This is a genomic window from Kosakonia cowanii JCM 10956 = DSM 18146, from assembly GCF_001975225.1.
GTDB classification, from domain to species: Bacteria; Pseudomonadota; Gammaproteobacteria; order Enterobacterales; family Enterobacteriaceae; genus Kosakonia; species Kosakonia cowanii.
The window spans coordinates 2,994,604-3,450,968 of record NZ_CP019445.1 but is presented as its reverse complement, the minus strand read 5'-3'; the positions used below and the strand labels follow the sequence as shown (position 1 = coordinate 3,450,968).

Annotated in this window: 431 protein-coding genes, 2 tRNA genes, 1 other RNA gene, 11 pseudogenes and 1 other annotated feature (1 of these 446 running past the window's edge); of the genes and pseudogenes, 211 read left to right on the top strand and 234 right to left on the bottom strand. The window is 56.2% G+C overall.

Annotated elements, in window-relative coordinates:
* Positions 1-93: 93 nt before the first annotated feature.
* Both BWI95_RS16260 and BWI95_RS16255 read right to left on the bottom strand, forming a co-directional pair.
* On the bottom strand, positions 94-1,128 hold the full coding sequence (locus BWI95_RS16260) for a hypothetical protein (protein WP_076769838.1): 1,035 nt from the start codon (positions 1,126-1,128) through the stop codon (positions 94-96).
* A gap of 372 nt (positions 1,129-1,500) precedes the next feature.
* Positions 1,501-3,411: a sigma-54-dependent Fis family transcriptional regulator gene (locus tag BWI95_RS16255; RefSeq protein WP_076769837.1), complete on the bottom strand. Its 1,911-nt coding sequence runs from the start codon at positions 3,409-3,411 to the stop codon at positions 1,501-1,503.
* A 234-nt stretch (positions 3,412-3,645) separates the two neighbouring features.
* On the opposite strand from BWI95_RS16255, the gene BWI95_RS16250 reads away from it, so the two are divergent.
* The 3 genes from BWI95_RS16250 to BWI95_RS23895 are packed head-to-tail and all read left to right on the top strand — an operon-like array spanning position 3,646 to position 7,126.
* Complete coding sequence (locus tag BWI95_RS16250; protein WP_156884917.1) at positions 3,646-4,851, top strand: CaiB/BaiF CoA transferase family protein; 1,206 nt, start codon at positions 3,646-3,648, stop codon at positions 4,849-4,851.
* Between the two features lie 2 nt (positions 4,852-4,853).
* The gene (locus tag BWI95_RS23770) at positions 4,854-6,290 is read left to right on the top strand and encodes a hydroxymethylglutaryl-CoA lyase (protein WP_269749901.1); all 1,437 of its coding nucleotides are present in this window, start codon (positions 4,854-4,856) and stop codon (positions 6,288-6,290) included.
* Complete coding sequence (locus tag BWI95_RS23895; RefSeq protein WP_269749900.1) at positions 6,287-7,126, top strand: MFS transporter; 840 nt, start codon at positions 6,287-6,289, stop codon at positions 7,124-7,126. Before BWI95_RS23770 ends, BWI95_RS23895 begins: the two co-directional genes overlap by 4 nt.
* A 36-nt stretch (positions 7,127-7,162) precedes the next feature.
* Here the strand turns inward: BWI95_RS23895 and BWI95_RS16235 are convergent, their stop codons facing one another.
* On the bottom strand, positions 7,163-7,654 hold the full coding sequence (locus tag BWI95_RS16235) for a GNAT family N-acetyltransferase (protein ID WP_054804148.1): 492 nt from the start codon (positions 7,652-7,654) through the stop codon (positions 7,163-7,165).
* Between the two features lie 168 nt (positions 7,655-7,822).
* On the opposite strand from BWI95_RS16235, the gene BWI95_RS16230 reads away from it, so the two are divergent.
* On the top strand, positions 7,823-8,644 hold the full coding sequence (locus BWI95_RS16230; RefSeq protein WP_076769836.1) for an alpha/beta fold hydrolase: 822 nt from the start codon (positions 7,823-7,825) through the stop codon (positions 8,642-8,644).
* 319 nt (positions 8,645-8,963) lie between these two features.
* Here BWI95_RS16230 and BWI95_RS16225 read toward each other — a convergent pair whose 3' ends face one another.
* From BWI95_RS16225 to BWI95_RS16215, 3 genes are all read right to left on the bottom strand, one after another.
* Positions 8,964-10,742, bottom strand: a complete 1,779-nt coding sequence (locus tag BWI95_RS16225; RefSeq protein ID WP_076769835.1) for a thiamine pyrophosphate-requiring protein — start codon at positions 10,740-10,742, stop codon at positions 8,964-8,966.
* 197 nt (positions 10,743-10,939) lie between these two features.
* Positions 10,940-12,490, bottom strand: a complete 1,551-nt coding sequence (locus BWI95_RS16220; protein ID WP_076769834.1) for a sensor domain-containing diguanylate cyclase — start codon at positions 12,488-12,490, stop codon at positions 10,940-10,942.
* An 88-nt stretch (positions 12,491-12,578) separates the two neighbouring features.
* Complete coding sequence (locus BWI95_RS16215) at positions 12,579-13,808, bottom strand: diguanylate phosphodiesterase (RefSeq protein ID WP_076769833.1); 1,230 nt, start codon at positions 13,806-13,808, stop codon at positions 12,579-12,581.
* A 478-nt stretch (positions 13,809-14,286) separates the two neighbouring features.
* Between BWI95_RS16215 and BWI95_RS16210 the strand changes: the two genes are divergently transcribed.
* From BWI95_RS16210 to BWI95_RS16155, 13 genes and pseudogenes are all read left to right on the top strand, one after another.
* Entirely contained in the window at positions 14,287-15,825 is a 1,539-nt protein-coding gene (locus BWI95_RS16210) for a methyl-accepting chemotaxis protein (protein WP_076770323.1), read from the top strand.
* Positions 15,826-15,879: 54 nt separating this feature from the next.
* Positions 15,880-16,956 carry a mannuronate-specific alginate lyase gene (locus BWI95_RS16205; protein WP_076769832.1) on the top strand — a complete coding sequence of 359 codons (1,077 nt, stop codon included), beginning with the start codon at positions 15,880-15,882 and terminating at the stop codon, positions 16,954-16,956.
* Positions 16,957-17,135: 179 nt separating this feature from the next.
* Positions 17,136-17,273 carry a stationary-phase-induced ribosome-associated protein gene (gene sra / locus BWI95_RS16200; protein WP_023478646.1) on the top strand — a complete coding sequence of 46 codons (138 nt, stop codon included), beginning with the start codon at positions 17,136-17,138 and terminating at the stop codon, positions 17,271-17,273.
* A 258-nt stretch (positions 17,274-17,531) separates the two neighbouring features.
* Positions 17,532-19,235: an NAD-dependent malic enzyme gene (locus tag BWI95_RS16195; RefSeq protein ID WP_054803968.1), complete on the top strand. Its 1,704-nt coding sequence runs from the start codon at positions 17,532-17,534 to the stop codon at positions 19,233-19,235.
* Between the two features lie 306 nt (positions 19,236-19,541).
* The gene (locus BWI95_RS16190; RefSeq protein ID WP_054803969.1) at positions 19,542-21,251 is read left to right on the top strand and encodes an ABC-F family ATP-binding cassette domain-containing protein; all 1,710 of its coding nucleotides are present in this window, start codon (positions 19,542-19,544) and stop codon (positions 21,249-21,251) included.
* Between the two features lie 267 nt (positions 21,252-21,518).
* The gene (adhP, locus tag BWI95_RS16185; RefSeq protein ID WP_042713088.1) at positions 21,519-22,529 is read left to right on the top strand and encodes an alcohol dehydrogenase AdhP; all 1,011 of its coding nucleotides are present in this window, start codon (positions 21,519-21,521) and stop codon (positions 22,527-22,529) included.
* 165 nt (positions 22,530-22,694) lie between these two features.
* Complete coding sequence (locus BWI95_RS16180; RefSeq protein WP_054803970.1) at positions 22,695-24,317, top strand: TIGR04028 family ABC transporter substrate-binding protein; 1,623 nt, start codon at positions 22,695-22,697, stop codon at positions 24,315-24,317.
* Between the two features lie 10 nt (positions 24,318-24,327).
* Positions 24,328-25,272, top strand: coding sequence for an ABC transporter permease (locus tag BWI95_RS16175; RefSeq protein WP_076769831.1), 945 nt, complete (start codon positions 24,328-24,330; stop codon positions 25,270-25,272).
* Positions 25,269-26,118: pseudogene (locus BWI95_RS16170) on the top strand (ABC transporter permease). The gene BWI95_RS16175 and the pseudogene BWI95_RS16170 overlap by 4 nt, the downstream one beginning before the upstream one ends.
* On the top strand, positions 26,115-27,014 hold the full coding sequence (locus tag BWI95_RS24055) for an ABC transporter ATP-binding protein (protein ID WP_415859148.1): 900 nt from the start codon (positions 26,115-26,117) through the stop codon (positions 27,012-27,014). The pseudogene BWI95_RS16170 and the gene BWI95_RS24055 overlap by 4 nt, the downstream one beginning before the upstream one ends.
* Positions 27,015-27,049: 35 nt before the next feature.
* Positions 27,050-27,720: pseudogene (locus BWI95_RS24050) on the top strand (ABC transporter ATP-binding protein).
* Positions 27,717-28,706 carry a putative FMN-dependent luciferase-like monooxygenase gene (locus BWI95_RS16160; protein ID WP_076769830.1) on the top strand — a complete coding sequence of 330 codons (990 nt, stop codon included), beginning with the start codon at positions 27,717-27,719 and terminating at the stop codon, positions 28,704-28,706. Before BWI95_RS24050 ends, BWI95_RS16160 begins: the two are co-directional and overlap by 4 nt.
* 9 nt (positions 28,707-28,715) lie before the next feature.
* Complete coding sequence (locus tag BWI95_RS16155) at positions 28,716-29,807, top strand: alkylhydroperoxidase domain protein (RefSeq protein ID WP_076769829.1); 1,092 nt, start codon at positions 28,716-28,718, stop codon at positions 29,805-29,807.
* Positions 29,808-30,256: 449 nt separating this feature from the next.
* Here the strand turns inward: BWI95_RS16155 and araJ are convergent, their stop codons facing one another.
* Both araJ and BWI95_RS16145 read right to left on the bottom strand, forming a co-directional pair.
* On the bottom strand, positions 30,257-31,426 hold the full coding sequence (gene araJ / locus BWI95_RS16150; protein ID WP_076769828.1) for an MFS transporter AraJ: 1,170 nt from the start codon (positions 31,424-31,426) through the stop codon (positions 30,257-30,259).
* Positions 31,427-31,544: 118 nt separating this feature from the next.
* Positions 31,545-32,456, bottom strand: a complete 912-nt coding sequence (locus BWI95_RS16145) for a LysR family transcriptional regulator (RefSeq protein WP_054803990.1) — start codon at positions 32,454-32,456, stop codon at positions 31,545-31,547.
* Between the two features lie 108 nt (positions 32,457-32,564).
* Between BWI95_RS16145 and BWI95_RS16140 the strand changes: the two genes are divergently transcribed.
* Entirely contained in the window at positions 32,565-33,749 is a 1,185-nt protein-coding gene (locus tag BWI95_RS16140) for an MFS transporter (RefSeq protein WP_076769827.1), read from the top strand.
* 365 nt (positions 33,750-34,114) lie between these two features.
* On the opposite strand, the gene fdnI is transcribed toward BWI95_RS16140, so the two are convergent.
* From fdnI to BWI95_RS16115, 4 genes are all read right to left on the bottom strand, one after another.
* On the bottom strand, positions 34,115-34,771 hold the full coding sequence (gene fdnI / locus BWI95_RS16135) for a formate dehydrogenase-N subunit gamma (RefSeq protein ID WP_076769826.1): 657 nt from the start codon (positions 34,769-34,771) through the stop codon (positions 34,115-34,117).
* Positions 34,764-35,648 (bottom strand): formate dehydrogenase subunit beta, encoded by an 885-nt coding sequence (fdxH, locus tag BWI95_RS16130; protein ID WP_076769825.1) that lies wholly within the window; start codon positions 35,646-35,648, stop codon positions 34,764-34,766. Before fdxH ends, fdnI begins: the two co-directional genes overlap by 8 nt.
* 12 nt (positions 35,649-35,660) lie before the next feature.
* Positions 35,661-38,708: a formate dehydrogenase-N subunit alpha gene (gene fdnG, locus BWI95_RS16125; protein ID WP_156884916.1), complete on the bottom strand. Its 3,048-nt coding sequence runs from the start codon at positions 38,706-38,708 to the stop codon at positions 35,661-35,663.
* A 331-nt stretch (positions 38,709-39,039) separates the two neighbouring features.
* Entirely contained in the window at positions 39,040-40,527 is a 1,488-nt protein-coding gene (locus BWI95_RS16115; protein ID WP_054803975.1) for a SmvA family efflux MFS transporter, read from the bottom strand.
* A gap of 119 nt (positions 40,528-40,646) precedes the next feature.
* Here BWI95_RS16115 and BWI95_RS16110 point away from each other — a divergent pair, with 119 nt between their 5' ends.
* Positions 40,647-41,222, top strand: a complete 576-nt coding sequence (locus BWI95_RS16110; RefSeq protein ID WP_054803976.1) for a TetR family transcriptional regulator — start codon at positions 40,647-40,649, stop codon at positions 41,220-41,222.
* On the opposite strand, the gene BWI95_RS16105 is transcribed toward BWI95_RS16110, so the two are convergent.
* From BWI95_RS16105 to BWI95_RS16090, 4 genes are all read right to left on the bottom strand, one after another.
* Positions 41,219-42,061, bottom strand: coding sequence for an arylamine N-acetyltransferase (locus BWI95_RS16105; protein ID WP_054803977.1), 843 nt, complete (start codon positions 42,059-42,061; stop codon positions 41,219-41,221). The genes BWI95_RS16110 and BWI95_RS16105 overlap by 4 nt on opposite strands.
* A 75-nt stretch (positions 42,062-42,136) precedes the next feature.
* Positions 42,137-43,792, bottom strand: a complete 1,656-nt coding sequence (locus BWI95_RS16100; RefSeq protein WP_076769823.1) for an ABC transporter permease — start codon at positions 43,790-43,792, stop codon at positions 42,137-42,139.
* Between the two features lie 41 nt (positions 43,793-43,833).
* Positions 43,834-44,802, bottom strand: a complete 969-nt coding sequence (locus BWI95_RS16095) for an ABC transporter substrate-binding protein (RefSeq protein WP_054803978.1) — start codon at positions 44,800-44,802, stop codon at positions 43,834-43,836.
* Positions 44,799-45,500, bottom strand: coding sequence for an ABC transporter ATP-binding protein (locus tag BWI95_RS16090; RefSeq protein WP_054803979.1), 702 nt, complete (start codon positions 45,498-45,500; stop codon positions 44,799-44,801). The genes BWI95_RS16095 and BWI95_RS16090 overlap by 4 nt, the downstream gene beginning before the upstream one ends.
* Before the next feature lie 231 nt (positions 45,501-45,731).
* Here BWI95_RS16090 and BWI95_RS16085 point away from each other — a divergent pair, with 231 nt between their 5' ends.
* Complete coding sequence (locus tag BWI95_RS16085) at positions 45,732-47,510, top strand: diguanylate cyclase (RefSeq protein WP_076769822.1); 1,779 nt, start codon at positions 45,732-45,734, stop codon at positions 47,508-47,510.
* Positions 47,511-47,538: 28 nt separating this feature from the next.
* Entirely contained in the window at positions 47,539-48,111 is a 573-nt protein-coding gene (locus tag BWI95_RS16080; protein ID WP_054803991.1) for a flavin reductase family protein, read from the top strand.
* A gap of 18 nt (positions 48,112-48,129) precedes the next feature.
* On the opposite strand, the gene pptA is transcribed toward BWI95_RS16080, so the two are convergent.
* The 11 genes and pseudogenes from pptA to BWI95_RS16020 form a co-directional block, all read right to left on the bottom strand.
* Positions 48,130-48,360 carry a tautomerase PptA gene (gene pptA / locus BWI95_RS16075; RefSeq protein ID WP_023478779.1) on the bottom strand — a complete coding sequence of 77 codons (231 nt, stop codon included), beginning with the start codon at positions 48,358-48,360 and terminating at the stop codon, positions 48,130-48,132.
* Between the two features lie 53 nt (positions 48,361-48,413).
* Positions 48,414-49,034: a glutathione S-transferase family protein gene (locus tag BWI95_RS16070; RefSeq protein ID WP_054803980.1), complete on the bottom strand. Its 621-nt coding sequence runs from the start codon at positions 49,032-49,034 to the stop codon at positions 48,414-48,416.
* A gap of 33 nt (positions 49,035-49,067) precedes the next feature.
* Positions 49,068-49,595 carry a shikimate kinase gene (locus BWI95_RS16065; RefSeq protein WP_054803981.1) on the bottom strand — a complete coding sequence of 176 codons (528 nt, stop codon included), beginning with the start codon at positions 49,593-49,595 and terminating at the stop codon, positions 49,068-49,070.
* A gap of 4 nt (positions 49,596-49,599) precedes the next feature.
* Positions 49,600-50,613: a LacI family DNA-binding transcriptional regulator gene (locus BWI95_RS16060; protein ID WP_076769821.1), complete on the bottom strand. Its 1,014-nt coding sequence runs from the start codon at positions 50,611-50,613 to the stop codon at positions 49,600-49,602.
* Positions 50,614-50,898: 285 nt separating this feature from the next.
* Positions 50,899-51,792: a transporter substrate-binding domain-containing protein gene (locus BWI95_RS16055; RefSeq protein WP_076769820.1), complete on the bottom strand. Its 894-nt coding sequence runs from the start codon at positions 51,790-51,792 to the stop codon at positions 50,899-50,901.
* Positions 51,793-51,801: 9 nt separating this feature from the next.
* Positions 51,802-52,575: an amino acid ABC transporter ATP-binding protein gene (locus BWI95_RS16050; protein ID WP_023478647.1), complete on the bottom strand. Its 774-nt coding sequence runs from the start codon at positions 52,573-52,575 to the stop codon at positions 51,802-51,804.
* On the bottom strand, positions 52,559-53,482 hold the full coding sequence (locus tag BWI95_RS16045) for an amino acid ABC transporter permease (protein ID WP_054803982.1): 924 nt from the start codon (positions 53,480-53,482) through the stop codon (positions 52,559-52,561). Before BWI95_RS16045 ends, BWI95_RS16050 begins: the two co-directional genes overlap by 17 nt.
* A 9-nt stretch (positions 53,483-53,491) precedes the next feature.
* Positions 53,492-54,001 (bottom strand): GNAT family N-acetyltransferase, encoded by a 510-nt coding sequence (locus BWI95_RS16040; RefSeq protein WP_054803983.1) that lies wholly within the window; start codon positions 53,999-54,001, stop codon positions 53,492-53,494.
* Between the two features lie 10 nt (positions 54,002-54,011).
* Positions 54,012-56,275: pseudogene (locus tag BWI95_RS23755) on the bottom strand (NtaA/DmoA family FMN-dependent monooxygenase).
* Between the two features lie 64 nt (positions 56,276-56,339).
* The gene (locus tag BWI95_RS16025) at positions 56,340-57,461 is read right to left on the bottom strand and encodes a M20 peptidase aminoacylase family protein (RefSeq protein WP_076769818.1); all 1,122 of its coding nucleotides are present in this window, start codon (positions 57,459-57,461) and stop codon (positions 56,340-56,342) included.
* The gene (locus BWI95_RS16020) at positions 57,458-58,474 is read right to left on the bottom strand and encodes an MsnO8 family LLM class oxidoreductase (protein WP_054803985.1); all 1,017 of its coding nucleotides are present in this window, start codon (positions 58,472-58,474) and stop codon (positions 57,458-57,460) included. Before BWI95_RS16020 ends, BWI95_RS16025 begins: the two co-directional genes overlap by 4 nt.
* A gap of 461 nt (positions 58,475-58,935) precedes the next feature.
* Between BWI95_RS16020 and ansP the strand changes: the two genes are divergently transcribed.
* The 3 genes from ansP to BWI95_RS16005 all read left to right on the top strand — a co-directional run bounded on the left by ansP (position 58,936) and on the right by BWI95_RS16005 (position 63,765).
* The gene (gene ansP / locus BWI95_RS16015; RefSeq protein ID WP_076769817.1) at positions 58,936-60,399 is read left to right on the top strand and encodes an L-asparagine permease; all 1,464 of its coding nucleotides are present in this window, start codon (positions 58,936-58,938) and stop codon (positions 60,397-60,399) included.
* A 314-nt stretch (positions 60,400-60,713) separates the two neighbouring features.
* On the top strand, positions 60,714-61,952 hold the full coding sequence (locus BWI95_RS16010) for an EAL and HDOD domain-containing protein (protein ID WP_023478645.1): 1,239 nt from the start codon (positions 60,714-60,716) through the stop codon (positions 61,950-61,952).
* Between the two features lie 247 nt (positions 61,953-62,199).
* A complete protein-coding gene (locus tag BWI95_RS16005) occupies positions 62,200-63,765 on the top strand; it encodes a methyl-accepting chemotaxis protein (protein ID WP_076769816.1) in 1,566 nt (521 codons plus the stop codon).
* 172 nt (positions 63,766-63,937) lie between these two features.
* On the opposite strand, the gene BWI95_RS16000 is transcribed toward BWI95_RS16005, so the two are convergent.
* Positions 63,938-64,417: a carboxymuconolactone decarboxylase family protein gene (locus BWI95_RS16000; RefSeq protein WP_076769815.1), complete on the bottom strand. Its 480-nt coding sequence runs from the start codon at positions 64,415-64,417 to the stop codon at positions 63,938-63,940.
* 91 nt (positions 64,418-64,508) lie between these two features.
* Here BWI95_RS16000 and pdxR (BWI95_RS15995) point away from each other — a divergent pair, with 91 nt between their 5' ends.
* Positions 64,509-65,930, top strand: coding sequence for a MocR-like pyridoxine biosynthesis transcription factor PdxR (pdxR, locus tag BWI95_RS15995; RefSeq protein WP_076769814.1), 1,422 nt, complete (start codon positions 64,509-64,511; stop codon positions 65,928-65,930).
* Between the two features lie 151 nt (positions 65,931-66,081).
* Here the strand turns inward: pdxR (BWI95_RS15995) and BWI95_RS15990 are convergent, their stop codons facing one another.
* The 9 genes from BWI95_RS15990 to sad all read right to left on the bottom strand — a co-directional run bounded on the left by BWI95_RS15990 (position 66,082) and on the right by sad (position 76,619).
* Entirely contained in the window at positions 66,082-66,996 is a 915-nt protein-coding gene (locus BWI95_RS15990) for a bestrophin family protein (protein WP_076769813.1), read from the bottom strand.
* A 301-nt stretch (positions 66,997-67,297) separates the two neighbouring features.
* The gene (locus BWI95_RS15985) at positions 67,298-68,749 is read right to left on the bottom strand and encodes a tagaturonate reductase (protein ID WP_076769812.1); all 1,452 of its coding nucleotides are present in this window, start codon (positions 68,747-68,749) and stop codon (positions 67,298-67,300) included.
* A gap of 117 nt (positions 68,750-68,866) precedes the next feature.
* Complete coding sequence (locus BWI95_RS15980; protein ID WP_076769811.1) at positions 68,867-69,391, bottom strand: GNAT family N-acetyltransferase; 525 nt, start codon at positions 69,389-69,391, stop codon at positions 68,867-68,869.
* 80 nt (positions 69,392-69,471) lie between these two features.
* The gene (locus BWI95_RS15975; RefSeq protein WP_054803987.1) at positions 69,472-70,446 is read right to left on the bottom strand and encodes a GGDEF domain-containing protein; all 975 of its coding nucleotides are present in this window, start codon (positions 70,444-70,446) and stop codon (positions 69,472-69,474) included.
* 212 nt (positions 70,447-70,658) lie between these two features.
* Complete coding sequence (locus BWI95_RS15970) at positions 70,659-72,095, bottom strand: GGDEF domain-containing protein (RefSeq protein ID WP_076769810.1); 1,437 nt, start codon at positions 72,093-72,095, stop codon at positions 70,659-70,661.
* Positions 72,096-72,203: 108 nt separating this feature from the next.
* Positions 72,204-72,566 carry a DUF4186 domain-containing protein gene (locus BWI95_RS15965; RefSeq protein WP_054803988.1) on the bottom strand — a complete coding sequence of 121 codons (363 nt, stop codon included), beginning with the start codon at positions 72,564-72,566 and terminating at the stop codon, positions 72,204-72,206.
* Positions 72,566-73,492, bottom strand: a complete 927-nt coding sequence (gene glsB / locus BWI95_RS15960) for a glutaminase B (protein ID WP_076769809.1) — start codon at positions 73,490-73,492, stop codon at positions 72,566-72,568. Before glsB ends, BWI95_RS15965 begins: the two co-directional genes overlap by 1 nt.
* A gap of 60 nt (positions 73,493-73,552) precedes the next feature.
* Positions 73,553-75,130: a methyl-accepting chemotaxis protein gene (locus BWI95_RS15955; RefSeq protein ID WP_076769808.1), complete on the bottom strand. Its 1,578-nt coding sequence runs from the start codon at positions 75,128-75,130 to the stop codon at positions 73,553-73,555.
* A 100-nt stretch (positions 75,131-75,230) separates the two neighbouring features.
* The gene (gene sad / locus BWI95_RS15950) at positions 75,231-76,619 is read right to left on the bottom strand and encodes a succinate-semialdehyde dehydrogenase (RefSeq protein WP_054803989.1); all 1,389 of its coding nucleotides are present in this window, start codon (positions 76,617-76,619) and stop codon (positions 75,231-75,233) included.
* A gap of 104 nt (positions 76,620-76,723) precedes the next feature.
* On the opposite strand from sad, the gene ptrR reads away from it, so the two are divergent.
* Positions 76,724-77,575 (top strand): putrescine utilization regulator PtrR, encoded by an 852-nt coding sequence (ptrR, locus tag BWI95_RS15945; protein WP_076769807.1) that lies wholly within the window; start codon positions 76,724-76,726, stop codon positions 77,573-77,575.
* A 709-nt stretch (positions 77,576-78,284) separates the two neighbouring features.
* On the opposite strand, the gene BWI95_RS15940 is transcribed toward ptrR, so the two are convergent.
* Positions 78,285-78,752: a GNAT family N-acetyltransferase gene (locus BWI95_RS15940; RefSeq protein ID WP_054804679.1), complete on the bottom strand. Its 468-nt coding sequence runs from the start codon at positions 78,750-78,752 to the stop codon at positions 78,285-78,287.
* A gap of 149 nt (positions 78,753-78,901) precedes the next feature.
* Here BWI95_RS15940 and BWI95_RS15935 point away from each other — a divergent pair, with 149 nt between their 5' ends.
* Positions 78,902-79,846, top strand: coding sequence for an L-lactate dehydrogenase (locus tag BWI95_RS15935; RefSeq protein ID WP_054804678.1), 945 nt, complete (start codon positions 78,902-78,904; stop codon positions 79,844-79,846).
* Between the two features lie 40 nt (positions 79,847-79,886).
* Here the strand turns inward: BWI95_RS15935 and BWI95_RS15930 are convergent, their stop codons facing one another.
* Positions 79,887-80,678 carry a PhzF family phenazine biosynthesis protein gene (locus BWI95_RS15930; protein ID WP_076769806.1) on the bottom strand — a complete coding sequence of 264 codons (792 nt, stop codon included), beginning with the start codon at positions 80,676-80,678 and terminating at the stop codon, positions 79,887-79,889.
* A gap of 170 nt (positions 80,679-80,848) precedes the next feature.
* Here BWI95_RS15930 and BWI95_RS15925 point away from each other — a divergent pair, with 170 nt between their 5' ends.
* On the top strand, positions 80,849-82,045 hold the full coding sequence (locus BWI95_RS15925) for a sugar transporter (RefSeq protein ID WP_054804677.1): 1,197 nt from the start codon (positions 80,849-80,851) through the stop codon (positions 82,043-82,045).
* A gap of 595 nt (positions 82,046-82,640) precedes the next feature.
* Here the strand turns inward: BWI95_RS15925 and BWI95_RS15920 are convergent.
* Together BWI95_RS15920 and BWI95_RS15915 are read right to left on the bottom strand one after the other, a co-directional pair.
* Entirely contained in the window at positions 82,641-83,795 is a 1,155-nt protein-coding gene (locus BWI95_RS15920) for an alpha/beta hydrolase (protein WP_076769805.1), read from the bottom strand.
* Positions 83,795-84,469 carry a MarC family NAAT transporter gene (locus tag BWI95_RS15915; protein ID WP_054804658.1) on the bottom strand — a complete coding sequence of 225 codons (675 nt, stop codon included), beginning with the start codon at positions 84,467-84,469 and terminating at the stop codon, positions 83,795-83,797. Before BWI95_RS15915 ends, BWI95_RS15920 begins: the two co-directional genes overlap by 1 nt.
* Positions 84,470-84,711: 242 nt before the next feature.
* Between BWI95_RS15915 and marR the strand changes: the two genes are divergently transcribed.
* Genes marR through marB form a run of 3 tightly spaced genes read left to right on the top strand, consistent with a single transcriptional unit; the run spans position 84,712 to position 85,797 of the window.
* Complete coding sequence (gene marR, locus BWI95_RS15910) at positions 84,712-85,146, top strand: multiple antibiotic resistance transcriptional regulator MarR (RefSeq protein WP_023478578.1); 435 nt, start codon at positions 84,712-84,714, stop codon at positions 85,144-85,146.
* A gap of 18 nt (positions 85,147-85,164) precedes the next feature.
* Entirely contained in the window at positions 85,165-85,545 is a 381-nt protein-coding gene (gene marA, locus BWI95_RS15905) for an MDR efflux pump AcrAB transcriptional activator MarA (protein ID WP_023478575.1), read from the top strand.
* Positions 85,546-85,581: 36 nt separating this feature from the next.
* A complete protein-coding gene (gene marB / locus BWI95_RS15900) occupies positions 85,582-85,797 on the top strand; it encodes a multiple antibiotic resistance protein MarB (protein WP_023478576.1) in 216 nt (71 codons plus the stop codon).
* Positions 85,798-85,835: 38 nt separating this feature from the next.
* On the opposite strand, the gene eamA is transcribed toward marB, so the two are convergent.
* Entirely contained in the window at positions 85,836-86,732 is an 897-nt protein-coding gene (gene eamA, locus BWI95_RS15895) for an O-acetylserine/cysteine exporter (RefSeq protein WP_076769804.1), read from the bottom strand.
* A gap of 189 nt (positions 86,733-86,921) precedes the next feature.
* Between eamA and ydeE the strand changes: the two are divergent.
* A pseudogene (gene ydeE, locus BWI95_RS15890) lies at positions 86,922-88,108 on the top strand (efflux MFS transporter YdeE).
* Positions 88,109-88,752: 644 nt separating this feature from the next.
* Here ydeE and BWI95_RS15885 read toward each other — a convergent pair.
* Together BWI95_RS15885 and BWI95_RS15880 are read right to left on the bottom strand one after the other, a co-directional pair.
* A complete protein-coding gene (locus tag BWI95_RS15885) occupies positions 88,753-89,856 on the bottom strand; it encodes a cobalamin-independent methionine synthase II family protein (protein WP_076769803.1) in 1,104 nt (367 codons plus the stop codon).
* A 189-nt stretch (positions 89,857-90,045) separates the two neighbouring features.
* Entirely contained in the window at positions 90,046-90,456 is a 411-nt protein-coding gene (locus BWI95_RS15880; protein ID WP_054803891.1) for a rhodanese-like domain-containing protein, read from the bottom strand.
* 67 nt (positions 90,457-90,523) lie between these two features.
* Here BWI95_RS15880 and ftrA point away from each other — a divergent pair, with 67 nt between their 5' ends.
* Positions 90,524-91,528, top strand: coding sequence for a transcriptional regulator FtrA (gene ftrA / locus BWI95_RS15875; RefSeq protein ID WP_054803893.1), 1,005 nt, complete (start codon positions 90,524-90,526; stop codon positions 91,526-91,528).
* 107 nt (positions 91,529-91,635) lie between these two features.
* Complete coding sequence (mgtS, locus tag BWI95_RS23350; RefSeq protein ID WP_094419811.1) at positions 91,636-91,728, top strand: protein MgtS; 93 nt, start codon at positions 91,636-91,638, stop codon at positions 91,726-91,728.
* Positions 91,729-92,299: 571 nt separating this feature from the next.
* Here mgtS and BWI95_RS15870 read toward each other — a convergent pair.
* Entirely contained in the window at positions 92,300-92,722 is a 423-nt protein-coding gene (locus BWI95_RS15870; protein ID WP_076769802.1) for a hypothetical protein, read from the bottom strand.
* Positions 92,723-92,771: 49 nt separating this feature from the next.
* Positions 92,772-92,990 carry a hypothetical protein gene (locus BWI95_RS15865; RefSeq protein ID WP_042715639.1) on the bottom strand — a complete coding sequence of 73 codons (219 nt, stop codon included), beginning with the start codon at positions 92,988-92,990 and terminating at the stop codon, positions 92,772-92,774.
* Positions 92,991-93,734: 744 nt separating this feature from the next.
* On the opposite strand from BWI95_RS15865, the gene BWI95_RS15860 reads away from it, so the two are divergent.
* Positions 93,735-93,968 carry a hypothetical protein gene (locus tag BWI95_RS15860; protein ID WP_232374373.1) on the top strand — a complete coding sequence of 78 codons (234 nt, stop codon included), beginning with the start codon at positions 93,735-93,737 and terminating at the stop codon, positions 93,966-93,968.
* Positions 93,969-94,114: 146 nt separating this feature from the next.
* Here BWI95_RS15860 and dcp read toward each other — a convergent pair whose 3' ends face one another.
* Positions 94,115-96,160 carry a peptidyl-dipeptidase Dcp gene (dcp, locus tag BWI95_RS15855; RefSeq protein WP_076769801.1) on the bottom strand — a complete coding sequence of 682 codons (2,046 nt, stop codon included), beginning with the start codon at positions 96,158-96,160 and terminating at the stop codon, positions 94,115-94,117.
* Positions 96,161-96,345: 185 nt separating this feature from the next.
* On the opposite strand from dcp, the gene ydfG reads away from it, so the two are divergent.
* The 3 genes from ydfG to ydfZ all read left to right on the top strand — a co-directional run bounded on the left by ydfG (position 96,346) and on the right by ydfZ (position 98,239).
* Complete coding sequence (gene ydfG, locus BWI95_RS15850; protein ID WP_023481428.1) at positions 96,346-97,095, top strand: bifunctional NADP-dependent 3-hydroxy acid dehydrogenase/3-hydroxypropionate dehydrogenase YdfG; 750 nt, start codon at positions 96,346-96,348, stop codon at positions 97,093-97,095.
* Positions 97,096-97,185: 90 nt separating this feature from the next.
* Positions 97,186-97,872, top strand: a complete 687-nt coding sequence (locus BWI95_RS15845) for a GntR family transcriptional regulator (RefSeq protein WP_054803888.1) — start codon at positions 97,186-97,188, stop codon at positions 97,870-97,872.
* A 163-nt stretch (positions 97,873-98,035) separates the two neighbouring features.
* On the top strand, positions 98,036-98,239 hold the full coding sequence (ydfZ, locus tag BWI95_RS15840; RefSeq protein WP_023481798.1) for a putative selenium delivery protein YdfZ: 204 nt from the start codon (positions 98,036-98,038) through the stop codon (positions 98,237-98,239).
* A 52-nt stretch (positions 98,240-98,291) separates the two neighbouring features.
* On the opposite strand, the gene BWI95_RS15835 is transcribed toward ydfZ, so the two are convergent.
* Complete coding sequence (locus tag BWI95_RS15835; RefSeq protein ID WP_054803887.1) at positions 98,292-99,755, bottom strand: mannitol dehydrogenase family protein; 1,464 nt, start codon at positions 99,753-99,755, stop codon at positions 98,292-98,294.
* A gap of 225 nt (positions 99,756-99,980) precedes the next feature.
* On the bottom strand, positions 99,981-100,307 hold the full coding sequence (locus BWI95_RS15830; protein WP_042715656.1) for a YnfA family protein: 327 nt from the start codon (positions 100,305-100,307) through the stop codon (positions 99,981-99,983).
* Positions 100,308-100,441: 134 nt separating this feature from the next.
* Here BWI95_RS15830 and BWI95_RS15825 point away from each other — a divergent pair, with 134 nt between their 5' ends.
* Together BWI95_RS15825 and speG are read left to right on the top strand one after the other, a co-directional pair.
* Positions 100,442-100,780, top strand: coding sequence for a DUF1283 family protein (locus BWI95_RS15825; RefSeq protein ID WP_054803885.1), 339 nt, complete (start codon positions 100,442-100,444; stop codon positions 100,778-100,780).
* A gap of 50 nt (positions 100,781-100,830) precedes the next feature.
* A complete protein-coding gene (gene speG / locus BWI95_RS15820) occupies positions 100,831-101,391 on the top strand; it encodes a spermidine N1-acetyltransferase (RefSeq protein ID WP_023481559.1) in 561 nt (186 codons plus the stop codon).
* A 19-nt stretch (positions 101,392-101,410) separates the two neighbouring features.
* Here speG and BWI95_RS15815 read toward each other — a convergent pair whose 3' ends face one another.
* Positions 101,411-102,121: a YnfC family lipoprotein gene (locus tag BWI95_RS15815; protein WP_180344368.1), complete on the bottom strand. Its 711-nt coding sequence runs from the start codon at positions 102,119-102,121 to the stop codon at positions 101,411-101,413.
* A gap of 191 nt (positions 102,122-102,312) precedes the next feature.
* On the opposite strand from BWI95_RS15815, the gene BWI95_RS15810 reads away from it, so the two are divergent.
* The 5 genes from BWI95_RS15810 to dmsD all read left to right on the top strand — a co-directional run bounded on the left by BWI95_RS15810 (position 102,313) and on the right by dmsD (position 107,347).
* A complete protein-coding gene (locus BWI95_RS15810; RefSeq protein WP_023481755.1) occupies positions 102,313-102,594 on the top strand; it encodes a DUF1161 domain-containing protein in 282 nt (93 codons plus the stop codon).
* A 151-nt stretch (positions 102,595-102,745) separates the two neighbouring features.
* Positions 102,746-105,184: a selenate/tellurate reductase subunit YnfE gene (gene ynfE / locus BWI95_RS15805; RefSeq protein WP_076769799.1), complete on the top strand. Its 2,439-nt coding sequence runs from the start codon at positions 102,746-102,748 to the stop codon at positions 105,182-105,184.
* A 10-nt stretch (positions 105,185-105,194) separates the two neighbouring features.
* Positions 105,195-105,812, top strand: a complete 618-nt coding sequence (locus BWI95_RS15800) for a DMSO/selenate family reductase complex B subunit (RefSeq protein WP_023481292.1) — start codon at positions 105,195-105,197, stop codon at positions 105,810-105,812.
* 1 nt (position 105,813) lies between these two features.
* Positions 105,814-106,671 carry a DmsC/YnfH family molybdoenzyme membrane anchor subunit gene (locus BWI95_RS15795; protein ID WP_076769798.1) on the top strand — a complete coding sequence of 286 codons (858 nt, stop codon included), beginning with the start codon at positions 105,814-105,816 and terminating at the stop codon, positions 106,669-106,671.
* A 64-nt stretch (positions 106,672-106,735) separates the two neighbouring features.
* Complete coding sequence (gene dmsD, locus BWI95_RS15790; RefSeq protein WP_054803892.1) at positions 106,736-107,347, top strand: Tat proofreading chaperone DmsD; 612 nt, start codon at positions 106,736-106,738, stop codon at positions 107,345-107,347.
* Between the two features lie 51 nt (positions 107,348-107,398).
* Here dmsD and BWI95_RS15785 read toward each other — a convergent pair whose 3' ends face one another.
* Positions 107,399-108,418: an ADP-ribosyltransferase gene (locus tag BWI95_RS15785; RefSeq protein ID WP_076769797.1), complete on the bottom strand. Its 1,020-nt coding sequence runs from the start codon at positions 108,416-108,418 to the stop codon at positions 107,399-107,401.
* A gap of 425 nt (positions 108,419-108,843) precedes the next feature.
* Here BWI95_RS15785 and osmY point away from each other — a divergent pair, with 425 nt between their 5' ends.
* Genes osmY through osmV form a run of 4 tightly spaced genes read left to right on the top strand, consistent with a single transcriptional unit; the run spans position 108,844 to position 112,282 of the window.
* The gene (osmY, locus tag BWI95_RS15780; protein ID WP_076769796.1) at positions 108,844-109,554 is read left to right on the top strand and encodes an osmoprotectant ABC transporter permease OsmY; all 711 of its coding nucleotides are present in this window, start codon (positions 108,844-108,846) and stop codon (positions 109,552-109,554) included.
* 20 nt (positions 109,555-109,574) lie between these two features.
* Positions 109,575-110,477 carry an osmoprotectant ABC transporter substrate-binding protein OsmX gene (gene osmX, locus BWI95_RS15775; protein ID WP_076769795.1) on the top strand — a complete coding sequence of 301 codons (903 nt, stop codon included), beginning with the start codon at positions 109,575-109,577 and terminating at the stop codon, positions 110,475-110,477.
* A gap of 9 nt (positions 110,478-110,486) precedes the next feature.
* The gene (osmW, locus tag BWI95_RS15770; protein WP_054803883.1) at positions 110,487-111,134 is read left to right on the top strand and encodes an osmoprotectant ABC transporter permease OsmW; all 648 of its coding nucleotides are present in this window, start codon (positions 110,487-110,489) and stop codon (positions 111,132-111,134) included.
* The gene (osmV, locus tag BWI95_RS15765; protein WP_076769794.1) at positions 111,134-112,282 is read left to right on the top strand and encodes an osmoprotectant ABC transporter ATP-binding protein OsmV; all 1,149 of its coding nucleotides are present in this window, start codon (positions 111,134-111,136) and stop codon (positions 112,280-112,282) included. The genes osmW and osmV overlap by 1 nt, the downstream gene beginning before the upstream one ends.
* Positions 112,283-112,522: 240 nt before the next feature.
* Here osmV and BWI95_RS15760 read toward each other — a convergent pair whose 3' ends face one another.
* The 4 genes from BWI95_RS15760 to BWI95_RS15745 form a co-directional block, all read right to left on the bottom strand.
* Positions 112,523-113,434 carry a hypothetical protein gene (locus BWI95_RS15760; protein ID WP_076769793.1) on the bottom strand — a complete coding sequence of 304 codons (912 nt, stop codon included), beginning with the start codon at positions 113,432-113,434 and terminating at the stop codon, positions 112,523-112,525.
* 140 nt (positions 113,435-113,574) lie between these two features.
* Entirely contained in the window at positions 113,575-114,264 is a 690-nt protein-coding gene (gene bioD, locus BWI95_RS15755) for a dethiobiotin synthase (protein WP_076769792.1), read from the bottom strand.
* A gap of 125 nt (positions 114,265-114,389) precedes the next feature.
* Positions 114,390-115,610 (bottom strand): sugar metabolism global transcriptional regulator Mlc, encoded by a 1,221-nt coding sequence (mlc, locus tag BWI95_RS15750; protein WP_054803880.1) that lies wholly within the window; start codon positions 115,608-115,610, stop codon positions 114,390-114,392.
* Between the two features lie 128 nt (positions 115,611-115,738).
* On the bottom strand, positions 115,739-116,635 hold the full coding sequence (locus tag BWI95_RS15745; RefSeq protein WP_054803879.1) for a LysR family transcriptional regulator: 897 nt from the start codon (positions 116,633-116,635) through the stop codon (positions 115,739-115,741).
* Between the two features lie 118 nt (positions 116,636-116,753).
* Here BWI95_RS15745 and BWI95_RS15740 point away from each other — a divergent pair, with 118 nt between their 5' ends.
* The gene (locus BWI95_RS15740) at positions 116,754-118,004 is read left to right on the top strand and encodes an MFS transporter (RefSeq protein ID WP_054803878.1); all 1,251 of its coding nucleotides are present in this window, start codon (positions 116,754-116,756) and stop codon (positions 118,002-118,004) included.
* A 66-nt stretch (positions 118,005-118,070) separates the two neighbouring features.
* On the opposite strand, the gene BWI95_RS24045 is transcribed toward BWI95_RS15740, so the two are convergent.
* On the bottom strand, positions 118,071-118,130 hold the full coding sequence (locus BWI95_RS24045; protein WP_415859162.1) for a KPN_01571 family protein: 60 nt from the start codon (positions 118,128-118,130) through the stop codon (positions 118,071-118,073).
* Positions 118,131-118,297: 167 nt separating this feature from the next.
* Here BWI95_RS24045 and BWI95_RS15735 point away from each other — a divergent pair, with 167 nt between their 5' ends.
* The 4 genes from BWI95_RS15735 to BWI95_RS15725 all read left to right on the top strand — a co-directional run bounded on the left by BWI95_RS15735 (position 118,298) and on the right by BWI95_RS15725 (position 121,452).
* Entirely contained in the window at positions 118,298-119,782 is a 1,485-nt protein-coding gene (locus tag BWI95_RS15735; RefSeq protein WP_076769791.1) for a carboxypeptidase M32, read from the top strand.
* Positions 119,783-119,944: 162 nt separating this feature from the next.
* Positions 119,945-120,340 (top strand): acid resistance repetitive basic protein Asr, encoded by a 396-nt coding sequence (gene asr / locus BWI95_RS15730; RefSeq protein ID WP_034814024.1) that lies wholly within the window; start codon positions 119,945-119,947, stop codon positions 120,338-120,340.
* 97 nt (positions 120,341-120,437) lie between these two features.
* Positions 120,438-120,521, top strand: a complete 84-nt coding sequence (gene ydgU, locus BWI95_RS24125) for a small membrane protein YdgU (RefSeq protein ID WP_094193176.1) — start codon at positions 120,438-120,440, stop codon at positions 120,519-120,521.
* A 100-nt stretch (positions 120,522-120,621) separates the two neighbouring features.
* Positions 120,622-121,452 carry a trypsin-like serine peptidase gene (locus BWI95_RS15725; RefSeq protein WP_076769790.1) on the top strand — a complete coding sequence of 277 codons (831 nt, stop codon included), beginning with the start codon at positions 120,622-120,624 and terminating at the stop codon, positions 121,450-121,452.
* 1 nt (position 121,453) lies between these two features.
* Here the strand turns inward: BWI95_RS15725 and BWI95_RS15720 are convergent, their stop codons facing one another.
* The 4 genes from BWI95_RS15720 to BWI95_RS15705 form a co-directional block, all read right to left on the bottom strand.
* Positions 121,454-123,616, bottom strand: a complete 2,163-nt coding sequence (locus tag BWI95_RS15720; RefSeq protein ID WP_076769789.1) for a putative bifunctional diguanylate cyclase/phosphodiesterase — start codon at positions 123,614-123,616, stop codon at positions 121,454-121,456.
* Positions 123,617-123,713: 97 nt separating this feature from the next.
* A complete protein-coding gene (gene mdtI / locus BWI95_RS15715; RefSeq protein WP_054803877.1) occupies positions 123,714-124,043 on the bottom strand; it encodes a multidrug/spermidine efflux SMR transporter subunit MdtI in 330 nt (109 codons plus the stop codon).
* Positions 124,030-124,386, bottom strand: a complete 357-nt coding sequence (gene mdtJ / locus BWI95_RS15710; protein ID WP_054803876.1) for a multidrug/spermidine efflux SMR transporter subunit MdtJ — start codon at positions 124,384-124,386, stop codon at positions 124,030-124,032. The genes mdtI and mdtJ overlap by 14 nt, the downstream gene beginning before the upstream one ends.
* Before the next feature lie 398 nt (positions 124,387-124,784).
* The gene (locus BWI95_RS15705) at positions 124,785-125,855 is read right to left on the bottom strand and encodes an AI-2E family transporter (protein WP_076769788.1); all 1,071 of its coding nucleotides are present in this window, start codon (positions 125,853-125,855) and stop codon (positions 124,785-124,787) included.
* Positions 125,856-126,087: 232 nt separating this feature from the next.
* Here BWI95_RS15705 and umuD point away from each other — a divergent pair, with 232 nt between their 5' ends.
* Together umuD and umuC are read left to right on the top strand one after the other, a co-directional pair.
* Entirely contained in the window at positions 126,088-126,468 is a 381-nt protein-coding gene (gene umuD / locus BWI95_RS15700) for a translesion error-prone DNA polymerase V autoproteolytic subunit (protein ID WP_054803874.1), read from the top strand.
* The gene (umuC, locus tag BWI95_RS15695) at positions 126,452-127,705 is read left to right on the top strand and encodes a translesion error-prone DNA polymerase V subunit UmuC (RefSeq protein WP_076769787.1); all 1,254 of its coding nucleotides are present in this window, start codon (positions 126,452-126,454) and stop codon (positions 127,703-127,705) included. The genes umuD and umuC overlap by 17 nt, the downstream gene beginning before the upstream one ends.
* On the opposite strand, the gene smrA is transcribed toward umuC, so the two are convergent.
* A complete protein-coding gene (gene smrA, locus BWI95_RS15690; RefSeq protein ID WP_076769786.1) occupies positions 127,702-128,265 on the bottom strand; it encodes a DNA endonuclease SmrA in 564 nt (187 codons plus the stop codon). The genes umuC and smrA overlap by 4 nt on opposite strands.
* A 457-nt stretch (positions 128,266-128,722) precedes the next feature.
* Here smrA and ogt point away from each other — a divergent pair, with 457 nt between their 5' ends.
* The 3 genes from ogt to uspE all read left to right on the top strand — a co-directional run bounded on the left by ogt (position 128,723) and on the right by uspE (position 131,298).
* Positions 128,723-129,238 carry a methylated-DNA--[protein]-cysteine S-methyltransferase gene (ogt, locus tag BWI95_RS15685; RefSeq protein ID WP_076769785.1) on the top strand — a complete coding sequence of 172 codons (516 nt, stop codon included), beginning with the start codon at positions 128,723-128,725 and terminating at the stop codon, positions 129,236-129,238.
* A 209-nt stretch (positions 129,239-129,447) separates the two neighbouring features.
* The gene (fnr, locus tag BWI95_RS15680) at positions 129,448-130,200 is read left to right on the top strand and encodes a fumarate/nitrate reduction transcriptional regulator Fnr (protein ID WP_023481718.1); all 753 of its coding nucleotides are present in this window, start codon (positions 129,448-129,450) and stop codon (positions 130,198-130,200) included.
* Between the two features lie 147 nt (positions 130,201-130,347).
* On the top strand, positions 130,348-131,298 hold the full coding sequence (uspE, locus tag BWI95_RS15675; protein WP_076769784.1) for a universal stress protein UspE: 951 nt from the start codon (positions 130,348-130,350) through the stop codon (positions 131,296-131,298).
* A 58-nt stretch (positions 131,299-131,356) separates the two neighbouring features.
* Here the strand turns inward: uspE and BWI95_RS15670 are convergent, their stop codons facing one another.
* The 3 genes from BWI95_RS15670 to pntA all read right to left on the bottom strand — a co-directional run bounded on the left by BWI95_RS15670 (position 131,357) and on the right by pntA (position 135,479).
* Entirely contained in the window at positions 131,357-132,439 is a 1,083-nt protein-coding gene (locus BWI95_RS15670) for a mechanosensitive ion channel family protein (RefSeq protein ID WP_076769783.1), read from the bottom strand.
* A gap of 108 nt (positions 132,440-132,547) precedes the next feature.
* Entirely contained in the window at positions 132,548-133,936 is a 1,389-nt protein-coding gene (gene pntB / locus BWI95_RS15665) for a Re/Si-specific NAD(P)(+) transhydrogenase subunit beta (RefSeq protein WP_054803873.1), read from the bottom strand.
* 10 nt (positions 133,937-133,946) lie between these two features.
* Entirely contained in the window at positions 133,947-135,479 is a 1,533-nt protein-coding gene (gene pntA / locus BWI95_RS15660; protein ID WP_054803872.1) for a Re/Si-specific NAD(P)(+) transhydrogenase subunit alpha, read from the bottom strand.
* Positions 135,480-135,971: 492 nt separating this feature from the next.
* Between pntA and ydgH the strand changes: the two genes are divergently transcribed.
* The gene (gene ydgH, locus BWI95_RS15655) at positions 135,972-136,916 is read left to right on the top strand and encodes a DUF1471 family protein YdgH (RefSeq protein ID WP_076769782.1); all 945 of its coding nucleotides are present in this window, start codon (positions 135,972-135,974) and stop codon (positions 136,914-136,916) included.
* 197 nt (positions 136,917-137,113) lie between these two features.
* Positions 137,114-138,496, top strand: coding sequence for an amino acid permease (locus BWI95_RS15650; RefSeq protein WP_054803871.1), 1,383 nt, complete (start codon positions 137,114-137,116; stop codon positions 138,494-138,496).
* A gap of 2 nt (positions 138,497-138,498) precedes the next feature.
* Here BWI95_RS15650 and BWI95_RS15645 read toward each other — a convergent pair whose 3' ends face one another.
* Complete coding sequence (locus BWI95_RS15645) at positions 138,499-138,834, bottom strand: GlpM family protein (protein WP_023481682.1); 336 nt, start codon at positions 138,832-138,834, stop codon at positions 138,499-138,501.
* 128 nt (positions 138,835-138,962) lie between these two features.
* Here BWI95_RS15645 and rstA point away from each other — a divergent pair, with 128 nt between their 5' ends.
* The 3 genes from rstA (at position 138,963) to tus (ending at position 142,002) form a co-directional block, all read left to right on the top strand.
* Positions 138,963-139,679 (top strand): two-component system response regulator RstA, encoded by a 717-nt coding sequence (gene rstA, locus BWI95_RS15640; protein WP_054803870.1) that lies wholly within the window; start codon positions 138,963-138,965, stop codon positions 139,677-139,679.
* Between the two features lie 21 nt (positions 139,680-139,700).
* A complete protein-coding gene (gene rstB, locus BWI95_RS15635; RefSeq protein WP_076769781.1) occupies positions 139,701-140,996 on the top strand; it encodes a two-component system sensor histidine kinase RstB in 1,296 nt (431 codons plus the stop codon).
* A 76-nt stretch (positions 140,997-141,072) separates the two neighbouring features.
* Complete coding sequence (gene tus / locus BWI95_RS15630; RefSeq protein WP_054803869.1) at positions 141,073-142,002, top strand: DNA replication terminus site-binding protein; 930 nt, start codon at positions 141,073-141,075, stop codon at positions 142,000-142,002.
* On the opposite strand, the gene fumC is transcribed toward tus, so the two are convergent.
* Both fumC and fumA read right to left on the bottom strand, forming a co-directional pair.
* Complete coding sequence (gene fumC, locus BWI95_RS15625; RefSeq protein ID WP_076769780.1) at positions 141,999-143,399, bottom strand: class II fumarate hydratase; 1,401 nt, start codon at positions 143,397-143,399, stop codon at positions 141,999-142,001. The two genes, tus and fumC, sit on opposite strands and share 4 nt — an antisense overlap.
* 150 nt (positions 143,400-143,549) lie before the next feature.
* Positions 143,550-145,196 carry a class I fumarate hydratase FumA gene (fumA, locus tag BWI95_RS15620; protein ID WP_023481500.1) on the bottom strand — a complete coding sequence of 549 codons (1,647 nt, stop codon included), beginning with the start codon at positions 145,194-145,196 and terminating at the stop codon, positions 143,550-143,552.
* A 199-nt stretch (positions 145,197-145,395) separates the two neighbouring features.
* Here fumA and manA point away from each other — a divergent pair, with 199 nt between their 5' ends.
* The 5 genes from manA to BWI95_RS15595 all read left to right on the top strand — a co-directional run bounded on the left by manA (position 145,396) and on the right by BWI95_RS15595 (position 149,443).
* Positions 145,396-146,574: a mannose-6-phosphate isomerase gene (gene manA, locus BWI95_RS15615; protein ID WP_054803868.1), complete on the top strand. Its 1,179-nt coding sequence runs from the start codon at positions 145,396-145,398 to the stop codon at positions 146,572-146,574.
* A gap of 99 nt (positions 146,575-146,673) precedes the next feature.
* On the top strand, positions 146,674-148,206 hold the full coding sequence (locus BWI95_RS15610) for a YdgA family protein (protein WP_042715267.1): 1,533 nt from the start codon (positions 146,674-146,676) through the stop codon (positions 148,204-148,206).
* Between the two features lie 218 nt (positions 148,207-148,424).
* Positions 148,425-148,676: a hypothetical protein gene (locus BWI95_RS15605; RefSeq protein ID WP_054803867.1), complete on the top strand. Its 252-nt coding sequence runs from the start codon at positions 148,425-148,427 to the stop codon at positions 148,674-148,676.
* 91 nt (positions 148,677-148,767) lie between these two features.
* The gene (locus BWI95_RS15600; RefSeq protein WP_023481550.1) at positions 148,768-149,067 is read left to right on the top strand and encodes a hypothetical protein; all 300 of its coding nucleotides are present in this window, start codon (positions 148,768-148,770) and stop codon (positions 149,065-149,067) included.
* A 175-nt stretch (positions 149,068-149,242) separates the two neighbouring features.
* Positions 149,243-149,443 (top strand): hypothetical protein, encoded by a 201-nt coding sequence (locus BWI95_RS15595; protein WP_128483046.1) that lies wholly within the window; start codon positions 149,243-149,245, stop codon positions 149,441-149,443.
* A 60-nt stretch (positions 149,444-149,503) separates the two neighbouring features.
* Here BWI95_RS15595 and BWI95_RS15590 read toward each other — a convergent pair whose 3' ends face one another.
* On the bottom strand, positions 149,504-149,752 hold the full coding sequence (locus BWI95_RS15590) for a biofilm development regulator YmgB/AriR family protein (protein WP_076769779.1): 249 nt from the start codon (positions 149,750-149,752) through the stop codon (positions 149,504-149,506).
* A 288-nt stretch (positions 149,753-150,040) separates the two neighbouring features.
* On the opposite strand from BWI95_RS15590, the gene malX reads away from it, so the two are divergent.
* From malX to add, 4 genes are all read left to right on the top strand, one after another.
* Entirely contained in the window at positions 150,041-151,657 is a 1,617-nt protein-coding gene (gene malX, locus BWI95_RS15585; protein WP_076769778.1) for a maltose/glucose-specific PTS transporter subunit IIBC, read from the top strand.
* Positions 151,654-152,838: a MalY/PatB family protein gene (locus tag BWI95_RS15580; protein WP_076769777.1), complete on the top strand. Its 1,185-nt coding sequence runs from the start codon at positions 151,654-151,656 to the stop codon at positions 152,836-152,838. Before malX ends, BWI95_RS15580 begins: the two co-directional genes overlap by 4 nt.
* A 28-nt stretch (positions 152,839-152,866) precedes the next feature.
* Entirely contained in the window at positions 152,867-153,148 is a 282-nt protein-coding gene (locus BWI95_RS15575; RefSeq protein WP_232374371.1) for a hypothetical protein, read from the top strand.
* A gap of 167 nt (positions 153,149-153,315) precedes the next feature.
* On the top strand, positions 153,316-154,317 hold the full coding sequence (gene add / locus BWI95_RS15570; protein WP_054803864.1) for an adenosine deaminase: 1,002 nt from the start codon (positions 153,316-153,318) through the stop codon (positions 154,315-154,317).
* A gap of 35 nt (positions 154,318-154,352) precedes the next feature.
* Here add and BWI95_RS15565 read toward each other — a convergent pair whose 3' ends face one another.
* Positions 154,353-155,393: an oxidoreductase gene (locus BWI95_RS15565; RefSeq protein WP_076769775.1), complete on the bottom strand. Its 1,041-nt coding sequence runs from the start codon at positions 155,391-155,393 to the stop codon at positions 154,353-154,355.
* A 197-nt stretch (positions 155,394-155,590) separates the two neighbouring features.
* Between BWI95_RS15565 and blr the strand changes: the two genes are divergently transcribed.
* The 10 genes and pseudogenes from blr (at position 155,591) to nth (ending at position 163,366) form a co-directional block, all read left to right on the top strand.
* Positions 155,591-155,728 carry a division septum protein Blr gene (blr, locus tag BWI95_RS15560; RefSeq protein WP_023481427.1) on the top strand — a complete coding sequence of 46 codons (138 nt, stop codon included), beginning with the start codon at positions 155,591-155,593 and terminating at the stop codon, positions 155,726-155,728.
* Positions 155,729-155,966: 238 nt separating this feature from the next.
* The gene (ydgT, locus tag BWI95_RS15555; RefSeq protein ID WP_023481783.1) at positions 155,967-156,182 is read left to right on the top strand and encodes a transcription modulator YdgT; all 216 of its coding nucleotides are present in this window, start codon (positions 155,967-155,969) and stop codon (positions 156,180-156,182) included.
* A gap of 85 nt (positions 156,183-156,267) precedes the next feature.
* Positions 156,268-156,708: a DUF2569 domain-containing protein gene (locus tag BWI95_RS15550; protein WP_054803863.1), complete on the top strand. Its 441-nt coding sequence runs from the start codon at positions 156,268-156,270 to the stop codon at positions 156,706-156,708.
* Positions 156,709-156,786: 78 nt separating this feature from the next.
* The gene (gene rsxA / locus BWI95_RS15545) at positions 156,787-157,368 is read left to right on the top strand and encodes an electron transport complex subunit RsxA (protein ID WP_023481348.1); all 582 of its coding nucleotides are present in this window, start codon (positions 156,787-156,789) and stop codon (positions 157,366-157,368) included.
* Positions 157,368-157,946 carry an electron transport complex subunit RsxB gene (gene rsxB / locus BWI95_RS15540; RefSeq protein ID WP_023481647.1) on the top strand — a complete coding sequence of 193 codons (579 nt, stop codon included), beginning with the start codon at positions 157,368-157,370 and terminating at the stop codon, positions 157,944-157,946. The genes rsxA and rsxB overlap by 1 nt, the downstream gene beginning before the upstream one ends.
* A complete protein-coding gene (gene rsxC / locus BWI95_RS15535; protein ID WP_076769774.1) occupies positions 157,939-160,347 on the top strand; it encodes an electron transport complex subunit RsxC in 2,409 nt (802 codons plus the stop codon). Before rsxB ends, rsxC begins: the two co-directional genes overlap by 8 nt.
* Complete coding sequence (gene rsxD, locus BWI95_RS15530; RefSeq protein ID WP_023481509.1) at positions 160,348-161,400, top strand: electron transport complex subunit RsxD; 1,053 nt, start codon at positions 160,348-160,350, stop codon at positions 161,398-161,400.
* 9 nt (positions 161,401-161,409) lie between these two features.
* A pseudogene (gene rsxG, locus BWI95_RS15525) lies at positions 161,410-162,029 on the top strand (electron transport complex subunit RsxG).
* Positions 162,030-162,032: 3 nt separating this feature from the next.
* The gene (locus BWI95_RS15520) at positions 162,033-162,734 is read left to right on the top strand and encodes an electron transport complex subunit E (protein WP_076769773.1); all 702 of its coding nucleotides are present in this window, start codon (positions 162,033-162,035) and stop codon (positions 162,732-162,734) included.
* Positions 162,734-163,366, top strand: a complete 633-nt coding sequence (gene nth, locus BWI95_RS15515) for an endonuclease III (protein ID WP_054802842.1) — start codon at positions 162,734-162,736, stop codon at positions 163,364-163,366. Before BWI95_RS15520 ends, nth begins: the two co-directional genes overlap by 1 nt.
* 4 nt (positions 163,367-163,370) lie before the next feature.
* On the opposite strand, the gene BWI95_RS15510 is transcribed toward nth, so the two are convergent.
* Positions 163,371-163,796, bottom strand: a complete 426-nt coding sequence (locus BWI95_RS15510; RefSeq protein WP_054802843.1) for a CopD family protein — start codon at positions 163,794-163,796, stop codon at positions 163,371-163,373.
* Between the two features lie 742 nt (positions 163,797-164,538).
* Between BWI95_RS15510 and dtpA the strand changes: the two genes are divergently transcribed.
* Positions 164,539-166,041: a dipeptide/tripeptide permease DtpA gene (dtpA, locus tag BWI95_RS15505; protein ID WP_054802844.1), complete on the top strand. Its 1,503-nt coding sequence runs from the start codon at positions 164,539-164,541 to the stop codon at positions 166,039-166,041.
* 105 nt (positions 166,042-166,146) lie between these two features.
* Entirely contained in the window at positions 166,147-166,752 is a 606-nt protein-coding gene (gene gstA / locus BWI95_RS15500) for a glutathione transferase GstA (RefSeq protein ID WP_054802845.1), read from the top strand.
* An 81-nt stretch (positions 166,753-166,833) separates the two neighbouring features.
* Here gstA and tyrS read toward each other — a convergent pair whose 3' ends face one another.
* The 4 genes from tyrS to anmK all read right to left on the bottom strand — a co-directional run bounded on the left by tyrS (position 166,834) and on the right by anmK (position 170,499).
* Entirely contained in the window at positions 166,834-168,108 is a 1,275-nt protein-coding gene (tyrS, locus tag BWI95_RS15495; protein ID WP_054802846.1) for a tyrosine--tRNA ligase, read from the bottom strand.
* A gap of 141 nt (positions 168,109-168,249) precedes the next feature.
* Positions 168,250-168,906 carry a pyridoxamine 5'-phosphate oxidase gene (pdxH, locus tag BWI95_RS15490; protein ID WP_076769772.1) on the bottom strand — a complete coding sequence of 219 codons (657 nt, stop codon included), beginning with the start codon at positions 168,904-168,906 and terminating at the stop codon, positions 168,250-168,252.
* 56 nt (positions 168,907-168,962) lie between these two features.
* A complete protein-coding gene (gene mliC, locus BWI95_RS15485) occupies positions 168,963-169,283 on the bottom strand; it encodes a C-type lysozyme inhibitor (protein ID WP_076769771.1) in 321 nt (106 codons plus the stop codon).
* Positions 169,284-169,374: 91 nt separating this feature from the next.
* Entirely contained in the window at positions 169,375-170,499 is a 1,125-nt protein-coding gene (anmK, locus tag BWI95_RS15480) for an anhydro-N-acetylmuramic acid kinase (protein WP_054802848.1), read from the bottom strand.
* A 282-nt stretch (positions 170,500-170,781) separates the two neighbouring features.
* On the opposite strand from anmK, the gene slyB reads away from it, so the two are divergent.
* Positions 170,782-171,249 (top strand): outer membrane lipoprotein SlyB, encoded by a 468-nt coding sequence (gene slyB / locus BWI95_RS15475; protein WP_054802849.1) that lies wholly within the window; start codon positions 170,782-170,784, stop codon positions 171,247-171,249.
* An 89-nt stretch (positions 171,250-171,338) separates the two neighbouring features.
* Here the strand turns inward: slyB and slyA are convergent, their stop codons facing one another.
* Positions 171,339-171,779, bottom strand: a complete 441-nt coding sequence (gene slyA, locus BWI95_RS15470; RefSeq protein ID WP_054802850.1) for a transcriptional regulator SlyA — start codon at positions 171,777-171,779, stop codon at positions 171,339-171,341.
* Between the two features lie 154 nt (positions 171,780-171,933).
* Here slyA and BWI95_RS15465 point away from each other — a divergent pair, with 154 nt between their 5' ends.
* The 3 genes from BWI95_RS15465 to BWI95_RS15455 are packed head-to-tail and all read left to right on the top strand — an operon-like array spanning position 171,934 to position 175,057.
* Positions 171,934-172,170, top strand: a complete 237-nt coding sequence (locus tag BWI95_RS15465; protein WP_054802851.1) for a DUF1656 domain-containing protein — start codon at positions 171,934-171,936, stop codon at positions 172,168-172,170.
* 2 nt (positions 172,171-172,172) lie between these two features.
* Positions 172,173-173,036 carry an efflux RND transporter periplasmic adaptor subunit gene (locus BWI95_RS15460; RefSeq protein WP_054802852.1) on the top strand — a complete coding sequence of 288 codons (864 nt, stop codon included), beginning with the start codon at positions 172,173-172,175 and terminating at the stop codon, positions 173,034-173,036.
* Positions 173,033-175,057, top strand: coding sequence for an FUSC family protein (locus BWI95_RS15455; protein WP_054802853.1), 2,025 nt, complete (start codon positions 173,033-173,035; stop codon positions 175,055-175,057). The genes BWI95_RS15460 and BWI95_RS15455 overlap by 4 nt, the downstream gene beginning before the upstream one ends.
* Here the strand turns inward: BWI95_RS15455 and sodC are convergent.
* From sodC to BWI95_RS15440, 3 genes are all read right to left on the bottom strand, one after another.
* Positions 175,050-175,571 (bottom strand): superoxide dismutase [Cu-Zn] SodC, encoded by a 522-nt coding sequence (sodC, locus tag BWI95_RS15450; protein ID WP_054802854.1) that lies wholly within the window; start codon positions 175,569-175,571, stop codon positions 175,050-175,052. The genes BWI95_RS15455 and sodC overlap by 8 nt on opposite strands.
* A gap of 78 nt (positions 175,572-175,649) precedes the next feature.
* The gene (locus BWI95_RS15445) at positions 175,650-176,546 is read right to left on the bottom strand and encodes an aldo/keto reductase (RefSeq protein WP_076769770.1); all 897 of its coding nucleotides are present in this window, start codon (positions 176,544-176,546) and stop codon (positions 175,650-175,652) included.
* Positions 176,547-176,594: 48 nt separating this feature from the next.
* Positions 176,595-176,846 carry a DUF1289 domain-containing protein gene (locus BWI95_RS15440; protein ID WP_164896944.1) on the bottom strand — a complete coding sequence of 84 codons (252 nt, stop codon included), beginning with the start codon at positions 176,844-176,846 and terminating at the stop codon, positions 176,595-176,597.
* Between the two features lie 108 nt (positions 176,847-176,954).
* Here BWI95_RS15440 and BWI95_RS15435 point away from each other — a divergent pair, with 108 nt between their 5' ends.
* From BWI95_RS15435 to rnt, 4 genes are all read left to right on the top strand, one after another.
* Positions 176,955-177,551: a TetR/AcrR family transcriptional regulator gene (locus BWI95_RS15435; RefSeq protein WP_054802856.1), complete on the top strand. Its 597-nt coding sequence runs from the start codon at positions 176,955-176,957 to the stop codon at positions 177,549-177,551.
* A 56-nt stretch (positions 177,552-177,607) separates the two neighbouring features.
* Positions 177,608-178,702, top strand: coding sequence for an alkene reductase (gene nemA, locus BWI95_RS15430; protein ID WP_023481761.1), 1,095 nt, complete (start codon positions 177,608-177,610; stop codon positions 178,700-178,702).
* Positions 178,703-178,797: 95 nt separating this feature from the next.
* Complete coding sequence (gene gloA, locus BWI95_RS15425; RefSeq protein ID WP_023481879.1) at positions 178,798-179,205, top strand: lactoylglutathione lyase; 408 nt, start codon at positions 178,798-178,800, stop codon at positions 179,203-179,205.
* Positions 179,206-179,296: 91 nt separating this feature from the next.
* Complete coding sequence (gene rnt / locus BWI95_RS15420) at positions 179,297-179,953, top strand: ribonuclease T (RefSeq protein ID WP_054802857.1); 657 nt, start codon at positions 179,297-179,299, stop codon at positions 179,951-179,953.
* A gap of 29 nt (positions 179,954-179,982) precedes the next feature.
* Here rnt and BWI95_RS15415 read toward each other — a convergent pair whose 3' ends face one another.
* Together BWI95_RS15415 and BWI95_RS15410 are read right to left on the bottom strand one after the other, a co-directional pair.
* The gene (locus BWI95_RS15415) at positions 179,983-180,918 is read right to left on the bottom strand and encodes an omptin family outer membrane protease (RefSeq protein WP_083699400.1); all 936 of its coding nucleotides are present in this window, start codon (positions 180,916-180,918) and stop codon (positions 179,983-179,985) included.
* Between the two features lie 228 nt (positions 180,919-181,146).
* Positions 181,147-181,491: a Grx4 family monothiol glutaredoxin gene (locus BWI95_RS15410; protein WP_023481856.1), complete on the bottom strand. Its 345-nt coding sequence runs from the start codon at positions 181,489-181,491 to the stop codon at positions 181,147-181,149.
* Positions 181,492-181,825: 334 nt separating this feature from the next.
* On the opposite strand from BWI95_RS15410, the gene BWI95_RS15405 reads away from it, so the two are divergent.
* On the top strand, positions 181,826-182,671 hold the full coding sequence (locus BWI95_RS15405; protein ID WP_076769768.1) for a C40 family peptidase: 846 nt from the start codon (positions 181,826-181,828) through the stop codon (positions 182,669-182,671).
* Between the two features lie 44 nt (positions 182,672-182,715).
* Here BWI95_RS15405 and BWI95_RS15400 read toward each other — a convergent pair whose 3' ends face one another.
* Entirely contained in the window at positions 182,716-183,885 is a 1,170-nt protein-coding gene (locus BWI95_RS15400) for an MFS transporter (RefSeq protein WP_054802859.1), read from the bottom strand.
* A 166-nt stretch (positions 183,886-184,051) separates the two neighbouring features.
* Complete coding sequence (gene cydH, locus BWI95_RS23345; RefSeq protein ID WP_094192965.1) at positions 184,052-184,141, bottom strand: cytochrome bd-I oxidase subunit CydH; 90 nt, start codon at positions 184,139-184,141, stop codon at positions 184,052-184,054.
* A 297-nt stretch (positions 184,142-184,438) separates the two neighbouring features.
* Here cydH and purR point away from each other — a divergent pair, with 297 nt between their 5' ends.
* A complete protein-coding gene (purR, locus tag BWI95_RS15390) occupies positions 184,439-185,464 on the top strand; it encodes an HTH-type transcriptional repressor PurR (RefSeq protein WP_023481848.1) in 1,026 nt (341 codons plus the stop codon).
* On the opposite strand, the pseudogene punR reads toward purR, so the two are convergent.
* A pseudogene (punR, locus tag BWI95_RS15385) lies at positions 185,461-186,394 on the bottom strand (DNA-binding transcriptional activator PunR). The gene purR and the pseudogene punR sit on opposite strands and share 4 nt — an antisense overlap.
* A gap of 112 nt (positions 186,395-186,506) precedes the next feature.
* On the opposite strand from punR, the gene punC reads away from it, so the two are divergent.
* Both punC and cfa read left to right on the top strand, forming a co-directional pair.
* Positions 186,507-187,703: a purine nucleoside transporter PunC gene (gene punC, locus BWI95_RS15380; RefSeq protein WP_076769766.1), complete on the top strand. Its 1,197-nt coding sequence runs from the start codon at positions 186,507-186,509 to the stop codon at positions 187,701-187,703.
* Between the two features lie 297 nt (positions 187,704-188,000).
* Complete coding sequence (cfa, locus tag BWI95_RS15375) at positions 188,001-189,149, top strand: cyclopropane fatty acyl phospholipid synthase (protein ID WP_076769765.1); 1,149 nt, start codon at positions 188,001-188,003, stop codon at positions 189,147-189,149.
* 71 nt (positions 189,150-189,220) lie between these two features.
* Here the strand turns inward: cfa and BWI95_RS15370 are convergent, their stop codons facing one another.
* The gene (locus tag BWI95_RS15370) at positions 189,221-189,859 is read right to left on the bottom strand and encodes a riboflavin synthase (protein WP_023481404.1); all 639 of its coding nucleotides are present in this window, start codon (positions 189,857-189,859) and stop codon (positions 189,221-189,223) included.
* Between the two features lie 268 nt (positions 189,860-190,127).
* Between BWI95_RS15370 and mdtK the strand changes: the two genes are divergently transcribed.
* From mdtK to BWI95_RS15355, 3 genes are all read left to right on the top strand, one after another.
* Entirely contained in the window at positions 190,128-191,501 is a 1,374-nt protein-coding gene (gene mdtK, locus BWI95_RS15365) for an MdtK family multidrug efflux MATE transporter (RefSeq protein ID WP_023481339.1), read from the top strand.
* 150 nt (positions 191,502-191,651) lie between these two features.
* Positions 191,652-191,728 (top strand) — tRNA-Val (locus BWI95_RS15360).
* A gap of 12 nt (positions 191,729-191,740) precedes the next feature.
* Positions 191,741-191,817 (top strand) — tRNA-Val (locus BWI95_RS15355).
* Positions 191,818-191,980: 163 nt separating this feature from the next.
* Here the strand turns inward: BWI95_RS15355 and BWI95_RS15350 are convergent.
* Together BWI95_RS15350 and BWI95_RS15345 are read right to left on the bottom strand one after the other, a co-directional pair.
* Positions 191,981-198,511 carry an AIDA repeat-containing protein gene (locus BWI95_RS15350; RefSeq protein ID WP_054802860.1) on the bottom strand — a complete coding sequence of 2,177 codons (6,531 nt, stop codon included), beginning with the start codon at positions 198,509-198,511 and terminating at the stop codon, positions 191,981-191,983.
* Between the two features lie 31 nt (positions 198,512-198,542).
* Entirely contained in the window at positions 198,543-199,799 is a 1,257-nt protein-coding gene (locus BWI95_RS15345; RefSeq protein ID WP_076769764.1) for an autotransporter strand-loop-strand O-heptosyltransferase, read from the bottom strand.
* 801 nt (positions 199,800-200,600) lie between these two features.
* Here BWI95_RS15345 and ynhH point away from each other — a divergent pair.
* From ynhH to BWI95_RS15335, 3 genes are all read left to right on the top strand, one after another.
* Positions 200,601-200,795: a protein YnhH gene (gene ynhH / locus BWI95_RS24120; RefSeq protein WP_419979104.1), complete on the top strand. Its 195-nt coding sequence runs from the start codon at positions 200,601-200,603 to the stop codon at positions 200,793-200,795.
* Positions 200,796-200,810: 15 nt separating this feature from the next.
* A complete protein-coding gene (gene pykF / locus BWI95_RS15340; RefSeq protein WP_054802861.1) occupies positions 200,811-202,223 on the top strand; it encodes a pyruvate kinase PykF in 1,413 nt (470 codons plus the stop codon).
* Positions 202,224-202,535: 312 nt separating this feature from the next.
* Complete coding sequence (locus tag BWI95_RS15335; RefSeq protein ID WP_006118977.1) at positions 202,536-202,772, top strand: major outer membrane lipoprotein; 237 nt, start codon at positions 202,536-202,538, stop codon at positions 202,770-202,772.
* 67 nt (positions 202,773-202,839) lie between these two features.
* Here the strand turns inward: BWI95_RS15335 and ldtE are convergent, their stop codons facing one another.
* The 7 genes from ldtE to sufA all read right to left on the bottom strand — a co-directional run bounded on the left by ldtE (position 202,840) and on the right by sufA (position 209,457).
* Entirely contained in the window at positions 202,840-203,850 is a 1,011-nt protein-coding gene (ldtE, locus tag BWI95_RS15330; protein WP_054802862.1) for a L,D-transpeptidase LdtE, read from the bottom strand.
* Positions 203,851-203,950: 100 nt separating this feature from the next.
* Positions 203,951-204,367: a cysteine desulfuration protein SufE gene (gene sufE / locus BWI95_RS15325; protein WP_076769763.1), complete on the bottom strand. Its 417-nt coding sequence runs from the start codon at positions 204,365-204,367 to the stop codon at positions 203,951-203,953.
* 13 nt (positions 204,368-204,380) lie between these two features.
* A complete protein-coding gene (sufS, locus tag BWI95_RS15320) occupies positions 204,381-205,601 on the bottom strand; it encodes a cysteine desulfurase SufS (protein ID WP_054802863.1) in 1,221 nt (406 codons plus the stop codon).
* Positions 205,598-206,869, bottom strand: coding sequence for a Fe-S cluster assembly protein SufD (sufD, locus tag BWI95_RS15315; protein WP_054802864.1), 1,272 nt, complete (start codon positions 206,867-206,869; stop codon positions 205,598-205,600). The genes sufS and sufD overlap by 4 nt, the downstream gene beginning before the upstream one ends.
* Positions 206,844-207,590, bottom strand: a complete 747-nt coding sequence (gene sufC, locus BWI95_RS15310) for a Fe-S cluster assembly ATPase SufC (protein WP_054802865.1) — start codon at positions 207,588-207,590, stop codon at positions 206,844-206,846. Before sufC ends, sufD begins: the two co-directional genes overlap by 26 nt.
* 17 nt (positions 207,591-207,607) lie before the next feature.
* The gene (gene sufB / locus BWI95_RS15305; RefSeq protein WP_076769762.1) at positions 207,608-209,092 is read right to left on the bottom strand and encodes a Fe-S cluster assembly protein SufB; all 1,485 of its coding nucleotides are present in this window, start codon (positions 209,090-209,092) and stop codon (positions 207,608-207,610) included.
* Between the two features lie 8 nt (positions 209,093-209,100).
* Entirely contained in the window at positions 209,101-209,457 is a 357-nt protein-coding gene (gene sufA / locus BWI95_RS15300) for a Fe-S cluster assembly scaffold SufA (protein WP_054802867.1), read from the bottom strand.
* 390 nt (positions 209,458-209,847) lie between these two features.
* Between sufA and BWI95_RS15295 the strand changes: the two genes are divergently transcribed.
* Together BWI95_RS15295 and BWI95_RS15290 are read left to right on the top strand one after the other, a co-directional pair.
* On the top strand, positions 209,848-210,639 hold the full coding sequence (locus tag BWI95_RS15295) for an alpha/beta fold hydrolase (RefSeq protein ID WP_054802868.1): 792 nt from the start codon (positions 209,848-209,850) through the stop codon (positions 210,637-210,639).
* Positions 210,640-211,108: 469 nt separating this feature from the next.
* Positions 211,109-211,681: an EAL domain-containing protein gene (locus BWI95_RS15290; protein ID WP_076769761.1), complete on the top strand. Its 573-nt coding sequence runs from the start codon at positions 211,109-211,111 to the stop codon at positions 211,679-211,681.
* A 16-nt stretch (positions 211,682-211,697) separates the two neighbouring features.
* On the opposite strand, the gene BWI95_RS15285 is transcribed toward BWI95_RS15290, so the two are convergent.
* The 4 genes from BWI95_RS15285 to ydiJ form a co-directional block, all read right to left on the bottom strand.
* A complete protein-coding gene (locus BWI95_RS15285) occupies positions 211,698-212,054 on the bottom strand; it encodes a hypothetical protein (RefSeq protein ID WP_225975728.1) in 357 nt (118 codons plus the stop codon).
* A gap of 56 nt (positions 212,055-212,110) precedes the next feature.
* Positions 212,111-213,025 carry a kdo(2)-lipid IV(A) palmitoleoyltransferase gene (gene lpxP / locus BWI95_RS15280; protein WP_076769760.1) on the bottom strand — a complete coding sequence of 305 codons (915 nt, stop codon included), beginning with the start codon at positions 213,023-213,025 and terminating at the stop codon, positions 212,111-212,113.
* A gap of 207 nt (positions 213,026-213,232) precedes the next feature.
* A complete protein-coding gene (gene menI / locus BWI95_RS15275; protein ID WP_023481652.1) occupies positions 213,233-213,643 on the bottom strand; it encodes a 1,4-dihydroxy-2-naphthoyl-CoA hydrolase in 411 nt (136 codons plus the stop codon).
* Positions 213,643-216,696 (bottom strand): D-2-hydroxyglutarate dehydrogenase YdiJ, encoded by a 3,054-nt coding sequence (gene ydiJ, locus BWI95_RS15270; RefSeq protein ID WP_076769759.1) that lies wholly within the window; start codon positions 216,694-216,696, stop codon positions 213,643-213,645. Before ydiJ ends, menI begins: the two co-directional genes overlap by 1 nt.
* A 200-nt stretch (positions 216,697-216,896) precedes the next feature.
* On the opposite strand from ydiJ, the gene ydiK reads away from it, so the two are divergent.
* Complete coding sequence (ydiK, locus tag BWI95_RS15265; RefSeq protein WP_042718165.1) at positions 216,897-218,012, top strand: AI-2E family transporter YdiK; 1,116 nt, start codon at positions 216,897-216,899, stop codon at positions 218,010-218,012.
* A 188-nt stretch (positions 218,013-218,200) separates the two neighbouring features.
* Positions 218,201-218,308: antisense sRNA RprA (rprA, locus tag BWI95_RS15260), an RNA gene on the top strand.
* 64 nt (positions 218,309-218,372) lie between these two features.
* Here the strand turns inward: rprA and BWI95_RS15255 are convergent.
* The 3 genes from BWI95_RS15255 to ppsA form a co-directional block, all read right to left on the bottom strand.
* Positions 218,373-220,745: a glycoside hydrolase family 3 N-terminal domain-containing protein gene (locus BWI95_RS15255; protein ID WP_054802871.1), complete on the bottom strand. Its 2,373-nt coding sequence runs from the start codon at positions 220,743-220,745 to the stop codon at positions 218,373-218,375.
* Positions 220,742-222,151, bottom strand: coding sequence for an MFS transporter (locus BWI95_RS15250; protein WP_076769758.1), 1,410 nt, complete (start codon positions 222,149-222,151; stop codon positions 220,742-220,744). The genes BWI95_RS15255 and BWI95_RS15250 overlap by 4 nt, the downstream gene beginning before the upstream one ends.
* Positions 222,152-222,367: 216 nt before the next feature.
* A complete protein-coding gene (ppsA, locus tag BWI95_RS15245) occupies positions 222,368-224,746 on the bottom strand; it encodes a phosphoenolpyruvate synthase (RefSeq protein ID WP_076769757.1) in 2,379 nt (792 codons plus the stop codon).
* 331 nt (positions 224,747-225,077) lie between these two features.
* On the opposite strand from ppsA, the gene ppsR reads away from it, so the two are divergent.
* The 3 genes from ppsR (at position 225,078) to hemP (ending at position 227,431) form a co-directional block, all read left to right on the top strand.
* A complete protein-coding gene (gene ppsR / locus BWI95_RS15240) occupies positions 225,078-225,911 on the top strand; it encodes a posphoenolpyruvate synthetase regulatory kinase/phosphorylase PpsR (protein WP_042718155.1) in 834 nt (277 codons plus the stop codon).
* 151 nt (positions 225,912-226,062) lie between these two features.
* Positions 226,063-227,109 carry a 3-deoxy-7-phosphoheptulonate synthase AroH gene (gene aroH / locus BWI95_RS15235; RefSeq protein ID WP_076769756.1) on the top strand — a complete coding sequence of 349 codons (1,047 nt, stop codon included), beginning with the start codon at positions 226,063-226,065 and terminating at the stop codon, positions 227,107-227,109.
* Positions 227,110-227,209: 100 nt separating this feature from the next.
* Complete coding sequence (gene hemP / locus BWI95_RS15230; protein WP_054802874.1) at positions 227,210-227,431, top strand: hemin uptake protein HemP; 222 nt, start codon at positions 227,210-227,212, stop codon at positions 227,429-227,431.
* A 1-nt stretch (position 227,432) separates the two neighbouring features.
* Here the strand turns inward: hemP and selO are convergent, their stop codons facing one another.
* The 16 genes from selO to fumD form a co-directional block, all read right to left on the bottom strand.
* Positions 227,433-228,875, bottom strand: a complete 1,443-nt coding sequence (gene selO / locus BWI95_RS15225) for a protein adenylyltransferase SelO (protein ID WP_076769755.1) — start codon at positions 228,873-228,875, stop codon at positions 227,433-227,435.
* Between the two features lie 62 nt (positions 228,876-228,937).
* The gene (locus tag BWI95_RS15220) at positions 228,938-229,651 is read right to left on the bottom strand and encodes an EAL domain-containing protein (RefSeq protein WP_054802875.1); all 714 of its coding nucleotides are present in this window, start codon (positions 229,649-229,651) and stop codon (positions 228,938-228,940) included.
* Positions 229,652-229,666: 15 nt separating this feature from the next.
* Complete coding sequence (locus BWI95_RS23885) at positions 229,667-229,801, bottom strand: hypothetical protein (protein WP_258185104.1); 135 nt, start codon at positions 229,799-229,801, stop codon at positions 229,667-229,669.
* A gap of 165 nt (positions 229,802-229,966) precedes the next feature.
* Positions 229,967-230,431, bottom strand: coding sequence for a C40 family peptidase (locus BWI95_RS15215; protein WP_042715841.1), 465 nt, complete (start codon positions 230,429-230,431; stop codon positions 229,967-229,969).
* Between the two features lie 78 nt (positions 230,432-230,509).
* The gene (gene btuD, locus BWI95_RS15210) at positions 230,510-231,259 is read right to left on the bottom strand and encodes a vitamin B12 ABC transporter ATP-binding protein BtuD (RefSeq protein ID WP_076769754.1); all 750 of its coding nucleotides are present in this window, start codon (positions 231,257-231,259) and stop codon (positions 230,510-230,512) included.
* Entirely contained in the window at positions 231,259-231,810 is a 552-nt protein-coding gene (locus BWI95_RS15205; RefSeq protein WP_054802877.1) for a glutathione peroxidase, read from the bottom strand. Before BWI95_RS15205 ends, btuD begins: the two co-directional genes overlap by 1 nt.
* Before the next feature lie 34 nt (positions 231,811-231,844).
* Entirely contained in the window at positions 231,845-232,825 is a 981-nt protein-coding gene (btuC, locus tag BWI95_RS15200) for a vitamin B12 ABC transporter permease BtuC (protein WP_076770322.1), read from the bottom strand.
* Between the two features lie 101 nt (positions 232,826-232,926).
* Positions 232,927-233,226, bottom strand: coding sequence for an integration host factor subunit alpha (ihfA, locus tag BWI95_RS15195; protein ID WP_006820203.1), 300 nt, complete (start codon positions 233,224-233,226; stop codon positions 232,927-232,929).
* Between the two features lie 4 nt (positions 233,227-233,230).
* Complete coding sequence (gene pheT, locus BWI95_RS15190; protein WP_076769753.1) at positions 233,231-235,618, bottom strand: phenylalanine--tRNA ligase subunit beta; 2,388 nt, start codon at positions 235,616-235,618, stop codon at positions 233,231-233,233.
* 14 nt (positions 235,619-235,632) lie between these two features.
* Positions 235,633-236,616 (bottom strand): phenylalanine--tRNA ligase subunit alpha, encoded by a 984-nt coding sequence (gene pheS / locus BWI95_RS15185; protein ID WP_023481633.1) that lies wholly within the window; start codon positions 236,614-236,616, stop codon positions 235,633-235,635.
* A 40-nt stretch (positions 236,617-236,656) separates the two neighbouring features.
* Positions 236,657-236,781 (bottom strand) — a sequence feature (Phe leader region).
* Positions 236,732-236,776 carry a pheST operon leader peptide PheM gene (gene pheM / locus BWI95_RS23340; protein ID WP_001386830.1) on the bottom strand — a complete coding sequence of 15 codons (45 nt, stop codon included), beginning with the start codon at positions 236,774-236,776 and terminating at the stop codon, positions 236,732-236,734. It overlaps the preceding feature by 45 nt.
* Positions 236,782-236,900: 119 nt before the next feature.
* Entirely contained in the window at positions 236,901-237,257 is a 357-nt protein-coding gene (rplT, locus tag BWI95_RS15175; RefSeq protein WP_007374646.1) for a 50S ribosomal protein L20, read from the bottom strand.
* A 45-nt stretch (positions 237,258-237,302) separates the two neighbouring features.
* Positions 237,303-237,500 carry a 50S ribosomal protein L35 gene (gene rpmI, locus BWI95_RS15170; protein WP_001124225.1) on the bottom strand — a complete coding sequence of 66 codons (198 nt, stop codon included), beginning with the start codon at positions 237,498-237,500 and terminating at the stop codon, positions 237,303-237,305.
* A gap of 92 nt (positions 237,501-237,592) precedes the next feature.
* Complete coding sequence (gene infC, locus BWI95_RS15165) at positions 237,593-238,135, bottom strand: translation initiation factor IF-3 (protein WP_071789579.1); 543 nt, start codon at positions 238,133-238,135, stop codon at positions 237,593-237,595.
* A gap of 3 nt (positions 238,136-238,138) precedes the next feature.
* Positions 238,139-240,067 carry a threonine--tRNA ligase gene (gene thrS, locus BWI95_RS15160; RefSeq protein ID WP_076769752.1) on the bottom strand — a complete coding sequence of 643 codons (1,929 nt, stop codon included), beginning with the start codon at positions 240,065-240,067 and terminating at the stop codon, positions 238,139-238,141.
* A gap of 551 nt (positions 240,068-240,618) precedes the next feature.
* Positions 240,619-240,831 carry a fumarate hydratase FumD gene (fumD, locus tag BWI95_RS15155; protein WP_042715883.1) on the bottom strand — a complete coding sequence of 71 codons (213 nt, stop codon included), beginning with the start codon at positions 240,829-240,831 and terminating at the stop codon, positions 240,619-240,621.
* A 227-nt stretch (positions 240,832-241,058) separates the two neighbouring features.
* Between fumD and BWI95_RS15150 the strand changes: the two genes are divergently transcribed.
* A complete protein-coding gene (locus tag BWI95_RS15150; RefSeq protein WP_054802878.1) occupies positions 241,059-242,504 on the top strand; it encodes a flagellin N-terminal helical domain-containing protein in 1,446 nt (481 codons plus the stop codon).
* Positions 242,505-242,667: 163 nt separating this feature from the next.
* On the opposite strand, the gene BWI95_RS15145 is transcribed toward BWI95_RS15150, so the two are convergent.
* A complete protein-coding gene (locus tag BWI95_RS15145) occupies positions 242,668-242,871 on the bottom strand; it encodes a hypothetical protein (RefSeq protein WP_054802949.1) in 204 nt (67 codons plus the stop codon).
* 245 nt (positions 242,872-243,116) lie between these two features.
* Positions 243,117-243,872: a DUF481 domain-containing protein gene (locus BWI95_RS15140; protein ID WP_076769751.1), complete on the bottom strand. Its 756-nt coding sequence runs from the start codon at positions 243,870-243,872 to the stop codon at positions 243,117-243,119.
* A 286-nt stretch (positions 243,873-244,158) separates the two neighbouring features.
* Between BWI95_RS15140 and pfkB the strand changes: the two genes are divergently transcribed.
* From pfkB to BWI95_RS15125, 3 genes are all read left to right on the top strand, one after another.
* Entirely contained in the window at positions 244,159-245,091 is a 933-nt protein-coding gene (pfkB, locus tag BWI95_RS15135) for a 6-phosphofructokinase II (protein ID WP_054802879.1), read from the top strand.
* Positions 245,092-245,183: 92 nt separating this feature from the next.
* Complete coding sequence (gene ghoS / locus BWI95_RS15130; protein WP_054802880.1) at positions 245,184-245,474, top strand: type V toxin-antitoxin system endoribonuclease antitoxin GhoS; 291 nt, start codon at positions 245,184-245,186, stop codon at positions 245,472-245,474.
* Between the two features lie 105 nt (positions 245,475-245,579).
* The gene (locus tag BWI95_RS15125) at positions 245,580-246,440 is read left to right on the top strand and encodes a fructosamine kinase family protein (RefSeq protein WP_076769750.1); all 861 of its coding nucleotides are present in this window, start codon (positions 245,580-245,582) and stop codon (positions 246,438-246,440) included.
* Between the two features lie 50 nt (positions 246,441-246,490).
* Here BWI95_RS15125 and BWI95_RS15120 read toward each other — a convergent pair whose 3' ends face one another.
* Positions 246,491-247,027 (bottom strand): YniB family protein, encoded by a 537-nt coding sequence (locus BWI95_RS15120; protein ID WP_076769749.1) that lies wholly within the window; start codon positions 247,025-247,027, stop codon positions 246,491-246,493.
* A gap of 146 nt (positions 247,028-247,173) precedes the next feature.
* On the opposite strand from BWI95_RS15120, the gene hxpB reads away from it, so the two are divergent.
* From hxpB to BWI95_RS15100, 4 genes are all read left to right on the top strand, one after another.
* Complete coding sequence (gene hxpB, locus BWI95_RS15115; RefSeq protein ID WP_054802881.1) at positions 247,174-247,842, top strand: hexitol phosphatase HxpB; 669 nt, start codon at positions 247,174-247,176, stop codon at positions 247,840-247,842.
* Positions 247,843-247,988: 146 nt separating this feature from the next.
* Positions 247,989-248,750 (top strand): 2-dehydro-3-deoxy-D-gluconate 5-dehydrogenase KduD, encoded by a 762-nt coding sequence (gene kduD, locus BWI95_RS15110; RefSeq protein ID WP_054802882.1) that lies wholly within the window; start codon positions 247,989-247,991, stop codon positions 248,748-248,750.
* A 97-nt stretch (positions 248,751-248,847) separates the two neighbouring features.
* Complete coding sequence (locus BWI95_RS15105; protein ID WP_054802883.1) at positions 248,848-249,438, top strand: metal-dependent hydrolase; 591 nt, start codon at positions 248,848-248,850, stop codon at positions 249,436-249,438.
* Positions 249,439-249,566: 128 nt separating this feature from the next.
* Positions 249,567-250,958, top strand: coding sequence for an L-cystine transporter (locus tag BWI95_RS15100; protein WP_076769748.1), 1,392 nt, complete (start codon positions 249,567-249,569; stop codon positions 250,956-250,958).
* A 46-nt stretch (positions 250,959-251,004) separates the two neighbouring features.
* Here the strand turns inward: BWI95_RS15100 and cedA are convergent, their stop codons facing one another.
* Positions 251,005-251,244 (bottom strand): cell division activator CedA, encoded by a 240-nt coding sequence (gene cedA / locus BWI95_RS15095; protein ID WP_076769747.1) that lies wholly within the window; start codon positions 251,242-251,244, stop codon positions 251,005-251,007.
* 211 nt (positions 251,245-251,455) lie between these two features.
* Between cedA and katE the strand changes: the two genes are divergently transcribed.
* Positions 251,456-253,714, top strand: coding sequence for a catalase HPII (gene katE / locus BWI95_RS15090; RefSeq protein ID WP_076769746.1), 2,259 nt, complete (start codon positions 251,456-251,458; stop codon positions 253,712-253,714).
* 58 nt (positions 253,715-253,772) lie between these two features.
* On the opposite strand, the gene osmE is transcribed toward katE, so the two are convergent.
* Positions 253,773-254,141, bottom strand: a complete 369-nt coding sequence (gene osmE, locus BWI95_RS15085) for an osmotically-inducible lipoprotein OsmE (RefSeq protein WP_023481703.1) — start codon at positions 254,139-254,141, stop codon at positions 253,773-253,775.
* Between the two features lie 252 nt (positions 254,142-254,393).
* Here osmE and nadE point away from each other — a divergent pair, with 252 nt between their 5' ends.
* Together nadE and cho are read left to right on the top strand one after the other, a co-directional pair.
* The gene (nadE, locus tag BWI95_RS15080; protein WP_023481665.1) at positions 254,394-255,224 is read left to right on the top strand and encodes an ammonia-dependent NAD(+) synthetase; all 831 of its coding nucleotides are present in this window, start codon (positions 254,394-254,396) and stop codon (positions 255,222-255,224) included.
* Positions 255,225-255,386: 162 nt separating this feature from the next.
* On the top strand, positions 255,387-256,250 hold the full coding sequence (cho, locus tag BWI95_RS15075) for an excinuclease Cho (protein ID WP_076769745.1): 864 nt from the start codon (positions 255,387-255,389) through the stop codon (positions 256,248-256,250).
* On the opposite strand, the gene ves is transcribed toward cho, so the two are convergent.
* From ves to astC, 7 genes are all read right to left on the bottom strand, one after another.
* Positions 256,247-256,801 carry an environmental stress-induced protein Ves gene (gene ves / locus BWI95_RS15070; RefSeq protein WP_076769744.1) on the bottom strand — a complete coding sequence of 185 codons (555 nt, stop codon included), beginning with the start codon at positions 256,799-256,801 and terminating at the stop codon, positions 256,247-256,249. The genes cho and ves overlap by 4 nt on opposite strands.
* Before the next feature lie 308 nt (positions 256,802-257,109).
* On the bottom strand, positions 257,110-257,592 hold the full coding sequence (spy, locus tag BWI95_RS15065; RefSeq protein ID WP_076769743.1) for an ATP-independent periplasmic protein-refolding chaperone Spy: 483 nt from the start codon (positions 257,590-257,592) through the stop codon (positions 257,110-257,112).
* Positions 257,593-257,903: 311 nt separating this feature from the next.
* Complete coding sequence (gene astE, locus BWI95_RS15060) at positions 257,904-258,869, bottom strand: succinylglutamate desuccinylase (protein ID WP_076769742.1); 966 nt, start codon at positions 258,867-258,869, stop codon at positions 257,904-257,906.
* Positions 258,870-258,880: 11 nt separating this feature from the next.
* Positions 258,881-260,206 carry an N-succinylarginine dihydrolase gene (gene astB, locus BWI95_RS15055; RefSeq protein WP_076769741.1) on the bottom strand — a complete coding sequence of 442 codons (1,326 nt, stop codon included), beginning with the start codon at positions 260,204-260,206 and terminating at the stop codon, positions 258,881-258,883.
* Positions 260,203-261,681, bottom strand: coding sequence for a succinylglutamate-semialdehyde dehydrogenase (gene astD, locus BWI95_RS15050; protein ID WP_076769740.1), 1,479 nt, complete (start codon positions 261,679-261,681; stop codon positions 260,203-260,205). The genes astB and astD overlap by 4 nt, the downstream gene beginning before the upstream one ends.
* Positions 261,678-262,727 (bottom strand): arginine N-succinyltransferase, encoded by a 1,050-nt coding sequence (gene astA / locus BWI95_RS15045; RefSeq protein ID WP_076769739.1) that lies wholly within the window; start codon positions 262,725-262,727, stop codon positions 261,678-261,680. Before astA ends, astD begins: the two co-directional genes overlap by 4 nt.
* Positions 262,724-263,944: a succinylornithine/acetylornithine transaminase gene (astC, locus tag BWI95_RS15040; protein WP_054802889.1), complete on the bottom strand. Its 1,221-nt coding sequence runs from the start codon at positions 263,942-263,944 to the stop codon at positions 262,724-262,726. Before astC ends, astA begins: the two co-directional genes overlap by 4 nt.
* Before the next feature lie 433 nt (positions 263,945-264,377).
* On the opposite strand from astC, the gene xthA reads away from it, so the two are divergent.
* Positions 264,378-265,184 carry an exodeoxyribonuclease III gene (gene xthA / locus BWI95_RS15035; protein ID WP_076769738.1) on the top strand — a complete coding sequence of 269 codons (807 nt, stop codon included), beginning with the start codon at positions 264,378-264,380 and terminating at the stop codon, positions 265,182-265,184.
* Positions 265,184-265,603 carry a pyrimidine (deoxy)nucleoside triphosphate diphosphatase gene (locus tag BWI95_RS15030; protein WP_054802890.1) on the top strand — a complete coding sequence of 140 codons (420 nt, stop codon included), beginning with the start codon at positions 265,184-265,186 and terminating at the stop codon, positions 265,601-265,603. The genes xthA and BWI95_RS15030 overlap by 1 nt, the downstream gene beginning before the upstream one ends.
* Here BWI95_RS15030 and BWI95_RS15025 read toward each other — a convergent pair.
* Positions 265,569-265,856 carry a DUF1496 domain-containing protein gene (locus tag BWI95_RS15025; protein WP_042713116.1) on the bottom strand — a complete coding sequence of 96 codons (288 nt, stop codon included), beginning with the start codon at positions 265,854-265,856 and terminating at the stop codon, positions 265,569-265,571. The two genes, BWI95_RS15030 and BWI95_RS15025, sit on opposite strands and share 35 nt — an antisense overlap.
* Before the next feature lie 236 nt (positions 265,857-266,092).
* Here BWI95_RS15025 and gdhA point away from each other — a divergent pair, with 236 nt between their 5' ends.
* A complete protein-coding gene (gdhA, locus tag BWI95_RS15020) occupies positions 266,093-267,436 on the top strand; it encodes an NADP-specific glutamate dehydrogenase (protein WP_054802891.1) in 1,344 nt (447 codons plus the stop codon).
* Between the two features lie 452 nt (positions 267,437-267,888).
* Here gdhA and BWI95_RS15015 read toward each other — a convergent pair whose 3' ends face one another.
* Positions 267,889-269,826: a DNA topoisomerase III gene (locus BWI95_RS15015; RefSeq protein WP_076769737.1), complete on the bottom strand. Its 1,938-nt coding sequence runs from the start codon at positions 269,824-269,826 to the stop codon at positions 267,889-267,891.
* A gap of 4 nt (positions 269,827-269,830) precedes the next feature.
* Positions 269,831-270,874, bottom strand: coding sequence for a selenide, water dikinase SelD (gene selD / locus BWI95_RS15010; protein WP_076769736.1), 1,044 nt, complete (start codon positions 270,872-270,874; stop codon positions 269,831-269,833).
* Between the two features lie 263 nt (positions 270,875-271,137).
* On the opposite strand from selD, the gene phoC reads away from it, so the two are divergent.
* The gene (gene phoC / locus BWI95_RS15005) at positions 271,138-271,884 is read left to right on the top strand and encodes an acid phosphatase PhoC (protein WP_076769735.1); all 747 of its coding nucleotides are present in this window, start codon (positions 271,138-271,140) and stop codon (positions 271,882-271,884) included.
* 98 nt (positions 271,885-271,982) lie between these two features.
* Here the strand turns inward: phoC and BWI95_RS15000 are convergent, their stop codons facing one another.
* Positions 271,983-272,534 (bottom strand): NAD(P)H nitroreductase, encoded by a 552-nt coding sequence (locus tag BWI95_RS15000; RefSeq protein WP_054802893.1) that lies wholly within the window; start codon positions 272,532-272,534, stop codon positions 271,983-271,985.
* Positions 272,535-272,696: 162 nt separating this feature from the next.
* Between BWI95_RS15000 and sppA the strand changes: the two genes are divergently transcribed.
* The 3 genes from sppA to pncA all read left to right on the top strand — a co-directional run bounded on the left by sppA (position 272,697) and on the right by pncA (position 276,281).
* Positions 272,697-274,550, top strand: a complete 1,854-nt coding sequence (gene sppA, locus BWI95_RS14995; protein ID WP_076769734.1) for a signal peptide peptidase SppA — start codon at positions 272,697-272,699, stop codon at positions 274,548-274,550.
* Between the two features lie 62 nt (positions 274,551-274,612).
* A complete protein-coding gene (ansA, locus tag BWI95_RS14990) occupies positions 274,613-275,629 on the top strand; it encodes an asparaginase (RefSeq protein ID WP_023481446.1) in 1,017 nt (338 codons plus the stop codon).
* Between the two features lie 10 nt (positions 275,630-275,639).
* Entirely contained in the window at positions 275,640-276,281 is a 642-nt protein-coding gene (gene pncA / locus BWI95_RS14985; RefSeq protein WP_054802894.1) for a bifunctional nicotinamidase/pyrazinamidase, read from the top strand.
* Positions 276,282-276,812: 531 nt separating this feature from the next.
* Here pncA and BWI95_RS14980 read toward each other — a convergent pair.
* Both BWI95_RS14980 and msrB read right to left on the bottom strand, forming a co-directional pair.
* Positions 276,813-277,088, bottom strand: coding sequence for a YeaC family protein (locus BWI95_RS14980; protein ID WP_023481791.1), 276 nt, complete (start codon positions 277,086-277,088; stop codon positions 276,813-276,815).
* Between the two features lie 38 nt (positions 277,089-277,126).
* Positions 277,127-277,540 (bottom strand): peptide-methionine (R)-S-oxide reductase MsrB, encoded by a 414-nt coding sequence (msrB, locus tag BWI95_RS14975; RefSeq protein ID WP_054802950.1) that lies wholly within the window; start codon positions 277,538-277,540, stop codon positions 277,127-277,129.
* Between the two features lie 342 nt (positions 277,541-277,882).
* Here msrB and gapA point away from each other — a divergent pair, with 342 nt between their 5' ends.
* Together gapA and BWI95_RS14965 are read left to right on the top strand one after the other, a co-directional pair.
* A complete protein-coding gene (gapA, locus tag BWI95_RS14970; RefSeq protein WP_023481291.1) occupies positions 277,883-278,878 on the top strand; it encodes a glyceraldehyde-3-phosphate dehydrogenase in 996 nt (331 codons plus the stop codon).
* Positions 278,879-278,952: 74 nt separating this feature from the next.
* Positions 278,953-279,837, top strand: a complete 885-nt coding sequence (locus tag BWI95_RS14965; RefSeq protein WP_054802895.1) for a D-hexose-6-phosphate mutarotase — start codon at positions 278,953-278,955, stop codon at positions 279,835-279,837.
* 44 nt (positions 279,838-279,881) lie between these two features.
* Here the strand turns inward: BWI95_RS14965 and BWI95_RS14960 are convergent, their stop codons facing one another.
* Both BWI95_RS14960 and BWI95_RS14955 read right to left on the bottom strand, forming a co-directional pair.
* Positions 279,882-280,736 (bottom strand): aldo/keto reductase, encoded by an 855-nt coding sequence (locus tag BWI95_RS14960; protein WP_076769733.1) that lies wholly within the window; start codon positions 280,734-280,736, stop codon positions 279,882-279,884.
* Positions 280,737-280,827: 91 nt separating this feature from the next.
* The gene (locus BWI95_RS14955; protein WP_023481831.1) at positions 280,828-281,574 is read right to left on the bottom strand and encodes a MipA/OmpV family protein; all 747 of its coding nucleotides are present in this window, start codon (positions 281,572-281,574) and stop codon (positions 280,828-280,830) included.
* Between the two features lie 434 nt (positions 281,575-282,008).
* Here BWI95_RS14955 and yeaG point away from each other — a divergent pair, with 434 nt between their 5' ends.
* From yeaG to BWI95_RS14925, 5 genes are all read left to right on the top strand, one after another.
* Positions 282,009-283,943: a protein kinase YeaG gene (yeaG, locus tag BWI95_RS14950; RefSeq protein WP_042714617.1), complete on the top strand. Its 1,935-nt coding sequence runs from the start codon at positions 282,009-282,011 to the stop codon at positions 283,941-283,943.
* A 68-nt stretch (positions 283,944-284,011) separates the two neighbouring features.
* Positions 284,012-285,289, top strand: a complete 1,278-nt coding sequence (locus tag BWI95_RS14945) for a YeaH/YhbH family protein (protein ID WP_023481649.1) — start codon at positions 284,012-284,014, stop codon at positions 285,287-285,289.
* Positions 285,290-285,499: 210 nt separating this feature from the next.
* On the top strand, positions 285,500-287,044 hold the full coding sequence (locus BWI95_RS14940) for a methyl-accepting chemotaxis protein (protein ID WP_076769732.1): 1,545 nt from the start codon (positions 285,500-285,502) through the stop codon (positions 287,042-287,044).
* 246 nt (positions 287,045-287,290) lie between these two features.
* Entirely contained in the window at positions 287,291-287,785 is a 495-nt protein-coding gene (locus BWI95_RS14935; protein WP_054802896.1) for a MarR family winged helix-turn-helix transcriptional regulator, read from the top strand.
* A gap of 340 nt (positions 287,786-288,125) precedes the next feature.
* A complete protein-coding gene (locus tag BWI95_RS14925) occupies positions 288,126-288,863 on the top strand; it encodes an ankyrin repeat domain-containing protein (RefSeq protein WP_076769731.1) in 738 nt (245 codons plus the stop codon).
* A 53-nt stretch (positions 288,864-288,916) separates the two neighbouring features.
* On the opposite strand, the gene BWI95_RS14920 is transcribed toward BWI95_RS14925, so the two are convergent.
* Positions 288,917-289,243 (bottom strand): four-helix bundle copper-binding protein, encoded by a 327-nt coding sequence (locus tag BWI95_RS14920; RefSeq protein WP_054802898.1) that lies wholly within the window; start codon positions 289,241-289,243, stop codon positions 288,917-288,919.
* Between the two features lie 227 nt (positions 289,244-289,470).
* Between BWI95_RS14920 and BWI95_RS14915 the strand changes: the two genes are divergently transcribed.
* The 3 genes from BWI95_RS14915 to BWI95_RS14905 all read left to right on the top strand — a co-directional run bounded on the left by BWI95_RS14915 (position 289,471) and on the right by BWI95_RS14905 (position 291,234).
* Complete coding sequence (locus BWI95_RS14915) at positions 289,471-290,145, top strand: class I SAM-dependent methyltransferase (protein WP_054802899.1); 675 nt, start codon at positions 289,471-289,473, stop codon at positions 290,143-290,145.
* Between the two features lie 124 nt (positions 290,146-290,269).
* Positions 290,270-290,776 (top strand): YbaK/prolyl-tRNA synthetase associated domain-containing protein, encoded by a 507-nt coding sequence (locus BWI95_RS14910; RefSeq protein WP_054802900.1) that lies wholly within the window; start codon positions 290,270-290,272, stop codon positions 290,774-290,776.
* A gap of 11 nt (positions 290,777-290,787) precedes the next feature.
* On the top strand, positions 290,788-291,234 hold the full coding sequence (locus BWI95_RS14905) for a DUF441 domain-containing protein (RefSeq protein ID WP_054802901.1): 447 nt from the start codon (positions 290,788-290,790) through the stop codon (positions 291,232-291,234).
* Here the strand turns inward: BWI95_RS14905 and BWI95_RS14900 are convergent.
* The 5 genes from BWI95_RS14900 to BWI95_RS14880 form a co-directional block, all read right to left on the bottom strand.
* The gene (locus BWI95_RS14900) at positions 291,217-291,909 is read right to left on the bottom strand and encodes an amino acid ABC transporter permease (RefSeq protein WP_054802902.1); all 693 of its coding nucleotides are present in this window, start codon (positions 291,907-291,909) and stop codon (positions 291,217-291,219) included. The two genes, BWI95_RS14905 and BWI95_RS14900, sit on opposite strands and share 18 nt — an antisense overlap.
* On the bottom strand, positions 291,899-292,639 hold the full coding sequence (locus tag BWI95_RS14895; RefSeq protein WP_076769730.1) for an amino acid ABC transporter permease: 741 nt from the start codon (positions 292,637-292,639) through the stop codon (positions 291,899-291,901). The genes BWI95_RS14900 and BWI95_RS14895 overlap by 11 nt, the downstream gene beginning before the upstream one ends.
* A complete protein-coding gene (locus BWI95_RS14890; protein ID WP_054802903.1) occupies positions 292,639-293,460 on the bottom strand; it encodes an amino acid ABC transporter ATP-binding protein in 822 nt (273 codons plus the stop codon). Before BWI95_RS14890 ends, BWI95_RS14895 begins: the two co-directional genes overlap by 1 nt.
* Before the next feature lie 2 nt (positions 293,461-293,462).
* Entirely contained in the window at positions 293,463-294,287 is an 825-nt protein-coding gene (locus BWI95_RS14885) for an ABC transporter substrate-binding protein (RefSeq protein ID WP_076769729.1), read from the bottom strand.
* Positions 294,288-294,490: 203 nt separating this feature from the next.
* A complete protein-coding gene (locus BWI95_RS14880; protein ID WP_054802905.1) occupies positions 294,491-295,276 on the bottom strand; it encodes an AraC family transcriptional regulator in 786 nt (261 codons plus the stop codon).
* Positions 295,277-295,375: 99 nt separating this feature from the next.
* Here BWI95_RS14880 and BWI95_RS14875 point away from each other — a divergent pair, with 99 nt between their 5' ends.
* Entirely contained in the window at positions 295,376-296,560 is a 1,185-nt protein-coding gene (locus tag BWI95_RS14875) for a CynX/NimT family MFS transporter (protein ID WP_054802906.1), read from the top strand.
* Between the two features lie 186 nt (positions 296,561-296,746).
* Here the strand turns inward: BWI95_RS14875 and BWI95_RS14870 are convergent, their stop codons facing one another.
* Positions 296,747-297,454 (bottom strand): CTP synthase C-terminal region-related (seleno)protein, encoded by a 708-nt coding sequence (locus tag BWI95_RS14870; protein WP_054802907.1) that lies wholly within the window; start codon positions 297,452-297,454, stop codon positions 296,747-296,749.
* 120 nt (positions 297,455-297,574) lie between these two features.
* Here BWI95_RS14870 and BWI95_RS14865 point away from each other — a divergent pair, with 120 nt between their 5' ends.
* The gene (locus tag BWI95_RS14865; RefSeq protein ID WP_054802908.1) at positions 297,575-297,922 is read left to right on the top strand and encodes a DUF488 domain-containing protein; all 348 of its coding nucleotides are present in this window, start codon (positions 297,575-297,577) and stop codon (positions 297,920-297,922) included.
* Here the strand turns inward: BWI95_RS14865 and BWI95_RS14860 are convergent.
* Together BWI95_RS14860 and BWI95_RS14855 are read right to left on the bottom strand one after the other, a co-directional pair.
* A complete protein-coding gene (locus BWI95_RS14860) occupies positions 297,919-298,224 on the bottom strand; it encodes a hypothetical protein (RefSeq protein ID WP_054802909.1) in 306 nt (101 codons plus the stop codon). The genes BWI95_RS14865 and BWI95_RS14860 overlap by 4 nt on opposite strands.
* A gap of 78 nt (positions 298,225-298,302) precedes the next feature.
* A complete protein-coding gene (locus BWI95_RS14855) occupies positions 298,303-298,548 on the bottom strand; it encodes a putative hemolysin (protein WP_054802910.1) in 246 nt (81 codons plus the stop codon).
* 302 nt (positions 298,549-298,850) lie between these two features.
* Between BWI95_RS14855 and BWI95_RS14850 the strand changes: the two genes are divergently transcribed.
* The 7 genes from BWI95_RS14850 (at position 298,851) to BWI95_RS14820 (ending at position 305,889) form a co-directional block, all read left to right on the top strand.
* Positions 298,851-299,879, top strand: a complete 1,029-nt coding sequence (locus tag BWI95_RS14850) for a sensor domain-containing diguanylate cyclase (protein ID WP_076769728.1) — start codon at positions 298,851-298,853, stop codon at positions 299,877-299,879.
* Between the two features lie 99 nt (positions 299,880-299,978).
* Entirely contained in the window at positions 299,979-300,056 is a 78-nt protein-coding gene (gene yoaJ, locus BWI95_RS24040) for a protein YoaJ (RefSeq protein WP_071789586.1), read from the top strand.
* A gap of 96 nt (positions 300,057-300,152) precedes the next feature.
* Complete coding sequence (locus BWI95_RS14840; protein WP_076769727.1) at positions 300,153-301,976, top strand: bifunctional diguanylate cyclase/phosphodiesterase; 1,824 nt, start codon at positions 300,153-300,155, stop codon at positions 301,974-301,976.
* Between the two features lie 199 nt (positions 301,977-302,175).
* On the top strand, positions 302,176-303,759 hold the full coding sequence (locus BWI95_RS14835; RefSeq protein WP_054802911.1) for a methyl-accepting chemotaxis protein: 1,584 nt from the start codon (positions 302,176-302,178) through the stop codon (positions 303,757-303,759).
* Between the two features lie 358 nt (positions 303,760-304,117).
* Positions 304,118-304,357: a DinI family protein gene (locus BWI95_RS14830; RefSeq protein ID WP_023481865.1), complete on the top strand. Its 240-nt coding sequence runs from the start codon at positions 304,118-304,120 to the stop codon at positions 304,355-304,357.
* 182 nt (positions 304,358-304,539) lie between these two features.
* Positions 304,540-305,115 carry a YrbL family protein gene (locus tag BWI95_RS14825; RefSeq protein WP_023481439.1) on the top strand — a complete coding sequence of 192 codons (576 nt, stop codon included), beginning with the start codon at positions 304,540-304,542 and terminating at the stop codon, positions 305,113-305,115.
* Between the two features lie 129 nt (positions 305,116-305,244).
* Entirely contained in the window at positions 305,245-305,889 is a 645-nt protein-coding gene (locus BWI95_RS14820) for a hypothetical protein (protein WP_076769726.1), read from the top strand.
* On the opposite strand, the gene BWI95_RS14815 is transcribed toward BWI95_RS14820, so the two are convergent.
* A complete protein-coding gene (locus tag BWI95_RS14815; protein ID WP_076769725.1) occupies positions 305,866-307,074 on the bottom strand; it encodes an MFS transporter in 1,209 nt (402 codons plus the stop codon). The genes BWI95_RS14820 and BWI95_RS14815 overlap by 24 nt on opposite strands.
* Before the next feature lie 115 nt (positions 307,075-307,189).
* Positions 307,190-307,723: a hypothetical protein gene (locus BWI95_RS14810; RefSeq protein WP_054802914.1), complete on the bottom strand. Its 534-nt coding sequence runs from the start codon at positions 307,721-307,723 to the stop codon at positions 307,190-307,192.
* Positions 307,724-308,047: 324 nt separating this feature from the next.
* Between BWI95_RS14810 and yjbE the strand changes: the two genes are divergently transcribed.
* Complete coding sequence (gene yjbE, locus BWI95_RS14800; protein WP_054802916.1) at positions 308,048-308,299, top strand: exopolysaccharide production protein YjbE; 252 nt, start codon at positions 308,048-308,050, stop codon at positions 308,297-308,299.
* 128 nt (positions 308,300-308,427) lie between these two features.
* Here the strand turns inward: yjbE and BWI95_RS14795 are convergent, their stop codons facing one another.
* Together BWI95_RS14795 and BWI95_RS14790 are read right to left on the bottom strand one after the other, a co-directional pair.
* On the bottom strand, positions 308,428-308,850 hold the full coding sequence (locus BWI95_RS14795) for a hypothetical protein (RefSeq protein ID WP_054802917.1): 423 nt from the start codon (positions 308,848-308,850) through the stop codon (positions 308,428-308,430).
* Between the two features lie 289 nt (positions 308,851-309,139).
* On the bottom strand, positions 309,140-309,595 hold the full coding sequence (locus BWI95_RS14790; protein WP_054802918.1) for a GNAT family N-acetyltransferase: 456 nt from the start codon (positions 309,593-309,595) through the stop codon (positions 309,140-309,142).
* A 254-nt stretch (positions 309,596-309,849) separates the two neighbouring features.
* On the opposite strand from BWI95_RS14790, the gene pdxR (BWI95_RS14785) reads away from it, so the two are divergent.
* Positions 309,850-311,331 carry a MocR-like pyridoxine biosynthesis transcription factor PdxR gene (gene pdxR, locus BWI95_RS14785; protein ID WP_054802919.1) on the top strand — a complete coding sequence of 494 codons (1,482 nt, stop codon included), beginning with the start codon at positions 309,850-309,852 and terminating at the stop codon, positions 311,329-311,331.
* 10 nt (positions 311,332-311,341) lie between these two features.
* Here the strand turns inward: pdxR (BWI95_RS14785) and BWI95_RS14780 are convergent, their stop codons facing one another.
* The gene (locus BWI95_RS14780; protein WP_054802920.1) at positions 311,342-312,484 is read right to left on the bottom strand and encodes an MFS transporter; all 1,143 of its coding nucleotides are present in this window, start codon (positions 312,482-312,484) and stop codon (positions 311,342-311,344) included.
* A gap of 192 nt (positions 312,485-312,676) precedes the next feature.
* On the opposite strand from BWI95_RS14780, the gene BWI95_RS14775 reads away from it, so the two are divergent.
* Entirely contained in the window at positions 312,677-313,138 is a 462-nt protein-coding gene (locus BWI95_RS14775) for a winged helix-turn-helix transcriptional regulator (RefSeq protein WP_076769724.1), read from the top strand.
* 40 nt (positions 313,139-313,178) lie between these two features.
* Here BWI95_RS14775 and BWI95_RS14770 read toward each other — a convergent pair whose 3' ends face one another.
* Positions 313,179-314,420: an MFS transporter gene (locus BWI95_RS14770; protein ID WP_054802921.1), complete on the bottom strand. Its 1,242-nt coding sequence runs from the start codon at positions 314,418-314,420 to the stop codon at positions 313,179-313,181.
* Between the two features lie 61 nt (positions 314,421-314,481).
* Between BWI95_RS14770 and BWI95_RS14765 the strand changes: the two genes are divergently transcribed.
* Complete coding sequence (locus BWI95_RS14765) at positions 314,482-315,474, top strand: AraC family transcriptional regulator (protein WP_054802922.1); 993 nt, start codon at positions 314,482-314,484, stop codon at positions 315,472-315,474.
* A 48-nt stretch (positions 315,475-315,522) separates the two neighbouring features.
* On the opposite strand, the gene BWI95_RS14760 is transcribed toward BWI95_RS14765, so the two are convergent.
* The gene (locus BWI95_RS14760; protein ID WP_054802923.1) at positions 315,523-316,419 is read right to left on the bottom strand and encodes a LysR family transcriptional regulator; all 897 of its coding nucleotides are present in this window, start codon (positions 316,417-316,419) and stop codon (positions 315,523-315,525) included.
* Between the two features lie 100 nt (positions 316,420-316,519).
* Between BWI95_RS14760 and BWI95_RS14755 the strand changes: the two genes are divergently transcribed.
* Both BWI95_RS14755 and BWI95_RS14750 read left to right on the top strand, forming a co-directional pair.
* On the top strand, positions 316,520-317,350 hold the full coding sequence (locus tag BWI95_RS14755; RefSeq protein ID WP_083699397.1) for an SDR family oxidoreductase: 831 nt from the start codon (positions 316,520-316,522) through the stop codon (positions 317,348-317,350).
* An 89-nt stretch (positions 317,351-317,439) separates the two neighbouring features.
* Positions 317,440-317,925: a cupin domain-containing protein gene (locus BWI95_RS14750; protein ID WP_054802924.1), complete on the top strand. Its 486-nt coding sequence runs from the start codon at positions 317,440-317,442 to the stop codon at positions 317,923-317,925.
* Between the two features lie 183 nt (positions 317,926-318,108).
* On the opposite strand, the gene BWI95_RS14745 is transcribed toward BWI95_RS14750, so the two are convergent.
* On the bottom strand, positions 318,109-318,603 hold the full coding sequence (locus tag BWI95_RS14745) for a 2-thiouracil desulfurase family protein (protein WP_054802925.1): 495 nt from the start codon (positions 318,601-318,603) through the stop codon (positions 318,109-318,111).
* A gap of 245 nt (positions 318,604-318,848) precedes the next feature.
* On the opposite strand from BWI95_RS14745, the gene BWI95_RS14740 reads away from it, so the two are divergent.
* Complete coding sequence (locus tag BWI95_RS14740; protein WP_054802926.1) at positions 318,849-319,334, top strand: GNAT family N-acetyltransferase; 486 nt, start codon at positions 318,849-318,851, stop codon at positions 319,332-319,334.
* Between the two features lie 1,013 nt (positions 319,335-320,347).
* Here the strand turns inward: BWI95_RS14740 and BWI95_RS14735 are convergent.
* Complete coding sequence (locus BWI95_RS14735; protein ID WP_054802927.1) at positions 320,348-320,830, bottom strand: glutathione peroxidase; 483 nt, start codon at positions 320,828-320,830, stop codon at positions 320,348-320,350.
* 236 nt (positions 320,831-321,066) lie between these two features.
* Between BWI95_RS14735 and BWI95_RS14730 the strand changes: the two genes are divergently transcribed.
* From BWI95_RS14730 to BWI95_RS14715, 4 genes are read left to right on the top strand one after another with little or no spacing between them, the layout of a single operon-like run.
* Positions 321,067-321,645: a cytochrome b gene (locus BWI95_RS14730; protein ID WP_076769723.1), complete on the top strand. Its 579-nt coding sequence runs from the start codon at positions 321,067-321,069 to the stop codon at positions 321,643-321,645.
* A 13-nt stretch (positions 321,646-321,658) separates the two neighbouring features.
* Positions 321,659-322,192, top strand: coding sequence for a tetratricopeptide repeat protein (locus BWI95_RS14725; RefSeq protein WP_076769722.1), 534 nt, complete (start codon positions 321,659-321,661; stop codon positions 322,190-322,192).
* A gap of 22 nt (positions 322,193-322,214) precedes the next feature.
* Positions 322,215-322,730 (top strand): sigma-70 family RNA polymerase sigma factor, encoded by a 516-nt coding sequence (locus BWI95_RS14720; RefSeq protein WP_076769721.1) that lies wholly within the window; start codon positions 322,215-322,217, stop codon positions 322,728-322,730.
* Positions 322,727-323,524 (top strand): anti-sigma factor family protein, encoded by a 798-nt coding sequence (locus BWI95_RS14715; protein WP_076769720.1) that lies wholly within the window; start codon positions 322,727-322,729, stop codon positions 323,522-323,524. Before BWI95_RS14720 ends, BWI95_RS14715 begins: the two co-directional genes overlap by 4 nt.
* Positions 323,525-323,536: 12 nt before the next feature.
* Here BWI95_RS14715 and BWI95_RS14710 read toward each other — a convergent pair whose 3' ends face one another.
* Positions 323,537-324,106, bottom strand: a complete 570-nt coding sequence (locus BWI95_RS14710) for a YceI family protein (protein ID WP_054802928.1) — start codon at positions 324,104-324,106, stop codon at positions 323,537-323,539.
* Between the two features lie 74 nt (positions 324,107-324,180).
* Positions 324,181-324,918, bottom strand: a complete 738-nt coding sequence (locus BWI95_RS14705; RefSeq protein ID WP_076770320.1) for an SDR family oxidoreductase — start codon at positions 324,916-324,918, stop codon at positions 324,181-324,183.
* 363 nt (positions 324,919-325,281) lie between these two features.
* Here BWI95_RS14705 and BWI95_RS14700 point away from each other — a divergent pair, with 363 nt between their 5' ends.
* The gene (locus BWI95_RS14700) at positions 325,282-325,833 is read left to right on the top strand and encodes a cysteine hydrolase family protein (RefSeq protein ID WP_076769719.1); all 552 of its coding nucleotides are present in this window, start codon (positions 325,282-325,284) and stop codon (positions 325,831-325,833) included.
* Between the two features lie 32 nt (positions 325,834-325,865).
* On the opposite strand, the gene BWI95_RS14695 is transcribed toward BWI95_RS14700, so the two are convergent.
* Complete coding sequence (locus BWI95_RS14695; protein ID WP_076769718.1) at positions 325,866-327,044, bottom strand: MFS transporter; 1,179 nt, start codon at positions 327,042-327,044, stop codon at positions 325,866-325,868.
* Between the two features lie 278 nt (positions 327,045-327,322).
* Between BWI95_RS14695 and BWI95_RS14690 the strand changes: the two genes are divergently transcribed.
* Both BWI95_RS14690 and BWI95_RS14685 read left to right on the top strand, forming a co-directional pair.
* Positions 327,323-327,910, top strand: coding sequence for a TetR/AcrR family transcriptional regulator (locus BWI95_RS14690; RefSeq protein WP_023481418.1), 588 nt, complete (start codon positions 327,323-327,325; stop codon positions 327,908-327,910).
* Positions 327,911-328,095: 185 nt separating this feature from the next.
* The gene (locus BWI95_RS14685; protein ID WP_054802929.1) at positions 328,096-328,530 is read left to right on the top strand and encodes a GNAT family N-acetyltransferase; all 435 of its coding nucleotides are present in this window, start codon (positions 328,096-328,098) and stop codon (positions 328,528-328,530) included.
* Between the two features lie 111 nt (positions 328,531-328,641).
* On the opposite strand, the gene BWI95_RS14680 is transcribed toward BWI95_RS14685, so the two are convergent.
* Both BWI95_RS14680 and BWI95_RS14675 read right to left on the bottom strand, forming a co-directional pair.
* Positions 328,642-330,030 (bottom strand): sensor histidine kinase, encoded by a 1,389-nt coding sequence (locus BWI95_RS14680; RefSeq protein WP_076769717.1) that lies wholly within the window; start codon positions 330,028-330,030, stop codon positions 328,642-328,644.
* Positions 330,030-330,707, bottom strand: coding sequence for a response regulator (locus BWI95_RS14675; RefSeq protein WP_042712986.1), 678 nt, complete (start codon positions 330,705-330,707; stop codon positions 330,030-330,032). Before BWI95_RS14675 ends, BWI95_RS14680 begins: the two co-directional genes overlap by 1 nt.
* 183 nt (positions 330,708-330,890) lie before the next feature.
* Here BWI95_RS14675 and BWI95_RS14670 point away from each other — a divergent pair.
* Positions 330,891-331,726, top strand: a pseudogene (locus BWI95_RS14670) (MipA/OmpV family protein).
* Positions 331,727-331,812: 86 nt separating this feature from the next.
* Here BWI95_RS14670 and cynR read toward each other — a convergent pair.
* Positions 331,813-332,700, bottom strand: coding sequence for a transcriptional regulator CynR (gene cynR, locus BWI95_RS14665; protein ID WP_054802930.1), 888 nt, complete (start codon positions 332,698-332,700; stop codon positions 331,813-331,815).
* Between the two features lie 109 nt (positions 332,701-332,809).
* Between cynR and BWI95_RS14660 the strand changes: the two genes are divergently transcribed.
* Positions 332,810-333,463, top strand: a complete 654-nt coding sequence (locus BWI95_RS14660; protein WP_076769716.1) for a carbonic anhydrase — start codon at positions 332,810-332,812, stop codon at positions 333,461-333,463.
* A 27-nt stretch (positions 333,464-333,490) separates the two neighbouring features.
* Positions 333,491-333,961, top strand: a complete 471-nt coding sequence (cynS, locus tag BWI95_RS14655; protein ID WP_076769715.1) for a cyanase — start codon at positions 333,491-333,493, stop codon at positions 333,959-333,961.
* 66 nt (positions 333,962-334,027) lie between these two features.
* On the opposite strand, the gene BWI95_RS14650 is transcribed toward cynS, so the two are convergent.
* Positions 334,028-334,504 carry a nuclear transport factor 2 family protein gene (locus tag BWI95_RS14650; protein WP_054802932.1) on the bottom strand — a complete coding sequence of 159 codons (477 nt, stop codon included), beginning with the start codon at positions 334,502-334,504 and terminating at the stop codon, positions 334,028-334,030.
* A 60-nt stretch (positions 334,505-334,564) separates the two neighbouring features.
* Positions 334,565-335,131 (bottom strand): TetR/AcrR family transcriptional regulator, encoded by a 567-nt coding sequence (locus BWI95_RS14645; protein ID WP_054802951.1) that lies wholly within the window; start codon positions 335,129-335,131, stop codon positions 334,565-334,567.
* 406 nt (positions 335,132-335,537) lie between these two features.
* Between BWI95_RS14645 and avs5 the strand changes: the two genes are divergently transcribed.
* Positions 335,538-337,865, top strand: a complete 2,328-nt coding sequence (gene avs5, locus BWI95_RS14640) for an AVAST type 5 anti-phage protein Avs5 (protein WP_076769714.1) — start codon at positions 335,538-335,540, stop codon at positions 337,863-337,865.
* A gap of 335 nt (positions 337,866-338,200) precedes the next feature.
* Here the strand turns inward: avs5 and BWI95_RS14635 are convergent, their stop codons facing one another.
* The 3 genes from BWI95_RS14635 to BWI95_RS14625 all read right to left on the bottom strand — a co-directional run bounded on the left by BWI95_RS14635 (position 338,201) and on the right by BWI95_RS14625 (position 341,453).
* Positions 338,201-340,099: a methyl-accepting chemotaxis protein gene (locus tag BWI95_RS14635; RefSeq protein WP_076769713.1), complete on the bottom strand. Its 1,899-nt coding sequence runs from the start codon at positions 340,097-340,099 to the stop codon at positions 338,201-338,203.
* Between the two features lie 169 nt (positions 340,100-340,268).
* A complete protein-coding gene (locus BWI95_RS14630) occupies positions 340,269-340,790 on the bottom strand; it encodes a GNAT family N-acetyltransferase (RefSeq protein WP_054802935.1) in 522 nt (173 codons plus the stop codon).
* A gap of 114 nt (positions 340,791-340,904) precedes the next feature.
* Entirely contained in the window at positions 340,905-341,453 is a 549-nt protein-coding gene (locus tag BWI95_RS14625) for a GNAT family N-acetyltransferase (protein ID WP_076769712.1), read from the bottom strand.
* A 130-nt stretch (positions 341,454-341,583) separates the two neighbouring features.
* On the opposite strand from BWI95_RS14625, the gene BWI95_RS14620 reads away from it, so the two are divergent.
* Positions 341,584-342,465 carry a LysR family transcriptional regulator gene (locus BWI95_RS14620; protein ID WP_076769711.1) on the top strand — a complete coding sequence of 294 codons (882 nt, stop codon included), beginning with the start codon at positions 341,584-341,586 and terminating at the stop codon, positions 342,463-342,465.
* 53 nt (positions 342,466-342,518) lie between these two features.
* Here the strand turns inward: BWI95_RS14620 and BWI95_RS14615 are convergent, their stop codons facing one another.
* From BWI95_RS14615 to BWI95_RS14600, 4 genes are all read right to left on the bottom strand, one after another.
* Positions 342,519-342,941, bottom strand: a complete 423-nt coding sequence (locus BWI95_RS14615) for a TraB/GumN family protein (RefSeq protein ID WP_054802936.1) — start codon at positions 342,939-342,941, stop codon at positions 342,519-342,521.
* 79 nt (positions 342,942-343,020) lie between these two features.
* Positions 343,021-343,884 carry an efflux RND transporter periplasmic adaptor subunit gene (locus tag BWI95_RS14610; RefSeq protein WP_076769710.1) on the bottom strand — a complete coding sequence of 288 codons (864 nt, stop codon included), beginning with the start codon at positions 343,882-343,884 and terminating at the stop codon, positions 343,021-343,023.
* On the bottom strand, positions 343,881-344,096 hold the full coding sequence (locus BWI95_RS14605) for a DUF1656 domain-containing protein (protein ID WP_054802937.1): 216 nt from the start codon (positions 344,094-344,096) through the stop codon (positions 343,881-343,883). The genes BWI95_RS14610 and BWI95_RS14605 overlap by 4 nt, the downstream gene beginning before the upstream one ends.
* On the bottom strand, positions 344,089-346,026 hold the full coding sequence (locus BWI95_RS14600) for an FUSC family protein (protein WP_415859161.1): 1,938 nt from the start codon (positions 346,024-346,026) through the stop codon (positions 344,089-344,091). The genes BWI95_RS14605 and BWI95_RS14600 overlap by 8 nt, the downstream gene beginning before the upstream one ends.
* Before the next feature lie 176 nt (positions 346,027-346,202).
* Here BWI95_RS14600 and BWI95_RS14595 point away from each other — a divergent pair, with 176 nt between their 5' ends.
* The gene (locus tag BWI95_RS14595) at positions 346,203-347,003 is read left to right on the top strand and encodes an AraC family transcriptional regulator (protein ID WP_054802952.1); all 801 of its coding nucleotides are present in this window, start codon (positions 346,203-346,205) and stop codon (positions 347,001-347,003) included.
* A gap of 78 nt (positions 347,004-347,081) precedes the next feature.
* Here the strand turns inward: BWI95_RS14595 and BWI95_RS14590 are convergent, their stop codons facing one another.
* Positions 347,082-348,518 carry a DHA2 family efflux MFS transporter permease subunit gene (locus BWI95_RS14590; protein ID WP_076769709.1) on the bottom strand — a complete coding sequence of 479 codons (1,437 nt, stop codon included), beginning with the start codon at positions 348,516-348,518 and terminating at the stop codon, positions 347,082-347,084.
* 163 nt (positions 348,519-348,681) lie between these two features.
* Here BWI95_RS14590 and BWI95_RS14585 point away from each other — a divergent pair, with 163 nt between their 5' ends.
* From BWI95_RS14585 to BWI95_RS14575, 3 genes are all read left to right on the top strand, one after another.
* Complete coding sequence (locus BWI95_RS14585) at positions 348,682-349,284, top strand: TetR/AcrR family transcriptional regulator C-terminal domain-containing protein (protein ID WP_023481316.1); 603 nt, start codon at positions 348,682-348,684, stop codon at positions 349,282-349,284.
* Between the two features lie 64 nt (positions 349,285-349,348).
* Positions 349,349-349,678, top strand: a complete 330-nt coding sequence (locus tag BWI95_RS14580; protein WP_071789585.1) for a helix-turn-helix domain-containing protein — start codon at positions 349,349-349,351, stop codon at positions 349,676-349,678.
* A 367-nt stretch (positions 349,679-350,045) separates the two neighbouring features.
* Entirely contained in the window at positions 350,046-350,654 is a 609-nt protein-coding gene (locus tag BWI95_RS14575) for a BPL-N domain-containing protein (RefSeq protein ID WP_232374456.1), read from the top strand.
* A gap of 26 nt (positions 350,655-350,680) precedes the next feature.
* Here BWI95_RS14575 and BWI95_RS14570 read toward each other — a convergent pair whose 3' ends face one another.
* Positions 350,681-351,271, bottom strand: a complete 591-nt coding sequence (locus tag BWI95_RS14570) for a TetR/AcrR family transcriptional regulator (RefSeq protein ID WP_034813987.1) — start codon at positions 351,269-351,271, stop codon at positions 350,681-350,683.
* Positions 351,272-351,441: 170 nt separating this feature from the next.
* Positions 351,442-351,735, bottom strand: coding sequence for a DUF1330 domain-containing protein (locus BWI95_RS14565; protein ID WP_076769707.1), 294 nt, complete (start codon positions 351,733-351,735; stop codon positions 351,442-351,444).
* Positions 351,736-351,863: 128 nt separating this feature from the next.
* Here BWI95_RS14565 and BWI95_RS14560 point away from each other — a divergent pair, with 128 nt between their 5' ends.
* Positions 351,864-352,769, top strand: a complete 906-nt coding sequence (locus BWI95_RS14560; protein WP_054802939.1) for a LysR family transcriptional regulator — start codon at positions 351,864-351,866, stop codon at positions 352,767-352,769.
* 148 nt (positions 352,770-352,917) lie between these two features.
* Here the strand turns inward: BWI95_RS14560 and BWI95_RS14555 are convergent, their stop codons facing one another.
* Positions 352,918-353,868: a LysR family transcriptional regulator gene (locus BWI95_RS14555; protein WP_054802953.1), complete on the bottom strand. Its 951-nt coding sequence runs from the start codon at positions 353,866-353,868 to the stop codon at positions 352,918-352,920.
* Positions 353,869-353,938: 70 nt separating this feature from the next.
* Between BWI95_RS14555 and BWI95_RS14550 the strand changes: the two genes are divergently transcribed.
* The 4 genes from BWI95_RS14550 to BWI95_RS14540 all read left to right on the top strand — a co-directional run bounded on the left by BWI95_RS14550 (position 353,939) and on the right by BWI95_RS14540 (position 358,975).
* Positions 353,939-354,886, top strand: a complete 948-nt coding sequence (locus BWI95_RS14550; protein WP_076769706.1) for an alpha/beta hydrolase — start codon at positions 353,939-353,941, stop codon at positions 354,884-354,886.
* Positions 354,887-355,294: 408 nt separating this feature from the next.
* Positions 355,295-356,845, top strand: coding sequence for a methyl-accepting chemotaxis protein (locus tag BWI95_RS14545; RefSeq protein ID WP_076769705.1), 1,551 nt, complete (start codon positions 355,295-355,297; stop codon positions 356,843-356,845).
* A gap of 14 nt (positions 356,846-356,859) precedes the next feature.
* Positions 356,860-357,009, top strand: coding sequence for a hypothetical protein (locus BWI95_RS23330; protein WP_156884914.1), 150 nt, complete (start codon positions 356,860-356,862; stop codon positions 357,007-357,009).
* 307 nt (positions 357,010-357,316) lie between these two features.
* Positions 357,317-358,975, top strand: coding sequence for a methyl-accepting chemotaxis protein (locus BWI95_RS14540; protein WP_054802942.1), 1,659 nt, complete (start codon positions 357,317-357,319; stop codon positions 358,973-358,975).
* A gap of 323 nt (positions 358,976-359,298) precedes the next feature.
* Here the strand turns inward: BWI95_RS14540 and BWI95_RS23750 are convergent, their stop codons facing one another.
* Positions 359,299-359,640 carry a LysR family transcriptional regulator gene (locus BWI95_RS23750; protein WP_232374366.1) on the bottom strand — a complete coding sequence of 114 codons (342 nt, stop codon included), beginning with the start codon at positions 359,638-359,640 and terminating at the stop codon, positions 359,299-359,301.
* Positions 359,641-360,041: 401 nt separating this feature from the next.
* Between BWI95_RS23750 and BWI95_RS23325 the strand changes: the two genes are divergently transcribed.
* Complete coding sequence (locus BWI95_RS23325) at positions 360,042-360,392, top strand: hypothetical protein (protein WP_156884913.1); 351 nt, start codon at positions 360,042-360,044, stop codon at positions 360,390-360,392.
* A 233-nt stretch (positions 360,393-360,625) separates the two neighbouring features.
* Here the strand turns inward: BWI95_RS23325 and BWI95_RS14530 are convergent, their stop codons facing one another.
* The 3 genes from BWI95_RS14530 to icd form a co-directional block, all read right to left on the bottom strand.
* A complete protein-coding gene (locus tag BWI95_RS14530; RefSeq protein ID WP_076769704.1) occupies positions 360,626-361,636 on the bottom strand; it encodes a hypothetical protein in 1,011 nt (336 codons plus the stop codon).
* Entirely contained in the window at positions 361,633-362,133 is a 501-nt protein-coding gene (locus tag BWI95_RS14525; protein WP_232374365.1) for an XF1762 family protein, read from the bottom strand. Before BWI95_RS14525 ends, BWI95_RS14530 begins: the two co-directional genes overlap by 4 nt.
* 241 nt (positions 362,134-362,374) lie before the next feature.
* On the bottom strand, positions 362,375-363,625 hold the full coding sequence (icd, locus tag BWI95_RS14520) for an NADP-dependent isocitrate dehydrogenase (protein ID WP_023481567.1): 1,251 nt from the start codon (positions 363,623-363,625) through the stop codon (positions 362,375-362,377).
* 187 nt (positions 363,626-363,812) lie between these two features.
* Here icd and rluE point away from each other — a divergent pair, with 187 nt between their 5' ends.
* From rluE to BWI95_RS14475, 8 genes and pseudogenes are all read left to right on the top strand, one after another.
* Entirely contained in the window at positions 363,813-364,460 is a 648-nt protein-coding gene (gene rluE, locus BWI95_RS14510; RefSeq protein WP_076770319.1) for a 23S rRNA pseudouridine(2457) synthase RluE, read from the top strand.
* A 17-nt stretch (positions 364,461-364,477) separates the two neighbouring features.
* Positions 364,478-364,936 carry an NUDIX hydrolase gene (locus tag BWI95_RS14505; protein ID WP_054802945.1) on the top strand — a complete coding sequence of 153 codons (459 nt, stop codon included), beginning with the start codon at positions 364,478-364,480 and terminating at the stop codon, positions 364,934-364,936.
* 55 nt (positions 364,937-364,991) lie between these two features.
* On the top strand, positions 364,992-366,098 hold the full coding sequence (mnmA, locus tag BWI95_RS14500) for a tRNA 2-thiouridine(34) synthase MnmA (RefSeq protein ID WP_076769703.1): 1,107 nt from the start codon (positions 364,992-364,994) through the stop codon (positions 366,096-366,098).
* A 74-nt stretch (positions 366,099-366,172) separates the two neighbouring features.
* Positions 366,173-366,802, top strand: coding sequence for a high frequency lysogenization protein HflD (gene hflD, locus BWI95_RS14495; RefSeq protein ID WP_042717549.1), 630 nt, complete (start codon positions 366,173-366,175; stop codon positions 366,800-366,802).
* Between the two features lie 19 nt (positions 366,803-366,821).
* Positions 366,822-368,192 carry an adenylosuccinate lyase gene (gene purB / locus BWI95_RS14490; protein WP_054802946.1) on the top strand — a complete coding sequence of 457 codons (1,371 nt, stop codon included), beginning with the start codon at positions 366,822-366,824 and terminating at the stop codon, positions 368,190-368,192.
* Between the two features lie 135 nt (positions 368,193-368,327).
* Positions 368,328-369,002: a two-component system response regulator PhoP gene (gene phoP, locus BWI95_RS14485; protein ID WP_023481368.1), complete on the top strand. Its 675-nt coding sequence runs from the start codon at positions 368,328-368,330 to the stop codon at positions 369,000-369,002.
* Positions 368,999-370,459, top strand: coding sequence for a two-component system sensor histidine kinase PhoQ (gene phoQ, locus BWI95_RS14480; RefSeq protein WP_054802947.1), 1,461 nt, complete (start codon positions 368,999-369,001; stop codon positions 370,457-370,459). Before phoP ends, phoQ begins: the two co-directional genes overlap by 4 nt.
* 59 nt (positions 370,460-370,518) lie before the next feature.
* Positions 370,519-371,639: pseudogene (locus BWI95_RS14475) on the top strand (ribosomal protein uL16 3-hydroxylase).
* A 289-nt stretch (positions 371,640-371,928) separates the two neighbouring features.
* Here BWI95_RS14475 and BWI95_RS14470 read toward each other — a convergent pair.
* Together BWI95_RS14470 and pepT are read right to left on the bottom strand one after the other, a co-directional pair.
* Positions 371,929-372,420, bottom strand: a complete 492-nt coding sequence (locus BWI95_RS14470; RefSeq protein ID WP_054803894.1) for an REP-associated tyrosine transposase — start codon at positions 372,418-372,420, stop codon at positions 371,929-371,931.
* A gap of 317 nt (positions 372,421-372,737) precedes the next feature.
* Positions 372,738-373,976: a peptidase T gene (gene pepT / locus BWI95_RS14465; protein WP_076769702.1), complete on the bottom strand. Its 1,239-nt coding sequence runs from the start codon at positions 373,974-373,976 to the stop codon at positions 372,738-372,740.
* Positions 373,977-374,260: 284 nt separating this feature from the next.
* On the opposite strand from pepT, the pseudogene potA reads away from it, so the two are divergent.
* From potA to BWI95_RS14440, 5 genes and pseudogenes are all read left to right on the top strand, one after another.
* Positions 374,261-375,378 (top strand): annotated as a pseudogene (gene potA, locus BWI95_RS14460) (spermidine/putrescine ABC transporter ATP-binding protein PotA).
* Positions 375,362-376,218 (top strand): annotated as a pseudogene (gene potB / locus BWI95_RS14455) (spermidine/putrescine ABC transporter permease PotB). Before potA ends, potB begins: the two co-directional pseudogenes overlap by 17 nt.
* A complete protein-coding gene (gene potC, locus BWI95_RS14450; RefSeq protein ID WP_023481287.1) occupies positions 376,215-377,003 on the top strand; it encodes a spermidine/putrescine ABC transporter permease PotC in 789 nt (262 codons plus the stop codon). The pseudogene potB and the gene potC overlap by 4 nt, the downstream one beginning before the upstream one ends.
* Entirely contained in the window at positions 377,003-378,049 is a 1,047-nt protein-coding gene (gene potD, locus BWI95_RS14445; protein ID WP_076769701.1) for a spermidine/putrescine ABC transporter substrate-binding protein PotD, read from the top strand. The genes potC and potD overlap by 1 nt, the downstream gene beginning before the upstream one ends.
* A gap of 125 nt (positions 378,050-378,174) precedes the next feature.
* On the top strand, positions 378,175-378,726 hold the full coding sequence (locus BWI95_RS14440; protein WP_054803897.1) for a sterol desaturase family protein: 552 nt from the start codon (positions 378,175-378,177) through the stop codon (positions 378,724-378,726).
* On the opposite strand, the gene crtB is transcribed toward BWI95_RS14440, so the two are convergent.
* From crtB to lolC, 11 genes are all read right to left on the bottom strand, one after another.
* Positions 378,659-379,591 carry a 15-cis-phytoene synthase CrtB gene (gene crtB, locus BWI95_RS14435; RefSeq protein ID WP_076769700.1) on the bottom strand — a complete coding sequence of 311 codons (933 nt, stop codon included), beginning with the start codon at positions 379,589-379,591 and terminating at the stop codon, positions 378,659-378,661. The two genes, BWI95_RS14440 and crtB, sit on opposite strands and share 68 nt — an antisense overlap.
* On the bottom strand, positions 379,588-381,069 hold the full coding sequence (locus BWI95_RS14430) for a phytoene desaturase (RefSeq protein WP_076769699.1): 1,482 nt from the start codon (positions 381,067-381,069) through the stop codon (positions 379,588-379,590). Before BWI95_RS14430 ends, crtB begins: the two co-directional genes overlap by 4 nt.
* On the bottom strand, positions 381,062-382,237 hold the full coding sequence (gene crtY / locus BWI95_RS14425) for a lycopene beta-cyclase CrtY (protein ID WP_076769698.1): 1,176 nt from the start codon (positions 382,235-382,237) through the stop codon (positions 381,062-381,064). Before crtY ends, BWI95_RS14430 begins: the two co-directional genes overlap by 8 nt.
* Positions 382,234-383,499 carry a glycosyltransferase gene (locus BWI95_RS14420; protein WP_076769697.1) on the bottom strand — a complete coding sequence of 422 codons (1,266 nt, stop codon included), beginning with the start codon at positions 383,497-383,499 and terminating at the stop codon, positions 382,234-382,236. The genes crtY and BWI95_RS14420 overlap by 4 nt, the downstream gene beginning before the upstream one ends.
* Positions 383,496-384,524, bottom strand: a complete 1,029-nt coding sequence (fni, locus tag BWI95_RS14415; protein WP_054803898.1) for a type 2 isopentenyl-diphosphate Delta-isomerase — start codon at positions 384,522-384,524, stop codon at positions 383,496-383,498. The genes BWI95_RS14420 and fni overlap by 4 nt, the downstream gene beginning before the upstream one ends.
* Positions 384,525-384,527: 3 nt before the next feature.
* Complete coding sequence (locus BWI95_RS14410; protein WP_076769696.1) at positions 384,528-385,445, bottom strand: polyprenyl synthetase family protein; 918 nt, start codon at positions 385,443-385,445, stop codon at positions 384,528-384,530.
* A 253-nt stretch (positions 385,446-385,698) separates the two neighbouring features.
* The gene (cobB, locus tag BWI95_RS14405; protein ID WP_054803899.1) at positions 385,699-386,520 is read right to left on the bottom strand and encodes a Sir2 family NAD+-dependent deacetylase; all 822 of its coding nucleotides are present in this window, start codon (positions 386,518-386,520) and stop codon (positions 385,699-385,701) included.
* A 10-nt stretch (positions 386,521-386,530) separates the two neighbouring features.
* A complete protein-coding gene (gene nagK / locus BWI95_RS14400; RefSeq protein ID WP_076769695.1) occupies positions 386,531-387,448 on the bottom strand; it encodes an N-acetylglucosamine kinase in 918 nt (305 codons plus the stop codon).
* 36 nt (positions 387,449-387,484) lie between these two features.
* Positions 387,485-388,729 carry a lipoprotein-releasing ABC transporter permease subunit LolE gene (lolE, locus tag BWI95_RS14395; RefSeq protein ID WP_076769694.1) on the bottom strand — a complete coding sequence of 415 codons (1,245 nt, stop codon included), beginning with the start codon at positions 388,727-388,729 and terminating at the stop codon, positions 387,485-387,487.
* Positions 388,729-389,430 carry a lipoprotein-releasing ABC transporter ATP-binding protein LolD gene (gene lolD, locus BWI95_RS14390; protein WP_023481855.1) on the bottom strand — a complete coding sequence of 234 codons (702 nt, stop codon included), beginning with the start codon at positions 389,428-389,430 and terminating at the stop codon, positions 388,729-388,731. The genes lolE and lolD overlap by 1 nt, the downstream gene beginning before the upstream one ends.
* Positions 389,423-390,622, bottom strand: a complete 1,200-nt coding sequence (lolC, locus tag BWI95_RS14385; RefSeq protein ID WP_076769693.1) for a lipoprotein-releasing ABC transporter permease subunit LolC — start codon at positions 390,620-390,622, stop codon at positions 389,423-389,425. Before lolC ends, lolD begins: the two co-directional genes overlap by 8 nt.
* Before the next feature lie 289 nt (positions 390,623-390,911).
* On the opposite strand from lolC, the gene BWI95_RS14380 reads away from it, so the two are divergent.
* The 3 genes from BWI95_RS14380 to ldtC all read left to right on the top strand — a co-directional run bounded on the left by BWI95_RS14380 (position 390,912) and on the right by ldtC (position 397,231).
* The gene (locus BWI95_RS14380) at positions 390,912-391,985 is read left to right on the top strand and encodes an acyltransferase family protein (RefSeq protein ID WP_076769692.1); all 1,074 of its coding nucleotides are present in this window, start codon (positions 390,912-390,914) and stop codon (positions 391,983-391,985) included.
* Positions 391,986-392,095: 110 nt separating this feature from the next.
* On the top strand, positions 392,096-395,542 hold the full coding sequence (gene mfd, locus BWI95_RS14375) for a transcription-repair coupling factor (protein ID WP_076769691.1): 3,447 nt from the start codon (positions 392,096-392,098) through the stop codon (positions 395,540-395,542).
* Positions 395,543-396,271: 729 nt separating this feature from the next.
* Positions 396,272-397,231 (top strand): L,D-transpeptidase LdtC, encoded by a 960-nt coding sequence (ldtC, locus tag BWI95_RS14370; protein WP_076769690.1) that lies wholly within the window; start codon positions 396,272-396,274, stop codon positions 397,229-397,231.
* A gap of 80 nt (positions 397,232-397,311) precedes the next feature.
* Here ldtC and bhsA read toward each other — a convergent pair whose 3' ends face one another.
* Positions 397,312-397,569 (bottom strand): multiple stress resistance protein BhsA, encoded by a 258-nt coding sequence (bhsA, locus tag BWI95_RS14365; RefSeq protein ID WP_042715368.1) that lies wholly within the window; start codon positions 397,567-397,569, stop codon positions 397,312-397,314.
* A gap of 241 nt (positions 397,570-397,810) precedes the next feature.
* Here bhsA and BWI95_RS14360 point away from each other — a divergent pair, with 241 nt between their 5' ends.
* Positions 397,811-398,446: a TetR/AcrR family transcriptional regulator gene (locus BWI95_RS14360; protein WP_076769689.1), complete on the top strand. Its 636-nt coding sequence runs from the start codon at positions 397,811-397,813 to the stop codon at positions 398,444-398,446.
* A 516-nt stretch (positions 398,447-398,962) separates the two neighbouring features.
* Here BWI95_RS14360 and BWI95_RS14350 read toward each other — a convergent pair.
* From BWI95_RS14350 to hinT, 8 genes are all read right to left on the bottom strand, one after another.
* Positions 398,963-399,502 (bottom strand): glycine zipper 2TM domain-containing protein, encoded by a 540-nt coding sequence (locus BWI95_RS14350; protein WP_023481678.1) that lies wholly within the window; start codon positions 399,500-399,502, stop codon positions 398,963-398,965.
* 191 nt (positions 399,503-399,693) lie between these two features.
* A complete protein-coding gene (locus BWI95_RS14345; protein WP_076769688.1) occupies positions 399,694-400,998 on the bottom strand; it encodes an NAD(P)/FAD-dependent oxidoreductase in 1,305 nt (434 codons plus the stop codon).
* 259 nt (positions 400,999-401,257) lie between these two features.
* Positions 401,258-401,800, bottom strand: coding sequence for an alpha/beta hydrolase YcfP (gene ycfP / locus BWI95_RS14340; protein ID WP_054803905.1), 543 nt, complete (start codon positions 401,798-401,800; stop codon positions 401,258-401,260).
* A 35-nt stretch (positions 401,801-401,835) separates the two neighbouring features.
* Positions 401,836-402,861, bottom strand: coding sequence for a beta-N-acetylhexosaminidase (nagZ, locus tag BWI95_RS14335; RefSeq protein WP_054803906.1), 1,026 nt, complete (start codon positions 402,859-402,861; stop codon positions 401,836-401,838).
* 11 nt (positions 402,862-402,872) lie between these two features.
* Positions 402,873-403,688, bottom strand: coding sequence for a thiamine kinase (thiK, locus tag BWI95_RS14330; RefSeq protein ID WP_054803907.1), 816 nt, complete (start codon positions 403,686-403,688; stop codon positions 402,873-402,875).
* A complete protein-coding gene (gene lpoB, locus BWI95_RS14325; protein WP_054803908.1) occupies positions 403,669-404,322 on the bottom strand; it encodes a penicillin-binding protein activator LpoB in 654 nt (217 codons plus the stop codon). The genes thiK and lpoB overlap by 20 nt, the downstream gene beginning before the upstream one ends.
* Before the next feature lie 10 nt (positions 404,323-404,332).
* Complete coding sequence (locus tag BWI95_RS14320) at positions 404,333-404,707, bottom strand: YcfL family protein (RefSeq protein ID WP_054803909.1); 375 nt, start codon at positions 404,705-404,707, stop codon at positions 404,333-404,335.
* Position 404,708: 1 nt separating this feature from the next.
* Entirely contained in the window at positions 404,709-405,068 is a 360-nt protein-coding gene (gene hinT / locus BWI95_RS14315; protein ID WP_054803910.1) for a purine nucleoside phosphoramidase, read from the bottom strand.
* A 329-nt stretch (positions 405,069-405,397) separates the two neighbouring features.
* Between hinT and fhuE the strand changes: the two genes are divergently transcribed.
* Complete coding sequence (gene fhuE / locus BWI95_RS14310; RefSeq protein WP_054803911.1) at positions 405,398-407,584, top strand: ferric-rhodotorulic acid/ferric-coprogen receptor FhuE; 2,187 nt, start codon at positions 405,398-405,400, stop codon at positions 407,582-407,584.
* Positions 407,585-407,770: 186 nt separating this feature from the next.
* Here the strand turns inward: fhuE and ptsG are convergent, their stop codons facing one another.
* The 14 genes and pseudogenes from ptsG to yceD form a co-directional block, all read right to left on the bottom strand.
* Positions 407,771-409,204: a PTS glucose transporter subunit IIBC gene (gene ptsG, locus BWI95_RS14305; RefSeq protein ID WP_023481473.1), complete on the bottom strand. Its 1,434-nt coding sequence runs from the start codon at positions 409,202-409,204 to the stop codon at positions 407,771-407,773.
* Positions 409,205-409,502: 298 nt separating this feature from the next.
* Positions 409,503-410,297, bottom strand: a complete 795-nt coding sequence (locus BWI95_RS14300) for a metal-dependent hydrolase (protein WP_054803912.1) — start codon at positions 410,295-410,297, stop codon at positions 409,503-409,505.
* A 10-nt stretch (positions 410,298-410,307) separates the two neighbouring features.
* Entirely contained in the window at positions 410,308-411,312 is a 1,005-nt protein-coding gene (holB, locus tag BWI95_RS14295; RefSeq protein ID WP_054803913.1) for a DNA polymerase III subunit delta', read from the bottom strand.
* A complete protein-coding gene (gene tmk, locus BWI95_RS14290) occupies positions 411,309-411,950 on the bottom strand; it encodes a dTMP kinase (RefSeq protein ID WP_054803914.1) in 642 nt (213 codons plus the stop codon). Before tmk ends, holB begins: the two co-directional genes overlap by 4 nt.
* A complete protein-coding gene (gene yceG / locus BWI95_RS14285) occupies positions 411,940-412,962 on the bottom strand; it encodes a cell division protein YceG (RefSeq protein ID WP_042713171.1) in 1,023 nt (340 codons plus the stop codon). The genes tmk and yceG overlap by 11 nt, the downstream gene beginning before the upstream one ends.
* Positions 412,959-413,774, bottom strand: coding sequence for an aminodeoxychorismate lyase (pabC, locus tag BWI95_RS14280; protein ID WP_054803915.1), 816 nt, complete (start codon positions 413,772-413,774; stop codon positions 412,959-412,961). Before pabC ends, yceG begins: the two co-directional genes overlap by 4 nt.
* A 112-nt stretch (positions 413,775-413,886) precedes the next feature.
* Positions 413,887-415,128 carry a beta-ketoacyl-ACP synthase II gene (fabF, locus tag BWI95_RS14275; RefSeq protein WP_076769687.1) on the bottom strand — a complete coding sequence of 414 codons (1,242 nt, stop codon included), beginning with the start codon at positions 415,126-415,128 and terminating at the stop codon, positions 413,887-413,889.
* A gap of 90 nt (positions 415,129-415,218) precedes the next feature.
* On the bottom strand, positions 415,219-415,455 hold the full coding sequence (acpP, locus tag BWI95_RS14270; protein ID WP_000103754.1) for an acyl carrier protein: 237 nt from the start codon (positions 415,453-415,455) through the stop codon (positions 415,219-415,221).
* Between the two features lie 154 nt (positions 415,456-415,609).
* Positions 415,610-416,344 (bottom strand): 3-oxoacyl-ACP reductase FabG, encoded by a 735-nt coding sequence (gene fabG / locus BWI95_RS14265; RefSeq protein WP_054803917.1) that lies wholly within the window; start codon positions 416,342-416,344, stop codon positions 415,610-415,612.
* Positions 416,345-416,356: 12 nt separating this feature from the next.
* Positions 416,357-417,286 carry an ACP S-malonyltransferase gene (gene fabD, locus BWI95_RS14260; protein ID WP_054803918.1) on the bottom strand — a complete coding sequence of 310 codons (930 nt, stop codon included), beginning with the start codon at positions 417,284-417,286 and terminating at the stop codon, positions 416,357-416,359.
* A gap of 16 nt (positions 417,287-417,302) precedes the next feature.
* Positions 417,303-418,256 carry a beta-ketoacyl-ACP synthase III gene (locus BWI95_RS14255; RefSeq protein WP_076769686.1) on the bottom strand — a complete coding sequence of 318 codons (954 nt, stop codon included), beginning with the start codon at positions 418,254-418,256 and terminating at the stop codon, positions 417,303-417,305.
* Positions 418,257-418,298: 42 nt separating this feature from the next.
* Positions 418,299-419,352 (bottom strand): annotated as a pseudogene (plsX, locus tag BWI95_RS14250) (phosphate acyltransferase PlsX).
* A 79-nt stretch (positions 419,353-419,431) separates the two neighbouring features.
* Positions 419,432-419,605 (bottom strand): 50S ribosomal protein L32, encoded by a 174-nt coding sequence (gene rpmF, locus BWI95_RS14245; protein ID WP_006819481.1) that lies wholly within the window; start codon positions 419,603-419,605, stop codon positions 419,432-419,434.
* 16 nt (positions 419,606-419,621) lie between these two features.
* Positions 419,622-420,143: a 23S rRNA accumulation protein YceD gene (gene yceD / locus BWI95_RS14240; RefSeq protein WP_023481686.1), complete on the bottom strand. Its 522-nt coding sequence runs from the start codon at positions 420,141-420,143 to the stop codon at positions 419,622-419,624.
* Positions 420,144-420,284: 141 nt separating this feature from the next.
* Here yceD and BWI95_RS14235 point away from each other — a divergent pair, with 141 nt between their 5' ends.
* A complete protein-coding gene (locus BWI95_RS14235) occupies positions 420,285-420,869 on the top strand; it encodes a Maf family protein (RefSeq protein WP_054803919.1) in 585 nt (194 codons plus the stop codon).
* Between the two features lie 103 nt (positions 420,870-420,972).
* Positions 420,973-422,106, top strand: coding sequence for a dienelactone hydrolase family protein (locus BWI95_RS14230; RefSeq protein ID WP_232374455.1), 1,134 nt, complete (start codon positions 420,973-420,975; stop codon positions 422,104-422,106).
* Between the two features lie 31 nt (positions 422,107-422,137).
* Here the strand turns inward: BWI95_RS14230 and rluC are convergent, their stop codons facing one another.
* Positions 422,138-423,091, bottom strand: a complete 954-nt coding sequence (gene rluC, locus BWI95_RS14225) for a 23S rRNA pseudouridine(955/2504/2580) synthase RluC (protein ID WP_023481636.1) — start codon at positions 423,089-423,091, stop codon at positions 422,138-422,140.
* A 108-nt stretch (positions 423,092-423,199) separates the two neighbouring features.
* Positions 423,200-423,592: a hypothetical protein gene (locus BWI95_RS14220; RefSeq protein ID WP_139567097.1), complete on the bottom strand. Its 393-nt coding sequence runs from the start codon at positions 423,590-423,592 to the stop codon at positions 423,200-423,202.
* Between the two features lie 71 nt (positions 423,593-423,663).
* Between BWI95_RS14220 and rne the strand changes: the two genes are divergently transcribed.
* The gene (rne, locus tag BWI95_RS14215; protein ID WP_054803920.1) at positions 423,664-426,915 is read left to right on the top strand and encodes a ribonuclease E; all 3,252 of its coding nucleotides are present in this window, start codon (positions 423,664-423,666) and stop codon (positions 426,913-426,915) included.
* Positions 426,916-426,955: 40 nt separating this feature from the next.
* Here the strand turns inward: rne and BWI95_RS14210 are convergent, their stop codons facing one another.
* Positions 426,956-427,894, bottom strand: a complete 939-nt coding sequence (locus BWI95_RS14210; protein ID WP_054803921.1) for a LysR family transcriptional regulator — start codon at positions 427,892-427,894, stop codon at positions 426,956-426,958.
* Between the two features lie 137 nt (positions 427,895-428,031).
* On the opposite strand from BWI95_RS14210, the gene BWI95_RS14205 reads away from it, so the two are divergent.
* The gene (locus tag BWI95_RS14205) at positions 428,032-429,243 is read left to right on the top strand and encodes an MFS transporter (RefSeq protein WP_076769684.1); all 1,212 of its coding nucleotides are present in this window, start codon (positions 428,032-428,034) and stop codon (positions 429,241-429,243) included.
* A gap of 84 nt (positions 429,244-429,327) precedes the next feature.
* On the opposite strand, the gene flgL is transcribed toward BWI95_RS14205, so the two are convergent.
* The 11 genes from flgL to flgB all read right to left on the bottom strand — a co-directional run bounded on the left by flgL (position 429,328) and on the right by flgB (position 439,281).
* Positions 429,328-430,296: a flagellar hook-associated protein FlgL gene (flgL, locus tag BWI95_RS14200; RefSeq protein WP_054803923.1), complete on the bottom strand. Its 969-nt coding sequence runs from the start codon at positions 430,294-430,296 to the stop codon at positions 429,328-429,330.
* A gap of 14 nt (positions 430,297-430,310) precedes the next feature.
* Positions 430,311-431,960, bottom strand: a complete 1,650-nt coding sequence (gene flgK / locus BWI95_RS14195; protein WP_076769683.1) for a flagellar hook-associated protein FlgK — start codon at positions 431,958-431,960, stop codon at positions 430,311-430,313.
* 75 nt (positions 431,961-432,035) lie between these two features.
* Positions 432,036-433,013, bottom strand: a complete 978-nt coding sequence (gene flgJ / locus BWI95_RS14190) for a flagellar assembly peptidoglycan hydrolase FlgJ (RefSeq protein ID WP_023481489.1) — start codon at positions 433,011-433,013, stop codon at positions 432,036-432,038.
* A complete protein-coding gene (locus tag BWI95_RS14185) occupies positions 433,013-434,110 on the bottom strand; it encodes a flagellar basal body P-ring protein FlgI (RefSeq protein WP_023481768.1) in 1,098 nt (365 codons plus the stop codon). The genes flgJ and BWI95_RS14185 overlap by 1 nt, the downstream gene beginning before the upstream one ends.
* 12 nt (positions 434,111-434,122) lie before the next feature.
* Positions 434,123-434,821 carry a flagellar basal body L-ring protein FlgH gene (locus BWI95_RS14180; RefSeq protein WP_023481882.1) on the bottom strand — a complete coding sequence of 233 codons (699 nt, stop codon included), beginning with the start codon at positions 434,819-434,821 and terminating at the stop codon, positions 434,123-434,125.
* 57 nt (positions 434,822-434,878) lie between these two features.
* Positions 434,879-435,661 carry a flagellar basal-body rod protein FlgG gene (flgG, locus tag BWI95_RS14175; RefSeq protein ID WP_023481502.1) on the bottom strand — a complete coding sequence of 261 codons (783 nt, stop codon included), beginning with the start codon at positions 435,659-435,661 and terminating at the stop codon, positions 434,879-434,881.
* Positions 435,662-435,676: 15 nt separating this feature from the next.
* The gene (locus BWI95_RS14170; RefSeq protein WP_054803924.1) at positions 435,677-436,432 is read right to left on the bottom strand and encodes a flagellar basal body rod protein FlgF; all 756 of its coding nucleotides are present in this window, start codon (positions 436,430-436,432) and stop codon (positions 435,677-435,679) included.
* A 20-nt stretch (positions 436,433-436,452) separates the two neighbouring features.
* The gene (gene flgE / locus BWI95_RS14165; RefSeq protein WP_076769682.1) at positions 436,453-437,730 is read right to left on the bottom strand and encodes a flagellar hook protein FlgE; all 1,278 of its coding nucleotides are present in this window, start codon (positions 437,728-437,730) and stop codon (positions 436,453-436,455) included.
* A 27-nt stretch (positions 437,731-437,757) separates the two neighbouring features.
* Positions 437,758-438,444: a flagellar hook assembly protein FlgD gene (gene flgD / locus BWI95_RS14160; protein WP_076769681.1), complete on the bottom strand. Its 687-nt coding sequence runs from the start codon at positions 438,442-438,444 to the stop codon at positions 437,758-437,760.
* An 11-nt stretch (positions 438,445-438,455) separates the two neighbouring features.
* Positions 438,456-438,860 carry a flagellar basal body rod protein FlgC gene (gene flgC, locus BWI95_RS14155; protein WP_023481372.1) on the bottom strand — a complete coding sequence of 135 codons (405 nt, stop codon included), beginning with the start codon at positions 438,858-438,860 and terminating at the stop codon, positions 438,456-438,458.
* 4 nt (positions 438,861-438,864) lie between these two features.
* Positions 438,865-439,281, bottom strand: coding sequence for a flagellar basal body rod protein FlgB (gene flgB / locus BWI95_RS14150; protein WP_023481616.1), 417 nt, complete (start codon positions 439,279-439,281; stop codon positions 438,865-438,867).
* A gap of 157 nt (positions 439,282-439,438) precedes the next feature.
* On the opposite strand from flgB, the gene flgA reads away from it, so the two are divergent.
* The 3 genes from flgA (at position 439,439) to flgN (ending at position 440,910) form a co-directional block, all read left to right on the top strand.
* Positions 439,439-440,098: a flagellar basal body P-ring formation chaperone FlgA gene (gene flgA, locus BWI95_RS14145; protein ID WP_023481632.1), complete on the top strand. Its 660-nt coding sequence runs from the start codon at positions 439,439-439,441 to the stop codon at positions 440,096-440,098.
* Positions 440,099-440,189: 91 nt separating this feature from the next.
* The gene (flgM, locus tag BWI95_RS14140; protein ID WP_054803927.1) at positions 440,190-440,483 is read left to right on the top strand and encodes a flagellar biosynthesis anti-sigma factor FlgM; all 294 of its coding nucleotides are present in this window, start codon (positions 440,190-440,192) and stop codon (positions 440,481-440,483) included.
* Positions 440,484-440,487: 4 nt separating this feature from the next.
* Positions 440,488-440,910 carry a flagella biosynthesis chaperone FlgN gene (gene flgN, locus BWI95_RS14135; RefSeq protein WP_023481860.1) on the top strand — a complete coding sequence of 141 codons (423 nt, stop codon included), beginning with the start codon at positions 440,488-440,490 and terminating at the stop codon, positions 440,908-440,910.
* Between the two features lie 69 nt (positions 440,911-440,979).
* Here the strand turns inward: flgN and murJ are convergent, their stop codons facing one another.
* From murJ to rimJ, 4 genes are all read right to left on the bottom strand, one after another.
* On the bottom strand, positions 440,980-442,515 hold the full coding sequence (gene murJ / locus BWI95_RS14130) for a murein biosynthesis integral membrane protein MurJ (RefSeq protein ID WP_054803928.1): 1,536 nt from the start codon (positions 442,513-442,515) through the stop codon (positions 440,980-440,982).
* Between the two features lie 106 nt (positions 442,516-442,621).
* Positions 442,622-443,545: a Gfo/Idh/MocA family protein gene (locus BWI95_RS14125; protein WP_076769680.1), complete on the bottom strand. Its 924-nt coding sequence runs from the start codon at positions 443,543-443,545 to the stop codon at positions 442,622-442,624.
* Between the two features lie 2 nt (positions 443,546-443,547).
* Positions 443,548-444,195, bottom strand: coding sequence for a YceH family protein (locus BWI95_RS14120; protein WP_054803147.1), 648 nt, complete (start codon positions 444,193-444,195; stop codon positions 443,548-443,550).
* 9 nt (positions 444,196-444,204) lie between these two features.
* Complete coding sequence (gene rimJ, locus BWI95_RS14115; RefSeq protein WP_076769679.1) at positions 444,205-444,789, bottom strand: ribosomal protein S5-alanine N-acetyltransferase; 585 nt, start codon at positions 444,787-444,789, stop codon at positions 444,205-444,207.
* A gap of 235 nt (positions 444,790-445,024) precedes the next feature.
* Between rimJ and mdtH the strand changes: the two genes are divergently transcribed.
* From mdtH to BWI95_RS14070, 9 genes are all read left to right on the top strand, one after another.
* Entirely contained in the window at positions 445,025-446,233 is a 1,209-nt protein-coding gene (mdtH, locus tag BWI95_RS14110) for a multidrug efflux MFS transporter MdtH (protein WP_076769678.1), read from the top strand.
* A gap of 65 nt (positions 446,234-446,298) precedes the next feature.
* The gene (gene grxB / locus BWI95_RS14105; protein ID WP_023481875.1) at positions 446,299-446,946 is read left to right on the top strand and encodes a glutaredoxin 2; all 648 of its coding nucleotides are present in this window, start codon (positions 446,299-446,301) and stop codon (positions 446,944-446,946) included.
* 121 nt (positions 446,947-447,067) lie between these two features.
* A complete protein-coding gene (locus tag BWI95_RS14100; RefSeq protein ID WP_054803152.1) occupies positions 447,068-447,628 on the top strand; it encodes a lipoprotein in 561 nt (186 codons plus the stop codon).
* Positions 447,629-447,742: 114 nt separating this feature from the next.
* On the top strand, positions 447,743-448,786 hold the full coding sequence (gene pyrC / locus BWI95_RS14095; RefSeq protein WP_076769677.1) for a dihydroorotase: 1,044 nt from the start codon (positions 447,743-447,745) through the stop codon (positions 448,784-448,786).
* A 75-nt stretch (positions 448,787-448,861) separates the two neighbouring features.
* Positions 448,862-449,107: a DNA damage-inducible protein I gene (gene dinI / locus BWI95_RS14090; RefSeq protein ID WP_042714746.1), complete on the top strand. Its 246-nt coding sequence runs from the start codon at positions 448,862-448,864 to the stop codon at positions 449,105-449,107.
* Positions 449,108-449,385: 278 nt separating this feature from the next.
* Positions 449,386-449,640 carry a biofilm formation regulator BssS gene (gene bssS / locus BWI95_RS14085; RefSeq protein ID WP_023481711.1) on the top strand — a complete coding sequence of 85 codons (255 nt, stop codon included), beginning with the start codon at positions 449,386-449,388 and terminating at the stop codon, positions 449,638-449,640.
* Positions 449,641-449,756: 116 nt separating this feature from the next.
* On the top strand, positions 449,757-450,875 hold the full coding sequence (gene solA, locus BWI95_RS14080) for an N-methyl-L-tryptophan oxidase (RefSeq protein WP_054803146.1): 1,119 nt from the start codon (positions 449,757-449,759) through the stop codon (positions 450,873-450,875).
* A 398-nt stretch (positions 450,876-451,273) separates the two neighbouring features.
* Entirely contained in the window at positions 451,274-451,840 is a 567-nt protein-coding gene (locus BWI95_RS14075; protein WP_054803145.1) for a cytochrome b, read from the top strand.
* A gap of 2 nt (positions 451,841-451,842) precedes the next feature.
* Positions 451,843-452,418: a YceI family protein gene (locus BWI95_RS14070; RefSeq protein ID WP_023481320.1), complete on the top strand. Its 576-nt coding sequence runs from the start codon at positions 451,843-451,845 to the stop codon at positions 452,416-452,418.
* A 42-nt stretch (positions 452,419-452,460) separates the two neighbouring features.
* Here the strand turns inward: BWI95_RS14070 and trhO are convergent, their stop codons facing one another.
* Positions 452,461-453,510 (bottom strand): oxygen-dependent tRNA uridine(34) hydroxylase TrhO, encoded by a 1,050-nt coding sequence (trhO, locus tag BWI95_RS14065; RefSeq protein ID WP_042714757.1) that lies wholly within the window; start codon positions 453,508-453,510, stop codon positions 452,461-452,463.
* Positions 453,511-453,727: 217 nt separating this feature from the next.
* Between trhO and BWI95_RS14060 the strand changes: the two genes are divergently transcribed.
* Positions 453,728-454,648: a Kdo(2)-lipid IV(A) acyltransferase gene (locus BWI95_RS14060; protein WP_076769676.1), complete on the top strand. Its 921-nt coding sequence runs from the start codon at positions 453,728-453,730 to the stop codon at positions 454,646-454,648.
* A 42-nt stretch (positions 454,649-454,690) separates the two neighbouring features.
* Here the strand turns inward: BWI95_RS14060 and BWI95_RS14055 are convergent, their stop codons facing one another.
* Together BWI95_RS14055 and BWI95_RS14050 are read right to left on the bottom strand one after the other, a co-directional pair.
* Complete coding sequence (locus BWI95_RS14055) at positions 454,691-456,172, bottom strand: MdtP family multidrug efflux transporter outer membrane subunit (RefSeq protein WP_054803144.1); 1,482 nt, start codon at positions 456,170-456,172, stop codon at positions 454,691-454,693.
* 3 nt (positions 456,173-456,175) lie between these two features.
* Positions 456,176-456,365 carry the end of an FUSC family protein gene (locus BWI95_RS14050; protein ID WP_076769675.1) on the bottom strand. Its footprint extends 1,751 nt past the window's final position, so the window shows 190 of its 1,941 coding nt (coding positions 1,752-1,941); its start codon lies off the right edge, out of view; its stop codon occupies positions 456,176-456,178.

The following is a 456,365-nucleotide window of genomic DNA, read 5'->3' as shown; positions in this document are numbered from 1 at the left end:
AAACCAGTTATTAAATTCGTCACTGATTTCGCGAAGCTGAAAATCAGCAGTAACCAGGCCGCTGCGGGAGGCGATCCCGCAGCGCCTTTAGCCTTAGTGCGTGGTCTTATCGCCCTTCTCTTTGGCTTCTCCCAGCTCCTCGCGGCTTAAAACCCGATAACGGGTAAATTTATCGCCAGTGGTGCATCTCACCACCACGCCGTGTAAATCCCCGTCCTTCAGGAAAAAGCCACGGTACTGATTAATACCTACCGCTAAATAACGCGCTTTTTCGCCCAGTTCATCAATCGTCTGATAGCGATCGCCACAGCGAAATGTGCTGCGCGTATCGAATTGATAAAATGTATTCATCAGCGCACCGCCAAGAGTACGGACATTGGCCATCATTAATCCCGGCATGACGCAGGCAAACGCAACCACCAAAAATATCTGGCTGCTCATCGGCAGCGCGACGCGCTTTTTACGTCGCCGCACGCTGGTTTCCATCACCCCTGAAATCACCGTAATTAAAAAATAGGCAATATTGAAAGCGATAAAGGCCGCCATAAATAGCGTCAGGCACCAGGTGGTATAAGGCATTTGCGCGGCGGAAACATCCCAGGACTCAAGCAAAATAGCGCTGGCAGACATTTTGGCGAAAAAAAGTACCAACGCGAGCACCAATGGCCAGGTTTTACCAAGCAGCGAGGCGGCCTGCTTTGACAACACGGATATGCACAGCAAATAGAAACGCACCAGACAAGCAAAGCCCAGGGCGCAGCAAAGTGCGACCAGAAACCAGACAATAGTGGCGCTGGCATGGGCGATCGCCAGCAGAAAACATGCCGAGAGCAATAGCGTTGTTGCTCGCGCCATCGACACAAGCACTTTCACTTTGCTGTATTGCTGGCGCGGCAAAAAACGCTTCAGACGTTTGCTCTCCTGCGCATGAAACAGCGTGCTCCCTCTGTATTCGATAATATACGCACAGAGCCATAGCATATTGAACCAGACCACCACGCCGACAAGGGACGGATGATGGGTTTTATTGGCAATGGCGAGCAGAATGAGCGTAATGACCCAGTTAATGCACCAGAAAAGAATTAGCGCGGGTATCTGCCGCGACAGTTTATGCAATAAAACGAACATGACCTTCCCTTCTGTCAGAAAAAACTAACCTTAAAGCGGAATATTTCTGGTGGCAACCTGACCAGAGGGGTTTAATTACGCAGCGTCACTATCTGCAAAAAAAACATAATTGCGGATGCCCCCTAATTATAGGAGGCCAGGTATTATCTTAAGGCGTGACTGGCTATACTTCGTCGCTTAGCTGAAACAGGTGTTATAAAGAGATAAGAGGAAGAGATGCATACTTTAGGAATGATTTGCGGTGCCGCGTTGGTGGTGGTTATCGTTATGGCAATAAGCAAGCGTAAGCGTTAATCGCACACGCCAGCGCCGCCTCCATGCGGCGCTGGTGTATTATCGCGACATACCCACCACGCGCAACCATCCGCAAGATTAATGATTAATCCCCTTCAGCTTTCGCCATAAACTCATTTTGCTGATGCCAAGCGTAGCCGCGGCTTGCTCCTGGTTCTGCTGATACCGGTCAAGATAAAACCGTATCACCTGGCGCTCCACATCTTTGGTTATCTCTTTCAGTGAGCTTTTGGTCAGATCAACCTGCAGCGGCACGTTGGGTTGCGGCGCTGGCGCAGCGGAAAAAGCTGATCCGGTAAGCGACAGCATCTCCGGCAATGAGTAATGCGGAAACCCGACGGAGAGTAGCGCCAGCCGCTCAATGATAAACCGCATCTCGCGCACGTTACCCGGCCAGGCGTACGTCGCGAAAAAATCGACAAACTGACCGAGCAGATGTTCTGCCGCCGCGTCACACAAAAACTTACTCGCCAGGTAACGGAAATCACCTGCACGTTCGCGCAACGGCGGTACGGTCAAAGGCAAAACATTGAGCCGGTAAAAGAGATCGCGGCGAAAGCTTCCCTCCCCGGCCATGCTGGAGAGCGCGCGATTGGTCGCGCCAATAATTCTTACATCAACGGGAATAATATCTTTCCCGCCGATATGCATGATTTCATACTCCTGGAGAACGCGCAGCAGACGGCTTTGGATAGGCAGCGGCAGCTCGCCAATTTCGTCGAGAAAAAGCGTGCCCCGATGCGCCAGCTCAATCAGGCCCTCCTTCCCTTCCCGCTTTGCGCCGGTGAAGGATCCGCCTTCATAACCAAACAGTTCGCTCTCCAGTAAACTCTCCGGAATGGCGGCGCAGTTGATGGCCACAAACGGGCCGCTTTTGCGGTTACTGTGGTTATGAATACTTTGGGCAAACAACTCCTTACCGGTGCCGGACTCGCCATAGATCATCACCGGCGAATCGGTTCGCGCATAGACCTGCGCCAGTTTTTTCACCGCCTGCATTGCGCTGTCGGCGGTCAGGATATGATCGAAGGTATAGCGGGCATTAAAGCCCTTCTTCTGTAATTTGCCGCGAATAATGCGCTCAACTTTCTGGATCTGCGGCGTATCGGTAAATGAGCAGACCACGCCGATACAGTTTTTCCCCATAAACATCGGTACGCGGCTGGTAATGATTGAGGTGTTCTCCAGCTCCTGCAATTCGCGGATCTCCGGTGACTTCGATAGCAGTACCTGATTAATGCGCGTGTTTTTAATAATGGCATCAATCTGTTTTCCCAGAGCCTGTGGGGCACTTATCCCGATGATGCTTTCAGCCGCTTTATTGAAGAGCTGAATATCATTATTTTCATTGGTGACGATAATCCCCTCGGTGATGGAGGACAAAATGATCTCCAGCCGCGTCATATCCAGCATTTTGCGTCTGGTCGTCTCAACGATGACCAGCGCCTCTCGCAGCGCACTATTAACTGACTCCACCCCGTTTTCAATCAAAATCCCCTGCATTTGATAGTGCCGTGCCGTTTCGGTCACCGGGCATCCCCCCGCCACGATGGTGTAGTGCCTGGCATAACACTGCTCCAGTTGTGACGTCATATCCTCATGAGAAATAAAGACAAACTCATCAATAACGATATTCAGGGAGGATGCCAGCAGCACAACATCGGGTAAATAGCGCTGGTAATTGAAAAAAGCAATCGGACGCTGACAATCTTTGAGCGGAATTAATGCTTTCAGTAAATCAGAAACCGACATCTGAATAGTGACGACGGGAATATCCGTCGCGCGGGCAATATACTCTGCGGTTCCGCCCCGGCTAAGAATTACATCGTAATACTCTTTATCGAGCGTGCGCACAATGGTCGCTGCTTTTTCCAGGCTGCCATGATAGACATGACAATTGAATAGCCCGGCGCACTGTGCAATTACGACATCCGCTAAATAAGGATAAGGCGTAATTAACGCTAAATTTGGTAATGATTTATGTTTCATATTTTTAGTCTGGTTTGTTGTCATCTTATTAACTGAATAACACATTTGAAATTGCTAACACAATTGCTATGGACCCATTACGCCACTCAGATCATTAATACTCTTAAAAAGATAAAACTATCAATGAGTTAAAGAGAATATTAATGCACATCATTTCTGGCATACATCTTGATTACTCTTTGATGGGTGTAATAAACATCCACACATTCATTCTTAATGTTAAAGGAATCAATTATGAGTCATCAGGCAGGTGTATTGTCCGGCGTACGGGTTCTCGATTTGACACGCGTATTAGCAGGTCCCTATTGCGGAATGATGCTGGCGGATTTTGGTGCCGATGTGATTAAAGTTGAATTACCGGGCAGAGGCGATGATTCACGCGCTAATGCACCGCAAATAAATGGCGAAAGCGCCTACTTTATGAATTTAAATAGAAACAAGCGCGGCATCACACTTAATTTAAAATCAGAAGAAGGCCGTGCTATTTTTCTCGATATGGTGCGCAATAGCGATATTGTTCTTGAGAATTATCGCCCCGGCGTAATGGAAAAGCTCGGTCTCGGTTACGAAGATTTGCGCAAAGTTAACCCGGCGATTATTTATGGCGCCGTCTCTGGATTTGGCCATACCGGCCCCTACTCCAGGCGCGCAGGTTACGACATTATCGGCCAGGCGATGAGCGGGCTGATGAGCACCACTGGCTGGCAAGACACGCCGCCAACCCGTACCGGCACGGCGATTGCGGATGTCGTCGGCGGTATGAGCTGCGCCATCGGCGTGCTGGCGGCCTATGCGAACCGCCTGAAAACCGGCGTTGGCGACAAAGTCGATATTGCGCTGGTTGACTCGATGGTCTCTTCCCTTGAGATCATCAATATCATCTACCTGAATACGGGGCGTATTCCGACACGTATCGGCAACCGTTACGAAGCTATCTATCCCTACGACTCCTTCGAAGCGCAAGATGGCTACGTCATCATCGCCTGCGGCAACGACAAACTCTATGGCCTGCTAAAACAGACGCTCAATATTCCGGCGCTGGAAGAGGAACAATTCCGCACCAATATCGATCGCGTCACTCATCATGCAGAACTGAAACCTATCATTGAGACCTGGACGCGCACGCTGCCTATTGACAGCATCGTCGAGCGCCTGCTGGAAGCAGGTATTCCCGCCGCACCGATTAATACCATCGATCGCGTCACGCAAGATCCGCATATTGCCAAAGCACGCGAGATGTTCGTCGATATTGACCATCCGGTCGCCGGAAAAATCACCATGACCGGAAACCAGGTCAAATTCACTAATAAGAAAGCCTCGATTCGCTTCCCTGCCCCGACTCTCGGTCAGCACAACCACGAAGTATTAAAAGAGCTGCTGGGCTACTCCGATGAAAAAAATCGCAGAGCTTATTCAGACAGGCATTTTATAAGGAGATAACGATGCCAACAGCTATTCAGATTACAGAAGTAGGCCCGCGCGATGGCTTTCAAAATATTAAATCGTTTATCGACACGGATTTAAAAACGCTGATTATCGATAAACTCGTTGACGCAGGCTTAACCCAGATCGAAATAACCTCGCTGGTCAGCCCAAAAGCGATCCCGCAAATGGCCGACGCCGGTAGGGTTATTGAACACGTACTTGCTGAACATCCGCAGATAACACCTTGGGTATTAGTGCCTAACAGTAAAGGTGCGCAGTTAGCGCACCAGCACCAGATTAAACACATCAACTATGTGATATCGGTTAGCCCGGCGCATAACCGGGCCAATATCAATCGCAGCCATCAGGAGTCACTGGAGGATCTGCGTGCGATTCGCCACCGCTGGCCGGAATTAACGATCGTGCTGTCGCTGGCGACAGCATTCGGTTGCCCCTTTATTGGCGCAACGGATAGCAACACCCTGCTGGAGATCATCGACTCCGCCCATCAACTGGGCATTCGCCGCGTAACCCTGTGCGACACCATTGGCGTTGCCAATCCGCGCCAGACTGCGCGGGTGTTGCAAAGCGTACAGCTGCGCTTCCCGGACGTCGATTTCGCCCTGCATATGCACAACACCCACGGCATGGCGCTCGCCAATATGTTGGTCGGTTATCAGAACGGAATCAGGCGTTTCGAAACGGCGGTGGGTGGGCTGGGCGGTTGTCCTTTCGCTCCGGGTGCTGCGGGAAATTGCGCCACGGAAGACGCGGTAAATATGTTTAACCGCATGGGCGTCAACACCGGAATTTCTCTTGAAGCACTGTTAACCGTCGCCTCTGGTATACGGGAAACCATTGAGCCGCAGCTTTTAAGCGCCCTTTCACGTGCGCGTACTTACAGCGAGTTTGATTTTTGCGGCGATAAAAAAATAATAAACCCTACGGAATTACCTATTATGGATAACAAAACAGTCAGACCAAAAATGACGCACTACAGATGGTGGGTGATGAGCTTTATTTTTGTCATCTACACCGTCGCCAATGCGGATCGCGCCAATATTGGCTTCGCTATCCCTTTTATTCAGGAGGAGTTTAACCTCTCCAACACCATGGCAGGCGTGCTTATCAGCCTGTTCTTTGCCGGTTATGCCTTCTTTCAAATTCCCGCCGGCTATTTAATTAAACGCTATGGCATGCGCAATATTTTCGCCCTCGGCATGCTGCTTACCTCGATATTTACCGGCTTTATGGGCGTGGTAAATAGTGTCTGGTTGCTGAAGCTGCTGCGCTGCCTGGTAGGAATCAGCGAAGCGCCGGTGGTGATTGGCTCCACGGCCACCATCAATCAGTGGTTCCCGGCGAAAGAGAAAGGCACCGCAACCGGGTTGTTTCTCGCGGGATCCAAGTTTGGCCCACTGATTGTGCCCGCACTCTGCGCCTGGATATCATGACCTGGGGCTGGCGCTATATCTTTGTCTTCTTCGCCATTCCCGGCATCCTGCTCTCACTGTTCTGGTATCTCATGGTACGTAACAAACCAGAAGAGAGCCGTTTCGTGAATGCGCAGGAGGTGGCCTATATTCGCGAAGAGTCGACGGCGGTTACCCAGAGTGCGCAACAGGAGACGCTGAAATATGGCTGGCTGGATAAGCTGATCCGCACAAAGCAGGTGGAGGAACTCACCACCTCGAAACAGGTGTTTCGCTGCTGGGATATCTATGGCGTGGCGCTGGGCTACTTTTCGATGGTCGGCATCGTCAGCGTGCTGATGTCCTGGCTGCCCAAATATCTGATCACCGAACGTGGGTTTGATTTAACCAGCTCCGCCGTGCTGGCAGCGGCACCGTTCCTCGGCACGGTATTAGGCAATTTTCTCGGCGGCGTGCTGTCGGACCGGGTGTTAAATAAACGCCGCAAACCGCTGATGCTGCTAAGCGCCGGCGCCACTATCTTCACCATGTATTCGCTGGTCTATGCGCCAGAGAGCAAAATAGTCCTCTCGCTGATGCTCTTTATGCTGGGGTTAATGCTGTCGCTGGGCTACTCGGCCTACTCCGTTTACGCCATGGGCCGCGCCAGTAAAGAGATCTACCCGGTGGCCTACAGCGTTATCAACATGGGCGGGCAGCTCGGCGGGATGTGTATGCCGCTGCTGGTTGGCGTGATTCTCGACACCTGGAACTGGGACGCGGTGTTTATTGCAATGACCGGCTTCTGCGCGCTCTGCTTTATTATGGTCTCGACGGTAATTGAACCCCTGTCGAAGAGCATAAAAATCATCAGATAAGCACGATCAGGGGCGGCAACGCCCCTTTTCTCCCTCTTATGTTTTACACGAGGTTTCAGCCAAATCGCAGAGCATATCAATGCACTTCAGATCCGCACCCGCCAGCTTCGAGTGATACACACTCTCCCGCACCACCGCGAACCCGCGCTTTTGATAGAAGTTGCAGGCATTGGGCGTTGCCGCAAGCGTCAGACGGCTAAAGCCACGGCTGAGCGCCTCCTGTTTCAGGGCATCCATAATGCGCGTCGCCAGCCCATGGCCTTCCCACTCCGGCAGGGTAAAAATTGCTTCGATGCTGCCAGTGGCAATATCGAGAAAGCCGGTCGCTACCGGCTGCCCCTCTTCAGATAGCGCGATATAAAAAGGGTTCTCGTTAATCATCATTACCTGCCCCTGCGGCATCGTCTCCGGCGTCCAGGCGACAATAATCTCATCGCTATAGACCCCTTTGCAGCCGTGGCGGATCGCCGCATTGCGCACCCGCCAGATAGCCGGTGCCTCATCGGGTTGTGCCAGCCTGATCTTCATCCTTATCTCCTTACGTATTCTCCGATTCCCTCCGCATGCTCTGCACGCGCGCGATGGGCTGCTACAGTTTTACGGTAGTGATTCGAAACGCGAGACGAATCAGCCGCGATACGAACATAAATGAATAACCAGCAAGAATGTGTCACCACTCAACGATGAGGTAAGGCAATGAGTACTATCAAAACGCAAGATGGAACGCAGATCTACTACAAAGATTGGGGTTCAGGTAAACCGGTGCTGTTCAGCCACGGCTGGCCGCTGGATGGTGATATGTGGGACAGCCAGCTCAACTTCCTCGCCGAACGCGGTTACCGGGTTATCGCCTTTGACCGTCGCGGCTTTGGCCGTTCCGAGCAGCCGTGGAACGGCTATGACTACGATACCTTTGCCTCCGACATCAACGATCTGATCACCGCGCTGGATCTGCATGATGTCACGCTGGTCGGCTTCTCCATGGGCGGCGGCGACGTGGCGCGCTACATTGGCCGTTATGGCACCTCGCGCGTGGCTGGTCTGGCGCTGCTGGGCGCCGTTACGCCTATTTTTGGCAAAACGGACGACCATCCAGAAGGCGTTGATAAGAGCGTATTTGATGAGATCAAAGAGGGTCTGCGTAAAGATCGCGCGCAGTTTATTAGCGACTTTGCCACACCGTTTTATGGGCTTAACGCCGGGCAGAAAGTGTCTGACGGCGTACTGACGCAGACCTTGAATATCGCCCTGCTGGCGTCGCTGAAAGGGACGATTGATTGCGTCACCGCGTTTTCGGAAACCGACTTCCGCGAAGACATTAAAAAAGTGGATGTGCCGACGCTGGTGATTCATGGCAGCAATGACCAGGTGGTGCCGTTCGAAGCGACCGGTAAGCTCTCAGCCGAGATGATCCCCGGTGCCGAATTGAAGGTTTATGACAATGGTCCGCACGGCTTTGCCGTTACCCATCAGGATCAGCTTAACAACGATCTGCTGGCCTTTTTGCAGAAGATTTGAGTTACACACTCTCCAGGCCTGATAAGGCGAAGCCGCCATCAGGCATTGTTTGCCGGGTGGCGCTGCGCTTACCCGGCCTACAACTCACGTAGGCCTGATAAGGCGGAGCCGCCATCAGGCGCTGCTTGCCGGATAGCACTGCGCTTACCCGGCCTACAACACCGCGTGGGTCTGATAAGGCGAAGCCGCCATCAGGCGCTGCCTGCCGGATAGCACTGCGCTTACCCGGCCTACAACACCGCGTAGGCCTGATAAGGCGGAGCCGCCATCAGGCAGTCTGACAAAAGCCCGGTGAGATCATTCTCACCGGGCTTTTTCATCACTTCTTATGGAACAACTGGCTGGCGGTATCGCTAATCACCTGCACGGCACCACGATCTCCCTTCGCCATTGAGGCCATAAAGGCTTTCGCCTGCTTAAAGGTAATATGCGGCGGCAACGGTGCCACTTCCGGGTCCGTCTTCACCTCCAGCACCACCGGGCGGTCGGACTGCAACGCCTGCTGCCAGGCGGTTGAGAGCGCGTCCGGGTTATCAACAAAAATCCCGCCCAGCCCCAGCGATTGCGCAAACTCGGCATAACGCACATCCGGCAGCTGCTGGGTTGCTTCAAAGCGCGGATTGCCCTCCATTACCCGCTGCTCCCAGGTTACCTGGTTAAGATCCTGGTTATTGAAGACGCAAATCACCAGCCGCGGGTTCGCCCACTGCTGCCAGTACTTCTGAATGGTAATCAGCTCTGCCATATTGTTCATCTGCATTGCCCCATCACCCACCAGCGCGACAACCACCTTCTCCGGTGCGGCAAATTTCGCTGCAATCGCATATGGCACGGCAGCACCCATACAGGCAAGCCCGCCGGAGAGCGATGCGCGCTGCCCCTGCTTAACGCGGTAATCGCGGGCAAACCAGTTGGCGCACGAGCCGGAATCAGAAGTGACTATCGCGTCATCCGGCAGCAGCGGAGACATCTCCCACACCACGCGCTGCGGGTTAACCGGGTTCGCCGGCGCCATCGCGCGCTGCTCCATCAGCTCCCACCAACTCTGCACATTTTTAGCAATCGACTCCTGCCAGCTGCGATCGGTTTTCTGCTCCAGCAGCGGCAGCAAGGCGCGTAACGTCTCTGCTGAGTCGCCATGGAGATTGACTTCGCAGGGATAGCGCAGCCCCAGCATCGCCGGGTCGATATCAATCTGCACGGCGCGGGCGCTGCCCTCCGCGGGCAAAAATTCGGTCCACGGGAAACCGCTACCAATCATCAGCAGCGTGTCGCACTCCTGCATCAATTTCCACGAGGGTTCGGTGCCAAGCAGCCCAATCGAGCCGGTAACAAAAGGCGCATCATCAGGCAGGACATCTTTACCGAGCAGCGCTTTCGCCACGCCAGCACCCAGCACATTGGCCGCCTGCACCACTTCCACCGCCGCATTGCGTGCGCCAGCACCAATCAGGATGGCCACTTTTTTACCGGCATTCAGCACATCCGCGGCGCGTTGCAGATCGACCTGATGAGGAATAACGCGCGGGCGCTGATAGCCCGAGCCGGAGTGGGTAAAACCGTGGGCGTGCTGCGGAGCCTGCCAGGGTTCGTCCTGCACATCTTTCGGGATAATGACCACCCCGACACCGTTCTGCGCCATCGCCACGCGCACACCGCGATCCACCAGATGGCGCACCTGCGCCGGGGTTGCGGCTTCCTGGACAAAGTTGGCGACGTCAGAGAAGACGCGATCGAGGTTCATCTCCTGCTGATAGCTCGCTCCGCGCGCGGTAGTCTCTGCCTGACCGGCAATCGCCAGCACCGGGGCGTGATCCATTTTGGCGTCGTAGAGGCCGGTCAGCATATGAGTCGCCCCCGGGCCGCCGGTCGAGAGACAGACGCCCAGTTCGCCGGTAAATTTGGCATGGCCAACCGCCATAAACGCCGCCATCTCTTCATGGCGAACCTGGATAAACTCAATGCCGTCGCCGGATTTATTCGCGCGCTGAATTGCCCCGAGCACGCCGTTGATGCCATCTCCGGGGTAACCATAAATACGTGTCACGCCCCACTCTTTCAGGCGCTGGACGAAGAAATCGCTGGTCTTCATGCTCATCGTGCTCTCTCCTTGCAGCTTCATTAGAAACATTAAGGGTAGTCTATGATGATGCAGGTATTGGATTTGGTCGTTGTAGGCCGGATAAGCGTAGCGCCATCCGGCAAAATGCCTGATGGCGACGTCGTCTTATCAGGCCTACGAGGATTTGCAGTCCCAGGCCGGGTAAGCGCAGCGCCACCCGGCCTGGGCGCATATCAGGAGGCGGACAGCGCCCGGTCGCGACCATCGATTTTCGCCTGATAGAGCGCCTTATCCGCCCCCTCTTTCAGGCGAATGGCATCATCATAATTTTGATCGGCAACCAGGCTATAACAGCCGGCGCTGATGGTCACAATGCTCTGCTGCGCGCTGGTCTTGACGTGCGGGATCTGCGCATTGCGCACCGCGGTCACCGCCTGACGGGCAACAAACAGCGCCGCTTCAGGCCCGGTATCCGGCAGAACAATCGCGAACTCCTCCCCGCCGTAGCGAGCAATCAAATCATTCGGTCTCAGTTTCAGCTTTTGCAGGATCTCGCCCACCATCCGCAGACAGTTATCCCCGGCAACATGGCCGTAAAAATCGTTATAGCGCTTGAAGTAGTCGATATCGATCATGATCAACGCCACCGGTTTTTGCGTCAGCGCTGAGGCCTTCAGGCTTTTATTTAAAAAGAGATCGAACTGGCGACGGTTCGCAAGCCCCGTCAGCCCATCCGCCAGCGCCATCAGTTGCAGCGTGTGGTTGATACTGGTCAGCTCATCACGCAGCACCGCAAGCTCGGTCTGATTACGTACATTAAGCCGCACCTGGCGAAAAATAATCGACCCCATCAACAGGGTGCCGAGCAGCAGCATGCCGTTAAGCACCAGATCCGGCAGGCTCTCCTGCAACCACCTGTTCCACAGCGCCGGTCTGTCATAACCGGCAGCGACCACCAGCGGATAGCGTTCAAGCCGGGCAAAGCCGTAGGTGCGTTCAACATGATCAAGGGCAGAGACCCAGGTACCGTTACCGCGATCTTTTCGCGCCAGCTCCCGGGTAAAGAGCGGGCTGGCAGAGAGATTGCGGTTAATGATCTCGTCACCATACGGGCGCACATAGAGCGCGGTGCCGTCAATATTCAGCAGCGCCAGCATGTCGCGGCTGCCGAGCTCAAAGTAGGCGTAAAAATGGCGGAAATAGTCTATCCGCACCGTCGCCAGCAGGATGCCTTCAAAGCCGCCCGCTTTGTCGCTGATGCGCAACGACACCGGGATCACTAAATCGCCGGTTGTGCGGCTACGGATCACATGACCAATGTGCACGCTACCGTGCCCATTACGGCGGTGATAGATAAAATATTCGCGGTCGCTGTTGTTCGACATCACCGGGATTTTGCCAAACGACGTCGATTTCATATTGCCCTGAGCGTCATAGACCATCAGACCATGCAGCTGCGGCAGGCGGGATTTCAGATCGGCGAGATAGATATCAAACTGTGGTGCATTGATCTGGTCAACGTTCTCGACCGGCAGATTACGGCGAATGTCGCGCAGCACCAGCTCCGCCTGAAGAAAGGTATCTTCCGCTTGCCGCGCCTGCGAGATCGACAGGTTAACCGCATCGCGCTCAATATCCTCGACCGCGCGCTCCCAGGAGCGGGTCAGCGTCCAGGTGGTGGTCGCCACCCCTGCCAGCAGCAATGTCACGATAAAAAAGGTGATACTGCGCCCAAGCGAAGATTCGAGTGCCAGTTTCCGTGCGAGCTGCTTTCTAAATTTCATCCACGCTCCTTTGTCACATCCACTGTCGATACGTTAAGCATAGAAGCACGATGATCTATAAGCCAAACCGGTTAAGCGTTTCGTACTGTCAGGCTCTTTTAGTAAGAGGAACGCGCTCAGGCCAGTTAATCGCCGGGACGCCATTCAACATCGGGCGGGCGAACAGGAAGCCCTGAAAACGCTCGACGCCGACGGCTTCAAGCCAGCACCACTCCTCTACCTTCTCCACCCCTTCCGCGACAACGCTGATTTGCAGCTCGGCGCAGCAGTCGAGAATAGCCTTAACAATCGCCTGTTTCGGGCCATGAAGATGAATATCGGTAACGATGGTGCGGTCGATTTTCAGCTTATCGGGCTGAAACTTCGCCAGCAGCGACAGCCCGGCAAACCCTGAACCAAAGTCATCAATCGCCAGGCCAATCCCCGCCGCGCGCAGCTGGCGAATCGCCCAGGTGAACTCGTCATAGCTGGAGATCACCTCATCTTCCGTCACTTCGACAATAATCTGCCCGGGGCTGAGTTTATTGCGCGCAACGTGCCCAAGGAGCATATCCACCGCGCCCGGGATCTTAACCAGCGACATCGGCAGCAGGTTAAGGGCAATTTTGTGATTGCCAATACCAATGCGTCGCGCCATCGCCAGCGCCCACGCTTTGGAGGCGAGATCCGCTTCGTGCAGTTTCTCCGGCGCAATGGTCGCAAAATAGTCCTGCGGGCTGCCGCCGTCTGGCCCGCGGATCAGCGCTTCCAGCGAGGAGATTTTGCCGCGCAGGGGTTCGATAATCGGCTGAAAGGCAAACTGACAGGGCTGCCCTTCAAGCACGGGCAGCGTCCCCTGGCTAAACGGCGACGCTTTGCGGGTAAAGCGCCACTCGTCAGGCGAGGTATTGCGCACGCCGCCGTTGTTGTTTGCCGAGGAGATAAAATTGCGGATAAATTTGTAGGCCCGATCGCTGCTCGCCTGGGTGTAGCGCACCATGCCAAAGCGCAATACCGCGCGTAACACCGTCGCAGGTTGCACCGTTCGCAGATCAAACAGCACCATGCCGCGATCGACAAAGCGGCGGCGCGGCGCAAAGTCACGCAGCAGTTCGACGATATTACCGTGGCGAATATCGCTGTTGATGCGCTCAAAAACGCTGTTAACCGACTCCAGCGGTCCTTCAAGAACCTGCAAAAAGTACTCGCCGTCGAACAATAAGATACCCGTCACCTGCAACGCTGCGTTGCTGTAGTTTGCTCGCTCGACAATAGCAGTCAGTTGAGAGGGAATTAATGCCCGATTCAGTCGGCTACGGTATATCAAAGTCGCTAACACGCGATGCTACCCTCAAAATGCCCACAAAGAACCCGAATGGATGGTGCCATCGCGGGAGTCTAGCAAGATCCTGCCCCTGCCGTTCGTTGAACAGAGGCCAATCTGTTAGCGTGATCGCAGATTAAAGTGACTTTATGGTACACATTCCTTCACGCACCCTTCGCAGCCCAATGTTAAAAGCTCTTTTTCCCCGCTGCGCTTTTTTGTCCCCTTTCCTCATCGCCCGCTATCAATTTGGCTTAAGGGTTTACTTAATGCTAGCTGATATTTCGCAGCGCATTTTTATTTTTCAGAATAATAACAATTATGCGCTTCACTCTTTAAGTGCCACTTAAAAAATAATTAACCCAACCGCTTTTCGTGTCGCCTAAGTTAATGGAAAATGCCCGGGCAATAACAATAACGACATTTCCTGAAGAAAATGACTATGCTCTTTGCGCCTGCGGCAATAGATGGCGCGATCCACCGTGGGGTTATTATGAAACGCAACACACCCGTTACACAAAACGAATATTTACTTAACGAAGACTCGACACTATTATCGACAACTGACACGCAAAGCCATATCACTTATGCCAACACAGCATTTATTGAGGCCAGCGATTTTACGGAAGAGCAGTTGAAAGGTCAGCCACACAATATTATTCGCCACCCGGATATGCCGCCCGCCGCCTTCGGCGATATGTGGTTTACCCTCCAGCAAGGCGACAGCTGGACCGGGATCGTCAAGAACCGCCGTCAAAATGGCGATCACTACTGGGTGCGCGCCAACGTCACGCCGGTCTACCAGCAAGGGAAATTAACCGGCTATATCTCAGTGCGTAATATTCCGGCACGCGAAGAGATTGACGCCAGCGCGGCGCTTTATCAGCGTGTTAATGAAAATAAAATTAAAGGTTATAAATTTTATAAAGGATTACTGGTTCGCCGCGGTTTACTTTCATTTTTATCTTTATTTCAACGTATCAGTGCGGCCGGACGCATTTATTTCGGCATTATCCCCTCTGCTGCTCTGTTAGTGGTATTGCAATTCATCTATTTTAATGCCGTAGAAAAATCCGCAGCGGTGTTAATTATTTTCGCCCTTCTTACGCTCTTTTTGCAGCAGCAATTTTCCCGACCGCTGAAAATTGTGCTCGCGCAAATGCAGCGCGTCGTTTCCGGGCGCAAAGCCGATTACCAGCACTTTAATCGCGTCGATGAGATTGGGCTTCTGATGCGCCTGGTCAATCAGTCCGGGCTCAACCTCAACTCGCTGGTCGGCGATGTCTCAGCGCAAATTGCCGGGATCCGCGGGGTAAGCGAGCAAATTGCCCGCGAAGGCGACGCGCTGCACAGCCGCACGGCAGAAACCTCAGCTGACCTGCACCAGACGGCGGTAGCGGTTGAGGAGATTGCCAGCGCGGTGAAACAGACGGCGGAAACGGCGGCAGAGGCCATGAGCCGGGCAGACGAAACCAGCGCCGGCGCCGTGAAGAGCGGTGAGGCGATGAAGCAGGCGATCGAAATGATGCAGGCGGTTTCGGCAGATAACAGCAAGATCGTCGACATTATCGGCGTGATTGACAGCATTGCCTTCCAGACTAATATTCTCGCCCTCAACGCGGCGGTGGAAGCCGCACGCGCCGGTGAGGCGGGCCGCGGGTTTGCCGTGGTGGCTGCCGAGGTGCGTAACCTGGCCCAGCACTCCGCCTCGGCGGCGCGACAGATCCAGACGCTGATTGAACTCAACGTGGCAAATGTGAAAAGCGGCGTCGATATGGTTGCCAGCACGGAGAGCCACCTGACGGCGATGATCGAGAATGTGGTCACCATGTCGACGATGATTAAAGAGATCGGCACCGCCACCCATGAACAGACGCAGGCGCTGGCGCTGATTAACGACTCGGTCTCCCGCGTGGGCAGCATGACGCAAAACAACAGCGGCATGGTTGACCATGTCACCCAGGCGGCGGAAAACCTCTCTGCGCGTGCCGCGCGCCTGCATCGTGCGGTGCACGTTTTTGGCGGCAGCTGAGAAGCAAACGACCATGCTATAGTCCCCCTTCCAGTAGCGGAAGGAGAACGTAGCATGGTGTTTCTGCGCGCAGGGCTGATCTTTATCCTCTTTACCACGGCAACACTCGCCGCCCCCCTTGTTCCCCCCGCAGGCTTTAGCCAGCCCCCGGCAACGCACACGCTGGCTAAAACCGTCTCCTGCCCCGACGCGCCACCGCCCTTTACCGGCGCACTCGATTTTCGCAGTAAATATGAAGGTTCAGACAGCGCCCGCGCCACGCTCAATCCGCAGGCGGAAGCGGCTTTCCACCAGCAAACTCGCGCCATCGCCGATATGGAGAAATTCGTCAGTGCGCAAATCACCGCCTGGCACCGCAGCAGCGATGCCCGCGATGTTACCTGTGTTGTCACCGCGCTCAATCGCTGGGCAACGGCCGGGGCGCTGCTCGGCGAGGCGCGCAACCACACCGGCAAATCGATGCGCAAATGGGCGCTGGCTACCTTCTCATCAGGCTGGCTTCAGCTGCAATTTTCAGCGAGCCATCCGCTGAACGCCTGGCCTGAGCAGACGCAAAACATCACCCGCTGGCTGGGCGAGATGGGGGATTTAACCGCCAGCGAATGGCGGGATTTACCGCAAAGCAAGGTCAATAATCACAGCTACTGGGCAGCCTGGGCGTTAATGGCAACATCAGTAGCAACCGGGCGGCAGGATCTCTTTGACCAGTCACTGGCGATCTACCGCACCGCTATGAACCAGATTGATGCCGACGGCTTTCTGCCTAATGAGCTGCGTCGTCGCCAGCGGGCGCTGGCTTATCACAATTACGCCCTGCAACCGCTGGTGATGATCGCCCTTTTCGCCCGTGCCAACGGCGTCGATATGCCTCAGGAGAATAGGGCTGCGTTACAGCGGCTTGCCACGCAGGTGATTGCCGGGCTGGATAATCCGCAGCCCTTCACCGACAGAAGCGGCGCTCAGCAGGATATGGCCTTTTTGCAGCAGCCGACAAATCTCGCCTGGCTTGAGGCCTGGTGCCAGCTCTCGACCTGCGATAACGATCTGCGCGCGCGGCTCGCCAGCCTGCGACCGCTGCAAAACAGGCGCCTCGGTGGGCCGCTGACGCTGCTAATCGGGCCAAAAGCGTGATGCGGCGCACAAGGCAGCGAGACTGTTCTTAAAAGTGCCCATCAGGGTTGAGATTTGCGCAGCGATAGCCGAGGATAATCTTTCGGTATGGAAACATACCTTGCAATGATGTGATTGTATTTCGCCCGGCCATTTACCGGGCTTGTCCTTGAAACACGCAACTGGATTAAGGAGTAAGCATGAAATCGAACCGTCAGGCACGTCATCTTATGGGACTGGATTACAAAGTGTCGAACACCCGTAAGGTTGTCACCAAAGACAACAACGAGGAGACCGTTGTCTCCCACCGCTCCGGCCGTCATCGCCGCGCGGGTTAAGACCCACTCCCACACCACCCTGCGGGGTGGTGTTTATTCCAGCTTTGCTTCGCGCTACTCCCTCTTCTCTTTTATACCGCCAGCATCACATTTCAGCTCCCCACATGCCGCTTACCAGGAAAGTTGATAAAAATTCAATCAACGAATAGGTCAATCGGGAAGTATTTGCTCATTCAATGCTTTATAATTGCGCCCGCCGCTGTACCCGCGTGCGACCTCACCCCCCGTGCGCGCGTTCGTTTCTCAAGGAGCTGTTAGATGAATGCCAAACATAATAAGAATCGGTCACTGTATATCCCCTACGCAGGACCCGTGTTGCTCGAGTTTCCCCTGCTGAACAAAGGTAGCGCCTTCAGCGTTGAAGAGCGCAGCAGTTTCAACCTGCTGGGCCTGCTGCCGGAAGTGGTGGAAACCATTGAAGAGCAAGCCGAGCGCGCCTGGTTGCAGTATCAGGGCTTCAAGACCGATATCGATAAACACATTTACCTGCGTAACATTCAGGACACCAACGAAACCCTCTTCTACCGTCTCGTCGAAAATCATCTTGAAGAGATGATGCCGGTGATCTACACCCCGACGGTCGGCTGGGCGTGCGAACGCTTCTCAGATATCTACCGCCGCGCGCGTGGTGTGTTCATCTCCTGGCAAAACCGCGGCAGCATGGATGACATCCTGCAAAACGTACCGAACCATAACATCAAAGTGATTGTGGTCACCGACGGCGAGCGCATCCTCGGTCTCGGCGACCAGGGCATTGGCGGGATGGGCATTCCTATCGGTAAGCTGTCGCTCTACACCTCCTGCGGCGGCATCAGCCCGGCTTACACCCTGCCGGTGGTGCTGGATGTCGGCACCAACAACCAGCAACTGCTCAACGATCCGCTCTATATGGGTTCCCGCCATCCGCGCATTACCGGCGATGAGTATTACGCCTTTGTGGATGAGTTCATCCAGGCGGTGAAACAGCGCTGGCCGGACGTGCTGTTGCAGTTTGAAGATTTTGCACAGAAGAACGCCATGCCGCTGCTTAACCGCTACCGGGATGAGATCTGCTCCTTTAACGATGACATTCAGGGCACGGCAGCCGTCACCGTCGGTACGCTGATTGCCGCCAGCCGCGCGGCGGGCAGCCAGCTCAGCGATCAGAAAATTGTCTTCCTCGGGGCCGGTTCCGCTGGCTGCGGTATCGCCGAGCAGATCATTGCCCAGACCCAGCGTGAAGGCCTTAGCGAAGAGGCCGCGCGCCAGAAAGTCTTTATGGTCGACCGTTTTGGTCTGCTGACCGACGGCATGCCGAACCTTCTGCCGTTCCAGACCGGATTAGTCCAGAAGCGCGAAAACCTGCAAAACTGGGATATCAACGTGCAGAACGAAGCGATCTCCCTGCTTGATGTGGTGCGCAACGTGAAGCCGGATATCCTGATCGGCGTCTCCGGCCAGACCGGGCTGTTCACGGAGGAGATCATCCGTGAGATGCACAAACACTGCCCGCGTCCAATCGTGATGCCGCTCTCTAACCCGACTTCGCGTGTGGAAGCAACGCCGCAGGACATCATCAGCTGGACCAATGGCATGGCACTGGTTGCCACCGGCAGCCCGTTTGCCCCGGTGCAGTGGCAGGATAAAGTCTTCCCGATTGCCCAGTGCAACAACGCCTATATCTTCCCGGGCATTGGCCTTGGTGTGATCTCCTCCGGCGCGTCGCGTATCACTGACGATATGCTGATGGCAGCGAGTGAAACGCTGGCTGAGTACTCGCCACTGCTGCTGAACGGCGAAGGGCTGGTACTGCCGGAACTGAAAGATATTCAGATAGTGTCGCGCGCGATCGCCTTTGCGGTTGGCAAAATGGCGCAGCAGCAAGGTGTGGCGGTGAAAACCTCCCCGGAAGCGCTGAAGCAGGCCATTGATGACAACTTCTGGGAGCCGCAGTACCGCAACTATCGCCGTACTTCGATTTAACTCGCCCCGCAACCCGGAGCACGCAGCTCCGGGTTTTTTGTTGCTGGTAAATCATTCACTTCCTCGCTAAAATCCTTTTCACCCATCAACTTACTGAATATAAAAAAGGAGGCTACCTATGCTGTATTGTGAATTGTTTGACTATTCACATGCATTTGGCGATCGCGCCAGCTCAAGCGTTACCGGTATCGTGCTGCGATAACCTCTGCTTGAGCGAAGCATAACTCTCCCTTCCCTCGGGCTTACCGGGTTATCGTCAGCGATGTTTGACGAGGCGTTTTCACGCCTGTAACTCTTGAGTAAGCAATGAGCACACTACTATCTGCACAATCAATCCGTATTGAGACCGCCTTCGGTCCGCTGTTTTCTGACCTCTCCTTTACCCTGAAAAAGGGCGATCGCCTCGGGCTTATTGGCGACAATGGCTGCGGCAAAAGTACCCTGCTGAAGGTGCTTGATGGCACGATCTCCCCGCTTTCCGGTAAGGTGACACAGGCACATCACTGCCTGCTGGCGCGCGTGGAGCAACACCTCCCCGATGAACTGCTGTCAATGACGCTGCTTGATGCGGTGCTGGCGCAACTCCCCTCTGCTGAACGGGAAACCCAGCGCTGGCGCGCAGAAACGCTGCTCGCCACGATGGGGCTGAACGAGCAGGAGATTGCTTTAACGGCGGCGACGCTGAGCGGCGGGCAACACACCCGCCTGCTGCTGGCGCGGGCGCTGATCCGCGAACCCGACCTGCTGTTACTGGATGAGCCAGGCAACCACCTCGATCTGCCCACTCTGCTGTGGCTGGAGCAGTTTCTGCAAGGCTGGTCCGGCAGTTTTGTGATGGTCTCCCACGACGCCGCGCTGCTGGATGCCGTCACCAACGGCACCTGGATCCTGCGCGACCACACGCTGCACGGTTTCGCCTTACCCTGCACCGCTGCGCGCAAAGCGCTTGAGGAGCGGGATGAGAGCGATGCCCTGCGCCATAAAGCGGAGCAGAAGGAGATTGACCGTGTGACCGCCAGCGCCAAACGGCTGGCGACCTGGGGTCGCGTCTACGACAACGAAGATCTGGCGCGTAAAGCAAAACAGATGGCACGCCAGGTGGATCGCCTGAAAGCGAGCCAGACGGAACTGACCGACGGCAGCCAGTGGCGCCTGGCGCTGCATGGTGAACCCTTAGCGGCTGACCGCTTGCTGGAGATGGAGAACCTGGCGGTCTCTCCCGCTCCAGGGTTGCCTGCGCTGTTCCGCATCCCGCTTGCCCGCCTGAAAAGCGGCGATCGGGTGGCGGTGCTCGGGCGTAACGGCTGCGGGAAATCCTCCCTGCTGAGGCTTATCTGGCAGGTTTACCACCAGCCGGAGCATGACGCTCTGCGCCTGCATCCGCGGCTGCACGCCGGGTATTACGATCAGAGCCTGCACCAGTTGCCTGACGAGTCGACCCTGTTCGACGCGCTGGAGCCTTTCGCCCCCGCACCAGGTGACAGGAAAATGGCCTTAATCAGCGCCGGTTTTGCCTTTCCTCGCCACGGCCAGCGCGTGGCAACACTCAGCGGCGGCGAGCGCTCGCGGCTGCTCTTTGTCGGGCTGTCGCTGGCGCGCTTTAACCTGCTGATGCTCGATGAGCCGACCAACCACCTTGATATGGCGGGCAAAGAGGCGCTGGCGCAGGCGTTAACGCAGTTCAGCGGCGGCGTGCTGCTGGTGAGCCACGACCGGCAGTTGATAAGCCAGAGCTGCAACCGTTTCTGGCTGGTGGAAGATGGCGAGCTAAGCGAGTGGCATGATGCCGACACGGTGTTTGCCCGTCTGCGCGAACGCGCTGGCTCGCCGGTTGCGGCGGTTAACACGCAATCCTGCGCCGCTGCGCCACCGGACGATGATGACGCTCTGCTTGAGCGGCTAATCGATCTGGAAACGCGGCTGGAGGAGGATCTGGCGCGCAAAGAGAAGCATCAAAAACCCCAGCTGCAGGCGCAGTGGCGCGATGAGATCGCCCGTCTTCGCTTGCTGTTGTAGCCGTTTTATCTCTCCTTCAAAGGCACCGCAAGGTGCCTTTTTTCATATTTCCCACATATCTATGACATCTGTGCAGCACGTTTTGTAACCACATTAACTGTTTGATTACTCGCCATTTACCCTACCTGATATAAGGGTAATGGCGGCAAAGTATGTCATTCTGTTGCCGGGCTATTGAATCCCTTTCCTAAACCATTAACTCTTAAGGGGTATTGAGGGATGAGGCGATAGCGCTTCACCGTTCTTTTGCCAGCAAGGAGATTAAAGATGAAAGCTGCCGTTGTTACTCAGGATCACCAGGTTGCTATTGCAGAGAAGACGCTGCGCCCGCTGAAACATGGCGAAGCGCTGCTGAAAATGGAGTGTTGCGGCGTATGCCACACCGATCTGCATGTTAAAAACGGTGATTTTGGCGACAAAACCGGGGTGATCCTCGGTCATGAAGGGATTGGCATCGTCACGGAGATCGCCGAAGGCGTCACCTCGCTGAAACCAGGCGATCGCGCCTCTGTTGCATGGTTCTTCCAGGGCTGCGGCCACTGTGAATATTGCAACAGCGGCAATGAAACCCTGTGCCGCGAAGTGGTCAACGCCGGTTACACCGCCGATGGCGGCATGGCGCAGGAGTGCATTGTTGTGGCGGATTACGCGGTAAAAGTGCCGGACGGCCTTGGTTCCGCGGAAGCCAGCAGCATCACCTGCGCGGGTGTCACCACCTATAAAGCGGTGAAAGTGTCGCAGATTAAGCCGGGCCAGTGGATCGCGATTTATGGTCTGGGCGGCCTCGGCAACCTGGCGTTGCAGTACGCGAAAAATGTCTTCAATGCCAAAGTGATCGCCATTGATGTGAATGACGAGCAGCTTAAGCTTGCCGCCAGCATGGGCGCCGATCTGACCATTAACTCGCGCAGCGAAGATGCGGCGAAAGTGGTGCAGGAAAAAACCGGCGGCGCGCATGCAGCCGTGGTGACCGCCGTGGCGAAAGCGGCCTTTAACTCGGCGGTCGACGCCGTGCGCGCCGGTGGACGCGTGGTCGCCGTTGGTCTGCCGCCGGAAGCGATGAGCCTCGATATTCCGCGCCTGGTGCTGGACGGCATCCAGGTGGTGGGGTCGCTGGTCGGTACCCGTCAGGATCTTACCGAAGCCTTCCAGTTTGCCGCCGAAGGGAAAGTGGTGCCGAAAGTGGCGCTGCGCCCGCTGGAAGATATCAACGCCATCTTTAAAGAGATGGAGCAGGGCCAGATCCGTGGCCGTATGGTGATCGATTTACGTCATTGATCGCGCACGGTGCAGGGTGTTCGCGCCCTGCACCGCTCTTGCGGCTTCATCCCCGCTGTTTTGCGCTTTCCTGAAAAGCTTATCTCATTTCCTTTGTTCCCTTGTTCTGACGCTCCCCGGATGATGAAGGCGACGTTAAAACAAGAGATAACAAAGGAATTCACCATGCGCTTCCCTTTTCGTATACCGCTGTTAGCGGCGTTGATCGCGGCTGCTCCGCTGCTGAGCCAGGCAGCACAAACGCCGGTTAAAGGCGGCACGCTGATCTATCTTGAGCAGCAGGCACACACCAACCTCTACCCCCCGGCAGGGGGTTTCTACCCGAATGGCGGCATCCTCAATCAAATTACCGACAAACTCACCTGGCAGAACCCCAAAACACTGGAGGTGGAGCCGTGGATCGCCGAAAGCTGGAGCAGCAACGCCGACAAAACGGAGTACACCTTCAAAATTCGCCCCGGCGTGACCTTCTCCGATGGCACGCCGCTGGATGCGGCAGCAGTGGCGAAAAACTTCGATACCTACGGGCTGGGGAATAAAGCGCAGCGCCTGCCGGTCTCAGAGGTGATCAACAACTACGACCACAGTGAAGTGATCGATGCGCACACCGTGAAGTTCTACTTTAAAAAGCCCTCGCCGGGGTTCCTGCAGGGAACGGCGACCATCGGCTCCGGCCTGGTCTCCCTTAGCACGCTGCAACGCAGCTTCGATTCGCTGGGCGATGCCCGGCATATTATTGGCTCCGGACCGTTTGTGGTCAGCGATGAGAAACTCGGCCGTGAAGTGACCCTCACGGCGCGTAAAGATTACCGCTGGGGGCCGAAAAATATCACTCAGCAAGGCCCGGCCAATCTCGACGGCATAAAAATCATTGTCACGCCGGAAGATAGCGTGCGCATTGGCGCGCTGCTGGCGGGCCAGGCCGGGTTTATCCGCCAGGTTCAGGCCTACGACGAGAAGCAGGCCACCGACCAGGGCTTTACCATCTATGCCGCGCCGACGCGCGGCGTTAATGACAGCCTCAGTTTCCGCCCGGATAACCCGCTGGTCGCCGACCTGCGCGTACGTCAGGCGCTGCTGCATGCCACCAATGCAAAGCAGGTGGTTGAAACCCTCTTCTCCCGCAACTATCCGCAGGCCACCTCGGTGATCGCGGCCTCCGCTGCCGGGTATGTCAATCTCAGCGACAAACTGGCGTTTGACCCGGCAAAGGCTAACCAGTTGCTTGATGAAGCAGGCTGGAAAACTGGCGCGGACGGCGTACGTGCAAAAGAGGGCCAGCGGCTGGCGCTGACGGTGTATGAGTCGCTGCCGCAACCGCAAAACAAAGAGGTGCTGCAACTGGTGGCGCAACAGTGGAAACAGGTCGGCGTGGCTCTGAGCGTAAAAGCAGGCGATGCTGGCAGCCGCACGCTGGATAACCTCGACCCGCTGAAAACGCCCTTAACCGTTTCTGAAGTAGGCCGTGCCGATCCGGACGTGGTGAAAAGTATGTTCTTCCCGGCAAACCGCGATGCGCTGCTGCAAAAAGGCGGCTCCAGCGACAAAGTGAAGAATTTCCGCGACGACCAGCTTAATGACAAGCTGACAGCGATTTCAGCCGAAGTTGACCCGCAAAAACGGCTGCAACTCACCGGCGATGCGCAGCGCTACCTGCTCGATAACGCTTATGTGATCCCTATCTTTGAAGAGCCGCAGGTGTTTGCCGGTGCGCCATCGGTGAAAGGCGTTGCCTTTGAAGCCGTCGGACGCCCCTCATTCTATGGCGCCTGGATCGAGAAAGAGTAAGGGGATCGTGATGAGCCACTATCTGCTGCGACGCGTCGGGCAAGGGCTGCTGGTGCTATGGGCCGCCTTTACCCTCTCATTTTTTCTGCTCCAGGTGCTGCCCGGTGATGCGGTACTGATTAAATTTCAGAACCCGGACCTGGGCCTTAGCCCGGCGCAAATCGAGGAGATGCGGGTTGCTTACGGCGCGGATAGCCCGCTGTGGCAGCAATATTTCCACACGCTGTTTGCCATGCTGCGCGGCGATGTTGGTTACTCCGTACAGGCCGGGGTGCCAGTGAGCGAGCTGATCGCCAGTAACCTGCCCGACACCCTGACACTGGCACTGCCCGCCTTCTTACTGGCGGCGGTGCTGGCCTTTACGCTGGCGGTCGCCTCGCGCTTACCGGCGCTGCGCTGGCTGAGCAACGTGTTCCAGTCCCTGCCGGTGCTCTTTATCTCGCTGCCGACCTTCTGGCTCGGCATCGCACTTATTCAGCTCTTCTCCTTCCAGCTGCGGCTGATTCCGGTGATTAACCCGTCGCCGTTGCAGGGGCTGATCCTGCCGATTATTACCGTGGCGATCCCGATCTCCGCGCCGCTGGCGCAGATCCTGATGCGCAGCATCGATCAGGTATCGGTTCAGCCCTTTGTCGGCGTGGCGCGGGCAAAAGGGATGAGCGAAACCGGCGTGTTGTGGCGGCATGTGCTGGGCAACGCCCTGCTGCCGGTGCTCAATATCGCCGGTTTGCTGCTCGGTGAACTGATTGCTGGCGCATTGATCACCGAAACCGTGTTTGGTCGTGCCGGGCTGGGCCAGCTTACGCAGCAGGCGGTCAATTACCAGGATATTGCGGTGCTTCAGGCGGTAGTGATGATCTCCGCACTCGGCTTTGTGCTGATCAATCTGTTGGTGGATTTACTGATGCCGTGGTTTGACCCGCGGTTGCAAACGGTCACCGGAGGCGCGTCATGAGTCTGGTTGATTATGCGGCGGCGGCCCAAAAACGCACACCGCTACGCAGCCCGTTGCGCTGGCAACCGGGCTTATGGCTCGCGTGGCTGGTTCTCATTGCGGCGCTGCTGGCCGCCTTTTTCCCGGCACTGTTCACCGGCTGGAACCCGGAAGAAGGCGTCGCCGGTGCGCAGCGGCTTGCGCCGCAGGCCGGACACTGGCTCGGCACCGACCAGTTGGGTCGCGATCTCTACGCCCGGATTGTTTACGGTGCCAGGCACTCGCTCTCCGCCGCGCTGGCCGCCGTCACCATGGGGCTGGTAGTGGGCACGCTGATCGGTGTGCTGGCCGGCGCGTTTGCCGGTCGGGTGGAGTCGATTCTGATGCGTCTGGTGGATGTGCTGCTCGCCATCCCGTCCCTGCTCTTATCCCTGACGGTGATTATTTTGCTGGGCTTCGGAACGGTGAATGCGGCCATCGCCGTCGGCGTCGCCTCTGTTGCCAGCTTCGCGCGGCTCGCCCGCGGCGAAGTGGTGCGCGTTCGCCACACCGATTATGTCGAAGCTGCCTGGGGCAGCGGCGGCACCTTCTGGACAGTGGTGTGGCGGCATATCTTGCCCAATTCGCTTACCGCCGTGGTGGCCTTTGCCACCCTGCAGTTTGGTCAGGCCATCCTGGCGCTCTCGACCTCAGCTTTCTGGGTTACGGTACCCGCCGCCGGTACCGGAGTGGGGATTGCTGATCGCCGAAGGGCGCAACTACTTATCTACCGCCTGGTGGCTGACGACCTTCCCGGGGCTGGTCGTGATCATGGTGGTGCTGGCCGTCAACCGCATCAGTCGTCAGCTCAGTGGAGGCCACGCATGACGCTTCTGTCCGTAGAAAATTTGACCCTCAGCTACCGCACCGGGCAGGCGTGGCGCGAAGTGGTACATAACGTCAGCTTCAGCCTCAAGCGCGGCGAGATGCTGGCGTTTGTCGGTGAATCCGGCTCGGGGAAAACCACCACCGCGCAGGCGATCATTGGCCTGTTGGCAGAGAATGCCCGCCGCGATCGGGGCGAGATCGTGCTCAATGGCGAAACCATCAGCCACTGGTCGGCGAAGCGTCTCGACAGCCTGCGCGGCGCGCGCATAAGCCTGGTGCCGCAGGATCCGGGTAACGCCCTTAATCCGGTAAAAACCATTGGCGAGCAGGTCGGCGAAGTGCTGCGCCTGCACCGCCAACTGAGCGCTGCCGAGCGCAACGCGCAGGTGCTCTCGCTGTTGCATAAAGTGGGGCTGAGTCACCCGGAGCAGCGCATGGCGCAATATCCTCATCAGCTCTCCGGCGGAATGAAGCAGCGCGTATTGATTGCCATCGCCATTGCGCTGCAACCGGAAGTGATTATTGCCGATGAGCCGACCAGCGCCCTTGACGTCACGGTACAAAAACGGATCCTCGATCTGCTGGACACGTTGCGGCGCGAATCGGGCACTGCGGTGCTGTTTGTCACCCATGATCTGGCGCTGGCCGCCGAGCGCGCCGACCGGCTGCTGGTGTTTCGGAATGGCGAGATCCAGGAGCACGGGGATACCAGTGCTATCCTTCGCGCACCGCGCCACCCCTATACGCGACAGTTGCTTAGCGATGTACGCGGCGAGGCTCTGACCATCGCCCCGGTGTCCGGCGATCCTCTCGCCCCCCGGCGATTCGCCTGCAGGGGATCGCAAAACAGTTTTCGCTGGGCAAAGGCCATACTTTGCAGGCGCTGGAGGCGGTAAGTTTTGAGGTACGCCGCGGCAGCACCCATGCGCTGGTGGGCGAGTCCGGCTCCGGTAAAACCACCCTGGCGCGTATTCTGCTTGGTTTCGAGCAGGCGGACAGCGGAACGGTGGTGATTAACGGCAGTGACGTGACGCACCTTAACCGCGAGGCGCGACGCCAGCTGCGACGCGAGATCCAGTTCGTTTATCAGAACCCCTTCGCCTCGCTCGATCCGCGCCAGACGCTGTTTGAAATCATCGAAGAGCCGCTGAAAATTTCGCGCCGGTGGATAAAGCGACGCGCAGAGCGCGGGTCGAGGCGGTCGCCGGTCGGGTTGCCTTACCCGTTGAACTTCTGAGCCGGCGCGCCCGTGAACTCTCTGGCGGGCAGCGCCAGCGTGTGGCGATTGCGCGAGCCTTGATTCTGGAGCCCTCCATTCTGGTGCTGGATGAAGCCACCTCCGCGCTGGATGTGACGGTGCAGGCGCAGATCCTCGCTCTGCTTCAGCAACTCCAGCAGCAACTGGGGCTGACCTATCTGTTTATCACCCATGACCTGGCGACGGTACGGCGTATCGGGCACAGCGTCACGGTACTGCGCAACGGTCGCGTGGTTGAGCACGGCAGCGTCGAGGCGCTGTTTGCCGCGCCGCAGGATGCTTATACCCGCGAGCTTATTGACGCCATTCCCCACTTTCAACCCGCTACGGAGGAGTTCGCATGACGCGAAAACGCCTGGGCTTTTTTACCCGTCTACTGGATAACGCCCCGCCCAAAGAGCGCTATCGCCTGGCGACAGAGCAGATCCGCCACGCTGAGCGTCACGGCTTTGACAGTGCGTGGATCGCCCAGCACCACTTTCATGAGCATGAGGGTGGATTACCCTCGCCGCTGCTTTTCCTCGCCCATGCTGCGGCGCATACCCAGACCATTCGCCTCGGCACGGCGATTATCACTCTGCCGCTGGAAAATCCGCTGCGCGTGGCGGAGGACGCGGCGGTGCTGGACTTGCTGGCGGACGGGCGACTGGAAATTGGTTTTGGTTCCGGCGGCACGCCGACATCGTTTCTGCCGTTCGGCCTGACGATTGATCAGCGCGCCGTGGTATTTGAGGAGTCACTGCATCTGATTCAGAGCGCCTGGCGCGGCGATTCGCTCGCCCATCCGGATAATCACCTTTACCCGCCGGCACCGCAGCTGACGGAGCGGGTCTGGATCGCGACCTTTTCTATTGAGGGCGCGGTTCGTGCCGCGCGGGCCGGACACGGTTTGATGCTCTCGCGTACACAGCCGCGCCCTGCTGATAAGCCCGGCTTAAGGCTGGATGAGATCCAGAATCCGATAATCGATGCCTATCTCGATGCCCTGCCAGCCGGCGTTGCGCCGCGCATTCTAGCCTCCCGTACCGCATTTGTTGCTGATACCACCGCGTATGCGCTTCAGGTCGCCACGCCGGGTTTGACCCGCCAGGCAGAGCAGCATCGCGCCGCAGGCCACGCACTTATCGGTGACAACGTCACGGATTATATCCAGCAGTTCGACGCGCATATTGGCGATCCGCAGACCGTTCTCGCCTCGCTCCGGCAGGATTCCGTGCTGCTTCGCGCCACGGATATCTCTTTCCAGGTGCATTCGGTGGAGCCTTCCCATCCGGACACGCTGCGTTCAATTGAACTGATTGCCGGGCATATTGCGCCGCATATTTTATAAGGAGTCACCATGAGCTTACGTCACGACATTCTCGCCGATCTCGCCGGGATCGCCCCGTCATCTGCTCTCGCCGCCGCTCGCCAGACCCGCGAGGCAGCAACGCGACATGCGCAAGGCAGTTACGACGCACTTTTTACCACCCATGATGAAACCTTCTCTGCCGAGGCGCGCTTTAGCGTGGCGGCCAAGGTGGCGAAATGGCACAACGCGGACGATCTTGCCGCACACTATGCGGGCCTGGGTCTGACAGATCCGACGTCAGCGCAACTGGCACCCGCGATTGAGTTTGCGCGCCTGCTCACCTTCTCGCCGGTTAAAGCGACGCCGGAAGCGCTAAACAGCCTGCAGGCCGCGGGCTGGAGTGCAGAAAATATCGTTACGCTGGCGCAACTGATCGCCTTTGTCAGTTTTCAGAGCCGCCTGCTTGCCGGGCTGCGTCTCCTGAATGGCAAGCCCGTATTGCATAACGACGCCCCTGTTGTCGCAGGCAGCTGGCACACAACCGCGCAAACGCGAAGCGGCAAAGCGGCGCCGGTGCGTTTCACGCAGCAGGAGTTGGGCTGGGAGCCGTGGATCGCCGCAAAACAGCTGGAAGAGTTCAGTGTGGATGAGCAAGCCGTTCTCGCCAGGTTTGGCCACAGCAATTCTGACTATTTTCGTCTGCTGGGACGCAACCTGCCGGTGCTGGAACAGCGCACGCTGACGGATAAAGGGATCTTTTATACGCCCGGTGGGCTGCCGCGTGCCGAGCGCGAACTGGCCGCGACGGTCGCAAGTAAGGTGAATGGCTGTATCTACTGCGCCTCGGTACACGCACGCAAAACCAGCCAGTTATCAAAGGCAGATAACGCCGTAGAGACGTTGCTGGCGGTGGCGCCAGGCGGCGCGTTGCATGAGGGGCAATCAGCTCGCTGGCAGGCGGAAATTGACGCCGCCGCCGCGCTCTCCGTGACCCCGCCAGCGCTGACCAGAGACCATATATCGCGCCTTGAAAGCGAGGGGCTGGATACGCTTGAGCAGTTGGACCTTATTCAGTCCGCTGCCTTTTTTGCCTGGGCCAATCGGTTGATGTTAACCCTGGGCGAACCGTTCCTGCCGTAGCCTCGTGTCGGATGGCGCTGCGCTTATCCGACCTACAAAACCCCGCAACCTTTTATCTTTCGTAGGCCGGATAAGGCGAAGCCGCCATCCGCCGTTTCATCACCGAGCCTCGCTCAGTCAAACCGGCACCCGTAGGCCGGATAAGGTGAAGCCGCCATCCGGCATTTCATCATCGCGCCTCACCCATTCAAACCGGCACCCGTAGGCCGGATAAGGCAAAGCCGCCATCCGGCGTGTCATCATCGAGCCTCACCCATTCAAACCGGCACCCGTAGGCCGGATAAGGCAAAGCCGCCATCCGGCATTTCATCATCGCGCCTCGCCCAGTCAAACCGGCACCCGTAGGCCGGATAAGGCAAAGCCGCCATCCGGCATTTCATCATCGCGCCTCACTCAGTCAAACCGGCACCCGTAGGCCGGATAAGACGAAGCCGCCATCCGGCGTTGCGTTACACTGTCACCACTTCTGTCTGGTGCCTGGTGATGCGACGGTTATAAATCAGCAGCGAGGTAAGCGCGGCAAAGGTCAGCACCGCCGCTGGCAGCGCCAGATAGTTATAGCTAAAGCCAAAAGCGATAATCAGCCCGCCAAACCATGCCCCCACCGCATTACCGAAATTAAACGCCATCTGCCCACCTGCGGCACCCAGCATTTCGCCGCCCTTCGCATTTTGCAGCAGCATGATTTGCAGCGGCGCCGAGAGCGCAAACAGCCCGGCACAGCAGATGAAGCCCAACGAGAGCGCGCCTGCTTTGCTGTCGCCAAGGAAAAATAGCGCCACCATCGCCAGCATGATCACCAGTTCGGTCGCTGCCGCAATGCGTATTGGGCTGAAGCGCGCCGACACTCTGCCGCTGAACATGTTGCCCAGCACCATTCCCAGCCCCATCAGCATCATAATCAGCGTCATGGCATTTTGCGAAAACCCGGAAACGCTCACCATAAAGGGCTTCACGTAGCTGAACCAGGCAAACACCCCGGCATTGCCGAACATGGTGGCGGCGAAGATCAGCCACGGCTCCGGTTTCTTCAGAAAGTGAAACTGCTCGCTCAGGCGGGTCGGCGCAGTGTCATACAGGCTCGGCACCCAGAAAATGACCGACACCATCACCAGTACAAAGAAGAGCGAGATCAGCACAAAGGTGTAGCGCCAGCTAAAGAGATGGCCGATCCACGTACCAAGAGGAATACCGATCAGGTTAGCGACGGTCATCCCGGCGATCATCCCGGCCACCGCCATCGTCACTTTGCCCGGCGGTGCGATTTTCGAGAGGATAATGGCGCCGACGCCAAAGATAGCGCCGTGTGGAAACCCTGAGATCAGCCGACCAATCACCAGCATCGGATATGCGCTGGAGAAGGTGAAAATCGTATTACCGACAAAGCAGAGCGCCACCAGAAAGAGCAGCACATTTTTCAGCGAGAAGCGGTTGGAGAACATCGCCATTATCGGCGCGCCAATAACCACACCCGCCGCATAGGCGGAGATCATATGCCCCGCAGACGGAATCGAGATCCCCACGTTATTCGCAAGCTCGGTCAACACGCCCATAATACCGAACTCAGCCATCCCAAGACCAAAGGTCGCAAGTGCCAACGAAAAAACCGTTTTTTTCATACCACTAACCACTTGTTAAAAGTTTGCGACGGGCATTATTGACCATTCGCGTAAGGCAGACCAGTTGAAACCTGCCCGCTGACGTTTTAATCCATGAATACAGTTTTTCTGCCCCTGCTTAATCTGCGGGGCTTTGCAGCCCCTGCTGCAGAAAATCAATCAACGCCCGCGTTTTGACCGGCAGATAGCGGCGGCTGGAGTAGATGGCAACCAGACGCAGCGGCGCTGCCGCCTGCGGGAAGACGATCTCTACCAGACGTCCCTCGTTAATCGGCTGCTGGCAGGCCTGTTTTGACAGGATGGCAAATCCCACTCCCGCCAGCGCAGCTTTGAAGGCCATCTCACCGCTGTTGACGCGGTAATGCCCTTTCACATTGACCACCTCATGCTTACCCGCGGCATCGACAAATTGCCAGGCCGCGCCGTTCAGCGCACTGACGGTGGTAATGCAGGGTAAGGTTTCAAACTGGCGGACGGAAACCGGCAGGCCGTAGCGTTCAATTAACGCAGGCGCAGCCACAATGGTGCAGGGAAACGTCGCCAGTGGCCGGGCAATGTAATCGCTGTCATCCAGATCTCCACGGGTAACGATAACGGCGACATCCACCTCTTCGCGCAGGGATTCGAAGCCGGAGAGATTGGTTATGCAGCTGATCTCCAGTTCCGGGTAACGGCAGGCGAAATCCGCCAGCAGATCGCCGAGCAGCGCCGGCCCCATCTCGCTCGGAATGCAAATGCGTAGCGGACCTTTGAGCTGCACCTGCCGCGACATCAACTCCGCCTCCGTCTGCTCCAGCGACTCAAGCAGCGGCTTTGAGCGCGTATAGAGAAGCTGCCCGGATGGCGTCAGCTTCCGGTGCCGGGTTGTGCGCTCAATAAGCTGCACGTTGAGCATCTCTTCAAGCCGGGCAACCGTCCGGCTGACGTTCGATGTCGGCATGGTCAGCGCCTTCGCCGCCGCCACAAAACTTCCTTTATCCACCACCGCACAGAAGATCTTCAACGCGGTAAAATCCAGCCCTGCCCGCATATTTATCCCATTTTTGATAACAATGACGGTCACTTTTACCGTCTTATTCTCAAAACTGCCAGGTATTAGAGTGCCTGCTCCTCTTTTTTACAGGTTTACTCGTTGCTTATGTCACAACAAAACGCCTCCCGGACGCTTACCAGCATGGCCATCGTTATCGCCTTTATCCAGTTCGCTAATGCGCTGGAATATATGGCCTTCAATCCAATATTCGCCTTTATGGCCCCGTCCTTTGCAGTGCCGCTCGCCTTCTCCGGCTATGTCTCTGCTGCCTACACCTTCGCCGCGATGTTCTCCGGAGTGATCGCGTTCTACTTTATCGGCGCAATCAATCAGCAGCGTTTTTTAATCGGCAATATGGCGCTGCTGTGCATATTGACTCTCATGACGACACTTACTACCCACTTTGGCGTGCTGCTGGCGCTGCGCTTTTTTGCCGGGCTGGTCGGCGGCACGACTATGGGGGTGGCAACCAGCCTGCTGATCAACGCCGCGCCAGCACAGCTACGCGGCAAGATGGTGTCGACGGTGATCGCCGCGTTTTCCATGATCAGCATTGTCGGTATGCCAGCGGTGCTGTTTATCTGCTCCCGCTGGGGATGGAAAACCTCACTGCTCTCAATCAGCGCCTGCTGCCTTGTGGCGCTGGTGCTGATTGTGTGCGTAATTCCCGCCCAGCAGGGCGGCTCAGGCTCACGGCAGAAGATCACCCTTGATGCGCAAACGCTGCTCTTCGCCGCCGGTAATGCGCTGGTGCAGTTCAGCCCAATGCTGCTCATTCCTGTACTGGTGCCGCTGATGCAGCTGCTTGGCGCAACGGTCACGGAGCTTGCCTGGCTCTTTTTTGCCGGTGGCATCGCCGGGTATCTCGCGACCCGGTTTACCGGTCTGCTGACGCAACGCTATACCGCCCAGGCGCTGGCGCTGACCTCCAGCGCCCTGTTCGTTGCCAGCCTGCTGATTCCCGCGCTGCACTGCTCTAATGCCTGGCTTTTTATGCTGCTGTTTCTCTCAGGGGCCTATAGCCGCCTGGTCTCCTCATCGGTGCTCACCCTGCAGTTCCCGGATAATGCGCAACGTGCAGGATTTGGCTCCTTGCAAACGGCGCTGATGCACCTCGCCACCACCGCCGCATTTTCACTCTCTTCGTGGCTGCTCTCTGCCAGGGCGCTAACCCTCGACGCCCTTAAACCATTACTGATAGTTTGCGCCCTCAGCGCCCTTCTCTTTCCTCTGCTGGTGCCGCTGTTGCAGAGGAGGCTGGCCTTGCGTAGCGCAGCGTCACACCCATAACAAAAAGCGCCCGGCACGCTCTTCGCCGGGCGCCATCATCGTCATAACGCCGCGCGCCGTCACCAGGAAAACCAAAGGGAATGCAGGATTCTGGAAGATGCCTCGCAAAGATTTTCACCGTTTGCATGGCGTTGCTTTATTCAGGAAGCGACCTCGCAATTTCTGCATAAGCCTGAAGAAAGGACGTTGTTTGCATGATGGCGGATTGCTAATTTTCGCTGCACAAAACCAGGGAGGAGATGATGGGAATGGATGAGGAAAAGCGAAGATTACGTTGCGTTGAGACACGTAGCAACGAAGGAATAGAGCGTAATCAGGTGCAGCTAAAAAACCGCTCCGGACGGGCTGCCGGAGCGGTTAGCGAATTACTTAATGCCTTCCGTACTCTCTTTTTTCGCTTCGAGACGTTCGACGTCGCGATACCAGCGCGGATGGTGCTTCATCGCCCAGCGGCGGCTCACTTTTCCCTCGATCATGCCTTTGATCGAGCCTTTGACCCAGAAAGCCATATACATATGGATCAGGATGGCGTGGATCAAAATAATCGCCGAGGTCGCGTGCAGCAGCAGGCTGTAACGAATGACCTGTATCGGAAAGCAGTGGGCAAAATAGGGTCGCCAGATCACCACACCGGTCACCAGCAGTACGGTCATCATGCTCATAATGGTCCAGAACATCATCTTCTGCCCGGCATTGTACTTGCCGACCTTCGCCACTTTGTGCTCGTTGCCCTTCAGTACCTCAACGATATTTTTCACCCACGGCCAGTCCTTCTTGTCCGGGATGTTGTGATGCACGAAGCGCACGAACATAAACATCAGCGCCAGGAAGATCACCACACCGAAGAAGGGATGCAGAATGCGCCCCATCTGCGGTGTGCCGAAGGTCTCCGTCAGCCACTGCAGCGTCGGAAAGAAGAAGGAGATGCCGGAGAGCGCCACCAGAAAGAAGCAGATCACCACCGTCCAGTGACAGGCGCGGTCGATAAATTTAGTCCGCACAATCATTTTCGACTTACTCATGATGATCGTCCTCTTCGTCATCCACCTCTTTATTGGGGCCGATGCCAATGTAGTGGTAAATCAGCCCGGTGAACGTGGCAAGGAAGCCCGCCGCCGACAGCGGTTTCAATACCCCTTTCCACAGCCCGACCGCCGTGTCGATATGCGGATCGTTGGGCAGCTCGTGATAGAGCGCTGGCTTATCGGCATGATGCAGCACATACATCACATGGGTGCCGCCCACGCCCTGCGGATTGTAGATACCCGCATTGCTGTAACCGCGCGCTTTCAGCTTCTCAACGCGCTGCTCGCCAAGCTCCAGCATCTCCCTTTTGGTGCCGAAATGAATAGCGCCAGTCGGGCAGGTCTTCACGCAGGCGGGCTCCTGGCCGACGCTGACGCGATCGACGCAGAGCGTACATTTATAGACCCGGTTATCCTCTTTACTGAGGCGCGGGACATTAAATGGACACCCGGCGATGCAGTAGCCGCAGCCGATGCAGTTCTCCTGCTGGAAGTCGACGATACCGTTCGCGTACTGAATGATTGCGCCGGCAGAGGGGCACGCCTTCAGGCAGCCCGGCTCCGCGCAGTGCATGCAGCCATCTTTGCGGATCAGCCACTCCAGCTTGCCGTTCTGCTCGGTTTCGCTAAAGCGCATCACCGTCCAGGATTTGGCACTGAGATCGGCAGGGTTGTCATAGACCCCGACGCAGTGCCCCACTTCGTCGCGGATATCATTCCACTCCGAGCAGGCCACCTGGCAGGCTTTGCAGCCCACACAGGTGGAGACATCGATAAGTTTGGCAACCTCCGCTTTATAGTCACGCGCCTTTGGCGGCGGCGTGACGGGGTTGGTCGCAGAGCGTTTAATAATGTCCTGAGTTTCCATAGCCATAATGTCGCGCCCTTACGCCTTCTCTATATTGACCAAAAACGCTTTATATTCCGGCGTTTGCGAGTTCGCATCGCCGACGTTAGGCGTCAGGGTGTTGGCGATATACCCCTTCTGCGCCACGCCTTCAAAGCCCCAGTGCAGTGGAATACCCACGGTCTCAACCTGCTGACCGTGCACCTGCAGGGTTTGCAGACGCCGCGTGACCACCGCCACCGCGCGAATGAAACCGCGCTGGCTGCTGACCTTAACGCGATCGCCATTGTGGATGCCTTTTGCTGCGGCCAGCGTTTCGCTGATTTCAACAAACTGCTCCGGCTGGGCAATGGCGTTAAGCCGCGCGTGCTTGGTCCAGGTGTGGAAGTGCTCCGTCAGACGATAGGTAGTGCCGACATAAGGGAAGTGCTCTTTTTTCCCCATACGCTTCACATCCTCTGCGTAAATACGCACCACCGGGCTGGAGATCACGTTCGGATGCAGCGGGTTGGTGCCGAGCGGCGTCTCCACCGGTTCGTAGTGCTCCGGGAACGGCCCTTCGGCAAGTTTATTGAGCGCAAACAGACGCCCCATCCCTTCCTGCTGCATGATAAACGGCCCGGTATTGCTTCCCGGCGGCGCGGTGTTGTAGTCCGGAATGTCATTCCCGACCCACTTTGCACCGTTCCACTGGATCAGCATCCGTTTCGCATCCCAGGGTTTACCCATGAAATCCGCCGACGCGCGGTTATAGAGCACCCGGCGGTTCATCGGCCACGCCCAGGCCCAGCCGAGCGTATTGCCCAGCCCCGACGGGTCGGCGTTATCACGGTTTGCCATCTGGTTGCCCTGCTCGGTCCAACTGCCCGCATAGATCCAGCACGACGAGGCGGTGGAGCCATCATCACGCAGCAGCGCAAAGCTATTCAGCAACTGGCCTCTCTTCGCCAGAAGTTGACCATTGGTGTCATAGAGATCTTCCAGCGCGTAGCCGTTGTTCTCTTTTGCGACCTCTTCGGAGTGCGGGTTATGCGGCTGGCTGTAGTGCCAGGACATATTAAGCAGCGGTTCTGCACCTTTGCCCCCTTCAGTGCGGTACATTTCGCGCATCCGGTGGTAAATACCCGCCAGGATCTCGCCGTCGTTAAGCGCTTCGCCCGGCGCATCCTGCCCTTTCCAGTGCCACTGCAGCCAGCGCCCGGAGTTGGCAATCGAACCATCCTCCTCGGCAAAACAGGTGGAGGGCAGACGGAACACTTCCGTCGCAATGGCCGACGGGTCAACGTCGTTCATCTCGCCGTGGTTCTGCCAGAAGCTGGAGGTCTCGGTGACCAGCGGATCGATCACCACCATGTACTTCAGCTTGCTCAGGGTGCTGACAACCGTGTTCTTATCCGGGAACGAGGCCACCGGGTTAAAGCCCTGGCAGATGTAGCCGGTCACTTCACCCTTCGCCATCATGTTGAAATATTTGATGACGTCGTAGGATTGATCCCACTTCGGCAGCCAGTCGAAGCCCCAGTCGTTCTCTTTTTGCGCCGCATCGCCATAGAACGATTTCATCAGGCTGACGAAGAACTTCGGATAGTTGCTCCAGTAGTTCACCTGATCGGGCAGCATCGCTTTCGGCGTGTTCGCCGCCAGGTACTGTTGCAGATCGGTCTGTTTTTCCGACGGCAGCGTCAGGTAACCCGGCAGGCTGGTCGAGAGCAGCCCCAGATCCGTCAGCCCCTGAATATTGGAGTGACCACGCAGGGCGTTAACCCCACCGCCGGCCATGCCCATATTGCCGAGCAGCAGCTGGATCATCGCCATGGTGCGGATGTTCTGCGCACCGACCGTATGCTGCGTCCAGCCCAACGCGTAGAGGAACGTCGTGGTTCTGTCTACGGCGCTGGTCGACGCGAGCACCTCGCACACCTTCAGGAAGTCCGCTTTTGGCGTACCGCAGATATTCTCCACCGTTTCCGGGGTGTAGCGATCGACATGCTGTTTGAGCAGGTTCCAGACACAGCGCGGATGGGTCAGCGTCTCATCACGTTTCGCATAGCCGTTGTCATCAAACTGGTAGTTCCACGTCGTTTTGTCGTACTGCCGTTTTTCAGCATCGTAGCCGCTGAACAAACCCTCTTCGAAGGCGAAGTCATCCCGCACCAGCAGGCTGGCGTTGGTGTAGTGCCTGACGTATTCCGCGTTGATCTTATTGTTTTCGATCAGATAGCGCAGCACGCCGGAGAGGAAGGTGATATCCGTCCCGGAGCGGATCGGCGCATAGATATCCGCCACCGACGCCGTACGCGTAAAGCGCGGGTCGACAACGATAAGCGTCGCGTCATTGTTGTTTTTGGCTTCCATTGCCCAGCGGAAACCGACCGGGTGGGCTTCAGCGGCGTTGCCGCCCATTACCATCACCACGTTGGCGTTTTTGATATCAACCCAGTGGTTGGTCATCGCACCGCGACCAAATGTTGGAGCAAGACTTGCTACCGTTGGTCCGTGTCAGACGCGCGCCTGGTTATCTACCGCCAGCATGCCGAGAGAGCGCACAAATTTTTGCGTCAGCATGCCCGTTTCATTGCTTGCCGCCGAGGCACACAGCATGCCGGTGGAGAGCCAGCGGTTAACCTTCACCCCGGCGTCGTTGGTTTCGACAAAGTGCGCATCGCGATCCGCTTTCATCAGGCGGGCGATACGGTTAAAGGCTTCATCCCAGCTGATGCGCTGCCATTTACTGGAGCCCGGCGCGCGGTATTCAGGGTAACGCAGGCGGTTTTCACTGTGGACATAATCGAGCAGCCCCGCCCCTTTCGGGCAGAGCGCGCCCCGGCTGACCGGATGATCCGGGTCCCCTTCGATATGATAAATCGCTTCTTTGGCGTTCTTTGCGCCATCGCCGAGGCTATACATTAATAGCCCGCAACCCACGGAACAGTACGTACAGGAGTTTCGAGTCTCTTTTGCGCGCAGTAATTTATAATTTCGCGTCTGAGCCAGCGCCATCTTCGGGGCGAACCCTAAAACAGCGGCTGTGGTTCCTGCCATCCCGCCCGCGCAGATACGGAAAAACTGTCTGCGGTTGACGTTCATTGCTTTCCTCAATAATCAATCTTCGCTTGCGGCGGGGAAACTAAACATTTCACGGGATGAATTAATTGCGGTAAATCAATAACGCCGGGTGCTTGACACCTAATAGTCGCTGCCGTTGCGTTTTAGTGCCTCCTAAGAGGTAGCGCAGATCCCGTCGTGCTGAGGAAAACGACGATTTCGCAGCCGTGTCAGGCGTCAGGCGTCAGGCGTCAGGCGTCAGGCGTCAGGCGTCAGGCGTCAGGCAAAGAAAGGTGAAACAATTTCGGGGAAAAAGGAGAATGGGCGCCCCGCGCTTTTACTGCTGGCAGAGCGCCCTGTTGCGATGATGGGATCAGCTTTTCTCAACGCGTGCGAGGCTAAACCACATCCCTATTGCCAGAACCACTAACAGCATGCTGGCGGTGCTGAGCGCGACGCTGTGCGAGTGGGTAAATGCCGTTTTCGCTGCGGCAATAATCCCCTCTGCCAGCGCCGGATCGGACTCACGCGCCAGCCGGAACGCTTCGCCGATGGACGATGAGGCCTGTGCCGCCGCCTCGGCGCTCAGCTGCTGTGGCAGGTGGATGGTTGCGGAGAATGTGCGGCTTAAAATCAGGCCGAAGACCGCAATTCCCAGACCCGCGCCCAGCTCATAGGACATGGTTTCAATCGCCCCTGCCGCCGCCGCTTTCTCCTTCGGCGCAGCAGCCATAATGGCCGCCGTCGAGGCCAGCAGCGCGCTGGCGGCGCTAAAGCCGAGCAGCGCCATCAGCACCGCCGCCTGCACCGGCTGGGTCGAGAAGTTGGTCAGCGACAGCCCAAAGAAGCTGATTGCACTGAGCGCCATCCCGCCTGCCGCCACGTAACGCAGCCCCAGTTTTGAGACCAGCACCCCGGCAATCGGGCCACTAAAGCCGCTGGCAATCATCACCGGCAGCATAAATACCCCGGCGGCAAAAGGCGTAAAGCCGTGCACAAATTGCAGCTCCTGCGCCATCAGCAGCTCGAAGCCCACCAGCGTCACCATGGCCATAATTGCCATCAGCGCGCCGCTGAGGATCACACGGTGCGTAAAGAGCCGCATGTCGATCATCGGCCGGCTCGCCGCCAACTGGATGCGCACAAAACCGGTCAGTAACAGGCCGCCAATCAGCAGCGTGCTGGCCACCAGCCACAGCGGCAGCGTCCCTTTCATGGCGGTTTTCGCACTCCACACCAGCAACAGGATGGCGGCAATCAGCGCCAGCGCCTGGTTAAGATGCAGCGGCTGATCGGCACGCCCCTGCTGGCGCGGGACATACCGGGCGGTAAGCGCCATCACCACCAGCACAATCGGCACGTTGATGAGAAATACCGAGCCCCAGTAAAAGTGCTCAAGCAACATACCGCCAATCAGCGGGCCAAATGCCGCACCGCCGGAGCCAATTGCCGCCCAGACGCCGAGCGCGGTGTTGCGATGGTGCGCCTGAGAAAAGGTGGTGCGGATCCCGGCAAGCGTCGCGGGCACAATCATCGCCGCGCCGACGGCGAGCAGCGCACGGGTGGCAATCAGCCAGCCTGCGGTGGGAGCAAATGCCGCCAGCAGCGACGCGCCGCCGAACAAACCGCTGCCAATCAGCAGCAGGCGCTTAAAGCCGATTTTGTCGCCCAGCGCGCCCATCGGCAGCACCATCCCTGCCATCACCAGCGAATAGATATCGATGATCCAGAGCAGCTCATTCCCGCTGGCATCCAGCGCGGTGCTGAGCGTCGGCGCGGCAACATGCAGCACCGTCGCATCAATCGCCACCGGAATATAAACCAGCACAATGATGACCAACGTTAACCACTGACGAAACATAACTTCTTCCTCTTTTATCCGTTCTGGACGCCTGTCCAGAAATGCGATCCTACGGATTGTTGAACACATGTCCAGCTTTTTGTTACACTCCGCGGCACGTTTTAAGGGGAAAATATTTCATGAGCTATTTAAATCGGGACGATCGCCGGGAAGTGATCCTGCAGGCCGCCATGCGTGTCGCGCTGGCGGAGGGCTTTTCCGCGATGACGGTTCGCCGCATCGCCAGTGAAGCCGGGGTGGCCACGGGCCAGGTGCACCACCATTTCATCTCGTCAAACGAACTCAAATCGCAGGCCTTTATTCGGCTGATCGATGAACTGCTGGAGGTTGAACTGGTGCCGGAAACCGCGCCGTGGCGCGAGCAGCTATTTGCCATGCTCGGCAGCGATGAAGGCGGGCTGGAGCCCTATATTCATCTGTGGCGCGAAGCGCTGCTGCTGGCGAGTAAAGATCCGGAAATCAAAGGCGCCTATCTGCTGACCATGGAGATGTGGCACGTCAAAGTCGTCAGGCTTATCGAACAGGGCGTGGCGGCAGGCGAATTTACCCTGCATGATCCGGCGGCGGATATCGCCTGGCGGCTGATTGCGATGGTCTGCGGCATGGACGGGATTTGCATCCTCGGCATGCCAGATGTCGATGAATCAGCCTTCAAACGCCATCTGGCACGGATGATTGAGAAAGAGCTCTGCTAGCGCTTGCCGCTTTGCAGATCAAAGCCGTCCATCACGGTTTGCAGCTGTTGCAGGGTAAAGCCCGACTGCGCATCGCTCACCCCCAGCCCGAAGCGCTGCTGTAGCGTCTCATACAGCGCGGCAACATCGGGCAGATGCGTCTCCTCCACCACTTTGCCCTGCTGCCAGTGGGTAAAGTGGAAGTTGGTGAGGGTCATTTTACCGCCGTCCGGCAGATGGCGGCACATCAACAGATGGTGACGAAAATGGGAAGTCGGCCAGTGTGCGGAGTGGAAGTTGCCCAGTACGTAATCCGCCTGGTACTGCTCCCCCATCTCAAACTGATACATCGTCTGCCAGTGCTCATGATGGCGGAACTGCAACTGCCAGTTTTCACCCGCGCGCAACAAGCGATATAGACCGTGCGGCGTCGCTTGCTCAATCTCCTCCTGCAGGCGGATTGGCGCCGTCAGGCTCTGACCACCGAAGCCGACATCGGCGATCCACGGCTCCCCGTTGAGCTGCACCAGCAGCAGGCGATGGGTGCGCGGCGGCATCTGCTCCGGGTTGGCGAGCAGTACGCGCGCCAGCAGGCTGCGCACCTCAAACCCCATCTCGCGCAGCGCGCGTTCAAAAAGGCCGTTCTGCTCAAAACAGTAGCCGCCGCGCCTGCCGACGACCAGCTTGGCGAAAATCGCCTCATCGCTGAGATCGATTTCACGCGGCAACACCACGTCGATGTTTTCGAACGGGATCGCGGCGTTATGGTGCAGATGCACGGCGCGTAAGGTTTCAAGGGTGGCATCCGGCGTGTGATGCCAGTCGATGCGATCCAGATAAGCGCTTAAAAACGGGGTCATACAGGCTCCTTGCGTGTGATGTCCTTTGGTTATAACCCATATTTTTTCCGCCACTGGCGTTTTCGTGCCCTCACTTTATCCCTTTGTGCTGCGCTGCATGATGGCCAGCGCCGTCAGCATCAAGCCCAGCCCGGTAATCAGCGTCAGGGTCGCCATCGCCATCCCCTGACCCACCGAACCCTGCTCAAACTGCCGCCAGATAAAGACCGCCACGGTTTGCGTGCCCGCAGGCGACAGCAGCAGCGAGGTGACCAGTTCGCGTGAGGCGATGGCGAAAACCATTAACATCGAGGCGAGCATCGCCGGGAAAATCAGCGGCAGCACAATAAAGCGCAGCGCCTGAAACGCGCTGGCACCATGCACCCGCGCAGCCGGTTCAAGGTTACCGCCCAGCTGGCGCATGGCGCTGCCGATGTAGCGCACCGGCCAGGGCAGTAACAAACAGCAGTAGGAGAGCAGCAAAATCGCCCACGTGTTATAGGGTGAAACCGGCCAGAACGCGCGGTTCCACAGCAGGATCAACCCGACCCCGACCACCACCCCCGGCAGCGCGGCGGGCATAAGCGACAGCGCATCGATAAGCGCGCGCCCTTTTATCCTCTGCATCACCACCAGCCACGCGGCGCATAACCCGAGCAGGCCGGTAATTAGCGCCGCCGCAAACGCGAGGGAAACGCTGGTGCCGAGCGCAGGCAGCGCATCACCGCGCTGGGCAAAGAGTGCCGCAAAGTGAGCGCCTGTGAGATTGTCCCACGCCAGCCCGCCAGAAAGTGTGGCGCTAAAACCGGTCACCGCCATCGACAGCCCCGGCAACACCACCGCGATAAAACCGATCATCGCCATCACCGCCACCACTGGTGCGGTAAACAGTCCCAGTTTCGCGCCAACGTGCGCGGCGGGTTTGCCGGAGACGCTGGTGACATCGGTGCCGCCGGTCAGTTTGCGTTGCAGCGCCCAGCCGCCGAGCGCAACCGCAATCAGCATCAGCGACAGCAGCGAAGCGCCGGGCAGATCGATCGGCCAGTCGGCGAGCTTTTCCTCGATGCCGACCGTCAGCATCACCACCCCGGAGCGGGTGCCCAGCGCCGCCGGCACGCCATACTCCTCAATCGCCAGCGTGAAGGCCAGCAGCATCCCCGCCGCCAATGCGGGTGACAGCAGCGGCAAAGTGATGTGGTAAAACGCCCGCCACGGTGTGGCGCCATGCACCCGCGCGACCAGCGCCAGCCGCTGACCGCTGGCAAGCAGGCTGCGCGAGACGGCGAAATAGATCACCGGGAAGATATTGAGCGTCATCACCAGCACAATGCCGCTTTTGCTGAACAGCAGATTATTGAGATCCAGCCCGGTGAGCTGCATCAGGTAGCCCTGGGTTTGCAGCACCAGCATCCACGACAGTGCGGCAATGTAGGGCGGCGTCAGAAACGGGATCAGAAACAGCAGATCCCACAGCTTCGGGCACGGCAGATCGAACAGCCCACGCGCGACGCCCAACGGCAGGCCAATCAAAGCGCTAAGCAGCGCCACACCAAAGGCGATTTGCAGCGTGCCGCTGAACATCGCCGGCAGCTGCGGCTCGGCGAGCAGGTGCGGGATCGCCGAAAAGGGGTCGCGCAGCGAGCCTGCGCTGAAGTGGGGAAAGAGTGCCTGTAACACAATAAAGAGTAACGGCAGCGCCACCAGTATCACCAGCAGCGCCGTGGTTATCCGGGCGATAACGGTCTGATTCACGGCAAGGGATCCTGAAAGCGGGGTTGCCCCCGCAGTGGGTTTTACTGGGCAAACAGCGTGTTGAAGCGCTTGAGGATCTCGCCGCGCTCACTGCCGGTGTCGCTCTGAGTCGGCAGCAGTTTCAGCTCGCTTAACAGCGGACGTTTAGCGGCAACATCGGTACGGGCAGGCATCAGCCAGGCGTCGGCGACCATTTTCTGCCCTTCCGGTGACAGCACATAGTCGATAAAGGCTTTCGCCTCCTGCTCATGCTGGGTAGATTTGAGGATCATCATCGGGCGCGGCGCAATCACCGTGCCGCTGGCCGGGAAAATGACCTTCAGCGATTCGCCCTGCGCGATATTGCCATAGGTGACGTAATCCACCGCGCCGAAGACTGCCGCTTTTGCCCCCTGCATCACCGGCGTCACCGCCTGCGCGTTCGGCCCGCTCACCACCATGCCGTTCTTTTTCAGAGCGTCAAAAAGCTGCCAGGCGTTATTGCCCATGCCATTTTGCAGCCCGATCAGCAGATCGAGCGATGCGCCGGAGAGCGCCGGGTCGGGCGTGGTGACTTTATCCTTGAACGCAGGCGCGGTGAGATCGCGCCACTCTTTCGGCTCCGGCGTGCCGCTTTTGCTGTTCCAGACAATGCCAAGCGCCGAAATGCCCTGCGCCACATAGTCCGCACTTTTCAGCGTCTCCGGCACTTTTTCGGCATTAGCGCTGGTAAACGGCAGCAGCCAGCCGCGCTTATGCAGATCCTCTGCCGTTTCCCACGAGGCGGAGATCAAAATATCCGCCTGCGGATTGGCCTGCTCCGCCTCCAGGCGCGCCATCACTTTGCCGGTGGTGGCCTGGAAGATATTCACTTTTACCCCGCTCTGCTGCTCGAAGCCGCTGGCGAGGTTTTTCGCCAGCGATCCCGGCCCGGCGGTGTAAACCGTCAGCGCATGCGCGCTGGAGATGATCATCGATGACAGCGCCATAGCGAGGGCGACTCCTTTTTTCACAGACAGTAAACCTTTCATGCAGATTCCCCTGAGGTTGACGTAACGGTGCGAACAGACTCCACCTCGCCAGAGGCGAGATGAACAATGCGGTCGGCGAGCAGCTCTGCTTCACGGCGATCGTGTGTGACATAGACGGCGGTGGTGCCAAGCTGGCGCAACAGGCGCGCCATCTCATGGCACAACGCTTCGCGCAGCGCGGTATCGAGATTGGAGAGCGGCTCATCAAACAGCAGCACGCCCGGCTCGGCGACAATGGCCCGCGCCAGCGCAACGCGCTGCTGCTGGCCGCCAGAGAGCCCGGCGGGTTTGCGCTCGGCGAAATCCGCCAGCCCGACGCGCGTCAGCGCCTGCATTACTCGTGCGTCACGCTCGCCGCGCGGCACAGCGCGCATCTTCAGCGGAAAGGCGACGTTTTGCGCCACGCTCATGTGCGGCCACAGCGCGTAATCCTGGAACACCATGCCGATGTCGCGCGCTTCGGGCGGCAACGACCAGCCCGCCTTCGCCACACAGCGATCGCCAAACCAGATGTCGCCACCGGCCGGTTGCGCCAACCCCGCCAGCAGGCGCAGCAGCGTACTTTTGCCGCAGCCGGAGGGGCCGAGCAGCGCGACGATGGTGCCCGCGGGGATGGCTAAGTCGATTCGATTGAGAACGGTGTGCGCGCCGAAAGCGTACGAAACGCCTTGCAGCCGGATGTCAGTGAATGCGCTCATCGACGCCCTCCTGTTTCAGGAAGCCGTGCGAAACCCGCGGTCTGCATCCGCAGGGCGCATCCACCTGAGCAGAAGTCAGGGGAGCAAACATCTTGTTATCCTCTTTGGGATTTGATTGCGGCTGACTATAGGCAGGGAGTGTGACGGTGAAATGACACTTATATGGCGCCTTGATTTTTAAGGAATGTCTACACTGAAAAGAACGCTGTTTTTAACCTAAAAGGGATGCCCGTGCGGATCGCCACGATAACCAATTTTGCCTATATCGCCACGGTGGTGTTAACGCTCAGCTCCGGCGTCGCGCTATTTCTGGCCTCCAGCGCGGAACACAATGAGCGCGAGGCGGTGACGCAAAGCCGCCTCTTCGACACCCTTACCGATGCGCTGGAAAAAGAGGCCTGGGCGTTAAGCGAGCTGGTGCGCGAAGCGGTGATCAAAAAACAGCCGGAAATCCTCCAGAGCTGGAAGACCCGCGCGGAACAGGATATTGATCTGGAGAATCATCTCGCCGCGCTGCGGGATAATGGTGCCTCCGATGAGGAGTTGCTTATTCTGCGCGACGGTCTCTCAACCCTCGATCAACTGGAAGATGAGCAGCGGATCGCCATCAGCGACGTTGAGGCGGGAAAGACCGATGAGGCGATGAACCTGCTCTTTAGCACCAGCTATGAAGAGCGCCTTTCAGAAACCGAATATCGCTTCGCGCACTTTCGCAGCCTGATCGATCAGCGCACGCAAAGCGCTATTGCGAACGCCACTGACCTCTCCCTGCGCCTGCGCACCCTCTCTGAGATCATGGTCGGCCTGACCGCCCTGCTGTTTCTGTTTGTGCTCGGTTTTATTATTAAACACCGCATCCTGCGCCCGGTGGTAACGCTGAGCGACGTGGTGAACCGGCTGGCGACGCAGGATTACAACGTCGAGGCGCCGGTGCTGGCGCAGGTCGATGAGATTGGCGATATGGCGCAGGCAATCCGCATTTTTCGTGAGAACGGGCTGGCCCGCCAGCGCCTCGAGCTGGAGCGCGATGCCGAATGGGCGACGCGCACCCTGCTGGCGCGCATGACCCAGCGCTTGCAGGGGTGCGACTCTTTGCAGGCGATTGTGCGGGTGGTGAGCCGTTTTGCGCCGCAAATCATTCCCGATATGGGCGCGCGGCTCTATCTGCTGGACAGCAACGCTAATCGCATGAAGTGTGTCGCCCGCTGGGCGCTGCCGCCCGGTGAAGATTCCCCTTTCGCGCCGGACAGCTGCTGGGCGCTGAAGCGCGGCCAGCTGCACAGCCCCGGTAACGGTGACGTTGATATGCCCTGCGATCACATCGTGCCCGAGATCGCCGCCCGGGCTATCTGCGTGCCGCTGAATGCCCAGAACAAAAGTATCGGCCTGCTGACCTTTGATAACTACACGCCGGGCAAAGAGCCGCCCTATATCTATCTTGAATTGCTGGCGGAAACCCTCGCGCTGGCGTTAGCCAACCAGATGCTGCGCGATACGCTCACCGAAAAAGCGACCTATGATTCCCTGACCGGCCTGCGTAACCGCCACAGCCTTGAAGAGACGCTGCGCAATATGATCGATCAGGCGATGGTCGACAATACGCTGCTGAGCTGCCTGATGCTGGATGTCGACTACTTCAAAAAACTCAACGACCTGCACGGACATGACGCAGGCGATAAAGTGCTGCGCGAGCTGTCGCGCATTATTACCGACACGCTCGGCGAGTGCGGCGTCGCCTTCCGCTACGGCGGCGAGGAGTTTTTGCTGATCCTGCCGGGGAAGAGCGAAACGGAAGCGAAAATGCTCGCCGAGCGGCTGCTAAATACCATACTTAAACACCCGATGCGTTACGAGTCGCAGGATATCGGCCCGGTGTCGGTCTCCATCGGTCTCGCCACCTGGCCGCGCCACGCCAGGGCTGATAACCTGGTGCGTGCCGCCGACCTCGCGCTCTATATGGCGAAGGAGCAAGGCCGCGGGCAGATTGTGGTTGCCCGCCACGCCGGGTAGTTGCGGAAATTTTGCTAAAGGAGAGGTTATGAGCCATTTTCGTCCGGTGGCGTTAGAGCACGCCAGCCGCCTGTTAAACCACGGCCCGACCGTGATGATCACCAGCCGCGATGAGCAGATCGACCGCCGCAATGTGATGAGCGCCGCCTGGTCGATGCCGGTCGAGTTTTCACCGCCGCGCATCGCCATCGTGGTCGATAAAAGCACCTGGTCGCGCGAGCTGATTGAGCGCAGCGGTATGTTCGGCATTGTCATTCCCGGCGTTGCCGCCGCCAACTGGACCTACGCCGTGGGCAGCATTACCGGGCGCGATGAGGATAAGTTCAACTGTTATGGCATTCCGGCGATTGCCGGGCCGGTGCTGGGCCTGCCGGTGGTGGAAGAGAAGTGTCTGGCGTGGATGGAGTGTCGCCTGCTGCAGCCGACCGCCGCGCAGGAGAAATATGACACGCTGTTTGGCGAAGTGGTCTCTGCCGCCGCCGATGAGCGCGCTTTTGTGCAGGGGCGCTGGCAGTTTGATGATGATCAGTTGAACACTATCCACCATCTCGGCGGCGGTACCTTTGTCGCCAGTGGCAAAAGGATGATTGCCGGGCAGTAAGGCCTGCCCGGCCAGCCGTTACATACTGTAGCCGGGCTTTTTAATCAGCTTTTCCATCTGCGGCGCAATCTCTTTATCCCAGGCGTTCACCTGCCACTCTTCCGGGGCGATCTCGGTGAGCGCCACGCTGATGGAACTCTCTTTGCTGTTGAGATGGCGAATAATCACCTCGGTGATATCCGCCGCCAGCGCACTCTTCTGCTCATCGTTCAGATCGCGGGGGAAACATTTGATATCGATATGCGGCATGGTCTGCTCCTTTTTTTAATAAAAAATGACGATAACACAGCGGGCAACGTGCGCTAGCCGATAATGTCGTTGCGCCGCAGCACCGCCTCTAGTTTTGGCAACGCGCAGACGGCATCGGCAATGGCATTCATCTTCGGCGTGTTGCTGGCAAACCACGCCTGCCGTGGCCCCCAGCTCCGCATTACGCAGAGATAGATGTCCAGCAGCGTAAGCAGTTCACCGAAGGCGTAAGGGGCGGCTTGCAGCTGGCTCTCCAGCCACAGATAGAGGGTTTTGCGATAAGCGATGCAGCTCTCTTTCAACTGCTCCGCCGCGTCCGGCGCCCAGCGCTCCGGGTAATCAGCATAGGTAAAGGTCGGGTAGACATTCGCCACCAGCCATATCAGCAGCCGCCAGAACTGCTGGCGCTCCGACGTCCCTTCTGGCGGAGCCAAATCAGGACGACTGTCGAGGATCATCAGCGCCACGGCAGCGGATTCGGTCATCACACTGCCATCTTCCAGTTGCAGCGTAGGCACCTGGCAGAGCGGGTTGAGCTTGCGCAGCATCTCCTGCTGCGGGCCGGGCTGGTCAAAGCCTTTAACATCGTGAAACTGATAAGGGATATCAGCCAGCGTAAGCATCGCTTCGCTGATGGCCGATCCAAAGCCGGGTACGCCATAAACGGTGATCATAGGGTTACCTCGCACGTCACAAGAGGCTTAAGCTTAGGTCAGAGTGGCGAGAAATTCGTCAGCCTGCGGTGGCGAGGTCAGGCGCACAAAGCGCAGGTGCTGATAGCGCGGATCGGCCATATCACGCGCGTAACGCTCGCGGTTGCTGCGCCAGGTCTTGATGGTCCAGAGAATGATCGACTCGCGGCTCAGGAAGGAGCGGCGAAAACTTTCGCAGTTGCCGGTGCCGGGCCACAGCTCCTGTTTGTGCGACGCGCGTTTTATCGCCCGCAATACCGCCTGGCGCAGGGTGCGCCAGAAGCCGTAATCGATCCAGATAATCAGATCGACGTTGCGCCATTTGATGTCGCGGCTACGGTTATAGTTGCCGTCCAGCACCCAGCCCGGCTGTTGCAGGAGCTGCTCGAGTTTCGCGTAGAGCTCTTCGTCCGGTGTCCCCTGCCAGTTGGGCCGCCAGTAGAGGGTGTCCATATCGATATAAGGGACGTCAAGCTGGCGCGCGAGACGCTTACCCAGCGTCGATTTGCCGCTGCCGCTGGTGCCAATAATGTTGATTCTCATCTTTTTACGCCGATTCCCGCTCAGTCAGGTGAAAGCCAATATCGATAATCTGCTCGCCGTCGCTACGTCCCTCGATGCGATTAGCCAGCAGTGTCGCCGCCCGCGCGCCGATAGCGTAACGATCAAGAGCAACCGTGGTGATGGCGGGCACATTTGCTGCGGCAAAATCGAGATCGCCAAAGCCCATTACCGCCACATCCTGCGGCACGCGCAGCCCGCGCGCCTGAAGCTCGCTAATCGCCCCCTGCGCAAGGATGTCGGAGCCGCAGATAATCACATCTAGTTCTGTTGTTTCCAGCAGCTGCGCTGCCCCCGCCCGACCATCAGCAAAGCGGGCAGGCAGTTGCGACTCAACATAAGGTGCGTCGGTAATGCCGTGTCGCGCCAGCCCTTCGTACAGCCCGTTTTTACGCTGCGCAGCCGTTCTCTCTGTCGTCCATAACAGCCCCGGCCGCCGGTATCCTTTGCCGAGCAGATACTCTGCCGTCGCCAGGCCCGCTTTCTCATGGGAGAAGCCGACCAGCATGTCGATGGGCGTTGGCGTGATATCCCACGTCTCCACCACCGGCACGCTGGCGTTGAAGATGATCTTTTTCAGGTCATTAGCGTGGTGGATGCCGGTGAGCATAATGCCGTCCGGGCGGCGCGACATCAGGGTCGATACCAGCTCGGTTTCCGTTTGCGGCGTGTAACCGGCGCTGCACAGCAGCATCTGATAACCGCGTTGCGAGAGCGTTTCACCCATTGCCTGAAGCGTATCGGCAAACAGCGGATCGTTGAGGTGGGGCACCAGCACGGCAATCAGTTTGCTGCGCCGTGAGGCCAGCCCACCGGCCAACGCGTTGGGAATGTAGCCCGTCGCTTTGACGGCGGCGAGCACCTTTTTCACGGTTTCCGACCGTACCTGGTCCGGTGTGTTAAGCGCCCGACTGACGGTCATGGAGGAGAGCCCGGCGGCGCGGGCGACGTCATCCAGCGTCGGCGCGCGGGAGATAACAGCACGAGAAGGTCTTGCCATCTTCACTCACAGAGCCCGCAGAGGCGTTAGCATTGGCTACGTTATATTTTGTAGTATAACTATAACTCCAATCAATACCTCTGTTCACTTTTAAATCAGTGCATTACCTCACCGTTTTGCTTAAAAAATGTTAGCGCTAACATTAAATAACACACCAGTTACCGCTTAGCTGATACCCTCCTGACAGACATTTTTGCAGCCGATCGCATTTTCACTTTTTGTACAAGTTTGGTGCACTAAACAAGCTGCAAAAGCCCACCATAATCATGTTAGCGCTATCATTTTTTACCAGTTCACCCCCGGCGGATTGACCTGCGAAGTGTCAACCCCTTCGCCCTGCTCACCCCAGCGCGCCAGCACCTGTTGATACTCGCCGCGCGCGATGGCGCCGTTGATCGCCGCCTGCAAAGCCAGCACCAGGCCGTTACCCTTTTTGCTGGTGGTCGCCACCCAGGTTTTCTTCGGCCCCAGCCCGACCACTTTTGTTGTGCCATTCAGCGCCGCTTTATATGCCGCGACCGACTGCGGGCCAAACACCACGTCCGCGCGCCCGGACTGAATATACAAATTGCCGGAGGCATCATCCGTCAGGTAGATCGGTTTTGCCGGCTCGCGCCCGGCAGCGCGGTTCTCCTCATTCCAGCGCAGCAAGATCCGCTCCTGGTTGGTGCCGGAGCCAACAATCACTCTGCGCCCGACCAGGTCGGCTGGGCCGCTAATCGCGTTTATCGGGCTGGTGGCTTTCACTGAAAAAGCGAGTGAGTCGGCGCGATAAGTGGCGAAGTCAAACTTCTGCTTACGCGCCTCGGTGACGGCAATATTGACCAGCGCCACATCGTAGCGCCCGGAGGTGATGCCGAGCGGCCAGTCCTCCCAGGCGGTCGGTACCAGTTTCAGTTTGAGACCAAGACTGCTCGCCAGCAGCCTGGCGATATCCGGATCGCTGCCAACACGCGTGCGGTTATCGCTCGCCAGTAAAGCCAGCGGCGGTGAGTTAAGCGCGGAGATGGCAACCGTCAGCGTGCCCGGCTCGACAAAACGGTAATTCGCCGGGATTTTAGCGATTGCCTCCTCATCCCGCGTCGCCACAATCGGCTGCTCGTTGGCACGCAGATCGATCTGCCCGGCCACAACCGGGCCTGCGCTGCACAATATCAGCGCCAGTAATGCCTTTTTCATACGCACTCCCTACAGCACTTTGGAGAGAAACTGGCGCGTGCGGGCGTGCTGCGGCTGATTCAGCACCGCCTCACTACTCCCCTGCTCCACAATTTTGCCATCGACCATAAACACCACCTGGTCGGCGACCTCGCGGGCAAAACCGATCTCATGGGTCACCACCACCAGCGTCGATCCGGCCCGCGCCAGCTTTTTGATCACATCCAGCACCTCACCCACCAGTTCCGGATCGAGCGCGGAGGTCGGCTCATCAAACAGCATCACGCGCGGGCGCAGCGAGAGCGCACGGGCGATGGCGATACGCTGCTGCTGGCCGCCGGAGAGATGACGCGACCAGGCATCGGCTTTGTTACGCAGCCCGACCACATCCAGCAGTTCAAAAGCCTGCTCGACCGCCGCTTTACGGCTCAGCTTTTTATGGGCAATCGGCGCTTCAATCAGATTCTCCAGCACCGTCAGGTGCGGAAAGAGATTGAAGTTCTGAAACACGTACCCGACGTTGACCCGCTGGCGCAGGATCTCCTTCTCTTTCAGCTCGTAGAGTTTGTCCCCCTGCTGGCGGTAGCCGATGTACTCGCCGTCGATACGGATAAAGCCCTCGTCGACGCGCTCAAGGTGATTAATGGTGCGCAGCAACGTCGACTTGCCGGAGCCGGAGGGGCCGAGGATCACCGTCACCGTGCCGGGCGGGATCTCCAGCGACACATTATCCAGCGCTTTATGGCGGCCAAAATATTTGCTGACGCCGCTAATCGAGATATGGCCTTCAGGAGAGATGGGCATGAGCAGGCTCCGTGGCGTGGGTGGTGTGCGTCGTCGCCGCTGCGCGGTAAACGGACGGATTGATAGCCGAGCGGCGTTCACTGCGCGCCAGCCAGCGTTCAACCAGATACTGGATCGCCGACAACACGCTGGTGATCACCAGATACCAGGCGGCGCCAACCATCAACAGCGGGATCACCTCCTGGGTGCGGTTGTAGATCATCTGGATGGTGTAAAAAAGCTCCGGCATCGCCAGCACGTAAACCATCGCCGTGCCTTTGGCGAGGCTGATAATTTCATTGAATCCCGAAGGCAAAATGGTGCGCAGCGCCTGCGGCAAAATAATGCGCACCGTGCGCCGCCAGGCGGGAAGCCCAAGCGCGGCAGCGGCTTCATACTGACCGTGATCGACGCCAAGAAAACCGCCGCGAATGATCTCTGCGGTATAGGCGCTCTGCACCAGCGTCAGCCCGACTACCGCCGTGGCGAACTGGCCGAGCACATTAATCGTCTCGTAGCGCGCCCACTCAATTCCGGTAAAGGGGATGCCGATGGCGAGCGAGTCATAGAGGTAGGAGAAGTTATACAAAATGATCAGCACCACAATCAGCGGCAGCGAGCGGAACAGCCAGATATAGCCCCAGGCGAGGCTGCTCAGCAGCCACGACGAGGAGAGCCTCGCCAGCGCCAGCAGCCCGCCGAGAAGGACGCTCAACACCGTGCCGACCAGCGTCAGCAGCAGCGTTTGCCCTAATCCTTCGAGGATCACCGGGTCGAAAAACCAGCGGGCAAAGACGCCCCACTCCCAGCGCGGATTGAAAGCCACGGACTGGATCACCGCCGCCAGCACAAACAGCGCGACGATGGCCCCCACGGTGCGCAGCGGGTAGCGGGCCGGCACCACTTTGATTGTTTCGGTACTTTTCATGGTCGCTCCTCAGGCGGTTTTGCTCAGACGGGCCGATGACAGCGCTTTGCTGAAGCGCAGCCGGCCATCAAACGGCGGCAGGCTGTACTCTTCCGTATCGCGCGTCAGGTCGAAGTGCGGCTGATAGCCCTGGCTCAGGTAGAGCCGTACCGCTTCTGGCTGGCGAAAGCCGGTAGTCAGGTAGATCTGGCTATAACCGGCAAGCTCGGCGCGGCGCTCCAGCTCCTGCACTACGCGCGCCGCCAGCCCCTGCTGGCGCAGCGAGGCGTCGGTCCAGATGCGTTTGATTTCGGCAGTGCGCTGATCAAAAGGTTTGTAAGCGCCGGTGGCGATGATCTTTCCGTCGCGCTCCAGCACGATAAACAGCCCCTGCGGCGGTAAATACCACTCGCTCAGCTCCACTTCGGCGTCGCGGGAGAAGTAGTCCCCGTAGCGGGCGGCATACTCGGCAAACAGCCCGGCGAGGATCGGTTGCAGCTCGTCGGTGTCGGGCGAGACATCGCGGAAACGTTCGTTCATCCTCTGCTCCTTAATCGCCAAGGCCTGGCGGGTTAATTTCTGATTGCGCGATACGCTCTACCCCTTCGCCCCAGCGGTTGAGCACCTTGTCGTAATCGCCCCTCGCCATCGCACCATTCAGCGCGCTCTGTACCGCCGGTGCCAGGCCGTTGCCTTTACGCAACGTCACGGCAATATGCGCCGCTTTTGGCCAGCCGCCGTCGACGCTACCCACCAGCCGGGTTTTGCCGGTCAGCGCCGCTTTCCAGGCACCAATCACATTGGGGCCAAAGAAGGCATCCGCGCGACCGGATTGCAGCGCCAGCGTCTGCGCAGCGTCATCTTTGGTGTAGACCGGCGTAAAGGGTTCAAGCCCCTTCTTCAGGTTTTCCGCGTTCCAGGCCAGCAGGATCGCCTCCTGATTGGTGCCGGAGCCAACAATGATGCGCAGCCCGGCGATATCCGCCGCCTGCTGAATCTGTTTGATGGGGCTTGCGGTTTTGACATAAAAACCGAGGGAGTCTTTGCGATAGGTAGCGAAATCAAACTTCGCTTTGCGCGCCTGGGTGACGGTGATATTGCTGATCGCGGCATCATATTTGCCGGAGGCCACGCCCAGCGGCCAGTCCTCCCAGGAGGTCGGCACCACATTCAGTTCAAGCCCGAGGCTGTCGGCCACCAGCCGGGCGATATCCACTTCGCTGCCGAGCAGGGTTTTGTTATCGGCGGCAAACACCGTCAGCGGCGGCGAGTTAAGCGCAGCAACCGCCACGGTGAATTTACCCGGCTGCACAAAGCGGTACCCTTGCGGCAGCTGGCTTACCGCCTGCGGGTTTTTCGCCGTATGGATCGGCGTGGAGTTGGCCTCAAGGCTAACGCCGGTGCCGTTGATGGTCACCTCGCTGGCCTGCGCCAGCGGCGTCAATGCAAGCGTTGCCGCCAGTAAAAGGGTGCGTCTCTGCATAGCGTTCTCTTCTTCTATTGTGTTGACCGGGGATGTGCGGGCAGCGCCAGGCCTAAACTTTCGCGCAGGGTTGTGCCGGGGTAGTCGGTGCGGAACAGACCGCGCGCTTGCAGGATCGGCACCACTTTTTCGACGAAGCGCGGGAAGGTATCCGGCGTGCCGCCCTGGATGATGAACCCGTCGGCGGCATGGCTCTCAAACCACGCCTGCAACCCGTCAGCCACCTGTTCAGCGGTACCGGAAAAACGCGGGCGCGGCGAGGCGCTCTCCAGTGCCACCTGGCGCAGCGTCAGCTGGCGTTCGCGGGCGTTGCGTTTGATCTCATCAGTGGTGCTGCGAAAGCTGTTCTGCCCTAAATCGCCAATCTCCGGGAAGGGTTCGTCGAGCGGGTACTGGCTAAAGTCGTGGTGCTCGAAGTAGCGCCCGAGGTAGTTGAGCGCATCATTAATGGAGACCAGCGCGGCGGTGGTTTGATACTGCTGCTCGGCATCCGCTTCGCTATCGCCGACAATCACGCTGACGCCCTGGAAAATGTGCAGCTCGTCATGACGCCGCCCGTGCTGTTCCAGCTGCTGCTTCACGTCGCGGTAGAAGGCCTGTGCCTCCGCTAACGTTTCATGGTGAGTAAAAATGGCATCGGCATGGCGTGCCGCCAGTTTTTTGCCATCCTCCGAGGCGCCCGCCTGGAAAATAATCGGCCTGCCCTGCGGCGTGCGGCCAATGTTCAGCGGGCCTGCAACCTGGAAAAAGTCGCCGTGGTGGTTGAGGGTGTGCAGTTTTGCCGGGTCGAAAAATTGCCCGCTGGCTTTATCACGAATAAAGGCGTCCTCCTCCCAGGAGTCCCACAACCCTTTCACCACATTGAGATACTCATCGGCAATGCGGTAACGCAAGGCGTGATCCGGGTGCTTTTCACGGGAGAAGTTTTTCGCCGATCCCTCCAGCGGTGAGGTGACGACGTTCCAGCCTGCCCGGCCATGGCTCAGGTGATCGAGGCTGGCGAACTGCCGTGCCACGGTAAAGGGTTCGCTATAGGAGGTTGAGAGCGTGCCCACCAGACCAAGGTGCCGGGTGACGCTTGCCAGCGCCGACAACACCGTCAACGGTTCAAAGCGATTTAAGAAGTGCGGGATCGATTTTTCATTGATATATAAGCCGTCAGCGACAAATAAGAAATCGAGTTTTCCCTGCTCAGCGATACGCGCCGTCTCCTGCACAAAGTCAAAATTAATACTGGCGTCGGCGACCGCCGCAGGATGTCGCCAGGCGGACATATTTCCCGATGCGCCATGCAAGATAGTGCCAAGCCGCAATTGTCGTGCTGTAGACATACTCCCTCCGGAATTCAGGCAACAGGTGGCCCGGAGCCACCGCCCCAGGTCATTTAAAGGTTTGTTAAGGGTGCTGTAAGGCTTTTTCTGCCAGGCGGGCAAAGTAGCGCGCCGCCTCATCAATCAGCTCTTCATCAGGATTAAACGCGGGATGATGCAGACCGTACGGGCTGTCGCTGCCGATACTGACAAACGCGCCGGGTATCTGCTGGAGATAGACGGCGAAATCCTCCCCGCCCATATGCAGATCCGCCTCTGCGGTACGGTATCCGTGTTCGTTGGCGACCTCGCGGGCGAAGTCTGCCCACTGCGGGTGATTGACCAGCGCATCCGGGCCGTCGAACCAGGTCACGGCGATAGCGGCATCGAAGGCCTGCGCCAGCCCGGCGGCGATCGCCTCAACGCGTTTTTTCACCTGCGCGCGAATAGCCGCATCGTGGGTGCGCAGGGTTCCCTCCAGCTCGACATGCTCTGGCAGCACGTTCCAGGTATTGCCGCCCTGAATACGCGTCACGCTTAGCACCACCGATTCGAGGGTGTTGACGTTGCGGCTGGCGATACTTTGCAGCGCCACAACCAGCTGGCTGGCGAGCAGAATGGCGTCGTTGCCCTCATGTGGCCGCGCCGCGTGCGCCCCTTTGCCGCTCACCTTCAGACTGAAGCGATCGACATTGGCGTAAAACGCGCCGCCGCGGGTGGCAAATGCGCCGACCGGCAGGCCCGGCTCGTTGTGCATGCCAAATATCGCGCTCACACTCTCGAGCGCACCGGCCTTAATCAGCCGTTTCGCGCCGCCAAAATTCTCTTCCGCTGGCTGAAACAGGATGCGCACCCTGCCCGGCAGGTGCTGCTCACGCTCCTTTAACAGCAAAGCCGCGCCGAGCATGACGCTGGTATGAATATCGTGCCCGCAGGCGTGCATCACACCGGGATTGCGCGAGGCAAACGGCGATTCAACCGCCTCCTCAATCGGTAACGCATCGATATCGGCGCGCAGCGCGATCACCTTCTCGCCGCTTCCGACCTCCGCGACCACTCCGGTCGGCAGATCGAGCGGCAACAGGCGCAGCCCGGCATGCTCCAGCCAGTGGCGAATGCGCCGCGTGGTTTCAAACTCCTGGAGCGAAAGCTCCGGGTACTGATGCAGCTCGCGCCGCCACGCAATTAACTGTTCGGTAAAGCTCATCCCGCCACCTCCTGTAGGGTTTGCGTCTGCGCGACCGCCTGCGCCAGCAGCAGGAGCGAGGTTAAGCGCGCGCGTCCTTCCGCCACCGGCGTGTCGATAATAAATTCGTCAATGCCAAACTGCTGATGCAGCCCATCCAACCCGGCGCGCACCTTTTCTGGCGTGCCGGCGATGATGGCGCTTTCGCGCCGTGCAATACGCACTGCCGGGCTGCCAGCCTGGCGGGCAAAGGCCTGCCCCTGCGCTTCACTCGCGACGCTCACTTTTTGCCCGTTCGCCAGCTCAACGCCCCACACTTCAACCTGCTGCGCCAGCGTGTCAGCCTGCGCCTGGGTTTCTGCCACAATCACCTGCACGGCAACCAGCGTGTCGCGGCGGCTTAGCTGCTGCCATCTCGTGACAACGTCACGCAAAAGGGTTTTGTCGCCGTTGAGATGCGCGGCGTAGACAAAGTGCCAGTCGAGGGATGCCGCAAGCGTTGCGCTCTCAAGGCTGGCACCGAGCAGGAAACGCTCCGCCTGCACTGGCGCAAGCGGCGTCGCCACTAAGGATTCATCCGCGCTTTCGTCCGGGGTCAGCGACAGCCAGTTATCCAGTTGCGCCAGCTGATCGGCAAAACGCCCCTTCTCTTCGGGATTCACCCCCTGCTGCAACGCGCGGGTGGAGAGCGGTAAACCGCCGGGGGCTTTGCCCACCCCCAGGTCGACACGCCCCGGAGCAAGGTTCGCCAGCAGGTTAAAATTCTCCGCCACTTTGTAGGGGCTGTAGTGTTGCAGCATCACGCCGCCGGAGCCGACGCGGATGCGCCGCGTCTGGCCGAGTATCCAGGCGATCAGCAGCTCTGGCGACGGGCTCGCCAGCTGTGAAGTGTTGTGGTGTTCAGCTATCCAGAAGCGGTGATAGCCCCAGTTTTCCGCCTGCTGCGCCAGTTGCAGCGTGCGCAGGAGCGCGTCCTGCGCGGTTTCATGCTCCGCGATGGGGCTTTTGTCCAGCAAACTCAGTCGGTAAGACATGGCACGCTCTCGTGTCAGAGAAGATGGACCAATACTGGAGCGCGCGGAATCTGCTGTGAAACAATTAATTTACATTTGGTAAGCAAAAAATTCGCAAAGTCAGCGTTGCCAGGCGCTAAAGCTATTTGTTCTGCAAATGAATGATGACAAATGCAGGTGCGGACTGGGTAAAACACCGTTCTATGGTTGTGGTTTTTTCTGTTGCATTTTTCACCATCCTGAATCATTTCCTCTGCTTGATGGAGTTGACTTCACAATTTCGACTAATAGTGTGCTGTTTACGGCTGGGTATGTTTTGCGTCAGTAAACGATTGCGGTTACGATGCTGCGCCATGTTTTCCCTTATCCATACACAGAAACAATGGAAAGAGAGAACGTGTAGCCGACGGTGCAAATCGTGTGGTTTTTGTGCTGCGGCTTGAGACATTCCGCAAGGTCAGACAGGTCAACAGGGTAATGCAATGAAAACAGAGAACAACAACACCACGGAGCATCACGCGGCGAAACGTCGCTGGCTGAACTCTCATGAAGAGGGCTACAGCCGGGCGATGGGTAACCGCCATGTACAAATGATCGCCATCGGCGGCGCAATCGGTACCGGTCTTTTCCTCGGTGCCGGCGCGCGACTGCAAATGGCCGGGCCATCACTGGCTATCGTCTATCTCGTTTGCGGTATCTTCTCGTTCTTTATTCTGCGTGCGCTGGGCGAACTGGTGTTACACCGCCCTTCCAGCGGCAGCTTCGTCTCTTACGCCCGTGAGTTCCTCGGTGAAAAAGCCGCCTATGTCGCCGGCTGGATGTACTTCATCAACTGGGCGATGACCGGCATTGTCGATATCACCGCCGTCGCGCTTTATATGCACTATTGGGGTGCTTTTGGCGACGTGCCGCAGTGGGTCTTCGCCCTCGGCGCGCTGGCGATTGTTGGCACCATGAACATGATCGGCGTGAAGTGGTTCGCCGAGATGGAGTTCTGGTTTGCGCTGCTGAAAGTGCTGGCGATTGTGCTGTTTCTGGTGGTGGGGACGGTTTTCCTCGGCACCGGCAAACCGCTTGATGGCAACAGCACCGGCTTCCATTTGATTACCGATAACGGCGGCTTCTTCCCCCACGGCATGATGGCCGCACTGGTGCTGGTGCAGGGCGTGGTATTCGCCTTCGCCTCTATTGAGCTGGTCGGTACCGCCGCAGGCGAATGTAAAGAGCCGAAGACCATGGTGCCGAAAGCGATCAACAGCGTGATCTGGCGTATCGGCCTGTTCTACGTTGGCTCGGTGGTGCTGCTGGTGTTGCTGCTGCCGTGGAACGCTTACCAGGCGGGACAAAGCCCGTTCGTCACCTTCTTCTCGAAGCTTGGCGTGCCATATATTGGCGACGTGATGAATATCGTGGTGTTGACCGCCGCGCTCTCCAGCCTCAACTCCGGCCTCTACAGCACCGGGCGTATTTTGCGCTCGATGTCGATGGGCGGTTCCGCACCGAAGTTTATGTCGAAGATGAGCCGCCAGCAGGTGCCGTATGCCGGTATTCTGGCGACAATCTGCGTCTACATTGTGGGTGTGTTCCTGAACTACCTGGTGCCGTCGCAGGTGTTTGAGATTGTGCTTAACGTCGCGTCGCTGGGCATTATCGCTTCGTGGGGCTTTATCGTGGTGTGCCAGATGCGCCTGCGCAAAGCGATCCGCGAAGGCAAAGCAGAAGATGTCAGCTTCAAGATGCCCGGTGCGCCGGTGACCTCCTGGCTGACGCTGCTGTTCCTGCTCAGCGTGCTGGTGCTGATGGCGTTCGACTATCCGAACGGTACCTTCACTATCGGCTCTATTCCGCTGATCGCCGTTCTGCTGATTGCTGGCTGGTTTGGCGTGCGTAAGCGCGTGAACGAAGTGCATGCCACCGCGCCGGCTGAACAGACGCCGCGTACTTAATTCCGCGCCTTTGGCGCTGCGCCATGCCGGACAGCGATTTTGACTGTCACGCAGGCGCAGCGCCTGTTTTATCCCCTGCCTCGCTTACGCTTTCCTGCATATTTGCCGTTTTTTACAGCGTGATGCTGCTACTTTGAGCGGTTACGCTTAAGAATATCCTCATTACCTGTACACTTACCGCTTTGCTGGCCTATATTTTTAGCGCTAAAGGTCACTTTTTTAGTATCAGGCGCACGCTTCAGCTATTCAGGGTGTGTTATAAGCTTATATATTTGTAATACTTATACAAAAGTACACGGTGTACGGGGTGGTGAATGTTTTCTTTTGTGGCCAGACAGGCGATCTTTGATAACCAACTGAACACCGTCGGTTACGAACTGCTGTTCCGCAATAGCATGGATAACCGTTTTCCGGAGATCTCTGCCGAGCAAGCCACGACCCAACTGATCGAAGAGCAGTTTCTCAGTGCGCCTGTCGGACGTAAGAACGATCTGACGACGGTATATGTCAATTTCCCCTACCAGTTACTGATTGACGGCCTTGCCGAAACGCTGCCGAAAAACCGCGTGGTGATCGAAGTCCTTGAAGATGCGCAGCCGGACAAGCAACTGCTGGAGACGGTAAAACGCCTGCAGAACCTCGGCTTTCGCGTCGCCCTTGACGATTTCGCACCCGGCAACCAATGGGACGCTTTCCTGCCCTATATCGATGTGATTAAGTTTGATATCAGACGAAGCTCACTGGAAGAGATTGACGCCTGGGTCAACGCCAACCGCGATGCGCTGCGCCACGCGGTGCTGCTGGCGGAGAAAGTGGAAACCTATGAGGAGTTCGAAGCCTATAAGAAACTGGGTTTTCGCCTCTTCCAGGGCTATTTCTTCAGCAAACCGGTGGTCTCTAAGCGCAACAAGCTGGTGCAGAACCGCGCCTTCGCACTGCGGTTGATGCAGGAAGTAAACGTCGAGTCGCCGAACTTAAACCGCATTGAAGAGCTGTTGAAACGCGATGTCTCCCTCTCGTTTAAGATCATGCGCTATGCGCAGAACATCTTATATAACACACGCGGGATCAGCGGTTTTCGTAACCAGTCCTTACGCGACATTGTGGTTTACCTCGGCATCAACGAGATGCGCCGTTTTGTACTGGTGGCCTGTCTTACGTCGTTTGAGCACGTGACCAATACCGAGATCTACTATCTGAGCCTGATCCGCGCCAAGTTTTGCGAACTGGTGGCGGCGCGCACTTCCAGCAATAATGTCGCCAATGACGCTTTCCTGGTGGGGCTCTTCTCCCTGCTGGATGTGATCCTCGGCCTGCCGCTTGAGGAGCTGATGGAGCAGATCTCCGTCTCGCCGGATGTGGCAACAGCGCTGGAAAAAGAGAGCGGAGAACTCTACCCCTATGTTCACCTCGCCCGCGTCTATGAACAGCGTTTATGGGATGAGACCAGCGCGATCGCAAACAAGATTGGCCTGCCTTACTCCGCAGTATCAGAATTAATGACGCAAGCCACCAAGTGGGCAGATGAGCTGCCGCTGAGTCTTAAAGGTTAATTATTCGCGCACGTCAGGCGTGCGCAAATAATATTTATCGCTTTAAGTGAAATATTATTTCAATTAATTAACACAGCTTCCCGATATTATTTAACACTCCCTCTCCCCTTAAATAAAACCAATGCCGCCTGTGAGATATTTGCCCAAATATCAGTGCGATATGTGATACAGATCGACTTTTAACCTCAATCTTTCTACGGTTTCTGCCGTTATTACTAGTACCACTCTTTTTTAAAACTTCAGGATCATGAAAAAAATTGCGCACGCGACGGTATTAACGAAACTGCTCGTTGGTTTCTCTATTCTTATTGTGATGATGTTAATTGTTGGCATCGTCTCTATTTATCAGCTTAACGGCAGCAAACAACAAATTGATAAATTCCGCCAGCAGCGTATGCCCGGCATTCGCTACACCCTTGAGATGCGCGGTGTGTTAGCGGAAATGCGCTTACAGCAGGTGCAGTACATCGCTTCGACAACCCCCGCTTCCCTCGATCAGCATCGTAATGAACTGCTGCAAAACCAGGAGACGTTCCTCAATGCCCAGCGGCAGTACGCAAAAATCTCTGCCGATGCAACGCCGGAGATGAACGCGCTGTTTGTTACGGTGGTTGATAACTTCAAAAACTTCATCGACGTCAACGCGAAAGTGATTGAGGCGATGAACCACGGCGACGCGGCAGAAGCGGCGAAGATCAGCGGCGTGGTGTCGGCGAAATACCGCACGCAGTTGATGAAAGACCTGGCGACGCTGGTCGATATGGAAGTGGCTATCGGCGATCGGATGGGCGAAACGACGCAGGATAATTACAACCACGCGCTCTATGTGCTGATCGGCTTACTGCTACTGGCGCTGATTACCACAGGCGTGAGCGCCCTCTTTATTTCGCGCAGCCTGGCACGGCAACTGGGCGGCGAGCCGGATTATGCGATGTCGATTATGCAGGCGGTGGCCGCTGGCAAGCTGGAGACGGCAGTCGATTTACGTGAAGGTGATAACAACAGTCTGCTGGCAACGATTAAATATATGAACAGCCAGCTGGCGGAGATTATTCGCGGCATTATTGATGGCAGCGAATCGATCTCCCATGCTGCCGGTGAGATCGCCGAGGGTAATAATGACTTGTCGCAGCGCACCGAGGAGCAGGCGGCTTCGCTGGTGCAGACGTCATCCAACATGCAGCAGATCACGGAAAACGTGAAGAGTAATGCGGAGAACGCCCGTAAAGCGAGCGAGCTGGCGCGCCAGACCTCTGCAACCGCGCTCAAAGGCGGCAAAGAGGTTAACGATATGCTGACGCGCATGCATGAGATCTCTGACAGTTCGCAGAAGATTGTCGACATTATTTCGGTAATTGAGGGGATCGCGTTTCAGACCAATATTCTGGCGCTCAACGCCGCTGTGGAAGCGGCGCGCGCCGGTGAACAGGGCAAAGGGTTTGCGGTGGTCGCTGGCGAAGTACGTAACCTGGCGCAGAAGAGCGCCGATGCGGCAAAAGAGATTAAGCAGTTGATTGAGGGGACGGTGGAAAAAATCACCGACGGTTCACGTTTTGCCGATACCGCCAGCCGTGCGATGGAGGAGATTGTCTCGTCGGTGAATAAGGTGACGGAAATTGTCGCCGATATTTCCGCCGCTTCAACCGAGCAGCACCAGGGGATTAAAGAGATCAGCGTCGCCATCGATCAAATGGACCAGGTGACCCAGCAGAACGCCACGCTGGTGGAACAGGCCGCGGTGGCCGCGCAGTCAATGACGGAGCAGAGCGAGGCGCTGCGCAACTCGGTGCGTTTCTTCCAGCTGGCGCATTAATGGTTTTTTGACGTCGGAAAGCGATGTCCCTGCCCGGTTCAGCCATGAGCCGGGCTATATTGCCGGATGGCGCTGCGCTTATCCGGCCTACGAAAGTGCACCGATTTTGCATTGGTATCGGATTGTGTTGCCGGATGGCGCTGGCGCTTATCCGGCCTACGAAACCGCACGACTATTCGAGATTCGCGCGATCGAGGCCGTAGGCTTTATCGAGCGCGCCCGGCGCAGTTTGCGAGACGATCATCAAACGGTTCCAGGTGTTGATAATCGAGATAGCAAACGCCAGCTCTGATAACGCCACTTCATCAAAATGTTCACGCGCCGCGTCATAAATAGCATCGCTTACCCCTTCAGCACCGGGCCGGGTCAGGGCTTCGGTCAACGCCAGCGCCGCCTTCTCTTTCGCGGTGAATAACGGCGATTCGCGCCAGATGGCGACATGATGCAACCGCAGCTCCCGCTCGCCCAGAATTCGTGCCTGTTTAATGTGCATATCCAGACAGAAGGCGCAGCCGTTTAGCTGCGAAGTACGAATATCCACCAGATTTTTTAACGTGCTATCCAGACCGCTGTGGTGCGAGGCCTGGCTGGCATCGGAAAGGGCTTTGATCAGGTCAGGAACGCGCTGGAAGAGATTGATGCGGGTGCTCATATTATTTGCCTCGTTTAATGTTTCAACGGGGGCTATATTACGCGTCAATGTCGCAGGAGAAAGATGCAAAAACGCGAAAAACAGGTAGGACATGAAGCCAGGATACAGAGCTATTTATTCGCAGTATCGAGAGAGCATCACGCAAGGTTTGCTTAAGCCGGGGGATAAAGTCCCCTCGGTACGCGTGCTGGCCAGCGAACTGGGCGTGGCGCGAAAAACGGTGGAAACCGCGTGGTCGATTCTGATCGGTGAAGGGTTTCTGGTCAGCGATGGCGCGCGCGGCACGCGCGTCAACCCCGAACTGGTGCTGTCGCCGGTCAAGCGTAAAGCTCGCGATAAGCCCCTTTCCAACCCAGCGTCAGCGTTTGGCGATGCCGAACGTAAACAGAGCGGTTTATTGCGCCTCGGCATTCCGGCACTTGATGCCTTCCCGAGCAAAAAATGGCTGCTGCTCAGCGCTAAAGCGGTGCGCGCGCTACATCCGGGCGAAATGCTTACGCCACCGTTAATGGGCTACGCTCCTCTGCGCGACGCTATTGCCCACTATCTGAATGTTTCGCGCGGGCTCGCCTGCAGCCCGGAACAGGTGGTGATCACCGGCGGGTATCAACATAACTTGCGGGTGATCCTTACCCTGTTTGCAGGCTCACATCATAAAGTGGTGTTTGAAGAGCCGGGTTATTTTTTAGGCCAGCGCATTCTGGAGCATACGTGCCAGCAACTGCATAGCGTGCCGGTCGATAACGACGGTCTGGATATGCAGTTTCTGTTGCGCCATCACCATGACGCCCGCCTGCTATTTGTGACACCGTCACACCAAAGCCCACTGGCGGTCACCCTCTCCCTGCCCCGCAGACAGCAGCTGCTGGCATGGGCAGCGCAGCACAATAGCTGGATTGTTGAGGATGATTACGACGGCGAGTTTCACTACACCCGCAAAGTGGTGCCTGCGCTGAAAAGCCTCGATAGTGATGACCGGGTTATCTATATGGGCACCTTCAGCAAAACCATGTTGCCCTCCTTACGCACCAGTTATCTGGTGCTGCCGCGTGCGCTGCTCGCGCAGTTCAGGCAAACAGCTGAACTCACCGAGAGCGGCCAGCCGCTGTTAACGCAAAAAATTCTCGCCGCCTTTCTCAGCGAAGGCCACTTTTATAAGCATCTGAAGAAGATGCGCAATCTTTACTCTGCCCGGCGCGGGTTCGTGCTGGCAGCTTTGGCGCAGATTTATCCGCAGATTTTTAATGTAGAGGTGCGCGACGGCGGCATGCATATCATCGCTTTTTTGCGTGATAGCACGCAGGATGTGGCGCTGGCGCAACTCTGGCAACAACATCAGTTGCAGGTCAGCCCGCTTTCAGAATGGTACAGGGGTGATTCGCCACGTTACGGTTTGATTATCGGTTACACCAATGTCACGTCAGCTGAAGAGGCGATTGCACTGTTGCAGCGCCCGGCGCAAGAGACGCAGGCGCTGCTGGCAGATGGCTCACGGCAGGCTACTGAAGAGTGAGATATCCCATGCCGTGGCGAGCAGTGACAGGCCAACGATAAACGTCAGCGCGAACGAGAAGGTTTTATCGGACTTTTCCATCGCATGTCCCTCTTTTAGATGACCTGAGCCAGGAGAGTGAAAAAATCTTACGGCTTACGCCCCTGTAAGTTTAGGTCAATTGGTAATTTTTGTCCGGTGTCAGTTTGACCGGCAGATCGTCGGCGTCTTCCATTTGCAGCAGATCGATTTCAATCGCATTGCAGTAGGCATCCAGCGGCAGATCGTTATCCTCTTCGCCAAACGGATCTTCCAGCTCTTCCGCCAGCGTATCGAGCGAGATAAACGTGTAAGAGATAAGCACCGAGATAAAGGGCGTCATAAAGTGCAGATCCACCACCAGCGCAAACGGCAGCATGATGCAGAAGAGATAGACCGTGCGGTGCAAAATCAGTGAATAGGCAAAAGGCAGCGGCGTATTAAAGATACGCTCGCAGCCGGCCTGCACCGCGGACATATCGTGTAAGCGCTGAGTAATGCTGTGGAACATAATATCCGACAGCGCCCCTTGCGCCCTGCGCTCGCCCAGCCACTGGCCCATCATCAGCAGAATACGGTTTGCTGGCGAATGGGCATTTAAGACCTGCCGTAACTCATCAGCCGAGAGATATTTTGACAGCACGTCGCCTTGAGGTTTGCGTCGCAGCGTCATGCGCAGCGCGTGGGCAAAGGCGAACTGTAGCTGCATAAAGTGGCGCACGTCACTCTCGTCTGGCAGCGTGGTTTTCACTTCCCGCAGCAGCGAGCGCGAGGCGATCATCAACTGCCCCCATAACAGACGCGCTTCCGAGTAGCGGGCGAAACAGGCGTTGTTGCGAAAACCGAGAAAGATAGCAATCGCCACACCGAGAATGCTGAACGGTGCGACCGTTAGCTTGATGCCCAGCGAGGTGTACCACGGTAGCATCCAGATGACGGTGACCGAGAGCAGGAAGTTCATGGTAAGACGTGAAGCGATTTTCGGCAGTACAGAGCCGTGCCAGACGAAGAGACGAGCAAGCCAGTGTTTTTCAGGACGGACAATCATAATTATTCAGGGGGAAAAGGAGCGCAGCGGCTATTAAACGTGATCAATGTCACAGTTGCAAGTTTGCTAACGGATTGTGACGCAATTTCGCCCTGCTCGACAAGGCATTGGCGCAGAGGTTGCTGGAACCTGTTATACAACTTAGTAATAGTATGTTGTAACTAGATGGGTGCTTTCAGCTATCGCTGTTTTGCCGGATGGCGGCTACGCCTTATCCGGCCTACGGGATCGAGTGGATTGTAGGAGTGGAAAATGTAGGCCGGATAAGCGCAAGCGCCATCCGGCATTTTACAGGCACCTATCAACAGAGCGGTTTTACCGCTTCGCGCATGCCGCGCAGCAGAATCGCATCCAGATCGCGCGTCACCTGCTCTACCAGACCTGGTACTTTGCTCAGATCCTGCTCCCAGTGATCGCTCACCGACAGCACCGCACTCACCAGCTCGCGGGTGCTGATTTGACGGTCACCATGCTGGCTCCACAGCTGCTGATAACGCTCAATCCAGTGCGCATCATCCTGCACCGGGTAACTTTTCCCGTCACGCTCACCGCGATAAAACGCAATCAGCGCCGCCAGTGCAAATGTGAGGCGCGCAGGTAATTCACCGCTGGCTTTCTGCCCTGCCAGCAGCTGAGGCAAAATGCGGGTGCGGTATTTGGTCATGCCGTTCAGGGCGATGGAGAGCAGTTGGTGTTTGATATAGGGGTTACGGAAACGCCCGGTCACCGCGCTGGCGAAAGACTCCAGTTCGTCGCGCGGCAGATCCAGCACGGGGATGATCTCTTCGTAAATCGCTTTCTCAACAAACGCACAGATCTCGGTATCGCTCATCGCTTCGCCAACCGTATCGATACCCGCCTGGAATGCGACTGGCACCAGTGCCGTATGTGCCCCGTTGAGGATCGCCACCTTACGCTCTTTGTATGGCTTGATGTCGTCCACAATCAGCACGTTCAGCGGGTATTTATCCAGACGCAGCTCAGCGGCCAGCGATTTAGGCCCCTGAATAACAAACAGATAGAAGTGCTCGGCGGTATCGAGGAAGGCATCCTGATAACCCAGCTCCGCTTCCAGTTTCGCCACTTCATCACGCGGATAACCAGTAACAATGCGGTCAACCAGCGTCGAGCAGAAGCTGTTCGCCGTCTCAAGCCACTGAATAAATTCCGCGCCCAGCGCCCACTCGTTGGCATAACGCAGTACCAGTTCGCGCAGCGCGTCGCCGTTATAATCGATTAATTCACAAGGGATAATGATCCAGCCTTTATCCTGCGCACCGGCAAAATGGCGGAAGCGTTCAAACAGCAGGCGGGTCAGTTTTGCCGGGTAGCTTACCGCCGGGTCATCATCGAATTTATCCCCGGCGTGGTAGCTGATACCCGCTTCAGTGGTATTGGAGAAAACGAAGCGGATATCCGCATTGTGGGCCAGCTTAAGAAACTCGTCATACTGCGTGTAAACACTGATTTCGCGGTTAACGGAGCGGATAAGACGCGCGTCGCTCACCGCTTCGCCCTGCTCGTTGAGGCCGCGAATAATGGTGGTGTAGAGACCATCCTGCGTGCTCAGAGAAGGCGGGAAATCACTCTCGATTGGGCGAACCACCACCACACCGGCGTTAAGGTCGGTGTGCTCATTCAACAGATCGATTTGCCAGTCGATAAAAGCGCGCAAAAAATTCCCTTCGCCAAACTGAATAATACGTTCTGGATAGTCAGCCCCGGGAAAATTGCGACGGTTTAATGTGTTCACAGTGGGTTCCTTTTTTAGATTAGTCATACAACCTTGGAATATTGGTGTAATAACTTATCAGACTTTACGACCATGAAACCCTGTTTTGATCAAACTGGCGCGGCTTATTGGCGTCAGTTATATGAACTTGTAAAAAAGTGTCGTCGCCGTCACATTTCCATCCGGCATCAGCGCGTAACGCGGGATCTCACCCACCCGCTGCCAGCCGCAGGCGGTGTAGAAGTTCTCCGCCCCGCTGCCGGTCGCTGTATCCAGCACCAGCACGTTTTTCCCGTGCGCCTGCGCCTCACGCTCAAGGGTTGTCATCAGGCGACGCGCCAGCCCCTGACGCCGCGCGCTATCATGCACCAGTAATTTCGAGACATCGGCGCGGTGCGGCTGGTTTTCCGGCTGATCGAGCACCACCTGAACGGTGCCTACAATCTCGCCCGCCTCATCCTGCGCGGCCAGCACAATGCGCTCACCGCGCGTTACGCTTGCGGCAACGCCGGACCAAAACTGATGTGATTTTTCCCGCGAAAGCGGATGCATAAAGCTGACGGAGGCACCGCCGGCGACGCAGTTTTCCAGCACGCCGCACAGGCTGTCGATATGGCAGAGGATCGCCTCACCAGAGAGGCTATTGATATGATAAGCGGTCATTTGTCTTCCTTGTAAAATGACCACTATTCAACGCGGAACGGGCTAACTCAAGCGCCGCATCCATACGATTTCGTTATGGATCAGCGCCCGCGATTGTTGCGGGATTTCATGGCATACATCTTCTCATCCGCCTCTTTCATCCAGCTGCGGAGATCGTCATTTCCATCGTGATTAAATTCGCTGATGCCCCAGGAGAAACCGAGCTTCCAGGGCTTGCCCGACTGCTGGTTCCAGGCCTCGACCTGTTCGACCAGATGCTGCATCGCAATCCATGCGCCCTCTTCATTAGTGTCAGAGAAGACAATCGCGAACTCGTCGCCGCCGTAGCGAACTCGCAGATCCGCTTCGCGCAGGCTGGCGGTCATCACCTCCGCCATCGCCTTCAGGGCTTCATCCCCTTCGCCGTGGCCGTAGGTGTCATTAATCTCTTTGAAGTTATCAAGGTCGATCCACGCGAGCGTCAATGGCTGCGCGCGGCGGCGTGCGCCAACAATCGCGAACTTCGCCAGGTTATCGAAGCCACGGCGGTTAAAGAGGCCGGTTAACTCATCGGTCGTCGCCGCGCTCATCACCGCGAACTCATCTTCGACAATCATGGCGAAATCTTTCAGGGTATCGACTTCCGCACCGGAAAAGCCGCGCGCCGCTTTATCAATCACGCACAGCGATCCCACCAGCGCACCGTCCGGCAGGCGCAGCGGGTAACCGGCATAGAAACGAATATGCGGTTCGCCGGTCACCAGCGGATTATCGGTAAATCGCTCATCAAGATGGGTATCTTCAATGATCATCGCCGTTTCAGACAAAATGACGTGGCCGCAAAAGGAGATGTTGCGCGGCAGAGTGGGATTGTCTGCCGGATAACCGCCGGTGGATTTGAAGTGCAATGTCTCTTCATCAACCAGCGTGATAAGCGCTGCCGGGACATTGAACATCCGTTGCGCCAGGCGCGTTAAGCGGTCTAAACGGGCGTTGACGCCACCCTCCAGCAGGCCGGAGTCATGCAATGACGCCAGGCGCTGTGCCTCATTTGCGGGAATCGCAGGTGTTTTCATAGAGTGCCGATCTCATCATTCTCAGTCTGGACCGCCGCGCTCGAGCAAACGGGCGAGTAGACAACGGTTTACAGCATTAAGCGTAGCCTATTCGGCACGTTTGTCAGGGTGTGCGAATCCGCTGCTTGCGACCGCGCGACGTTAATCATATGGATCTCAAAAATCAGCCGCAAGATATTTATAAGTTATTAATATTTATTGTGTTGCTTATTTCACGTGGCGGGCGAAACAGCCACTTCCTGCGCATCGCTTTGGCTATCGCTAGTGCAGTTTCTGCCATGTTTCTTCGAGCGGTAGAGATGCTCATCGGCCTCGGCCAGCAGATCATTGAACCCTTCTGTTAACTGGCGCGGGTCGGGCGTGCCGTGCCCGATGCCGACGCTCATCGTCAGATGCAACGTCTGCTGACGCCATTTAAAGTGATGGTTTTCCACAGCACGGCGCAGCGTCTCCGCCAGCGCTTTTCCTGCCGTCGCATCTTTCGTTACGGCGACCACCACAAACTCCTCGCCGCCCATGCGCGCCACCAGCCCGCGTGTACCAAGCTCTTGCTGCACTTTTTGCGCGAACGAAGTCAGCACTTTGTCGCCGCACTCGTGACCATAACTGTCATTGACGCTTTTGAAGTAGTCGATATCCATCAGCATCACCGAAAGATGTTTGCCGACAAAGCGCTTCTCCTCTTTGCGCAGGGCTTCATACAGGCCGGAGCGGGAGTAAACGCGGGTGAGGAAATCAAAATCGGCGCGCAGCGACACCTGGCGCATCAGGCGGTTGATAGCTTCAACGCTGACCGAGACGATCACCGGGCAGATGGCCATCGTTGCCACGCCAAGGCGCGCCGAGAGCATCTGCGGAATATCAAACGGCGAGTGGACGTGAATATCGATCTGCCCGCTGGAGACCAGCATAATCTCCAGCCCGCCGGTGATAAGCGTCACCAGGCAGGTTAACGGCAGTGAATAGCGCACCGCGCACCAGATCAGCGCCGGGAGCGGAAACGCCAGGCTTCCGGCACCGCCAATCACCACTGAGGCAGCGACCGACACTGCCAGCGCAAGGATCGGCATCACCTGCGGCAGTGAAAAACCCTTAAGCGCGCGCGGGCGGGTCATGGTCAGCAGGCACGGCAAAATCAGCACGCCCGTTGAGAACTGCTCGCCAAACCAGTCCGCCAGCAGCGGCCAGAAACCCTGATCGTCGATCCCGACCGAGCCCAGCGCGCCAAAGAAGGCGCAGAGCAGCGCGGCCACCAGACAGTAGCTAAAGAGTTTCAGGGCATTGATCGGCTGTGGCGTCTTCACCATCTGGCGGCGCTCACGACCAATAAGCTGCGCCATGGTGATGATAAACACCATATTAGAAAAGTTGATGATCAGCGACGCCGTGCCCCAACTGGTGGTGACGGCATCGTAAGCCAGCATCGCGACGTAGCTGATTAAGTAGTAGTGCCAGCGGTGCAAAAACGCGTAGCGGGCAAAAACACCGGCCATCACCGCGTTCAGTGGCCAGAAGAGCGACAGCTCTTCGACCAGGCGCATCATCGCGCCGATAAAATAGAACAGCGTGGTCAGCGCAAAAATCATCCCCGCATTGATCAGCGGGGTCTCTTCCCTGAACGGACGCCAGGATGACAACAAAGCTCGCATCAAATCTCAATTCCTGTCGCGGGCGGCAGGAGCTGCCCGAAGTAGCGTCGGAAATAGCCTAAAGCTTAGCATGCTTGTTTTCCGCTATAGGGTGTTGCGCAAACGCCATCAGCGCGGCGAATTCATCTGTATCACAAGCCAGTGATAAATCACATCAACAACATACTGCTGCTGCGCCGGCGACAGCGGCTGGCCCGCCGCAATGGCGTGCCACTTCGCCAGACAGCCGCGGCAACAGGTGGCGGTAGCATGCTGGGCGATAAATACCGGGTGGCCGCGCATCGGCGTCTGTTTGCCGTCATTATTAGGTAGCGCAGGCGCAAGGCGTTGAGCGACAAAATCGGCGGCGTGGGCAGCAATCACTTCTGCTCCCTTCTCTTCGCAGTAGTGCCGCTCCTTTGCGCCTAAGCGAAAACGGGAGCGAAAGGTTGAGCGCCCAAGGCGGGCAAACAGCGCGTCGAGATCCGCCATCAGTAGACCGATCTGCCAAGGCGCTGGCTGAGCGCTTCCAGCAGCGCGACGCCCGCCAGCGAGTTGCCCGCGTCATCCAGCTCCGGGCTCCACACCGCAATCGCCATCTCATGAGGCACAATCGCCACAATCCCGCCGCCAACGCCCGACTTCGCCGGCAGGCCGACGCGGAAGGCAAACTCCCCGGCGTTCTGGTACATGCCGCTGGTCGCCATCAGGGCGTTAATCTGCCGCGCCTGCCTTGGCGATACCACCGGCTGGCCGAGGTGCTCCGCCTGCCCGCTCTGCGCTAAAAAGAGAAAGGTGCGCGCCAGCTCAGCGCAGCTCATCTTCAGTGCGCAGTAGTGGAAGTAGTTTTGCAGAACGGTGGTGACATCATTGTGGAAGTTGCCGAAAGACTTCATCAGCCAGGCGATGGCGGTGTTGCGCGCGGCATTGTCGAACTCCGATCGCGCCACCGCCGTGTCGTAAACGATATCCTCGACGCCTGCGAGCTTGCGCACAATCTCCAGCATGCGCTGGCGCGGCGCGCTGAGGCGGCTTTGCAGCATATCGCACACCACCAGCGCCCCGGCGTTAATGAAAGGATTGCGCGGTTTGCCCTGCTCAATCTCAAGTTGCAGCAGCGAGTTGAAGGGCTGGCCAGAGGGATCTTTACCGACGCGCTGCCAGATCTCCTCCTCGCCGTAGTGGTTCATTGCCACCACCAGGCTAAGCACTTTTGAGATCGACTGAATGGAGAAGCGCTCATCGGCATCACCTGCCTGATAGTGCTCCCCATTGACGGTGCTGATCGCGATCCCCAGTTTATTGCCGCTGACTGCCGCCAGCGCCGGGATATAATCCGCGACCTTTCCGCGTCCCAGCAGCGGGCGTACCTGGTCGACTATCGCCCCCAGCACGCCATTATCCATCACCGATGCCACTTTCACTCCTCGCCCACAGGCCAAATCGGGCTGCGAGTATACCAGAGCTGTTTTGCCGCGTCAGGCGCTGAGACGAAAACGCGCAACCGCTTGCATCAATACCTGCGAATCGTGATAAAGCTGCTCGGAGGCCGCTGCTGCCGTGGTCACCAGCTCACCGGTGCGCCGCGCCACGCTGTTAAGGGAGTGAAGGCGTCGGGTCATCTTATGGATGCTCTCGCCCTGGCTCAGCGTGGCGGCAGAGATTTCACTCAACACCCCGCTTAGATGCCCGACAAGTCCGGTCACCTGTTGCAGGTTATCTTCGAGACGGCTCACCGCCTGGGTGCCATCATTGATTCCCTGCAACGAGTGGTTAATCAGCTGCTGAATGGTTTGCGTCGAGTGGCTGCTCTTACGCGCCAGCAGACCCACCTCTTTAGCTACCACCGCAAAGCCGCGCCCGTGGTTGCCCGCATGCGCCGCCTCAATGGCGGCATTCAGCGCCAGAATATTGGTCTGAAACGCCACGCCGTCGATCAGCGCCACGATATTGCGCATCTCGGCGGAGCGGTCGACAATCTCACGCATTGACTGCGTGACCGTCTCCATCATCCTGTCGCCGCCCGCCGCCACTTTACGTGCTTCATCCGCCTGTTGGCGCGCCTCTTCAGCAAAACCGGTATTCCCTTCGACATGGGACTCCAGCGTAGCGATATGCTCGGTAACATCGTTCAGCTCCTGCGCCTGCTTCGCCGACTGCTGATTAAGCGACTGGTTGCCTTCCGCCAGGCTGCCGATGGTGCCAATCATTGACGCGGTGGCGTCGCTCACCTGCATTACCAGTTGTTGCAGCCCCCGCTGCATGGTGCCGACACTATGGCTAAGCTGAGTGATTTCGCGGTTGAAGCGCTGCACCGGCGGCAACGGCGTGCCGAGATCGCCGGCGGCAAGAATATTGATATGGGCAATCAGTGTGCGCAGCGGCGTGATGACCCAACGCGACATGCCGAACCAGACCACAAGCGCAATAGCGACCAGCAGCGCCGGGATCAGCATAAAGACCTGCTGCAAACGGCTGAGGCTGGCAAGCAGCGACTGCCTTCCCTGTTCGGCGCGCTGCGCGCCCGCCTGCTGGAAACGGGCGTAGTTATCGTTGAAATCGGCCTGGAATGCCTGCGCCGGAACGGCAAAAAAGGCGTCGATCGACTGGGTTTTCACCAGCCCGTCAGCCTGCTCTTTCAGCGCGCCATAAAAGAGCTGGTAGCTGTTGACCAGCCCGTCATCTTTTGGCGGGTTGAGCGCCTGAAAGGCAAGCCAGGCTTTATTCGACGCGGCCAGCGCCTGCTGGGTTTCGTCCATCAGGCTGTGCCAGCTGCCGTCTGAACCGGTCGCTTTATCCTGCATAAAGTAGACCCCAGCACGGTTGAGCAGATCGCTTGCGCTGAGAAGCGCAATGCGCGCTTCGTCCGCCCGCACCTGTTGCAGATGCGCCTGTTGGTTCAGGCTCTCATCGTGCTGCGCGCTGCGAAGCGAGGCGGTAAGGAAAAAGGAGGAGGCGATTTGCAGGGCGGAAAAGAGTGCGATGATGCAAAAAATTCCGGCCAACAAACCAAACTGCTGCGGTGCAATACGCCGAAAAATTTGTGTTAAGTTCATGATATTCTTCTGTAACCACTAAGTTGCGGTGAGTCTACAAAAGGATCATGACACATCCATGACAGCCAGTGATGACGCGCCCCACAGGGGCGCGTTGCGCTTACAGACGATCTTTCCACACAGTTTGAACGTTGCAGAACTCATGCAAACCAAAGTGGGAGAGTTCGCGCCCGAAGCCGCTCTTCTTCACGCCGCCGAAAGCCACGCGCGGATCGCTGGCGCTGAAGCCATTGATAAACACGCCGCCGCACTCGAGATTATCGGCAAACCATTCGGCCTGTGCGCTGTCGGCAATGAATACCGTGGCCGAGAGGCCAAAGTCGCTGTCGTTGGCCAGCGCCAGCGCATGCTCTGCATCGCGGGCGGTGCTGATCGCCGCAACCGGGCCAAACAGCTCCTGGCGGAATGCTGTCATCTGCGGCGTAACGTTGGTCAGCACCGTCGCCGGGTAGTAGTTGCCGTTGCCCGGCGTCTTCTCGCCGCCGAGTCGCAGGGTAGCGCCCTCTTTGATGCTCGCGTCAACCTGGGCGTGCAGCTCGTCGCGCAGATCGAAGCGCGCCATCGGCCCGAGGTAGTTCTCCTCTTTTTCCGGCGCGCCCTGCTGTAATGCCGCCGCCGCAGCGACAAATTTCTCGGTGAACGCGTCGGCAATCCCCTCTTCAACAATGAAGCGTTTCGCCGCGGCGCACACCTGCCCAGTGTTCTGATAACGCCCGGCAACGGCGGCTTTCACCGCCAGATCGAGATCGGCATCGTTGAGCACGATAAAGGGATCGGAACCGCCCAGTTCGAGCACACACTTTTTCAGCGCCGCACCGGCCTGAGCACCGATTGCCGCCCCGGCACGCACGCTGCCGGTGACGGTCACGGCGGCAATGCGCGCATCGTTAATCGCCTGGCTAACGCCCTCATTTGTGGCGTTGACCCAGCCAAAGACGCCCGGCACAAACCCGGCTTCGCTGAAGAACTCACCGATCAGCGCCGCGGATCCGAGCACATTTGGCGCATGTTTTAACAGATAGCTGTTGCCTGCCAGCAAGATCGGCACCGCGCCGCGCAGCACCTGCCAGAGCGGGAAGTTCCACGGCATCACCGCCAGAATCGGCCCCAGCGGGCGATATTCGATGCGCGCACGCTGCGCTTCAACCTGGGTGGCTTCGCTGCCGAGCATCAGCGGGCCATGTTCGGCGTACCAGTCGCACAGCGCGGCGGATTTCGCCACTTCTGCCCGTGCCTGCAGGATCGGTTTGCCCATCTCTTCACTCATCATCTGCGCCATCTCTTCTGCGCGGTGACGCAGCACGACGGCCAGATCGCGCAGCTTCTGCGCGCGCTCGTTGACGCTGACGTTGCGCCACTGGCGGTAGCCACTATCGGCCAGCGCCAGCGCGCGATCAACCTCTTCGCGGCTGGCCCACGGTGTGGCGCGCAGGGTTTCGCCCGTCGCCGGATTGATGGAGAGTGCATGGGTGGTTGCGGTCGGAGACATTATTTTTTCCCTCAATGATTTCAGAACTTGCATTAGGGTGACGCAGTTTGCTATTTCTGAAAACTGAATAATATTAACTTCACCATTCACGTTATGAGAACAGCATGGATTTAACCCAGCTTGAGATGTTTAACGCCGTGGCGCAGACCGGCAGCATTACCCAGGCCGCGCAGAAGGTGCACCGGGTGCCGTCAAACCTGACGACGCGCATTCGCCAGTTGGAAGCGGATCTCGGCGTCGATCTCTTTATCCGCGAAAATCAGCGCCTGCGCCTGTCGCCTGCCGGACACAGCTTTTTGCGCTACAGCCAGCAGATCCTCGCGCTGGTTGATGAGGCGCGGATGGTGGTGGCGGGCGATGAGCCACAGGGGTTGTTCTCGCTGGGCGCGCTGGAGAGCACCGCCGCGGTGCGCATTCCGGCGACGCTCGCCGCCTATAACCAGCGCTACCCGCGCATCCAGTTCGATCTTTCAACCGGCCCTTCCGGCACGATGATTGATGGCGTGCTTGAGGGGACGCTGAGCGCGGCGTTTGTTGACGGGCCGATTATGCACCCGGGGCTGGAGGGCATTCCGGTCTATCGTGAAGAGATGATGATTGTCGCCACGGCGGGCCATGAGCCGATTACCCGCGCTTCGCAGGTAAACGGTGCCAGTATTTATGCCTTTCGCGCTAACTGCTCTTATCGCCGCCATTTTGAGAGCTGGTTTCAGGCCGACCGCGCCACGCCGGGGAAAATTCACGAGCTGGAGTCCTACCACGGCATGCTGGCCTGCGTGATTGCCGGTGCCGGGCTGGCGCTGATCCCACGCAGTATGCTGGAGAGCATGCCCGCCCATCAGCAGGTCAATGCCTGGCCGTTGGCAGAGGAGTGGCGCTGGCTCACCACCTGGCTGGTGTGGCGACGCGGCGCGAAAAGCCGACATCTTGAAGCATTTATTGCGCTGTTGCCGTAGCGTTTTAGCGGCGTGCGGTTTGTTATGCCGGATGGCGCGTTACACGCTTATCCGGCCTACACGAAACGTGCGGCTGAAACCGCGGCTGATTGCCGGATGGCGGCTACGCCTTATCCGGCCTACAGGAAAGGTGCGGCTGAAACCGCGTAGGCCTGATAAGCGTAGCGCCATCAGGCATTGTCTCCCCGGCACCCATTGCCGGATGGCGGCTGCGCCTTATCCGGCTTACCAAAACGAGCCTACAGCCACACCGATATTGCCTTTACCTGCGGTATCACAGCGGCTTTGTTGACCCCCGCTGAAATCGGCGAACCGAAGCGTGAATGACAAGGTCTGGACGCCATGGATGGCGGACAGAGGCGAACCGAGGCATGGAGCGAGTCCCGTAGGGGCGAGCAAGCCGAGTCGAGCCGGCCGCAGTCAGGCACGCGGGAGGTGAGCGCAGTGCGCAGCACCGATTTCCTCGCGGGGCCGCGGGGATTGACAAGGGGAGCGCGGCCGCTTCCCTTGTCCCGTTCACCGCACCGGTGATAAAAAAATCCCGCCGTATGTATGGTGAACGGAACCCTTCCACCAGTGCAACATGCAACTCCTGTTGCCGGATGGCGGCTATGCCTTATCCGGCCTACAGAACCCCACCGAGTTAACGTGCCGCGCCGATTGCCGGATGGCGCGTTACACGCTTATCCGGCCTACGCTCGCAGCGCCATCACGCAACTGCTTCGCGCAACGCCCTCTCCATAAACACACTTAACGGGTCGGGCTCATAGGGCGCAAACGCCTCGCAAATCTGGTATCCGCAGCGCTGATAAAGCTTCACCGCCGCGTGCTGCTCAATGCCCGTCTCCAGCCGCAGCGTGTGGCACCCCTTCTCGCTCGCCGCCTGCTCCAGCGCGGCAATCAGCTGCTCGCCCAGTTTCTGCCCGCGGTGCGTCGGATCGATAAATACCCGCTTCATCTCCGCGCTGCCATCCTCATTAAGCAACACCGCGCCGCAGCCAACGGCATCCTGCTGATGCACGATTTTACGCAGGATCAGCGTCTCTTCGGGAAAGGAAGCCAGATCAACCAGATGGTTGCTCTCTGCCGGGTAAAGCGCGGTCTGGTAGCGGTCGAGGGCGGCGATGAGGGCAATCACCTCCGGCTGCGTGGCGGTGGCATCAACAATACGGTACATAGCGGCTCCTTATAGTTATCACGTTGTTAAATTAGCGAAAATAGCGCCGCTTAACTCATATGAATAACCTATAGATCCGCGACAATATTGCACGCCAGCAATAACAGGCTGTACTTTACGCACAAGAATATTCTGACAAGGGAATCGCCATGAATACAAAAGCCCGCAAAGTGATGATTATCGGCACCGGTAATGTCGGTGCGTCTGCCGCTTACGCTCTTTTAAACCAGAACATTTGTGAAGAGTTGATCCTGGTGGATGTGAATGCCCAGCGCGTAGAGGGACACGCGCAGGATCTGGCGGATGCCGCCGCGTTTATGCCGGGGATGATGACCATCTCCACCCGTTCCATCGAGGCGTGCGCAGATGTCGATATCGCGGTGATCACCGTCTCCGGCGGCGCGCTAAAACCCGGCCAGACGCGGCTGGATGAGCTTGCCAACACCGCGCGCATCGTTAAAAACATTGTGCCCACCATGATGGCAAACGGCTTTAACGGCATTTTTCTGGTGGCGACCAATCCTTGCGACATCATTACCTGGCAGGTGTGGTCCCTCTCCGGCCTGCCGCGCAACCAGGTGATCGGCACCGGCGTCTGGCTCGACACCACCCGTCTTCGCCGCCTGCTGGCGCAGGCGCTGGATATCGGCGCGCAGAGCATTGATGCGTTTATTATGGGCGAACATGGCGATACGCAGTTTCCGGTGTGGTCGCACTCATCGATTTATGGTTCGCCCATCGCCGACGTCTATCAGCAAAAGACCGGCCAGCCGCTGGATGCGGATGCGCTGGCGGATCGCGTGCGCCGCCATGGCTTCGAGATCTTTGCTCGTAAAGGCTGCACCGAATATGGCATTGCCGGCACGATCGCCGAGATCTGCCGCAATATCTTTACCGGCAGCCACCGCGCGCTGGCGATCTCCTGCATTCTTGACGGGGAGTATGGCGCGCACGATGTGGCGATTGGCGTGCCTGCGGTGCTGACCCACAGCGGCGTGGAGCAGATTATCGAACTGCACTTAACCGAGGACGAAGTGGCGAAGTTCAACCACTCCGTTGAGGTGATCAAAGCCAACATTGCGCGCTTGCCGTAATAAGCGCGCTGCGGGGGCGCTAACGCCCCCGGTCATTATGCTAGCGCAGGTAGACTTTGCCGATTAAATAGAGCGTCGCCTGGCCGCCAATCAACACCCGATCGCCCCGCCACTCGCAGCGCAGATCGCCGCCGCGCGCGGAGACCTGGCGCGCCTGCATCACCGTTTTGCCGAGCTTCTCGCCCCAGTAGGGGATCAGCATGCTGTGCGACGAACCGGTAACCGGATCTTCGGCTACCGACTCGCCCGGGCAGAAGAAGCGGCTGACAAAGTCATACTCCTCTCCCGGTGCCGTAACGCAGACCATTTTTCCCAGCGGTTTCATGGCGGCGATATCGGGCTGCAAGGCTTCAACCTGCGCCTGGCTCTCCAGCACGACCATGTAATCGCGTCCTTCATACACCGCCTGTGCCTTCGCAATGCCCAGCGTTTCCAGCAGCAGTGGCGGCGGGTTCTCAACGGCCTGGGTTGCCCATGCCGGAAAATTGAGAGTGAGCCAGTCGCCGTTGCGCGCAACGGTTAACTCACCGACAAAACGGGTGCTGAAGCGGATCTCAGTCTCTGGATAATCGAGGTATTCGAAGATAACGTGAGCGGCGGCGAGCGTTGCGTGACCGCAGAGATTGATCTCATCCTGCGTCGTGAACCAGCGCAGCTCGAAGCCGCTGTCGTTGCGCACAAAAAAAGCGGTTTCCGACTGGTTATGCTGCTGCGCCATTTTCAGTAACAGCTCGTCCGGCAGCCACTCGGTAAGTGGACAGACCGCGGCGGCGTTACCGCCGAAGGTGTGGTCGCTGAAAGCGTCGACCAGATAGAAGTCAATTGTGTGCATTGTTTTTCCTCATCTTTTCTTTTGTTCTGACGGCAAACCTTCGGCGGCGCAACCGCTATTTTTTTGCCGAATGAAAAATGAGATCTACATCACAAAAAGTTTGTCTTTCAGCCGGCAAAAGCATTAAGATCTTCGCCTCTTCTTCTCTCCAACCAACCCAAAGCACTCTTATGATGACGAATACTGTTTCACGTAAAGTCGCGTGGCTACGGGTGGTTACGCTTGCCGTTGCCGCTTTTATTTTCAACACCACCGAATTTGTGCCGGTGGGGTTGCTCTCTGATATCGCCCAGAGCTTCGATATGGAGACCCCGCAGGTCGGGATCATGCTGACCATCTACGCGTGGGTGGTGGCGCTGATGTCGCTGCCCTTTATGCTGCTAACCAGCCATATTGAGCGGCGAAAATTGCTGATTGCGCTGTTTGTGCTGTTTATCGCCAGCCATGTTCTCTCCTTCCTTGCGTGGAATTTTGAGGTGCTGGTGATTAGCCGTATCGGCATTGCGTTTGCTCATGCCATCTTCTGGTCGATTACCGCCTCACTGGCGATCCGCCTTGCACCAGCAGGTAAACGCGCACAGGCATTAAGCCTGCTCGCCACCGGTACCGCACTGGCGATGGTGCTCGGCTTGCCGATTGGCCGCATCGTCGGGCAGTACTTTGGCTGGCGCACCACCTTCTTTGTGATTGGCATGGGCGCGCTGGTAACGCTTATTTGCCTGGTGAAGCTGCTGCCGACGCTCAACAGCGAGCACTCCGGCTCGCTGAAAAGCCTGCCGCTGCTGTTCCGTCGCCCGGCGCTGGTCAGCATCTATGTGCTGACGGCCGTGGTGGTGACCGCCCATTACACCGCGTACAGCTATATTGAGCCGTTTGTGCAAAATGTAGCGGGCTTTAGCGCCAATTTCGCGACTATCCTGCTGCTGTTGCTTGGCGGTGCGGGGATTATTGGCAGCGTACTGTTCGGTAAACTCGGCAACCGGCACGCCTCCGGGCTGGTGTGCAGTGCCATCGGACTGCTGGTGATTTCGCTGGTGATGCTGCTTCCTGCCGCCGGGAGCGAAAGCTATCTCGCCGTGCTAAGCCTGTTTTGGGGCGTGGCGATTATGATTATTGGCCTCGGCATGCAGGTGAAAGTGCTGGCGCTGGCACCGGATGCCACCGATGTGGCGATGGCGCTTTTTTCCGGGATTTTTAATATCGGTATTGGCGCAGGCGCGCTGGTGGGCAATCAGGTGAGCCTGCACTGGTCGATGAGCACCATCGGTTATGCCGGTGCCGTCCCGGCGATTGCCGCGCTGGTGTGGGCGGTGGTGATTTTCCGCCGCTGGCCGGTGCAGCTCGAGGAGCAGAGCGATCCGGTTTAATTGTTGCCGCTGTAACGGCGTAGGCCGGATAAGCGTCAGCGCCATCCGGCATTGTCTTCCCTCACCCATTGCCGGATGGCGGCTGCGCCTTATCCGGCCTACAAAACCGCGCCCACAGCGACACCTTCATTGCATTTACCTGCGGTCTCGCAGCGACGGTGTTGACCCCCGCTGAAATCGGCGAACCGAAGCGTGAATGACAAGGTCTGGACGCCATGGATGGCGGACAGAGGCGAACCGAGACAGGGAGCGAGTCCCGGAACGGGCGAGCAAGTCGAGTCGAGCCGGCCGCAGTCAGGCACGCGGGAGGTGAGCGCAGTGCGAAGCACCGATTTCCTCGCGGGGCCGCGGGGATTGACAAGGGGGGAGCGGTCCCCCCCTTGTCCCGTTCACCGCATAAAAGATTAATGAAACTCCCCAGCGCCTGGTGAACGGAACCGTTCCACAAAATGCCATATGCGAGACTCATTGCCGGATGGCGGCTTCGCCTTATCCGGCCTACGCTCGCTTCCACCGGGGCAACCTGCCGCGCCGATTGCCGGATGGCGCATACGCTTATCCGGCCTACTCGGTTTCAGCGGCTACTGTGAAGCCATCAGGGCGCTGCGCTAATAACATCGTCCATCACCGAATTCTGCCATTCAAACCACGGGTTCCACGTCAACCGGGCATGAATTTTTCCCGGCGTCACTAACCCCCAATCGGAATACCACACCTCTTCACCCTTCAGGCAACGCTCTGCCGCTGCTTCCGACTGCCCGTTACCGCAAAGCCTTACACTGCCCTGGCGACCATAGAGCGGATTATCCGGTGAAAAGAGCACCGACATATGGGAAAACTGGCTGATGCGATCCTGCGGCAACACATCGGTTTTCACGCGCAGGCGTGACATTGTCACTGATTCGGGCGGCGGCGTGCCGTACCAAATCGCACGGCTGGCGGGATGGGTAAAGGCGCGGTCGAACCGATCGAGGATCCAGCGCGTATCCAGCACCGAATCATGCTCCGTTAATACCACCAGTGTCGGCTTATTGAACGACTTCTGCGCCAGCAAACTCTGCGCGCTGGCGCTGGTTCGCCAGAACTGGGCAAAACCGTTAGTCGGCACGCGCAGATAGCGGGTGGCGATCTGCTGGGGGAAAAGCGCACCCGGCGGGCGCAACCAGTCGCGAAACAGCGCCAGCGTCGGTGCCAAAAAAGCGTAGCGGGTACTCGGCCTGAAGGCTGGCGAGAAGAGCAGCAGCCCCTGCACGTTGTCATGGGCCATGGCATATTCCAGCGCCAGGTTACCGCCGGTAGAGAAGCCGCCCAGCCAGAGTGAATCGACCTCTTTCGCCAGAATCGCTGCCTGCTCATTCACCACCTGCCGCCACTGGTCAACGCTGACGCCAATCAGGTCGGCGGGACGTGTGCCGTGCCCGTCCAGCAGCACGGTGCGCACCAGAAACCCTTCACGGGCAAGCTGCGGGCCGATATCGACAAACGATCCCGGCCCGTCGCCAAGACCGTGGATCAGCAAAATCCCCTTGCGCGCTTTCTGCGCCGGTCGCCACTCCTGCGGCGTATTGAGCCGTAATTCGGCGGGTTTATCCAGCGTCTGAAAGGCGCGGCGGGCGGCGACATAATCGCGCGTCTGCTGTTGATACTCGGCAAAACTGCTCTGCCCGAGCGGCGTGGAGACGCGCTTTTGCTGCTGGCAGCCGACGAGCAGCAGACAACAGCAGAGAATGAAGCAGGAGAGCTGGCGCATCAGGTGCCTGCCGGATAGGTCGAGATAATCTCCAGCACGCCATTAATGATGAACTGCACGCCCATGCAGACCAGCAGGAAGCCCATCAGCCGCGAGATGGCTTCAATGCCGCCCTTGCCCACCAGCCGCATAATCGCGCCGGAACTACGCAGGCTTACCCACAAAATCAGCGCCACGGCGGCAAAAACCAGCGGCGGCGCGACGGCGATCACCCAGGCGGGAAAATCAGCGCCGTGGCGAACGGTCGACGCCGAGCTGATAATCATCGCAATGGTGCCAGGCCCGGCAGTGCTCGGCATCGCCAGCGGTACAAAGGCAATATTGGTCTCCGGCTCATCCGCCAGCTCCGCCGTTTTGGCTTTTGTCTCCGGCGACTCATGACTTTTTGCTGGCGGAAAGAGCATACGAAAGCCGATAAATGCCACAATCAGCCCACCGGCAATGCGCAGGCCTGGAATCGAGATGCCAAAGGTGTTCATCACCACCTGGCCTGCGTACCAGGCGACCATCATGATGATAAAGACATAGAGCGAAGCCATGCGCGCCTGCTGGTTTCGCTGGACGCTGTTCATGTTGCCCGCCAGGCCTAAGAACAACGCGACGGTGGTCAGCGGATTAGCCAGCGGCAGCAACACTACCAGCCCGAGACCGATAACTTTGATCAATTCCATCATGGTACGTTTCACCTCTCCCCGGTTAACAACCCCGCCAGTATAGCCGCAACGCGGCGGCAAAAGCGCCTTCACTTATGCTGATAATGGGTAAAAGTCACCTAAATTCAATAAGATGAAATTAAAAACATTCTTAAGCATGAAAAGTTTTAGCAATTAGTGGCATCCGATACCCATTTGGTTGACTTATATTTGCCTGAGCAATAATATCTGCCGTGATTAAACTACTTGCCGGGGCAACCATTGTGAAAAGCACGAATGATCTATTCAACGACATCATTCCTTTAGGCCGCTTGATCCACATGGTTAACCAAAAAAAAGATCGTTTACTCAACGACTATCTTTCGCCGCTGGATATCACCGCAGCCCAGTTTAAGGTGCTCTGCTCTGTCCGCTGTGAAGGGTGTATTACCCCGGTTGAGTTGAAAAAAGTTCTCTCCGTCGACCTTGGCGCACTGACCCGCATGATGGACAGGCTGGTGTGCAAAGGGTGGATTGAACGCAGCCCGAATCCTAATGACAAGCGCGGCGTGCTGGTGCGATTAACACCTGAAGGCGCGACGCTCTGTGAGCAATGTCATCAATTAGTGGGTCAAGACCTGCATCAGGAATTAACAAAAAACTTAACCGCAGAAGAAGTGGCAACACTTGAGCATTTGCTTAAGAAAGTCTTGCCGTAAAAACAAAGAGGTATGACGATGTCCAGACGCAACACTGACGCTATTACCATTCATAGCATTTTGGACTGGATCGAGGATAACCTGGAGTCACCGCTCTCCCTGGAAAAGGTGTCAGAGCGTTCGGGTTACTCAAAGTGGCACCTGCAACGGATGTTTAAAAAAGAGACTGGTCATTCACTGGGTCAATACATTCGCAGCCGCAAGCTGACGGAAATTGCGCAGAAGCTCAAGGGAAGTAATGAGCCGATCCTGTATCTGGCGGAGCGTTACGGGTTTGAATCGCAACAGACCCTGACCCGCACGTTCAAAAACTATTTTGACGTGCCGCCGCATAAGTTCCGTGTCACGGATATGCCTGCGGAGTCCCGCTATCTCTATCCGTTAAATCACGCTTGTTAACTAATCGCCTGTAATTAAAGACGTATCGAGGAAAGTATGAAACGTATTACCTGTGCCGCAGCGGCATTTTTGGTGCTGCTGAGTGGCCAGAGTTATGCGGAGCAGTTTGATCACAGCACCGGGCAAAATGCCCGTGACGCAATGATCATACCCGCCGCCCAACAAACATCGCCGTATGACTTCAACCATATGGGGGCGGGAAGCGACAAATCTGACGAGTTAGGCGTAGCGTATTACCATCAACGCAGCTAACCGTTTTGCCCCGTACCGTGCGGGGCTTTTTTTTACCTTCAGTTTGCCTGTGCCGCCCGGCGCAGACGAAAACCAAACACATTGATATAGAGCCCGGCCATCACCAGCACCGCACCGGCCAGCTGCATCACGGATAATTTCTCATCCAGCAGCAGTGCAGCACTTGCCATGCCGACCACCGGCACCAGCAGGGATAACGGCGCAACACGCCAGGTTTCATACCGCCCCAGCAGCGTTCCCCAAATTCCGTAGCCGAGAATGGTGGCGATAAACGCCAGATAGACCAGCGACAGCAGCGTCGTGGTATCGATGGCCACCACGCTTTCCAGCATCAGCGCCGGGCCGTCGAAAATCAGCGAGCAGACCATAAACGGCACAATCGGGATCAGCGCGCTCCACACCACCAGCGACATCACCGCCGGGCGCGAGCTGTGCTGCATAATTTTTTTATTGAAGATATTGCCGCACGCCCAGCTAAAGGCCCCCGCCAGCGTGAGCATAAAGCCGAGCAGCGGAATATGTTGCCCCGTGAAGCTCGCCTGAATCAGCACCAGCACGCCCACGACCGCCAGCGCAATGCCGACCAGCTGTTTGACTTGCAACCGTTCGCCAAAGATCCCCGCCCCGAGAATGATGGTGAAGAAGGCCTGCGCTTGCAGAACCAGCGAGGCTAATCCTGCGGGCATACCGAACTTGATAGCGCAGAAGAGAAACGCGAATTGCCCGAAGCTGATGGTCAGGCCATACCCGAGCAGCAGGCGCATCGGCACTTTGGGTCGGGCGACAAACAGCAACGCCGGGAAAGCGACCAGCAGAAAGCGTAGCCCCGCGAGCATCAGCGGTGGCATGGCGTGCAGACCCACTTTGATCACCACAAAATTGAGGCCCCAGGCCACGACTACCAGCATTGCCAGCAGCACATCTTTACGCGCCATCTACGCCCCTTTTTGTTTACAAATTTGTAAAAAATTTACGTTAACTGAAAAAATAGTCCAGTAATAGATCATTAAATTCGGTAGGTCGTTTTTGGCACCTACAGACAAATTGGCGGTTGTGCGCCTCAGTTTCGGCGTGTTATTGCTGTTGGTATCACAAAAACGAAAATAATCATGCCGGGTAAGAAAATGACCTCGACACAAACGCGCTCCACCACCGCATTACTGATTTCATCACTATTGTTAACAATTGGCCGCGGCGCAACGCTGCCGTTTATGACCATCTACCTCAATCGCCAGTACGGCATGGCGGTCGATCAGGTTGGTTATGCGATGAGCATCGCCCTGACCGTAGGGGTGATCTTCAGCCTTGGCTTCGGCATGCTGGCGGATAAGTTCGACAAAAAACGCTATATGTTGCTGGCAATTGTCGCCTTTATCGGCGGATTTGCCGCCATTCCGCTGACCCATCACGCTGGGCTGGTGGTGCTCTTTTTCGCGCTGATCAACTGCGCCTATTCGGTCTTTTCAACGGTATTGAAAGCCTATTTTGCCGATACGCTGCTGCCAGCGGCAAAAGCGAAAATTTTCTCGCTCAACTACACCTTCCTCAACATCGGCTGGACGGTCGGGCCGCCGCTCGGCACCCTGCTGGTGATGCAGAGCATCAATCTGCCCTTCTGGCTGGCGGTGTTCTGCGCCGCCTTTCCGCTGGTGTTTATTCAGCTCTATGTGCAGCGCATCGCCGTCGGAGAGGGTCACGATCCTGCTGCGGCCTGGTCCCCGTCGGTGCTGTTGAGGGATAAAGCGCTGGGCTGGTTTACCCTCTCTAACTTTCTCGCCTCGTTCGTTGCCGGCTCTTTTGCGTCCTGCCTGTCGCAGTATGTGATGGTGGTGGCGAGCAGTGAGTTCGCCGAGCGCGTGGTGGCGGTGGTTTTGCCGGTCAACGCGGCGATAGTCGTCACCTTGCAGTATGCCGTTGGGCGAAAGCTCACCCCGGGCAACCTGCGGCCATTGATGGGGATTGGCACGCTCAGTTTTGTTATCGGTCTCGCGGGCTTTATGCTCTCTGGCGACAATTTATGGCTGTGGGGCCTCTCTGCCGCGGTGTTTACCCTCGGCGAGGTGATCTATGCGCCAGGGGAGTATCTGTTGATTGATAACATTGCGCCGCCGGGCATGAAAGCGACCTATTTCTCGGCGCAGGCGCTCGGCTGGCTGGGCGCGGCGATGAACCCATTGTTACCGGCGTGATCCTCACCACGCTGCCGCCCTGGTCGCTGTTTGTTATCCTGATGGTCACTATTGTGATCGCCTGGCTGATGATGCTCAAAGGGATGCGCGTCCGGCCATGGGGCGTGTTGCAGACGCAATAAGGGGATGCCCGTCATCCTAGATCGCAACTGCGCCTTATTCGGCTTACTGTAACGAAGCCCCTGAAACGGTTTAGGCCGGATAAGCGCCAGCGCCATCAGGCATTATCACCGCGGCACAATTGCCGGATGGCGGCTGCGCCTTATCCGGCCTACAAAATCGAGCCTACAGCGACACCGGTGCGGTTTTTATCTGCAATATGACAGCGAGGGGGTTGTGTCCCCGCTGAAATCGGCGAACCGGAGCGTGAATGACAAGGTCTGGACGCCATGGATGGCGGACAGAGGCGAACCGAGACAGGGAGCGAATCCCCGTAGGGGTGAGCAAGCCGAGTCGAGCCGGTCGCAGTCAGGCGCGCGGGAGGTGAGCGCAGTGCGCAGCACCGATTTCCTCGCGGGCCGCGGGGATTGACAAGGGGGGAGCGGTCCCCCCCTTGTCCCGTTCTCCGCATAAGAGATTAATGAAACTCCCGAACGGCTGGTGAACGGAACCATTCCACCAAAGTCACATGCCAACCCCATTGCCGGATGGCGCGTAACCGCTTATCCGGCCTACGCCGTTTCAGCAGCTCCATTCCCGTAGGCCGGATAAGGCGTAGCCGCCATCCGGCAATCGTGCAGCGGAGGCAAACCAAGGCTGGCGCCTGTTACCACACCTGCTCAGCGATACGGGTCACCAGGCGTACTTTCTCCCACTGCTGCTCTGGCGTCAGCGAATTGCCCTCTTCGGTTGAGGCAAAACCGCACTGCGGGCTGAGGCAAATCTGGCTGATATCAACATACTTCGCCGCTTCCTCAACACGCGCTTTAACCCCTTCCGGGTTCTCAAGTTCACCGTTTTTAGTGGTGATCAGGCCCAGCACCACTTGCTGTTTGCCAGGGCGCACAAAGCGCAGCGGCGCAAAGTCACCAGAGCGGTCATTGTCATACTCAAGGAAGAAGGCGTCGACATTCACGCCGCCGAACAGCACCTCTGCTACCGGCTCGTAACCCCCTTCGGAGATCCAGGTCGAGCGGAAGTTGCCGCGGCAGACATGCAATCCAATGGTCAAATCTTCCGGTTTCCCCTCCAGCGCCTTGTTCAGTACGCGGGCGTAAATGCGCGCCAGCTCTTCTGGATCGTCACCGCGTGCGACAATCTGTTTGCGCTGATCGTCAGAGCAGAGATAGGCCCAGACGGTATCGTCCAGCTGCAGATAGCGGCAGCCCGCGTCATAAAACGCGCGGATCGCATCGCGCCAGGTGGTGGCGAGATCGTCGAAATAGGCATCCAGCTCAGGGTATACCGTCGCGTCGATCACCTTACGGCCGCCGCGGAAGTGGAGCACGCTCGGGCTGGGAATGGTCATTTTCGGCTGCGCATCGCCGCTGATGCTCTTCAGATAGCGAAAATCTTCCAGCATCGGGTGGTCTTTGAAGCTCACTTTGCCCGTCACGCGTACGCCGTGTGCTTTAGTCTGCACACCATTGAACTGGATCCCCTGCTCGGCTTCGAAAAGCTCAACGCCCTCCAGCCCGGCAAAGAAATCAAAATGCCACCAGGCGCGGCGAAACTCGCCATCGGTCACCACGTGCAGACCGCAGGCACACTGCTGTTCCACCACATGACGAATCTCTTCGTTTTCAACATGACGCAGCTGATCGGCGCTGATTTCACCCTGCGCAAACTGCTGACGCGCCTGCTTGATGGCGTCGGGACGTAAAAAACTGCCGACTACGTCTGCGCGGAACGGGGCCTGATGTCGCTGCATAACTCTCTCCTTAATGCGCCGTGGCAGATGGTTGCCCGGCGTGATAATTCATTATTTGAATATTTAGACTTCTGGACGGCTAAATGTCCAAACAAAATGTCACACCGGGCGCACGGCGGCAAACGAGAAAATTTCACGTCCCATGAAAAATATTCATGTTCAGTGCAGAAAGATGAAATTAATCTCCGATCAGGCGGCGTGCTCTATCCCGCTGGCGAAGCTAAAACCCTCATCTTGCCAACCGGTAATACCGCCGATCATGATCTTTACCGCCAGCCCGAGGCGCGCCAGCTTCAGTGCTGCGAAATCAGCCCCATTGCAGTGCGGGCCTGCACAGTAAACTACAAACAGCGTATCAGCAGGCCATTCGGTTATCCGCTCCGGCGAGATGGTGTTGTGAGGCAGATGGATCGCGCCCGGCAGATGGCGACGCGCAAAGGCATCCGGGCTGCCGACTACGTGCAGTAAGACAAAATCTTTCTCGTTATGGGTCAGGGCGTGGTGCACGTCCGCGCAGTCCGTCTCAACGCTCAGGCGGTGCATAAAGTGGCTGGCAGCTTCTTCCGGGGAGGCGGCGGGAATATCGGTTACATAGCTCATCGTCTTTTCTCCGTGGTTGTGTTAACACTACTCTAACCAAAACAGCGCGCCCTGAATGCGCCCTTCTCTGCCAGATAACACCAGGATAATGACAACTTTACGACACCCTGCGGCCCGCCATCGCGTGGTCGCCCTCGCCTATGACGGGCTCTGTACCTTTGAATTTGGCGTCGCCGTGGAAGTGTTTGGCCTGCCGCGCCCGGAGATGGGCGATAAATGGTATGACTTTGCGGTTGCCGCCGTTGATGCGGGCGAACTGCGCGCTACCGGCGGCATTCGCATTATGGCGGAAGGCGGCCTTGAACTGCTTGCTGAGGCGAATACCGTGGTGATTCCTGGCTGGCGCGGCGCCGATCACCCGGTTCCGCCCGCCTTATGCCGTGCGTTACAGGAGGCCTGGCAGCGCGGCTGCCGGATTATCTCGATCTGTTCTGGGGTGTTTGTGCTGGCGGCAGCCGGGTTACTCAACGGGCGTAAAGCCACCACGCACTGGCGCTATACCGACCTGTTACGTGAGCACTATCCAGCCATCGTCGTGCTGGACGACGCTCTCTATTATGACGAGGGAAATGTGATGACCTCGGCGGGCAGCGCGGCGGGGATCGATCTCTGCCTGCACGTGGTGCGCGAGGATTTTGGCATTGAGGCAGCGAATAGCGTCGCCAGACGGCTGGTGGTGCAGCCTCACCGTGACGGCGCGCAAACCCAGCACCTGGCTCGCCCGGTGGCGCGAACACGTGAAAGCCGCCAGCTCGGCCTGCTGTTTGATTATCTGCACCAGCACCTGGCGGGCAACCATACGGTCGCCGCGCTGGCGCAGCGTACCGCCATGAGCGAGCGCACCTTTCTTCGCCGTTTTCAGGAAGCAACCGGCACCACGCCCGCACGCTGGATATTGCAGGAGCGGTTGCTGCGCGCGCAGTCGCTGCTGACGCAAACGCGGATGAGCATAGAGCTCATCGCCCGTCACAGCGGGTTCGCTAACGCCGCCTCGCTGCGCCACCATTTTCAACAGCAGCACGCCCTGTCGCCCGCGGCGTATCGGAAAAAATTTACCGAAGCGGTGAATTAATTCACATTATTAAGCGTTTGTTGATATTTAGCAGGCTATTATCTCTCCATTGCAGCGATAAAATTTTCAAGTGAGGCAAATCAGTGAAATAAATGGAGAGGTACAAAATGGGAAATATTCATGTATTTATGGCGGTTCTGGGCATTATTTTGTTTTCAGGTTTTTTAGCCGCTTATTTTAGCCATAAATGGGACGATTGATGAACGACGATAATCCCCCACCGCGACGGCTTCTTACATTATATGTAAGAAGCCGTTTTTGCTTTATCTGGCGCAAAAAAAAACCGCCGGTTATGGCGGTCAATGCTTGCATGGATAGATTTGTGCTTATTGTTACACGCTAACTCGTTTTTCAATGTTAACGGGCTGATGTCACTTTATCAGTAACAACCTCAACAGAACCTAAACGACGCCTGCCATTACCCCCTCATCAGGCGAAACCATCGAAACGATTGCCTGACATAAATTGACCTTTTACTTTGAAAACAAAGAGGATATATCCCTTTTGGTCTTATGGGCGTGTTAGGCTGGGTTTTCAATTTCACAGACCGGAGGGGTTATCCCCAATTTAAAATTTACGTGCCCGGTTTGCAGTAGCCATAAGTTTACCTTTACTACCTATTGTTCCGATAAACTTCCCTCGCACGGCGCAATTTGCTCAGTGTGTGGCGCGCGACTTACTGCGTTAACCTGTATTCCTGCACTCAGAAGACGGCGCTGGCCGAAACACGTTTTATAAAAATGGGGCCTTTTTTGTGGCCCCGTTTTTTGTTTACGCGTTTTTTGCTTTGCCTAATGAAAACCCGCTGACTTTCGCAATATGCACTCGTAATATTGTGCCCTTCACACTCGTCCAGCCGCCATTACCTGTCATCCATGAGGGATCTTTAATATGCAGGTAATTAAGTGGAATCTCATGCTCGTCGTCGACGCGGTAATCTTCTGCCAGCTGATCGAAAAAAGTAGCGATAGGATTTTTAATATCCTCATCGCCGGCAACAGAACGAATCGCCTGCGCCGTCGACAGCGCATACTCTTTACCTGATACCAGTTCACCTGCCACCACCTGTCCGCCAACCACCAGCGTGACTACCATGCTTGCGCCAAGGTTTGCGCAGGAGACCAGATGCGACAGCGCGCTGTCCTGCGTGCTGATAGTCGGCGTAGCGGCTGTTACTTCACGTTCTGTTTCCATCGATACCTCCACATACAGGCAAAAAAAACCGCCCGAAGGCGGTTAGGGTTTAATGAAACTGCCGAATAGCTTGCTCTGTCTCCTGCTGGGTGACCAGATCGGAGAAACGGGCGACGAAGTAGGTCTCGCCGTCGAGCTCCCACGGCTCGATCGGGATTTCCAGAAAAGCGCTTTGCTCATTTTTAAAGGTGACCGATTTGGCGTTATCTTCCACGGACACCTGCTCAACCTTACCACCGGCGCGAATTACCACTACATTTTTGGTCATGTCGGTTACCTCAGTTGCTTAAATTGCCTTCGACATTAACACAGCCATGCTCATCATGCCTGCGCCATGCCATAGATTGTTAAGCGCTAAAAATTAGGTCCTATAATTTGGCTTAATGAGAGGGATAACGCTACGGCGGGAAACGTGAGGTGGACCACACTTTCGCAATTGTGTGGGTATAAAAAGGCGGCAAAAAGCCAGAGACCGGCCAAATAACCCGTCTCTGGCTAAGGATATTTCGGTGATGCCGGGTGCCTCCCGGTGAGTGCGCGCCAGCCCGCACAACTCGCTTTCACCCCAAAAGATGTGGCTGGTAGCCCCTCCGCGTAGGGGGATTCATCACCACGCTTAACGTTATTAAGCGAAGGGAGATCGGTCAATGCTCATGCGGGTTATGTAAGTTTTTAAAGCATAAACCTTTATAGCAAGGCGGCCTCGCTCACTGCTCTTCATCGCGCAGCACGTAGAATCCTGCGATTTCAATTTTTGATAAAGAATAGAGGTCTTCTGGTCGATAACGGTTAACAGGAAACGTTCACGAATACTGACAGGATCAAACCGGACAGGTCAGTGTTCAGCGCCTTTTCACAAAACTGCTGTGGGCTGTACCGTTTAGCGTTAATCGTTTTCAGAGATGGCTTGTCCGTTTTAGACACGTCGCGTGGCGTTAACTTATTCAGGTAATCTCGGCATAACGTTTTTTAACCAATTGATATGATGTATCAAAGCATTTCTTAAGGAGAGATGATGAAGACAACCGAAGAAACGATTAGCGATCTGCAGTGTCGCGCTTTAGCCTATGAAGTCATTTTCCAGTCCATCTTCTCTGAGCTGCCGCACGTGTTCATTGAAAGAGCCGCTGAGAAGATTGAAGGTAACTTCAAAGCATTCGAAACCGGTACGCACTCTGACGCTGGTAAAGCCAAGCTTGATGCGGCAAAAGCCGTTGTTTCGCGGATTATGGGAACAAAGATTTAACTGCCCTGACATGTGGCTAATGAAGTCGTGCGGTTTGAAACAATGCTCTTAATTTACGGCTCTCTGTTGCATCTGCTATCGACGGGACCGCTTGAGCATAAAAAAACCGGGCATCTCGCCCGGCTCTTTTTCCGTCCCGCAAAGACTTATTCGCTCAGGCCCCGGTTTTTCAGCATCGGCTCGATCTGCGGATCGTGCCCGCGCCACTGGCGATAGAGTTCAGCTAAATCCGTGCTGTTGCCGCGCGACAGAATGGCGTCACGGAATTTTTGCCCATTTTCACGGCTTAACCCACCCTGCTCAACGAACCACTGATAGCCGTCATCGGCGAGCATTTGCGTCCATAAATAGGCGTAATAACCTGCGGCATAACCGCCGCCGAAGATATGGGAAAAATAGCTGCTGCGATAGCGCGGCGGTACGGCAGCAAGGTCGAGCTTCTCTTTGGCAATGGCCTGCGCTTCGAAGCTTGCCACATCGTTGACGTCCGCATTCGCCGCCAGCCCATGCCAGTTCATATCCAGCAACGCTGCGCTCAGCAGTTCAGTCATGTCATAGCCTTTATTAAACTGCGTGGCGCGCAGCATCTTGTCGCGCAGGGCATCCGGCATCGGCTCGCCGCTTTGGTAGTGGCGGGCGTAATGGGCAAACACCTGCGGCTGGCTGGCCCAGTGCTCGTTAATCTGCGACGGGAACTCAACAAAATCGCGCGGCGTGTTGGTGCCGGAAAGGCTGGCGTAGCGCTGGCTGGCAAACAGCCCGTGCAGCGTATGGCCAAACTCGTGGAAAGTCGTAATCACCTCATCCCAGGAGAGCAGCGCAGGCTGGCCATTGGCCGGTTTCTGGTAGTTGCAGACGTTGTAGATAACCGGCTGCGTGCCGTTAAGCGTCGACTGCTCGATAAAGTTACCCATCCAGGCGCCGCCGCTTTTCGAGTCGCGGGCAAAGAAGTCGCCATAAAAGAGCGCCAGCCCGCGATCGTCGGCGTCAAAAATCTCCCATACACGCACGTCCGGATGATAGACGGGGATATCAAACCGCTCCTGAAAACGGATGCCGAACAGCTGGCTTGCAGCCCAGAATACCCCCTCCGTTAATACCGTGTTCAACGCGAAGTAGGGTTTTATCTGCGTCTCGTCGAGATCGTATTTCGCCATACGAACCTGCTCGGCATAGAAGGCCCAGTCCCAGGCCTGAGCGGTGAACCCGCCCTGCTGGTTATCGATAACCTGCTGAATATCTGCCAGCTCGCGTTCAGCGCGCGCACGGGCAGCCGGTGCGATATTGCGCATAAATTCCAGCGCCGCCTGCGGCGTACCCGCCATCTGATCGGCGATCTTCCAGCTGGCGAAATCATCAAAGCCGAGCAGATGTGCCTGCTCGGCACGCAGGCTGGCCAGGCGCAGCACCAGTGCACGCGTGTCGTTAGCATCGTTGCGCTCGGTACGCAGCCAGCTGGCTTTAAACAGATTCTCTCGTGTTTGACGATCGCGCAGTACGGCCAGCGCCGGTTGCTGAGTAGTGTTAAGCAGTGTTAACAGCCAGCGGTTCTCCAGCCCTTTCGCCCTCGCCGCTTCGGCGGCATGCTCAATCTCTTCAGCACTCATGCCGTCGAGCTGGCGCACATCATCCACCACCAGGCCGCCCGCTTTATCTGCGGCCAGCAGGCGCTGGTTAAACTGGCTTATCAAGGATGCAGCTTCGGTATTGAGCGCTTTCAGCGTCGCTTTATCCTGCTCATCCAGCATCGCGCCCGCCAGCACAAAACGCTGATAGGTCACTTCAACCAGACGCGCCGATTCAGCATCGAGGTTAGCGGTATCAAGGCTTTTCCATACCGCTTCAACGCGGTCAAAAAGCTGCTCATCAAGATAGATGTCGTTCGCCAGTTCCGCTAACTCCGTCGAGAAGGCTTCATCCAGTTGCTGGAGGAAATCATTGGTATCCGCCGAGGTCATGGCAAAAAAGACGCTGGTCACGTAAGTGAGCAAGGCACCTCTCTGCTCCAGCGCCAGGATGGTGTTGTCGAAGTCTGCAGGCGCGCTGTTTTGCGCGATTGCCGCGATTTCGTCGCGTTTTTGCCTCACCCCTTCATCAAAGGCCGGGCGATAGTGCTCCTGTTCAATAAGATCGAAGGGTGGCGCCTGATATGGCAGCGGGCTGGCAGTAAAAAAGGGATTGGTGACCGACATAGTTTGCTCCTGAATGCGGTAAGTCTCATCAGAGTAGGCATCCACCGCGCGCGGCGCAATCCTTTCTCGCCCCTGCGCAAGCCACCATTTTTTGCCACACTCTTTAACAGTCAAAACTTGTATTGCCGCCTCTGTGCGGTGCATGCTATGTGACGTCATCACAAAAATCGTTGAGGAACAATGACATGATTATTCTTGTTACCGGGGCAACCGCAGGGTTCGGCGAGAGCATTACCCGCCGTTTTATTCAAAATGGTCACCACGTGATCGCCACCGGCCGCCGCCAGGAGCGTTTGCAGGAGCTGAAAGAGGAGCTGGGCGAGAATCTCTACACCGCGCAGCTGGATGTGCGTAACCGTGCGGCGATCGACGAGTTTATCGCCGCCCTGCCCGCGCAGTGGCGCGAGATTGATGTGCTGGTCAATAACGCCGGGCTGGCGCTGGGTATGGAGCCCGCGCACAAAGCCAATGTGGATGACTGGGAAACGATGATCGACACCAACAATAAAGGGCTGGTCTATATGACCCGCGCCGTGCTGCCGGGAATGGTTGAGCGCAATCGCGGTCATATCATCAACCTTGGCTCAACGGCCGGTAGCTGGCCTTACGCGGGCGGCAACGTGTATGGCGCGAGCAAAGCCTTTGTGCGCCAGTTCAGCCTCAACCTGCGCACCGATCTGAGCGGTACCGCGGTGCGTGTCACCAATATCGAGCCGGGTCTGGTTGGCGGCACCGAGTTCTCCAACGTGCGCTTTAAAGGCGATGACGATAAAGCGACGAAAACCTACGAAAACACCACCGCACTGAGCGCGGAAGATGTGACCGAAGCGGTATGGTGGGTGGCGACACTGCCGAAGCATGTCAATATCAACACACTTGAGATGATGCCGGTCAGCCAGAGTTATGCCGGTCTGAGCGTGCACCGCCAGAGCTGATGCTTCCCGCCCGGCCTACGGGCCGGGTATGGGATGTGCGCAGAAACAATGGTATGGTAGCCGGGTTAACCCTTTAAAAAGTAAGAGCGAATGGCCGCCGAAACGCAACTCAACCCTACGCAACCCGTTAATCAACAGATCTATACCATCCTGCGACGGGATATTGTCCACTGCCTGATCCCACCGGGCACGCCGCTCTCTGAAAAAGAGGTGTCGGTGCGTTTTGACGTCTCGCGCCAGCCGGTGCGTGAAGCCTTTATCAAGCTCGCGGAAAACGGGTTGATTCAGATCCGCCCCCAGCGCGGAAGCTACGTTAACAAAATCTCCCTCACCCACGTGCGCAACGGTTGTTTTGTCCGCCAGGCGATAGAGTGCGCCGTGGCCCGCCGCGCCGCGCAGATGATTGATGACAGCGCCTGTTATCAGCTTGAGCAGAATCTCCACCAGCAGCGGATCGCCATTGAGCGTAAGCAGCTGAATGATTTCTTTGAACTGGATGATGATTTTCACCACAAGCTGGCGCTGATCGCAGACTGCCAGCTGGCGTGGGATACGATTGAAAACATTAAGGCGACTATTGACCGTGTGCGCTATATGAGCCTCGATCACGTTTCGCCGCCGGAGATGCTGCTGCGCCAGCACCAGGCCATTTTCGAGGCGCTGGAAAAACGCGACGCCGATGCGGTTGAAAATGCGATGACGTTGCATCTGCAGGAGATCAGCGAGTCGGTTAAAACCATTCGCCAGGAGAATCGCGACTGGTTCAGTGAAGAGTAATCCCCCTCTTTTTCCCTTATCAGGTCACCTTTTTGCCAGAAAAAAGTGTGACCTTGATCAAAAGCAAAAACTCATCATCTCAGTGGCGTATTTATAGGGCGTCCGTTTTGGGGCCATCTTCTGCCCCGGTTCGCTTTATGGATATTATCAAGGAGAAACCATCATGATGACTTATGACCGCAACCGTAACCCTATCACCACCGGCTCACGCGTGATGATTAATGGCACTGGCCGCACTGGCAAAATTGTCGCTATTCACGCCGAGGGCTTAAGTGCTGAAAAAGTGCGCCGTAACAAAACGGTGGAAGTGGAAGGGTGTGAAGGCAAATTCGAGCCGGTAGAGCTGATCCGCCTCGGCCTGCACTGATTGGCAAAACATGATGAAGATGAGTGCTGCCGCAGCGGCACTCACTGTTTAGTTACAGCCCCGCCGCGAAGTGTGCAACGGTCGCTTTAGCACCTTTCGCCAGCAGCATCTGATACGCCTTTTGTACCTGCGCCACAAACGCGCGCGCTTTCGGCAATTCACGGCCAAAGATCGCCTCAATGCCCAGCAACGCCTCTACGCGCGCTTCGCCTTCAGCGCTGCTGCTCACCGCTTTCTGAATAACCGCAAGCAGCGGATCGCATACCTCAATCGCTTGCCCCTGCTCGTCAACGCCACCAACGTAGCGCATCCAGCCCGCGACGCCTAACGCCAGCAGTGAGAAATCGCTGCCCTGCGCCAGATGCCAGCGCACAGAATCGAGCATGCGCTGCGGCAGCTTCTGACTGCCGTCCATGGCGATCTGCCAGGTGCGGTGACGCAGCGCGGTGTTGCTGTAACGCGCGATCAGCAGATCGGCGTAGTGCGCCAGATCGACGCCTTCGACTTTCAGCGTCGGCGCCTGTTCGCGCAGCATCAGCGCGTGTGCCGCGCGGCGGTAGTATTCATCTTCCATGCACTCATTGATGTGCTGATAGCCCGCCAGATAGCCAAGGTAGGCGAGGAAGGAGTGGCTACCGTTCAGCATACGCAGCTTCATCTCTTCAAAGGGCACCACATCGCTCACCAGCTCCGCGCCCGCTTCCTCCCACGCCGGGCGGCCTGCGACAAAATTATCTTCAATCACCCACTGGCGGAACGGTTCACAGGCGACGCCCGCCGGATCGCGCACACCGGTAAGCTGTTCGATCTTCTCAAGGGTTTCAGCCGTAACGGCCGGAACAATACGATCGACCATCGTGGAGGGGAAAGTGACGTTCTCTTCAATCCAGCGCGCCAGCGCAGCGTCCACCGTGCGGGCATAGGCGCAGACAACGTTGCGCGTAACGTGGCCATTTTCCGGCATGTTGTCGCAGGACATTACGCTGAACGGCGGTAAACCTGCGGCTTTACGACGGGAGAGCGCTTCGACAATCACCCCGGCGGCGGATTGTGGCTGATGCGGGTTTTGCAGATCGGCTACGATCAACGGGTGATCGAGCATTAGCTCCCCGGTCGCCGGTGAGTGGCAGTAGCCTTTCTCGGTGATGGTCAGCGAAACAATGGCGACTTGCGGCTCACACATGGCATCCAGCACCGTTTCAAGCCCGTCGACTTGTGCGTGCAGCGCACGTTTCGCCACGCCAACCACGCGCGCGGTCCACGCGTCGGCGGACATCTCCGCCACGGTGTAGAGATTATCCTGCTGTTTCAGATCGGCAATCTGCTGCTCGCCGCCGATAAGATTAACTTCGCAGTAACCCCAGTCGCTGCCGTGCTCTGCGGCGAGGATATCGGTGTAGACCGACTGATGCGCGCGATGGAATGCGCCAAAACCAAGATGCACAATGCGCGCAACCAGCTTGCTGCGATCGTACTGAGGTAGAGTGGCTTTCGCCGTTAACAGCCTGTTTTCCATGGTGAGACTCGTCTTATTAAATGAAACAGTGGTTCACTAGATTAAGGCGTCGTTAAAACCCGACTATGATTTGCGACAGGATTTGCTGACTACACCAACTAGAATGGTAACCAAATGTGTCATAGATCTGCTCATCATCATGAGAAGAAAGAAGAGGTTGTGCAGAAAGATAAGAGACCCCACTCCCCAGCCAGGTCAACGGGGAGGGAAATCACCGCGTGGTTGTTAACTTCGCGACCATCCTGCGACGATGATCAACATGCCGCACAGCGCAACCCCTGCGCCCAGCCAGTCATAAACGGTTAGCTTTACCCCTTCGACAACCCGCAGCCAGAGAAGCGCGGTGCAGACATAAACCCCGCCGTAAGCGGCATAGACGCGCCCGCTGGCAACCGGATGCAGTGTTAACAGCCAGACAAAAAGCGCCAGTACGATCGCGGCAGGAATCAGCAGCAGTGGTGAGCCGTCGCGTTTTAGCCACAGCCAGGGCAAGAAACAGCCTACAATTTCACACAGAGCGGTGACAAAAAAGAGCAGCGTAATTTTCAGCATAGTCAGGTCGTTTATTGAAAATAGGTTGAACCATCTTACCTGATAATGCTCTTACAGTCGGTTTCGCCCCGGTATGCTGGCAGGCGGAGATCGCTTAGAATAGAGACGTTTTTCCTCACTTAAGGACCATTGCCATGACTTCTACACTTAGCAAACGCCTGTGCCTGACCGCAATGCTGACGCTGGGTGCCATTGTGTACACCACTTCCGCACTGGCTGAAACCAACCGTCTGGTGATCGAATCGGGCGACAATGCACAGTCCCGTCAATCCGCCGCGATGGAAAAAGAGCAGTGGAACGATACCCGCAGCCTGCGTCATAAAGTTAACAAACGCGTCGAGAAAGAGTGGGACAAAGATGATGTCGCCTTCGATGCGCGCGACAACTGCCAGAAAAGCAGCAACCTGAATGCGTACTGGGAACCCAATACCCTGCGCTGCCTGGATCGCCGCACCGGGCGTGAAGTTCAGTAATCTCGTCGGGCGCGTGCTGCGCCCGCCTTCATCTCAGAGAAAGGATTTTTATGAGTGACGACTATCCTGTCCGGCTTCGCCCGCTTGAGCGCGAAGACCTTCGTTTTGTCCACCAGCTCGACAACAACGCCAGCGTAATGCGCTACTGGTTCGAAGAGCCTTATGAAGCTTTTGTTGAACTCTCCGATCTTTACGATAAGCACATCCACGATCAGAGCGAGCGCCGTTTCGTCGTCGAGTGTAATGGCACCAACGCCGGTCTGGTAGAACTGGTTGAAATTAACCATGTGCACCGCCGCGCGGAGTTTCAAATCATTATCTCGCCGGAATTCCAGGGCAAAGGGCTGGCGTCAAAAGCCGCTAAGCTGGCGATGGATTATGGTTTTACGGTATTAAACCTCTATAAGCTCTATCTCATCGTTGATAAAGAGAATGAGAAAGCGATTCACATCTACCGCAAGCTGGGTTTTCAGGTGGAGGGGGAATTAATTCATGAGTTCTTTATTAATGGCGAATACCGCAACACCATCCGCATGTGTATTTTTCAGCAGCACTATCTGCAGGAACATAAAACCAGCGGCAGTACGCTGTTAAAACCCACCGCGCAATAAGCGCGGTGAGCGGACAGCATCAATAATACTCGATGGTGTTTTTGATGCTGTATTTATGCGTCACCTGCGGCGTTACGCTCTCATCAACAATCTCCAGGCTACAACTCAGCGGATTATCATGTTTGTCGTAGTCGCAGGTCTGCTGCACTTTACTCAGCGGCTTATCATTGAGCGTACTTACCGCGGCATAATCGAGCTTCTTGCGCTTATCTTTCGCCGGCGTGGAGGCGACATCGAGATGCACATCTTTTGAAGTGGTTGATTTGCCCAGCGGGTAGCCTTCGTCATCATAGCGATACTTCACTTCCATATCTTTGCCTGATGCGCGCACCACAAAGCCGTTATCGTCGGTGTCCCAGGTGACGCCCGCCGACGGGAACTCTGCCAGCTGGCATTTCCCCTGCAGCCGCAGACGCTTCTCCTGCGTTTCGGCTTCGATATAGTAGTTGGCATCCAGTACCAGCGATACGCCGCTATTGTTCTCCAGGTCGTGAAGTTCGAGCGTATCGAAACAGCCCTCTTTCGACAGCGTACCGCTGACGCGCTTTGTCACTTCACCCTTCTCGTTAAGCAGGGTCTGACTAAAGTTTTTTACCGCACCGCGCAGAGGATCAAAATCGAATTCATTCGAAAAACTTGCCATCTCCGGCGTGAATGCCACCGGGCCTTTTTCCTCATCACATCCGACCAAAACCAGGGCCAGAGAGATAAGTAATAACTGTTTTTTCAAAGGTTCCACCACAGTTTTCTTTAGAATGGCGCTTATATTAGCAAAACATTTACCCGATAGCGTAATGAGTTAGCGACTTCCTTATCGGGTATCTGCGGAATTTCACATACAGCTAAGATGATTCAGAGATTTACCTTTTGTCGAAAAGAGAAGTGCTAAGCTTAAAGCGCACAATAAATAAGGAGACAAGCATGCACTATTCACGTTGGCTGTGCGCAGCACTGCTGGTAGGTTCTGTTCCTGCTTTCGCCGCGCCGGATTCATGCGAACGCGTTAAAACGGATATCCAGCAAAAAATTATTAACAATGGCGTCCCGGAGTCCGGGTTCGAATTGACCGTGGTACCAAACGATCAAGCCGAACAGGCGGGTGGACAGGTGGTTGGTCACTGTGCCAATGACACTTACAAAATTATCTACGCCCGTAATGGCGGCGCATCATCTCAGAACGAAAACAGTAACAGCAATCAGTAAAATCTAATCCCCCTGATTTCCAGGGGGATCCCCCTCTATTTGATCGTGCATAACATTCCCCTACTCCTTAATGATTACCATAGCTCCATCATTAGCCTGCTTTTAATTTGCGCGGGTAAGTTTTTATTTAAAAATAATAATGGAGTGAGTCATGTCGAAGACGGAATATGCCGGGGGTATTAGCCGACGAACGCTGGTAAAGTCGACCGCCCTCGGATCGTTAGCGCTGGCAGCAAGCAGTTTTTCTCTCCCGTTTGGTATGCGCTCCGCCGCTGCCGCGGTGCAGCAGGCGATGCAACCCGCGCCGGATAAAGTGGTCTGGGGAGCCTGCTCGGTCAACTGCGGCAGCCGCTGCGCCCTGCGTCTGCATGTGCGCGATGAGGAGGTCTACTGGGTCGAAACCGATAACACCGGCGAAGATCAGTATGGCAACCATCAGGTACGCGCCTGCCTGCGCGGTCGCTCTATCCGGCGGCGTATCAATCACCCGGATCGCCTCAACTATCCGATGAAACGCGTCGGCAAACGCGGCGAAGGCAAATTTCAGCGCATCAGTTGGGATGAAGCCCTCGATACCATCGCCGCCCGCCTGAAAGGGGTGGTGGACAAATATGGCAACGAAGCGGTCTATATCAACTACTCCTCCGGCATCGTCGGCGGCAACATTACCCGCTCATCCCCTTCCGCCTCGCTCGTCGCCCGCCTGATGGCGATGTACGGCGGCTTTCTCAATCAATATGGCACCTACAGCACGGCGCAAATCGCCTGCGCGATGCCCTACACCTACGGCTCCAACGAAGGGAACAGCACCTCCGATATTGAAAACAGCAAGCTGGTGGTGATGTTCGGCAACAACCCAGCGGAGACCCGCATGAGCGGCGGCGGCATTACCTACTTTCTCGAGCAGGCGCGCGAACGCTCCAATGCGCGGATGGTGGTGATTGATCCGCGCTATACCGACACCGCCGCCGGGCGTGAAGATGAGTGGGTGCCGATCCGTCCCGGCACCGACGCCGCGCTGGTCGCCGGTATGGCCTGGGTGCTAATCAGCGAAAACCTGGTCGATCAAACCTTCCTCGATAACTACTGCGTTGGCTACGACGAGAAAACCCTACCCGCCGGTGCACCAGCAAACGGCCACTACAAAGCCTATATTCTCGGCCAGGGCGATGACGGCGTGGCGAAAACGCCGCAGTGGGCATCGCGCATTACCGGCATTCCGGCAGACAAAATCATCAAGCTCGCCAGAGAGATTGGCAGCACCAAACCGGCCTATATCTGCCAGGGCTGGGGCCCGCAACGCCAGGCCAACGGCGAGCTGACCGCCCGTGCGATCGCCATGCTGCCGATCCTCACCGGCAATGTCGGCATTAACGGCGGCAACAGCGGCGCGCGTGAGTCAACTTATACCATCACCATTGAGCGGATGCCGATGCCGGAGAACCCGGTAAAAACCGCCATCTCCTGCTTTAGCTGGACCGATGCCATCGCCCGCGGGCCAGAGATGACGGCGACGCGCGACGGCGTGCGCGGCAAAGAGAAGCTCGATGTGCCGATCAAGTTCATCTGGAACTATGCCGGTAATACCCTCGTCAACCAGCACGGCGATATCAACCACACTCACGATGTGCTGCAGGATGAGAGCAAGTGCGAGACGATCGTGGTGATTGAGAACTTTATGACCTCGTCGGCGATGTATGCCGATATCCTGCTGCCGGATCTGATGACCGTTGAGCAGGAGGATATTATCCCCAACGACTACGCCGGCAACATGGGCTACCTCATCTTCCTGCAACCAGTCACCGCGCCGAAGTTCGAGCGCAAAGGCATCTACTGGATCACCAGCGAGATCGCCCGCCGCCTTGGGCCGGATATCCACCAGCGCTTCACCGAAGGGCGCACGCAGGAGGAGTGGCTGAAATACCTCTACGCCAGAATGGTAGAGAAAGATCCCGCGCTGCCCTCCTACGAGGCGTTGAAAGCGATGGGTATCTACAAACGCAAAGATCCGAACGGCCACTTCGTGGCCTATAAAAAATTCCGCGACGATCCGCAGGCCAACCCGCTGAAAACGCCGTCGGGCAAAATTGAGATCTACTCCAGCAAGCTGGCGGAGATCGCAAGCCATTGGGAACTGCAAAAGGATGAGGTGATAAGCCCACTGCCGATCTATGCCTCCACCTTTGAAGGCTGGGACGATCCGGCGCGTGCCACCTTCCCGCTGCAACTTTTCGGTTTTCACTACAAAGCACGCACCCACTCCAGCTACGGCAATATTGATGTGCTGAAAGAGGCCTGCCGCCAGGAGGTGTGGATCAACCCGCTTGATGCCGAACGGCGCGGGATTAAGAACGGCGATCTGGTACGCGTGTTTAACGACCGTGGCGAAGTGCGGATTGCGGCGAAAGTGACGCCGCGCATTATGCCGGGCGTCAGCGCCATGGGTCAGGGTGCGTGGCACCAGGCGGATATGGCGGGCGATCGCGTCGATCACGGCGGCTGCGTCAATACGCTGACCACGCACCGCCCTTCGCCGCTGGCGAAAGGTAACCCGCAGCACACCAATCTGGTCGACATTCAAAAGGTTTGAGGAGTAGCCGATGAGCACCCAGTATGGATTTTTTATTGATTCCGCCCGCTGCACCGGTTGTAAAACCTGCGAACTGGCCTGTAAAGATTACAAAGATTTAACCCCGGACGTCAGTTTCCGCCGCGTCTACGAGTACGCGGGCGGCAACTGGCAGGAGGATAACGGCGTCTGGCAGCAAAACGTCTTTGCCTACTATCTCTCACTCTCCTGTAACCACTGTGAGGATCCGGCCTGCACCAAAGTCTGCCCGAGCGGCGCGATGCATAAACGTGAAGATGGCTTTGTGGTGGTCGACGAAGAGGTCTGTATCGGCTGCCGCTACTGCCATATGGCCTGCCCGTACGGCGCGCCGCAATACAATGCGGCGAAAGGCCATATGACGAAATGCGACGGCTGCCACGAGCGTGTGGCCGAGGGCAAAAAGCCTGTCTGCGTCGAGTCCTGCCCGCTGCGCGCTCTCGATTTTGGCCCGATTGAGACGCTGCGTAAAAAGCATGGCACGCTGGCGGCGGTCGCGCCCATTCCGGCGGCGCACTTTACCCGGCCAAATATTGTCATCAAACCCAACGCCAACAGCCGCCCGACCGGGGACACAAGCGGCTATCTGGCTAATCCACAGGAGGTATGAAATGGGAAACGGATGGCATGAATGGCCGCTGGTGCTCTTTACGGTGCTCGGTCAGTGCGTGGCGGGCGGTGTGATTGGCACCGGCCTGGTATGGATGACCAATGAGGGCGATCGCCGTGGTCAGCTGCATATCGTTCGCAGCCAGTTTTTTCTCTGGCTGCTGATGGGCGTCGGCTTTGTCGCTTCGATGATGCACCTCGGCTCGCCGCTGCGCGCCTTTAACTCCCTTAACCGCATTGGCGCTTCTGCGTTGAGTAATGAGATTGCCGCCGGCTCGCTCTTTTTTGCCATCGGCGGCATCTGGTGGCTGCTGAGCTGGCTGGGCAAAATGCCTTCAGGTCTCGGGCGTATCTGGCTGCTGATCAGTATGGTCTCTGGCGTGCTGTTTGTCTGGGCGATGACGCGGGTCTATCAGATTGAGACCGTGCCGACGTGGCATAACGGCTACACCACCGCCAGCTTTTTCCTCACCATGCTGATTGGCGGCCCGCTGCTCGCAGCACTGTTACTGCGCCTTGTCGGCATGCGCTTTCCGGCATCCCGTTTTGCAGCGATAAGCGCGATCGCGCTGCTGGCAAGCGCAGCGGTGGTGATGATGCAGAGCATGCAGCTTGGCGAAACCCACTCGTCCGTGCAGCAGGCTACAGCGCTGATCCCGGATTACGGCTTACTCCAGGCGCTGCGACTGCTGCTTTTAGCGCTGGGGCTGGGCTGCTGGTACTGCCCGCTGGTGCTGCGCAGACAGCCGCGCGTCAGTAGCCTGCTGGTTGGGTTTGTGCTGGTGGTTGCCGGGGAGCTGATTGGCCGTGGCCTCTTTTATGGGCTGCACATGACCGTTGGCGTCGCCGTTGCCGGGTGATCGATTGCGGGGCCGGATAGCGGTGAACGCTTATCCGGCCTTCGGCACTTTTTCGGGAAATACCATGACAGTTGAAAACCGTGAATCGTTTATTTTCACCGCCCGCGTGCTCGGCGCCCTCTTTTACTACCCGCCGGAGAGCGAACCTGCTGCGCCGCTGGTCAGCGCCTTTACGCATAATGCGTGGATGGCGTCATGGCCGCTGGCGCAAAGCCTGCTGCTCCCGCTGGCTGAACAATTTTCAGCGGATAGCGAAGAGCCGTTAACCGATGCCTGGCAACGGCTGTTTATCGGCCCGTGGGCGCTGCCTGCGCCGCCGTGGGGCTCGGTATGGCTGGATAAAGAGTGCGTGCTGTTTGGCGACTCAACGCTGGCCCTGCGCCAGTGGCTACGCGACAACAATATTGCTTTCGAGACGCAGCAAAACGAGCCAGAAGATCATATCGGCACCCTGCTGCTGCTCGCGGCCTGGCTGACGGAGCAGGGAAAGACGCAGGCCTGCGATGAGCTTCTGGCATGGCATCTGCTGCCGTGGTCGGGCCGCTTTCTTACCGTGCTGGAGGAGCAGGCGCAGCACCCTTTCTGGCAGGCGCTCGCCCGGCTGGCACAGTTTACGCTGGCGGAGTGGCAAACGAACCTGCTGATGCCGGTAGCGCAAAAAGCGCTCTTCCGTTAACACCTTTTCCGGCCGCTCAGGCCGGATTTTTTTACAAAACGCTTCTGGAGCTCACCTGGAGTTTTGCGGCAGCAGTTCACCATAGATATATTTTTTAATGTAGTGATGCGGTTGCTTGAGGCTCTTAAACACAGGTGATTGCCTGATTTCGCCCGATATGTGAAACCGCTTGAAAACGGAGCTCACCGTATCAGCACTGCCAAACTCATTAACATCAACCACATCTTTGATTTTGATTTTCACGCCGGGAGCAAACAGTATTTCATCCTCCTGGGGTAACACTGAAGTTGGCGCAATCCAGTGCCCTTCAGCTTCTGGCGGCGCTTCAAGGATCAGAAGATGGGTATTTAAATAGGGTGTGCTGACGCTGGTGCTGGTGTAACTTTTTTGCCCAATGACAGCCCCGACAGTGGCGTATTGCCTCGCCTCTTTTTCGCCAAAGGGATAATCGAAACCAATACCGCGCACCACCACATTGCCGAAACTTTCATTTGAGGGGTGTTTTTTTCTGGATCTATCCAGCACCTGGTTAAAATTTTTCACTCCGCTTTCCAGAGACTCTTTCCCCACAAAGCCGGATTTTAAAAAACCATTTTTTATCATTGTGTTAACAAGCTTTTCGACTTCATAGTTTTCCATGTTCCTGCTTCTTTCATATTTATTAAGCAGGGTGTAGTTACTTGATGTGTAGACTTTGATGGCCGAAATTTCGCTCTCCGTTAAACCCAGCTCGGCTGGTGAAGGTAAAGCAGGTAGTTGCCGCCCCAGCCGGTTATCCGGCAAGGTGAATATCCGCACTGCTTCATGGTGGCCTCGCGACTCAAAGCTGTTTCTGGCATCTGAAGTGAATGCGCTATAGGCGGACGATTTTTTTGCGGGTGCGGCGTGCGAAGAGGTGATTTTATTCACCACTTCAGCGATTTTTTGTGATTTGTTCTCGTTGATCGACGCGGCTGATTGTTTACCTGAAACTTTATGCAGTGATGAAAGCGGCGATGATTCTGCATAGGGTTCCTGACTCCCTTTTCCTGCCCAGGTGCCGAGTGGCTTTTTTGTCGCTGAAGCATACATGGGGGGCCTCCTCGCAGGGTTTTATGACGATAACCGGGTTGGTTTAAGGATATGTGCCCTACATAAACAGAGCTTATTTTTTAAGAGTTCTCATCAACCTGTTTTTATTCACCGCCGCGTTAAACCGGCTGTTGCGGTGATTTTTCGCCCTCTCACGCGCCGGAATAGTTTATCCCGGCAATCACATTGGTGACAGTGTCACTTTTGCCGCTTCGCTTTTAAGACAATTCTTTAATCTTCCGATCAGCCTGTACACGGTAAGGCTTACTGTGCAAAAGCCGCCTGCCGCTGGGTTTTAAAAAGCGGCCTCAGAACTGGAAGCATCCCCGCACGCTTGCTATAGCTCAAAGCACCCTGCCGAACATGGCATAACAACACGCAACCTGCCGTTGCCATAACGCATGCAAACAGGGAGAGACACTGCAATGCAGACTTCCATGCTTACCCGCGCGCTGCTTTTTATCGCCGGGATTGTCGCCATACTGGCGCTGATTATCTGGGGAGTCGGGCTGGAGACGATAAAAGCCCGCCAGGTGGATTTGATTTACCTCGGGCAACAGCACCTGATTCTGGTGTTCAGCTCGATGTTTTTTGCCCTGCTGGTCGGTATTCCCAGCGGTATCGCCCTTAGCCGCCCCGCCGCTCGTGGGGTTGCCGAGTATGTGATGCAGATTTTCAACGTCGGCAACACGCTGCCGCCGCTGGCGGTGCTGGCCCTGGCGATGGTGGTGATTGGCATTGGCGATATCCCGGCGATCATCGCGCTGTTCCTCGCCTCGCTGCTGCCGATTGTGCGTAACACCTATGCCGGGCTCTGCTCGGTGCCCGCCTCGTTAATTGAAGCGGCGAATGGAATTGGCATGACAAAGTGGCAGCGCTTACGCCAGGTGGAGCTACCGAATGCCCTGCCGGTGATCCTCTCCGGGGTGCGAATTGCGACGGCAATTAACGTCGGTACCGCGCCGCTGGCGTTTCTGATTGGCGCCAGCAGCTATGGCGAACTGATCTTCCCCGGTATCTATCTCAACGATTTCCCGACGCTGATTTTAGGCGCAGCCGCCACGGCGCTGTTCGCCCTGATCCTCGATACCCTGCTGGCGGCGCTGGGCCGTCTTCTTAGCCCGCACACGGCGTGATAACAATAAGAGGAAGTGTGATGAAACGACTTTTTCATACGCTGGGCTGGCTGGCAGCAACCGCGCTGCTCACTGCCAGCGCCCATGCGGCACCGCTGGTTGTGGCGACCAAAAGCTTTACCGAGCAGCATATTTTGTCGGCCCTTACCGTGCAGTATCTGCAGAAAAAAGGCTTTCAGGTGCAGCCGCAGACCAATATCGCAACGGTGATTTCACGTAACGCGATGATCAACAAGCAGGTTGATATGACCTGGGAGTATACCGGCACCTCGCTGATCATTTTTAACCACATCAACAAACGTATGTCGGCACAGGAGACCTACGACACCGTTAAACGCCTCGATGCGAAACACGGCCTGGTGTGGCTCAATCCGGCCAATATGAACAACACTTATGCCTTCGCTATGCAGCGCAAACGCGCCGAGGCTGAGCACATCACCACCATGTCGCAGATGGTGGCGAAGATTGAAGAGATCCGTAAAACCAACCCGAAAAAGAACTGGCTGCTGGGCCTCGACCTGGAGTTTGCCGGGCGCAGCGACGGCATGAAGCCGTTGCAGGAGGCTTATGGCATGGAGCTGGATCGTCCGCAAATCCGCCAGATGGATCCCGGCCTCGTCTATAACGCCATCCGCGACGGCTTTGTCGATGCCGGGCTGGTCTACACCACCGATGGCCGCCTGAAGGGCTTCGATCTGAAAACGCTGGAAGATGACAAAGGCTTTTTCCCGAGCTATGCGGTCACGCCGGTGGTGCGTAAAGACACGCTTGAAGCCAATCCGGGCTTAGAAGAGGCGCTCAATACGCTCTCCGGGCTGCTGAACAACGAGGTGATTATCTCCCTCAACGCGAAAGTCGATATCGATCACCAGACGCCGCAGCAAGTCGCACGCGACTTCCTGCGAGAGAAAGGGTTGCTGTAAGGAGAGCCTATGGACACGATTCACTACATGATGGACAACGCCGGCTACCTGGCCACCCTCACCTTCCAGCACCTCTGGCTGGTGCTGCTGGCCGTGGGCCTGGCAATACTCATTGGCGTGCCGCTGGGGGTGCTGATTGTGCGCCACAAATGGCTGGCAACGCCGGTGCTTGGCCTGGCGACGCTGGTGCTGACCATTCCGTCAATTGCCCTGTTTGGCCTGATGATCCCGCTCTTTTCACTGGTCGGCCAGGGGATTGGCGCCCTGCCGGCAATTACCGCGGTGTTTCTCTACTCGCTGCTGCCGATTGTGCGCAACACCCATACTGCCCTCGACAGCCTGCCGCCTGGGCTGCGTGAAGCGGGGCGCGGGATTGGCATGACCTTCTGGCAGCGTTTGCGCTGGGTGGAGATCCCGATGGCGCTGCCGGTGATTTTCGGCGGGATCCGTACCGCCGTGGTGATGAATATTGGCGTGATGGCCATCGCCGCCGTGATTGGCGCGGGTGGGCTGGGGCTGCTGTTGCTGAACGGCATTGGCGGGAGTGATATTCGCATGCTGATTGCCGGCGCGGTGATGATCTGTCTACTGGCCGTCGTGCTCGACTGGTTACTGCACCGCTTACAAATCGTGCTGACGCCGAAGGGGATTCGATAATGATTAAACTGGAAAATCTGACCAAACAATTTACGCAGAAGAACGGCCAGAGTGTGAATGCCGTCGACAATGTCAACCTGATGGTGCCGGAAGGTGAAATGTGCGTGCTGCTCGGCCCTTCTGGCTGCGGCAAAACCACTACGCTGAAGATGATTAACCGTCTGATTACGCCAAGTAGTGGAAAGATCCTGATTAACGGTGAAGACACCAGCGGCATGGATACGGTTACTCTGCGGCGCAATATTGGCTATGTGATCCAGCAGATTGGCCTGTTTCCCAATATGACCATCGAAGAGAACATTACCGTGGTACCGCGCATGCTGGGCTGGGATAAAGCGCGCTGTAAAAGCCGCGCGGAAGAGCTGATGGAGATGGTGGCGCTCGATGCGAAAAAGTTCCTGCACCGCTATCCGCGCGAAATGTCCGGCGGCCAACAGCAGCGTATTGGCGTGATCCGCGCGCTGGCGGCCGATCCGCCGGTGTTGCTGATGGATGAACCCTTCGGCGCGGTCGACCCGATTAACCGCGAAGTGATCCAGAACCAGTTTCTTGAAATGCAGCGCGCGCTGAAAAAGACGGTGCTGCTGGTCAGCCACGATATCGACGAAGCGTTAAAGCTCGGTGACCGGATTGCGGTGTTCCGCCAGGGACGCATTGTGCAGTGCGCCAGCCCCGATGAGCTGCTGGCAAAACCGGCGAACGAGTTTGTCGGCTCGTTTGTCGGTCAGGACCGGACGCTCAAGCGCCTGCTGCTGGTATCAGCCGGTGATGTGACCGATCAGCAACCGACCATCACCGTGCGGGAATCGACCCCGGCCGCTGAGGCGTTCGCCATTATGGATGATAACGATATGCGTGCCGTAACGGTGGTTGACGGCGCCGGTAAACCGCTCGGCTTCGTTAAACGCCGCGAAGCGCGGCATGATACCCGCGACTGCGCTGCGCTTCTGCACCCGTTCCGCATCACCGGTAAAGCGGAGGATAACCTGCGCGTGGTGCTTTCGCGGCTCTATGAGAGTAACACCAGCTGGATGCCCATCGTGGATGAAGAGGGTCGCTATAACGGCGAGATTTCGCAGGACTACATCGCCGAGTATTTAAGCTCCGGGAAAACGCGCCGGGCGCTGGCGATCCATAGCGAGAGTTAAGGAAATTTGCCAAATGGCGCTAACCGCAGGCAAACAAGCCCCGGTTAGCGCCTTCAGGTCACCGATTTCATTTTGCGCGCTAGATAAGCTTTAATATTCGGCCATTTCCGGTATTCCGTCTTACCGTACAAATCGCTGAAGCCTTCGGCAAATGCCTCTTCCGCCCTGCCAGTAGTAATTATCGAATGACTCCGGCGCTTTGATTTACCCGACCGCTCCGCTGATCAACCGCCAACAGCGTTATCTGTACAACCTGTAAATATCACCACTATAATTTTTCACTTGCGCCGCCGATTGCTCAACAAAGCGATAGGTGGTACCGGTATGCCCGATATATTTGAACTTCGTTCCGACGGGGAAAAGACTCTCTTTTTCAACCAAATCACCATATTTAAAGTTCTTTGGATTGCCCACAATATCGTATATCACACCTACCTCATCCAAATCTGCGAGTGAGTTATATTTACCCGTGGCAAATCTTTTTGCCATTTTCTTATCCTGGGTAACCGACATAAGAAAATTGGCGCTGACTAACATACCCGGTGAAATGGCATTCAGAACGGGTCGGTGTTTTGTCCCTCTGTAATAGTTATCCATCCCGGTAAACTTCGCCTCCTCTACGGCCTGGTTCATGATGGCCACGGCGTTGCTTTTGTGGCTTAACGTTTTGATTACGAGCTTCATATCTATCCCGGGCGCAAAAGCCGGAGGATTTGTGCCGACTTCAAACTGTTTTTTGGCCACCCGCGCCAGATTCGACGAATCAGGAATGTCAATATCCTGCCCTTTTGCCTTTCTGATAAGCGAGTTTATAAACAGAGAACCGTCATTGGTGGCGTATAAATAGAGCGCGCCATCCACAATGTCGCGGTGGAATTTGCGTCCCGCAGACGCTGTTGGTGCTGCACTTTTGGATGATGTAGCGCTGGCGCTACCCTTGCTGTTTGCAGCGACACTGGCGCGATATTTTACGACCAGCAGGTGGGGCTGTTTTAATTTGGGATTAAGTTGCTTTATTTTATCGAGGATGGTTTTGGGATCATCCCTAGGGAAATTATTAAACCGGAGTTGTTCGAGGATTTCCTCTTCTGAAAGCGCGGCAGTTTGTTCAGGATATTGAGGCTTGGTTTTCTCTTTTGCATAGGCATACATAAACGTCATCTCCGGAAACGATTTTCCGTTAAGCGTAGCTATGGCCTTAGTTCGTGAAGAGGGCTTTCAGAAGTTTCATGGGGAAATGAGCACAGGCCGGACAGCCATTAGCCCTGTCCGGCGAACGTTCAAAAATAGGCTCAGGCCAGCACGCGATCGGCGACCAGCATGCCGGTGGCCATTTGCAGATTGATATAGTGGGCGAGATCGCGCTGTTCAGGCCGCGGCAGGTAAGGCAGCTCGCCCACCAGCGGCGCGGGCAGTTTTTTGCTCAGCACATTAATGATCTCTGCATAGTGTGCAAGGCCCGGGTTGATGCGGTTTGCCACCCAGCCGATCAGCGGCAGGCCATCGCTGGCTATCGCCTGCGCGGTGAGCAACGCATGGTTGAGGCACCCTTCCTGAATCCCCACCACCATCACCATCTGCTCCTGCACCACCCACTCGGAAAGCGGACGCAGATCGTTCATCAGGCTGCGCCAGCCGCCGGTGCCTTCGACAACGACGTGATCGACCTGCTTACACAAATCGGCCAGCCCGTTCGACAGCAAGGTGTAGTTGATGGGACAGCTATGCGCCACGCTGCTCTCCTCTTCACTCAGCGCAATCGGGTTGACGGCGCTGTAAGGCAGTTCGAGGGAGGAGACACTTTGCAGCACCAGCGCGTCTTTATTACGCAGCCCTTCCGGCGTTGCCTGACTTCCTTTTGCAACAGGCTTATAACCTGCCACCGTTTTGCCGCTGGCAGCCAGCGCCTGGAGCAGCGCGCGGGACGCCACTGTCTTCCCGACAGAAGTGTCTGTACCCGTTACAAAGAAACGCTTAAGCATAAGTAACCCCACCGTTAAGCAACGAAAATATAAACCGGAAATATAATTCAGAGCAGAAAGTCTACGGGAAGTGGTGGAGGCTCAATTTGAGATAGCGCAATTTTTATCGCGACTGGGTAAAAATGTTACCCCTGTAACAAACGAATCAGCAGCGATCCGTTATACATCGCATCTTTTACCAGCGCGGCGCCCGCCATGGTGCCCTGGTTAGTGAACTGCGTACTCTCAACGGAGATATGTTGGCTGTACGCGGGTAGCGCCTGCTGGCGAATGCAGTCGGCGATGGTAGGAAACAGCACATCTGCCGCCAGGCTTAGCGGCGAGCCAATCAATATTTTTTGCGGATTGAACAAATTGACCATGATGGCCAGGATGCGCCCGACATTCGCCCCGACGCCGCTGATGATATCTTTTGCCAGCAGATCGCCCTGCTGCGCCGCCTGGCAGAGCCACTCTACCGTCAGCGGCTGCTGATGCAGCATCGAACTCATCGACTGGCTCATGCGCAGCTGCGCCAGCTCCAGCACGCTCTCGACGCTGGCAATTGTTTCCAGGCAGCCGTGGTTGCCGCAGTAGCAGCGCTTGCCGTAGGGATCGACTTGCGTATGTCCAATCTCCACCAGGCTGCTGCTGCCCGCATGGAGCAGGCGTCCATCGGTGATCACCCCGGCACCGACGTTATGATCGATCACCACCTGAATCACATCCCGCGCGCCGCGCGAGGCGCCAAACAGCGCTTCCGCCATCGTCCAGGCACTGATGTCATGCTGCACATAGACCGGCACGCCGGTATGGGCCTCCAGCGCTTCGCCGAGCGGCATCTCCTTCACATCCTCATAGAAAGGCATGCGGTGGATAACGCCATTTTCCGTATCAATAATGCCCGGCAGCGTGATAGCGATCGCCGTCAGCCGCTCAAGCTTGTGCTGATGACGGATAAAAAATTGATCGATTTGGGTAATGATGCGGCTGAGCAAGGGTTCGGCAGCGGTTAAGGGAAGATCGAGACGATCCTCGACCACCAGCTTGCTGCTTAAATCGCGCAGGGAGAGAAAAATTTCGCCGCGGCTGATGCGTAATGAGAGGTAGTGCCAAGCCTCGGTCTCCACCACCAGCCCGACCGCCGGACGCCCGCGGCTGCCCGGCTCCTGGATCTCCGTCTCCTGCACCAGGTGGGCTTCCAGCATTTCGCGCACGATTTTAGTGATGCTAGCGGGAGCCAGCTGCGCTAACCGGGAGAGGTCGATACGCGAGACCGGGCCAAGCTGGTCGATGAGGCGATAGACTGCGCCCGCATTGGTCTGCTTTATTTGATCAATATGCCCCGGCTGGCTATCAGCGACCACCTCATACTCCCTTATTTTCGCGCTTCGAAATAAACATTCGGCTATGGTGAAACACTTAACGGCTGTCGTCAAATATTTACCCATGCTTGTGATTTAACGCACATTTTGCCTGCCGTTATGGGCGAAATTCAGCCGTTTGCCGCGTCAAGGAGCTGCTGTTTGAAACGCGCCGCGGCCGCCCCCTGCTCCTGGTGTTTTGACCACACCAGCCACATCTCCGAGACGGCATCCTCTTCTACAATCGGTATCCAGCGCATCTCACTGAGCTGAACGCGGTGAAACGAGGCGGGCAAAATCGACACGCCAAGCCCTGCGGCCACCAGGCCAATAATGGTCATCGCCTCGCCCACCTCCTGCGCGATGCGCGGCGTCAACTGGTAGCGTCGCATCAGGCTGAGGATATCGTCATACAGGCCGGTGCCGACATGGGGATCGAAAAAGACAAATGGCTCCTGCGCCAGCTCGTGCAGCGAGACGGCCGTGCGTATTGCCAGTGGGTGGTTACGCGGAACCATCGCCAGCAGCGGCTCGCGCAGGATCACCTCCCACGCCAGCGTCTCCGGCAGCGGGGTGTTGCGCATTAAACCGAGATCCAGCGTTCCCTCATTAAGTGGAGCTATCTGTTCGCGGGTGTTGATCTCTCGCGTCTGGATATGCACATCCGGGTAGCGCTGGCGAAAGGAAGAGAGGGTATCTGAGACCGCTTTAATAAAGGGCGCGGAGGAGGTAAAGCCAATGCGTAACTCGCCTGTTTCGCCCTGGTGCAAACGCAGCGCACGGGCGGCGGCTTCATCCACCTGGTTTAAGATCTGCCGGCTGTCGGCCAGAAACTGGCGTCCGGCCGGGGTCAATGAGACGCTACGATTTGTGCGGGCCAGCAACCGCGCGCCGACCTGCTGTTCGAGGATCTGAATTTGCTGGCTCAGGGGCGGCTGCGAGATGTTCAGCCGTGCGGCGGCATGACCAAAATGGAGCTCTTCCGCAACGGCGATAAAGTAGCGCAGATGGCGCAGTTCGATATTCATATTTTTAAAGTATTATTTGAGATTATTAATATATTAGACAGAATAATGCCGCTTTCATACCCTTACGCCGTGGTAAGCCCGTCCCCGTAATGACGGGCCAAAAAGGTAAGGATCTCAAGTGAGTCGTACAACAACGGTTGATAGCGAACCGACACACATCGTTAACGAAAAACCCGCCGCCCTGCCGGGGCAGTTTATTAAACGTGGCACTCCCCAATTTATGCGCGTCACGCTGGCGCTCTTTTCCGCAGGGCTGGCGACCTTCGCCCTGCTCTACTGCGTTCAGCCCATCTTGCCGGTGCTCTCCCATGAGTTCGGTGTTTCGCCCGCCAGCAGCAGTATCTCCCTCTCTATTTCTACCGCCATGCTGGCGATTGGACTGCTCTTTACCGGGCCGTTATCGGATGCGATTGGGCGCAAAAATGTGATGGTTACCGCGCTGCTTCTGGCGTCGTGCTGTACGCTGCTCTCAACGATGATGACCAGCTGGCACGGCATTCTGGTGATGCGCGCGCTGGTGGGGCTATCCCTAAGCGGCGTGGCGGCAGTCGGCATGACCTACCTGAGTGAAGAGATCCACCCCAGTTTTGTCGCCTTCTCGATGGGGCTTTATATCAGCGGTAATTCCATCGGCGGCATGAGCGGCCGCTTGCTGAGTGGTGTTTTTACCGACTTCTTTAACTGGCGGGTAGCGGTGGCGGTGATTGGCTGCTTTGCGCTGGCCTCGGCGCTGATGTTCTGGAAGATTTTGCCCCCCTCGCGCCACTTTCGCCCCTCCTCTCTGCGGCCAAAAACGCTGCTGATTAACTTCCGTCTGCACTGGCGCGATCGCGGCCTGCCGCTGCTCTTTCTCGAAGGCTTTTTGCTGATGGGGTCGTTTGTCACGCTGTTTAACTATATTGGCTATCGCCTGATGCAATCCCCGTGGATGCTGAGCCAGGCGGTGGTTGGTCTGCTGTCGGTGGCCTATCTGACGGGCACCTGGAGTTCGCCAAAAGCGGGCGCGATGACCAGCAAATATGGCCGCGGCCCGGTGATGATTGCCTTTACCTCAATCATGCTGCTCGGTTTACTGCTGACGCTCTTCTCGTCGCTGTGGGCGATCTTTATCGGCATGCTGCTTTTTACCAGCGGTTTTTTTGCCGCACATTCCGTTGCCAGCAGCTGGATTGGCCCACGCGCTAAGCGCGCCAGAGGCCAGGCCTCGTCGCTCTATCTCTTCAGCTACTATCTTGGCTCCAGCGTGGCAGGAACCTTAGGCGGCGTCTTCTGGCACAGCTATGGCTGGAACGGTGTCGGCGGGTTTATCGCGGCGATGCTGGTGCTGGCCCTGCTGGTCGGCACAAGGCTGCACGCGCGTCTGCGCTAGCGCGTATAAGGAAGGCAGGCCCTGCGCAAGCGGGGCTTTTTTATTGCGATGTAGTGCGGAAAAGGGCTAGAAAAGCGCGAAGACAGAGCTTGCGCCCATCAACTCCCGCACAGCGTCAAGCGCCATTAAACTGCAGATCACCCAAATGAAAGGATTCATGGTTTTTTGCTGTGTTATGCGTTTATTGGTTAAATGAATGAGTTCTCTATTATGGTACAGATTTTAACATTAGCCGCAGAACTACTATTTTTGGGCGTTCGGGTTAATAAAATGCAAAAAAAATCAGAGGCATTATGGATAAGCAGAACTATCAACAACTCACCCGTACCTTCCTTCGCCTGTCACGTTTCTCACATCTTGCCGCCGTTGCTGGCTGGGATATGTTCGCCATGATGCCGCCGGGCGGCAGCGCCGCGCGCGGTGAAGCGCTGGCCGAGCTGAGCGTGCTGCGCCACCAGATTTTAACCAATCCGCAGGTCGGCCAGTGGCTCTCCAGCGCCGGTCAGGAAGATCTCAACGACGTTGAACAGGCTAACCTGCGTGAAATGCAGCGCCACTACGATGAAGCAGCCCTGCTGCCGGAAGCGCTGGTGGAAGCCCTTTCGCTGGCGGGCAGTAAATGTGAACACGCCTGGCGTACCCAGCGCCCGGCCAATGACTGGGCGGGCTTCTCCGCCAATCTGAAAGAGGTGGTGAAACTCACCCGCGAAGAGGCGAAGCTGCGCGCGGCGGCAAAAGGCTGCTCGCCCTATGATGCCCTGCTGGATAAGTTCGAGCCGGATATGACCAGCGCCCGCCTTGATGAGCTGTTTGGCGAGGTCAAAAGCTGGCTGCCGGATCTGCTGAAACAGGCGGTAGAGAAACAGGCGCAGCAGACGCTTATCGCCCCGCAAGGGCCGTTCCCGATTGCCGATCAGCGTGAGCTGGGTTTGCAGGCGATGAAGACGCTCGGTTTCGATTTTAACGGCGGACGCCTTGATGTCAGCGCCCACCCCTTCTGCGGCGGCGTGCCGGAAGATGTGCGCATCACCACCCGTTACGATGAAAATGAGTTGCTGAGTGCTCTGTTCGGCGTGGTGCATGAAACCGGTCATGCCCGCTATGAGCAGAACCTGCCGCGCAGCTGGCCAGGTCAGCCGATTGCGCTGGCGCGCTCCACGGCGATCCATGAATCACAGAGCCTCTTCTTTGAGATGCAGCTCGGGCGCAGCGAAGCCTTCCTGCGTCGCCTGCAGCCCGCGATTATTGAGCGGTTCGGTATGCAGCCAGCCTTTGAAGAGCACAACTTTATCGCCTGGAACCAGCGCGTGAAGCCGGGCTATATTCGCGTTGACGCCGACGAGGTGAGTTATCCGGCACACGTTATTCTGCGCTATGAGATCGAGCGGGCGTTGATCGACGGTGAGATCGAGGTCGACGATATTCCAGCCCTATGGAATGAGAAGATGCACTCCTGGCTTGGGCTATCGACCGAAGGCAACTACCGCAACGGCTGTATGCAGGATATCCACTGGACCGACGGTGGCTTTGGTTACTTCCCCTCGTACACGCTGGGCGCAATGTACGCCGCACAGCTGTTCCACGCCGCGCGTCGCGCGCTGCCGGGCCTTGAAGAAGCCATCGCCGCCGGTGATTTCAGCGCGCTGTTTGAGTGGCTGCGCCAGAACATCTGGCAGCATGGCAGCCGCTTTAGCACTGCCCAGCTGATCGCCAACGCCACCGGCGAGCCGCTGAATGCGGACTATTTCCGCCAGCACCTTACCCGCCGTTACCTCTAATCCTCCCGCGCCGGAGCCGCTTTCCGGCGCGTTTTCCCCCGCTGTACATTCCGTTACACGCCGATACCAATCACTCACGGAAACGCTTCGATAACAGGGATATAGTTCTTTCAACGGCCCCGCAGTGGGGTTGAATGAAGAAACCAATTCGAGGATATCAAAATGAAAAAAGTATTAGCTCTGGTTGTTGCCGCTGCAATGGGTCTGTCTTCTGCTGCTTTCGCTGCTGACACCGCTGCCACCTCTCAGGCTCCGGCTGCTGCGCCGACCACCACTACCGCTGCTCCGGCTGCTGCTGACACCAAAGCAGCTCCGGCGAAGAAAGTTCACCACAAGAAACACAAAAAAGCCGCTGAGCAGAAAGCTCAGGCTGCTAAAAAACAGCACAAGAAAGCCGCCGCTAAACCGGCTGCTGAGCAGAAAGCCCAGGCTGCTAAAAAGCACCACAAAAAAGCCGCTGCTAAACCGGCTGTAGAGCAGAAAGCCCAGGCTGCTAAAAAACACCACAAACACGTAAAACACACTGCTGCTAAACCGGCTGCACAGCCGGCTGCATAAGCCACGTGTCTGTAACCGGCGCTCCCCGCGAGCGCCGTGCTAAAACGCGGCGCTGAGCCCTTCGGGTGAAGCGCCGTTTTTCTCTGGAGGCCTGAGCATGCTGCGACGTTATCGTTTTGAAGTTATCCTGATGATGTTAATTCTCTGCGCGCTTATCGCCCTCCGTTTCTATCTTTATTGATGTAGCACGCTGATTTTACTCCCGCTTTCTATGCGTCCCGTCTATATTTATTACTCATGGCTCGACCTTAATAATCATAATTTCCCCACCTGAGAGTACTATGCGAAGAACCGTTGTGCTGTTGCTGGGACCGCTGCTTTTGTTTTCCGCTGTTGGACATGCTGATGATGGCGATGAGGACGCGGTTAGCGCCAGGGATATAAAAACCCTTTTTTTTGGGCATGACGATCGTGTCCGCGTCGCGTCACCGACCACCGCACCGTGGGATGCGATAGGTCAGCTCGAGACCGCCAGCGGCAATCTCTGCACCGCCACGCTTATCTCCCCGCATCTCGCCTTAACCGCCGGGCACTGTCTGCTGACGCCGCCGCGCGGCAAAATTGATAAAGCGATAGCGCTGCGCTTTGTGTCGCAAAAAGGGGTCTGGCGCTATGAGATCCACGGTATTGAAGGGCGCGTTGATGCCTCGTTGGGTCGACGCCTGAAGGCCGACGGCGAAGGGTGGATTGTCCCCTCCTCGGCCGCCTCATGGGATTTTGGGCTGATCGTTTTACGCTATCCGCCCTCCGGCATTACGCCGCTGCCGCTGTTTAGCGGCGATAAAGATGCGCTTACTGCCGCGCTGAAAGCCGCCAACCGCAAAGTGACGCAGGCAGGTTATCCGCAAGATCATCTGGATAATCTCTTTAGCCATCAGGATTGTATTGTGACGGGCTGGGCGCAGAGCAGCGTGCTGTCGCATCAGTGCGATACGCTACCGGGCGATAGCGGTTCACCGCTGATGTTAAAAACCGATGAGGGCTGGCAGCTGATCGCCGTGCAAAGCTCAGCCCCGGCGGCAAAAGATCGCTGGCGCGCCGATAACCGCGCGATTGCGGTGACCGGTTTTCGTGACAAGCTGGACGCGCTGGCCAGCGATACGGTGCAGTAACTCACTCCTGCCGCTGGAGATGGTGTTGTAACAGCCTCTCCAGCGGCATCGGCGCGCTAAAGTAGAAGCCCTGCAACTGATCGCAGCCCGCATCACGCAGCAGCGCCATTTGCGTTTCGTTTTCCACCCCTTCCGCTACGACCTGCATCCCCAGTGCGCTGGCAATGCGGATTGTGCCGCTTACTAATGCTGACGCCTGCTCATCGTTATCCACTAATCCGGCGAGGGATTTATCAATTTTGATGGTGTCGAAATTAAAGCGCCGCAGGTAGCCGATGCTGGAGTAACCGGTGCCGAAATCATCGAGTGCGACCGCCGTGCCCAGCGCTTTTAAGTTGGCAATCGCCGCCTGCGCGCGCTCCGGGTTCTCCAGCACGTACGTTTCCGTCACCTCCAGTTGCAGGCGCTGCGCCGGAAAGCGACAGGTCTCCAGCACCTGAGCGACTTTGTCTTCAAACTCCGGGTCGCGAAACTGCGCGGGAGAGATATTGACCGACAGTTTGAGCCCGGTGTGCGGGTAGAGATCGCGGCAGGCACGACGCAGGACAAACTGCCCCAGCGCGTAAATCAGGCCGCTGGTTTCAGCAATCGGGATAAACTCGTCCGGTTTCAGCTCGCCATCCGGGCGACGCGGCCAGCGCGCCAGCGCTTCAACGCCGCTCATCTTGCCGCTGCGGGCATCGATAATCGGCTGATACCAGACGTCAAACTCTTCGCGCTCCAGCCCGTCACGAATATCGTTTTCAATCATCAGCTGGCGCTCGCGGGCGCTGTTTAGTGCGGCGTCATAGTGCGTCATCCGCGCTTTGCCGCACATTTTCGAATGGTACATGGCGATATCAGCCCGGCGGAACAGCTCGGAGCTTGAGCACTCCACCAGCGTTCCGCTGGCGATGCCGATGCTGGCGCTGATATGCAGTGAACGTTTGCCAATGCGCACCGGCGCGCAGAAGTAGTCGAGCACCATTTGCGCAAAGTCGGCGGCTTTTTCAACCGACCACGGCCCGCTCAGGGTCATGGCAAACTCATCCCCACCCATGCGCGCCAGCATGCCGTCAGTCGGCACTTTTTCCTGCAATGTCTGCGCAATGGTGACGATCAGCCGGTCACCCACGTCATGACCATAGATATCATTCACATCTTTAAAACCATCAAGATCGATAAACACCACGCTTATCAGATCGCTGTTGCCCCACTCGCTCCACTGATCTAACTGCTCAATCAGCGCGCGTCGGTTGGGCAGACGGCTGAGCCAGTCGGTTAACGCAATGCTGCGCGCCAGCTTCTCCCCTTTTGCCAGCTTATAAAGCCCGGCGCTGCTGAGCACGATAAACAGCAGGATAAGACCCGAGGCGAGCATCGCGATCTGGCGGATATCGTCTGCCGCCGCGTCTGCCGCTTCCGCGCCCGGAAAGTGCGGCTCCCAGCTCATATAACCGAGGAATTCGTCGGCGGAGCCGTGCAACGGCATGCTGCTTGCCGGCGCGTTTTGCGATGTCAGGCGCAGGTTCTGGATCTGAAAGGTGCTGCCCAGTTCGCTGAGCAGCTCATCATCAAGATGACGGGTCATCACTAAGTAACGCCGCGCGCTGCCCTGCTTATCAAGTCGGCCCGACACCGGGCGGATCAGGCCAATGCTGACAAACGCTACCCCCCGACGCGTGCGGGTGATGCCGGCAAAAATGTCTTTGCCCTGCTGCAGCGCCGCGGCATGGTTGCGGATGAGCGCCGCCAGCCCGTCACCAAAAAAGGCGAGATTGCGCTCATTAAAAGGCAAGCTGCGAAACGCCCCCCACACCACCGCAAAGTGCTCATCCAGCACAAAAGTGCCGTCATAGAGATTATCGACTTTAAAGCCCGCGCCCCAGGTGTTGTAGAGCCAGCCGGTATCCATCGGCGTGCGGTAGACGACGCGCACCGCTTCATCCCACACCGCGTTATCGAGGCCGAGAGATCGCATCCTGTTGACCGAAGTCTGAATGGCCCCTTGCACGGCGAGCGCCGCGCGGTGCTCATCGATTTCATTCGCTTTACTGCTAATCAGGTGCAGTGAGAGATAGAGGAGCGCAACGACGGAGATGATGAGCCCAGCTCCCGCCAGAAAAATCATCACAAAAAGCGTTCTTGCTGTGGGGATATTGCGCCAGCTTAGCGGATTGAGCATCGACGACCCTTACTGGTGTCCCGTAACGTTTGTTATTGTCCTCTAAGCGTAATACAGCCCACAAATTTCGTTGCCCGCAAACGCGGGCAATATCACATCAGGCAAGTTTTATCAGCATCATCCCAATAAGCAGCAGCGCCAGGCCGATCCAGCCTTTGCCATTGAGGCGCTGGCCAAAGAGGATCCAGCCGGCGGCGAGCGTCGCCACGATACCGAATCCGCCCCACAGGGCGTAGGCGACGGAGAGATCGATCCCCTTTACCGCCTGCGACAGCGCACTGAACGCCGCCAGTACTGCCACTAACGATCCGCAGCCATAGAGTTTGCGACGAAAGCCGTCAGAAAGTTTTAAAAAGATGTTGGCAACAATTTCCAGAATAATGGCCATCGCCAGCCATAACGCGTGCACCCACTCAAGCAGTAACATGACCCTGCTCCTGACGTGGGGCCTTACGCGTGCCGGACTTGATCAGCACAATACCGAGCGCCAGCGCCACCAGACCCGCCGCTTTCAACGGTGAGAGGGGTTCATCAAACAGCAGCACGCTAAACAGCGTAATAATGGCAATACCGACACCTTCCCATAAGGCGTAGGCCACGCCGAGGGCGATTTTTTTCACCGCAAACGCCAGGAAAATATAGGAACAGGCGATCATCACCAGCATTAAAATAAAACCGCTGTGGCTGTCGTTAATACTTGCCCATTTCATAGATAGCGTGCCGGTTATTTCCGAGACAATCGCCAACGCTAATAAAATCCAGTAAATCATATTTTTTCTCCTGCTTGAGAATAGAGATCCTTGCGATTTACCGCATAGCGGAAAACCGTAAAAAAATTAACAGTTGCGCACAGGGCGCCGGATCGGGCAGGAGAGGACTACAGCGCAGTGCGCCAGTATTGTTCGCCCGCAGGCGGGCAGCAGAAGGAGACAGGAAGTGAAAAACAGGGGGTAAGACTACTGAACCGAATGTCCATATTTTTACAATTTACCGCGCATTGCTTCTCTTCGTGGCGGTTAAAAATTGTCCTCAGTTGTTGTACATGCCTTATATTTAGCACAAGCTAAGATTTTACTCAAAGTATTTGCAATTCTTTACCGCTCGTCGAATTAATTAAACGCAGGCTAAACGAACGGCTGCCGGTTTATTTCCGGCAGCCTGTTACGTTTTATTCCTGCGGCGTATTAAGCGCATTGGCACGCGCTTCTGCCAGCAAGTTCCAGGAGGAGATAAACAGCCCTGCAATAAGTGGCCCAAGCACGAAGCCATTGATGCCAAAGAATTGCAGACCGCCAAGGGTGGTCAGCAGGATCAGGTAGTCCGGCATACGGGTATCTTTCCCCACCAGCAACGGACGCAGCAGGTTGTCTGCCAGCCCGACCACAATCACAAAGTAGAGGGTCAGCAGCGTGGCGGTGAGCAGCTCACCCGTGGAGTAGAGGAAGATCACAGCCGGGATCCAGATAAGCGCTGTACCGACCGCCGGGATCAGCGACAGGAACGCCATCAGCGCACCCCACAGCAGGCTGCCGCTCAGGCCAGCGAACCAGAAACCAATTCCGCCCAGCGCACCCTGCGCAATCGCTACAACCAGCGTCCCTTTTACCGTCGCGCGCGCAACACCGGCAAATTTCAGGAACAGACGGCGTTTGATTTTGGCCGACAGCGGCATCACCTCGTAGATTTTCTTCACCAGCGCGGCGCCATCTTTCAGCAGGAAAAAGAGCAGATAGACCATTAGCGAGAAGCTGATGGTTAGCCCCAGCGTCCCTTTACCGATAATCACCGCGCTGCCCGCCAGATAACGCCCGACGCTGAGCGCAACACCAGAGAGTTTTTCGCGAATCGCGTCCACCGAATCGAAATTGTTTTCGCGCAGCGCATGTTTTGCCCACTCCGGCAAGTGCGCAATGCCGTTACTTAACAGCTGCGGCAGATCCGTCGCGTTAGTTTGCAGACGCTGATAGAGCGCGTTGATCTCTACCGCCAGCGACGAGAGCACGATCATCATCGGGATAAAGACGAGGATGCAGATCAGCAGCACGGTAATCAGCGAGGCGATACCGTTCCGCCCGCGCAGGAGCACGGTGAGCTTTGTGCGCAGCGGATAGAAGATCAATGCCAGGATCACCGCCCAGATAATGGCGGAGTAGTAAGGCTGGATCAGGGTGAAAAACGCCACGCTGACCAGTAATAACAAAATGGTAAAAAAGAAGTTGTTGCTCTTGAGCGTTGTCATGCGGACCGTCCAATGGAAAGATTCTCACTAAGTGTAGTGTCTTACCCTTTGATTGCAAAAGCATTAACCGGCGAAACATGCAGCCCGCCGCGCAAACGCTGAAAATGATTGTGCAAAAAATTGCCAATATCATCAGGATCTTTCAACGATCCTGCCTCCAGGGGGTTGATCCTTTCGTGCGAACAACGATACTGTATTTATATACAGTAATAATAAAAGATCGACACCCATTATGACTACCAGCGCTTTTCCGAGTCCGGCTGCGGACTACATTGAAGATGCGATCGACCTGGTGAGCAGCCTGATCGCCCACCCGTCGGCCACCTATGTGATGCGGGCATCCAGTGACGCCATGTGCGAGGCGGCGATCCTGCCGGGTTCGCTGTTACTGGTCGATACCAGCCTGCAACCGGGCGATGGCGATATTGTTGTCGCCCGCCTGTTAAGCGGTTTTATGGTAAAGCGGCTGCGGCTGCGGCCTTATCCGCAGCTGGTGGCGGATAACCCCGCTTACCCGGCGATCAGGATCGAAGAAGAGGAAGGCGCGCATATTGTTGGCGTCGTAACGACCGTGATCACTTTGCCGCCCCGCCATCATGTACGCGCTCGTTGATGTTAATTCGTTCTATACCAGCTGCGAGACCGTCTTCCGGCCCGATTTAACCGGTAAGCCGGTGGTGGTGTTATCCAATAACGATGGCTGCGTCATCTCCCGCTCGGCTGAAGCCAAAGCGCTCGGCATTACGATGGCTGACCCCTACTTCAAGCAGAAGGCGCTAATGGAGCGTCACAATGTGGCGGTATTCAGCAGTAACTACGCACTGTATGGCGATATGAGCCATCGGGTGATGACGCTGCTGGAAGAGCTCTGCCCGGCGGTAGATATCTACAGCATCGATGAAGCGTTTGTGGATTTAACCGGCATTCCACAGCTGCGCGAGTTTGGGCGTACCCTGCGTAATGCGATTTATCAGCGCACCATGCTTACCGTCGGCGTCGGCATTGCGCCGACGAAAACGCTGGCCAAGCTGGCGAATAACGCCGCGAAAAAGTGGCCGGATGCGTCGGGCGGCGTGGTCGATCTGTCGCGCCAGGCGCAGCAGCTAAAGCTGATGGCCGCCCTGCCGGTAGGCGAAGTGTGGGGGATTGGCCGCCGTCTGAGCAAGCGGCTGGAGGCGATGGGTATTGATACCGTGCTCAAGCTGGCGCAGAGCGATTTATGGCTTATCCGTAAAAACTTCAGCGTGGTGCTGGAGCGAACGGCACGTGAACTGCGCGGCGAGCCCTGTCTTGGATTTGCCGAGTTCACACCGGCGAAGCATGAGATCATCAGCTCCCGCTCCTTTGGCGAGCGCGTCAACGACTACGCATCGGTGCGCGAAGGCATCTGCACCTGGGCGGCGCGGGCCGCTGAAAAGCTGCGCGCGGATCGTCAATATTGCCGCTATGTCGGGGCTTTTATAAAGAGTAGCCCGCACGATGATGACGAACCTTATTACAGCAATAGTGCAGGCATTCGTTTACTGACGCCAACCCATGACACCCGCGATATTATTGCAGCGGCAACACGTAGCCTGGATATTATCTGGAAGCAAGGGCCGAGATATCAAAAAGCGGGCGTTATGCTGGGGGATTTTTTTAGTAAAGGCGTCGCGCAACTTAATTTATTCGATGAATTTACTCCGCGCGAAAATAGCGAATCACTAATGAATGTTTTAGACACGCTTAATAAGAAGGGAAATAAATTATGGTTTGCCGGCCAGGGCATCACGCCAGGCTGGAAGATGAAGCGCTCCCTGCTCTCCCCCGCCTGGACCACACGCTTAGCGGATGTTCCGCTTGTCGGCTAGCGGCTGCGCTTGGCGTGCCGCTCCCAGTTCTCCTGCTTTGCCTGCTCGGATTTGCGCAGGGCGACATAGCATGCGCCGCTGCCGCCGTGGTGCGGCAACGCCGGGCAGAACGCCTGCACATCCTCAAACTCTGGCAGCCAGCGCGCCAGGTAGCTGCGGATGATATTGGCGTGCGAGGTCTCATCGCGCCCTTTTCCGTGAATGATCAGCACATTGCGTAGCCCATCCTTACGGCTCTGATGCATAAAGCTAAACAGCATCTGCCGGCACTGCTCGACGGGCTGGCGCAGCAGGTTCAGGCTTGCCTGCTGGGTATATTTGCCCAGCCGCAGCTTATCGAGCACGCCGACTTGTAGCCCTTCGCGGCGAAACTCCAGCGGCGTATCAAGCGCTACCGGGTCAAGAAAGCCAGTGGTCAAAAAATTATCGAGTTGCAGGGTGTCAATGCGCTGCAATGGTCGGGATTTATGGCTCGGGTGCCAGTGCACATCAGCACTGCGCTTCAGGGGTTGGACATCCTCCATGGCGTCAAGAAACAGCGATTTTTCATCCGGGTTCATGGGGCAGTCCTCCAGCAACATCTGCTGAAGTACTATAGCTGGCGCAGGAGCGCTTCTCAATGCGGCGGGCAAATTATGCGTAGGCTCAAGGTGTTATAAAAAGGGTATAACGAGGCGTTTCTTTATACCCTGAACCTTTGTTAAATAATCGTGAAATTAATCACTGATTAAAACTGGCAATAATTATTATGGCCGCTATAAATATAAAGAAGGCGCAAGGATCGCGTGCAAAAAATAAAGATTGGATGCTCAGTTTGTGTGTACTCTGGAGCCTGACGGATGTCGGCAGGCTCTATTTTTTTAATTAATAAACGTTAGTAACCTTATATTTTCTCCGCCATTTAACTCTTACGTGTTATTCCCTTATTGAAGACTCAAGCTACCACCCTTTCAGGGTATGGTGAGGCGCTTTTTTGTTTGCTAAATTATCGCCGCTATTTAGTGATAAGGACGCCCGATGCTCACCCTGCTTGAAGATAAAATCTCCACCCCGCTTGGCCCATTGTGGATCATCTGCGATGAGCAGTTTCAGCTGCGCGCCGTCGAGTGGGAAGAACATGAGGCCCGGATGGTTGAACTGCTTAATATTCACTATCGCCGTGAAGGGTATCAGCGCGTGGCTTCGCAGAATCCTGGCGGGTTGAGCCAAAAACTGCAGGACTATTTCGACGGCGATCTGGCGGTGATTGATACCCTGCCGACCGCGACGGGCGGTACCCCTTTTCAACGTGAAGTGTGGCAGATGCTGCGCACCATTCCCTGTGGTCAGGTGATGCATTATGGTCAACTGGCGACAATTCTTGGGCGTGCGGGCGCGGCGCGTGCCGTGGGTGCAGCGAACGGTGCCAATCCGATCAGCATTGTCGTCCCCTGCCACCGCGTGATCGGCAGTAATGGCATGCTCACTGGCTATGCGGGCGGCGTGGCCCGTAAAGAGTGGCTGCTGCGCCATGAACGTTACTTACTATTGTGAGAAAACAGGTCTGTTTAGTATGCATTTCATGCACTTCGCTCGCTAAAGCCTTAGTGAATTGGTGGAAATTCAATAACATGAGACAAAGTAAGTCTTTACCGTTTCGTTCCACTGTTTCATTTATGGTGAATTGACGTTTTGCCAGGCTTACGTGCGCCATAAAAAGATGTTAAAATTGACCAATATCAATTACGGCGTAGAGCAGACCTATGATCCCGGAAAAGCGAATTATTCGACGCATTCAGTCTGGCGGTTGTGCTATCCATTGTCAGGATTGCAGTATCAGCCAGCTTTGCATCCCCTTTACTCTTAATGAGCATGAGCTGGATCAGCTCGACAATATCATTGAGCGTAAAAAGCCCATCCAGAAAGGTCAGACCCTGTTTAAAGCAGGCGATGAGCTGAAATCGCTCTACGCTATCCGTTCTGGCACCATCAAAAGCTATACCATCACCGAACAGGGTGATGAGCAGATCACCGGTTTCCATCTGGCGGGCGATCTGGTGGGCTTTGATGCCATCGGTACCGGTCATCACCCGAGCTTCGCTCAGGCGCTGGAGACCTCAATGGTGTGTGAGATCCCGTTCGAAACGCTGGACGATCTCTCTGGCAAAATGCCGAGCCTGCGCCAGCAGATGATGCGTCTGATGAGCGGCGAGATCAAAGGCGATCAGGATATGATCCTGCTGCTGTCGAAGAAAAACGCGGAAGAGCGCCTGGCGGCGTTTATCTACAACCTCTCCCGTCGTTTTGCGCAGCGTGGTTTCTCGCCGCGTGAATTCCGTCTGACCATGACCCGTGGCGACATCGGCAACTACCTGGGCCTGACCGTTGAGACCATCAGCCGTCTGCTGGGTCGTTTCCAGAAGAGCGGCATGCTGGCGGTGAAGGGGAAATATATCACCATCGAAAATGGCGATCTGCTCTCCGAGCTGGCGGGTCACGCTCGTAACGTTGCCTGATTTTTACCCCCCACCTTTAGCCTTTTTGCCGGGTCATTACATTTTTCTGATTTATTGATCCGGCAAAAGGTTTCCGCTGTTTCATTCAGCTTATATGGGTTATCTTTTACTGTCAGAGAGTGGTGACAGATGTAAGGAGACCCCTGTATGGCTAAGTATCAGAATATGTTGGTCGCCATCGATCCTAATCAGGACGATCAACCCGCATTACGACGTGCCGTGTATTTGCATCAACGGATTGGCGGTCGGATCAAAGCATTTTTGCCGATTTACGACTTCTCATACGAGATGACCACCCTTCTGTCCCCCGATGAGCGAACAGCGATGCGCCAGGGCGTTATCAGCCAGCGCACCGCATGGATCCGCGAACAGGCGAAATACTATATCGACGCGGGTGTGCCAATCGACATCAAAGTGGTGTGGCATAACCGTCCTTTCGAAGCGATTATTCAGGAAGTGCTCTCCGGCGGCCACGATCTGCTGCTGAAGATGACCCACCAGCACGACAAACTGGAATCAGTGATTTTCACCCCGACCGACTGGCATCTGCTGCGTAAATGTCCCTGCCCGGTGTGGATGGTAAAAGATCAGCCGTGGCCGGAAGGCGGTCGCGCTGTGGTTGCCGTTAACCTTGCCAGCGAAGAGATCTATCACAACGCGCTGAATGAGAAGCTGGTGAAAGAGACCCAGCATCTGGCTGAGCAGGTCAACCATACTGAAGTGCACCTCGTCGGTGCCTATCCTGTCACCCCCATCAATATTGCGATTGAACTGCCGGAGTTTGATCCGAGCGTCTATAACGACGCCATTCGCGGCCAGCATCTGCTGGCGATGAAAGCGCTGCGGCAAAAGTTTGGTATCGATGAGAAAATGACCCATGTCGAGAAAGGGTTGCCGGAAGAGGTGATTCCGGACCTGGCGGAGCATCTGCAGGCTGGCATTGTGGTGCTTGGCACCATTGGCCGCACCGGTATCTCCGCCGCGTTTCTCGGCAACACCGCAGAGCAGGTGATCGATCACCTGCGCTGCGATTTGCTGGTTATCAAACCGGATGATTACCAGTCGCCCGTGGCACTGGATGACGACGAAGACGACTAAGCAAACAACCCGCCGCAAGGCGGGTTTTTTTATACTGCCGGTTGTTCACTCTGCGGCTCTACGGAGGGCGTTTCAACTGCCAGCCCCCTTTCACCACCACGCACGGTATCGCCAGCTCAATCCCTTCTGCCGCCAGCTGCTCCATGATGCGGATATTGATCTCCTGCTGAATATCCATGTAGGTGTTGTAATCCGCCGAATTAACAATGTGCACCACTTCAAAGTTCAGCCGATCGGTACCAAAGCCGAGGAAGTGGGCGCGATCGAAACGCGTATTGCCCACGTCGGTAATGATGGTTTTTACCATCTCGCCCACTTTGCGCAGCTTATCCGGCGGCGTGGTGAGCGCCAGGCCAAAAGTGAAGACGATACGGCGCGTCTGCATACGCTTATAGTTATGCAGCGTTTGCTGCAACAGAATGGCGTTACCGCAGACAATCTGCTCCCCGCTCAGGCTGCGAATACGGGTGGTTTTGAGACCAATATGCTCAATGGTACCGGCAACGTCGCCGAACACAACAAAGTCGCCGATCTCGAAGGGTTTATCGAAGCCGATGGAGAGCGAGGCAAAAACATCGCTCAGAATGGTTTGCACCGCCAGCGCAATGGCGATACCGCCTACTCCGAGGCTGGCCACCAGCGCCGTAATGTTGACGCCGACATTCGCCAGGATCGACAGCAGCATCATCGTCCAGAGCATCATGCGCAGTAGCAGACCGGCAATCACCATAGTGACCGGGTTTTTGCTGGTATTAGGCGAGTACATCAGGTGGCGCATCCACGACACCACGCCCTGATCAAGCCAGAGCGCAATCTGGATCGCCAGCACTAAAAACCAGGCGTGCCCGAGGGTGTTAAAGAGGTGGTCGGGAAGGTCGACGAAGCGCAGGCTGAAGAGTAATGCCGCGACAAAGAGCAGGAATCTGCTGGTGCGGCTGAGCATATCCACCACCACATGCTGCAATGTGCCGACTCCGCCCTGCTTTTCACTCCAGCTACGCGCGCCTTTCAGCACCATTTTCAGTAAGTGGGTGAAGAGCCAGTAGACCACCAGCGTCACAATCACCACCGTACCAAGACCAATCCAGAATGAGGGCATCATCAAAATGGATATAAAGTCAAAACGTGACAAAAACGTCATCCTTCCTCCTTATAAAAAAGATCAAGCAAGAAGTATAGACGCTCTGACAAGCCTTACTGCGGGCAAAAAAATACCGCTCCGAAGAGCGGTATCGTTAAGCAGTAAACCTTACAGCGCTTTGAGAATGGCATCAACGCTGGCTTTGGCATCGCCAAACAGCATCTGCGTATTCTCTTTGAAGAAGAGCGGGTTCTGCACGCCGGCGTAACCGGTGTTCATCGAACGTTTAAAGACAATCACGTTCTGCGCCTTCCACACTTCCAGCACTGGCATACCGGCGATGGGGCTGCGCGGATCGTCCTGCGCCGCCGGGTTAACGGTGTCGTTCGCGCCAATCACCAGCACCGTGTCGGTATCGGCGAAATCATCGTTGATCTCATCCATCTCCAGCACGATGTCATACGGCACTTTCGCTTCCGCCAGCAGCACGTTCATATGGCCCGGCAAACGCCCGGCAACCGGGTGAATACCGAAACGCACTTTCACGCCGCGGGCGCGCAGTTTTTCGGTAATTTCTGCTACCGGATACTGCGCCTGCGCCACCGCCATCCCGTAGCCCGGAGTGATGATCACCGAGTGGGAGTTTTTCAGCAGCTCCGCCGTCTCTTCAGCGTTGATTTCGCGGTGCTCGCCCGCTTCCTCTTCGCTACCGCTGGAGGAGCCGTCGGTGCCAAACCCACCGGCAATCACGCTGATAAAGGAGCGGTTCATCGCCTTACACATAATGTAGGAGAGGATTGCCCCGGACGAACCAACCAGCGCACCGGTGACGATCAGCAGGTCGTTGCTGAGCATAAAGCCCGCCGCCGCCGCCGCCCAACCGGAGTAGGAGTTAAGCATCGAGACCACGACCGGCATATCCGCGCCGCCAATCGACGCCACCAGATGCCAGCCAAATACCAGCGCAATGATGGTCATCAGCAGCAGCGCCAGCACCTGCAGGCCAACGCTTTCGGTACGTACAAACACCAGCAGCAGCACAAAGGAAACCACCAGCGCGGCGAGGTTCATCTTGTGACGATTCGGCAGCATCAGCGGCTTCGAGGAGATTTTCCCACGCAGCTTACCAAATGCCACAATCGACCCGGTGAAGGTGACGGCACCGATAAAGATACCGATAAACACTTCGGTGAGATGAATATTGACCAGCACCGGATCCATACCCGGGTTGTGGTCGAGATAGCTGTTGAAGCCCACCAGCACCGCCGCCAGGCCAACAAAGCTATGCAGCACTGCGACGAGCTCCGGCATTTCGGTCATTTCGACGCGCTTCGCCAGACGCATACCGATTGCGCCACCGATGATCATCGCCAGCAGGATCCACGCGACGTTGCCAGCATCCGGACCAAAGATTGTCGCCACCAGCGCGATCGCCATCCCGGCGATACCGAAGTTGTTACCCTGCTGGGAGGTTTCGTGCTTTGAAAGCCCCGCCAGGCTGAAAATAAACAGGATCGCGGCAACAATGTATGCAGCTGTAACTAATCCACCAGACATTTGTTACCCCTTAGTTCTTCCGGAACATTTTCAGCATGCGCTGAGTGACGGTGAAACCACCAAAAATATTGATACTGGCAATCAGCACTGCGATAAAGCTGAAGAAGCTGACCCAGCCGCCGTGCCCCATCTGTAGCAGCGCCCCGACGACAATAATGCCGGAGATGGCATTGGTGACCGACATCAGCGGCGTATGCAGCGCATGGGAGACGTTCCACACGACGTAGAAGCCCACCACGCAGGAGAGCGCAAACACGGTGAAGTGACCAAGGAACTCTTTCGGCGCGACATCGGCAAGCCAGCCAAACAGCACAATCGCCAGCGCCATCAGCGCATATTTACGCCACGGTGAAGCTGGTGTCGGCTCCTCTTTCGGCGCAGCGGGGGCCGCTTTCGGTGCGGCCTGCGGCTGGGCAGAGACCTGAATCGGCGGTGCCGGCCAGGTCACTTCGCCTTCACGCACCACCGTTACGCCGCGCACCACCACGTCGTCGAAGTTAACCACTACGTTGCCATCTTTCTCAACGCAGAGCAGTTTCAGCAGGTTAACCAGGTTGGTGCCATAGAGTTGTGACGACTGAGTCGGCAGGCGGCCCGGGAGATCGGTGTAGCCAATCACTTTGACGCCGTTGGCGGTAGTGGTGACCTGGTTCGGCACGGTATATTCGCAGTTACCGCCGTTTTGCGCCGCCAGATCGACAATCACGCTGCCCGGCTGCATGGAGTCAACCATCTCGCGGGTGATCAGTTTCGGCGCCGGTTTGCCCGGAATGAGTGCCGTGGTGACGATGATGTCGACCTCTTTCGCTTGCGCGGCAAAGAGCTCCATCTCCGCTTTGATAAAGGCTTCCGACATCACCTTCGCATAGCCGTCGCCGCTGCCCGCTTCCTCTTCAAAATCAAGCTCGAGGAACTCGGCGCCCATACTTTGCACCTGCTCCTTCACTTCCGGGCGGGTATCGAACGCACGGACAATCGCGCCAAGGCTGTTGGCCGCACCGATGGCGGCAAGACCGGCAACGCCTGCGCCAATCACCATCACTTTGGCTGGTGGCACTTTACCGGCGGCGGTGATCTGCCCCGTAAAGAAGCGGCCAAACTCGTGAGCGGCTTCGACAATGGAGCGATAACCAGCGATATTCGCCATCGAGCTCAGCGCATCCAGCGACTGAGCGCGTGAGATGCGCGGAACGGAGTCCATCGCCATCACCGTGACGTTGCGTGCCGCCAGCGTCTCAATCAGCGCCGGGTTTTGTGCAGGCCAGATAAAGCTCACCAGCGTTGTGCCCGGATTGAGCAGTGCAATCTCCTCCTCCAGCGGCGCGTTCACTTTCAGGATCACATCTGAATGCCAGACATTATCGCTATCGACAATGGTCGCGCCCGCCTGGGCAAACGCCTCGTCGTCAAAACTTGCCAGCTTGCCCGCGCCGCTCTCAATCGCGACGGTGAAACCCAGTTTTAGTAGCTGCTCGACCGTTTTCGGCGTCGCGGCCACGCGGGTTTCATTGGCCAACCTCTCTTTAGGTACACCAATACGCATAGTTTTCCCTTCCATCGGTTTTAGTTGATGGTTTGTCCGTTTTTCGCGGTGGCTAATTAACGCCGTGCGGAAAATAAAACAGTAACAAACTTTCTATAACCTACTGAAAATAACGCCTGCGATCCACCGTCAGAAAAGCGAAATGCTGCACTAATCCGCGAAAATTAAGCGCTGAAGCGGGCTGACAGGGTTATTTGACTTAAATTAACGTGGAAAGGCTGATATTCCGCTTAAGCGAAGCGGCAAAACATGATTTATCTCCGCCCCACCATCCCTTTTAACATTACATTAACTTTAAAAACTCATAACCTTTATCATTTTTGCTGGTCAAGGGGCTATTTTTTCAAAATATCACTAAAGGTTATGGTTTATCCCCCTGGCCGCGCACACTCTGTAAAAAATGACGCAGACAGTCGCGCGGTTTAAATGCAATAATCACCAACGTTTTATTAATAACAACTTATGGTTTGCGCAAGGCGAAGGATTATTTTTATGAAGCTCAAGTACACCCTCCTGGCGTCAGCACTTCTGTCCGCAACCGCGTTTACTGCTAACGCCGCGACAGAGTTAACACCGGAGCAAGCCGCTGCGGTGAAGCCTTACGATCGCATCGTGATTACCGGACGTTTTAACGCGATTGGCGATGCGGTTAACGCCGTCTCCAAACGCGCAGATAAAGAAGGCGCGGCCTCTTTTTATGTCGTTGACACCTCTGATGCCAATAACAGCGGCAACCAGCGCGTCACCGCCGATCTCTATAAAGCTGATGCGGCGAAAGCAGACAAGCCGACCTATCGTGTGATCAATGGCGTAACCGAATATCCAAAAGATAAAGCCATTGCGCTCGAGCCTTACGATACCGTGACGGTGCAGGGTTTCTACCGCACCCAGCCGGAAGTTAACGACGCTATCAGCAAAGCGGCGAAAGCCAAGGGCGCTGATGCGTTCTATATCGTGCGCCAGGTTGATGCCAACCAGGGCGGCAACCAGCTGATTACGGCCTTCATCTATAAAGCCAATGCGAAAAAACGCGTGATTCAGAGCGCAGACGCCATCCCACGTAACTCCGAAGCGGGCCGTGCCGCGCTGGCGAAAGGCGGTGAAGAAGCGAAGCGTGTTGAAATTCCAGGCGTAGCGTCAGATGCCACCGCAGGCGTCGGCGTTGGCCGTTTCTTTGAAACGCAATCCTCTACCGGTGGTCGTTACAGTGTCACGCTTCCGGACGGTCAAAAGATTGAAGAGCTGAATAAAATCACCGCCGCGCAGATGGTGCCTTTCGACAGCGTTAAGTTCACCGGCAACTATGGCAACATGACTGAAATCTCTTATCAGGTCGCCAAACGTGCCGCCGCAAAAGGCGCGAAGTACTATCACATCACGCGTCAGTGGTCTGAAAGCGGCAACAACATGACCATCAGCGCCGACCTCTATAAATAAGGCGTCGCTCAGAGAAAAGGCGGCTTAGAAAGCCGCCTTTTTTTCAGTTTTATCTACTTTTTCACAAAATTCCCCTCGCCCTCATTGCATGCCCTGACGACTCTCCGTAAAATTCCGCGCCTTAGTGATATCCACCATATTTATGCGCTCCGGCAAAATAATTATTCTGGATGAGTTGCTTTTTTGACAGGATAACAATGGAAAAGAAACTTGGCCTTAGCGCTTTAACTGCGCTGGTCCTGAGCTCAATGCTTGGTGCGGGCGTCTTCAGCCTGCCGCAAAATATGGCGGAAGTCGCCAGCCCGGCCGCGCTGATTATCGGCTGGCTGATCACCGGCGTCGGCATCATCCTTCTCGCCTTCGCCATGCTGATCCTGACCCGCATCCGCCCGGATCTCGATGGCGGCATCTTCACCTATGCCCGCGAAGGCTTTGGCGAGCTGATTGGTTTCTGCTCCGCCTGGGGCTACTGGCTATGCGCGGTGATCGCCAATGTCTCCTATCTGGTGATCGTCTTCTCCGCCCTCAGTTTCTTCACTGACAGCCCGTCATTGCGGCTGTTTGGCGATGGCAACACCTGGCAGTCGATTGTCGGTGCCTCTGCGCTGCTGTGGATTGTTCATGCGCTGGTGCTGCGCGGCGTGCAAACCGCAGCGAGCATCAACCTGGCGGCAACGCTGGCGAAACTGGTCCCGCTCGGGCTGTTTGTCGTGCTGGCGGCGCTGGCCTTCAACCTCGATAAATTCTCCCTCGACTTCAGCGGTGTAGCGCTCGGCGTGCCGGTGTGGGAGCAGGTGAAAAACACCATGCTGATCACCCTGTGGGTATTTATCGGCGTGGAGGGCGCGGTGGTCGTCTCTGCCCGCGCGCGTAACAAACAGGATGTGGGCCGCGCGACGCTGCTGGCGGTGCTGGCGGCACTGACGGTCTATCTGCTGGTTACACTGCTCTCTCTCGGCGTGGTCGCGCGTCCGGAACTGGCAGAAATGCGCAACCCGTCCATGGCCGGGCTGATGGTGAAACTGCTGGGCAGTTGGGGCGAAGTGGTGATCGCGACGGGGTTAATTATCTCCGTGTGCGGTGCCTACCTGAGCTGGACCATTATGGCGGCGGAAGTGCCGCTGCTGGCGGCAACGCATAAAGCCTTCCCGCGTATCTTTGCGCACCAGAACAAACAGAGCGCGCCTGCGGCCTCGCTGTGGCTGACCAACGCCAGCGTGCAGATCTGCCTGGTGCTGATCTGGCTTACCGGCTCGGATTACAACACTCTGCTGACCATTGCCTCAGAGATGATCCTCGTGCCCTATCTGCTGGTTGGCGCTTTCCTGCTGAAAATCGCGCGTCGTCCGCTGCACCGGGTGGTCGCCGTTGGGGCTTGCCTCTACGGTTTATGGCTGCTCTATGCCTCCGGCCCGATGCACCTGTTGCTCTCGGTGGTGCTCTATGCCCCAGGTCTGCTGGTCTTTATCTACGCCCGCAGCACCCATAGCGGAACCATCTCGCTGATGCAGCGCGAAAAAGTGCTGATTTTCCTGCTGCTGGTTGCCGCCCTGCCCGCCACCTGGATGCTGGTGCGTTGAGATCAGTGCAGGCGACTCCAGCAGTAGATTAACAGCCAGGCGCTGAGGCTCCAGCAGATCACCGCACAGCCCAGCGCCGGCCCTACCCGCATAAAAGCGGTGAAGTACCAGAGTGAAAGCAGATAGAGAAAGTAAGGGATGATCGCCCACATGCCAAAGATAATGGTGGTGCGCAGCGCCTCGACACCGCGCTCGGTGGCGACAATATAGTGCGCAATCATGGCAAAGGTAGGAAAGAGCGGGATTAACCCGGCTATATAGTAGTTTTTTGTCTTCGCCAGCAGACCAATCAGCACTACCACCAGTGCGCCAATCGCCGCCTTCATCAGCAAGCCCATCATTTTTCCTGTTAACACTTCAACAACATAGACCGCCAGCATAGCGGAAGCGCGTTCGTTTAGAAAAGAGTAATGGCAGGTTCTATCAAGGCGGTGTATGTTGACGTTTTTGTTCATCATGATGGCTTATGAATAAGATCGTTTTTGTAGAAGACGACCCGGATGTGGGTGCCCTGATTGCCGCATACCTTGGCAAGCACGATATGGATGTGATTGTCGAGCCGAGAGGCGATCGCGCGGAAGAGGTGATCGCGCGGGAAAACCCGGAGTTGGTGCTGCTCGATATCATGCTGCCAGGCAAAGATGGCATGACCCTGTGCCGCGATCTGCGCAAACAGTGGAACGGGCCGATTGTGCTGCTGACCTCCCTTGATAGCGATATGAACCATATCCTGTCGCTGGAGATGGGCGCTAACGACTATATTCTGAAAACCACCCCGCCTGCCGTGCTGCTGGCGCGGCTACGTCTCCATCTACGCCAGCGCAGCGCCGCGGCCGCCGAGCCTGCGGTGCCGTCGCTGAAACAGCATAAAACCATTACCTTCGGCACACTGTCGATTGACCCCGTTAACCGCCAGGTTCTGCTGGCAGGCGTTGAAGTGGCGCTCTCAACCGCTGACTTCGATCTGCTGTGGGAACTTGCCACCCACGCCGGGCAGATTATGGATCGCGATGCGCTACTGAAAAACCTGCGCGGCGTAAGCTACGACGGGATGGATCGCAGTGTTGATGTGGCGATTTCGCGCCTGCGTAAAAAGCTCCTCGACAGCGCCACTGAGCCCTATCGTATTAAAACCGTCCGTAACAAAGGCTATCTGTTTGCTCCCCATGCGTGGGACAACTGAACCCCGTAACCAGGTGTCACGATGAAAAAGCTGTTCGTCCAGTTTTACCTTCTGCTGTTCGTCTGCTTTCTGGTGATGACGATGCTGGTCGGTCTGGTCTACAAATTTACCGCCGAGCGCGCCGGTCGCCAGTCTCTCGACGACCTGATGAAAAGCTCGCTCTACCTGATGCGCAGCGAACTGCGTGAAATCCCGCCTCACGAGTGGGCAAAGACCTTAAAAGAGCTGGATCTTAATCTCTCGTTCGATCTGCAGGTCGAGCCGATGAACAAGTTCAACCTCGATCCGGCTGCTGCCCAGCGTCTGCGCGAGGGCGATATCGTCGCACTTGATTCGGAATACACCTTTATCCAGCGCATTCCGCGCAGCCACTATGTGCTGGCGGTCGGCCCGGTGCCCTATCTCTTTTTCCTGCATGAAACGCGGCTGCTGGATATGGGGTTAATGGCGCTGATTGCCATCTCGCTGGCCTTCCCGGTCTTTATCTGGATGCGGCCACACTGGCAAGAGATGCTGCGGCTGGAGTCCGCCGCACAGCGTTTTGGCGAAGGCCATCTTGAGGAGCGCATCCACTTTGATAGCGCCTCCAGTTTCGAACGGCTCGGCATCGCTTTTAACCAGATGGCGGACAATATCAACGCCTTAATCGCCAGTAAAAAGCAGCTGATTGACGGTATCGCCCATGAATTGCGTACGCCGCTGGTCAGGCTGCGTTACCGGCTGGAGATGAGCGATAACCTCAGCGAGGCGGAGCACACCGCGCTGAACCGCGATATCGGGCAACTGGAGGGGTTGATTGAGGAGTTGCTGACTTACGCCAGACTCGATCGCCCACAGACGGAATTGCAGCTGACGACGCCGGATCTGCCCGCCTGGTTCAGCAGTTATCTCGATGATGCGCGCAGCATGAACCCGCAACACAGCTTGCTGCTCGACTGCCAGGCTGGTGACGAGTATGGCGCGCTCGATATGCGCCTGATGGAGCGCGTGCTGGATAATCTGGTCAACAATGCTCTGCGCTACAGCGAAGGGACGATTAAGGTGACGTTGCAGCGTCAGGGCTCGCTTGCCAGCATGACGGTGGAAGACGATGGCCCCGGTATCGCACCCGCTGAACGGGAACGCATATTCGAACCTTTCGTGCGCCTCGACCCGAGCCGCGATCGCGCCACAGGCGGCTGCGGCTTAGGGCTGGCGATTGTCCACTCCATCGCCCAGGCCTTTGGCGGCAGCGTCAGCTGCGGCGAGAGCGAGCTTGGCGGCGCGAAATTCACCTTCCAGTGGCCGATCTACCATAACCTTCCGCTTCCTGTTTAACTCTTCAACGCACAGTGGCTAATGCCCGGCTCCTGTGCTATAAACCATGAGTATGTTGTAACTACAGGAGCGCAAAATGGCCGCGTTAGATCTGATTGACCGTCTGAACAGCACCTTTCGCCAGCTGGAGCGTGAGCTGGCGGCGCTGAAGGCTGAACTGAGCGAGTGCCGCCTGATGGTCGCCCGCGTCTTTACCCTGCCGGCAATTGCCAAAGGGGCCGAGCACGATCCGCTCCCGACCATCGCGGTGAAGCAGCATATCGGCAAGGCGGCGGCCAGCCTCGCGCTCAACCACTACACCCACCTCTTTATTCAGCAGCAGTCGGAAAACCGCAGCAGTAAAGCCGCCGTGCGGCTACCCGGCGTGGTCTGTTATCAGGGAAGTGACGCGATGTTGCAGGCGCTGGAAGCGCGCATTAACACCATCAATTCGCTCAAACAGGCGTTTGAAAAGATCGTCACAGTTGAATCCGGGCTGGCGCCCACGGCCCGCTTCGAGTGGGTACACCGCCATCTGCCGGGGCTTATCACCCTCAATGCCTACCGCACGTTAACACTGCTGCGCGCACCGGCGACCATCCGTTTCGGCTGGGCCAATAAGCACATTATTAAAAATTTCACCCGCGATGAGGTGCTGGCACAACTGGAGAAGAGCCTGAAATCACCGCGCGCAGTGGCAGGCTGGAGCAGAGATGAGTGGCTGGCGCGCGTTCAGCAGGAGTACAACGATGTCGCCGCCCTGCCGCAAAAAGCGCGATTGAAGATCAAACGCCCGGTGAAGGTACAACCTATCGCCCGCGTCTGGTACGCCGGCTCGCAAAAACAGGTGCAGCACGCCTGCCCGACGCCGATTATCACGCTGATCTCGGAGGAGAATGGCGGCGCGGTGCCGGACGTCGGCGAACTGCTGGACTACAACGCCGATAACATTCAGCACCGCTACAAACCGCAGGCGCAGCCGTTAACCCCGATTATTCCCCGGCTGCACCTCTACGTGGCGGATTAGGCAGGCTTCATGCTGCCGACCATCGATTCCGGCCGTACCCAGCTGTCGAACTCGGCTTCCGTCAGGTAGCCGAGCGCCAGCGCCGAGGCTTTCAGCGTCAGCCCCTCTTTATGCGCCTTCTTGGCAATCTCCGCCGCTTTGTCATAGCCAATATGGGTATTGAGGGCGGTCACCAGCATCAGCGACTCATTCAGCAACTGATCGATACGCTCCCGGTTTGGCTCAATGCCAACCGCACAGTGCTCATTGAAGCTCTCCATGCCATCCGCCAGCAGGCGAATCGACTGCAGGAAATTATGGATCACCATCGGGCGGAAGACGTTAAGCTCAAAGTTACCCGAGGCACCGCCCATATTCACCGCCACGTCATTGCCCAGCACCTGGCAGCAGAGCATGGTCATCGCTTCGCACTGGGTCGGGTTAACTTTGCCCGGCATGATGGAGCTGCCCGGCTCATTTTCCGGGATTGAAATTTCGCCGATCCCGCAGCGCGGGCCGGAGGCGAGCCAGCGCACGTCGTTGGCGATCTTCATCAGCGACGCCGCCAGCCCTTTTAACGCGCCGTGGGCATGCACCAGCGCATCGCAGGTCGCCAGCGCTTCAAACTTGTTCGGCGCAGTAATAAACGGCTGCTGCGTAAAGCTTGCCAGCTCTTTTGCCACCCGTTCGGCATATTCCGGATGGGTATTCAGCCCGGTACCTACCGCCGTGCCGCCGAGCGCCAGTTCGCCGAGATGCGGCAGGCTCTGTTCGATATGTTTAAGATTGTGCTCCAGCATCGCCACCCAGCCGGAGATCTCCTGGCCGAGGGTCAGCGGCGTTGCATCCTGCAGATGGGTACGGCCAATTTTGACGATATCGGCAAAGGCGGTGGCTTTTTCGCTGAGGGTCTTTTTCAGCACCTGAAGCTGCGGAATAAGCTGCTCACGCACGCCAATCACCGCCGCGACGTGCATCGCCGTCGGGAAGACATCGTTGGAGCTCTGGCTCTTATTGACGTCATCATTGGGGTGGATTTTGCGCGCCATACCGCGCTCGCCGCCGAGGATCTCGCTGGCACGGTTTGCCAGTACCTCATTCATGTTCATGTTGCTCTGGGTGCCGGATCCGGTCTGCCAGATCGCCAGCGGAAACTCTTCAGGATGTTTCCCGGCCAGCACCTCATCGGCCGCCGCCATAATCGCGCGCGCCTTCTCTTCCGGCAGCAGCCCCAGATCCTGATTCACTTTCGCCGCCGCGCGTTTGGTCAGCGCCAGGGCGTGGATCAGCGAGACCGGCATCTTCTCTGTTGAGATACGGAAATGCTCAAGCGACCGCTGGGTCTGCGCGCCCCACAGCTTATCTGCCGGGACGTCAATCGCGCCCATCGAATCTTTCTCACTGCGATGCGTTGTCATTACTCTCTCCTTGGGTACAAAGTGATAGGGTTTTCGACTGGCTCACTTGCAAGCAGGTAAAAGTATTGATGCTTTTTAGAATGTTGTTGTGAAGTTCGTGCTTTATCACTGCCAAAACGGGGGAAAAACCGCCCCGCAGGGCGGCAGGTACTATTTCAGGCAGCTGGCGCACTGACCAGACTGGATCTGCTGGAAGAAGTCATTCCCTTTGTCATCGACGAGGATAAAGGCCGGGAAATCCTCCACCTCAATTTTCCAGATAGCCTCCATACCCAATTCCGGGTAGGCGACACACTCAAGATGTTTAATGCTGTTTTGCGCGAGGATCGCCGCCGGGCCACCGATGCTGCCAAGGTAGAAACCACCGTGTTTCGCGCAGGCATCCGTCACCTGTTTGCTGCGGTTGCCCTTCGCCAGCATAATCATGCTGCCGCCCTGGGATTGCAGCTGATCGACGTAGGAGTCCATACGCCCGGCGGTGGTTGGGCCAAGCGAACCGGACGCGTACCCTTCCGGGGTTTTCGCCGGGCCGGCGTAGTAGATCGGGTGATCTTTTACGTACTGCGGCAGGTGCTCGCCGCTGTCCATCAGCTCTTTCAGCTTGGCGTGGGCAATGTCGCGGGCGACAATAATCGTCCCGGTCAGCGACAGGCGCGTGGAGACCGGATAGTGCGACAGCTGAGCCAGGATCTCGCTCATCGGGCGGTTGAGATCGACTTTTACTGCCTCACCCTCACCCGCCTGGCGCAGTGCTTCCGGGATGTATTTGCCAGGGTTCTGCTCAAGCCGCTCCAGCCAGATGCCGTCGCGGGTGATTTTGCCTTTGATATTGCGGTCTGCGGAACACGACACGCCCATACCAACCGGGCAGGATGCGCCATGGCGCGGCAGGCGGATCACGCGGATATCGTGGGCGAAGTATTTGCCGCCGAACTGTGCGCCAAGGCCAAGGTTGCGCGCCTCTTGCAGTAACTCCTGCTCAAGCTGCACATCGCGGAACGCCTGGCCGTGCTCGTTACCCTGGGTCGGCAGCGCGTCATAATATTTGGTCGAGGCCAGTTTGACGGTTTTCAGCGTCGCTTCCGCAGAGGTCCCGCCAATCACAAAAGCGATGTGGTACGGCGGGCAGGCCGCTGTGCCGAGGGTGCGCATTTTTTCTACCAGATAGTTTTTCAGCTTCGCCGGGGTGATCAGCGCTTTTGTCTCCTGGTAGAGATAAGTTTTGTTCGCTGAGCCGCCGCCTTTAGCGATAAACAGGAACTTATACGCCTCGCCGTCAACGCTGTAGAGATCGATCTGCGCCGGCAGGTTGGTGCCGGTGTTGACCTCTTTATACATATCCAGCGGCGCGTTTTGCGAGTAGCGCAGGTTATCTTCGGTGTAAGTGTTGTAAACGCCCTGCGCCAGCGCGGCTTCATCGCCGCCGCCGGTCCAGACGCGCTGCCCTTTTTTACCCATGATGATCGCCGTGCCGGTATCCTGGCAGGTCGGCAGAATGCCTTTGGCAGCGATTTCCGAGTTGCGCAGGAACTGCAGCGCGACATATTTATCGTTCTCGCTCGCCTCCGGGTCGCTCAGAATATCGGCAACCTGCTGCTGATGCGCCGGGCGCAGGAGAAACGACGCATCATGGAAGGCATGCTGTGCCAGCAGCGTCAGCGCCTGCGGATCGACTTTGAGAATATCCTGCCCCTCGAACTGGGCAACGGAGACGTGGTCGCGGCTTAGCAGATAGTATTCGGTGTCATCCTCTCCGAGGGGGAAAGGATCCTGATAACAGAAGGGTTTGTTCGACATTGTTCTCTCACTTACGGCAAGATTTGGTTATTGTTCAGGCAGGAGATCCCTCAGCCTGTGTTAAAGCGAGTCGCCATATCCTACACAAATTTTTAACAAAAACTGAGACTAGTACGACTTTTTACCCTCACTGATTACTTCCGCCGGGTTTGTTGCTTTAATGGCGCGATAATTTTCCTAATCAAAAAAGGGCTTGATAATGCAAAAACTCATCAACTCCGTGCAGAACTATGCCTGGGGTAGTAAAAGTGCGTTAACGGAACTCTACGGCATCGCCAATCCGGATAATCTGCCAATGGCCGAGTTATGGATGGGTGCCCACCCGAAGAGCAGCTCAAAAGTGCAGGACGAACAGGGGCAAACCCGCGCGCTGCGCGAGGTAATCGAGGCCGATAAGCGCCGCCTGCTCGGCGATGCCGTGGCTGAGCGCTTTGGCGAACTGCCGTTCCTGTTTAAAGTGCTCTGCGCTGACCAACCGCTCTCAATCCAGGTTCACCCGAACAAGAAAAACTCAGAGCTGGGCTTTGCGAAAGAGAACGCGGCCGGTATCCCGCTGGATGCCGCCGAGCGCAACTACAAAGATCCTAACCACAAGCCGGAACTGGTCTTTGCCCTCACCCCTTTCCTGGCGATGAACGCGTTCCGCGAGTTCTCTGATATCGTCTCCCTGCTGCAACCTGTCGCCGGTGCGCATCCCGCCATTGCGCACTTCTTGCAGAAGCCCGGAGCCGATCGCCTGAGCGAGCTTTTTGCCGCGCTGCTCAATATGCAGAATGAGGAGAAGTCCCGCGCGCTGGCGGTGCTGAAATCGGTGCTTGATAAAGAGCATGGCGAGCCGTGGAACACTATCCGCACCATCGCCGAATTCTACCCGGACGACAGCGGCCTCTTCTCACCCCTGCTGCTTAACGTGGTCAAACTTAATCCTGGCGAAGCGATGTTCCTGTTCGCGGAAACCCCGCACGCCTATCTGCAGGGCGTGGCGCTGGAGGTGATGGCCAACTCCGATAACGTGCTGCGCGCCGGGTTGACGCCGAAATATATTGATATCCCGGAACTGGTGGCGAACGTCAAATTCACGCCGAAAGCGGCGGGTGATCTGCTGACGCAGCCGGTTCGTGACGATGCCGCCCTCGATTTCCCGATCCCGGTCGCTGACTTCGCCTTCTCGCTGCACGATCTCTCCACCCACGAGACGCCGCTGGCGCAGCAGAGCGCGGCGATTATCTTCTGTGTCGAAGGTGAAGCGGTGCTCAGCAAAGGTGAACAAACGCTGGTGCTGAAAGCGGGTGAATCGGCATTTATCGGCGCGGATGAGTCGCCGGTCGCCGCAAGCGGCACCGGACGGGTGGCACGCGTGTTTAATAAAATCGACTAAGTTACTGAAGTTTTAAGCAACTATTGCTAAGCTTTAGCGAACTTCATTGACAGTCCAGGCGGTTTACACCGCCTGGTTTCTTTTTCAGGGATAAGCGCTATGAAAAAAACGTTGGTTGCCGCCGGGGTTATTGTTGCATTAGGTGTCGTCTGGGCAGGCGGAGCCTGGTATACCGGCAAACAGCTGGAAGGTCGTCTGGGTGAGATGGTGAGCCAGGCAAATGCCCAGATCAAACGCAGCGCGCCGGACGCCAATGTTGAGCTTTCGGCGCAGGATTACAAACGCAGCCTCTTCTCCAGTACCTTCACCCTGCAGGTCAAACCGATTGCCGGCACCACCAGCCCGTGGCTGAAGCCCGGCCAGAGCGTGGTTCTGCATGAAAATGTCGATCACGGCCCCTTCCCGCTGGCGCAGCTGAAATCCTTCAGCCTGACGCCGGCGATGGCCTCCGTCCATACGCAGCTGGTCAATAATGATGTCACCAAAGCGCTGTTTGAGATGGCGAAAGGTGAGTCGCCGTTCGTCGCCGAAACGCGTATTGGCTACGCCGGTGATACCCGCAGCGACATCAACCTGCGCGCGCTGAATTTCGAAAAAGAGGGTGAGAAAGTCGCTTTCGGCGGCGGTAATTTCCGCGTCAGCGCTGATAAAGAGGGCAATGCGGTCGCGGTGAGCGGCGAAGCACAAAGCGGCCTGGTCGATACGGTTAACGAGTTTGGCCAGAAAGTGCAGCTCTCCTTTAATAACTTTAAAACCGATGGCTCCAGTGAAATCAGCGCTTTTAATGAGCGCACCGGCAGCCAGAAGATGAGCCTTGATAAACTTGCTATCTCCATTGAAAACAAAGAGATGGCAATTCTTGAAGGGATGGAGCTTACGGCGAAATCGGACGTGGCGGATGATAAGAAAAATATCAACAGCCAGGTCGATTACACCCTCAACAGCCTGAAAGTACAGGGTCAGGATCTCGGCAACGGCAAACTGACGCTGAAAGTCGGCCAGGTGGATGGCAATGCCTGGCATCAGGCCACGCAGCAGTATGATGCGCAGATCCGCGCGCTGATGGCGCAGCCTGATATCGCCCAGAACCCTGAGCTGTACCAGCAGAAAGCGACCGAAGCGTTTCTCAGCGTCGTGCCGCTGCTGCTGAAAGGCGAGCCGGTGATTACCGTTGCGCCGCTGAGCTGGAAAAATGCGAAAGGCGAATCGACCTTTAACCTCTCGCTGTTCCTGAAAGATCCGGCAAAAACCGCTGATGCCCCGCAGACGCTGGCGCAGCAGGTTGATCGCAATGTGAAATCTCTCGACGGCAAGCTCTCCATTCCGGTGGATATGGCGACCGAGCTGATGACGCAGGTAGCGAAGCTTCAAGGGTATCAGCAAGAGGATGCGGCGAAACTGGCTAACCAGCAGGTGAAAGGCCTGGCAGCAATGGGCCAGATGTTCCGCATCACTACCCTTGAAAACAACACCATTCTCACCAGCCTGCAGTATGCCAACGGTCAGGTGACGCTGAACGGCGAGAAGATGCCGCTGGAGCAGTTTGTCGGCATGTTTGGCCTGCCATCACTGCAGCCAGCCGTACCGGGTGAGGCGGTTCCTCCCGCTCCGCCGGCCATCCCGCAGCAGTAAGCAAAACGCCCCTCACATGAGGGGCATTTTTTTGCTTTCCCCTGGAAGATATATCCTCCGTAAGCCCCTTTTCCCTTCCCTATCTATTTCTTTCAGTTATTATTAGCCAGCAAAATTCGGGGCTGCTGAATGCTTTGTAGCGCGAGGCTGATAACCGAATCAGTCCGTTGATGCAAAATCATTCTTTTGGCATTTAGCCCGTTGAAGAGAGGACAGTCGTGAAAGGTTTCCAGGGTAAAGGTCCGGATGAGAGTGCGTTCTTCCCGCCGGGTTGCACGCCCTCGCAAGAGGAGTTGTTAGGCGAAATCGTGATCGAGCTTTTGCGTGAAAAAGGCCAGGTCAGCCGACAGAGTCTCTGTATCAAACTGGCAGCGCGTCTCGATAACGCCAACGATCCGTTAACAGAAGCGCGCTATGGCGATCTGCTGAAGCTGATTTTCACCAGAAAAATGGGCTCGTCATTTCCATAATTTTAATGAATGCGCTATAACGTTCAGCATAACGTTACTAAGATGCATGACCGGGAAACCTTTGTACGGTGCAGCAAATGTGTGAGGCAGAATGAGTAAAAATGAGTCAGATAAGCTTGTAGATACGGTAATGGGCGAGGCGGTACTGGCCCTGCTTGATTCAGATGATGATGTCTCTTTCGATGCGCTGATTGGGCAGTTGCAAGAGTCCCTAATGAGTGAAGTCGACAGCACACGGCGTAAAGCACTTCAAACCGCGATCAGCGGTATCCACCACTATAAAACCCAGCCGGCCACGCGCGGGCGCAAAAGCAGTTTACAGGCCAGCCGCCTAAAGAGCCGGTTGCCTTTATCAGGCCCGGGCATCGATAACAAAGCCCGCAAGCACTGATTTTTCCAGCAACATCTCTTCACCAGGTCTGGCGTTCCCTACCGGACCATTATTTTCACCCTTCTATTCAGACTTGCTTCGCATGTTTCGACGAATGCACAGTGGATTTGATCTGGCCCGCAGGCTTAGAAGAAAAAGTCACCAGTGCAATAAGGGAGAATCATTGAACGACGATGTGCAAGTTCAACCCGCAGAGATCCATGAGGCTATCGGCTTAGCCGCCACCTACCTTATGCATTCTCAACGGCCTGTGAAACCCAGCAACCTGATTATGGTGCTGCGTGCGCAGAGCAGTATAACCACCGATCCCAGACAGAAGCGCGTGTTCGATGCCGCCCGGCAGCTTATCCTCGACAGGATAACCTACTCCGCCTGATTAACGTGAAAACGCCTTCGTCTGTTATGAAGGCGTCTTCGTTGATAAATCGATGCCGGTTTAGATATGGTCCGGCGTTTTCTGCACCACTCTTTCTAATGCGTTGCGATACACCTCCAGCATTGCGGGGTTATCTTCTGTTTCCAGCAGCCCAATCAGTGCCAGGATGAGATGTTTATCGTTGACGTCGCGCTGTTGCAAACGCAGGTTCGAAAGGATGGTACTAATGACCTGCTTTTCAGCCTCTTCATCACGCGCGGTCACGCCAAAAAAGGCGTTGAACTGCTCTTCTGTGGTTGTCGTCTGCATACTCATCCTGCATAGCGATACGAAAAGCGGGCCTCCGCATCAGGGTCGGAGGGTGTAATTTCGCCACTAAAAATAGTCGTGGTTTTCAGCCTTCGCAACAGGATATATAAAATTTTCTCAGCCATTTACCAAAGCTGGAAAACAGCTCGCAAATCGCCCTCTATCTTGTTGAATTCCTAATTAAGATCGTCAGGATGATTAGCTCTGCCGCCAGCGCCAGAAACCTGATACAACGCTATACGCATAGTCAGGAAGCCTGCCGTTCGCTTACTTTTTTGAGGAGTTGTTATGACGGGTAAAAAAAGGTCGGGTAATGCCATATGGGAATTTTTTCAGCAGCTGGGCCGCACTTTTATGCTGCCGGTCGCGCTGCTCTCCTTCTGCGGCATTATGCTGGGGATTGGCAGCTCACTGAGCAGCCGCGATGTGATTACGCTGCTGCCGCTATTAGGCCATCCGTTACTGCAGGCGATCTTTATCTGGATGAGCAAAATCGGCGCATTTGCCTTCACCTTCTTACCTGTCATGTTCTGTATTGCCATCCCGCTGGGCCTTGCGCGGGAAGATAAAGGCGTCGCCGCTTTTTCTGGCTTTGTCGGCTATGCGGTGATGAACCTGGCGGTCAACTTCTGGCTCACCGCGCAGGGCATTTTACCCACCAGCGACGCTGCCGTGCTCAAGGCACATAATATTCAGAGCGTGCTCGGCATCCAGTCAATTGACACCGGCATTCTCGGCGCGGTGATTGCGGGGGTGATCGTCTGGCGGCTGCATGAGCGCTTTCACACCCTGCGCCTGCCGGACGCGCTGGCCTTTTTTGGCGGCACCCGTTCCGTCCCGATTGTCACAAGCGTAGTAATGGGCATTGCTGGCCTGCTGATCCCGCTTATCTGGCCCTGGTTTGCGCTCGGCATTAGCGGCCTCGGGCAGCTTATCGATCGCGCGGGCGACTTCGGGCCGATGATCTTCGGCACCGGCGAGCGGCTGCTGCTCCCCTTCGGCTTACAACATATTCTGGTGGCGCTGATCCGCTTTACCGACGCAGGCGGCACCATGGAGGTGTGTGGTCATCAGGTAAGCGGCGCGCTGACCATCTTCCAGGCCCAGCTTGGCTGCCCGCAGACGCACGGTTTTTCTGAGAGCGCGACGCGTTTTCTCTCGCAGGGGAAAATGCCTGCGTTCCTGGGTGGGCTGCCCGGCGCAGCGCTGGCGATGTACCACTGCGCCCGTCCGGAGAATCGCCATAAGATTAAGGGGCTGCTGATTTCAGGCGTTATCGCCTGCGTCGTTGGCGGCACTACCGAACCGGTTGAGTTTCTGTTTCTTTTTGTCGCCCCGGCGCTCTACCTGATCCACGCCCTCCTCACTGGCCTCGGTTTTACCGTGATGGCGGTGCTTGGGGTGACGATTGGTAACACCGACGGCAATGTGATTGATTTTATCGTCTTCGGCGTGCTGCACGGGCTGGCGACCAAATGGTATCTGGTGCCGCTGGTCGCCGCGGTGTGGTTTATCGTCTACTACGCGCTGTTCCGCTTTGCCATTACCCGTTTCGATCTGAAGACGCCCGGCCGTGAACCGCAGACGGTTGAGAGCGAGCAAAGCACGACGCCAGAAGCGAGAGGTCGCTCCGGCTATGATGTGCCGGCCTTGCTTGCCGCCCTTGGCGGAGCGCAAAATGTGCAGAGCCTGGATAACTGCATTACCCGCCTGCGCCTGTCGGTGGGCAGCATGGCGCAGGTCGATGCCGCCGCGCTGAAAGCCCATCGCGCCCTCGGCGTGGTGAAGGTCAACGACCACAACCTGCAGGTGGTGATTGGGCCGCAGGTGCAGTCAGTAAAAGATGAAATGGCGCAGCTCATCGCGGCAGCGCAGGTACAGATAACCCCAGAGGCAAGTAGATGAAGCGCGACGTTTCCTTTGATTTTTCCACCCCTCTCGATCGCCACGGCACCTGGTGCACCCAGTGGGACTACGTGAGCGATCGTTTTGGCCGCGCCGACCTGCTGCCCTTTACCATCTCGGATATGGATTTCGCCACCGCGCCCTGCATTCTCGACGCCATGCAAAAGCGCCTTGCGCACGGGGTTTTCGGCTACAGCCGCTGGCAGAACGATGACTTCATCGGCGCCATCGAATACTGGCTCGCCAGCCGTTTCGACACCCGAATCGACTGCGACGCCCTGGTCTATGGACCGTCGGTTATCTGGATGATCGCCGAGACCATCCGCCAGTGGACGCAGCCCGGCGATGCCGTTGTGGTTCACACGCCCGCCTATGACGCCTTTCCGAAGATGATAAGCCACAATCAGCGCAAGCTGCTGACGGTACCGCTGCATCAGTATCACGGCGGCTGGGTGTGTGACATGACGCAGCTCGAAGCGGTGCTGGCACGGCCGGAAAGCAAGGTTCTGCTGCTCTGCAGCCCGCATAACCCGACCGGCAAAGTGTGGACGCATGAAGAGCTGACCGCGATGGCACTGCTGTGCGAGCGCCACCAGGTGAAAGTGATTAGCGACGAGATTCATATGGATATGGTCTGGGCCGCGCAGCAGCACATTCCGTGGTGCAATGTCGCGCGCTCAACGTGGGCGCTCTTCTCCTCGGCATCTAAAAGTTTCAATATCCCGGCATTAACCGGCGCATGGGGTCTGTTTGGCGACAAGGCGTCGCGCAACGGCTACCTCGATGCGTTAAAAAACGCGAACGGCTTGTCCTCCCCGGCGGTGCTGGCAGTAGCGGCGCATGTTGCCGCCTATCGTGAAGGCGCCCCATGGCTTGAAGCCCTGCGCAGCTATTTGCGCGCTAACCTCGCTTACCTCACCACTGCCCTGAACGACGCCTTCCCGCAGCTGCGCTGGCAGCCGCCGGAGTCGACCTATCTGGCGTGGATCGATTTGCGAGCGCTAGAGATTGATGATGACAGGCTGCAAAAAACGCTGATTGAGGAGCAGCAGGTGGCGATTATGCGCGGCGATGTCTACGGGCCACAGGGGCGCGGGTTTATTCGCCTCAACGTCGGCTGCCCGCGTGTAAAGCTGGAAGAGGGAGTAAAAAGGCTGATTGCCGCGCTGCGTTCATGTTAGCCTGTGGCGAAATTTATCAAGGGAGTGAATGATGGTCTGGGGCGTGTCGCTGGTTTACTTTGTTCTCGGCTGGATCTTTTTTACCCGCACGTTCCGCCTCTATGCGCTGGTGTCGAGCCTGCTACTGGTCATCGCGCTGCACAATGTGCTGCAGAGCCACTTGCTGGTGATCCTCTATCTCGCCGTGCTGGCGGTGACCTTTATCACGCTCCTGTTGCTTAAACGTAGCCCGGACAAAAAGGGCACGCTCTACTTTTCACTCCCCTGCTGGCTGCTGATCGTCACAGTGATTTTCAACCTCTTCTTCTGAGGGCGTGATCGATGCCAGCCCGGCTTGCGCTGGCATCCGCAGGTGCGTATTTTTCCCTCATCTTTGCACGCCCTCCTTTTCCATCCTGCTAATTTTATTACTATTTTTAATAAGTTAACGAAGTGTTGTATAATGCTTTGCACTTTTACAAAAAGATGAGTGCGATCATGATTGATTTAAAACTGCCTTTAACCGATATCCATCGTCATCTTGACGGCAATATCCGTGCCCAAACCATCCTCGATCTTGGCCGCCAGTATAATTTAACCCTCCCCGCGCAAACCCTCGACGCGCTGCGCCCGCATGTGCAAGTCACCTCGAACGAACCGGATCTGGTGAGCTTTCTCGCCAAACTCGACTGGGGCGTAAAGGTGCTGGCCTCGCTGGATGCCTGCCGTCGCGTCGCTTATGAAAACATGGAAGATGCAGCGCGAAATGGCCTGCACTATGTTGAGCTACGTTTCTCGCCGGGCTATATGGCGATGACCCACAATCTGCCGGTGGCGGGCGTGGTGGAAGCGGTGATTGCCGGTGTGCGTGAGGGGAGCCGCGATTTTAATGTGCAGGCGCGCTTAATTGGCATTCTGAGCCGTACCTTCGGCGAAGCGGCCTGTGAACAGGAGCTGGACGCGCTGCTCGCCCATCGCGACGGTATTACCGCGCTTGATCTGGCGGGCGATGAGCTCGGTTTTCCGGGAAGCCTGTTCCTCTCCCACTTTACCCGCGCCCGTGATGCCGGCTGGCAGATCACCGTGCATGCCGGTGAAGCCGCGGGTCCCGAGAGCATCTGGCAGGCGATCCGTGAACTGGGTGCCGTGCGCATCGGTCACGGGGTAAAAGCGATTGAAGATGCCGCGCTGATGGACTTCCTCGCCGAACAGCGCATTGGTATTGAATCCTGCCTCACCTCCAACATTCAGACCAGCACCGTGGCCTCTCTCGATCGCCACCCGCTGAAAGCCTTCCTCGATCACGGCATTCTGGCCAGCATTAATACGGACGATCCGGCGGTTCAGGGGATCGACATTGGTCACGAGTATGAGGTTGCCGCTCCGGCAGCCGGCCTGAGCGCTGAGCAGATCCGCCAGGCGCAGATTAACGGGCTGGAGTTGGCCTTTATCACTGCCGAAGAGAAACAGGCGCTGCGCGAGCGCGTCGCGCAGGCTTGATGAGCGTGGCTCACGGCAGGCCGTGAGCCACTCATTCAGGTAAGACTGAGGGTTGCGCGGTGTTTTGCCGACTCAATACCAAGCTCAATCAGCTCCATAATGCGGATCGCCTGGCTGGCCGGAACCGGGTTCTCCCCGCCGCCCATAAGGGCATCGCGGATCGCCGCATAATAGGCCGGATAGTTGCCCGGCAGCGTCAGCCAGGTCTCCTCTTTCCGCGTTTCGCCGTCGATGCGGGTCAACACGCCATCACGCATGTCATAGCCCCAATCCTCCTGCGGTAAGCGCGCCCCGCTTTTTAAGCGCTCCTCCTGCGGATCAAGCCCATATTTCACATAGCTGCCGCGTGTGCCGTGGACGATATAGCGCGCGGATTCCGCTGCTGCCAGCAGTGTGCCGTGCAGCACCACGCGACGCTGGGGATAGGTCAATACCGCGTGAAAATAGTCGGTGGACTGCGCGCCCGGGCGCAGCTGGGCCAGATCGACAGTTAATGAGACCGGCAGACCAAACAGATTGACCGCCTGGTCGAGTAAATGTGGGGCTAAATCGTACCAGATGCCGCTCCCCGGGCCGCCCTGTTCGCGCCAGCGGTCACGCACCTGCGGGCGGAAGCGGTCGAAATGCGATTCGAAATAGGCCACTTCACCCAGTGCGCCATCGGCAAGCAGCGCTTTCAGCGTCAGGAAGTCGCTATCCCAGCGGCGGTTGTGAAACACCGACAACAGGCGACCATAGCTGCGTGCCAGCGCGTCCAGCTCGCGCGCCTGTGACAGTGTCACAGTGAAGGGTTTATCAACCACCACATGTTTGCCCGCTTCCAGCGCCGCTTTCGCCAGCGGAAAGTGGGTATCGTTGGGCGTGGGGATGACAATTAAATCGATATTGGGATCGTTAAACAGACGTTTAGGATCGGCGACGACATCGACGTTCGGCCAGTCGGCTTTGACTTTTGACTCATCACTGCTGGAAATAGCCGCCAGCGCCATTCCGGCGGTGCCTGCGATCAGCGGTGCATGAAATGTTTTACTGGCGTAGCCATATCCGATCACGCCAACCCGAATAATATCACTCATATCACGGCCTCTTTTCAGTGGACCTCCATTTCACACTATCTGCCTGATGCCGACAACCGCTGTTGTATCGCATTTTTACGCCGAATAATTCAGCGTATTCTGGTCTGGTTTCCGGTCACAAAATCTGCTTAAATCTGCGCCCAACACCCGTTAATGACTACCGGCGTGTGATGTTAATCCCAGGGAGCAGTATAAATATGACCGCAATATTCAATCGGATTGTTGAATTAATGGGCTGGATTGTGCTCGGCGTATCAACCATTCTGTTGGTGTTTGCCAGCCATATTGATAATTACCAGCCGCCTGAGCAAAGCGTGGTAGTGCAAAAGAAATAAAGGTATTCCCTATTGCTGCGATAGCCCATATCGCGCCAGAAGCGGGTTGCCCGTCATGAGGAAGGACGTTAACCTTCTTCGCCCGGCGCCTTTGTGGCGCCGGGTTTTTATCTGAAAAGAATATGCTTAATTTAATGGCAGATTATTCTCACGCTAGTTACGCCCGGATAATAACGTCTATTATTTGCGCGCATAGTCGTTCTTTTTTTGCCTCTTCATTATATGGACACCCTCCGACATGACCGTGCAGGACTATTTATTAAAATTTCGCAAAATCAGTTCGCTTGAAAGCCTGGAAAAGCTCTTTGATCACCTTAACTACACCCTGACCGAGAGCAGTGAGATCATTAATATGTATCGCGCGGCCGATCACCGCCGCGCTGAGCTGGTCTCCGGCGGGCGGCTATTTGACATTGGGTGCGTTCCGCGCTCGGTATGGCGCTACGTGGTCTGAGGCCGCTGGCAATCGCCGTGCGATGCTTTATACTCGTCGCCCGGCAATGTTTGCCGCAACTGAATGTGTTAACAGAGGAAATGGCATGACAACAACACCCGCAGAACGTATCGGAGGCTGGTTACTCGCCCCTCTGGCCTGGTTGCTGGTCGCGTTATTAAGCACCTCGCTGGCGTTAATGCTCTACGTCACCGCCCTGTTAACGCCGCATGCGCTCTCGGCACTGCTGGCGCAGCCGTCGAAAGCGATGCTGCTGTTGATCTTATCCTTTATTTTTGCTGCCGCACTCTGGTGCTATACGCTCTGGCTGACTATCGCCTTTTTCAAACGCCGCAGCCTGGTGCCGAAACACTACATTATCTGGCTGCTGGTCTGCGTGCTGCTGGCGATAAAAGCATTTGCTTTTTCACCCGTTTCCGATGCGATGGCGGTTCGCCAGCTGATCTTTCCGCTGCTGGCGGCGGCGCTGTTTGTGCCCTACTTCAAGCGCGCGGTGCGCGTGAAGAAGACCTTTATTAACCCGTAAATAACCTTACAGTTAACCTGTTGTCGCCCGGGGCAGTTTGCCCGATAATAGGCGGCTTTTTTCATTTCAGGCCACATAATGACAGACTATCTTCTGCTATTTATCGGAACGGTACTGGTCAACAACTTCGTACTGGTGAAGTTTCTTGGCCTGTGTCCGTTTATGGGCGTTTCCAAAAAGCTGGAAAGCGCAATGGGTATGGGGCTCGCAACCACCTTCGTCATGACCATGGCTTCGATCTGCTCATGGCTTATCGACAACTGGGTGCTGATCCCGTTGAACCTGGTCTATCTGCGCACCCTCTCCTTTATCCTGATTATTGCCGTGGTGGTGCAGTTCACCGAGATGGTGGTGCGTAAAACCAGCCCGGCGCTCTATCGCCTGCTCGGTATCTTTCTGCCGCTTATCACCACCAACTGCGCGGTGCTCGGCGTCGCGCTGCTCAACATCAACCTTGGGCACAACTTTATGCAGTCGGCGCTGTATGGCTTCGCCGCCGCCGTCGGCTTCTCACTGGTGATGGTGCTGTTCGCCGCGATCCGCGAACGCCTTGCCGTCGCCGATGTTCCCGCGCCGTTTCGCGGTAATGCGATTGCGTTAGTTACTGCCGGCTTAATGTCTCTGGCCTTTATGGGCTTTAGTGGTCTGGTAAAACTGTAATGAATGCGATAACCATCGCCGTTGCAGTCCTGAGCGTACTTGGGCTGCTGTTCGGCCTGATCCTCGGTTACGCCTCGCGCCGGTTTGCGGTCGAGGACGATCCGGTTGTTGAACGTATCGATGAACTGCTGCCGCAGAGCCAGTGTGGGCAGTGCGGCTACCCCGGCTGTCGCCCCTACGCCGAAGCGGTCGGCACCCAGGGTGAAAAGATCAACCGCTGCGCCCCCGGCGGCGAAGCGGTGATGCAGAAAATCGCCACGCTGTTAAACGTCGACCCGCAGCCGATTGATGGCGATGCCGACGCGCTGGAACCGGTGCGTATGCTTGCCATTATTGACGAGAGCAACTGCATCGGCTGTACAAAATGCATTCAGGCCTGCCCGGTCGACGCTATCGTGGGCGCAACCCGCGCCATGCATACGGTGGTAAGCGATCTCTGCACCGGCTGTAATCTTTGTGTGGATCCGTGCCCGACGCAGTGTATCGACCTGCGCCCGGTTGCGCCAACCACGCAGAACTGGAAATGGGATCTGCACACCATTCCGGTGCGCACTATTCCTGTGGAGCACCATGCTTAAGTTATTTTCCGCATTCCGAAAAGAGAAACTGTGGGATTTTCACGGCGGCATCCATCCGCCGGAGATGAAAACCCAGTCTAACGGTACGCCGCTGCGTCAACTGCCGCTGGCGAACCGTTTTGTCATTCCCTTAAAGCAGCATATCGGCGCTGAAGGCGAACTGTGCGTCAGCGTGGGCGATAGCGTTTTGCGCGGACAGCCGCTGACCCGCGGCCGCGGTCGTATGCTGCCGGTGCACGCGCCGACCTCCGGCACCGTTGTGGCGATTGCCCCTCACGCTACCGCACACCCCTCCGCCCTGCCTGAACTGAGCGTCATTATCGAAGCGGACGGCGAAGATCGCTGGATTGCGCGCGAAGGGTGGCAGGATTATCGCGCCCAGAGCGTTGAAGCGCTGATTGAGCGCATCCATCAGTTCGGCGTTGCCGGGCTGGGCGGAGCTGGCTTCCCGACTGGTGCGAAGCTGCAAGGCGCCGGCGATAAAGTCGATACGCTGATTATCAATGCTGCCGAGTGCGAACCCTATATCACCGCCGACGATCGCCTGATGCAGGATTGCGCCGCGCAGATTATGGAAGGGGTGCGCATCCTCGCGCATATCCTTCAGCCGCGCCAGGTGCTGATCGGTATCGAAGATAATAAACCGCAGGCGATCTCGATGATGCGTGCGGTGCTGGCGGGCAGCCACGATATTCAGCTGAAAGTGATCCCGACCAAATACCCCTCCGGCGGCGCAAAACAGCTGACGCAGATCCTCACCGGAAAGCAGGTGCCGCACGGTGGCCGCTCGTCCGATATCGGCGTGCTGATGCAGAACGTCGGCACCGCCTACGCGGTGAAGCGCGCGGTGATTGACGGTGAACCGTTAACCGAGCGCGTGGTGACTCTGACCGGTGAAGCGGTTACCCGGCCGGGCAACGTCTGGGCGCGGCTCGGCACGCCGGTTCGTCACCTGCTCGATTACGCTGGCTTCCAGCCTTCGGCAGAACAGCTGGTGATTATGGGCGGCCCGCTGATGGGCTTTACCCTGCCGTGGCTGGATGTGCCGGTGGTCAAAATTACTAACTGCCTGCTCGCCCCTTCGGCCAGTGAAATGGGCGAAACGCAGGAAGAGAAAGGGTGCATCCGTTGCAGCGCCTGCGCCGACGCCTGCCCGGCGGACTTACTGCCGCAGCAGCTCTACTGGTTCAGCAAAGGGCAACAGCACGACAAAGCCATCGCACACAATCTCTCCGACTGCATCGAGTGTGGTGCCTGCGCATGGGTCTGCCCGAGCAATATTCCGCTGGTGCAATATTTCCGCCAGGAGAAAGCGGAGATCTCCGCCATCGCCGAGGAAGAGCGACGCACCGCCGAAGCGAAGGCGCGTTTTGAAGCCCGTCAGGCGCGCCTTGAGCGCGAGAAACTGGCGCGCCAGGCGCGACACAAGCAGGCCGCCGCGAAGCCTGGCGAAGAGGATAAGCAGGCAATTGAAGCCGCGCTTTCACGCGTGAAAGAGAAACAGGCCGCTGCCGCAGAGCCGGTGGTGGTGCAGGCTGGCGCCGAGCCGGATAACCGTGACGTGATTGCCGCCCGCGAAGCGCGTAAAGCCGAGGCGCGCGCGCGTCAGGCGGAAAAAGCGCAGCAGACGGCTGAAGGCGACGATCCGCGCAAATCCGCGGTCGAAGCAGCGATTACCCGCGCCAAAGCCCGTAAAGCTGAGCATGCGCAGAAAGTCGCTGCCGCTACCGAACCGGAAACCACCGAACTGGTCGATCCGCGCAAAGCCGCCGTTGAAGCAGCGATTGCCCGTGCGAAAGCACGTAAAGCGGAGCAGGCACAGAAAGAGATGCCTGCTGCCGAGCCGGAAACAAGTGAGCCGGTCGACCCGCGCAAAGCCGCCGTTGAAGCGGCGATTGCCCGTGCCAAAGCACGTAAAGCGGAGCAGGCACAGAAAGAGACGCCTGCTGCCGAGCCGGAAACAAGTGAGCCGGTTGACCCGCGCAAAGCCGCCGTTGAAGCAGCAATCGCCCGTGCCAAAGCACGTAAAGCGGAGCAGGCGCAGAAAGAGACGCCTGCCGCCGAGCCGGAAAGCAGCGAGCCGGTTGACCCGCGCAAAGCCGCCGTCGAAGCGGCGATTGCCCGCGCGAAAGCGCGTAAAGCGGAGCAGGCGCAGAAAGAGACGCCTGCCGCCGAGCCGGAAAGCAGCGAGCCGGTTGACCCGCGCAAAGCCGCCGTCGAAGCGGCGATTGCCCGTGCCAAAGCACGCAAAGCAGAGCAGGCCCGCGCGCAGTCCAGCGCAGAAAAGGCCTCCACGCACACCCAGGCTGCCAATGACGAGCCGCGTAAAGCGGCGGTCGCGGCGGCCATTGCCCGAGTTCAGGCTAAAAAAGCCGCGCAGCAAGCTGTTAACGAGGATTAAATGGTTTTCAGAATCGCAAGTTCCCCTTACACCCATAACCAGCGCCAGACCTCGCGCATTATGCTGCTGGTCACGCTGGCGACGATACCGGGCATCGCCGCGCAGCTGTGGTTCTTCGGCTGGGGAACCTTGATCCAGCTTATCCTCGCTATCGTCAGCGCCCTGCTGGCGGAAGGGCTGGTGCTGAAACTGCGCAAACAGTCCGTCAGCACCATTCTGGCGGATAACTCGGCCCTGTTAACCGGCCTGCTGCTCGCCATCAGCATCCCCTCTTTTGCACCGTGGTGGATGGTGGTACTGGGCACCGTGTTTGCGGTGATTATCGCCAAGCAGCTGTATGGCGGTCTCGGCCATAACCCCTTTAACCCCGCGATGATCGGCTATGTGGTGCTGCTTATCTCCTTCCCGGTGCAGATGACCAGCTGGTTGCCGCCCCATGATATTGCGCGCACGGTGCCCGGTTTGCTGGATGCCCTTCAGGTGATCTTTACCGGTCACAGCACCACGGGTGCAACGATGGATGCCCTGCGCATGGGGGTGGATGGCATCAGCCAGGCGACACCGCTCGACACCTTTAAAACCTCGCTGCATGCCGGACACAGCGTTGAGCAGATTATGCAGTACCCGATCTACAGCGGCGTGCTGGCAGGTGCAGGCTGGCAGTGGGTCAACCTTGGCTATCTGGCGGGCGGGATCTTTTTGCTGTCGCAAAATACCATTCGCTGGCATATCCCGGTCAGCTTCCTGCTCTCACTGACCCTGTGCGCCACCCTTGGCTGGCTCTTCGCCCCGCAGACCTTTTTAGCCCCGCAGCTGCATCTGCTCTCGGGTGCGACGATGCTCGGCGCGTTCTTTATTCTTACGGATCCGGTCACCGCCTCGACCACTAACAAAGGTCGTCTGATTTTCGGCGCGCTGGCCGGTTTGCTGGTGTGGCTGATCCGCAGCTTCGGCGGCTACCCGGATGGCGTCGCCTTTGCGGTGCTGCTGGCGAATATCACCGTGCCGCTGATTGATTACTACACGCGACCGCGCGTGTACGGACATCGTTAAGGAGCCGTCATGCTAGATACAATGCGTAAACATGGCGTCACGCTGGCCCTCTTTGCCGCTGGCTCCACCGGTCTGACCGCCGCCATTAACCAGATGACCAAAAGCACCATCGCCGACCAGGCGGTATTGCAGCAAAAAGCGCTCTTCGATCAGGTGCTGCCGCCCGAGAGCTATACTAACGCGCTGGCGCAGAGCTGTTATGTGGTGAGCGACCCGGCGCTCGGCAAAGGCCCGCATCGCGTGTGGATTGCGCAGAAGGACGATAAACCGGTGGCGGCGGTGATTGAGTCCACCGCGCCGGATGGCTACTCCGGTGCTATCCAGCTGCTGGTCGGCGCAGATTTTAGCGGTACGGTGCTGGGCGTGCGTGTTACCGAACACCATGAAACGCCGGGGCTTGGGGATAAAATCGAGCTGCGCATCAGTAACTGGATCACCTACTTTGCCGGCAAGAAATCGACGGCCCGGCCGATAGCCACTTCGCCGTGAAGAAAGATGGCGGCGATTTCGATCAGTTTACCGGTGCGACCATCACCCCGCGCGCGGTGGTGAATGCGGTGAAACGTACCGGGATTTACGCCATGACGCTGCCTGAGCAGCTGTCCCGTTTGCCAGAGTGTGGAGAGTAAACGATGAGCGAAGTAAAAGAGGTTATTGTCCAGGGGTTGTGGAAAAACAACTCCGCGCTGGTGCAGTTACTCGGCATGTGTCCGCTGCTGGCGGTAACGTCGACCGCTACCAACGCCCTCGGGCTGGGGCTGGCGACTACGCTGGTACTGACCCTGACTAACCTGTTTATCTCCCTGCTGCGGCGCTGGACGCCGTCGGAGATCCGTATTCCCATCTACGTGATGATCATCGCCTCGGTGGTCAGCGCCGTGCAGATGCTGATCAACGCCTATGCTTTCGGCCTCTATCAGTCGCTGGGCATCTTTATTCCGCTGATCGTCACCAACTGCATCGTGGTCGGTCGCGCAGAGGCGTTTGCGGCGAAAAAAGGGCCGGCGCTGTCGGCGCTGGATGGTTTTGCCATCGGCATGGGGGCGACCGGCGCAATGTTTGTGCTCGGTTCAATGCGTGAGATGCTCGGCAACGGCACGCTGTTTGACGGCGCGGATGGCCTGCTGGGCAGTTGGGCCAAAGGGCTGCGCATCGAAGTGTTCCATACGGACTCCCCGTTCCTGCTGGCGATGCTGCCGCCGGGCGCGTTTATCGGCCTCGGTATGATGCTGGCAGTGAAATACTTAATCGATCAGAAAATGAAAAAACGTCGTGAAGCCGCTGCCGCCGCGCAGGTCAACGACGCGCCAGAGACCTCGCCCGGGAAGGCATAATGAATAAAGCGAAACGCCTCGAAATCCTCACCCGGCTGCGGGAGAACAACCCGCATCCGACCACCGAACTGAACTTCACCTCGCCGTTTGAACTGCTGATCGCCGTGCTGCTCTCAGCCCAGGCGACGGATGTCAGCGTCAATAAAGCGACGGCGCTGCTCTACCCGGTTGCCAATACGCCGCTGGCGATGTTGGAGCTGGGCGTTGATGGCGTGAAGCAGTACATCAAAACCATCGGCCTTTACAACAGCAAAGCGGAGAACGTCATTAAGACCTGCCGCATTTTGCTGGAAAAACATGGTGGCGAAGTGCCAGAAGATCGCGCCGCGCTGGAAGCCCTGCCGGGCGTCGGGCGTAAAACCGCCAATGTGGTGCTGAATACCGCTTTTGGCTGGCCGACTATCGCCGTTGATACCCATATTTTCCGCGTCTCTAACCGCACGCGCTTTGCGCCGGGGAAGAATGTCGAAGAGGTGGAGGAGAAGCTGCTGAAAGTGGTGCCGGCGGAGTTTAAAGTCGACTGCCATCACTGGCTTATTCTGCACGGGCGATACACCTGCATCGCCCGTAAACCCCGCTGCGGCTCCTGCATCATTGAAGATTTGTGCGAATACGACAGTAAGACCGATTAACGCCTCAGAAGGGGCGTACCACCGCCAGTACCGTAATCACCACGGTAAAGAGCACCAGCAGCAGCGTAGCGTTGTTCAGCGCGCCTGTACGCTTCAGGGCTTCACCGTTCGCCAGCCGACGCAGCGTGGCGGAGAGAAAGCCGTGCAGGCCCGATAGCAGCACCACAAACACGATCTTGATGATTAACCACAGGTGCGGCATCTGCCCGTAGGCCACCAGCATGGCGATACCGGCAATCCACAGCACGATCATCGCCGGGCTGGTCATTCTGCGGTTCCAGCTGCGTACATCGTTAAGCAGAACCAGGGTGGTGCTTTTATCTTTCTGTCGCAGGCTCCACTGCGCCACCATGGCGCTCATCAGCATGCCGCCAATCCAGACGATTGCGCTGACAATATGTACTGCGTTGATCCACGGATGAAAATTCATCGCTTTGCTCCCATAAAAATGAAGTCAGAAGTCTGCCACTGCAGCCCCCTGCTGTCATGAACAACCGGCTTATCCGGGCAAGAATTGTTAATTATTTCTCTGTTAAGCGTATCGCTTGTAAAAAAAGCCGCCACAAAGTGGCTGATTTTAGGAGATAACTCATTGTGATACGCCTCACAACTCTGCAAAAGAGTCGCCTACTGACACGATCGGGCAGTCGAATAGCCATTTGAGCAAATAATCATCCGCTTATACACTTTCAGGCAGTTGAAACCTTTTTTTAGAAGAAAAAAATCCAACGCCAGGCGCTTTGAGGCTTATTTGCTAAGGCAATGTTAATAAAGGGCTAAATGTTAAAATCTACGCATCCCTGATATCCATCCCGTCCCTACTCTGCCGGGACATCCAACCAGATATGTCTCAGAAACCAGCCCAATGCACTGCCTGTGCGCGAAAATAGCCGAACATATCCCTTACCCCCGCGCTGGGATGTTAAGAACCAGTAGAAAAATCCACTTTTACCAAAATGATAAAATTAAACTCTGAATAACAATTCAGTTTGCCGAGCAAAGTTATGCGCTGGATCTATGTAACAGAATATGTCAAAAGACTTGCCTCATGGGCCAGGATAGTGAACATTACCCGCCGTTTCTCCTCCCAATATAACTAAAAGCGTGATGCAAACTGGTTATCGCGCGCTGAACACCCCCCGTTAATATGGGATGTAAAAAAAGAGGTCTACGTGTCAACTGCAAACAAACCAACAGAAAGCGTCAGCATGAACGCTTTCAAACAACCGAAAGCGTTCTATCTCATCTTCTCGATCGAATTGTGGGAACGTTTTGGTTACTACGGCCTGCAAGGGATCATGGCCGTTTACCTGGTTAAGCAACTGGGAATGTCGGAATCAGACTCCATTACGCTCTTCTCCTCCTTCAGCGCACTGGTCTATGGCCTGGTGGCTATCGGCGGCTGGCTGGGCGATAAAGTGCTCGGTACTAAACGTGTGATCCTGCTGGGCGCGATTGTGCTGGCGCTCGGTTATGCGCTGGTGGCCTGGTCAGGTCACGATGCCAGCATCGTCTATATGGGCATGGCAGCGATTGCTGTCGGTAACGGTCTGTTTAAAGCCAACCCCTCTTCGCTGCTCTCAACTTGCTATGACAAGGATGACCCGCGTCTCGACGGTGCGTTCACCATGTATTACATGGCGGTGAACGTTGGCTCCTTCTTCTCAATGCTGGCAACGCCTTGGCTTGCTGCCCGCTTTGGCTGGAGCACCGCGTTTGGTCTGAGCGTCGTTGGCCTGCTGATCACCATCGTTAACTTTGCGTTCTGCAAACGCTGGGTGAAAAACTACGGCTCCAAACCGGACTTCGAACCGCTGCGCATCGGCTACCTGCTGGCGACTATCGTCGGTATTGCGGTGCTGATCGCCATCGCCACCTGGCTGCTGCATAACCAGGGTATCGCGCGTATGGTACTGGGCGTGATCGCGCTGGGCATTATCGCCATCTTCGCGAAAGAGACCTTTACCCTGCGGGGCGCGGCGCGTCGCAAGATGATCGTCGCCTTTATCCTGATGGTGCAGGCTATCGTCTTCTTCGTGCTCTACAGCCAGATGCCGACCTCCCTGAACTTCTTCGCTATCCGTAACGTTGAACATACCCTGTTCGGCATCGCGTTTGAGCCGGAGCAGTATCAGGCGCTGAACCCGTTCTGGATCATTATCGGTAGCCCGATTCTTGCCGCTATCTATAACAAAATGGGCGATACCCTGCCGATGCCGCACAAGTTTGCCATCGGGATGGTGCTCTGCTCCGGCGCGTTCCTCGTGCTGCCGCTGGGCACCAAGTTCGCCTCTGATGCCGGTATTGTTTCCGTAAGCTGGCTGATTGCGAGCTACGGCCTGCAGAGTATTGGTGAGCTGATGATCTCCGGCCTTGGTCTGGCGATGGTCGCACAGCTGGTGCCGCAGCGTCTGATGGGCTTTATTATGGGCAGCTGGTTCCTGACCACCGCGGGCGCGAATATCATCGCCGGCTACGTGGCCAACCAGATGGCGATCCCGGAGAACGTCACCGACCCGCTGATGTCTCTGAACATCTACGGTAGCGTCTTCCTGCAGATTGGTATTGCGACGGCGGTGATTGCCGTGCTGATGGTGCTGACCGCGCCGAAGCTGAACCGCATGACCCAGAGCCGTGACGACGCGGATGAAGCGTCCAAAACCGCCACTGCGTAATCGCAAGCGGGTAAACATGAAGAAGCCGTTAACGTCAGTTAGCGGCTTTTTTTTTATGCAACGGCGTACTACTCTATGCCGGAATTTAGATAAAAGGAAACGTCGATGAAACTGTTCTACAAGCCAGGTGCCTGCTCACTTGCCTCCCATATCGCCCTGCGCGAAGCCGGGAAAGAGATCGCCCTTATCAGCGTCGATCTGATGAAAAAACGTCTGGAAGATGGCGAAGACTTTTTCGCGATTAACCCGAAAGGCCAGGTTCCGGCGCTGCTGCTGGATGACAGCACGCTGATCACCGAAGGCGTTGCCATTATGCAGTACGTTGCGGATAACGCGCCGCAAAGCCAGCTGCTGCCGGCTGTCGGTACGCTGCCGCGCTACAAGGCGCTGGAGTGGCTGAACTATATCGCCACCGAGCTGCACAAGGGCTTTACCCCGCTGTTCCGCCCGGATACGCCGGAAGAGTACAAACCGACCGTGCGCGCACAGCTGGAGAAGAAGCTGCACTACGTTAACGACGCCCTGAGCGGTAACGGCTGGATCAGTGGCGAGCACTTCACCATTGCCGATGGCTATCTCTTCACCGTGCTGCGCTGGGCGCATGCGGTAAAACTCGATATGAGCGGTCTTGGCAATATCGAAGCCTACATGTCACGCGTGGCGGCACGCCCGGCGGTGGCTGCGGCACTCTCCGCGGAAGGCATTGCCTGATTTACAGCGGCCTGCCTAAATGCAAGGCAAAGAAAAAGGCGGGATATTCCCGCCTTTTTTATCGTCTGAAGCCAGTGAAAATTACTTCCAGCACACCAGGCAGTAGTTCTTCTTACCGCGACGCAGCAGCGTGTAGCGACCAAACAGACGGTCGGCATCGGTAAAGAAGTACTCCGGATCGGCCTGCTTTTCACCGTTAATGGTGACCGCGTTAGAGGCGATGGTTTTGCGCGCCTGGCCGCGGGACGGCTGTAGCTCGGAATCCACCAGCGCCTGCATCAGATCCGCGCCCTTCTCCATCTCAACCATCGGTACGCCATCCTGCGCCAGCTGTTCAAAGTCGGCTTCGCTGAGATCGCTCAGCGTGCCGTTGAACAGGCTTGCGGTGATGCGTTTCGCGGCGGTCAGACCCTCGTCACCGTGAACCAGACGTGTTACCTGCTCGGCCAGCACATACTGCGCGCGCGGCGCTTTCCCGCTGTTCTTATCCTCTTCTTCCAGCGCGTTGATCTCAGCGATGTCCATAAAGGTGAAGAATTTCAGGAAGCGATAGACATCGGCATCGGCGGTATTGATCCAGAACTGGTAGAACTTGTACGGGCTGGTTTTCTTCGGATCGAGCCACACCGCGCCGCCTTCGGTTTTACCAAACTTGGTGCCGTCGGCTTTGGTGATCAGCGGTACGGTCAGGCCGAAGACCTGGTTCTGATGCAGACGACGGGTCAGATCGATACCGGAGGTGATGTTGCCCCACTGATCGGAGCCGCCAATCTGCAACGCCACGCCGTAGCGCTCGTTCAGGCAGGCAAAGTCATAGCCCTGCAGCAGGTTGTAGGAGAATTCAGTGAAGGAGATGCCGACATCATCGCGGTTCAGACGCTGTTTGACCGCTTCTTTGTTAATCATCTGGTTAACAGAGAAATGCTTACCGATGTCGCGCAGGAAGGTCAGCACGTTCATGCTGCCGAACCAGTCGTAGTTGTTCGCCGCGATAGCTGCGTTCTCGCCGCAGTCAAAATCGAGGAACGGTGCCACCTGGTTGCGGATCTTGTCGACCCACTCCTGCACGGTATCTTCGGTATTGAGTTTACGCTCTGAGGCTTTAAAGCTCGGATCGCCGATAAGCCCCGTGGCGCCGCCCACCAGCGCGACCGGTTTGTGACCCGCCTGCTGGAAGCGTTTCAGGCATAACAAAGGAACCAGATGCCCCAAATGCAAGCTGTCAGCGGTGGGATCGAAGCCGCAATAGAGCGCGATTGGCCCCTGCGCCAGTCGCTCTGCTAACGCTTCCTCATCCGTCACCTGGGCCACCAGGCCCCGCTCTTGCAATTGTTTAATCAAGTTACTGCTAGCCATCAAATTCTCCATGTATAAAACGGACTGCACCTATGCCGGTACACGACTTTTCGCCAGATGCGAAAGGATACTTCAGGGGGGCAGATAGCATAAAGCGCCGGGCTACGTTGCACCAGCGCTTATCACAACATTTTCGGCGTTTTACGGTGCCAGACGGTCGATTTTCCACGCGCCATTTTCACGCTGGTACAAAAAACGATCGTGCAGACGATTTGCACCGCCCTGCCAGAACTCCATCTGCTCAATCGGGATGCGATAGCCGCCCCAGAAACTGGGCAGTGGCACCTCGCCTTGCTGGAATTTCTGTTTCAGTTCGAGGAATTTGCTTTCGAGGATACCGCGCGCAGAGATGCGGCTTGATTGCTTCGAGACCCATGCGCCGATTTGGCTGTCGCGCGGGCGGCTGTGGAAATACTTCACTACTTCAAGGGTGGAGAGACGCTCCGCTTTGCCGGTCACCATCACCTGGCGCTCCAGCATGTGCCACGGAAAGAGCAGGCTGATAGCCGGATTATGTTCCAGATGCTGCGCTTTACGGCTACCGAGGTTGGTGTAGAACACCAGCCCTTTTTCGTCGTAGTGCTTGAGCAGCACGATGCGCTGATAGGGTTGCCCTTGCTCATCAACGGTGGCGACCACCATGGCAGTCGGGTCGGCGAGCTGCGCTTCACACGCCTGGCCAAGCCAGCGCTCAAAGAGCGTTAAGGGTTCAGCGGGAAGGTCGGCGCGGCGCAGACCGCCTTTGGTGTACTCACGGCGCAGGTGCGCAATGTGCTGCAATTGATCGTTATCAGTCATGGCGTTAGCGAAAGTTGTCCTCAGGGAGAGCTATTATGCGCCCCCCGGTGAAAATCTCAACGCTGCGGAATTAACTGACAGTTGTTTAACACAATGCGGTCGTGTTTATAGACGGTGGCGCCGTCGCCTTTTGACCAGAAAACGTATACGCCGTCGGTATAACGCGCGCCCGAGGCGGAGAGCCCCTGCTGCAGGGTCAGTTGTTGGTTATCAAGCACGAAACTCGCCTGCTGGCGGGTCTGGTTAATCTTGACGGTCAGCGGCTTTTCATCGCACTGATAGGCGAGAGTATCGGTGTGCATGCGCTCAACGAACTGGTTGTAATAGCTGCATCCGGCGAGCAGTGCGGGCAGGCAGACGATAAGAATTTTTTTCATAGGATACTCCGGGACGCTCCTGGTCACGGAGAGCGAAGCGCCCTCCTTAAACCCGGTCAGTCTAGCGGCGTACCCCTGAAGTGGAATGCGGTTAACTCTGATTCTGCCGTGGGTTAGCCGGGAAGATAGCCCCCAGCACCGTTGGCGCGGCAGCACCGGTCACCGAGGGGAGATTGCCCGGCAAGCCAGCCAGCGTGCGCCACGCCAGCCACGCAAAGGCCAGCGCTTCCATATCGTCGCCGCTAATCCCGGCATCATCGGTCGGTGCCACTTCAATACCCGGAAGCTGGCTTGCCAGACGCGCCATTAAAAGCGGGTTACGGCTGCCGCCACCGCACACCAGCAGCCGCTCGCAGCCACCGCTGAGTAACACCTGTTCGGAGATGGTGACCGCCGTCAGCTCCACCAGCGTCGCCTGTACATCGCAGGCGGCAAGCCCCGGATAGTGAACAAGATGACGCTCCAGCCAGGCGGCGTTGAAATACTCCCGCCCGGTGCTCTTCGGTGCCGGCTCGGCAAAATAGGGGTCGCTCAGCATTCTTTGCAGCAGCGGCAGGATCACTTTGCCTTCGCTCGCCCACTGCGCGTTCTCATCGTAGGGTTTGCCCAGATGACGCCAGATCCACGCATCAAGCAGCATATTGCCCGGCCCGGTGTCGAAACCTCTGACCGGCTGACCCGGGATTAAGAGGGAGAGATTGGCGATACCGCCGATATTGAGCACCATACGCCGCTCAACCGGGTGCGCGAGCAGCGCGTGATGAAAAGCGGGGACCAGCGGCGCGCCCTGCCCGCCGAGCGCCATATCGCGGCGGCGAAAATCACCGACTACGGTAACACCGGTACGCGCGGCAATCTGGTTGTTATCACCGATTTGCAGCGTGTGCGGCGCTACGCCCGTTGGTTCGTGCCAGACGGTCTGGCCGTGACAGCCTATCGCCACAATATCCTGGGCAACGAGCTGCTCTCTGTCCATCAGGGCTAATACCGCATCGGCAAAGAGTTTGCCGAGCTGCGTGTCGAGGCGGCCAAGCTGAGAGAGGGTCAGCTCCTGCCCCTGACAGATGTTGAGGATCCCCTCTTTAAGCGGCAGCGGAATGGGAAAGGTCAGGCTTGCCTGCTGCGCGACCATGGTGTCGTCGATGGCGGCCAGCACCACATCTACCCCGTCCAGACTGGTGCCCGACATCACCCCAATATAGCGACCTGATTTCATATCCCTTCCTTTCATGCATGGCAAAGAGGCTCCACTCCACCATAAAGCGTCCGTTTACGCCATCAACTGCAAACACTTTTTAACAATCCTCACCATTTTGCTTAAGTGTAAATGGCGCAAAGTACGCTTATAATCGCTTCGTTTAGATCGGGTTGATCGCGCTTTGTGTATCATTTTTTTCGGGAATTGGCTGAAGATTCGAGTGGCATTGCGAATATGCCATATAATTTAGCCATGACGGATGCTCGCAAGGGCGTTTCATGGTGAACAGGAGATTCATAAATGATGTTACGTGCACTGGCAGTTTCGCTGGTTGGTTTTACATTGGCTGGGTGTGTGAATAACGACTCGCTCTCCGGCGACGTCTACTCTGCATCCGAAGCCAAACAGGTGCAAAATGTCACTTACGGCACCGTGGTTAACGTTCGTCCGGTGCAGATTCAGGGCGGTGATGACAGCAATGTTATCGGCGCGCTGGGTGGTGCCGTACTGGGTGGTTTCCTGGGCAACACCGTTGGCGGCGGCGCAGGTCGTTCGCTGGCAACCGCCGCAGGTGCAGTAGCCGGTGGCGTTGCGGGTCAATCCGCACAGGGTGCGATGAACAAAACCCAGGGCGTGGAGCTGGAAATTCGTAAGGATGACGGCAACACCATTATGGTGGTGCAGAAACAGGGTAAAACCCAATACGTTGCAGGTCAGCGCGTCGTCATGGCGAGCAACGGCCGCGAAATTACCGTTTCCCCGCGTTAATCATAAGCGTGTGCGGTCATGCTGATGGCCGCATAAGCCCGCCCTTAACGGGCATAAAAAAAGCCTTGCGATTGCAAGGCTTTTTGCTTTTAGTCTCGCGACTGGAGCTCGGTAATATTGTGCTCCAGCCGGGCGATCATCTTAATCAACATCTCAAGCTCCTCCGCAGAGAACCCGGATAAAATCTCACCCCGGGTCTTACGAATTACCGTCTCCATCTGATCGATGATAGGCGACGCTTTGTCAGTCAATTTAATGCGTTTTGCCCGCCGATCGCTGGCGCAAGTCTGGCGAGAAATCAGGCCCTTCTCTTCCAGTTGATCGAGCGTGCGCACCAGTGAAGGCTGCTCAATGCCGATCGCTTTTGCCAGTTGAATTTGCGACTGGTCGGGCGGTAACTGATGAATATTGTGCAGCGTCACCCAGTGTGTCTGCGTTAATTCCAGAGGTTTTAGGCGATGGTCAATCAAAGCACGCCAAATGCGCACTAAGCGTGCCAGATCAGAACCTAATGGCGATTCCAATTTCATCTCCTTATAATTAGTTTGCTAAGTTATTATACTCATTTCAGAATAGTTTGCAGCATTTATATTTGTAAAACAAATATATTGCTCGCCTCGCCAGGGCTTGTGCCGCGCCGCTTTCCGCGCGCTGGCGCACTTATTTTAAACAGGACAGTGACGCGTGAAGTTAACCTCAAGTTCTCCCGATTTACCCTTCCAGGATCTTATCTTTGGCGCCTCGGTCTATTTTCCGCCGCTCTTCAAAGCCGTGATGCTGGGTTTTCTTATCTGGCTGATGGCGCACCGCCTGCTGCGCGACTGGATCTACGCGGGCGACATCTGGCACCCGATGCTGATGGATCTCTCCCTCTTTGTGATTGCGCTGAGCCTCGCGCTCGGCCTGTTGATGGTGTGGTAACGATGCGGCTTAACTCACTGAAGTATTTCTCAACGTTATTGGTCGTGGCGATTGCGCTGGCCGCAGGCTGGTGGATGTGGAATGTCTATATGCAGTCGCCCTGGACGCGGGATGGCAAAGTGCGTGCCGAGCAGGTGAGCATCACGCCGCAGGTCTCCGGCAGTATTCGCCAGCTGGCGGTGAAAGATAACCAGTATGTTCACGCAGGCGATTTGCTGTTTCTGCTTGACGATACCCCTTATCACATCGCGGTAGTGAATGCCGAAGGGCAACTGGCGAAGGCGCAAACGGAGCTGGCAAAAGCCAATAACGAAGCCAACCGCCGCCGTCACCTCTCACATAACTACATTTCGGCTGAAGACCTCGACACCGCCAATATTGGCGTGAAAGCGGCGCAGGCCGATGTCGCCGTCGCCACGGCGCAGCTTAACCAGGCGAAATGGCAGCTGGCGCAAACCCGCGTTACCGCGCCGGTTGATGGCTGGGTGACTAACCTCTCTGCGCGCACGGGCAACTACGCCACTGCCGGTCAGCCGGTATTTGCGCTGGTCGACAGCCACTCGTTTTATGTCGTCGGCTATTTCGAAGAGACCAAACTGCGCCATATTCGTGAAGGTGCCGCAGCGAAGATTGTGCTCTACAGCAGCAACAAAACGTTACAGGGTCACGTAGCCAGCATTGGTCGCGCCATTTATGATCAGAGCGTGGAGGCGGACAGCGGGCTGGTGGCGGATATAAAACCGACGGTTCCATGGGTGCGGCTGGCGCAGCGTGTGCCGGTACGCATTCAGTTTGACGCCCTGCCGCAGGGAATAACGCTGGTGGCTGGCACTACCTGCACCGTGACCATCAGCGAGCAGCCGTGAGCAGGCTGGCGCAACTGTGGCAAAACCTGCCGTGGGTTAAGGCGACTGGCGGCCAGTGGCGCTACGCGCTGCGTAACGGCATTGCTATGTGCCTCGCCCTGACGCTTGCCTATGCGCTCAATCTTGACGAGCCTTACTGGGCAATGACCTCTGCGGCGGTCGTCAGTTTTCCCACCGTCGGCGGCGTGATCAGTAAAAGCCTCGGGCGCATTGCCGGCAGCCTGCTTGGGGCGTGCGCCGCACTGATTATCGCCGGGCAAACCCTTAACGATCCGTGGCTTTTTCTGTTTGCCATGGCGGGCTGGATAGCCTTCTGCACCTGGGCCTGCGCCCAGTTCAGCAATAATGTCGCCTACGCCTTCCAGCTGGCGGGCTACACCGCTGCCATCATCGCGTTTGCGATGACCAATATCACTGAAATTACCGAATTGTGGGACATCGCCCAGGCACGCGTCTGCGAGGTGATTCTCGGCATTCTGTGCGGCGGCCTGATGATGATGATCCTGCCCGGCACCGCCGATGGCCCGACGCTGCTCGCCGCGCTAAGAAGGATGCATGCCCGGCTGCTGGAGCACGCCAGCCTGCTCTGGCAAGCCGAAACAAACGACGCCATCCGCAACGCGCATGAGAGCCTGATTGGGCAGATCCTCACCACGAACCTGCTGCGCATTCAGGCCTTCTGGAGCCACTATCGCTTTCGCCGTCAAAACCGCGTGCTCACCTGGCTGCTCCATCAGCAGTTGCGCATGACCAGCGTCATCTCCAGCCTGCGGCGAATGATGCTCAACTGGCCAGACGCGCCCGCCTCTCTGCGCCCTGTGCTTGAGCAGCTGCTGGCAGAGCTGGCGCATCACGATGCCGACGCGCTCACGGTCGCGCGCATCATTGCTCCGCTGGCACCTGCGCCGGACGCTGACTATCGCCATCACGCTTTCTGGCAGCGGCTGCGCTACTTTTGTCGGTTATACCTTGCCAGCAGCCGCTGGTTACGCCATCTGGAAAATGCCTCGCCGGTAAGCGAAGCGCTGCCACCGCGCAGCCCGGCGTTAATGCGTGATATCGACAATGCCGAGGCGCTGTGGAGCGGGCTGCGAACCTTTGTCGCGCTGATCATGGTCGGGGCGTGGAGTCTTAACGCGCAGTGGGAGCATGGCTCCGCCGCGCTGACGCTGGCGGCGATCAGTTGTGTGCTCTACTCCGTTTCGCCCGCGCCGTTCAACTCTTTAACTCTGCTGTTGCGCACACTTGCCCTGCTGACGCTGTTTAGCTTTGTGGTGAAATTTGGCCTGATGGTGCAGATCAACGCGCTTGCGCTGTTTCTGCTGTTTCTCTTTCCGCTGCTTACCACCCTGCAATTGCTCAAGCTTCAGATGCCAAAGCGCGCCGGGCTGTGGGGGCAACTGATTGTCTTTATGGGATCGTTTATCGCGGTGAGCGACCCACCGGTGTTTGATTTTGCCGATTTTCTCAATGCCGATCTGGCAAAGATCCTCGGCGTAGCGCTGGCCTGGCTCGCCTTTGCGGTGCTGCGACCGGGATCGGATGCGCGCAAAAGCCGTCGCCATATTCGCGCCCTGCGCCGCCATTTTGTTGACCAACTGAGCCGCACGCCGAGGCTGCAGGAACACCAATATGAGTCGGTTGTTTATCACCACATCAGCCAGCTCAGTAACAGCCAGGATGCACAGGCGCGGCGCTGGTTGTTGCGCTGGGGCGTGGTGCTGCTCAACTGTTCGCATGTGGTGTGGCAACTGCGCGGCTGGGAGACGCGTTCCGATCCGTTAAGCCGGGTGCGCGATCGCGCCATTGGTCTGCTGCGGGATGTGATGAGCGAGCGCGGCGTGCAGCAACGGTCGCTCAACGCCACGCTCGCAGAGTTAGATCGGATTTGCGCGGCGCTGGGCCAGCATCACCAGCCCGCCGCGCGGGAACTCGCCTCGCTAATCTGGCGTCTTTACTGCGCGCTTGCCCAGCTGGAAAACGCGCCCGCGCCAGGGACAATCAGCGAGCCGGTTACTTAATTACGCCGCAGGCATAACGCGCCCCGCCACCGCCGAGCGGTTTCGGCTGATCGGACATGTTATCGCCACCGACGTGGATCATCAGCGCCTTACCTTTCACCTCGTCCAGCTTTTTCAGGCGCGGCGCGACGACGGCATCGGTCGCTTTACCGTCATTATTGACCACCAGCACCGGCAGGTCGCCTAAATGGCCTTCCCCTTCCGGTCCTGCATGTTTGCCTGTTTTATGAGGATCGAGGTGGCCACCCGCGGCTTCAGCGGCAGAGGGCTTGCCCTCTTTCATCGCCGGTTCGCAGCTCCCTTTCGCATGAACATGGAAACCGTGCTCGCCGGGCGGCAGCGCGTTGAGGTCGGGCGCAAACTCCAGCCCTTTATCGGTTTCGCTGATCTTCACGCTACCGACGGACTGCCCGACGCCCTGCGCGGTGACGAGGTTCATCTGCACTTCTTCACTGGCGGCCTGCGCACCCGCACAGGTGAGCAGAGCCAGCATTGCCAGACTAAAACGCTTCATATGACCTCCGTTGGATTGTTTTCGCTCTGTAAGTGTAGGCCAGAGCGGCACATTTCACCGGGAGGTCATAGCGTTAGCTTACGGCACGTCGTAGCCGAGCGCCGCTTTACGGATGCGGAACCACTGCTGGCGGGACATCTGTAGATTCAGCGCGCCAAGGGATGAACGCACGCGCTCAATTTTGCCGGAGCCGATAATCGGCAGCGGCGCAGAGGGTAAGCGCAGCACCCAGGCATAGATCACCTGCTCAATATTTTCGGCGTTCAGCTCCGTTGCCACCTGGTGCAGCTCATCGCGCAGCGGCTGGCAGTCAGCATCGCTGAAGATGCGCCCGCCGCCCAGGCAGGACCACGCCATCGGGCGGATACGCAACTGCTGCAGTTGATCGAGCGTGCCATCAAGCAGCAGCGGCTGGTGCACAGGCGAGATCTCTACCTGATTGGTGACCAGCGTAAACGGCAGCCGTGATTGCAGCAGGGAGAATTGCGCAGGCGTAAAGTTAGAGACGCCGAAGTGGCGCACTTTACCGCTCTGATGCAGCTGTAAAAAGGCTTCGGCGACTTCATCGGCATCCATCAGCGGATCCGGGCGATGGATCAACAGCAGATCGAGATAGTCGGTCGCCAGGTTGACCAGCGACTGCTCGGCGCTGCGAATAATATGGTCGCGCTCGGTGATGTAGTGACCGAGCGCGTGTTCCGGCTTCGCGGTGGTGGCGATGCCACATTTAGTGACCATCTCCATGCGCGCGCGCAGATGCGGGGCAAGGTTGAGGGCTTCACCGAAGGCGGCTTCACACTGATAGCCGCCATAGATATCGGCATGATCGACGGTGGTGACGCCAAGATCGAGATGAGCTTCAATAAAACTGACCAGTTGGCGCGGCGTGAAATTCCACTCCATCAGACGCCAGTAACCCATCACAAAACGTGAGAACTCAGGACCTTGCGGCGCAAGGGCAATACGCTGAACCATCATGATTTCCTCGAAGGTAATTTGCCCCGAGTATACCCATTTTTGCCCTTAAAACAGCGAAGGTTGATCAGGTTCTTCCGGGGGTTGGTCACGCATTGCGCGCAATTTACGCTGCAAACGTTGGCGGCAGAGGCGCAGCACCTCCTGCTTTTGCGCATCACTCATCGCTTGCCAGTTAAAGCGCTCATCGCGGCTGCGCATACAGCCACGGCAAAAGCCGCGCTCATCTGACTGACAGATGCCGCGACACGGACTCTGGACCGGGAAAAACTCCAGTTGTTCAGGCAATGGACGCTCCATAGATGCAGGCTTTCTCTACATTCAAGACCGCGGTGAGATATTGCGCAACTGTTAAAAACGCATTGTTCGCCAATTGCCATCACAAAGTTCGCCCGCTAGAGTGTGTCGATGCGCAAGAATTCTGAACACGATACACGCGAACACTTACTGGCCACCGGCGAGCAGCTCTGTATGCATCGCGGCTTTACCGGCATGGGGTTGAGCGAATTACTGAAAACGGCGGAAGTGCCGAAAGGCTCCTTCTACCACTACTTTCGCTCGAAAGAGGCGTTTGGCGTGGCGCTGCTTGAGCGCCACTACGCCGGTTACCACCAGCGGCTGGCGCAACATTTTGCCAGCGGCCCGGGTACGCCGCGCGACAGATTGCTGGCCTATTATCAGGAGACCCTGAATCAGTTTTGCCAGCAGGGTCACATCAGCGGCTGCCTTACCGTCAAACTCTCGGCGGAAGTGTGCGATCTCTCGGAAGATATGCGCACGGCGATGGACAGCGGCGCACGGGGAATTATCGCCCTGTTAGCTAAAGCGCTGGAACAGGGACGCGATGATAAGAGCCTCGCCTTTGCCGGTGAAGCCCACACCCAGGCGCAGGTGTTATATGCCCTGTGGCTCGGCGCTAACCTGCAGGCAAAAATTTCGCGCAGTGCCGTGCCGCTGGAAAGCGCGCTGGCGCATGCGCAGCAGATCATTACCCGGCCTGAATAACATCAGGCTTTTTATTTCACCTTTTACTAGTCGACCGGTCTATTCAGGAGTTGTTTATGTCCAGTAAATTATTTACGCCGTTGAAAGTCGGTGCCATTACCGTACCGAACCGCGTGTTGATGGCGCCCCTGACGCGCCTGCGCAGCATTGAACCGGGCGATGTACCGACGCCGCTGATGGCGGAGTATTACCGTCAACGCGCCAGCGCCGGGCTTATCATCAGTGAAGCGACGCAAATCTCCGCCCAGGCCAAAGGCTATGCGGGCGCGCCGGGTCTGCACAGCGACGAGCAGATCGCCGCCTGGAAAAAGATCACCGATGCCGTGCATGCCGATGATGGCCGTATTGCGGTTCAGCTGTGGCACACCGGCCGTATCTCCCACAGCAGCTTACAGCCGGGCGGTGCCGCACCGGTTGCGCCGTCAGCCATCAGCGCGGGTACCCGTACCTCGCTGCGTGATGAAAACGGCAACGCCACCCGTGAAGATACCTCCATGCCGCGCGCGCTGGAGACCGATGAGATCCCAGGCATCGTTAATGATTTCCGTCAGGCCGTTGCCAATGCACGCGAAGCCGGTTTCGATCTGGTTGAGCTGCACTCTGCCCACGGCTACCTGCTGCACCAGTTCCTCTCACCTTCTGCAAACCAGCGTACCGACCAGTATGGCGGCAGCGTTGAAAACCGCGCGCGCCTGGTGCTGGAAGTGATCGACGCCGTGTGTGAAGAGTGGAGCGCCGATCGCATCGGTATTCGCGTTTCGCCAATCGGCTCTTTCCAGAACACCGACAATGGCCCGAACGAAGAAGCTGACGCGCTCTATCTGATTGAAGAGCTGGGTAAACGCGGTATCGCGTACCTGCACATGTCCGAACCGGACTGGGCGGGCGGTGAGCCCTACAGCGAAACGTTCCGCGAAAAAGTGCGTGCGCGCTTCCACGGCCCGATTATCGGCGCTGGTGCATACAGCGTTGAGAAAGCCGAAGACTTGATCAACAAGGGGCTGATCGATGCCGTGGCGTTTGGCCGCGCCTATATCGCCAACCCGGATCTGGTAAAACGCCTGCAGCTGAAAGCGGAACTCAACCCGCAGCGCCCGGAAAGCTTCTATGGCGGCGGCGCGGAAGGTTACACCGACTACCCTTCTCTCTGAGAAGCGGATTGAGATTTGATAGCGGCCCGGATCGGCCGCTATACTAAAACCGTGTTTCGAACCGGAACGTTAACGCATTCATAAAAGAGGATATTATGCGCTTACTTCACACCATGCTGCGCGTCGGCGACCTGCAACGCTCAATCAATTTCTACACCAACGTGCTGGGCATGAAACTGCTGCGCACCAGCGAAAACCCGGAGTACAAATATTCGCTGGCTTTTGTCGGTTACGGTGATGAGAGCGAAGAAGCGGTGATTGAGCTGACCTACAACTGGGGTGTCGACAGCTATGAGCTGGGCACGGCGTATGGTCACATCGCGCTGAGCGTAGAAAACGCGGCGGAGTCCTGCGAAGCGATTCGCAAAAACGGCGGCAACGTCACCCGTGAAGCTGGCCCGGTTAAAGGCGGCACCACGGTTATCGCCTTCGTTGAAGATCCGGACGGTTACAAAATCGAACTGATTGAAGAGAAAGACGCCGGACGCGGTCTGGGTCACTGATCCCCCCGGGCGCGCAATGCGCCCGCTGTTTTACATCTTTCCGTAAAATTTGCCATAATGCGCTGCCCTTTTTTCCTATCAAGAGATCCTGATGTCCGATAATGCTCAACTGACTGCTCTGTGCGACCGTTTTCGCGGTTTTTACCCTGTGGTAATCGATGTTGAAACCGCCGGGTTTAACGCCAAAACCGACGCCCTGCTGGAGGTCGCCGCCGTTACGTTAAAAATGGATGAGCAAGGCTGGCTGATGCCTGACAGCACCCTGCACTTTCACGTTGAGCCATTCGAAGGAGCTAATCTGCAGCCGGAAGCGCTGGCGTTTAATGGGATCGACCCGACCAACCCGCTGCGCGGCGCGGTAAGCGAATATGACGCCCTGCATGCCATTTTCAAACTGGTGCGCAAAGGGATGAAAGAGCAGAACTGCAACCGGGCGATCATGGTGGCGCATAACGCGACCTTCGATCACAGCTTTATGATGGCTGCCGCCGAGCGTTCGGCGATGAAACGCAATCCGTTTCACCCCTTCGTGACCTTTGATACCGCCTCATTGAGCGGGCTGGCACTGGGTCAAACCGTGCTTTCTAAAGCCTGTGCGGCCGCCGGCATCGCTTTTGACGCCACCCAGGCACACTCGGCGTTGTATGACACGGAGCAGACCGCACAGCTGTTTTGTGAAATCGTTAACCGCTGGAAGCGGCTTGGCGGCTGGCCGTTGCCGACGCCAGAAGTCGATTCAGAAGCCTGAAAAAAACCGGTCAACAGACCGGTTTTTTATTAAAAGTGGTAGACCAGCCCGGCGGTAGTGAGCAGCGAGGAGTGTTCTATCCCGGCGCTATCCTTGAAAGAGGCACGCGCATAGGTTCCCTCCCTGGAGAAGGTGGCGGTATTGATCCCTTTTTTATTTAACGTGCGGTCCCAGGTGCTTTCCAGATAGAGCTTTACCTGCTGCGTGACGTAATAGCCGACGTTAGCCGAAAGGGAAAAGCTCCGCTGGTGCCGGGTAGTATCGCTGAAGGTGATGCTGCGTAAGTAGTGCTGGTCTGTCGCCTGCGCACTTATCCAGCGGCTATATTTCAGGCTGGTTCCTGCTTCAACATTGCCATAGCGATAACGACCGGTAAGGCCAACATAGGGCATGTTGAAGCGCTGTGAATATCCGAGAACTTTCACATCATCGAAACGGCCAACCTTTGCGCCATTATCACGGCTGAAGGTTCCGCCGTGCGCAGAGAAGCTGGTACGGCTTTGCCGATAGCCGCCCATCACGCCAAGCCGCCAGTCAGGCTGGTAAACGAACCAGCCGGTCAGATTGAGATCCCACTGGTTAGCGAAATTGAGCCACGTATTAGGGTGAGAGCTGTGGTCGGTCCATCGGGATTGCGATGCCTGCTGCCAGTCGTAATCATCCATCTTGCTGCCACTGTGCGCGACAGTTGTCCAGCCGGACGCACCGAAAGTGAGCCAGGACCGCACCGGCCACTCGATAGAGCCCTGCACCACAACAGCGTGACGATAGCGCCAGTCAAGCTCGCTGAGTTTGCGTCCACCCTCATCGGTGTCGTAGACCCGCTCCTTCGCCGTTCCGCTTAGGGTGCCCAGTGAGATACGGGTCATCACATCCTCCTTGCTTGCCAGCGGCTGTTGCGCCGTGGCTGAAAAAGCAAAGAGAAGCGTCATCAACGCAATCATCTTGTCTATTGTTTTCATCATTCATCCTGAATTAAGGCAATCCTGTTCACAGCTGGTCATCAGAAAAAGCATGCCTGGGTTTATCAAAATTCTTAAAATAGGATAATTAACAAAGAGTTAAGCAAGAAATTTGCACAGTAATACCCAATAATTTAGGTTAAGTCAACGCACCGTAAGCAGGTGACAGGCAATAAAAAAGGGCTCATGTCGAAACATGAGCCCTTTCAAGGCAGAGCCGATAACGCCGGGTTATTCGGCGTCCGGTACGCCTTTATATTTCGCTGCGGCCTCTTTGATCAGCGGCTGCAATTCACCGCGCTGATACATCTCGATAATGATATCGCAGCCGCCAACCAGCTCACCCTCAACCCACAGCTGCGGGAAGGTTGGCCAGTTTGCATATTTTGGCAGTTCGGCACGGATATCCGGGTTTTGCAGGATATCCACATAGGCAAAACGCTCGCCGCATGCAGAGAGCGCCTGAACGGCCTGGGCGGAGAAACCGCAGCTTGGCAGTTTCGGCGAGCCTTTCATGTACAGCAGAATCGGGTTCTCAGCGATCTGGCGCTGAATTTTCTCAAGAGTCTCACTCATTGTCTTTGCTTCCTTCAACTTCTTCTACGGCAGAGATCGAACATTGTAGCGGGTCAGGCTTGCTTCGGAAAATAACATTTTATTCACCGCGCGAATTTACGCTGTTACAGGCACGATAAGGTAAGCGTGACTTAAGCCAACCCGGCGCGGCTCAGGCGGTGAAAAAACCGCTTTTAGCGAAACGTTTTGCTCGTTTTTGCGCGCTTGTTAACGAAACGACGTTATAGATGCAAAAACAGTATTAACGTTTGGGCTTTTTATAGATTAGAATCGACGAGTTTTTTAAATCATACGCAAGCATAATAAGATGCCTGCCCTAACAGGGGAATGCTCAGTGGCGCGGATACCAAAAGCTTCAATCACGCTCTGTGCTTTGTTGTTCACCACATTGTCTTTCACGCCATTAGCGAGCGCTTCTGAACAAGCGCCAGCCTCGGCCGTGCAAAAAACACATCTGGCGAAAGCATCCGAACGTAAGAAAAAAAACAGTTCTACAAAAACAGCAAAGAAAAGCAGTGGCACTCCAGCAGAAAAAGTCAGAAGTAAAAAAACCGCAAAAAACAAAACATCGACCAAAACGATAAAAAAGAAAAACAGCGCTACCCCGCAGAAAACCGCTAAAACTCCCTCGCGTCGTAAAGCATCCAGCTCACTGAAAACTACAACCGTTAGCTGGACTGAGAAGTGTACGCCGCGCAAAGGCCACAAGCCGCACTGTATTAAAGTGAAAAGCAGCCAGGCCGGCACGCTAGCTGACGTGCATAAACTGCGCGTGCAAAAAGTGCAAAAAACCGCGATGTCGAAGCTGATGAACCAGCTCGGCAAACCTTACCACTGGGGCGGTACCTCGCCGAAAACCGGTTTTGATTGCAGCGGGCTGGTCTATTACGCCTATAAAGATCTGGTGAAATTCCGTATTCCGCGTACCGCCAATGAGATGTATCACCTGCGTGATGCCTCGCCGGTTAACCTGCGCGAACTGGAGAGCGGCGATCTGGTCTTCTTCCGCACTCAGGGTCGCGGCACCGCCGATCACGTTGGCGTCTATGTCGGCAACGGCAAATTTATCCAGTCACCGCGCAGCGGCCAGGATATTCAGGTCACTTCATTAAGCGAAGATTACTGGCAGCGCCACTATGTTGGTGCACGCCGCGTAGTGACACCGAAAACCATTCGCTAACTCCCTCTCCCACCTGCCGCTCGCGCGGCAGGTGTTACTTCGCCTTACTCCGCCGCCGCACAGACGCGCGACGCTGAATTACGCCCGGAGAAGAGCACCAGCAGCAGCCCCAGCCCGGCAATAATCGCCCCCATCACCGGAACAAAACTGTAGCCGAGACCGCCGGAGATCACCGCACCACCTGCCGCCGCGCCAAGGGCATTACCCAGGTTAAATGCACCAATATTGACCGATGACGACAGCCCCGGTGCTTCATGGGCAACACGCATCACGCGCATCTGCAACGGCGGCACCACCGCGAATGTTGCAGCGCCCCACACCACCATCGCGATCGCCGCACCAATCTCACTGCGCGCCAGCAGCGGGATCGCCAGCATGATAACAATCAGCAGCAGTAAAAAGCCTTTCAGGGTGCCGGTTACCGAGCGGTCCGCCAGTTTCCCACCCAGATAATTGCCAATCGAGAAACCCACGCCAATCAGCACCAGCATGGCGGTGACAAACACCGGCGTGGCGTCAGTCAGTGTGCGCAACACCGGTGAGATGTAGGTATAGAGAGTGAACATTGCACCGGCACCGAGCACGGTAGTCAGCAGCGCCGTCAGCACCTGCGGGCGCATCAGTACCGCGAGCTCGTTGCGCACGTTGGGTCGCGCGCCCACGCCGCCTTTCGGTAATGAGAAGAAGAGCGAGACCATGGAGATCACCCCAAGCCCGGCGGTTGCCATAAACGACATGCGCCAGCCGATCGTCTCCCCAAGCCAGGTGGCGGCAGGCACACCGCCGATATTGGCGATAGTCAGCCCCATAAACATCGTCGCCACCGCGCTGGCCTGCTTCTCTTTCGCGACAACGCTCGCGGCTACCACCGAGCCAAGGCCGAAGAAGGCGCCGTGGTTAAGGCTGGTGATGATACGGGCGATCATCAGGGTGGCGTAATCCGGCGCAATAGCAGAGAGCACATTGCCGACGGTGAAGATCGCCATTAAGAAAATCAGCGCGTTACGACGGCCGCGATGGGAAAGCAGCAGCGTCATCAGCGGCGCGCCCACCATAACGCCGATGGCATAGGCGCTGATCAGCATCCCCGCCGCCGGAATCGAGACCCCAACACCCTGCGCAATCACCGGCAGTAACCCCATCGGGGAGAACTCGGTGGTACCAATCCCAAAGGCGCCTATCGCCAGGGCAAGCAGGGGGAAATTTATTTTCATCTTTTGACTCCGAAATGGACATGCCGACCCTCTACCGGGTCGCGAAAGGCAAAAGTATGACAGGTGTCACAAAAAACAGAAGTGAGCGTACGGAGAAAAGTTTATTGCGCAACGGGTAACAATGGGGACGCAAGAACCGAGGGAGAAGGCTCTCCCTCGCATCAGATCAATGCAGTGCAGCGGTCAGCGCGCCGAAAACGATCAGGCTCAGAACGATGACGGTAGTGAAGAGTGAATACTTAAGATCGGTGCTCATCAATTTTTCTCCATTTAATTTCCCCACAAAAAGTGAGCCTGCGCATTTTTGCACAAAATATGGGAAAAATCTTGCGTGATTTGCCAGCAGAACGGTTTTAATACTTCCCCTTTTGCTCAAGATCAGACAAAATTCGACGCTAAATTTATTAGCGTACCGGCCATTGACTCCCCTCCTGACGTCCAGTGTCGTTTTCCCGGCGTACCGCACTCACTTTGATGAGTTCAGGGTGTTTAAAGGCAAACGTTTACCTACCGAATTATCAGGAGCTTACGATATGGTCTGGAGTAATATCTGATGGCAACGATTAAAGATGTCGCGAAACGAGCAAACGTTTCCACTACAACCGTATCACATGTAATTAACAAAACCCGTTTCGTCGCCGAAGAGACGCGCAACGCTGTCTGGGCGGCGATCAAAGAGCTGCACTATTCGCCAAGCGCCGTTGCGCGCAGCCTGAAAGTGAATCACACCAAATCGATTGGTCTGCTGGCGACCAGCAGTGAAGCGGCCTACTTCGCCGAGATCATCGAAGCGGTTGAGAAGAAGTGTTTCCAGAAGGGTTACACCCTGATCCTCGGCAACGCCTGGAACAGCCAGGAGAAGCAGCGCGCCTATCTGTCGATGATGGCGCAAAAGCGTGTCGATGGCCTGCTGGTGATGTGCTCTGAGTACCCGGAAACCGTGCTCACCATGCTAGAAGAGTATCGCCATATTCCGATGGTGGTGATGGACTGGGGCGAATCGAAGGCAGACTTCACCGATTCAGTGATCGATAACGCCTTCCAGGGCGGCTATATGGCCGGTCGTTACCTGATCGAGCGCGGCCATCGCGACATCGGCGTGATCCCGGGTCCGCTGGAGCGCAACACCGGCGCAGGCCGTCTGGCTGGCTTTATGAAGGCGATGAACGAAGCGATGATCAACGTGCCGGAAAACTGGATTGTACAGGGCGACTTTGAGCCGGAGTCCGGCTACCGGGCCATGCAGCAGATCCTCGGCCAGTCCTCGCGCCCCACCGCAGTCTTCTGCGGCGGCGACATTATGGCGATGGGCGCCCTCTGCGCTGCCGATGAGATGGGGCTGCGCGTGCCGCAGGATATCTCCGTTATCGGCTATGACAACGTGCGCAACTCGCGCTTCTTTACCCCCGCGTTGACGACGATCCATCAGCCGAAGGACTCGCTGGGCGAAACGGCATTCACCATGCTGCTCGATCGCATTGTGAATAAGCGTGAACAGTCGCAGTCGATTGAAGTGCATCCGCGCCTGGTTGAGCGCCGCTCGGTGGCCGATGGCCCCTTCCGCGATTACCGCCGTTAATCCCCTCCCGCGGGAGCCTTACTCCGGCTCCCGCAGCCACTCCTTATTCAACGTTTCACTGTCGCCCAGATAATCGAGCAGCCAGTTCAGCGCAGGCGACGCCTCGTTTTGTTGCCATGTCAGGCAGCAGGCGGCATCCGGGAACGGGTTTTCCAGTTCAAGCGCCACCCAGTCACCGCTATCAAGCCACGGTCGGGCAAAATGGGCTGGCACCATCCCCACACAGAGCCCCGCTGACAGGCACGCTTCCGACGAGGCCCAGTCGGGCACCATCACCCGTTTCTGGTTATCCAGCAGCCAGGTAATGCGCTTCGGCAACGAGCGGGAGGTATCCTCCTGAATCAGCGACGGCCAGTTGCGCAACGTCTCATCGCTTAACGGACCGTTGAGTTGTGCCAGCGGATGTTGACGCGAGACGACACACTTCCAGCTTAAAGTGCCCATATCGCGAAAGGCATAGCGCCCCCCGACGGGAATGGCCTGCGTGGCACCGATCGCCAGTTCAACACGGCCATCGGCGAGCGCATCCCAGACGCCGTTGAACACCTCCTGGTAGACCACCAGTTCAACATCGCTGAAGTGACGGTAGAAATCGACAATCATCTGCCGCGTGCGGGCGCGTTTTACAATGTTATCGACGGCAATCGGCAACTGGCCGCGCCAGCCGTTGGCGATCTGCTGACACTGCTGGCGGGTGATCAGCATTTTTTTGATAACAGACCGCCCCTCCTTTAAAAACCAGACGCCGGCGGGGGTTAATTCCACATCGCGGTGGCGGCGCACGAACAGCGGCACCGCCAGCCACTCCTCCAGCTGGCGTACGGTGTAGCTCACCGCAGAAGGCACGCGGTGCAACTCCTGCGCCGCGCCGCTAAAGCTGCCATTCCGCGCTACGGCATCCACCACTTCAAGGGAGTATTCTGACCACATATTCTGCCTGCAAAATTTTTGAAACCAATGTGCAAATATTAGCGTTTCACAACCAGGAAAGCACTCCTTACACTTCCCCACCCTGATTACCTGCAATTAAAGAGAAATGAGAATGCAACCTGGCAAAGGATTTTTAGTCTGGCTCGCGGGCTTAAGCGTGCTGGGCTTTTTAGCCACCGACATGTACCTGCCCGCTTTCAGCGCGATTCAGCAAGATTTAAACACCTCTCCCGCCGTGATCAGCGCCTCGCTGAGCCTTTTCCTGGCCGGGTTCGCGGTGGCGCAGCTGCTGTGGGGACCGCTGTCGGATCGTTATGGTCGCAAACCAATTCTGCTGATTGGTCTCTCTATTTTCGCCCTGGGCTGCCTTGGCACCCTCTGGGTGCGCGATGCTACCTGGCTACTGGTGCTGCGTTTTGTGCAGGCCGTCGGCGTCTGCGCCGCCACCGTTAGCTGGCAGGCGCTGGTGACAGATCACTACCCGGCGCACCGCGTTAACCGTATTTTCGCCACCATTATGCCGCTGGTCGGCTTAACCCCGGCGCTGGCCCCACTGCTCGGCGCCTGGCTGCTGGCCCATATTGAATGGCAGGCGATTTTCGCCACCCTGCTGGCCATCACCGTGGTGTTGATGATCCCGGTTTTCCGCCTCAAATCGCCGGTAAAAGAGGTGGCGCATGACCAGCAGGCACTCACCTTTCTCGATCTGCTGCGCGCCCGCGATTATCGCGGCAATGTGATGATCTACGCCGCCTGCTCCGCCAGCTTCTTTGCCTGGCTTACCGGCTCGCCGTTTATCCTGCATGAGATGGGCTATGGCCCGTCGGTAATTGGCCTGAGCTATGTGCCACAAACCTTCGCTTTCCTGATTGGTGGTTACGGCTGCCGCGCAGCGCTGCAAAAATGGCAGGGTTCGCGCATGTTGCCGTGGTTACTGAGCGGCTTTGCTCTGAGCGTGCTGGCGACCTGGGCAGTTGGCTTTATTCCCGGCGTCTCGCTCACTGCGCTGCTGATCCCCTTCTGCCTGATGGCGATGGCAAATGGCGCGATCTACCCTATCGTGGTGGCGCGGGCGCTGCGTCCCTTCCCGCAGGCGACGGGCCGCGCGGCGGCGTTGCAGAATACCCTGCAACTGGGGCTCTGCTTCTTCGCAAGCCTCGTTGTTTCGTGGCTGATCATTACCCCGCTGCTGACCACCACCAGCGTGATGCTTGCCATGGTGCTGCTCGCGGCACTCGGTTATGGCATTCAGCATCGCGCAGACGAAGAGCAGGATGAGGTGCGTGAGCCCTCCTCCGCGCGCGGGTAGTTGCTGACGGGACTGTCGCTAATGGCGTAATTAGCACGCTATTAGCGACAAGTTGAATCACCTGATATTGAGGCCTATACTGATTCTCGGCTATCTCATAAATACGATAAATATTATGCAGTAACGGGCACCGGAGCGTGCTCGTTTCCCCAAGGAGGGCCTTTTCTGGCAAGGGTCTCTCCCTTCCTCTGTTCTACGTCTGATATCAGCCTTACGGTGCAAACCGTGAGATTTCTCACAAATTCTGCCAGCGTCTACGCTTGTAGAGTTCTGATCACTATTCGTGATGGAGAAGGTATGAGTTCATCGTGTATAGAAGAAGTGAGCGTGCGGGATGACAACTGGTTCCGCATAGCAAACGAACTGCTGGGTCGCGCAGGTATTCGTATCAACGGTCCCGCACCCGCAGATATTCAGGTGAAAAATCCTGATTTTTTCAAACGGGTTTTACAGGACGGTTCGCTCGGACTCGGCGAAAGTTATATGGACGGCTGGTGGGAGTGCGAACGGCTCGACATATTCTTCACCCAGGTACTGCGCGCCGGCCTGGAAAAACAGCTTCCACACCATCTCAAAGATACCCTGCGCATTGCCGCCGCCCGGCTCTTCAACCTGCAAAGCAAAAAGCGGGCGTGGATTGTCGGCAAAGAGCACTACGATCTCGGCAACGATCTCTTTACCCGCATGCTCGACCCCGCGATGCAGTACTCCTGTGGCTACTGGAAAGAAGCGACCACCCTTGCCGAGGCGCAGCAGGCAAAATTGCGGCTTATCTGCGAAAAACTGCAGTTAACCCCCGGCATGCGCGTGCTGGATATCGGCTGCGGCTGGGGCGGGCTGGCGCAGTTTATGGCACAGCACTATGGCGTTCGCGTGGTCGGCGTCACCATCTCCGCAGAGCAGCAGAAAATGGCGCAACAGCGCTGCGCCGGGCTGGATGTGGAGATTCTGTTGCAGGATTATCGCGATCTGCGCGATCAGTTTGACCGCATCGTCTCCGTCGGCATGTTTGAACACGTCGGGCCGAAAAACTACGCCACCTACTTTGATGTGGTCGACAAAAACCTGAAGCCGGACGGCCTCTTTTTACTCCACACCATCGGCTCCAGACAGACCGATAACAATGTTGATCCGTGGATTAACCGCTATATCTTCCCGAACGGCTGCCTGCCCTCGGTGCGCCACATCGCTACCGCCAGTGAGCCGCACTTTGTGATGGAGGACTGGCACAACTTCGGCGCCGATTATGACCGCACGCTAATGGCCTGGTATGGGCGCTTTCTCGCCGCGTGGCCGGAGATCGCCGACAACTACTCCGAGCGCTTTAAACGCATGTTCAGTTACTATCTGAACGCCTGCGCCGGGGCCTTTCGCGCCCGCGATATTCAGCTCTGGCAGGTGGTATTTAGCCGCGGCGTCGAGAAAGGTCTGCGCGTCGCGCGTTAGCGCTGCTGCGTTTGACCAACAAAAAAGCCGCAACGTTTACGCTGCGGCTTTTTGCTGTTTGTGGCGCCTGGTTACTCGACGACATTCACCACAACTGCGGCCTCTTTTGCCGCCAGTACGCGCTCGACGGTGTCGACAACGGCCTGGGTTTGCGGATCGATCTCAATATTGACGCGCTGGCCCAGCTTTTTGGCACTCAGCGTGGTGCGCTGCAGCGTTTCCGGGATCAGGTGCACGCAAAAACGCGTGGCGGTGACTTCGCCGACCGTCAGGCTGATACCGTCAATGCCGATAAATCCTTTATAAAGGATGTATTTCATCAGCGTCGGATCCTGCACTTTAAACCAGATCTGGCGGTTATTTTCCGAGGCGAGGATTTTGACGATTTCAGCGGTCGACATAATATGGCCCGACATTAAATGCCCGCCAATCTCATCGCTGAATTTCGCCGCGCGCTCAACGTTAACGATATCCCCGACTTCGAGTTCGCCAAGGTTGGTAATACGCAGCGTCTCTTTCATTAAATCGAAGCTGATATGGCTACCGTTAATCTCGGTGACGGTCAGACAGCAGCCGTTATGCGCAATGGACGCCCCAGTTTCAATTCCGTCCAGCATCGTTTCAGGCAGCTCAACAACGTGGGTGCGAAAATTCGGTTTTTCGTCAATCGACACCACTTTTGCCGTGCCCTGTACAATACCCGTAAACATAATCATCACTCCTGTTTCATTCTTACGGTATTACCGTGTGCTTCACGCACAATAACAGGTGAAAAATTCCCTTGCCAGCCTGAGGCCCGCTTTGCGGCGAAAGATAATTTTGATTTATGGATAACGTGGCAAAAAGAGGCGTTAACAGGTACTATTTGAGCAGATGTCGCACCTATCGCAGTGCGGCATTTTTTGTCGCACAAGGATATAACTCCTTTCTCTTAAGTATTTCCATTCTCTCTTATAACAACAATATATAGGTGTTCGCGTGCAGAAGTATGTAACAGAGGCGCGTCAATTACTGGCACTTGCCCTGCCGGTGATTTTTGCGCAGGTTGCCCAGACGGCGATGGGCTTCGTCGATACCGTGATGGCCGGGGGCTATAGCGCCACGGATATGGCTGCGGTCGCTATCGGTACCTCTATCTGGTTTCCCGCTATTCTATTTGGTCACGGCCTGCTGCTGGCAATGACGCCGGTGATTGCGCAACTGAATGGTTCCGGGCGTCGCGATCGCATCGCGCATCAGGTGAGCCAGGGGTTCTGGCTGGCGGGTGCCGTATCGGTGCTGATTATGATTGTGCTGTGGAACGCCGGTCATATTATTCGCGCCATGCATAACATCGACCCGCTGATGGCCGATAAAGCGGTCCACTTTTTACGCGCGCTGATGTGGGGCGCACCGGGTTACCTCTTCTTCCAGGTGTTGCGCAACCAGTGCGAAGGGCTGGCGCGAACCAAACCCGGCATGGTGATGGGCTTTATCGGCCTGCTGGTCAATATTCCGGTTAACTACGCCTTTATCTATGGCCGTTTCGGTATGCCGGAGCTGGGCGGCGTCGGCTGCGGCGTGGCGACCGCGTCGGTCTACTGGGTGATGTTTATCTTTATGCGCCTCTACGTGAAACACGCCGGTGCGATGCGCGACATCAAACACGAGGCCCGCTTCGCACGTCCCGATATGGCAGTGCTGAAACGGCTGACCCAGCTCGGCTTACCGATTGCGCTGGCACTCTTTTTCGAAGTGACCCTGTTTGCCGTCGTCGCGCTGCTGGTCTCACCTCTTGGCATTGTCGATGTTGCCGGGCACCAGATTGCGCTTAACTTCAGCTCGCTGATGTTCGTATTGCCGATGTCGCTGGCAGCGGCGGTCACCATTCGCGTCGGCTTCCGCCTCGGTCAGGGCTCGACGATTGATGCCAAAACCTCGGCGCGCACCGGGTTGATGGTCGGCGTCTGTATGGCGGCCATTACCGCGGTGTTTACGGTGCTGATGCGCGAGCAGATCGCCCTGCTCTATAACGACAACCCGGAAGTGGTGGCGCTGGCGTCGCATCTGATGATGCTGGCGGCTATTTATCAGATCTCTGATTCGATTCAGGTAATCGGTAGCGGCATCTTGCGTGGGTATAAAGATACGCGTTCGATCTTCTTTATTACCTTTATCGCCTACTGGGTGCTGGGGCTGCCGACCGGCTACATTCTGGCGCTGACGGATCTGGTGGTTGCCCCAATGGGGCCGGCAGGCTTCTGGATGGGCTTTATTATTGGGCTGACCTCGGCGGCGGTGATGATGATGCTGCGCATGCGCCATTTGCAGCGTCAGCCTTCGAGCCGTATTTTGCAGCGCGCGGCACGCTAAACCGCTGTAGCCGCCTGCGGGCGGCTACTTTCAGCGCGTTTTGCTCAGTTGTTCCGCAATCGAGTGAATTCAGTAAGAAATCTGCCATTTTCCGCTTGCCACATCTGCGGGCTGCCGCTAATATTCGTCCCCGTTGTCAACCACAACATTGCGTTCATAGCTCAGTTGGTTAGAGCACCACCTTGACATGGTGGGGGTCGTTGGTTCGAGTCCAATTGAACGCACCATCCTTCTTCAGTGCGTCCGTAGCTCAGTTGGTTAGAGCACCACCTTGACATGGTGGGGGTCGGTGGTTCGAGTCCACTCGGACGCACCATTCGTTGTTACTCTCTGTTTTATCCCCTTTATTTCATCTCAGCTTCAGCATCACCCACACGCCTTCTGCGCGTTACCGGTCGTGATAAAACCTCCCCTACAGAAATAAGAGATAAAAAAAACCGCACCTTGCGGCGCGGCTTTTCATATTACTGCAAGGCTTATCAGAAGCCGACTTTCAGCGTGATTTGACCACCGTAGCCGCCGGTACCCGCGTCATCAATGCTGCGGGTGTAGCCCGCGCGCACCCCGAGGGTCACGTTGTCGCGGATCTGGCCGTCAATGCCGACATCCAGCGCTGCTGCGGTGCCATCCTGATCCGGATTGAACGACGTTTCGCTGCCTGCCACACCCGGCGCGCTGACATTCAGCGTGCCCTTCGAGTCGAAGGTCTGGATAAAGGACGGACGGATAAACCAGCTTACCGGTACAGGTTTACCGCTCTCTTTCAGCGTCGCGTTGTTGCCCAGACGCAGACCGGCACGCACCTGCTGGCTGTGACCATCACCGAACTGGACGTCAGCCACATCATCACTGCCATCTTTCAGGTTCACGCCGCGATACTGGTACTGCACCTGCGGTTCCAGCACCAGGCCGCTGCCAATCTCAAACGGCAGACCGGTTTCGAAGGAGCCAACGTAGCCCCAGCCGTGGGTTTTCAGGCCGTCGCCGTCGCGCGGATTAGTGTCGAAGTTGTGGCGAGTACCCTGTGCCACTACGTCCATCCACCAGCCGCTCTCATGCACGCCATTGAGGTAGAGACCGCCGCTGTAAGCGTCATCGCGAACCGTACCGGCTTTCGACTTGTTGTTACGCTGCACGTCGATAGCGGAGAGACCTGCCGCACCGTAGATCCCCGCAGTCCACTCCATGCCAGAGCCGGAACCCTGCCACAAATCACTACCGATCTGCAGGAAGGTGTAGCCGCCTTTGCTTTCCGGCGTGTTGCCATTGCTCAGGTCACTGCCGCCGTGATCGTGGCTCAGCTGACCGGCCTGGAAACGGGCCCACATATTGCTGCCGCCTTCGGTCGGGGTACGCGCCGCATAGCGACGGGCATCCAGCGAGCCGAGCAGCGCACTGTCATAATCCATTGCCTGAGCGTAGACGGAGCTGTAGAGGTACATCGCTGAACGGTAGTTCTGCGGGCCGTCTGCGTTACCGCCTGCCTCAGCGGTGGTCAGATACCAGCTCTCGTCGGCGCTGCCCTGTTGCAGGGTGTAGTTATACGCACCCGCCTGCAGGCTGCCGTCAAGACGGAAAGCATCATCGGTGGTGGTCGCGCCGTTAATGGCGTTCACCACCTGAATGCCGTTACCGCTGGTACGTGCCCCGAGGCCGCCCTGGCTGCGAATGGCGATATTGGTGTTACCGGTGGCAGTACCGCCATCCAGTACCAGGCTGTCACTCACTGCGGTATTACCATCAAACAGGGTGTTAAGGGTGATGGTGCCGCCATTGCCCGCCAGGTTAGTGACGGTCAGGGTTTTCGGTACAAACGCCCCGGTCGGTGCCTGGTAATCAATGGTGCCGCCCAGCGTCAGGTTGTCGAGCAGGGAGCTGTCGGTCATCAGCCAGTTTGAACCCGCATCGACGGTCAGGTCGGTCGGGTCAATCATCCCGGTCAGCGTGGAGCCGTTGCTCAACTGCAAAGAGGTCCCGGCCTGGGCGATGATGTCGGTCACCGCATCCAGCCCGCTGAACACGAGGGTACCGCTCTGCAGGTAGGTGCCGCCCGCCTGGTTAAGCGCCCCGCTCAGGGTCAGCGTGTTGTTACCCTCTTTATAGAGCGTACCGTTGCCGTTGATCGCCGCGTTAACGGTGCTGGCGCTGTCCTCAGTGGTGATGCGCAGTTCGCCGTCGTTGTTCACATTACCGGCCAGCGTACCACCATCATTGATTTTGGTGACTCCGGTCAGCATGCCACCCTCGGCAACGTTCAGCGTACCGTTCTCGCCAACAACGGTGTTGTTGGCGCTGCCGTCTGCGGCAACCGCCAGCAGACCGCCGCTTTCCAGCAGCAGGCTATCGGCGATCTTATTGGCAATGGAGAAGCTGCCGTTGGCATTAGTGCCGTTAAGCGTGGTGTCGGTGCCAGCCATCAGCGCTGCGCCGCTGTTGAGATTGATATTGGTGACCGTTGCACCATCTTCCAGCGCCAGCATGCCGCCACGCTCAATCGCTGTCAGATCCGCCACGCCCCCGGCACGAACGAACTGGGCACCGCCTTTGCTGACGGTGGTGGCGATAGCCTTGCCGCCAAAGGTGACGCTCTGGGCGCCGTTTTCGCTGACGGTAGAGGAGGCAACGGTGCCGCCCTGGTTAACCACCTGATCGCCAACTACCTTGTTGTCGATGACGATTGCGCCGTCATTAACGTTCTGGATCCCGCCCTCGCGGATGATGGTGGAGATCACCGTCCCGCCGCTGTTGACGTTCTGCGTACCGCCACCGTTAATGGTGGTGTTGCTGGCGGTGCCGCCGGTCAGCACGTTCTGGATCCCGCCGACGTTGATAACAGCAAAATCTGATGAACCACCGCTGTAGATATTCTGCGTGCCGCGCTCGTAGAGCGTGGTGCGTGTTGCCGTACCGCCGCGATAGACGTTCTGCACGCTGTTTGCGGAGAGATCGGTATCCACCGCGCTCCCGCGCACATTCTGCTGGCTGTCGTTGCCCAACGAGGTGTTGACTGCCGTGCCCCCGGCGGCGATATTCTGCACCGCAAAGTTATCCATCAGGTTATTTTCCGCACGGCCACCGTTGTAAATATTCTGGATGCCGTGACGGTTGCGGGTATCGGTGACCACGGCGCCGTCGTAAATCCCCTGTACTGCATTGTCGTTCAGCACGGTAGAGATAGCTGAGCCGCCGCTGTAGATACGCTGTTCTGCACGGGTGATTTCCGAACCGGTGGTAGTGCCGAACACCTCCTGGATACCGCCATCAGTGACGATAGAGACTTCGGCGTTGGCATTTTTGTTGACCACCTGACGCCCGCCGTTTTTCACAATGCTGACAATCGACGTGCCGTCAACGACCTGCAGGCCGCCATCAACAAAGGTGAAGTCGGTAACGCCGCCAGCGGCAACGTTTTGTCTGCCACCCTCAGAGATAGTACCGCCGTAGGTATAACCGCCATCGTTAACGTTCTGCACGCCGCCCTTCTCGATACGCGCTTCGAAGGCTTGGCCGCCGCTACCGATATTCTGCGTTCCACCCAGCACGCGCGCAGCGAAGGATTTCGCGCCGTTATTAACGTGCTGCTCACCGCCGTTAAGTACGGTGGAGATCGCCACCGCCGCGTTGCTGAGGATCTGCTTGCCGCCCGCGTTAATCACGCTCTGGCGCGACCAGCCGTAGGGGTCAACGATCTGCTGGCCGCCGTTATTGATCACCGCCTCGAACGACTGACCGTCTACGCGCTGGACGCCACCGCTGTTCACCAGCGTGCCGCGTGCCTGGCCGCCTTTCGTAATCAGCTGTACGCCGCCGTCGCTGATGCTGGTGCCGGAAGCCGTACCCTGAACCAGCTGCGTACCGCCGCCAAACACTGTGCCATCGGAGGCTGCGCCACCGGCTGAGACATGCTGGACCCCGCCATTTTTGACGATTGAACCGGCAGCAAGGCCGCCGTTGTTGACAAGCTGCTGACCGCCGTCGTTAACGACCGAGGAGATAGCGGTGCCATCTACGCTCTGCACGCCGCCGCTGTTGATATGAGTATCGGTGGTTTTACCGCTCGCCTGCACGATCTGCTGACCGCCATCACTCAGGCTGGTGCCGGACGCCGTGCCCGCAACTACCTGCTTGCCGCCGCCAAATACCGTGCCGTCGGAGGCCGCGCCACCAACATTGATGTGCTGCAGGCCGCCGCTGTGCACCGTAGTGCCTGCCGCCAGGCCGCCCCGGTTCACCAGCTGCGTACCGCCGTTGCGCACGACTGATGAGGTGGCATTGCCGTCGACGCTCTGCACGCCGCCGGTGTTGATTTGGGTATTGGTGGTTTTACCGCTCGCCTGCACGATCTGCTGGCCGCCATCGCTGACGCTGGTGCCGGAAGCCGTACCCGCCACCAGCTGTTTGCCGCCGCCGAATACCGTGCCGTCAGAGGCCGCGCCGCCGACGTTGATGTGCTGCAGGCCACCGCTGTTAACGATGGAGCCCGCGGCAAGCCCGCCGCTGTTAACCAGCTGCACGCCGCCGTTGTTGACCACGGCTGAGGTCGCCGAACCGTCAACGCGCTGCAAACCGCCACTGTTGATAAGCGATCCCGTTGCGATGCCGCCCACCTGCACGTGCTGAATGCCGCCGTCGCCGATGACCGTATCGCCTGCCAACCCGGCAACTTGCTGCGTTCCGCCCAGCAGGGTGGTTTTTGAAGCCGCACCGTTGGCCCGCACAATCTGCACGCCATCTTTATCAACGCGGGTATCGTTCGCGTGACCGCCGCTGCGGATCAGCTGTTTACCGCCGCTGTAGACGGTGGTGCCGTTTGCCGTGCCGTCAACATCCTGGAAACCGCCGTCATAGATTTTGCTGTCGGTGGTTTTGCCGGTAGCGTGAACCTGCTGCACACCGCCTGCGTCCACGCGGGTATTGGATGCCGTACCTTCAACAACCTGGGTACCGCCAAACAGCAGCGCATCCGACGCGGCACCGCCTTCATTGATATGCTGCAGACCGCCGGCATTCACCTGCGATCCGCTGGCCAGCGCACCGGAGTGGATCAGCTGTACCCCGCCGTCGTTGACCACAGCAGCAATGGCCGCACCGTCTACCGCCTGGGTGCCGCCGCTGTTGATAATGGTATCGGTAGCTTTACCGGTGGCCTGCACCAGCTGATGACCGCCGTTGTTGATGCTGGTACCGGACGCCGTGCCGGCAACAACCTGCTTACCGCCGCCAAACACCGTGGTGTCGGACGCCGCTCCGCCTTCATTAATATGCTGCAGACCGCCGCTGTTAACGGTTGCGCTCTTCGCCAGACCACCGTTATTGACCAGCTGGGTGCCGCCGTCATAGATCACCGATGAGGTGGCAGTGCCGTCCACGCGTTGCAGGCCGTCTTCATTGATAAGCGATCCCGTCGCGCTGCCGCCCACCTGCACGTGTTGTACGCCGCCCGCACCGATAATGGTGTCTGCCGCTACGCCTGCTAACTGCTGAATACCGCCCAGCAGCGTGGTAGCGGTGGTTGAACCGCCCGTGAGCACGCTCTGGATCCCACCGGCGTTGATCACCGCGCTGGTCGCGTTACCGCCGCTGCGCACTTTCTGCAGACCGCCGTCGTTCACCTCTGCAGAGAGCGAAACGCCGTCGACATCCTGTTCACCGCCCGCGTTAACCACTGCGTCTTTGCTCATGCCGCTGGCGTGGATCTGCTGCAAACCGCGGTTATTGATGACGGTGCCGGAGGTCATACCTTCCACCAGCTGGGTACCGCCGAGCAGCGTGGCGTCGGATGCCGCACCGCCTACGCTGACATGCTGCAGACCGCCGGTGTTTACTACGCCGCCGGTCGCCAGACCGCCGCGGTTAACCAGCTGCGTACCGCCCGCATTGACCACCGAGTCGATCGCCTGGCCGTCAACGGTCTGCGTGCCGCGATTGTTGATGATGGTCCCGGTAGATTTACCGGTTGCCTGGACTAACTGCGCACCGCCGTCGCTGACGCTGGTGCCGGATGCGGTTCCCGAGAGAACCTGGGTGCCGCCGCCAAACACGACGCCGTCGGAGGCTGCGCCACCCTGTTTGATATGCTGGATGCCGCCGCTGTTGACGGTGGTGCCCGCCGCCAGCCCGCCGCTATGCACAAGTTGGGTACCGCCGCCGTTAACCACCGCAGAGATCGCGGTGCCGTCGACGGTCTGAGTACCACGATTATTGACGATGGTGCCGATGGCTTTACCCGTTTGCTGAACCAGCTGCGCGCCGCCGTCGTTGAGGTGGGCGCCGGATACCGTACCGGCAACAATTTGATTGCCGCCGCCAAAGATAGCGGTATCGGCGGCGGAACCCCCGACGTTAACATGCTGGATACCGCCGCTGTTGACCGTCGCATCCTGGGAGAAACCGCCGTTGTTGATAAGCTGCGTGCCGCCCGCGTTAACCACACCTTCGACTGATTTGCCGCTGACGGCCTGTACGCCGCCGTTGTTAATTACCGTCTGGCTTGCCAGACCGCTTTGCAGCACGGTTTGCACGCCGCCTGCACCGACCACGGTACCGCTCGCCTTACCGGAGACCGCCTGCGTGCCGCCGCTGTTAAGCTGCGAGCCGGTTGCAGTGCCGTCCACTTCAACAATCTGTACGCCATTAGTGACCACGGTACCGCTGGTCTGGCCATTCTGGCGCACAATCTGCGAGCCGCCATCCTGAACGCGGGTATCAACGGTCTGACCGCCCGCCACGATCTGGGTACCGCGACTGCCGATAGTATGGTTAGTGGTTAACCCACCGGAGCGCACATTCTGCACGCCCTCCTGCACCACCTCATCCCGCACCGAATCGGTGACATCCGGGGTGAATGCCATTGCCCCGCTGCTGGCGAACAGACCGCCCACCGCCGCTGAGATTAATACCGCGCCGCCTGCGCGCTTGCCTTTTGCCCGTGTCAGTTCGGAAACCACCACGAACGCCCGCTGAACGTCATTCCACACCAGCCGGTAACTGCAGTTAAGACTTTTCTTCATTTCAATGTCCTCGAAACCCGTCTCTCATCCGCTATGCGGCGTGTTGATCGGGGTCTGCCAATGCTGTTGTTTTGATGCCAAAGGGATTGCTTCGCAGGGCAATCAGCCGGCGTAAATGGCCGATGACCTGCTTGCCAGTGATAAATCGTGTGCATTCGTACTGCCGGTCCGTGCCTTTGTGGCGCGGACACCAGAAATAGTCCTGATGATCAAAATTGAGCCGCACGTCATCCCAGCAGCCGTTGCAGACATGGGTGTTGATGACGCGCCAGGGGGTATAAAACTCGCTGTTTGGCAGGCTGAAACCGCTGATCAGCACCACCGGGATATGGCAGCCCCAGGCAAGCCAGGAGAGGCCGCTGCCGAGGCCGATAAAAAAGTCGGCGTGCTCCAGCAGCGCCACGCGATCAGCCAGCGGCAGATTGCCGGTGAAATCTTCCGCGCCGTGGGGGATTTTGTTCCAGACATAACCGCGGCCGACCACACGCTCTTTGTCGATACAGAGCACGCGGTAGCCCTGCGCTTGTAGATAGTCGATGACCTCATGCCAGCCGGTGCCGTTGTTCCAGAATTTGGCCTGGCTGGTGGACTGGGTGGCGATGCAGACATAGGGCTCAGCGATGCGGCGCGGCGTGTGCTGACGCAGATCCGGGATAATTTCGCTCGGGTCGACGCCGAGAATATGCCCGGCGGTGCGGTGCAGGCCGACAGAGCGAAAATCAAAGGGTTGCTTGTCGAGATCGCCATTAAAAAAGAGCCCGACGCGCCAGCTGGCATAGGGCGGCGCACTCACGCCAGGCCCGGCCTGCCAGCTTTCCGGGGTGAAAAAATTGAGCTGCGGATAGACCGGCGAGAAGAGATCGACAATCGGCTGCGCCAGCGTGCAGTCAACGTGGCACTGGTAGGTTTGCCGAAAGCGTTCGGCGTACGGCACCCAGCCGACCAGGTCGCCGAGCGTGCCGCTGGGGAAAGAGATCAGCACCCTTTTGCCGCGCATATCCAGCGCATGATCCAGCACGGGCTCCGACTGCACCCCGTCCCAGACCCGCAGACGAAACGGCACATAATATTTTTTGGTGCTGATGACCCACCCCTGCCCGACATCGTCAGCAAAGAGGATATTTCCCGTTTCGTCATCGCTTATTTCTACCCGCCAGTTGCCGGCTGGCAACAATAAACGGGCGCCGTCATTAAAATCATACAGGATACCCATCGGCCCCTGTTGGGTCGGAATTTCCGGCGGTGAAATAAAAGCATATCCATGACCAACAACTGTGGAAGTCGTCATCGCCTAACCTTCATCAAGAGTCAATGCATTAAATAGGGCTGGCGGTAAAATAATTAGCAGGCACCAGCCGACCTCCGGGTGTAATTCTCCGGAACAAAATTTTTTATAAATTTTTGCCTCTCATTAAGAGTCGCTTAAGAGTAGTTACGCCGTGCTTTATTGCAAATTATCTCAAAAAGTTAAGATTCATACATATCAACAACTTAGATTTATGGCACTTTCGCGCTGCGTTAGAAGAAACTAACTAAAACAAAAAGTTAGCCACGCTTAAATGCAAGCGTTTTAGGATTTTCCTTAATCTAAATTTGGTGCAAAAACGTGATAGTGATTCGGAAATATAAAATATATTTCTGCGATTATGCTGACGAAGTGAACGATATATCCGTCTCGCTTAATGGTCGATGTGATTAAAAAATTAGCTATCCTGGTAATTAATTAGAGTGCAAGCAGTTTGCTTTGCATTTATTTATTCCCCTGTCCTCAGACGTGAGTCAATTGAGATATATGGAACTTTCTTATTGCTAATTTTTTAAGCAAAAGAGTGGTTCGAAAAATAAGCACTTGCGCAGCTGTACAATAATGTTGCCGCAAGATGCGGTCATTCTGATGCAACTGGTGGCGTCGGGTTGTACAGCAGAAGAAGTGCACACGGTGGTGCAACGGTTGCGCAATTATGTGATAACGGTTGCATAACGAAACGATGCTGGTCATCAATTCGCATTTTGAAACAGCGTTTTTAATTCCTTTCTGTCACTGTGGACGCTATAATGCCGCAATCCTAATTTGAATGGATTCAGCTGATTGAACTGTAAAGCAGATAACTCACATCAATGTTTTCCCAGACTGGCTGAACCTCAGGCACACATTCCTCTGCACGCTTTTTTGATGTCACCTATCCTTAGTCAGTGGCATCGCTCTTTTCGCAACACAGGTTTGACTCCGGCGCCGTGCGCATACCGGAGCGTGAATTCCCATTCCTTCTCAACCCAAACTTAAAGACCAGAAACTGTCATGAAAAAGACCAAAATTGTATGCACCATCGGGCCGAAAACCGAATCCGAAGAGATGTTGACCAAAATGCTGGACGCGGGCATGAACGTCATGCGTCTGAACTTCTCTCACGGTGACTATGCTGAGCACGGCCAGCGCATCCAGAACCTGCGCAACGTGATGAGCAAAACCGGTAAGAAAGCGGCCATCCTGCTGGACACCAAAGGTCCGGAAATCCGCACCATCAAACTGGAAGGCGGTAACGACGTTTCGCTGAAAGCGGGTCAGACTTTCACCTTCACCACCGACAAATCCGTTGTCGGCAATAGCGACACCGTTGCCGTGACCTATGAAGGCTTCACCAACGACCTGAGCGTCGGCGATACCGTGCTGGTCGACGATGGTCTGATCGGTATGGAAGTGACCGCCATCGAAGGGAATAAAGTTGTTTGTAAAGTGCTGAACAACGGCGATCTCGGCGAAAACAAAGGCGTCAACCTGCCGGGCGTCTCCATCGCCCTGCCGGCGCTGGCGGAAAAAGATAAGCAGGATCTGATCTTCGGCTGCGAGCAAGGCGTCGATTTCGTTGCTGCTTCCTTTATCCGTAAGCGTTCTGACGTGGTTGAAATCCGTGAGCACCTGAAAGCGCACGGCGGCGAAAACATCCAGATCATCTCCAAAATTGAAAACCAGGAAGGCCTGAACAACTTCGACGAGATCCTGGAAGCGTCGGACGGCATCATGGTTGCCCGTGGCGACCTGGGCGTTGAGATCCCGGTTGAAGAGGTGATCTTCGCGCAGAAGATGATGATCGAAAAATGTATTCGCGCACGTAAAGTGGTGATCACCGCTACCCAGATGCTCGACTCCATGATCAAAAACCCGCGTCCGACCCGCGCTGAAGCTGGCGACGTGGCGAACGCCATCCTCGACGGCACCGATGCCGTAATGCTCTCTGGCGAATCCGCAAAAGGGAAATACCCGCTGGAGTCCGTCTCTATCATGGCGACCATCTGCGAGCGTACTGACCGCGTGATGACCAGCCGTCTGGACTACAACAACGACAGCCGCAAACTGCGTATCACCGAAGCTGTCTGCCGTGGCGCAGTGGAAACCGCTGAGAAGCTGGAAGCACCGCTGATCGTCGTGGCAACTCAGGGCGGTAAATCTGCGCGCGCCGTGCGTAAATACTTCCCGGATGCGACTATCCTGGCGCTGACCACCAATGAAGTGACTGCGCGTCAGCTGGTGCTGAGCAAAGGCGTTGTTGCCCAACTGGTGAAAGAGATCTCCTCTACGGATGATTTCTACCGTCTGGGTAAAGAAGTGGCGCTGGAAAGCGGTCTGGCAAGCAAAGGCGACGTGGTAGTGATGGTCTCCGGCGCGCTGGTTCCGAGCGGCACCACCAACACTGCGTCTGTCCACGTACTGTAATAATTACCGGACTTTTCGGCAGATTAAAAAAGCGCCCTTGCGGCGCTTTTTTTTAAATATTTTTGCTTGCGGATGGAATTAAAAGTTTCAATCGGATTTTGCTATTTAAATCGCCCTTTATCTAAGATGAATCCGATGAGAATCCGCTGTTTTAATAGGCGTTTTTAGCAAGTTAAATCAAAGTCGGTGCTTCTTTGAGCGAACGATCAAATTTAAGTGCATTCTCATCAAAAAAATATTCTCAACATAAAAAACTTTGTGTAATACTTGTAACGCTACATGGAGATTAACTCAATCTAGAGGGTATTAATAATGAATCGTACTAAACTGGTACTGGGCGCGGTAATCCTGGGTTCTACTCTGCTGGCTGGTTGCTCCAGCAACGCTAAAATCGATCAGCTGTCTTCTGACGTTCAGACTCTGAACGCTAAAGTTGACCAGCTGAGCAACGACGTGAACGCAGTGCGTTCTGACGTTCAGGCTGCTAAAGACGACGCAGCTCGCGCTAACCAGCGTCTGGACAACCAGGCTCACTCTTACCGTAAGTAAGAGTACCTGTAATGAAAATGGCGCACATTGTGCGCCATTTTTTTTGCCTTCCTTCTATCCCTCTAACCTACTGCATCACCACTTCGCTCTGCCCTTCAACGCTGGCTGTCGGCTTAATGCTGTTCTTTACCGACAATACCGCGGTTGGCGCAGAGGCGGCTTTCCCGCCCGCAATCACCACCGGATAACCGGCACGGCGCGAGAGCGCTTTCTCAATCATCGAATTGTCGCCGCCAGACTGCTCAATCAACGCGCCCAGCGCCGGTGAGAAGACGATAGGCTGCGTCTGCGTGTCCTGTTCAACGGTCTGCGCCAGTGGGCGATGCACTTCAATGTAGTGCTTACCATCAGGCTCGACGGCATACTTCACCGGTTCATTGATGATAGCTACCCGCGTACCCGCAGCGACCTGCGCAAACAGCGCTTCAATATCGGGCGCGTTCATGCGGATACAGCCGGAGCTAACGCGTAAGCCGACGCTGTCCTGTGCATTGGTGCCGTGAATCAGATACTCGCCATTGCCAATCCCCAGACGCATGGCAAAGCGTCCCAGCGGGTTATTTGGCCCGGCGGGCACCACTTTCGGTAGCTCCACGCCACGCTCCAGCGAGCGCGCACGGATACCCGCGGTCGGCGTCCAGGTCGGGTTAGGGATTTTCTGGCTGATGCGTGTTACCGACACCGGCGTCTCCAGCCCCTGCTGGCCAATGCCAATCGGGTAGACCTGCACGCTGTTTTTACCCGGCGGGTAGAAGTAGAGCCGCAGCTCCGCGAGGTTGACGACAATCCCCTCTCGCGGCGTATCCGGCAACAGCATCTGCGTTGGGATCGTCACCGTCGTACCCGGCGCAGGCACCGGCGCGATAGTGTTATTCGCCTCAAGGATCAGCATTGCCGCCGTATCAAAATGGCGAGCAATGGCCTGCAGGTTTTTATCGCTGGCCTGTACGGTGTAGGTCTGGTTCTGGCCAATCAGGCGACCGCCGTTCGCAGGCAGGCTGTATTCCGCCGCATGGGCCAGGTGAAGTGTGCTTAATGCACCAAAAAGAGAAAGAAAAAGTAAAGACGCGCGTTTCATGTGCTGTGTTTCCTGTAATCACTGACAGGCTGTCAGAAAGCTGAAGAATCAGCGAGGCGGCAAACGCCCCGCGTAAACAGGATAGAAGGGTCTTTTGAGTTTAGCTAAGATTGGCAGCTTTGGTACGGATGGCGCGGATCATTGCTTCCAGCCCCTGCGAGCGGGAGGGGGTTAAGTGCTGCGTCAGGGCGAGTTTTTCAAACCACGGGCGTACATCGAATGCGACGATGTCCTGCGGGGTCATCTGCTGATAGAGGGCGAAGACAATGGCGATAAGCCCTTTGACGATGGCGGCATCGCTGTCGCCGGTCAGTTCAATCACGCCCTCATCATTGCGCTGCATCACAATCCACACCTGGCTCTGACAGCCCTGGATAAGATTGTCTGCGTTATGCGCTTCAGGACTCAGCGCAGGTAAGCGCTGGCCCAGTTCAATAATGTAGAGGTACTTCTCTTCCCAGTTGGCGCAACGGTTAAAGTTGCGCACCAGCTTCTCTTTATCGGGTAGTGCGGCCATGGCGTGCTCCCTGTTAGCCCAGTAACTGATGAATACGTTTCAGGCCGGTAACCAGACGATCCACCTCTTCATGCGTGTTGTACATCGCAAACGACGCACGACACATTGCCGGGACATTATAGAAGGCCATCAGCGGCATCGCACAGTGGTGACCGGTACGCACCGCAATACCGTAATTATCCAGGAAGCTGCCCACGTCATAGGCGTGATGTTTGCCGAGATTAAAGGCAATCACCCCTTTTCTGTCGGCCGGGCCGTAGAGCGTCAGATCCGGCACCTCGCGCAGCGCATCAAGGGCGTAGCGCATCAGCGTCTGCTCATATTCACCAATCGCTTCCAGACCGAGGCGCGTGACATACTCCATCGCCGCGCCAAAGCCCATAATGCTACCGGTATTCGGCGTGCCCGCTTCGAAGCGCCACGGCGCTTTCGCATAGGTCGTGCCGTCGGTGAGGCTGACGGTAGCGATCATCGCCCCGCCCCCTTCCCACGGCGGCATCGCCTGCAAAATATCCTCTTTGGCGTAGAGCACGCCAATGCCGGTCGGCCCGTAGAGCTTATGAGCGGAGAAGACATAGAAGTCGCAATCGAGCGCCTGCACATCAATGGCGTGGTGCATTACCGCCTGTGCGCCATCCACCAGCACCTTCGCGCCGTGCTGATGCGCCAGCGCGATGATCTCAGCAACCGGGTTTTCGGTGCCCAGCACGTTAGAGATATGGGTAATCGCCAGCAGTTTGGTCCGCGCATCCAGCAGGCCGGGTAACGCCTCAAGTTGCAGGGTGCCATCCTGATTCAGCGGAATGACGCGCAGTTCGGCGCCCACCCGTTCACAGAGCATCTGCCACGGCACAATGTTGGCATGGTGCTCCATGGCGCTAATGATGATGTTATCGCCCGCATTTACCTGGCTGTTGCCCCAGCTATTGGCGACGAGGTTGATCCCTTCGGTGGTGCCGCGTACGAACACGATCTCTTCCGGCAGACGTGCGTTCAGGAAGGTTGACGCCTGCACCCGCACATTTTCCATCCGCTGCGTCGCTTCCGCACTGAGCGTATGGATGCCGCGATGCACCGCGGCATAACCGTGGCGGAAGAACTCCGCTTCGGCTTCGATAACCGCATTCGGTTTTTGCGCGCTGGCGGCGCTGTCGAGATACGCCAGCGGGAGTCCGTTTACTTCACGTTGCAGTACCGGAAAATCGGCACGTACCTCGTTCACGGGAAAACTCATGCTTTGCCCCCTGCAAGACGCTGGCTGATACGCGCCAGAATCTGCTGTTTTAGCGCCTCGTCGCTGATGGCTTCGGTCAGCTCAGCGGCAAAGGCATGGATGATCATCTGCTGCGCTGCGTTCTCATCAATACCGCGCGAGCGCAGGTAAAACATCTGCTCATCGTCGATGCGTCCAATGGTCGCCCCGTGGCTACATTTCACGTCATCGGCATAAATTTCCAGCTGCGGTTTGGTATCCACTTCCGAAAGACGACCAAGCAGCAGGTTGTTGTTGGTCATCTGTCCGTCGGTCTTAATGGCGTGCTGCGCCACTTTTATCAAACCGTTGAACACCGCCCGCCCCTTGTCGCTGACAATGGTTTTATGCAGCTGGCGGCTATTGCAGTAGCCCTTATTGTGTTCAAGCCAGGTGCGGGTGTCGCACACTTCGCTCTTCACCGGCATCGCCAGGCTGTTGATATTGAGCTGCGTGTTTTCACCATTCAGCTGGGTACTGGTGTTATGTCGCAGCACCGCGCCGCCAAGCAGGAAGCTGTGGCTGTCGGCTGCGCCATCGTCGCCGAGCACAATATCGTTATGGGCAAAGTGGTAGCTGAGCGGGTTCTCGAAAGCCAGCTTGACGTGATGCAGCCGCGCATTCGCGCCAACCTGCATGGTGCAGCGCGAGCCGGTAAAATGGCGTGCGCCATTCAGGCTGACATAGTGTTCGTAAATCGTCGCTTCCGCACCCTGCGCCAGTTCGATATGGTGGCGATAGTGCGCCGTATTCATCTCCTCCCCGGCCAGCCCCTGGGTAACGTGCATCAGCAGCAGCGGCTTTTCAGGGCGCTGATTGCGCGCGACGTCAATGCGGGTGACGCTCTGCGCAAGGCTTTCGGTGAGGTGTAAAAAGACCTCTGGCTGCACCGGCGCAGGCAGGTTTTCGGCGGCTTCGCTTACCGTTACCGCAAACCCGGAGCCGGTGATGTCGTCGCTCAGTTCAGCGCTGAACAAGCCGTCGACAAACACCAGACGCAGCGCATCAACCGGCAGCGCCAGCGCATCACGCTGCGCGGCGTCGAGGGTGGCGTTGCTGGCAACAAACTGGCTGTTTAACAGACCATCAAGCGGCGTATATTTCCAGTTCTCATGCTTACGCGTCGGCAGGCCGAGACGCAGCATCTGCTGCAGGTGCTGCTCAGCCGTGGCCGAGTGCGCGCCTCTCTTTGTTTCAAACAGATGGTGCCACTGTTGCAGCGCGTTACTGCTGTTCTGTAAGCCAGCCATAGCCCTGCTCCTCCAGTTGCTTAACCAGCGTGAAATCGCCTGATTTCACGATGCGCCCCTGATACAACACATGCACAAAGTCCGGTTTGATGTAGTCGAGAATGCGCTGATAGTGGGTAACGATAATAAAGGCGCGCTTCTCATCGCGCAGCGCGTTAACCCCTTCGGCAACAATCTTCAGGGCATCGATATCGAGCCCCGAGTCGGTCTCATCAAGGATGCACAGCTCCGGCTCCAGCACTGCCATCTGCAGGATGTCGTTACGCTTCTTCTCGCCGCCGGAAAAACCGACGTTAACCGAGCGGGTCAGCAGATCTTCCGGCATCTTCAGCAGCTTGATCTTCTCTTCCATCAAATCCTGAAAATCGAAGCGATCCAGCGCCTCTTCGCCGCGATACTTACGCACCGCGTTGAGCGCCGTTTGCAGGAAGAACTGGTTGCTGACGCCCGGGATCTCCACCGGATACTGGAAGGCCATAAAGACGCCTTCGCCCGCACGATCTTCCGGTGACAGTTCCAGCAGATCTTTGCCTTTAAACTGCACGCTGCCGCCGGTTACTTCATAATCTTCACGCCCGGCAAGGGTCGCGGAGAGCGTACTTTTCCCGGAGCCGTTCGGGCCCATAATGGCGTGCACTTCGCCCGGACGCACCTCAAGGTTCAGGCCGCGCAGAATCGACTTATCTTCAACACCAACCTGCAAATCTTTGATACTTAACATTTATTATCCTTTAATTCTTAACCGACGCTGTGTTCAAGGCTGATAGCCAGCAGTTTTTGCGCTTCGACGGCAAATTCCAGCGGCAGCTCGGAGAAGACATCTTTACAGAAGCCGTTAACAATCATTGAGATGGCGTCATCTTCGCTGATGCCGCGCTGCAGACAGTAAAAGAGCTGATCTTCACCGATGCGCGAGGTGGTCGCTTCATGCTCCAGCTGCGCGCTGTTGTTGCGGCACTCGACATAGGGGAAAGTGTGCGCGCCACAATCAGGGCCAATCAGCATCGAGTCACACTGGGTGAAGTTTCGCGCGTTGGTTGCCGTCGGCATGATTTTCACCAGCCCGCGGTAGCTGTTCTGGCTCTTTCCGGCCGAGATCCCTTTCGAAATAATCGTCGATTTGGTGTTCTTACCGATGTGGATCATCTTGGTGCCGGTATCCGCCTGCTGATGCCCGCTGGTGAGCGCCACTGAGAAGAATTCGCCAATCGAGTTGTCGCCGCGCAGGATACAGCTCGGGTACTTCCAGGTGATCGCAGATCCGGTTTCTGACTGGGTCCACGACATTTTGCTGTTCTCCCCTTCGCACAGCGCACGCTTGGTGACGAAGTTGAGGATGCCGCCGGTGTTGTTATCGCCCGGGAACCAGTTTTGCACCGTGGAGTATTTCACTTCCGCATCTTTATGGATGATCACTTCCACCACCGCCGCATGCAGCTGGTAGCTGTCGCGCACCGGTGCAGAGCAACCTTCGATATAGCTGACGTAGCTCCCTTCATCCGCCACCAGAATGGTGCGCTCGAACTGGCCGGTCTTCTCCGCGTTGATGCGGAAATAGGTCGACAGCTCCATCGGGCAGCGCACCCCTTTCGGGATGTAGATAAAGGTGCCATCAGACGCGACGGCCGCATTCAGCGCGGCGAAGAAGTTATCGTTTGAAGGCACCACGGTGCCGAGGTACTTCTGCACCAGCTCAGGGTGATCGTGGATCGCCTCACCAAAGGAGCAGAAGATAATCCCCTGTTCGGAGAGCTTTTCGCGGTAGGTGGTGGCAACCGACACCGAGTCAAAAATGGCGTCAACCGCCACCTCTTTGCCTTCACGCACCGGCACGCCGAGCTGGTTAAAGGCCTCTTCGACCTCTTCCGTCAGCCAGGTATTGGCATTAGTTTGCTGCACTGCGCCGGGCTGCGAGGCGCAGGCGTCGTCGCAGTTGCCGCAGGAGGGCGCGGAGTAGTAGCTGTAATCCTGGTAGTTAAGCTTATCGTAATGGGCTTTTAACCAGTGCGGCTCTTCCATCTCCAGCCAGGCGTGAAAAGCGTTCAGGCGAAACTCCAGCATCCACTCAGGCTCATTGCGTTTCGCCGAAATAGCGCGCACGACCTCTTCGTTGATGCCTTTCGCCAGCTCATCCGTACTCAGCCGGGTGAAAAAGCCCTCTTTATAATTGATATTGCCGGTCCAGGTTTTGACATCGTCAGTTGCTTCAGTATTACGAGACATAGTACCGCCTATACCCCAAAGCTTTCGCCGCAGCCACACTCGTGCTGCGCTTTCGGGTTATTGAATTTGAAGATCTGGTTCAAGCCTTCGCGCACGTAGTCCACTTCGGTGCCATCGATAAACGGCATGGCCTGTAAAGGGACATAGAGGCGAGCGCCATCAGATTCGTACAGCAGGTCGTCGTCGTTCGGCTCGCTTACGGTGTCGAGCACATAACCGAAGCCTGCGCAGCCGGTCTGTTTAATGCCCAGCCGCACGCCAAGAAGGCCGGACTGTTTTTCGGTTAGTGCACGGATATGCTCCGCGGCAGCCGGCGTCAGGGTGAGCCCGCGCCATGCAAAATCTTCGGGGTTAAATGATTCCATCGTGTTACCTCACTTCATCTGAGCTGAAGGGCATAACGCTATGTTAGTGATAATAATTCTCACTTCAACCTTCTTACCGCAGGGTTATTCCCCCACGGGCCCTTTTTACAGCGTATCTGTTAAGCATAGACCCTGTTGAAAGGGTATAGAGCACGTTAAAAAAATGATTAATAAATTGATAAATAATGGCTTTAGCAAGCGTAACGCGTTAAATCGGTAAAAGCGCAAAAAATGTATAGGAAATGCCTATTTTTATTATAGGAAGGGCTTAAAGATGACCGCCCGCTGAAGAATAGGAATTTGCAGGCTCCCGAGGCGATCGATCTTTTATATGATGAGCGCACGTTTACCCCGCTCACGCCAACGAGCGCCCCTATAAGGAAAAGAGTGATGCAGACACCATCTACCCTGTCATATATCGATAGCGGCAGCGGCTTACCCGTCCTGCTTGGTCACAGCTACCTGTTTGATAAAACCATGTGGTCACCGCAGATGACCGCGCTCGCGAAGCAGTTTCGCGTCATCGTGCCTGACCTGTGGGGACATGGTGAATCCCCCGCGCTGCCCGCAGGGAAAAGCACCATGGCCGATCTCGCCGCCGATCATCTGCAAATTATGGACGCCCTTGGCATTGAGGAGTTTGCGATCGTCGGGCTGTCGGTAGGGGGAATGTGGGGCGCTGAACTCGCCGCAATGGCTCCGGAGCGGGTTAAAGCACTGATGCTGATCGACACCTTTGTTGGCAGTGAAACGGATGAGGCGCGTGAAAAGTATTTCGCGATGCTCAACGCCATTGACGCTGCAGGCACTCTTCCCCCGCCGCTGCTGGAGTATGTCGTTTCGCAGTTCTACTCGCACAATGCCGATCCGTCTGATGTGCAGGCGCTCAAGGCCCGGCTTGGCGCACTCAGCGCAGAGCAGCTGCGCGAGAGCATTGTTCCGCTTGGCAAACTCATTTTCGGGCGGCCCGATCGTATGGCGATGCTGGAAAAAATCAGCTGCCCGGTGCAGGTCGCCACCGGAGAGCTGGATTTACCGCGCCCGCCGCTGGAGGGTCAATTGATGGCGGAAAAAGTGGGCTGTGAATTTAGCCTCATCCCCAATGCTGCCCATATTAGCAACAGAGAAAACCCTGAATTTGTTACCCGGCTGATTATTGATTTCCTCACCCGTTACGCTTAATTGGCGTTGTTATCTTCCGGGTGCGTCTTTTTTCTTCCGGCGCGCCCGCGCTATTTTCATCATAATCGATGGTTTATTGGCAGCGCTGAGTTGGTGTTTAAACAATTAATGCTTTTATTACGGCATAAAAAACAAAACCAAGCGATCGCAGACCCATTTCGCGGCGGTTTTCTCAGACAGTATAGAAATAAATTTTTGATGTTTTATCAGCGATAACAAGAAGATAACAAAAACCCAAAACAAACCAACAGATAATAATATGCCGTTAATACAAATATTACGCCGATAACGCTAACCAATTATATAGATTTAAGCGATCGGTTTTGTAATAGCAATAGATAGAGACTATCAAACAGCGACAGATCGATCACTTAAAACAATTTTCAAATGTGATGATTGCGTAGGTAAAATTGCACTCTTGTATATTGGAAAAGTCCTGTTCTTTTGAGTAGGGAGCTTAATCAGGGAAATGAAATCAATAATAGTCGATATTGCTGATAAGAAACTTCTCGTGACGGCAGAATTTCTGCCGGTGACCGATCTGTCGGGGAAAAATATTCTTTGTTACCAGACGAGCGCGCGTTTTTTTGAATACAGCGATCGCCCTGCACTCCCCCGTCCGGTAGAGATAACATGCGGGCAGCCGCCGAGCGTGGCCGAATTTATTTTTACAACGCTGTGCCAGCTGGCGAAAAAGAAAGAGACGCTCTGTTTCTCTTTTACGTTACCGCCGCAGCGGCTGAACGATAGCGATTATCTCGCCACGCTTCATCATCTCTGCACCAGCCATGATGTTGCAGCGGAGCGTATCGAGATTGTTCTTGATAAGCGCATCGCGCACGCAGAGCTGCAAGAGAGCCTGCCCTTTTTGCGCGAGATTAAAGCGTACGGTTTTATGCTGGGGCTGCACAATCGCGCAGAGCACCTTCTGCAGAGTCGCGACAGCGAGTGGCAGAGCCTCTTTCCTGCCGTTAAAGGCTATGCGTTACCCCACGCCCTCACCCTTTCACAGCTGCAGTTATGGGAAAATCTCAGCAGTTAACGCCCTGCGCTCGCCTTTACGGTGACGGCGTTTCCTTCCCCTGGCTACAGAGGATCGCTTTGTCATCGGTGTGGTTTTTATCTGAATAGAAAAAGGCTTTTTTACCGCTTCCCAGCTGCGTAATGATATGGATCGCAACCCAGTTTGTTTCTGCGTTCTGATCCTCTTTATCACTGTAAAAGAGCGAACGCCCGGTGTACTGATCGCCAATCTCATACGGCTTCTCTTGCGGATCGCTGAAGTGCCGCCCGTTTACCGTCAGCCCGTTGGGCTCCACCTCAACGCTGTACTCATCGCAGAGCAGCGTGATGCCAGCTGACCATGAGCAGGCAGAGAAAAGGGCAAAGCAGCCCGCGGCAATAATCCTGACCATAACCACTCCCTTTAATTAAACGGCAAAACGCCCCTGAAACGGGGCGTTAAGAAAAATTAGATGTAGAGCGAAGGTTCGCCGATCGGGCGCGTTTTGAAACGCCGATGGATCCATAAATACTGTTCCGGCGCGCGCAGAATTTCACGCTCAATCACCCGGTTCATATAGCTGGCTGCGGCAAATTCGTTATGGGCCGGATAATCATCCAGCGCCTGGCCGATGTGCAGCGAGTAGCCAGAACTGTCCTCTTTACGCACCATTGTTACGGTCAACATCTTCGCGCCGGAGAGGCGGGAAAGCACGAACGTACCGTTGGTGGTCGCCGCATCTTTGACCGAGAAGAATGGCGCGAAGCTACTGCCCTTACGACCATAATCCTGATCCGGTGCAAACCAGACGGCTTCGCCCTGCTTCAGTGCCTGTACCAGCCCTTTCAGGTTGCGGCGATCGATCATCGATTTATTAGAACGCATGCGTCCACGGGTCTGCACCCACTCCATCACCGGGCTGTTATGCGGGCGATAGGTCGCCATCATCGGCTGGCAGAGCCCCATCACGCGGCCACCAAGCTCCAGCGACATAAAGTGCACGCCCACCACCATAACCCCCTGGCGGCTTGCCTGCGCGGCCTGCAGGTGCTGATAACCGTCAACGTCAAACCAGCGGCGCACGCGTTTATCGGACCAGAACCAGGCCATGCCGGTTTCAATCAGGCCCATGCCCAGCGAGACAAAGTTTTTGGCGATAAGCGTTTCGCGTATCTCGTCGCTCATATCAGGAAAACAGAGTTCGAGATTACGTTTTGCGATCTTCTCGCGGCGTTTGAGGAAGCGGCGTGATTGTCGCCCCAGACCGGCGCCAAGACGCGAAAGAAAAGGATAAGGGAGTTGCACCAGCAACCAGAGAAACCCCAGACCAGCCCAGGTGAGCCAGTAACGCGGGTGGAGAAAAGCCAATTTAAATGCTGTCATTCATCAATCCTTCAAGCCTGTATCCAGTAGCGCTTAAAGAGACAATGAAGAACTTCATCAAGTCATTACGCGTTACAGCCCAATCGCTTGCATCAGAGCGCAAGCGTTACATCCCGTAGCGCGTAATATAGCACGGAGTGCTAACTGATTATCTTAAGAATAGTGAATAAATCGTGAAGATTTTCGGCGGTAACCCGCCGAAATTACTCATACTACGGCGGTGGTCAGCCGCGAAGAGCAGCAGAGGCGCGCCTGCTCATCGAAGATATCGATCTGCCACACTTGATGACGGCCGCCGGTGTGCAGCGCTTTACAGACACCGCGCACCCGACCGCTGCGTACCGAGCGCAGGTGGTTGGCATTGACCTCCAGCCCGACCACCTTTTGCTCCCCTTCCGTGCAGAGATAACCCGCCACCGAGCCGAGGGTTTCGGCCAGCACCACCGACGCACCGCCGTGCAGCAGGCCAAAGGGCTGATGCGTGCGCTCATCAACAGGCATCGAGGCTTCCAGCGTATCGTCGCTGATGCGCTCAAAACGGATATCCAGCAGGCCAACCATATTGCCGTCGCCCATGGCGTTGAGCGCTTCCAGCGTAACCGCGCGTTTCCAGATCATCACACCATCTCCAGCAGGGCCTGTAACGGATGGCGCACACCGTTTCCTTCGATGCGCTTCACCTGACTGCGGCACGAATAACCCGTCGCCAGACAGCGGTTGCGCGGAAGTCGCTGCATCGCCTGATGCCACGACAACTCATAAATACCGAGTGAATTGGCGTGGTTCTTCACTTCATGGCCATAGGTGCCGGCCATCCCGCAGCAGCCGACGCTGACATTTTCCAGCTGCGCGCCGAAACGCGCGAAGATAGCCGCCCACTGCGCAGGCGCGCCGGGCAAGGCGGTCACTTCGGTACAGTGGCCGAAAAGATACCAGGGCTCGCCGCTCACGGCGCGTGGCTCAACCTTTTCCAGCACGGCGGGCAGCCACTCATGCACCAGTTGCACATGGAAATCACCGCGTTTATCCGCCAGCGCCAGCTTGTACTCATCGCGATAACAGAGCACCAGCGCCGGATCGACGCCAACCATCGGCATCCCCAGCTCCGCAACGCGGTTGAGGAAATCAGCGGTCTTCTGCGCCGTTTTCGCAAAGCGGGTAAGGAAGCCCTTGATGTGCTGCGCTTTACCGTTTGGTGAAAATGGCAGCACTACCGGGCGGTAACCTAAGCGCTCGACCAGACGGACAAAATCCGCCACCACCTGCGCGTCGTAGTAACTGGTGAAGGGATCCTGCACCACCAGCACCGTTTTCGCGCGCTGCTCTTCGCTCAGCGCTTCGAGCTGCTCCAGCGTCATATTGGCAGAGTGATGGCCGACCATCTGTCGCTGCAACGACGGCACAGAGAGCAGCGGTAAATCGACCATGCCAATATGCTTCGCCGAAAGATCCCGCACCCACGGCTGGCTCATAAAGAAGTTAAAGGTCTTTGGCGCACGCGCCATCAGCGGCGCATAGTTTTCCACCGTCGCCACCAGATGATCGCGCAGCGGGCGCAGATAGCGACCGTGATAGATTTGCAGAAAACGGGAGCGGAACTCCGGAACATCAATCTTAATTGGGCACTGGGTCGAACAAGCTTTGCAGGCCAGGCAGCCGGACATCGCCTCTTTCACCTCGTGGGAGAAGTCATACTCGCCGCGGCGCGCATGCCAGCTGTTGCGGGTGCGCTCAATCAGGGTGCGCAGCGAGGCGCGTTTTTCCGGCAGCTCTCTCTCAAGCTTCAGCGGATCGATCCCGCGGTCAGCCAGCAGACGCAGCCATTCGCGCACCAGCGTGGCGCGCCCTTTCGGTGAGTGAATGCGGTTGCCGGTGATCTTCATTGACGGGCACATCGGGCTTTTGACATCAAAGTTAAAGCACAGTCCGTTACCGTTACACTCCATCGCCCCACGCCAGGCCGTGCGTGAGGTGGTCGGGATCTGCCGATCAAACGTCCCGCGCTTAACCGCATCGACCTGCTTCATCGGCGCATCAAGCCCCTCCGGCGGGCAGATTTTCCCCGGATTCAGGCGGTTCTCAGGATCAAACGCCGCTTTGATTTTCCTGAGCTCACCATACAGCGCCTCGCCGAAGAAGGCCGGGCTGTACTCGGCGCGGAAACCTTTACCGTGCTCGCCCCACAGCAAGCCGCCATATTTCGCCGTCAGTGCAACTACCTCATCAGAGATAGTTTTCATCAGCACTTCCTGCTGCGGATCGCACATATCCAGCGCCGGGCGCACGTGCAGCACACCGGCATCGACATGACCAAACATGCCGTAACTCAGCCCGTGCCCGTCGAGCAGCGCACGAAACTCAACAATATAATCGGCCAGGTGCTCCGGCGGCACACAGGTATCTTCCGCAAATGGAATTGGCTTGGCCGCCCCTTTGGCATTGCCCAGCAGGCCGACCGCCTTTTTGCGCATCGCATAGATACGTTCAATCGCCGCCAGCTCATCGCAGCGCTGCCAGCCAATCACGCCACCTTCGCCGCTCGCCATCAGCTCATCCAGCCGCTGACAGAGCGAGGCCACCTGCGCATCGATCAACGCTTCATCATCCCCGGCAAACTCGACGATATTGAGGCCGAGCAGGGTTTTGTCCGGCACATCGGTAATCAGCTCTTTAACCGAATGCCAGACGATATCTTCCCGCGCCAGGTTGAGTACTTTCGAGTCAACGGTCTCCACTGACAGGGCGCGCGCCTCGACCATAAAGGGGGCGTTACGCAGGGCAGAGTCAAAAGAGTCATATTTGATGTTCACCAGCCGGCGCACTTTCGGAAGGCGGGTAATATCAAGCCGCGCTTCGGTAATAAAGGCCAGCGTGCCTTCCGAGCCGGTCAGCACGCGCGTCAGGTCAAACTCGGTCATCTCGTCATTAAAGACGTGGCGCAAGTCGTACCCGGTGAGAAAGCGGTTGAGTTTCGGAAAATTATCGATAATCAGCTGGCGGTTATCGCGACAGCGCTCGAGCACGGTTTTATAGATGCGCCCAATAGCGGTGCTGGCCTTGCCGAGGGTTTCGGCCAGCGCAACCGGCATCGCCTGAGTATCAAGGATATCGCCGCCCAGCAGCACCGCGCGCAGCCCGAGTACGTGATCGGAGGTTTTACCGTAGACCAGTGAACCCTGGCCGGAGGCATCGGTATTGATCATGCCGCCAAGGGTGGCGCGGTTGCTGGTAGAGAGCTCCGGCGCGAAGAAGAATCCGTACGGTTTAAGAAACTGGTTAAGCTGATCTTTGATGACGCCCGCTTCAACACGCACCCACCCCTCTTCAGGTTTAATCTCAATAATGCGGTTCATATAGCGGGACATATCAACAATGATGCCCTGGTTCAGCGCCTGGCCGTTGGTGCCGGTACCGCCGCCGCGCGGGGTAAAGACCAGCGCCTTAAAACGCGCTTCGGCGGCGAGGCGTGTGATCAGGGCAACGTCTGACGTTGAACGGGGGAAGAGAACGGCGTCGGGAAGTAGCTGGTAAATACTGTTGTCTGTCGCCATCGTTAGCCGGTCGGCATAACTGGTGGCGGTATCACCTGTAAAACCTTGCTGCTCCAGTGCTTGCAAAAAATTGAGCACCAGTTGAACGACGCCTGGTGCCTGGGAAATCTGTGGGATCATTATGCTTGACCCTGCCTGACAGTTAATGTTGTTAAAAGTTAATCGTTTGCTTTAAGCCCTCATCGTTGTATCACATTTTTTTCTTAGGTGCTCAGCAGAATTGCAGGCAGAATCAGGCGGTGCAAACCAGCGCATATCGCTTCGCATAATAATGGGTGCTTGCCTGCCGCACCGCCCCTTCAGTACTGGAAAGGTGAATAATGGATAAAGTTGATAGTCGTCACTCCAGGGATGTGCCGCAATTAATGCTGTCGGTACTGTTTTTAGCCCTGATGATCATTGCCTGCCTGTGGGTGGTGCAGCCGTTTGTGCTCGGCTTCGCCTGGGCGGGAACCGTGGTGATCGCCACCTGGCCTTTGCTGCTGCGCCTGCAGCGATTACTCTTCGGTCGCCGCTCGCTGGCGGTGCTGGCGATGATGCTGCTGCTGATCCTGCTGTTTATTATCCCGGTCGCCCTGCTGGTCAATAGTCTTGTCGACTCCAGCGGCACGGTGATCCACGCCGTGACCAGCGGCGTCTCCTCACCGCCGGATCTGGCATGGCTTAACAGCATTCCGCTGGTGGGCAGCAAGCTCTACGCCGCCTGGCACAGCCTGCTCGATATGGGCGGCAGCGCAATTATGGCGAAGCTGCGCCCCTACGTCGGGACCACAACAACATGGTTTGTCGGCCAGGCCGCGCATATTGGTCGCCTGATGCTGCACTGCGGCCTGATGCTGTTATTCAGCGCCCTGCTTTACTGGCGCGGTGAGCAGGTGGCAGAGGGTATTCGCCACTTCGCCTTCAGGCTGGCGGCTGAGCGCGGTGATGCTGCGGTGCTGCTGGCAGGCCAGGCGATCCGTGCCGTCGCGCTCGGCGTGGTGGTAACGGCGCTGGTTCAGGCGGTGCTGGGCGGTATCGGGCTGGCTGTCTCCGGCGTGCCTTACGCCACCCTCTTTACCGTGCTGATGTTAATGACCTGCCTGATCCAGATTGGTCCGCTGCTGGTGCTGGTGCCGGCGATTATCTGGCTCTACTGGAGCGGTGATTCAACGTGGGGAACAGTACTGCTGGTGTGGAGTGCGGTGGTAGCTACGCTTGATAACTTTATCCGCCCGGTGCTGATTCGCCTTGGGGCCGATCTTCCGCTGATCCTGATCCTCTCCGGCGTTATCGGCGGCCTGGTAGCCTTTGGCATGATCGGCCTGTTTATCGGCCCGGTGCTGCTGGCGGTCTCCTGGCGTCTCTTCTCCGCCTGGGTTAATGAAGTCCCGGCACCGAAGACGCCCTCAGACGACGCGCTGGCGCAAGTCGACGATTTAGACAAGCCTGCCTGATCCCATTAAGGCGGGGTAGCCCGCCTTAATAATCATTAAGCATTGCTTATCATTTTAACACTGCTGTAGCACTCACTCTGTATAATCTCCGGTATATCGCCTCTTTTGCAGCATATATTCTTTACCTGCGTTTAACTAATGAGACGAATCTGATCGACGCAAAAATTCCGCATGCCTACTATAAGAGCACGGTTATAAATCAACACCTTGATTTATAAGCATGGAAATCCCCTGAGTGAAACAACGAATTGCTGTGTGTAGTCTTTGCCCATCTCCCACGATGGGCTTTTTTTTATCCTTTTTTTATTGATACCGCTGATAAAAAAGAAACCCGCTTTGCATAGCGGGTTTCGTCTGAAATTAGCGACTTACTTCACAATTACTCATCATTCGCCATCGCTGCGGCAACACTTTTGTCTGCCCGGTTACCGTTACGGTTGCGCGCCCACGAATGTCCGCCGATGAGGCGCCTATCTGCAACTCAAACTCGCCAGGCTCGACAATGCGCTTTCCGTCCCGGCGGGTGAAGTTGAGCATATCGACCGGTAATGTGAAGGTGAGCGTCGCCGTCTCACCGGGGCGTAATGCCACGCGCTGAAACGCTTTTAACTCCTGCACCGGCCGCACCATCGAGGCGACTTTATCGCGCACATAGAGCTGCACCACGTCGCTGCCGCTGCGTTCGCCGACATTTGTTATCTTCACGCGCAGCATGATCTCGCCGTCAATATCGACCTGACTGGTCGCCAGCTCAGGCTCGGCGTAGGCAAACTGCGTCCAGCTCTGGCCATAGCCGAAGGGGTAGCGAGAGCCAAAGTGGAAGGCGAAAGGCGTCCCGCCGCTCTTCAGTTTATGGTTGTAGTAATAGGGCATGGCGCCCGCGCTTTTCGGCACGCTCACCACCAGCCTGCCCTGCGGCTCCGCACGCCCGGTGAGCACATCAGCAATCGCCCATCCACCCTCCTGCCCCGGTGCCCATGCCATCAGCAGAGCAGCGACGCGCGTTTCCAGCCCCTGCAGGTTGTACGGTCGCCCGCCGGTCATCACCACCACCAGCGGCTTGCCGGTTTCTACCAGCGCCTCAAGCAACTGCTGCTGGACGCCGGGCAGCGTCAGGCTATCGGTGTCAGAGCCCTCGCCGACCGTGCCACTCTGAAACAGGCCGGCGAGATCGCCCACGCAGGCAATCACCACCTCACTCTCTTGCGCCGCGCGCACCGCGTCAGGGATCAGGCTTATATCCTTTGAGACCGGCGACGCCTGCATCGGTTTTCCTGAGGCATCGCCCGGAAAGACCGGCGCACCCGCCATCCGTTTTTCAATGATATGGCACCCTTTGGCGTAACGAACCTGCGCCTCGCCAAGAGTCTGGCGCAGGGCGGCAAGCGGTGTGGTGACCTGCGACGTCTCCTCCAGCATATCGCTGATAATCAGATGCACCGGGAAGCTATAACCGCTCAACAAAGCCAGCGGATCGTCGGCGGTCGGGCCGATAACCGCTACCTTCGGCGCGCCGTTCAGCGGAAGCACGCCGTTATTTTCCAGTAGCGTCAACGAGCGGGTCGCCACCTCGCGCGCCACCTGCCGCGTCTCCTCCGCTTGCAGAACAATCTTCTGCTCGTCGCTATAGGGGTGTTCAAACAGGCCGAGGCGGAACTTCACCGCCAGCAATCGCGCGACAATCTCATCCACTTTCTCCATAGTGATAAGACCGCGTTCCACCGCCTGCGCCAGATGGCGCGCGCAGTCATCTTTTGGCAACTCGACATCAAGCCCGGCGTTAAAGGCCAGCGCCGCCGATTCGTCGGCATCGTGGGTGACGCCGTGATGCTGGTGCAGCAGGCTGACGCCGCCATAATCGGCAACAATAATCCCCTCAAAGCCCCACTGTTCGCGCAGCACGGTGGTGAGCAGGAAATGATCGCTGTGGCCCGGTTGGTTATCGATATCGTGATAGGCGGGCATCACCGATCCGGCATTGGCGCACTTCACCGCCATCTCAAACGGCAGCAGGAAGGTGTCGTTAAGCTCGCAAAAACCGAGATGCACCGGCGCGTGGTTGCGCGCCCCTTCACTGAAGGAGTGGCCGACATAGTGCTTGAGCGTCGCCAGCATATCGCCCTGCTCGCCCTGCAAACCTTCGACGTAGGCGCAGGCCATCACGCCGACCAGCCATGGATCTTCGCCAAAAGTCTCCTCCGTACGCCCCCAGCGCACATCACGCGAGACATCCAGCACCGGCGCCAGCCCCTGTTTACAGCCGGTCGAGCGCGCTTCATCGCCAATTTGCTGCGCAGCGCGTTTAATCAGCGCCGGATCCCACGTCGAGCCGTAGTTGAGGGAGGAGGGAAACAGCGTGGCGTCTTTACACAGCAGCCCCACCAGGCACTCTTCATGGAACAGCGCCGGGATGCCAAGGCGCGTCTCCTCCATCAGCGTTTTTTGCAGCCGGTTGGCGGCGCGTACACCCTGTTTCGCCTCGACAATATGGGTACCCAGCGGGCGAGTGATTTGCCCGACGCCGAGTTTCAGCCGCTCCGCCAGTGCGTCCTGCGCGCTTACACCGGCAAATTCATCGCTTAAATCAGTCCGCTCGCGGTGGTCGCCCTGCTCTGAGAGCACCAGCCACAGCCCATGCATCTGGGCGAACTTCTCCTCTGGCGTCATGCGGGCAAGAAGGTCGGCCACGCGCTCGGCGACGGGGCGGTTTGCATCTTTGTAAATTGCGGTCATCGGGTCACTCCTGTGTTGCTGAGATCCGGGGTGGTTTGCGCGTCGGCGGCTTCATTACTGCCACCGCGTTTTTGCAGAAGCTCTTGTGCAATGCTGTCGGCGACGCTGCTGTTGAGTTTGTAACGGGTCAGCAGCAGCACCATGCAGATAAATAACAGGCAGGGAATCAGGGTAAACAGCGCATTGATGGTAGTGAGCACGGTCGCACTCTGCTGGGCCTGGTTAGGAATATAGTCAACCGCACCGAGCACCCAGCCCACCACGGCGCCGCCGAGGGCCAGACCAAACTTAATGGCGAAGAGCGCGGTGGAGAAGACCAGCCCGTCGAGGCGGCGTCCGCTGCGGTGCTCTTCATAATCCACCACGTCGGAGAACATCGTCCATTGCAGCGGGGTGGTCAGGTTCTGAATAAAGCTGAAGACAATATTGAGGGTGAAAATAAGCCACACCTGCGATGGCGGAATGATAAAGATCAGCGCGGCAAAGATAACGAAAGTAATAATCGTCCACTGGTAAGCGCGCACGCGATCGAATTTACCGAGTAGACGCGCCGATAATAGTGCGCCAGTGAGTGAAGCGAGCATGCCGGAGACAATAAAGGTGAAGACCATTTCCGGGCGCAGTAACACATATTTGACGTAATACATGGTGGCTGAACCGCGGGTCACGACGGCGGTCAACAGCAAAATATTAAACAGGAAAACAATGCGCCACTGGCTATTTGCCGCAAGCAGTTTGAGATCGCCTATCATCGAGCCGGAGGTGTCATTACGCGGCGTAAAGCGCTCGCGGGTCATAAAGAAACAGCTAAAGAAGAGCACAATCCCCAATACGCCCATCATGCTCATGGCGTAGAAGTAGCCCTTCTGCACATTACCATCGCCGAGGTGCGCCACCAGCGGCAGGGCAATAACGGTGACAATCAGCCCGCCGATAAACGACAGGCCAAAGCGCCAGGATTGCAGCGAGTGGCGCTCGTGCGGATCCATGGTCAGCGCGCCGGGCATGGCGCAGTAAGGCACGTTAATCGCGGAGTAGATAAAGCTGAGGATGGCGTAAGTGACGCAGGCGTAAATAATTTTCGCCGTGGCGCCCGCCTCCGGTACATAAAAGGTGATGATGCAGCTGACACCGAAGGGAATGGCAAACCAGAGCAGCCACGGGCGAAAACGGCCATGGCGGGTTTGCGTGCGATCCACCAGCGCGCCGATACAGGGATCGACAAACGCATCAATAACGCGAACGACTAAAAACATAGTGCCCATAATGGCGGCGGGTAAACCAAAAACATCGGTATAAAAATAGGCGAGAAATAGCGTTGCCGTTTGCCACACCAGGGCGCTTGCCATATCGCCGAGGCCATAGCCTATTTTGTCTTTCGTACGCAGGACAGAGGAAATTGTCATTGTTATTAGCCTTGTGAGGTGAAAAATTATTTCATCCTGGTGCGTTATTTCTTATCGCACCGCTCACTACAGGCTCAAGTATTAGAAGAAGGCAGCATCGGAACAATTGCAATAATTGCCAGGCTTTTTACGTTTTTTAGTTATTGTGATCGGCCACATATTCGCGGCTGAAATAAAAAAATCCCCGACATTGTGCCGGGGATTTTGTTTTCGCCGTTATTTTTTCAGTTCGGCGAGACTAAGCCAGGTTTGCACCACCGTATCCGGATTGAGCGACAAACTGTCGATGCCCTCATCCATTAACCACGCGGCAAAATCCTCATGGTCGGACGGCCCCTGGCCGCAGATGCCGACATATTTGCCCTGCTTTTTCGCCGCGCGAATGGCCATCGACAGCAGCGCTTTCACTGCATCGTTACGCTCGTCAAACAGCTCCGACACTACGCCGGAGTCACGATCGAGGCCGAGTGCCAGCTGGGTCATGTCGTTTGAGCCGATGGAGAAGCCGTCAAAGTGCTCGAGGAACTGCTCCGCCAGCAGCGCGTTCGACGGAATTTCGCACATCATAATGATCTTCAGCCCGTTCTCGCCGCGTTTCAGCCCCTGGCGTGCCAGCTCGTCCACCACCGCTTTCGCCTGGTCAACGGTGCGCACAAACGGGATCATAATCTCAACGTTGGTCAGCCCCATCTCGTTGCGCACGCGTTTTACCGCTTCACACTCCAGCGCAAAGCAGTCGCGGAAGCTATCTGCCACATAACGGCCCGCGCCACGGAAGCCGAGCATCGGGTTTTCCTCTTCCGGCTCGTAGCGCTCGCCGCCCACCAGGTTAGCGTATTCGTTAGATTTGAAATCGGAGAGGCGCACGATAACGCGCTTCGGCCAGAAGGCTGCGCCGAGCGTCGCGATCCCTTCCGTCAGGCGACCGATATAGAACTCAACCGGCGAATCGAAACCCTTCATCATTTCGCGGATTTCGTTTTGCAGCTTCGGCTCCTGGTCGTCAAACTCCAGCAGCGCGCGCGGGTGCACGCCGATCATACGGTTGATAATAAACTCGAGACGCGCCAGCCCGACGCCTTCGTTTGGCAGACAGGCGAAGTCAAAGGCGCGATCCGGGTTGCCGACGTTCATCATAATCTTCAGCGGCAGATTCGGCATGGTGTCAACGCTTGAGCTTTTCACGCTGAAATCGAGCAGTTCGGCATAAACATAGCCGGTGTCGCCTTCGGCACAGGAGACCGTCACTTTTTCGCCGGTTTTGATGCGATCGGTGGCATCGCCGCATCCGACCACCGCCGGAATACCCAGCTCACGGGCGATAATCGCCGCATGGCAGGTGCGCCCGCCGCGGTTGGTGACAATCGCCGCCGCCTTTTTCATGATCGGCTCCCAGTCCGGGTCGGTCATGTCGGTGACCAGCACGTCGCCAGGCTCAATCAGGTTCATCTCGCTGATATCGTGGATCACTTTCACCGTGCCCGCGCCGATGCGGTGGCCGATAGCGCGCCCTTCGGCGATGATCTTGCCCTGCGCATGCAGGGTGTAGCGCTCCATCACCTGGCCGCGCGAGCGCACGGTTTCCGGACGCGCCTGCACGATAAAGAGCTTGCCGGTGTGACCATCTTTCGCCCACTCGATATCCATCGGCCGGCCGTAATGTTTTTCAATCTGCACCGCCTGTTTCGCCAGCGCCTGCACTTCCTCGTCGGTTAAGGAGAAGCGATCGCGCTCGGCCTGCGGCACATCTTCAATCTGCACCTGCTTGCCATGCTCCTGATTCGGCGCGTAGACCATGCGGATTTTTTTCGAGCCCATGGTGCGGCGCACAATCGCCGGGCGATCGTTGGCGAGCGTCGGCTTATGCACGTAGAACTCATCCGGGTTGACCGCGCCCTGCACCACCATTTCACCCAGCCCAAACGCAGAGGTGATAAATACTACCTGGTCGAAACCGGATTCGGTATCAATGGAGAACATCACGCCCGAGGAGGCGAGATCGGAGCGCACCATGCGCTGCACGCCAGCCGAGAGCGCCACGCCACGGTGGTCGTAACCCTGATGCACGCGATAGGAGATGGCGCGATCGTTAAAGAGGGAAGCGAAGACATGCTTAATCGCCACCAGCACGGCGTCGTAGCCCTGCACGTTAAGGAAGGTTTCTTGCTGACCGGCAAAGGAGGCGTCCGGCATATCTTCTGCGGTGGCGGAGGAGCGCACGGCAAACGAGGCCTCTGCGTCATCGGCGGAGAGTTGGGCGTACGCTTCATGTACCGCCTGTTCCAGCGCGGGCGGGAACGGGGTATCCACAATCCACTGTCGGATCTGCGTCCCGGCTTTCGCCAGTTCGGAGACGTCGTCGATGTCGGTTTTATCAAGCAGTTCATAAATACGCTGATTTAAACCGCTCTGTTCGAGGAACTGATTAAACGCGTCGGCGGTGGTCGCAAATCCATTCGGTACGGAGACGCCCATACCGGAAAGATTAGTAATCATTTCACCCAGGGAGGCATTTTTGCCTCCAACTCTGTCTACATCATTCATGCCGAGTTGGTCATACCAAAGCACCAGCGGTGACGAGCCATTGTTGGACATCGAGACAATCCTTTTGTGATATATGAAGGGGTACATAACGTCTTACAGCGTTTTTTATCCTGGCATAATAAATTGCGTTGAAAAAACGGTGAATCGTGTAAGCAATTAGCCTTAGCGGTTTTTCGGACAGATACCCATCAATAAATGGTGACCAGGTTAATTCTCAACACCCAAGGGTTTGCGGCATTCCACAGTGCTAAAAAATGATCCCTCGAGTTCATCAAAAATAAAAACGCCATTTCATTTTAAAATGAGATAAAGGTTATACGCAGTGGCAGGCTTTTTAATTTAAGCTTTCAGATAATTGCGCATCACACTCAGGATGGGATTAATGGACAACGCAGTCGATCGTCACGTGTTTTATATTTCCGATGGAACCGCTATCACCGCTGAAGTATTAGGCCATGCGGTGATGTCGCAATTTCCGGTTGCCGTCAGCAGCATCACCCTGCCCTTCGTGGAAACCGAGAGCCGTGCCCGTGCGGTCAAGGAGCAGATAGATGCGCTCTATCAGCAGACCGGCAATCGCCCGCTGGTCTTCTACTCGATTGTGTTGCCGGAAATCCGCGCCATTATTTTGCAATGCGAAGGGTTCTGTCAGGATATCGTGCAGGCGCTGGTGGCGCCGCTGCAGCAGGAATTAAAACTTGATCCGACGCCGATTGCCCATCGTACCCATGGCCTGACGCCGGGAAATTTGACCAAGTATGACGCGCGTATCGCCGCCATTGATTACACGCTGGCGCACGATGATGGTATTTCGTTGCGCAACCTCGACCAGGCGCAGGTGATTTTGCTCGGCGTCTCCCGCTGCGGTAAAACACCCACCAGCCTCTATCTGGCGATGCAGTTTGGTATTCGCGCCGCGAACTACCCCTTTATTGCGGATGATATGGATAACCTCGGCCTGCCTGCCGCGCTCAAGCCGTTACAGCATAAACTTTTTGGTCTGACCATTAATCCTGAGCGCCTAGCCGCCATCCGCGAAGAGCGCCGCGAAAACAGCCGCTACGCGTCGTTACGCCAGTGCCGTATGGAGGTGGCCGAAGTGGAAGCGCTTTACCGCCGTCATCAAATCCCCTGCCTTAACAGCACCAACTACTCCGTTGAGGAGATCGCCACCAAGATGCTCGATATGATGGGATTAAGCCGTCGCATGTACTAATAAGCTAGTACATGAATGCATTCTGCGCTATCATGCTTGCCACTGATGTGTTGCGCCCCGTAGCAGGCTTGTTTTCAGCCGCGATTGGTTTATGGTGAGCGCATCACTTCCGGCACTTTTGCCGCTGAAGCCCCTAATTTCGAGATCGTTAATGAACAAAACAGATGAACTTCGCACCGCGCGTATTGATAGCCTGGTGACGCCTGCGGCGCTGGCACAGCGCTACCCTGTCAGCCCGGAGGTCGCCGCCCATGTGACGGCCTCGCGGCGGCGTATCGAAAAAATCCTTAATGGTGAAGATCGCCGCCTGCTGGTGGTTATCGGCCCCTGCTCTATTCACGATCTGGATGCGGCGATGGAGTATGCCCGCCGCCTGCAAGCTCTGCGCACGCAGCACGAGGCGCAGTTAGAGATTGTGATGCGCACCTATTTTGAAAAACCGCGCACGGTGGTCGGCTGGAAGGGGTTGATCTCCGATCCCGATTTGAATGGCAGCTATCGCGTGAATCACGGTATCGAACTGGCGCGCAGGCTGCTTTTGCAGGTCAACGAACTGGGTGTGCCGACCGCCACCGAGTTCCTTGATATGGTGACCGGCCAGTTTATCGCCGATCTGATTAGCTGGGGTGCCATCGGCGCGCGCACCACCGAAAGCCAGATCCACCGAGAAATGGCCTCAGCGCTCTCCTGCCCGGTGGGCTTTAAAAACGGCACCGATGGCAATACCCGCATCGCCGTGGATGCAATCCGCGCCTCCCGCGCCAGCCATATGTTCCTGTCACCGGACAAAGATGGTCAGATGACCGTTTACCAGACCAGCGGGAACCCGTGGGGCCATATCATTATGCGCGGCGGCAAGCAGCCAAACTTTTACCCGCAGGATATCGCCAACGCCTGCGACACGCTGCGCGAGTTTGATCTGCCGGAGCAACTGGTGGTCGATTTCAGCCACGGCAACTGTCAGAAACAGCATCGCCGCCAGCTTGAGGTGTGTGATGAGATCTGTGCGCAAATTCGCAACGGTTCAACGGCCATTGCCGGTGTGATGGCAGAAAGTTTCCTCAAAGAGGGAACGCAAAAAATTGTTGCCGGGCAGCCGCTCATCTATGGTCAGTCGATCACCGACCCGTGCCTTGGCTGGGATGACAGCGTGCTGCTGCTGGAGAAACTGGCCGCCGCCGTCGCCACGCGCGGCTAACCCGCGACTCTGCGATGCTGGCAGATGTTACCTACAGATTTTAGGGGGATCGGCGCGATCTCCCTGAAACGCACTTGCCTCATTGCGCGGTTTATCGATAATGATTCTCATTGTTGATTTACCGTTAAGCGCGACTTTGTCTATGGATAGCTCCGCCACGCCCACCAGCCCGCACGAAAAACCGGATCAGATTCATGCCGACGATCGGCATATCACCAGCCAGGCGCTGCTCGGCGAACAGCGCCGTATTGTGATTGAGCATAACGGGCAGCGCTATTTGCTGCGCGAAACCCATGCCGGCAAGCTGATCCTCACCAAATGAACTAGCTCGAGCAGCTTACCTCCAGCCGTTTGCCCCAGTCCGGCGGACGGCGGGCATAATCATCGCTGCGATCGCTAAAGGGCTGGCGCAGGATCTCATGCAGCCTTTCAAGCTCTGCCATGTCGCCCTGCTCCGCCGCATCGATGGCGCGCTGCGCCAGCCAGTTGCGCAACACCACCGCCGGGTTAACGCTCTGCATCTGCTGCTGCCGTTGCGCATCGTCAATCCCTTCCTGCTGTAGACGCTGGCGATAGGTGGCGAACCAGTTATCAAACGCGCCGCGATCGATAAACTCATCGCGCAGCGGCGAGTCCGCACTCTGCTGCTCAGTGTGGCTTAGCATGCGGAAGGTGCGCGTATAGTCGCTTCCTTCCCGCGCCATCAGCGCAAACAGCGCGTTGAGGATCTCATTATCCCCCTCTTGCGACACAAACAGGCCGAGCTTGCTGCGCATCAGGCTGCCATACTCGGTCAGCAGCTCTGTCTGATACTCATCCAGCGCCGCATTTAAGGCATCGACAGCAATAAACGGCGACAGGGTCTGTGCCAGGCGTTGCAGATTCCACTGCGCCACCACCGGCTGATTTTCAAAACTGTAGCGCCCCTGGTAGTCAGAGTGGTTACAGATAAAGGCCGGGTTGTAGTCGTCGAGAAAACCATAAGGACCGTAGTCCATCGTCAAACCGAGGATCGACATATTGTCAGTGTTCATCACGCCGTGGGCAAAACCGACCGCCTGCCAGCGGGCAATCATCACGGCGGTACGCCGTACCACATCGCGGAACCAGGCGACGTAGCGGTCAGGCTCCTCCTGCAGGTGCGGCCAGTGATGACGAATGACAAAATCGGCCAGCTCGCGCACTTTTTCAGGCTGACGACGATAGTAGAAGTGTTCGAAATGGCCGAAACGGACATGGCTTTCCGCGATACGCATCAGCATCGCCCCCTGCTCGCGGGTCTCGCGCATCACCGGTGTGTCGCTGGTGACAATGCTTAACGCACGGGTGGTGGGAATGCCGAGATAGTGCATCGCTTCTGAGGCAAGACTTTCGCGAATGGTAGAACGCAGCACCGCGCGGCCATCGCCCATGCGCGAGTAAGGTGTAAGCCCGGCCCCTTTCAGGTGCCAGTCGCGGGTGGAACCATCCGCCATTTGCTGTTCACCGAGCAGAATGCCGCGCCCGTCGCCCAGTTGCCCGGCCCAGACACCGAACTGATGCCCGCTATAGACCTGCGCCAGCGGCGACATGCCGGGCAGCAACGTTTCGCCGCCCCAGATGCCAGCGCCGGATTCAGGGTGAAAAAGCGCCTCGGGCACGCCGAGGGTTTCTGCCAGCGGGGCGTTGCGCCAGATAAGGCGCGCATTGCTTAGCGGAGTGGGTGTTAACGCAGTGTAGTAATCTGGCAGTTCATCACGCCAGCGAGTGGTAAAAGTCAGGGTCATAGATCCTCCAGCCTTTTAGTGTAGTGCCTAATGCGGTGTTTAAACACCGGGCAACACAAGGGCTATGGATGGACCAGTGACGTCAGCTGCGCAGGGCTAACCGCAGGCCAGAGTGCGCCTTGCATGGCGCTGAACTGAAACGCCCTTGCGCGCTTATACGATGGCTCATCATCAATGCCGGCAATCATCACCGCATCGCAATAAGGTTCAACCTGCGAAATGATGGCGCGCATAAAGGGTTCGAAGGCAAGCGTAGATAAACGTTGGTGAATAAAGTTTTTATCCAGCATGACCCGTTTAAACAGCCCATCAAATACCGCTTTGGTCGACGCAGTACCCACGCCGAAATTCCACAGCACCAGCGGATATTGTTTCGCCAGTAGAGACAGAATTTTGTTCTCTTTTCCGCTATTAAGATCTGGATAATTCTCATTGATAGCCAATTCGAGGCACGGGAATTTTCTCACCTGTGCCGCCAGCGTGTCATCTGTCAGTAATAGCTCACTTATTTCCGGCGAAATATTAATCCAGGCGGTAAGGTGATGCTGAATTAAAAAAAGCTGGCAGGCTTCAATGAGGTCAAGTTGCTCAGTAAACAGCGTCACTTTTTCAGCGGTCGTCAGGCGTGGCAAGACCAGCTCTGTCGGGGCGCGGACGGTGCTGTCCTTTCCAACAAAGTTAACGATAATTTCGACGCCCTGAAGCACTCCGTTACCGTCTCTTGCCGGCAGTAATAAAAGCTCAGAGCGATAGCTGTAATCGAGAGAAACTATCATTTTGCCAGCCCCGCATTATGGGTTAAATCCGGCGTTAACAAACCTGTCTGACGATATTCCATATTTACTGATTTTAATGAGATTGGCTTCATTTTTTTCCCGTTCTATTTTTTTACCCTCCCCTCCGTTGTTATTCGTTTGCTCACGCATTCTCCTGCCCCTGGCGGTGAGTCGCGAACAATCATAATTAATTTAAAAAAAGCGAATTAGTGGAAACGTCCTGGTTTATATGAAAATGTTCCGCTGCCACAAACAAAAAAGGGAGGCCTGCATTACGCGCGCTCCCTTTTTTTTGCACCGTCTGTCGATGTCACGTCAGATACGCCGCGCCTGCCAGAAATTTTTGCGCCAGTAGACATTATCCAGCGAAGAGCGCATCACGCCCCGGCTGGTTGAAGCATGAATAAAGGCGTTATCGGTGTCGTAGATGCCGACATGCAGCCCGCTCTCGCCAGAGCCGGTTTTGAAAAACACCAGATCGCCTGGCAGCAGATCCTCTTTGTCGATTTCGGTACCGAGCTTCGCCTGTTGGCGCGTTTCACGTGGCAACTGCAGCGCGAATTTGTCGCGGAACGTCATCATCACAAAGCCCGAGCAATCAACGCCTGAACGCGCCATGCCGCCATAGCGATAGGGCGTGCCGCGCCATTCGCTCAGCTGATCGTTCAGATTGGCGATCACCGTAATCGAGTCCGACAGCCGTGGGTTCGGCGGGGGGGCGCGATGAGAACTACATCCTGCAAGGAAAAGCGCTGCCGCCAGTAAAAACCAGATACGCATTCTGCAATACGCCTCGTTATCTCTTTTTATCGGATTAATCTACAGTGGGAGCGCGAGTTGTGGCAAGTCACCATTGCGTCACACGGTCGGGATCAGCATTCGGTGGCCTTCCACCTCAACCTGCTGGAAAGCCATGCCGTAGGCGTCAGCCAGATGCGCAGGTGTCATCACCTCCGCTTTGGCGCCGCTCACCAGCAACTCTCCCTCACGCAATAGCCAGACCTGGTGGGCCTGACGCAGCGTATGATTCAGATCGTGGCTGCTCATCACCACCGTAATGCCAGCGCTGACCAGCTCGCCAATCACCCCATCCAGTGCCGCCTGTTGCGCCACATCAAGGCTGTTCATCGGCTCATCCAGCAGCAACAGCTGCCCGCGATCGTTGCCCTGCGGGTGGATCTGCAAAATCACCGCCGCCAGCCGCACCCGCTGCCATTCGCCGCCGGAGAGCTGGTTGGTTGCCCGCGCCAGCTTATCCTGCAGGCCAAGCTGACCGGCAATGTGGGTCAGCAGAACGTGCTGGCTATTATCAGGCTGATGCAGCGACAGGTAGTGCCACACAGGCATGGCAAACGGCGCACTCTGCTGTTGCGCCAGGTAGGCGCGATGCCTGGCCAGCCTCGTCGCCGACCACTGCTCAAGCGGTTGGCCGCCAAAGGTGATTTTACCCGGCCCGCCGGAAAGCCCGGCGATACGTGCGAGCAATGTGCTCTTCCCTGCCCCATTCGGCCCGACAAGATGCACGATCTGCCCGGGAGGCAGCGACACGCTCACCAGCGCCAGCCGGCCCGGCTCAGCAACCTCTTGAAGCTGCATCAGCATCGGCATTACTTCGAGACGGCCTGCTTAATGGCGTTGACCAGCAGCGGATCGTCCGGCGTCATATCGGGTGAAAAACGCTGAATGACCTGGCCGTCGCGGCCAATCAGGAACTTTTCGAAGTTCCATAAGATATCGCCCGGTGCCTGCGGTGCGCGCCCTTTGCTTACCATGCGCTCATAAAATTCGCTGTCTGCCGGTGCGAGCGCCGTTGGTGCGGCAGCAATCAATTTTTCATAAAGAGGATGGCGCGCGTTGCCATTGACGTCGATCTTGCTGAACAGCGGAAAGGTGACGCCATAGGTGGTGCTACAGAAGGTTTTGATCTCCTCTTCCGAGCCCGGCTCCTGCCCGAGGAACTGGTTGCACGGGAAGCCCAGCACGCTAAAGCCTTCCCCCTCCCACGCCTTCTGCAGGTTTTCCAGCTGCTCGTACTGCGGCGTCAGGCCACATTTTGACGCGACGTTAACCACTAAAAGCACCTTGCCGCGCCAGGCGCTGAGCGAGCGCTTTTCGCCATCAATGGTGGTGACTTCGGTATCCAGAATATTCTGTTGCATAACATCCCCTTAATGAATGTGATGGTTGCCGGGCTTAGCGCCCGACCCTCAATAATAGCCAGATAAACACCGGCGCACCTAGTGTCGATGTAACAACACCTATCGGCAGCTCTGCGGCGCTGAGCGCGAGGCGCGAGACAATATCGGCAAACAGCAACGCAACCGCGCCCGCCAGCGCGCAACCCGGAAGCAGAACGCGGTGATCGCTTAAGCCACATAAGCGCAAAATATGCGGGATCACGAGCCCGATAAAGCCGATAGCCCCGGCAATCGCCACGCTGACGCCAACCATCCAGCCGGTAGCCGCCACCAGCAGATTACGCCATAACCAGAGCGGCAACCCGAGCTGTCGGGCAGAGATTTCACCCAGCGCTAACACGTTCAGTGCCGTGGATTGCAGGCAGATCCACACCATCACCGGCAGAAGTGCTGCCATCAGCCAGCCCTGCTGCCAGTCGACGCCGCTGAAGCCGCCCATCATCCAGTACATCAACTGGCGTAAATCGAGCGAGGTGGAGAAGTAGACCGCCCAGGTCATTAAGGCGGTGCAGATAATGCCGAGCGCAACACCGGCCAGCAGTAAGCGGCTGGTGGAAAGATGGCGGCGCGCAAAGCGCAGCAGGATAAGCGTAACCATCAATGCGCCTGCAATGGCACAGAGACCGAGTGCCCAGTCGGGCAACATCCCGCCACCGATAAACACTGCCGCAACCAGGCCTACGCCCGCGCCGCTTGAGACGCCAAGCAGCCCAGGCTCTGCCAAAGGGTTTTCAAACAGCGCCTGCATGGTGGCACCACACAGCGCCAGCGCGGCACCGACCAGCAACACGGCGAGGGTACGCGGTAAGCGTATCTGCCAGACAAAAAGCTCGCCCTCAGGGGTGAACCAGCGATTGGGGGCTATCCACTGCTCGCCTGCGCAAAGACTTATGGTGAGCGCAAGCAGTAAAAGCAGCGCCAGCGCGCCGAGCCAGCGGCGGTTGCGTTGCTGTTGAAGATGGGCGTATGCCAGCATGGTTTCACGTTTACTCATCAGCCAGGTGACTGATTCTAAGAGGGATAGCGGATGCTGAAAAGAAAAAAGGCCGCGAGGCGGCCTTTTTGGTTAATGCAAAATCATTCAGCTTTGGGCGAAGCGTTTTCGACGCGGCTCTTTAACTTCTGGCCGGGTCTGAAGGTCACCACGCGCCGTGCTGTAATGGGAATATCTTCGCCGGTTTTTGGATTACGACCCGGACGTTGATTCTTGTCACGCAAATCAAAGTTGCCGAAGCCGGAGAGTTTGACCTGCTCACCATTTTCCAGAGCACGACGGATCTCTTCGAAAAACAGCTCTACCAGCTCTTTTGCATCCCGTTTGCTAAGCCCAAGCTTATCAAACAGATATTCTGACATTTCAGCTTTTGTAAGCGCCATAGGTTCAATCCCTCAATGATGCCTGGAATCGCTCTTTTAATGCCTCTACACATCTGGCAACGGTAGCGGCAATCTCCTCTTCTTCGAGTGTACGGCCGGTATCCTGAAGGATCAGACTGATGGCAAGGCTTTTCGACCCTTCCACGACGCCCTTACCGCGGTACACGTCAAACAAGTTTACGCCAACTACCTGATTTGCGCCAACTTTCTTACATTCAGCCAAAACATCTGCTGCGGGTACATTTTCATTGACCACAACAGCGATGTCGCGGCGGTTCGCCGGGAAGCGAGAAATCTCCTGAGCCTGAGGCACGGCGCGGTCTGCGAGGGCATTCCACTCCAGTTCAAACACCAGCGTGCGGCCATTCAGATCAAGCTTACGCTCCAGCTCCGGATGCACCACGCCGATAAAGCCAATGCGCTTATCTTTCAGATAAATCGCGGCAGATTGACCCGGATGCAGCGCCGGATTGGTCTCAGCGCGGAACTCAATAGCGCCTGTTTTGCCGGTCAGCTCCAGCACAGACTCCAGATCGCCTTTCAGATCGAAGAAATCAACGCTGTTTTTCGCCAGGTCCCAGTGCTCTTCATAACGGTTACCGCAGATAGCACCCGCCAGCATCACATCCTGACGGATGCCGAGGTTCGCCTGGGTATCCGGCACAAAACGCAGACCGGTTTCGAAAATACGCACACGGCTCTGCTGACGGTTCTGGTTGTAGACAATGGTGCCCAACAGACCGGTCCACAGCGAGAGGCGCATTACTGACATTTCGCTGGAGATCGGGCTTGGCAGCACCAGCGCTTCTTCGCCAGGGTGGATCAACTGCTGCAATTTCGGATCAACGAAGCTGTAGGTGATCACTTCCTGGTAGCCTTTGTCATTAAGCATAGTTTTCACTCGCTTAAGGGACAAGTTGGCTTCGCGATGTTCGCCCATGATCAGCCCGGCCTGTACCGGCTCGTCAGGAATATTGTTGTAACCGTAAACACGGGCAACCTCTTCCACCAGGTCCTCTTCGATCTCCATATCGAAACGCCAGCTCGGCGCGACCGCCAGCCACTCATCCTGGCCTGCGGTGACTTCGCAGCCAAGGCGGGTCAGAATATCGCTCACCTGCTCATCGGCAATGTGATGACCAATCAGGCGATCCAGCTTGCTGCGACGCAGACGGATGGTGGCGCGTTTCGGCAAAGACGCTTCATTAGTCACGTCAATGACCGGGCCCGCTTCACCGCCGCAAATATCCAGCAGCAGGCGCGTGGCGCGCTCCATCGCTTTATACTGCAGTTGCGGATCGACGCCGCGCTCGTAGCGGTGAGAAGCATCAGTGTGCAGACCGTGACGACGCGCGCGACCGGTAATGGAGAGCGGGTTGAAGAAAGCACACTCCAGCAGAACGTTTTTCGTTTCGCTGTTTACACCTGAATGCTCGCCGCCGAAGATACCGCCCATTGCCAGCGCGTTTTTCTGGTCAGCTATGACCAGCGTGTCGGTGCTCAGCTTCGCTTCGTTGCCGTCGAGCAGCACCAGCGTTTCGCTCTCTTTCGCCATACGCACCACGATGCCGCCTTCCAGGCGATCGCTGTCAAAAGCGTGCATCGGCTGGCCGAGCTCAAGCAGAACATAGTTAGTGACATCGACTACCGCATCGATTGAACGAATGCCGCAGCGACGCAGCTTCTCTTTCATCCACAGCGGCGTCGGCGCGCTGACGTTGATACCTTTGACCAGTCGGCCCAGGTAGCGCGGACAGGCCTCTTTCGCTTCCACAGCGATCGGCAACGTATCGTTAATGGTGGCAGCAACCGGCGCGATTTCTGGCTCGTTCAGCGGGGATTTATTCAACACCGCAACGTCGCGAGCAACACCGATAATGCCCAGGCAGTCGGCGCGGTTTGGCGTGACGCTGATTTCGATAGTGTTGTCGTCAAGCTTCAGGTATTCACGAATATCAGTGCCGATCGGCGCATCTGCCGGCAGTTCAATAATGCCGTTGTGATCGTCGGAAATACCGAGTTCGGAGAAGGAGCAGAGCATCCCTTCAGAGGGTTCGCCGCGCAGTTTCGCCGCTTTAATTTTGAAATCGCCCGGCAATACCGCGCCGACGGTCGCTACGGCCACTTTGAGACCGAGACGGCAGTTTGGCGCGCCGCAGACGATATCCAGCAGGCGATCGCCGCCCACATTCACTTTTGTTACGCGCAGTTTGTCGGCGTTCGGGTGCTGAGCGCACTCCATCACTTCGCCAACCACTACACCATGAAACGCACCGGCTACCGGTTCAACGCCGTCCACTTCCAGGCCGGCCATGGTGATCTGCCCGGAGAGCGCTTCGCTATCAACCGCTGGGTTCACCCATTCGCGTAACCACAGTTCACTGAATTTCATTGTTTCGCCTGCCCTTATTTAAACTGTTTGAGGAAACGCAAATCGTTTTCGAAGAATGCGCGCAGATCTGTCACACCGTAGCGCAGCATGGTGAGACGCTCCATCCCCATGCCAAACGCGAAGCCGGAGTAGATTTCCGGGTCGATGCCAACGTTACGCAGCACATTCGGGTGAACCATGCCGCAACCCAGCACTTCCAGCCATTTACCGTTTTTGCCCATCACATCCACTTCGGCGGAAGGTTCGGTGAACGGGAAGTAGGAGGGACGGAAGCGGATTTGCAGATCCTCTTCAAAGAAGTTACGCAGGAAGTCGTGCAGCGTCCCTTTCAGGTTGGTAAAGCTGATGTTTTTATCAACGATCAGCCCTTCCATCTGATGGAACATCGGAGTGTGGGTCTGATCGTAGTCGTTACGGTAGACGCGGCCCGGGGCAATAATGCGGATCGGCGGCTGCTGGTGCTCCATGGTGCGGATCTGCACGCCTGAGGTCTGCGTACGCAGCAGGCGCGTGGCGTCGAACCAGAAGGTGTCGTGATCGGCACGCGCCGGGTGGTGACCCGGAATGTTCAGCGCGTCAAAGTTGTGGTAATCGTCTTCGATCTCCGGCCCGGTAGCGACGGTAAAGCCCAGCTCGCCAAAGAAGCTCTCGATGCGATCGATGGTACGCGTCACCGGGTGCAGACCGCCATTTTCAATACGACGGCCCGGCAGGGAGACATCGATGGTCTCTGCGGCGAGGCGGGCATTCAGCGCAGCGCTTTCGAGATCGTTTTTGCGCGCGTTCAGCGCTTGCTGAACCTGCTCTTTCGCTTCGTTGATTACCGCTCCGGCAGCCGGGCGCTCTTCTGGCGGCAGCTCACGCAGGGTGGTCATCTGAAGGGTCAGATGACCTTTCTTACCCAAATATTCGACGCGTACGTTGTCCAGTGCGGCGACATCTGAGGCATCGTTAATGGCTGCCTTCGCACTGGCAACCAGCTCTGCGAGATGTGACATGGTTTTCCTCGTTATATGACGATATTTACACGCGGCAGATACAAAAAAAGCCTCCACAAGGGAGGCTTTCTGGCGCTGTTTTCCGTTTCTTCTTTCACGCGCAAGCCCCCTGGATTCAGGTGCTAAAGTAAAAAAAGAAGCGGAAAATAGCAGCATTCATGCTTGCATTACCTTAATTGGCTACGTGGCGACGATGGGCTATTGAAAACGCATCACGGCAAAAAGTCAATGTATTGATACTGTTAAAGCAAAAGAGGGAGCCAGGCTCCCTCTCTTAAACTGGCTTACGCCAGAGCTGCTTTCGCTTTTTCAACCAGGGCAGAGAATGCCACTTTGTCGAATACGGCGATGTCAGCCAGGATCTTACGGTCAATTTCAACAGAGGCTTTTTTCAGGCCGTTGATGAATTTGCTGTAAGAAATACCGTTCTGACGTGCTGCTGCGTTGATACGTGCAATCCACAGCTGACGGAACTGACGCTTTTTCTGACGACGGTCACGATAAGCGTACTGACCAGCTTTGATAACAGCCTGGAAGGCAACACGGTAAACGCGTGAACGCGCGCCGTAGTAGCCTTTAGCTTGTTTCAAAATTTTCTTATGACGTGCACGTGCAATCACACCACGTTTTACGCGAGCCATATGCTCTCCTGTATATTCTAATTAAAAAGTTAAAAGGTTAACGACTTATGCGTACGGCAGGCACGCGATGACCAGGCCCAGATCGCCTTTAGAAACCATGGCTTTCGGACGCAGGTGACGTTTACGCTTGGTAGCTTTTTTGGTCAGAATATGACGCAGGTTAGCATGCTTGTGCTTAAAACCACCTTTACCGGTTTTTTTGAAGCGCTTAGCAGCACCGCGTACGGTTTTGATCTTTGGCATTTTTCAATTTCCACTTCGCATTGTTAATAAACGAAACAAAGGCGAACTAAACCCGCGAGCACGAGGCCCACAGGTTTAATTACTTGATGGCCTTACTGTTTCTTCTTAGGAGCAAGCACCATAATCATCTGGCGGCCTTCGATCTTCGTAGGGAAGGATTCGACAACTGCCAGTTCGACCAGATCTTCTTTCACGCGGTTAAGCACTTCCATACCGATCTGTTGGTGGGCCATCTCACGACCGCGGAAACGCAGTGTGATCTTGGCCTTATCGCCCTCTTCAAGAAAGCGAATCAGGCTGCGGAGTTTTACCTGATAGTCGCCTTCATCTGTACCAGGTCGGAATTTGATTTCCTTGACCTGAATAACTTTTTGCTTCTTCTTCTGTTCCTTAGAAGATTTGCTCTTTTCATAGAGGAACTTGCCGTAGTCCATTATACGGCAAACGGGCGGCTCGGCGTTAGGGCTAATTTCAACTAAATCAACCCCGGCTTCTTCAGCTTTTTCCAGAGCTTCTCGCAGACTCACAATACCAAGCTGCTCGCCTTCCAGACCAGTTAAGCGAACTTCCAGGGCGCGGATCTCGCCATTAATACGATTGGGACGCGCCGTTTGAACTCGTTTTCCGCCTTTAATACCTTATTCCTCCAGTTGTTTAAGACTGCGGCTGCGAATCTCTTGTTGCAGCTTCTCGATAACTTCATTTACGTCAAGGCTACCCAGGTCTTTACCGCGACGGGTACGCACAGCAACTTTGCTGGCTTCAACCTCTTTGTCACCACAAACAAGCATATAAGGGACACGACGTAAAGTGTGCTCGCGGATTTTAAAGCCTATCTTCTCGTTTCTCAAGTCTGCTTTTACACGAATGCCTGCATTTTGCAGTTTCTCTGTCAATTCGTTGACGTATTCAGACTGTGAATCAGTGATGTTCATGACCACTACCTGCACCGGCGCAAGCCAGGTTGGGAAGAAGCCTGCGAACTCTTCAGTCAGGATGCCGATAAAGCGCTCCAGTGACCCAAGAATTGCGCGGTGAATCATAACTGGAACCTGACGCTCGTTGCTTTCGCCCACATAAGAGGCGTTCAGACGAGCCGGCAGGGAGAAGTCCAGCTGTACCGTTCCGCACTGCCATGCACGATCGAGGCAGTCATAAAGGGTAAATTCAATTTTCGGACCGTAGAATGCGCCTTCACCCAGCTGATATTCAAATGGGATATTGTTCTCTTCCAGCGCAACTGCCAGATCCGCCTCAGCACGATCCCACATCTCGTCACTACCGATACGTTTCTCGGGACGGGTGGAGAGTTTGACAACGATCTTTTCGAAGCCAAACGTGCTGTACATATCGTAGACCATACGGATGCAGGCGTTCACTTCATCGCGAACCTGCTCTTCCGTACAGAAGATGTGCGCATCATCTTGCGTAAAGCCGCGCACACGCATCAGACCGTGCAACGCACCCGATGGTTCATTACGATGGCAGCTACCGAACTCCGCCATACGCAGCGGCAGGTCGCGGTAGGATTTCAACCCCTGGTTGAAAATCTGCACATGTCCCGGGCAGTTCATCGGTTTGATGCAGTACTCACGATTCTCCGAAGAGGTCGTAAACATAGCATCTTTGTAGTTGTCCCAGTGGCCGGTTTTTTCCCACAGCACACGGTCCATCATAAACGGGCCTTTCACTTCCTGATACTGATACGCTTTGAGCTTAGAGCGTACAAACGTTTCCAGTTCACGGAAAATGGTCCAGCCATCGTTGTGCCAGAATACCATACCCGGCGCTTCTTCCTGCATATGGTACAGGTCAAGCTGCTTGCCGATTTTACGGTGGTCGCGTTTTGCGGCTTCTTCCAGACGCAGCAGATAGGCGTTAAGCGCTTTTTTATCTGCCCATGCGGTGCCGTAAATGCGCTGCAGCATCTTGTTGTTGCTGTCGCCGCGCCAGTAAGCACCCGCCGTTTTCATCAGTTTGAAATGGTGGCAGAAACGCATATTCGGTACGTGCGGACCACGGCACATATCGACGTATTCTTCATGATGATACAAGCCAGGCTTATCATCATGGGCAATATTTTCATCAAGAATGGAGACTTTGTAGTTTTCACCGCGTGCGACAAACGTTTCACGCGCTTCCTGCCAGCTCACTTTCTTCTTGATAACGTCATAGTTGGATTCGGCGAGCTCGTGCATACGTTTTTCGAGCGCGTCGATATCTTCCTGAGTCAGGGTGTGGTCGAGATCAACGTCATAATAGAAGCCGTTGTCGATAACCGGACCAATCGCCATTTTGGTGTGCGGCCACAGCTGCTTGATCGCATGGCCCAACAGATGCGCACAGGAGTGACGGATAATCTCCAGTCCTTCCTCATCTTTTGCGGTGATAATAGCAAGGTTTGCATCACTGTCGATGATATCTGAAGCATCGACCAGTTCACCGTTGACGCGTCCGGCAATGCAGGCTTTCGCCAGGCCAGGGCCAATATCAAGCGCGACATCCAGGGGACTTACGGCGTGGTCATAATGGCGTTGACTGCCATCAGGAAGCGTAATTACAGGCATTTCATTTCCTTAATTTGCAGTGGTGCGCCACACGAAAGAGCACATGCAAAATGAGATTTCAAAGATATAACAGCCGCTTAGATAAGTTTTCTCGCTTCACTCTGCGGAATATGTATCGAACGGTGATGACCGCACTTTACCCTTACCCGCTGCTGTTAAGTACCCGACAATAGTACACATTTGCACTCTCTGTTGAAAGGGCTAGTGTGACGCGGATCGTTTTTGCGCCCTTTTCCGGCTCTAATGGGGAGTGGGTCGCCATTCAACGACGCTGGCGCAAAGAAGGTATTATCTGATTTTTCGTTTACATCTTGACACAACAGGGGTGGAAGCAGTCTATTTGGCTTCCCATTAACCCCTAACCCACTGATAAAACATGGTAATAGTTTATATCTTAGCCATCATCCTGCTGATTGCTATTGTTATTTTTGCCTTCTACAAACACAGTAAAGTGAAATATTCACAAACCCTTCCGGTTTCACCGAGAAAACGACGCTAGGGCTTTCGCTTCTCCCGGGCACGCAGCAATGCGTGCCCTGTTGGAACCCGCCTCAGGCATCGAAACCCAGAGCGCGAATCACCTCTTCCATCGCCGCCTCTGTCAGTTCGGTACGTTTGATTCTCTGATTAGCCAGCATGGTTCTTACCACACCCGCAATAACAATATGCTTAGGCTCCTGTCCCAGGTCACGCATCTCAAGCACCACCTTGCCCACCACCCGGCACATCTCATCGTATAACGCCGCATCATTCAACTTGCCCATATCGCCCCACTTTTTTCATTAGAAAGCCTTGAGTAAAACGCAATCTATCCTTACACCCGTTGCCTGTAAGTGTGCCACAACACAGCAAATCTATAGCGGAAATGTAAAAGCACTTGTTTTTTATACAGTTGCACAAAGTTAAATTTCCTTATCGATTTACCTTAAAGAAACTCACTACTGTTGCCGATAAATAGAGCATTCGTGGTTTGAATGATATAGCGACGGTAATGCAAGCGATCAATTACAACGAGATGACGGGATTGAACCTGACGGTTCGAAAAACGACCTCATCGACTCTACAGGAGTCAATTGAGCGTTTATCGTCAGGCTTTCGAATCAATGGCGCAAAAGACGATGCGGCAGGACAGGCCATCGCCAATCGTATGCGCTCAAACAGCAACGCAGACACCGTGGTTTCCCGCGGGCTTGATGATGCCATCAGCATGGCACAGACCGCCGATGGTGGCCTGAATACCATTAGCGAACGGCTGATTCGCGCTAAAAGCCTGGCTATCCAGGCTGGCAATAGCACGCTTTCCGAAAGCGACAGACGCAGCATACAGAATGAGTATCAAAGCATTCTGGATACCATTCAGTCGATTTCCGAAGGCACCGAGATTTTCGGCTCCTATCCGCTGGCAACGGACGCACCGGAACTTCCGCCAGCGCTTATCGGCGATGTTCCGCCGCTGAGTACTAAATTTCCGGTGAGCGGGACGGACTACTCCTTCAGTTCTGGGATCGTCTCGCTGGCCTATATCCCGGCGGGGGCGGAAAATATTACGTTGACCATCGACTCGCTGGGGTTAGATGACGATATCCAGCTCTTTACGCGTGACGGTAAACATCTGGCGGGCACGCCGATTAACGGCAGCGACCCGGATTACACCTGGAAAAGCCGCGGCATCACCGATTCCGCAAAAGCAACCAGCCGCGTATTGACTGCATCGAACGGCTTCAAGAGTGGTGCCGCTTACGATGACTCGCTGCTGATTGAAGGAGGCTCTTCCTGGGCATTAAATGGCAGCTCGACACTCCCCTACAATGGCATGACCATCAAATACAGTGGTGATGGCGATCGGTATGAGTCCGGTGCGGCCTACAATGACGGCAGCAATGGTGCGAACCGCCTTGAGCGATTAACGATTGATAATGTCACTGAAGATCTTGTTGTTATGGTCGTGGGGAGCGGCTCCTTTACCAGCAACCTGACCTGGGGCGAGCTGCCAAAACCGACGATTACGCCGAAAGAGCCGCCTAAGCAGAGCAGGCCCTGGGAAGTGGTGACCAGCGCCACTGTCGGGGATGAGATCAAGTCAACGACCATTCCGACCACGCCTGCGGATGTTAAATCCCTTGGCTTAACCGGCACGGATCTGCTGTCAGAAACCACTGCTGGTAAGGCGATGGGCAAACTCGACCAGGCGCTGGAGAAAGTGAGCGGTTACCGCGCACAATATGGCGCTTTTATTAATCGTTTTGAATCAAACAAATCGGTGCTGGCGCAGCAGAGTGTCGCCACGCAGGCGGCAAAGAGCCGGATAGAAGATGCAGATTACGCGCTGGAAGCGAGCAAGATGGCTAAAGCGCAGCTGTTACAGCAGGGTCAGGACGCCGTGCTAAAAGTGGCGAACCAGGCGGCGGAGAATATTCTCTCACTCCTGCGTAGCTAATACTCTGAGATTTAACGCAACCAGAGATAAGCATTATTAGCGCACTTTTTGCAAATAACTTTTCAGAATCAACTCATTATTAAGCCTGTATTGCCAAATTTAAAAACCGGTACCACATAATCCGGTTTTTAAATTAAGCAGATGAAACGGCTAAGAATAATCTTTATTCCCATCCACCGGCTACCAGCGTATGCGCATTAAAAGCAGCGTCATTAGTACCTTTTACGGCATGCGTGCCGGGAATCATGTTTGAACCCGCTTCGATGCTGGTGATGTGATTAGTAGATTGTGCAGGCTGTGCCGCGAATGCGCTGAAAGAGAGCGCAGAAATAACCAGCGCGGCGGCGGTTGTTGTGATTGTTTTCATGATTAAATTCTCTTGCTGAAATAGATTTAACTGGCCGGGCAGCAGCGTGCCCACAGCAAGAATTGTAGATCTGGATCACACTTTTTCCCAGTCAATTTATTTAGCCGTTCGTGTCAAATAAACTGAATATGTTTCTCAAAGCGGAAATGTGGAGAGAAAGTGCAGCAGCGGACTTATATAAAATTAACCGGCCAATTGCGCACTGAGTGTAAATAAAAACGGGCCGGGTAATCCGGCCCGTCCAGTTAAATTGAATACCCTAAGGTAATCGACGTTCTGCGATCGGTATGATCCGGTGCCGATGATGGCGGCTCGGAGTTCCAGGTCACGTTATAGGCAACTTTCAACGCGAAGTGGGAGTTAATCGCCACATTCAGCGCGGTTTCGGAGTTGACGGTGGTATCGTCCGCACCAAACACCGAAACGCCCTGGGTAAATTTCGCATTGTCAGAGAACTGCCACGCGTACGTGCCAGACGCATAGCCCAGCGCCGTCGTTTTGGTATCGCCGTTAGTGTACTTGTCATAACGTACACCCGGACCGAATTCAAGACGGAAGCTGTGAACCGGGCCATTCAGGAACTGACGACCATAACCGGCAGTAGCGATGTCACGGGCGTGGTAGCCGTTGTAGCGATCGGTCAACCAGCTCGCCTGGCCGAACAGGTAGTCGTAGTCAGTCATGTTATAACGGCTACGACCACCAACAGCATACTTCTCGGAAGAACGTTCGTCGTTAGACGAGGTATTACTGGCGTTGCCCCACAGGGACCAGGCCGTAGAATCGCCATACCATGTCAGGGTAGAGTCAGCCGTCAAAGAGGAACTCTTTGTGTTGCCTGACTGACCGAGATAGCCACCGTTAACATTACCTTCAAATGGTTTTTTCGCGGAGGCGGGGTCATCCATGACAGTAAAAACGGTATCATCTGCGACAGCATTCATCGACGCAAGCACGCCCGCAGCCATAACCAGCGCGGGTACTGTCTTAAAAAGCTTCATTTTTTTTAAATCCGTACAGTAAATGAGACCAACACGGTCCCGGAAACTTTCTTATGGATCAATGACCAACGGTCCGCAGAAAGGTAACAAATTATAAAAAGACCGCTTAAACATATCAATGAAATCTTATTTGATTTTTTGAATAAGAGAGATCTCAGAATAATTGTTATAGATTCCGAAATATCACCGTAAAAATAATATCGTATTTAAAATCATACTGTTATTTACTTTCCCTTCGCTGTAAATTGTGCCAGGCTTACTGCACCCTACGTAACAGGAGGTCAATATGGTATCGATTTATACGCTGACGCTCGCGCCATCCCTCGATAGCGCGACAATAACGCCGCAAATTTATCCGGAAGGAAAACTCCGTTGCACCTCGCCGGTTTTTGAACCGGGTGGCGGCGGCATTAATGTTGCCCGCGCCATTGCCCACCTCGGCGGCAAAGCCACCGCGATTTTCCCGGCGGGCGGCGCAACCGGTGAACACCTGACTGCCCTGCTCGCCGATGAGCATGTCCCGACCCTCTGCGTGCAGACCGCCGACTGGACGCGACAGAACCTGCATGTGCACGTTGAGGCGAGCGGCGAGCAGTATCGCTTTGTGATGCCCGGCGCCGCCCTCAGCGAAGATGAGTTCCGCCAGATAGAAGAGAAAGTGCTGACGATAGAGAGCGGCGCAATTCTGGTCATCAGCGGCAGTCTTCCGCCTGGTGTACAACTCGAAAAGCTGACGCAGTTGATTACCGTTGCGCAAAAACAGGGGATCCGCTGCATTATTGATAGCTCAGGCGACGCACTGGCCGCTGCGCTGGAGATTGGCAATATCGAACTGGTCAAACCCAACCAGAAAGAGCTTAGCGCGCTGGTTGGCCGACCGCTTAATCAGCCCCATGACGTGTTGCGTGCCGCACAGGAGATCATTAACAGCGGCAAAGCGCGCCGCGTAGTGGTTTCGCTTGGGCCGCAAGGGGCACTAGGGGTGGATCAGCAGGGCCATGTACAGGTTGTGCCGCCGCCGATGAAAAGCCAGAGCACCGTTGGTGCGGGTGACAGCATGGTCGGTGCCATGACCCTTAAGCTTGCCGAAGATGCCCCGCTCGACGATATGGTGCGCTTTGGCGTCGCAGCTGGCAGCGCGGCAACCATCAATCAGGGTACGCGCCTGTGTGCCAGTGAAGATACGCAAAAGATCTACGACTACTTACGCGGTGCTTAAGCGCGTTAACGCAGCGAGAGTCGCTGGCTATGGTCGACAAATAGTCGTCGCCGACTATGCTAAAAAAATTTGCATTAACAATGAGGTGAAATATGAGTAGCGATGGCATCACCCGCTACGTCGTCACGGTGAAATTTCACGATGAGACGCTAACGGATATTAATGAGCTGAATAACCACTTTACACTTGCGGGCTTTCTTATCACCATGGCGGACGACGATGGCAAGGTGCACGATCTGGGCACCAACACCTTCGGCCTGATTAGCGCCTTAAATGAGCAAGAGGTTCATGATCTCGCCAGCGGCCTGGCGGAAAGCGCCGTCGGGCGAAAATCCGATGTCACAGTTTCCACCTGGGAAACGTGGCGGCAACAAGAGCAATAAGTGCCATCCTGCGCCGTGCGTGCGCCTGGTGTGCGTTAAGTCGAATTTTTTCACAGCTTTAGTGCGCTAACCTAATGATCTGGCTGATTACATGGGAGAAATATCATGTGGCAAGCGATAAGTGGTCTGTTAAGCGAGCAACTGGGTGAAGGCGAAATTGAACAACGCGATGAGCTACCGGGCGGCGAAATTCACGCTGCATGGCGCATACGTTACGCAGGACGCGACTGTTTCGTTAAATGTGATGAACGCGCCCTGCTTCCCATCTTCACTGCCGAAGCCGATCAGCTGGCGCTGCTGGCGCGCAGCAATACGGTACGGGTTCCTGAGGTGTGGGCGGTCGGCAGCGACCGCGACTACAGCTTCCTGGTCATGGAGTATCTCCACGCCCGCCCGCTGGATGTGCATAGCGCATTTTTGCTGGGGCAGCAGCTTGCCCGGCTCCATCAGTGGAGCGATCAGCCGCAGTTTGGTCTCGACTTTGATAACGATCTCTCCACGACGCCACAGCCGAACGCCTGGCAGCGCCGCTGGTCGACCTTTTTCGCCGAGCAGCGTATCGGCTGGCAGCTTGAGTTGGCGGCGGAGAAAGGGCTGCAGTTCGGCAATATCGATGCAATTGTTGAACATGTTCAGCAGCGGTTAGCTGGCCACCAGCCGCAGGCCTCTTTACTGCATGGCGATCTCTGGTCCGCCAACTGCGCTCTTGGCCCGGATGGCCCCTATATTTACGATCCCGCGTGCTACTGGGGCGACAGAGAGTGCGATCTGGCGATGCTGCCGCTCCATCCGAATCAGCCACCGCAGATCTACGACGGTTACCAGTCTATCTCCCCGCTCCCGCCCGACTTTCTCGACCGCCAACCGATTTACCAGCTTTATACCCTCTTCAACCGCGCCATTCTCTTCGGCGGTGAACATTTGATGAATGCACAGAAGGCGCTGGATCGGGTATTGGCCGCGTAAAAGTGAAAGGCTAAGAAGCCCGATCGCGAATGCTATCGGGCGCTGTAACTTTACAGAAAGCCGAGCAGCTTAAAGAAGAAGTACCCCGCCACGATGATAATGGCCGGCAGTACGTAGAGCGGGAAAATCTGCAGGAAAATGGTGTGGTTTGGCACGTTAATGCGCGCTTCGATCTGCTCGCGGGTCAGCCCCTCGTCGCCTTTGGCTTTTTCGAGGATCAGCTGGTTTTCTACCCCTTCACGCACAAAGCGTGCCTGGCGGCTCATGCGCGCACCGGAAGCCTGTAAAGCCAGGCCAATAAAGATCAGCGCGAAGATAATCCAGAAGAGAACGTTCGTTCCCTGCTGAAAATGGGGCGTCGGCGAGTTGTACCAGAAGAGATTGAGGAATGGCGTATTGAACCGCATCATCTCAATCATCACGTGGGCGAAATCAAGCATCACGGCATTAATACCGGGCTGTTTATCGCTATGCTCATACATAAACTTCAGGATCGAAATAACGGTCGAAATAACGGCCGGAATAAAAATCACCCAACCCAGAACGCGTTTCAGTACGGCGATGCGTCCAGCTTGTTGATACGTCATGGATTCCCCTTGTTGTTGACGCACTGTTTGTGCCTTAGTCTACCTGCTGATAACTATTTTCGCCTGATTTTTAAAGACGCCAGGGTGAACGCATTGCCATACTCACTACCTTCACCCTGTTTAATTTCGCTAACCGGAGAGGTGTTATGTCTGCCCCGCGCCAAACAGTTGCAGCAATTTTTGATATGGATGGTTTATTAATTGACTCGGAACCGCTGTGGGATCGCGCTGAACTTGAGGTGATCTCAAGCCTCGGCGTCGACATCACGCGCCGCGGCGAGCTGCCTGATACGCTGGGCCTGCGCATCGATATGGTGGTTGATTTATGGTATGCGCAACAGCCGTGGAGCGGCCCATCCCGCCAGGAGGTGACGGCACGAATCATTGAGCGCGCAATCGCGCTGGTAGAAGCAGAGCGCCCGCTGCTGCCGGGCGTGCGTGAAGCGCTGGCACTATGCAAAGCGAACGGCCTGCGTGTCGGGCTGGCTTCCGCCTCGCCGCTGCATATGCTCGAAAAAGTGCTGGCGATGTTCGACCTGCGTGACAGCTTCGATGCGCTGGCCTCTGCCGAGAGCCTGCCTTACAGCAAGCCGCACCCGCAGGTTTATCTCGATTGTGCGGCGAAGCTCGGTGTCGATCCTTTAGCCTGCGTGGCGCTGGAGGACTCCGTGAATGGGATGATTGCCAGCAAGGCGGCGCGCATGCGTTCGATTGTGGTGCCCGATGAGGAGCATCGTGCCGATCCGCGCTATGTGCTGGCGAATGTCAAACTCGACAGCTTGCAGCAGCTCACCGCCGCGCATCTGCTCGGTTAACAATGTGCAGGAGCAGCGCAAAGCTGCTCCTGTATCACAAAAATATTGAAACATGATTTCATTTGTTTGTATTTTACGCTCCCGCCTTCTATTCTGATCCGCAGGCATTGACGCCCGTCACGACATGACATCACGCCGGAGTAGATATGATACTGGATGCTTTTAAGCTAACGGATAAGGTGGCTCTTGTAACCGGATGCGATACCGGTCTGGGCCAGGGAATGGCAATAGGGCTGGCGGAAGCAGGCTGCGATATTGTCGGTGTTAACCGGAAAATCCCTCATGAAACGGCAAAACGCGTCGAGGCGCTCGGCCGCCGATTTCACGCGATTCAGGCCGACCTGCGCGACCAACAGCAGCTGACCTCGATTGTCGATCAAGCGCTGGCGAAGATGGGGCATCTTGATATTCTCATCAATAACGCCGGAACGATCCGCCGCTGTGACGCCATCGATTTCAGCGAAAAGGATTGGGATGAGGTGATGGATCTCAACCTGAAATCGCTCTTCTTCCTCTCCCAGGCTGTCGCCCGGCAATTTATCGCCCAGGGCAGCGGCGGCAAAATTATCAATATCGCCTCGATGCTCTCTTACCAGGGCGGCATTCGCGTTCCCTCTTACACTGCCTCAAAAAGCGGCGTGATGGGGCTTACCCGCCTGCTGGCGAATGAGTGGGCGAAGCACAATATCAACGTTAACGCGATTGCGCCCGGCTATATGGCGACCAACAATACCCAGCAGTTGCGCGAAGATGCTGAACGTAATCAGGAGATCCTCGATCGTATTCCCGCTGCTCGCTGGGGCACGCCGGAGGATTTACAGGGCGCGGCGGTTTTTCTCGCCTCTTCGGCGGCTGACTACATAAATGGTTACACGCTGGCGGTCGATGGCGGCTGGCTGGCGCGCTAAATTAGCAGGATTGTGACAAAGAGTTACACCGTCACCTCTTCCGCCTACTGTACAAACATCCTATACTGTATGCATCGACAGTTTAGCGAGTTTGATCATGACGGCGGAAGGACACCTGCTTTTCTCCATAGCCTGCGCGGTGTTTACCAAGAATGCCGAATTGACGCCCGTGCTTGCACAGGGCGACTGGTGGCATATTGTGCCTTCAGCCATCCTCACCTGCCTGCTGCCGGACATCGATCACCCGAAATCCTTCCTCGGCCAGCGGCTAAAGTGGATCTCAAAACCCGTTGCGCGCGCCTTTGGTCACCGTGGGTTTACCCATAGCCTGCTGGCGGTTTTTCTTGCGCTTACCCTCTTTGCCTTAAAAGTGCCTGACAGCTGGATCCTGCCGACGGACGCGCTGCAGGGTATGGTTGTCGGCTATCTTAGCCATATCGTTGCAGATATGCTCACGCCCGCCGGCGTGCCGTTGCTGTGGCCCTGCCGCTGGCGCTTTCGACTACCGATTCTCGCGTCACAAAAAGGTAACCAGATGGAGCGTGTGCTCTGCATGGCGCTGCTCACTTATGCCGTGTGGATGCCGCAAACCCTGCCCGAAAATGGTGCAATCCGCTGGTCATCCGAAGCGATAAATATCCTGCAAAATGAGTTCAATCGCTTTATTGATCGCCAGTCTGCACGATAAATAGTCGATTTCGAACACTTCGCTATAAAGCATTCCATTTGGATATAAGCCGCTCCGGACACTTCTGCTAACCTTGCGCCACAGGATGACCTCGATGTCATCACGATAATGAAATCAGGAGAACGGGGATGAATTTTCCATTAATCGCGAACGTTGTCGTGTTCGCTGCACTGCTGCTTTTGCTGGCGCAGGCGCGCCACAAACAGTGGAGCCTGGCAAAGAAAGTACTGGTTGGTCTCGGGCTTGGCGTGGCATTCGGCCTCGCGCTGCAGGCCATTTACGGTGCCGATAATCCGGTGCTGAAAGAGTCTATTCAGTGGTTTAACGTGGTCGGTAACGGCTATGTACAACTGCTGCAAATGATTGTGATGCCGCTGGTTTTCGCCTCGATCCTCAGCGCCGTTGCACGTCTGCACAACGCCTCGCAACTGGGCAAAATCAGTTTCCTCACCATCGGCACGCTGCTGTTTACCACGCTTATCGCCGCGCTGGTCGGTGTGCTGGTGACCAATCTGTTTGGTCTTACCGCTGAAGGGCTGGTGCAGGGCAGCGCAGAAACCGCGCGTCTGAACGCCATTCAGAGCAACTACGTGGGCAAACTGGCCGATCTGACCGTGCCGCAATTGCTGCTGTCGTTTGTACCGAAAAACCCGTTTGCCGATCTGACTGGCGCAAGCCCGACCTCAATCATCAGCATCGTTATCTTTGCCGCTTTCCTCGGCGTTGCCGCGCTGAAGCTGCTGAAAGATGATGCGCCGAAGGGCCAGCGCGTGCTGACCGCCATCGACACGCTGCAGAGCTGGGTGATGAAGCTGGTGCGTCTGGTGATGCAGCTGACGCCGTACGGCGTGCTGGCGCTGATGACCAAAGTGGTTGCTGGCTCCAACATCCACGACATCATCAAGCTGGGCAGCTTTGTTATCGCCTCTTACCTCGGCCTCGGCATTATGTTCGTGGTACATGGCGTGCTGCTGGGCGTGAATGGCGTCAGCCCGCTGAAGTTCTTCCGTAAAGTGTGGCCGGTGCTGACCTTTGCCTTTACCAGCCGCTCCAGCGCCGCCTCTATTCCGCTGAATGTGGAAGCGCAGACCCGTCGCCTTGGCGTACCGGAGTCAATCGCCAGCTTCTCCGCCTCCTTTGGCGCGACCATCGGCCAGAATGGCTGTGCGGGTCTCTACCCGGCAATGCTGGCGGTGATGGTTGCACCCACAGTCGGCATCAACCCGCTGGATCCGAAGTGGATCGCCACGCTGGTCGGTATTGTCACCATCAGTTCCGCCGGTGTGGCGGGCGTGGGCGGCGGCGCTACCTTCGCCGCGCTGATTGTGCTGCCGGCGCTTGGCCTGCCGGTTACGCTGGTTGCGCTGCTGATCTCCGTTGAACCGCTGATCGATATGGGCCGTACCGCGCTGAACGTTAGCGGCTCCATGACCGCCGGGACGCTGACCAGCCAGTGGCTGAAGCAGACAGATAAAACCATTCTGGACAGCGAAGAGCACGCCGAACTGGCGCATCGCTAAGCTTCGCGTGTAAAAACAAAAACGCCTGCACACTGCAGGCGTTTTTTTATTCCTCTATTTCGCCTTCCTGACGCATCTGCGTCGCCCAGCGCTGTGCCGCATCCGGCGTAGTGAAGGTCGGCGAGCGGCGGAAATTCTCGCCCATCAACACAAACGCGACATATTTAGCGCGCAGCCTCCAGACATCACGATAACCTTCGACCTTTGACGCATGGTCGGGGGGCGCCGGTTCGACGCGCGGGACATAGCTGATAATGACTCGATTCTGTTGACGAAGCGTTTTCATAAGCGATGCATTCACTAAAGACAAATTTCACACACACACGAAAGCCAATGATAGCCGATTGTGACCCCGCGCGTCGCGCCTGGCGTGAGCTTCTCTGCGTGTTTTCAAGGCCGGGCCGGTAAACGGGCGCGACCGGGACATTGTTCTATAGTTAGAAGGGTTAATGGCAATAACCTGCCTTTTTAGTCATGGAAAACAGGAGACGAGTTCAATGTCGCAGCATGAGAAAGAGACGCAACCTTCCCGCGCCCCGGTTGATGATGAAAACGAAGCCCGCCCGGGACTGGATTCCCTCGCACCATCCGATAATTCCCACCGCCCTTCACCAAAACCGACCGCACCCGGTGAAGAGCCCACCGCACCAGGCAGCCTGAAATCACCCGATACCGCCAATGAGAAATTGAATGCGCTGGAGCCGTTCCGCAAGGGCGGCGAGAATGCCGCGCTGACCACCAACCAGGGCGTGCGCATCAGCGACGATCAAAACTCGTTGCGCGCAGGCTCGCGCGGCCCGACGCTGCTGGAAGATTTTATCCTGCGCGAGAAGATCACCCATTTTGACCATGAGCGCATCCCTGAACGTATCGTGCATGCGCGCGGCTCGGCGGCGCACGGTTACTTCCAGCCCTACCGCAGCCTGCAAGATGTCACCAAGGCCGATTTCCTCTCCGACCCGGAGAAGATCACCCCTGTATTTGTGCGCTTCTCGACCGTACAGGGCGGTGCCGGTTCAGCGGATACCGTGCGTGATATTCGTGGTTTCGCCACCAAGTTCTATACCGAAGAGGGTATCTTCGATCTGGTCGGTAACAACACGCCGATCTTCTTCTTGCAGGATGCGCACAAATTCCCCGACTTTGTCCATGCGGTGAAACCGGAGCCACACTGGGCTATTCCGCAGGGCCAGAGCGCGCACGACACCTTCTGGGATTATGTTTCCCTGCAACCGGAAACCCTGCATAACGTGATGTGGGCGATGTCGGATCGCGGCATTCCGCGCAGCTATCGCACCATGGAAGGGTTTGGTATCCACACCTTCCGCCTGATTAACGCCGAAGGGAAAGCGACCTTTGTACGCTTCCACTGGAAACCGCTGGCGGGTAAAGCGTCGCTGGTGTGGGACGAGTCGCAGAAGCTGACCGGGCGCGATCCGGACTTCCACCGCCGTGAGCTGTGGGAAGCGATTGAAGCGGGCGACTACCCGGAATATGAACTGGGGCTACAGCTGATCCCGGAAGAGGATGAGTTCAAGTTCGATTTCGACCTGCTCGACCCGACCAAACTGATCCCGGAAGCGCTGGTGCCGGTGCAGCGGGTCGGCAAAATGGTGCTCAATCGTAACCCGGATAACTTCTTTGCCGAAAACGAACAGGTGGCCTTCCATCCGGGCCATATTGTGCCGGGGTTGGATTTCACCAACGATCCGCTGTTGCAGGGGCGCCTCTTCTCCTATACCGATACGCAGATCAGCCGTCTCGGCGGGCCGAACTTCCACGAAATTCCGATTAACCGCCCGACCTGCCCGTACCACAATTTCCAGCGTGACGGCATGCACCGGATGGATATCGACACCAATCCGGCCAACTATGAGCCGAACTCGATCAACGATAACTGGCCGCGCGAAACGCCGCCGGGGCCGAAACGCGGCGGATTTGAGAGCTATCAGGAGCGTGTTGAAGGGCATAAAGTGCGCGAGCGCAGCCCCTCATTTGGCGAGTACTACGCCCATCCGCGCCTCTTCTGGCTAAGCCAGACGCCGTTTGAACAACGCCACATTGTTGATGCCTTCAGCTTTGAGTTAAGCAAAGTGGCGCGTCCGTACATTCGTGAGCGCGTGGTCGACCTGCTGGCACATATTGATGTCAACCTGGCGCAGTCCGTCGCGGAGAACCTGGGTATTACCCTGACGGAAGAGCAGTGCAATATTACGCCGCCGCCTGCGGTAAATGGCGTGGAGAAAGATCCCTCCCTCAGCCTGTATGCCATTCCGGATGGCGATGTGAAGGGCCGTGTGGTCGCGGTGCTGCTGCATGACAATGTGCGTGCGCAGGATGTGCTTACTCTGTTGCAGGGGCTGAAGAACAAAGGCGTGCACGCCAAACTGCTCTACTCGCGCATGGGTGAAGTGGTGGCTGATGATGGCTCCCGCCTGCCGGTGGCGGCAACTTTTGCCGGTTCACCTTCGCTAACGGTGGATGGCGTCTTTGTGCCCGGCGGTGATGTCAGCACGCTGCTGCAAAATGGCGATGCCAAATACTACCTGCTGGAAGCCTATAAGCACCTCAAGACTATCGGTCTTGCCGGTGACGCCCGCCAGTTTAAAGGGGTGATCCACGTCAACCCGCAGGGCGAAGAGGGCATCATCGAAGGCGATATTGCCTCAACCGCGCTGGTGGAGGATTTTATCGAGCAGCTTTCCGCGCACCGCGTCTGGTCACGTATCAGCAAGATCGATAACGTGCCGGCATAAGGCATAAAAAAACCGGCCAGATGGCCGGTTTTTTGTGTGCTCAGGCAAATTCAAAAAATTACTGCAGAGGTTTTTTCTGCTGAGACTGCTGCTGCGGCGCCTGCGGGTCGGTGTCATATTCGGAACAGGTCTGATAACCCGAGTTCAGCACGTGACCGGTTTCGTCCAGTGCAACGAAGTAGGTTTCAGTTTTGCCGTTACGCTGACCCAGGATATAGGTCTGGCAGGTACCACGAGCGTGAACCATGCTCACTTCTGATGACGGACGGCCTGCAATCTGCATTACCTGCTGGCGGCTCATCCCTTTTTTCACATCTTTAACGACCGGCTGACTAACCTGATCTTTCGCGCGATCGTAAGCGGTACAACCTGCCAGCATAGTCAGTACTGCTGCGGCGCCCAGAATTCCTGCGATATTCTTATTCATATTCCATCCTCTTTAGTATCCGCTTCTGTATCAGCGTGTTAACTAAGCCTGGAATATAATATTGCTTTTTTCAACTTGAGACAGAAAATGATATATCTTTCGGAAAAATCTAATAAAAGTGCGTAACCGCCCTGAAACGGCGCAAATTACGGCACGCAAAACTGTGAACCTTGTCGTTTTCCCACGAAGGGGTTAGGTTTAATGAATAACAATTTGCAACCTGCACAGCAGGATTCAACAACGGAGGGGTTAATGGCTCTGCAACAAGAGATTATTCAGGCACTGGGCGTCAAGCCAACCATCAATGCCGAAGAAGAAGTTCGCCGCAGCGTGGATTTTCTGAAAACATATCTGAAAACCTATCCCTTTATCAAATCACTGGTGCTCGGCATCAGCGGTGGCCAGGACTCGACGCTGGCGGGGAAAATCTCCCAGTTAGCCATCTCGGAACTGCGTGAAGAGAGCGGCGACAGCGAGTTACAGTTTATCGCCGTGCGTCTGCCCTACGGCGCGCAGGCTGACGAGCAGGATTGCCAGGACGCGATTGCGTTTATCAAACCTGACCGCGTCCTGACCGTCAATATCAAAGCGTCGGTGCTGGCAAGCGAACAGGCGCTGCGCGATACCGGTATTGAGTTGAGCGACTTTGTGCGCGGGAATGAGAAAGCGCGCGAGCGTATGAAAGCGCAGTACAGCATCGCCGGGATGTGCAAAGGGATTGTTGTCGGAACTGACCACGCCGCCGAAGCGGTCACCGGTTTCTACACCAAGTATGGCGATGGCGGTACCGATATTAACCCGCTGTTCCGCCTCAATAAGCGTCAGGGCAAGCAGTTGCTGGCGCACCTTGGCTGCCCGGAGCATCTCTATAAAAAAGCACCGACTGCCGATCTGGAAGATGACCGCCCTTCTCTGCCGGATGAAGCTGCACTCGGCGTCACCTACGAGAACATTGACGATTATCTGGAAGGCAAAACGCTGGATGAAGCAACCGCCCGCATTATTGAGGGCTGGTATGTGAAGACCGAGCATAAACGCCGTCCACCAATCACCATTTTTGACGATTTCTGGAAAAAACAGTAAACCGTGACGCCCGCTCAGGCCTACAGATCTGCTGTAGGCCTGCTAAGCGAAGCGGCAACGCTTCACTCTCCCACCCGCACTTACCTGATCTTTCCAAATGTTTCTTTTTTAACCTGAACCACCCTGCTACACTGTACAAGTAACCAGTATCAGGAGTTCCGTGTGGCAAGGCGTCAATCGGCCCCGCGTCTTTCATTTGAGGCGGCGGCAATCTATGAATACCCCGAACATCTGCGTCAGTGGCTTGAGGCGATGCCTAAGCACCCTGGCGTCTATATTTTTCACGGTGACAGCGAGGCAATGCCGCTCTATATCGGCAAAAGCGTCAATATTCGCAGCCGCGTGATGTCCCATTTCCGCACCCCGGATGAAGCCTCCATGCTGCGCCAGTCTCGTCGCGTCAGCTGGATCTGCACCGCCGGTGAGATTGGCGCGCTGCTGCTGGAAGCCCGGCTTATTAAAGAGCAGCAGCCGCTGTTTAATAAACGCCTGCGCCGTAATCGCCAGCTCTGTTCGCTGCGCGTGGAGGAAGGTAAACCGCAGGTGGTTTACGCCCGTGAAGTGGATTTCTCCTCTTCCCCTCATCTTTTTGGTCTGTTTGCTAACCGGCGCACGGCGCTGCAGGCGCTACAATCCATTGCTGATGAAGAGAAGCTCTGTTACGGCCTGCTCGGTCTTGAACCGCTCAGCCGTGGCCGCCCCTGTTTTCGCTCGGCGTTAAAGCGCTGCGCCGGTGCCTGCTGCGGAAAAGAGAGCGTTGAAGAGCATAACAGCCGTTTTCTCGCCGCGATGGCGCGCATGCAGCTGGTGTGCTGGCCGTGGCAGGGCCCGATCGGATTAAAAGAGAGCTTTGGCGAGATGACGCAGTATCACATCATCCATAACTGGCTCTGGCTGGGTTCGGTCAATACGCCAGGCGAAGCGGCAGCCTTGCTGCGCACGCCCGCCGGCTTCGATCACGATGGCTATAAAATTCTGTGTAAACCGCTGCTGTCGGGTGAACACGAGATCGTCGAGCTGGCTTAGTGCCCGGCCAGCCACGTGATTTCGCTAAAGAGTAACTGCCCTTCGGCGCGGAGCAGCCGCAGGGTCTGCCTCCCCTCCTGCCAGCAGGCGCCCTGATCGGCGGTGAGCAGTTTATCGCCCAGCTGCCATGCGCCGCTCAGCACAAATACCACCCCGCCGCGCGAACCGAATGTGGTAAAGGTGCGATCGGCAATGCGCACGTTCGCCTGGCAGCGATCGCGGCGGGTCATAATATTAAAATCCATCGACATGCGGCCTTCGCAAAGCTCGGCTTTGACCGGCTGATCCCCGGCGAAGGTGAAGGGCTGGTGGCGTTTCAACGTATGGCTCACGCTGCCGCCGTTAAGCGTCACTTCTCCACCCTCAATCAGTGTGATCACGCGATCGACGCCTGGAAATGGCGTAAACTCGCCGTTTCCGGCCAGCGAGGCAATGCTGGCGCGCCAGTTAAATTCGCGGGTAGCAGGCGGAAAGCAGCAAATCTCGCGCGTTTCGCCTGCGCCATTTCGCCAGAGATTGACCGGCATTTTGCGAATATCAAAGAATTCCATCATCACTCCTGAATAGCACAGCGATACGCTGCGCCGCTGCTTCTGAAACAGCGTGCATTCTTGTTCTTGTTCACATTGCTATAAACAGGTTATCGGCAGCCAGGCAGCGATGCCTTAGGCTACGACGTAACCAGAGATGTAAAAAAGTATAAACTTCAGATAAGTAGCAACTTCGGGCACACAGGAACAACGAGGATACCGCGCCGGTAGCGGCTGGCAAGAGGCAGGCGAGAAAAAACCGCCGGTTCTGCCCATCATGTGCTACTGGCGATGGGCAAAACCGGCGGTCTTAAGAGGGGTCGACTAAATTATTCAGCCGGTGCAGGAGGCATTTTATCGCCTGCGGCAGGACGTTCTGTCAGACGCTTCTCAAAATTGGCATTGAACTGTTTTTTCTGATCCGGCGTCAGAATGTTGTAAATCTTGTTCTGCGTTTCCATATGTTTGAGCATATCGGCTTTGCGCTGCTCATCCATCTTATTGATTTGCGCTTCAGCTTTAGCTTTGTCGAAGCTGTCGCTGGCAACAATCTCGTGCATCGCGCGCAGTTCTTCCACTGGCGGACGTTTCATCTCTTCGCGCTGGCTCTTCATAATGTCGCGGATTTGCATTTTCTGCGCATCGGTCAGGTTCAGGCCCTGGAACATCATCTCATGCGGCCCTTTTCCTTTGTGATGATGCATCATCGGTTTGGCATCGGCCGGTGCAGCCGGAGCATCATCAGCGTGCGCAAGGCTTGCAGCACCAAACGCCAGGGTAGAGGCAACAAACAGGGCAGTCAATTTACGCATAATATTCTTCCTTACTTCAGTTTTATATACGGCGGTTGCCGTGTTGACGTTAATCACTTTAGCGCTTCAAGCGTCAATTAATCAGAGCGATGGTAAAACAGTGAAAGTGTAAAAGTGAGATTTTAATCAAATATGAAGGAAATAAGGATAAACGGTGAAGAGTGGAAATAAAAATAAACAAGCCACTGAAATATAAGTTTTTTATGGAGATAAGCAAAACCTGAGTATGCTATTTTTTTCAGCGCTCAACAAGATAATTCCGTAATAAATTCAGAGAGCAAAAATAAGCCCTGCGGTGGCAGGGCTTAGCGCTACGCTATTTTTTCGAGCATTAATCCGGCGCGTAATCCAACCTCGACATTGGGGTTGGGAAACAGCACATACTCCTGCGGGTGCGTCACCACATAGCGCTCGCCGCGATCCTCCGCCAGCAGCGTCCCCTCGCTGAACGGGGTAAAGTTCAGCGTCTCATTGTCCATATAGAGGGTAAACGCCTCGCTGCGCCGGGTCAGTTGCTGCACCACCCGGTAACGCAGCGGAGCAAGCTCGGTATCAGGCGCGGGCTCGCCGGCAAGCAGCGCCGCCAAAGCCCAGGCGGTGCGCTGAAACTGGCTCAGATCGTTGGCACCAAACGGCAGCGCTTTCCCCAGCTCCAGCGTGCAGGCGAGCGCGTCGAAGCTTTCACAGCTGAAGTGGGTAAAGGTTCCGCCAGGTGCCTGATGGAACACCAGCGCTTCAAGCCCGGCCGCGCCGAGCCACGTCAGGAAAGCTTCATCCCACGGCGTGGCGCGCTGCGGCAGGACACCAAAACGCACATGGTGCGAGCCGCGAATGGCAGTATGCAGATCGAGATGCCAGCGCGTCTCGTCCCCTTCAGAGAAAAAGTGCGTCACCGCCCGCTCAAGCTGCGCCGCGCGGATGGTTTCATCACTCGGCGGAAGCTGCTGCCAGCGCCCGCCAAACATGCGGTTGAGATCGCTTTTGATATAGCGCTTACCCTGCGCCAGCGCCTGCGGATTGCCAAGAATAATCAGCAGTCGCCAGGTCAGCGGCTGCTCACCAGAAAAGAGGTTGTGCAGGAGTTGATCGATAAGCTCCACCGGTGCCGTCTCATTACCGTGAATGGCGCAGGAGATCACCAGCGAACGCCCTACCGGCTGCGGCGGCACCAGCTCGAGGATCCCCTGCTCATGCCACAACCAGTGAATTCCGCCCGCTTCACCGGACATCTTGCGTGGAATATCGCCCGCAATGGTTGCTGCCAGAAAGTTCTCCATACCGCCTCCGCTTAACGCTGAAAAGGATAAACCGACCCGAGATCCAACAGTTGAGTGAGGCGATCCAGCGCTTCTCGCCCTTCGCGCAACAGCTGCGGATCGGCTAAATCGGCCTGCGTCAGACGGTCGCGATAGTATTTGTCTACCCACGCATTGAGCGCAGCAAACAGCCTATCGTTCATCATCACCGCCGGGTTGACCGCCCGCTGCTCCGCCTCGCTCAACACCACCCGCAAACGCAGGCAGGCTGGCCCGCCACCGTTCGCCATACTTTCGCGCAGATCGAAGACCTTAAGGGCGCTAATCGGGTTATCCTGCGCCAGCAGGTCGTTGAGGTAACACCAGACGCCTGCATGCTCCTGCGACTCCTGCGGCAACACCAGCGTCATGCGCCCATCATCATGGCTCAATAATTGACTATTAAACAGGTAAGTTGCCACTGCGTCTGTGACCGATACCGCCTGTTGCGGCACTTCGATCGCCATAAAGCCCGGCACTTTTGCCGCAAGCTCTGCCAGCAGTTGAGGCTGCCCGGCAAACGCCTGCTCGTGGCAGAAAAGCAGCTGGCGGTTGGAGACCGCAATCACATCATTATGGAACACGCCCAGATCGATAACTTCCGGGTTTTGCTGAGCATAGACCACCTGATGCGCACGCACCTGGTTGAGGCGGGCCACCGCCTGGCTTGCCTCCAGCGTCTGGCGCGCCGGATAACGCCCGGGAGCCAGTTCGTTGCCCTCCTCGCGGCCATACACAAAGAGCTGCACCCCCGCATCGCCATACTCGCCGCCGAAGCGGTTATGGTTAGCGGCCCCCTCGTCACCAAAACGTGCCACCTGCGGCAACGCGCCGTGTACGCTGAAGGTGTGTGGATCGCGGAAAATCGCCCGCAGCAGCGCTTCGGTGGTCGGCGCTTCGATTGAGCGGTGGAATTTGTTGTTCAGGTTCGCCACCGTCAGGTGGACTTTGCCATCCTCGGCATCTGCCGACGGGCAAACGGTGGCGGCATTCGCCACCCACATCGCTGAAGCGGAGCTGGCGGCAGAGAGCAGTTCCGGCGCCTGGGTTGCGGCTTTTTCAACGACCTGCTCATCGCTACCGCGAAAACCTAACTGGCGTAATGCAGCAACGTTCGGGCGCTCGTGAGGGGGAATGACCGCCTGCAGAAATCCGGCGTCCGCCAGCGCTTTCATCTTTAAAAGCCCCTGCTTTGCCGCCAGCTTTGGGTTGGATCGCTGAAAACGGTGTTTAGTCGAGGCTTCATTACCGAAGGATAAACCCGCGTAGTGGTGTGTCAGCCCGACCAGGCCATCAAAGTTCACTTCACGCGCGCTCATGGCTGCTCCTCACGCAAATGGCTAAGGCCCGGGCTGAGGCTTTGCGGGAGAGTGAGATCCGCCGTCTCAAGGCTCGCCATTGGCCAGGCGCAGTAATCCGCCGCATACCAGGCGCTGGCGCGATGGTTGCCGGACGCACCAACACCGCCAAACGGCGCAGTACTCGCCGCACCGGTTAACGGTTTATTCCAGTTAACGATCCCGGCGCGCGCCTCCAGCAGCAGGCGATCGAACTTCTCCCGCTGCGGCGAAACCAGGCCGCAGGCGAGGCCATAACGCGTGTTGTTCGCAAGCGTAATCGCATCATCAAAATCGTCATAGCGCCAGACGCAGAGCAGCGGGCCAAACACCTCTTCATCAGGCACGTTGCCCACCGCGGTCATCTCAATAATGCCCGGCGTCAGCAGAGAGGTGCCCGCCGCCAGCAGACGCGGAGCCAGTAACGTTTTGCCACCGCGCGCTTCATGCTCCTGCCAGGCGTGATAGACCTGCTCCGCCGCCTGGGGTGAGATCAGCCCGCCGAAAAAGGGCTGCGGCTCGGCATCCCAGGCAGCCGGTATCAGCTTGCTGGCGACCTCCACCAGCCGCTTCAGGAAGGTGTCGCCCGCCGCTGAGCGCTTCACCAGCAGCCGCCGCGCGCAGGTGCAGCGCTGGCCGGCGGTAACAAAGGCGGACTGGATCGCCAGGTGCACCGCGGCATCAATATCATCAGGATCTTCAACAATCAGCGGGTTATTGCCGCCCATCTCCAGCGCGAGGATCTTCTCTGGCTGACCCGCCAGCTGGCGATGCAGCTGATAGCCGGTATTAGCACTGCCGGTAAACAGCAGCCCATCCAGCCCAGGCAGCGCGCTCAGCGCCTGGCCAGTTTCCCGCCCGCCCTGCAATAAGTTAAGCACACCAGCCGGTAAGCCAGCCTGCTGCCACAGTTTCACCACCGCCTCGCCAATCCACGGCGTCAGTTCGCTCGGTTTAAACAGCAGCGTATTGCCCGCCAGCAGTGCCGGGATGATATGCCCGTTCGGCAGGTGGCCGGGGAAGTTGTAGGGGCCAAACACCGCCAGCACGCCGTGCGGGCGATGACGCAGGGTTGCCGCGCCGTCTGCCATTTCCGTATGCTGTTCGCCGGTGCGCGTGTGATACGCCTTTACCGAGATCGCCGCTTTGTTAATCATCGCGGTGATTTCGGTGACGGCTTCCCAGCGCGGTTTGCCGGTTTCGCGGGCGATGATCGTTGTCAGCTCTTCTTTATTACTCTCCAGCAGCGCGGCAAATTTCTCCACGATCGCCTGGCGGGCGCTAAAGGGCTGGCGCGCCCAGGCGGGGAAAGCGGCGCGCGCGGCCTCGTAAGCCGCTTCGACCTGGACGCTATCCGCATCGAAGCCCTGCCACAGCACGTCGTGGCTCACCGGGTTGGTTTTCTCCCGCCGTGCGCCCTGGCCCTTTATCCACTCACCGTTGATCCATAAACTCATTGCGCTCTCTCCTCACCACTCTTCTCTTCCGCACACAGGCGCACCAACCGGACGCTATCGCCGGGCTGACACTTCAGCGCATCCAGCTCGCCCGCTGACAGCAGTAGCCGTTCCGTCTGCGGGTCAACATTGATCAGCATCGCGCGAAAATCGTCATAGCGCTCATTCGACACCATGCAGGCCGGCCACTCGCCCGGTGCGCGTTGCCCTTCACCAACCGCCACCAGCCGGCTTTTGCGGATCGCCCGCACGCGGTCGATATCGCACTCCAGCGTCGGCCCGCCATCAAAGATGTCGACATAGTTGCGGTAGCGGAACCCCTCTTTCTCCAGCACCGCGCGCGCAGGCGCGGTCTGCGGATGGACGTGACCAATCACCGACTGCGCCTCTTCCGTGAGGAAGTGGGTATAGATCGGGTGTTTCGGCATTAGCTCGGCGATAAAGGCTTTCTGCCCGGTGCCGCAGAGATAATCCGCGCGGCTGAACTCCATCGAGAAGAAGCGCTTACCAACGCTCTCCCAGAAGGGGGAGTAGCCGTGCTCATCAATCACCCCGCGCATTTCGGCAACCACTTTCTCATTGAAGCGATCGCGAAACGCCGCCATAAACATAAAGCGCGATTTCGACAACAGGTAGCCGTTGCCCGCTTTGCGCCAGGCGGGGTCGAGAAACAGGGTGCAAAGCTCGCTGCTGCCGGTGTGATCGTTACTGAGAAACAGCGTCGGCAGCGCGTTGTAGACATTCAGCTCTTTCGAGGCGTGCACCTGAGTGCCGACGCGGTAGTTGTACCACGGGTCGTTAAGCCCGACGGCGACCTCAATGGCGCAGATGCCGCCCACTTCGCCGCTCTGGGTATCTTCCAGCACAAAGACATAGCCCTGCTCGCCCTTCGGCAGCGTGCCTTGCCAGGTCTGGCGGGCGCGCTCAATACGCACCGCCAGGGTTGCCTCATCGGCGGGCAGGGACGTTAAACCGCCGCCGGTTTTGCCAGCGAGTTTCATCAGGGCTGAGAGATCGCTTGCTGCGACCGGACGAATCACCATCATGTTGTGCTCTCCGAGAGGAATTTTTCACAGGCGCGGGCAAAGCGCTCAAGGCCGATGCGCACCTCCTCTTCGCTGATGTTCAGCGCCGGGGCGAAACGCAGCACGTTGCCACCGGCAATCAGCACCATTACCCCTTCCGCTGCCGCCAGCTGGGAGATCTGCTTCGCTTTACCGCTGAAGGCGGGCACTAGCTGGCAGCCGATTAACAGCCCAAGGCCGCGAATATCGCTGAACAGCAGGTGGCGGGCGTTGATGGCGTTAAGCTGTTCGGTGAACCACTCGTGGCGCTGTTTCACGCCGTTGAGCATTTGTGGGGTGTTGACGGTATCAAGCAGCGCGCCTGCCACCGCGCCCGCCAGCGGGTTACCGCCATAGGTGGTGCCGTGGGTGCCGACATTCATCACCTTGCCGAAGGTTTCGGTAGTGAGCATCGCGCCAATCGGGAAGCCGCCGCCGAGCGCTTTTGCGGTGGTTAACACATCCGGCGTCACGCCATAGTGCATATAGGCATAGAGTTCGCCGGTGCGGCCGACGCCGGTCTGCACTTCATCAAAAATCAGCAGTGCATTGTGGCGGGAGCAGATCTCGCGCAGCCCCTGTAAAAAGGCTGGATCGGCAGGCACTACGCCGCCCTCACCCTGCATCGGCTCAACAATCACCGCGCAGGTGTCGTCGTTAATCAGGGCGCTGGCAGAGGCGAGATCGTTAAAGGTGGCATGCTGGATCTGCGGCGGCAGCGGCGCAAAATCCTGCGAATAGGCGGGCTGACCACCGGCGCTGACGGTAAAGAGCGTGCGACCGTGGAAGGCATTTTTGAAGGCGACAATGCCGCTCTTCTGCGCGCCAAAGGTGTCGTGGGCATATTTACGCGCCAGTTTCAGCGCCGCTTCGTTGGCTTCCGCTCCGGAGTTACAAAAGAAGATCCGGTCGGCGAAGGTGGCATCAATCAGCCGTTTTGCCAGCCGCAGCGCCGGCTCGTTGGTGTAGCCATTTCCGGTATGCCAGAACTTCGCCGCCTGCTCGCTTAATGCTTTGCACAGCACCGGGTTAGCGTGGCCCAGCGCGTTAACCGCAATGCCACCAGCGAAGTCGATATACTCCGTGCCCTGCTGATCCCACAGACGTGAGCCCTCGCCGCGAACCGGGATAAACGGCGCAGGCGCATAGACCGGCAGCATCCATTGATCGAAATTTTCACGCGTAACAGACAGAGACATAGCGACCTCACCGGTAAAGAAATGGTTGAATAAATGTTAATAAAAATGACGTTTTCGCCCTTAATGTAGATTGCACGCTTCGTGCCAGCCAGAGGGAAAAATGCATAAACGGTGTACAAGAACGTTATTTCAATAACTTACAACCGAGCGCTATTCACTTATCATGCATAAAAAGTGAATAATTTTAGATATTGCGGCCAACCATGGCGGGATTTAGCGATAGTTTATGCATTTATAAAATTTAATTCTGGAACTGTGACTCTCCTCGAAATTAATTCTGCCGGAACGCCCCATTTTGGCGCAGCGCGCCCTGAAAAGAGGCAACTGGCCTGATTTTTGCGCAGGCGCGATGGGCTTCGGAATAAGTGGCAGTGATTGAAAGTAAACTCTGATAACATTCCTGCATCTTTTACTCCCTTAAGTGGCTGCGACTATGAAATTTGTCTCGTTCAATATCAACGGCCTGCGCGCCAGACCCCACCAGCTTCAGGCAATCGTCGAACAACACCAGCCCGATGTGATCGGGTTGCAGGAGACGAAAGTCCATGACGATATGTTCCCCCTCGAAGAGGTGGCACGTCTCGGTTACAACGTCTTCTATCACGGGCAAAAGGGTCACTACGGCGTGGCGCTGCTGACCAAAGAGACGCCTGTAATGGTGCGTCGAGGCTTCCCGGACGACGACGAAGAGGCACAGCGCCGCATCATCATGGCGGAGATCCCCTCCCCGCTCGGCAACATCACCGTTATCAATGGCTACTTCCCGCAGGGGGAAAGCCGCGACCATCCGACCAAGTTCCCGGCAAAAGAGAAGTTCTACCGGGATCTGCAACACTTCCTCGATAACGAACTGAAGCGCGAGAACCCGGTGCTGATTATGGGGGATATGAATATCAGCCCGACGGATCTGGATATCGGCATCGGGGAAGAGAGCCGTAAACGCTGGCTGCGTACCGGCAAATGCTCCTTCCTGCCGGAAGAGCGTGAGTGGATGGAACGCCTGAAAAACTGGGGGCTGGTGGATACCTACCGCGAAGCCAACCCGGACACCACGGATCGTTTCTCATGGTTTGATTACCGCTCAAGAGGCTTTGATGATAACCGCGGGCTGCGTATCGATCTGCTGATGGCGAGCCAGCCGCTGGCGGAGCGCTGCATTGAGACCGGCATCGATTACGATATCCGCGGCATGGAAAAACCCTCTGACCATGCACCGGTCTGGGCGACGTTCAAACTCTGATGACGCAGACGCTAAAAAGCATCGACGTGGTCGCCGCCATCATTGAGCGCGACGGCCATATTCTGCTCGCGCAACGCCCGCCGCACGCGGATCAACCCGGTTTATGGGAGTTCGCAGGCGGCAAAGTGGAAGCGGGTGAAACGCAGCCGCAGGCGCTGGTGCGCGAGCTGCGTGAAGAGTTGGGTATCGAGGCGGTTCCGGCGCGCTTTGTTGCCAGCCACCAGCGCGAAGTCTCCGGGCGGCTGATTACGCTTCACGCCTGGCACGTGCACACCTTTGCAGGCGAGCCAACGCGCCATTATCACAGTGAGCTTGCGTGGGTGACACCCGCCGACGCGCTCACCTATGCGCTGGCTCCGGCGGATATCCCCCTACTGGAGGCGTTCAGGGTTTTACACGACGCCACACCAGCGGATTAGTGGAAATCGTGCGCTCATCGCGCTGGCACTGCAGCAGCACCCCTTCCATTTTGATCACCGACCCTTCGCTGTAATTTTGATTGCCGTAGACACAGCACTGCATGCAGGGCTGTGTCGTTTGCGTCTGCCCGCCGCTGCTGAATACTTCAGCCGGCACATTCACTTCCACACCCGGCGACGGGTAGCGATCCGCCAGCGCGCTGCCCGATGCGATCAGCAACAACGCGGCGGCAACGCCTGTAAATCGGCTCATAGCCTCTCCTTTTTGATTGACTGCACTTATTACTATAACGGATCTATTTTCCGGGACTTTAGTTTCCCGCTTCATCGTTTTTCATTATGACCGTAAACAGGTTCTTAATTTATCTGATGAGCGAGATTTTCCCTTGCGGCGTGGCCTGTCGCCGATGTTATAGTCGAAAAGCGCCCGTTTTTTGCGCATTGCAAACACAACAACACTCATCAACATAATAAGAGACGCTTATATCTATGGATCAGACCCCCTCTCTTGCAACATTCCTCAACGCTGTTCATCAACGCGATCCGCACCAGCCGGAGTTCTCCCAGGCCGTTCGTGAAGTGATGAGTACCCTCTGGCCCTTTCTCGAGGCCAACCCGCGCTACCGTCAGCTTTCGCTGCTTGAACGTCTGGTTGAGCCGGAGCGCGTGATTCAGTTCCGTGTCGCCTGGGTAGACGATCGCAACCAGGTGCAGGTTAACCGCGCATGGCGCGTGCAGTTCAGCTCCGCTATCGGCCCCTATAAAGGCGGCATGCGTTTTCACCCCTCGGTAAACTTATCGATCCTCAAGTTCCTCGGCTTCGAACAGACCTTCAAAAATGCCCTCACCACCCTCCCGATGGGCGGCGGTAAAGGCGGCAGTGATTTCAATCCTAAAGGCAAAAGTGACGGCGAAGTGATGCGCTTCTGCCAGGCGCTGATCACCGAGCTGTATCGCCACCTTGGCGCAGACACCGATGTGCCTGCCGGCGATATCGGCGTAGGCGGGCGTGAAGTGGGCTTTATGGCCGGGATGATGAAAAAGCTCTCCAACAACACCGCCTGCGTCTTTACCGGAAAAGGCCTCTCGTTTGGCGGCAGCCTGATCCGCCCGGAAGCGACCGGTTACGGCCTGGTCTATTTCACCCAGGCGATGCTGGAGCGCCATGGCCTTGGCTTCGAAGGGATGCGCGTGGCGGTTTCCGGCTCCGGTAACGTTGCCCAGTATGCGATTGAGAAAGCGATGTCGCTCGGCGCGCGCGTGATTACCGCCTCTGACTCTGCGGGAACGGTGGTTGACGAAGCGGGCTTCACGGCGGAAAAACTGGCGCGCCTGTGCGAGATCAAGGCGAGCCGCGACGGCCGGGTAGCCGATTACGCGCGGGAGTTTGGCCTGACTTATCTGGAAGGGAAACAGCCGTGGTCAGTGCCGGTCGACATCGCGCTGCCCTGCGCCACGCAGAATGAGCTGGACGTTGAAGCCGCGCAGACGCTTATCGCCAACGGTGTCAAAGCCGTGGCCGAAGGGGCCAATATGCCGACCACCATCGAAGCGACGGATCTTTTCCTCGACGCAGGCGTGCTGTTTGCCCCAGGCAAAGCGGCGAATGCTGGCGGCGTGGCAACTTCCGGTCTGGAGATGGCGCAGAATGCAGGCCGCATCAGTTGGAAAGCCGAAGAGGTGGATGCCCGTTTGCAGCACATCATGCTGGATATTCACCAGGCCTGCGTGGAGTACGGCGGTGAAGAGAAGCAAACGCATTACGTACGCGGCGCGAATATCGCGGGCTTTGTTAAAGTCGCCGACGCGATGATCGCCCAGGGAGTGATTTAACCGCAGCGCATTGCCGGATGGCGGCATAAACGCCTTATCCGGCCTACAGGTTAGCATGCCGTTGTAGGCCCGATAAGCGCAGCGCCATCGGGCAATTTGCAGACCCGGTGCAGAGTGCCGTATGGCAACGTACGGGTTAGCACGCTTTTGTAGGCCTGATAAGCGCAGCGCCATCAGGCAGGTTTTCGGGCCCGGTGCGGAGTGCCGGATGGCGGCGTACGGGTTAGCACGCTTTTGTAGGCCTGATAAGCGCAGCGCCATCAGGCAATTTGCAGACCCGGTGCAGAGTACCGTATGGCAGCGTACGGGTTAGCACGCTTTTGTAGGCCTGATAAGCGCAGCGCCATCAGGCAGGTTTTCGGGCCCGGTGCGGAGTGCCGGATGGCGGCGTACGGGTTAGCATGCTTTTGTAGGCCCGATAAGCGCAGCGCCATCGGGCATTGCTGACGGGATTACGAGGCAGGCGCTTCCGCCGCGGGCGGGCGTTTCTTACTGCGTCCTTTGGCGAAGGATTTTTTCTTATCGCCGCCGGGTGCCACCAGGCCGCGGAACTGCCGTACCGGGGTGCTGCGCGCCTGGTGGATCAGCTCATGCAACGTGCCGACCAGCGGCTGCATAAAGTCCTGGTAGCGACACTCCTTTTCGCTGATCTGCGTCAGCACCGACTCCCAGTGCGCAGTCATATCGGGTCGCGCCGCCATCTCCGGCAGCGAGTGGATCAATGCCCTTCCTGCGTCGGAAGAGTGAATATAGCGCCCTTTTTTCACCAGAAAGCCGCGCTTAAACAGCAGTTCGATAATACCCGCACGCGTCGCTTCGGTGCCTAATCCATCGGTGGCGCGCAGGATCTTTTTCAGATCCTTATCCTGCACAAAGCGCGCAATACCGGTCATCGCAGAGAGCAGCGTCGCATCGGTGAAGTGGCGCGGCGGCTGCGTCTGGCGCGCCACCACTTCGCCCTTTTCACACAACAGCTCATCGCCCTTTGCTACCACCGGCAGCGGCGTGCCGTCATCATCTTCATCGCGCTCTTTCGCGCCAAGCAGCGTCCGCCACCCCGCTTCCGCCAGGAAACGCGCTTTGGCGATAAACTTGCCGTTGGCGATATCGAGATCGATCTGGCACTTGCGGAACACCGCATCCGGGCAGAACTGCATCAGATATTGCCGCGCAATCAGGTTGTAGACTTTGGCCTCGTTATCGCTGAGGCTCACCTTCGAGCTGCGCGCGGTCGGAATGATCGCATGGTGAGCATCCACCTTTTTGTCATCCCAGCAGCGGTTGCGCGTATCGGGGTTAACCACCGGCTGCGGCAGCAGATCGGCGGCATGCACGCCAATCGCGTTCAGCACCGCATGGCGACCGGCAAAGTGCTCCTCCGGCAAATAGCGGCTGTCGGAGCGCGGATAGGTAATTAATTTGTGGGTTTCATACAGCTTCTGGCAGGTATCGAGCACGTTCTGCGCGCTCAGGCCAAAACGCTTCGCCGCCTCAATCTGCAGTGATGAGAGGGAGAACGGCAGCGGTGCCAGTTCTGATTCCCGTTTATCGTTATAGGCAGTGACCATCGCCGGTTGACCGCTGATGCGGTTAACTACGTGCTCCGCCAGCGCGCGATGCAGCAGACGTCCCTCTTCATCCTGGTAAGGCTCACAGGCATCGCTCGGCTGCCAGAGGGCGGTAAACCGCTCCCCGGCGGGGGTCACAATATGCGCTTTCACTTCAAAAAAATCTTTCGAGACGAAGTTCTCAATCTCTTCATCGCGCCGCACCACCAGCCCCAGCACCGGGGTCTGGACGCGCCCAACGGAGAGCACCCCCTGATAGCCGGCGTTGCGGCCTAAAAGCGTATAGGCGCGGGTCATATTAATGCCGTAAAGCCAGTCTGCGCGGGCGCGGGCCAGCGCCGAGACGCAGAGCGGAATAAACTCGCTGTTGGCACGCAGCCGCCCAATCGCTCTCTCCACCGCCTGCGGGTTGAGATCGTTAATCAGGCAGCGCTGCACATGCTGGCGCTTTTCCGCGGGCAGTTGCAGGTAGTCAATCACCTCATCCACCAGCAGTTGCCCTTCGCGATCCGGGTCACCGGCATGCACCACTTCGTCGGCGTCGGCAAGCAGACGCTTAATAACGTTGATCTGCTTAAGCACCGAGGGGCGCGGCTGCAGCTGCCACTTCTCCGGCACAATGGGCAAATCCGCCAGGTTCCAGCGCGCATAGCGGCTGTCATAGACATCCGGCTGCGCCTGCTCCAGCAGGTGACCGATACACCAGGTCACCACCTGGCCATTACCGCACTCAATGTAGCCGTCGCCTTTGCGATGCGGCTTCGGCAACACATCGGCAATGGCGCGCGCCAGACTGGGCTTTTCGGCAATAAATAACCGCATCGACTTATCGGATCTCAATCATCGGGCGACCGCCGCGGGCGGTGACCAGTTCGCCAATGGCGCTCAGTTCGATGCCATACTCCGCCGCCGTGGCTTTCACCTGCGCTTCGGCATCCGGCGTCACCGCCAGCAGCAGACCGCCGGAGGTTTGCGGATCGCACAACAGATTGCGCACGGCATCCGGCATCTCGCCCATCAGGTGGCCGTAGCTGGCAAAGTTACGCTGCGTGCCGCCCGGCACCGCGCCCTGGGCAATATACTCCTCCACGCCTGGCAGCTTCGGCACGTCGGCGTAGGTAAGTTGCGCCTGCACGCCCGCGCCCTGGCACATCTCGCTCAAGTGTCCCAGCAGACCAAAGCCGGTGACGTCGGTCATCGCTTTCACACCCTCAATATCGGCAAACGCCGCACCGGCGAGGTTCATCCGGCACATCACCTCCGTCGCCAGCCCAACATGCTCCGGCTTAAGCAGGGATTTCTTCTCAGCGGTGGTCAACACGCCAATACCCAGCGGTTTGGTGAGGAAGAGTTTGCAGCCCGCCTGCGCGGTGCTGTTCTTCTTCACGCGCTCGGTCGGCACTACGCCGGTGACGGCAAGGCCAAAAATCGGCTCCGGGGCATCGATCGAGTGGCCACCGGCCAGCGCAATGCCCGCCTGCTGACAGGCAAAACGCCCGCCTTCGATCACTTCACGAGCAACCTCCGGGGGCAGCTTATCAAGCGGCCAGCCGAGGATAGCGATAGCCATGATCGGTTTGCCGCCCATCGCGAAGACGTCGCTGATGGCGTTTGTTGCGGCGATGCGGCCAAAGTCGAAGGGGTTATTGACAATCGGCATAAAAAAGTCAGTAGTGCTGATAACGCAGGTGCCATTACCAAGGTCGTAAACCGCGGCGTCGTCACGCGTCTCGTTGCCGACCAGAAGGTTGGGATCGAGGAACTTCGCCTGCTCGCTGTGCAAGATGGTATCCAGCACTTTGGGGGAAATTTTACATCCGCAACCGGCTCCGTGGCTGTATTGCGTTAAACGAATAGCTTGCTCGCTCATGGACATCTCCTGTCATTGCAATGGCGCTATGGTAGCGCCCAAACCGTAAGGTAGTAAGTGTGACAATCCGATTTCGCGCCCCGTTGCTCATTAAGCGAGCGAAAGAGTGATAATTGCTGATTATATTTTAAGCGTTCACACCGCAGCAAAACGGTGCAGGAGCGGTTTTGCGATTCACCGCAATGTTATTTCGCGCAGATTATGACAGAAATATGACAACAGCCACCTATGGCTGTTGCAGTCAAAAATCTAAGGAATCTCTAATGAAAAAAAGACTTATCACCCTTTGCCTTGCGGGTTTACTTTCTGCCAACGCCTTTGCTCTTGTACCAACGGGAAATGATGCCACCACCAAACCGGATCTCTACTACCTGAAAAACGACCAGGCAATTGATAGCCTGGCGCTGCTGCCGCCACCGCCGGAAGTGGGCAGCATCGCTTTTCTCAACGATCAGGCGATGTATGAGCAGGGGCGTTTACTGCGCAATACCGAGCGCGGCAAGCTTGCCGCTGAAGACGCCAACCTGAGCAGCGGCGGCGTGGCCAACGCCTTCTCCGGCGCGTTCGGTTCACCGATCACCGAAAAAGATGCGCCGCAGCTGCACAAGCTGCTGACCAATATGATTGAAGATGCGGGCGATCTGGCCACACGCGGCGCTAAACAGAAGTACATGCGCATTCGTCCTTTCGCCTTCTACAACGTGCCAACCTGCAATACCAAAGATCAGGATGAGCTGTCGAAGAATGGATCCTACCCGTCAGGCCATACGGCGATTGGCTGGGCCACGGCGCTGGTGCTGGCGGAAGTCAATCCGCAGCGACAGAATGAGATCCTCAAGCGCGGCTTCGACCTGGGCCAAAGCCGGGTGATTTGTGGTTACCACTGGCAGAGCGACGTTGACGCCGCGCGCGTTGTCGGCTCGGCGGTTGTCGCCACCCTGCACACCAATCCGGCGTTCCAGCAGCAGTTGCAAAAAGCCAAAGAGGAGTTTGCAGCGAGTCATAAGTAACCCTGCTGCCGGATGACGGCAGCGTTTAATCTGGCCTGCAAACCTGCGTGGTGGCCCAGGCCGGATTAGCGTTTATCGCCATCCGGCGCAAGCGGCACTCAGAAGTGGGTAACGAACGGCGTATGATCCGGCACGGTCACCGTGGTAGAGGCTTTCAACTGCGGGGTACCGAGGTAGAGGAAGCCGACAATCTGATCCAGTTCACCACAGTTAAACGCCTGGCGAACCTCGGGGCTGTTGGTCAGCGGGCCGGTACGCCAGATGCCGTTAAAGCCCTGCGCCAGCGCCGCCATCTGCATCGCCATCACCGCACACCCCGCGGAGAGCAGCTGCTCCCACTGCGGCACTTTGTGGTGCGCCTGACACTTTGCCACCACGGTGATAATCATCGGTGCACGAAACGGCGAGGTACGCGCTTTCTCAATGCCTTTTTCATCCTGGCACGCGGCACGCGCCGCCTGCTCCATCGTCTGGCTGAAGCGCTCGCGCCCTTCCCCCTCAATCACAAAGAAGTGCCACGGTTGCAGTGTGCCGTGGTCTGGCGCTCGCATGCCAGCGCGCAGAATGTTATCCAGCTGTTCACCTGCCGGAGCCGGTTCTGCCAGGCGAGAAGCACTGCGTCGGTTGACGAGAAGTTCAAGTGCGTCCATTAGTTAACCTCTTGTTGTGAAATTTGTTCATAAAATTAACATGGGCGTAGAAATTGTTACAGCGCCGGAGGCGATTCCTGCTGACAAGAGGCAGCGGGATAATTAGGATAACCACACTTTGCCGCTCGGGCAGCGGTGGCCGTTAACTCGCAGGGAGAATACATGCAAACCCTTTGGCGCATTATTGCCGGATTTTTTAAGTGGTGCTGGCGATTGCTGAACTTTACCCGCAACCTGGTGATGAACGTTATCTTCATCGTGTTGATATTAGTGGCAGTCGGCGTATGGATGCAGGTCAGCGACAGCAAAGCGGAACGCAGCGGGCGCGGCGCGCTGCTGCTGGATATCTCCGGCGTGGTGGTTGATAAAACCTCCGCCAGCGGTCGCCTCGGCGCACTGGGTCGCCAGCTGTTCGGTGCCAGCTCCGATCGTCTGCAGGAGAACTCACTCTTCGATATCGTCGAAACTATCCGTCAGGCACAGCAGGATCGCAACATTACCGGCATTGTGCTCGATCTGAAGAATTTCGCCGGTGCCGATCAGCCCTCGATGCAGTACATCGGTAAAGCGCTGCGCGAATTCCGCGACAGCGGGAAACCGGTCTATGCGGTGGGCGATAATTACAGCCAGGGTCAGTACTACCTTGCAAGCTTTGCCAATAAGATCTGGCTCTCGCCGCAGGGCGTGGTCGATCTGCATGGTTTCGCTACCAACGGCCTTTATTACAAAGCGCTGCTCGACAAACTGAAAGTGACGACCCACGTCTTCCGCGTCGGCACTTACAAATCCGCCGTTGAGCCGTTCATTCGCGACGATATGTCCCCTGCCGCGCGCGAAGCGGACAGCCGCTGGATCGGCGAGCTGTGGCAGAACTACCTCAACACCGTGGCGGCTAACCGCCAGATCACCGCCCAGCAGGTCTTCCCTGGCGCGCAAGCGATGCTCGACGGCCTGCGTAAAGTGGACGGCGATACGGCGAAATATGCGCTCGATAACAAGCTGGTTGATGAGCTGGGCTCTGCCGCTGACGCAGAAAAAGCGATGGTGAAACAGTTTGGCTGGAGCAAGGAAGATAAAAACTTCCGCGCCATCAGCTTCTATGACTATCAAACCAAAACGCCGGCCGATGTAGGCGGCACTGTGGCGGTGATCTTCGCTAACGGCGCCATCATGGATGGCGAAGAGACCCCGGGGAATGTGGGCGGTGATACTACCGCGGCGCAGATCCGCGACGCGCGTCTGGATGACAAGGTCAAAGCGATTGTCCTGCGTGTCAACAGCCCCGGCGGCAGCGTCAGCGCCTCCGAGGTGATCCGCGCTGAACTGGCCGCTGCCCGTGCGGCAGGCAAACCGGTTGTCGTTTCGATGGGCGGCATGGCAGCCTCCGGTGGGTACTGGATCTCGACACCAGCCAACTACATTGTTGCCAACCCGAGCACCCTGACCGGCTCCATCGGCATCTTTGGCGTGATCAATACGCTGGAGAACAGCCTCGACAGCATCGGTGTGCATACGGATGGCGTTGCCACTTCGCCGCTGGCGGATGTGAGCATGACCAAAGCGCTGCCTGATGAAGTTCAGCAAATGATGCAGTTGAGCATCGAGAATGGCTATAAGCGCTTTATCACGCTGGTGGCGAAGTCGCGCAACAGCACGCCGGAGCAGGTGGATAAAATCGCACAGGGCCACGTCTGGACCGGTCAGGATGCGAAAAATAACGGCCTGGTCGATGCACTGGGCGACTTCGATGACGCGATTGCTAAAGCCGCAGAGCTGGCGAAGCTGAAACAGTGGCATGTTGATTACTACGAAGAGGAGCTAGGCTTACTGGACCGCGTGGTGGACAGCATGACCGGCTCGGTGCGCGCAATGCTGCCACAGGCGCTGCAGGCTTACCTGCCGGCACCGCTGGCAAGCGCAGCGCAGGAAGTGAAAGCCGAAACGGATAAACTGGCGGTATTTAACGATCCGCAGAACCGTTATGCGCTGTGCCTGAACTGCGCCACCGTTCGCTAATTTTTCCTTACGCATCCCCTCCGCTGGAGGGGATTTTTTGATTCAGTCAGAACCTACTTACCATGCAAAAAAAATCCATTTACGTAGCCTACACGGGCGGCACCATCGGCATGCAGCGTTCAGAGCATGGCTATGTGCCGGTTTCCGGTCATCTGCAGCGCCAGCTGGCGCTGATGCCAGAGTTCCATCGTCCGGAGATGCCCGACTTCACCATCCATGAATATGCCCCGCTGATGGACTCCTCCGATATGACGCCGGAAGACTGGCAGCATATTGCGGATGATGTGAAAGCGCACTACGACGAGTATGACGGTTTCGTGATCCTGCACGGCACCGACACCATGGCCTACACCGCGTCCGCCCTGTCGTTTATGCTTGAAAACCTCGGCAAGCCGGTAATTGTGACAGGGTCACAAATCCCGCTGGCGGAACTGCGCTCCGACGGGCAGATCAACCTGCTTAACGCGCTCTATGTGGCGGCGAACTTCCCGATTAATGAAGTGACCCTCTTTTTCAACAACCGTCTCTATCGTGGCAACCGCACCACTAAAGCCCACGCTGACGGTTTTGATGCTTTTGCCTCACCGAACCTCTCGCCGCTGCTGGAAGCAGGTATCCACATTCGCCGTCTCGGCACGCCGCCTGCGCCGAGCACCGTGGGCGAACTGATCGTTCATCCGATCACCCCGCAACCGATTGGCGTTGTGACCATCTACCCGGGTATTTCTGCCGATGTGGTGCGTAACTTCCTGCTGCAGCCGGTAAAAGCGCTGATCCTGCGTTCATACGGCGTAGGCAACGCGCCGCAAAACCGCGAGTTCCTTAAGGCGCTGCAGGAAGCGAGCGAGCGCGGCATCGTGGTTGTGAACCTGACCCAGTGCATGTCCGGCAAGGTCAATATGGGTGGTTACGCTACCGGTAACGCCCTCGCCCATGCAGGCGTGATTGGCGGCGCGGACATGACGGTCGAGGCGACGCTGACTAAACTGCACTATCTGTTAAGTCAGGATCTGGACGCGAATGCGATCCGCACCGCGATGACGCAAAACCTGCGCGGTGAACTGACGCCGGACGAGTAAGGAGTTAACGATGAAAGCACGCGCTCTGCTGCTGGTCGATCTGCAAAACGATTTTTGTGCCGGTGGCGCGCTGGCCGTTGCGGGCGGCGACAGCACTGTGGATGTGGCAAACACGCTGATCCCGTGGTTTAAAAGCCGCGGCGAACCGGTGCTGACCAGCATGGACTGGCATCCGGCGAATCACGGCAGTTTCGCCAGCCAGCACGGCGTTGAGCCGTTTGTTACTGGCGAGCTGGAGGGATTGGCGCAGACTTTCTGGCCCGATCACTGTGTGCAAGGGAGCGAGGGCGCGGCGCTGCATCCGCTGCTCGATCAGCAGGGCATCGATGCGGTGTTCCACAAAGGGGAAAATCCGCTTATCGACAGCTACAGCGCCTTTTTCGATAACGGCCACCGTCAGCAGACGGCGCTTCACGACTGGTTGCAGGCGCATGGCGTTCGCGAGCTGGTGGTGATGGGCTTAGCCACCGATTATTGCGTGAAGTTTACGGTGCAGGATGCGCTACAGCTTGGGTATGAAGTAAGTGTGATTACCGACGGTTGTCGTGGCGTAAACCTGCATGCCGACGACAGCACGCAGGCGTTTATGGCAATGGCAAGCGGCGGCGCAACGCTCTATACGCTGGCGGACTGGCTGGAAACGCGCGGGTAAGTGTTGCTGATTCCCGCGCACTGCCTGATGGCGGCTGCGCCTTATCAGGCCTACAAAATCATGTCACTCCGTAGGCCGGATAAGGCGTTTACGCCGCCATCCGGCAATCCGCTTCGGAGCCCAAAACCTGCCTGATGGCGCGACGCTTATCAGGCTTACAAAAGCGTACCACTCCGTAGGCCGGATAAGGCGTTTACGCCGCCATCCGGCACTCTGCACCGGGTTCGAAAACCTGCCTGATGGCGCTGCGCTTATCAGTCCTGCAAAAGCATGACACCCCGTAGGCCGGATAAGGCGTTTACGCCGCCATCCGGCACTCTGCTCCGGGTCCGAAGACCTGCCTGATGGCGCTGCGCTTATCAGGCGTACAAAAGCGTGCCACTCCGTAGGCCGGATAAGGCGTTTATGCCGCCATCCGGCAATCCGCTTCGGAGCCCATAACTTGCCTGATGGCGCTACGCTTATCAGGCCTACAAAAGCATGACACTCCGTAGGCCGGATAAGGCGTTTACGCCGCCATCCGGCACATCGTCAGGATTTGAAGGTGGCGATCGGTTTGGGGGTGATGCCAAACTCCTCTTTCAGCTGCTGTTTGCTCTTCATCACCATCTGCCCGTTGGTATCGATGGTCATATGCTGCGCCTGCACGTTATTGCGCGCCTGCCACAACATCACCAGTTGCAGACTGTTCTCTTTCTGCTCCGGCGTCAGCGCCACGCCGTCGGGCCATTTTCCCAGCTCAACTGCCGTCGCCAGACGCTGGTAAATCTCCGGCGTCATATTGCTCACGATCTCATCAATATTCATCTTACTCTGCTCTCTGGAATAATAGCTGAATCGATTTTTCAACCGCGGGTCTGGTCGCCATTCTCTTCATCGGTAAAGCTCAACGACGCGGAGTTGACGCAATAACGCTCACCTGTCGGCTGTGGGCCGTCCGGGAAAACGTGCCCCAGGTGTGCATCGCACTTACCGCAGCGGATTTCAACGCGCTGCATGCCGTGGGAGTAATCATTGATATAACGAATTGCCTCTTCGCTCACCGGCTCGTAGAAGCTCGGCCAGCCGCAGCCAGAATCATACTTGGTCTCGGCGCTAAAGAGCGCGGCATCGCACACCAGGCAGTGGTAGACGCCATCGCGCTTGTTGTGCAGCAGGCGTCCGCTAAAGGGCGGCTCGGTGCCATGATTTTGCGTTACGTAGAACTGCATTTCGGTCAGATCGTTTTTCAGATCGTCCTGGGAGGAATTGTTCGCCATTTGTTTACATCTCGCGGTCATGATTCGACAACTTATCAGCCTGATTCTAACAAAACATTAACACTCAGGGCTCGACTTTTGTTCTAAACTTAGCAGTTGCGATAAAGCAGCCAGGGAATTGTGATGAGTCTCACAATTTTATCTTTAGTGACCTTTAAAATCTTGGGCGGCACCCCATATGGGGAAGATGCTCAAAGGGAAAGTGAGATTAATCAGTCTGACCACGGACATGCGGATGATTGATTTGTCGCAATGATTGACACGATTCCGCTTGACGCTGCGTAAGGTTTTTGTAATTTTACAGCCAACCTTTTATTCACTAACAAATAGCTGGTGGAATATATGACTATCAAAGTAGGTATCAACGGTTTTGGCCGTATCGGTCGCATTGTTTTCCGTGCTGCTCAAGAGCGTTCTGACATCGAAATCGTTGGTATCAACGATCTGTTAGATGCGGATTACATGGCGTACATGCTGAAGTACGACTCCACTCACGGTCGTTTCAACGGCACCGTTGAAGTGAAAGACGGCCACCTGGTTGTTAACGGCAAAACCATCCGTGTTACTGCTGAGAAAGACCCGGCTAACCTGAAGTGGAACGAAATCGGCGTTGACGTTGTTGCTGAAGCTACCGGTATCTTCCTGACCGACGAAACTGCTCGTAAGCACATCACTGCCGGCGCGAAAAAAGTTGTTCTGACCGGTCCGTCCAAAGACAACACCCCGATGTTCGTGCGTGGCGCTAACTTCGAGAAATATGCAGGCCAGGACATCGTTTCCAACGCTTCCTGCACCACTAACTGCCTGGCTCCGCTGGCGAAAGTTATCAACGACAACTTCGGCATCATCGAAGGTCTGATGACCACCGTTCACGCGACCACCGCAACTCAGAAAACCGTTGATGGCCCGTCTCACAAAGACTGGCGCGGCGGCCGCGGCGCAGCTCAGAACATCATCCCGTCCTCTACCGGCGCTGCTAAAGCAGTAGGTAAAGTTCTGCCGGAACTGAACGGCAAACTGACCGGTATGGCGTTCCGCGTTCCGACTCCGAACGTATCCGTTGTTGACCTGACCGTTCGTCTGGAAAAAGCAGCGTCCTACGAAGAGATCAAGAAAGCCATCAAAGCCGCTTCTGAAGGCGAAATGAAAGGCGTTCTGGGTTACACCGAAGACGACGTTGTTTCTACCGATTTCAACGGCGAAGTTTGCACTTCTGTGTTCGATGCTAAAGCTGGTATCGCACTGAACGACAACTTCGTGAAACTGGTCTCCTGGTACGACAACGAAACCGGCTACTCTAACAAAGTTCTGGATCTGATCGCTCACATCTCCAAATAAGTTGAGATGGTAAGCTTTCTGAAAGGGCGACTTCGGTCGCTCTTTTTTTGTTTTGAAGACAGAGGATTGCGTTAATGATTACTAAAATTTTTGCACTTCCGGTAGTCGAACAAATCACGCCGACGCTCTCGCGCCGCACGCTGGATGACCTCGACCTGCTGGTTGTCGATCATCCGCAGGTGAAGGCCGCGTTTGCTTACCAGGGCGCGCATCTGCTGTGCTGGAAACCACAGGGTGAAGAAGAGGTACTGTGGCTGAGCGGCAATACGCCATTTAAAGAGGGTGTGGCGATCCGTGGCGGCGTGCCGATCTGCTGGCCGTGGTTTGGCCCGGCGAAAGAGCAGGGTCTGCCGGCGCACGGTTTTGCCCGTAACCTGCCGTGGGCGCTGCAGGCGCATAACGAAGATGAGAGCAGCGTGGTGCTGACCTTCGAACTGCAGAGCAGCGACGCGTCGCGCCAGCACTGGCCGCACGACTTCACCCTCTTCGCCCGCTTCAAGCTGGCGGCAACCTGCGAAATGGAGCTGGAAGCGCACGGTGAATTCGAAACCACCTCTGCGCTGCACACCTACTTTAACGTTGGCGATATCGCAGATGTCAAAGTAAGCGGCCTCGGCGATCGCTTTATCGATAAAGTGAACGACGCCAAAGAGGATGTGCTGACCGACGGCGTGCAGACCTTCCCGGATCGCGTCGACCGCGTCTACCTCAACGCCGAAGGTTGCAGCCTTATCCACGACGCGAAGCTGAATCGCGCGATCGAAGTGACTCATCATCACAACGCTAACGTCGTTGCCTGGAACCCGGGCCCGGCGCTCTCCGTCAGCATGGCCGACATGCCGGATGATGGCTATAAAACCTTTGTCTGCGTCGAGTCGGTCAATGCGACCGTGGCGCAGAAAGCGAGCGAAGAGAAACCCTCCCGCCTCGCGCAGACCATCCGCGTCGTTAAACGCTGATCGCCCTGCCTCCCCTCTCCCGCCGGGAGAGGGAATTACCTGCCTTACACTACATCAAGCGGGGTTTTCCCCTTCGGCGCCGGAAACGCCGCGTCGAGCTGTCGCATTTCGTCATCACTGAGCACGATCGCGAGCGCGGCGGCATTCTCTTCCACATGCTTAATACTCGATGCTTTCGGAATCGCCATCACGCCCTGATGATGAATAACCCACGCCAGTAAGATTTGCGCCGCGCTGGCGTGATGCGCTTCGGCAATCTGTTGCACTACGCGGTTTTCCATCAGCCCGTCGCGCAGCCGCCCGGCCTGGGCCAGCGGGCAGTAGGCCATCACCGGCATCACCTGCTGCTGACACCACGGCAGCAGATCGTACTCAATACCGCGTGAAGCCAGGTGATAGAGCACCTGGTTGGTGGCGCAGGCGTCACCGCCACTCACCTGCATCAGCTCCTGCATATCGCCGTAATCCAGGTTAGAGACGCCCCAGCGGCGGATTTTCCCCTGCCGGATGAGCGTCTCCATCACCTCAACCGTTTCCGCCAGCGAATAGTTCCCGCGCCAGTGCAGCAGATAGAGATCGAGCGCGTCGGTTTTCAGCCGTCGCAGGCTCGCTTCGCAGGCGGCAATCGCCTTCTCACCACCCGCGTTCCACGGGTAGACTTTGGAGACCAGAAACACCTTGTCGCGCAGGCCACCCTGTAATGCTTCGCCGACCACCTCTTCTGCCGCGCCATCGGCGTACATCTCTGCGGTGTCGATAAGCGTCAGGCCAAGATCGATGCCCGCGCGTAGTGCAGAAACCTCCTGCTGTCGGGAACGGGCGTTTTCACCCATATACCACGTGCCCTGCCCGATGGCGGGCAGTAGCGTGCCGCCGAGACGTACCGTTTTTTCTGCCATCTTCTCCTCCTGGGTTGAACGCACCACCATAAAACAAAACAGGGCCATAGGCCCTGTTGGAATGCACAACATGCACTGTAGACGTGCACAATCAGAAGCGGTAGGTCACACCCGTTGAGAGCAGACCAGACCAGGATTTATCCACCATCGGGCTGTCTTTGATCTCATCAGAGAGGTGCGAGTAGCGGCCGGTGCCGTAAACGCTCCAGTTGTCCGCGAAACGGTAGCTGACGGTCAGCTCAAGATACGGATCCCAGCTGCTGTCCGGGTCGTAGCTCGACAGCCCGCTGCGGCGCGATTCTGAACGCGATACGCCGTAGTAGTATTCGTTCTGATTATCGCTGCTCCACTCGACGCCGATACCCGGCGTCACGGTCAGACCGCCGTTGGTGTAGTTGTAAAGCCAGGCCAGATCCCACACCACGCCGTTGCTGTTATCCAGCACGTCACCGGCAAGGGTGGTGCGCAGGAAACCATACTGCGTGTTATGGATATAGCTTAAACCTGCCATTGCCGTTGATTTGCGGCGATCCAGCTGGCGCAGCTGGATGTTGTCGCTATCTTTCGGCTTGAACTGCCAGGGTGAATAGAAGGCCATCACCGACAGCTTGTCGGCTTCGTCATTCCATAAGTAGTAGCCGCCGCCGATGCCGCGGAACCAGAAGTCATCGCTCTCATAGGTTACAACCGGAAGCGGCGTGACGCGCGTGTCGTACTCCTTATAAGGAGACTCCATCACGCCCACACCCGCGCCGAGAGAAAAATTGCTTTCTGCATTGGCCGCGCAGGCAGAGATCGCCGTCACTACGCCCAGTGCCAGGAGTTTGAATTTGGTCACAGTCCTTTCTTTCCTGTTCGTCAAATAATTGGCGGATGAAGTGTAGTCGCCCCGCGCACCCCGCCCAACTCTTTTTGTCTGAAGATTACAAAAAATTAACTTTCTACTCTGAAGCCGGGTTATGACGCTCCCATTACAGCGTTATGAAACAACGATGAAAGCGCTGGCTGCGGCTTATGACAAAAACAGGATTTTTAGGATGAGTTATTGATATGCCATTGAAATTGGTTTTGGGGCGCATGCAAGATTTGCAAAGCCTTCTACGCTTAAATTAAGAAGATGATTTACCTGATCCGCGCTCAGTTGTTGGCATGCAACCTGGCACAAGGGTTGCTCGGTGACTAAATGCGTCGTTCAGCTAACGCTTCCGGGAGCCTCCATTACTCATACGAACGGTTCTTAACCTGTGCTAAAAAACGAAAGGACGGCATGCCATGAATATATTCGATCACTATCGCCAGCGCTATGAAGCTGCCAAGGACGAAGAGTTCACACTGCAGGAGTTTCTTGCCATCTGTAAGCAAGATCGCAGTGCCTATGCTAACGCGGCAGAACGGCTATTGATGGCCATTGGTGAGCCCGTGATGGTTGACACCGCTCAGGAGCCACGGCTTTCCCGTCTCTTTTCGAACCGGGTTATCGGACGCTACCCGGCGTTTGAAGAGTTCTATGGTATGGAAGAAGCTATCGAGCAGATTGTCTCTTACCTCAAGCACGCCGCGCAGGGGCTTGAAGAGAAGAAACAGATCCTCTATCTGCTCGGCCCGGTCGGCGGCGGTAAATCTTCGCTGGCTGAACGGCTGAAATCCTTAATGCAGCGCGTGCCGATCTATGTGCTGAGCGCCAACGGCGAGCGCAGCCCGGTCAACGACCATCCGCTCTGCCTGTTTAACCCGCAGGAAGATGCGCAGATCCTCGAAAAAGAGTACAGCGTGCCGCGCCGCTATCTCGGCACCATTATGTCGCCGTGGGCGGCAAAACGGCTGCATGAGTTTGGCGGCGATATCAGTAAATTCCGCGTAGTGAAAGTATGGCCGTCGATTCTGGAGCAGATTGCCATCGCCAAAACCGAACCGGGCGATGAGAACAACCAGGATATCTCCGCGCTGGTGGGTAAAGTCGATATCCGCAAACTGGAAAACCACGCGCAAAACGACCCGGACGCCTACGGTTACTCCGGCGCGCTCTGCCGCGCCAACCAGGGGGTGATGGAGTTCGTCGAGATGTTTAAAGCGCCGATCAAGGTGCTGCACCCGCTGCTGACCGCCACTCAGGAGGGGAACTACAACGGCACCGAGGGGATCTCCGCCCTGCCGTTTAACGGCATCATTCTTGCCCACTCCAACGAATCGGAATGGGTGCAGTTCCGTAACAACAAAAACAACGAGGCGTTCCTCGACCGTGTTTACATCGTCAAGGTGCCGTACTGCCTGCGCATCTCGGAAGAGATGAAGATTTACGAAAAACTGCTTAACCACTCTGAGCTTTCCCACGCGCCATGCGCACCGGGGACGCTGGAAACGCTGGCGCGCTTCTCTATCCTGTCGCGCCTGAAAGAGCCGGAAAACTCCAGCATCTACTCCAAAATGCGCGTTTACGACGGCGAGAGTTTGAAAGATACCGACCCGAAAGCGAAATCCTACCAGGAGTACCGTGATTACGCCGGTGTTGACGAAGGGATGAACGGCCTTTCAACGCGTTTCGCCTTTAAGATCCTCTCGCGGGTGTTCAACTTCGACCATGTGGAAGTGGCGGCCAACCCGGTACACCTCTTCTATGTGCTGGAGCAGCAGATTGAGCGCGAGCAGTTCCCGCAGGAGCAGGCCGAGCGCTATCTCGAGTTCCTCAAAGGCTACCTGATCCCGAAATACGCTGAATTTATCGGCAAAGAGATCCAGACCGCCTACCTCGAATCTTACTCGGAGTATGGGCAGAACATTTTCGACCGTTATGTCACCTACGCCGATTTCTGGATTCAGGATCAGGAGTACCGCGATCCCGATACCGGACAGCTGTTTGACCGTGAGTCTCTCAATGCAGAGCTGGAGAAGATTGAGAAACCGGCCGGGATCAGCAACCCGAAAGATTTCCGTAACGAGATCGTCAACTTCGTGCTGCGCGCCCGCGCCAATAATAGCGGTCGTAACCCGAACTGGACCAGTTATGAAAAACTGCGCACGGTTATTGAGAAGAAAATGTTCTCCAATACCGAGGAGCTGCTGCCGGTCATCTCCTTTAACGCCAAAACCTCGACCGACGAGCAGAAAAAACATGATGACTTTGTCGACCGCATGATGGAGAAAGGCTATACCCGCAAGCAGGTACGCCTGCTGTGCGAATGGTATCTGCGGGTTCGTAAATCCTCATAACAGCACCACCCCGGCCGCGCCCCGTGCGCGGTCTGTTGCAAAGTTGGCATACGCAGCGGGAGGGAACTATGACCTGGTTCATTGACCGGCGTCTGAACGGCAAAAACAAGAGCGCGGTGAACCGCCAGCGCTTCTTGCGCCGTTACAAAGCGCAAATAAAGCAGTCCATTTCCGGGGCGATCAATAAACGATCGGTCACGGATGTCGAGAGCGGCGAGTCTGTCTCAATCCCGACGGAAGATATTAGCGAACCGATGTTCCACCAGGGACGCGGCGGCTTACGCCATCGTGTTCATCCGGGGAACGACCATTTTGTGCCCAACGATCGCATCGAGCGTCCGCAGGGCGGCGGTGGCGGAGGAGGCAGCGGCCAGGGCGACGCCAGCCAGGATGGTGAAGGCCAGGATGAGTTTGTTTTCCAGATCTCGAAAGATGAGTACCTCGATCTGCTGTTTGAAGATCTCGCCCTGCCAAACCTGCAGAAAAACCAGCAGCGGCAGATGAACGAGTACAAAACGCACCGCGCCGGGTATACCGCCAACGGTGTACCGGCAAATATCAGCGTCGTGCGATCGCTCCAGAACTCCCTCGCCCGCCGCACGGCGATGACGGCCGGCAAGCGTCGCGAATTGCGCGAGCTTGAGAGCAATCTCGAAACCGTCGCCAAAAGCGAGCCGGCGCAATTGCTGGAGGAGGAGCGTCTGCGCAAAGAGATTGCCGAACTGCGGGCAAAAATCGAGCGCGTGCCCTTTATCGACACCTTCGACTTACGCTACAAGAACTACGAAAAACGCCCGGAACCCTCCAGCCAGGCGGTGATGTTCTGCCTGATGGACGTTTCAGGCTCAATGGATCAGGCCACCAAAGATATGGCCAAACGCTTCTATATTCTGCTCTATCTCTTCCTGAGCCGGACCTATAAAAACGTTGAAGTGGTCTATATCCGCCATCACACGCAGGCGAAAGAGGTGGATGAACATGAGTTCTTCTACTCGCAGGAGACGGGCGGCACTATTGTCTCCAGCGCCCTCAAACTGATGGATGAGGTGGTAAAAGCGCGCTACGACCCTGGGCAGTGGAATATCTACGCCGCACAGGCTTCCGATGGCGATAACTGGGCGGATGACTCACCCCTGTGTCACGAAATTTTGGCGAAGAAAATCCTGCCGGTGGTGCGTTACTACAGCTACATCGAGATCACCCGTCGGGCGCACCAGACGCTGTGGCGCGAGTATGAACATCTGCAAACGATGTTTGATAACTTCGCTATCCAGCATATTCGCGACCAGGATGATATCTACCCGGTATTCCGCGAGCTGTTCCATAAGCAAAACGCCTCAAATTAACATCTAAATCAGCCAGTTACATGTAAATAACTGGCTGTTTTCATGCCTGCTTACGCAGTAACTTAGCTTACTTAACCGCCCTCAATATCTACAAAACCCACAACTAACTAACGCACGACACAATTGAACACAATTTGATTGATTTCCACTCTAATGGTTTCTCACCCCTTGCCGATAGTGCTCAACACCATAAATATGATGAGAAAACCAATGAAAATTTCTACCCGTCTGAGCGTGGGTTTTGGCCTGCTTATTCTGTTATTTATCATTTGTGCAGCGACCGCGTTGCAGGGCCTTTGGCAAGCACGCGACAGTATGAACGACACCGTTAACTCCAAAATGAAGCGCTATGACCTGGTACTGGATATGCGGGGCAGCGCGCGCGATATGGCTATCGCTGTGCGTAACCTCGCCCTGCTAACGGACCCGGCTCAGATGCAGCCGGAGTGGAAGCGGCTGAACGATCAGCGCGAACTCTTTATCCATAACCGTGAACTGCTGGAGCAGAGCATGGCGTCAAATGTTTCCGACGAAGGCAAAGCGGCGCTCAAGCGCATTGTTGCGGCAGAGCCTGCTGCCCTGTCGACGCTGATGGAGGCGGGAAAACTGGGGCTCTCAAATCGTCAGGAGGAGACCACCACCTACCTGATGAACACCGCCCGCCCGGCGCAAAAAGCGCTGCTCGACGCCCTTAATGCACTGACGGATGTGCAGATGAAGTTAAGCCGCGATACGCTCGCGGAGAACGGTGAAAACATCTCCCGCACGGCGCTGATCCTGATGGGGCTGGCAGTGATGTCGATCTTGCTGGCGGTGGCAACCTGTATGATTACGGTGCGCGTGCTGATGCGCCAGCTCGGCGGCGAACCCTTCCAGGCGCAGACCCTTGCGGCGGCGATTGCCGGGGGCGATCTCAGCTCGCCGGTAGCACTGCGTCGCAACGATAGCAGCAGCCTGCTGGCTTCTCTGGCTGGTATGCAGTCCAATCTGCGCAGTCTGGTCTCTGATATCCGCGATGCTTCTGTTTCGGTGGCCTCGGCGGCCGATGAGATCTCGCAGGGCAACACTGAACTCTCATCCCGGACTGAGCAGCAGGCCGCGGCTCTACAGGAGACGGCTGCCAGTATGGAGCAGTTGACCGCCACGGTAAAAAGCAATGCCGACGGCGCGCGCCAGACCGCTAATACCGCCCGCACTACCGCCACCCTTGCACGCACCGGCGGCGAAGATCTTGGTCGCATGTCGCAGACCATGAACGCCATCTCCCAGAGCGCGGTAAAAGTGCGCGAGATCACTGGCGTCATCGAAGGCATCGCCTTCCAGACCAACATTCTGGCACTGAACGCCGCGGTCGAAGCGGCCCGCGCCGGTGACCAGGGACGCGGGTTTGCCGTGGTGGCAGGCGAAGTGAGAACTCTGGCGCAGCGCAGTGCCAGTGCGGCACTGGATATCAAAACGCTGATCGAACAGGCGGTGGCCCAGGTGGAAGATGGCGTCGCTGAAGCCGCGGACACTGGTGACAACATCCTGAAGGTAGTCGGCATGGTCGGCGATCTGGCGGACGCCATGGATGATATCTCCCTCTCCTCTTCGGAGCAGATGCAGGGTATCAGCCAGGTCAGCCTGGCGGTTAGCCAGATGGACGGGGTGACGCAGAACAACGCCGCGTTGGTGGAGGAGTCATCCAGCGCGTCGCAGTCGCTCTCTGCTCAGGCGCACGCGCTGCGCGGCATGGTCGACACCTTCCACCTGTAACCTGTCACAGCGCGCCGCCTGAAAAGCGCGTAATGGCGGCGCGGTTATGCCTGTGATTCATACACCAGCCTTAATTAGGTTGACGTCAACATAATTAGACTCAATACTTCGCTCTGACAACCGACGCGCAGGCCGTTTTTCCTCTTCCCCTGCGCCTCTTTAATCCGACGTGAACGTGCCGGCCTCCCTGAATCGGTTGCCGCTATTCAGAGAGAATTCCATCTTTCCAACAGGCCCATATTGCTTATGTGTATCGACGCAAATAACGACAGCGATGAGAATAATGACCTGCCGGCTCCGGGCAATGCGCCAGTGACCGTGGATCAGTTTCTCTGCTTCGCGCTCTACTCCGCCTCGCTGGCGATGACCCGGCTTTACCAGTCACGGCTGAAACCGCTCGGGCTGACCTACCCGCAGTACCTGGTGCTGCTGGCGCTGTGGGAAAAAGATAACGTGACGGTGTCGGAAGTGGGTGCCCGTGTCCAGCTGGACTCCGGCACGCTGAGCCAGCTGCTGAAAAGGCTGGAGGCCTCCGGTCTGGTCGCCAGAAACCGCGATACGCAAGGTGACGAGCGGCGGGTGCTGATCACCCTGACCGAACAGGGGCAGCAGTTAAAGATCGACGCCGCCGGCGTCCCTGCCGATATGATCTCGGTAATGGACACGCCGTTTGCAGAGTTATCTGAGCTTGCTACACGTGTTAGCGCGCTGCGTGAAAAACTTTTAAAAGCTCTGCCCTGACACATTTTTTGTGCCTCAGGCGAGGCGACCAGTGGCTACGCGCCAGAAGATCTCCGGCGCGCAGATAAGCCACCAACTGGATTAGCATCCTGAGGAACAGAGCGTGACATTTTCCCACTCAGACGACAACGACGCCGTCCATGCCGCGATAGGCAACGCCGCACAAGCCTTGCTTAGCGCGGGGCGCACCCTGTGCAGAGGGAATCTTATGGCACACCTTATTAAGTGTGAACAGGAGTCGGTAGGTGCCGCAAAGGCGGTTTATGCACAGGCCATCGCGCTGCTACAGCCCAAAAAGCACTCGTAGAGGACCTGAACCCTGCTCGCAGAGGGAAACGACATGAAAAAGTTTATCTCCACGCTCCTGCTTACTCTGCTGTGTACGCTGCTGCCCGGCTGTAAGAGCCTGAAAAAAATCGAGCCCGAAAAGCACTTTTCGGGCGCTCAGTTAGTGCTGGCAAAGGCGATTCAGGCCGGCGATCGCTACACCATCCTGCGTCTGGCAAAAAAGACGGACCTCAGCACACCGGGAAATGAAGACCTGACGATCCTCTTTTTTGCCCTTAATGAGTCTTTTTATAATGGCAACCCGCCTGAGCGATTACAGATCGTCACGGATTTGGTGCGCCTGGGTGCAGACCCGTTGCAGCCGCAGCCGGATAAATCCTGGAGCCCGGCCGAAATGGTGGCGATGGGCGATAAGGATATCTGGCTGAAAGCGATGCTTGACGGCGGCCTCGATGCAAACGCTCGGGATAAGCGTTACGCTGAGCCGCTTATCTTTTCGACCATCAGGGCGAAAAACAACGCCACGCTGGCGCTACTGCTGGCACGCGGTGCGGATATAAACAGCCGTGACTCGCTGGGCAACACACTGCTGGCCGAGGCCTTTTTTGGGGCCGAGTTCGACAAAATCGCTCTTCTGCTGGATAAGGGGGCTAACCCGGATCTGCGCAATCACCTGGGGGACTCTTTCAGGCAGATGGTCAGTGAACGTCTGGCGGAGATTAAAAAAGAGGGCGAGTTCTACCACAATCTATTCAAGGTGAACGAGAGGCTTAAAAGCCACGGGACGTAGGGCGTGGCGCGTTGCTGACGCCACTCTCCCGTTCTATTTGCCTGCAAGGCGTCTTAAGCGGTCATCTGCATACAGACCTCGGCACAGCGGCGACACTCTGCGGCGCACTGCTGGCAGTGATCGTGCTGGTGCTTCGAGCACTCTTCGGCACAGGCGCGGCAGGCATCCGCACAAATGCGGCACACCTGCTTCGCTTGCTCGCTCTCAAGGCTTAACAACTGCGCAGTAACGCGGCAGAGCGCCGCACACTCCATATCCGTTTTTATGCACGCTCTCATCATCTCAAGATGCGGCTCCTGCAGACAGGAGACCGCACAGCGATCGCAGGCTTCGGCACATTGATAGCAGGCATCAATGCATGACTGATATTCATTAGCCATAGTCACACTCCCGATGTGGACAAGTGAATCTCTAAGTCTAGTTAAGCCACCTGAGATCGCCATTTAGTCGGGAATTGTGGTGCTAATAGCTGAGCGAATTGGCGGTAAAAGCGAGAATTAGCGCCTAAAACCATGGTTATTTAGCCTCTAACTACTGGAAGTTTATGGCAAAGTAACCTCATTAAATTTTGCCAGCCATCTCAGTTAGATGGCGCAGGACTACGTGCATGATCGAACTCAAAGACTTAAAAGTGTTTCTGCAAGATCCGGAAATGACAAAGAAGATCGATAAGGTTTGGGACGATCTGGGTGAGCAATTTGTGCAGGCGCAGGCGATTCTTCCGCCAGAAAAAGCGATGCCGCGACGCGAGCTCTCTTTTCATACTCACGTAAAACTGCTGGGCTATCTCTGCTGGCTGGTGAATAACGCTAATGCCGCGGGTGACATTATTGAGATTGGCGTCTGGAAAGGTAAATCCAGCGCGTTTATGAATGTGATGTGTGAGCGTAAGCGCCGCATTATCAGCATCGATCCCATGGAGTTGCAGAATCAGCATCTGGAGCTGGGCTTCTACCATGAACGTATCTTCCCGGAAATCACACTGGTACGCGGCTATTCAGAGCGCAGCATCGAACGGGTACTGGCGCTGGAGCCGAAAACGATTTTGCTGCATATCGACGGCGGTCACCTGAAAGAGCACGTTCTCGCTGACTTCCTGCTTTATGCTCCGACGGTAGTGAGCGGTGGATTTATTGTGTTCGATGATTATCGCGATCATCAATACTCACCGGAGGTAGGACCGGCGGTCGACCTGCTGCGCGCGGGTGGTTTCTTTAGCGGCTACGATGTCATCGGCAGCGTTCCGGGTTTCGAAAACAGCTATCTCTTGCAAAAGCATTAACCGTACACACAAAGAATTGTTTGTAGTGCTTGTATTTCTTGGCCGCCCCCCGGGGCGGCATTTTTATTTTCAGCCCCCGCAATGTGAGGTAATGTAAGCTTCTTTACATTTTCCGGGAGTGACCATGTCTGAGATTGCCAGCCGCGATATCCACGCGCACCTACTCCAACTTCTTACTGAGCAACAGGCACGCTTTCGCGTGGTTGAGCATGATGCCGTCGGCAAATGTGAAGCGGTAAGTGAAATTCGCGGTACCGCCCTCGGCCAGGGTGCTAAAGCGCTGCTGTGTAAAATTAAAGGCAACGGCGTGAAAAAGCATGTGCTGGCGATCCTTGGTGCCGACCTGCAGGCCGATCTCAGCCGCTTAGCGCAACACTTTGGCGGCCTGAAAGCGTCGCTGGCCAGCCCGGCCGAGGTCGATGCCCTCACCGCCTGCGTTTTTGGTGCCATTCCCCCCTTCTCTTTTCACCCTGACCTTGAACTGGTTGCCGACCCGGTGCTTTTTCAGCGCTTCGATGAGATCGCCTTTAACGCCGGGCTGCTGGAAAAATCAGTGATCATGAATACGCACGACTATTTGCGCATTGCCCAGCCAGCGCTGGTCGATTTTCGCCGTGAAAGCGCAGAGTAAGGACGCTTTGCATGTTTGATACCACGCTGTTTATTCTGCTCGCCCTCGCCGCGCTCGGCTTTGTCAGCCATAACACCACCGTTGCGGTCTCAATTCTGGTGCTGATCATTGTGCGCGTCACGCCGCTCAACACCTTCTTTCCGTGGATCGAAAAGCAGGGGCTGACGGTCGGCATTATCATTCTGACGATTGGCGTGATGGCACCGATTGCCAGCGGATCGCTGCCGCCCTCGACGCTGCTGCACTCCTTTGCCAACTGGAAATCGCTGGTGGCGATTGCCGTGGGGGTATTTGTCTCATGGCTGGGCGGGCGCGGGGTTACGTTGATGAGTTCGCAGCCCTCGCTGGTCGCGGGGCTGCTGGTGGGAACAGTGTTAGGCGTGGCCCTGTTCCGGGGCGTACCGGTCGGGCCACTGATTGCCGCAGGCCTGGTGTCGCTGCTAATTGGCCGGCAGTGAAAGCCGCCGCTGCCAGCGCTTCACGCCAAACTCCAGCGCGCTGCACAGCAGGTAGTAGACCAGCCCGGTGAAGATAAACAGCGCCGCAGGATAGACCTGCACCCGGTTGTTCACCTGCCCGGCGACGGTGGTCAGCTCCGGGACGTTAACAATGAAGGCCAGCGAGGTGTCCTTCAGCAGCGCGATCAGCAAGCCGATAAACGACGGCAGCGCGTTGCGTAACGCCTGCGGCAACAGCACACGGTGCAGGATCTGTGCGCTGGAAAAACCACTGCTCAGCGCCGCTTCATACTGCCCGCGCGGCAGTGCGCCCAGCGCTGCCAGCGTCGAGTACATCACCGACGCCGAGGTAAACCACGCCAGCGCCAGCGTGACCGTTACCGCGCCGGGCAGATCCGCCCCGGTTATCCACGGCAGTAAAAACCAGAGCCAGAAGATAACGAAGATCAGCGGGATACCGCGAATCAGCTCCGCCCACAGAAACAGCACCTTGCGCGGCCAGCCGCGAAAACGCCAGGCGCAGCACGCCAGCAGAATGCCGCCGGGAAACGCCAGCGCCGCCGCGCCAATAGTCATCAACAGCGACAGCAGCACGCCGCCCGGCTCACCCTGCGCGGCTCTGCCCCACAGCAAATAGTCGAGGTTGTCGGTAATGACGGTGATATTAGCGATCACGCGGCACCTCCGTGGCGTGGCGCGGCAGGTTAAACAGCACGCTCATCAGCAGACCAAGCAGCAGATAGAGCGCGCTGCCCACAGCAAACGCCTCCAGCGCGTGGGCGTTAAAGCTCTCAATCTGTCGCGTCTGGTAAGTGAGTTCGCCCAGCCCAATCCCCGTCGCCAGCGAGGAGAGTTTCATCAGGTTGAGATACTGCCCCACCACCGGCTGCCAGGCATTCTGTAGCCCCTGCGGCAACAGCACCCAGCGAAAGATTGCAAGCTGGCTGAAGCCCTGCGACTGCGCCGCTTCCACCTGACCGCGCGGCACAGCGAGCAGCCCGGCCTGGATCTCCTCCACCAGAAAGGCGGCGGTAAAGAGCCCAAGCGCCCAGGCAGAGGAGAGGAATTCCGGCGTAAACCACCAGACATCGCCCGGCAAAATGCTAAAGGCGTGTTCGTCGTTTACATACTGGCGAACCGCCAGCGGCAGAACGTTCCATGCGGCGAAATACCAGAACAGTAGTTGCACCAGTAGCGGTGTGTTACGAAACAGCGACACCCATGCCGCCACCGCGCCGCGTCCCACGCGGCCACCTGCCAGGCGCAGTGCCAGCAGCAGCACGGTAAGCAGGGTGGCGAGGATCATGCCCACCAGCGTGACCCACACGGTAGTGAGAAAACCGGAGAGGATCCACGCTGCGGGCTGGCCGCTGAGCACGCCCGCCCAGTCAAGATGCAGTGCCATTACAACTCCTTGTTATCGGCATGCAGCGGGTTAAGCACCTTTTGCAGAAAACGCTGCGCGCGCGGATGCTGCGGCGCGGTAAAGAAGTCGGCGGGTGCGGCCTGCTCAAGAATTTCGCCGCCGTCGATAAAAATCACCCGGTCGGCGATCTCGCGGGCAAACTGCATCTCGTGCGTGACCACAATCAGGGTGATGCCGCTGTGCGCCAGCGATTTCATCACCTGCAACACTTCGCCAATCATCTCCGGATCGAGCGCCGAGGTCGGCTCATCAAACAGAATAATGTGCGGATCGGCAGCCAGGGTGCGCGCAATCGCCACCCGCTGCTGCTGCCCGCCGGAGAGCTGCGCCGGGTAGTGCTGCGCTTTCTCTTGCAAGCCAACGCGCGCCAGCAACGCAAGTGCGATCTGCTGCGCTTCGGCGGCGTTTTTGCCGTGAATGTGGCGCAGCGCGAGGGTGATATTCTCAAGCGCGGTGAGGTGAGCGTAGAGGTTGAACTGCTGGAAAACAAAGCCAACATGGCGGCGCAACTCAAGCAACTTACGGCCAGTGAGCTGGCTGGTGGGCTGACCATCAACAAAAATCTCGCCGCTGGAGAGATTTTCGAGCTGGTTGATCAGGCGGATCAGCGTCGATTTCCCGGAGCCGGAAGGGCCACACACCGCCACCACTTCTCCCGCCGCAACCTGTAAATCAATCGCTTTCAGCACCACGTTGTCGCCAAAGCGTTTGCTCGCCTGGCGAAACACTACCGTGCCTTTTTGCACGGGCAACGCCCCTGCGGCATCTGCCGCAGAGGAAGAGAAGAGACCTGCCAACATCGTTATTTCGCTTCTATGGTAAAGCTACGCGGAGCCGGAGTTTTCGTTTGCGGGCCAAACCAGGTGTCATAAATTTTCGCCGCTTCACCGCTCTTTTCGAGGTTCACCAGCTCTGCGTTAACTTTGTTCAGCAGGGCGCTCTCCCCTTTGCTGACGCCGACGCCAATCTCCTCTTTCGACAGCAGGTCGGGCAGGATCTTAAACTTCGCTTTGTCCGGCGCGCCCGCCAGCAGCCCCGCCAGAATGGTGCTGTCCTGGGTGATCGCCTGCACGTTGCCGTTACGCAGTGCGGTCAACGCCAGCGGAATATCGTCATAGGCCAGCACGCGGGATTGCGGGAAGCGCTGATGCAGCGCCTGCTCGCCGGTGGTGCCTTTTACCGCGCCGATGCGCGCTTTACTGTAGGCATCAAGCTTGTCTGGTGAAGAGGCCGGAACGAGGAATTGCTGGCCGGTGACGAAGTAAGGTGTAGAGAAATCAATCACCTGCGCCCGCTCCGGGGTAATGGTGATATCTGCAACAATGAGGTCGACCTTGCCGGATTGCAGCAGCGGAATACGGTTCGCCGGATTGGTGGCAACCAGTTGCAGCTTAACGCCGAGGCTTTTCGCCAGCGCTTTTGCAAAATCGACGTCGTAGCCAACAATATCGTGTGTTTTAGGATCGATCGCGCCAAAGGGCGGATTGGCGTCAAAGGTGGCGACTTTAACGACGCCTGCGGCTTTGATATCTGCCAGCTTGTCTGCCTGCGCGGAGAAGGAGAGCGCCGAAAGTAGCGCCAGCGCGCTGAGCGCAACGATGTTTTTTGTGTGTAATGAGGTTGCCATGCTAATCCTTATGCCCGGTTATGGTGTTATTGCCGCGTTAAAGTCACATAAGGTTTTTCATCACACAAATATCAAAAAGTGCATTGAATATCTGAAAAAGTTATTAAAAACAGTTTCGCGATATTAATGACTTATCCTTTTGCTGCGGGCGCTATAAACGTTTTAATTCCACACAACACAAGTGGACTTGGCAGAAAAAAATATTACTGCTCGCCAAGCGTTGCCAGATAGCGCCCTGGCGTTTGCCCCAATCCCTTTTTAAACATGGTGATAAACGCCGTGGTTGAGTCATACCCCAGCGTCTGGGCAATGTGCTGCACGCTGTGCCCCTCAATCAACAGACGCAGGGCGAGGATCAGCTGCAACTGGTGTCGCCAGCGGCGAAAGCTCAGCCCTGTCTCTTTCACCACCAGGCGAGCAAGGTTGCGCTCACTCATGGCGAATCGCTGCGCCCACTGCCCCAGCGTCTGCCGCTCCGCCGGGGCCTGCTCCATCGTCTCGACCATCTGGCGGATCTTGTGATGCATTGAGACGGGAAGCTGCAGCTGCATTTGCGGCTGATGGGGTAGCTCATCAAATAGCACCTGGATCAGGCGCTGGGTCTGCGGCTCACGCCGTGCGGCGGTTGAACGGGCAGCAAGTTGCAGGATCAGCTCGCGCACCAGCGGCGAGATTTTGAGGGTGCAGCAGTGCTCCGGCATCACCACCGCCCAGCTTTCAATAAACAGAAAGCAGAGCTGCGCATTGGCGGTAGCGTGATTGCTGTGCGGCACAAAACCCGGTAGCCACATGGCGTGGTGCGGCGGCACCATCCAGCGGGCATTCTCCACTTCACAGGTGATCGCCCCTTTTAAGGCGAGGATCAACTGCCCTTTGCGATGATGATGAGCGGGAATACGTTGTTCATGCGCCGCCATGCGGATGTGAAAGGCGACAGCGGCTTCCTGCTGGCTGTCGGGATCGAAGCCCGCTAAGGCTAAGTCGTGCATAAAGTTGTCCGAATTTAGCGATAAAGTGTCATTTTAGCTTGATTCAAACAACGGTGAAAAACGCTATCGTAGTGCCCTCTGTTTATAAATGAGAACACCATGACCACTCCCTCCTTAAACGGCAAACAGCGCGTGCTGCTGATTATTGGCATCCTGATGATTGCCACCACGCTTCGCGTTACTTTCACCGGCGCCGCACCGCTGCTGGATGCCATTCGCGCCGACTATGGCTTAACCACGGCGCAAACTGGCATGCTCACCACGCTGCCGCTGCTGGCCTTCGCGCTGATTTCGCCGCTGGCGGCGGGCGTGGCGCGACGGATTGGTATGGAGCGCAGCCTGTTTACCGCGCTGTTGCTGATCTGCGCTGGCATCGCCCTGCGCTCGCTGCCCTCTTCTCTGCTGCTGTTTATCGGTACGGCGGTGATTGGCTGCGGCATTGCGCTCGGCAATGTGCTGCTGCCCGGCATGCTGAAGCGGGATTTTGCGCAGCATGTCGCCAAACTGACCGGAGCCTATTCGCTCACCATGGGCGCAGCGGCGGCGCTCGGATCCGCGGCGATGGTGCCGATTGCGCAGAGCGGCGCGGGCTGGCACGGCGCGTTATTGACGCTAATGATCTTCCCCCTACTGGCGCTGCTGCTCTGGCTGCCGCGCCTGCGACACGGTGCGCCGGCTGCGCTCAGTGCCAGCGGAGCTCTTCACAGCCGCGGCATCTGGCGCTCGGCGCTGGCCTGGCAGGTGACGCTCTACCTCGGGATCAACTCGCTGATTTACTACATTGTGATCGGCTGGCTGCCGTCGATTCTGATAAGCCAGGGCTTCAGCGAGGAGCAGGCCGGCTCGCTGCACGGCGTGCTGCAACTGGCTACGGCCGCGCCCGGTTTACTGGTACCGCTGGTACTGCACCGCTTGCGGGATCAGCGGGCTATCGCGGCGCTGGTGGCACTGCTGTGCGCTGCGGGCGCGCTGGGGCTGTGGCTGCAACCGGAGCACGCGGCGCTCTGGACGGTGGTGTACGGATTTGGTTCGGGGGCGACGATGATCCTCGGCCTCACCTTTATTGGCCTGCGGGCAAGCTCGGCGCATCAGGCCGCTGCGCTGTCGGGGATGGCGCAGTCGGTGGGTTATCTGCTCGCCGCCTGCGGGCCGCCGCTGATGGGGAAAGTGCATGACGCCAGCGGCGACTGGCATCTACCGCTGATCGCCTGTGCGCTCTTGTCGGTAGTAATGGTGCTGTGCGGCGCGTTTGCCGGACGTGACCGGGAGATCGTTTCCGGGTAGATACCGGATGGCAGGTAAATGCCGGATGGCGCGTAAACGCTTATCCGGCCTACAACACCCCGACACCGCTTTTGTAGGCCGGATAAGGCGCCAGCCGACATCCGGCAGCGCATCGGTGCCACCCTCCGACCCGGTACCGCTTTTGTAGGCCGGATAAGGCGTAAGCCGCCATCCGGCACAATCGACTTATTCGCCTGCGGCGCGCAGCATCGCATGCACCAGCGGCACCGGGCGACCTTCCAGCGCGCCGCGCTCGTGCTGGAACAGCGTGGCGACAAAGAACGGATGGGTAATAAGCTCTACCGCCCGCACCTCACCCTCTTCATCCCAGCCGGTCACCCGCAGATCGCCACGCTCCAGCTCGCTGGCAAACTCCGGGGAGACGCCAAAACTACAGCGGTAGGCTTCATCAATCTCATTGCGCCCATAGGCACGGGCAATCAGCGTATTGGGTCTTAACTCAATGGCAGCGGTTTGATCCACCAGCGCACAGGTCAACGGCGTAATCACCATCTGCCCTGCGGTTTCGGTTTCAGCATGGGCGGCATCCTCCCAGCCCAGCACATTGCGGGCGTACTCGATCACCGCATGCTGGAAACCGCCGCAGGTGCCGAGAAAGGGAATGGCGTTTTCACGCGCATATTTGATGGCGATAAATGCCCCTGCTGCATTCTCATACGGGCTGCCTGGCACGACCCAGATGGCGTCATAACCGACCAGATCTTCAGGATTGTCGATCTCGCGGGTTGCCAGCCAGTCATAATCAGCGGTGATCTCAAGAACAGCCGCGGCATCATCAATGGCAAGCGGGATCGCCTGATGCGCAACAGTGTCGTGGTTATAGTCGCCGATCAGCGCAATGCGCAGTGTCTTTTTAGGCGGAATGTGGTTCATGGAGAAGTGCCCCTATGCCGTGGTAGATAATGGCTAACATAAGGCGCATCACACTAGACGTCTTTAACATTAATCACAACACTTTAAAATCAGTGACCAGACGAAAAGGGAGAGAACGTGATGATCCAGTGTAAACGTGTTTACGACGCTGCCAGTAAAGAGGATGGCTACCGGGTGCTGGTCGACAGGCTCTGGCCGCGCGGCATAAAGAAAGTCGATCTGGCTTATGACGAGTGGTGCAAAACGCTGGCGCCGTCAACGGAGCTGCGTAAAGCGTTTCACGGCGAAGAAATCGATTTTGCCACCTTTAAGAAGAGCTACCGGGAAGAGCTTGAGGCGCAAAAAGAGGCCGGAGAACAGCTGGCGGCGCGGGGGAAAAACGGCACCGTCACGCTGTTATATGCGGCAAAAGAGAGGGATCAGAACCACGCCGTCGTTCTGGCGGAGTGGCTACGCACGCTGCGTTAGCTCATCACCTGCGTGCGCTCGTCCTGCGGCGCGCTGTCCGGCTGCAGGGGCATCAGGTGCTCGGCGCGCACAAAGGCAAAACCGTGCTGACCGTCAAACGCGGTCACATCGCCCGTCACCAGCCAGAGCGCGCGCGCTGCGGTGCGCGGCATTTCGGTGACCACGCCATTCACCGGGTTAAGAAAGCGCTCACCCGGCTGGCAGAGACCAAATAACTCAACGGATTTACCGATATTGCTCCGCCCGCTGGCGGTCTGGGCGCCGATGACTAATGCCTGGCTGCCCGGTCGTAACTGAAACATGCTTCTCTCGCCTGATCTCGTTAAAGCTGAATATGAGATAATTCTGAAAGAGAAGTTTACCGGGCTTTTCTGCCGCTGTCACGATCCCGGTGTCGGATGATCGCGACGCCACAGCGCCCACTCGTCGATCACCTCGCCGCCCGGCAGTTTGCACTCGGTGCGCACACCCTGCGGGCTCTGCACCGGCACGCGCTCGCCGCCGCGCTGCTGGCAGTAGACTGCCGCTGGGTTGGCCATGCCGACCTGCGGATGATCCGGTTTTTGAGCAGGTGATGAGGTGCAGGCAGAGACCAGCAGCGGTAAAACCAGTAACCCATAACGCATCTTCTTTTCCTTACAGTGACCAACAACGCTCTTCAGAATAGCCGCGCAAGCGGCATATCTCCATGATTTCTCCATCCTTAATGCACTTTTCGCCGTTATAGTCTGCCTTGTTCTCACCCATGACCAGAGAACATCATTCCGTAATCAATGAGTTTTTGCCCCGCTTCATCAGCGGGGCTTTTTTTTGTCCATTACACGATATATCAAATCTTTTTGGTTCATGTTTTAATGGCGCGCCGTCGAAATAGTCAGCAATAACGTGCCGGGTCAACGAGGTACCCACGCACCGGAGCCCAATATTCATGTCCGATTTCATTCTCGCCCGGGTATCGGAAACCCTGGCGAAAGATCACTCGCTGGAAAGCTTAGTCCGCCAGTTTCTGGAAATGCTGGAGATGGTGACCGATATGGAATCGACCTATCTGACCAAAATCAGCGACGACCCCCGCCAGCAGCACATTGTCTACTCCCGTAACAGCAAGCAGCTTGAAATCCCTGAAGGCTTCTCCCTCCCCTTTGGCGACAGCCTGTGTAAACGCGCGCTGGATGATAACTGCCTGTTTGCCAATGATGTGGCAACCCGCTGGCGCGATTGCGAAGCCGCCCAGGCGCTGGGGATCACCACCTATCTCAGCCAGCCGGTGCAGCTGGCAGACGGTTCGCTCTATGGCACGCTGTGTGCGGCCAGCAATCAGAAAAAGATGCTCAGCGCGCGTGGCGAGCAGGTGCTGCGCCTGTTTGCCGGCCTGATCGCGCAATATATTGAAAAAGAGTATCTGGTTGACCAGCTGCGCGAAGCCAACGCCGCGCTGATCGCCCACTCCTATACCGATGTGTTGACCGGCCTGCCGAATCGCCGCGCGCTCTTTGAGTCGCTGCAGACGCTCTTCTCACTCGCCCGTCATCTCAACATTCACGTCATTATCGCCTTTATCGATCTCGATAATTTCAAAGGGATTAACGACCAGTTTGGCCATGAGGCCGGCGATCGCTTCCTGATTGAGGTAGGCAATCGCCTGACACAGGATCGCGGGAAAGATGACATTATTGGGCGTCTCGGCGGCGATGAGTTTTTACTCGCCTGCCCCGGCGGCCCGCTCCACCAGCCGCAGGGCATGCTGCTCAGTGCGCTAAAAACGCGCCTCGATAAGCAGATTGCCGGTGAATATCAACTCGGTGATGTTCATCTTTATTACCCCGGTGCCAGCGTCGGCGTGATTGAAATTAACCCTGAGCAGTACGATGCGGATAGCGCCCTGCGCGCGGCCGATGAAGTAATGTATCGGGTGAAGAAGAATAAAAGCAAAAAAGCGTTCCAGCAGCTCAATTAATGGCGTTTTCTCCCGTTGCTGGCCTGAGGCAAATCTTAATGGCCTCGCTTTCATATACACTTAACAGGGTCGGCGCGAGACGCTGACCGAGGAGTTCCCATGAAAAAGACCACCATCATTATGTTGATCGTCGCGATTATCGCCGTGGTCGGCACTCAGCTTGGCTGGTGGAAATAGTGATACGCGGCGGCATCTGATAATCCGACGCCTGTCACGCTGATGGCGTTCTCAGACGAAGACACCCTGTTTTAACTTGTTGGGCAGGAGCGCACCATGTTTACGGGCCTTAAAAAAAGTGAAAGCAGACAGCTGGCCGCGCTTGATTTATTGAGTAAGGCCGACGCGGCGCGCGATGCGGCGCTGGCGGAATTTGCGCGTCTGGCCAGTGAAGTGATGGGCGTATCAGGCTGCTTTATTACCACCTTTGATGATGAGTTTCAGTACATCAAATTCGTCGAAAAAGTGCCGATCGAGCATGACAAAATCGCCATCGATCGCAGCATGTGCCAGTATACGCTGGCCGACCGGCAGACGATTGTTTGTATCGATACCCGCCTCGACGCGCGCTTTTCCCATCAGCCGCTGGTCAAAAGCGGCGATATCCTCTTTTACGCCTCGGCGCCGCTGATCGCCAAAGAGGGAGCAGTGCTCGGCACGCTGTGCGTCACCCATCCTGAGCTCTACGAACCCGATGCTCGCCAAATCGCCAGTTTTGAGCGCATCGCCGCTCTCGCCACGCTCTACCTTGAATCCTGCTACAACATTGGTCTTGTCGATGCGCTGACCGGCCTGCCGAACCGCCCCTGCTTAATTAAAGAGATGGCGCACCTGAAGCAGAACGCGAGCGGTGATTATGCGCTGATCATCTTTGACTGTATTGATATTCCCCGTGCCTATGAATTGACCCGCTATCTCGGCGTTGAGGCGCTGGAGACGCTGCTGCGCAGCTTTGGACCGCTGTTGCAGATGCGCCTGCGGCTTAACAAGGCAACAACGCTTTATGCCTTCGCCACCGGACGTTTTGCGGTACTGACCGGGCGTGACGCGGCGAACAGGCTGGCTAAGCGGGTCGCAAAAGTGCACGCTTTCCAGGCGACCATTGGTAGCGATATTAATATCAATCTCTCTATTCACGCGGGTTATGTCCCCTTTACGCCGCAAAATGACAACGTGCAGGAGGTGGTGCGTCAGGCGATCAGCGCCCTGCATGAGGCGATCCGCGAGAATATCCCGGTATTGCACTTCAACCCGGTCCTTGATGAGCAGCGTAATACCGATTTCCGCCTGCTGTACGATCTCAGCCAGGCAATCAAAACGGGCGATCAGCTCCATATGGCTTATCAACCGAAAGTCTCTCTGCGTACGGGAAAGACCGAGGGCGTGGAGGCGCTGCTGCGCTGGACTCACCCCGAGCTTGGGCCAATCTCGCCGGCGGTGATCGTCACGCTGGCGGAAAAAACCACCCTGATGGCCGATATCACCCACTGGGTGATTAAAACGGTGATTGCCCAGGTCAAAGCGTGGAAGGCGATCGGCATCGATCTTCCCGTCTCTATTAACGCCACGGTGAGTGATTTCTCGCGCAGCGGTTTTGCCGATGAACTGGCGCAGCACATTATCGATGCCGGGCTTACACCTGCCGATATTCACATTGAGTGTCTGGAAACGGAAAAAGTGCTGGAGAGCGATGCCGCCCTGCGGGAGCTTAACCGGCTTGATGCGCTTGGTTTTACCATCCTGCTTGATGACTTTGGCGCAGGCTACAGCAATATCAGCTACCTGCGACGCATCCCGATTGACATGATCAAACTCGACCGCTCGCTGGTCAGCCAGATTGCCACCGATGACGACAGCCGCATCATTGCGCGAAATGTGATCATGATGCTTAAAGAGTTGAACTACGAGGTGCTGGCGGAAGGGGTGGAAGATCTGGAAACCGCGCGCATGCTCGAAGAGTATGGCTGCGATGAAGCGCAAGGTTATCTTTTTGCCCGCCCGTTATCGGCGGCGGATGTTCCCGCCTGGCTGCTGGACAGCAAACCCTGGCGCCTGCTGGCGAAGATCCATGCCGATCCCAGACACCATTTGGAAGGTTAACCCCTCTGCGCATGCGCTAAGTTGAGCAGTAATACAGCGTCACGAAAATGTCATAAAAGTGCCATCTGCTTATATATCAAAATATTAAGCTAAAAATGCTCTGTTTCTGTTCAGATCGACATTAAAGCCCTGCTTAAATACGTCGATAGTGCTGGCGTGCGCGCCATTTGCGCCTCACCACCAGGGGAAGTGACACAGCATGAAAATTAACCATCTTACTATTGGGCAGCGTCTGGGTTTGTTGGCGACGTTACTGTTACTGGCAACGCTGTTTATGGGGATTCGCGGCCTCGCCATTAACGCTGGCGCACTCGCGCAAAACAAACAGATCATGGCAACCGAAGGCGAAGTTGCGCAGAGCATCGACACGGCGCGTAATGCGCAAGTGCAGTTCAAAATTCAGGTGCAGGAGTGGAAAAACACGCTGCTGCGCGGCACACAAAATCAGGAAACCTTCGTTAAATACAAAAACGCCTTTGTTGAACAGAGCCAGAAAACGCAGGCGCTGTTAAAAACCCTGAGCGTGATGCTTCCAAAGATTGGTGTCGCAAACAACGAGGTTGTCAAAACCATCGGCTTGCATGCAAAGCTCGAAAGAGAGTATCTGGATGCCTTGCAGCACTACGATATTGCTGATGCCAGCAGCGCACAGCGGGTCGACCATATGGTGACCGGTATCGATCGGGAACCGACCAAAATGATCGATACGGTGGTGGCGAGCACGCTGCAACAAGCGGCGCATATCCGCCAGCAGACCGAGGCGCACAATAACACCCTGTTTGAAGAGACGCGTCTGATGCTGACACTGGTGATGGCCTTTACGCTGATTGTCGGCATGTTGATCACCTGGTGGTTAATTCGCAGTATTACGCGCCCGCTGGCACAGGCAGTCTCCGTTGCCCGTACCGTCGCCGCGGGCGATCTGCAATCCTCCTTCGTCATTTCCGGGCGCGATGAAACTGCCGAGCTGATGCGCGCCATGCAGGAGATGAACCGGAACCTGACGCGCGTCGTCTCCGGGGTGCGCTCCGGCACTGAAACGATCGCTGGCGCCTCACAGCAGATTGCCAGCGGCAGCCGAGAGCTCTCCGCACGCAATGAAGCGCAGGCCAGCGCGATTGAACAAACCGCCGCCTCAATGGAAGAGCTGACATCGGTGGTGAAAAACAATGCCGATAATTCACGCATCGCCAGTGATATCACCCGTGAAGCCACGCGCGTGGCGAACCAGGGCGGCGAGGTCGTGGAGCGTGTCGTGACCACCATGAGCGAGATCAATCATCTCTCGACCGAGATCAGCAGCATTATCGGCGTGATCGATAGCATTGCGTTTCAGACCAATATCCTGGCGCTCAATGCGGCGGTAGAAGCGGCGCGCGCAGGAACCGAGGGGCGCGGTTTTGCCGTGGTGGCATCAGAAGTGCGCGCTCTCGCCCAGCGCTCTGCCACGGCGGCGAAAGAGATCAGCGAGCTGATTCAGCGTTCGGTGAATCGCATTGATGAAGGCAACAAACTGGTGAAAAATGCCGGCAGCGCAATGACCGAAATCATGCAGAGCGTTGAGCGTGTAAGCCAACTTGTCGATACCATTTCGCTGGCCAGCAACGAGCAGAGCGTCGGCATTGATCAGGTGCACGTCGCCATCACGCACATGGATGCCGCAACGCAGCAGAATGCCACGCTGTCACAAGAGTCCTCTGCCGCCGCACATGCTATGCAACAGCAGGCGGAACAGCTGGTGGAGATGGTTCGCATCTTCAAACTTCAGCGCGACCCGGCATAAGCACACTTTCGCCAGGGGAAGTACAAAGGCTGATGATTAATACAGTGATCATCAATTTTATAAATCCCTCCAGCGAAAAATTTGCGTTTGTGCCGCGTTGGCCACCAGGTTATAAAGTGCGCAAGTGACGGATATACGCTTAAACAATTTGTACTCTCTTCGCTGGCAGTTTTGATGTCGAAACTGCCATCCTTTATTTCTTCCCCCTGCTAAAAAAACACCCCCTGCTCCGCCCAATATGCCCGATTTACGGGCTTGTACGCAGAATGCGCCTCTCTTACACGCTTTAATCTTGAATACTGATTTTTTATCCAGTATAAATGCTGCACGAAAAATTCAGACTGAATAGGACGACCCTGTGTTTGTTGAACTGGTTTACGACAAGCGTAATGTTGAAGGTTTACCCGGCGCGCGCGAGATTATCCTCACTGAACTGACAAAGCGCGTACACCGCATCTTCCCGGACGCCGATGTGCGGGTAAAACCGATGCAGGCTAACGGCCTGAACAGCGATGCCAGTAAAAGCGACCGCGAAAAGCTGAACCGCATGCTGGAAGAGATGTTTGAAGAGGCGGATATGTGGATGGTTCAGGAGTAAACGTCAATGACGTGATACGCGCTGCGCGTTATTTCAGGGTCGCTCTTTACCCCCGCCGGGCGACCAAATTTAACATGTGGTGCGCTTATTCCCTGCCTTCCGGGCAAATGTATCAAAGCATTTCTCTCGTTTAGGAAATATTTAACCGCGCAATCTCATAGTATCCGGCAAGGAGAGTAACCATGCTGATACTAAAAGAGAATATAGGTAGCGGCCGCCACCGCCGGTGTTACCAGCACCCGTTTGATAGTCAAAAATGTGTCAAAACCCTCTATAACCCCGATGACGGTGGGTTAAAAGAGGTGAAGCGCGAAACGCGCTACTACCGCAAAAAATCAGGCTCTATTCAGGCATGCCAGGCCATTCCCAACTACTACGGTAAAATCCAGACCAATTTTGGCACCGGCCATGTTTTTGATCTGGTCACCGATTACGATGGGAAAATTTCCAAAAGCCTGGCCTTCTACCTGAAGAACAAGCGTCTTTCTCTGCCTCTGCTTGAGGAAAAACTCGCTGAGTTGCGCAGCAATCTCATTGAGTACGGCATCTCGACAATGACGCTGAAAGAGTACAATGTGCTGGTGCGTAAAACCGCGCCGCAAGAGTATGAATTGGTCGTTATCGATAATATTGGCGAAGCTGAGTTTGTGCCGCTCTCATCTTATTTCCGCTTTCTTCATCGCCGGAAAATAGACAGGTCAATTAAGCGCTTCAAACAACGCATCCATAAGATTATCAATACCGTTCAGGCCGCCTGAAAATAACGCAACCGGCTATTTTGCCGGTGCGTTTCCCACTCTGATAAGTCAATACGCCACTAATCGCAAAGCAGCACAAACCCTCATCCGCTATGTTAGCCCGCTAATTATTATCAATGTGGCAATATTATGAAATTCGATAAACGCCTGACGCCCACCACCGTGATGCTGGCGGTTTTCTCCTGCATCATTCCTTTTTTCGCCGACTTTTCTCTGCCCCTTTATCATGGGCTATCGGTATCAGTGATAGAAAATGTCCAGGCACTATGGCTGCTGTTTGCTTTTGTTTTTACCTTGCGCTTCGCGCTCACTACTCCGCTGACGCCGGAGCGTAAACGCTTCTGGCTCTGGGCGGCAACGTGGTGGCTGGTATTGCTCGGACGCAGCGTCAGCTGGGGCCGCGACTATTTTCCCCACGAGCCGCGCCTGCTCTTTCGCGCCATTTCGGTGTTACTGATTGGCGCTCTGGTGCTGTTTCCTCTCTTTTCCCATGCGCTACGCCAGCAGATTAGTGACCGACTGCGCCATCAAACCCTGCTTGTCTGGAGTTTCGCGCTGGTGGTCGTCACCTTCCTGATCTCCGACAGCGTGGAGCACCATCGCGCAATTGCCCACTTCTTCCTGCACAAGCGCGACTATCAGGATTTGATTGAAGAGCTGTATGAGTTTCCCTTTATGATTGGGCTCTTTTATGTCTGCCGCGATCTGATGCGCCGGGAACCGTTAACAGCGCATCAGCCGCAGGAGAGGTCACTCGCGAAGGGGTTGCGTTGACCCTTTTTTGGCGAAGCCGAGCCAGATGAGCAGCGCCGTCAGGGCAATGGTCGCCAGCGTGATAAAAGCCGTGCGCCACGAATAGTGCGTTGCCACGGTTCCCGCAAGCGAGGGACTGATAGCGGCACCAAAGCCCTGCATCAGCATCACCAGCGCCTGCCCGGCATTGACGTGCCCCGTGCCGTTTAACAGCGAAGCAATAAAGCCGGGCACTGCCACGCCGAGAATACCGGCGCTCATTCCATCGAAAATCTGCACCGGGATCGCCGCCCACGGCGAGGGCCATAGCGCGGCGGTCATTGCGCGAACCGGCAGGATAATCAACGCGATCAAAATCAGTTTTTCATAGCCATATCGCTGGGCGTAACGCGAGACCATCAGCGCCACCGGGATCATTACGCCCTGCGCTATCACCACCGTCATTGCGGCATACGCGCCAGGGTTAAACAGAGTGGCGTTATGGCCTGACGCCACCTGCATACTCAGCATCGGTAGCTGTGCGGCATTCGACAGATGAAACAGCATCAGGGTCAGCCCGGTAATGGTGAGCGCCGGGATTTTGAGCAGCGTGAAGAGCGAGGGGATCTCGCCGAGGGCCTCTTCAGGATTCAGCCCACGCGCGACGCGGTGATCGATATCTTTTTCGCGGATCGCGAGCACCGCCATCAGCGCGCCAAAGGCCATCACCAGCATCAGCAGGAAGACCGCGCCGATGCCCCAGTACCAGCTGGCAACACCGGCCAGCAGCGCGGAGAGCATATTGCCGCCGTGGTTGTAAGCTTCATTGCGCCCCAGTTGATGAGCAAAGCGCTTCTGCCCCACCAGGCCGAGTGTCAGACCGGCCATTGCCGGGCCGATAAATGCCGCCGATATGCCCGTTGCTACCTGGCTTGCGTAAACCATTAACGAACCGGGGAAGAACCACAGCAGCAGCGTACCTGCCATGATCAACAGCGCGGCCACGGCGATAATCGCCCGTTTGCGCGCCGAGGCATCCACCACAATCCCGGAGGGCAGCGTCGCCAGAAGCCCGGCAATGCCGCCTGCGGTCATCGCGTAGCCGATCGCTTCCGCACTCCAGTGATAGTGAATCAGGAAGATCCCCAGAAAGGGGCCAAGACCATCCCGCACATCCGCCATAAAGAAGCTGAGCAAACACAACGCCTGAATCGAACGTAATGGCATCTTAAAGTTCTCTTTTTTCCATATTCAATGAGCAGGCAGAGTCTACCCTGGCGAAGCGCTACCAGGGTGCTATGAAAGTGTTACAAAAATGTGATGAGTTACGTGAAAGGATGAATCAGCAGGGCCAGCCGAGCTGCTCACGAATCGCTCTGCGATAGGGCGTGTCGAACACGGCGGGAACCCGGCAGATATAGTCCTGCGCGTGGCTGAGGGTGTCGCCCGTTAACGAGCGCAGGTAAGCGAGCGCATCATCGACACAGGGGATCCGCCCTTCAATGCCATTAAAACGCGGTGGTAATGCGGTCCAGATCACCGCATCAAGCTGTTTCGCCGCCGCCCATGTGGCGAGCGCACCGTCCATATTGCCCGCCAGCACCAGCGAGCCGACGCCATCTTCCCGTGAATCCGGGATCTGCTCGCGCTTGCGCAGGGCCGCAGTCGCAAGCTCCAGATCACCAGTGTTGAGAAACGCCCAGTGGACCGGAACAGCCGGCGCGTTGATGCAGATCGCCGTTGCCAGCTCACCCCCATCACCAACGCGGGAAAACTCAATAGGTAAACGTGGGCCATCGGCATGCCAGCGGCTGGCCATTGGTAAATCATCCGCTTTCCAAATCAGCGATCCCCAACCAAGACAGGCAATGTTCATTCTTGCTCCTTGTTCTTTTTTCCATTCACCGCAGCTATCGCGCAGCCCGGTTACAGGCCGCTGCGTCGCATCTTTTAAGCGTAGGCCGCGCCGCTAAAAGCGCCAGCAGCGGCGCGGGCACGGATGCGGATAGTCTGAAAATATCGGCTGAGATTAAAAACGAGGCGTCGGGAAATCAGTCATTTGATAGTCATATCACGGGTGAATAAAACGTTTATTTAACATATAGATACAGTTATAAATTTCACTTAAGTAGCAATAAAAATAGTGTATGGGTGGGTGTCATTGCCCTGATGGAGGAAACGTTAAATGGAGAAGAGAAAGATGAAAATGACAATTGCTGCCCTGGTTCTGATTGCAGCGGCGGGTAACGCTGTTGCCGCGCCGGGCTCCGCCCTGGAGCTCAATAGCGGTGAAGCAGCTGGCGCAAACGCCTCTGAGTTTGCCGTGGGATCTTCCGCCATTGCGGGGGTAACCATCGCCACAGCCATTACCGGCCTCGCACTGATGGCGGCTGGCGGTAATAACGGTTCAAATACCGGCACCACGACGACGACCACCACCTCGACACAGTAAGTTGCGTTGCGCCTGACGGGCTCAGGCGGCTGTCATTGCACGCAAAAACGGGAACCTGAAGGTTCCCGTTTTATTTGCGCGCTTGTCAGCGTACTACGCGCGGCAATTAACGACCTCAAAGGGCGCGTTTATTTCTTCTGTTTTAGCCTTGGAAAGACTTCTAGAGGGTGACAGAGGGTTATAAAGGACAATATAAACGCAGCGATCCCACATCCCCAGCTCACAACAGGGCCTAATTGATGAGCACTACCCCAGGCAATCACGCCCCAATAGAAACAAGCATGCGCAACATAGATCAGGTGCAGAACCGGTCTTTTAAAACCGAATAAAAACAGCAGCGCAGAGACAATGTAGACCAGCCCATAAGCAGGAAGCGTTTTCCAGCCTGCCTGGGAGGTTAAAAAGTAACCCGTTACGCCACCTGCTACCAGCCCGTGGATGATCAGCACCGCATAGACAAACCAGTAGTCGCTTCCACCACCACCACGAACACGGCGCCTGATACTGCTTAATTCTTCACGGATCCTTACCAGCTCATCTTCTGTACTCATTTTTTATACCCTTTCTTAAAAAGCGAACAACGTTCGCGACGGCAAATAAGCCAAAGGTGAACACCCTCACTGTGCTCAGGTATAAGTCTGTTTCCTTGTACATTAATGGAGCCGCTATCCTACATTTTTCGCCATAATGCTTCAACAAAGCGTTAGCATTTCGCCAACATGCAATGGTGACATTTATAAAATAAGAAGTCCTAAAGCTAAATTTATTATCGTTTCCTTGCGTGATAATTTAACCATCGAAGAATGGCCCTAAGGCATATGAAAGGTGCAAAAAATATCGCTATCTCACCTGCATGCGATATTCAATCATGCCGCTCTTCTTCGCCACCCAGTCATATAAACGCTGCCCACGATAATTGGTTTCGTGGGTATGCCAGTAGAGATGGCTGGCGTGTCGCTTTCTGCTCTCGCGCTGCACATATTCAATCAGCTGTTTACCTGCTTGCTGGCCGCGAACGGATTCACACACATAGAGATCTTCAAGGTAGCAATAATCGCTCTCAGACCAGGTTGAGCGGTGAAAGAGATAGTGAGCAAACCCCACCACCTTGCCGTTATATTTCGCCACCACGCAAAATACCGGCTCAACCGGGCTGTAAAATCGTTGCCATGTGCGTCTGGTCACCGCCTCGGGAATATCTACCTTATAAAACTCCTGATATTTCTCCCACAGCGGCAACCAGCCCTCATAATCACTCTCGATGACCGCTTCAATCGTAAAAATAGTATTACTCATAGTAATGACCTCTCTTTTTTTATATCTGTTACATGCCCGGCAGGCGCAAATAAGCTGCACCGAAATCGATCCCGGCGGTAATTTCCCACCCACTGCATGGAAATAGCTAATCAGGCTTGCGAAAGGATTATAAGCAGGCAATGGCACGTTTAGCCCCACCAATTTTGGCGTCCACAGCAGACCAATTTAGGGTTCGGCATTTGTCCTTGTTGCTTTAGACTGACGGCTAAGATGCGTCATGGCGGGGAGAGCCGATGTTTAAGCATGCACAACTAGAAACGGTGAAAGCGTGGATGATCGATCCCGCCAACGGAGCGCTGCCGCTACATGAAAGGATCCAGCGGGCCATACGCACGCTCATCCTTGACGGGATTTTGTCTGAAGGGAAAGCGCTTCCCGCCTCCCGCACGCTGGCAACATCCCTTACGGTCTCGCGGGATACCATTGAAGCCGCCTACAGCCGCCTGCACGCGGAGGGGTTTATTGAACGGCATACCGGAAAAGGGAGCTTCGTCTCGCCCCGCACCCGGCTGCTGAAATCGCATGCCCGGCAGCGCCGTTCAAGCGCTGGAGCGCGCAAACCCGCGCTCAGCGCCCGGGGAGAGGTTATCTATGAAAGCGGAGGGGTGCGTGAGTTTTCCCGGCCTCGCCCGCTGGCACCGGGTATTCCTGAAACACGGTTGTTCCCGATCCCTACCTGGGAGCGCCTGCAACGCCAGGTGCTGAAGGAGTATCGTCACCAGGCTCTCGATCAAAGCCCGCCCCAGGGTATGGAACGGCTACGACGGGCCATCGCTGAGTATGTCAACCTGGAGCGTGGCGCACACGCTACGGCAGATCGCATCATCATTGTCACCAGTTCCCAGCAGGCGCTGGCGCTCTGCGCCAACGTGCTGATGGATAACAACGATGGCGTGGTGATTGAAGAGCCCGCCTATCAGGGAGCGCATAAAGCATTCAAAGCCGCCGGGCTAAAGACCCTGCCGGTTGCGCTCGATGAGAACGGCCTGTCGATTGAGCAGCTTAACGCGCTGAGCGAACCGGCAAAGGCGATCTATCTCACCCCTTCTCATCAGTACCCTACCGGCGCCACGCTCTCTCTCGATCGGCGGCTGGCGGTTATCGACTGGGCAAACCGACACCAGGCGTGGATCATTGAGGATGATTATGACAGTGAGTTTCACTATGAAGGCAAGCCAATGGCCTGCGTCCAGGGGCTGGATGGCTCTGACCGGACGCTCTATATCGGCACTTTCACGAAGTCACTTTTTCCTGGCCTGCGCATCGCCTACATGATCGTTCCCGACGAGCTGGTAGAGCCGCTGACGGTAGCGCGCACATTAATGGATGGTCATACCGCCTCCATTCCCCAGCTGACGCTGGCTAAATTTATCGAGGGCGGACACTTTGGTGCTTATGTGCGGATGATGCGCGGCGTCTATGTTGCGCGGCGTGACAAACTGGCCAGCCTGATAGCGCAGCACCTCGCTGATTTCGTCACCTGGGTTACGCCAGCGGGTGGCATGCAGATGCCCTGCCACCTGAGAGAGGGGATCGCAGAAGCTGAGATCGCCCTCGCCGCCCGCCGCGCGGATGTCGATATGCTCGGGCTGACCGCGTTATATGCAGGCCAACCTGCCTCAACAGGATTTCTGATGGGCTTTGCCGCCTACAACGAGCGGGAAATTGAGTCTGCTGTGTTGAAACTTGCGGCGATTTTTCGCGCGCGCGGATGAGGGTAGCTATCTATCTTTTTGTGCACCAGAGCAGAAACGCGCAGGCGCTGACGCCCGCCCCGGCGATGCAGACCGCGCTCCAGCCAAAGTGAGCGTAGAGCTGGGTGGCAACAATTGCGCCCGTTGCGCTGCCCGTCGAGTAAAAGCACATGTACGCGCCCACCAGTCGGCTTGCGGCCTCTGGCCTGGCGGCGATGAGTGTACTCTGGTTGATTACGTGCACCGTCTGCACGGCGAAGTCCAGCATCAGGATGCCAACAACCAGCCACAGCAGAGAAGATTCGGTACATGAGATGGGCCACCACGAGAGCGTCAGCACGACCAGCGCGGCACCGCAGGCGCTGCGTCCCCAGCCTCTGTCAGCCCAGGCACCCGCCTTCGCCGCCGCCAGCGCACCGGCCACCCCTGCCAGGCCAAACAAGCCTGTCTCCGTATGGGATAACGACAGCGCAGTGAGCGGCAATACCATTGCGCTCCACAACATGCTGAACGCAGTGAAGATAAGCAGCGCGAACGCACCGCTTCTTCTCAACTGCGGCTCGGTGATAAAGAGCGTGAAAACCGAGAGCAGCAGAGAGAGATAAGGCGCGGTGCGCCGCTCAACAGATGGCGCAGGCGCTGCTTTCGCCACCACGCAGGCCATCAGCACTATCATGCAGGCTGAAGTCAGGTAAACCGCCCGCCAGCCGGCAAGATCCGCCAGGCTGCCAGCGACAACGCGGGAGAGCAGAATGCCCAACACAATGCCGCTGGTCACCGTGCCGACAATCTTTCCGCGTTGCTCCGGTGCCGCCAGAATAGCGGCCCAGGCCACCACCAGCTGCACCACCACCGCCAGCAGACCAATAAAAAATAGCGCACAAAGCAGAGTGACAAAATTGAGCGCTAATCCCGCCGCCAGCAGTGCCGTAGCAGAGAGCGACAACAGGGTGATGGTAAGGGTTTTTCGGTTAATCCCATCCCCGAGCGGCACAAGGAAAATCAACCCGAGCGCATAGCCCGCCTGGGTGGCTGTTACCACGCTGCCAATCACCGCCTGGGGAATATTGAGAGTCAGCGCAATAGATTCCAGTAAAGGCTGTGACGCGTAAACATTTGCCACCGATAGCGCGCTTATCAGCGAGAACAAAAAGACAATGCCCGGTCTCAGCACCAGAGCAGCGCCAGATCCTGCATTCTGCGTGATACCCGCCTCTACACTCAATTTATTCCTCATCACACCTGCCCATTCTGGTTGCTTTTTAAAACCACAAGAGCGACAGAGATAGCATTGGTGGTTTTCTTTTGCAACCAGTTTGCGAGGGACTTATACTCGTCTCCCTCAAGAGATGCCGGGAGTGCAGAAATGGCGAAACAGGAATCCCTCAGAACCAGTGAATGCCCCGTGGCCCGAACCCTGGAGTCGATTGGTGAGCGCTGGTGTTTGATGATTATCCGGGAAGCGTTTGACGATGTGCGCAGGTTCAGCGAGTTTCAAAAAAATCTGGGGCTGGCAAAAAACATTCTCGCCGCTCGCCTCAAACTGTTAGTTGAGCACGGTATCTTTGAGATCAGCCCGGCATCCGATGGCAGCGCCTACAGTGAATATGTGCTGACCGAAAAAGGCCGCGCGGTGTTTCCGATTGTGGTGGCGATGCGGCAATGGGGTGAGCGCTACCTCTTTGCCGAGGGAGAGGTTCACTCTGTGCTGGTGGATAACACCAGCGGTCAGCCTTTGCAGCCGTTACGTGTCTGTTCCGCAGAGGGGAAAAAAGTGGAGCCGGCAGATTGCCACCGCCAGCGGGTGACGTCAGGAGGCAAAGGGTAGTCGTTGATTTAGGCCCTCCCTGGCCGCTAAAGAGACGTTCTTATTCAAATGAGGTTGCAGGGGTATTCTCCCGCGCGCTGTTTACCTGTACAAGGCGTACTTTTGTGCCAATAACAAGCGCAGCAAGGAACATGACGCCACCTGCGACAACGAAGACACCGGTTATGCCGCTCAAGCCAAAGATGACGCCTCCCAGCGCCGCCCCGATGGCGATTGAGGATTGTACGGCGGCGACCACCATGCCGCCTGCCGTTTCCGCCTGATCCGGAACAGCGCGTGCAACCCAGTTGGACCACGCCACCGGAATACCGCCGAATGCCAGCCCCCATATCGCAACCAGCAGCATCAGCCCGGTTTCCTCAAGTGGAAAGATGATCATGCTTAATGCGGCTGCGCCGACAATGGCTGGCATCACCACCAGAGTGAGGCGAAGGCTACGCTCGATTAGCCAACCGGAAAGCAGCGTGCCGATAAAATTGGCGACGCCAAAGCCCAGCAGAATCAAAGAGAGGCGATCGACATCCAGCGGCACAACGCTCTCCAGCGCCGGGCGGATATAGGTAAACAGCGCATACTGGCCGGTATGCGCCAGTACACATCCCATCATGCCTGTCGCAATGCCTGGCATGCGGAGTAAGTCTGCCACTGAGGCCGTTTTCACCCTGCTGCGCGGCGGCATCGCGGGAAGCGTAAAGAGCTGAACGATCAGCGTCAGCGCCCCTACTGCTGTTGCTGCGATAAAGGCACTGCGCCAACCGTACATCCCGCCCAGATAGCTGCCCAGCGGTATCGAAACCACTGTCCCGACAGCAATACCGCTGAAAATGATGGCAAGCGCACGCGGCACCCGGTTTTCAGGCACGAGGCGCATGGCGACGGCTGCTGCCATACTCCAGAACCCGCCGAGCGCGATCCCAAGCAGGATGCGCATCGCTAAAACAACCATCAGGCCTGAAGAGAGCGCAACCAGCAGGTTAGAGGCAATCATCAGCACCGTGAAACCAAGCAGAACGGTTCGTCGATCGAGGCTGCGGGTTAGCCGGGGAACGGCCAGCCCGGCAAACAGCGCGACCACTGCCGTTACCGTGACCGCCTGACCCGCCATGGATTCGGTGACACCCAGATCGTAGGCCATCGGCGTCAGTAAGCTGGCAGGAAGGTATTCTGCCGTCAGCAGACCAAACACGCCCATTGCCAGTGAAAACACCGCCAGCCATGCCGATCCTGATCCTTTACCCTCATTGACCTTTGCGCATCGTGCTTCAGTTACATCATTTCTCATCACAATCTCTTCCTGGGTTAAATTTCCACCCAAAGTCTAGAGTTGAACGTCTGGACGATCTATGATGATGCGTCCTGCATTTTTACCCGAAACGCCTGATATGAACACTGAAGCACATTTTGCTCTCTCATCCGATTTGATCAGTGAACTGCTGATGGGTTTACGCCTGCGCGGCGTTCAGTACCGTCGTGTGCAGACCGGGCCAGAATTGGGTGTCGGTTTCGACACCAAACCGGGTCACGCCTATTTCCATTACGTCGCGGTGGGTGACGTCCTTTTACGCCTCAGGGATGGTACGCTGCACGCGCTCAAAGCCGGGAGCGCGGTATTTATGCCCCAGGGCGCGAGCCACCAACTGCTCTCCAGCGCAACGAGTACCTTTCAGCACATTGATGAACTGGGTGCCGCCCCTATCGGCGAATCCGTGCATGGGGTCGACACCTGCCCCAGTACGCATCCGACGCCAAGCACGGTGCTTTTTTATGGCTGTATGGAGTTTGATCTCGGCGCGATGCAGGCGCTGGGTAAACTGATGCCTGAAGCCATGGTGGTTGACGCCGGGGAGCAGCGTTATCCGGGGCTGGTGCCCATCATGAACGCGATGAAAAGCGAAATTTGCTCCGGGCGTATTGGCTTCGCTGGTATTCTCGCCCGGCTTGCCGAGGTGGCCGCGTCCATGATCGTGCGCGGATGGATCGAGTCCGGCGGAGAAAACGCCTCTGGTCTTATGGCTGCCTTGCGCGATCCCCGCCTGGCACGCGCCATTCTGGCGCTCCACCGCGATCCAGGCCGGGAGTGGAGCGTTGCCGAACTGGCAAGCCAGGCGAATGTCTCTCGCTCTGTTTTTGCCGATCGTTTTAAGTCCACCATTGGGGTCTCCCCTTTACGCTATGCCACGGAGTTACGTATGCGCCTGGCAAGCGACTGGATCAGCAATGAGAAACTCGCCATCGAGACAGTCGCCCAGCGTCTGGGTTACGCCTCGCAGGCCGCCTTCAGCCGTGCGTTTAAACGCATCAATGGCTGTCCTCCCGGCGTGCTACGACAACGTTGAGCGAAAGATGTGTATGTAGGGGTGGCGGTCTGTTCACCCGGGACAGGCTCAGCCACGCGGCATCGCTTTGACTCTGTCGACAAAAAGCCTCAGTGCGACGGGCATATGGCGATGTTGCGGGAAGTAGAGGGCGATCCCTGCGGATGCCACCGTCCAGTCGTCAAGCAGCGTCACCAGTTGCCGATCGCCAAGATGTCGGCGGGCGTAGCGCTCCGGCACATAGGCAATGCCTAAACCGGCAACGGCGGCTTCAACCATCAACGCGCTGTTATTCAGCGTCAGGCTACCCGGCACATCCAGCTCGAACTGTGCGTCACCCTGCTGATACTCCCAGTGATAGCGTTTTCCGCCGGGCAAACGCTGGCGCAAACAGCGGTGTTGCATGAGGTCTTGCGGATGCGCGATTGTTGGCCGCTCTGCCAGATAACCGGGCGAGGCCACCGTTACAAAGCGCAGCGGCCCGCTGAGAGGAATGGCGATCATATCGCCCGGCACATCTTCAAGCAGACGAATGCCGGCATCAAACCCCTGCTCGACGATGTCGACCAGTTGCCCCTGCGCCACCAGATCAATTTCAATTCCGGGCTTTTGCTGGATAAAGTCCGGCAACACCGTTTCCAGCAGCAGGCCGATCGCCGTATCACTGGCGCTGATGCGCAGCGTGCCATAAGGCTGCTGCGCGCTGGCGCTCACATCATTTAGCAACTCATCCATTTCAGCCAGCAGCGGCGACAGGCGCGCCATCAGCATTTCACCGGCATCGGTGAGCGCAACGCTGCGGGTGGTGCGCAGGAAGAGCTGCACGCCAAGCGACGTCTCCAGCGCTTTAATCGTATGACTCAATGACGAGCGTTTGAGCCCAAGCAGATCGGCCGCGCGGCTAAAGCTCCGCTGCTCGGCAACGGTTTTCACCGCTAACAGTTCGTTCCAGGAGGGACGCTTCATTGTTGAATATTCCACACCAGCTCATTCCAGTTCAGGGCGATTATGGCATCAATCATTCGTTTTATGATTGTTTCCACTTTATCAAACGGAGATAAGCATAATGAAAACCTGGCTAATAACCGGCGCATCCAGCGGTCTGGGTCGCCTGATGTGTGAAGCGCTGCTGGCACGCGGCGATCTAGTGGTTGCAAGTGTGCGCAAGAGCACCGTGCTGGAAGAGATGGTGGCGAAGTATGGCGACCTTTTGCAGGTCATCGTGCTCGATCTGAGCCAGTCGGCAACAATAAAACCGACCATCGAGGCGGCATTTTCGCAGGCGGGACGCATCGATGTGGTGGTCAGCAATGCCGCCTACGGCCTGTTTGGTGCCGCCGAGGAGCTGAGCGATGCCCAGATTGAGCGGCAAATCGCCACCAATCTTACCGGCTCCATTCAATTGATTCGCGCGGCGATCCCATTGTTACGGCAGCAGGGCGGCGGGCGCATTGTGCAGGTTTCGTCAGAAGGGGGGCAGATCGCCTATCCTGATTTCAGTCTCTATCATGCGACGAAGTGGGGAATTGAAGGCTTTGTCGAAGCGGTTCGTCAGGAAGTTGCGGCCTTCGGCATTGACTTCTTGCTGGTCGAGCCTGGCCCGACGGCGACGCAATTCGGTGCGGGTCTGGATATTGCCGATGCCCTGCCCGCCTACCGCGATACGCCAGCGGGGAGACTGCGTGCGGCTTTGCTTGCGGGCGAGTTCGCCATCAAAGGCGATGCGCAGAAGTGCGTGGCGGCAATGATTGCAGCAGCGGATGCTGCAAGCCCCCCGCTTCGCCTGCCGCTCGGCAGCACGGCTTATGAAAATATCAACGCCGCGCTGGAAAGCCGCCTGGAAGCGTTGCAGGAGATGAAAGCGGTAGCGTATAGCGCCGATCGTGAGCAGAAGTAAGCGGATAAGGTGAAAATAGTAACGGATCGCGTAATGTATTAGTGTCATTAAAAAACTGAGCTGGACTCAGGTAACTATGGAGTGACCTAATGAGCGAAACATTCACCATAAAAAACTTCAATAAAGTAAATGATGTACGTTTTGAGCGGGAGCCACTCTATGCCTCTGAGGGCGGATCGCTCACCTCCGGCACGCTGGCCAACAAGCTTGGTGCCTCTGTGGATACGCTTCCGCCGGGGAAAAGATCGACGCCCTTCCATTTCCATCACGTTCAGGAAGAGATGTTTATCATTCTGAAGGGGAACGGCACGCTGAGGATCGCCGAACGGATGGTTGCCATCGGAGAGGGAGACGTTATCACTATTCCGCCCGGGAAAGCGTGGCCGCATCAGATTATCAACACCTCCTCCCTGCCGCTGATGTACATCTCTGTCAGCACCATGGAGTTCCCCGAAGTGTGCGAATACCCGGATTCGGATAAATATTTAGTGAAATCCACCAATCAAAAAGATGATGGTTTCAGGGTGCTCGACTTCAGGGGTAAAGGCGTCGATTACTGGGAAGGCGAACCGTGATGCACGGGAATTAACGTATTGCATTAACAGGAGTAATGCCCGCTTTGCGCAACCAGCTGGCATGCTCCTGGATCTGAAGATCTGCTATGAGCGAAAAGCGGACATGAGAGATTGATATCTTTAAATCAGGTAAGCGACACAGAAAAGCAAAATAGTCTGACATTTTTACCATAGACAGAAGGCTCAGCTTTCTCTTTCCTCAATCCAGGTAATAAGTTCAGCGAGCTGAGTATCAGAAAATACTGCTATTCCATGCTCATTAAGTAACGATGCTGCGACTCCCATACCAGGCTTACGCTGGCCACTAAAAGAGCCGTCATAGATAAACTGACTTCCACATGTAGGACTACCATCAGTTAATAATGCAGCGGTACATCCAGACTCCTGTGCTGTGCGTAAGGCCAGCCAGGCTGCAAGCTGATAATGCTCAGTTACATCATTCCCTGTATTTTCTATTATTCTGGCTCGCTCCCGCATCACGTCTTTCCCATCAGCAAAAAAAATCTCTGCCGGGGAACGTGGAATTGGTAACCCCGCAGCCAGCTCAGGGCAGTGGATGACCAGGCGTTGCTCCTTTTGCCAGCGCAACAGATGAGCCATCATTGGTGCTTTCTCACTTCCGTTATAGCGCACTTTAAAACCCATCAGGCAAGCACTTATCAGAATTCTGTTTATCATTGCTAACTTAAATTCAGGGCACAGGAATGCCTGGATTATAACAATTTATATTTATCTATTCACATTCCTGCCTATGGATAACGCACCACATAAAAATGCATGGCCGCTTTTGGCACAGAGTTGACTAACATACAGGTCAATGTCTGCTATGAGCGAGAAGCGGACATGACACCCTGAAGATAGTTTGAAAACAATGTTGTCCCATCACCCGTTTTGGGGTGATGTTTTCCTTAGCAGGATGCTTTATGTTGGTCACATTCATCATGCAGGGTATAACCATGATAACAGTTAAGAAATCTGATCCATTTTCTTCAGAATCCCATCACTTAATCGAATTGCTATCAGCGGAACTTGCCGCTATCACTGGTGATAACGGCAAAAGCAATTTCACAGCTGAAGCCATGAGTGATGATAAAGCTTTGTGGGTATTAGCAAAGAATTCTCAAGGCAAAGCTGTAGGATGCGGTGCTATACGGCCATTAACGCAAGATATAGCCGAGCTTAAAAGGATGTTTTCAGATCGAAGTGTGCCAGGGGTTGGTAGTGCTTTACTTACTTTTCTTGAAGACTCCGCAAAAGAGATGGGATATATCGAGCTTAGGCTGGAAACCAGACACATCAACCATCGGGCTGTAAGTTTCTACAAGAAAAACGGTTATATCCGTATTGAGAATTACGGCCCATATAAAGGTAGGACAGAAGCTGTCTGTTTCTCAAAGACATTGCGCTGATTGTATCAATCGGATCTAACGTCCGCTCCTGCACGAAGCGCACGTGCTAACTGAGCTGAAGGTCCGCTTGGAGCGAGGAGCGGAAGTTCGCATTTGTCATAACCGCAGGGATATCGGACTAACATTGGCATGTAATACTCAACCGGGAGCAGATCAGTTAATCAGGAAAATATAAATTAGAAAAAGTATTTTTAATCATGAGGATGTATTGAAATACCGAGTGAGCGTTGAACCAGATCAACATTTTGGATTGTGCAATCCAAAATTTTGCATTGCGCCCACGAAGGTCAGAGAGGCATAATCTTTTTCGAGTAATGCCTTACCAAGCTTTCCTCGCATCGAGAGAGAAGGTGCAAAAAAACCACCCTGGCAGGTGGTTTTTTTGTATCTTTAACAATTACTTCTTGCTGATATGTACTTTGATAGAATTGACTTCTACAGACCAATTACCCTGCCCGGCCATGAGATTACCCACAATGGCGAGGATTAACACGCAGGTCAAACTTCGAATCTTCATTCGTTTTATTCCGCATGAGGGTGGTTTCCATTGTTATCATCACTTAGTACTCCGGACGGGGAAATTCGAGTAATGCCTTACCACCATATTCTGCCTCTACGAACTGATGAGTGATCTCTGGCAAAATCACCGGTAGAGGGCCTACCTACAAACGTATGTGTTGAACTATTTGTTGGGTTCGTCTGCATTCTATGTTCTATATATAGTGATTTGCATCAATCATGTTTACGTCTTTTTTGACCCAGAACAAAGTTAACTTCTGACGCTATATATGGCGGGTGTTGGGAGGCGATCTTAGAAGTTGCGCTTTTTTTTAGTTTACAAATCATACAACCTGCCACTGGTCTCATTATTTCTTTAGCCCGCTAAAATAAGTGACCTGCTCCCCAAGCAACGTCTGCCTGTGGCACATAGCGGACGCTTTTCTCGCCCCTTGCCTGCCTCCCTTTCCTGTGCCCCAGCACACTAAAATAACGCCTTCAATTAAGCGCTGAACTCAGCTTTCAAGCGCAGCAACAATCGCAGTTTCCATTTTCTCCGGCTTGGTAAACGGCGCAAAGCGCTTGATCGGTTTGCCGTCGCGGCCAACCAGGAACTTGGTGAAGTTCCACTTAATTCGCCCCCCCAGTACGCCGGGGAGCGCCTTTTTCAGGTAACGAAACAGCGGATGCGCGGCGGCGCCATTAACCTCAATTTTTGCAAACATTGGAAAGCTGACGCCGTAGTTAATGTGGCAGGTCTGCGCGATATCATCCGCACTGCCGGGCTCCTGTTTACCAAACTGGTTGCAGGGAAAACCGAGCACCACCAGCCCCCGGGTGGCATATTTCTGATAGAGCGTTTCGAGGCCCGCATATTGTGGCGTGAAGCCGCAATGGCTGGCGGTATTAACGACCAGCACCACCTTCCCCGCGTAGTCGGCCATCGGCACAGGCTGGCCGCCCAGGCTGGTAGCAGTATGTTGATGAAAATTGCTCATATGAGGTCCTCGTAGCAGAACAGGTCGACATTACCGCTCAGCGCGTGTCTGGGGGGACATGGTGGCAAAGTTGGCGTTAAAGAACAACAAACCGCACCGCTTCGCGGTTTTGCGGCGTGATAGCCGCCACTTTTTAGCGCCGCTCGCCGGAATAAAAAGCAAAAAACAATTTTTTATCGAATAGATCCACAGGGTGTGGCGTTTACCCATCATCAACAGACTGATGGAATCGCTTTATGACCGCAACAACGCCTGCGCTGACACGACAGCGCTACGATAGTTTTACCCTCGCTCTACACTGGATCACCGCAGCCAGCGTCATTTTCCTCTTTGCCAGCGCACATATCTGGGAGCTGCTGGAGCGCGGGACGCCGCTGCGAAAAGGGTTGCAGGCCGTGCACATCTCCTGCGGCATCCTGCTGGCGTTGGTGATGGTTGTCCGCCCACTCTGGCGGCTATTCAGCCAGCGCTCTCGCCAGTTTTCGATGCCGCCGCTTGAAGGTTCCGTTCTGGCGAAAGGGCTCGCGCACGGCATGCACGGCGCGCTCTATCTGCTTCTTTTTACGCAAATCGTGCTCGGGTTTCTTTTCCGCTGGTCGCAGCATGAGCCTTTCCAGTTCTTTGGTCTGTTCGACCTGACAGGCTGGGTGGAAATTACCCCCACCCTGCGGCATACCCTTGCTGGGTGGCACGACACGGTGGCGTGGGCGCTGATCTCACTGGCACTGGTGCATGCGCTGGCCGCGCTTTTCCATCACTATCTGTTACGGGACGGCGTGCTGCGTCGCATGCTGCCCGGCCGTGCGTTTCGCTAACCTGGAGTCCACCATGAAATTATCAACCGCCGTGATTCAACGTCTGCTGCCTGTGGCCTTTGTTCTGTTAAGCGCGCCGGTTTTTGCTGCCGGCGACGATAGCAGCAACAGCAAAACGCCGGATTGCCCAACTGGGCAGGTGTACGACAGTTCGACAAAGCAGTGCGTGCCCGAAAAAACAAGCCAGCTCAGGGATGAAGATAAAACCCGTTACGCCTATCATCTGGCAAAAAAAGGCGAGTATCAGGCCGCGCTGAATCTGCTTAATACGCTGAAAAATGGCGATACCGCCGAAGCATGGAACTACCGGGGCTATGCCACGCGCAAGCTGGGGCGTACGGATGAGGGTATCGGCTATTATCAGCGCGCTATCGCCCTCGACCCCACGTATGCCAAAGTGCGGGAATATCTGGGTGAAGCGTGGCTTATCAAAGGGCGTCCTGACCTGGCGCAAGCACAACTGAAAACCATCTCCACACTCTGCGGGCAGAGTTGCGAGGAGTATCGGGATCTTGAGGCGGCGATTAACGGCCATGCTGGATCCTGAGTAAAGGTATGAGGATAAGAAAATCACTAGCAGTGACGTCCGCCAGCATCTTGCTGAACATCTGACACGCCTGTGGCGCTATGGGCTGGTTCTGTCGCGTAATCGTGAGGTTGCCGAGGAGCTGGTGCAGTCTACCTGTGTGCGCGCGCTGGAAAAAAGCGCGCAGTTCACCCCCGGCACGCGCATTGACAGCTGGTTATTCACCATCCTGCACTCCATCTGGATTTCAGATGTGCGTGCCCGCCGGGTGCGCCTTGGGCAGGGCTTCGTTGAAAGCGATGAACTGCTGGCGCCGGATACCCACGAGCAGGATGAGGCTCGCCTGCACTATGGAAAAATTATGCAGCACGTCAGCGACCTGCCGGAAGCGCAGCGCAACGCGGTCTTTTTGGTCTATGTCGAAGGTTTTACCTATCAGGAAGCGGCAGATACCTTGTCTGTGCCGATTGGCACCATCATGAGCCGGCTGGCGACGGCGAGGGCGAAACTCGCTCAGCTTGTTCACGCCCCGCGACCTGTACAGGAGAAGCGACAGTGAAATCCATCAGATTTACAGCGCCCTACAGCGATGAGGCTATCGTCGCCTGGCTGGATGGCGAAATGGAGGCAAGCGATGCCCGGCGTTTCGAGGCCGCGCTGGCTGAAGATACACAGCTCGCCGCACGAACTAACGCGTTAAGGGTTAACCAGCAAGAGATTGCCAGCGCTTTTGCGCCACTGCTTAATGAGGCACCACAGTCACGCATGGAGGCACAACTCACCACCCTGCTCGCCCGGCCAGCGGCAACTGAACCGAAAACATCCGGCGTCAGCCGACGGGCGCTGATCGCCGCCTCGCTCAGTTTTCTGGTGATCGGTTCCGGGCTGGGCTATCTGGCGCGTCCTGCAACGAAGACGTTGGGGGAGAGCGAAAAAATTCGCGACCTTGAGGCGCAATATATGTCGCTCTATAGCGCAGAGACGCTGCTTGATGCAGACAGCTCACCCACGGCATTGCAGCGCGGGCTGGCACGCACGGCACAGGACATCGGTTTACGGGCGGATGCGCAACAACTTGAACTGCATGGAGCAGAGCTGAAAATGGTGCGCATCCTGCGCTATGACACCACCTCCATTGCGCAGATCGCCTGGATGCATGCCGATTATGGCCCGATGGCGCTCTGCATTTCGCCGGACAGCCAGCCCGCGCGCGCGGAGCTGAATCACGAGCAGCGCCACCAGATGAACCTTGTCTGGTGGCACTCAGGTGGTTACCAGTTTGTGTTGATTGGCCGTAACCCCACCTCCCAGCTGAAGCAAAACGCGCTCACCCTGCAGGCAGCGCTTGCATAGCCAAAGGCGCGCTCAGACGGCCCGGTGCAGGCGGGCCTGAATCGCAATATTGATGGTCACGTGGTCATCAACCAGCGCCGCGAAACTGGCCATATTGAAAGCCGAGCGTGAAATCGTGGTTGTTGCATTCAGGGAAATGTTCTCTGGCCCGCTGGTTTTATCATTCAGTAAGGCATCCAGAATGACCGGGCGCGCGATATTCTTCACTGCCAGAGTGCCCAGGATCCGATAGTGCCCCTGCCCCAGCGCCACCACCCTGCTACTGGTGAATATGATGTTCGGGTAGCGTTCAGCATCAAAAAAGAGGTTGCTTTTCATCTGCCAGGTTAACAGCGGGTTAGAGGCATTGAGCGTCGCTACCGGGATGGAGACATGGACAGTGTCATCTCTGTCGTTGCCGGCATTAAGCGCAATATCCCCGGTGACATCTCCCAGCCTGGCCTGTGACATATCGCCAAATGCCTGCCAGGAGAGGGTAATGGTGGTTTCTTGCGAATTAATACGGTAGTCAGCCGGGTTGGCATATAACGAAAAGGAGCTGAGCAGAAATCCGAGAGCGATGGCAGGCACGATACGCGTCATGTTGATAATCCCTGGGGTGTTTAGCGTGTAAACGTGCCAACCTGGTTTTTTATTCGACTCCCTTTTGCTTAGTGTTATGGTTGCAGCGCTTCGCGGGTTGGACCCTGGAAGTAAATCTGGCCGATATGGCAACTTCGCGGCTGCGTCAGCACAAAACGCATCGTCTCCCAGACCGAACGCCCATTCAGCAGACGCTCGCCCATTTTCGCCTGGCTCGCGGCAAGCGGGTCTAATCCTGTCACTTCGAAATCGGGTGGATAGAGGCCGGTAACCCGAATATTCTCTTCGCTGAGTTGCTGAGACAGTTTCGTGATAAACCCGCTCAGCCCATGTTTGCTCGCAAAAAAAGCGGGGTGGGCAATGGAGTCCGTAAAGTTCGGGATGCCGCATGAAGAGATGATCGCGACGATATCTGCGCTCTCTGAACGCCGAAGCCCTGGCAGCAATGCCTGCGTCAGCAGAATCGACCCTGTCACGCCAGAGTTGATGGTCGTGATAATGTCTGCCGCAGGCTGCTCGTCTAAGGTGCCTGACAACCACTGCGCAGCATTGAGGATCAACATGTCGATGGGCTTGTCTGATGCTAACAGCCGATCGGCAAAGTGAGAGAGGGATTCAGCCTGGGCTAAATCACACAGATACCCTCTTGCGATGCCGCCCTCCGCGGTAATGATGCCGCAGGTTTTCTCAATATCCTCAGCCCGCCGCGCGGAAAAATCGACCTCAACGCCCTCTCGCGCCAGCCATACGCAGAACGCCTGGCCAAATCCCCTGCCACCGCCGGTGATAACCGCTCTTTTACCTTTCAGCATCTTCATCCCCTCTTTTTTCTCTGTGAAGGGAGATATACATGAGGAGACGGGGTAGCATCTTTCCGTTCGTGCCATTTTTAAATGAGCGTTGTTCAGATTAGAGATTGAAAACCTTATTTGCCTGGTGTTATAAGCGAAGAGGCGCTTCTGTCATCTTTCTCTTTGCTGTTTTAATCGTTAACGCATCACTAAAGGCCAGAAAATGATTATGTCAGGTCACTCAATCACGACTACCACCACCACCGGGCCTTGCGGCGGTGTGGAGTTATCTGTGACTGAATTCTGACAAACAGATCCTCGCCCCCGCCAAACCGGACGGGGAAAAGATCTCTCCGTTCATAACATGCTGAATGGAGACACATCATGATTTCATCTGACAAGGCACTTTTGGTTATCGATATGCAGCAGGGGCTTTTCCGTGGCCCTGTTGCCCCACACTGCGCAGATAATGTGCTGGAAAATATTTGCCTGCTAATTGCTAAAGCGAGACAGGATCGGGTGCCGATCTTTTTTGCCCGTCACACCGGACCAGATGACTCGCCCTTCTCAGAGCAGAGCCCGCTAACGCAACTGATAGCGGAAATGGATGTTGATGCCGGGCGGGATATCATTTTTGTTAAAAAGTACCCCAGCTGTTTTCGGGATACGACCTTGCTGCATCACCTCGAGCAGGCAGGCGTAAAACAGCTGGTTATTGCCGGCATGAAAACAGAGTTTTGTGTCGATACTACCTGCAGGGCAGCGCCGGAGCGGGGCTTTAAAACCGTGCTGATTTCAGATGCGCACACCACCATGGATAGCGAATGCTTGTCAGCAAGTGACATCATCAGCCATCACAATGCCACGCTCGGCGGGCCGTTCGTAACGCTTTCGACCACCGCTGAATGGCATTTTGGCTCTGACAAAAACGCCTGAAGGATGATGCCCCCTAATTAAGGGGGCTACAGTTATCTTCCGGCAGAGATACGACTCGGCATCATGGTTAATAACAGAGCAGCAATCGCTAATGCGCAGGCAAGCCAGAGAGGCGCGGTAAGCGTTAACGCATCAACAAGCTCCCCGCCAACCCATGCCCCTGTCGCAATGCCAATATTAAATATGCCGACATAAAGGGCTGCGGCTATCTCAACGGCGTCGGGAGCGGCTTTCATCATCCAGGTCATCAGCCCGACGGAGAGCCCACCGTATGCCAGCCCCCAGAAAATCAAAATCGCCCCGCCGCCCATGATCGTCTGCCCTGCGCTCAGAAAAAGCAGCGGCGTTACGGCCAGTGCAGTTGCCACCACCATCAGCGTGCGCGTGGTATTGCGGGCAGCGCCGATCCCCACAAGGAAATTACCGATAATGCCGGCGATACCGTACGCGAAGAGGATCGCCCAAATCCACTGGGTATGGAATCCGGATACAGAGATCAACAGCGGGCGTACGAAGGTAAAAGCCGAAAAATGGCTGGTAACCAGCAACAGTGTCAGGAGCAAACCTGCCACTAATGTGCGGTTGGTAAGTTGCGCAATGAACTGGCCGACCTTCGCGGAGGCAGCAACAGGCAACGGCGGGATAACAGCAAGATGCAGCGCCAGGACCAGCATGCTAAAAAGCGCCATGCAGCCAAAAGCCCAACGCCATCCGATCGCATCGCCAATGAACGCCCCCAGCGGTACGCCGAGTACCGATGCGGCCGCAACACCGCCAAATATAATGGATGTCGCCAGGCCAACCGATTTTTCCGGCACCAGGCGCGCCGCCAGACCGCCAGCGATGGCCCAGATTCCCCCCATGCATAAGCCAACAAGGGCGCGCGCCATCAGCATCATGGCCAGGCTGGATGCCAACGCCGAGGCCAAATTAGCCACTATCAGCAGCACCAGCAGGCCACACAGTATCAAACGCCGATCGATCCCCCCCGATGCAGTAACCACGAAGGGTGCGAATAACGCAGCAAGCAGTGCTGGCAGAGAGATCACCAGCCCCGCACTGCCTGTGGTGACAGAGAGCGTCGCGGCGATGGAAGTCAGCAACCCGACCGGCAGCATTTCCGTCGTCACTACAGAGAATGTTGCCAGACCAACCGCGAGGACCGGCGTCCATAAACCGCGAACCTGCGTCGCGCCAGAGAAAGTACTCATCATGCAGTTCCTTATGTGAGCGCCCTGTCAGGCGCAATGATCCGAACAACAACCTGGCCAGGCATACGCGGCTAAAATCAGCCCAGCCGCCGTAAAACGACCGGTTCCAGGGGCAGAAAAAAGGTCTCGATAGAGTGTTGCCATCTCATTCTCCGGTAGCATGTGCTTGCCACAACGCCGTGGCACAGCGACAATTCATACAAGGCGTATGAAAACAATCCTATATTCATACGTTGCGTATGTAAATAATCATTCATTGCGTATGTAAAGGAAAAATCATGGTTCGCCGTACCCGTGCCGAGATGGAAGAGACAAGAGCGACATTGCTGACAACTGCCCGCCACTTTTTTAAAGAGCATGGCTTCGCTGAAACCTCGATGGATGATCTGACTGCTCAGGCAGGGCTGACGCGTGGTGCGCTCTATTACCACTTCGGGGATAAAAAAGGCTTGCTGGCCGCGGTAGTGGAGCAAATTGATGACGAAATGGATCAACGGCTACAGGCGATTTCGGACAGTGCAGCCGATCCGTGGGAAGGTTTTTGCAGCCGTTGCCGAGCTTGCCTTGAGATGGCGCTGGAGCCTGAGTTTCAGCGCATTATGTTGCGCGATGCCAAAGCCGTTCTGGGCGGTTTTTCACCTGAGTCGCAGCGCCATTGCGTGCAATCCATGCAGACCCTGATTCGCGATCTGATCGAGCAGGGCGTAATTGAAGAAGCCGACCCGGAGGGGCTCGCTTCGCTGATTTACGGAAGCCTGGCTGAAGCCGCGTTCTGGATTGCCGATAGCGATGAAAGCGATACGCGCCTCGCGCAAGGCATTGCCGCGCTGAACCTGCTACTTCGCGGATTACGGCCAGCTAAATAGCGTGCGCATCACATCATAAAAGCGCGGCTGCGGAGCGCATGCCTGAGTGCTGACGTTTCAACCTTCACAAAAAGCCAGCCAGATCCAGTGGGGGTTAATGGCGTGCAGATAGTGATAATGTTCAGTTTCCCGACATCATTTTGACAGGTGTGAGCGTGAGCACTTCAGCGATACATGAATGGCGTATGCATGATTTTCTGGTTAGCACAGACAACGAAAAACTGGACATAGAGGCAGTGCACCACTATTTGACGAGATCCACGTGGGCAAAAGGTATCGATCTGGAGACCGTCAAAGTTTCAGTCGCCAACAGCCTTAACTTTGGTGTTTATCACCATGAAACCCAGATAGGGTTTGCACGCCTGGTAACGGATCACGCGACTTTCGCTTATCTGTGTGATGTCTATGTCCTTGAGGAGCACCAGGGCGAAGGGTTGGGAAGATGGCTTATGGAATCTATTCATCGTCACCCGGTGTTTGAAAAGCTTCGTAGGATCGTGTTATTCACCACAACCGCGCCATGGCTTTATGAAAAGTTTGGCTATCAACCCGTGAACCGGCAAAATTACACCTGGTCCATTAGCCGGCCTGACATCTACACCAGCAAACATAACCAATAACAAACCCTTACGACACAACGCCCGGGTGAAACGTTATCCATCGCTTCCCTTCTCTCATGGAAGGTGAAGCTGCTTAAGAAGCCGATACGCTTCGTAAAGCAGCTCCTTTTTTCAGGCGGCGGTGTAGCTGGGAAACTCAACGGTCACCACTAATCCCCCCTCTTCAGAGGTGCCTAAGCTAACGCGGCTGTTGTGTTGCTGCGCTACCGCCCTGACGATGGAGAGCCCTAACCCGCTGCCGCTCTGCATCTGATTGGGATCGCGGAAAAAGCGGTCGAAGACGCGCTCGCGCAGCCCAACGGGGATGCCGGGCCCGGCATCAGAGATGCGAAGCTGCGTGAATGCATCACACGTTCGCACTGCGACCTCAACCCGCCCGCCCTCCGGGCTATATTTGATGGCATTTTCAATAACGTTATCAATCAGCGACATCAGGCGCTCCCTGACACCGTCGATGCAGAACTCATCATCGGCGTAAAACTCCAGTTCGATCCGCCGCTCAGCCGCCAGCGGCGACAGCGCCGCCATACGATCCTGGATAAGCGAGGTCAGTGGCACGGGGGCCATCACCGTATCGGTGCGCGCTTCGCTATGCATCAGCAGCAACAACTGATTAACGAGACGTGCCGCACGGCTGTTACTACGAATAATTCCTGCCAGCAACGCCTGTTGACGCTCGCTGCTGATATAGCCCTGTAACGCCTCAACATTGATGCGCATCGCCGCCAGCGGAGTGCGCAGCTCGTGAGCGGCATCGGCAATAAACACCCGTTCCCGCTCCGTGCTTTCCCGCAATCTCGCCAGAAAGTCATTGATTGCATCCACCATCTGGCGAAGCTCTTTATGTTTTGGCACGGCGTTTAAGGGCGAGAGATCCTCCGGCGTGCGTAAAGCAATCTCGCTGACCACCCTGTTCCAGGGGCGCATGGCGATGCGGATCGACAGCCAGGCGGGAAATAGCAGAAACGGGATGCAGACCAGCAGCGGCAGGATGTAGTAGCCGCGCGAGTTGAGGTAGATAAAGAAGTTCAAGCTGCCGGCAGGCGTGATGAGCGTAACCTCCGTTTTGCCGTCTGCTGATTTAAGGGTACGGCTGGTCCAGCTGCGCCCTTCGCTCTCGATTTTTTGCAGCTTGCCATAGCTGCTGTTGGTTACCCCGGTTGGCGCGCCTTCAGAGGCGTAAATAATCGCGTGATCTCTGCGCACGATAAGGCTGATGGAGAGCGCGGGATCGTCACCACCGCCATACCCCTCCCGCAATGCCCGGCTGAACGCTTCCAGCATCTCGGTTCGCGCCAGTGGGCGATCGTCCATCTGATCGACCATGGTAAAGATGGTTTCGTAAGTCTCACTCCCGGTGAGGATCGGCGGGCTGCGCAAGTCCTCCCACAAAATGAAGGTGAGAAAAAGGCACCATAGCAGCGTGAGCAACAGCATCTGGGCGATGATAATTCGCCGAGCCAGCGTCGGGGCCTTCAGGCTGCGCCAGAACGTTCCCATCACCCTTCCCTCTTCTCAATGGGAACGGTATCAATGACATACCCTACGCCCCGCACCGTGCGCACATACCCTTCGCCAATTTTGCGCCGCAGATTGCCCATATGCACATCGAGGGTGTTGCTCATATTCTCTTTTTCCCCGAAGACGCGCTCTTCCAGAAAGCGGCGCGTCACCACGCGATCGGGGCGCAACAGTAGCGTCTCAAGCAGCGCGTACTCGCTTGCCGTCAGCTCAATCGTGCGTGCGCTTACCGTCACGCGCCGCGTCGGCACATGAAGGGACAACCCGCGAATGTCGATCACCTCATTGTCAAAACCGTAACTGCGCCGTGCAAGGGCTCTCACCCGCGCCAGCAGCTCGGCGAGCACAAAGGGTTTGACCAGATAATCATCAGCCCCGGCATCCAGCCCGCCCAGACGATCCTGCAGCGTGCCTCGCGCGGTCAGAATAATGACCGGGATCCTGTTGAGCCGCTGGCGTAACGCGGCCATCAGGCTCATGCCATCGCCATCGGGCAGCCCGAGATCCAGCAGCACAAGCTCCGGCACGCAGAGATCGAGCTGATGCAGCGCATCCGCTTTGCGGCGAACCCATATAACGTCTAGCCCTTGATCGGCCAGCGCAATACGTACGCCGTTGCCAAGATCGAGGTCGTCTTCGATAAGTAGAATTTTCACAATAGTTACGTTACCAGGCGTAAATGAAGAACGTCTGAAGAAAAAACGGTAGCTGAAATCTATCAGGTTTATCTCACCGTTACGCGCTTCAGACTTTCTTCATTTTCGGCTCATGAGAACTTTAGGGTGGGTATGCAAACTAGGCGTGACTCGTAATCAGATGACTCCATAAGGACTTATTTAATGAGAAACACCGAACCGCGTCGTAAGTTCCTCCCTGCATTCCCGGGACGCCCGCTGAAAAAAATCGTGCCGGGCGCGCTGCTGGCGTTGCTCGCCACTCCAACACTGGCGGCAGAACCGCCCCAGGGTACCACCTTAACGCTGGGGGCGGCGTGGGTGTCGCGCCGCGCTATTCCGGTTCCGATGAAAATCGCGTCTCGACGGCGCTGGTGCTCGATTACTCAATGCGTAACGGCTTCTTCGCCAGCTCGACGCGCGGCCTCGGTTATGGCAACAGCCTTGGCAACTTCGATTACAGCGCGGCACTGAGCTATCGCACCGGCCGTAAAGATCACAATGTCGACAGCGATACCATGAGCGACGGCAGCGACCACTTACGTGGAATGGGCAACGTAAAAGGCTCGGCGCTCGGCGTTGTGGGCCTTGGGTATAAGTTGACCAACTGGCTGAGTGCGCAGTTGCAGGCTGAGGTGCCCTTTTCCCAGCGCGATAACGGCGCGGCGCTGCATTTCGGTATCGTCAGCCCGCTTTATCACTCGCCGAAAAATAGCGTGACTCTGGGGCTGACCAGCAGCTGGGGGACAAATGATTATATGCAGACTTACTACGGGGTCAGTGCCACGCAGTCCGCCGCATCGGGGTTTACGCAATACACCGCCGGTTCGGGGATCTATGCCTGGTCACTCAATCTCGACTGGACGCACAACTTCACCGAACGCTGGAGCGTGGTCGCCGATGCAGGCTATACGCAGCTGGCGGGTGATGCGCGTAATAGCCCCATTGTGCAGCGCAAAGCGTCCCCCACCGGAAGCCTGACTGTGACATATCGCTTCTGATGAATATTCGCCCCGGCGGCTGGCGGTTGTCTGGCGTTACAGCATAGAAATGCTATCCGCCGGGTTAGCGATACATGGGCTGCGTTTCAGTCAGTTAGCCTGGCTGAAACCTCTGTTGCCAGTTCAGTGAAGGCACGGGCGGAGAAGCTTTGATAGCCATCTCTTCGCCGCAGTAAAACAGCCGTACGCTGCAGGCTCTCGGGCTCAAGCGCGATAGCCACCAGGTCGTCCTGGGCAAACGCCGTCTTCGCAGGTAATAACGTCGATAGCGGCGTCCAGCGGACAATCTCAATCACCGCGCCAAGGGCGTTGGCCTCCATCAGCACCTGAGGAGTGATGTGATGCTTGCGAAAGTAACGATCGATCTGCTCGCGCGTCGCGAACCCCGCACTGAGTAACACAAGCGACTCTTCGCCAAGCCTTTGCAGCTCAACACGTTTCTCTTTCGACAAAGGGTGTCTGGGGCTAACCACCAGCGCAAGCGTCTCATCCAGCAACGGGACCGATTCGATATCGGGACTGTGCACCGGCGCAAAAGCGATACCCACGTCCAGCTCCCCTGCCAAAAGCAATTCTTCCATATGCTCCTGGGCGATCTCCTGCACGCTGAGGGTGATTTTTGGATAGCGGGCGTGAAAAGCTTCAACCAGCGGCCCCAGAAGATAGGTCGTAAAGGTTGGCGTCACCGCCACGCGTAATGATCCGCGGCTGAGATCGCTCACCTCATGAATGGCGCGCGTGGCTTCACGCAACTCCTGTGACGCGCGACGGGCATATTGCAGGTAGATCTTTCCGGTGTCCGTCAAACGTGTGGTGCGCCCTGAGCGATCAAATAACTGAGCGCCCAGACTCTCCTCAAGTAACTTTACCTGCTGCGAAAGCGCTGGCTGAGAGACGTGCAGCTCCGCTGCCGCTTTCGTAAAGCTGAGATGCTCTGCAACTGCAAGAAAATAGTGAATATGCCGGGCGAGCATAATCCCCTCCATTAGATTATCTAATAAACCTCATAATAAATGAGACTTTTACCTTATACAACGCACGGCTTACTCTCTGCTCAACACCCAACGACAGTGAGAAAGCACGATGAAAGCGATCATTGACGGTTTCTTGAAGTTCCAGAAGCAGGCGTTTCCCGAGAGGAGCACGCTGTTTCGGGATCTCGCCACCCAGCAGAGCCCGAAGGCGCTGTTTATTTCCTGCTCCGACAGCCGGCTGGTGCCGGAGCTGGTTACTCAGCGTGAGCCAGGGGATCTGTTCGTGATCCGCAACGCCGGAAATATTGTCCCGTCGTATGGCCCGGAACCGGGCGGTGTTACCGCCTCCGTGGAGTACGCCGTTTCCGCCCTCAGGGTCGCCGATATTGTGATCTGTGGTCACTCCGACTGCGGCGCAATGACGGCAATTGCCACCTGTCAGTGTCTGGATCATATGCCTGCCGTGGCCAGCTGGCTGCGATACGCTGATTCAGCGAAGGTCGTGAATGAGTCGAGACAGCATGAGGATCGGCCGACGAAAGTCGCGGCGATGGTGCGTGAAAATGTGATTGCGCAGCTTGCCAATATTCAGACGCACCCCTCTGTTCGCCTCGCGCTTGAAGAGGGCCGCGTCACGCTGCATGGCTGGGTATATGACATCGGCAGCGGACGCATTGACGCCTTCAATGGCCGGGAATTCGTCTCCCTTGCGGAGAACCCGGATGTTCATGCTGTTTCCCAACGTACCAGGCTTGTTGCCTGAACCCCCTATCAACCCGGAGATAAAATAATGATCCAGACTCAAGTTACCCAGAGCGCCCGCCAGGTGCTTACTGAAACCATCATTCTGGCGAAGGCACGCAAAAACCTCTCCTATGCGGAGATCGTTGACGGCACAGGGCTCTCCGAAGCCTTCGTTGTTGCCGCGTTGCTCGGCCAGCACCCTCTTCCGCAGAGTGCCGCGCGCGTCGTGGGCGAGAAGCTCGATCTGAATGCTGATGAAATTGCGCTACTACAAACGGTGCCGGTTCGCGGAAGCTTTGGGGGCGAAGTGCCCGGCGATCCGACTCTCTACCGTTTCTATGAAATGATGTCGGTCTACGGGCCGACCCTGAAGGCGCTGGTTCATGAGAAATTCGGCGATGGCGTGATCAGCGCGATCAACTTCAAACTGGACATCAAAAAAGTCGACGATCCGGATGGCGGCCATCGCGCCGTGATCACGCTGGATGGCAAGTATCTTCCTACCAAACCTTTCTGACCCTCCAGGCCTGCGACTTCTGCCAGCCGATAACGGACGGGCATCCGGTAAGGGATGCCCGGACACTTACAGCCCCAGCGCGGATAATCCCGGATGATCGTCCGGACGACGCCCCAGCGGCCAGTGGAACTTGCGCTCGCTCTCTTTGATCGGCATATCATTGATACAGGCGTAGCGATGGTGCATCAGCCCATCTTCGCCAAACTCCCAGTTTTCATTGCCGTAAGAACGGAACCAGTTCCCAGAGTCATCGCGCCACTCATAGGCGTAGCGGACAGCGATACGGTCACCGTCAAATGCCCACAGTTCCTTGATCAGTCGGTACTCCAGCTCTTTTTTCCACTTACGCTCAAGAAACGCTCTCGCCTCTTCACGATTATTGGCAAACTCCGCCCGGTTGCGCCATTTGGTATCCAGAGAGTAAGCAAGCGACACTTTTTCGGCGTCGCGGCTGTTCCAGCCATCTTCAGCAAGCCTGACTTTTTCAAGCGCTGACTCGCGGGTGAACGGTGGCAGTGGCGGACGGATATGTGAATCGGACATGGTGGTGCCTCCAGCATAAGTGGACAGGTGAGTGTTTCATTTTTGGAACCACGATCCCGGTTACGGGATCTGCTTCAGTAATAGCTGAGCGACATCTTTTGCCTCATCGGCGGCGCGGTAATCGCCCATCACGCGCGACATGGTGATGGCACCTTCAATCAGTATCAGTAACTGCCTCGCCAGCGGTAATGGCTGCTGCGCATTTAACTGCCCGGTAAGTTCAACCAGGTAGTCGAGCAGTTTCTGTTTGTGCAGCCTGGCGATTTGACGAACCGGAGCGTCCGCATCCCCTACTTCACCCGCCGTATTGATAAACGCGCAGCCGCGATAGCCTTCCGACTCGAACCAGCTTTTAAGCACGGTAAAGATATTCAGAATGCGCTCGCGCGGCGTCTCCGCTTTATCGCACTCACGCCTGAACCACTCCATCCAGCGCACATCACGCGCATTGAGCGCCGCGGCAGCCACCTCATCCTTGTTGGTGAAATGGTGATAGATACTTTTGCGCGCCACGCCGGACGTCTTCACCAGAAGCTCCATCCCGGTGGCATGAATACCGTTCTGATAGATAAGCTCTTCAGCGGTTGCGAGAATTTTCTCGCGTGTGTTGGTCATGTTTTTGTTCATGGGCTGATGGTAGAACGATCGTTCTACTTTGGTCAAGCGATAACGCATAGGCTTTTTGCTGTTCGTGGGAGGAGATTAATAAAAGGATTTTAAATCAAGGGTGAAGTTATGCAGGATGAAGGGGAATCGGGGAGGCTTTGAGCGAGAAGCGGACACATCACTTAAGTCTGTCTGGACCATTATAAGATGGAACAAAAATTGCCAAATAACATCGTCCTAGAATTTTCAACTTAGACTAAGTGATTTAACCTAAATTTTTTATTATCAAATCTGTTATTTATCACATTATATAAAATTATACGATTTTCGATGTATAAACATCACATATACAAACTATATATCTGTATAGAATTATCTTAATGTAGTATTAAGTAGATGAGCGTACGTAAACACACATGAGGTTAAGATGCAAGTACAACATTATACTCAACCAAACCTAGCTTTAGAAATAGCGGCTTTATTCAAAGCCTCACAATTAATACCTTTTTTTGGTAGTGGATTCACTAAAGATGTTAGAGCTAAAAATGGTAAAGTTCCTGATGCTTCTAAACTAACAGAACTCATAAAAAATGTTGCCACCGAAAAAGAAGGATTAACAACTTCAGATATTGATGAAATAAATAGCATCACTCAACTTAAAGATGCATTTTGGCTTCTAGGATCTGATGATTTTATTCCAAAACGAAAAGCGAAAACATTACTAGGGAATATTTTCTCTGAATGTAATTTATTAGATCGTGAAAAAATAAATCTCTTGAAATTAGACTGGCCTCATATATTTACATTTAATATCGATGATGCCATAGAAAACAGCACCAGAAGGTATAAACTTCTACACCCTAACAGAACTTGTCAAAGGGAGTATATATCGGCTAACAAGTGTTTGTTTAAAATTCACGGTGATATCACAGAGTATATAAAATACGAGCAACAGAATCTTATTTTCACTTGGCGGGAGTATGCCCATAGCATAGAGGAAAACAAATCAATGCTATCTTTTTTAGCAGATGAGGCTATAAACTCGGCATTTATTTTTATAGGGTGTAGCCTTGATGCTGAGCTTGATTTAATGCACTTATCAAGAAACACGCCATTTAAGAAATCAATTTTTTTGAAGAAAGGCACTCTAAATTTAAAAGATAAAATTGCTCTTTCTGAGTATGGGATTGATAAAGTCATTCTTTTTGATACGTTTGATGAAATATACAGATGGTTAAATAATTCACTGCGAAATGTAAACAGACAGACTCCCACAAGAAGCTTTGAATTTGATGATTCGAAACTTGAAAAAGAGGATGCAATTGAATTAATTGCTAATGGTGGGCCGGTTGCTCAAATAAAAGATAATGTGAGAATATTACGGAACTCGACAAGCTTTTCTCAACGCAGCGCTTGTGATCAAGCAATTAAGGCATTGAGAAATGATGATTGCATACTTATTACTGGGCGACGTTTTAGCGGGAAGTCAATACTATTGTTTCAAATCATTGATGCAAAAAAGGAGTATGGTTCATCTTACTATGCATCGGCAGATACATTTGATCCATCAATTAAAACCTCATTATCGAAATTTGAAAACCATATCTTTTTCTTTGATTCTAACTTCCTTAACGCGCAAAGTATTGATGAAGTTTTGAGTTCAAAAATCCATCCAACGAATAAAATTGTATTATGCTCTAGTTTTGGTGATGTGGAATTATATAGATTTAAATTGAAAGATAAAAAAATAGCGCACACCGAAATACAGCTCAAAAATCAGTTTGATAGCACAGAAGAAAAGTATCTAAATGCCACTCTTTCCCTCGATGGCTTACCATTATATAAAATGCCTGAAACACTTCTAAATTTTGCATATAGATACTATGCGGAATATAAAAACAGGCTTACAGGAGTAAACTTCTTCAATAAAAAGTTCGAAGATGACTCAATTTTCCTCTTAATATTAATTGCCGCCTTTAACAAAGCTTCCATTAATCACATCAGAAGCCACAAAGAATATTTTAATATTGAAGAATTCGTTTCTAAAAATGACAGGCTTTTTGAGTTAGAGTCAAGCAATACGGCAATGAATGATGTTATTATATGTAACTCTCCATCTTGGCTTTTAAAAGTCATCAGTGACTACATAGTTAAAGAACCTAATGCTTATAAAACGGTCTCTAACTTAATAATATCTTTAGCATCTAAAGGCTTCATGGCGGCATCTCGTAACCTTATAAGCTTTGACAAACTAAACGAACTGGGGAATGGAAAAAACATCCATAATTTCATAAGAGACATATATAAAGAAATAGCATCAACTTACCATGGTGATATGCATTACTGGTTACAAAGAGCGAAATCCGAGCTTATATCTGCGCAAACAATCGAAGATCTTATAAGCGGAATGAGCTATGCAAGTAAAGTGCGATTAGATAGTGCTGAAAATAAAAGCCAAACTTATTACAGCGCCACATTGGTATTGGCTCAACTGTCTGCAAGGGCACTTTTTATAAGCAACGAGAAAAAATATGCTTTAAGTTTCTTTGAAAGCGGCCTAGAGTCAATTAGAAATTATGATAATAACTCTCGACACATAGATAAAATGATGGATAAAAAAGACAGCGCGGTAAAACATGCAATAAACCATCTTAAAAACTCATCCATAATCGAACTCCTGCCACATAAAGAAGATGTTAGAGAGTTAATTGATTTCTATGAGGGGAGAGCAAAAAACTTATACAAAAATCAATAATAAGATGAACAGATTAGTGGAGTTTTAGAATTTGCAGCGCCCCTACTCTACCATTCATCAAAAATTGGCTTGAATAGTCCTTTAAAGGAGCGATACATAGTGTTTTTACAAAAAAGCTATAAATCTAAGGATTATTAAAGGCCGCTTCGGGTACAGAACCGTCGTTAGTCATTATCTGCAAAACTGAAAGATAATTACCACAGCTGCGGCGATTAACCGTTCAGTAAAAACAGCAGCGCGAAGGGATATTTGCAACCAAGGTAATGCGATGCAGGCATTGAAATGACAGACGCAAGAGAAAAAAGCCGCCCCCGCAGGGCCGGCTTTTTTGTCGATCAGAGCTTAAAGCTGCCAACCACGTTTTCGAGCTGGACGGTTTGTTCTTCCATCGATTGCGCGGCGGCCGCCACCTCTTCCACCAGCGCCGCATTCTGCTGCGTGGCGCTATCGAGCTGGTTGATGGCGATATTGATCTGGGCAATCCCGCGACTCTGTTCATCGCTGGAAGAGCTGATTTCAGAGATCAGCACGCCCACGCCTTCCACTTTCTCCATCAGGCCATCCATTGTTGCCCCCGCCAGACGAACCTGCCCGCTGCCCTGCTCAATGCTGCTCACTGACTCTTCAATCAGTTTTTTGATCTCCTGAGCCGAGCGGGCACTGCGCTGTGCCAGGGAGCGAACTTCACCGGCCACCACCGCGAACCCACGGCCATGTTCGCCCGCCCTTGCTGCCTCTACAGCGGCGTTAAGCGCCAGGATGTTGGTCTGGAAGGCGATGCCATCAATCACACTAATGATGTCCACCACTTTAGCGGAGGAGTCATTGATGCTATTCATCGTGGAGACAACTTTGTTGACCACGCTGGCCCCCTGTTTTGCCGCCGCCGAAACCTCTTCCGCCAGCTTGTTGGCCTGCAACGCATTCTCTGCGTTAAGGCGCACGGTGCTGGTCAGCTCTTCCATTGACGCTGCCGTTTCCACGATCGAGGCCGATTGATCTTCGGTGCGCGAAGAGAGGTTGAGGTTACCGCTGGCAATCTGGCGTGAAGCGGACGAGATCGCCAGCGTGCTGCTCCCGACCTGCTGCATCAGCTCATTAAGGAATGAAATAAACTTATTGAAGTTGTTAATAATCGCATTAAATTCCGGGCTCTTACTTTGCGCAAGACGCTGCGTTAAATCCGCGCCGCCGCTGGAGAGCGCTTCAATATTACGGTTGAGCAACGTCACATTGTGGAAAATATTGCGCACAATAATCATCATGATAACGACGATAAGAAGTCCAATAATCGCCTGTACGATGGTGAGCTTGGTCATAATGGCGTCAGAAATACTCACCAGCTGGCTGCTCGGAATATCCACCGCCATAAACCACGGGCTGCCGCTAATAGGCAGAACGAACAGCGAATGCGCGCCGTCTTCACCGTCATAACTTCCACGCACTTCCGTTGTTTTACCCTGCCCTAACAGGCTCATTAACGGCGATGCCGCCTGAATACCGAGATCGCGGACATTTGAGAGCGCGGGTTTATCCTGTACGGAAGAGCCATTGCCGACGATTTTGCCGTCCGCTTCAACAATCAGCACGCTGCCATTGACCGCTTTGCCCATGTCGACAGCCAGTTGGTTAAAGAAGCCCAGCGTCACGTCTATGGTCGCCACGCCCCAGACTTTGCCATCTTTCCAGATCGCCATGGCACAGTTAGTGCGGGGCTGTGGGCTGGCTGCATCCTGGTAGGCTTTCGCCCACGCACACTCGCCTTTTGGCGCATTCATACCGTCTTTATACCAGGGCTGCTCCCAGTATTTAGCCGATTCAGGCTGGTTCCATACGGTGTTGACTTGCAGATTGCCGCCGCTGTCGCGGGCATAGAAAGTACTAAATTTGTCCCGCGCCGGATCGCGCTGACCAGGCAGAGGCCAAATCCCACCGCCGAATACGTTGAGATCCCCATACTGGTTAACCAGATGCGGTAATAGCGTGTCGATTTGCTCGCTTTGCAGACCGACAACCAGTTCAGTAATTGAGCGCTGCTGAGCCTTAACCCGGTTCATCTGCTCTTTAATAGCATTACTTTGTAATTCAACCGTCGCCTGAATATTTTTGGTTTCGGTTTCAATAATCTGCGGAGAAACGAATAGCTTGATAACAATATAGGTAACGATCAATAAGATAACGAAAAAGCTTATAAGTAACAGGCCTATTCGGCCCTGGGTATTTTTCCATGTCATATTAGCGGCACTCATTGGGGTTGTTATTCGATCTAATATCGACATTTCATTGAAATGCTTTAACTCACCCGGCACCACTATTTCATTTCGAAGCACATTTAATTGGACAAACTATTTTTTGAGGAAAAAGCGTTATGTCGATCACGTTTTATAAATGCGCTTTAAGAATTTACTTGCGTACAAGCAGCCGTACCTGCTTACCGCGATAACTGACATAATGTTGAAACTCGAAGCCAAAACGCTCGGCTAAATAATTCGAGCGTTTATTCTCTTCAGCAATAATGCAGCAGACAGGCGAAGCGAATGTCTCATCTGCCCATCGTAAAATTGCGGCTAGCGCTTCAGAGGCATAGCCTTTACCACGCACTTCGTGGATCAGTGTCCATCCCGCTTCCGGGTATGCCAGCTTCGGCGTGGTGTCGCGATGCGCATCCTGAAAGCCAAACGCACCGGCATACTGGTTCGTTGCTTTTTCAAACACGGCCCAGTAGCCATACCCTAACGCCTGCCAGTGCCCGATATAACGTAACAAGCGAGCCCAGACCATCTCTGCCGTCGGGATCTCGCCACCGCTTATTTTTGCCATTTCCGGGGTGGACCAGCACGCCTGGAGCGCCGGAAAATCATCGAGGGTAAACTGCTTTAAAATCAGGCGTTCTGTTTCAATGTAAGGTGCTTGCTGGTGTGCCACGGTTACCCCTTATGCGGGTTTTATGATGTGGCTACGTTATCACCAAAAACGAAACATCCACAATGAATTAACATATCAGCAACAACGCCCTCTACTGATCTCCAGCCGACTGCATCAGTAGGCAGAATGCCCGGATCTTTCAGCCATCTCCGGCAGCGTGCTCTCCCCCTGCCCGAGGGTGCGTTGCATCATGACGGTATCGAGCCAGCGCCCGTGCTTAAATCCTACCGATCTGAGTGTGCCGGTAAGTGTGAAGCCTGCCCCGCGATGAAGGGCGAGTGAAGCCGCGTTTTCGCTGTTACCCACCACCGCAACGAGCTGGCGAAAGCCGCTCGCTTCGGCCCATGCCACCGCATGCGAGAGCAGTTTTTTGCCGATGCCCTGCCCCTGACAATTAGCATCGATATAGACCGAATCTTCGAGGGTAAACCGGTAGGCATGCCTTTCGCGGTAGCGTGCCAGATAGCAGTAACCGCGCACATTGCCATCGACCACGGCGACAAACCAGGGCAGCCCGGAGGCCTGCAACCTCTTCAGGCGGAATGCCATTTCCGCTTCATCGGGCGGTTGGGTTTCAAACGTGGCGCAGCCGTGTAATACGTGGTATGCATAAATTTGTTGTATAGCAGGGATATGTCGTTCTTCTGCCTGAATAATTTCCATCAGTACGGCTCCTTATTGCGTCTGAGAAAGAGACTATCCCCTGGCGATCATTTCAGACAGGCCACCGGGCTTATCAGCAGCATAAGGAAAACTTTGGCATGACAAACCTTAACCTCGACCACCTGGCCACCTGGCCACCTTCAGACTGGTCATCAGCCGGGGCAGTTTCTCCAGAGCGGCGGAGGAGCTTGGCCTGTCGCAGCCTGCGGTCAGCCTGCAAATAAGACAGCTGGAGCAGACGCTGCAGGTGCGGCTTATTGAGCGAACCGGCCGGGGAATCAAGCCCACTGCGGCTGGCATAACGCTTTGCGAACACTGCCAGAAAATAGTGGCAGCGGTAACCACCGCGGTGGAAGCGGTCTCGCTACATTCCGATGAGATCACCGGCACTGTCACCGTCGGCACAGGCGCAACGGCCTGCATTCATCTTTTGCCGCCGATATTGCAGCAGTTGCGCCAGACGCATCCGCTGCTGAAAGTGAATGTGCGCACCGGCAACACCTCAGAGATTGTCCGCGGCGTCGAGGAGAACCGGATCGATATCGGCCTGGTCACACTGCCAGCCGCAGGCAAAAGCGTGAGCGTTAATCCGCTCTACAGGGATGAGTTTGTGGTCATCATGGAGGAGGATTTATCCGCGCGATCGATGAAAGCGCTTTCTCCTGACGATCTCTTATCGCTGCCGCTGATTATTTTTGAATCAGGAAGCGGAACGCGCGCGCTGATTGACGAATGGTTCCGGCACGCAGCCCAGCTTGCCAGCCCGGTGATGGAGCTTGGCAGTATCGAAGCGATCAAACGAATGGTGCGTTCGGGGCTGGGTTACAGCATCGTTCCCCGCATCGCCGTAGCAGCCCCTGAAGAGTGTGAAGGACTCAGCGTATACCCGCTGACGCCCCCGCTTCAGCGGACGCTTGGGACCGTTATGCGTGAAGACAGGATCGTCAGCAGGGGAATGAACGAAGTGCTGAAAAAGCTCGATGAAACTCTGCTTAAAGAGGAGCGCAGATAAACATCAGGCTGATTGACGCGGCCCTTGTCCGCTTGCTGGTATACGAGGGGATTTTACGAGGAAACTATCGCTGACGAGCGCACCGCGTTGAAGATAAAACAGCCCTCGTACTGATCTTTGGCTGTCACGGTTTCACGCTCGAAGGCATGGTGCCATGCGGTGCAGGTAGGCGGTATTTCTGCCGCGGTAAGCAGAGTGCAGGCAGCATCACCGCACAGAGACTCTGCGGAGTGTGGGTCGGTAATGTGAAAACGAAAGGGGGATAAATCATTGTGTAAGGCGCTGCCACTGCGGGCAAGCTGAGCCACAGAATGACTTTGCCCTGGAAAAACCTCTTCGAAATATTCTCGTACAGATTTCAGCTTTAGTGCTGCCCTCTCCCGGCTCCCCTCTCGTTTTATATGCAGGTTATGCAGCATGATCAGCATCCGCTGCCGGGGATAGGCTGAAGTTAAGGCGATTAACTTTTCAGCCATGGTTGCGTCACGCCAGGCGAAAAGCGTGCCCGCTGATTTGGCGTCGATCTTCAGCCCGCATCGAGCATGCAAACGCCGTTTAAGGCACGATGGCGACGCTGGCGGATAGCCCGGCCACTAACACTACGCCCTCAGGGATCCTGTCTAACTGGATACGCACAGGTACCCGCTGCGCAAGCCGCACCCAGTTAAAGGTTGGGTTAACCTCCGGCAGCCCCAGCCCGCCGGTTTCGTCATTGCTGTCGCCGATCCCACGCCCGATACTCTCCACGTGCCCGCTGATCATCGCGTCATACCCCATCAGCGAAACCTGCGCACGGTTGCCAACCTGGATATGACGCAGCCGGGTCTCTTCAAAATAACCGACCACCCAGAAACTGTGCGCATCGACAATGGCGACTTTTGTCTCCCCCGCCGTGGCATAGTCGCCAGGGCGGAGCCGCAGATGCGTAACATAACCTGCAACCGGCGAGCGAACGGTGACATGGGATAGATTCAGCTGCGCCAGCTCCAGCGCAGCCAGCGCGCCCTGATAATTAGCCACCGCGACACTTGCCGCACTGCGTGTTTGCTGGATATCCTCGCCGGAAATAACCTCTTTGATCTGCGCACGTCGGCGCGCCGCATCCTGGCGCATTAGCATCTCATGACGTTTTGCCTCAACGTCGGCCTGCGCGCTGAGCACACTAAGTTTCAGCCAGTGCGGATCGATAACATAGAGAGTATCGCCCCGGTTAACCCACTGATTATCGCGCACCATCACACTGCTTACCGGCCCGGAGACATCCGGCGCAATCTGCACCACATCTGCACGCACCCGCCCGTCGCGCGTCCATGGCGTCTGTGCGTAATGTTTCCAGAGGATAAACGCCGCAAGCGTTGCCACCGCGACAGCACTCAGCGTCAGCACATAGCGACCCAGCAAAGAGAGTAAAGATTTCATAGGAGTAACCCCAGGGTGGTCAGGCCCTGCAACAGCAGGAAAAAGGTAACGATATAGCTTGAGAGATCGAGCAATGGGCGAAACGGCAAGCGGCGATAAAGCCTGCTGTAGCAAAGTAGCGGCACGAGCAGCAACGTGCAGACCAGCGCGATAAGCGCCGTTACTAATAATCCGGGGATAAAAACGCCCCCGATATTGATGTCATTAATCATTGGCGGACTCCTCGTGCTGCGCGCGTAACGCGCAGTGAAGATCAACCAGCTTGTCGACAAACTGGCGCGATGGCTCATCTGTTGCAGGCAAGCAGCGGCCTGCGATCGCGACGATGCGCTCACGCAAGGCTTCGCTTTCAGTTGTGCGAGTAAGGCGATAAAGCACTTCGTTGATCTCACATCCCGCAGGCGAATCGCCACGGCGCAGGTGGCGGACAGAAAGACCGATGCGCAGAAAGTGCAACAGATGATCGAGCGCCCGTGCCGATGACGCTCCGCTGCGCGGCAATCGCGGGATCAGCAGCGCGGCCCGATCAATCATCAGGTTGGTCCAGTGCGTCTCATCACTGGTCACTACCCCGCTCACGCTGCGGCGAATATCGCGCTGGCAGAGCTTCAGTAAACGACTTATCGCGGCGTCTGCCTGCACGGTTTGCAGCAGGCTCATGCTGATAAATGCAAAGCCGGTCGCTATAAAGAGTGCGATTGCGGTATTAGCCGCGACGGCGAAGTCTCCGCTGTAGTGCGCCCCCAGTTCGCATAACACCGGCAGCGTCAGCGTGATGCCCATTGCCATAAAGGTGGTAGGTGGCCGCGCCTGCAGTGACCCGGCCAGCAGATAGACCGGCGCAAACACCGCAACCAGTACGGCGAAATCGCTGATTTGGGGAAGCAGGAGAAAGCTATAGACCAGGCTTATCAAAACGCCCCAGATGGAGCCGATTATGTATTTCAGAATATGGGGTGCCGGCGTGTCGAAACTGCCAAACAGCGTGCAGCACACCCCAAGAATGGAGACCGCCGTACCGCCCTCTGGCCAGGCCGAGTAAATCCATACCAGAGAGCCGATCAGGATGATGGCAAAAGCGCCCAGCGCCGTGCGGGCGGCCGTAAGCGGATCGCGATGAAAAACATACCCTTTCAGCGCGTGCTTTTCTGTCGGCGCAGGCACTGGCCTGGCGTGATGGATGGCGGTAGAAAGATGCTCACACTCGTGTATGAGGGTTATCGACTCCGTGATATAGCGGATCATATTCACCACCAGCGCGTCCTCAAAGGTCTTTATCTGCGCCGCGCGACTCTGCGCCAACCGGGCGCTGCGTTTTCGTAGCGCCTCTGCCGTGCTTTTACGCTGCCCGGCATCGTCGCAGATAAGCCAGGCCTGAACGTCATCCAGCAGTATCTGAATATCGGCTGGCATGCTGGCAATCATCTGTATGCGATCGCGTAATTCACCGTTGACGATGACCAGCCGCGCCAGCCTGTCGTGCAGGGCTTTCCTTGCCTGGCGCACCGGCACCGAAAGGGCAAAATCATAGGGAATATGGTGGCTGATGCCCTGCAGAAATTGCAGGGCCAGCGCCAGATGCAGCGGCCCTGACGCCGCATCGGGTTTGCCTGACAAGGTGTCAGCGATACGCTGGCGCGACGAGTGTAGTGTCTGCACTAATGTCGTGTTGAACAGCCCTGAGATCCGGCGCGGAAAAACATATCGGTGGATCAGCGCGGCGCAAAGAATGCCGATGGTGATCTCCTGCACCCGAATAATGGCGATGTTAAACACCGATCCAGGATCGGAGACGGCCGGAAAACCAATCAGGCTTGCGGTGTAGCCGGCCAGCACAAAGGCATAGGCTCGGGGCGTGCGTTCTAGCAGCGATAAACAGAGGCAAAAGGTGATCCAGCCGGTCAGCATCACGCTACATAAAATGGGCATGTTCACAAATGTCGGCACGATCAACACCGTCGCCCCTGCCCCCACGACGGTGCCTGCCAGGCGATAGAGGCTGCGGCTTAGGGACGCGCCCACCGAGGTTTGCGAAACAATATAGACGGTGATGATTGCCCAGGAGGGTCGCTCAAGACCGATCGAGAGGGAAACGTACCAGGCAAGCATCGCGGCGGCAAAGCTCCTGACGGAGTAGAGCATGGCGTGGGCGTCGCTCAGCAGCGTCGATGGAAGCCTGCGGCCTGATATGCGGCTGATCAGATTCACGGGAACTATGTGACGAAAGGTTATTTTGCTCATACCGGGCATTATTTCCGGTTTGCGCAGGTCACTAAATACCCTATTCTGTCAAAAAATACCTAAATGTTGCCAATGTGATGACACCCCGACTTGCTCATACTCTGTTTGATCCGGACAGCACCTCCGGCCCGGCGGTTGCACGCCATATTGATTTCGTGGATTACGCAGCAGAAGTGCCGGTTCATACGCACCGCAAGGGGCAACTGATCATTGCGTTGTACGGCGCGGTAATATGCCGGGCGGAAAATGATCTCTGGATCGTGCCGCCAGATTGCGCGATGTGGATCCCTGGCGGGATCGCGCATAGCGCCAAAGCCACCTGGAACGCGCATCTCAACTATCTGTTTATTGAACCGGGTGCCGCCGCGCTGCCGGAGAGATGCTGCACCCTGGCGATTTCACCGCTGATTAAAGCGCTGGTGGAGCGCTTAACCCATGAAGAGGTGGATTGCGCCGCACAGAGCCATGCCGGCAGGCTGACTCGCGTAACGCTCGATGAACTCGCCACCATGCCGCAGCAGAAACTGAGCCTGCCGGTGTCATCGCATCCAAAAATCCGCGCCATGGCCGATGCGCTGGTCAGCCATCCGCAAGACAGGAGCACCTTTAAAAGCTGGGCAAAGCGGCTGGCGCTCAGCGAGCGCTCTCTGGCCCGCTTGATGCTGCGCGAAACCGGCCTGACCTTTGGTCGGTGGCGCCAGCAGTTGCATCTGATCGTTGCCTTGCGGGAGCTGGCAAGCGGTGTCTCGGTACAAAACGTGGCGGCTAATCTGGGCTATGAGTCGGTTAATGCCTTTATCACCATGTTCAAGAAAACCATGGGCAGCACGCCGGCGCACTATTTTGCCGCAAAGAGAACGGCAGATCCCGCAACGTGACGTGCAGCGAGGTTGCTGACATCCGCCTTTGGCATAACGCTGCCAGTGAGCAGGCAAACGGCACCACTGGAGATAACGTTATTTTCGCTGCGCAGTTGAAACCGCGCCATCCGGCATGAAAAACGCAGCCATCAAAAGCCCTAAAGCGCCTGCGGTAAGCATCCATGCACCATGCTGAAATGCAAATACGCTTCCGCTCCCCTGACTGTTTCTGACATAGACAGCAGTGACCAGTGCTGTCCCGGCCATCGCGCCAATGCGCTGCAAAATATTAAGGAGTGGTGCTGCGTCAGCTACATGACGATTACCTGCCACCGCAAGCCCTGCCGCCATCGCAGGCACCGTCGCAAGGGCTAAGCCGAATCCTCTGACAGCTAAAGCACCTGCGATGAAGGCATAGCCTGAACTGGCATCAATGATGGTCAGAGGGAGTGTCGCTACGACAGTGAGTAAGCCACCGGCAATAAGGACTATACGTGCCCCCAATTTGTCAGAAAAGTAGCCTGCCAGTGGAAAGCCTGTCGCAGAGCCAATTAGCTGTGGGGTGAGAAGTAAACCCACCTCTGTCAGCGACTTATGGCCAACATCTCTGAAATAGAGAGGGAGCAAGAATTGTCCGCCAAAATTTACTGCACCGCCCAACGTCATTAATAAAGCAGACAGTGTGAATCCACGATTTTTAAAAAGCCCGAGATGAAGTAAAGGTGACGTTATTCGTAAAGATCGCCAGACAAATAAGCAGGCAAACAATATACCCAGCATGAGTATGATAAATTCCCGGTCGTTTTTTCCTGTATCAAGACTTATTCCCTTCATCCCATCCATCAACATTGGCAAGCTGCAAAAGATGAATGCCAGACCCAGCCAGTCAAAAGAGAGTGGCTTAACATTTTTGGCTTTCGGATGCGGGAGTAATTTATAACCGACCAGACAAGCACATACGCACAATGGCACAGTTATCCAGAATAACCCTCGCCATCCACAACTTTGAATCAGAACGGCACCAAGCGAGGTACCCAATAAAGGCGCAATGACGATGGCAACGCCTATCGTCCCGATGATTCGCCCAAGGCGCTCACGTCCAACTGTCAACCCAAGGATCGTTTGCCCTGCGGGTACGAGTAGTCCCCCGGCCAGCCCCTGCAACACTCTCGCGCCGAGAAGCATCTCAAAATTAACTGCGAGCGCGCAGGCGACAGAGAAAATAGCGAACAACATAAGCGTGCAGAGCCAAAGCCGTGTCGCGCCAAATCTTTTTACCGCCCATGCACTTACAGGAACCCCGGCTGCAAGCGCCATCAGATAGCTTGTGGCGATCCATTGTATTGAAACGTCGTTAACCCCTAAGCTTTTTGCCATTGCAGGCAGTGCCGCGCTGAGCATCGTAGATGAGAGCATGGTAGAAAAAGCACCCAGCGTAATGATGGACGCCTGTATCCACAAAACCGGGGGTATGGCAGTTGCGGATGCAGAATCAGATGCTTTTTCAACGTAATTTTCACGATTTATATTCATAGAAAAGCCTCAATCAGAGAGCGGAAAGCAAAAATCTATCATTGATCAATTAATCTAACAATGATAGATTTTTTAACTAAACAGAAGCGCAACACCGGGCTTTTGACAGACAGTTTTTTGCGCAGCGTTGCTATTTACATGCACGAAGTTGAGGATCAATCACATGGCAAAAATTAAGCGAGAGCAGGTTATCGAGGCGGCCCTCGAACTTTTAGATGAAGTTGGTCTGGAAGCACTTACGACCCGTAAGCTGGCACAGAAACTCAGTGTGGAGTCAGCAACGCTGTACTGGCATTTCAAGAATAAATCCGTTTTGCTTGATGAAATGGCTTCAGCCATTATGGCAAACCATCATGCTCTTCCTGCGCCTACAGATACAACTGTGTGGAGAAACTGGCTGGCAGAGAATACACGTAGCTTCCGACGAGCCTTACTCTCTCACCGGGATGGCGCCTTATTACATGCAGGTACTACCCCCGATAAAGTGGGAAGAGATACCTTTTATCCGAAAGTGGCATACCTGGTTCAGGTCGGTTTCACAGAGACTGAAGCCTCAATGATCTTATTTACGCTTAGCGAATATACTCTCGGGTGCGTAATAGAAGAGCAGTCACACGCGGCCAGAAACAGAGATCTCAACCTGTCAAAAAGTTCTGAAGAGAGTAACCGTCCCGATTCACCTGTAAGTTATCACCCTGACGACGGTTTTGAATTTGGACTTGCACTCATCATGAAGGGACTATCAGACATTCAAAGCGTGGCCTAAAAGGCCACTAAAAAAGAATGATAAATCTGCGCTCAGTTTGTTCAAAATACTCAGGAGCAGGAAGATGTTGATTTCTGAAAGCGTGATAAACAGCATAAGCGAGTGGATAGATAATAACTTACACATTCCCCTTCCTATTGAACAACTTGCCCATCACTCGGGATATTCTAAGTGGTATTTGCAACGGTTGTTTACTCACTACAAAGGAGAGAGCCTCGGGCGTTACATTCGTAATAAAAAACTCAATCTTGCTGCACGAGACATACGCGAGACAGATGAAAAAATTTCACTTATAGCCATGCGCTACGGCTATTATTCACAACAAACATTTACACGTATGTTCACCCGACATTTCAATATGCCACCCTGCACATATCGCAACCGAAACAGGTAGTTGACCTCGTAATGGACGTTGAATGTTTCAGTTCAGTTGCCTTTTTCTTTTATCTTACTTAAGTAAAAAAACTTGACATAAACGACGATACGCATAAATTTGAGCGACCGCTCTAATTTTGCAAAAGGTACTGGCGTGATCTGCAAATCTTTAACTGGCGGGAAGATGACATTTATATGACAGGGGAATCATTCATATGTTTCTTTTAAAACAGGCAAGAAAATCCGCAACAATAAGTAGGTTAACCTTATTAGCTTTGTTCTTTTTAACCCCTTCTTACGGTACTGCCGCGGCTGGAGTCCAGGATCACAAGACTTATCACATCGCCCTTTATCGCGGTCAGGCCGGATGCTCTGGCTGTTCCGAAATGGTCTACAAATCGTTGATGAAAACAGGGTTACCGCTGGATATTACCTATGTAGGCGAAGCTGAAAAACTCAAAGTGAATGAACAAACGTTGAGAAGTTTTGATATCTACGTTCAGCCTGGAGGAGGACAGGATATCCCTGCTTCTTATGAGGCACTCAGCGATGAAGGTGCAGAGGCTGTCCGTAATTTTGTAAAAAGCGGCAAAGGCTTTATTGGTCTTTGCATGGGCGCTTATCTCGCTGGCAAAGATTGGATTGGGTTGGTCGATACTTCAATGGAGTCAGAAGTAGGCAGGCCGGGATCGCGCGCCTACGATCAGGGTGATTACACGCTGCAGATAGACTGGAATAATAAACGTGAGCCTTTTTATTATCAGGATGGACCCTATATGGAGAATGGCGATCCAAGCGATGGTTTCAAAGCAATTGCCTATTATGAGAACGGCGATATCGCCATGGCACGCTATAAATATGGTAAAGGTACCGTGCTGCTTTCTGGCCCACACCCAGAGGCTGATGAGACCTGGATTGATTCCACAATGCCAGGCAACACGACTGCGGAGAGTAAAATGGTGCGAATTTTGTCTTATTTTGACATAAAAAAGTAATGACTCCCGCAAGGCATTTGCATACTTCACCGGGAGCTTACTTTAATTATCTCAAAAGAAAGCTCAGAAAGTTCTCTGATATAAACAGCGCGCTTTTCAGCAGTAAACTCAAGGATCAGCATACTGGAGTAACCATCTATTAATGCATTTATTTTGCGGGCGGAAGCTGAGGCGTCCTGGGTGAGGAACTCTTTTTCCTTAATGCCGAGGTTAATAATTTCCTCGAGGATGTTCCTCCACCTGAGGTATTGATTGTGAACTAATTGAGCATAATTATTATCGCGGGCGGCCATTGGCCAGAGTTCAAGATACAGCAACCAGTGTGCGGAAGGTGCGTCAGGCAGCAGATATTGAATATAGTGGAGAACGTTCTCAGTCGCGCTTAAGCCTTCAGAAGCCTGTGAAAAGTTATGGTATTCATTAATATCCTTATCCAGCATGTACTGGATAGCATCTATTTTGAGACTTTCCCAATCACGATAATAGTGATAGATGTGGCTTCGTGAAATATTGAGTTTTTGCGTTAAATCACGGGTTGAAACCTTATTCAACCCGTTTTCTTTGAACAGTTGCAGAGCTGTCATTTTTATCAGCTCAGAGAAATTAGGGGTTTTCAATAGGGTTTTCCCTTCAGGCGACACGGTCTACTCGAGTGCCGGTAAGTTTACCCCCCTGATTACAACGTTACAACCTGAGCAAATGTCCCCTTTTCTTAGTCTGCGGTGACCTTTATTGAATGTGGTTGAGGATCCAGCCATACGCGAGAAGCGCCCACGCTTATGCCTGATTAAAGGCTACTACCTTCAACCAAAACAAAGGTGCCGGTCGCCGCACCTGCACGTAGTGCTTTTGCCGCCTGATACTCAGGGCTCTCATAGAAGCGTTTAGCCTCGTCAAAGGAAGTGAACTCAAAAATGACATGCCGTTGATGCGCCTCGCCCTCAAGGTTTTCATACTGCCCGGACCAGGCAATGATCTTTGGCGCGAAGGCCTGCATAGCCTCCCCCGCTGCGCGGGCATATTCAGCATAGGCGTCATGATTTGAGACGGTCACATGGCCGATTAAATAACCTTTGTTCATTTCTGTTTACTCCTCATTTGCCTTCAGAAAACGTGATGCGAAATACACGGTGTGAAAGTACTCTATTGAGTTTTAATACCTGCATAAACAGCGCCAGAAAATACGCACTGTTACCCTGAGGATGAACAATGAAGAATCTTGAGCCGCTGGTTATTTTTGCTCGAGTGGCAGAACTGAAGAGCTTTACCCAGGCAGCGGAAAGCCTGGGGATCCAGAAAGGACGGGCTTCGATGGTGGTGCGTGAACTGGAACACGACCTGGGCGCTACACTCCTTCACCGTACAACACGGAGTGTACAACTGACGGAAGACGGGCGGGCTTTTTATGCCCGTGCGCGGGATCTACTTGCTGAAGCCGACGATCTGCGATCCATGTTCACTACATCCGGCATGCCGCTAAAGGGAAAGTTGCGCGTGGATATGCCTGCGATCCTGGCGCAAAGCGTGGTGATCCCTGCCCTGCCGCAGTTACTGGAAGCACACCCTGAACTGGAGATAGAGCTGTCAAGCAGCGATCGCCGCGTCGATCTGGTTCAGGAAGGATTTGACTGCGTGGTGCGCCTGGGGCCCATTGTCGATGAAACGCTTATTGCCCGGCCGCTGGGCCATTTGCGCATGATAAATGCCGCCAGCCCGCGCTATCTCAGCCGCTTTGGTAGACCAGAGACCCTCGAGGATCTTGTTAACCAAAGGCACAGGATGGTGCATTACATCCGCAATTTTGGTTCCAGACCTGACGGATGGGAGTATCCGTCGGGCGACGGTTATAAGTCGCTGATGCTGCCTGGTGCGGTCACGGTCAATAGCGTTCCGGCCTATCATGACGCGGGTCTTGCAGGTCTGGGATTGATTCAGGGTGGCTACCCTTCACTGTTAATGCATATACAGCGCGGCGCGCTGGTTGAGATCCTGCCTGACCTGCGTCCAGAGCCGCTCACCGCCTCATTTATCGTCGCACACCGGCGCAATTTATCGCCGCGTGTAAGAGCGTTTATGAAGTGGACTGAGGAAGTTTTAAGGCCTTATTTTGAGTGATGATGCTTTTCGCGAATTTAATCCGGGCGCAGAGTTGTTCAAATAGCAGAGCGTGCACGGGCGATGGTTTTAAAAACTTCGGTGCCGGGGATGGGCAGGAATGAACACGTCCCTTTCTGGCAGCGTAGAGTTCCCGAACAATACAGCGTCATGTGCCGCTGCTTAATCTGTTACTGAGGAAAGATTTAAAGCTATCAATAAAAGCCCGCACCCTGACAGGAAGATGTCGCCGGTTGGGGTAGATAGCATGGATAGCCACTTCTTCGCCTTGCGTGTCGGGCAGCACCTGGGCCAGGCGTCCTTCCTGAATATCCTTCTCAACCATAAATGAGGGGAGAAATCCGATACCCAGCCCGGCTATAGCTGCTGTACGAATGGCATCCCCGCTGTCAAACCTGACGTGATTGCGGCCGTTCACTGTTACCTGTCCCTGCGCTTTATCAACGAGAGTCCATGCGGTGGAAGCCGCGCCCAGACCATAAACGAGTCGACGGTGGTCTTTAAGCTCAGCAAGTGATTCAGGCATGCCTGCCTGACGGAGATAATCAGGTGAAGCCCAAAGTTGTGGGCTTGTTCTGTCGATCACCTGGGTGATGTATTGATAACTGGTGGTTGCGTTGCCTACACGTATTGCAAGATCGAACCCCTCTTCTACGAGGTCAACAACCCGATCGCTGAAGCTGATTTCAATACTTATATCTGGCGAGGCCCGCAAAAATTCGTTGATAAAGGGCAGAACGATCATTTTGCCGTAGCCTTCTGAAACGGTCAGTCTGAGGATGCCTTTCGGCAACGGCAGATTCTGACGGATAGTCGCTTCAGCTTCGTCTAAATCTTCCAGTATCTGGCAGCAACGATGATAAAATTCGTGCCCCTCTGTCGTAAGCGACAAACGGCGGGTTGTACGCTGAAAAAGCCGGGTCTCAAGGTAAGCTTCTAAACGCGCAATGGCTTTGCCCGCGGCAGAGCGCGTCACCCCCATTGCCTTACCGCCAGCAACAAAACTGCCCGACTCTGCCACAGCAACAAAGATACGTAATGCGTTAATTTCCAGAGCTGAGCCAGCACTCTCTGGCGACGCGATTTTTCTGCCCGTCATTGGGGAACTTTTTTCGCCAATCATTTAAATATACTCAGATTGTAGAATTTCAATCAGTGAGGATTCAATAATGTTGTCGAAAAACGCTCAAAAAACTCTGGATGGATGGATCAGTGCGGCTGGTCCGGTTGTCGAAAAGGTATACGGTACGTCAGAAGCCAGCTGGCCTGAAGTTCGTGCCCACTATATGCAGGGGCTCGAAAAAATCTTCCCTGCGATCGAAGGGGTCTCCTACAAAACAAGCACGTTAGGCAATACGCCCGCGATGATCAGTGAGAGGCATGAACATATTGGCAGCAGAGTGGTGCTTTATATTCATGGCGGCGGCTATGTCCATGGCGGGGTCGAAGCATACCGCGGCCTTACTGGACGTATCGCTAAGGCACTAAAAGCCAGGGTGTACACCCCAGATTACCGGCAGGCGCCTGAATTCCCTTTCCCAACGCCAATAGATGATGTTTTTTCAGCTTATCGTGCCCTTCTCGATAGCGGTGTTCAGCCTGAAAATCTCGTGCTAACAGGCGATTCAGCCGGTGGCGCGATGGTGGTGACGATCATGCGCAAGGCCCGTGACGCGGGTATTCCGCTTCCGGCCGCAGGCGTGGCTATCTCGCCCTGGGCTAATCTTATCCATAGCGGTTTATCTGCGACGACCCGTGACGGGATTGATCCCCTTTGTAACGTCGACTTTCTTAACAGGCTGGCAAGATGCTTTCTGGCGAGAGAGCTTGCCACCCATCCTGATGCCTCCCCGGTTTATGCGAATGTCCAGGGGCTTGCACCCATCCTCATCCAGATAGGTGAGAATGAGGTCATGCTGAGCGATGCTATCAGGCTGGCTGCAAATTTAGGCGAAGCGCGCGTACGGACAACGCTCGAAGTGTGGCCTGGGATGTTTCATGTATGGCATCTTCTGGCCGGTACTCTGCCGGAAGCCGACCAGGCGTTAAATAACGCGATTCATTTTCTGGAACAGGCTTTAACAAAAGAGCAGGGTTCATCGAACTTATATCCATGAAGAAAGTCACTGTTTATCAGAAAATAACCACAACGTCGTAGTCTGACTTATTAATCCCTCTCTACGGGCAGAGCCTCATTTTTGTAGCGCGTCAGGGAAAATTAAAATGGTGAAATCCTGTGTATGTAAGACACAGAATTTCTTTCTGATTTTGCTGGCTGATACAGCGCTGCACTGCACCGCTTGCGCCACACCGCCAGCGCAAACGATATATCCTGCTTCACCCCTTGCGTTTGCAGTGAGCTATCTCCTTAAAATCAGACGCATAGAAAAAAAGCAAAAAGGATATATTCTTCGTTGCCTGTAGTTAGCCGAGTTTTAGTTAAAGACAGATTAATCGATGCCGATAACTTATCTGTTTTAGGGCTCATGGAGCTGCTCTGTCTTTCTCTGTAGAACGAGGTTCAAATGTTCAAAAATTTACCTATCAAGAAAAAGTTCTTTTTTGCCTTTGGTGCCGTTTTAATTTTGCTGCTATTACTCTGCGCCACTTTCTACAATAACTTTTCCAGAATTGTCAGTACCAACGAATGGAATATACATAGCTGGCGCGTCATTGATAAAAGCCGTGCCTTGACCCAGGACCTGGTAAATATGGAAACCGGACTACGCGGCTATGCCATTAATGGCAAAGAGGAAATGCTGGCTCCGTGGAGCTCAGGCAAAGAGGATTTCGTTAAAGTTTTGCAGGAAACGAAAAGCTTAACTTCTGATAACCCTACTCAGCAGGATCGCCTGAATAATTTGCTTCAGCAGGAGCAAGAGTGGGGGAATAAGTTTGTTACTGAATTGCTGGATCATCGTCGTGCACTCAATGCCGGGACCATGACGCAGGCCGATTTCAATGCCGCCTTCGAAGCTAACACCGGCAAGCAGCAGATGGATCAAATGCGCGCCACCATTGATGAAATCGTCAACAATGAAAAAAAACTGCTCGGCGAGCGTCAGGGTTCTGTCGACTCCGTTGAAACGCAGACCCGGCTGGCGTTGTTTATCGGCGCGCTGTTAGGTGTACTTATCGCTTCAGGTTTGGGCTATGCCCTCGCCCGTTCCATCACCCTTCCGCTTGGGGAAGCGGTAAACGCAGCGAAGGCGATTGCCTCGGGCGATCTCTCCACCCGCCTGGTCGCTCGTTCAAAAGATGAAGCCGGTGTTCTGATCGTCACCCTGACCGCCATGCAGGAGCAGCTCAAAAAAGTCGTCTCTGATATCCAGACCGCCGCGACCTCTATCGACAGCGCGTCTAAAGAGGTCGCGATGGGTAATACCGATCTCTCTGTACGAACGGAACAGCAGGCTGCCTCACTGGAAGAAACCTCAGCCAGCATGGAGCAACTGACGGCGACAGTAAGGCAAAATGCCTCTAACGCGCAAAACGCCAGCAGCCTTGCGTCTGACGCGTCCGACGTCGCGCAGCAGGGAGGCAAAGTTGTGGATAAAGTCGTCACCACCATGGCGGCTATCTTTGACAGCTCGAAAAGCGTGGGCGATATCATCAGCACCATTGAAAGCATCGCTTTCCAGACCAACATCCTGGCGCTTAATGCTGCGGTGGAAGCAGCCCGCGCCGGTGAGCAAGGCCGTGGCTTCGCCGTAGTGGCAAGCGAAGTGCGCGCGCTTGCCCAGCGCAGCGCAACGGCGGCAAAAGAGATTAAGGCACTGATTGAAGCCTCGAATAGCCGCATATCGGAAGGCACCGACCTGGTCGCGCAAGCGGGCAAAACCATGACCGGGGTAGTCACCGCGATCAACAACGTCTCTGCAATTATGGCCGAAATCTACACCGCCTCCGGCGAGCAGGTGAACGGTATTGAGCATGTCAGCATCGCTATCACCCAAATGGATGAAGTGACCCAACAAAACGCCGCACTGGTTCAACAGGCCGCCGCTGCTGCCGCATCGCTGGAGGATCAGGCGGCTCATCTGAACCGCTCGGCTGCGGTTTTCAAACTTGCCTGACTAAAGGGTCCCTGATGGCCGCATTCGGCCCGCTGCTGCCGGGTAACGACAGCAGCCAGCCGTTACCGTTGATATTAACGGTAGCGATGGCACTCGCGGGCGCATATACCCGGCTGGCTGTCGGACGAAGAGTTCACGTTGAGCGGGTTCAATTAACGGGCTAAAAGGGATTTTTGCCCACCTGAATAACCACGAAAGCCATCAGGTTAAAAGGTATCGTGGTTATGATTCGATCTGTTTTATTAAATATTTGTTGTTATGCATCAATCACTTTCGCACCAGTAATTAATTAAGTTATTTAACCTGAAAGAAGATAATGAAATTAATTTCGCTCAAAAAAAGCTGGCTAGCATAAATTCAGGAAGTATCCATTTTTTCAAAAAAAATATATTCATTAAATATCGTTAAAGCCTTTAAAAGCGGCGTCGATAACCCCTTTTTGCTCCATTTACTAATAACACCAGGGTTCTTATGTCTATCACACAGCGTTTGTCGCTAGCATTTTCTTTGCTCGCTATATCACTTTTCGCGGTTGTTGCCGTCTCACTTTCCGTGATTTCGGGTTTCCAGTCGCGCTTTGAGTATGTCCAGGTCAATGCCATACCCAGCATTAAGGATTTGAATAAATCAATCAGCACCACCAGCCAGCTGGGCATCTCGTTTTACCGTCACCAGACGGCTTTAGACAGTGCTGGCCAGGCCGCGGCTGAAGAGAGAATAAACAGCCTGCTTAACACGCTGAAATCGCTCACGGATTATTACATGGCAAATGATATTTCCAGCGATGAAGATAAAGCGATGACCGAGCAGGCATACCGAAATATCGAAGCCGTTCGTGCAGCGTTACCTGCTTTCTTAGCGGCCTCAAAAAACCACGACAATGCGTTATCCCTGTCTCTTCTTAAAAGTGAAGATGGTGTGGGTGCTGCATCGCGTAAAATGGAAGCCGATTTCACCAATCAGATTGAATTAAATATAAAAATCGGTGAGGCCCTGAGAGAACAAAACAAGACAATTTATGCCAAAACGTGGTGGATGATGACCAGCGCCGCAGCAGTGGTGATCCTTCTGCTTGGTCTGTTTTCCATCACTATTATTCAGGGCATCAAGCGCAGCCTTAACAGCATAAAGAGCACCATGACAGAGGTCAGTAATAGTCTCGATCTGACTCAGGTTGCCACTGTCTACAGAAACGATGAAATAGGCCAGACTGCATCAGCGTTTAACGGCCTGCTGGAAAAGGTTTCAACAACGCTGTTATCGGTGAACCATGCTGCACAATCGGTCAGTACGGGCTCCGCTCAGATTGCCGCAGGGAACGAAGACCTGTCATCACGAACGGAAGAGCAGGCCGCCTCTCTGGAGCAGACCTCTGCCAGTATGGCTACCCTGAGTGAAACCGTGCGCCAGAATGCCGATGGCGCAGTTCAGGCAAGCGAACTGGCGAATAACGCTAACAGTTTATCGAGCATGAATGCGGGCGCAGTCAGCCAGATGCTGGAAACGATGTCAGAGATTCGCGGAAGCTCAGAAAAGATCTCCGATATTACAGGCCTTATTGAAGGTATCGCCTTCCAGACCAACATCCTGGCGCTTAACGCTGCGGTAGAAGCCGCGCGTGCAGGTGAGCATGGCCGAGGATTTGCGGTGGTTGCTTCTGAAGTGCGTACTCTGGCACAGCGCTCGTCCTCTGCTGCCCGTGAAATTAAAGATCTCATTTCACTCTCTGTTTCCCAGGTTGAGCAGGGTCTTAACCAGGCAGCGAATGTGGGAAGTAACACTGAAAATGTGAGCAATGCTGTCCGTCAGGTCGCAGATTTGGTTAACGAAATTGCGGCTGCGACCACTGAGCAGAGTAAGGGTATTGAGCAGGTTCACCTGGCGATCGGGCAAATGGATGAAGTTACCCAGCAAAACGCCTCACTGGTTGAAGAAGCCTCTTCGGCATCTAAATCCCTGCAGGAGCAGGCTGAAACCTTGTCGAGCCTGGTCTCTACTTTTACGCTTAATGAAAATACAGGGTATGTCGGAAAAACGGTAAGCGCGCCGATCGCCAGAACACAGCAGCTGCAAAAAAAACCCGCATCGGGCAGCAGTACAGCAACTAATACAGACTGGGAAAGTTTCTGATTTTTGACTTTTACACAGGATTATTAATTACTAAAAAGCGCTGCTCTGGCAGCGCTTTTATCCTTCAGGACGATCTATCTGTTTGTTCTTCACCATACGTACGACGCTTATTCTCCCCACGCTCTGAAGCTACCCAGCTAAAGACTGCATCGATAAAAGCTCGCACCTGGGGCAATAAAAAGTGACGATCCGGGTATACCACTGCAATCTGCATTTCAGTGCCGATGATATCTCTCAGTACCGGGACAAGAGCGACCAGTTGCAAATATTCCCGAATCAACTCTTCAAGCAAAAGTGCAATGCCATGGCTATCAATGGCAGCCTCACAGCATAGTGCGGAAGCTTTTTTTCATACAGGGAGGAAGCGATACGCGTAAGTAACCCCGTAAACCGCCTCCGTTTCTGGAGACGCTTTGCTCAGCCTGTCTTATCGCCTCAGGCGCGATGATGGCCTCTTTATAAAAGATAATACCCAGATCCGTCAGCACCAGGCTCCGGGTTGTCCGCAGGAGCAGACGTGCATCCAGCTTTTCTTCAAGCTGCGCAATCCGCCGGCTCAGGGTTGCGCTGGGAATGCCCAGTTCAGCCGCGGCACGAGAAAGCGATTTCGCGTCGACAGTTTGCGTAAACGTAATGAGTTCAGAGGCCTCTGCAGCAAGCGCCATTGGATCATTTTCGGTCAGGTGATGACGATTTAAAGAGTATTGTCACGGATTCCGCTCAGCGGCAAACCCTCCCTGACGACATCCGGCAAATCCTTAGCTGTAATACAAAATGGACATATAATTAAACTCAGCGACAATCCAGAAAAAAGAACGGGTTTCGATCAAAATTTCGAGATTTTTTTGACAAAGCAAGCAATAATTTAAATGCAACAATAACGTCATTATCAGAAATTCGGGTTGAGCATTTTCAGCGTGAGAAAAAAAAGCTCTACCAAATCTAATTGCTTTTCGTCAGAAAATCATGAACCACTCATCGAAATAATTATTCCCTTGGCAATTAGAAGCCCCTACGTAGAGATAAAACCATAGCCACTGCAGAAAAATTGAGAGATGAGATACGGGTGCAAGAGAAAGATAGATTCATCGCTATTAATATGCGAAATGCGCTTAAAAACATTACAGCCCATATTAAAAACGAAGCGTCAATTTATCTCCCCCTAAGTAAAGAGAAAGAATTTATCTTTGCCGATGGCTTTTATCATGATATTTCAACAGATACTATAGCAAGTAGGTTTCCAACAATAACATGTCCACTAACACCTCACATGTGTGTAATTATTGATGAAAAAGAAAGGAAAAATCATTACTCTTTGATATCAGTAGCATTAAAGAATGAAGATATGGCGATTTGCAATGACACCTTGCAAATATATTCAAAAAATAAAATACTTTATAGGAATAAAAGTCGATAATATTGGTGCACTTTGCAGACAATATAAGAAACGAGGATTACCTTTATGATAATCCACTATTAAAATCACTCGAAAAAAGCAAGGGGCAAAATCATTCAAGTTAGTGAAATAATGGGTTTCGTGAGTATGCATAAAGCACAACTAGTAGGCAATGCCCGCTTCTGGCACAAAGCGGACATGCTAACAAAGCTGAACGTCCGCTTTGAGCGAAAAGCAGAAATGCTGACTCATCATCATTTTTTATTGAAGAAATAAAATAAACCACTCGTTGAAATAAAAACAAACAAACCAGAGACTATGTATTTGAAGAATGGGAAAATATCAAAGCCTTCTTTTGCGCTCGAAACTACAACTGCAATAAAAGCTAACAAGCTAAATAATCCAAAAACACCTGCACTTCGATAATTTATTTTCAATGCTAGCTCCTGTGAAATCTTATAGATATCAAGAGAAGTGTTTTCAGCGGTGGCGTTGTCATTCCCCTTTATAGGTTTAAATATGATGAAATTTGAGTTTTTGAATACAGAAGATATTTTGACATTCAGTGGTATAAAAACATCATCATAATCAACGGATGACTCAATAGGATTATGGTAAGCTATAACTATATCATCCGCACTATATTGAATGAGTAATTTTTTATTGATATCTCCCACATTTCCTAAGTGTAATTTTATTGTATATCTTTCTCCATGATACAGATCATATACACGAGAATAGCTTTGTGAATTATAGGTAGAATTCACCTTACATCCTTTTGAATCAAAAACCCCTTCAATATTAAAAAATATAAGATCGGTAAAAGAGCCTTTAATCTCCTCCACACGCCCCTTCCAGTTATTGTTGGTGTTTTTTATATCAACTTCAATTTCTTGAAAAAATTTATCAGGTATTATAGAGGAAGCAATATTTGCGTTAATAAATGAACCAAGTTTCATCCTAACATGGAATAGCTCAGTTTCAGCACTCCAGTCACAAGAAAGGATACTAGCCTCTCTCGTAGATATATGGTTTAGTTGATTCGCATTCTTAGGCGATTCTACATTATTCCCTTGGGATAGAAAAATAATTACCTTCCTATCTTCTAACATATTCCAAATTTGTTTTTTCACTAATAATTCTTGTACATATTTTTTTTTGTAACGGAAATGAACGACATCACCTTCGGGAAGACTCATAACTCTAAATATATCAGCTTTGTACTGTGGCCGGCTATCGGAACTAAATGCTGCTATAACTTTCATAATTCTGCTCCGCAAAGGTTGCGTTCCCAACGAAATTTTTTCAATTTATATATTTCTAAATAATCCCGTTTTATACCATCTCTTTTGATTTTATCTGTCCATCGATTATGAGGGTATACCGTTGCGACTTTTTCCCACCCTGCACCTCTAAGTGAGGCACCTGATTCACTAGCCAAGGTATAAGTGATTATTTTCTGTCCTCCCATCATTCGCCAAATAGAGCAGCAGCGGCTAATTAAAAAAGAACAAGTACCTTTAGGAGCATTCTCCACCACACAAAGTCTAGTAATTTCAATGGTTAGTCCATCCATGTAAGTTGCAGATACTGGATTACCTACGATAGCTACACCTACTATTTCTCCAGTCACAGTTTCATAAGCTGCAACTGCCCAACGACCTGAATTACGTGAGGTGGGTCTATGATGCCTATGATTATCTGCAATAAATTCATTTGCTTTTTTGATAGTGATAGGTTTTATCAAAATTACTTTAGCCACAAATATCTATCCATTAACAAATTTGTGTTGATACAACGAAGTAATAATTCATTGGAAATGCTCTCTCTTTTTGGCTAATCCGATAATAAGTGAGTGGGACCATGTATTAGCAATTTAAAATATATGATGTTTTCATACGTAAAACGTGGTTTTTAATAATTAGTTTTCATTACCGTTCAAATACTAATAATAAAGGGCAGAGATTTTGATACCTCTACCCTTTGTTCGCATGAAGCGCGGATTACATGTTCGCGATAATTGCGTCGCCAAACTCTGAACATTTCAGCAGCTTAGCGCCATCCATCAGACGTTCGAAATCGTAGGTCACGGTTTTGGCAGCAATCGCGCCTTCCATACCTTTAACGATTAGGTCTGCGGCTTCGAACCACTCCATATGACGCAGCATCATTTCTGCAGACAGAATGATTGAACCCGGGTTCACTTTATCCTGGCCTGCGTATTTCGGCGCGGTGCCGTGGGTGGCTTCGAACAGTGCGCATTCGTCGCCGATGTTCGCGCCAGGCGCGATACCGATACCGCCAACCTGCGCCGCCAGGGCGTCGGAGATGTAGTCGCCGTTCAGGTTCATACAGGCGATAACGTCATACTCTGCCGGACGCAGCAGGATCTGCTGCAGGAACGCATCGGCGATCACATCTTTAATGATGATCTCTTTGCCGGTTTTCGGGTTCTTGATTTTCTGCCACGGGCCACCGTCGATCAGCTCACCGCCAAACTCCTGCTGAGCCAGCTGGTAACCCCAATCTTTGAACGCGCCTTCGGTGAACTTCATGATGTTGCCTTTGTGCACCAGCGTCACGGAATCACGGTCGTTGGTGATGGCATATTCGATCGCTGCACGAACCAGGCGTTTGGTGCCCTCTTCGGAGCACGGCTTGATGCCGATACCGCAATGTTCCGGGAAGCGAATTTTCTTCACGCCCATCTCTTCGCGCAGGAATTTGATCACTTTTTCCGCGTCGGCAGAGTCAGCTTTCCACTCGATGCCAGCGTAGATATCTTCGGAGTTCTCACGGAAGATGACCATGTCGGTCAGCTCAGGCTGTTTCACCGGGCTCGGGGTGCCCTGGTAGTAGCGCACTGGGCGCAGGCAGACATAGAGATCCAGCTCCTGGCGCAGGGCAACGTTCAGAGAACGGATACCGCCGCCAACCGGGGTGGTCAGAGGGCCTTTAATCGCTACGCGGTAATCACGAATCAGATCAAGTGTTTCAGGCGGCAGCCAGACATCCTGGCCATAAACCTGGGTCGATTTCTCGCCCGTGTAAATCTCCATCCAGGAAATTTTACGCTCACCTTTGTAGGCTTTTTCCACAGCGGCATCGACCACTTTCAGCATTGCCGGGGTCACGTCAACGCCGATACCGTCGCCTTCAATAAACGGGATAATCGGGTTAACAGGAACGTTGAGCTTGCCATTTTGCAGGGTGATCTTACTACCTTCCGCCGGAACAACTACTTTGCTTTCCATTCACCTCTCCTTCGAGCGCTTCTGGTTGTTTTGCTCGCTGACTTCATGCCGGGGCGCTCAGACTGCGTCCGCTCACCTGTTACGTGAATCACACAGAGCAAACCGTTTTTTGTTAATGAATTGTAATGAGCCCGTCAATACTAACCGATAGTTCGACGCCATGAAAGGCAATCATGATTCCGCTATAATGCGGCAATTGATAACCTGTGAAAATACCATGAAGAAAACTTCTTATAGAAATCACAAGCTTGAGCGATTCAGCTCACGACAACCCGCCCGAACGGCTGAAAAAAGCGCGCCAACGCGCGTGATTTTGTTTAATAAACCCTATGATGTTTTACCCCAGTTCACCGACGAAGCCGGGCGCAGCACCCTTAAAGCGTATATCGACGTTCCCGGCGTTTATGCCGCAGGCCGTCTCGATCGCGACAGCGAAGGCTTACTGGTGTTAACCAACGACGGCGCGCTGCAAGCGCGGTTGACCCAGCCGGGTAAACGCACCGGGAAAATCTACTATGTGCAGGTCGAAGGCGAACCCACCGAAGAAGCTCTTGCACAATTACGCACTGGCGTGACGCTCAACGATGGCCCTACCCTGCCCGCTGAAGTTGAGCGCGTCGAGGAGCCCGCCTGGCTGTGGCCGCGCAACCCGCCGATTCGCGAGCGTAAATCGATCCCGGCCAGTTGGCTTAAAATCACCCTTTATGAAGGCCGCAATCGCCAGGTGCGGCGCATGACTGCCCACGTTGGCTTTCCCACTTTGCGCCTCATCCGCTACGCTATGGGAAACTACACGCTGGTAAACCTCGCTAATGGCGAATGGCGTGACGCTTAACTGCCAGGGAGAAATCGATGTTTAAACCCCATGTCACCGTAGCCTGTGTGGTTCACGCGCAGGGAAAGTTCCTCGTTGTCGAAGAGACGATCCGCGACAAGGTATTGTGGAACCAGCCTGCCGGTCATCTTGAAGCGGACGAAACATTAGTGCAGGCCGCAAAGCGCGAGCTGTGGGAAGAGACAGGCATCGATGCCGCGCCGCAGCACTTTATCCGCATGCATCAGTGGATTGCGCCTGACAACACGCCCTTTTTGCGCTTCCTGTTTGCCATCGAGCTTAACGAAACGTGCGCCACTGAGCCGCACGACAGCGACATCGACCGCTGTTTGTGGGTCACGGCTGAGGAGATCCTCACCGCGTCAAACCTGCGCTCGCCGCTGGTTGCCGAGAGTATTCGCTGCTATCAGAGCGGTCAGCGTCTGCCGCTGGCGACAATCGCAGAATTTAACTGGCCGTTTACAGGGGATGCCTGAGCGAGCAGTGCGTGCTAGAATACGCCGCCCTGAAGTTCTTCGTTGTGAGTATTCTATGTCTGATAGCCCAAAAAAAGTGATCGTCGGCATGTCCGGCGGTGTCGACTCTTCCGTTTCCGCCTACTTGTTGCAGCAACAAGGTTACAAGGTGGAAGGCCTGTTCATGAAGAACTGGGAAGAGGATGACGGCGAGGAATACTGCACCGCGGCGGCGGATCTGGCCGACGCGCAGGCCGTCTGCGACAAGCTCGGCATTGAGCTTCACACCGTCAATTTTGCCGCAGAGTACTGGGACAACGTCTTTGAGCACTTCCTTGCGGAGTACAAAGCCGGGCGCACGCCGAACCCCGATATTCTCTGCAACAAAGAGATCAAATTTAAAGCCTTCCTTGAGTTCGCCGCCGAAGATCTTGGCGCGGACTACATTGCCACCGGCCACTATGTGCGCCGCGCCGATGTCGACGGCAAAAGCCGCCTGCTGCGCGGTCTCGACGGCAACAAGGATCAGAGCTACTTCCTCTATACGCTGGGCCATGAACAGATCGCCCAGAGCCTCTTCCCGGTCGGCGAACTCGAAAAGCCTCAGGTGCGTAAAATCGCCGAAGAGCTGGGCCTTGCCACCGCGAAGAAGAAAGACTCAACCGGTATCTGCTTTATCGGCGAGCGCAAATTCCGCGAGTTCCTCGGCCGCTATCTGCCTGCGCAGCCGGGCAAAATCGTCACCGTTGATGGTGAAGCGATCGGCGAACACCAGGGCCTGATGTACCACACTCTGGGCCAGCGCAAAGGCTTAGGCATTGGCGGCACCAAAGAGGGCAGCGAAGATCCATGGTATGTGGTCGACAAAGATGTCGAAAACAATATCCTTATCGTAGCCCAGGGCCACGATCACCCGCGCCTGATGTCGGTCGGGCTGATTGCCCAGCAGCTGCACTGGGTCGATCGCGAGCCGGTCAAGGGCACGCTGCGCTGTACGGTGAAAACCCGCTACCGCCAGCAGGATATTCCCTGCACCGTCACGGCGCTGGACGACGATCGCATTGAAGTGCGTTTCGACGAGCCGGTGGCTGCCGTCACGCCGGGTCAATCCGCCGTCTTCTATCTGGATGACGTCTGCCTTGGCGGCGGCATTATCGAGCAGCGCCTGCCGCTGCCGGTTTAACTCTGTTTTAGCGATATCGGACTGGCTAACGCCCGCGCAGATGCAGTCAGACGCGGGCACAAAAAGGAGTAAGTGTGGCGAAGAACTATTACGACATTACCCTGGCGCTGGCAGGCATCTGTCAGTCAGCACGTCTGGTGCAGGAGCTTGCGCACCAGGGCCACTGTGACGCCGACGCGCTGCACGTTTCCCTTAATAGCGTTATCGATATGAACCCGGACTCCACCCTCGGCGTGTTTGGCGGCAGCGAAGCCAACCTGCGCATTGGCCTGGAGTCGCTGCTTGGCGTGCTCAACGGCAGCAACCGTCAGGGGCTGAACGGGGAAGTGACCCGCTACACCCTGAGCATGATGGTGCTCGAGCGCAAGCTGGCGGCAAAAAAAGCGGCGATGGAGACGCTCGGCACCCGCATTGGTGGCCTGCAGCGCCAGCTTGAACACTTTGATCTGCAATCCGACACCCTGCTGAGTGCGATGGCTGCCATCTATGTTGATGTCATCAGCCCGCTCGGGCCACGCATCCAGGTCACCGGCTCCCCTGCCATTTTGCAAAGCGCGCAGGTGCAGGCCAAAGTGCGCGCCACTCTGCTGGCTGGCATCCGCGCCGCGGTGCTGTGGCACCAGGTGGGCGGCGGTCGGCTACAGTTAATGTTTTCCCGTAATCGCCTGTCGACACAGGCCAAACACATTCTCGCTCATTGTTAACCTCCCGGAGTTGTGACTTATGGAATTATCCTCACTGACCGCCGTTTCCCCTGTCGATGGACGCTACGGCGATAAAGTCAGCGCGCTGCGCGGGATCTTCAGCGAATTCGGTTTGCTGAAGTTTCGCGTTCAGGTTGAAGTACGCTGGCTGCAAAAACTGGCGGCACACGCGGCGATCAAGGAAGTTCCTGCTTTTGCCGACCACGCAAACGGTTTCCTCGATAAAATCGTTACGGACTTCTCGGTTGAAGATGCGCAGCGCATCAAAACCATTGAGCGCACCACCAACCACGACGTGAAAGCGGTGGAGTACTTTCTGAAAGAGAAAGTGGCCGAGGTTCCGGAACTGCACGCGGTCTCTGAGTTTATCCACTTCGCCTGCACCTCCGAAGATATCAACAACCTCTCCCATGCCCTGATGCTGAAAAGCGCCCGCGATGAGGTGATCCTGCCCTACTGGCGTCAGCTGATTGACGCGGTGAAAGCGCTGGCCGTTGAGTACCGTGATATTCCGCTGCTGTCGCGCACCCACGGTCAACCGGCCACCCCGTCGACCATCGGTAAAGAGATGGCGAACGTCGCTTACCGTATGGAGCGCCAGTACCGCCAGCTCAACCAGGTGGAAATCCTCGGCAAAATCAACGGCGCGGTTGGCAACTATAACGCCCATATCGCCGCTTATCCGGAAGTGGACTGGCACCAGTTCAGCGAAGAGTTTGTCACCTCATTAGGCATTGAGTGGAACCCCTACACCACGCAGATTGAGCCCCATGACTACATCGCCGAGCTGTTTGACTGCATGGCGCGCTTCAACACCATCCTCATCGACTTCGATCGCGACGTCTGGGGTTATATCGCCCTGAACCACTTTAAGCAGAAGACCATTGCCGGGGAGATTGGCTCCTCGACCATGCCGCATAAAGTGAACCCGATTGACTTCGAAAACTCCGAAGGCAACCTCGGCCTGTCGAATGCCGTGCTGCAACACCTGGCGAGCAAACTGCCGGTCTCGCGCTGGCAGCGCGATCTGACCGACTCGACGGTGCTGCGTAATCTCGGCGTCGGCGTCGGTTATGCGCTGATCGCTTACCAGTCCACTCTGAAAGGCGTCAGCAAACTGGAAGTGAACCGCGACCGCCTGCTGGATGAGCTGGATCACAACTGGGAAGTGCTGGCCGAGCCGATTCAGACGGTGATGCGCCGTTACGGCATTGAGAAGCCATACGAAAAACTGAAAGAGCTGACCCGCGGTAAGCGCGTTGACGCCGAAGGCATGAAGCAGTTTATCGACAGCCTGGCGCTGCCGGAGGAGGAAAAAGTGCGCCTGAAAGCGATGACGCCAGCCAACTATATTGGTCGCGCTATCACCATGGTTGATGAGTTGAAATAAGCCCCGCCCGCTCTGCCCGCCCTCTTTCGCCGGAAAGAGGGCATCTTCCTGTTACGGTTGAGTAAATGTTTATCCCTCTTGTAACAAAATCAGCGTTAAACTATTCACTCCAAAAATAGAGGGAGAGGTCTGACGATGCGCGTACTGGTTGTGGAAGATAATGCTCTGCTGCGCCACCACTTAAAAGTGCAGTTGCAGGAGCTGGGACATCAGGTCGACGCCGCTGAAGATGCAAAGGAAGCGGATTACTTTCTGAACGAACACCTGCCGGATATCGCGATTGTCGATCTTGGCCTGCCGGATGAAGATGGCCTGTCGCTGATCCGCCGCTGGCGCAGCCATGAAGTCTCACTCCCGGTGCTGGTGCTTACCGCGCGCGAAGGGTGGCAGGATAAGGTCGAAGTGCTGAGTGCGGGCGCCGATGACTACGTCACCAAACCGTTCCACATCGAAGAAGTGGTGGCGCGTATTCAGGCGCTGATGCGCCGTAACAGCGGCCTCGCCTCACAGCTGATCTCCATGCCACCGTTCCAGGTTGACCTCTCACGCCGCGAACTCTCGGTCAATGAAGAAGTGGTCAAACTCACCGCCTTTGAATACACCATTATGGAGACACTGATCCGTAACAGCGGCAAAGTGGTGAGCAAAGATTCACTGATGCTGCAACTCTACCCCGATGCCGAACTGCGCGAGAGCCACACCATTGATGTGCTGATGGGTCGCCTGCGCAAAAAGATCCAGGCCCAGTATCCCGATGAGGTGATCACCACCGTGCGCGGTCAGGGCTACCTTTTCGAACTGCCAAAATGAAACGCCTGCTGCGGCACCTTTTCCCGCTCTCACTGCGGGTGCGTTTTTTACTCGCCACCGCCGCGGTAGTGATGGTGCTGTCGCTGGCCTATGGCGTGGTCGCGCTGGTCGGTTACAGCGTCAGCTTCGATAAAACCACCTTTCGACTGCTGCGCGGCGAGAGCAACCTCTTCTATACGCTGGCGCAGTGGAAAGAGAACAAGCTGGAGATCGACCTGCCGGAAAATCTCGATCTGCAAAGCCCGACCATGACCTTTATCTACGACAAAAACGGCAAGCTGATCTGGTCCCAGCGGAATGTGCCGTGGTTGCAAAAGCGCATTGAGCCGGAGTGGCTGAAGAGCGATGGTTTTCATGAAATTGAAGCGGATATTGACTCCACCAGCACGTTGATCAACGACGATCACGCCGCGTCGGAGCAACTCAAAGCGATCCGCGAAGATGACAGCGACTCCGAAATGACCCACTCGGTGGCGGTGAACCTCTACCCTGCCACCGCGCGTATGCCGCAGTTGACCATCGTAGTAGTCGATACCATCCCGATCGAGCTTAAACGCTCCTATATGGTGTGGAACTGGTTTATCTATGTGCTCTCCGCCAACCTGCTGCTGGTGATCCCGCTGCTATGGCTGGCGGCCTGGTGGAGCCTGCGGCCGATCGAGGATCTGGCGCGCGAAGTGCGCGAGCTGGAGGAGCACCACCGCGAGCAGCTCAACCCGGAAACCACCCGCGAGCTGACCAGCCTGGTGCTTAACCTCAACCGCTTGCTGAAAAGTGAGCGCGAGCGCTATGACAAATATCGCACCACCTTGACCGATCTCACCCACAGCCTGAAAACGCCGCTGGCGGTGCTGCAAAGCACGTTGCGCTCGCTGCGCAGCGACAAGATGAGCGTCAGCGAGGCCGAACCGGTAATGCTTGAGCAGATCAGCCGCATCTCGCAGCAGATTGGTTACTACCTGCACCGCGCCACCATGCGCGGCAGCAGCATGCTCAGCCGCGAGCTGCATCCGGTCGCCTCACTGCTCGATAACCTCACTTCCGCGCTGAATAAGGTCTATCAGCGCAAAGGGGTCAATATCACGCTCGATATCTCGCCGGAAGTGGGTTTTGTCGGCGAGCAGAACGACTTTATGGAAGTGATGGGCAACGTGCTGGATAACGCCTGCAAATATTGCCTTGAGTTTGTTGAGGTCTCTGTTAACCAGAGCGACGACACCCTGCACATTGTGGTGGAGGATGATGGCCCCGGCATTCCACTGGCGAAACGCGAGCTGGTGTTCGATCGCGGTCAGCGCGCCGACACGCTGCGTCCGGGTCAGGGCGTCGGGCTTTCGGTGGCGCGGGAGATCGTCGAGCAGTATGGCGGGCAGATCCTGACCGACGACAGCCTGCTCGGCGGCGCGCGCATGGAAGTGATTTTTGGTCGTCAGCAAACGGGAATAACGGGCGACTGAACCCCCTTAACCCAGCTATAATCGATTATTCAGCCCATGATTAATTGCCGGAAATGTATATGGAATATCACGTAGAGATAAACTGGCCAGATTTTATTCAACGCTACTGGCAGAAACGCCCGGTGGTGCTGAAACGCGGAATTAAGAATTTCGTCGACCCGATTAGCCCGGACGAACTGGCGGGGCTGGCGATGGAGAATGAAGTCGACAGCCGCCTGGTCAGCCATCTTGATGGCAAATGGCAGGTAAGCCACGGCCCGTTTGAGAGTTACGATCACATGGGGGAAAACAACTGGTCGCTGCTGGTGCAGGCGGTAAACCACTGGCATCAGCCTGCCGCGGCGCTGATGAGCCCCTTCCGCGTGCTGCCGGACTGGCGCACCGACGATCTGATGATCTCCTTCTCGGTGCCTGGAGGCGGCGTTGGCCCGCATCTCGATCAGTATGATGTCTTTATTATTCAGGGTACCGGCCGTCGCCGCTGGCGCGTCGGGATAAAGTGCCGCTGAAGCAGCACTGCCCGCACCCGGATCTGCTGCAGGTTGATCCTTTCGAAGCGATCATTGATGAAGAGATGGAGCCGGGCGATATCCTCTATATTCCGCCAGGATTCCCGCACGAAGGCTATTCGCTGGAGAACTCCCTCAACTACTCGGTCGGTTTCCGCGCGCCAAGCGGACGCGAGCTGATCAGCGGCTTTGCCGATTACGTGCTGCAACGTGAGCTGGGCAGCCAGCGCTACAGCGATCCGGACGTGCCGGAGCGCGAGCACCCGGCGGATATCCTGCCGCAGGAGTTGGATAAGCTGCGCGAGATGATGCTCGGGCTGATTAATCAACCGGCGCAGTTTAACGAATGGCTCGGTGAGTTTATCTCCCAGTCGCGTCACGAACTGGATGTCGCGCCGCCAGAGCCGCCCTATCAGCCAGATGAGATCTACGATGCGCTGAAACAGGGCGACAAGCTGGCGCGTCTCGGCGGCCTGCGCGTGCTGCGCATCGGCGACGATGTGTACGCCAACGGCGAGAAGATCAACTCCCCGCACCGCCCGGCGCTCGAAGCGCTGGCTCGCCATAGCGTTATCTCCGGCGAGATGTTTGGCGATGCGCTGGACGATCCCTCCTTCCTCGCCATGCTTGCCGCACTGGTAAACAGCGGGTACTGGTTCTTCGAGGATTAATATCCTCTGGCGCCATCGGGCATCATGCCTGATGGCGCTACGCTTATCAGGCCTACAACCCCCATCCAAACCGTAGGCCGGATAAGGCGGTACGCCGCCATCCGGCAATGTGCACCGTGCCTGAACGCTTCGCTTATCAGGCCTACAAAACCACGCTAACCCGTAGGCCGGATAAGGCGTTTACGCCGCCATCCGGCAATGAGCACTGTGCCTGAAAACTGCCTGATGGCGCTGCGCTTATCAGGCCTACAACACCGCCCTAACCCGTACGCCGCCATCCGGCAATGCATTAACGTCTCTCCCCGGCATCCATATCGGTTATCTCCCCTGCCCAATCCTTCGGATACACTCCGGCGCGGACATCGCGATGAAAGGTGGAAAAGGGCCAATGCTCGGTGCATTTCACCAAACCATGTTTAACCGGGTTGATATACACATAATTCATATGATGCCGGTAATCCCGCTCATCGCGGATGGTGTGCTCCCAAAAGCGCGGCTGCCAGATCTCTTTCTGCCTGAGCGACTTGCTGAAGGCTTTCTTAAGCTCGCGCCAGCGACCGGAAAAATCATCATCGTTTGCGGGCAAGGTCCAGATGCAGTGCATATGCTCCGGCAGGATAACCCAGGCATTGATATGAAAAGGCTGCCGGTGTTTCACCGTGAGGGTTGCATGACGCAAAGTATCAATATGGCGGATAAGAAGATCGCTGCGCCGATCGCGCAGGTTGACGGTGAAAAACCATGTGCCGCCGGGCACATAATGACGACGATAGTCAGACATCTGGAAACTCCTTTTCCATTCGTAATCCCTGTTGCCTGATGGCGCTACGCTTATCAGGCCTACAACACCGCACTAACCCGTAGGCCGGATAAGGCGTTTACGCCGCCATCCGGCATGAGCACTGCGCCTGAAGACTGCCTGATGGCGCTGCGCTTATCAGGCCTACAAAACCGCGCTAACCCGTAGGCCGGATAAGGCGTTTACGCCGCCATCCGGCAATGAGCACCGCACCTGCAAACTGCCTGATGGCGCTGCGCTTATCAGGCCTACAAAAACCGCAAATGCATGCCATCCGGCAATGATTCCCGCGCCGAGAATCAACCCTGTACTGTCTCCTTTTCGGCGGTTAACTCCGCGATCCGCACAATCACCTGCACCGCTTTTTCCATGCCGTTCAGGGTGGCGAACTCGTGTTTGCCGTGATAGTTGTAGCCGCCGGTAAAGATATTCGGGCAGGGCAGCCCCATAAAGGAGAGCTGTGCGCCGTCGGTGCCGCCGCGGATCGGTTTCATCTGCGGTTCGATATCGCAATCGCGCATCGCCTGCTGGGCAATATCAATAATGTGCGGGAACTCCGCCACCTTCTCGCGCATATTGTAATAACTGTCTTCAATCGCCAGTTCGATATAGCAATCCGGGTGTAGTCCTTTGCCCACCTCTTTGGCAATCTCCATCATCTTGCGTTTGCGGGCTTCAAACGATTTACGCTCAAAATCGCGGATGATGTAGTGCATCTCGGCGCGATCCACTGTGCCTTTAATGCTGGTGAGATGGTAAAAGCCCTCATACCCTTCGGTCTGCTCCGGGCTCTCCTCTTCCGGTATGCGCGCATGAATTTTGCTGGCGAGCGTCATGGCATTGACCATCACCCCTTTTGCTGTGCCGGGGTGGACGTTATTGCCGACGATTTTCACCGTCACCGACGCGGCGTTGAAGTTCTCAAACTCCAGTTCACCGATGCCGCTGCCATCCATGGTGTAGGCCCACTTCGCGCCAAAGGCCTCAACATCGAAATACTTCGCCCCTTTGCCCACCTCTTCATCGGGCGTGAACGCCACGCAGATATCACCATGGGGAATATTTTTCGTCTTCAGCACCGACAGCGCAGTCATGATCTCCGCCACGCCTGCTTTATCATCCGCGCCGAGCAAGGTTTTGCCGTCGGTAGTGATGAGCGTATGACCGAGCAGCTGGTGCAGCACCGGGAACATCACCGGCGAGAGGATCTCATCGCCGACACCCAGCGCAATATCACCGCCACGGTAGTTTTCGAGGATCTGTGGGTTAACGTTTTTGCCGCTGAAGTCGGGCGAGGTATCGACGTGGGAGATAAAACCAATCGCCGGAACCGGCTTGTCGACGTTGGATGGCAGTTTCGCCATCAGCGTGCCCTTATCACTTAAGGTCACGTCCACCAGCCCCATCTCTTTAAGCTGGTCTTGCAGTAAATGCAGGAGCTTCCATTGACTATCCGTGCTTGGCACCTGCCGCACGCCGGGCTTCGATTGCGTATCCAGCGTTACGTACTGCAAAAAGCGCTCTAATAACTTATCCATAAAGCCCCCTAACAAAATGTCACAACATTATCAGTAAGCGTGAAAAGACAAATATTGCGTCAGGTCACTTTTACCCGGCAAACGAGAATATTTTAAAGGTCGTCGTATTAAACGTAGTTGAGAAAGTGACTGATTGAGCGGCGAAAAGCCATCAACGATTGGCGATTTAACCGCTTTGCCGTAGAATGCCTGGCCTTAAATCGTGCACAACCCTGAAGGTGGTTAATCACAAACCCCGCATCTGATACGCCCTCCGATGCGCAAACACGGGACAGAGTCAAAAATTGAATACACAATCGCGTTCGCGTTCGCCGCTGGTTGAACTGGCCGGTCTGCGCAAAAGCTTTGATGGCAAAACGGTAATCTCCGATTTCAATCTCACCATTAATAACGGCGAATTTCTTACGCTGCTCGGCCCCTCCGGCTGCGGTAAAACCACGGTTCTGCGCCTGATTGCCGGGCTTGAGAGCGTCGATGTTGGCCATATCCAGTTAGATAACCAGGATATTACCCACGTTCCGGCGGAACATCGCCACGTGAACACCGTTTTTCAAAGTTACGCCCTCTTCCCGCATATGACCGTGTTTGAAAACGTGGCGTTTGGCCTGCGGATGCAAAAGACGCCCGCGGCCGAGATTACTCCGCGCGTCACCGACGCCCTGCGCATGGTGCAGCTTGATGAGTTCGCCAGCGTAAACCGCACCAGCTCTCCGGCGGCCAGCAGCAGCGCGTCGCCATCGCCCGCGCGGTGGTGAATAAACCGCGTTTACTGCTGCTGGATGAGTCCCTCTCCGCGCTCGATTACAAGCTGCGCAAGCAGATGCAGAACGAACTGAAAGCGCTACAGCGAAAACTCGGTATCACCTTCGTCTTTGTGACCCACGATCAGGAAGAAGCGCTGACGATGTCCGATCGCATCGTGGTGATGCGTAACGGGCGCATCGAGCAGGACGGCACGCCGCGCGAGATCTACGAAGAGCCGAAAAACCTCTTTGTCGCCAGCTTTATCGGCGAAATCAATATCTTCAACGCCACGGTGATTGAGCGTCTCGACGAGAGCCGCGTGCGTGCCAACGTTGAAGGGCGCGAGTGCAATATTTACGTCAACTTCCCGGTAGAGAGTGGTCAGCAGCTCAATGTGCTGCTGCGCCCGGAAGATCTGCGCGTCGAAGAGATCAACGATATCGCCGAGGTTGAAGGGCTGATTGGCTATGTGCGCGAGCGCAACTATAAAGGCATGACGCTGGAGTCGATGGTTGAGCTGGAAAACGGCAAGATGGTGATGGTCAGCGAGTTCTTTAACGAAGACGATCCGGACTTTGACCACTCGCTGGATCAGAAGATGGCCATCAACTGGGTCGAAAGCTGGGAGGTCGTGCTGGCTGATGAAGAGCACAAGTAAATTCCAGAAAGCGGTGATCGCCACCATCGTCGGCTGGCTGGTGCTGTTTGTCTTCCTGCCGAACCTGATGATCATCGCCACCAGCTTCCTGACCCGCGACGACGCCAACTTCGTCAAGCTGGTCTTCACGCTGGATAACTACGCGCGGCTACTCGATCCGCTCTACTTCGATGTGCTGCTGCATTCGCTGAATATGGCGCTGATTGCCACCTTCGCCTGCCTGCTGCTCGGCTATCCGTTTGCCTGGTTTCTGGCAAAGCTACCGGCGAACATACGCCCACTGCTGCTCTTTTTGCTGATTGTCCCCTTCTGGACCAACTCGCTGATCCGCATCTACGGGCTGAAGATCTTCCTCAGCACCAAAGGCTACCTCAACGAATTCCTGCTCTGGCTGGGGGTGATCGACACGCCAGTGCGCATCATGTTCACGCCGGGGCGGTGATTATTGGCCTGGTCTATATCCTGTTGCCGTTTATGGTAATGCCGCTCTACTCCAGTATTGAGAAGCTCGACAAACCGCTGCTGGAAGCGGCGAAAGATCTCGGTGCCAGCAAGCTGCAAACCTTTCTGCGCATTATTATTCCGCTGACCATGCCGGGGATTATCGCCGGTTGCCTGCTGGTGATGCTGCCGGCAATGGGGCTGTTCTACGTCTCGGATCTTATGGGCGGGGCGAAAAACCTGTTGATCGGCAACGTCATTAAGAGCCAGTTCCTCAATATTCGCGACTGGCCGTTCGGCTCCGCGACCAGTATCACCCTGACGCTGGTGATGGGGCTGATGCTGCTGATTTACTGGCGCGCCGCGCGTCTGCTTAACAAAAAGGTGGAGCTGGAATGATCGGTCGTCTCTTCAGAGGCGGTTTTATGGCCGCCATTTACGCTTACCTCTATATTCCGATCATCATTCTGATCGTGAACTCCTTTAACAGTTCGCGCTTTGGCATCAACTGGCAGGGCTTCTCCACTAAGTGGTACGGCCTGCTGATGAATAACGACAGCCTGTTGCAGGCGGCGCAGCACTCGCTGACCATGGCGGTGTTATCCGCCACCTTCGCGACGCTTATCGGCGCGCTGACGGCGGTGGCGCTTTACCGCTATCGCTTTCGCGGCAAGCCGTTTGTCAGCGGCATGCTGTTTGTAGTGATGATGTCGCCGGATATCGTGATGGCCATCTCCCTGCTGGTGCTGTTTATGCTGCTCGGCGTGCAGCTCGGCTTTATGTCGCTGCTCTTCTCGCATATCACCTTCTGCCTGCCTTTTGTGGTGGTAACGGTCTTCTCGCGCCTGAAAGGGTTTGATGTGCGGATGCTGGAGGCAGCGAAAGATCTCGGTGCCAGCGAATTCACCATTTTGCGCAAGATTATCCTGCCACTGGCGATGCCTGCCGTGGCGGCGGGCTGGCTGCTCAGCTTTACCCTGTCGATGGACGACGTCGTGGTCTCCTCGTTTGTTACCGGGCCGGGGTATGAGATCCTGCCGCTGAAAATTTATTCGATGGTCAAAGTGGGCGTCTCGCCGGAAGTGAACGCGCTGGCCACGATTCTGTTAGTGCTGTCGCTGGTGCTGGTGATCGCCAGCCAGCTGATTGCTCGCGATACGACGAAAGCTAAGAGGACATCTTAATGAAAAAATGGTCACGCCACCTGCTCGCCGCAGGCGCGCTCGCCTTCGGTATCAGCGCCGCCCACGCGGATGATAACAAAACGATCTACTTCTATAACTGGACCGAGTATGTGCCGCCAGGCCTGCTGGAGCAGTTCACCAAAGAGACCGGCATCAAAGTGATCTACTCGACCTACGAGTCGAATGAGACGATGTACGCCAAGCTGAAAACTTATAAAGAGGGCGCCTACGATCTGGTGGTGCCTTCCACCTACTTTGTCGACAAAATGCGCAAAGAGGGGATGATTCAGAAGATCGATAAGACGAAGCTGACCAACTTCCACAACCTCGATCCGCAGATGCTCAACAAGCCCTTTGACCCGAGCAACGACTACTCGATCCCCTACATCTGGGGCGCAACGGCGATTGGCGTGAATAGCGATGCGATGGATCCGAAAAGCGTCACCAGTTGGGCCGATCTGTGGAAGCCAGAGTATAAAAGCAGCCTGCTACTGACGGATGATGCGCGCGAAGTGTTCCAGATGGCGCTGCGCAAGCTCGGTTACTCTGGCAACACCACCGACCCGAAAGAGATTGAAGCGGCCTATAAAGAGCTGCAAAAACTGATGCCGAACGTCGCCGCCTTCAACTCCGATAACCCCGCTAACCCCTATATGGAGGGGGAAGTAAATCTCGGGATGGTGTGGAATGGCTCGGCGTTCGTTGCGCGCGAAGCGGGCACGCCGCTGGAGGTGGTGTGGCCTAAAGAGGGCGGTATCTTCTGGATGGACAGCCTGGCGATCCCGGCGAACGCGAAAAACGTCGACGGCGCGCTGAAGCTGATTAACTTCCTGCTGCGCCCGGAGATCGCCAAACAGGTGGCGGAAACCATTGGCTACCCGACGCCAAACCTTGCCGCGCGTAAGTTGCTGAAGCCAGAAGTGGCTAACGACAAATCCCTCTACCCGGATGCGGAAACCATCAGCAAGGGCGAGTGGCAAAATGACGTTGGCAGCGCCAGCGCGCTGTATGAAGAGTATTATCAGAAGCTAAAAGCCGGTCGTTAAGGTCGCAGATCGCCGTCCGGTGTGACATTTTTCGCAGCGGACGGCGATAAAAAACCCGCCGCTGTCGTTGTGTATCCGCGCGACTGCACTAGAGTCAATGGATGTCCGGTTAATAAGGGATACCGATGCTCGTCTTATGGAACACGCTGATCACGCTTGCCACTGTTGCCGCGATGGAGATTATCGCCACGCTTGCGCATAAATATGTCATGCATGGCTGGGGATGGGGCTGGCACCGCTCGCACCACGAACCGCGCACCGGCGCGTTTGAAGTCAACGATCTCTACGCCGTGGTCTTCGCTCTGCTGGCGATTGTGCTGATCGCCCTCGGCACCGCCGGTTTCTGGCCGTTACAGTGGATTGGCGCAGGCATGACGCTGTATGGCGCGCTCTACTTTATGGTGCACGACGGGCTGGTGCATCAGCGCTGGCCGTTTCGCTACGTGCCGCGCCGCGGCTACCTGAAACGCCTCTATATGGCTCACCGGCTGCACCACGCGGTGCGCGGCAAAGCCGACTGTGTATCGTTTGGTTTTCTCTATGCCCCGCCGGTTGAGGATCTGCAACAGACCCTGCGCCAGCGCAAACGGGCGGAGCATGAGGAGAAGGTCAGCGCGCGTGAGGACGCTGCCACAGGTGAGCAGGACGCGGCGCAGGCCGCGACAGACGGGAAGTAAGCGCCATTCCCGCGCCTTTCGCCAGTAAACCGAGCTTCTCGGGCTTGCTGGTGCCCTGGCGCTGTTCCCACGCTGCCGCTCCGGCGGCCATCACTTTAATACCAATCTGCCGGTAGACGCCGTGCGCGGCGGCAATCGCCCACGCCGAGCGCAGCGGCAGACGGCGCAGTCCCGCTTTCGCCGAGGCGTAATAGGGTTCAGCGGCCATCACAAGCCTGCGTGCCAGCCGCGCGATATGTTGCCGTTTCGCCGGGTCGGCAATCTCCCTGGCCGTCATCCCCTCCTCCGCCAGCCACTGCGCAGGCAGATAACAGCGCCCATTTTCCGCATCTTCAACAATGTCGCGGGCAATATTGGTTAACTGAAACGCCAGCCCTAAATCGCAGGCGCGATCGAGCACCGCCTCATCGCGCACGCCCATGATCCACGCCATCATCAGGCCAACCACGCCCGCGACGTGATAACAGTAGCGCAGCGTATCGTCAAAGGTCTGGTAGTGGGTCTCGCGCACGTCCATCGCGAAGCCCTCGAGATGCGCAAAGGCGAGATGAGCGGGCATTCCATGGCGCGTGACCACCTCCTGGAAAGCGGCAAACGCCGGTTCGCTCATCGCCTCGCCGTCAAAGGCGCGCTGCGTCTCAACGCGCAGCATCTCAAGGCGCGCCAGCGCGCTCTCCTGCTGCGGCACTTCAGTGCGAAAGCCGAGCTCCTGCTCATCGATCACATCATCGCAGTAGCGGCACCAGGCATAGAGCATCAGCGCGCTGCGCCGTGTGGCGGGATCAAACAGCTTCGAAGCGGTAGCAAAACTTTTCGAGCCGACGGTTATCGTCTCCGTCGCATGGCTCATTAACGCATCATTCATCCGCTAAGCGCCTCGACCATCAGCCCCGCCGTCGCTTTCGCCGAACCGATCACGCCAGGAATGCCCGCGCCAGGGTGAGTCCCTGCGCCGACGAGATAGAGGTTGTCGATCTCGCTATCGCGGTTATGCGGGCGGAACCAGGCGCTCTGGCGCAGGATCGGCTCCACAGAGAAGGCGGAGCCCAGGTGCGCGCCAAGCTGGTCGCGGAAATCGACCGGGGTAAACATGCGCTCGGTGACCAGCTGCTCGCGCAGGCCGGGCATATAGTGCTGCTCCAGATAGGCAAAGATGCGATCGCGCAGGCGCGGCCCTTCGACAGCCCAGTCGATCTTCGCCGTGCCAAGGTGCGGCACCGGCGCAAGGACGTAGTAGCTGCCGCAACCGGGCGGTGCCAGCGAGGGGTCGGTAACACAGGGCGCATGCAGATAGAGTGAGAAATCCTCCGCCAGCGCTTCGCCGTGGAAGATCTCCTCAATCAGCTCTTTATAGCGCGGCCCAAAGCAGACGGTGTGGTGCGCCAGCTGATCGTGGTGATGATTGAGACCAAAATAGAGCACAAACAGCGAGTTGCTCATGCGCTTACGCTTCAGAGAGGCGGCGCGTTTCACCCCGGTCGGATGGTGGCCGAGCAGCTTCTCATAGGTGTGCACCACATCGGCATTCGACGCGACGGCGGCGGCCGCAATACGGCGACCATCTTTTAACTCGACGCCGGTAATACGTTTCCCGTCTGCCTCCAGCTTGCTTACTTCGGCGTTCAGCTCCAGCGTGCCGCCGAGATCTTCAAACAGCTTCACCATTCCCTGCACCAGCGCCCCGGTGCCGCCGCGGGCAAACCAGACGCCCCACTCCCGCTCCAGGGCGTGGATCAGCGTATAGATCGACGAAGTGGCAAAGGGGTTACCGCCCACCAGCAGCGAGTGGAAAGAGAACGCCTGCCGCAGGTGCTCATCTTCAATAAATTTGGATACCATGCTGTAGACGCTGCGCCACGCCTGTAAACGCATCAGTTGCGGGCCAGCGCGCAGCATATCGCGGAAGGAGAGGAACGGGACGGTGCCAAGCTTCAGGTAACCCTCTTTAAACACTGCTTTCGAGTAGTCGAGAAAACGGCGGTAGCCCTCGACGTCGCGCTCGTTAAAGCGGCGGATCTGCGCTTCAAGTCGCGCCTGATCGTTATCGTAATCAAACACCTTCCCCTGCTCCCAGCAGAGGCGATAGAACGGCGTCACCGGTAGCAGGTCGACGTAATCCGCCATCTTTTTACCCGCCAGGGTAAAGAGTTCTTCAATGGCGCTGGGATCGGTAATCACCGTTGGCCCGGCGTCAAAGGTAAAGCCCTGATCCTGGTAGACATAGGCACGGCCGCCCGGCTTGTCGCGCTGCTCCAGCAGCACGGTCGGCACGCCCGCCGCCTGCAGGCGAATGGCTAACGCCAGCCCGCCGAATCCGGCCCCGATGACGATGGTTTTATTCATGATTGAAGGCTCGCAGTTCAGGTGTGTGTTTAAGTACGGCGCGCATGGCTTCGCCCACCGGTACCGGCGGTTTTCCTGTCAGGATCCGCGCTTTATCAAAAAAGGTGAGTCTGTCGGCGTAGAACCGGGCGATGAGCGCCGGGTTGAGGCCATAAAAACGCTGCATCACCTGCCAGCGCGCACTGGCGTCACCCGCCAGAAACAGCATGCGGTTGAGCATGCGGTAGAAGCGCTGCTGGCGCCAGACGCGCTCAGCATAGTGCTTGATCAGGGTAAAGAATTTGTCGCCCTCAGGCACCGGCTGCTCAGCAATAAGATCCGCCAGCGCCACCGCGTGCGGCAGGGAGTAACCGGTAGTGGCGTGAAACAGCCCGGCGCGCAGGCCGCTACAGGGCTGCGGCGCGCGCGACTGCCAGAAGGCGCGGATATCGCCATCCAGCGTGATCGGCAGGTTGCCCTGCTCTTCACGCACCAGCGTTGTCAGCGTCCAGTCCTGCTGGCGCGCGTAATCCGCAATATGCTGGCGCGCCTCATCGCCGCTGAGGGTGGGCCGGTCAATATAGTGGGTATCTTCGATCAGCACCTCGCGCGCCGAGAGCGGCAAGGTGTAGACAAAACGGTACCCGTCCGCCTGGCTGACAGTGGCATCCATCAAAATCGGCTGCTGAAGCTGATGCGGCTCGGCAAGCTGCCAGTGCTGGCCGAGAAAAGATTGAAAGCCGGGCGTCAGATGGGCATCCGGCAGGTAGCCGCGCCCGTCAATCACCGCCCCGGCGTGCAGCGTTTCGCCGCTCTCAAGGATGACGCTCTGCGGCGTCAGGCTCGCCACCGGCGTGTCGGTTAGCAGCGCAGCGCCGAGAGTTTGGGTAATTTTCTGTGCGAAGTGCTCTGAGCTGATGCTGAGATAGCCGCCTTCCAGCGTGCGCTGGCGCGCCGGGAAACGCACTTCGTACCCCGGCCAGCGGTGGCTGACCAACGGGGCGATCCAGCGGTGCTGTGCCTCCGTCAGATCCGCCTGATGGAAAGACCAGGTGTGATTGCCGCCCGGCTGCGCGCCCGCTTCAACCATCAGCAGGCGCAGATCGGGCCGGGCATGATGCAGGCGCCAGGCGATAAGGCCATTCGCCAGCCCGCCGCCGACGAGGATCAGATCCCAGCGCGGGCTCATAGCGCACCCGCCATGACCGGCTGCCTGCTGGTCAGCGCAAGTTCAACAATCTGCGCGGCGCGCGGCGCACCGCCCGCCTCCTGTAACGGTTGCTGCATCGCGGCAAGCCTTGCGGCGTAACGATTATCCGCCAGCAGCGCGCGCAGGTTCTTCTCCACCCGCGCACTGCTGGCAAAGCGTGACACCCGGCGACCAATCTGGTGGTACTCCACCCGCGCCGCAACACCGGGCTGATCGAAGGCCAGCGGGATCACCAGAATCGGTGTGGTGCTATTGATGGCGTCCATCACCGTATTCATGCCGCCGTGGGTGACCACCACATCGGCGTCACGCATCACCGCCGTCTGGTCAGCAAAGTCGGTTACTTCCGCTCCGCGAGCGATCAGCTTTTCCACCTGGCGCGCGTTCAGCCCGCCGCAGTGGGCAATCAGTAAGCGCACATTCATGCCCCGACAGGCGCGGGCAATGGTGCGAAACAGCCGGTAGCGGTGCCCCTGCAAGGTGCCGAGCGAGGCAAAAATCAGCGGGCGTTCAGCGTGAGATTGGCTAACAGGTGCGATCGCCTGCGGCTGGCGCAGCGGCCCGACCGCGTGGAACCAGGCGGGAAGCTGGCGCGGGAAATCGAAGCAGGCCAGCGTCTGGCTGATCTGCGCCAGCGGCGAGAGGCACTCATGCATCGCGTTACGCTCAGGGATGCCAAAGCGGCGCGCATGTCGGGCAATCACCGCGTTCTGGCGCGCCATTACCTTGTCATAAACCTGGGTGCTGGCGCGGTAGAGTTTTTTGCGCCGCTCGCCGGGCGCATAGCGAAAAGGCATCACCGGCAGCGGAATAGTTTCATCCCGGTTAACGGGCAGCGCGCAGGCGACGGAGACAAACGGCAAGCCCAGCGACTCTGCCGCCAGCCCACCGGCAGGCTCCATCTGATCGACAATCACCCCTTCTACGCCAAGCTGCGTCAGCGCCGCAGGCAGCGTGTGACAGAGCATATCGGTGGTGCTCGCCAGATCGTTTATCAGGCGAATGATGCCCGGCCCTGCGGGATGGGCCATCAGGCGTAAAGTGCGTTGCAGACGGGCGGGCGGATGGCTCATTTCGCCAACCGCGCAAAAGCCGATGCGCGGATCCTGCAATAACTGCTGCGCCCCGGCCTGATTAACAAAGGTGATGCGGTGTCCGCGCGCGATAAGCGCCTGCGCCAGCGCTTCCAGCGCGCGCATATGACTGTAGAGCGGCGGCGAAATCACAGCATAGTGACTCATGCTTCACGCACCAGCGTCGCCTGGCGTAGCGCCTCCAGGTTAGCGCTGCCGGTGCAGAAACAGGCGACACGAAGTTGATCGATTACCACCTGGAAGTGGGCGGCGACGGTTTCACATGAGACGGTGGCGCTGCCGAGCACGGCCGCAGCCTGGCCCACCAGCGACGCACCCAGCCGCAGCGCTTTCGCCGCGTCTATACCGTTAGCAATACCGCCGGAGGCGATAAGCGGCATCTCCGGCATCGCCTGTTGCAGGTCGGTCAGCGCCTGCGCGGTCGGAATGCCCCAGTTGGCAAAGGCCATTGCCACGGCCCGATGATGAGCCTGCGCGGCGCGCTCGCCCTCCACCGCCGCCCAGCTGGTGCCACCTGCCCCGGCGACATCAAGCATCGCCACACCGGCGTCGCGCAACTGGCGCGCAACGTTGACGGATAATCCGGCACCCACCTCTTTCACCACCACCGGAACGGGCAGTGCCGCCACGGTTTTCTCAATCGCCGCCAGCACGCCGCGCCAGTCGCGATCGCCACCGCTTTGCAGCGCTTCCTGCAGTGGATTGAGGTGAATAATCAGCGCGTCGGCTTCAATCATCTCCACCGCGCGACGGGCATAATCCACGCCGTCAGGCCCGGCAATCTGCGCCGCGCCAAGGTTCGAGAGCAGCGCGATATCCGGCGCCAGCTGGCGCAGTTCACGGGTTAAACCCGAGTTCTCTCTGCTCTCCAGCGCCACGCGCTGTGAGCCAACCCCCATCGCCAGACCAAGCTGCTGCGCGGCCTGCGCCAGATGGCGGTTAATCATCGCCGCACGGCTGGCGCCGCCGGTCATGGAGCTGATCAACAGCGGCGCGCGCAGGGTTTTGCCAAACAGCCTGCAGCCGAGATCGATCTCATCCAGATGCAGCTCCGGCATCGCGCAGTGTTCAAAGCGCCACTGCTCAAAGCCGGTGGTGCGTTTCATGGCGCTGTGTGGGCTGTTAAGGACGATATCGAGGTGATCGTTTTTACGTTTCGCCAGATCCTTCATTCGCTAGCACCCCGGCAGCGTCGTCGCCCGGCTCTCGCCAAACAGCGTCATCTGTTTATCGAACCAGGCGCGCATAAAGCGGCGCGTAGAGACGCCGCGCGGGCAGGCGTTGGCAAGGTGTTCATCGGCGCTACGCAGATGGTCGCTCAGGCGCTGATGCACCACCTCCGCGCCCAGCATCGCCACTAGCGTCGATTTACCATCATCTTTATTGAGATCTTTCCCGGTGCCGTTCAGCCCGTCGGTGAGATCGTCCATCAGCTGGAAGGCCTGGCCGAGATCGAGGGCAAAACAGCGCAGCCGCTCACGTACCTGCGGCGAAGCCTCGGCCGCAATGGCTGCCATTTGTAGCGTGGCATCAAACAAGCGGCTGGTTTTCAACTCATTGGTCAGCTGGATAGCTTCCGGGCTGCGCGCCTTGTCGCCCTCATGCAGATCGAGAAACTGCCCCTGCACCAGGCCCTGAAGCCCCACGGCAGTGGAGAGTTCCGCGACCGATGCCGCTTTGCAGGCGGCAGATAAGCCCTGCGCCTCTGCCACCACGCCAAAGGCGCGGCTCAGCAGCGCAACGGCGGCCAGAATGGCGACGTTTTCACCATACTGGCGATGAATGGTCGGGCGTCCACGGCGCAGCGCGGCGTTATCCATGCAGGGGATATCGTCCAGCATCAGCGAGGCGGCGTGCACCATTTCGACGGCACAGGCGAGATCGAGCAGCCCACGCTGGTCAACATCGCAGCCAAGATCGTGCGCGGCCAGCATCAGTAACAGCGGGCGAACACGCTTGCCCGCCACCAGGGTACCTTCGCGCATCGCGCTGTAGATCTGATCCTGCTGCGCACCGGCGGGTAACAGGTGATCGAGGCGTTGTTGCAGCGCGTCGCGTAAGGTCTGCAATTGGGCGTCGTGGTTGAGATTCATCGTGGCTGTCCCTCGTTATCCTTGAAGCGATGGCCGGGTAAATAAGTCAGAGCATGAGGGCAGCGGTTAGCCTGCTGCGCTCGTCGGAGTGCGTAAAAAACTCCGCGCAGCCTGGGCGCTAATCTCTGCGGTGTCGTATTGGCAAAGCGTAGCGTAGATTGGGACATTTGCTCCGTAACGAGCGAATTCATAAGAATTTTTACATTATTACAACATAGCCGCCCGGTCAACCTTGCGCGACCGGGCGAGGCGCTTATAACCCTTTCAGCAGCTTGTCGACGAATGCCGGAACAACCTCGCTTGCCAGCCCATACTGCTTCTCTTCAAACTCGCTGCCGACCTGGCTCGGTTCGAGGTTGAGTTCAACGGTATGTGCGCCGTGCAGCTTCGCCTCATGGACAAATCCGGCGGCGGGATAGACATGCCCGGAGGTACCAATGGCGATGAAGAGATCCGCCATCGCCAGCGCGCTGTAGATCTCATCCATGCCGAGCGGCATTTCGCCAAACCACACCACGTGCGGGCGCAGCGGCGCGGGGAACTGGCAGCAGTGGCACTTATCCTCTTGGGTGACATCGCCGGTCCACTCCAGCACCTGCCCGCTCTGCGAACAGCGCACCTTCAGCAGCTCGCCATGCATATGGATAATGTGCTGATTCCCGGCGCGCTCATGCAGGTTGTCGATATTCTGCGTGATCAGCAAAAAGCGATCGCCCAGCGCCTCTTCCAGCTTCGCCAGCGCCAGATGCGCAGCGTTTGGCGCGATCTCCGGCTGCTGTAGCTGGCGGCGGCGATCGTTATAGAAGCGCTGCACCAGCTGCGGATTGCGGGCGAAACCTTCCGGCGTCGCCACATCTTCCACATGATGCTCTTCCCACAGGCCATCCGCAGCGCGGAAGGTTCGGATACCGGATTCAGCGGAGATCCCCGCCCCGGTTAACACAACAACTCTCGGTTTTTCCATTACGTCATGCACCATTATGTCGCGGAAAAAAATTCGCTGGCGTAAGCGCTCGCGCAGGCGACGCTTGTTGCGGCGAAAACGGCTGAGACGATGTGAACGTCGCGATTGCATGGGCATCCTCTCAGGGGTGGTCTGCAAGGTGAAGGAAGGCCGCGCCGCGCATACCGCCCGCGTCGCCGTGGCGCGCGCGTTCGATACGGGGAACGTCGCCGGCCGGTAACAGATGCGGCGCGATGCGATCCGGCAGCAGCCGGGTCAGCGCGCTGAAGTTGGATAATCCGCCGCCAATCACGATCAGATCCGGGTCGATAATCGTCAAAATATTGCCAAGGCACACCGCCAGCAAGTCGACGTAGCGCTCAACGTGCGCCCGCGCGTTTGCCTCGCCCTGCTCCCAGCGCGCGATAATTTCCGGCGCTGTCAGAGTCTGATGATAGAAGTGTTGGTAGAGCCACGCAAAACCGCGACCGGAGAGATAGTTCTCAATACAGCCGATGTTGCCGCAGCTGCAGCGCAAAAGGGGAAAATCAAAGCCCATCAGGGAGAGTGCATCGACGGGCAGGCGAATATGGCCAAATTCGCCGGTGATAAAGCGCCGCCCGGGGATCGCTTTACCGTTAAATACCAGCCCGCCGCCGACGCCGGTGCCAAGGATCAGCCCCATCACCAGCGGATAGCGGCGGAACTCCTCATCCCAGGCCTCAGAAAGGGTAAAACAGTTGGCATCGTTATCGATACGCACGTCGCGATCGAGCAGATGATTGAGATCGCGGCGCAGCGCCTGCCCGCTGGCGGCGGGCAGATTGGCGGCATAGAGCGTGCCATCGGCGGTTTCCGGGATCCCCGGAATGCCAATGCCGACGCTGCCCTTTACGCCGCTGCGGCGATCGGCTTCCGCCACCAGCGTGGCGATAGCCTGCAGAAAGGCGTCGTAACTTTCGTGGGGCGTGGCAATACGCGTTTCCCACTGTAACCGCCGCCCGGCGTCAAAGAGGCCGAGCGCGATTTTACTGCCGCCAATATCAAACCCGTAGTGCATTGCCACTCCTTCGTTGTGGCGCCGTGACCCGCGGGATTACTGCCCGCTCAGCACCCTTGCCGGATCGATGTTGCTTGCCCGGCGCGCCGGATACCAGCTCGCCAGCAGGCTCAACAGCAACGCCGTTACCAGCACGTACACCACATCCAGTGGATGGAGTTCCGACGGCAGGAAGTCGATAAAGTAGATATCCCCCGACAGGAACTGATGGCCGATAAGCTTCTCAATACCGTTAATAATCGGCGTCAGCTGTAACGAAACAATGACGCCAATCACCGCACCGCAGAGGCTGCCAAACAGCCCCGCCAGCAGACCGTACCAGACGAAAATCGCCCGGATCAAGCCATCTTTCGCGCCCAGCGTACGCAGCACGGCGATATCACCGCTCTTATCTTTCACCGCCATTACCAGCGTCGAGACGATGTTGAAGCAGGCGACGCCAATCACCAGCACCATCGCCAGATACATAATCGCGCGGATCATTTGAATATCGCGGTACATGTAGCCATATTTGCCGATCCAGCTTTTGATATAGACATAGCTGTTGGTCACTTCGCCCGCGTCGCGCACCAGCTTTTGGGCGTTAAACACGTCGTTCACTTTAATGGCGATGCCGGTGACGCTACTGCCCATATCGAGATAGTTCTGCGCATCTGCCAGCGGGATCATCGCGTAGTTGTGATCGAGCTGGCCGCTCAGTTGCAGAATACCGGTGACATGCAGGCGCACGCGTTTCGGCTGCAACAATTTATGCGCATCGTCAGAGTTGGGGATCATGATCGAGACCCAGTCGCCCTGCTTCACTTTCAGGGCGTCTGCCACCCCTTTGCCGAGGATGATCTGCTGGGAGCCGGCGCTAAAGCTTTTCCACGCATCGCCCTGCACAAACTTCGGCAGCGCGCTGAGCTGCATCTCCTGCGCCGGATCGACACCTTTAACCTGAATGGCGCGCAGGTTGGCCCCGCTCTCCACCAGCCCGGTAAAGTTGATATAGGGCGCGGCAGCAGCGATGCCCGGCACTTTTTGCACTTTGCCGAGCACCGTTTCCCAGCCGTTCCACGGCTGATTCACCGGCTCGATTTCGCCATGCGGCACCACCGCCAGAATGCGGTTGTTCAGCTCACGTTCAAAGCCGTTCATTGCGCTCAGGCCAACAATCAGCACGGCCACACCGAGCGCAATGCCGACGGTGGAGATAACCGAGATCAGCGACACCATGCCGCTGCGACGGCGGCCGCGGCTAAAGCGCAGGCCGATTAATAATGACAGCGGGGATGCCATTACTCAGCCCCCATCAGGGTCAGGTCAGTTTTCAGATGGCCATCACGCATCTCCAGCTGGCGGTTCATGCGCTTCGCCAGTTGCAGATCGTGGGTTACCACCAGGAAGGCGGTGCCCTGGGCGCGGTTCAGCTCACCGAGCAGTTCAAAGATGCTGTCAGCATTGCGGGCATCGAGGTTGCCGGTCGGTTCATCCGCCAGCACCAGACGCGGGTTGTTAACCAGCGCGCGGGCAATGGCGACGCGCTGACGCTCACCGCCGGAGAGTTCAGACGGACGGTGGCTGGCGCGGTGCTCAAGGCCAACGGCACGCAGCATCTCGCGGGCGCGGGTGTCGATCTCAGCCGGTTTTTTCTTGCCAATCAGCAGCGGCATCGCCACGTTTTCCAGCGCGGTAAAGTCCGGCAGCAGGTGGTGGAACTGGTAGATAAAGCCCAGCTCGCGGTTACGCAGCTCGGCCTTCGCCGTGGAGGAGAGTTTGCTCATCGGGCGGTCGCCAAAGATGACGTCGCCGGAAGTCGGCGTATCCAGCCCGCCGAGCAGGTGCAGGAGCGTACTTTTCCCGGAGCCGGAGCTGCCGACAATCGCCATCAGCTCCCCTTCCGCCATGCTGAAGCTGACATTGTGCAGCACATCGGTCTGCACGCTGCCTTCCTGATAGCGTTTGCACAGGTTGTCGCATTGCAACAGGATCTTATTCATAACGTAAAGCCTCAGCGGGTTGAGTGGCGGCAGCGCGCCAGGAAGGGTAAAGCGTCGAAAGTAGCGCAATGGCCATCGCCACCAGCGCAATGCCAACCACCTGCAGCGGATCGATCGCCACCGGTAGCGCCGCGCCGTCGAGCAGCGCGCCGATAATCGGCATTAAATTATTTAACTGGCTGGCCAAAAGCGCCCCCAGTCCGGCACCAAGCAGCGCACCGATAATCCCGGCGCTGGCGCCCTGCACCATAAACACCGCCATAATCTGGCGCGGCGTTAAGCCCTGGGTTTGCAGAATGGCAACCTCGCCCTGCTTCTCCATCACCATCAGGCCAAGCGAAGTGATGATGTTAAAGGCGGCAACGGCGACGATCAGGCTCAGCAGCAGCCCCATCATATTTTTCTCCATGCGCACGGCCTGGAAGAGCTCGCCTTTACGATCCCGCCAGTCGTGCCACTGGGTGCCTTCCGGCAGCGTTTGCTGGCTGAGCACATCCACTTTCAGCGGCTCATTGAGCCATAAACGCCAGCCGGTGATATTGCCCGCCGGGTAGCGCATCAGGCGCGAGGCGTCGTCGATATTGACCAGCATCTGGTACTCGTCCACTTCGCTGTTAGCAGCGAACGTGCCCGCCACCGTGAAGAGGCGCTGGCTCGGCAGGCGTCCCATTGGGGTGAACTGGCTGGCAGAGGGGACCATCACGCGGATTTGGTCACCGCGGGTAACGCCCAACTGGCTGGCCAACTGCTCGCCGAGAATGATGTTGTATTTACCCGCCTGCAGCTGGTTTTGCTGCACGTTTACCAGAAACGGCGTCAGCGGATCTTTTTGCGCCGGATCGATACCGAGTATCACGCCAACCGCGACGCTGCGCGCGCTTTGCAGCACCACATCGCCGGTGGTCAGCGGGGCAATGCGCGACACGCCCTGCAGTTTGACGCTGCTGGCCGGAAGCTGTTGCGGGTTGAGCGAGCCTTTTTGGGTCGTCAGGGTAGCCTGGGGCATCAGCCCGAGGATGTTGTTTTGTAGTTCGCGCTCGAAGCCGTTCATCACCGATAACACCGTCACCAGCGCCATAACGCCCAGGGTGATGCCAATGGTTGACAGCCAGGAGACAAAGCGGCCAAAGCGGTCCGCCGCGCGTCCACGCATATAGCGTAGACCTATGAAGAGAGTGACAGGCTGATACATGAAATCCGTCTGGTTGCTGTGAGCAGAGTCAGGAGTATATAAGCGAAAGGTGAGAGCGTAAATGCGTGATACCGTAAGAATTCATAGGATTAATGTCAAAAAAAGTCGAAAAATCAAATTGCTACTTTCGCCAGAGCGCGTGTTGTGCGCGAGAAAATGACCGATCAGTCAATTTTTAACCCTCCACTTATTCCGAAAATGAATATATCCAGACTCTTTCCCGTTACATTCAGCGTTTGTATGACCAGGATCGTTTGCCGGGATTATGGCAACAACAGGCACAAAACGAATGAAACAGAAGACATTATGGATAAACCAGATAAAAGGACTTTGCATTTGCCTGGTGGTGATTTACCACTCGGTTATTACCTTTTATCCACACCTCTCGGTCTTCCAGCATCCCTGGTCAGAAACGCTCTCCAAGTGCTGGATCTATTTCAACCTCTATCTCGCGCCGTTCCGCATGCCGGTGTTCTTTTTTATCTCCGGCTTTCTGATCCGCCGCTATATCGATGATGTGCCATGGAAAGACGCCATCGATAAACGGATCTGGAGCATTGTCTATGTGCTGGCGCTGTGGGGTGTATTGCAGTGGGTGGGCCTAAGCCATCTTAACGACTGGCTGGCACCGGAGCGCGATCTCAGCAACTCGTCAAACGCCGCTTATGCCGACAGCTGGCAAGGATTTTTATACGGCATGCTGACCGCCACTACCAGCCTCTGGTATCTCTACGCGTTAGTGGTCTACTTCACGCTGTGTAAACTACTCAGCCGCTGGAAAGTGCCGATGCTGGCGCTGATGATTGTGGCAAGCCTGGCAATTAACTACCTGCCGCTGCCGTGGTGGGGAATGAACAGCGTCGTGCGCAATATGATCTTCTACAGCCTCGGTGCCTGGTACGGTATGCAGGTGATGGAGTTTGTTAAAACCGTCTCGCTGCGCCGCTACGCCCTGCTGTTTGCTGTCGCCGTGGTGGTAGCGTTTGGGCTGTGGATGTTCAATATGCCGCTGCCGCTCTGCCTGCTGTCGATTGTCGGCATCATGCGCCTCTTCCAGGAGATGGAGAAACGCTTCCCGCCGAGCGAGAAGAGCCTGCTCAATGTTGTCGGCTCCAATACGCTGGCGATTTACACCACCCACCGCATACTGGTCGAGGGCTTTAGCCTGGCGCTGCTCAAACCGCTTAACGCTGGCGTCTGGCCGCCTGCGGTCGAGCTGGCGGTGCTGATTGCCTATCCGGCGGCGGTGCTGCTGATCTGTACGCTGGTCGGGCTGATGGTGCGTAAACTCTCCTCCGCGCTGTTTGGCGATCTCTTTTTTACCCCGCCAACAAAGCACCTTTCGGCGGCGACAGCACGCTGACAGGGCGATTTCTTGGCTAAACTCACGTAATCACACATAATCCTCGTATTGCGTATCAAGGATATGCCCCCATAACGGGGGTATATCCATAATGAGATCTTCATATCCCCATGCCTGAACAATACCGTTATTCCCTGCCGTCAAAAGCGGGTGACCAGCGCCAGTTTGGCGAGCTTACCGGCGCGGCCTGCGCCACCGAAGTGGCAGAAATCATTGAACGACACGCCGGTCCGGTTGTGCTTATCGCCCCGGATATGCAGAACGCGCTGCGTTTACATGATGAGATCAGCCAGTTTACCGATAACCTGGTGATGAACCTCGCGGACTGGGAAACGCTGCCCTACGACAGCTTTTCGCCGCACCAGGAGATTGTCTCCTCCCGCCTCTCCACCCTTTACCAGCTGCCTGCGATGCAGCGCGGTGTGCTGATTGTCTCAGTCAATACGCTGATGCAGCGCGTCTGCCCGCACAGCTATCTGCACGGTCACGCGCTGGTGATGAAAAAGGGGCAGCGCCTGTCGCGGGATCAGCTGCGTACGCAGCTTGATAGCGCCGGTTACCGCCATGTCGATCAGGTGATGGAGCATGGCGAATACGCCACTCGTGGCGCGCTGCTCGACCTCTTCCCGATGGGCAGCAGCCAGCCTTACCGCCTCGACTTTTTCGATGATGAGATCGACAGCCTGCGCCTGTTTGATGCCGATACCCAGCGCACGCTCGAAGAGGTGGAGGCGATTAATCTGCTTCCGGCCCATGAGTTTCCGACCGATAAGACGGCCATCGAGCTTTTCCGCAGCCAGTGGCGCGATAAGTTCGAGGTGAAGCGCGATGCAGAGCACATCTATCAGCAGGTGAGCAAAGGCACCCTGCCCGCCGGGATCGAATACTGGCAGCCGCTCTTTTTCAGCGAGCCGCTGCCGCCGCTCTTCAGCTACTTCCCGGCGAATACGCTGCTGGTGAATACCGGCGATCTGGAAGCCAGCGCCGAGCGTTTCCAGCAGGATGCGCAGGCACGCTATGAGAACCGCGGCGTTGATCCGATGCGCCCGCTGTTACCTCCGGAAGCACTATGGCTGCGGGTTGATGCGCTGTTCAGCGAACTGAAAAAATGGCCGCGCATTCAGCTCAAAAGCGAACAGGTGGCGGATAAAGCGGGCCAGATTAACCTCGGTTACCAGAGCCTGCCGGATCTCTCGGTGCAGGCGCAGCAGAAATCGCCGCTGGATAATCTGCGTAAATTCCTTGAGTCCTTCAGCGGCCCGGTGGTCTTTTCCGTCGAGAGCGAGGGGCGTCGCGAAGCGCTGCTCGAACTGCTGGCGCGCATCAAAGTTGCGCCAAAACGCGCTCTGCGTCTGGATGATGCCAGCGCGCCGGGCGCGTGGCTGATGATCGGGGCCGCCGAGCGCGGGTTTATTGATACGCTGCGTAACCGGGCGCTGATTTGCGAAGGCGATCTGTTGGGCGAGCGCGTTGCGCGCCGCCGCCAGGATACGCGCCGCACCATCAACCCCGATACGCTGATTCGCAACCTCGCTGAGCTGCATGACGGCCAGCCGGTGGTGCACTTTGAGCACGGCGTCGGTCGCTATGCCGGGATGACGACGCTGGAAGCGGGCGGCATCACCGCAGAGTACCTGATGCTGACCTATGCAAACGACGCCAAACTCTATGTTCCGGTTTCGTCGCTCCATCTCATCAGCCGTTATGCTGGCGGCGCGGAAGATAACGCCCCGCTGCATAAACTGGGCAGCGATGCCTGGACGCGGGCGCGGCAAAAAGCCGCCGAGAAGGTGCGCGACGTGGCGGCGGAACTGCTGGATATTTACGCCCAGCGCGCGGCGAAATCGGGCTTCGCGTTTAAACACGATCGCGAACAATACCAGCTCTTTTGCGACGGTTTCCCCTTCGAAACCACCCCGGATCAGGCCCAGGCCATCAATGCCGTGCTGAGCGATATGTGCCAGCCGCTGGCGATGGATCGGCTGGTGTGCGGCGATGTCGGCTTTGGTAAAACCGAAGTGGCGATGCGCGCTGCCTTCCTTGCTATCGAGAACAATAAGCAAGTGGCAGTGCTGGTGCCGACCACCCTGCTCGCCCAGCAGCACTTCGATAATTTCCGCGACCGCTTTGCCAACTGGCCGGTGCGCATCGAGATGCTGTCGCGTTTTCGCAGCGCCAAAGAGCAGGCACAGATCCTTGAACAGGCCGCCGAAGGGAAGATCGACATTCTGATCGGCACGCATAAGCTGCTGCAAAGCGATGTGAAAATGAAGGATTTGGGGCTGCTGATCGTCGATGAGGAGCACCGTTTCGGCGTGCGGCATAAAGAGCGTATTAAAGCGATGCGCGCCGACGTTGATATCCTGACGCTCACCGCGACGCCGATCCCGCGCACGCTGAATATGGCGATGAGCGGCATGCGCGATCTGTCGATCATTGCGACACCTCCCGCCCGACGTCTGGCGGTGAAAACCTTTGTTCGCGAATATGACAACCTGGTGGTGCGCGAGGCGATTCTGCGTGAAGTGCTGCGCGGCGGCCAGGTTTACTACCTCTATAACGATGTGGAGAACATCCAGAAAGCGGCCGACCGGCTGGCGGAGCTGGTGCCGGAAGCGCGTATCGCCATTGGTCACGGCCAGATGCGCGAGCGTGAGCTGGAGCGGGTGATGAATGATTTCCACCATCAACGGTTTAACGTGCTGGTCTGTACCACCATTATCGAAACCGGGATCGATATTCCCACCGCCAATACCATCATCATCGAGCGCGCCGACCACTTTGGCCTCGCGCAACTGCACCAGTTGCGCGGTCGCGTCGGGCGTTCGCATCACCAGGCCTATGCCTGGCTGCTGACGCCGCATCCGAAGGCGATGACCACCGATGCGCAAAAACGCCTTGAAGCAATCGCCTCGCTGGAGGATCTGGGCGCAGGCTTTGCGCTGGCCACTCACGATCTGGAGATCCGCGGTGCGGGTGAGCTGCTCGGTGAGGATCAGAGCGGGCAGATGGAGACCATCGGTTTCTCGCTCTATATGGAGTTGCTGGAGAATGCTGTCGATGCCCTGAAAGAGGGGCGCGAGCCGTCGCTGGAGGATCTTACCAGCCAGCAAACGGAGGTGGAGCTGCGCATGCCTGCCCTGCTGCCGGATGATTTTATTCCTGATGTGAATACGCGCCTGTCGTTCTATAAACGCATTGCCAGCGCGAAAGATGAGAATGCGCTGGAGGAGATCAAGGTGGAGCTGATTGACCGCTTTGGCCTGCTGCCGGATGCGGCGCGTAATCTGCTTGATATCGCCATGTTGCGCCAGCAGGCGCAGAAGCTGGGGATCCGCAAGCTGGAGGGGAATGATAAAGGCGGCCTGATTGAGTTTAACGAGAAGAACCACGTTAACCCGGCGTGGTTGATTGGGTTGTTGCAGAAGCAGCCGCAGCATTTCCGCCTCGATGGCCCGACGCGATTGAAATTTTTCCAGGAGTTGAGCGAGCGGAAAAACCGCATGGAGTGGGTGCGCAACTTTATGCAGCAGCTGGCGGAGAACGCCGTTGCCTGATGGCGGGTTAGCGCCTCTGCGCGCCTTTTTGCCGGATGGCGGCGTACCGCCTTATCCGGCCTACGGGATCGCAGCCATGCATTATCCGGCACGATTTTGTAGGCCTGATAAGCGCAGCGCCATCGGGCATGTTTTGGGAGCCAGGATCGAACATCCTGCCCGCTTTATTGCCGGATAGCAGCGTTGCCTTATCCGGCCTACGGGATCGTGCTCTTTTGTAGGCCTGATAAGCGCAGCGCCATCAGGCATGTTTTTGGGAGCCAGTGGCGAACATCCCGCCCGCTTTATTGCCGGATGGCGGCGTTGCCTTATCCGGCCTACGGGATCGTGCTCTTTTGTAGGCCTGATAAGCGAAGCGCCATCAGGCATGTTTTTGGGAGCCAGGGTCGAGCACCCTGCCCGCTTTATTGCCGGATGGCGGCGTTGCCTTATCCGGCCTACGCGATCGCAGTCATGCATCATCCGGCACGGTTTTGTAGGCCTGATAAGCGCAGCGCCATCAGGCATGTTTTGAGAGCAAGGGACGAATATCCTGCCGGATTTTTGCCGGATGGCGGCGTACCGCCTTATCCGGCCTACGGACCGAATACCTTTGTCCATTATCCGCGTCTTTTTTTGTAATATTTACAAATGCTTTGCAATAACCAGGGTTTCCAGACGAACCCGATGAGCATAATCCTATTGAGTTGTCTTATAGAAATAACCTTATGATTTACATGGATTATGATCATGTTCAAAATGTCGCGCTTCGCTCACTGGATGACGCTGTTCGCCGTCGCCGCTATGCTTATCTTTGCCCTTCCCGCCCGGGCGAATACCTGGCCGCTGCCGCCTGCGGGCAGCAAGCTGGTAGGCGAAAACCGTTTCCATATTGTTGAGAACGATGGCGGTTCGCTGGAGGCGATCGCCAAAAAATATGACGTTGGCTTTCTCGCGCTGTTACAGGCTAATCCCGGTATTGATCCCTTCGTTCCGCGCGCCGGTAGCGTTGTCACCATCCCGCTGCAAACACTGCTGCCGGATGTGCCGCGCAGAGGGATTGTTATTAACCTCGCCGAGCTGCGTCTTTACTACTATCCCCCCGGAAAAAATGAGGTCACCATCTATCCGATCGGCATTGGTCAACTGGGCGGCGATACGCTGACGCCAACGATGGTGACCACCGTTTCCGATAAACGGGCCAACCCAACCTGGACGCCAACCGCCAATATCCGCGCCCGCTACAAAGCGCGCGGAATCGAGTTACCGCCGGTGATGCCAGCCGGGCCGGATAACCCGATGGGCCATCATGCGATTCGCCTGGCCGCTTACGGTGGCGTTTACCTGCTGCACGGCACCAATGCCGATTTTGGTATCGGTATGCGCGTCAGCTCCGGGTGTATTCGCCTGCGGGATAGCGATATTGCCGCGCTGTTTGCTGCAATCAGCCCCGGCACGCCGGTGAATATCATCAATACGCCGATTAAAGCCTCCGTCGAGCCAGACGGCACGCGGCTGGTGGAGGTGCATCAGCCGCTCTCCGAATCGATCAATGACGATCCGAAAACGCTGCCGATCCCGCTCAATGCGGCGATGAAGACGTTTCAGGCTGAAAGCGATGCGGCGGTGATGGCGCAGGCTATTGAGCTGCGCTCGGGTATGCCGGTGGACGTGACCCAGCATGCGCAAGAGAGTATGCAGGCGATGTAGCGCCCGCGCATAAACAAAAAGGCCCTGCACGTTGTGCAGGGCCTTTTTTATTGCAGTGGCGTAGCTCGAGGGTGGTGAGCTTATTTGTAGAGCACTGCGGTACCGTGCAGGCGATCGGAGCCGGTCACGGAAGTAATACGGTAAGAGGACGCGCCCAGCTGTTCGGCTTTCTCAGCCACTTTTTTCTCAACGGAGGCGAGGTTGGTGCTGCCGGTCACGCCAATGGCGGTCAGCTCCTGCTGCCCGGCCGGTGCGGACTGCACCTCAACGGCGGCAAAGCTGGCGAATGAGAGAGTACTTAAAACAGCAGCGGTAAACAGCGTATTGATGGTTTTCATAATGATTGTCCTGATGCAGGTGAACGGGGGTCGTTAAGCATTAAGTTAACGATCGATAGGGAAATCATAAGTGTGATCTATATCACCCGTCAATATTTTTTTATAACGATCACTAACTAATTTAAATAGTTCTTAATTTTCATAAGCATATGATTTATTAATATGTGCGGTTTTGCGGCTGGTCATTCACCAGGATTATTTTTATAATGGCTATTCAACAAACCAACAAAGAAGCGGCGATATGACCAGTGAAGTCAGCAGTTGTACGAAAAAAAGCCGTGGCCGACCGAAAGTGTTCGACAGGGAAGCGGCGCTCGATAAAGCCATGACGCTATTCTGGCAGCATGGCTATGAAGCCACATCACTCTCCGATCTGGTAGAAGCGACCGGGGCAAAAGCACCGACGCTCTACGCAGAGTTCACCAATAAAGAGGGGCTGTTTCGCGCAGTCCTTGATCGCTATATCGCCCGTTTCGCCAGGCAGCATGAAGCGTTACTGGAGTGCGAAGAGAAGCCGGTAGAACAGGCGTTGCTGGACTATTTCTCTGCCATCGCAAGGTGTTTTACCAGCACCGATACGCCCGCGGGCTGCTTTATGATTAACACCTCCGCGACGCTTGCCGCCTCGTCGCAGGAGATTGCGAAGACGATTAAAACGCGTCATGCCCGCCAGGAGGAGACATTGCAGCACTTCCTCGCGCAGCGGCAGGCGAAAGGCGAGATCCCGGCAGGCGTGGATATCGCCTCCCTTGCGCAGTTTCTTGGCTGCATCTTACAGGGCATGTCCATCAGCGCCCGCGAAGGCGCAAGCCTTGAGAAGCTGCTGCAAATCACCCGCACCACCCTGCGCCTGTGGCCAGATTTGATCAAAGCGTAATAAAAAATGAGACGGAGTTCCGTCTCATTTCCTCTCTGTGATAGTGATTGCACAATTCAACGATAGGTAAAAACTATCAGCCATTTTCCCGGCTTTGCTATGCTTAATTGTGATTATTGCGTCGCTAATCATTGTCGGCGGCAATATAAAACAATAAGTATGTTTTTCAGGCGTCACTTTTCCCTTGCACTCACTCTACGCGTAGTACCGATCATTTTTATGAGGATAAAGGGTCTTTTACTGACTAATCACATGCAGAAGGAAATGGAAATGATTTTGCTATTACCATTCATCAAAGTGTTAATAGTAATTACATTGTTATTTGGTCTGTGGGTCTTGCTGGGTGGCTCGGTACTGTTTGCATTTGTCTCTGTCCTCATTACCGGATTGCTGGTTGTTCGCCAACAAGACTTTATTTAACAACGAAAAAGCCCCGCATGATGCGAGGCTTTTTTATGGCAAAAAAAGGCTCCTCAGCCTGAGCGATGAGGAGCCAATATGCAGAGTACTGCTTTTTTATGCTTTGTTATTCAGAATCAGCTGACCGTTGTTATCCAGCGGAATCTGCGTGCCAGGATCTTTATCCATGCGGATTTTCCCCTGCTGGTCGCCGATTTTATAGGTCACGTCATAACCGAGCATTTTTTCCGATTTGTCATATACCGTGCTGCAGCGTTGCTGAGTGGTCGTGTAGGTATCCCTCTCCTGCATACCGCCCTGAATCTGGTTGCCTGCATAACCGCCGCCTAACGCACCGACGACGGTCGCTACATCGCGTCCGCGCCCGCCGCCAAACTGATGGCCAAGCACACCGCCTGCTACCGCACCCAGCACGGAACCGGTAATACGGTTCTCATCCTGCACCGGACGACGATGCGTTACCGTGACATTGCGACACGCCTCTCGCGGCGTTTTCACCGTCTCTTTGATCGGCGTGGCTGATACCACCTGCGCATATTGCGGCCCGCGATCGAAAACATTGAGGCTGGCGACTGCGGCAACGCCCAGTGCAGCGGCCACGCCAATACCGATACCCGCTAACATTGATTTATTCACAGGATTCTCTCCCTGGTTGGCTATTGGTAACAATTTTGCAATGGTGCAAGAGGGCAGCCAATCAGAAATCGCGCAAAAATAGGGGTTCGGCAGGTGAAAGCAGAGTTATTCAGAGTTGTCTGAGCGCTAAAGGCACATCAGGCAGAGGGATATGCTGCTCCCGCGCCAGAAGGCGGAGAGCAGCAGAAGGATCAGTGGAGTTTAAGGCGCGGGCGGATCACGCGGTTGATACTGCCCACCACCATCATCAGCCCGGTTTTGAAGTAACCGTGCAGCGCCACCTGGTGCATACGGTAGAGCGAGATATAGACGAAGCGCGCAATACGCCCTTCTACCATCATCGAGCCGCGCATCAGGTTACCCATCAGGCTACCGACGGTGGAGAAGTTAGAGAGCGACACCAGCGAGCCGTGGTCTTTATAGACGTAATTCTTCAACGTCTTGCCTTTGATCTGCGCGAGGATGTTATGCAGCGCAAGGCTTGCCATCTGGTGCGCAGCCTGGGCGCGCGGCGGCACAAAACCGCCCTCCGGACGTGCGCAGGAGGCGCAGTCGCCAATGGCGTAGATATCCGGGTCGCGCGTGGTTTGCAGCGTCTGCTCCACTACCAGCTGGTTGATGCGGTTAGTCTCCAGGCCGCCAATCTCTTTCATAAAGTCCGGCGCTTTGATGCCCGCAGCCCACACCATCAGGTCGGCCTGAATATACTCACCCTCTTTGGTGTGCAGACCGCCCTCGTCGGCGCTGGTGACCATCGTCTGAGTGAGAACGCGCACGCCCATTTTGGTCAGCTCATTATGCGCAGCGCCCGAAATACGCGGCGGCAGCGCAGGGAGAATACGCTCGCCCGCTTCCACCAGCGTTACGTTCAACGCCTCGTTGGTCAGCCCTTTATAGCCGTAGCTGTGCAGCTGTTTGACCGCGTTATGCAGTTCAGCTGACAGCTCAACGCCCGTTGCCCCGCCGCCGACAATAGCGATATTCACTTTGCCGTTTGCGCCAAGGTTAGCGGAGTATTTCAGGAACAGGTTAAGCATCTCCTGATGGAAGCGACGCGCCTGGTGCGGGTTGTCGAGGAAGATGCAGTGCTCTTTCACGCCCGGGGTGTTGAAGTCGTTAGAGGTGCTGCCCAGCGCCATTACAAGCGTGTCATACGCCAGCTTGCGCTCCGGCACCAGCAGATCGCCCTTCTCATCACGCAGTTCAGCCAGCGTCAGCGTTTTGCTTTCGCGGTTGATGTCGATAACGGAACCGAGCTGGAACTGGAAATGGTGATTACGCGCATGCGCCAGATAGCTCAGGGCATCGACGCCTTCATCGAGGGAGCCGGTCGCCACTTCATGCAGCAGTGGTTTCCATAAATGGCTGTGATTGCGATCCACCAGGGTGATTTTCGCTTTTTTACCGCGACCCAGCTTCTTGCCTAACTGCGTTGCCAGCTCAAGCCCGCCAGCACCACCGCCTACAATCACAATTTTTTTCAATGGTGTAGTCAAAGTGACCCCCTAAAATATTAACCAATTGTTAACTAAAAGTTATAAAAATAGCCCTTAATTAACAATGGTTTACGCGCTGGCAACTAAGCATTGACCACGAGAATATCACGAACGGTTCAATGGTCATACCAAAATTGATATATATCAAGTTTTGCTGCCGCAAAGATGAGCACGTGTAGCCGTGCCGGCGCAAATTACGCGCTAAAGGGGTTGAAAAAAGAAGTGCTGCGGCAGGGGGAAACCTGCCGCAAAGGGGGAATTAACCGAGGGTTTTGAAGGCCTTAATGCGCTGCAGATGCGGTGAGATGTTTTTGAACTTATGGGACTGCGCTTCGTCCCAGACGATCTCGTAATAGTGGTGCAGCTCATTTGAAGTGCGCTGGCTGTCCAGCGCCTCATCCTGACGCGAGAGGATAACCAGACAGCGGTCGCGGTTCTTTTCACGAAAGTTGGCGACGCACTTGGTGGCAATATCCCGGTACTCTTCCGGCCGGTCGATCTTCCCTTCCATATTTTCATAAGGGAAGAGATTGGGGTTGAAGATAACCTGGCGGATATCGCAGAGAAAACCGATGCGCTCTGCCCAGTAACCGCCCAAACCGACGCCGCAAATCAGCGGGCGCTCATCGACGTTGAGCTGCAGCATTTTATCCACCTCTTTGAGCAGATGCTGCATATCATGTTTCGGATGCCGCGTGCTGTAGCTAATCAGCCGGACATCGGGATCAATAAACTGCAGTTGCAGCACCTTTTCGTGGTTGCCGGGGCTGTTCGAGTCAAAACCGTGTAAATAGATAATCATGGTATCCTCACCACTTCGACGGTTTGTCCGCAGGGTTAATGCGCAGCTTTATGCGCCTGCCAGCGTTCGTGCAGCTGTTCCAGCTCGTGGTGAGCCGCTTTCCAGCGCGCCGAACTCATCAACTCCTGACGAGAAAAAGAACCTTTATGATACAAATGTGTAACACGCTCTGCATTGATCGGTGACAGGTTATCCAGTACCTCAACGGCACCTTTACGATTATTACAGACCAGGATCATATCGCAACCGGCATCCAGCGACGCCTGCCCGCGTTCAGCGTAGCTGCCCATGATCGCCGCCCCCTCCATCGAGAGATCGTCGGAGAAAATCACGCCGTCGTAACCCAGCTCACCGCGCAGCACGGTTTTCAGCCACCAGGGTGAGCCACTGGCCGGACGCGGATCGGCATCGGTGTAGATAACATGCGCGGGCATAATGGCATCCAGCTTGCTCTGCTCAATCAGCGTCTTAAAAATAGACATATCTTTCGCGCGGATCTCCGCCAATGGGCGCGGATCGAACGGCGTCTCTTTGTGCGAGTCTGCGGTTACCGCGCCGTGGCCCGGGAAGTGTTTGCCGGTGCTTTTCATGCCTGCGCTGTGCATGCCATCAATCACGCGGGTGGCCAGCGTTAACGCTTTCTGCACATCCGCATGGTATGAACGCTCACCGATCGCCGCGCTGATGTGCCCGACATCAAGCACCGGCGCAAAGCTGATATCAATATCCATGGCGATCATTTCGCTCGCCATCAGCCAGCCCGCCTCCTGCGCCAGTCGACCACCCTCTTCCATGCCAAGTAGCGCCGCGAAAGATTGCGCCGCCGGCAGGCGGGTAAAGCCGTCGCGAAAACGCTGCACGCGCCCGCCCTCCTGATCGACCGCCACCACCAGCCGGTGGTGGGAAGCCGCGCGGATCTGGCGCACCAGCTCGCGCAGCTGTTCGGGATCGTGATAATTCCGGGTAAAGAGGATCAAGCCGCCAACCAGCGGATGCGCCAGGATCTCGCGCTCCTCCGCATCCAGTTCGTACCCTTCAACATCCAACATCACTGGACCCACACTTACCTCTCTTATCCTTCAGACTGAAGCTGACGCCATATTTCATTCGCCAGCATAATAAATTGTTGATCGCCGGTCTGCTGCCAGCGGCGTTCATACCAGCCGACCATTAGTATTAACACCCATGGCCGCCAGCGCTTAACCTGCCGCCAGAGCAGAGGCGGATCGATATCCGCCTGACTGGCATAGCGCGCGGCAATCTCAGCGCGCTGCGCCTCGTTTTCGCACCAGATCCCGGCCAACTCCAGCGCCACATCGCCGTCGCCGGCATACTCCCAGTCGATAAGCCGCAGCCCCTTTTCGCCGTGCACAATATTCCCGGCGTGAACATCCATATGCAGGGGCGCAAGGCGCAGCGGCAGTGGCTCACGCTGACGCCGCAGCCGTTTTAGCTGCCGCAGCCAGAAGGGTGTGCGCCGTGCGGGCGCGCTGCACTGCCAGTCGCGCTCCAGTAGCGGCAATAGCGTGATGCGCCAGCCGAAGCATTTTTGCAGGTGCAGATCATACAGCAATCTCGCCAGCGCGTCGGCCTGCGGCAGCGCGGTGTCGATCGTGCCGGGAATATAGTCGATCGCCATCCAGCCAGCCGCGAAAAAAAGGGGCTGCGGCGCAATAGTGGCAGGAAGATGGCGCAACAGACGATACTGGCGCAGAAAGGAGGCTGGCGCGGCCTGATGCTGATGGCGAAGCACCAGCGTCTGCTGCCCGTCGCTTATCAGACAGCTCCCGCCGCTCAGCCCAACATGCTGGCTGGCGACGGGAGCGTAGTGCGGAAAGTCGCGTGACAGGATGGCGTCACGCGTCAGATTACTGCTGTTGAACGGCACCTTTACCTGACCAGATAATCTCGCCGGTCTGCACCAGCATTAACTGCATTTGCAGCGAAGGCGCATTGGCATTGCCGGTTGCGTTGGAGTAGAGCACATACTGTGCGCCGACGTTGCGCGCAATGCCCATTGCTTTGCTGCGCGTGCCGAGGCTGTCCTGCGGCGACAGGCCGAGCTGCTGCTTGGCGACCGCCAGCTGCTGGGCGGTAATCAGGGTGAATTTACCGTTGTTTGCCAGCGCGTTATGCACCACTTCTGTTGCTTCACCGGTGTTAATCGAACCGTTAGTGCGGTTGTTTACGCTGTCCACCAGCAGAACGCTGCCAGCATTGGCACCGCTGGCCTGCAACATTTTGCCCACCATCGGCTGTACTGCGCCGTTCCAGTCGTAATGACGCTCGCGCGGCGTCGGCTGGCCGTTCTGATCCTGATGTTCAATCGGGCCTGGCTGCTGCGGCAGCGTTGGCACAGAAGGCACGCCCGGAATCGGCTGCTGCGGCTGCTGAGGTTGCGCCGGTTGCGTCGCGCCACCGCCTGCCTGCTCAACTGGAGCCGGTTGCTGGTCGGTGATACAGCCTGCAAGCAGCATGGCAAGTGTGGTCAGTAACGCGTAGCGTCCAATGGTCTTAATCAAGTGTCACCTCTTAGAGATAGAGATAGAGTCTGACGCTGTGCGCGCCGAGATAGTTAGCGCTGCCGTAGAGTGTCATGGTGGCATTACCGGGAACCGTTACGCTGCGCGGCGCTTCCAGCGGGTGCATCTCCAGACCTCTGGCGTCATACCAGTAAAAGCGATAGTGCAGCGTGACGGGCTGCTGGCGTTCGTTATAGATCTTTGATGAGGCGGAAGGCTGCAGCGCCTCCCGGCTCATGGTCGGCGGCTGCGCGATGATGCCTGCGGCAAGGATGGAGGACTCCATCACCAGCGTTTGATTGCTGGCGACCGGGATTGCGGGCCGGGAGCCGCAGCCGACAAGCGCTAACGCCGTCAGCAGTAACGCAACACGCGCGACGCTCATCTTAAAGCCCTTTATGAGCCAGCATCGGCCCCAGCACGCGCCCACCCACCAGGTGCATATGAATATGGTAAACCTCCTGCCCGCCGTGACGATTGCAGTTCATGATCAGGCGATAGCCATCTTCGGCAATCCCTTCATCACGGGCGATTTTCGCAGCAACAGTCATCATGCGCCCCAGCGCCTGCTCATGGGCCTGCGTTACATCGTTGACGGTTGGGATAAGCAGGTTCGGCACGATCAGCACATGTGTTGGTGCTTGCGGAGAGATATCGCGAAAGGCGGTAACCAGTTCATCCTGATAAACGATGTCCGCCGGAATTTCGCGACGAATGATTTTGCTGAAAATGGTCTCTTCGGCCATGACGTTTTCCTTTTATGAGTGCGGGCCAGGCCCGCCGTCGTCGTCAATTATGTGCCCTAGAGTATGATCGAGATTCTCTTGTTCTTTCAACTATAACGCTGTTTTTCTTTCCCCTTTTACGCCGGGCCTGATTGTGGCAGGCGCAGACGCCGCCCGGCACAGATGAAATCGCATTTCATAATCGATAATTACATCTGTTTACACCAGTTAAGTGAATGCGTATATTTCGCATTTGCATTTCCATGCGCGCCTTGCGCTGACGCATTTACTTCCCGTAGCCAGCAACGTACTGGCTGCGGGTTCTGCTCACACACCATTAAGGGTTTATCATGTCTTTCCCGCAGAATGGCCGCTTCGGCGCACGCGCCTGTACGGCCGCCCCTTCCCTGCTGGCCGTTGCCATTGCTTTCGCGCTCACCCCGGCCACCGGTTTTGCCGCCAGCAGTGAAGAGACGGTGGTAGTTGAAGGAACCAGCGCTGCCGACGCTCGTGCTCTGACCGAACAGGATTACAATACGCAGACCACTGCGGCGGGCACCAAAATGACGCTGGTGCAGCGCGATATTCCTCAATCCATCAGCATTACTACCCAACAGCGGATGAAGGATCAGCAGCTGGAAACACTGGGCGATGTGCTGAAGAACACCACCGGCGTGTTCGAGAGCACGGCAGACTCCGATCGCAGCACCTACTACTCGCGTGGCTTCCTGATTGATAACTATATGGTCGACGGTATTCCGACGATTTTTGAAACCCGCTGGAACCTGGGCGATGCGCTCTCCGATACCGCCATGTATGAGCGCATTGAAGTGGTACGCGGCGCAACCGGGCTGATGACCGGGGCGGGCAACCCATCCGCTTCCGTAAATATGGTGCGCAAGCACGCCGACAGCCGCGAATTCACCTCAAACGTTTCGGCGGAGTATGGCAGCTGGAATAAACAGCGTTACGTCGCGGATGTATCCACGCCGCTGACGGATGATGGCAGGATCCGCGGCCGTGCGGTGGCTGGTTATCAGCATAATGACAGCTGGCTTGATCGCTACAGCCAGGAGAAGAAGTTCTTCTACGGCGTGCTGGATGTCGATCTGACTGTGTCGACGGCCTTCTCCGTTGGCTATGACTACCAGGAGACCGACGTTGATAGCCCAACGTGGGGCGGGTTGCCGCGCTGGTATACGGACGGCACAAAAACCCACCCGAGCCGCAGCGACAGCACCGCGCCGGATTGGGCCTATAACAATAAAGTCTCCAAACGCACCTTCGCGACACTGAAGCAGGGTCTCGGCAGTGACTGGCTGCTGACGGTGAACGGCACCCATACCGAGACGCAGCTCGACAGTAAAGCGCTCTATGTCGACGGCACGGTCGATAAATCCACCGGACTGATGGTCAGCCCTTATGGTGCCTCTTACCCCTATGTTGGCGGCACCGGGTATAACACCGGCATGCGTAAAGTCGATGCGCTGGATACCTTTGCTAATGGCTCGTATGAACTGTTTGGCCGCCAGCATGAGCTGATGGTCGGCGGCAATCTGAGCAAGCAAAATAACCGCTACTTTAGCTCGTGGGAGAATATCCTCGATACCTCGCTCGGCAACTACAGCAACTTCAACGGCAACTACCCGGAAACCCAGTGGGCGCCGCTGAGCCTGGCGCAGGAAGATACTATTCGTCAGCAGTCAGCCTACCTCGCAACGCGTATCTCCCTTGCCGATCCGCTGCACCTAATTGCCGGCGCGCGTTATACCAAATACAAACTTGAGACGTTGACGCAGGATCTGGAGAAGAACAACCTCTCACCCTATGCGGGCCTGATCTTCGACATCAATGATACCTGGTCGACCTATGCCAGCTACACCTCCATCTTTAAACCGCAGGAGTACCGCGACGCGCAGGGGAAATATCTCTCGCCGGTCACCGGGAAAAACTACGAGCTGGGCGTGAAATCTGACTGGATGAACAGCCGTTTAACCGCTTCACTTGCCGTGTTCCGTATCGAGCAGGATAACCTGGGTCAGACAACCGGTGGCGTGGTGCCGGGCACCAGCGGCGAAAGCGCGTATGAAGCGGTTGATGGCGCGGTGAGTAAAGGTGTTGAGCTGGAAATTAACGGTGCGCTGACGGACAACTGGCAGATGACTTTTGGCGCCACACGCTATGTTGCTGATGATAAAGATGGCAATGCGGTGAACCCGAACCTGCCGCGTACGTCGATCAAAACCTTCACCAGCTATCGCCTGCCGATGCTGCAGGAGTTAACCGTCGGCGGCGGCGTTAACTGGCAGAACAGCACTTGGGCGAATGTCAGCACTGCGAACGGCAACTTCCGCTCTGAACAGGGCAGCTATGCGCTGGTCGACCTTTTCGCCCGTTACCAGGTCACTAAGCAGCTTTCGGTGCAGGCGAACATCGATAACCTGTTTGATAAGAAATATGACACCAACGTCGACAGCCGCTCCTATGTATATGGCGAGCCGCGTAACTTCTCAGTGAGCGCTAATTACCGCTTCTGATATCGCATCAGTAAACAAAAGGAGCCTGCGGGCTCCTTTTTTATTGGCTACCTGTAGGCCGGATAAGGCAACGCCGCCTTCCGGCTAAACCGCAATGCCGGATGGCGCTGACGCTTATCCGTCCTACAAATGCAGGTCAATAAAAAAGGGAGCCATCAGGCTCCCTCAGTCTCCCCAGACTATGGCTTAGCTGTTGCGGATGTACTCATCCATCTCAGTTTTCAGGTTATCGGATTTGGTACCGAAAATCGCCTGAACGCCGGAACCGGCAACAACCACACCCGCAGCGCCCAGTTTCTTCAGGCCAGCCTGATCCACTTTCGCTACGTCAGCCACGCTGACACGCAGACGCGTGATGCACGCATCGAGGTTGGTGATGTTCTCTTTGCCGCCAAAGGCGGAAACCAGAGCCGGAGCCATTTCGCTGGTTACGCCAGCTTTGCTCTCTTCGGTGGTCTCTTCACGACCCGGCGTCTTCAGATCCAGCGCTTTAATCAGCACGCGGAAGACGGTGTAGTAAACCACTGCGTAGCAGATACCGATAATCGGGAACAGCCACAGTTTGCTGCTGTTGCCGCTCAGCACGACGAAGTCGATCAGACCGTGAGAGAACGACGTACCGTCACGCATACCCAGCAGGATACAGATCGGGAAGGCCAGGCCTGCCAGAATCGCATGGATAACGTACAGGATCGGCGCCACGAACATAAAGGAGAACTCGATCGGCTCGGTGATACCGGTCAGGAACGAGGTCAGCGCGGCGGAGATCATGATACCGCCCACTTTGGCGCGGTTTTCCGGTTTCGCAGAGTGCCAGATAGCAATCGCGGCAGCCGGCAGACCGTACATTTTGAACAGGAAGCCACCGGAGAGTTTACCTGCGGTCGGGTCACCTGCCATGTAACGCGGGATATCGCCGTGGAACACCTGACCTGCGGCGTTGGTGAATTCACCAATCTGCATCTGGAAAGGTACGTTCCAGATGTGGTGCAGACCAAACGGCACCAGGCAGCGCTCAATGAAGCCATAGATACCAAACGCAACAACCGGGTTCTGGTAAGCAGCCCACTGAGAGAAGGTCTGGATAGCAGTACCGATCGGCGGCCAAATAAAGGAGAGGATCACGCCGGTGAAGATTGCTGCCAGACCAGAGATGATCGGCACAAAGCGTTTACCCGCGAAGAAGCCCAGATACTCAGGCAGCTTGATACGGTAGAAGCGGTTAAACATATACGCTGCGATCGCACCAGAGATGATACCGCCAAGCACACCGGTGTCTGCCAGGTGTTTCGCCGCGATCTCTTCAGCAGGTAAATGCAGAACCAGCGGCGCAACCACCGCCATGGTTTTAACCATGATGCCGTAGGCGACAACGGCGGCCAGCGCGGAAACGCCGTCGTTATTGGTGAAGCCAAGGGCCACACCGATCGCGAAGATCAGCGGCATGTTGGCGAAAACGGAACCGCCCGCTTCGGCCATAACATGGGAAACCACTTCTGGCAGCCAGCTGAAGTTTGCAGAACCGACGCCCAGCAGGATACCTGCGATAGGGAGTACGGATACTGGCAGCATCAGCGATTTACCGACCTTCTGCAGGTTAGCAAATGCATTCTTAAACATAATTGAGAGTGCTCCTGAGTATTAGTGCTTTTTTCTACGCTTTCGCGCATTGGCACGGGGGGAGAACCGCGCCGTGGGAAGGGCATCTAAGCGCCCTTTATTTATTACACAGAGTAAAATAAATCGTTTCAGGTTTGTTTGACCGCTATCACGTTTCAGCCAGCATCGACAATAAAACTCACATTGCCTTACATTTGCCGCTCTGTTTAGGTCAAATTGTAACCGTCACCGCCCATTTTATGGCGGTGAACTTTACTCTTATCGGTTATTAATTACGAGTACTAAAATAAGCTGCTTTTCAGGCTAATTGCAGACGCGACGGGGCGATATGGAACAGGCGGGCAAAGTTTTGCGTCGTCTGTTGGGCAAGCTCTTCAATGGAGACACCCTTCAGCACCGCCATATACTCTGCAACATCGCGCGTCATGGCGGGCTGGTTCTCTTTCCCGCGGTGCGGCACCGGTGCCAGATAGGGTGAATCCGTCTCCACCAGCAGGCGATCGAGCGGCACATAGCGCGCGGCGTCACGTAGCTGCTCAGCGTTACGGAAGGTTACGATGCCGGAAAAGGAGATATAAAAACCCATATCCAGCAGCTTACCGGCCGTTTCACGATCTTCGGTAAAGCAGTGTAGTACGCCGCCGCAATCCTGCACCTTCTCTTCTTGTAAAATCGCCAGCGTATCGGCGCGCGCGTCACGCGTATGCACAATCACCGGTTTATTCAGCTCGCGCCCAATGCGGATATGGTTGCGGAAAGACTCCTGCTGGCGCGGCTTGGTTTCCGGGGTATAGAAGTAGTCGAGGCCGGTTTCACCCATTGCCACCACACCCTCTTCTGCCGCCAGCTGGCGCAGGGTTTCCACCTCGTACTCTTCATCCTGATTAAGCGGATGTACGCCGCAGGAGAAAACCACATTCTCACGCTCGCCGACTAATTCACGCATTGACCGGTATCCGGGCAGCGTCGTGGCAACCGCGAGGCAGAACTTCACATCGCGCGCGGCGGCTTTCGCCAGCACATCGTCCACATTTTTATGCAGCGTTTCATAGTTAAGGCCATCGAGATGGCAGTGCGAGTCGACTAAAAACATAATGTCTCTCTTATAGATGGGATACAGGAAGCGTCACGCCGGAGTGCAGGTAACGCTCCACATTTAACAGTAAATCGGTCAGCAGCAGCTCGCGGTTGACGCCAACAACGCTCAGCAACTGCTCACGGCAGGTAAACAGCGCATGCAAAAGCGCATGCAGCGTGTCGCTGCGCCACTGGCGGGCGAAACCCTGCACCAGCGCCGGAGCATCGACGTTGGTAACGAGTGTTGCGCCTTGCTGCAGTTTCAGCGCGTCAAGGATCAGCGAAGCAAGCCACTGCAGCCGCTCTGGGGCATTATCATGGTTTAGCGCGGGCAGCATCGCCAGCCAGTCACCGCCAGCCAGCGCGGTGTTTGCCGCTTCACACAGGGTCTGACGCTGCTTCCACTTATCATCCTGCAACAATACTTGAGCAGCACCCGGCGAGCCGGCCGACAGGCGCAGCGCGGTAAGAATTGCCTCTTGTGACATTGTCACTTCACGCGAAAGCCACGTCGCGGCGTACTGTTCTGCGGGTGGCGCTAAGTGATGCATACGGCAGCGGCTGCGCAGGGTCGGTAACAGCCGCACAGGCTCGCGGCAGGCAAGGAAAAACCATGTCTGCGCGGGCGGCTCTTCAAGCGTTTTGAGCAGTGCGTTGGCAGCAGCGTCGCTGAGCTGCGCGGCATCCGGCAGGCAGACGACTTTCGCGCCGCCGAGCCGGGCGTGCTCATACAGCTTTTCATTCACTTCACGCACCGCATCGATGCCCAGCGTCGACTTCCCTTTCTCGGGCGCAAGCACGTAATAATCGGGGTGCGTACCGGCCTGCATCAATTCGCAGCCGCGGCAGCGACCGCAGCTTTTATTTCCTTGCGGCGTCTGGCAGAGCAGCAGGCGGTTAATGGCGTAGATGAGCGCATCGTCGCCCATCCCTTCCAGGGCGTGGATCAGTAACGCGTGGTGCCCGCGCCCGCTCTGATAACTGGCGACCAGTTGTTCAAAGTCCGGCCGTAGCCACGGATACCATTTCATGCGCCCTGCTCCTCCACCCATGCGGTAACGGTGCGGCGAATATCGGCTACAACCTCTTCCAGCGACTGAGTGGCATCAATGGTACGAATAGTCGCATCTTGCGCCGCCAGTTCCAGATAGCGGGCACGCGTGCGGTTGAAGAAATCGAGCGACTCCTGCTCAATGCGGTCAAGCTCGCCGCGCGCGCGGGCGCGTTTGAGGCCCACTTCCGGCGTCACATCAAGATAGATTGTTAAATCGGGGCGGAAATCGCCGAGCACCGCGTCGCGCAGCGTGGTGAGCAGGGTTTGATCAATACCGCGTCCGCCGCCCTGGTAGGCCTGGGTGGAGAGATCGTGGCGATCGCCAATCACCCAGCTTCCGCTTGCCAGCGCAGGTTTGATCACCGTCTCCACCAGCTGAACGCGGGCGGCGTAAAACATCAGCACTTCGGCTTTATCGGTGATCACTTCATCCCCGACGGATCGGATATCCAGCACCAGGCTGCGCAGCTTTTCTGCCAGCAGCGTGCCGCCCGGCTCGCGGGTGAAGACCATGTCGCCAACGCCGAGCGTGTTCAGCGTGTCGACAATGACATCCCGCGCGGTGGTTTTGCCCGCGCCTTCCAGCCCTTCAATGACGATGTATTTACTGCCCATTTTTTTCCTTAAGTACTTTCAGGTACTCCTGCACCGATCGATTATGACTGGCGAGATTGGTGTTAAACGTATGCCCGCCTTTACCGTCGGCAACAAAATAGAGATATGGCGTTTTTGCCGGATGCGCCGCGGCTTTCAGTGAGGCTTCACCCGGCGTGGCAATCGGCCCCGGCGGCAGGCCGTTAATAACATAGGTGTTGTAATCCGTCGGTGCCTCGAGATCGGCGCGCGACAGCTTACCACTATATCGCGCCCCCATCCCGTAGATTACCGTCGGATCGGTCTGCAGACGCATCCCGATGCGCAGCCGGTTAATAAACACCGAGGCTACCCGGTCGCGCTCACCGGCGACGGCGGTCTCTTTCTCAATGATCGAGGCCATCGTCACCAGCTGATTTTCATCTTTATAGGGCAGCCCTTCAGCGCGCCCTTCCCAGGCACGGGCAACGGCCTGCACCATTTTTTGATGCGCGCGTTTCAACAGCGCGACGTCGGTAGTATTGGCGGTGTACATCCACGTGTCGGGCCAGAACCACCCTTCGACCCACTCCGGGTGCGCCATTTTTATCGCCTGCGCTACGGTTGCGTAGTCATCATCTTTCAGCGTGTGCTTAATGTATGGCGCGTCGCGCAGCTGTTTCAGGTAGTCGCTTAACCGCATCCCCTCAACGAAACGAAGCGGGAACTGCGCCTCTTTGCCGCTCTCCAGCAACTGCATCATCTCCCGCACGGTCATGTTGGGCGTGAAGCGGTAGGTACCGGCTTTAAAATGCGAAAGATCGGGTTCCAGGCGCAGTAACCACTGGAATACGCGCGGACGATTAATCACCTTTTCGCGATAGAGCAACTCGCCAAGCGTTGTGCGCCCGGTGCCTGCCGGCAAGGTGAAGATGGTTTCGTCTTTGATCAAAATTTTGCTGTCGGCCAGTTGTCGCACCTTCCAGGCACCGGCGCCTGCGGCAACAACCAGTACCGCGAGCAGAATGAGTACAACGCCAAAGAGTTTTTTCATAATGGATTCATGCGCTCACAAAGAGGGGCTAAAAAATGGTACAGATCGCGCGCCTGCCACTGCCTGTCCGCCCACTGGCGAACCGGTACAACCGGCATCAGCGCGTTACAAATAATGGCTTCGTCTGCCAGTGCCAGCGCATCGAGCCCGGCGTTCACTTCGACAACGTCAAACGCAGAAGATGCCAGCTGGCGCAGGCAATATTGCCGCATAATGCCATCCACACCCGCCTGATCGAGCCTGGGCGTAAACACCGTTTTACCCTGCCGCCAGAAGAGATTTCCCGCGCTGCACTCGGTGATCCAGCCGTCGCTGTCGAGCACCAGCGCGTCATCAGCGTCGGTTTGTTCAAGCCCGAGGCGAATAAGCACCTGTTCCAGCCGGTTAAGGTGTTTGATACCGGCAAGGGCAGGATTGCGCCCCAGACGGATCTCACTGAGCGCAAGGGAGACCCCCTCCTGCTGCCAGCGCGCATAGTGCGCGGGCCTCTGTGCAAAGGAGACAATGCGCGTCGGCGCAGAACAGTTGGCCGGGCTGTAGCCACGTCCGCCCGCGCCGCGCGTGATCACCGCTTTAATAACGCCTTCATCGTGCTCTTTCGCCAGCATGGTCATCTCCTGCTCAAGCGCAGACCAGTCGGCAAAAGGGATCGCCAGGCGCTCGCACCCCTGCCGCAGACGCTGCTGGTGAGCGGCAGCAAATTGAATCTGCCCGTCGATAATACGTGCGGTGGTAAAACAGCCGTCGCCAAACTGCGTCGCCCGGTCATTGGCCGCAAGCGAGGCCTGCTCTGTGCCATTAATCAAGAACATAGCGACTCCTTGTATGCATGGGCAGACAGTTTGGCAGGATGAAAAGCCGAGGACAAGGGGGATAAATCAGAATAGAAAAGGCCCGCAAGCGGGCCTTTATACGGCAGGTTGATCACACTTTTTTGAAGATCAGCGAGCCGTTGGTACCACCGAAGCCGAAGGAGTTACACAGGGTGTACTCCAGACCGCTGACCTGACGCGCCTCGTGTGGCACAAAATCAAGGTCGCAACCCTCATCCGGATTATCCAGGTTGATGGTTGGCGGTACAGCCTGGTCGCGCAGTGCCAGGATGGAGTAGATAGATTCTACTGCACCCGCCGCACCGAGCAGGTGGCCGGTCATCGATTTCGTCGAGCTGACCATTACGTTGTAAGCTGCGTCGCCGAATACGGACTTCACTGCCTGCGCTTCGGCTTTATCGCCCGCAGGTGTTGAAGTGCCGTGTGCGTTCACATAGCCAATCTGAGACGGCTCAAGGCCCGCATCGCGAAGCGCATGAATCATCGCTTTCGCCGCACCCGCGCCGTTTTCCGGTGGAGAAGTCATGTGATAAGCATCGCTGCTCATGCCAAAACCAATGATTTCAGCATAGATTTTTGCACCGCGCTTCTTCGCGTGTTCGTACTCTTCCAGCATGATGATGCCTGCGCCATCGCCGAGGACAAAACCATCACGGTCTTTATCCCACGGACGGCTTGCGGCCTGCGGATTGTCGTTATGCGTGGAGAGCGCGCGCGCTGCGCCAAAACCACCAACGCCAAGCGGTGTACTCGCTTTTTCCGCACCACCCGCCAGCATCGCATCTGCATCGCCATAGGCAATGATACGCGCCGCGTGACCGATGTTGTGCACGCCTGAAGTACAGGCAGTCGCAATTGAAATGCTGGGGCCTTGCAGACCAAACATAATGGTCAAATGGCCAGCCACCATATTCACAATGGTCGACGGAACAAAGAACGGGCTGATTTTACGCGGCCCGCCCTTAACGAGGGAGCTGTGGTTTTCTTCGATCAGGCCGAGACCACCAATGCCAGAACCAATCGCCGCGCCAATACGCGAGGCGTTTTCTTCGGTTACTTCCAGGCCGGAATCCTGCATGGCCTGAATACCAGCGACAATTCCATATTGAATGAAGTCGTCCATTTTGCGCTGTTCTTTGCGCGAAATGTACTCTTCACAATTAAAATCCTTTACTAAGCCAGCAAATTTGGTTGCATAGGCGCTAGTATCGAAATGGTCGATCAGGCTGATGCCACTCTGACCGGCAAGGAGAGCTTTCCAGGTAGACTCTACGGTATTGCCGACAGGAGACAACATGCCAAGTCCGGTCACAACTACACGACGCTTAGACACGTTTGTCCTCCAGGGAGGGATAAAAAAAGAGATTCGTGGGATTGCTTAGATAAAACTCAGGCGGTCGAATGACCGCCTGGAGATGTTCACTTACGCCTGGTGGCCGTTGATGTAATCAATGGCAGCCTGAACGGTAGTGATCTTCTCAGCTTCTTCGTCCGGAATCTCAGTATCAAACTCTTCTTCCAGAGCCATTACCAGCTCAACGGTGTCAAGAGAATCAGCGCCCAGGTCCTCAACGAAGGAAGCATTGTTGGTAACTTCTTCCTGCTTAACGCCCAGCTGCTCGCCGATAATTTTCTTAACGCGTTCTTCGATAGTGCTCATACTCTTAAATTTCCTATCAAAACTCGCTTTCGCGATGGTTTTCGTAGTGTATAAAATGTTGAAAAATTTGCAACTAAATCCCGGCAGTTCGTACCACGATTTTACGCTATTTTGAGGCTTTTCACCCCAATAACGCAAATAAATTTCATCGTGGTTAAACCATATACATTCCGCCGTTGACGTGCAGGGTCTCACCAGTGATGTAACCCGCCTCGTCAGAGGCTAAAAATGCAACCGCGCTGGCGATTTCCTGCGCACCGCCGAGACGGCCTGCAGGCACTTGCGCCAGAATACCCGCACGCTGATCGTCAGATAGCGCACGCGTCATGTCCGTTTCAATAAAACCCGGAGCAACAACGTTTACCGTAATACCGCGGGACGCAATTTCACGCGCCAGCGATTTACTAAAACCGATAAGACCCGCTTTCGCCGCAGCGTAGTTGGCCTGACCGGCATTTCCCATGGTACCAACCACAGAACCGATAGTGATAATACGCCCATGACGCTTTTTCATCATAGCTCGCATTACCGCTTTTGACAGACGGAAAACAGATGAAAGATTGGTCTCGATAATATCGTTCCACTCATCATCTTTCATGCGCATCAGCAGATTGTCACGGGTGATACCGGCGTTGTTCACCAGAATATCGACCTCGCCAAACTCAGCGCGAATGTTTTCCAGCACATATTCGATAGATGCAGGGTCGGTCACATTTAACTGCAGACCTTTACCGTTCGCACCCAGATAATCGCTGATTGCCTGCGCGCCACTTTCGCTGGTCGCAGTACCAATCACCTTCGCGCCACGGGCTACGAGGGTTTCGGCGATTGCGCGGCCAATACCGCGGCTTGCACCGGTAACCAGCGCGATTTTTCCTTCAAAACTCATGGTCTTCCTCTTTTATTGCGCAAGTGCCTCTGACATCGCCGCCGGCTCGTTCAACGCCGAGGCTGTCAGGGTGTCAACAATACGTTTAGTCAGGCCGGTGAGGACTTTACCCGGACCCACTTCATACAGGTGCTCAATGCCCTGTGACGCCATAAACTCAACGCTTTTGGTCCACTGAACCGGGCTGTAGAGCTGGCGCACCAGCGCATCGCGAATCGCTTCCGGGGTAGTTTCACACGCCACATCGACGTTATTCACGACCGGGATCTGCGGCGCATTAAACGTAATATTGCTGAGCTCCGCAGCCAGCTTCTCCGCCGCAGGTTTCATCAACGCGCAGTGGGAAGGAACGCTTACCGGCAGCGGCAGCGCACGTTTTGCACCAGCGGCTTTACAGGCAGCCCCTGCACGCTCAACGGCTTCTTTATGACCCGCAATGACAACCTGACCCGGTGAGTTATAGTTTACCGGCGAGACGACTTGCCCTTCGGCAGCGGCTTCACACGCCTGTGCAATTGCGGCGTCATCAAGACCGATAATCGCGGACATCGCACCGGTACCTGCCGGAACGGCATCCTGCATAAACTTACCGCGCAGTTCAACCAGGCGAACCGCATCAGCAAAGGCGATCACGCCTGCGCAAACCAGCGCAGAGTATTCGCCAAGGCTATGACCTGCCATCAGCGCAGGCGTTTTACCGCCCTGCTGCTGCCATACGCGCCACAGCGCGACAGAAGCCGTCAACAGCGCCGGCTGAGTCTGCCAGGTTTTGTTCAGCTCTTCCGCCGGGCCTTGCTGCACCAGCGCCCAGAGATCGTAGCCCAGCACCGCTGAAGCTTCCTGGAAAGTCTCTTCGATAACCGGCCAGGTTGCAGCCATGTCGGCCAGCATGCCGACAGTCTGGGAACCCTGTCCCGGAAACACAAATGCGAATTGCGTCATTTTTTTATCCCTATACTCAGAAACGTACCAGCGCAGAGCCCCAGGTGAACCCGCCGCCAAAGGCTTCAAGCAGGATCAGCTGACCAGCTTTGATGCGCCCGTCGCGCACCGCTTCATCCAGTGCGCAAGGCACGGAAGCGGCAGACGTATTGCCATGACGATCGAGTGTTACCACTACATTGTCCATCGACATGCCGAGTTTTTTCGCCGTTGCGCTGATAATGCGCAGGTTCGCCTGGTGTGGTACCAGCCAGTCCAGCTCGCTGCGCTCGAGGTTATTGGCAGCCAACGTTTCGTCAACAATATGCGCCAGTTCGGTGACGGCAACTTTAAAGACTTCGTTACCCGCCATCGTTAAATAGGTCGGATTTTCCGGGTTTACGCGATCGAGATTCGGCAGCGTCAGCAGTTCGCCATAGCTTCCGTCAGCGTGCATATGCGTGGAGATAATCCCCGGCTCTTCTGAAGCGCCCAGTACGGCAGCGCCCGCAGCGTCACCAAAGAGGATAATCGTACCGCGATCTTCCGGATCGAGCGTACGCGCCAGCGCATCGGAGCCGATTACCAGCGCATTTTTTACCGCACCGGATTTGATGTATTGATCGGCAATGCTCAGGGCATAGGTAAAGCCTGCGCAGGCGGCGGCAACGTCAAACGCCGGGCAGCCTTTAATCCCCAGCATATTCTGGATCTGGCAGGCAGCGCTTGGGAAAGCGTGGGTCGCTGAAGTGGTTGCGACAATGATTAAGCCAATCTGATCGTTATCGATGCCGGCCATTTCGAGCGCGCGTTTAGCGGCCTCAAAGCCCATAGTCGATACAGTCTCGTTTGCCGCAGCAATACGACGCTCACGAATACCCGTACGCGTGACAATCCACTCGTCGGAGGTATCGACCATTTTTTCTAAATCGGCGTTTGTTCGAACCTGTTCTGGCAGATAGCTGCCGGTACCAATAATCTTTGTATACATGTGCGCTCAGTCACTCTTGGATAATATACATACGTTCTTGCTTTAGTCGCCCAGTGCAGACGAAGCCGACGCGATGTACACAGATTCCAGGCGAGCGGCAATCCGTTGTGGGACTTGCCGCTGCACCGCCTGCACTGCCTGCTCAATCGCGACGCAAAACGCGCGCTGATTGGCTGCGCCGTGACTTTTAATCACTGTGCCGCGCAATCCTAACAGACAGGCACCATTATACTGGTCGGGGTTGAGGTGGCTGAATCGACTTATCAGACTTTTTTGTAACCAACGTTTGAGTAAGATGAGCCACCACGCCCTTTTTTTTCCCTTCGCCCTGCGATTTCAGCAGCGAAAGAAACATTCTGACAACCCCTTCCATGGTTTTTAGCGTGACGTTTCCGGTGAAACCGTCACACACCAGCACATCCGTCTTGCCGGTTAATAATTCGTTCGCTTCCAGGTAACCAATGTAGTTGATGGATGGCGCTTCGCGTAATAACGCGGCAGCTTCGCGGATATTGTCATGGCCTTTGCTCTCCTCTTCACCAATATTGAGCAGAGCGACCCGCGGGTTGGCGATCTCAAGGATCTCCTCCGCCATGACGGCACCCATAACGGCGAATTGCGCCAGCATCGTACTATCGCAATCGACATTCGCACCCAGATCGAGCACCACCGTTCTGCCCTTTTGCTGATGCGGTAATACCGTCACCAGCGCCGGGCGTTCAATGCCATCTAGGGGTTTGAGCAGCAGCTTCGCCAGCCCCATCAGCGCCCCGGTATTGCCTGCGCTGACGCAGGCCTGGGCGCGCCCCTCTTTCACCAGCTCCAGCGCAATACGCATTGACGTACCGCGACTATTACGGATCGCCTGCGCCGCGCGCGCATCACTGGCAATAACTGACTGTGCAGGAACAACAAGCAGGCGAGAGCGCTGCTCGAAATCAGCTTTGGCAAGTAATGGCGTGATTGTGTCGGGATCGCCGACTAACAGGAGAGTGAGTTGCGAATTAGAATTCAGTGCCTGCAAAGCTGCAGGCACTGTCACGGAGGGGCCAAAATCGCCCCCCATGACATCTAACGCCAGGGTTAGACGTGTCAAGGTATCGTCAGAGCCTGGTTCGGTTTATCCCCGCCTGAGCGGGGAAAGCCTCACTAAGCTTCATCACGCTTGCGCGTGATTACTTAGTGATAACCTTGCGACCGCGGTAGAAACCGTCAGCGGTCATGTGGTGACGCAGGTGGGTTTCACCAGAAGTTTTGTCTACAGACAGACTGGTGACTGCGGTCAGCGCGTCATGGGAACGACGCATGCCACGTTTGGAACGGGTTGGTTTATTCTGTTGTACGGCCATGGACCTTACTCCTCAATTACTTACGCTTTAAGCTGGCTAATACGGCAAATGGATTGGGTTTTTGCGCTTCATCAGGCAATTCCCCAAAGACCATGTCCGCCTCGGACACTTCACAGTGTTCAGAATCATGCACCGGAACTACAGGCAAGGCGAGAATGATTTCATCCTCAACCAACGCTCGCAGATCGATTTCACCGAATTCGTTAACCTCAATCGGCTCATACGCTTCCGGCAGTGCTTCAGCCTGTTCGTCTGAACGCACAGGACTAAAACAATACGTTGTGTAGACGTGATGGGTGAACGGTTTCCCGCAGCGCTGGCACTCGAGAGCTACCGTAACCTTCGCATCGCCGGTTAACACCGCCAGACGCTGATTATCGATAGCAAACGACATGGAGCACTCCACATCAGTTTCTACGCTGACAACAGAATCGGCGACGCGCTCGACCTGATCGAGAGTGTAGACACCCTCATAATCAAGGCGTTTTTGAGCGGTACGAACCGGATCAAGAGTCAGGGGTAATTTTACCTTTTGCATAGGGCGCGCATATTAACTTTGTAACGTCATAGAGTCAAAGAAAAAGGCAGCCTGCGGTTGCCTTTTGCCAATTATTCGCACACATTGCGGCCTACAGTTTAATTTGCCTCTCATCGTTAAGCCATATTTGGTGGAAAAAATATGTCTCCTCTTATTCTTGCTTCAACTTCACCCTATCGTCGCGCGCTGCTGGATAAACTCGGCCTCCCCTTTGAGTGTGCGGCGCCACAAACCGACGAAACACCGCACCCCGGTGAAACGCCCCGCCACCTCGTGCTGCGCCTTGCTCAGGAAAAAGCGCAATCGCTGGCGGATAAATATCCGCACCATCTGATAATCGGTTCCGACCAGGTGTGCGTATTGAATGGCGAAATTAACGGCAAACCGCATACGGAAGAGAATGCCCGCCAGCAATTGCTGAAAGCGAGCGGAAATATCGTCACCTTCTATACGGGACTGGCGCTCTATAATTCGGCAACCGGGCATCTGCAAACGGAGTGCGAACCCTTCGACGTCCATTTCCGCCATTTAAATGAGCAGGAGATTGACGACTACGTCCGCAAAGAGCGTCCGCTTAATTGTGCCGGTAGCTTTAAAAGCGAAGGACTGGGCATCGCGCTGTTCGATAGGCTTGAAGGGCGCGATCCAAATACGCTGGTTGGGCTGCCACTGATTGCGCTATGCCAGATGCTGCGCCGTGAGGAGCGCAACCCGTTGTTAAGCTAATGCTTAAGCGATCACAGATTGTTTAGTAAACGACCTGTAGAGTCTCTCTCAATATTAAAACGCCGTTTTAATTTGAGGGGTACTGATGAAGATGTCGTGCAAAATGGCGCTGGCCGCTGCGTTATTGATTTCCGCTGCGGCCAGCGCACAAGAGACGTGGCAAACCGAGGGCGTCGTCGAAGGCACTCTCCCGGCAAGCTGGCCCGCGCTGAAAGCGCAAATGCTCTACCCTGACTCCTGGCTCTCCGGCCACTACACCGATTTTAATCAATGGCAAACAGAGAGCCGCCAACGCTTTCGTGCCGCCCTCCTCACCCCCGATGCCACAAAAATCTTCGCGCCCGAAACAATAAGCAAAGAGGATCGCGGCAGCTACACCGCTGAAAAACTGGCGCTGAATATTACCGACGACAACCGCATTTCGGCCCTGCTGCTGATGCCAAAAACGCCCGGCCCGCATCCGGCGGTGGTGCTTCTGCACGATCACGGTTCGAAATTTGATATCGGCAAAGAGAAGCTCATCAGACCGTGGAATGACGCTAAAAAACTCGCCAGCGCGCAGGCATGGGCGGATAAGTTCTTCAGCGGAAAATTTATTGGCGATGAGCTGGCGCAGCGCGGTTACGCGGTTATCGCTATCGACAGCCCCGGCTGGGGCGATCGCGGGCCGATGGTCTATGACCAGCAGCAGGCGCTGGCCAGCAACTACTTCAATCTGGGCCGATCTCTTGCGGGCGAAGTAGCATATGAAGATATGCGCACCGTCGATTTTATCGCCGCACATGCAGGTATCGACAGCAAACGCGTCGGCGTACTGGGCTTCTCAATGGGCGGGTTCCGCGCCTGGCAACTGGCTGCGCTGAGTGACAAGGTGGCCGCGACGGCGGTGATTTCGTGGTTCGGCACTTACAATGGCCTGATGCAGCCCGGAAATAATGTGCTTCGCGGGCAGTCAGCCTTCTATATGCTGCACCCCGGTATGCCAGCGCTGATGGATATTCCCGATATTGCCAGCCTCGCGGCACCAAAGCCAATGCTGATCTTCAGCGGCAGCAAAGATAAGCTTTTCCCGCCGCAAGCGGTCGCAGAGGCCTTTGAGAAAGTGCACCGCGTCTGGGCGTCGCAGCATGCCGATGAGAAACTGGTGACCAAAAGTTGGCCCGAGCTGGGCCATGTCTTTTATCAGCAGCAGCAGGATGAGGTCTTTCCGTGGCTGGACAAGTGGCTGAAGCCGTAAGCGATCCCCTCCGCAACGGAGGGGAGAGACGTTATTTTGCGTTACGCAGCGTCGTCAGGCAGTGCTTAAGGGCATTGTCGAGGGGCGCTTCGATGCGCAGCGTCTCGCCGGTTGCCGGGTGGGTGAACTTCAACGCCGCCGCATGCAGAAAGAGGCGTGATAAGCCGGTTGAGGCAAGCTGCTTATCAAACTCGCGGTCGCCGTAGCGATCGTCAAAAGCAATAGGATGACCAGCATGCTGGGTATGGACGCGGATCTGGTGCGTACGCCCCGTCACTGGGCTGCAGCGTACCAGCGTGGCGAACGCGTAACGCTCTTCCACTTTGAAGCGCGTTTCCGACGGTTTGCCTTCGCTGTTAACCCGTACGATGCGCTCACCGCTCTGCAAAATATTTTTCAGCAGCGGTGCCTGCACGGTTTTCACGTGGGATTGCCACTGCCCGCGCACCAGCGCCAGGTAATCTTTCTGCATCTCTTTACCGCGCAACTGCTCATGGAGCGAACGCAGCGCCGAACGCTTTTTCGCCACCAGCAGCACGCCGGAGGTGTCGCGATCGAGGCGATGAACCAGTTCGAGGAAGCGCGCTTCCGGGCGCAACGCACGCAGCCCCTCGATCACGCCAAAGCTAAGACCGCTGCCGCCGTGTACCGCGGTACCGGAGGGTTTATTCAACACCAGAATATGATCATCTTCGTAGAGGATCACGTCGTTAAGCTGGGCGACCTTTTGCAGGTGCGGCGAAACTGCCTCTTCTTCTTTTTCGGCCACGCGTACCGGCGGGATGCGAATTTCATCGCCATCTTCCAGTTTATATTCTGGTTTTACGCGCTTTTTGTTCACACGTACTTCGCCTTTACGCAAAATACGGTAGATCATGCTCTTCGGTACGCCCTTCAACTGCGTACGCAAAAAGTTATCAATGCGTTGCCCCGCTTCGTCTGCGGTGATAGCAACAAATTTTACGGCTAATGTCTCAGTTTTCATGGGAGGCGATTCTAAATAGCCACGCTGAATAGCGCCACTCATTTTTATATGCTTATATTGACTATTACATTCGGTAAACAGCGTTTCATACAGTTGATTCGGTGGTTATTAAACCAATCTCCGGGCAAAGGTGAAGAAACTGTGAGTAACCGGGTGATAAATGGTAAAAGTCAGCTTGCTATAACAGGGTTCGCAGGGAATAATGTTGCCGTTTTCCGTGTTGAATTTTGCTAAAACAAGTAAATGAGCGGAATGACCAGTTTTGCCTGTCCGATCATACACGCAGCAATGGCGTAAGACGTATTGATCTTTCAGGCAGTTAGCGGGCTGCGGGTTGCAGTCCTTACCGGTAGATGGAATCTTCTCTGGAGAGTTTTTCCCAGGCTGTTCCCCTGATAATTGCGCTGTATTTTCCACAGGAAATGCAGGCAACCGACACACTGCGCCTCTTAAGCGAGCGATAACCGTGAGGTTGGCGACGCGTAATAGACTCGAGGCCATCGGTTCTCCCCGGAAAGGCAAAATCTTGCCCGCAGCTTAGTCGTCAATGTAAGAATAATGAGTAAGTTACGATGAAAAGAATGTTAATCAACGCAACTCAGCAAGAAGAGTTGCGTGTCGCACTTGTTGATGGGCAACGTCTGTACGACCTGGATATCGAAAGCCCCGGGCATGAACAGAAAAAAGCCAATATCTACAAAGGTAAAATCACCCGCATTGAACCGAGCCTTGAAGCTGCCTTCGTTGACTACGGCGCTGAACGTCACGGTTTCCTCCCCCTCAAAGAGATCGCTCGCGAATACTTCCCCGCCAACTACAACGCGCATGGCCGTCCGAACATCAAAGATGTGCTGCGTGAAGGCCAGGAAGTTATCGTCCAGATCGACAAAGAAGAGCGCGGCAACAAAGGCGCGGCGCTGACCACCTTTATCAGCCTCGCCGGTAGCTACCTCGTTCTGATGCCGAACAACCCGCGCGCGGGCGGCATCTCTCGCCGTATCGAAGGCGATGACCGTACCGAGCTAAAAGAGGCGCTGTCTAGCCTCGAACTGCCGGACGGCATGGGTCTTATCGTGCGTACCGCAGGCGTTGGCAAATCTGCCGAAGCGCTGCAGTGGGATCTCAGCTTCCGCCTGAAACACTGGGAAGCGATTCAGAAAGCCGCAGAGAGCCGCCCGGCTCCGTTCCTGATTCACCAGGAGAGCAACGTTATCGTTCGCGCTTTCCGTGACTATCTGCGCCAGGACATTGGCGAAATCCTGATTGATAACCCGAAAGTGCTGGAGCTGGCTCGCCAGCATATCGCCGCGCTGGGTCGTCCGGATTTCAGCAGCAAAATTAAGCTCTACACCGGTGAAATCCCGCTGTTCAGCCACTATCAGATTGAGTCGCAAATCGAATCCGCCTTCCAGCGTGAAGTGCGTCTGCCGTCCGGCGGCTCGATTGTTATCGACAGCACCGAAGCGCTGACCGCCATCGACATCAACTCCGCTCGCGCAACCCGCGGTGGCGACATTGAAGAGACGGCGTTCAACACCAACCTCGAAGCGGCAGATGAGATCGCCCGTCAGCTGCGTCTGCGCGACCTCGGCGGCCTGATCGTTATCGACTTTATCGACATGACCCCGGTTCGCCACCAGCGCGCGGTTGAAAACCGTCTGCGTGAAGCGGTACGTCAGGATCGTGCACGTATCCAGATCAGCCATATCTCCCGCTTCGGCCTGCTAGAGATGTCCCGCCAGCGTCTGAGCCCGTCGCTGGGTGAATCGAGCCACCACGTCTGCCCGCGCTGTAGCGGTACAGGTACCATCCGTGACAACGAATCCCTGTCGCTCTCTATTCTGCGTCTGATTGAAGAAGAAGCGCTGAAAGAGAACACCCAGGAAGTGCACGCCATTGTGCCGGTTCCTGTTGCCTCTTACCTGCTGAACGAAAAACGTGCCGCCGTCAGCGCTATCGAAGCCCGTCAGGGCGGCGTACGCTGCGTCATCGTGCCGAACGATCAGATGGAAACGCCGCACTACTCGGTGCTGCGCGTACGTAAAGGTGAAGAGACGCCAACCCTCAGCTACCTGCTGCCGAAGCTGCATGAAGAGGAGATGGCGCTGCCGTCTGAAGAGGAGTATGCCGAGCGTAAACTGCCTGAGCAGCCTGCCCTCGCCACCTTTGTGATGCCAGACGTGCCGCCTGCGCCGCAAGCCCAGGAGCCCGCGCCTACAGCCCAGGCACAGCCTGCCGCTACCACTACCGCAGCACCTGGTCTGTTTGGCCGCATCGTCTCTGCCCTGAAAAACCTGTTTGCTGGCGAAGAAGCGCCTGCGCCGGTTGAAGTGAAGGAAGAGAAGAAAGAGGCGAAACCTGAGCGTTCGCAGGAGCGTCGTAAACCGCGTCAAAGCAACCGTCGCGACCGTAACGATCGCCGCGATTCGCGTGATTCCCGTAGCGAAGGCAACGAGGGTCGTGAAGGACGTGACAACCGCGACAATCGTGATAACCGCGAAGGTCGTGAGAACCGTGAAGGTCGCGAAGATAACCGCCGCAACCGTCGTGAAAAACCGCAGCAGAACGCGGAGAATCGCGAGCCGCGCCAGAACACCGTCGTTGACGAGTCGGATAAAGCGAAAACCCGCGACGAGCAGCAGCCGTCACGCCGTGAACGCAACCGCCGCCGTGGTGATGATAAACGTCAGGCGCAGCAGGAAGTTAAAGAACTGAACCGTGAAGAGCTGACCCGCGAAGAGCAGCCTGCTCAGGAAGCGGAGCAGGAAGAGCGTGTTCAGGTGATGCCGCGCCGCAAACAGCGCCAGCTGAGCCAGAAAGTGCGCATCGATGATAACCGTGCTGAAACCGTTATCGACGAAACCGTCGCAGAGACCGCGCCAGAGGAGCAGCATACTCAGCTCGCGAAAGTCGATCTGCCGGCTGTGGTTGAAAACGCCCCGGTGCTGGAGCAGGAAGAGAACGGTGAAGCGCGTGAAAACACCATGCCGCGCCGCTCACGCCGCTCCCCGCGTCACCTGCGTGTCAGCGGTCAACGCCGCCGTCGATACCGTGACGAGCGCTACCCGGTACAGTCCGCCATGCCGCTGACTATCGCCTGCGCCTCACCGGAGATGGCTTCCGGTAAAGTGTGGGTTCGCTATCCGGTGCCGCGTGCGCAGGACGAGCAGCAGGAGATCCAGCACAACAGCGCGCTGGAAACCGAGCAGCAGCATGCAGCAGAGCATGAAGTTGCCCCAGCCGTAGCTGAAGCGCAGCTGGTCACCGCCGCGCCGGCTGAGGTTGTTGAGCCGCAGGCACCGGTTGAAGCCGCACCTGTCAGCGAGCAGCCAGAAGTGGTTGAACCGCAGGCAGCGGTTGCAGAGCCAGCTCCGGTCGAGGTTGAAACGACCCATCCGGAAGCGATCTCTGCCCCGGTAGACGAGCAGCCGCAGCTGATTGCTGAGGAAGATCGTTCTGTCGCAGAGCAGGTTGCCGAAGAGGCCGAGCCAGTGAAAGAAGAGGCTGCGCCTGCACCGGTTGTTGAAGACGTTGCTCCGGCAAAAGTTGAAGCGCCAGTGCAAGCTGAAGCCCCTGCTCCGGTGAAAGTTGAAGCCCCTGTAGCGGTGAAAGCTGAAACAGCTGCGCCGGTGAAAGCCGACGCGCCGGTGGTTGCAACCGCGCCAATGACTAAAGCGCCTGCCCCTGCGTATGTACAGGAAGCACCGCGCCACAGCGACTGGGTTCGCCCGGCGTTCAACTTCGACGGTAAAGGTTCTGCGGGCGGTCACAGCGCCACGCATACCGCCACCGCGCCGGCGACCAAACCGCCAGCGGTTGAGTAAGTAAAACGCTGCAACAAGCCGACCTCCGGGTCGGCTTTTTTTATGCCCGCATTTCCGGCTGGCGCATCCCGCTCAGCCCCGGCATCACTTCCCGCATCAGCTGCAAGAATTTACGCAGCCGTGCGGGGTAGTAGCGCGCCCACGGATAGACAAGGTGAACCGGTAATGGGGCCGCCTGCCACTGCGGCAGCAGCGTCACCAGCCTGCCGCTGCGGATATCCTCTTCCACCGCCCAACTGGAGATTAACGTCACCCCCAGCCCGGCAAGTGCCGTATTGCGCGCAGCGTAAAGACTGTCGGTAAACAAGCGTGGCGAGATGGCTACCTGCACCGCCTGCTCATCATCCTGCGCGTACAGCGTGATTTGATGCTGATAGAAGGTACTCAGCGCCACCCACGGTAAGTTACTCAGCTGCTGCGGCGTCTCAATAGCCGGAAAGCGTTCCAGCAACGCGGGCGACGCCACCAGACTGCGCGGTACTTCTGCCAGCAGCACCGATACGGTAGCCGGATCGACCTCTGCCCCGACGCGGATGGCGCAATCGATATTGGCGCTAAGAAAGTCGACGGTTTTATCATTCAGCATCCACTCCACCGTCAGCTGCGGATGACGCTCAAGAAATTGTGTTAGCGGCACCAGCAGCTGCTGCTGACCAAAAGCATGCGGGGCGCGCACCCGCAGCATGCCGACCGGTTCGTCGTCGGACTGGCTGAGATCGTCCTCCAGCGCCACCCAGGCATCCGCCACCCGTTTTGCATGTTGATAGCAGCGCTCGCCGTCATCGGTGAGCTTCATGGCATGGGTGGTGCGCAGCAGCAGTTTGACGCCAAGCAATGTCTCCAGCGATTGCAAACGACGGCTGACGGTTGCCTGCGTTGTCTCCAGCTGGCGGGCCGCTGCCGACAGGGAGCCTGCTTCAACAATGCGAATAAAGGTCCGCATTAAGTCCACCCGGTCTATACGCTCTTGTCGCCTCATAATCTTTATGCCTATACGTTTCACGTATAACCGTTTTACCACTGCGCTGGCTACCGCGCTACCGCGCCATGGGTAAAAATGCGCTCACACCGTAGCCTGACTACGCATTCACAGCTTTATCTCTTCGGGGACACCATATGAACCATCAATCGCTCTCTGCCCGTATGGCAAACGGCATCTTTTTTGCGCTGGCGCTTGGCGCAGGATTCAGCGTCGCGGCCATCTACTACTCGCAGCCGCTGCTGCCGCTGATGGGTAGCGATCTGCATCTGACCATCAATGGCATGGGGCTGGTACCGACGCTCACCCAGGCCGGTTACGCGCTCGGCATTCTCTTTTTGCTGCCGCTGGGCGACCGTCACGATCGCCGTCGCTTAATTGTGGCGAAAAGCGCAGCGCTGGCGGTCTTACTGTTGGCCTGCAGCCTGACCAGCCACCTGCCCTCACTGCTTATTGTCAGCCTGTTAATCGGCATGGCGGCGACCATGGCGCAGGATATTGTACCGGCCGCGGCGATCCTCGCTCCGGCGGGGAAACAGGGAAAAATGGTCGGCACGGTAATGACCGGTCTGCTGCTCGGTATTTTGCTCTCGCGTACGGTCAGCGGCTTTGTCGGCGCGGCGTTTGGCTGGCGTGTGATGTATCAGCTTGCGGCGGTAAGCGTTGCACTAATTGGCGTCTTAATGTGGTCAGTATTGCCGCGCTTCGCTACCCACTCCACGCTGAGCTATCCGGCACTGATGCGCTCAATGGCGCATCTCTGGCAGCGCTACCCGACGCTGCGCCGTGCGGCGTTGGCGCAGGGCTTTTTGTCCATAGCCTTTAGCGCCTTCTGGTCGACGCTGGCGCTGATGCTGCTTGAGCACTATCAGCTGGGCAGCGCCGTTGCCGGAACATTCGGTATTGCCGGTGCCGCAGGGGCGTTAGCCGCGCCGTTGGCGGGAGGCCTTGCGGATAAGGTGGGCGCAGAGCGTGTAACCCAACTCGGTGCCGGGCTGGTAACGATCTCATTCGCCATGATGTTCCTGCTGCCTGCCCTGCCGCCCCATGGCCAGCTGGCGCTGATTGCCCTCTCGGCGGTCGGGTTTGATCTTGGCCTGCAATCAAGCCTCGTCGCGCATCAAAATCTGGTTTACAGCCTTGAGCCGCAGGCGCGGGGACGACTCAATGCGCTGCTCTTTACGGGGGTGTTTATCGGTATGGCGCTGGGTTCCGCGCTGGGAAGCAAGCTTTACGCTGTCGCCTCATGGCAGGGCGTGGTGGTACTGGCGAGCGTAGCGGGGCTTATCGCACTGCTGATTCGTCTCTTCGATGCCCGTAAGCTTGAGCAGGCGAAGCAAAACGCATAGATAAAAAAAGGCCCGCTCTGGAGAGACAGAGCGGGCATAGCAGACATACTCCAGTTTCAGGATATGCCCAAAGTAAAAAGGTTATTAACGGTTCATCTGGAACAGCGACATACCCTGCATATCGGTGAAGGCTTTATAAGAAGCCTGCAATGCCGCTTGCTGCATGGTGTAAGAGGAGATCACCGAGTTCCAGTCAGCATCGATCAGATCGCTCTTCTGCTGCTTTAACGACAGCGCACGATCGTCGCCAAGCGCGTCGAGGGTATCCAGTTCATTGAGCTGCGTACCGAGTTCAGCGCGCACGCTCAGCACGTTGTTCAGGGAGTTGCCCAGACCACGGCTGGTTTTATCCACCGCGGCCTGCGCCGCGGCTTTCGCCGTTTCGTCGCCCGCTACCGGCGTCTTCAGTGCTGCAATTGCCGTGTCGAGCATTTTGAACAGATCCGTCTCCGGCGCAGGCGCAACGCCTGTAGCAGGATCGACAGGCTCTTTGGTCGCATTACTGGTAACGGAGTTGAAGACCTGGTCACCGGTATGGGCGATCACCATCGTACGCGCCGCATCAACCTGCTGGGTAATGGCGTCGGTACCGCCGCTGTAGTTGCCTGTGGCATCGTACGGCTTGTTTTCAGTACGGTAGCCACCAAAAATGTAGCGGCCGTTACCGTCGGTGCTGTTCGCGAGGTTCAATAACTGATCGCGAAAGCCCTGCAACTCTGCGGCAACTGAAGCGCGGTCATCATCACTCAGCGAGCCGTTGCCCGCTTTCACGATGCTGCTCTGTGCGCCTGTGACGGCAGTAGTTACCTGCTGCAACACGCTCTCTTCGAGGGAAACTTTCTGCTTCGCGAAGGTACGCGCCGTGTCGTATTGCGTGTTTTGCGCCTGCGCCTGGGAGATCACCACCGCCTGCGAGGCGGCGATCGGATCATCAGACGGGCGGTTAACGCGCTGACCGGTTGTCATCTGCTCGCCGTACCCTAACCATTTGCCCTGAGCATTGGTTACGCCGCGCATATTTTGTTCGTACATCATTTGCGTGCTAATACGCATGACTCACCTCTTACTTAACGAATGGCCAGCAGGGCATCAAACAACGTGCTTGCGGTCTGCAGCACCTGGGCGTTAGCCAGGTAATACTGCTGAAAACGCTGCAGGTTGCCGTACTCTTCATCGAGGTTTACCCCGGAGATAGATTGCTGCTGGTTGCTCAACTGGGTCACGACGTTAGTCTGTGTCGCGCTGCTGGTTTTCAGCGTCGAGGTTTTGTTCCCGACATCGCTCACCAGCGTGGCATACGAATCGTTAAAGGTTTTGTTCCCGCCGACCACTTTCGCGCTCTGCAGCTTTAACAAATCCTGACCGTTGCGGTTGTCGCTCGCGCCGTTACCGGCCGCGCCCGCCATGGCGATTTTCGACTCATCGGTCACCGCCACGCTCATATTCACAATCGCGTTGCTCACCGGACGGATGGTGAAGCTGTCATCTTTTTTCGCGCCGGTAGAGCCGTTATTGATGGAGACTTTCAGGCCATCAAAATTGAGCGTGCCGTCTGTCGTATCCGGCGTTACCGCGATGGTGGTGTTATTGGACAGACGCGTGACGTTCCACTGCGTGCCGTCAAAAGCCACTTTATAGTCGGTCGCCTGTACCGCAGAGCTGTTGGTTACGGCCGCGGTCAGCGTAGCGTCGCCGCTGTTTTTGCTGTTCGACGTGGCAGAAGGCCCGCCAATATTGAAGAACTTCTCACCCGCATCGCCGTCTGCGTCAAAGCCTTTAACGTGCTGCTGGTTAAAGGAGTCGGCGAACGAGAGCGCCAGCTGGCCGAGCGTATTGCGCGCCTGGTCCAGATCCTGCGTACGGAATGAGAGCAGGCCGCCGAGTGAACCGGTGGTCACCTGCTTTTCCGGGATCTCGACATTGCCGGCAATCTTATCGACATACGCCAGCGTGGTACGTGCCGGATCGGCGCTGGAAGGCACCGCCGCCAGTTGACGCGCTTCCTTACCCTGCACCAGAGTAATGCCGTTACCCATGCTGACGTTATAGCTACCATCCTGGGTGCTGACTTCCACACCCACGACTTTGTTCAGTTCGCTGACCAGTTGATCGCGCTGATCGAGCAGGTCGTTTGGCGATGAGCCTGCACCTACCGCAGTCAGTTTAGAGATCTGCTGGTTGAGGTTGGCGATCTGCTTCGAGTAGTTGTTGATCTGATCAACGCTGGTGGCGATAGATAAGTTGACCTGTTTATCCTGGTCACGCAGATACTGATCGGCCACTTTAAACTGGTTTACCAGACCGTCGGCTTTGCCGAGCAGCGCCTGGCGCGACGACGGATCGGAGGCGTTACTCACCAGCGTCTGCATGCTGGAGAAGAAGCTCTGCAGGCTGCTCGACAGGGAGTTGGTGGTATCCGACAGCACATCGTCAATTTTTGACATCTGCTCGTAACGTGTGGTCAACCCGCTGTTCTGGTTTTGCGCCGCGCGCAGCTGGTTGGTAATAAAGGCGTCATACTCACGCTGAACGCCAGTCACGGTGACACCATTGCCCACGTAGCCGCTACCGGTCAGCGTGCTGTTCGAACTGGTCAACACCGTCGTCTGACGGGTATAGCCCGCGACGTTATAACTCGCAATGTTATTACTGGCGGTATTGAGCGCGGCCTGGGCTGCGCTAAGCCCGCTCATTGCGCTGTTAATCAAACTGGACATGGAGGTTCCTTATACACTTTCAGACATGAGTCCTGTTGAAGATTATCGGCAACCCTGAGTGAAACTTGAGACGTTTTAGAACAGATTTTGTGTATCTGTGCTGTACGCCTTGCTCACTTTCTCACCCATCGATTTAAGCTGCTGGATCATTGAGGTCAGCTTACGGGCATAGTGCGGATCGGTTGCGTAACCAGCGCTCTGCAGCGCCTGTGCGCCCTGCTCCGCCGTTGCCGCGGTGGTTACCGCCGCGTAACGTTTGTTGCGCGTCAACATGCCGACATAGTCGGAGAGCGCTTCAAGGTAAGAGCTATACACACGGAATTTGGCTTTCACTTTCACCGCCTCACCGTTTTCATACTCGGTGGTGGTGATTTCGGTGGTCGGCCCTTTCCAGCTTGAGGTCGCTTTCACGCCGAAGATGTTGTAGCTCGGCTCGCCGTTCTCACGCGGGATCTGCCGCTGGCCCCAGCCGGATTCCAGCGCAGCCTGCGCGAGGATCAGGTGGTGCGGCACGCCGCTCTGCTGGCTCGCCAGCCGCGCCGGGAGCGAAAGCTGGGCGAGGAAGTCTTTGCTGTCGCCGGAGAGCGGCTGATCGTTACCCGCGTCAGCCACTTCAGATGCATCGGGCACTTTGGGTATCGCTTTGCGCACCAGCTGTGTCAGCGCCTGGTTTTGATAGGTGTTGACGGTCTCCAGCGGGAACTTCATCGGCACCTGCTGCATCTGGTCAGCCGGATCGACTGGCGCTTGATCGCCGGTCATCTGTTTCACCATCATATCGGCGAGACCGAGACCTTTGCCGGCGGTCATCTGCTGAGCGATCTGCTGGTCATACATGCTGGTATACAGCCGCGTTGAATCACTGCTGAAAATCCCATCTTTCGGTAACGCTTCGCGCATGCTTTTCAGCATCATCTGCACGAACATCCCCTCCACCTGGCGCGCCACCGGGCGCAGGTTGGCAGCCGGATCCTGTCCGGCTTTTGACTTCAGTTCATTCAGCGATTGCGCGTCCCATGCCGCGCTGGTCAACATTCGGCTGTCGGTCAACATTAGATGATCTCCAGTTTCGCACGCAGGCAACCGGCGCTCTGCATTGCCTGCAGAATCGACATCAGCTCCATTGGCGAGGCACCCAGGGCGTTAAGGGCACGCACGACGCTGTTGAGGTTGGCGCTGGAGCGTACGCTCTGCAGCGAGCCGCCGCTCTGGCGCAGGTCGATCTGCGTTTGCGGTGTCACCACGGTCTGGCCGCCGCCAAATGGCGTATTCGGCTGGCTTACGTTGTTCTGCTGGTTGACGGTGACCGAGAGGTTACCCTGCGCAATGGCACAGCTATCCAGCGACACTTCGCGGTTCATCACCACCGAGCCGGTACGCGAGTTAACAATCACTTTCGCATCCTGCTGCGTGGTGCCGACTTCCATATTCTGGATATCCGCCAGGGCACGAACCTGAGAGCTGCCGCCGGAGGAGACGCGCACCTGAACGGTACGGCCATCCAGCGCGGTGGCGCTGCCATAACCGCGTGCGCGGTTGATGGTGTCAGCAATCTGCTGCGCCATGGTGAAGTCTTCCTGGTTCAGCTGCAGGTTGATGCTGTTCGTGGCACCGAACTGGTTCGGCAACTCACGCTCAATTACCGCGCCGCCGGTAATGCGACCGCCGTTAAGCTGGTTAACCTGCACGCTGCTGCCGCCGGCTGATGCACCCGCGCCGCCAACAAGGATGTTGCCCTGCGCCAGTGCATAGACCTGGCTGTCGACGCCCTTCAGCGGGGTCATCAGCAGCGTACCGCCGCGCAGGCTTTTGGCGTTACCCATTGAGGAGACCACCACATCGATGGTCTGCCCCTGGCGACCAAAGGCCGGAAGCTGCGCCGTGACCATGACTGCCGCCACGTTTTTCAGCTGCATGTTGGTGCCCTGCGGGACGGTAATACCCATCTGCGACAGCATGTTGTTCAGCGTCTGGGTAGTAAACGGCGTCTGGGTGGTCTGGTCGCCCGTCCCATCCAGGCCAACCACCAGCCCGTAGCCAATTAAGGAGTTTTCACGTACGCCCTGTACACTGGTGAGATCCCGGATACGGTCAGCCTGGGCGAAGGTCGCCATCAGCACTAACACCATACCAGTCAAATATTTAAACATTGTTCACCCCGGTTACATCGGCGATAAGTTAAGGAAGAAACGCTGCAGCCAGCCCATATTCTGCGCTTCGTTGATGTAGCCGTTGCCGACGTACTCGATGCGCGCGTCCGCCACCTGGGTGGAAGGAACGCTGTTGCTGCCGCTGATGGTGCGTGGGTTCACGACACCGGAGAAGCGGATGAACTCAGTGCCCTGGTTGATGGCGATCTGTTTTTCACCCACAACATGTAAATTGCCATTGATCAGCACCTGATCGACGGTCACGGTCAACGTGCCGCTAAAGGTGTTACTGGCGTTGGCGCCGCCTTTGCCCCCGAAGGAGTTGCTGCCCGAAGCACCCAGATCGGCACGAGCATTGCCAAACAGACCTTCGAGATAACGCGGTGTGGTGTCTACGCCAAAACTGGCTTTGCCATCACGACTGGCGTTGGCCGACGAGCTCTTACTGGCGCTCACGTTTTCCTGCAGTACGATAGTCAGCGTATCGCCAATGTTGCGCGGACGACGATCTTCAAACAGCGGCTGATAGCCGTAGTTAATCGGCTGCGCGGTCTGATAAATCGAGCCATTGACGACCGGAATGGGACCGGGCATCGGTTGAGCTGTCGTTGCCCCCTGCACCAGTGGTGTAGAAGGGACCCAGGCACACCCGGTCAGGGTTAATGCCACTAAAGCCATTATCGGGTAGCTGCGGACGGCGTATTTTTGCATTGCATTCATCTTCGAGATCAGGGTTCCGGTGCGGCGGTTACCGCACCGGATAACGCCTTAGAGTTGCGTCAGTTTTTGCAGCATCTGATCGGTGGTCGATACTGCTTTACTGTTAATTTCGTAAGCGCGCTGAACCTGGATCATGTTCACCAGCTCTTCCGCGACGTTTACGTTTGAAGTTTCCACAAATCCCTGGTAGAGCAAACCTGCACCGTTCAGGCCAGGCGTGGTGCCGTTTGGCGCGCCGGAAGACTGGGTTTCGGTGTAGAGGTTCTCACCAATGCTCTCAAGCCCGGTGTCGTTCATAAAGGTGGTGAGGTTTAACTGGCCAACCTGCACCGGTGCTGCCGCACCCTGCTGCGTCACGCTGACCACACCATCGCGACCGATGGTGATGCCAAGGCTGTTCGCCGGGATGGTGATAGCCGGTTGCACCTGGAAACCGCCCGCCGTTACCAGCTGGCCGTTCTGATCCACCTGGAAAGAGCCGTCGCGGGTGTACGCAGAGGTGCCGTCCGGCAGCAGAACTTCGAAGAAGCCCTGACCTTTAATGGCGACATCTTTGCTGTTGTTGGTCTGAGACAGGTTGCCCTGGCTGTGCAGACGTTCGGTAGCGACCGGACGCACACCGGTACCGATCTGCAGACCGGAAGGCAGCGTTGTCTGTTCAGATGATTGCGCGCCTGGCTGGCGGATCGTCTGGTACATCAAATCTTCAAATACCGCACGCTGACGCTTAAAACCATTGGTGCTGACGTTCGCCAGGTTGTTGGCGATGACATCCATATTGGTTTGTTGGGCGTCGAGGCCGGTTTTTGCGATCCATAATGAACTGATCATATGTAGTCCTGTTTATTAGCTCATTGACAGCAATTGGTTAGCACGCTGCTCGTTTTCATCGACGCTGCTGATGATCTTCATCTGCATTTCGAAACGGCGCGCGCTGGCGATCATATCGGTCATCGACTCGACCGGTTTCACGTTACTGCCTTCCAGTACGCCAGACTGCACGCGAATGGAGGGGTCAGGCTGCAACGTTGCGCCACGGGTCGCCTGCGCGCTCTGGCTCAGACGGAAAAGACCGTCATCACCGCGCACTATTTCGCGCGGTTCTGCTTTTACCAGCTTCAGCTTGCCGACAGGCGCGATGGTATTCGCCGCGTCGCCAGGGTTGAGCGCCGAAATCGTACCGTCAGCGGCGATAGTGACCTGCGCCCCTTCCGGTACGGCGATCGGACCGCCTTCGCCAATCACTGGATGGCCCTGAATCGTCAACTGACCGGTCGGGCTCACCTGGATATTGCCGTTACGGGTGTAACCTTCCGAGCCGTCCGCCGTTTGCACTGCCAGCCAACCATCCTGCTGCAACGCCACGTCAAGCGGGCGTGAGGTGTAGTCCAGTTGACCCGGCGTCATATCGGCGCCAGGCGTGGAGGCCACCACCAGCGTGCGGGTAGGCAGGGAAAGCCCTTCTACCGGCACCGCGCGCAGCGCGTTCAGCTGGGCGCGAAAGCCCGGTGTGGAAGCATTCGCGAGGTTGCTGGCGGTGACAGCCTGCTGATTCAGCGTCTGGCTGGCTGCGCCCATCGCGGTATATATTGCGTGATCCATTAAGCCGTCCCGTCAGTCGATTAACGCAGGTTAACCAGCGTGTTAAGGATCTGATCCTGGGTTTTGATGGTCTGCGCGTTCGACTGATAGTTACGCTGCGCGACGATCATGTTGACCAGTTCTTTACTCAGATCCACGTTTGAAGCTTCCAGCGCGCCGTTGGTCAGCTTGCCGAAGTTACCGGTGCCGGCGGTGCCGAGCAGCGCAACACCAGAGGAGTTGGTAGCAGACCAAACGTTGTCACCCTGAGACTGCAGGCCTTCGTTGTTGGCGAAGTTCGCCAGCACGATCTGACCCAGCAGCTGCGACTGTTCGTTGGAGTAGCTACCGACAACGGTGCCGTCATCGTTAATGGCGTAGCTCACCAGTGAACCCGGCGCGTAACCGTTCTGGTTGATAGCCACCACACCGCTGGTGCCGGTGTTCTGCTGCATTGAGTTCAGGAAGCTCAGGCTGAAGGTGCTGGCGGCAGAGCCGTTCAGGCTGGCCAGACCGATGTTGATCTGCGGCTGAGCGTTAGCGGTCGCCGACAGGTTCCAGGTACGCGGAGAGGTCGCCGGAGAGGCTTCGGTGTAGTTGTTGACCGCAGAGAGCGTACCGTTGCTGGTAAAGGTCATCTGCGCGGCTTTCTGGTAAGAAGAGCCCGCTACGCTGGAGTCCTGGGTGTAGACATCCCATTTGTTGGCGCTGTTTTTAACGTAGTAAACGTCAACGGCGTGGGAGTTACCCAGGCTGTCATAGGTGGTGACAGTGCCTTTTTTGTTATAAGAGTCTGAGTTCGTCGGATCGAACGGGCTAACCGTCGGGGTGGAGTCCGTTGAGTTCAGGTTCATCTGCATCGCCGCCGTGGTGGTGGCTTTCGCCGCCATCAGGGTGTTAGGGATGGTGATGGCAGACGGGTTCGCGCCGCTCTGCACCGCAGGCGGGGTGCCGGCTACCGGGAAACCGGTCACCTGCATACCCTGCATGTTAACCAGGTTGCGGTTTTCGTCGAGTTTGAACTGACCGTTACGGCTGTAGTAAACAGAACCGTTGCTGTCGGTCACACGGAAGAAACCGTTGCCGCTCAGCGCGACGTCGAGGCCACGACCGGTGTTGGTGGTGGTGCCGTCAGCGAAGTCCTGAGTAATACCTGCCACTTTAACGCCGAGACCTACTTTAGAACCGGCAAACATATCGGCGAAGGACGCAGATCCGGATTTAAAGCCATAGGTGGCGGAGTTGGCAATGTTGTTACCAATGACATCGAGGTTGGTGGCCGCAGCATTCAGGCCGCTGACCGCTTGTGAAAAGGCCATGACTTACTCCTGATAAGTATGAAGGCTTTAAATAATCTGTCGTACTTCGTCGAGTGTGGTACTTCCGTAAGTACCTAAATCCAGTGTGCTTCCCTTGTCGCCGCGGGTGACACCCTGTACCAGCGCAAACTGCAGCGGTTGTGCAACCAGCTGCGTTGTGCCGGAGCTGGCCGCGATAGATACCGTATATGAGTTATCCGGTGCTACGCTGCCATCTGTCATTTTGCCGTCCCAACTAAAGGTGTGGACGCCAGCTTTCAGACCGCCGAGTTCAATAGTCCGTACCGGCGTACCGCTCTTATCGCTCACGATGGCGGTCACTTTGTCGGCAGTCTGCGTCAGTTCTACGCCAAACGGCGTGGATGTTCCTTTGCCCACCAGCACGGTCTGTCCCGGGATCATCACGCCGTGACCAATCAGGGTGCTCGCCTGCAGCGACTGATTGTTATCAAGCTGTCCGGAGATGGAGCCGAGGGTGGTATTCAGTTTCTCAATCCCGCTTACGGTGCTGATCTGCGCCAGCTGCGTGGTCAGCTCGTTGTTCTGCAGCGGGTTGGTGGGATCCTGGTTCTTTAACTGCGCAACCAGCAGCGTCAAAAAGCTGCCCTGAAGGTCGGATGCGCTGTTAGTGCCGGTAGCCGTGGTACCGGACGTTTTGCTGGACGTCGAGACGCCGTTGTTAATCGGGTCGTTAATATTTACGCTGATAGACATACGGGGCCCCTTTACTGACCGAGAGTGAGCGTTTTGAGCATCATGCTCTTCACGGTGTTCAGCACTTCAACGTTCGCCTGGTAGCTGCGCGACGCGGACATGCTGTTAACCATTTCGCCCACGACATCGACGTTAGGCATTTTTACGTAGCCGCTTGCATCTGCCAGCGGGTTACCAGGTTCATACACCAGCTTGTCCGGCGCCTGGCTTTCAATCACATCCGCCACTTTTACGCCGCCCGTTGCCTGGCCCGGTGCTGCATCGACCTGAAAGACAACCTGTTTAGCGCGATACGGCTGACCGTCGGGTCCGGTTACGCTGTCGGCGTTCGCCAGGTTACTGGCGGCGACGTTCATACGTTTGGACTGTGCGGTCAGCGCGGAGCCTGCGACATCAAAGATATTCAGTAATGCCATTTAATTAGTTCCCCTGTTGCAGAACACTCATCATGCTTTTGATCTGCCCGCCCAGCACGGTCAACCCGGTCTGGTATTTGACGCTGTTGTCGGCGAACTGGGTACGTTCACGATCCATATCGACGGTGTTGCCATCCAGCGATGGTTGATCGGGAATGCGATAAAGCAGATCGGTAGACGGGCCGGTCATCGCCTGCGCCGGAATGTGGCGCGAAGAGGTGAGCGCCAGCGATACACCGCTGCCTTCAGCCCGACCGCGCTCCATCACTTTTTTTAATTCACTGGAAAAATCCATATCGCGCGCCTGAAACCCTGGGGTGTCGGCGTTAGCAATATTTGCTGCCAGAATCTCCTGGCGCTGGGCGCTCAGGTTCAGCGCTTCCTGTTGAAAGCGCAGTGCGGCATCAAGTTTATCGAGCATGGCTCCCTCACTGATGACAATTATTTAGCCAACAGCTTAAATCGCCCCTTGCAAACTTATCGTTGGAATAAGGGCAAAATGCGTCGCTATTTTTTGCGTTGATAGATTTGCAAAGCGGTTAAAATCTCCTCATCTGGTTCAACAGGCATGTTTTGCGATGAAGACGTTGAAAGGCGGTGTAGCCGCAATCTTATTGTTATTAAGCCCCTTTTCTCAGGCAGCGGATCTGCAGGCGCAACTGACGTCGCTTTTCGCCCAGCGTCTGGCTGGCTTTAGCGATGAGGTGGTGGTAAACATTCGCACCCCGCAAAGCCAGTTACCGGCATGCGATCAGCCCACCCTGAGCGTGGTGGGCGGCGCGAAGCTGTGGGGCAATATGAATGTGATGGCGAACTGCGCGGGTACGAAACGCTTTGTGCAGGTCGAAGTCCAGGCGACCGGTAACTATGTCGTGGCGGTGCAGCCTGTTGCGCGCGGCGCGACATTGCAGGCCGGGAGCGTGGCGTTACAGCGCGGCCGCCTCGATCAGTTGCCGCCGAGAACCATGCTCGATATCAACATGGCGCAGGACGCGGTAAGTTTGCGCGATCTGGCGCCGGGTCAGGCAATTCAGCTCTCAATGGTGCGTCAGGCATGGCGGATTAAAGCCGGCCAGCGCGTACAGGTTGTGGCGTCCGGAGATGGCTTTAGTGTGAACAGCGAAGGTCAGGCGATGAACAATGCGGCAGTGGCGCAAAATGCCCGTGTTCGCATGGCTTCAGGGCAGATAGTTAGCGGCACGGTTAATTCTGATGGGAATATTCTTATTAACCTATAAATTGCTTAAAGAACTAATGCTATCTGCCGATAAGTTAGTAAGACTGAAGAAATCTGGCCCGAAACGCCGCGAACCTCAATGAGGAAACATTATGAGCATCGATCGTACCTCTTCCCTGAAGCCGGTTAACACCGTTCAACAGCGTGAGACTAACGAAACCCAGACGCAGAAAACGCGTCAGGAAACTGCCGCGACGGCAAACAGCACCAACGTCACGCTCAGCGGTTCCCAAACCAGGCTGATGCAGGCGGGCGCTAACGACATCAATATGGAACGCGTTGAAAAACTGAAAACCGCGATTCGTAATGGTGAACTCAAAATGGACACCGGCAAAATTGCTGATGCCCTGATTAACGAAGCGAAGAGTTACTTACAGAGTAAATAACCGTATGAATCGACTGTCAGATATTCTTGATCAAATGACAGTTATCCTGAGCGCTCTGAAAGACGTGATGGATACTGAGCAAAAACAGCTTTCCGTTGGCCATCTCAATGGCAGCGCGCTACAGCGCATTACGGAGGAGAAAAGCTCCTTGCTCGCGACGCTGGACTACCTTGAGCAGCAGCGTCGTGCCGAACAGAAAACGCAACAAAACGCCTCAGGCGATGTTGCCAATCGCTGGCAGATCATCACGCAGAAAACGCAGCATTTACGCGACCTCAACCAGCACAACGGCTGGCTGCTGGAGGGGCAAATCGCGCGCAACCAGCAGGCACTGGAAGTCCTGAAACCGCATCAGGAACCGAGCCTCTACGGTGCGAATGGCTATGCCTCATCCGCCAATCGCGGCGGCAAGAAGATTGCGATTTAATTCGACGATAGCGTAACTACGCCGTTGTGAATATGCCAGGGGTCTCCCCCTGGCTTTTTGCGTTGCTTTTTATACCGTCCGGCGCGCGAACTCTTTCACTTTAAACCCGAGCAGCGCAAGGGTAACAAAGTAAGCAACAATACCCGCCCCAACCACTATCATCAGGCGCAGCAAGCGGTACGGCATTGTTCCTGTCGCCCAGTCAGGCATCACATACAGCATCCCTACCAGCGCGGCGGCCATGACTACCACGGCAATCACCAGACGAAGCAGAAAACGGCCCCAGCCCGGCTGCGGGGTAAAGATCTTCTGCTTGCGCAGCTGCCAGTAGAGCAGGCTGGCATTGAGACAGGCCGCCAGACCAATCGACAGCGACAGCCCGGCATGCTTCAGCGGGCCGATAAAGGCCAGGTTCATCACCTGGGTCATCAGCAGCGTCACAATAGCAATTTTGACCGGCGTTTTAATGTCCTGGCGTGAATAGAAGCCTGGCGCCAAGACCTTCACCACGATCAAACCCATCAACCCCACCGAGTAGGCGATCAGCGCGCGCTGAGTCATTGCCGCATCAAAAGCGGTGAATTTACCATACTGGAACAGCGAAACGGTCAACGGCTTGGCGAGAATGCCGAGCGCTACGGCACTGGGCAGCGCCAGCAGGAAACAGAGGCGCAGGCCCCAGTCCATCAAGCGGCAATACTCCTCCTGATTGCCGCTGGAGAAGCTTTTCGACAGCGACGGCAGCAGGATTGTCCCGAGCGCCACGCCCAGCACGCCGGAGGGGAACTCCATTAAGCGGTCAGCGTAATACATCCACGACACGGAGCCGGAGACGAGGAACGAGGCGAATATGGTGTTGATGATAAGCGAGATCTGGCTGACAGAGACGCCAAGGATCGCCGGCCCCATCTGCTTCACCACCCGCATCGCGCCCGCATCGCGCAGGTTGATGCGCGGCAGCACCAGCATGCCAATCTTTTTCAGATGCGGCAGTTGATAGACCAGTTGCAACACGCCGCCAACGGTGACCGCCCAGGCCAGCGCCAGCACCGGCGGATGGAAGTAAGGCGCGGCGAAGAGCGCAAAGCCAATCATGCTGACATTGAGAAAGGTGGGCGCAAACGCTGGCACCGAGAAGCGGTTCCAGGTATTGAGGATCGCCCCCGCCAGCGACGCCAGTGAGATCAGCAAAATATAGGGAAAGGTAATGCGCAGCAGCTGCGAGGTGAGGTTGAATTTATCTGCCGTATCGGCAAATCCCGGCGCGGTAACGAGGATAACCCAGGGGGCGGCGAGCATCCCGATAACGGTGACTATCGCCAGCGCAAGGGTCAGCAGGCCGGAAACATAGGCGACAAAGACGCGGGTGGCATCTTCGCCCTGTTTGCTTTTGTACTCGGCGAGGATCGGCACAAAGGCCTGGGAAAAGGCACCCTCGGCAAAAATACGCCGTAACAGGTTGGGCAGTTTAAAGGCGACAAAGAAGGCGTCCGTCGCCATCCCTGCGCCAAACACCCGTGCCACAATGGCATCGCGCGCGAAGCCCAGCACGCGGGAAAACATTGTCATGGAGCTGACTGCCGCCAGCGATTTGAGTAGGTTCATTCTGGTTTCCATAAGACACAACGCCTGCAATGCAGGCGTTGGGATACAGCGAAGCGCTTAGTCTACAGGGAAAAAAGCGAATTACTATCGCCTGCGTTACGACGCATTATTCACTCATCGCCTCGCGCCAGAGCTTCTCCACCACGCGCTGCGCAAGGATCGCCTGCTCGCCCGCCGTTTCCGGAACCATCTGATTTTGCACACACTCGATAAAGTGGCGCGCGCAACCGGCAAAACCGCGCTGCTCCAGCACGCTCTGCCAGCCGGGGATTGGGCGCGCGATAACCCCCTGCCCGCGCTCTTCGCGCCACTCGCGCATATCAGTAATATCCACCAGCCCACCATCGGTCACCGCCTGCACCCACTCGCGCTGGCTGCCCGCCCGCCGGTGCATACTGGTAGTGATGTGCAGCGTGTCGGCGCTGAAGTGGTGCTCAGCATAGAGCATTGCGCCGTCGTCGGTGGTTTGCAGCGTGCCGCTCTGGATCTGCACACGACCGCCCGCCAGCCATAGCGCGGTGTCGACCACATGGAGGTAGTCATCAAGCAGCGTAAAGCGCAGGTCGTGCGGCCCGACGCTGTCGGCGCGGTGCTTATCCATACGCAGCGACGCCGCCTGCGGCATCTGCTGTTTCAACTCGCGGTAGAGCGGCGAGAAGCGGCGGTTAAAGCCAACCATCAGCGTCAGCTTTTTGCGCGCCGCCAGCTCGACTAAGCGCTCGGCATCTTTCAGGTTTTCCGCCAGCGGTTTATCAACGCAGACGTGCACGCCAAGGTTGAGCAGCTCGCTCACCACCGCATAGTGCGAGGCGGTTGAGGTGTGCACGAAAACCGCATCGCACTGCGCCGCCAGCGACGCCAGCGAATCTGCATAAGGGATGCGCCAGGTTTCACACACTCGCAGGGCTTTATCCCGCGTTGGCGACCAGGCCGCCGCCAGCGTCCACTCCGTTGCCGCGCCCAGCACCGGCAACCAGGCTTTCTGCGCGATACCGCCCAGCCCTACTACACCAATCCGTAATGTCGCCACGCTTAATCCCCTAAATGTGCCAGCAGCGAATCGAGACGCTGCTTCAGTTCCACGACCTCACTCTCCAGCGCCTCGACGCGCGCCTCAAGGGTCTGCTCGGAGGGCGCAACGGCTTCGACCACATTGATCAGCGTCTGCATATCGCCACTGAAGAGGTGCATATAGCGGCTTTCGCGCTTGCCCGGCTCGCGCGGCAGGCGCACCACATAGGGGCCATCTTCACGGTTTGCCAGTTGCTCAAGGGCGTTTTCCACCTCGGCCATATCAGAAAAACGGTGCATGCGTTCCGCACGGCCACGCAGTTCACCCGGCGTTTGCGGCCCGCGCAGCAACAGCGTGGCGATAAGCGCCACCTCTGCCGGGCTTAACTTCAGATCGCCAAATTCAGAGTTGCAGAAGCGCTGCTCATATTTGGTCACCCGGTTGCCAAAACCGCTGACGGTGCGCAGGTAGTGGCGCTTCACCAGCTCATCAAGCACCTGTTGCACCTCCTGCTCGCTCAGGTTCATCACCGGCTCGCGGTTGGTTTTCTGATTACAGGCCGTCACCACGCCGTTGATGGAAAGCGGATACTGCTCCGGCGTGGTGACCTGCTTCTCCAGCAGGCAGCCGATAACCCGCGCCTCGATGGCGGTGAGTTGATACTTCATCTCTGCTCCTTAGCGTCCCGGAGTCCACTCCTGGGCGGTTAATGCGGTGAGGACGTGGTCGCGCCACTGCCCGTCAATCAATAAATAGGATTTGGCATAGCCCTCTTTTTCAAACCCGAGGCGCGCCAGCAAGTCGCCGCTGCGTTTATTGTGCGGCATATAGTTGGCCATTATGCGGTGCATATGTTGCGTGCGCTGCATATAGCGAATGGCGGATGTCAGGGCTTCAAACATCAGGCCTTGCCCCTGCCACTTCTGGCCGATGGAGTAGCCGAGATAACAGGCGTGAAACGAACCGCGCACCACGTTGGAAAAGTTGGCGACGCCGACGATCTCTTTCTCTTCGGGATCGAGCAGGGCGAAGTAAAAAGCGGAGCCCTGTTTATGAAACTCATTGATCATCCCCAGACGCGCCTGCCAGCCAGAAGGGTAACAGTGGCTCTCATCGCGGACAGGCTCCCAGGGCTTTAAAAACTGGCGATTTTCCGCGTAATAATCCGCAAGCCGCCACGCATCGCGCTCGTGAACCAGGCGCACCACTAATCTGTCCGTTACCAAGCGTACTTTCGGCACATTACTGCGATAGCCAAACATGTTTACCACTCCTTCGTTTCGCGGCTTTTTTTACCCCTTCTCTTTACTATACCTTTGCTCTGCGACTCTGTGAAAACAGCAACATGGCATTTTCTGCGCCGCGCCCCCTTTTCGATGAAAAGTCTCAATCAAACGCCCGCCTTGATAAAAAAATATTGTCGCGGTGAATGTGTGAAAACGGTTGCCGAAGCCGCAGAATAGAGGCGTCACCTTTTTCTGATTTCCCGGAGGGGAAATGGCGCGCATCTCGCAGGCAAGGAGCCTGGGTAAATATTTCCTGCTGGTCGATAATTTTTTGGTGGTGCTCGGTTTTTTTGTTGTCTTCCCCCTGATTTCCATTCGTTTTGTTGATCAACTTGGCTGGGCCGCGCTGATGGTCGGGATCGCGCTCGGCCTGCGTCAGTTTATTCAGCAGGGGCTAGGCATGTTTGGCGGCGCGATCGCCGACCGCTTTGGCGCAAAACCGCTGATTGTCACCGGCATGCTGATGCGCGCAGCGGGATTCGCGGCGATGGGGATGGCGCATGAGCCGTGGGTGCTATGGCTCTCCTGTATCCTTTCCGGTCTTGGCGGCACGCTGTTCGACCCGCCGCGTTCGGCGCTGGTGGTCAAACTGGTGCGTCCGCGCCAGCGCGGTCGCTTCTTCTCGCTACTGATGATGCAGGATAGCGCCGGGGCGGTTATCGGCGCGCTGCTCGGCAGCTGGCTGCTGCAATATGATTTCCGTCTGGTGTGCGCCGCCGGGGCGCTGATGTTTATCCTCTGCGCCGGCTTTAACGCCTGGCTGCTGCCGGCGTGGAAGCTCTCGACGGTGAAAACGCCGGTGCGCGAAGGCTTAGCGCGCGTGCTGCGTGACAAGAAGTTCGTCACCTATGTGTTAACGCTCAGCGGTTACTACATGCTGGCGGTACAGGTGATGCTGATGCTGCCGATTATGGTCAACGACGTTGCCGGATCGCCGACGCCAGTTAAATGGATGTACGCCATTGAGGCCTGTCTCTCGCTGACGCTGCTCTACCCGATTGCTCGCTGGAGCGAAAAACGCTTTCGCCTTGAGCAGCGCCTGATGTTCGGCCTGGTGGTGATGTCATTCAGCCTCTTTCCGATGGGCATGGTCGGCTCCCTGCAACAGCTTTTTACACTTATCTGCACCTTCTATATCGGCTCGATTATCGCCGAACCGGCGCGGGAAACCCTGAGCGCGCAGCTGGCCGATGCGCGGGCGCGCGGCAGTTATATGGGCTTTAGCCGTTTAGGTCTGGCCTTTGGCGGCGCGCTTGGCTATGCCGGCGGCGGCTGGCTGTTTGACGCCGGGAAAGCCTTTCGCCAGCCGGAGCTGCCGTGGATGATGCTCGGCGTGATTGGGCTTATCACCTCCCTTGCGCTGCTGTGGCAGTTTGCCCCCCGCCGCGTTCAGCCGCCGATGCTCGAACCCGGCGCCTGATTTGCGCCACCTCTACCTCTCTTCCATACTGATTAGTGATGGATAAACCAGTATGGAGGAGAAACGTGAAACTCTACATTTACGATCACTGCCCTTTCTGTGTAAAAGCCCGCATGATTTTCGGCCTTAAGAATCTCCCGGTTGAACTCCATGTCCTGCAAAGCGATGACGAAGCGACGCCGACCCGCATGATTGGTCAGAAGATGGCGCCGATCCTGCAAAAAGATGACAGCCGCTACCTGCCCGAAAGCCTCGATATTGTTCACTACGTTGATAAGCTCGACGGTCAACCGTTGCTGACCGGCTCGCGCAATCCGAAGATCGAGGAGTGGCTGCGTAAGGTGAATGGCTACGTTAATAAGCTGCTGATCCCGCGCTTCGCGCAGGCCCCCTTTGACGAATTTTCCACCCCGCAGGCACGCGCCTACTTCACCGCCAAAAAAGAGGCGGCGATTGGCGATTTTGCCGATCACCTCTCCCACTCTGCCGGGCTGGTGAAGAACATCAGCGACGATCTGCGCGCGCTGGAGAAGCACATCGTGCAGCCGAATGCCGTCAACGGCGAACTGTCGGAAGATGATATTCATCTCTTCCCGCTGCTGCGTAACCTGACGATTGTCAGCGGCATTACCTGGCCGACCCGCGTCGCCGATTACCGTGACAACATGGCGAAACAGACCCAGGTTAACCTTCTCTCTTCCATGGCTATCTAAGCCATTCATGGCGGAAGCGTCCGGCTTCCGCCCCTTCTTTAAGTATTTTCTGCTGGCCTTTGCGCCGGGCGTCGCGCATGCTACACCTCGATCGAGGCATCAGGACCACGTTGAGGAATTCATGAAGAAGATGATTTTGGCCGCAGCACTCATGCTGAGCGGCGTGCTGGTGGGTTGCAATCAGCTGACCCAATACACAATCAGCGAACAGGAGATTAACCAGGCCCTGGAGAAACGGAATAACTTTGCCAAAGATATTGGCGTGCCGGGTGTGGCTGATGCGCATATTGTTCTCAGCAATCTTGCCAGCGCGATTGGCCGCGAAGAGCCAAACAAAATCACCTTAACGGGCGATGCCAATCTGGATATGACCTCGCTGTTCGGCAATCAAAAAGCGGTGATCAAGCTGAAGCTGAAAGCGCTGCCGACCTTTGATAAAGATCAGGGCGCAATCTACCTGCATGAGATGGAAGTGGTGGACGCGACGGTAACACCGGAAAAGATGCAGACCGTGCTGCAAACCGTGATGCCTTACCTGAACCAGTCTCTGCGCAACTACTTTAACCAGCGCCCGGCCTATGTGCTGAAAGAAGACAGTACCAAAGGCGAAGCGCTGGCGAAGAAATATGCTAAAGGCATTGAGGTGAAGCCGGGCGAGATTGTCATCCCGCTTACCGACTGAATCACTGGGCGCCTGGCGCCCTTTTTTTCAGGAAAAGGATGCAAACGAAAACGTTTCCCCTTATGCTTGGTCTCCGGCAAAAACAGCCCTTTCTCACTTAGCCGGAGCCCTCCAATGACACAACCTCAGGTTTTGAAAATACGCCGTCCTGACGACTGGCATCTCCATCTGCGCGACGGCGATATGCTGAAAACCGTGGTGCCGTGGACCAGCGAAACCTACGCCCGCGCCATTGTGATGCCGAATCTGGCTCCCCCTGTAACTACCGTTGAGGCGGCTATCGCCTATCGTCAGCGTATCCTTCACGCGGTGCCTGCCGGTCAGCACTTCGAACCGCTGATGACCTGCTACCTGACCGACAGCCTGGATCCTGATGAGATCGAACGCGGCTTTGCGGAAAAGGTGTTTACGGCGGCAAAGCTCTACCCGGCAAACGCCACCACCAACTCCAGCCACGGCGTCACCAGTATTGATGCCATCATGCCGGTGCTTGAGCGTATGGAGAAGCTCGGCATGCCGCTGCTGGTGCATGGCGAAGTGACCCACGCCGAGATCGATATTTTCGATCGTGAAGCACGCTTTATTGAGACAGTGATGGAGCCGCTGCGCAAGCGGCTGCCGGGCCTGAAGGTGGTATTCGAGCATATCACCACCAAAGATGCCGCCGACTATGTGCGCGACGGCAATGAGCGGCTGGCCGCCACCATCACCCCGCAGCATTTGCTGTTTAACCGCAACCATATGCTGGTGGGCGGCGTACGCCCGCACCTCTACTGCTTACCGATCTTAAAGCGTAATATCCACCAGCAGGCGCTGCGTGAGCTGGTCGCCAGCGGGTTTGATCGCGTCTTCCTCGGCACCGACTCGGCTCCGCATGCCCGCCATCGCAAAGAGGCGAGCTGCGGCTGTGCAGGCTGTTTCAATGCGCCAACGGCGCTGGCAAGCTACGCCACGGTGTTTGAAGAGATGAATGCGCTGCAGCACTTCGAAGCCTTCTGCTCCCTCAACGGGCCGCGCTTCTATGGCCTGCCGGTGAATGAAGCGTTTATTGAACTGGTGCGGGAAGAGTGCGTGGTGCCGGAGTCGATTGCGCTGGCTGACGATACGCTGGTGCCGTTCCTCGCCGGTGAAACCGTGCGCTGGCAGGTGAAGCGCTAAAAATTATTATGCCCCCTGTTGTAATGTGTTCTGATTAACTGTATAAAAATACAGTATCTTACACAGGGGGCTGTTATGCGCATTGAAGTGACGATTGCCAGAACCACATCTTTACCCGCAGGCGCTATCGATGCGCTGGCAGGTGAGTTATCCCGCCGTCTGAATGACCACTATCCCGATCGCGAAAATAAAATTTCTGTCCGTTATGCGTCGGCAAATAATCTCTCCGTCCTCGGCGGCGCAAAAGAAGATAAAGACCGCGTTAGCGAAATCCTGCAAGAGACCTGGGAAAGCGCTGACGATTGGTTTATCACCGATTAATTTCCCTCTGAAGTTGAAGTTATTGCCGGGTCGCCCCGGCTTTTTTTGCTTCATTTTCAAGCAAAACCGTAACATCTGATTTTTTCAGTAAAATGAGTCGCTTATCTTTTCACCACTCTCTTAAGAAAAATCTATGACTACAAAAAAGATGTTGCAGAGTGTTTATTTTCCCGATCATGAGGCCGGGTTGTTGATATACTGAAAAGGCTTCAAATTAAAACACGCATTGAACCTCGAACGTCGTTGTCTAATTAAAACACGCCAAACAGGGGGTTATGATGGTAAAGAATAATGAAGTCATCCAGACCCATCCACTGGTCGGATGGGACATCAGCACCGTAGACAGCTATGACGCACTGATGCTTCGGTTGCACTACCAGACCCCGAACAGAGCCGCTCAGGAAGGGACTGAAATCGGTCAGACGTTATGGTTAACAACCGATGTTGCCCGCCAGTTTATTTCGATTCTGGAAGCGGGCATTGCCAAGATTGAATCAGGCGATTACGAAAAAGACGAGTATAAAAGGCATTAACACCATCTGCGCATACTCCATATCAGGCACCCTCGCGGTGCCTTTCTTTTTTCTGCCCTTGTATAAGCCCCCCAGGTTATTTACCCTCCTGAACACGCATTTGCCTGGAGAGAACCATGACATACGACCTGATTATTATCGGCAGCGGATCCGTCGGCGCAGCAGCGGGCTACTACGCCACGCGCGCCGGGCTAAAGGTGCTGATGACCGATGCGCATATGCCGCCGCACAATGAAGGCAGCCATCACGGCAATACGCGCCTGATCCGCCACGCCTATGGCGAAGGTGAGAAATATGTTCCGCTGGTGCTGCGTGCCCAGCAGTTATGGGATGAACTGAACACGCTCACCGGTGAAGCTGTGTTTGAGCGTACCGGCGTCGTCAATTTTGGCCCGGCGGATTCCGCCTTCCTCGCCAACGTCGCCGCCAGCGCCGCGCAGTGGAAGCTGGCGCTGGAAAAACTCGATGCCGCCTCGCTGATGGCGCGCTGGCCAGAAATTCGCGTCCCTGATGATTACATTGCGCTCTATGAAGCCGACTCCGGCGTACTACACAGCGAGCTGGCGATCAAAAGCTGGGTCCAGCTGGCTGAACAGGCAGGCTGCGCGCAGCTCTTCAATTGCCCGGTTACCGCCCTGCACCATCATCAGGATGGCGTCACCATTGATACCCCGGAAGGGAGCTTCTCCGGCAAAAAAGCGCTGGTGAGCGCTGGCACCTGGGCGAAAACGCTGCTGCCAACCCTGCCGATTCAGCCGGTGCGCAAAGTGTTTGCCTGGTTCCAGGCCGATGGCCGTTACAGCGTGAAAAATAACTTCCCGGCCTTTACTGGCGAGATGCCGAACGGCGAGCACTACTACGGCTTCCCGGCGGATGAGAATGAGTTAAAGATCGGCCGCCACAACGGCGGACAGGTGATTAACGCGGCCGACGAGCGTACGCCGTTTGGCGCAGAAGCAGGCGACGGCTCGGAGTGCTTCTCCTTTTTACGCCAGCATCTGCCGGGTATTGGCGGCTGCCTGTATGGTGCGTCATGCACCTATGACAACTCGCCCGATGAAGATTTTATTATCGATACCCTGCCAGACGCGCCGAACACGCTGGTGGTAACCGGCCTGAGCGGTCACGGCTTTAAATTTGCCCCGGTGCTCGGCGAAATTGCCAGCGCCTTCGCGCAGCAGAAAACGCTGGATTTCGATTTACAGCCCTTCTCCCTCGCCCGTTTTACGCGTTGAATTCACGGCGGCCCTATTTCGGGGCCGTTTCTTTTGGTGGCAAATAAAGTAATCACCTGCGTGAAAATGTGGCGGCATATATTCTCAGCCGTCGGCTTTCTTTTAATTGTGCTTGCCGTCGCGCATGCCAAAATGCTTACAAAAGCTGACACTTAGCGATTTATTCGTCTTTTACAGACAATATTTTTGAATACTTCAGAAGTATGACACCAGGCTTAAGCTGCTGCTAATCCTGCCTTAAACGTTTCAACTTTCTAATAGCCTGAATATAAACTGGCAAACTTATTCAAAAATTATGTTATAGAAAAAATAACAAACCAATTCGTTATTTTTGAGTTGCAATATTTGCTCACTGACGCCATTTTAAATTAACTTTTGGTTAACAGTGATGACCCGTTATGCAATTTCGCAACTCTCCGGCGCGCTACGGTTTTATTTCCGTGACGCTTCACTGGCTGGTCGCCATCGTGGTGTATGGCATGTTCGCCTTAGGGTTATGGATGGTCACGCTCAGCTATTATGATGGCTGGTATCATCAGGCACCCGAAATCCATAAAAGTATCGGCATTCTGCTGATGTTTGGCCTGGTGATCCGCCTGCTGTGGCGCTTTATCTCCCCGCCACCACCGCCGTTGAAAAGCTACTCCACCGCCACGCGCATCGCCGCGGTTGTTGCCCATATCGTTCTCTACCTGCTGCTGTTTGGCATCGTCTTTAGCGGCTATCTCATCTCCACCGCCGATGGTAAACCGATTAACGTCTTTGGCCTGTTTGAGATCCCTGCCACGCTTGCCGATGCCGGCTCGCAGGCGGACCTCGCCGGAACTATTCACCTGTGGCTGGCCTGGAGCGTAGTGGTTCTCTCCGTGCTGCACGGCCTTGCTGCCTTTAAACACCATTTCATTGATAAAGACGCCACTCTCAAGCGGATGCTGGGAAAATCGTCACCTGACTCTGGAGCATAAGTATGAAGAAGATCCTGCCGGGACTCGCTCTCGCCTCGCTGCTGTTCACCACCGGTTCTGCTGTAGCGGCAGACTACAAGATCGATAAAGAGGGCCAGCACGCCTTCGTTAACTTCCGTATCCAGCACCTCGGTTACAGCTGGTTATACGGTACGTTTAAGGACTTCGACGGTAGTTTTACCTTTGATGAGGCCAACCCGGCTGCCGACAAGGTGAATGTCACCATCAATACCAACAGTGTCGACACCAACCACGCCGAGCGTGATAAACACCTGCGCAGCGCAGAGTTCCTCAACGTGGCGAAGTTCCCGAAAGCGACCTTCACCTCAACGTCAGTGAAAAAGGATGGTGATGAGCTGGATATTACCGGCAACCTGACCCTGAACGGCGTCACCAAACCGGTTGAGCTGGAAGCGAAACTGCTGGGCCAGGGTAATGACCCGTGGGGCGGCGTGCGCGCAGGCTTTGAAGCCTCCGGCAAGATCAAGCTGAAAGATTTTAACATCACCACCGATCTTGGCCCGGCATCTCAGGATGTTGAACTGATTATTTCGGTTGAAGGTGTGCGCCAGAAGTAAGCAGGCGTAAAAAAAGGAGAGGGGTTCCCCTCTCCTTCTGCGTTATTCCGGGTCCGGAATGCCCAGTTTGGTATTCAGGCGACCACGCGATTTATTGAAGATCTTATTGCCATTCTCGCGTCCGGCGCGGCGTTTACGCTGCTCCTCTTCCGGCAGCGCGCGCTCCTCTTTGCACAACTCGCTGCAGCAACCGTCGAACTTCTCAGCACAACTCGGGCACTGAATAAACAGCAGGTGACAGCCATCGTTCAGGCAGTTGGTGTGGGCATCGCACGGCGTGCCGCACTGGTGGCAGTGCGCAATCACATCGTCGGAGATGCGCTCGCCCATACGCTCGTCGAAGACAAAGTTTTTGCCGATAAAGCGCACCGGCAGACCCTGCTCGCGGGCGCGGCGGGCGTACTCGATAATGCCGCCTTCGATATGCCACACTTTGTTGAAGCCATTATGCTTCATCCAGGCACTCGCTTTCTCACAGCGAATCCCGCCGGTGCAGTACATGACAATCTTTTTATCTTTGTGTTCCTGCATCATCTCAACCGCTTTCGGCAACTGCTCGCGGAAGGTGTCGGCCGGAATTTCCATCGCACCGTCGAAGTGGCCCACTTCATATTCGTAGTGGTTGCGCATATCGATAAACACCGCGTCAGGATCGTCGAGCATGGCGTTCACTTCCGCCGCTTTCAGGTAATCCCCAACGTCGCTGGCATCAAAAGTCTCATCCTCAATGCCATCCGCCACGATGCGGTCGCGCACCTTCATGCGCAGCACCCAGAAGGATTTACCGTCATCATCAATGGCGATATTCAGACGCAGCCCATCCAGCGCCGGATCGAAGGTATAGAGTGCTTCGCGAAACGCCTCGAATTTGCTCTGCGGCACGCTGATCTGTGCATTGATCCCTTCATGGGCGAGGTAAATGCGCCCAAAGACGCTCAGCTGCGACAGGGTCTGGTAGAGCGCATCGCGCGTCGCCTGCGGGTTCACAATGGTGAAGTATTTGTAAAACGAGACGGTGACGCGCGGCTCGGTTTCAGCGAGCATGCGGGCTTTCAGTTCATCATTGGAGATGCGGTTGTGTAACACTGGCATGGTGTACGTATCCTGCAGAGTGGAGAGTGAAAAACGGGCGGCATCATAAAGCAAATAGTGTTAATTTACATCCCCACATTTTGCGCTACATTTCAACCCATTCATTTCACACTGTAATGCGCGTTGCGCTTATGGAACGCGGCTCTACCCCCTGATTTTTGCGAAATTCAAAAAAAATGCGAGAATACAGGCCATTGTAGCTATACACAGGACAGTCATGACGCATTTACCCAAATTTTCGGCATCGCTGCTGCACCCCCGCTACTGGGCAACCTGGTTCGGGATCGGCGTGCTGTGGTTGGTGGTTCAACTTCCCTATCCGCTCCTTTACCGCTTAGGCTGCGCGCTCGGCCACCTTGCACTGCGCGTGATGAAACGCCGCGCGCACATTGCGCACCGCAACCTGACGCTCTGCTTCCCGCAGATGAGCGAGGAGGAGCGGCAGAAAATGGTGGCGAAAAATTTTGAATCCGTCGGCATGGGGCTGATTGAAACCGGCATGGCCTGGTTCTGGTCCGATCGCCGCATGCGCCGCTGGATGGATGTCTCCCATTTCGAACATGTGCGTAACGTACAGGCGCAGGGCCGCGGCATTCTGCTGATTGGCGTGCACTTCCTGACGCTGGAGATTGGCGCGCGGATGTTTGGTCTGAATGAGCCGGGCATCGGCGTCTACCGCCCGAATGACAACCCGGTTATCGATCTGCTGCAAACCTGGGGGCGCATGCGCTCCAATAAAAGCATGATTGACCGTAAAGATCTGAAAGGGATGATCCGCGCATTGAAAGCGGGTGAAGTGGTGTGGTACGCGCCGGATCATGACTACGGCCCGCGCGCCAGCGTCTTTGTCCCCTTCTTCGCCGTTGATCAGGCTGCCTCCACCTCCGGCACCTGGATGCTGGCGCGCATGTCGCAAGCCTGCGTGGTGCCGTTTGTGCCGCGCCGCAAACCCGGTGGCAAAGGGTATGAGCTGATTATGCTTGAGCCGGAGTGCTCACCGCCGCTGGACGATGCCGAAACCACCGCCGCATGGATGAACAAAGTGGTGGAGCGCTGCATTATGATGGCGCCCGAGCAATATATGTGGCTGCATCGCCGCTTTAAAACCCGCCCGCAGGGCGTACCTTCCCGCTATTAATCGCCCCGCTCCGCCTGTAAACCACGGGCGGAGCCGCCTCTGTTACGGCTTCTCCTCACCCTTTTCGTTCTCGTTACGGTAACCGCCGCCCAGCGCTTTAATCAGCGTGATATCAGTACTGAGCTGCTGCGCCTGCATATCGAGCAGCAGAAGCTGTTGCGCCAGCGCTAAACGTCGCGCCTCCTGCGCCCTGAAGCGGCTCAGCAGCCCGCGCTGGTAATGGGCCGCCGCGCTGTTGGTTGCCGTCATCGCCGCACGCACTTTCTCCTGCTGCATCGCCACCATCTGGTTGAGATCGTTAAGCTGGCTGGAGGTGATCGCCACATCGCGCACCGCGTCGAGCACTGCCTGGTTGTACTGTTTGATCAGGATGTTGCTGGCGGTACGGACTGATTTCAGGTGGGCATTTAACCGCCCGCCGTCAAACAGCGGCAAAGTGAGCGCAGGCAGAATATTGAGCTGCTGGAAGGAGTAGCGAAAGAGATCGCCGACATCAAAGGCGTTGTAACCCCAGAAAGCTTTGATATCAAAGTGCGGGTAAAACGCTGCCTTCGCTGAGTCCACCTGGCTCATGGTGGCAGTAACATACCCGCGCAGCGCCTGCAGATCGGGGCGGCGCGCCAGCAGTTCGAAGGAGAGCGACGCGGGCAGCGTCTGCTGCAATTGCGGCAGCGCCACCGGATGAATGTCAGGCATGCTCTGCGCGTCCGCGCCAATCAGCGCCCGCAGGGTCTCGCGGTAGCGGGTTAACGCGCCGTTCGCTTCCACCAGCTGTTGCTGCGCCGCCAGCCGTTCAGCCTGCGCACCGGCGAGATCAACACTATCTTCAAGCCCGCGCGCCGCGCGCTGCTGGTGCGCCTGCTCGGAGAAGCGGGCAATCTCTTGCTGCTCATTGAGCAGTGCGATGCGCGCGAAAGTCGCCTGCATCGCAAAGTAGAGCTGAGCAACGCTGCTGGCGATATCCAGCTCAATCGCCGCCGTCTCAGCAAGCCTCGCATTCTGCTCACCAATCGCGGCCGCCACGCGCGCGCGATCCGAACCCCAGAGATCGAGATTGAGCGATGCGCCAACGCCGACCGTATTCAGCGTGTACCACGGCCCCTGTTTATCAACCGGCAGCGAGTAGGCGTAGGGCCAGGTCGCTTTCGCTTCCTTGTCCGACACGCGCATGTAGTTTTGCGCTGCAACGGCCCCAGCCTGCACGCCCATTGCCGACTGCGCCAGCGCCACCGTCGACTGCGACTGGCCGACGCGTAGCCGCGCCGCCTGCATAGTGGGCGAGTTTTGCAACGCGCGGTTGACCAGCATGGTTAGCTGGCGATCGTGATAGTTTTCCCACCAGCGTGCCGCGGGCCAGCCGCTGTTCGCCAGATGGATCGCCTGCGCCAGTTGCGCCTTCTGCGGGTTGACGATGGTCACCTGCCCCGGATCGTCCTGCACCAGCGCACAACCCGATAACAGCAGCAGGCCAAATGCGGCCAGCGTGCCGCAGCGAAAACGCGAAGAGATCATTTTTGCGCGCATACCTTACTCTGCCTGTCGCGAACTCAGTGAAAAGGGGGATGACCACGCCGGCAGGCTGGAGAGCACCTGCATCAGCGGCGGGCCATAGGGGTTTGCTGCATCGGCGCGCAGTGCCTTCAGATCCGGCTTCGGCTGCGCCCGATCGATAGCCTCGGCGTAGGCCTCAACATACTCCGCGCAGCGGGCCAAAAAG

Excerpts from the sequence above, each read along its gene's own strand:
- BWI95_RS16260 (WP_076769838.1), bottom strand. The coding sequence starts at position 1,128 with ATGTTCGTTTTATTGCATAAACTGTCGCGGCAGATACCCGCGCTAATT.
- BWI95_RS16255 (WP_076769837.1), bottom strand. The coding sequence starts at position 3,411 with ATGAAACATAAATCATTACCAAATTTAGCGTTAATTACGCCTTATCCT.
- BWI95_RS16250 (WP_156884917.1), top strand. The coding sequence starts at position 3,646 with ATGAGTCATCAGGCAGGTGTATTGTCCGGCGTACGGGTTCTCGATTTG.
- BWI95_RS23770 (WP_269749901.1), top strand. The coding sequence starts at position 4,854 with ATGCCAACAGCTATTCAGATTACAGAAGTAGGCCCGCGCGATGGCTTT.
- BWI95_RS23895 (WP_269749900.1), top strand. The coding sequence starts at position 6,287 with ATGACCTGGGGCTGGCGCTATATCTTTGTCTTCTTCGCCATTCCCGGC.
- BWI95_RS16235 (WP_054804148.1), bottom strand. The coding sequence starts at position 7,654 with ATGAAGATCAGGCTGGCACAACCCGATGAGGCACCGGCTATCTGGCGG.
- BWI95_RS16230 (WP_076769836.1), top strand. The coding sequence starts at position 7,823 with ATGAGTACTATCAAAACGCAAGATGGAACGCAGATCTACTACAAAGAT.
- BWI95_RS16225 (WP_076769835.1), bottom strand. The coding sequence starts at position 10,742 with ATGAGCATGAAGACCAGCGATTTCTTCGTCCAGCGCCTGAAAGAGTGG.
- BWI95_RS16220 (WP_076769834.1), bottom strand. The coding sequence starts at position 12,490 with ATGAAATTTAGAAAGCAGCTCGCACGGAAACTGGCACTCGAATCTTCG.
- BWI95_RS16210 (WP_076770323.1), top strand. The coding sequence starts at position 14,287 with ATGAAACGCAACACACCCGTTACACAAAACGAATATTTACTTAACGAA.
- BWI95_RS16205 (WP_076769832.1), top strand. The coding sequence starts at position 15,880 with ATGGTGTTTCTGCGCGCAGGGCTGATCTTTATCCTCTTTACCACGGCA.
- sra (WP_023478646.1), top strand. The coding sequence starts at position 17,136 with ATGAAATCGAACCGTCAGGCACGTCATCTTATGGGACTGGATTACAAA.
- BWI95_RS16195 (WP_054803968.1), top strand. The coding sequence starts at position 17,532 with ATGAATGCCAAACATAATAAGAATCGGTCACTGTATATCCCCTACGCA.
- BWI95_RS16190 (WP_054803969.1), top strand. The coding sequence starts at position 19,542 with ATGAGCACACTACTATCTGCACAATCAATCCGTATTGAGACCGCCTTC.
- adhP (WP_042713088.1), top strand. The coding sequence starts at position 21,519 with ATGAAAGCTGCCGTTGTTACTCAGGATCACCAGGTTGCTATTGCAGAG.
- BWI95_RS16180 (WP_054803970.1), top strand. The coding sequence starts at position 22,695 with ATGCGCTTCCCTTTTCGTATACCGCTGTTAGCGGCGTTGATCGCGGCT.
- BWI95_RS16175 (WP_076769831.1), top strand. The coding sequence starts at position 24,328 with ATGAGCCACTATCTGCTGCGACGCGTCGGGCAAGGGCTGCTGGTGCTA.
- BWI95_RS24055 (WP_415859148.1), top strand. The coding sequence starts at position 26,115 with ATGACGCTTCTGTCCGTAGAAAATTTGACCCTCAGCTACCGCACCGGG.
- BWI95_RS16160 (WP_076769830.1), top strand. The coding sequence starts at position 27,717 with ATGACGCGAAAACGCCTGGGCTTTTTTACCCGTCTACTGGATAACGCC.
- BWI95_RS16155 (WP_076769829.1), top strand. The coding sequence starts at position 28,716 with ATGAGCTTACGTCACGACATTCTCGCCGATCTCGCCGGGATCGCCCCG.
- araJ (WP_076769828.1), bottom strand. The coding sequence starts at position 31,426 with ATGAAAAAAACGGTTTTTTCGTTGGCACTTGCGACCTTTGGTCTTGGG.
- BWI95_RS16145 (WP_054803990.1), bottom strand. The coding sequence starts at position 32,456 with ATGCGGGCAGGGCTGGATTTTACCGCGTTGAAGATCTTCTGTGCGGTG.
- BWI95_RS16140 (WP_076769827.1), top strand. The coding sequence starts at position 32,565 with ATGTCACAACAAAACGCCTCCCGGACGCTTACCAGCATGGCCATCGTT.
- fdnI (WP_076769826.1), bottom strand. The coding sequence starts at position 34,771 with ATGAGTAAGTCGAAAATGATTGTGCGGACTAAATTTATCGACCGCGCC.
- fdxH (WP_076769825.1), bottom strand. The coding sequence starts at position 35,648 with ATGGCTATGGAAACTCAGGACATTATTAAACGCTCTGCGACCAACCCC.
- BWI95_RS16115 (WP_054803975.1), bottom strand. The coding sequence starts at position 40,527 with ATGTTTCGTCAGTGGTTAACGTTGGTCATCATTGTGCTGGTTTATATT.
- BWI95_RS16110 (WP_054803976.1), top strand. The coding sequence starts at position 40,647 with ATGAGCTATTTAAATCGGGACGATCGCCGGGAAGTGATCCTGCAGGCC.
- BWI95_RS16105 (WP_054803977.1), bottom strand. The coding sequence starts at position 42,061 with ATGACCCCGTTTTTAAGCGCTTATCTGGATCGCATCGACTGGCATCAC.
- BWI95_RS16095 (WP_054803978.1), bottom strand. The coding sequence starts at position 44,802 with ATGAAAGGTTTACTGTCTGTGAAAAAAGGAGTCGCCCTCGCTATGGCG.
- BWI95_RS16090 (WP_054803979.1), bottom strand. The coding sequence starts at position 45,500 with ATGAGCGCATTCACTGACATCCGGCTGCAAGGCGTTTCGTACGCTTTC.
- BWI95_RS16080 (WP_054803991.1), top strand. The coding sequence starts at position 47,539 with ATGAGCCATTTTCGTCCGGTGGCGTTAGAGCACGCCAGCCGCCTGTTA.
- pptA (WP_023478779.1), bottom strand. The coding sequence starts at position 48,360 with ATGCCGCATATCGATATCAAATGTTTCCCCCGCGATCTGAACGATGAG.
- BWI95_RS16070 (WP_054803980.1), bottom strand. The coding sequence starts at position 49,034 with ATGATCACCGTTTATGGCGTACCCGGCTTTGGATCGGCCATCAGCGAA.
- BWI95_RS16065 (WP_054803981.1), bottom strand. The coding sequence starts at position 49,595 with ATGAGAATCAACATTATTGGCACCAGCGGCAGCGGCAAATCGACGCTG.
- BWI95_RS16060 (WP_076769821.1), bottom strand. The coding sequence starts at position 50,613 with ATGGCAAGACCTTCTCGTGCTGTTATCTCCCGCGCGCCGACGCTGGAT.
- BWI95_RS16055 (WP_076769820.1), bottom strand. The coding sequence starts at position 51,792 with ATGAAAAAGGCATTACTGGCGCTGATATTGTGCAGCGCAGGCCCGGTT.
- BWI95_RS16050 (WP_023478647.1), bottom strand. The coding sequence starts at position 52,575 with ATGCCCATCTCTCCTGAAGGCCATATCTCGATTAGCGGCGTCAGCAAA.
- BWI95_RS16045 (WP_054803982.1), bottom strand. The coding sequence starts at position 53,482 with ATGAAAAGTACCGAAACAATCAAAGTGGTGCCGGCCCGCTACCCGCTG.
- BWI95_RS16040 (WP_054803983.1), bottom strand. The coding sequence starts at position 54,001 with ATGAACGAACGTTTCCGCGATGTCTCGCCCGACACCGACGAGCTGCAA.
- BWI95_RS16025 (WP_076769818.1), bottom strand. The coding sequence starts at position 57,461 with ATGAGCTTTACCGAACAGTTAATTGCGTGGCGGCGCGAGCTGCATCAG.
- BWI95_RS16020 (WP_054803985.1), bottom strand. The coding sequence starts at position 58,474 with ATGTCTTACCGACTGAGTTTGCTGGACAAAAGCCCCATCGCGGAGCAT.
- ansP (WP_076769817.1), top strand. The coding sequence starts at position 58,936 with ATGAAAACAGAGAACAACAACACCACGGAGCATCACGCGGCGAAACGT.
- BWI95_RS16010 (WP_023478645.1), top strand. The coding sequence starts at position 60,714 with ATGTTTTCTTTTGTGGCCAGACAGGCGATCTTTGATAACCAACTGAAC.
- BWI95_RS16005 (WP_076769816.1), top strand. The coding sequence starts at position 62,200 with ATGAAAAAAATTGCGCACGCGACGGTATTAACGAAACTGCTCGTTGGT.
- BWI95_RS16000 (WP_076769815.1), bottom strand. The coding sequence starts at position 64,417 with ATGAGCACCCGCATCAATCTCTTCCAGCGCGTTCCTGACCTGATCAAA.
- pdxR (WP_076769814.1), top strand. The coding sequence starts at position 64,509 with ATGAAGCCAGGATACAGAGCTATTTATTCGCAGTATCGAGAGAGCATC.
- BWI95_RS15990 (WP_076769813.1), bottom strand. The coding sequence starts at position 66,996 with ATGATTGTCCGTCCTGAAAAACACTGGCTTGCTCGTCTCTTCGTCTGG.
- BWI95_RS15980 (WP_076769811.1), bottom strand. The coding sequence starts at position 69,391 with ATGACCGCTTATCATATCAATAGCCTCTCTGGTGAGGCGATCCTCTGC.
- BWI95_RS15975 (WP_054803987.1), bottom strand. The coding sequence starts at position 70,446 with ATGAAAACACCTGCGATTCCCGCAAATGAGGCACAGCGCCTGGCGTCA.
- BWI95_RS15970 (WP_076769810.1), bottom strand. The coding sequence starts at position 72,095 with ATGCGAGCTTTGTTGTCATCCTGGCGTCCGTTCAGGGAAGAGACCCCG.
- BWI95_RS15965 (WP_054803988.1), bottom strand. The coding sequence starts at position 72,566 with ATGGCGGATCTCGACGCGCTGTTTGCCCGCCTTGGGCGCTCAACCTTT.
- BWI95_RS15955 (WP_076769808.1), bottom strand. The coding sequence starts at position 75,130 with ATGAACTTAACACAAATTTTTCGGCGTATTGCACCGCAGCAGTTTGGT.
- sad (WP_054803989.1), bottom strand. The coding sequence starts at position 76,619 with ATGTCTCCGACCGCAACCACCCATGCACTCTCCATCAATCCGGCGACG.
- ptrR (WP_076769807.1), top strand. The coding sequence starts at position 76,724 with ATGGATTTAACCCAGCTTGAGATGTTTAACGCCGTGGCGCAGACCGGC.
- BWI95_RS15940 (WP_054804679.1), bottom strand. The coding sequence starts at position 78,752 with ATGTACCGTATTGTTGATGCCACCGCCACGCAGCCGGAGGTGATTGCC.
- BWI95_RS15935 (WP_054804678.1), top strand. The coding sequence starts at position 78,902 with ATGAATACAAAAGCCCGCAAAGTGATGATTATCGGCACCGGTAATGTC.
- BWI95_RS15930 (WP_076769806.1), bottom strand. The coding sequence starts at position 80,678 with ATGCACACAATTGACTTCTATCTGGTCGACGCTTTCAGCGACCACACC.
- BWI95_RS15925 (WP_054804677.1), top strand. The coding sequence starts at position 80,849 with ATGATGACGAATACTGTTTCACGTAAAGTCGCGTGGCTACGGGTGGTT.
- BWI95_RS15920 (WP_076769805.1), bottom strand. The coding sequence starts at position 83,795 with ATGCGCCAGCTCTCCTGCTTCATTCTCTGCTGTTGTCTGCTGCTCGTC.
- BWI95_RS15915 (WP_054804658.1), bottom strand. The coding sequence starts at position 84,469 with ATGATGGAATTGATCAAAGTTATCGGTCTCGGGCTGGTAGTGTTGCTG.
- marA (WP_023478575.1), top strand. The coding sequence starts at position 85,165 with ATGTCCAGACGCAACACTGACGCTATTACCATTCATAGCATTTTGGAC.
- marB (WP_023478576.1), top strand. The coding sequence starts at position 85,582 with ATGAAACGTATTACCTGTGCCGCAGCGGCATTTTTGGTGCTGCTGAGT.
- eamA (WP_076769804.1), bottom strand. The coding sequence starts at position 86,732 with ATGGCGCGTAAAGATGTGCTGCTGGCAATGCTGGTAGTCGTGGCCTGG.
- BWI95_RS15885 (WP_076769803.1), bottom strand. The coding sequence starts at position 89,856 with ATGCAGCGACATCAGGCCCCGTTCCGCGCAGACGTAGTCGGCAGTTTT.
- BWI95_RS15880 (WP_054803891.1), bottom strand. The coding sequence starts at position 90,456 with ATGAGCTATGTAACCGATATTCCCGCCGCCTCCCCGGAAGAAGCTGCC.
- mgtS (WP_094419811.1), top strand. The coding sequence starts at position 91,636 with ATGGGAAATATTCATGTATTTATGGCGGTTCTGGGCATTATTTTGTTT.
- BWI95_RS15870 (WP_076769802.1), bottom strand. The coding sequence starts at position 92,722 with ATGGAAACAGAACGTGAAGTAACAGCCGCTACGCCGACTATCAGCACG.
- BWI95_RS15865 (WP_042715639.1), bottom strand. The coding sequence starts at position 92,990 with ATGACCAAAAATGTAGTGGTAATTCGCGCCGGTGGTAAGGTTGAGCAG.
- BWI95_RS15860 (WP_232374373.1), top strand. The coding sequence starts at position 93,735 with ATGATGAAGACAACCGAAGAAACGATTAGCGATCTGCAGTGTCGCGCT.
- dcp (WP_076769801.1), bottom strand. The coding sequence starts at position 96,160 with ATGTCGGTCACCAATCCCTTTTTTACTGCCAGCCCGCTGCCATATCAG.
- ydfG (WP_023481428.1), top strand. The coding sequence starts at position 96,346 with ATGATTATTCTTGTTACCGGGGCAACCGCAGGGTTCGGCGAGAGCATT.
- BWI95_RS15845 (WP_054803888.1), top strand. The coding sequence starts at position 97,186 with ATGGCCGCCGAAACGCAACTCAACCCTACGCAACCCGTTAATCAACAG.
- ydfZ (WP_023481798.1), top strand. The coding sequence starts at position 98,036 with ATGATGACTTATGACCGCAACCGTAACCCTATCACCACCGGCTCACGC.
- BWI95_RS15835 (WP_054803887.1), bottom strand. The coding sequence starts at position 99,755 with ATGGAAAACAGGCTGTTAACGGCGAAAGCCACTCTACCTCAGTACGAT.
- BWI95_RS15830 (WP_042715656.1), bottom strand. The coding sequence starts at position 100,307 with ATGCTGAAAATTACGCTGCTCTTTTTTGTCACCGCTCTGTGTGAAATT.
- BWI95_RS15825 (WP_054803885.1), top strand. The coding sequence starts at position 100,442 with ATGACTTCTACACTTAGCAAACGCCTGTGCCTGACCGCAATGCTGACG.
- speG (WP_023481559.1), top strand. The coding sequence starts at position 100,831 with ATGAGTGACGACTATCCTGTCCGGCTTCGCCCGCTTGAGCGCGAAGAC.
- BWI95_RS15810 (WP_023481755.1), top strand. The coding sequence starts at position 102,313 with ATGCACTATTCACGTTGGCTGTGCGCAGCACTGCTGGTAGGTTCTGTT.
- ynfE (WP_076769799.1), top strand. The coding sequence starts at position 102,746 with ATGTCGAAGACGGAATATGCCGGGGGTATTAGCCGACGAACGCTGGTA.
- BWI95_RS15800 (WP_023481292.1), top strand. The coding sequence starts at position 105,195 with ATGAGCACCCAGTATGGATTTTTTATTGATTCCGCCCGCTGCACCGGT.
- BWI95_RS15795 (WP_076769798.1), top strand. The coding sequence starts at position 105,814 with ATGGGAAACGGATGGCATGAATGGCCGCTGGTGCTCTTTACGGTGCTC.
- dmsD (WP_054803892.1), top strand. The coding sequence starts at position 106,736 with ATGACAGTTGAAAACCGTGAATCGTTTATTTTCACCGCCCGCGTGCTC.
- BWI95_RS15785 (WP_076769797.1), bottom strand. The coding sequence starts at position 108,418 with ATGTATGCTTCAGCGACAAAAAAGCCACTCGGCACCTGGGCAGGAAAA.
- osmY (WP_076769796.1), top strand. The coding sequence starts at position 108,844 with ATGCAGACTTCCATGCTTACCCGCGCGCTGCTTTTTATCGCCGGGATT.
- osmX (WP_076769795.1), top strand. The coding sequence starts at position 109,575 with ATGAAACGACTTTTTCATACGCTGGGCTGGCTGGCAGCAACCGCGCTG.
- osmW (WP_054803883.1), top strand. The coding sequence starts at position 110,487 with ATGGACACGATTCACTACATGATGGACAACGCCGGCTACCTGGCCACC.
- osmV (WP_076769794.1), top strand. The coding sequence starts at position 111,134 with ATGATTAAACTGGAAAATCTGACCAAACAATTTACGCAGAAGAACGGC.
- BWI95_RS15760 (WP_076769793.1), bottom strand. The coding sequence starts at position 113,434 with ATGTATGCCTATGCAAAAGAGAAAACCAAGCCTCAATATCCTGAACAA.
- bioD (WP_076769792.1), bottom strand. The coding sequence starts at position 114,264 with ATGCTTAAGCGTTTCTTTGTAACGGGTACAGACACTTCTGTCGGGAAG.
- BWI95_RS15745 (WP_054803879.1), bottom strand. The coding sequence starts at position 116,635 with ATGAATATCGAACTGCGCCATCTGCGCTACTTTATCGCCGTTGCGGAA.
- BWI95_RS15735 (WP_076769791.1), top strand. The coding sequence starts at position 118,298 with ATGGATAAGCAGAACTATCAACAACTCACCCGTACCTTCCTTCGCCTG.
- asr (WP_034814024.1), top strand. The coding sequence starts at position 119,945 with ATGAAAAAAGTATTAGCTCTGGTTGTTGCCGCTGCAATGGGTCTGTCT.
- ydgU (WP_094193176.1), top strand. The coding sequence starts at position 120,438 with ATGCTGCGACGTTATCGTTTTGAAGTTATCCTGATGATGTTAATTCTC.
- BWI95_RS15725 (WP_076769790.1), top strand. The coding sequence starts at position 120,622 with ATGCGAAGAACCGTTGTGCTGTTGCTGGGACCGCTGCTTTTGTTTTCC.
- BWI95_RS15720 (WP_076769789.1), bottom strand. The coding sequence starts at position 123,616 with ATGCTCAATCCGCTAAGCTGGCGCAATATCCCCACAGCAAGAACGCTT.
- mdtI (WP_054803877.1), bottom strand. The coding sequence starts at position 124,043 with ATGTTACTGCTTGAGTGGGTGCACGCGTTATGGCTGGCGATGGCCATT.
- mdtJ (WP_054803876.1), bottom strand. The coding sequence starts at position 124,386 with ATGATTTACTGGATTTTATTAGCGTTGGCGATTGTCTCGGAAATAACC.
- BWI95_RS15705 (WP_076769788.1), bottom strand. The coding sequence starts at position 125,855 with ATGACAACGCTCAAGAGCAACAACTTCTTTTTTACCATTTTGTTATTA.
- umuD (WP_054803874.1), top strand. The coding sequence starts at position 126,088 with ATGACTACCAGCGCTTTTCCGAGTCCGGCTGCGGACTACATTGAAGAT.
- umuC (WP_076769787.1), top strand. The coding sequence starts at position 126,452 with ATGTACGCGCTCGTTGATGTTAATTCGTTCTATACCAGCTGCGAGACC.
- smrA (WP_076769786.1), bottom strand. The coding sequence starts at position 128,265 with ATGAACCCGGATGAAAAATCGCTGTTTCTTGACGCCATGGAGGATGTC.
- ogt (WP_076769785.1), top strand. The coding sequence starts at position 128,723 with ATGCTCACCCTGCTTGAAGATAAAATCTCCACCCCGCTTGGCCCATTG.
- fnr (WP_023481718.1), top strand. The coding sequence starts at position 129,448 with ATGATCCCGGAAAAGCGAATTATTCGACGCATTCAGTCTGGCGGTTGT.
- uspE (WP_076769784.1), top strand. The coding sequence starts at position 130,348 with ATGGCTAAGTATCAGAATATGTTGGTCGCCATCGATCCTAATCAGGAC.
- BWI95_RS15670 (WP_076769783.1), bottom strand. The coding sequence starts at position 132,439 with ATGACGTTTTTGTCACGTTTTGACTTTATATCCATTTTGATGATGCCC.
- pntB (WP_054803873.1), bottom strand. The coding sequence starts at position 133,936 with ATGTCTGGTGGATTAGTTACAGCTGCATACATTGTTGCCGCGATCCTG.
- pntA (WP_054803872.1), bottom strand. The coding sequence starts at position 135,479 with ATGCGTATTGGTGTACCTAAAGAGAGGTTGGCCAATGAAACCCGCGTG.
- ydgH (WP_076769782.1), top strand. The coding sequence starts at position 135,972 with ATGAAGCTCAAGTACACCCTCCTGGCGTCAGCACTTCTGTCCGCAACC.
- BWI95_RS15650 (WP_054803871.1), top strand. The coding sequence starts at position 137,114 with ATGGAAAAGAAACTTGGCCTTAGCGCTTTAACTGCGCTGGTCCTGAGC.
- BWI95_RS15645 (WP_023481682.1), bottom strand. The coding sequence starts at position 138,834 with ATGGGCTTGCTGATGAAGGCGGCGATTGGCGCACTGGTGGTAGTGCTG.
- rstA (WP_054803870.1), top strand. The coding sequence starts at position 138,963 with ATGAATAAGATCGTTTTTGTAGAAGACGACCCGGATGTGGGTGCCCTG.
- rstB (WP_076769781.1), top strand. The coding sequence starts at position 139,701 with ATGAAAAAGCTGTTCGTCCAGTTTTACCTTCTGCTGTTCGTCTGCTTT.
- tus (WP_054803869.1), top strand. The coding sequence starts at position 141,073 with ATGGCCGCGTTAGATCTGATTGACCGTCTGAACAGCACCTTTCGCCAG.
- fumC (WP_076769780.1), bottom strand. The coding sequence starts at position 143,399 with ATGACAACGCATCGCAGTGAGAAAGATTCGATGGGCGCGATTGACGTC.
- fumA (WP_023481500.1), bottom strand. The coding sequence starts at position 145,196 with ATGTCGAACAAACCCTTCTGTTATCAGGATCCTTTCCCCCTCGGAGAG.
- manA (WP_054803868.1), top strand. The coding sequence starts at position 145,396 with ATGCAAAAACTCATCAACTCCGTGCAGAACTATGCCTGGGGTAGTAAA.
- BWI95_RS15610 (WP_042715267.1), top strand. The coding sequence starts at position 146,674 with ATGAAAAAAACGTTGGTTGCCGCCGGGGTTATTGTTGCATTAGGTGTC.
- BWI95_RS15600 (WP_023481550.1), top strand. The coding sequence starts at position 148,768 with ATGAGTAAAAATGAGTCAGATAAGCTTGTAGATACGGTAATGGGCGAG.
- BWI95_RS15590 (WP_076769779.1), bottom strand. The coding sequence starts at position 149,752 with ATGCAGACGACAACCACAGAAGAGCAGTTCAACGCCTTTTTTGGCGTG.
- malX (WP_076769778.1), top strand. The coding sequence starts at position 150,041 with ATGACGGGTAAAAAAAGGTCGGGTAATGCCATATGGGAATTTTTTCAG.
- BWI95_RS15580 (WP_076769777.1), top strand. The coding sequence starts at position 151,654 with ATGAAGCGCGACGTTTCCTTTGATTTTTCCACCCCTCTCGATCGCCAC.
- BWI95_RS15575 (WP_232374371.1), top strand. The coding sequence starts at position 152,867 with ATGATGGTCTGGGGCGTGTCGCTGGTTTACTTTGTTCTCGGCTGGATC.
- add (WP_054803864.1), top strand. The coding sequence starts at position 153,316 with ATGATTGATTTAAAACTGCCTTTAACCGATATCCATCGTCATCTTGAC.
- BWI95_RS15565 (WP_076769775.1), bottom strand. The coding sequence starts at position 155,393 with ATGAGTGATATTATTCGGGTTGGCGTGATCGGATATGGCTACGCCAGT.
- blr (WP_023481427.1), top strand. The coding sequence starts at position 155,591 with ATGACCGCAATATTCAATCGGATTGTTGAATTAATGGGCTGGATTGTG.
- ydgT (WP_023481783.1), top strand. The coding sequence starts at position 155,967 with ATGACCGTGCAGGACTATTTATTAAAATTTCGCAAAATCAGTTCGCTT.
- BWI95_RS15550 (WP_054803863.1), top strand. The coding sequence starts at position 156,268 with ATGACAACAACACCCGCAGAACGTATCGGAGGCTGGTTACTCGCCCCT.
- rsxA (WP_023481348.1), top strand. The coding sequence starts at position 156,787 with ATGACAGACTATCTTCTGCTATTTATCGGAACGGTACTGGTCAACAAC.
- rsxB (WP_023481647.1), top strand. The coding sequence starts at position 157,368 with ATGAATGCGATAACCATCGCCGTTGCAGTCCTGAGCGTACTTGGGCTG.
- rsxC (WP_076769774.1), top strand. The coding sequence starts at position 157,939 with ATGCTTAAGTTATTTTCCGCATTCCGAAAAGAGAAACTGTGGGATTTT.
- rsxD (WP_023481509.1), top strand. The coding sequence starts at position 160,348 with ATGGTTTTCAGAATCGCAAGTTCCCCTTACACCCATAACCAGCGCCAG.
- BWI95_RS15520 (WP_076769773.1), top strand. The coding sequence starts at position 162,033 with ATGAGCGAAGTAAAAGAGGTTATTGTCCAGGGGTTGTGGAAAAACAAC.
- nth (WP_054802842.1), top strand. The coding sequence starts at position 162,734 with ATGAATAAAGCGAAACGCCTCGAAATCCTCACCCGGCTGCGGGAGAAC.
- BWI95_RS15510 (WP_054802843.1), bottom strand. The coding sequence starts at position 163,796 with ATGAATTTTCATCCGTGGATCAACGCAGTACATATTGTCAGCGCAATC.
- gstA (WP_054802845.1), top strand. The coding sequence starts at position 166,147 with ATGAAACTGTTCTACAAGCCAGGTGCCTGCTCACTTGCCTCCCATATC.
- tyrS (WP_054802846.1), bottom strand. The coding sequence starts at position 168,108 with ATGGCTAGCAGTAACTTGATTAAACAATTGCAAGAGCGGGGCCTGGTG.
- pdxH (WP_076769772.1), bottom strand. The coding sequence starts at position 168,906 with ATGACTGATAACGATCAATTGCAGCACATTGCGCACCTGCGCCGTGAG.
- mliC (WP_076769771.1), bottom strand. The coding sequence starts at position 169,283 with ATGAAAAAAATTCTTATCGTCTGCCTGCCCGCACTGCTCGCCGGATGC.
- anmK (WP_054802848.1), bottom strand. The coding sequence starts at position 170,499 with ATGAAATCAGGTCGCTATATTGGGGTGATGTCGGGCACCAGTCTGGAC.
- slyB (WP_054802849.1), top strand. The coding sequence starts at position 170,782 with ATGATGTTACGTGCACTGGCAGTTTCGCTGGTTGGTTTTACATTGGCT.
- slyA (WP_054802850.1), bottom strand. The coding sequence starts at position 171,779 with ATGAAATTGGAATCGCCATTAGGTTCTGATCTGGCACGCTTAGTGCGC.
- BWI95_RS15460 (WP_054802852.1), top strand. The coding sequence starts at position 172,173 with ATGCGGCTTAACTCACTGAAGTATTTCTCAACGTTATTGGTCGTGGCG.
- sodC (WP_054802854.1), bottom strand. The coding sequence starts at position 175,571 with ATGAAGCGTTTTAGTCTGGCAATGCTGGCTCTGCTCACCTGTGCGGGT.
- BWI95_RS15445 (WP_076769770.1), bottom strand. The coding sequence starts at position 176,546 with ATGGTTCAGCGTATTGCCCTTGCGCCGCAAGGTCCTGAGTTCTCACGT.
- BWI95_RS15440 (WP_164896944.1), bottom strand. The coding sequence starts at position 176,846 with ATGGAGCGTCCATTGCCTGAACAACTGGAGTTTTTCCCGGTCCAGAGT.
- BWI95_RS15435 (WP_054802856.1), top strand. The coding sequence starts at position 176,955 with ATGCGCAAGAATTCTGAACACGATACACGCGAACACTTACTGGCCACC.
- nemA (WP_023481761.1), top strand. The coding sequence starts at position 177,608 with ATGTCCAGTAAATTATTTACGCCGTTGAAAGTCGGTGCCATTACCGTA.
- gloA (WP_023481879.1), top strand. The coding sequence starts at position 178,798 with ATGCGCTTACTTCACACCATGCTGCGCGTCGGCGACCTGCAACGCTCA.
- rnt (WP_054802857.1), top strand. The coding sequence starts at position 179,297 with ATGTCCGATAATGCTCAACTGACTGCTCTGTGCGACCGTTTTCGCGGT.
- BWI95_RS15415 (WP_083699400.1), bottom strand. The coding sequence starts at position 180,918 with ATGATGAAAACAATAGACAAGATGATTGCGTTGATGACGCTTCTCTTT.
- BWI95_RS15410 (WP_023481856.1), bottom strand. The coding sequence starts at position 181,491 with ATGAGTGAGACTCTTGAGAAAATTCAGCGCCAGATCGCTGAGAACCCG.
- BWI95_RS15400 (WP_054802859.1), bottom strand. The coding sequence starts at position 183,885 with ATGAAAATAAATTTCCCCCTGCTTGCCCTGGCGATAGGCGCCTTTGGG.
- cydH (WP_094192965.1), bottom strand. The coding sequence starts at position 184,141 with ATGAGCACCGATCTTAAGTATTCACTCTTCACTACCGTCATCGTTCTG.
- purR (WP_023481848.1), top strand. The coding sequence starts at position 184,439 with ATGGCAACGATTAAAGATGTCGCGAAACGAGCAAACGTTTCCACTACA.
- punC (WP_076769766.1), top strand. The coding sequence starts at position 186,507 with ATGCAACCTGGCAAAGGATTTTTAGTCTGGCTCGCGGGCTTAAGCGTG.
- cfa (WP_076769765.1), top strand. The coding sequence starts at position 188,001 with ATGAGTTCATCGTGTATAGAAGAAGTGAGCGTGCGGGATGACAACTGG.
- BWI95_RS15370 (WP_023481404.1), bottom strand. The coding sequence starts at position 189,859 with ATGTTTACGGGTATTGTACAGGGCACGGCAAAAGTGGTGTCGATTGAC.
- BWI95_RS15350 (WP_054802860.1), bottom strand. The coding sequence starts at position 198,511 with ATGAAGAAAAGTCTTAACTGCAGTTACCGGCTGGTGTGGAATGACGTT.
- BWI95_RS15345 (WP_076769764.1), bottom strand. The coding sequence starts at position 199,799 with ATGACGACTTCCACAGTTGTTGGTCATGGATATGCTTTTATTTCACCG.
- pykF (WP_054802861.1), top strand. The coding sequence starts at position 200,811 with ATGAAAAAGACCAAAATTGTATGCACCATCGGGCCGAAAACCGAATCC.
- BWI95_RS15335 (WP_006118977.1), top strand. The coding sequence starts at position 202,536 with ATGAATCGTACTAAACTGGTACTGGGCGCGGTAATCCTGGGTTCTACT.
- ldtE (WP_054802862.1), bottom strand. The coding sequence starts at position 203,850 with ATGAAACGCGCGTCTTTACTTTTTCTTTCTCTTTTTGGTGCATTAAGC.
- sufE (WP_076769763.1), bottom strand. The coding sequence starts at position 204,367 with ATGGCCGCACTACCCGATAAAGAGAAGCTGGTGCGCAACTTTAACCGT.
- sufS (WP_054802863.1), bottom strand. The coding sequence starts at position 205,601 with ATGAGTTTTCCCGTGAACGAGGTACGTGCCGATTTTCCGGTACTGCAA.
- sufD (WP_054802864.1), bottom strand. The coding sequence starts at position 206,869 with ATGGCTGGCTTACAGAACAGCAGTAACGCGCTGCAACAGTGGCACCAT.
- sufC (WP_054802865.1), bottom strand. The coding sequence starts at position 207,590 with ATGTTAAGTATCAAAGATTTGCAGGTTGGTGTTGAAGATAAGTCGATT.
- sufB (WP_076769762.1), bottom strand. The coding sequence starts at position 209,092 with ATGTCTCGTAATACTGAAGCAACTGACGATGTCAAAACCTGGACCGGC.
- sufA (WP_054802867.1), bottom strand. The coding sequence starts at position 209,457 with ATGGAATCATTTAACCCCGAAGATTTTGCATGGCGCGGGCTCACCCTG.
- BWI95_RS15295 (WP_054802868.1), top strand. The coding sequence starts at position 209,848 with ATGCAGACACCATCTACCCTGTCATATATCGATAGCGGCAGCGGCTTA.
- BWI95_RS15290 (WP_076769761.1), top strand. The coding sequence starts at position 211,109 with ATGAAATCAATAATAGTCGATATTGCTGATAAGAAACTTCTCGTGACG.
- BWI95_RS15285 (WP_225975728.1), bottom strand. The coding sequence starts at position 212,054 with ATGGTCAGGATTATTGCCGCGGGCTGCTTTGCCCTTTTCTCTGCCTGC.
- lpxP (WP_076769760.1), bottom strand. The coding sequence starts at position 213,025 with ATGACAGCATTTAAATTGGCTTTTCTCCACCCGCGTTACTGGCTCACC.
- menI (WP_023481652.1), bottom strand. The coding sequence starts at position 213,643 with ATGATCTGGAAACGCGCGGTTACGCTGGAAGCGCTCAACGCCATGGGC.
- ydiJ (WP_076769759.1), bottom strand. The coding sequence starts at position 216,696 with ATGATCCCACAGATTTCCCAGGCACCAGGCGTCGTTCAACTGGTGCTC.
- ydiK (WP_042718165.1), top strand. The coding sequence starts at position 216,897 with ATGGATAAAGTTGATAGTCGTCACTCCAGGGATGTGCCGCAATTAATG.
- BWI95_RS15255 (WP_054802871.1), bottom strand. The coding sequence starts at position 220,745 with ATGACCGCAATTTACAAAGATGCAAACCGCCCCGTCGCCGAGCGCGTG.
- BWI95_RS15250 (WP_076769758.1), bottom strand. The coding sequence starts at position 222,151 with ATGACAATTTCCTCTGTCCTGCGTACGAAAGACAAAATAGGCTATGGC.
- ppsA (WP_076769757.1), bottom strand. The coding sequence starts at position 224,746 with ATGTCCAACAATGGCTCGTCACCGCTGGTGCTTTGGTATGACCAACTC.
- ppsR (WP_042718155.1), top strand. The coding sequence starts at position 225,078 with ATGGACAACGCAGTCGATCGTCACGTGTTTTATATTTCCGATGGAACC.
- aroH (WP_076769756.1), top strand. The coding sequence starts at position 226,063 with ATGAACAAAACAGATGAACTTCGCACCGCGCGTATTGATAGCCTGGTG.
- hemP (WP_054802874.1), top strand. The coding sequence starts at position 227,210 with ATGATTCTCATTGTTGATTTACCGTTAAGCGCGACTTTGTCTATGGAT.
- selO (WP_076769755.1), bottom strand. The coding sequence starts at position 228,875 with ATGACCCTGACTTTTACCACTCGCTGGCGTGATGAACTGCCAGATTAC.
- BWI95_RS15220 (WP_054802875.1), bottom strand. The coding sequence starts at position 229,651 with ATGATAGTTTCTCTCGATTACAGCTATCGCTCTGAGCTTTTATTACTG.
- BWI95_RS23885 (WP_258185104.1), bottom strand. The coding sequence starts at position 229,801 with ATGCGTGAGCAAACGAATAACAACGGAGGGGAGGGTAAAAAAATAGAA.
- BWI95_RS15215 (WP_042715841.1), bottom strand. The coding sequence starts at position 230,431 with ATGCGTATCTGGTTTTTACTGGCGGCAGCGCTTTTCCTTGCAGGATGT.
- btuD (WP_076769754.1), bottom strand. The coding sequence starts at position 231,259 with ATGCCGATGCTGATGCAGCTTCAAGAGGTTGCTGAGCCGGGCCGGCTG.
- BWI95_RS15205 (WP_054802877.1), bottom strand. The coding sequence starts at position 231,810 with ATGCAACAGAATATTCTGGATACCGAAGTCACCACCATTGATGGCGAA.
- btuC (WP_076770322.1), bottom strand. The coding sequence starts at position 232,825 with ATGCTGGCATACGCCCATCTTCAACAGCAACGCAACCGCCGCTGGCTC.
- ihfA (WP_006820203.1), bottom strand. The coding sequence starts at position 233,226 with ATGGCGCTTACAAAAGCTGAAATGTCAGAATATCTGTTTGATAAGCTT.
- pheT (WP_076769753.1), bottom strand. The coding sequence starts at position 235,618 with ATGAAATTCAGTGAACTGTGGTTACGCGAATGGGTGAACCCAGCGGTT.
- pheS (WP_023481633.1), bottom strand. The coding sequence starts at position 236,616 with ATGTCACATCTCGCAGAGCTGGTTGCCAGTGCGAAGGCAGCCATTAAC.
- rplT (WP_007374646.1), bottom strand. The coding sequence starts at position 237,257 with ATGGCTCGCGTAAAACGTGGTGTGATTGCACGTGCACGTCATAAGAAA.
- rpmI (WP_001124225.1), bottom strand. The coding sequence starts at position 237,500 with ATGCCAAAGATCAAAACCGTACGCGGTGCTGCTAAGCGCTTCAAAAAA.
- thrS (WP_076769752.1), bottom strand. The coding sequence starts at position 240,067 with ATGCCTGTAATTACGCTTCCTGATGGCAGTCAACGCCATTATGACCAC.
- fumD (WP_042715883.1), bottom strand. The coding sequence starts at position 240,831 with ATGGGCAAGTTGAATGATGCGGCGTTATACGATGAGATGTGCCGGGTG.
- BWI95_RS15150 (WP_054802878.1), top strand. The coding sequence starts at position 241,059 with ATGCAAGCGATCAATTACAACGAGATGACGGGATTGAACCTGACGGTT.
- BWI95_RS15145 (WP_054802949.1), bottom strand. The coding sequence starts at position 242,871 with ATGAAAACAATCACAACAACCGCCGCCGCGCTGGTTATTTCTGCGCTC.
- BWI95_RS15140 (WP_076769751.1), bottom strand. The coding sequence starts at position 243,872 with ATGAAGCTTTTTAAGACAGTACCCGCGCTGGTTATGGCTGCGGGCGTG.
- pfkB (WP_054802879.1), top strand. The coding sequence starts at position 244,159 with ATGGTATCGATTTATACGCTGACGCTCGCGCCATCCCTCGATAGCGCG.
- ghoS (WP_054802880.1), top strand. The coding sequence starts at position 245,184 with ATGAGTAGCGATGGCATCACCCGCTACGTCGTCACGGTGAAATTTCAC.
- BWI95_RS15125 (WP_076769750.1), top strand. The coding sequence starts at position 245,580 with ATGTGGCAAGCGATAAGTGGTCTGTTAAGCGAGCAACTGGGTGAAGGC.
- BWI95_RS15120 (WP_076769749.1), bottom strand. The coding sequence starts at position 247,027 with ATGACGTATCAACAAGCTGGACGCATCGCCGTACTGAAACGCGTTCTG.
- hxpB (WP_054802881.1), top strand. The coding sequence starts at position 247,174 with ATGTCTGCCCCGCGCCAAACAGTTGCAGCAATTTTTGATATGGATGGT.
- kduD (WP_054802882.1), top strand. The coding sequence starts at position 247,989 with ATGATACTGGATGCTTTTAAGCTAACGGATAAGGTGGCTCTTGTAACC.
- BWI95_RS15105 (WP_054802883.1), top strand. The coding sequence starts at position 248,848 with ATGACGGCGGAAGGACACCTGCTTTTCTCCATAGCCTGCGCGGTGTTT.
- BWI95_RS15100 (WP_076769748.1), top strand. The coding sequence starts at position 249,567 with ATGAATTTTCCATTAATCGCGAACGTTGTCGTGTTCGCTGCACTGCTG.
- cedA (WP_076769747.1), bottom strand. The coding sequence starts at position 251,244 with ATGAAAACGCTTCGTCAACAGAATCGAGTCATTATCAGCTATGTCCCG.
- katE (WP_076769746.1), top strand. The coding sequence starts at position 251,456 with ATGTCGCAGCATGAGAAAGAGACGCAACCTTCCCGCGCCCCGGTTGAT.
- osmE (WP_023481703.1), bottom strand. The coding sequence starts at position 254,141 with ATGAATAAGAATATCGCAGGAATTCTGGGCGCCGCAGCAGTACTGACT.
- nadE (WP_023481665.1), top strand. The coding sequence starts at position 254,394 with ATGGCTCTGCAACAAGAGATTATTCAGGCACTGGGCGTCAAGCCAACC.
- ves (WP_076769744.1), bottom strand. The coding sequence starts at position 256,801 with ATGGAATTCTTTGATATTCGCAAAATGCCGGTCAATCTCTGGCGAAAT.
- spy (WP_076769743.1), bottom strand. The coding sequence starts at position 257,592 with ATGCGTAAATTGACTGCCCTGTTTGTTGCCTCTACCCTGGCGTTTGGT.
- astE (WP_076769742.1), bottom strand. The coding sequence starts at position 258,869 with ATGGAGAACTTTCTGGCAGCAACCATTGCGGGCGATATTCCACGCAAG.
- astB (WP_076769741.1), bottom strand. The coding sequence starts at position 260,206 with ATGAGCGCGCGTGAAGTGAACTTTGATGGCCTGGTCGGGCTGACACAC.
- astD (WP_076769740.1), bottom strand. The coding sequence starts at position 261,681 with ATGAGTTTATGGATCAACGGTGAGTGGATAAAGGGCCAGGGCGCACGG.
- astA (WP_076769739.1), bottom strand. The coding sequence starts at position 262,727 with ATGATGGTGATTCGTCCGGTCGCAGCAAGCGATCTCTCAGCCCTGATG.
- astC (WP_054802889.1), bottom strand. The coding sequence starts at position 263,944 with ATGTCTCTGTCTGTTACGCGTGAAAATTTCGATCAATGGATGCTGCCG.
- xthA (WP_076769738.1), top strand. The coding sequence starts at position 264,378 with ATGAAATTTGTCTCGTTCAATATCAACGGCCTGCGCGCCAGACCCCAC.
- BWI95_RS15030 (WP_054802890.1), top strand. The coding sequence starts at position 265,184 with ATGACGCAGACGCTAAAAAGCATCGACGTGGTCGCCGCCATCATTGAG.
- BWI95_RS15025 (WP_042713116.1), bottom strand. The coding sequence starts at position 265,856 with ATGAGCCGATTTACAGGCGTTGCCGCCGCGTTGTTGCTGATCGCATCG.
- gdhA (WP_054802891.1), top strand. The coding sequence starts at position 266,093 with ATGGATCAGACCCCCTCTCTTGCAACATTCCTCAACGCTGTTCATCAA.
- BWI95_RS15015 (WP_076769737.1), bottom strand. The coding sequence starts at position 269,826 with ATGCGGTTATTTATTGCCGAAAAGCCCAGTCTGGCGCGCGCCATTGCC.
- selD (WP_076769736.1), bottom strand. The coding sequence starts at position 270,874 with ATGAGCGAGCAAGCTATTCGTTTAACGCAATACAGCCACGGAGCCGGT.
- phoC (WP_076769735.1), top strand. The coding sequence starts at position 271,138 with ATGAAAAAAAGACTTATCACCCTTTGCCTTGCGGGTTTACTTTCTGCC.
- BWI95_RS15000 (WP_054802893.1), bottom strand. The coding sequence starts at position 272,534 with ATGGACGCACTTGAACTTCTCGTCAACCGACGCAGTGCTTCTCGCCTG.
- sppA (WP_076769734.1), top strand. The coding sequence starts at position 272,697 with ATGCAAACCCTTTGGCGCATTATTGCCGGATTTTTTAAGTGGTGCTGG.
- ansA (WP_023481446.1), top strand. The coding sequence starts at position 274,613 with ATGCAAAAAAAATCCATTTACGTAGCCTACACGGGCGGCACCATCGGC.
- pncA (WP_054802894.1), top strand. The coding sequence starts at position 275,640 with ATGAAAGCACGCGCTCTGCTGCTGGTCGATCTGCAAAACGATTTTTGT.
- BWI95_RS14980 (WP_023481791.1), bottom strand. The coding sequence starts at position 277,088 with ATGAATATTGATGAGATCGTGAGCAATATGACGCCGGAGATTTACCAG.
- msrB (WP_054802950.1), bottom strand. The coding sequence starts at position 277,540 with ATGGCGAACAATTCCTCCCAGGACGATCTGAAAAACGATCTGACCGAA.
- gapA (WP_023481291.1), top strand. The coding sequence starts at position 277,883 with ATGACTATCAAAGTAGGTATCAACGGTTTTGGCCGTATCGGTCGCATT.
- BWI95_RS14965 (WP_054802895.1), top strand. The coding sequence starts at position 278,953 with ATGATTACTAAAATTTTTGCACTTCCGGTAGTCGAACAAATCACGCCG.
- BWI95_RS14960 (WP_076769733.1), bottom strand. The coding sequence starts at position 280,736 with ATGGCAGAAAAAACGGTACGTCTCGGCGGCACGCTACTGCCCGCCATC.
- yeaG (WP_042714617.1), top strand. The coding sequence starts at position 282,009 with ATGAATATATTCGATCACTATCGCCAGCGCTATGAAGCTGCCAAGGAC.
- BWI95_RS14945 (WP_023481649.1), top strand. The coding sequence starts at position 284,012 with ATGACCTGGTTCATTGACCGGCGTCTGAACGGCAAAAACAAGAGCGCG.
- BWI95_RS14940 (WP_076769732.1), top strand. The coding sequence starts at position 285,500 with ATGAAAATTTCTACCCGTCTGAGCGTGGGTTTTGGCCTGCTTATTCTG.
- BWI95_RS14935 (WP_054802896.1), top strand. The coding sequence starts at position 287,291 with ATGTGTATCGACGCAAATAACGACAGCGATGAGAATAATGACCTGCCG.
- BWI95_RS14925 (WP_076769731.1), top strand. The coding sequence starts at position 288,126 with ATGAAAAAGTTTATCTCCACGCTCCTGCTTACTCTGCTGTGTACGCTG.
- BWI95_RS14920 (WP_054802898.1), bottom strand. The coding sequence starts at position 289,243 with ATGGCTAATGAATATCAGTCATGCATTGATGCCTGCTATCAATGTGCC.
- BWI95_RS14915 (WP_054802899.1), top strand. The coding sequence starts at position 289,471 with ATGATCGAACTCAAAGACTTAAAAGTGTTTCTGCAAGATCCGGAAATG.
- BWI95_RS14910 (WP_054802900.1), top strand. The coding sequence starts at position 290,270 with ATGTCTGAGATTGCCAGCCGCGATATCCACGCGCACCTACTCCAACTT.
- BWI95_RS14905 (WP_054802901.1), top strand. The coding sequence starts at position 290,788 with ATGTTTGATACCACGCTGTTTATTCTGCTCGCCCTCGCCGCGCTCGGC.
- BWI95_RS14895 (WP_076769730.1), bottom strand. The coding sequence starts at position 292,639 with ATGGCACTGCATCTTGACTGGGCGGGCGTGCTCAGCGGCCAGCCCGCA.
- BWI95_RS14890 (WP_054802903.1), bottom strand. The coding sequence starts at position 293,460 with ATGTTGGCAGGTCTCTTCTCTTCCTCTGCGGCAGATGCCGCAGGGGCG.
- BWI95_RS14885 (WP_076769729.1), bottom strand. The coding sequence starts at position 294,287 with ATGGCAACCTCATTACACACAAAAAACATCGTTGCGCTCAGCGCGCTG.
- BWI95_RS14880 (WP_054802905.1), bottom strand. The coding sequence starts at position 295,276 with ATGCACGACTTAGCCTTAGCGGGCTTCGATCCCGACAGCCAGCAGGAA.
- BWI95_RS14875 (WP_054802906.1), top strand. The coding sequence starts at position 295,376 with ATGACCACTCCCTCCTTAAACGGCAAACAGCGCGTGCTGCTGATTATT.
- BWI95_RS14870 (WP_054802907.1), bottom strand. The coding sequence starts at position 297,454 with ATGAACCACATTCCGCCTAAAAAGACACTGCGCATTGCGCTGATCGGC.
- BWI95_RS14865 (WP_054802908.1), top strand. The coding sequence starts at position 297,575 with ATGATCCAGTGTAAACGTGTTTACGACGCTGCCAGTAAAGAGGATGGC.
- BWI95_RS14860 (WP_054802909.1), bottom strand. The coding sequence starts at position 298,224 with ATGTTTCAGTTACGACCGGGCAGCCAGGCATTAGTCATCGGCGCCCAG.
- BWI95_RS14855 (WP_054802910.1), bottom strand. The coding sequence starts at position 298,548 with ATGCGTTATGGGTTACTGGTTTTACCGCTGCTGGTCTCTGCCTGCACC.
- BWI95_RS14850 (WP_076769728.1), top strand. The coding sequence starts at position 298,851 with ATGTCCGATTTCATTCTCGCCCGGGTATCGGAAACCCTGGCGAAAGAT.
- yoaJ (WP_071789586.1), top strand. The coding sequence starts at position 299,979 with ATGAAAAAGACCACCATCATTATGTTGATCGTCGCGATTATCGCCGTG.
- BWI95_RS14840 (WP_076769727.1), top strand. The coding sequence starts at position 300,153 with ATGTTTACGGGCCTTAAAAAAAGTGAAAGCAGACAGCTGGCCGCGCTT.
- BWI95_RS14835 (WP_054802911.1), top strand. The coding sequence starts at position 302,176 with ATGAAAATTAACCATCTTACTATTGGGCAGCGTCTGGGTTTGTTGGCG.
- BWI95_RS14825 (WP_023481439.1), top strand. The coding sequence starts at position 304,540 with ATGCTGATACTAAAAGAGAATATAGGTAGCGGCCGCCACCGCCGGTGT.
- BWI95_RS14820 (WP_076769726.1), top strand. The coding sequence starts at position 305,245 with ATGAAATTCGATAAACGCCTGACGCCCACCACCGTGATGCTGGCGGTT.
- BWI95_RS14815 (WP_076769725.1), bottom strand. The coding sequence starts at position 307,074 with ATGCCATTACGTTCGATTCAGGCGTTGTGTTTGCTCAGCTTCTTTATG.
- BWI95_RS14810 (WP_054802914.1), bottom strand. The coding sequence starts at position 307,723 with ATGAACATTGCCTGTCTTGGTTGGGGATCGCTGATTTGGAAAGCGGAT.
- yjbE (WP_054802916.1), top strand. The coding sequence starts at position 308,048 with ATGAAAATGACAATTGCTGCCCTGGTTCTGATTGCAGCGGCGGGTAAC.
- BWI95_RS14795 (WP_054802917.1), bottom strand. The coding sequence starts at position 308,850 with ATGAGTACAGAAGATGAGCTGGTAAGGATCCGTGAAGAATTAAGCAGT.
- BWI95_RS14790 (WP_054802918.1), bottom strand. The coding sequence starts at position 309,595 with ATGAGTAATACTATTTTTACGATTGAAGCGGTCATCGAGAGTGATTAT.
- pdxR (WP_054802919.1), top strand. The coding sequence starts at position 309,850 with ATGTTTAAGCATGCACAACTAGAAACGGTGAAAGCGTGGATGATCGAT.
- BWI95_RS14775 (WP_076769724.1), top strand. The coding sequence starts at position 312,677 with ATGGCGAAACAGGAATCCCTCAGAACCAGTGAATGCCCCGTGGCCCGA.
- BWI95_RS14770 (WP_054802921.1), bottom strand. The coding sequence starts at position 314,420 with ATGAGAAATGATGTAACTGAAGCACGATGCGCAAAGGTCAATGAGGGT.
- BWI95_RS14765 (WP_054802922.1), top strand. The coding sequence starts at position 314,482 with ATGATGATGCGTCCTGCATTTTTACCCGAAACGCCTGATATGAACACT.
- BWI95_RS14760 (WP_054802923.1), bottom strand. The coding sequence starts at position 316,419 with ATGAAGCGTCCCTCCTGGAACGAACTGTTAGCGGTGAAAACCGTTGCC.
- BWI95_RS14755 (WP_083699397.1), top strand. The coding sequence starts at position 316,520 with ATGAAAACCTGGCTAATAACCGGCGCATCCAGCGGTCTGGGTCGCCTG.
- BWI95_RS14750 (WP_054802924.1), top strand. The coding sequence starts at position 317,440 with ATGAGCGAAACATTCACCATAAAAAACTTCAATAAAGTAAATGATGTA.
- BWI95_RS14745 (WP_054802925.1), bottom strand. The coding sequence starts at position 318,603 with ATGATAAACAGAATTCTGATAAGTGCTTGCCTGATGGGTTTTAAAGTG.
- BWI95_RS14740 (WP_054802926.1), top strand. The coding sequence starts at position 318,849 with ATGTTGGTCACATTCATCATGCAGGGTATAACCATGATAACAGTTAAG.
- BWI95_RS14735 (WP_054802927.1), bottom strand. The coding sequence starts at position 320,830 with ATGAGCAATTTTCATCAACATACTGCTACCAGCCTGGGCGGCCAGCCT.
- BWI95_RS14730 (WP_076769723.1), top strand. The coding sequence starts at position 321,067 with ATGACCGCAACAACGCCTGCGCTGACACGACAGCGCTACGATAGTTTT.
- BWI95_RS14725 (WP_076769722.1), top strand. The coding sequence starts at position 321,659 with ATGAAATTATCAACCGCCGTGATTCAACGTCTGCTGCCTGTGGCCTTT.
- BWI95_RS14710 (WP_054802928.1), bottom strand. The coding sequence starts at position 324,106 with ATGACGCGTATCGTGCCTGCCATCGCTCTCGGATTTCTGCTCAGCTCC.
- BWI95_RS14705 (WP_076770320.1), bottom strand. The coding sequence starts at position 324,918 with ATGCTGAAAGGTAAAAGAGCGGTTATCACCGGCGGTGGCAGGGGATTT.
- BWI95_RS14700 (WP_076769719.1), top strand. The coding sequence starts at position 325,282 with ATGATTTCATCTGACAAGGCACTTTTGGTTATCGATATGCAGCAGGGG.
- BWI95_RS14695 (WP_076769718.1), bottom strand. The coding sequence starts at position 327,044 with ATGAGTACTTTCTCTGGCGCGACGCAGGTTCGCGGTTTATGGACGCCG.
- BWI95_RS14690 (WP_023481418.1), top strand. The coding sequence starts at position 327,323 with ATGGTTCGCCGTACCCGTGCCGAGATGGAAGAGACAAGAGCGACATTG.
- BWI95_RS14685 (WP_054802929.1), top strand. The coding sequence starts at position 328,096 with ATGCATGATTTTCTGGTTAGCACAGACAACGAAAAACTGGACATAGAG.
- BWI95_RS14680 (WP_076769717.1), bottom strand. The coding sequence starts at position 330,030 with ATGGGAACGTTCTGGCGCAGCCTGAAGGCCCCGACGCTGGCTCGGCGA.
- cynR (WP_054802930.1), bottom strand. The coding sequence starts at position 332,700 with ATGCTCGCCCGGCATATTCACTATTTTCTTGCAGTTGCAGAGCATCTC.
- BWI95_RS14660 (WP_076769716.1), top strand. The coding sequence starts at position 332,810 with ATGAAAGCGATCATTGACGGTTTCTTGAAGTTCCAGAAGCAGGCGTTT.
- cynS (WP_076769715.1), top strand. The coding sequence starts at position 333,491 with ATGATCCAGACTCAAGTTACCCAGAGCGCCCGCCAGGTGCTTACTGAA.
- BWI95_RS14650 (WP_054802932.1), bottom strand. The coding sequence starts at position 334,504 with ATGTCCGATTCACATATCCGTCCGCCACTGCCACCGTTCACCCGCGAG.
- BWI95_RS14645 (WP_054802951.1), bottom strand. The coding sequence starts at position 335,131 with ATGAACAAAAACATGACCAACACACGCGAGAAAATTCTCGCAACCGCT.
- avs5 (WP_076769714.1), top strand. The coding sequence starts at position 335,538 with ATGCAAGTACAACATTATACTCAACCAAACCTAGCTTTAGAAATAGCG.
- BWI95_RS14635 (WP_076769713.1), bottom strand. The coding sequence starts at position 340,099 with ATGACATGGAAAAATACCCAGGGCCGAATAGGCCTGTTACTTATAAGC.
- BWI95_RS14625 (WP_076769712.1), bottom strand. The coding sequence starts at position 341,453 with ATGGAAATTATTCAGGCAGAAGAACGACATATCCCTGCTATACAACAA.
- BWI95_RS14615 (WP_054802936.1), bottom strand. The coding sequence starts at position 342,941 with ATGGCTGAAAAGTTAATCGCCTTAACTTCAGCCTATCCCCGGCAGCGG.
- BWI95_RS14610 (WP_076769710.1), bottom strand. The coding sequence starts at position 343,884 with ATGAAATCTTTACTCTCTTTGCTGGGTCGCTATGTGCTGACGCTGAGT.
- BWI95_RS14605 (WP_054802937.1), bottom strand. The coding sequence starts at position 344,096 with ATGATTAATGACATCAATATCGGGGGCGTTTTTATCCCCGGATTATTA.
- BWI95_RS14600 (WP_415859161.1), bottom strand. The coding sequence starts at position 346,026 with ATGCTCTACTCCGTCAGGAGCTTTGCCGCCGCGATGCTTGCCTGGTAC.
- BWI95_RS14595 (WP_054802952.1), top strand. The coding sequence starts at position 346,203 with ATGACACCCCGACTTGCTCATACTCTGTTTGATCCGGACAGCACCTCC.
- BWI95_RS14590 (WP_076769709.1), bottom strand. The coding sequence starts at position 348,518 with ATGAATATAAATCGTGAAAATTACGTTGAAAAAGCATCTGATTCTGCA.
- BWI95_RS14585 (WP_023481316.1), top strand. The coding sequence starts at position 348,682 with ATGGCAAAAATTAAGCGAGAGCAGGTTATCGAGGCGGCCCTCGAACTT.
- BWI95_RS14580 (WP_071789585.1), top strand. The coding sequence starts at position 349,349 with ATGTTGATTTCTGAAAGCGTGATAAACAGCATAAGCGAGTGGATAGAT.
- BWI95_RS14575 (WP_232374456.1), top strand. The coding sequence starts at position 350,046 with ATGGTCTACAAATCGTTGATGAAAACAGGGTTACCGCTGGATATTACC.
- BWI95_RS14565 (WP_076769707.1), bottom strand. The coding sequence starts at position 351,735 with ATGAACAAAGGTTATTTAATCGGCCATGTGACCGTCTCAAATCATGAC.
- BWI95_RS14560 (WP_054802939.1), top strand. The coding sequence starts at position 351,864 with ATGAAGAATCTTGAGCCGCTGGTTATTTTTGCTCGAGTGGCAGAACTG.
- BWI95_RS14555 (WP_054802953.1), bottom strand. The coding sequence starts at position 353,868 with ATGACGGGCAGAAAAATCGCGTCGCCAGAGAGTGCTGGCTCAGCTCTG.
- BWI95_RS14550 (WP_076769706.1), top strand. The coding sequence starts at position 353,939 with ATGTTGTCGAAAAACGCTCAAAAAACTCTGGATGGATGGATCAGTGCG.
- BWI95_RS14545 (WP_076769705.1), top strand. The coding sequence starts at position 355,295 with ATGTTCAAAAATTTACCTATCAAGAAAAAGTTCTTTTTTGCCTTTGGT.
- BWI95_RS23330 (WP_156884914.1), top strand. The coding sequence starts at position 356,860 with ATGGCCGCATTCGGCCCGCTGCTGCCGGGTAACGACAGCAGCCAGCCG.
- BWI95_RS14540 (WP_054802942.1), top strand. The coding sequence starts at position 357,317 with ATGTCTATCACACAGCGTTTGTCGCTAGCATTTTCTTTGCTCGCTATA.
- BWI95_RS23750 (WP_232374366.1), bottom strand. The coding sequence starts at position 359,640 with ATGGCGCTTGCTGCAGAGGCCTCTGAACTCATTACGTTTACGCAAACT.
- BWI95_RS14530 (WP_076769704.1), bottom strand. The coding sequence starts at position 361,636 with ATGAAAGTTATAGCAGCATTTAGTTCCGATAGCCGGCCACAGTACAAA.
- icd (WP_023481567.1), bottom strand. The coding sequence starts at position 363,625 with ATGGAAAGCAAAGTAGTTGTTCCGGCGGAAGGTAGTAAGATCACCCTG.
- rluE (WP_076770319.1), top strand. The coding sequence starts at position 363,813 with ATGCGGCAATTGATAACCTGTGAAAATACCATGAAGAAAACTTCTTAT.
- BWI95_RS14505 (WP_054802945.1), top strand. The coding sequence starts at position 364,478 with ATGTTTAAACCCCATGTCACCGTAGCCTGTGTGGTTCACGCGCAGGGA.
- mnmA (WP_076769703.1), top strand. The coding sequence starts at position 364,992 with ATGTCTGATAGCCCAAAAAAAGTGATCGTCGGCATGTCCGGCGGTGTC.
- purB (WP_054802946.1), top strand. The coding sequence starts at position 366,822 with ATGGAATTATCCTCACTGACCGCCGTTTCCCCTGTCGATGGACGCTAC.
- phoP (WP_023481368.1), top strand. The coding sequence starts at position 368,328 with ATGCGCGTACTGGTTGTGGAAGATAATGCTCTGCTGCGCCACCACTTA.
- phoQ (WP_054802947.1), top strand. The coding sequence starts at position 368,999 with ATGAAACGCCTGCTGCGGCACCTTTTCCCGCTCTCACTGCGGGTGCGT.
- BWI95_RS14470 (WP_054803894.1), bottom strand. The coding sequence starts at position 372,420 with ATGTCTGACTATCGTCGTCATTATGTGCCCGGCGGCACATGGTTTTTC.
- pepT (WP_076769702.1), bottom strand. The coding sequence starts at position 373,976 with ATGGATAAGTTATTAGAGCGCTTTTTGCAGTACGTAACGCTGGATACG.
- potC (WP_023481287.1), top strand. The coding sequence starts at position 376,215 with ATGATCGGTCGTCTCTTCAGAGGCGGTTTTATGGCCGCCATTTACGCT.
- potD (WP_076769701.1), top strand. The coding sequence starts at position 377,003 with ATGAAAAAATGGTCACGCCACCTGCTCGCCGCAGGCGCGCTCGCCTTC.
- BWI95_RS14440 (WP_054803897.1), top strand. The coding sequence starts at position 378,175 with ATGCTCGTCTTATGGAACACGCTGATCACGCTTGCCACTGTTGCCGCG.
- crtB (WP_076769700.1), bottom strand. The coding sequence starts at position 379,591 with ATGAATGATGCGTTAATGAGCCATGCGACGGAGACGATAACCGTCGGC.
- BWI95_RS14430 (WP_076769699.1), bottom strand. The coding sequence starts at position 381,069 with ATGAATAAAACCATCGTCATCGGGGCCGGATTCGGCGGGCTGGCGTTA.
- crtY (WP_076769698.1), bottom strand. The coding sequence starts at position 382,237 with ATGAGCCCGCGCTGGGATCTGATCCTCGTCGGCGGCGGGCTGGCGAAT.
- BWI95_RS14420 (WP_076769697.1), bottom strand. The coding sequence starts at position 383,499 with ATGAGTCACTATGCTGTGATTTCGCCGCCGCTCTACAGTCATATGCGC.
- fni (WP_054803898.1), bottom strand. The coding sequence starts at position 384,524 with ATGAAGGATCTGGCGAAACGTAAAAACGATCACCTCGATATCGTCCTT.
- BWI95_RS14410 (WP_076769696.1), bottom strand. The coding sequence starts at position 385,445 with ATGAATCTCAACCACGACGCCCAATTGCAGACCTTACGCGACGCGCTG.
- cobB (WP_054803899.1), bottom strand. The coding sequence starts at position 386,520 with ATGCAATCGCGACGTTCACATCGTCTCAGCCGTTTTCGCCGCAACAAG.
- nagK (WP_076769695.1), bottom strand. The coding sequence starts at position 387,448 with ATGCACTACGGGTTTGATATTGGCGGCAGTAAAATCGCGCTCGGCCTC.
- lolE (WP_076769694.1), bottom strand. The coding sequence starts at position 388,729 with ATGGCATCCCCGCTGTCATTATTAATCGGCCTGCGCTTTAGCCGCGGC.
- lolD (WP_023481855.1), bottom strand. The coding sequence starts at position 389,430 with ATGAATAAGATCCTGTTGCAATGCGACAACCTGTGCAAACGCTATCAG.
- lolC (WP_076769693.1), bottom strand. The coding sequence starts at position 390,622 with ATGTATCAGCCTGTCACTCTCTTCATAGGTCTACGCTATATGCGTGGA.
- BWI95_RS14380 (WP_076769692.1), top strand. The coding sequence starts at position 390,912 with ATGAAACAGAAGACATTATGGATAAACCAGATAAAAGGACTTTGCATT.
- mfd (WP_076769691.1), top strand. The coding sequence starts at position 392,096 with ATGCCTGAACAATACCGTTATTCCCTGCCGTCAAAAGCGGGTGACCAG.
- ldtC (WP_076769690.1), top strand. The coding sequence starts at position 396,272 with ATGTTCAAAATGTCGCGCTTCGCTCACTGGATGACGCTGTTCGCCGTC.
- bhsA (WP_042715368.1), bottom strand. The coding sequence starts at position 397,569 with ATGAAAACCATCAATACGCTGTTTACCGCTGCTGTTTTAAGTACTCTC.
- BWI95_RS14360 (WP_076769689.1), top strand. The coding sequence starts at position 397,811 with ATGACCAGTGAAGTCAGCAGTTGTACGAAAAAAAGCCGTGGCCGACCG.
- ycfP (WP_054803905.1), bottom strand. The coding sequence starts at position 401,800 with ATGATTATCTATTTACACGGTTTTGACTCGAACAGCCCCGGCAACCAC.
- BWI95_RS14320 (WP_054803909.1), bottom strand. The coding sequence starts at position 404,707 with ATGAGCGTCGCGCGTGTTGCGTTACTGCTGACGGCGTTAGCGCTTGTC.
- hinT (WP_054803910.1), bottom strand. The coding sequence starts at position 405,068 with ATGGCCGAAGAGACCATTTTCAGCAAAATCATTCGTCGCGAAATTCCG.
- fhuE (WP_054803911.1), top strand. The coding sequence starts at position 405,398 with ATGTCTTTCCCGCAGAATGGCCGCTTCGGCGCACGCGCCTGTACGGCC.
- ptsG (WP_023481473.1), bottom strand. The coding sequence starts at position 409,204 with ATGTTTAAGAATGCATTTGCTAACCTGCAGAAGGTCGGTAAATCGCTG.
- BWI95_RS14300 (WP_054803912.1), bottom strand. The coding sequence starts at position 410,297 with ATGTTTTTAGTCGACTCGCACTGCCATCTCGATGGCCTTAACTATGAA.
- holB (WP_054803913.1), bottom strand. The coding sequence starts at position 411,312 with ATGAAATGGTATCCGTGGCTACGGCCGGACTTTGAACAACTGGTCGCC.
- tmk (WP_054803914.1), bottom strand. The coding sequence starts at position 411,950 with ATGGGCAGTAAATACATCGTCATTGAAGGGCTGGAAGGCGCGGGCAAA.
- yceG (WP_042713171.1), bottom strand. The coding sequence starts at position 412,962 with ATGAAAAAACTCTTTGGCGTTGTACTCATTCTGCTCGCGGTACTGGTT.
- pabC (WP_054803915.1), bottom strand. The coding sequence starts at position 413,774 with ATGTTCTTGATTAATGGCACAGAGCAGGCCTCGCTTGCGGCCAATGAC.
- acpP (WP_000103754.1), bottom strand. The coding sequence starts at position 415,455 with ATGAGCACTATCGAAGAACGCGTTAAGAAAATTATCGGCGAGCAGCTG.
- fabG (WP_054803917.1), bottom strand. The coding sequence starts at position 416,344 with ATGAGTTTTGAAGGAAAAATCGCGCTGGTTACCGGTGCAAGCCGCGGT.
- fabD (WP_054803918.1), bottom strand. The coding sequence starts at position 417,286 with ATGACGCAATTCGCATTTGTGTTTCCGGGACAGGGTTCCCAGACTGTC.
- BWI95_RS14255 (WP_076769686.1), bottom strand. The coding sequence starts at position 418,256 with ATGTATACAAAGATTATTGGTACCGGCAGCTATCTGCCAGAACAGGTT.
- rpmF (WP_006819481.1), bottom strand. The coding sequence starts at position 419,605 with ATGGCCGTACAACAGAATAAACCAACCCGTTCCAAACGTGGCATGCGT.
- yceD (WP_023481686.1), bottom strand. The coding sequence starts at position 420,143 with ATGCAAAAGGTAAAATTACCCCTGACTCTTGATCCGGTTCGTACCGCT.
- BWI95_RS14235 (WP_054803919.1), top strand. The coding sequence starts at position 420,285 with ATGTCTCCTCTTATTCTTGCTTCAACTTCACCCTATCGTCGCGCGCTG.
- BWI95_RS14230 (WP_232374455.1), top strand. The coding sequence starts at position 420,973 with ATGGCGCTGGCCGCTGCGTTATTGATTTCCGCTGCGGCCAGCGCACAA.
- rluC (WP_023481636.1), bottom strand. The coding sequence starts at position 423,091 with ATGAAAACTGAGACATTAGCCGTAAAATTTGTTGCTATCACCGCAGAC.
- BWI95_RS14220 (WP_139567097.1), bottom strand. The coding sequence starts at position 423,592 with ATGGCCTCGAGTCTATTACGCGTCGCCAACCTCACGGTTATCGCTCGC.
- rne (WP_054803920.1), top strand. The coding sequence starts at position 423,664 with ATGAAAAGAATGTTAATCAACGCAACTCAGCAAGAAGAGTTGCGTGTC.
- BWI95_RS14210 (WP_054803921.1), bottom strand. The coding sequence starts at position 427,894 with ATGAGGCGACAAGAGCGTATAGACCGGGTGGACTTAATGCGGACCTTT.
- BWI95_RS14205 (WP_076769684.1), top strand. The coding sequence starts at position 428,032 with ATGAACCATCAATCGCTCTCTGCCCGTATGGCAAACGGCATCTTTTTT.
- flgL (WP_054803923.1), bottom strand. The coding sequence starts at position 430,296 with ATGCGTATTAGCACGCAAATGATGTACGAACAAAATATGCGCGGCGTA.
- flgK (WP_076769683.1), bottom strand. The coding sequence starts at position 431,960 with ATGTCCAGTTTGATTAACAGCGCAATGAGCGGGCTTAGCGCAGCCCAG.
- flgJ (WP_023481489.1), bottom strand. The coding sequence starts at position 433,013 with ATGTTGACCGACAGCCGAATGTTGACCAGCGCGGCATGGGACGCGCAA.
- BWI95_RS14185 (WP_023481768.1), bottom strand. The coding sequence starts at position 434,110 with ATGTTTAAATATTTGACTGGTATGGTGTTAGTGCTGATGGCGACCTTC.
- BWI95_RS14180 (WP_023481882.1), bottom strand. The coding sequence starts at position 434,821 with ATGCAAAAATACGCCGTCCGCAGCTACCCGATAATGGCTTTAGTGGCA.
- flgG (WP_023481502.1), bottom strand. The coding sequence starts at position 435,661 with ATGATCAGTTCATTATGGATCGCAAAAACCGGCCTCGACGCCCAACAA.
- BWI95_RS14170 (WP_054803924.1), bottom strand. The coding sequence starts at position 436,432 with ATGGATCACGCAATATATACCGCGATGGGCGCAGCCAGCCAGACGCTG.
- flgE (WP_076769682.1), bottom strand. The coding sequence starts at position 437,730 with ATGGCCTTTTCACAAGCGGTCAGCGGCCTGAATGCTGCGGCCACCAAC.
- flgD (WP_076769681.1), bottom strand. The coding sequence starts at position 438,444 with ATGTCTATCAGCGTAAATATTAACGACCCGATTAACAACGGCGTCTCG.
- flgC (WP_023481372.1), bottom strand. The coding sequence starts at position 438,860 with ATGGCATTACTGAATATCTTTGATGTCGCAGGCTCCGCGCTGACCGCA.
- flgB (WP_023481616.1), bottom strand. The coding sequence starts at position 439,281 with ATGCTCGATAAACTTGATGCCGCACTGCGCTTTCAACAGGAAGCGCTG.
- flgA (WP_023481632.1), top strand. The coding sequence starts at position 439,439 with ATGAAGACGTTGAAAGGCGGTGTAGCCGCAATCTTATTGTTATTAAGC.
- flgM (WP_054803927.1), top strand. The coding sequence starts at position 440,190 with ATGAGCATCGATCGTACCTCTTCCCTGAAGCCGGTTAACACCGTTCAA.
- flgN (WP_023481860.1), top strand. The coding sequence starts at position 440,488 with ATGAATCGACTGTCAGATATTCTTGATCAAATGACAGTTATCCTGAGC.
- murJ (WP_054803928.1), bottom strand. The coding sequence starts at position 442,515 with ATGAACCTACTCAAATCGCTGGCGGCAGTCAGCTCCATGACAATGTTT.
- BWI95_RS14120 (WP_054803147.1), bottom strand. The coding sequence starts at position 444,195 with ATGAAGTATCAACTCACCGCCATCGAGGCGCGGGTTATCGGCTGCCTG.
- rimJ (WP_076769679.1), bottom strand. The coding sequence starts at position 444,789 with ATGTTTGGCTATCGCAGTAATGTGCCGAAAGTACGCTTGGTAACGGAC.
- mdtH (WP_076769678.1), top strand. The coding sequence starts at position 445,025 with ATGGCGCGCATCTCGCAGGCAAGGAGCCTGGGTAAATATTTCCTGCTG.
- BWI95_RS14100 (WP_054803152.1), top strand. The coding sequence starts at position 447,068 with ATGAAGAAGATGATTTTGGCCGCAGCACTCATGCTGAGCGGCGTGCTG.
- pyrC (WP_076769677.1), top strand. The coding sequence starts at position 447,743 with ATGACACAACCTCAGGTTTTGAAAATACGCCGTCCTGACGACTGGCAT.
- dinI (WP_042714746.1), top strand. The coding sequence starts at position 448,862 with ATGCGCATTGAAGTGACGATTGCCAGAACCACATCTTTACCCGCAGGC.
- bssS (WP_023481711.1), top strand. The coding sequence starts at position 449,386 with ATGGTAAAGAATAATGAAGTCATCCAGACCCATCCACTGGTCGGATGG.
- solA (WP_054803146.1), top strand. The coding sequence starts at position 449,757 with ATGACATACGACCTGATTATTATCGGCAGCGGATCCGTCGGCGCAGCA.
- BWI95_RS14075 (WP_054803145.1), top strand. The coding sequence starts at position 451,274 with ATGCAATTTCGCAACTCTCCGGCGCGCTACGGTTTTATTTCCGTGACG.
- BWI95_RS14070 (WP_023481320.1), top strand. The coding sequence starts at position 451,843 with ATGAAGAAGATCCTGCCGGGACTCGCTCTCGCCTCGCTGCTGTTCACC.
- trhO (WP_042714757.1), bottom strand. The coding sequence starts at position 453,510 with ATGCCAGTGTTACACAACCGCATCTCCAATGATGAACTGAAAGCCCGC.
- BWI95_RS14060 (WP_076769676.1), top strand. The coding sequence starts at position 453,728 with ATGACGCATTTACCCAAATTTTCGGCATCGCTGCTGCACCCCCGCTAC.
- BWI95_RS14055 (WP_054803144.1), bottom strand. The coding sequence starts at position 456,172 with ATGCGCGCAAAAATGATCTCTTCGCGTTTTCGCTGCGGCACGCTGGCC.